The sequence below is a fragment of the Staphylococcus sp. TCBT05 genome (assembly GCF_055179755.1).
Genome location: NZ_JBUQDQ010000005.1, coordinates 749,731 through 1,211,103 on the forward strand (window position 1 = coordinate 749,731; position 461,373 = coordinate 1,211,103).

434 protein-coding genes, 1 pseudogene and 3 riboswitches (1 of these 438 only partly in view) are annotated in these 461,373 nt (G+C 33.3%); of the genes and pseudogenes, 295 read left to right on the plus strand and 140 right to left on the minus strand.

Going from position 1 to position 461,373, the window contains the following annotated elements:
• Positions 1-713 precede the first annotated feature (713 nt).
• Positions 714-2,018 carry a homocysteine synthase gene (locus ACY191_RS03330; protein WP_229366511.1) on the minus strand — a complete coding sequence of 435 codons (1,305 nt, stop codon included), beginning with the start codon at positions 2,016-2,018 and terminating at the stop codon, positions 714-716.
• 228 nt (positions 2,019-2,246) lie between these two features.
• Here ACY191_RS03330 and ACY191_RS03335 point away from each other — a divergent pair, with 228 nt between their 5' ends.
• Both ACY191_RS03335 and ACY191_RS03340 read left to right on the plus strand, forming a co-directional pair.
• Complete coding sequence (locus ACY191_RS03335; RefSeq protein ID WP_229366512.1) at positions 2,247-3,149, plus strand: PLP-dependent cysteine synthase family protein; 903 nt, start codon at positions 2,247-2,249, stop codon at positions 3,147-3,149.
• The gene (locus ACY191_RS03340; RefSeq protein WP_463269902.1) at positions 3,146-4,294 is read left to right on the plus strand and encodes a bifunctional cystathionine gamma-lyase/homocysteine desulfhydrase; all 1,149 of its coding nucleotides are present in this window, start codon (positions 3,146-3,148) and stop codon (positions 4,292-4,294) included. The genes ACY191_RS03335 and ACY191_RS03340 overlap by 4 nt, the downstream gene beginning before the upstream one ends.
• A gap of 293 nt (positions 4,295-4,587) precedes the next feature.
• Here ACY191_RS03340 and ACY191_RS03345 read toward each other — a convergent pair whose 3' ends face one another.
• Positions 4,588-5,193 (minus strand): hypothetical protein, encoded by a 606-nt coding sequence (locus ACY191_RS03345; RefSeq protein ID WP_042740414.1) that lies wholly within the window; start codon positions 5,191-5,193, stop codon positions 4,588-4,590.
• Between the two features lie 232 nt (positions 5,194-5,425).
• Between ACY191_RS03345 and ACY191_RS03350 the strand changes: the two genes are divergently transcribed.
• From ACY191_RS03350 to ACY191_RS03360, 3 genes are read left to right on the plus strand one after another with little or no spacing between them, the layout of a single operon-like run.
• A complete protein-coding gene (locus ACY191_RS03350; protein ID WP_042740413.1) occupies positions 5,426-6,130 on the plus strand; it encodes an ABC transporter ATP-binding protein in 705 nt (234 codons plus the stop codon).
• Positions 6,131-6,132: 2 nt separating this feature from the next.
• Complete coding sequence (locus tag ACY191_RS03355) at positions 6,133-7,278, plus strand: ABC transporter permease (RefSeq protein ID WP_042740412.1); 1,146 nt, start codon at positions 6,133-6,135, stop codon at positions 7,276-7,278.
• Positions 7,279-7,292: 14 nt separating this feature from the next.
• Positions 7,293-7,952 carry a TetR/AcrR family transcriptional regulator gene (locus ACY191_RS03360; RefSeq protein ID WP_042740411.1) on the plus strand — a complete coding sequence of 220 codons (660 nt, stop codon included), beginning with the start codon at positions 7,293-7,295 and terminating at the stop codon, positions 7,950-7,952.
• A 239-nt stretch (positions 7,953-8,191) separates the two neighbouring features.
• Here the strand turns inward: ACY191_RS03360 and ACY191_RS03365 are convergent, their stop codons facing one another.
• The 8 genes from ACY191_RS03365 to ACY191_RS03400 all read right to left on the minus strand — a co-directional run bounded on the left by ACY191_RS03365 (position 8,192) and on the right by ACY191_RS03400 (position 14,302).
• The gene (locus tag ACY191_RS03365; protein ID WP_042740410.1) at positions 8,192-8,662 is read right to left on the minus strand and encodes a thioesterase family protein; all 471 of its coding nucleotides are present in this window, start codon (positions 8,660-8,662) and stop codon (positions 8,192-8,194) included.
• Between the two features lie 578 nt (positions 8,663-9,240).
• A complete protein-coding gene (locus tag ACY191_RS03370; protein WP_042740409.1) occupies positions 9,241-10,083 on the minus strand; it encodes an urease accessory protein UreD in 843 nt (280 codons plus the stop codon).
• Positions 10,083-10,697, minus strand: a complete 615-nt coding sequence (gene ureG / locus ACY191_RS03375) for an urease accessory protein UreG (protein ID WP_042740408.1) — start codon at positions 10,695-10,697, stop codon at positions 10,083-10,085. The genes ACY191_RS03370 and ureG overlap by 1 nt, the downstream gene beginning before the upstream one ends.
• 16 nt (positions 10,698-10,713) lie before the next feature.
• Positions 10,714-11,403, minus strand: a complete 690-nt coding sequence (locus tag ACY191_RS03380) for an urease accessory protein UreF (RefSeq protein WP_042740407.1) — start codon at positions 11,401-11,403, stop codon at positions 10,714-10,716.
• Positions 11,396-11,848 carry an urease accessory protein UreE gene (gene ureE / locus ACY191_RS03385; RefSeq protein WP_107511703.1) on the minus strand — a complete coding sequence of 151 codons (453 nt, stop codon included), beginning with the start codon at positions 11,846-11,848 and terminating at the stop codon, positions 11,396-11,398. The genes ACY191_RS03380 and ureE overlap by 8 nt, the downstream gene beginning before the upstream one ends.
• 17 nt (positions 11,849-11,865) lie before the next feature.
• Positions 11,866-13,581 (minus strand): urease subunit alpha, encoded by a 1,716-nt coding sequence (ureC, locus tag ACY191_RS03390; protein WP_107526774.1) that lies wholly within the window; start codon positions 13,579-13,581, stop codon positions 11,866-11,868.
• On the minus strand, positions 13,578-13,985 hold the full coding sequence (gene ureB, locus ACY191_RS03395; protein ID WP_042740404.1) for an urease subunit beta: 408 nt from the start codon (positions 13,983-13,985) through the stop codon (positions 13,578-13,580). Before ureB ends, ureC begins: the two co-directional genes overlap by 4 nt.
• 14 nt (positions 13,986-13,999) lie before the next feature.
• The gene (locus ACY191_RS03400; RefSeq protein ID WP_042740403.1) at positions 14,000-14,302 is read right to left on the minus strand and encodes an urease subunit gamma; all 303 of its coding nucleotides are present in this window, start codon (positions 14,300-14,302) and stop codon (positions 14,000-14,002) included.
• A gap of 216 nt (positions 14,303-14,518) precedes the next feature.
• On the opposite strand from ACY191_RS03400, the gene yut reads away from it, so the two are divergent.
• The 8 genes from yut (at position 14,519) to ACY191_RS03440 (ending at position 22,262) form a co-directional block, all read left to right on the plus strand.
• Positions 14,519-15,436 carry an urea transporter gene (yut, locus tag ACY191_RS03405; protein WP_042740532.1) on the plus strand — a complete coding sequence of 306 codons (918 nt, stop codon included), beginning with the start codon at positions 14,519-14,521 and terminating at the stop codon, positions 15,434-15,436.
• Between the two features lie 103 nt (positions 15,437-15,539).
• Positions 15,540-16,982 (plus strand): nickel ABC transporter substrate-binding protein, encoded by a 1,443-nt coding sequence (nikA, locus tag ACY191_RS03410; protein ID WP_411841255.1) that lies wholly within the window; start codon positions 15,540-15,542, stop codon positions 16,980-16,982.
• Entirely contained in the window at positions 16,979-17,959 is a 981-nt protein-coding gene (gene nikB / locus ACY191_RS03415) for a nickel ABC transporter permease (RefSeq protein WP_042740401.1), read from the plus strand. The genes nikA and nikB overlap by 4 nt, the downstream gene beginning before the upstream one ends.
• A complete protein-coding gene (gene nikC / locus ACY191_RS03420; protein ID WP_229366514.1) occupies positions 17,956-18,774 on the plus strand; it encodes a nickel transporter permease in 819 nt (272 codons plus the stop codon). The genes nikB and nikC overlap by 4 nt, the downstream gene beginning before the upstream one ends.
• On the plus strand, positions 18,767-19,543 hold the full coding sequence (locus ACY191_RS03425) for an ATP-binding cassette domain-containing protein (protein WP_229366515.1): 777 nt from the start codon (positions 18,767-18,769) through the stop codon (positions 19,541-19,543). The genes nikC and ACY191_RS03425 overlap by 8 nt, the downstream gene beginning before the upstream one ends.
• Complete coding sequence (locus tag ACY191_RS03430; protein ID WP_229366516.1) at positions 19,540-20,229, plus strand: ABC transporter ATP-binding protein; 690 nt, start codon at positions 19,540-19,542, stop codon at positions 20,227-20,229. Before ACY191_RS03425 ends, ACY191_RS03430 begins: the two co-directional genes overlap by 4 nt.
• Positions 20,230-20,433: 204 nt before the next feature.
• Complete coding sequence (locus ACY191_RS03435; RefSeq protein WP_042740397.1) at positions 20,434-21,651, plus strand: CynX/NimT family MFS transporter; 1,218 nt, start codon at positions 20,434-20,436, stop codon at positions 21,649-21,651.
• Positions 21,652-21,848: 197 nt separating this feature from the next.
• A complete protein-coding gene (locus tag ACY191_RS03440; protein ID WP_042740396.1) occupies positions 21,849-22,262 on the plus strand; it encodes a MarR family winged helix-turn-helix transcriptional regulator in 414 nt (137 codons plus the stop codon).
• Positions 22,263-22,510: 248 nt separating this feature from the next.
• On the opposite strand, the gene ACY191_RS03445 is transcribed toward ACY191_RS03440, so the two are convergent.
• Both ACY191_RS03445 and ACY191_RS03450 read right to left on the minus strand, forming a co-directional pair.
• Complete coding sequence (locus ACY191_RS03445) at positions 22,511-23,947, minus strand: APC family permease (protein WP_042740395.1); 1,437 nt, start codon at positions 23,945-23,947, stop codon at positions 22,511-22,513.
• A 249-nt stretch (positions 23,948-24,196) separates the two neighbouring features.
• Positions 24,197-25,018 carry an N-acyl homoserine lactonase family protein gene (locus tag ACY191_RS03450; RefSeq protein WP_107589165.1) on the minus strand — a complete coding sequence of 274 codons (822 nt, stop codon included), beginning with the start codon at positions 25,016-25,018 and terminating at the stop codon, positions 24,197-24,199.
• Positions 25,019-25,253: 235 nt separating this feature from the next.
• Here ACY191_RS03450 and ACY191_RS03455 point away from each other — a divergent pair, with 235 nt between their 5' ends.
• Complete coding sequence (locus ACY191_RS03455; RefSeq protein ID WP_042740393.1) at positions 25,254-25,634, plus strand: VOC family protein; 381 nt, start codon at positions 25,254-25,256, stop codon at positions 25,632-25,634.
• A gap of 47 nt (positions 25,635-25,681) precedes the next feature.
• Positions 25,682-26,485, plus strand: coding sequence for a Cof-type HAD-IIB family hydrolase (locus ACY191_RS03460; protein WP_042740392.1), 804 nt, complete (start codon positions 25,682-25,684; stop codon positions 26,483-26,485).
• 64 nt (positions 26,486-26,549) lie between these two features.
• On the opposite strand, the gene ACY191_RS03465 is transcribed toward ACY191_RS03460, so the two are convergent.
• Together ACY191_RS03465 and ACY191_RS03470 are read right to left on the minus strand one after the other, a co-directional pair.
• Positions 26,550-26,972 carry a universal stress protein gene (locus ACY191_RS03465; protein WP_042740391.1) on the minus strand — a complete coding sequence of 141 codons (423 nt, stop codon included), beginning with the start codon at positions 26,970-26,972 and terminating at the stop codon, positions 26,550-26,552.
• A gap of 103 nt (positions 26,973-27,075) precedes the next feature.
• Complete coding sequence (locus ACY191_RS03470) at positions 27,076-28,140, minus strand: quinone-dependent dihydroorotate dehydrogenase (protein ID WP_042740390.1); 1,065 nt, start codon at positions 28,138-28,140, stop codon at positions 27,076-27,078.
• Between the two features lie 243 nt (positions 28,141-28,383).
• Between ACY191_RS03470 and ACY191_RS03475 the strand changes: the two genes are divergently transcribed.
• Entirely contained in the window at positions 28,384-29,247 is an 864-nt protein-coding gene (locus ACY191_RS03475; RefSeq protein ID WP_042740389.1) for a fructosamine kinase family protein, read from the plus strand.
• A 603-nt stretch (positions 29,248-29,850) separates the two neighbouring features.
• Positions 29,851-31,065 (plus strand): MFS transporter, encoded by a 1,215-nt coding sequence (locus ACY191_RS03480; protein ID WP_229366518.1) that lies wholly within the window; start codon positions 29,851-29,853, stop codon positions 31,063-31,065.
• 294 nt (positions 31,066-31,359) lie between these two features.
• Here the strand turns inward: ACY191_RS03480 and ACY191_RS03485 are convergent, their stop codons facing one another.
• Positions 31,360-31,593 carry a DUF896 domain-containing protein gene (locus ACY191_RS03485; RefSeq protein ID WP_042740388.1) on the minus strand — a complete coding sequence of 78 codons (234 nt, stop codon included), beginning with the start codon at positions 31,591-31,593 and terminating at the stop codon, positions 31,360-31,362.
• The gene (locus ACY191_RS03490; RefSeq protein WP_229367394.1) at positions 31,571-32,548 is read right to left on the minus strand and encodes an LLM class oxidoreductase; all 978 of its coding nucleotides are present in this window, start codon (positions 32,546-32,548) and stop codon (positions 31,571-31,573) included. The genes ACY191_RS03485 and ACY191_RS03490 overlap by 23 nt, the downstream gene beginning before the upstream one ends.
• Positions 32,549-32,848: 300 nt before the next feature.
• Between ACY191_RS03490 and ACY191_RS03495 the strand changes: the two genes are divergently transcribed.
• Positions 32,849-33,646: a trypsin-like serine peptidase gene (locus tag ACY191_RS03495; protein WP_042740386.1), complete on the plus strand. Its 798-nt coding sequence runs from the start codon at positions 32,849-32,851 to the stop codon at positions 33,644-33,646.
• Between the two features lie 118 nt (positions 33,647-33,764).
• Here ACY191_RS03495 and ACY191_RS03500 read toward each other — a convergent pair whose 3' ends face one another.
• Both ACY191_RS03500 and ACY191_RS03505 read right to left on the minus strand, forming a co-directional pair.
• Positions 33,765-34,328 carry a TetR/AcrR family transcriptional regulator gene (locus ACY191_RS03500; protein WP_042740385.1) on the minus strand — a complete coding sequence of 188 codons (564 nt, stop codon included), beginning with the start codon at positions 34,326-34,328 and terminating at the stop codon, positions 33,765-33,767.
• 166 nt (positions 34,329-34,494) lie between these two features.
• Entirely contained in the window at positions 34,495-35,457 is a 963-nt protein-coding gene (locus ACY191_RS03505; RefSeq protein WP_042740384.1) for a DMT family transporter, read from the minus strand.
• Between the two features lie 204 nt (positions 35,458-35,661).
• On the opposite strand from ACY191_RS03505, the gene ACY191_RS03510 reads away from it, so the two are divergent.
• The 3 genes from ACY191_RS03510 (at position 35,662) to ACY191_RS03520 (ending at position 38,837) form a co-directional block, all read left to right on the plus strand.
• Complete coding sequence (locus ACY191_RS03510; RefSeq protein WP_042740383.1) at positions 35,662-37,020, plus strand: amino acid permease; 1,359 nt, start codon at positions 35,662-35,664, stop codon at positions 37,018-37,020.
• Between the two features lie 53 nt (positions 37,021-37,073).
• A complete protein-coding gene (locus ACY191_RS03515) occupies positions 37,074-38,015 on the plus strand; it encodes a nucleoside hydrolase (RefSeq protein ID WP_042740382.1) in 942 nt (313 codons plus the stop codon).
• Between the two features lie 246 nt (positions 38,016-38,261).
• The gene (locus tag ACY191_RS03520) at positions 38,262-38,837 is read left to right on the plus strand and encodes a M23 family metallopeptidase (protein WP_042740381.1); all 576 of its coding nucleotides are present in this window, start codon (positions 38,262-38,264) and stop codon (positions 38,835-38,837) included.
• Positions 38,838-38,922: 85 nt separating this feature from the next.
• On the opposite strand, the gene ACY191_RS03525 is transcribed toward ACY191_RS03520, so the two are convergent.
• Entirely contained in the window at positions 38,923-39,267 is a 345-nt protein-coding gene (locus tag ACY191_RS03525; RefSeq protein WP_229367395.1) for a DUF488 domain-containing protein, read from the minus strand.
• Between the two features lie 79 nt (positions 39,268-39,346).
• On the opposite strand from ACY191_RS03525, the gene ACY191_RS03530 reads away from it, so the two are divergent.
• The 5 genes from ACY191_RS03530 to ACY191_RS03550 all read left to right on the plus strand — a co-directional run bounded on the left by ACY191_RS03530 (position 39,347) and on the right by ACY191_RS03550 (position 44,749).
• Positions 39,347-39,772 carry a 6-pyruvoyl trahydropterin synthase family protein gene (locus tag ACY191_RS03530; RefSeq protein ID WP_229366519.1) on the plus strand — a complete coding sequence of 142 codons (426 nt, stop codon included), beginning with the start codon at positions 39,347-39,349 and terminating at the stop codon, positions 39,770-39,772.
• Positions 39,773-39,918: 146 nt separating this feature from the next.
• Entirely contained in the window at positions 39,919-40,962 is a 1,044-nt protein-coding gene (locus ACY191_RS03535) for a PTS transporter subunit IIC (protein WP_463269903.1), read from the plus strand.
• A gap of 556 nt (positions 40,963-41,518) precedes the next feature.
• On the plus strand, positions 41,519-42,280 hold the full coding sequence (locus ACY191_RS03540; RefSeq protein ID WP_042740377.1) for an aggregation-promoting factor C-terminal-like domain-containing protein: 762 nt from the start codon (positions 41,519-41,521) through the stop codon (positions 42,278-42,280).
• Between the two features lie 121 nt (positions 42,281-42,401).
• Positions 42,402-42,510, plus strand: a riboswitch (SAM riboswitch).
• 66 nt (positions 42,511-42,576) lie between these two features.
• The gene (locus ACY191_RS03545; RefSeq protein WP_042740376.1) at positions 42,577-43,764 is read left to right on the plus strand and encodes an aminotransferase class I/II-fold pyridoxal phosphate-dependent enzyme; all 1,188 of its coding nucleotides are present in this window, start codon (positions 42,577-42,579) and stop codon (positions 43,762-43,764) included.
• The gene (locus tag ACY191_RS03550) at positions 43,751-44,749 is read left to right on the plus strand and encodes a D-lactate dehydrogenase (RefSeq protein WP_229366521.1); all 999 of its coding nucleotides are present in this window, start codon (positions 43,751-43,753) and stop codon (positions 44,747-44,749) included. Before ACY191_RS03545 ends, ACY191_RS03550 begins: the two co-directional genes overlap by 14 nt.
• 63 nt (positions 44,750-44,812) lie before the next feature.
• Here ACY191_RS03550 and copZ read toward each other — a convergent pair whose 3' ends face one another.
• From copZ to ACY191_RS03565, 3 genes are all read right to left on the minus strand, one after another.
• The gene (copZ, locus tag ACY191_RS03555) at positions 44,813-45,019 is read right to left on the minus strand and encodes a copper chaperone CopZ (protein WP_229366522.1); all 207 of its coding nucleotides are present in this window, start codon (positions 45,017-45,019) and stop codon (positions 44,813-44,815) included.
• Positions 45,020-45,056: 37 nt separating this feature from the next.
• The gene (locus ACY191_RS03560) at positions 45,057-47,444 is read right to left on the minus strand and encodes a heavy metal translocating P-type ATPase (RefSeq protein WP_229366523.1); all 2,388 of its coding nucleotides are present in this window, start codon (positions 47,442-47,444) and stop codon (positions 45,057-45,059) included.
• Positions 47,445-47,615: 171 nt separating this feature from the next.
• Complete coding sequence (locus tag ACY191_RS03565; RefSeq protein ID WP_229366524.1) at positions 47,616-49,067, minus strand: SulP family inorganic anion transporter; 1,452 nt, start codon at positions 49,065-49,067, stop codon at positions 47,616-47,618.
• 223 nt (positions 49,068-49,290) lie between these two features.
• Here ACY191_RS03565 and ACY191_RS03570 point away from each other — a divergent pair, with 223 nt between their 5' ends.
• The 3 genes from ACY191_RS03570 (at position 49,291) to ACY191_RS03580 (ending at position 53,123) form a co-directional block, all read left to right on the plus strand.
• Positions 49,291-50,052, plus strand: a complete 762-nt coding sequence (locus ACY191_RS03570; protein ID WP_042740371.1) for an ABC transporter ATP-binding protein — start codon at positions 49,291-49,293, stop codon at positions 50,050-50,052.
• On the plus strand, positions 50,042-51,940 hold the full coding sequence (locus ACY191_RS03575; protein ID WP_463269904.1) for an FtsX-like permease family protein: 1,899 nt from the start codon (positions 50,042-50,044) through the stop codon (positions 51,938-51,940). Before ACY191_RS03570 ends, ACY191_RS03575 begins: the two co-directional genes overlap by 11 nt.
• 313 nt (positions 51,941-52,253) lie before the next feature.
• Positions 52,254-53,123, plus strand: coding sequence for an SDR family oxidoreductase (locus ACY191_RS03580; RefSeq protein WP_229366525.1), 870 nt, complete (start codon positions 52,254-52,256; stop codon positions 53,121-53,123).
• A 540-nt stretch (positions 53,124-53,663) separates the two neighbouring features.
• On the opposite strand, the gene ACY191_RS03585 is transcribed toward ACY191_RS03580, so the two are convergent.
• The gene (locus ACY191_RS03585; RefSeq protein WP_042740368.1) at positions 53,664-53,870 is read right to left on the minus strand and encodes a hypothetical protein; all 207 of its coding nucleotides are present in this window, start codon (positions 53,868-53,870) and stop codon (positions 53,664-53,666) included.
• A gap of 131 nt (positions 53,871-54,001) precedes the next feature.
• Positions 54,002-55,423 carry an SLC13 family permease gene (locus ACY191_RS03590; protein WP_042740367.1) on the minus strand — a complete coding sequence of 474 codons (1,422 nt, stop codon included), beginning with the start codon at positions 55,421-55,423 and terminating at the stop codon, positions 54,002-54,004.
• 151 nt (positions 55,424-55,574) lie between these two features.
• Between ACY191_RS03590 and ACY191_RS03595 the strand changes: the two genes are divergently transcribed.
• Positions 55,575-56,768, plus strand: coding sequence for a DUF819 family protein (locus tag ACY191_RS03595; protein ID WP_229366526.1), 1,194 nt, complete (start codon positions 55,575-55,577; stop codon positions 56,766-56,768).
• A 76-nt stretch (positions 56,769-56,844) separates the two neighbouring features.
• Positions 56,845-57,408, plus strand: a complete 564-nt coding sequence (locus ACY191_RS03600) for a sugar O-acetyltransferase (RefSeq protein ID WP_229366527.1) — start codon at positions 56,845-56,847, stop codon at positions 57,406-57,408.
• 56 nt (positions 57,409-57,464) lie between these two features.
• Here ACY191_RS03600 and ACY191_RS03605 read toward each other — a convergent pair whose 3' ends face one another.
• Together ACY191_RS03605 and ACY191_RS03610 are read right to left on the minus strand one after the other, a co-directional pair.
• Positions 57,465-58,250, minus strand: coding sequence for a putative hydro-lyase (locus tag ACY191_RS03605; RefSeq protein ID WP_042740365.1), 786 nt, complete (start codon positions 58,248-58,250; stop codon positions 57,465-57,467).
• An 84-nt stretch (positions 58,251-58,334) separates the two neighbouring features.
• Positions 58,335-59,405: an acyltransferase family protein gene (locus ACY191_RS03610; RefSeq protein ID WP_042740364.1), complete on the minus strand. Its 1,071-nt coding sequence runs from the start codon at positions 59,403-59,405 to the stop codon at positions 58,335-58,337.
• A gap of 326 nt (positions 59,406-59,731) precedes the next feature.
• On the opposite strand from ACY191_RS03610, the gene pruA reads away from it, so the two are divergent.
• Complete coding sequence (gene pruA, locus ACY191_RS03615; protein ID WP_042740363.1) at positions 59,732-61,276, plus strand: L-glutamate gamma-semialdehyde dehydrogenase; 1,545 nt, start codon at positions 59,732-59,734, stop codon at positions 61,274-61,276.
• A gap of 263 nt (positions 61,277-61,539) precedes the next feature.
• Here the strand turns inward: pruA and ACY191_RS03620 are convergent, their stop codons facing one another.
• Positions 61,540-62,091, minus strand: a complete 552-nt coding sequence (locus ACY191_RS03620; protein WP_042740362.1) for a TetR/AcrR family transcriptional regulator — start codon at positions 62,089-62,091, stop codon at positions 61,540-61,542.
• Positions 62,092-62,254: 163 nt separating this feature from the next.
• Between ACY191_RS03620 and ACY191_RS03625 the strand changes: the two genes are divergently transcribed.
• The 7 genes from ACY191_RS03625 to ACY191_RS03655 all read left to right on the plus strand — a co-directional run bounded on the left by ACY191_RS03625 (position 62,255) and on the right by ACY191_RS03655 (position 72,961).
• The gene (locus ACY191_RS03625) at positions 62,255-64,417 is read left to right on the plus strand and encodes an MMPL family transporter (protein WP_042740361.1); all 2,163 of its coding nucleotides are present in this window, start codon (positions 62,255-62,257) and stop codon (positions 64,415-64,417) included.
• Between the two features lie 135 nt (positions 64,418-64,552).
• A complete protein-coding gene (gene aryK / locus ACY191_RS03630) occupies positions 64,553-66,823 on the plus strand; it encodes a transcriptional regulator AryK (RefSeq protein ID WP_229366528.1) in 2,271 nt (756 codons plus the stop codon).
• Positions 66,824-67,229: 406 nt separating this feature from the next.
• Complete coding sequence (locus ACY191_RS03635) at positions 67,230-68,618, plus strand: MFS transporter (RefSeq protein WP_042740359.1); 1,389 nt, start codon at positions 67,230-67,232, stop codon at positions 68,616-68,618.
• A 90-nt stretch (positions 68,619-68,708) separates the two neighbouring features.
• Positions 68,709-69,884: an amidohydrolase gene (locus ACY191_RS03640; RefSeq protein WP_229366529.1), complete on the plus strand. Its 1,176-nt coding sequence runs from the start codon at positions 68,709-68,711 to the stop codon at positions 69,882-69,884.
• A 225-nt stretch (positions 69,885-70,109) separates the two neighbouring features.
• Positions 70,110-70,574 carry a hypothetical protein gene (locus tag ACY191_RS03645; protein ID WP_229366530.1) on the plus strand — a complete coding sequence of 155 codons (465 nt, stop codon included), beginning with the start codon at positions 70,110-70,112 and terminating at the stop codon, positions 70,572-70,574.
• Positions 70,575-70,616: 42 nt separating this feature from the next.
• Positions 70,617-71,312, plus strand: a complete 696-nt coding sequence (locus tag ACY191_RS03650; RefSeq protein WP_229366531.1) for an alpha/beta hydrolase — start codon at positions 70,617-70,619, stop codon at positions 71,310-71,312.
• Positions 71,313-71,554: 242 nt separating this feature from the next.
• On the plus strand, positions 71,555-72,961 hold the full coding sequence (locus tag ACY191_RS03655; RefSeq protein ID WP_042740356.1) for an MFS transporter: 1,407 nt from the start codon (positions 71,555-71,557) through the stop codon (positions 72,959-72,961).
• Between the two features lie 101 nt (positions 72,962-73,062).
• Here ACY191_RS03655 and ACY191_RS03660 read toward each other — a convergent pair whose 3' ends face one another.
• Positions 73,063-73,353: a YrhK family protein gene (locus ACY191_RS03660; RefSeq protein WP_042740355.1), complete on the minus strand. Its 291-nt coding sequence runs from the start codon at positions 73,351-73,353 to the stop codon at positions 73,063-73,065.
• 114 nt (positions 73,354-73,467) lie between these two features.
• On the opposite strand from ACY191_RS03660, the gene ACY191_RS03665 reads away from it, so the two are divergent.
• Positions 73,468-74,001: a methylated-DNA--[protein]-cysteine S-methyltransferase gene (locus tag ACY191_RS03665; protein WP_229366532.1), complete on the plus strand. Its 534-nt coding sequence runs from the start codon at positions 73,468-73,470 to the stop codon at positions 73,999-74,001.
• A 185-nt stretch (positions 74,002-74,186) separates the two neighbouring features.
• Here ACY191_RS03665 and ACY191_RS03670 read toward each other — a convergent pair whose 3' ends face one another.
• The gene (locus tag ACY191_RS03670) at positions 74,187-75,356 is read right to left on the minus strand and encodes a hydroxymethylglutaryl-CoA synthase (protein WP_042740353.1); all 1,170 of its coding nucleotides are present in this window, start codon (positions 75,354-75,356) and stop codon (positions 74,187-74,189) included.
• A 103-nt stretch (positions 75,357-75,459) separates the two neighbouring features.
• Between ACY191_RS03670 and ACY191_RS03675 the strand changes: the two genes are divergently transcribed.
• The 15 genes from ACY191_RS03675 (at position 75,460) to ACY191_RS03745 (ending at position 93,245) form a co-directional block, all read left to right on the plus strand.
• A complete protein-coding gene (locus ACY191_RS03675; RefSeq protein WP_042740352.1) occupies positions 75,460-76,614 on the plus strand; it encodes a thiolase family protein in 1,155 nt (384 codons plus the stop codon).
• On the plus strand, positions 76,614-77,894 hold the full coding sequence (locus ACY191_RS03680; protein WP_042740351.1) for a hydroxymethylglutaryl-CoA reductase, degradative: 1,281 nt from the start codon (positions 76,614-76,616) through the stop codon (positions 77,892-77,894). The genes ACY191_RS03675 and ACY191_RS03680 overlap by 1 nt, the downstream gene beginning before the upstream one ends.
• Before the next feature lie 156 nt (positions 77,895-78,050).
• Complete coding sequence (locus ACY191_RS03685; RefSeq protein ID WP_107641717.1) at positions 78,051-79,022, plus strand: SMP-30/gluconolactonase/LRE family protein; 972 nt, start codon at positions 78,051-78,053, stop codon at positions 79,020-79,022.
• 236 nt (positions 79,023-79,258) lie between these two features.
• On the plus strand, positions 79,259-80,722 hold the full coding sequence (gene nhaC, locus ACY191_RS03690) for a Na+/H+ antiporter NhaC (RefSeq protein WP_229366533.1): 1,464 nt from the start codon (positions 79,259-79,261) through the stop codon (positions 80,720-80,722).
• Positions 80,723-80,994: 272 nt separating this feature from the next.
• Positions 80,995-81,870, plus strand: a complete 876-nt coding sequence (gene cidR / locus ACY191_RS03695) for a cidABC operon transcriptional activator CidR (RefSeq protein ID WP_042740348.1) — start codon at positions 80,995-80,997, stop codon at positions 81,868-81,870.
• Positions 81,871-82,113: 243 nt separating this feature from the next.
• Complete coding sequence (locus tag ACY191_RS03700) at positions 82,114-82,500, plus strand: CidA/LrgA family protein (protein ID WP_042740347.1); 387 nt, start codon at positions 82,114-82,116, stop codon at positions 82,498-82,500.
• Positions 82,501-83,187, plus strand: a complete 687-nt coding sequence (locus ACY191_RS03705; protein ID WP_042740346.1) for an LrgB family protein — start codon at positions 82,501-82,503, stop codon at positions 83,185-83,187. It begins immediately after the preceding gene.
• 76 nt (positions 83,188-83,263) lie between these two features.
• On the plus strand, positions 83,264-85,006 hold the full coding sequence (locus tag ACY191_RS03710; protein WP_042740345.1) for a pyruvate oxidase: 1,743 nt from the start codon (positions 83,264-83,266) through the stop codon (positions 85,004-85,006).
• Positions 85,007-85,167: 161 nt separating this feature from the next.
• Complete coding sequence (locus ACY191_RS03715) at positions 85,168-86,562, plus strand: YfcC family protein (protein WP_229366534.1); 1,395 nt, start codon at positions 85,168-85,170, stop codon at positions 86,560-86,562.
• A gap of 229 nt (positions 86,563-86,791) precedes the next feature.
• Positions 86,792-88,837: a glucose-specific PTS transporter subunit IIBC gene (ptsG, locus tag ACY191_RS03720; protein ID WP_229366535.1), complete on the plus strand. Its 2,046-nt coding sequence runs from the start codon at positions 86,792-86,794 to the stop codon at positions 88,835-88,837.
• Between the two features lie 498 nt (positions 88,838-89,335).
• Entirely contained in the window at positions 89,336-89,890 is a 555-nt protein-coding gene (locus ACY191_RS03725) for a GNAT family N-acetyltransferase (protein WP_107512121.1), read from the plus strand.
• Positions 89,891-89,993: 103 nt separating this feature from the next.
• Positions 89,994-90,968 (plus strand): D-cysteine desulfhydrase family protein, encoded by a 975-nt coding sequence (locus ACY191_RS03730; protein WP_229366536.1) that lies wholly within the window; start codon positions 89,994-89,996, stop codon positions 90,966-90,968.
• Positions 90,969-91,112: 144 nt separating this feature from the next.
• Entirely contained in the window at positions 91,113-91,439 is a 327-nt protein-coding gene (locus tag ACY191_RS03735; protein ID WP_042740340.1) for a thioredoxin family protein, read from the plus strand.
• A 201-nt stretch (positions 91,440-91,640) separates the two neighbouring features.
• Entirely contained in the window at positions 91,641-92,159 is a 519-nt protein-coding gene (locus ACY191_RS03740; RefSeq protein ID WP_042740339.1) for a GNAT family N-acetyltransferase, read from the plus strand.
• Positions 92,160-92,267: 108 nt separating this feature from the next.
• Positions 92,268-93,245 carry an alpha/beta hydrolase gene (locus tag ACY191_RS03745; protein ID WP_229366537.1) on the plus strand — a complete coding sequence of 326 codons (978 nt, stop codon included), beginning with the start codon at positions 92,268-92,270 and terminating at the stop codon, positions 93,243-93,245.
• A 160-nt stretch (positions 93,246-93,405) separates the two neighbouring features.
• On the opposite strand, the gene ACY191_RS03750 is transcribed toward ACY191_RS03745, so the two are convergent.
• Entirely contained in the window at positions 93,406-94,326 is a 921-nt protein-coding gene (locus tag ACY191_RS03750) for a DMT family transporter (RefSeq protein ID WP_042740337.1), read from the minus strand.
• A 105-nt stretch (positions 94,327-94,431) separates the two neighbouring features.
• On the opposite strand from ACY191_RS03750, the gene ACY191_RS03755 reads away from it, so the two are divergent.
• The gene (locus tag ACY191_RS03755; RefSeq protein WP_042740336.1) at positions 94,432-95,319 is read left to right on the plus strand and encodes a helix-turn-helix domain-containing protein; all 888 of its coding nucleotides are present in this window, start codon (positions 94,432-94,434) and stop codon (positions 95,317-95,319) included.
• Positions 95,320-95,410: 91 nt separating this feature from the next.
• Here ACY191_RS03755 and ACY191_RS03760 read toward each other — a convergent pair whose 3' ends face one another.
• Positions 95,411-96,568, minus strand: a complete 1,158-nt coding sequence (locus ACY191_RS03760; protein ID WP_042740335.1) for an ArgE/DapE family deacylase — start codon at positions 96,566-96,568, stop codon at positions 95,411-95,413.
• A 154-nt stretch (positions 96,569-96,722) separates the two neighbouring features.
• Positions 96,723-97,046 (minus strand): hypothetical protein, encoded by a 324-nt coding sequence (locus tag ACY191_RS03765; RefSeq protein ID WP_042740334.1) that lies wholly within the window; start codon positions 97,044-97,046, stop codon positions 96,723-96,725.
• 447 nt (positions 97,047-97,493) lie between these two features.
• Here ACY191_RS03765 and pgsB point away from each other — a divergent pair, with 447 nt between their 5' ends.
• Genes pgsB through ACY191_RS03790 form a run of 5 tightly spaced genes read left to right on the plus strand, consistent with a single transcriptional unit; the run spans position 97,494 to position 101,933 of the window.
• Positions 97,494-98,651, plus strand: coding sequence for a poly-gamma-glutamate synthase PgsB (gene pgsB, locus ACY191_RS03770; protein WP_042740333.1), 1,158 nt, complete (start codon positions 97,494-97,496; stop codon positions 98,649-98,651).
• A gap of 1 nt (position 98,652) precedes the next feature.
• Positions 98,653-99,105 (plus strand): poly-gamma-glutamate biosynthesis protein PgsC, encoded by a 453-nt coding sequence (pgsC, locus tag ACY191_RS03775; RefSeq protein ID WP_042740332.1) that lies wholly within the window; start codon positions 98,653-98,655, stop codon positions 99,103-99,105.
• 14 nt (positions 99,106-99,119) lie between these two features.
• The gene (locus ACY191_RS03780) at positions 99,120-100,190 is read left to right on the plus strand and encodes a CapA family protein (protein WP_463269905.1); all 1,071 of its coding nucleotides are present in this window, start codon (positions 99,120-99,122) and stop codon (positions 100,188-100,190) included.
• Positions 100,180-100,338 carry a hypothetical protein gene (locus ACY191_RS03785; RefSeq protein WP_162846347.1) on the plus strand — a complete coding sequence of 53 codons (159 nt, stop codon included), beginning with the start codon at positions 100,180-100,182 and terminating at the stop codon, positions 100,336-100,338. Before ACY191_RS03780 ends, ACY191_RS03785 begins: the two co-directional genes overlap by 11 nt.
• 2 nt (positions 100,339-100,340) lie before the next feature.
• Positions 100,341-101,933 carry a gamma-glutamyltransferase gene (locus ACY191_RS03790; RefSeq protein WP_042740330.1) on the plus strand — a complete coding sequence of 531 codons (1,593 nt, stop codon included), beginning with the start codon at positions 100,341-100,343 and terminating at the stop codon, positions 101,931-101,933.
• Positions 101,934-102,076: 143 nt separating this feature from the next.
• Here ACY191_RS03790 and ACY191_RS03795 read toward each other — a convergent pair whose 3' ends face one another.
• Entirely contained in the window at positions 102,077-103,414 is a 1,338-nt protein-coding gene (locus ACY191_RS03795) for an aspartate aminotransferase family protein (RefSeq protein ID WP_042740329.1), read from the minus strand.
• A 498-nt stretch (positions 103,415-103,912) separates the two neighbouring features.
• On the opposite strand from ACY191_RS03795, the gene ACY191_RS03800 reads away from it, so the two are divergent.
• From ACY191_RS03800 to ACY191_RS03830, 7 genes are all read left to right on the plus strand, one after another.
• Positions 103,913-104,629: a D-ribitol-5-phosphate cytidylyltransferase gene (locus ACY191_RS03800; protein WP_042740328.1), complete on the plus strand. Its 717-nt coding sequence runs from the start codon at positions 103,913-103,915 to the stop codon at positions 104,627-104,629.
• Positions 104,622-105,650, plus strand: coding sequence for a zinc-binding dehydrogenase (locus ACY191_RS03805; protein ID WP_229366538.1), 1,029 nt, complete (start codon positions 104,622-104,624; stop codon positions 105,648-105,650). Before ACY191_RS03800 ends, ACY191_RS03805 begins: the two co-directional genes overlap by 8 nt.
• A 96-nt stretch (positions 105,651-105,746) precedes the next feature.
• Positions 105,747-107,435, plus strand: a complete 1,689-nt coding sequence (tarL, locus tag ACY191_RS03810) for a teichoic acid ribitol-phosphate polymerase TarL (RefSeq protein ID WP_229366539.1) — start codon at positions 105,747-105,749, stop codon at positions 107,433-107,435.
• A gap of 51 nt (positions 107,436-107,486) precedes the next feature.
• Positions 107,487-109,214: a glycosyltransferase family 2 protein gene (locus ACY191_RS03815; protein ID WP_229366540.1), complete on the plus strand. Its 1,728-nt coding sequence runs from the start codon at positions 107,487-107,489 to the stop codon at positions 109,212-109,214.
• Positions 109,215-109,368: 154 nt separating this feature from the next.
• Positions 109,369-109,953 (plus strand): MptD family putative ECF transporter S component, encoded by a 585-nt coding sequence (locus ACY191_RS03820; protein WP_042740324.1) that lies wholly within the window; start codon positions 109,369-109,371, stop codon positions 109,951-109,953.
• Between the two features lies 1 nt (position 109,954).
• Positions 109,955-110,674 (plus strand): energy-coupling factor transporter transmembrane component T, encoded by a 720-nt coding sequence (locus ACY191_RS03825; protein WP_229366541.1) that lies wholly within the window; start codon positions 109,955-109,957, stop codon positions 110,672-110,674.
• 9 nt (positions 110,675-110,683) lie between these two features.
• A complete protein-coding gene (locus tag ACY191_RS03830) occupies positions 110,684-112,144 on the plus strand; it encodes an ABC transporter ATP-binding protein (protein ID WP_463269906.1) in 1,461 nt (486 codons plus the stop codon).
• Between the two features lie 206 nt (positions 112,145-112,350).
• Here ACY191_RS03830 and ACY191_RS03835 read toward each other — a convergent pair whose 3' ends face one another.
• Both ACY191_RS03835 and ACY191_RS03840 read right to left on the minus strand, forming a co-directional pair.
• Positions 112,351-114,462, minus strand: a complete 2,112-nt coding sequence (locus ACY191_RS03835) for a helix-turn-helix domain-containing protein (RefSeq protein ID WP_229366543.1) — start codon at positions 114,460-114,462, stop codon at positions 112,351-112,353.
• Between the two features lie 575 nt (positions 114,463-115,037).
• Complete coding sequence (locus ACY191_RS03840) at positions 115,038-115,304, minus strand: hypothetical protein (RefSeq protein ID WP_042740320.1); 267 nt, start codon at positions 115,302-115,304, stop codon at positions 115,038-115,040.
• A 265-nt stretch (positions 115,305-115,569) separates the two neighbouring features.
• On the opposite strand from ACY191_RS03840, the gene ACY191_RS03845 reads away from it, so the two are divergent.
• From ACY191_RS03845 to thiC, 3 genes are all read left to right on the plus strand, one after another.
• Positions 115,570-116,247, plus strand: a complete 678-nt coding sequence (locus ACY191_RS03845) for a haloacid dehalogenase type II (RefSeq protein WP_042740319.1) — start codon at positions 115,570-115,572, stop codon at positions 116,245-116,247.
• A gap of 368 nt (positions 116,248-116,615) precedes the next feature.
• A complete protein-coding gene (locus tag ACY191_RS03850; protein ID WP_107527909.1) occupies positions 116,616-117,518 on the plus strand; it encodes a phosphatase PAP2 family protein in 903 nt (300 codons plus the stop codon).
• Positions 117,519-117,666: 148 nt separating this feature from the next.
• A riboswitch (TPP riboswitch) is annotated at positions 117,667-117,767 on the plus strand.
• A gap of 106 nt (positions 117,768-117,873) precedes the next feature.
• Positions 117,874-119,610, plus strand: coding sequence for a phosphomethylpyrimidine synthase ThiC (gene thiC, locus ACY191_RS03855; protein WP_107527908.1), 1,737 nt, complete (start codon positions 117,874-117,876; stop codon positions 119,608-119,610).
• Between the two features lie 336 nt (positions 119,611-119,946).
• On the opposite strand, the gene ACY191_RS03860 is transcribed toward thiC, so the two are convergent.
• Positions 119,947-120,456 carry a GNAT family N-acetyltransferase gene (locus ACY191_RS03860; RefSeq protein WP_042740316.1) on the minus strand — a complete coding sequence of 170 codons (510 nt, stop codon included), beginning with the start codon at positions 120,454-120,456 and terminating at the stop codon, positions 119,947-119,949.
• Positions 120,457-120,748: 292 nt separating this feature from the next.
• Between ACY191_RS03860 and srtA the strand changes: the two genes are divergently transcribed.
• The gene (gene srtA, locus ACY191_RS03865) at positions 120,749-121,324 is read left to right on the plus strand and encodes a class A sortase SrtA (protein WP_042740315.1); all 576 of its coding nucleotides are present in this window, start codon (positions 120,749-120,751) and stop codon (positions 121,322-121,324) included.
• Positions 121,325-121,639: 315 nt separating this feature from the next.
• On the opposite strand, the gene ACY191_RS03870 is transcribed toward srtA, so the two are convergent.
• Positions 121,640-122,311 carry an N-acetylmannosamine-6-phosphate 2-epimerase gene (locus ACY191_RS03870; protein WP_042740314.1) on the minus strand — a complete coding sequence of 224 codons (672 nt, stop codon included), beginning with the start codon at positions 122,309-122,311 and terminating at the stop codon, positions 121,640-121,642.
• A 157-nt stretch (positions 122,312-122,468) separates the two neighbouring features.
• Between ACY191_RS03870 and ACY191_RS03875 the strand changes: the two genes are divergently transcribed.
• On the plus strand, positions 122,469-123,266 hold the full coding sequence (locus ACY191_RS03875) for a MurR/RpiR family transcriptional regulator (RefSeq protein ID WP_042740313.1): 798 nt from the start codon (positions 122,469-122,471) through the stop codon (positions 123,264-123,266).
• A gap of 334 nt (positions 123,267-123,600) precedes the next feature.
• On the opposite strand, the gene ACY191_RS03880 is transcribed toward ACY191_RS03875, so the two are convergent.
• Entirely contained in the window at positions 123,601-124,470 is an 870-nt protein-coding gene (locus tag ACY191_RS03880) for an ROK family protein (RefSeq protein ID WP_042740312.1), read from the minus strand.
• A 196-nt stretch (positions 124,471-124,666) separates the two neighbouring features.
• On the opposite strand from ACY191_RS03880, the gene ACY191_RS03885 reads away from it, so the two are divergent.
• From ACY191_RS03885 to ACY191_RS03905, 5 genes are all read left to right on the plus strand, one after another.
• A complete protein-coding gene (locus tag ACY191_RS03885; protein WP_042740311.1) occupies positions 124,667-125,548 on the plus strand; it encodes an N-acetylneuraminate lyase in 882 nt (293 codons plus the stop codon).
• A gap of 31 nt (positions 125,549-125,579) precedes the next feature.
• A complete protein-coding gene (locus tag ACY191_RS03890) occupies positions 125,580-127,106 on the plus strand; it encodes a sodium:solute symporter family protein (RefSeq protein ID WP_042740310.1) in 1,527 nt (508 codons plus the stop codon).
• A gap of 98 nt (positions 127,107-127,204) precedes the next feature.
• The gene (locus ACY191_RS03895) at positions 127,205-127,735 is read left to right on the plus strand and encodes an NAD(P)H-dependent oxidoreductase (RefSeq protein ID WP_042740309.1); all 531 of its coding nucleotides are present in this window, start codon (positions 127,205-127,207) and stop codon (positions 127,733-127,735) included.
• Between the two features lie 136 nt (positions 127,736-127,871).
• Positions 127,872-128,672 carry a Cof-type HAD-IIB family hydrolase gene (locus ACY191_RS03900; protein WP_042740308.1) on the plus strand — a complete coding sequence of 267 codons (801 nt, stop codon included), beginning with the start codon at positions 127,872-127,874 and terminating at the stop codon, positions 128,670-128,672.
• Between the two features lie 155 nt (positions 128,673-128,827).
• On the plus strand, positions 128,828-129,487 hold the full coding sequence (locus ACY191_RS03905; protein WP_229366544.1) for an NAD(P)H-dependent oxidoreductase: 660 nt from the start codon (positions 128,828-128,830) through the stop codon (positions 129,485-129,487).
• Between the two features lie 237 nt (positions 129,488-129,724).
• On the opposite strand, the gene ACY191_RS03910 is transcribed toward ACY191_RS03905, so the two are convergent.
• The 5 genes from ACY191_RS03910 to ACY191_RS03930 all read right to left on the minus strand — a co-directional run bounded on the left by ACY191_RS03910 (position 129,725) and on the right by ACY191_RS03930 (position 136,853).
• The gene (locus ACY191_RS03910) at positions 129,725-131,179 is read right to left on the minus strand and encodes a glycoside hydrolase family 1 protein (protein WP_042740306.1); all 1,455 of its coding nucleotides are present in this window, start codon (positions 131,177-131,179) and stop codon (positions 129,725-129,727) included.
• A 17-nt stretch (positions 131,180-131,196) separates the two neighbouring features.
• Positions 131,197-132,627 (minus strand): 6-phospho-beta-glucosidase, encoded by a 1,431-nt coding sequence (locus ACY191_RS03915; protein ID WP_042740305.1) that lies wholly within the window; start codon positions 132,625-132,627, stop codon positions 131,197-131,199.
• A gap of 23 nt (positions 132,628-132,650) precedes the next feature.
• The gene (locus ACY191_RS03920; protein WP_229366545.1) at positions 132,651-134,600 is read right to left on the minus strand and encodes a beta-glucoside-specific PTS transporter subunit IIABC; all 1,950 of its coding nucleotides are present in this window, start codon (positions 134,598-134,600) and stop codon (positions 132,651-132,653) included.
• A gap of 273 nt (positions 134,601-134,873) precedes the next feature.
• On the minus strand, positions 134,874-135,698 hold the full coding sequence (licT, locus tag ACY191_RS03925) for a BglG family transcription antiterminator LicT (RefSeq protein WP_042740303.1): 825 nt from the start codon (positions 135,696-135,698) through the stop codon (positions 134,874-134,876).
• Positions 135,699-136,049: 351 nt separating this feature from the next.
• Positions 136,050-136,853 carry a VOC family protein gene (locus ACY191_RS03930; protein WP_042740302.1) on the minus strand — a complete coding sequence of 268 codons (804 nt, stop codon included), beginning with the start codon at positions 136,851-136,853 and terminating at the stop codon, positions 136,050-136,052.
• A gap of 156 nt (positions 136,854-137,009) precedes the next feature.
• Between ACY191_RS03930 and ACY191_RS03935 the strand changes: the two genes are divergently transcribed.
• Entirely contained in the window at positions 137,010-137,555 is a 546-nt protein-coding gene (locus tag ACY191_RS03935; RefSeq protein WP_042740301.1) for a tubby C-terminal domain-like protein, read from the plus strand.
• A 443-nt stretch (positions 137,556-137,998) separates the two neighbouring features.
• Here ACY191_RS03935 and ACY191_RS03940 read toward each other — a convergent pair whose 3' ends face one another.
• Positions 137,999-138,277: a GNAT family N-acetyltransferase gene (locus tag ACY191_RS03940; protein ID WP_042740300.1), complete on the minus strand. Its 279-nt coding sequence runs from the start codon at positions 138,275-138,277 to the stop codon at positions 137,999-138,001.
• Between the two features lie 189 nt (positions 138,278-138,466).
• Here ACY191_RS03940 and ACY191_RS03945 point away from each other — a divergent pair, with 189 nt between their 5' ends.
• On the plus strand, positions 138,467-139,432 hold the full coding sequence (locus ACY191_RS03945) for a metal ABC transporter solute-binding protein, Zn/Mn family (RefSeq protein ID WP_229366546.1): 966 nt from the start codon (positions 138,467-138,469) through the stop codon (positions 139,430-139,432).
• 224 nt (positions 139,433-139,656) lie between these two features.
• The gene (locus ACY191_RS03950; RefSeq protein ID WP_042740298.1) at positions 139,657-140,115 is read left to right on the plus strand and encodes a DUF1307 domain-containing protein; all 459 of its coding nucleotides are present in this window, start codon (positions 139,657-139,659) and stop codon (positions 140,113-140,115) included.
• A gap of 301 nt (positions 140,116-140,416) precedes the next feature.
• On the opposite strand, the gene aldA is transcribed toward ACY191_RS03950, so the two are convergent.
• Positions 140,417-141,844, minus strand: coding sequence for an aldehyde dehydrogenase (gene aldA / locus ACY191_RS03955; RefSeq protein ID WP_229367396.1), 1,428 nt, complete (start codon positions 141,842-141,844; stop codon positions 140,417-140,419).
• A 228-nt stretch (positions 141,845-142,072) separates the two neighbouring features.
• Here aldA and ACY191_RS03960 point away from each other — a divergent pair, with 228 nt between their 5' ends.
• The 5 genes from ACY191_RS03960 to ACY191_RS03980 all read left to right on the plus strand — a co-directional run bounded on the left by ACY191_RS03960 (position 142,073) and on the right by ACY191_RS03980 (position 145,830).
• Positions 142,073-142,507, plus strand: a complete 435-nt coding sequence (locus ACY191_RS03960) for a MarR family winged helix-turn-helix transcriptional regulator (RefSeq protein WP_042740297.1) — start codon at positions 142,073-142,075, stop codon at positions 142,505-142,507.
• 65 nt (positions 142,508-142,572) lie between these two features.
• Positions 142,573-143,529 (plus strand): ring-cleaving dioxygenase MhqE, encoded by a 957-nt coding sequence (gene mhqE, locus ACY191_RS03965; protein ID WP_042740296.1) that lies wholly within the window; start codon positions 142,573-142,575, stop codon positions 143,527-143,529.
• A 32-nt stretch (positions 143,530-143,561) separates the two neighbouring features.
• Positions 143,562-144,458, plus strand: a complete 897-nt coding sequence (locus tag ACY191_RS03970; RefSeq protein WP_229366547.1) for a VOC family protein — start codon at positions 143,562-143,564, stop codon at positions 144,456-144,458.
• A 47-nt stretch (positions 144,459-144,505) separates the two neighbouring features.
• Positions 144,506-145,102, plus strand: coding sequence for a methylhydroquinone degradation carboxylesterase MhqD (gene mhqD, locus ACY191_RS03975; RefSeq protein WP_042740294.1), 597 nt, complete (start codon positions 144,506-144,508; stop codon positions 145,100-145,102).
• 170 nt (positions 145,103-145,272) lie between these two features.
• The gene (locus ACY191_RS03980) at positions 145,273-145,830 is read left to right on the plus strand and encodes a cysteine hydrolase family protein (protein WP_042740293.1); all 558 of its coding nucleotides are present in this window, start codon (positions 145,273-145,275) and stop codon (positions 145,828-145,830) included.
• Positions 145,831-145,940: 110 nt separating this feature from the next.
• Here the strand turns inward: ACY191_RS03980 and ACY191_RS03985 are convergent, their stop codons facing one another.
• Entirely contained in the window at positions 145,941-147,356 is a 1,416-nt protein-coding gene (locus ACY191_RS03985; RefSeq protein ID WP_042740292.1) for an anion permease, read from the minus strand.
• Between the two features lie 564 nt (positions 147,357-147,920).
• On the opposite strand from ACY191_RS03985, the gene ACY191_RS03990 reads away from it, so the two are divergent.
• On the plus strand, positions 147,921-149,696 hold the full coding sequence (locus tag ACY191_RS03990; RefSeq protein ID WP_182475102.1) for a cation:proton antiporter: 1,776 nt from the start codon (positions 147,921-147,923) through the stop codon (positions 149,694-149,696).
• A gap of 400 nt (positions 149,697-150,096) precedes the next feature.
• On the opposite strand, the gene ACY191_RS03995 is transcribed toward ACY191_RS03990, so the two are convergent.
• Positions 150,097-152,049, minus strand: coding sequence for a fructose-1,6-bisphosphatase (locus ACY191_RS03995; protein ID WP_229366548.1), 1,953 nt, complete (start codon positions 152,047-152,049; stop codon positions 150,097-150,099).
• Positions 152,050-153,801: 1,752 nt separating this feature from the next.
• The gene (gene uptA / locus ACY191_RS04000) at positions 153,802-154,410 is read right to left on the minus strand and encodes an undecaprenyl phosphate transporter UptA (RefSeq protein WP_042740289.1); all 609 of its coding nucleotides are present in this window, start codon (positions 154,408-154,410) and stop codon (positions 153,802-153,804) included.
• Positions 154,411-154,664: 254 nt separating this feature from the next.
• On the opposite strand from uptA, the gene ACY191_RS04005 reads away from it, so the two are divergent.
• The 14 genes from ACY191_RS04005 to ACY191_RS04070 all read left to right on the plus strand — a co-directional run bounded on the left by ACY191_RS04005 (position 154,665) and on the right by ACY191_RS04070 (position 171,262).
• A complete protein-coding gene (locus ACY191_RS04005) occupies positions 154,665-155,942 on the plus strand; it encodes an MFS transporter (protein ID WP_229366549.1) in 1,278 nt (425 codons plus the stop codon).
• 63 nt (positions 155,943-156,005) lie between these two features.
• Positions 156,006-156,293 carry a putative quinol monooxygenase gene (locus ACY191_RS04010; RefSeq protein WP_107512941.1) on the plus strand — a complete coding sequence of 96 codons (288 nt, stop codon included), beginning with the start codon at positions 156,006-156,008 and terminating at the stop codon, positions 156,291-156,293.
• 154 nt (positions 156,294-156,447) lie between these two features.
• A complete protein-coding gene (gene budA, locus ACY191_RS04015) occupies positions 156,448-157,146 on the plus strand; it encodes an acetolactate decarboxylase (RefSeq protein WP_107579587.1) in 699 nt (232 codons plus the stop codon).
• A gap of 348 nt (positions 157,147-157,494) precedes the next feature.
• Positions 157,495-159,426: an FUSC family protein gene (locus ACY191_RS04020; protein WP_229366550.1), complete on the plus strand. Its 1,932-nt coding sequence runs from the start codon at positions 157,495-157,497 to the stop codon at positions 159,424-159,426.
• Positions 159,427-159,694: 268 nt separating this feature from the next.
• On the plus strand, positions 159,695-160,108 hold the full coding sequence (locus ACY191_RS04025) for a DUF2188 domain-containing protein (RefSeq protein WP_107512944.1): 414 nt from the start codon (positions 159,695-159,697) through the stop codon (positions 160,106-160,108).
• Positions 160,109-160,278: 170 nt separating this feature from the next.
• Entirely contained in the window at positions 160,279-160,974 is a 696-nt protein-coding gene (locus ACY191_RS04030) for a GTP pyrophosphokinase (RefSeq protein ID WP_042740283.1), read from the plus strand.
• Between the two features lie 132 nt (positions 160,975-161,106).
• Entirely contained in the window at positions 161,107-161,814 is a 708-nt protein-coding gene (locus tag ACY191_RS04035) for a MerR family transcriptional regulator (protein ID WP_229366551.1), read from the plus strand.
• Between the two features lie 160 nt (positions 161,815-161,974).
• Positions 161,975-162,655, plus strand: a complete 681-nt coding sequence (locus ACY191_RS04040; RefSeq protein ID WP_042740281.1) for a GntR family transcriptional regulator — start codon at positions 161,975-161,977, stop codon at positions 162,653-162,655.
• 36 nt (positions 162,656-162,691) lie between these two features.
• A complete protein-coding gene (gene gntK / locus ACY191_RS04045) occupies positions 162,692-164,233 on the plus strand; it encodes a gluconokinase (protein WP_042740280.1) in 1,542 nt (513 codons plus the stop codon).
• 214 nt (positions 164,234-164,447) lie between these two features.
• Positions 164,448-165,806 carry a gluconate:H+ symporter gene (locus ACY191_RS04050; protein WP_042740279.1) on the plus strand — a complete coding sequence of 453 codons (1,359 nt, stop codon included), beginning with the start codon at positions 164,448-164,450 and terminating at the stop codon, positions 165,804-165,806.
• A gap of 99 nt (positions 165,807-165,905) precedes the next feature.
• Positions 165,906-167,120, plus strand: coding sequence for a helix-turn-helix transcriptional regulator (locus tag ACY191_RS04055; protein ID WP_042740278.1), 1,215 nt, complete (start codon positions 165,906-165,908; stop codon positions 167,118-167,120).
• Positions 167,121-167,621: 501 nt separating this feature from the next.
• Positions 167,622-169,025, plus strand: a complete 1,404-nt coding sequence (locus ACY191_RS04060) for a glycoside-pentoside-hexuronide (GPH):cation symporter (protein WP_042740277.1) — start codon at positions 167,622-167,624, stop codon at positions 169,023-169,025.
• 46 nt (positions 169,026-169,071) lie between these two features.
• On the plus strand, positions 169,072-170,865 hold the full coding sequence (gene uidA / locus ACY191_RS04065) for a beta-glucuronidase (RefSeq protein ID WP_229366552.1): 1,794 nt from the start codon (positions 169,072-169,074) through the stop codon (positions 170,863-170,865).
• Between the two features lie 205 nt (positions 170,866-171,070).
• Complete coding sequence (locus ACY191_RS04070) at positions 171,071-171,262, plus strand: hypothetical protein (protein WP_042740275.1); 192 nt, start codon at positions 171,071-171,073, stop codon at positions 171,260-171,262.
• A 234-nt stretch (positions 171,263-171,496) separates the two neighbouring features.
• Here the strand turns inward: ACY191_RS04070 and ACY191_RS04075 are convergent, their stop codons facing one another.
• The gene (locus ACY191_RS04075; RefSeq protein WP_042740274.1) at positions 171,497-171,766 is read right to left on the minus strand and encodes a DUF1413 domain-containing protein; all 270 of its coding nucleotides are present in this window, start codon (positions 171,764-171,766) and stop codon (positions 171,497-171,499) included.
• 166 nt (positions 171,767-171,932) lie between these two features.
• On the opposite strand from ACY191_RS04075, the gene ACY191_RS04080 reads away from it, so the two are divergent.
• The 3 genes from ACY191_RS04080 (at position 171,933) to ACY191_RS04090 (ending at position 174,366) form a co-directional block, all read left to right on the plus strand.
• Entirely contained in the window at positions 171,933-172,637 is a 705-nt protein-coding gene (locus tag ACY191_RS04080) for an SDR family oxidoreductase (RefSeq protein WP_042740273.1), read from the plus strand.
• A 71-nt stretch (positions 172,638-172,708) separates the two neighbouring features.
• Complete coding sequence (locus ACY191_RS04085) at positions 172,709-173,224, plus strand: GNAT family N-acetyltransferase (protein WP_229366553.1); 516 nt, start codon at positions 172,709-172,711, stop codon at positions 173,222-173,224.
• 236 nt (positions 173,225-173,460) lie between these two features.
• On the plus strand, positions 173,461-174,366 hold the full coding sequence (locus tag ACY191_RS04090; protein ID WP_229366554.1) for an ABC transporter substrate-binding protein: 906 nt from the start codon (positions 173,461-173,463) through the stop codon (positions 174,364-174,366).
• Between the two features lie 80 nt (positions 174,367-174,446).
• On the opposite strand, the gene hisIE is transcribed toward ACY191_RS04090, so the two are convergent.
• The 13 genes from hisIE to ACY191_RS04155 all read right to left on the minus strand — a co-directional run bounded on the left by hisIE (position 174,447) and on the right by ACY191_RS04155 (position 189,072).
• On the minus strand, positions 174,447-175,073 hold the full coding sequence (gene hisIE, locus ACY191_RS04095; protein ID WP_042739207.1) for a bifunctional phosphoribosyl-AMP cyclohydrolase/phosphoribosyl-ATP diphosphatase HisIE: 627 nt from the start codon (positions 175,071-175,073) through the stop codon (positions 174,447-174,449).
• Positions 175,070-175,828 carry an imidazole glycerol phosphate synthase subunit HisF gene (hisF, locus tag ACY191_RS04100; RefSeq protein ID WP_107511829.1) on the minus strand — a complete coding sequence of 253 codons (759 nt, stop codon included), beginning with the start codon at positions 175,826-175,828 and terminating at the stop codon, positions 175,070-175,072. The genes hisIE and hisF overlap by 4 nt, the downstream gene beginning before the upstream one ends.
• Entirely contained in the window at positions 175,825-176,529 is a 705-nt protein-coding gene (gene hisA, locus ACY191_RS04105; RefSeq protein WP_042739209.1) for a 1-(5-phosphoribosyl)-5-((5-phosphoribosylamino)methylideneamino)imidazole-4-carboxamide isomerase, read from the minus strand. The genes hisF and hisA overlap by 4 nt, the downstream gene beginning before the upstream one ends.
• On the minus strand, positions 176,504-177,100 hold the full coding sequence (gene hisH / locus ACY191_RS04110) for an imidazole glycerol phosphate synthase subunit HisH (RefSeq protein ID WP_042739210.1): 597 nt from the start codon (positions 177,098-177,100) through the stop codon (positions 176,504-176,506). The genes hisA and hisH overlap by 26 nt, the downstream gene beginning before the upstream one ends.
• Positions 177,097-177,675 (minus strand): imidazoleglycerol-phosphate dehydratase HisB, encoded by a 579-nt coding sequence (hisB, locus tag ACY191_RS04115; RefSeq protein ID WP_042739211.1) that lies wholly within the window; start codon positions 177,673-177,675, stop codon positions 177,097-177,099. The genes hisH and hisB overlap by 4 nt, the downstream gene beginning before the upstream one ends.
• Positions 177,653-178,657, minus strand: coding sequence for a pyridoxal phosphate-dependent aminotransferase (locus ACY191_RS04120; protein ID WP_042739212.1), 1,005 nt, complete (start codon positions 178,655-178,657; stop codon positions 177,653-177,655). Before ACY191_RS04120 ends, hisB begins: the two co-directional genes overlap by 23 nt.
• A 6-nt stretch (positions 178,658-178,663) precedes the next feature.
• Positions 178,664-179,914, minus strand: a complete 1,251-nt coding sequence (gene hisD / locus ACY191_RS04125) for a histidinol dehydrogenase (protein WP_405051325.1) — start codon at positions 179,912-179,914, stop codon at positions 178,664-178,666.
• Positions 179,904-180,521 carry an ATP phosphoribosyltransferase gene (hisG, locus tag ACY191_RS04130; RefSeq protein WP_042739214.1) on the minus strand — a complete coding sequence of 206 codons (618 nt, stop codon included), beginning with the start codon at positions 180,519-180,521 and terminating at the stop codon, positions 179,904-179,906. The genes hisD and hisG overlap by 11 nt, the downstream gene beginning before the upstream one ends.
• Before the next feature lie 22 nt (positions 180,522-180,543).
• Positions 180,544-181,359, minus strand: a complete 816-nt coding sequence (locus ACY191_RS04135; RefSeq protein WP_229366556.1) for an ATP phosphoribosyltransferase regulatory subunit — start codon at positions 181,357-181,359, stop codon at positions 180,544-180,546.
• A gap of 402 nt (positions 181,360-181,761) precedes the next feature.
• A complete protein-coding gene (locus ACY191_RS04140) occupies positions 181,762-183,063 on the minus strand; it encodes a D-serine ammonia-lyase (protein ID WP_463269907.1) in 1,302 nt (433 codons plus the stop codon).
• Positions 183,064-183,537: 474 nt separating this feature from the next.
• A complete protein-coding gene (locus ACY191_RS04145) occupies positions 183,538-185,697 on the minus strand; it encodes an RNA degradosome polyphosphate kinase (RefSeq protein ID WP_229366558.1) in 2,160 nt (719 codons plus the stop codon).
• 66 nt (positions 185,698-185,763) lie between these two features.
• Positions 185,764-187,290, minus strand: a complete 1,527-nt coding sequence (gene ppx / locus ACY191_RS04150; RefSeq protein WP_229366559.1) for an exopolyphosphatase — start codon at positions 187,288-187,290, stop codon at positions 185,764-185,766.
• Positions 187,291-187,533: 243 nt separating this feature from the next.
• Positions 187,534-189,072: an AbgT family transporter gene (locus ACY191_RS04155; protein ID WP_229366560.1), complete on the minus strand. Its 1,539-nt coding sequence runs from the start codon at positions 189,070-189,072 to the stop codon at positions 187,534-187,536.
• A gap of 219 nt (positions 189,073-189,291) precedes the next feature.
• Here ACY191_RS04155 and ACY191_RS04160 point away from each other — a divergent pair, with 219 nt between their 5' ends.
• Positions 189,292-190,110, plus strand: coding sequence for an SDR family oxidoreductase (locus ACY191_RS04160; RefSeq protein ID WP_229366561.1), 819 nt, complete (start codon positions 189,292-189,294; stop codon positions 190,108-190,110).
• 291 nt (positions 190,111-190,401) lie between these two features.
• Here the strand turns inward: ACY191_RS04160 and ACY191_RS04165 are convergent, their stop codons facing one another.
• Positions 190,402-191,478, minus strand: a complete 1,077-nt coding sequence (locus ACY191_RS04165; protein ID WP_107526595.1) for a M42 family metallopeptidase — start codon at positions 191,476-191,478, stop codon at positions 190,402-190,404.
• A gap of 183 nt (positions 191,479-191,661) precedes the next feature.
• Between ACY191_RS04165 and ACY191_RS04170 the strand changes: the two genes are divergently transcribed.
• Complete coding sequence (locus ACY191_RS04170; protein WP_229366562.1) at positions 191,662-192,177, plus strand: thioredoxin domain-containing protein; 516 nt, start codon at positions 191,662-191,664, stop codon at positions 192,175-192,177.
• A gap of 77 nt (positions 192,178-192,254) precedes the next feature.
• Here ACY191_RS04170 and ACY191_RS04175 read toward each other — a convergent pair whose 3' ends face one another.
• Entirely contained in the window at positions 192,255-193,838 is a 1,584-nt protein-coding gene (locus ACY191_RS04175; protein ID WP_229366563.1) for an FMN-binding glutamate synthase family protein, read from the minus strand.
• A gap of 185 nt (positions 193,839-194,023) precedes the next feature.
• On the opposite strand from ACY191_RS04175, the gene ACY191_RS04180 reads away from it, so the two are divergent.
• From ACY191_RS04180 to ACY191_RS04195, 4 genes are all read left to right on the plus strand, one after another.
• Positions 194,024-194,803 carry a CPBP family intramembrane glutamic endopeptidase gene (locus ACY191_RS04180; protein ID WP_042739224.1) on the plus strand — a complete coding sequence of 260 codons (780 nt, stop codon included), beginning with the start codon at positions 194,024-194,026 and terminating at the stop codon, positions 194,801-194,803.
• A 143-nt stretch (positions 194,804-194,946) separates the two neighbouring features.
• A complete protein-coding gene (locus tag ACY191_RS04185) occupies positions 194,947-195,597 on the plus strand; it encodes an ABC transporter ATP-binding protein (RefSeq protein WP_107511841.1) in 651 nt (216 codons plus the stop codon).
• Complete coding sequence (locus tag ACY191_RS04190) at positions 195,594-196,361, plus strand: ABC transporter permease (protein ID WP_042739226.1); 768 nt, start codon at positions 195,594-195,596, stop codon at positions 196,359-196,361. The genes ACY191_RS04185 and ACY191_RS04190 overlap by 4 nt, the downstream gene beginning before the upstream one ends.
• 326 nt (positions 196,362-196,687) lie before the next feature.
• A complete protein-coding gene (locus tag ACY191_RS04195) occupies positions 196,688-197,860 on the plus strand; it encodes an MFS transporter (protein ID WP_405051326.1) in 1,173 nt (390 codons plus the stop codon).
• Between the two features lie 322 nt (positions 197,861-198,182).
• On the opposite strand, the gene ACY191_RS04200 is transcribed toward ACY191_RS04195, so the two are convergent.
• A complete protein-coding gene (locus ACY191_RS04200; protein WP_229366565.1) occupies positions 198,183-199,520 on the minus strand; it encodes an APC family permease in 1,338 nt (445 codons plus the stop codon).
• Positions 199,521-199,708: 188 nt separating this feature from the next.
• On the opposite strand from ACY191_RS04200, the gene ACY191_RS04205 reads away from it, so the two are divergent.
• The 7 genes from ACY191_RS04205 to ACY191_RS04235 all read left to right on the plus strand — a co-directional run bounded on the left by ACY191_RS04205 (position 199,709) and on the right by ACY191_RS04235 (position 205,613).
• The gene (locus ACY191_RS04205; protein WP_229366566.1) at positions 199,709-200,299 is read left to right on the plus strand and encodes a YdeI/OmpD-associated family protein; all 591 of its coding nucleotides are present in this window, start codon (positions 199,709-199,711) and stop codon (positions 200,297-200,299) included.
• A 100-nt stretch (positions 200,300-200,399) separates the two neighbouring features.
• Entirely contained in the window at positions 200,400-200,960 is a 561-nt protein-coding gene (locus ACY191_RS04210) for a TetR/AcrR family transcriptional regulator (protein WP_107511845.1), read from the plus strand.
• A 407-nt stretch (positions 200,961-201,367) separates the two neighbouring features.
• The gene (locus ACY191_RS04215) at positions 201,368-202,546 is read left to right on the plus strand and encodes a betaine/proline/choline family ABC transporter ATP-binding protein (protein WP_042739231.1); all 1,179 of its coding nucleotides are present in this window, start codon (positions 201,368-201,370) and stop codon (positions 202,544-202,546) included.
• Positions 202,546-203,181 (plus strand): ABC transporter permease, encoded by a 636-nt coding sequence (locus ACY191_RS04220; RefSeq protein WP_107511847.1) that lies wholly within the window; start codon positions 202,546-202,548, stop codon positions 203,179-203,181. The genes ACY191_RS04215 and ACY191_RS04220 overlap by 1 nt, the downstream gene beginning before the upstream one ends.
• Positions 203,182-203,196: 15 nt before the next feature.
• Positions 203,197-204,141 carry an osmoprotectant ABC transporter substrate-binding protein gene (locus ACY191_RS04225; protein ID WP_042739233.1) on the plus strand — a complete coding sequence of 315 codons (945 nt, stop codon included), beginning with the start codon at positions 203,197-203,199 and terminating at the stop codon, positions 204,139-204,141.
• Positions 204,141-204,833, plus strand: a complete 693-nt coding sequence (locus tag ACY191_RS04230) for an ABC transporter permease (RefSeq protein WP_042739234.1) — start codon at positions 204,141-204,143, stop codon at positions 204,831-204,833. Before ACY191_RS04225 ends, ACY191_RS04230 begins: the two co-directional genes overlap by 1 nt.
• Before the next feature lie 18 nt (positions 204,834-204,851).
• Entirely contained in the window at positions 204,852-205,613 is a 762-nt protein-coding gene (locus ACY191_RS04235; RefSeq protein ID WP_042739235.1) for an alpha/beta hydrolase, read from the plus strand.
• A 205-nt stretch (positions 205,614-205,818) separates the two neighbouring features.
• On the opposite strand, the gene lrgB is transcribed toward ACY191_RS04235, so the two are convergent.
• The 4 genes from lrgB to ACY191_RS04255 form a co-directional block, all read right to left on the minus strand.
• Entirely contained in the window at positions 205,819-206,520 is a 702-nt protein-coding gene (gene lrgB, locus ACY191_RS04240) for an antiholin-like protein LrgB (RefSeq protein ID WP_107511849.1), read from the minus strand.
• Positions 206,517-206,954 (minus strand): antiholin-like murein hydrolase modulator LrgA, encoded by a 438-nt coding sequence (gene lrgA, locus ACY191_RS04245; RefSeq protein WP_042739237.1) that lies wholly within the window; start codon positions 206,952-206,954, stop codon positions 206,517-206,519. Before lrgA ends, lrgB begins: the two co-directional genes overlap by 4 nt.
• A gap of 119 nt (positions 206,955-207,073) precedes the next feature.
• Positions 207,074-207,829 carry a response regulator transcription factor LytR gene (locus ACY191_RS04250; protein ID WP_107642509.1) on the minus strand — a complete coding sequence of 252 codons (756 nt, stop codon included), beginning with the start codon at positions 207,827-207,829 and terminating at the stop codon, positions 207,074-207,076.
• Positions 207,826-209,583 (minus strand): sensor histidine kinase, encoded by a 1,758-nt coding sequence (locus tag ACY191_RS04255; protein ID WP_042739239.1) that lies wholly within the window; start codon positions 209,581-209,583, stop codon positions 207,826-207,828. Before ACY191_RS04255 ends, ACY191_RS04250 begins: the two co-directional genes overlap by 4 nt.
• A 436-nt stretch (positions 209,584-210,019) precedes the next feature.
• Here ACY191_RS04255 and ACY191_RS04260 point away from each other — a divergent pair, with 436 nt between their 5' ends.
• The 7 genes from ACY191_RS04260 (at position 210,020) to pcp (ending at position 217,120) form a co-directional block, all read left to right on the plus strand.
• Positions 210,020-211,411, plus strand: a complete 1,392-nt coding sequence (locus ACY191_RS04260) for an MFS transporter (protein WP_042739240.1) — start codon at positions 210,020-210,022, stop codon at positions 211,409-211,411.
• A 146-nt stretch (positions 211,412-211,557) separates the two neighbouring features.
• Complete coding sequence (locus ACY191_RS04265; protein ID WP_229366567.1) at positions 211,558-212,322, plus strand: MerR family transcriptional regulator; 765 nt, start codon at positions 211,558-211,560, stop codon at positions 212,320-212,322.
• Positions 212,323-212,510: 188 nt separating this feature from the next.
• Positions 212,511-214,109: a M20/M25/M40 family metallo-hydrolase gene (locus tag ACY191_RS04270; RefSeq protein ID WP_229366568.1), complete on the plus strand. Its 1,599-nt coding sequence runs from the start codon at positions 212,511-212,513 to the stop codon at positions 214,107-214,109.
• Between the two features lie 111 nt (positions 214,110-214,220).
• Positions 214,221-214,661, plus strand: coding sequence for a DUF805 domain-containing protein (locus ACY191_RS04275; RefSeq protein WP_042739243.1), 441 nt, complete (start codon positions 214,221-214,223; stop codon positions 214,659-214,661).
• A 168-nt stretch (positions 214,662-214,829) separates the two neighbouring features.
• Positions 214,830-215,534, plus strand: a complete 705-nt coding sequence (locus ACY191_RS04280) for a DUF969 domain-containing protein (RefSeq protein ID WP_042739244.1) — start codon at positions 214,830-214,832, stop codon at positions 215,532-215,534.
• Positions 215,527-216,453: a DUF979 domain-containing protein gene (locus ACY191_RS04285; protein ID WP_042739245.1), complete on the plus strand. Its 927-nt coding sequence runs from the start codon at positions 215,527-215,529 to the stop codon at positions 216,451-216,453. Before ACY191_RS04280 ends, ACY191_RS04285 begins: the two co-directional genes overlap by 8 nt.
• A gap of 25 nt (positions 216,454-216,478) precedes the next feature.
• Positions 216,479-217,120, plus strand: coding sequence for a pyroglutamyl-peptidase I (pcp, locus tag ACY191_RS04290; protein ID WP_229366569.1), 642 nt, complete (start codon positions 216,479-216,481; stop codon positions 217,118-217,120).
• Positions 217,121-217,451: 331 nt separating this feature from the next.
• Here the strand turns inward: pcp and ACY191_RS04295 are convergent, their stop codons facing one another.
• The 3 genes from ACY191_RS04295 to ACY191_RS04305 all read right to left on the minus strand — a co-directional run bounded on the left by ACY191_RS04295 (position 217,452) and on the right by ACY191_RS04305 (position 221,223).
• Positions 217,452-217,952 (minus strand): GNAT family N-acetyltransferase, encoded by a 501-nt coding sequence (locus ACY191_RS04295; protein ID WP_042739247.1) that lies wholly within the window; start codon positions 217,950-217,952, stop codon positions 217,452-217,454.
• Positions 217,953-218,087: 135 nt separating this feature from the next.
• The gene (locus ACY191_RS04300; protein ID WP_042739248.1) at positions 218,088-218,900 is read right to left on the minus strand and encodes a YidC/Oxa1 family membrane protein insertase; all 813 of its coding nucleotides are present in this window, start codon (positions 218,898-218,900) and stop codon (positions 218,088-218,090) included.
• 295 nt (positions 218,901-219,195) lie between these two features.
• Entirely contained in the window at positions 219,196-221,223 is a 2,028-nt protein-coding gene (locus ACY191_RS04305; RefSeq protein WP_229366570.1) for a cation:proton antiporter, read from the minus strand.
• A 193-nt stretch (positions 221,224-221,416) separates the two neighbouring features.
• On the opposite strand from ACY191_RS04305, the gene ACY191_RS04310 reads away from it, so the two are divergent.
• A complete protein-coding gene (locus ACY191_RS04310) occupies positions 221,417-222,226 on the plus strand; it encodes a metallophosphoesterase (protein ID WP_042739250.1) in 810 nt (269 codons plus the stop codon).
• A gap of 191 nt (positions 222,227-222,417) precedes the next feature.
• Here the strand turns inward: ACY191_RS04310 and ACY191_RS04315 are convergent, their stop codons facing one another.
• Positions 222,418-223,044 (minus strand): C39 family peptidase, encoded by a 627-nt coding sequence (locus ACY191_RS04315; RefSeq protein ID WP_042739251.1) that lies wholly within the window; start codon positions 223,042-223,044, stop codon positions 222,418-222,420.
• Between the two features lie 293 nt (positions 223,045-223,337).
• On the minus strand, positions 223,338-224,540 hold the full coding sequence (locus ACY191_RS04320) for a multidrug effflux MFS transporter (protein ID WP_042739252.1): 1,203 nt from the start codon (positions 224,538-224,540) through the stop codon (positions 223,338-223,340).
• A gap of 269 nt (positions 224,541-224,809) precedes the next feature.
• Here ACY191_RS04320 and ACY191_RS04325 point away from each other — a divergent pair, with 269 nt between their 5' ends.
• Together ACY191_RS04325 and ACY191_RS04330 are read left to right on the plus strand one after the other, a co-directional pair.
• Positions 224,810-225,196 carry a GtrA family protein gene (locus ACY191_RS04325; protein ID WP_042739253.1) on the plus strand — a complete coding sequence of 129 codons (387 nt, stop codon included), beginning with the start codon at positions 224,810-224,812 and terminating at the stop codon, positions 225,194-225,196.
• Positions 225,197-225,379: 183 nt separating this feature from the next.
• Positions 225,380-226,258, plus strand: coding sequence for a cation diffusion facilitator family transporter (locus ACY191_RS04330; protein ID WP_042739254.1), 879 nt, complete (start codon positions 225,380-225,382; stop codon positions 226,256-226,258).
• Positions 226,259-226,871: 613 nt separating this feature from the next.
• On the opposite strand, the gene ACY191_RS04335 is transcribed toward ACY191_RS04330, so the two are convergent.
• A complete protein-coding gene (locus ACY191_RS04335) occupies positions 226,872-227,243 on the minus strand; it encodes an aggregation-promoting factor C-terminal-like domain-containing protein (protein WP_042739255.1) in 372 nt (123 codons plus the stop codon).
• Positions 227,244-227,608: 365 nt separating this feature from the next.
• Between ACY191_RS04335 and ACY191_RS04340 the strand changes: the two genes are divergently transcribed.
• Positions 227,609-228,295, plus strand: a complete 687-nt coding sequence (locus tag ACY191_RS04340; RefSeq protein ID WP_042739256.1) for a 2,3-diphosphoglycerate-dependent phosphoglycerate mutase — start codon at positions 227,609-227,611, stop codon at positions 228,293-228,295.
• Between the two features lie 295 nt (positions 228,296-228,590).
• Here the strand turns inward: ACY191_RS04340 and ACY191_RS04345 are convergent, their stop codons facing one another.
• A complete protein-coding gene (locus ACY191_RS04345) occupies positions 228,591-228,695 on the minus strand; it encodes a putative metal homeostasis protein (protein ID WP_107513352.1) in 105 nt (34 codons plus the stop codon).
• Between the two features lie 209 nt (positions 228,696-228,904).
• Here ACY191_RS04345 and ACY191_RS04350 point away from each other — a divergent pair, with 209 nt between their 5' ends.
• Positions 228,905-230,338, plus strand: coding sequence for an MDR family MFS transporter (locus ACY191_RS04350; protein ID WP_042739257.1), 1,434 nt, complete (start codon positions 228,905-228,907; stop codon positions 230,336-230,338).
• A 138-nt stretch (positions 230,339-230,476) separates the two neighbouring features.
• Positions 230,477-230,821: an ASCH domain-containing protein gene (locus ACY191_RS04355; RefSeq protein ID WP_042739258.1), complete on the plus strand. Its 345-nt coding sequence runs from the start codon at positions 230,477-230,479 to the stop codon at positions 230,819-230,821.
• Positions 230,822-231,138: 317 nt separating this feature from the next.
• On the opposite strand, the gene ACY191_RS04360 is transcribed toward ACY191_RS04355, so the two are convergent.
• The gene (locus tag ACY191_RS04360) at positions 231,139-232,383 is read right to left on the minus strand and encodes an aminoacyltransferase (RefSeq protein WP_042739259.1); all 1,245 of its coding nucleotides are present in this window, start codon (positions 232,381-232,383) and stop codon (positions 231,139-231,141) included.
• 255 nt (positions 232,384-232,638) lie between these two features.
• Between ACY191_RS04360 and ACY191_RS04365 the strand changes: the two genes are divergently transcribed.
• The 7 genes from ACY191_RS04365 to ACY191_RS04395 all read left to right on the plus strand — a co-directional run bounded on the left by ACY191_RS04365 (position 232,639) and on the right by ACY191_RS04395 (position 237,791).
• A complete protein-coding gene (locus tag ACY191_RS04365; RefSeq protein ID WP_042739260.1) occupies positions 232,639-233,013 on the plus strand; it encodes a cystatin-like fold lipoprotein in 375 nt (124 codons plus the stop codon).
• A gap of 45 nt (positions 233,014-233,058) precedes the next feature.
• Positions 233,059-233,661: a DsbA family protein gene (locus tag ACY191_RS04370; RefSeq protein ID WP_229366571.1), complete on the plus strand. Its 603-nt coding sequence runs from the start codon at positions 233,059-233,061 to the stop codon at positions 233,659-233,661.
• Between the two features lie 291 nt (positions 233,662-233,952).
• A complete protein-coding gene (gene adcA / locus ACY191_RS04375; RefSeq protein ID WP_229366572.1) occupies positions 233,953-235,494 on the plus strand; it encodes a zinc ABC transporter substrate-binding lipoprotein AdcA in 1,542 nt (513 codons plus the stop codon).
• Positions 235,495-235,665: 171 nt separating this feature from the next.
• Positions 235,666-236,181 carry a YceI family protein gene (locus ACY191_RS04380; protein ID WP_229366573.1) on the plus strand — a complete coding sequence of 172 codons (516 nt, stop codon included), beginning with the start codon at positions 235,666-235,668 and terminating at the stop codon, positions 236,179-236,181.
• A gap of 273 nt (positions 236,182-236,454) precedes the next feature.
• Complete coding sequence (locus tag ACY191_RS04385; protein ID WP_324294870.1) at positions 236,455-237,054, plus strand: helix-hairpin-helix domain-containing protein; 600 nt, start codon at positions 236,455-236,457, stop codon at positions 237,052-237,054.
• Between the two features lies 1 nt (position 237,055).
• Positions 237,056-237,529 (plus strand): SRPBCC family protein, encoded by a 474-nt coding sequence (locus ACY191_RS04390; protein ID WP_229366574.1) that lies wholly within the window; start codon positions 237,056-237,058, stop codon positions 237,527-237,529.
• Between the two features lie 79 nt (positions 237,530-237,608).
• Positions 237,609-237,791: a hypothetical protein gene (locus ACY191_RS04395; protein ID WP_229366575.1), complete on the plus strand. Its 183-nt coding sequence runs from the start codon at positions 237,609-237,611 to the stop codon at positions 237,789-237,791.
• A gap of 109 nt (positions 237,792-237,900) precedes the next feature.
• On the opposite strand, the gene ACY191_RS04400 is transcribed toward ACY191_RS04395, so the two are convergent.
• The gene (locus ACY191_RS04400; RefSeq protein WP_042739267.1) at positions 237,901-239,346 is read right to left on the minus strand and encodes a 6-phospho-beta-glucosidase; all 1,446 of its coding nucleotides are present in this window, start codon (positions 239,344-239,346) and stop codon (positions 237,901-237,903) included.
• Positions 239,347-239,367: 21 nt separating this feature from the next.
• Positions 239,368-241,260 carry a beta-glucoside-specific PTS transporter subunit IIABC gene (locus tag ACY191_RS04405; RefSeq protein ID WP_463269908.1) on the minus strand — a complete coding sequence of 631 codons (1,893 nt, stop codon included), beginning with the start codon at positions 241,258-241,260 and terminating at the stop codon, positions 239,368-239,370.
• Between the two features lie 170 nt (positions 241,261-241,430).
• On the opposite strand from ACY191_RS04405, the gene ACY191_RS04410 reads away from it, so the two are divergent.
• Positions 241,431-242,132, plus strand: a complete 702-nt coding sequence (locus tag ACY191_RS04410; RefSeq protein ID WP_042739269.1) for a GntR family transcriptional regulator — start codon at positions 241,431-241,433, stop codon at positions 242,130-242,132.
• 70 nt (positions 242,133-242,202) lie between these two features.
• On the opposite strand, the gene ACY191_RS04415 is transcribed toward ACY191_RS04410, so the two are convergent.
• Positions 242,203-242,607 carry an Rrf2 family transcriptional regulator gene (locus ACY191_RS04415; RefSeq protein ID WP_042739270.1) on the minus strand — a complete coding sequence of 135 codons (405 nt, stop codon included), beginning with the start codon at positions 242,605-242,607 and terminating at the stop codon, positions 242,203-242,205.
• Positions 242,608-242,908: 301 nt separating this feature from the next.
• On the opposite strand from ACY191_RS04415, the gene ACY191_RS04420 reads away from it, so the two are divergent.
• The 14 genes from ACY191_RS04420 to ACY191_RS04485 all read left to right on the plus strand — a co-directional run bounded on the left by ACY191_RS04420 (position 242,909) and on the right by ACY191_RS04485 (position 258,939).
• The gene (locus ACY191_RS04420) at positions 242,909-243,445 is read left to right on the plus strand and encodes a GNAT family N-acetyltransferase (RefSeq protein WP_042739271.1); all 537 of its coding nucleotides are present in this window, start codon (positions 242,909-242,911) and stop codon (positions 243,443-243,445) included.
• A 131-nt stretch (positions 243,446-243,576) separates the two neighbouring features.
• The gene (locus tag ACY191_RS04425; protein WP_229366577.1) at positions 243,577-244,317 is read left to right on the plus strand and encodes a sirohydrochlorin chelatase; all 741 of its coding nucleotides are present in this window, start codon (positions 243,577-243,579) and stop codon (positions 244,315-244,317) included.
• Positions 244,298-244,762 (plus strand): precorrin-2 dehydrogenase/sirohydrochlorin ferrochelatase family protein, encoded by a 465-nt coding sequence (locus ACY191_RS04430; protein WP_107579818.1) that lies wholly within the window; start codon positions 244,298-244,300, stop codon positions 244,760-244,762. The genes ACY191_RS04425 and ACY191_RS04430 overlap by 20 nt, the downstream gene beginning before the upstream one ends.
• On the plus strand, positions 244,755-247,160 hold the full coding sequence (nirB, locus tag ACY191_RS04435) for a nitrite reductase large subunit NirB (RefSeq protein ID WP_229366578.1): 2,406 nt from the start codon (positions 244,755-244,757) through the stop codon (positions 247,158-247,160). Before ACY191_RS04430 ends, nirB begins: the two co-directional genes overlap by 8 nt.
• Before the next feature lie 4 nt (positions 247,161-247,164).
• On the plus strand, positions 247,165-247,476 hold the full coding sequence (nirD, locus tag ACY191_RS04440) for a nitrite reductase small subunit NirD (RefSeq protein WP_463269909.1): 312 nt from the start codon (positions 247,165-247,167) through the stop codon (positions 247,474-247,476).
• Positions 247,467-248,405 (plus strand): uroporphyrinogen-III C-methyltransferase, encoded by a 939-nt coding sequence (gene cobA, locus ACY191_RS04445; protein WP_229366579.1) that lies wholly within the window; start codon positions 247,467-247,469, stop codon positions 248,403-248,405. The genes nirD and cobA overlap by 10 nt, the downstream gene beginning before the upstream one ends.
• Positions 248,406-248,778: 373 nt before the next feature.
• Positions 248,779-252,462: a nitrate reductase subunit alpha gene (locus tag ACY191_RS04450; RefSeq protein ID WP_229366580.1), complete on the plus strand. Its 3,684-nt coding sequence runs from the start codon at positions 248,779-248,781 to the stop codon at positions 252,460-252,462.
• The gene (narH, locus tag ACY191_RS04455; protein WP_229366581.1) at positions 252,452-254,020 is read left to right on the plus strand and encodes a nitrate reductase subunit beta; all 1,569 of its coding nucleotides are present in this window, start codon (positions 252,452-252,454) and stop codon (positions 254,018-254,020) included. The genes ACY191_RS04450 and narH overlap by 11 nt, the downstream gene beginning before the upstream one ends.
• A complete protein-coding gene (gene narJ, locus ACY191_RS04460; RefSeq protein ID WP_229366582.1) occupies positions 254,013-254,585 on the plus strand; it encodes a nitrate reductase molybdenum cofactor assembly chaperone in 573 nt (190 codons plus the stop codon). Before narH ends, narJ begins: the two co-directional genes overlap by 8 nt.
• Positions 254,586-255,263: a respiratory nitrate reductase subunit gamma gene (narI, locus tag ACY191_RS04465; RefSeq protein WP_042739280.1), complete on the plus strand. Its 678-nt coding sequence runs from the start codon at positions 254,586-254,588 to the stop codon at positions 255,261-255,263.
• A gap of 14 nt (positions 255,264-255,277) precedes the next feature.
• Positions 255,278-255,730, plus strand: coding sequence for a nitrate respiration regulation accessory nitrate sensor NreA (gene nreA, locus ACY191_RS04470; RefSeq protein WP_042739281.1), 453 nt, complete (start codon positions 255,278-255,280; stop codon positions 255,728-255,730).
• Between the two features lie 9 nt (positions 255,731-255,739).
• Complete coding sequence (locus ACY191_RS04475; protein WP_229366584.1) at positions 255,740-256,774, plus strand: sensor histidine kinase; 1,035 nt, start codon at positions 255,740-255,742, stop codon at positions 256,772-256,774.
• 20 nt (positions 256,775-256,794) lie between these two features.
• Positions 256,795-257,448: a nitrate respiration regulation response regulator NreC gene (gene nreC / locus ACY191_RS04480; protein WP_042739282.1), complete on the plus strand. Its 654-nt coding sequence runs from the start codon at positions 256,795-256,797 to the stop codon at positions 257,446-257,448.
• A gap of 327 nt (positions 257,449-257,775) precedes the next feature.
• Entirely contained in the window at positions 257,776-258,939 is a 1,164-nt protein-coding gene (locus tag ACY191_RS04485) for a nitrate/nitrite transporter (protein WP_229366585.1), read from the plus strand.
• A gap of 179 nt (positions 258,940-259,118) precedes the next feature.
• On the opposite strand, the gene ACY191_RS04490 is transcribed toward ACY191_RS04485, so the two are convergent.
• From ACY191_RS04490 to ACY191_RS04500, 3 genes are all read right to left on the minus strand, one after another.
• Positions 259,119-259,553: an Hsp20/alpha crystallin family protein gene (locus tag ACY191_RS04490; protein ID WP_042739284.1), complete on the minus strand. Its 435-nt coding sequence runs from the start codon at positions 259,551-259,553 to the stop codon at positions 259,119-259,121.
• Positions 259,554-259,588: 35 nt separating this feature from the next.
• Positions 259,589-259,969 (minus strand): Hsp20/alpha crystallin family protein, encoded by a 381-nt coding sequence (locus tag ACY191_RS04495; protein WP_042739285.1) that lies wholly within the window; start codon positions 259,967-259,969, stop codon positions 259,589-259,591.
• A 246-nt stretch (positions 259,970-260,215) separates the two neighbouring features.
• A complete protein-coding gene (locus ACY191_RS04500) occupies positions 260,216-260,656 on the minus strand; it encodes a MarR family winged helix-turn-helix transcriptional regulator (RefSeq protein ID WP_042739286.1) in 441 nt (146 codons plus the stop codon).
• A gap of 362 nt (positions 260,657-261,018) precedes the next feature.
• On the opposite strand from ACY191_RS04500, the gene ACY191_RS04505 reads away from it, so the two are divergent.
• Positions 261,019-261,375, plus strand: a complete 357-nt coding sequence (locus tag ACY191_RS04505) for a DUF3139 domain-containing protein (RefSeq protein ID WP_042739287.1) — start codon at positions 261,019-261,021, stop codon at positions 261,373-261,375.
• Between the two features lie 423 nt (positions 261,376-261,798).
• Positions 261,799-263,073 carry a cation:dicarboxylate symporter family transporter gene (locus tag ACY191_RS04510; RefSeq protein ID WP_042739288.1) on the plus strand — a complete coding sequence of 425 codons (1,275 nt, stop codon included), beginning with the start codon at positions 261,799-261,801 and terminating at the stop codon, positions 263,071-263,073.
• A 693-nt stretch (positions 263,074-263,766) separates the two neighbouring features.
• On the opposite strand, the gene ACY191_RS04515 is transcribed toward ACY191_RS04510, so the two are convergent.
• Positions 263,767-264,114: a DUF4889 domain-containing protein gene (locus tag ACY191_RS04515; protein ID WP_042739289.1), complete on the minus strand. Its 348-nt coding sequence runs from the start codon at positions 264,112-264,114 to the stop codon at positions 263,767-263,769.
• Between the two features lie 145 nt (positions 264,115-264,259).
• Complete coding sequence (gene rsp / locus ACY191_RS04520; protein WP_229366586.1) at positions 264,260-266,356, minus strand: AraC family transcriptional regulator Rsp; 2,097 nt, start codon at positions 266,354-266,356, stop codon at positions 264,260-264,262.
• 399 nt (positions 266,357-266,755) lie between these two features.
• Between rsp and ACY191_RS04525 the strand changes: the two genes are divergently transcribed.
• A complete protein-coding gene (locus tag ACY191_RS04525) occupies positions 266,756-268,198 on the plus strand; it encodes a sucrose-specific PTS transporter subunit IIBC (RefSeq protein WP_042739291.1) in 1,443 nt (480 codons plus the stop codon).
• 144 nt (positions 268,199-268,342) lie between these two features.
• On the opposite strand, the gene ACY191_RS04530 is transcribed toward ACY191_RS04525, so the two are convergent.
• Together ACY191_RS04530 and ACY191_RS04535 are read right to left on the minus strand one after the other, a co-directional pair.
• Entirely contained in the window at positions 268,343-269,281 is a 939-nt protein-coding gene (locus ACY191_RS04530; RefSeq protein ID WP_042739292.1) for a magnesium transporter CorA family protein, read from the minus strand.
• A gap of 76 nt (positions 269,282-269,357) precedes the next feature.
• Positions 269,358-269,969 (minus strand): TetR/AcrR family transcriptional regulator, encoded by a 612-nt coding sequence (locus ACY191_RS04535; RefSeq protein ID WP_107512727.1) that lies wholly within the window; start codon positions 269,967-269,969, stop codon positions 269,358-269,360.
• Positions 269,970-270,120: 151 nt separating this feature from the next.
• Between ACY191_RS04535 and ACY191_RS04540 the strand changes: the two genes are divergently transcribed.
• The 5 genes from ACY191_RS04540 to ACY191_RS04560 all read left to right on the plus strand — a co-directional run bounded on the left by ACY191_RS04540 (position 270,121) and on the right by ACY191_RS04560 (position 276,868).
• A complete protein-coding gene (locus ACY191_RS04540) occupies positions 270,121-271,407 on the plus strand; it encodes a YhgE/Pip domain-containing protein (RefSeq protein WP_229366587.1) in 1,287 nt (428 codons plus the stop codon).
• A gap of 504 nt (positions 271,408-271,911) precedes the next feature.
• On the plus strand, positions 271,912-272,691 hold the full coding sequence (locus tag ACY191_RS04545; RefSeq protein WP_107512729.1) for an SDR family NAD(P)-dependent oxidoreductase: 780 nt from the start codon (positions 271,912-271,914) through the stop codon (positions 272,689-272,691).
• 182 nt (positions 272,692-272,873) lie between these two features.
• Positions 272,874-273,890 (plus strand): MsnO8 family LLM class oxidoreductase, encoded by a 1,017-nt coding sequence (locus tag ACY191_RS04550; RefSeq protein ID WP_229366588.1) that lies wholly within the window; start codon positions 272,874-272,876, stop codon positions 273,888-273,890.
• On the plus strand, positions 273,887-275,215 hold the full coding sequence (locus tag ACY191_RS04555; protein WP_229366589.1) for an LLM class flavin-dependent oxidoreductase: 1,329 nt from the start codon (positions 273,887-273,889) through the stop codon (positions 275,213-275,215). The genes ACY191_RS04550 and ACY191_RS04555 overlap by 4 nt, the downstream gene beginning before the upstream one ends.
• A 165-nt stretch (positions 275,216-275,380) precedes the next feature.
• Positions 275,381-276,868, plus strand: a complete 1,488-nt coding sequence (locus tag ACY191_RS04560) for a Na+/H+ antiporter NhaC family protein (RefSeq protein WP_229366590.1) — start codon at positions 275,381-275,383, stop codon at positions 276,866-276,868.
• Positions 276,869-276,960: 92 nt separating this feature from the next.
• On the opposite strand, the gene ACY191_RS04565 is transcribed toward ACY191_RS04560, so the two are convergent.
• Complete coding sequence (locus tag ACY191_RS04565; RefSeq protein ID WP_229366591.1) at positions 276,961-277,728, minus strand: DeoR/GlpR family DNA-binding transcription regulator; 768 nt, start codon at positions 277,726-277,728, stop codon at positions 276,961-276,963.
• Positions 277,729-277,904: 176 nt separating this feature from the next.
• On the opposite strand from ACY191_RS04565, the gene ACY191_RS04570 reads away from it, so the two are divergent.
• From ACY191_RS04570 to rpiB, 4 genes are read left to right on the plus strand one after another with little or no spacing between them, the layout of a single operon-like run.
• Positions 277,905-278,987: an MDR/zinc-dependent alcohol dehydrogenase-like family protein gene (locus ACY191_RS04570; protein WP_229366592.1), complete on the plus strand. Its 1,083-nt coding sequence runs from the start codon at positions 277,905-277,907 to the stop codon at positions 278,985-278,987.
• 42 nt (positions 278,988-279,029) lie between these two features.
• On the plus strand, positions 279,030-280,028 hold the full coding sequence (locus ACY191_RS04575; protein ID WP_042739301.1) for a dihydroxyacetone kinase subunit DhaK: 999 nt from the start codon (positions 279,030-279,032) through the stop codon (positions 280,026-280,028).
• Positions 280,029-280,041: 13 nt separating this feature from the next.
• Complete coding sequence (dhaL, locus tag ACY191_RS04580) at positions 280,042-280,677, plus strand: dihydroxyacetone kinase subunit DhaL (protein WP_042739302.1); 636 nt, start codon at positions 280,042-280,044, stop codon at positions 280,675-280,677.
• Positions 280,678-280,702: 25 nt separating this feature from the next.
• The gene (gene rpiB / locus ACY191_RS04585) at positions 280,703-281,149 is read left to right on the plus strand and encodes a ribose 5-phosphate isomerase B (protein WP_042739303.1); all 447 of its coding nucleotides are present in this window, start codon (positions 280,703-280,705) and stop codon (positions 281,147-281,149) included.
• Positions 281,150-281,222: 73 nt separating this feature from the next.
• Here the strand turns inward: rpiB and ACY191_RS04590 are convergent.
• Positions 281,223-281,715, minus strand: a pseudogene (locus ACY191_RS04590) (transposase); the annotation flags it as partial.
• Positions 281,716-282,041: 326 nt separating this feature from the next.
• On the opposite strand from ACY191_RS04590, the gene ACY191_RS04595 reads away from it, so the two are divergent.
• The 5 genes from ACY191_RS04595 (at position 282,042) to ACY191_RS04615 (ending at position 286,403) form a co-directional block, all read left to right on the plus strand.
• Positions 282,042-282,455, plus strand: a complete 414-nt coding sequence (locus tag ACY191_RS04595) for a DUF2871 domain-containing protein (RefSeq protein WP_107512738.1) — start codon at positions 282,042-282,044, stop codon at positions 282,453-282,455.
• 196 nt (positions 282,456-282,651) lie between these two features.
• Positions 282,652-283,683: an NAD(P)/FAD-dependent oxidoreductase gene (locus ACY191_RS04600; protein ID WP_107589266.1), complete on the plus strand. Its 1,032-nt coding sequence runs from the start codon at positions 282,652-282,654 to the stop codon at positions 283,681-283,683.
• 117 nt (positions 283,684-283,800) lie between these two features.
• Positions 283,801-284,136, plus strand: coding sequence for a GNAT family N-acetyltransferase (locus tag ACY191_RS04605; RefSeq protein ID WP_253955181.1), 336 nt, complete (start codon positions 283,801-283,803; stop codon positions 284,134-284,136).
• A gap of 436 nt (positions 284,137-284,572) precedes the next feature.
• The gene (locus tag ACY191_RS04610; protein WP_229366594.1) at positions 284,573-286,048 is read left to right on the plus strand and encodes a catalase; all 1,476 of its coding nucleotides are present in this window, start codon (positions 284,573-284,575) and stop codon (positions 286,046-286,048) included.
• A gap of 22 nt (positions 286,049-286,070) precedes the next feature.
• A complete protein-coding gene (locus tag ACY191_RS04615; protein WP_042739308.1) occupies positions 286,071-286,403 on the plus strand; it encodes a hypothetical protein in 333 nt (110 codons plus the stop codon).
• 643 nt (positions 286,404-287,046) lie between these two features.
• Here ACY191_RS04615 and glcP read toward each other — a convergent pair.
• A complete protein-coding gene (glcP, locus tag ACY191_RS04620) occupies positions 287,047-288,411 on the minus strand; it encodes a glucose transporter GlcP (protein WP_229366595.1) in 1,365 nt (454 codons plus the stop codon).
• Positions 288,412-289,038: 627 nt separating this feature from the next.
• Positions 289,039-290,028, minus strand: a complete 990-nt coding sequence (locus tag ACY191_RS04625) for an acrylyl-CoA reductase family protein (RefSeq protein ID WP_042739310.1) — start codon at positions 290,026-290,028, stop codon at positions 289,039-289,041.
• Positions 290,029-290,312: 284 nt separating this feature from the next.
• Between ACY191_RS04625 and ACY191_RS04630 the strand changes: the two genes are divergently transcribed.
• The 3 genes from ACY191_RS04630 to ACY191_RS04640 all read left to right on the plus strand — a co-directional run bounded on the left by ACY191_RS04630 (position 290,313) and on the right by ACY191_RS04640 (position 292,507).
• Entirely contained in the window at positions 290,313-290,831 is a 519-nt protein-coding gene (locus tag ACY191_RS04630) for a GNAT family N-acetyltransferase (protein ID WP_042739311.1), read from the plus strand.
• A gap of 271 nt (positions 290,832-291,102) precedes the next feature.
• Complete coding sequence (locus ACY191_RS04635) at positions 291,103-291,612, plus strand: hypothetical protein (RefSeq protein WP_229366596.1); 510 nt, start codon at positions 291,103-291,105, stop codon at positions 291,610-291,612.
• Positions 291,613-291,709: 97 nt separating this feature from the next.
• Positions 291,710-292,507 (plus strand): hypothetical protein, encoded by a 798-nt coding sequence (locus ACY191_RS04640; RefSeq protein WP_229366597.1) that lies wholly within the window; start codon positions 291,710-291,712, stop codon positions 292,505-292,507.
• 100 nt (positions 292,508-292,607) lie between these two features.
• Here the strand turns inward: ACY191_RS04640 and ACY191_RS04645 are convergent, their stop codons facing one another.
• On the minus strand, positions 292,608-294,296 hold the full coding sequence (locus tag ACY191_RS04645) for a CDP-glycerol glycerophosphotransferase family protein (RefSeq protein WP_107513064.1): 1,689 nt from the start codon (positions 294,294-294,296) through the stop codon (positions 292,608-292,610).
• Between the two features lie 305 nt (positions 294,297-294,601).
• Between ACY191_RS04645 and ACY191_RS04650 the strand changes: the two genes are divergently transcribed.
• Positions 294,602-296,203, plus strand: a complete 1,602-nt coding sequence (locus ACY191_RS04650) for an L-lactate permease (protein ID WP_042739314.1) — start codon at positions 294,602-294,604, stop codon at positions 296,201-296,203.
• A 382-nt stretch (positions 296,204-296,585) separates the two neighbouring features.
• Here the strand turns inward: ACY191_RS04650 and ACY191_RS04655 are convergent, their stop codons facing one another.
• A complete protein-coding gene (locus ACY191_RS04655) occupies positions 296,586-297,737 on the minus strand; it encodes a glycosyltransferase family 4 protein (RefSeq protein ID WP_229366598.1) in 1,152 nt (383 codons plus the stop codon).
• A 528-nt stretch (positions 297,738-298,265) separates the two neighbouring features.
• Here ACY191_RS04655 and mqo point away from each other — a divergent pair.
• The gene (gene mqo, locus ACY191_RS04660) at positions 298,266-299,744 is read left to right on the plus strand and encodes a malate dehydrogenase (quinone) (RefSeq protein WP_107512697.1); all 1,479 of its coding nucleotides are present in this window, start codon (positions 298,266-298,268) and stop codon (positions 299,742-299,744) included.
• An 832-nt stretch (positions 299,745-300,576) separates the two neighbouring features.
• Here mqo and ACY191_RS04665 read toward each other — a convergent pair.
• Together ACY191_RS04665 and ACY191_RS04670 are read right to left on the minus strand one after the other, a co-directional pair.
• The gene (locus ACY191_RS04665; RefSeq protein WP_232165235.1) at positions 300,577-301,962 is read right to left on the minus strand and encodes a sensor histidine kinase; all 1,386 of its coding nucleotides are present in this window, start codon (positions 301,960-301,962) and stop codon (positions 300,577-300,579) included.
• Positions 301,955-302,629, minus strand: a complete 675-nt coding sequence (locus tag ACY191_RS04670; protein WP_229366600.1) for a response regulator transcription factor — start codon at positions 302,627-302,629, stop codon at positions 301,955-301,957. Before ACY191_RS04670 ends, ACY191_RS04665 begins: the two co-directional genes overlap by 8 nt.
• Positions 302,630-302,779: 150 nt before the next feature.
• Here ACY191_RS04670 and ACY191_RS04675 point away from each other — a divergent pair, with 150 nt between their 5' ends.
• Positions 302,780-303,832 (plus strand): ABC transporter permease, encoded by a 1,053-nt coding sequence (locus tag ACY191_RS04675; protein ID WP_229366601.1) that lies wholly within the window; start codon positions 302,780-302,782, stop codon positions 303,830-303,832.
• Complete coding sequence (locus tag ACY191_RS04680) at positions 303,832-304,500, plus strand: ABC transporter ATP-binding protein (RefSeq protein WP_229366602.1); 669 nt, start codon at positions 303,832-303,834, stop codon at positions 304,498-304,500. Before ACY191_RS04675 ends, ACY191_RS04680 begins: the two co-directional genes overlap by 1 nt.
• A 94-nt stretch (positions 304,501-304,594) precedes the next feature.
• Here ACY191_RS04680 and ACY191_RS04685 read toward each other — a convergent pair whose 3' ends face one another.
• Positions 304,595-305,566, minus strand: coding sequence for a YdcF family protein (locus ACY191_RS04685; protein WP_463269910.1), 972 nt, complete (start codon positions 305,564-305,566; stop codon positions 304,595-304,597).
• A gap of 203 nt (positions 305,567-305,769) precedes the next feature.
• Here ACY191_RS04685 and ACY191_RS04690 point away from each other — a divergent pair, with 203 nt between their 5' ends.
• From ACY191_RS04690 to ACY191_RS04700, 3 genes are all read left to right on the plus strand, one after another.
• Entirely contained in the window at positions 305,770-306,234 is a 465-nt protein-coding gene (locus ACY191_RS04690; RefSeq protein ID WP_229366604.1) for a MarR family winged helix-turn-helix transcriptional regulator, read from the plus strand.
• 304 nt (positions 306,235-306,538) lie between these two features.
• The gene (locus ACY191_RS04695; RefSeq protein ID WP_229366605.1) at positions 306,539-307,930 is read left to right on the plus strand and encodes a TcaA NTF2-like domain-containing protein; all 1,392 of its coding nucleotides are present in this window, start codon (positions 306,539-306,541) and stop codon (positions 307,928-307,930) included.
• A 292-nt stretch (positions 307,931-308,222) separates the two neighbouring features.
• The gene (locus tag ACY191_RS04700) at positions 308,223-309,434 is read left to right on the plus strand and encodes a multidrug effflux MFS transporter (protein WP_042739323.1); all 1,212 of its coding nucleotides are present in this window, start codon (positions 308,223-308,225) and stop codon (positions 309,432-309,434) included.
• Between the two features lie 189 nt (positions 309,435-309,623).
• On the opposite strand, the gene ACY191_RS04705 is transcribed toward ACY191_RS04700, so the two are convergent.
• Positions 309,624-310,172 (minus strand): TetR/AcrR family transcriptional regulator, encoded by a 549-nt coding sequence (locus tag ACY191_RS04705; RefSeq protein ID WP_042739324.1) that lies wholly within the window; start codon positions 310,170-310,172, stop codon positions 309,624-309,626.
• Between the two features lie 130 nt (positions 310,173-310,302).
• Here ACY191_RS04705 and ACY191_RS04710 point away from each other — a divergent pair, with 130 nt between their 5' ends.
• Both ACY191_RS04710 and ACY191_RS04715 read left to right on the plus strand, forming a co-directional pair.
• Entirely contained in the window at positions 310,303-310,950 is a 648-nt protein-coding gene (locus tag ACY191_RS04710; RefSeq protein WP_042739325.1) for an HlyD family secretion protein, read from the plus strand.
• A gap of 13 nt (positions 310,951-310,963) precedes the next feature.
• Entirely contained in the window at positions 310,964-312,856 is a 1,893-nt protein-coding gene (locus ACY191_RS04715; protein WP_042739326.1) for a DHA2 family efflux MFS transporter permease subunit, read from the plus strand.
• Between the two features lie 119 nt (positions 312,857-312,975).
• On the opposite strand, the gene ACY191_RS04720 is transcribed toward ACY191_RS04715, so the two are convergent.
• The gene (locus ACY191_RS04720; protein WP_042739327.1) at positions 312,976-313,611 is read right to left on the minus strand and encodes a membrane protein; all 636 of its coding nucleotides are present in this window, start codon (positions 313,609-313,611) and stop codon (positions 312,976-312,978) included.
• A gap of 276 nt (positions 313,612-313,887) precedes the next feature.
• On the opposite strand from ACY191_RS04720, the gene ACY191_RS04725 reads away from it, so the two are divergent.
• The gene (locus ACY191_RS04725) at positions 313,888-314,787 is read left to right on the plus strand and encodes an alpha/beta hydrolase fold domain-containing protein (RefSeq protein ID WP_042739328.1); all 900 of its coding nucleotides are present in this window, start codon (positions 313,888-313,890) and stop codon (positions 314,785-314,787) included.
• A 194-nt stretch (positions 314,788-314,981) separates the two neighbouring features.
• Here ACY191_RS04725 and ACY191_RS04730 read toward each other — a convergent pair whose 3' ends face one another.
• Complete coding sequence (locus tag ACY191_RS04730) at positions 314,982-315,395, minus strand: hypothetical protein (protein WP_042739329.1); 414 nt, start codon at positions 315,393-315,395, stop codon at positions 314,982-314,984.
• A gap of 12 nt (positions 315,396-315,407) precedes the next feature.
• Positions 315,408-315,875, minus strand: coding sequence for a thioesterase family protein (locus ACY191_RS04735; protein WP_042739330.1), 468 nt, complete (start codon positions 315,873-315,875; stop codon positions 315,408-315,410).
• A 125-nt stretch (positions 315,876-316,000) separates the two neighbouring features.
• Between ACY191_RS04735 and corA the strand changes: the two genes are divergently transcribed.
• A complete protein-coding gene (gene corA, locus ACY191_RS04740; protein ID WP_229366606.1) occupies positions 316,001-316,945 on the plus strand; it encodes a magnesium/cobalt transporter CorA in 945 nt (314 codons plus the stop codon).
• Between the two features lie 77 nt (positions 316,946-317,022).
• Entirely contained in the window at positions 317,023-318,066 is a 1,044-nt protein-coding gene (gene fni / locus ACY191_RS04745) for a type 2 isopentenyl-diphosphate Delta-isomerase (protein WP_042739332.1), read from the plus strand.
• A gap of 163 nt (positions 318,067-318,229) precedes the next feature.
• Here the strand turns inward: fni and ACY191_RS04750 are convergent, their stop codons facing one another.
• A complete protein-coding gene (locus ACY191_RS04750) occupies positions 318,230-318,841 on the minus strand; it encodes a DNA-3-methyladenine glycosylase (RefSeq protein ID WP_042739333.1) in 612 nt (203 codons plus the stop codon).
• Positions 318,842-319,040: 199 nt separating this feature from the next.
• Between ACY191_RS04750 and ACY191_RS04755 the strand changes: the two genes are divergently transcribed.
• A complete protein-coding gene (locus ACY191_RS04755) occupies positions 319,041-319,700 on the plus strand; it encodes a DUF805 domain-containing protein (RefSeq protein WP_229366607.1) in 660 nt (219 codons plus the stop codon).
• Positions 319,701-319,989: 289 nt separating this feature from the next.
• Here ACY191_RS04755 and ACY191_RS04760 read toward each other — a convergent pair whose 3' ends face one another.
• On the minus strand, positions 319,990-321,603 hold the full coding sequence (locus ACY191_RS04760) for a ribulokinase (RefSeq protein WP_229366608.1): 1,614 nt from the start codon (positions 321,601-321,603) through the stop codon (positions 319,990-319,992).
• Between the two features lie 225 nt (positions 321,604-321,828).
• Here ACY191_RS04760 and ACY191_RS04765 point away from each other — a divergent pair, with 225 nt between their 5' ends.
• From ACY191_RS04765 to ACY191_RS04775, 3 genes are all read left to right on the plus strand, one after another.
• Positions 321,829-322,725, plus strand: a complete 897-nt coding sequence (locus ACY191_RS04765; RefSeq protein WP_229366609.1) for an ABC transporter ATP-binding protein — start codon at positions 321,829-321,831, stop codon at positions 322,723-322,725.
• Positions 322,718-323,956 carry an ABC transporter permease gene (locus ACY191_RS04770; protein WP_229366610.1) on the plus strand — a complete coding sequence of 413 codons (1,239 nt, stop codon included), beginning with the start codon at positions 322,718-322,720 and terminating at the stop codon, positions 323,954-323,956. Before ACY191_RS04765 ends, ACY191_RS04770 begins: the two co-directional genes overlap by 8 nt.
• 609 nt (positions 323,957-324,565) lie before the next feature.
• Positions 324,566-325,588: an aldose epimerase family protein gene (locus ACY191_RS04775; RefSeq protein WP_042739338.1), complete on the plus strand. Its 1,023-nt coding sequence runs from the start codon at positions 324,566-324,568 to the stop codon at positions 325,586-325,588.
• Positions 325,589-325,676: 88 nt separating this feature from the next.
• Here the strand turns inward: ACY191_RS04775 and ACY191_RS04780 are convergent, their stop codons facing one another.
• Complete coding sequence (locus tag ACY191_RS04780; protein WP_042739339.1) at positions 325,677-326,345, minus strand: MOSC domain-containing protein; 669 nt, start codon at positions 326,343-326,345, stop codon at positions 325,677-325,679.
• Positions 326,346-326,508: 163 nt separating this feature from the next.
• On the opposite strand from ACY191_RS04780, the gene ACY191_RS04785 reads away from it, so the two are divergent.
• Positions 326,509-327,195, plus strand: a complete 687-nt coding sequence (locus ACY191_RS04785; RefSeq protein WP_042739340.1) for a ribose 5-phosphate isomerase A — start codon at positions 326,509-326,511, stop codon at positions 327,193-327,195.
• A gap of 513 nt (positions 327,196-327,708) precedes the next feature.
• Here ACY191_RS04785 and sdpC read toward each other — a convergent pair.
• Complete coding sequence (gene sdpC, locus ACY191_RS04790; RefSeq protein ID WP_042739341.1) at positions 327,709-329,145, minus strand: peptidoglycan release complex CPBP-like subunit SdpC; 1,437 nt, start codon at positions 329,143-329,145, stop codon at positions 327,709-327,711.
• A 255-nt stretch (positions 329,146-329,400) separates the two neighbouring features.
• Between sdpC and hutG the strand changes: the two genes are divergently transcribed.
• A complete protein-coding gene (gene hutG, locus ACY191_RS04795; RefSeq protein WP_107642005.1) occupies positions 329,401-330,330 on the plus strand; it encodes a formimidoylglutamase in 930 nt (309 codons plus the stop codon).
• Here hutG and ACY191_RS04800 read toward each other — a convergent pair.
• Positions 330,320-331,195 (minus strand): LysR family transcriptional regulator, encoded by an 876-nt coding sequence (locus tag ACY191_RS04800; protein WP_042739343.1) that lies wholly within the window; start codon positions 331,193-331,195, stop codon positions 330,320-330,322. The two genes, hutG and ACY191_RS04800, sit on opposite strands and share 11 nt — an antisense overlap.
• Before the next feature lie 218 nt (positions 331,196-331,413).
• On the opposite strand from ACY191_RS04800, the gene hutU reads away from it, so the two are divergent.
• The 8 genes from hutU to ACY191_RS04840 all read left to right on the plus strand — a co-directional run bounded on the left by hutU (position 331,414) and on the right by ACY191_RS04840 (position 340,932).
• Entirely contained in the window at positions 331,414-333,075 is a 1,662-nt protein-coding gene (hutU, locus tag ACY191_RS04805) for a urocanate hydratase (RefSeq protein WP_042739344.1), read from the plus strand.
• On the plus strand, positions 333,075-334,307 hold the full coding sequence (gene hutI / locus ACY191_RS04810; RefSeq protein WP_229366611.1) for an imidazolonepropionase: 1,233 nt from the start codon (positions 333,075-333,077) through the stop codon (positions 334,305-334,307). The genes hutU and hutI overlap by 1 nt, the downstream gene beginning before the upstream one ends.
• A 345-nt stretch (positions 334,308-334,652) precedes the next feature.
• A complete protein-coding gene (locus tag ACY191_RS04815) occupies positions 334,653-335,765 on the plus strand; it encodes a SulP family inorganic anion transporter (protein WP_042739346.1) in 1,113 nt (370 codons plus the stop codon).
• Between the two features lie 6 nt (positions 335,766-335,771).
• Positions 335,772-336,896, plus strand: coding sequence for an amidohydrolase (locus tag ACY191_RS04820; protein ID WP_229366612.1), 1,125 nt, complete (start codon positions 335,772-335,774; stop codon positions 336,894-336,896).
• Positions 336,897-336,979: 83 nt separating this feature from the next.
• Positions 336,980-337,861, plus strand: coding sequence for an SDR family oxidoreductase (locus tag ACY191_RS04825; protein WP_042739348.1), 882 nt, complete (start codon positions 336,980-336,982; stop codon positions 337,859-337,861).
• A gap of 65 nt (positions 337,862-337,926) precedes the next feature.
• The gene (locus ACY191_RS04830) at positions 337,927-338,538 is read left to right on the plus strand and encodes a flavin reductase family protein (protein WP_042739349.1); all 612 of its coding nucleotides are present in this window, start codon (positions 337,927-337,929) and stop codon (positions 338,536-338,538) included.
• A gap of 136 nt (positions 338,539-338,674) precedes the next feature.
• Positions 338,675-338,773: riboswitch (SAM riboswitch) on the plus strand.
• A 103-nt stretch (positions 338,774-338,876) separates the two neighbouring features.
• A complete protein-coding gene (locus ACY191_RS04835) occupies positions 338,877-340,181 on the plus strand; it encodes a Na+/H+ antiporter NhaC family protein (RefSeq protein WP_042739350.1) in 1,305 nt (434 codons plus the stop codon).
• 244 nt (positions 340,182-340,425) lie between these two features.
• Positions 340,426-340,932: an SRPBCC family protein gene (locus ACY191_RS04840; protein ID WP_229366613.1), complete on the plus strand. Its 507-nt coding sequence runs from the start codon at positions 340,426-340,428 to the stop codon at positions 340,930-340,932.
• Between the two features lie 364 nt (positions 340,933-341,296).
• On the opposite strand, the gene ACY191_RS04845 is transcribed toward ACY191_RS04840, so the two are convergent.
• On the minus strand, positions 341,297-342,067 hold the full coding sequence (locus ACY191_RS04845) for a MurR/RpiR family transcriptional regulator (protein ID WP_042739352.1): 771 nt from the start codon (positions 342,065-342,067) through the stop codon (positions 341,297-341,299).
• Positions 342,068-342,265: 198 nt separating this feature from the next.
• On the opposite strand from ACY191_RS04845, the gene ACY191_RS04850 reads away from it, so the two are divergent.
• Positions 342,266-343,846: an alpha-glucoside-specific PTS transporter subunit IIBC gene (locus ACY191_RS04850; RefSeq protein WP_042739353.1), complete on the plus strand. Its 1,581-nt coding sequence runs from the start codon at positions 342,266-342,268 to the stop codon at positions 343,844-343,846.
• A 263-nt stretch (positions 343,847-344,109) separates the two neighbouring features.
• On the opposite strand, the gene ACY191_RS04855 is transcribed toward ACY191_RS04850, so the two are convergent.
• Positions 344,110-344,640: a hypothetical protein gene (locus ACY191_RS04855; protein WP_042739354.1), complete on the minus strand. Its 531-nt coding sequence runs from the start codon at positions 344,638-344,640 to the stop codon at positions 344,110-344,112.
• 269 nt (positions 344,641-344,909) lie between these two features.
• Here ACY191_RS04855 and ACY191_RS04860 point away from each other — a divergent pair, with 269 nt between their 5' ends.
• From ACY191_RS04860 to ACY191_RS04870, 3 genes are all read left to right on the plus strand, one after another.
• The gene (locus ACY191_RS04860; RefSeq protein WP_107512350.1) at positions 344,910-345,824 is read left to right on the plus strand and encodes a bile acid:sodium symporter family protein; all 915 of its coding nucleotides are present in this window, start codon (positions 344,910-344,912) and stop codon (positions 345,822-345,824) included.
• Between the two features lie 236 nt (positions 345,825-346,060).
• The gene (locus ACY191_RS04865; protein ID WP_042739356.1) at positions 346,061-346,708 is read left to right on the plus strand and encodes an HAD family hydrolase; all 648 of its coding nucleotides are present in this window, start codon (positions 346,061-346,063) and stop codon (positions 346,706-346,708) included.
• Between the two features lie 2 nt (positions 346,709-346,710).
• The gene (locus ACY191_RS04870; RefSeq protein ID WP_042739357.1) at positions 346,711-346,902 is read left to right on the plus strand and encodes a hypothetical protein; all 192 of its coding nucleotides are present in this window, start codon (positions 346,711-346,713) and stop codon (positions 346,900-346,902) included.
• 64 nt (positions 346,903-346,966) lie between these two features.
• On the opposite strand, the gene ACY191_RS04875 is transcribed toward ACY191_RS04870, so the two are convergent.
• The 3 genes from ACY191_RS04875 to ACY191_RS04885 form a co-directional block, all read right to left on the minus strand.
• Positions 346,967-347,152, minus strand: a complete 186-nt coding sequence (locus ACY191_RS04875; RefSeq protein ID WP_042739358.1) for a hypothetical protein — start codon at positions 347,150-347,152, stop codon at positions 346,967-346,969.
• A complete protein-coding gene (locus ACY191_RS04880) occupies positions 347,149-347,508 on the minus strand; it encodes a hypothetical protein (protein ID WP_042739359.1) in 360 nt (119 codons plus the stop codon). The genes ACY191_RS04875 and ACY191_RS04880 overlap by 4 nt, the downstream gene beginning before the upstream one ends.
• Positions 347,509-347,589: 81 nt before the next feature.
• On the minus strand, positions 347,590-348,408 hold the full coding sequence (locus ACY191_RS04885; RefSeq protein WP_042739360.1) for a formate/nitrite transporter family protein: 819 nt from the start codon (positions 348,406-348,408) through the stop codon (positions 347,590-347,592).
• Between the two features lie 315 nt (positions 348,409-348,723).
• Between ACY191_RS04885 and ACY191_RS04890 the strand changes: the two genes are divergently transcribed.
• The gene (locus ACY191_RS04890) at positions 348,724-350,112 is read left to right on the plus strand and encodes an amino acid permease (protein WP_042739361.1); all 1,389 of its coding nucleotides are present in this window, start codon (positions 348,724-348,726) and stop codon (positions 350,110-350,112) included.
• 338 nt (positions 350,113-350,450) lie between these two features.
• Positions 350,451-351,884, plus strand: a complete 1,434-nt coding sequence (locus ACY191_RS04895) for an alkaline phosphatase (RefSeq protein WP_042739362.1) — start codon at positions 350,451-350,453, stop codon at positions 351,882-351,884.
• Between the two features lie 101 nt (positions 351,885-351,985).
• On the opposite strand, the gene ACY191_RS04900 is transcribed toward ACY191_RS04895, so the two are convergent.
• The 5 genes from ACY191_RS04900 to ACY191_RS04920 form a co-directional block, all read right to left on the minus strand.
• The gene (locus ACY191_RS04900) at positions 351,986-352,861 is read right to left on the minus strand and encodes a MurR/RpiR family transcriptional regulator (RefSeq protein ID WP_042739363.1); all 876 of its coding nucleotides are present in this window, start codon (positions 352,859-352,861) and stop codon (positions 351,986-351,988) included.
• Complete coding sequence (locus ACY191_RS04905; RefSeq protein ID WP_229366614.1) at positions 352,861-354,303, minus strand: PTS transporter subunit EIIC; 1,443 nt, start codon at positions 354,301-354,303, stop codon at positions 352,861-352,863. Before ACY191_RS04905 ends, ACY191_RS04900 begins: the two co-directional genes overlap by 1 nt.
• Positions 354,304-354,378: 75 nt before the next feature.
• The gene (gene murQ, locus ACY191_RS04910) at positions 354,379-355,266 is read right to left on the minus strand and encodes an N-acetylmuramic acid 6-phosphate etherase (RefSeq protein WP_229366615.1); all 888 of its coding nucleotides are present in this window, start codon (positions 355,264-355,266) and stop codon (positions 354,379-354,381) included.
• 2 nt (positions 355,267-355,268) lie between these two features.
• The gene (locus ACY191_RS04915; protein WP_229366616.1) at positions 355,269-356,321 is read right to left on the minus strand and encodes a MupG family TIM beta-alpha barrel fold protein; all 1,053 of its coding nucleotides are present in this window, start codon (positions 356,319-356,321) and stop codon (positions 355,269-355,271) included.
• 93 nt (positions 356,322-356,414) lie between these two features.
• Positions 356,415-356,744, minus strand: a complete 330-nt coding sequence (locus tag ACY191_RS04920) for a hypothetical protein (protein WP_042739145.1) — start codon at positions 356,742-356,744, stop codon at positions 356,415-356,417.
• Between the two features lie 166 nt (positions 356,745-356,910).
• Here ACY191_RS04920 and ACY191_RS04925 point away from each other — a divergent pair, with 166 nt between their 5' ends.
• Positions 356,911-357,642 (plus strand): CPBP family intramembrane glutamic endopeptidase, encoded by a 732-nt coding sequence (locus ACY191_RS04925; RefSeq protein ID WP_229366617.1) that lies wholly within the window; start codon positions 356,911-356,913, stop codon positions 357,640-357,642.
• 24 nt (positions 357,643-357,666) lie between these two features.
• Here ACY191_RS04925 and ACY191_RS04930 read toward each other — a convergent pair whose 3' ends face one another.
• Positions 357,667-358,359, minus strand: a complete 693-nt coding sequence (locus ACY191_RS04930) for a helix-turn-helix transcriptional regulator (RefSeq protein WP_042739143.1) — start codon at positions 358,357-358,359, stop codon at positions 357,667-357,669.
• Between the two features lie 441 nt (positions 358,360-358,800).
• On the opposite strand from ACY191_RS04930, the gene ACY191_RS04935 reads away from it, so the two are divergent.
• The 7 genes from ACY191_RS04935 to ACY191_RS04965 all read left to right on the plus strand — a co-directional run bounded on the left by ACY191_RS04935 (position 358,801) and on the right by ACY191_RS04965 (position 367,288).
• Positions 358,801-359,592: an inositol monophosphatase family protein gene (locus ACY191_RS04935; protein ID WP_229366618.1), complete on the plus strand. Its 792-nt coding sequence runs from the start codon at positions 358,801-358,803 to the stop codon at positions 359,590-359,592.
• A gap of 146 nt (positions 359,593-359,738) precedes the next feature.
• Positions 359,739-360,686 (plus strand): LCP family glycopolymer transferase, encoded by a 948-nt coding sequence (locus ACY191_RS04940; protein ID WP_371664162.1) that lies wholly within the window; start codon positions 359,739-359,741, stop codon positions 360,684-360,686.
• A gap of 684 nt (positions 360,687-361,370) precedes the next feature.
• Positions 361,371-364,325: a formate dehydrogenase subunit alpha gene (gene fdhF / locus ACY191_RS04945; RefSeq protein WP_229366619.1), complete on the plus strand. Its 2,955-nt coding sequence runs from the start codon at positions 361,371-361,373 to the stop codon at positions 364,323-364,325.
• Positions 364,325-364,789 (plus strand): helical membrane plugin domain-containing protein, encoded by a 465-nt coding sequence (locus ACY191_RS04950; RefSeq protein WP_107579664.1) that lies wholly within the window; start codon positions 364,325-364,327, stop codon positions 364,787-364,789. Before fdhF ends, ACY191_RS04950 begins: the two co-directional genes overlap by 1 nt.
• 157 nt (positions 364,790-364,946) lie before the next feature.
• A complete protein-coding gene (locus ACY191_RS04955; RefSeq protein WP_162846353.1) occupies positions 364,947-365,210 on the plus strand; it encodes a hypothetical protein in 264 nt (87 codons plus the stop codon).
• A 28-nt stretch (positions 365,211-365,238) separates the two neighbouring features.
• On the plus strand, positions 365,239-366,015 hold the full coding sequence (locus ACY191_RS04960) for an N-acetylglucosaminidase (RefSeq protein ID WP_042739137.1): 777 nt from the start codon (positions 365,239-365,241) through the stop codon (positions 366,013-366,015).
• 142 nt (positions 366,016-366,157) lie between these two features.
• The gene (locus ACY191_RS04965; protein WP_229366620.1) at positions 366,158-367,288 is read left to right on the plus strand and encodes an FAD-dependent monooxygenase; all 1,131 of its coding nucleotides are present in this window, start codon (positions 366,158-366,160) and stop codon (positions 367,286-367,288) included.
• A 118-nt stretch (positions 367,289-367,406) separates the two neighbouring features.
• On the opposite strand, the gene ACY191_RS04970 is transcribed toward ACY191_RS04965, so the two are convergent.
• The 5 genes from ACY191_RS04970 to ACY191_RS04990 all read right to left on the minus strand — a co-directional run bounded on the left by ACY191_RS04970 (position 367,407) and on the right by ACY191_RS04990 (position 370,604).
• On the minus strand, positions 367,407-368,363 hold the full coding sequence (locus ACY191_RS04970) for a 2-hydroxyacid dehydrogenase family protein (protein ID WP_042739135.1): 957 nt from the start codon (positions 368,361-368,363) through the stop codon (positions 367,407-367,409).
• A gap of 184 nt (positions 368,364-368,547) precedes the next feature.
• Complete coding sequence (locus tag ACY191_RS04975) at positions 368,548-368,862, minus strand: DMT family transporter (RefSeq protein WP_042739134.1); 315 nt, start codon at positions 368,860-368,862, stop codon at positions 368,548-368,550.
• Positions 368,862-369,182: a DMT family transporter gene (locus tag ACY191_RS04980; protein WP_042739133.1), complete on the minus strand. Its 321-nt coding sequence runs from the start codon at positions 369,180-369,182 to the stop codon at positions 368,862-368,864. Before ACY191_RS04980 ends, ACY191_RS04975 begins: the two co-directional genes overlap by 1 nt.
• 272 nt (positions 369,183-369,454) lie before the next feature.
• Positions 369,455-369,922: a CHAP domain-containing protein gene (locus ACY191_RS04985; RefSeq protein ID WP_042739132.1), complete on the minus strand. Its 468-nt coding sequence runs from the start codon at positions 369,920-369,922 to the stop codon at positions 369,455-369,457.
• 316 nt (positions 369,923-370,238) lie between these two features.
• The gene (locus tag ACY191_RS04990; RefSeq protein ID WP_042739131.1) at positions 370,239-370,604 is read right to left on the minus strand and encodes a DUF4870 domain-containing protein; all 366 of its coding nucleotides are present in this window, start codon (positions 370,602-370,604) and stop codon (positions 370,239-370,241) included.
• 227 nt (positions 370,605-370,831) lie between these two features.
• Between ACY191_RS04990 and ACY191_RS04995 the strand changes: the two genes are divergently transcribed.
• A complete protein-coding gene (locus tag ACY191_RS04995) occupies positions 370,832-371,902 on the plus strand; it encodes an NAD/NADP-dependent octopine/nopaline dehydrogenase family protein (protein ID WP_229366621.1) in 1,071 nt (356 codons plus the stop codon).
• A 46-nt stretch (positions 371,903-371,948) separates the two neighbouring features.
• Entirely contained in the window at positions 371,949-373,343 is a 1,395-nt protein-coding gene (gene nhaC / locus ACY191_RS05000) for a Na+/H+ antiporter NhaC (RefSeq protein ID WP_232165237.1), read from the plus strand.
• Positions 373,344-373,751: 408 nt separating this feature from the next.
• On the opposite strand, the gene ACY191_RS05005 is transcribed toward nhaC (ACY191_RS05000), so the two are convergent.
• Entirely contained in the window at positions 373,752-374,516 is a 765-nt protein-coding gene (locus ACY191_RS05005) for a CHAP domain-containing protein (protein WP_042739129.1), read from the minus strand.
• Positions 374,517-375,008: 492 nt separating this feature from the next.
• Here ACY191_RS05005 and ACY191_RS05010 point away from each other — a divergent pair, with 492 nt between their 5' ends.
• The 4 genes from ACY191_RS05010 to ACY191_RS05025 all read left to right on the plus strand — a co-directional run bounded on the left by ACY191_RS05010 (position 375,009) and on the right by ACY191_RS05025 (position 379,004).
• Positions 375,009-376,061 (plus strand): LLM class flavin-dependent oxidoreductase, encoded by a 1,053-nt coding sequence (locus ACY191_RS05010; protein ID WP_463269911.1) that lies wholly within the window; start codon positions 375,009-375,011, stop codon positions 376,059-376,061.
• A 14-nt stretch (positions 376,062-376,075) separates the two neighbouring features.
• Positions 376,076-376,435 (plus strand): DoxX family protein, encoded by a 360-nt coding sequence (locus tag ACY191_RS05015; RefSeq protein WP_042739127.1) that lies wholly within the window; start codon positions 376,076-376,078, stop codon positions 376,433-376,435.
• Positions 376,436-377,421: 986 nt separating this feature from the next.
• Positions 377,422-377,769 carry a transcriptional regulator, SarA/Rot family gene (locus tag ACY191_RS05020; RefSeq protein WP_229366622.1) on the plus strand — a complete coding sequence of 116 codons (348 nt, stop codon included), beginning with the start codon at positions 377,422-377,424 and terminating at the stop codon, positions 377,767-377,769.
• A 155-nt stretch (positions 377,770-377,924) separates the two neighbouring features.
• A complete protein-coding gene (locus ACY191_RS05025; RefSeq protein WP_107527606.1) occupies positions 377,925-379,004 on the plus strand; it encodes a PTS sugar transporter subunit IIC in 1,080 nt (359 codons plus the stop codon).
• Between the two features lie 247 nt (positions 379,005-379,251).
• On the opposite strand, the gene ACY191_RS05030 is transcribed toward ACY191_RS05025, so the two are convergent.
• The 4 genes from ACY191_RS05030 to ACY191_RS05045 are packed head-to-tail and all read right to left on the minus strand — an operon-like array spanning position 379,252 to position 382,245.
• Positions 379,252-379,950, minus strand: a complete 699-nt coding sequence (locus ACY191_RS05030) for an amino acid ABC transporter permease (RefSeq protein WP_229366623.1) — start codon at positions 379,948-379,950, stop codon at positions 379,252-379,254.
• 11 nt (positions 379,951-379,961) lie between these two features.
• On the minus strand, positions 379,962-380,648 hold the full coding sequence (locus ACY191_RS05035) for an amino acid ABC transporter permease (RefSeq protein ID WP_042739123.1): 687 nt from the start codon (positions 380,646-380,648) through the stop codon (positions 379,962-379,964).
• A complete protein-coding gene (locus ACY191_RS05040; protein ID WP_229366624.1) occupies positions 380,648-381,499 on the minus strand; it encodes an amino acid ABC transporter substrate-binding protein in 852 nt (283 codons plus the stop codon). The genes ACY191_RS05035 and ACY191_RS05040 overlap by 1 nt, the downstream gene beginning before the upstream one ends.
• Complete coding sequence (locus ACY191_RS05045) at positions 381,496-382,245, minus strand: amino acid ABC transporter ATP-binding protein (RefSeq protein WP_042739121.1); 750 nt, start codon at positions 382,243-382,245, stop codon at positions 381,496-381,498. Before ACY191_RS05045 ends, ACY191_RS05040 begins: the two co-directional genes overlap by 4 nt.
• A 152-nt stretch (positions 382,246-382,397) precedes the next feature.
• Between ACY191_RS05045 and ACY191_RS05050 the strand changes: the two genes are divergently transcribed.
• The 4 genes from ACY191_RS05050 (at position 382,398) to ACY191_RS05065 (ending at position 386,690) form a co-directional block, all read left to right on the plus strand.
• Complete coding sequence (locus tag ACY191_RS05050) at positions 382,398-383,549, plus strand: acyl-CoA dehydrogenase family protein (protein WP_042739120.1); 1,152 nt, start codon at positions 382,398-382,400, stop codon at positions 383,547-383,549.
• Between the two features lie 481 nt (positions 383,550-384,030).
• Positions 384,031-384,933, plus strand: coding sequence for an ABC transporter substrate-binding protein (locus ACY191_RS05055; RefSeq protein ID WP_229366625.1), 903 nt, complete (start codon positions 384,031-384,033; stop codon positions 384,931-384,933).
• 406 nt (positions 384,934-385,339) lie between these two features.
• Entirely contained in the window at positions 385,340-385,897 is a 558-nt protein-coding gene (locus ACY191_RS05060) for a biotin transporter BioY (RefSeq protein WP_042739118.1), read from the plus strand.
• A 34-nt stretch (positions 385,898-385,931) separates the two neighbouring features.
• Positions 385,932-386,690 (plus strand): GNAT family N-acetyltransferase, encoded by a 759-nt coding sequence (locus ACY191_RS05065; RefSeq protein ID WP_463269912.1) that lies wholly within the window; start codon positions 385,932-385,934, stop codon positions 386,688-386,690.
• A 33-nt stretch (positions 386,691-386,723) separates the two neighbouring features.
• Here the strand turns inward: ACY191_RS05065 and fdhD are convergent, their stop codons facing one another.
• Positions 386,724-387,530, minus strand: coding sequence for a formate dehydrogenase accessory sulfurtransferase FdhD (fdhD, locus tag ACY191_RS05070; RefSeq protein ID WP_042739116.1), 807 nt, complete (start codon positions 387,528-387,530; stop codon positions 386,724-386,726).
• A 166-nt stretch (positions 387,531-387,696) separates the two neighbouring features.
• Here fdhD and ACY191_RS05075 point away from each other — a divergent pair, with 166 nt between their 5' ends.
• The 7 genes from ACY191_RS05075 (at position 387,697) to ACY191_RS05105 (ending at position 394,796) form a co-directional block, all read left to right on the plus strand.
• Complete coding sequence (locus ACY191_RS05075; protein WP_229366627.1) at positions 387,697-388,704, plus strand: LacI family DNA-binding transcriptional regulator; 1,008 nt, start codon at positions 387,697-387,699, stop codon at positions 388,702-388,704.
• A gap of 116 nt (positions 388,705-388,820) precedes the next feature.
• Positions 388,821-389,987 (plus strand): galactokinase, encoded by a 1,167-nt coding sequence (locus ACY191_RS05080; protein WP_463269919.1) that lies wholly within the window; start codon positions 388,821-388,823, stop codon positions 389,985-389,987.
• 17 nt (positions 389,988-390,004) lie between these two features.
• Positions 390,005-391,006: a UDP-glucose 4-epimerase GalE gene (gene galE / locus ACY191_RS05085; RefSeq protein WP_042739150.1), complete on the plus strand. Its 1,002-nt coding sequence runs from the start codon at positions 390,005-390,007 to the stop codon at positions 391,004-391,006.
• Positions 391,007-391,009: 3 nt separating this feature from the next.
• Positions 391,010-392,518: a UDP-glucose--hexose-1-phosphate uridylyltransferase gene (gene galT, locus ACY191_RS05090; RefSeq protein ID WP_229366628.1), complete on the plus strand. Its 1,509-nt coding sequence runs from the start codon at positions 391,010-391,012 to the stop codon at positions 392,516-392,518.
• A gap of 185 nt (positions 392,519-392,703) precedes the next feature.
• Positions 392,704-393,492 carry a molybdate ABC transporter substrate-binding protein gene (modA, locus tag ACY191_RS05095; protein ID WP_042739113.1) on the plus strand — a complete coding sequence of 263 codons (789 nt, stop codon included), beginning with the start codon at positions 392,704-392,706 and terminating at the stop codon, positions 393,490-393,492.
• A gap of 17 nt (positions 393,493-393,509) precedes the next feature.
• Positions 393,510-394,181, plus strand: a complete 672-nt coding sequence (gene modB, locus ACY191_RS05100) for a molybdate ABC transporter permease subunit (protein WP_042739112.1) — start codon at positions 393,510-393,512, stop codon at positions 394,179-394,181.
• Positions 394,182-394,796: an ATP-binding cassette domain-containing protein gene (locus tag ACY191_RS05105; protein WP_042739111.1), complete on the plus strand. Its 615-nt coding sequence runs from the start codon at positions 394,182-394,184 to the stop codon at positions 394,794-394,796.
• A 386-nt stretch (positions 394,797-395,182) separates the two neighbouring features.
• Here the strand turns inward: ACY191_RS05105 and cudC are convergent, their stop codons facing one another.
• Positions 395,183-395,740 carry a choline uptake/conversion transcriptional regulator CudC gene (gene cudC / locus ACY191_RS05110; RefSeq protein WP_042739110.1) on the minus strand — a complete coding sequence of 186 codons (558 nt, stop codon included), beginning with the start codon at positions 395,738-395,740 and terminating at the stop codon, positions 395,183-395,185.
• 294 nt (positions 395,741-396,034) lie between these two features.
• On the opposite strand from cudC, the gene ACY191_RS05115 reads away from it, so the two are divergent.
• Positions 396,035-397,039 (plus strand): ThiF family adenylyltransferase, encoded by a 1,005-nt coding sequence (locus ACY191_RS05115; RefSeq protein WP_119199073.1) that lies wholly within the window; start codon positions 396,035-396,037, stop codon positions 397,037-397,039.
• A gap of 18 nt (positions 397,040-397,057) precedes the next feature.
• On the plus strand, positions 397,058-397,558 hold the full coding sequence (locus tag ACY191_RS05120) for a MogA/MoaB family molybdenum cofactor biosynthesis protein (protein ID WP_042739108.1): 501 nt from the start codon (positions 397,058-397,060) through the stop codon (positions 397,556-397,558).
• Between the two features lie 44 nt (positions 397,559-397,602).
• On the opposite strand, the gene moaC is transcribed toward ACY191_RS05120, so the two are convergent.
• Positions 397,603-398,088 (minus strand): cyclic pyranopterin monophosphate synthase MoaC, encoded by a 486-nt coding sequence (moaC, locus tag ACY191_RS05125; RefSeq protein ID WP_107512185.1) that lies wholly within the window; start codon positions 398,086-398,088, stop codon positions 397,603-397,605.
• Positions 398,089-398,150: 62 nt separating this feature from the next.
• Here moaC and ACY191_RS05130 point away from each other — a divergent pair, with 62 nt between their 5' ends.
• From ACY191_RS05130 to ACY191_RS05160, 7 genes are all read left to right on the plus strand, one after another.
• The gene (locus ACY191_RS05130) at positions 398,151-399,410 is read left to right on the plus strand and encodes a molybdopterin molybdotransferase MoeA (protein ID WP_229366629.1); all 1,260 of its coding nucleotides are present in this window, start codon (positions 398,151-398,153) and stop codon (positions 399,408-399,410) included.
• Positions 399,407-399,892 (plus strand): molybdopterin-guanine dinucleotide biosynthesis protein B, encoded by a 486-nt coding sequence (gene mobB / locus ACY191_RS05135; protein ID WP_042739105.1) that lies wholly within the window; start codon positions 399,407-399,409, stop codon positions 399,890-399,892. Before ACY191_RS05130 ends, mobB begins: the two co-directional genes overlap by 4 nt.
• Before the next feature lies 1 nt (position 399,893).
• Positions 399,894-400,340 (plus strand): molybdenum cofactor biosynthesis protein MoaE, encoded by a 447-nt coding sequence (locus ACY191_RS05140; RefSeq protein WP_042739104.1) that lies wholly within the window; start codon positions 399,894-399,896, stop codon positions 400,338-400,340.
• Positions 400,341-400,343: 3 nt separating this feature from the next.
• Entirely contained in the window at positions 400,344-400,577 is a 234-nt protein-coding gene (gene moaD, locus ACY191_RS05145; RefSeq protein ID WP_042739103.1) for a molybdopterin converting factor subunit 1, read from the plus strand.
• A 7-nt stretch (positions 400,578-400,584) separates the two neighbouring features.
• Entirely contained in the window at positions 400,585-401,193 is a 609-nt protein-coding gene (gene mobA / locus ACY191_RS05150; protein WP_042739102.1) for a molybdenum cofactor guanylyltransferase MobA, read from the plus strand.
• 14 nt (positions 401,194-401,207) lie between these two features.
• Positions 401,208-402,230 (plus strand): GTP 3',8-cyclase MoaA, encoded by a 1,023-nt coding sequence (gene moaA / locus ACY191_RS05155; RefSeq protein WP_229366630.1) that lies wholly within the window; start codon positions 401,208-401,210, stop codon positions 402,228-402,230.
• Positions 402,231-402,666: 436 nt separating this feature from the next.
• Entirely contained in the window at positions 402,667-403,014 is a 348-nt protein-coding gene (locus tag ACY191_RS05160) for a SarA family transcriptional regulator (protein WP_042739100.1), read from the plus strand.
• 119 nt (positions 403,015-403,133) lie between these two features.
• On the opposite strand, the gene ACY191_RS05165 is transcribed toward ACY191_RS05160, so the two are convergent.
• Complete coding sequence (locus tag ACY191_RS05165; RefSeq protein WP_229366631.1) at positions 403,134-404,339, minus strand: MFS transporter; 1,206 nt, start codon at positions 404,337-404,339, stop codon at positions 403,134-403,136.
• A gap of 1 nt (position 404,340) precedes the next feature.
• Positions 404,341-404,775 carry a MarR family winged helix-turn-helix transcriptional regulator gene (locus tag ACY191_RS05170; RefSeq protein WP_042739098.1) on the minus strand — a complete coding sequence of 145 codons (435 nt, stop codon included), beginning with the start codon at positions 404,773-404,775 and terminating at the stop codon, positions 404,341-404,343.
• A gap of 223 nt (positions 404,776-404,998) precedes the next feature.
• Between ACY191_RS05170 and ACY191_RS05175 the strand changes: the two genes are divergently transcribed.
• From ACY191_RS05175 to ACY191_RS05185, 3 genes are all read left to right on the plus strand, one after another.
• Positions 404,999-405,760 carry a VOC family protein gene (locus tag ACY191_RS05175; RefSeq protein WP_042739097.1) on the plus strand — a complete coding sequence of 254 codons (762 nt, stop codon included), beginning with the start codon at positions 404,999-405,001 and terminating at the stop codon, positions 405,758-405,760.
• A gap of 371 nt (positions 405,761-406,131) precedes the next feature.
• Positions 406,132-407,382 (plus strand): lipid II:glycine glycyltransferase FemX, encoded by a 1,251-nt coding sequence (locus ACY191_RS05180; RefSeq protein WP_107512193.1) that lies wholly within the window; start codon positions 406,132-406,134, stop codon positions 407,380-407,382.
• A gap of 236 nt (positions 407,383-407,618) precedes the next feature.
• Complete coding sequence (locus tag ACY191_RS05185) at positions 407,619-410,768, plus strand: efflux RND transporter permease subunit (RefSeq protein WP_229366632.1); 3,150 nt, start codon at positions 407,619-407,621, stop codon at positions 410,766-410,768.
• A gap of 337 nt (positions 410,769-411,105) precedes the next feature.
• On the opposite strand, the gene mspA is transcribed toward ACY191_RS05185, so the two are convergent.
• Together mspA and ACY191_RS05195 are read right to left on the minus strand one after the other, a co-directional pair.
• Positions 411,106-411,423 carry a membrane stabilizing protein MspA gene (gene mspA, locus ACY191_RS05190; RefSeq protein ID WP_042739093.1) on the minus strand — a complete coding sequence of 106 codons (318 nt, stop codon included), beginning with the start codon at positions 411,421-411,423 and terminating at the stop codon, positions 411,106-411,108.
• 65 nt (positions 411,424-411,488) lie between these two features.
• Complete coding sequence (locus tag ACY191_RS05195) at positions 411,489-411,665, minus strand: SE1832 family protein (protein WP_182475073.1); 177 nt, start codon at positions 411,663-411,665, stop codon at positions 411,489-411,491.
• A gap of 157 nt (positions 411,666-411,822) precedes the next feature.
• Between ACY191_RS05195 and ACY191_RS05200 the strand changes: the two genes are divergently transcribed.
• Positions 411,823-412,731 (plus strand): AEC family transporter, encoded by a 909-nt coding sequence (locus ACY191_RS05200; protein ID WP_042739092.1) that lies wholly within the window; start codon positions 411,823-411,825, stop codon positions 412,729-412,731.
• Between the two features lie 306 nt (positions 412,732-413,037).
• Here ACY191_RS05200 and ACY191_RS05205 read toward each other — a convergent pair whose 3' ends face one another.
• The 3 genes from ACY191_RS05205 to ACY191_RS05215 form a co-directional block, all read right to left on the minus strand.
• Positions 413,038-413,829 carry a glucose 1-dehydrogenase gene (locus ACY191_RS05205; protein WP_042739091.1) on the minus strand — a complete coding sequence of 264 codons (792 nt, stop codon included), beginning with the start codon at positions 413,827-413,829 and terminating at the stop codon, positions 413,038-413,040.
• Positions 413,830-413,937: 108 nt separating this feature from the next.
• Positions 413,938-414,795 carry a RhaT/GlcU family sugar-proton symporter gene (locus tag ACY191_RS05210; protein WP_042739090.1) on the minus strand — a complete coding sequence of 286 codons (858 nt, stop codon included), beginning with the start codon at positions 414,793-414,795 and terminating at the stop codon, positions 413,938-413,940.
• Between the two features lie 366 nt (positions 414,796-415,161).
• On the minus strand, positions 415,162-416,034 hold the full coding sequence (locus ACY191_RS05215; protein WP_042739089.1) for a GNAT family N-acetyltransferase: 873 nt from the start codon (positions 416,032-416,034) through the stop codon (positions 415,162-415,164).
• Positions 416,035-416,159: 125 nt separating this feature from the next.
• Between ACY191_RS05215 and ACY191_RS05220 the strand changes: the two genes are divergently transcribed.
• Both ACY191_RS05220 and ACY191_RS05225 read left to right on the plus strand, forming a co-directional pair.
• On the plus strand, positions 416,160-418,298 hold the full coding sequence (locus ACY191_RS05220) for a DNA topoisomerase III (RefSeq protein ID WP_229366633.1): 2,139 nt from the start codon (positions 416,160-416,162) through the stop codon (positions 418,296-418,298).
• A gap of 111 nt (positions 418,299-418,409) precedes the next feature.
• Positions 418,410-419,744 (plus strand): NCS2 family permease, encoded by a 1,335-nt coding sequence (locus ACY191_RS05225; RefSeq protein ID WP_107513317.1) that lies wholly within the window; start codon positions 418,410-418,412, stop codon positions 419,742-419,744.
• 405 nt (positions 419,745-420,149) lie between these two features.
• Here ACY191_RS05225 and ACY191_RS05230 read toward each other — a convergent pair whose 3' ends face one another.
• On the minus strand, positions 420,150-420,536 hold the full coding sequence (locus ACY191_RS05230; RefSeq protein WP_042739086.1) for a hypothetical protein: 387 nt from the start codon (positions 420,534-420,536) through the stop codon (positions 420,150-420,152).
• Between the two features lie 362 nt (positions 420,537-420,898).
• On the opposite strand from ACY191_RS05230, the gene rpsJ reads away from it, so the two are divergent.
• The 36 genes from rpsJ to ACY191_RS05410 all read left to right on the plus strand — a co-directional run bounded on the left by rpsJ (position 420,899) and on the right by ACY191_RS05410 (position 440,821).
• Positions 420,899-421,207 (plus strand): 30S ribosomal protein S10, encoded by a 309-nt coding sequence (rpsJ, locus tag ACY191_RS05235; protein WP_001118667.1) that lies wholly within the window; start codon positions 420,899-420,901, stop codon positions 421,205-421,207.
• 26 nt (positions 421,208-421,233) lie between these two features.
• Positions 421,234-421,893 (plus strand): 50S ribosomal protein L3, encoded by a 660-nt coding sequence (gene rplC / locus ACY191_RS05240; RefSeq protein ID WP_042739085.1) that lies wholly within the window; start codon positions 421,234-421,236, stop codon positions 421,891-421,893.
• A 27-nt stretch (positions 421,894-421,920) separates the two neighbouring features.
• On the plus strand, positions 421,921-422,544 hold the full coding sequence (gene rplD, locus ACY191_RS05245; RefSeq protein ID WP_042739084.1) for a 50S ribosomal protein L4: 624 nt from the start codon (positions 421,921-421,923) through the stop codon (positions 422,542-422,544).
• A complete protein-coding gene (gene rplW / locus ACY191_RS05250) occupies positions 422,544-422,819 on the plus strand; it encodes a 50S ribosomal protein L23 (protein WP_042739083.1) in 276 nt (91 codons plus the stop codon). The genes rplD and rplW overlap by 1 nt, the downstream gene beginning before the upstream one ends.
• A 30-nt stretch (positions 422,820-422,849) precedes the next feature.
• A complete protein-coding gene (gene rplB / locus ACY191_RS05255) occupies positions 422,850-423,683 on the plus strand; it encodes a 50S ribosomal protein L2 (RefSeq protein ID WP_042739082.1) in 834 nt (277 codons plus the stop codon).
• A 64-nt stretch (positions 423,684-423,747) separates the two neighbouring features.
• Entirely contained in the window at positions 423,748-424,026 is a 279-nt protein-coding gene (gene rpsS / locus ACY191_RS05260; RefSeq protein ID WP_019468644.1) for a 30S ribosomal protein S19, read from the plus strand.
• Between the two features lie 28 nt (positions 424,027-424,054).
• A complete protein-coding gene (gene rplV, locus ACY191_RS05265; RefSeq protein WP_002482617.1) occupies positions 424,055-424,408 on the plus strand; it encodes a 50S ribosomal protein L22 in 354 nt (117 codons plus the stop codon).
• Positions 424,409-424,431: 23 nt separating this feature from the next.
• Positions 424,432-425,085, plus strand: a complete 654-nt coding sequence (gene rpsC, locus ACY191_RS05270; protein WP_042739081.1) for a 30S ribosomal protein S3 — start codon at positions 424,432-424,434, stop codon at positions 425,083-425,085.
• Between the two features lie 2 nt (positions 425,086-425,087).
• Entirely contained in the window at positions 425,088-425,522 is a 435-nt protein-coding gene (gene rplP, locus ACY191_RS05275) for a 50S ribosomal protein L16 (protein ID WP_019468647.1), read from the plus strand.
• The gene (gene rpmC, locus ACY191_RS05280) at positions 425,512-425,721 is read left to right on the plus strand and encodes a 50S ribosomal protein L29 (RefSeq protein WP_002482620.1); all 210 of its coding nucleotides are present in this window, start codon (positions 425,512-425,514) and stop codon (positions 425,719-425,721) included. The genes rplP and rpmC overlap by 11 nt, the downstream gene beginning before the upstream one ends.
• Before the next feature lie 25 nt (positions 425,722-425,746).
• On the plus strand, positions 425,747-426,010 hold the full coding sequence (gene rpsQ, locus ACY191_RS05285) for a 30S ribosomal protein S17 (protein ID WP_001829723.1): 264 nt from the start codon (positions 425,747-425,749) through the stop codon (positions 426,008-426,010).
• Positions 426,011-426,040: 30 nt separating this feature from the next.
• Positions 426,041-426,409, plus strand: coding sequence for a 50S ribosomal protein L14 (gene rplN / locus ACY191_RS05290; protein WP_002482622.1), 369 nt, complete (start codon positions 426,041-426,043; stop codon positions 426,407-426,409).
• Between the two features lie 41 nt (positions 426,410-426,450).
• Complete coding sequence (gene rplX / locus ACY191_RS05295; protein WP_042739080.1) at positions 426,451-426,768, plus strand: 50S ribosomal protein L24; 318 nt, start codon at positions 426,451-426,453, stop codon at positions 426,766-426,768.
• 25 nt (positions 426,769-426,793) lie between these two features.
• Complete coding sequence (gene rplE / locus ACY191_RS05300) at positions 426,794-427,333, plus strand: 50S ribosomal protein L5 (RefSeq protein WP_042739079.1); 540 nt, start codon at positions 426,794-426,796, stop codon at positions 427,331-427,333.
• Between the two features lie 21 nt (positions 427,334-427,354).
• Positions 427,355-427,540 (plus strand): type Z 30S ribosomal protein S14, encoded by a 186-nt coding sequence (locus tag ACY191_RS05305; protein WP_002482625.1) that lies wholly within the window; start codon positions 427,355-427,357, stop codon positions 427,538-427,540.
• 31 nt (positions 427,541-427,571) lie between these two features.
• Positions 427,572-427,970 (plus strand): 30S ribosomal protein S8, encoded by a 399-nt coding sequence (rpsH, locus tag ACY191_RS05310; protein ID WP_042739078.1) that lies wholly within the window; start codon positions 427,572-427,574, stop codon positions 427,968-427,970.
• A gap of 24 nt (positions 427,971-427,994) precedes the next feature.
• Complete coding sequence (gene rplF / locus ACY191_RS05315) at positions 427,995-428,531, plus strand: 50S ribosomal protein L6 (protein ID WP_042739077.1); 537 nt, start codon at positions 427,995-427,997, stop codon at positions 428,529-428,531.
• 31 nt (positions 428,532-428,562) lie between these two features.
• Complete coding sequence (gene rplR, locus ACY191_RS05320; RefSeq protein ID WP_042739076.1) at positions 428,563-428,925, plus strand: 50S ribosomal protein L18; 363 nt, start codon at positions 428,563-428,565, stop codon at positions 428,923-428,925.
• A gap of 20 nt (positions 428,926-428,945) precedes the next feature.
• The gene (rpsE, locus tag ACY191_RS05325) at positions 428,946-429,446 is read left to right on the plus strand and encodes a 30S ribosomal protein S5 (protein WP_042739075.1); all 501 of its coding nucleotides are present in this window, start codon (positions 428,946-428,948) and stop codon (positions 429,444-429,446) included.
• Positions 429,447-429,462: 16 nt separating this feature from the next.
• On the plus strand, positions 429,463-429,642 hold the full coding sequence (gene rpmD, locus ACY191_RS05330) for a 50S ribosomal protein L30 (RefSeq protein ID WP_002482630.1): 180 nt from the start codon (positions 429,463-429,465) through the stop codon (positions 429,640-429,642).
• Between the two features lie 16 nt (positions 429,643-429,658).
• On the plus strand, positions 429,659-430,099 hold the full coding sequence (rplO, locus tag ACY191_RS05335; RefSeq protein ID WP_042739074.1) for a 50S ribosomal protein L15: 441 nt from the start codon (positions 429,659-429,661) through the stop codon (positions 430,097-430,099).
• On the plus strand, positions 430,099-431,391 hold the full coding sequence (gene secY, locus ACY191_RS05340) for a preprotein translocase subunit SecY (protein ID WP_463269913.1): 1,293 nt from the start codon (positions 430,099-430,101) through the stop codon (positions 431,389-431,391). The genes rplO and secY overlap by 1 nt, the downstream gene beginning before the upstream one ends.
• Before the next feature lie 17 nt (positions 431,392-431,408).
• A complete protein-coding gene (locus tag ACY191_RS05345; protein WP_042739072.1) occupies positions 431,409-432,056 on the plus strand; it encodes an adenylate kinase in 648 nt (215 codons plus the stop codon).
• A gap of 177 nt (positions 432,057-432,233) precedes the next feature.
• Entirely contained in the window at positions 432,234-432,452 is a 219-nt protein-coding gene (gene infA / locus ACY191_RS05350) for a translation initiation factor IF-1 (RefSeq protein ID WP_001118443.1), read from the plus strand.
• Positions 432,453-432,483: 31 nt separating this feature from the next.
• Entirely contained in the window at positions 432,484-432,597 is a 114-nt protein-coding gene (gene rpmJ, locus ACY191_RS05355; protein WP_002482634.1) for a 50S ribosomal protein L36, read from the plus strand.
• A 21-nt stretch (positions 432,598-432,618) separates the two neighbouring features.
• On the plus strand, positions 432,619-432,984 hold the full coding sequence (rpsM, locus tag ACY191_RS05360) for a 30S ribosomal protein S13 (protein WP_042739071.1): 366 nt from the start codon (positions 432,619-432,621) through the stop codon (positions 432,982-432,984).
• 23 nt (positions 432,985-433,007) lie between these two features.
• Positions 433,008-433,397 (plus strand): 30S ribosomal protein S11, encoded by a 390-nt coding sequence (gene rpsK / locus ACY191_RS05365; protein WP_002471279.1) that lies wholly within the window; start codon positions 433,008-433,010, stop codon positions 433,395-433,397.
• A 76-nt stretch (positions 433,398-433,473) separates the two neighbouring features.
• Positions 433,474-434,418, plus strand: a complete 945-nt coding sequence (locus ACY191_RS05370; protein WP_042739070.1) for a DNA-directed RNA polymerase subunit alpha — start codon at positions 433,474-433,476, stop codon at positions 434,416-434,418.
• A gap of 18 nt (positions 434,419-434,436) precedes the next feature.
• Positions 434,437-434,805 carry a 50S ribosomal protein L17 gene (rplQ, locus tag ACY191_RS05375; protein WP_042739069.1) on the plus strand — a complete coding sequence of 123 codons (369 nt, stop codon included), beginning with the start codon at positions 434,437-434,439 and terminating at the stop codon, positions 434,803-434,805.
• A 603-nt stretch (positions 434,806-435,408) separates the two neighbouring features.
• The gene (locus tag ACY191_RS05380) at positions 435,409-436,218 is read left to right on the plus strand and encodes an energy-coupling factor transporter ATPase (RefSeq protein WP_042739068.1); all 810 of its coding nucleotides are present in this window, start codon (positions 435,409-435,411) and stop codon (positions 436,216-436,218) included.
• Entirely contained in the window at positions 436,215-437,078 is an 864-nt protein-coding gene (locus ACY191_RS05385) for an energy-coupling factor transporter ATPase (RefSeq protein ID WP_229366634.1), read from the plus strand. Before ACY191_RS05380 ends, ACY191_RS05385 begins: the two co-directional genes overlap by 4 nt.
• Positions 437,068-437,874: an energy-coupling factor transporter transmembrane component T family protein gene (locus tag ACY191_RS05390; RefSeq protein WP_042739066.1), complete on the plus strand. Its 807-nt coding sequence runs from the start codon at positions 437,068-437,070 to the stop codon at positions 437,872-437,874. Before ACY191_RS05385 ends, ACY191_RS05390 begins: the two co-directional genes overlap by 11 nt.
• 3 nt (positions 437,875-437,877) lie before the next feature.
• A complete protein-coding gene (gene truA / locus ACY191_RS05395) occupies positions 437,878-438,642 on the plus strand; it encodes a tRNA pseudouridine(38-40) synthase TruA (protein ID WP_229366635.1) in 765 nt (254 codons plus the stop codon).
• Positions 438,643-438,886: 244 nt separating this feature from the next.
• The gene (gene rplM / locus ACY191_RS05400; protein WP_042739064.1) at positions 438,887-439,324 is read left to right on the plus strand and encodes a 50S ribosomal protein L13; all 438 of its coding nucleotides are present in this window, start codon (positions 438,887-438,889) and stop codon (positions 439,322-439,324) included.
• Positions 439,325-439,343: 19 nt separating this feature from the next.
• A complete protein-coding gene (gene rpsI / locus ACY191_RS05405; RefSeq protein WP_042739063.1) occupies positions 439,344-439,736 on the plus strand; it encodes a 30S ribosomal protein S9 in 393 nt (130 codons plus the stop codon).
• 197 nt (positions 439,737-439,933) lie between these two features.
• On the plus strand, positions 439,934-440,821 hold the full coding sequence (locus tag ACY191_RS05410; protein ID WP_052495423.1) for an alpha/beta hydrolase: 888 nt from the start codon (positions 439,934-439,936) through the stop codon (positions 440,819-440,821).
• 34 nt (positions 440,822-440,855) lie between these two features.
• Here the strand turns inward: ACY191_RS05410 and ACY191_RS05415 are convergent, their stop codons facing one another.
• Positions 440,856-441,854 (minus strand): LLM class flavin-dependent oxidoreductase, encoded by a 999-nt coding sequence (locus ACY191_RS05415; RefSeq protein WP_042739062.1) that lies wholly within the window; start codon positions 441,852-441,854, stop codon positions 440,856-440,858.
• A 149-nt stretch (positions 441,855-442,003) separates the two neighbouring features.
• Here ACY191_RS05415 and ACY191_RS05420 point away from each other — a divergent pair, with 149 nt between their 5' ends.
• From ACY191_RS05420 to ACY191_RS05445, 6 genes are all read left to right on the plus strand, one after another.
• Positions 442,004-443,005 (plus strand): NADP-dependent oxidoreductase, encoded by a 1,002-nt coding sequence (locus ACY191_RS05420; protein WP_042739061.1) that lies wholly within the window; start codon positions 442,004-442,006, stop codon positions 443,003-443,005.
• 28 nt (positions 443,006-443,033) lie between these two features.
• The gene (locus tag ACY191_RS05425; RefSeq protein WP_229366636.1) at positions 443,034-444,047 is read left to right on the plus strand and encodes a zinc-binding alcohol dehydrogenase family protein; all 1,014 of its coding nucleotides are present in this window, start codon (positions 443,034-443,036) and stop codon (positions 444,045-444,047) included.
• A 154-nt stretch (positions 444,048-444,201) separates the two neighbouring features.
• Positions 444,202-445,758: a BCCT family transporter gene (locus ACY191_RS05430; protein WP_229366637.1), complete on the plus strand. Its 1,557-nt coding sequence runs from the start codon at positions 444,202-444,204 to the stop codon at positions 445,756-445,758.
• Between the two features lie 144 nt (positions 445,759-445,902).
• Positions 445,903-446,439 (plus strand): alkaline shock response membrane anchor protein AmaP, encoded by a 537-nt coding sequence (amaP, locus tag ACY191_RS05435; RefSeq protein WP_042739058.1) that lies wholly within the window; start codon positions 445,903-445,905, stop codon positions 446,437-446,439.
• A 12-nt stretch (positions 446,440-446,451) separates the two neighbouring features.
• Positions 446,452-446,691 (plus strand): DUF2273 domain-containing protein, encoded by a 240-nt coding sequence (locus tag ACY191_RS05440; RefSeq protein ID WP_042739057.1) that lies wholly within the window; start codon positions 446,452-446,454, stop codon positions 446,689-446,691.
• A 59-nt stretch (positions 446,692-446,750) separates the two neighbouring features.
• Complete coding sequence (locus tag ACY191_RS05445) at positions 446,751-447,257, plus strand: Asp23/Gls24 family envelope stress response protein (protein ID WP_042739056.1); 507 nt, start codon at positions 446,751-446,753, stop codon at positions 447,255-447,257.
• 217 nt (positions 447,258-447,474) lie between these two features.
• On the opposite strand, the gene ACY191_RS05450 is transcribed toward ACY191_RS05445, so the two are convergent.
• Positions 447,475-449,427, minus strand: a complete 1,953-nt coding sequence (locus ACY191_RS05450; protein ID WP_042739055.1) for an IucA/IucC family protein — start codon at positions 449,425-449,427, stop codon at positions 447,475-447,477.
• 104 nt (positions 449,428-449,531) lie between these two features.
• On the opposite strand from ACY191_RS05450, the gene ACY191_RS05455 reads away from it, so the two are divergent.
• From ACY191_RS05455 to ACY191_RS05485, 7 genes are all read left to right on the plus strand, one after another.
• The gene (locus ACY191_RS05455; protein ID WP_042739054.1) at positions 449,532-450,707 is read left to right on the plus strand and encodes an MFS transporter; all 1,176 of its coding nucleotides are present in this window, start codon (positions 449,532-449,534) and stop codon (positions 450,705-450,707) included.
• Positions 450,704-452,461, plus strand: coding sequence for an IucA/IucC family protein (locus ACY191_RS05460; protein WP_463269914.1), 1,758 nt, complete (start codon positions 450,704-450,706; stop codon positions 452,459-452,461). Before ACY191_RS05455 ends, ACY191_RS05460 begins: the two co-directional genes overlap by 4 nt.
• A 3-nt stretch (positions 452,462-452,464) precedes the next feature.
• Complete coding sequence (locus ACY191_RS05465) at positions 452,465-453,526, plus strand: alanine/ornithine racemase family PLP-dependent enzyme (protein WP_229366639.1); 1,062 nt, start codon at positions 452,465-452,467, stop codon at positions 453,524-453,526.
• Between the two features lie 92 nt (positions 453,527-453,618).
• Complete coding sequence (locus ACY191_RS05470) at positions 453,619-454,629, plus strand: ABC transporter substrate-binding protein (RefSeq protein ID WP_042739051.1); 1,011 nt, start codon at positions 453,619-453,621, stop codon at positions 454,627-454,629.
• Between the two features lie 12 nt (positions 454,630-454,641).
• Positions 454,642-455,676: a FecCD family ABC transporter permease gene (locus ACY191_RS05475; RefSeq protein WP_107513138.1), complete on the plus strand. Its 1,035-nt coding sequence runs from the start codon at positions 454,642-454,644 to the stop codon at positions 455,674-455,676.
• Positions 455,673-456,635: an iron chelate uptake ABC transporter family permease subunit gene (locus tag ACY191_RS05480; RefSeq protein ID WP_042739049.1), complete on the plus strand. Its 963-nt coding sequence runs from the start codon at positions 455,673-455,675 to the stop codon at positions 456,633-456,635. Before ACY191_RS05475 ends, ACY191_RS05480 begins: the two co-directional genes overlap by 4 nt.
• Before the next feature lie 213 nt (positions 456,636-456,848).
• Positions 456,849-458,222, plus strand: coding sequence for a YjiH family protein (locus ACY191_RS05485; protein WP_042739048.1), 1,374 nt, complete (start codon positions 456,849-456,851; stop codon positions 458,220-458,222).
• A gap of 705 nt (positions 458,223-458,927) precedes the next feature.
• On the opposite strand, the gene ACY191_RS05490 is transcribed toward ACY191_RS05485, so the two are convergent.
• Entirely contained in the window at positions 458,928-459,239 is a 312-nt protein-coding gene (locus tag ACY191_RS05490; RefSeq protein WP_042739047.1) for a heme oxygenase, read from the minus strand.
• A 235-nt stretch (positions 459,240-459,474) separates the two neighbouring features.
• On the opposite strand from ACY191_RS05490, the gene ACY191_RS05495 reads away from it, so the two are divergent.
• Together ACY191_RS05495 and ACY191_RS05500 are read left to right on the plus strand one after the other, a co-directional pair.
• Positions 459,475-460,290 carry a carbon-nitrogen hydrolase family protein gene (locus ACY191_RS05495; protein WP_158266189.1) on the plus strand — a complete coding sequence of 272 codons (816 nt, stop codon included), beginning with the start codon at positions 459,475-459,477 and terminating at the stop codon, positions 460,288-460,290.
• A protein-coding gene (locus ACY191_RS05500; protein ID WP_107589353.1) for an APC family permease crosses the window boundary here: on the plus strand, positions 460,277-461,373 show its 5' portion. It continues 229 nt past the right edge of the window; only the first 1,097 of its 1,326 coding nucleotides appear in the window; its start codon is at positions 460,277-460,279; its stop codon lies beyond the right edge, outside the window. Before ACY191_RS05495 ends, ACY191_RS05500 begins: the two co-directional genes overlap by 14 nt.

Consider the following 461,373-nt stretch of genomic DNA (forward strand, 5'->3'; position numbering starts at 1 on the left):
TGTTCAATGTATTGTTATACAATCTAACCTTGTTAATGCATGAGTGACGTCTGTGAGGATAGCGAGTGGCGTATTATAGGGCACATACAAGCGACCTACATGAGTAATAAGTTATTTTGATTTTGTAACCTATAAATTAAAAACAACGCGTCTAGACATAACACTAGAAAAAACACTCAGATTTTTGAAACCAATTTATCTGAGTGTTGTTTTATATTCATATTTCGTATTGTTAGCTCTCTTTCCTAGGGGACAGCTTCAGCCTGTAGTCTTCAGCGTGTCCTGTTCCCACAGGAGTCTCGCTAAAATACGTTGTATTTATTTTTGATATTTACATTAGGATATATTTAAATCTTCAAATTAAATTTGTCATGTAAGTGATGGTATATAAATCATTAAGTGCATAATCTTTCATTTGTTTTCTTTTATTCATATTTCGTATTGTTAGCTCTCTTTCCTAGGGGACAGCTTCAGCCTGTAGTCTTCAGCGTGTCCTGTTCCCACAGGAGTCTCGCTAAAATACACCATAGTCATATGTGATTGTATATAAAAGCGCATAAAAAAATAAGACACTTCGTATTATTTAATAAATGCTACTAAATTAACGAGGTGTCTTATATATAATGAGTACAATATGATTCAACATATAGCAATAATGTAACATTTATCATGACAGTGATTTATGTTATACAATATGACTTTTGTTGTTCGAATTACTCAGAAGATTTGTTTGTGTTTACTGATTTCGATAGACTTTGATCTAAATCTGCAATGATATCGTTAATATTTTCAGTTCCTATAGATAGTCGAACGAGTTCTGGAACAACACCAGACGCTTGTTGATCTTCTGGTGATAATTGTAAATGTGTTGTACTTGCTGGATGTATTACTAATGATTTTGAATCACCGACATTTGCTAAATGAGAGAATAGGTGAAGATTTTCAACAAAGTTAGCAATATCATCAACACTACCATCGATGCCAAAGGTTAAGATTGCGCCTTGCCCCTTTGGTAGATATTTCTGTCCTAATTCATAGTAATTATTACTTTCTAAACCAGGATAATTTACCCAAGTAACACTTGGATGTTGCTCTAGATACTGGGCAACACGTAAGGCATTTTCTGAGTGGCGTTCGAGTCTTAAGTGTAAGGTTTCTAATCCGATTAAGAATTCGTGAACATTAAATGGAGATACAGCAGAACCTAAATCACGTAATAATTGTACTCTTGCCTTTGTAATATATGCGGCTTCACCTACGTCATTAACGTAAGAAATGCCATGATAACTTTCGTCAGGTTCAACTAAACCAGGGAACTTGCCATTATTCCAATTGAATTTACCACTATCGACAATAATACCTCCAATTGATGTACCATGACCTCCAATAAACTTAGTTGCAGAATGAACTATAATATCTGCACCAAATTCAAACGGGCGTAATAAATATGGTGTTGGGAAAGTATTATCAACAATTAATGGAACCTCATGTGCGTGTGCAATGTTAGCTACGGCTTCAATATCTAATACATCAATCCTAGGATTACCAATGGTCTCCGCATAAACTGCTTTAGTCTTATTGTTAATAGCTGTTTTAAAGTTATTTGGATCACTAGGGTCTACAAAGTGAACTTTAATACCTAATTTTTTAAATGTCACATTAAGCAAATTATATGTACCACCATATAAATTGGACGATGCTACGATTTCATCTCCAGATTCAACAATATTTAAAAGTGCTAAATGTATTGCGGCTTGTCCAGAAGATGTTGCTAGTGCCCCGATTCCTCCTTCTAAAGCAGTGATACGTTCTTCGAATACATTTTGAGTTGGGTTCATGATACGTGTGTAAATATTTCCAGGTTCAGCTAATGAAAATAAATTTTGGGCATGCGTGGTGCTGTCAAAGACATAACTTGATGTTTGGTAAATAGGGACCGCTCTTGATTTTGAAAAATCATCTACCTCTTGTCCACCATGAATTGATAAAGTGTCTAAATGCCATTGATTATTTGTCATATGTTGTACTCCTCCTATTTATTAGAATTTTCTGATAATTAGAACTATACTAGAATCACTATTAGAATACAAGTTTTTCTGACTAATTAAGTATGGATTCTTCATTGACTAATATCAGTAACTTTATAATATAAATGAGTTGCAAAAGGCTCATTTTTTATATATAATCCTTATCTGTATGGTAGGGTATGGATTAATAAGGATTTCAAGCCATTATGGAGGACTAAAATGATTGGGTATGACTTGATAGGTAATACGCCGTTGGTATTACTGGAAACATTTAGTGATGAGCAAGTACAAATTTATGCAAAATTAGAGCAATATAATCCTGGAGGTAGTGTCAAAGATAGACTAGGTAAATTTCTCGTTGAACAGGCACTCGAACAAGGATTAATTAAAAAAGGAGATACTATTGTTGATGCATCGGCAGGTAATACAGGTATTGGTTTGGCGATGGCAGCAAATCATTTCAAGTTACATTGTGTAATATATGCACCTGAAGGGTTTTCCGAAGAAAAAATTTCGATCATGAGAGCGCTAGGTGTACAAGTAGAGCGTACTCCTCGTGAAGAAGGCATGCGAGGTGCAAGAAAGGCTGCAGAACACTTTGCAGCGGTCAATAATGCTTTTTATACAAATCAATTTGAAACAGAGTTAAATCCACAAGCATATGTGAAAACATTAGGTCAAGAGATCACATCGGCATTACCTGACATAGATTACTTTGTTGGTGGTGTTGGATCTGGAGGCACATTTACTGGCGTTGCACAGCACTTATCGCAGTATAATGTAGGCAATGTTGTAGTAGAGCCAGAAGGGTCTGTATTAAGTGGTGGTGAACAGCATGCACATGATGTTGAAGGTATCGGTGTTGAAGCGTGGCCACAGTTTTTATCAAAGGAATTAATTTCAGATATTATTAAGGTTTCCGATATAGATGCATTTCGAAATGTGAAGCAATTAGCACTGCAAGAAGGACTGTTAGTCGGTAGTTCATCTGGTGCTGCGTTACAAGGTGCATTAGAGGTGAAGAAGCATATTAATACTGGTGTTATAGTAACGATATTTCCAGATGGTAGTGATCGTTATATGTCGAAGCAAATATTTGAATATGAGGAGAATGTAAAATGAATAAAAAAACAAGATTAATACATGGTGGTTTAACTACAGATCCATATACTGGTGCAGTGACTACACCAATTTATCAAACAAGTACGTATATGCAAGATGAAATTGGAGATTTAAGACAAGGTTATGAATATTCTCGTACAGCTAATCCTACTAGAAGTGCATTAGAAAGTTTAATTGCGGATTTAGAACACGGTGAATTTGGATTTGCTTTTGGCTCAGGGATGGCAGCAATTTCTGCTGTTATCATGTTATTAGATAAAGGGGATCATTTATTATTAAATTCTGATGTTTATGGCGGAACATATAGAGCCTTAACTAAAGTATTTACACGTTATGGTATTGATGTTGATTTTATTGATACTACAGACATAACTAAAGTTGAACAATATATTAAACCAGAAACAAAAATGCTTTATATTGAAACGCCATCTAATCCATTATTACGTGTAACTGATATCAAAAAATCTGCCGAATTGGCGCAGCAACATAATTTAATTTCAGTTGTGGATAATACATTTATGACACCTTATTTCCAAAATCCCTTGGACTTTGGTATCGATATTGTCTTGCACTCAGCTACAAAATACTTAGGCGGTCATAGTGATGTTGTCAGTGGTCTTATAGCTACAAAAGATGCTGACTTAGCAGAACACATTGGATTTATTCAAAATTCAACAGGTGGTGTACTTGGACCACAGGATAGTTATTTGCTTATTAGAGGTATAAAAACATTAGGTTTACGTATGGAACAAGTACAAAAGAACACATTAGCTATCATTGACATGTTACAAGGTCATGCAGCAGTGCAACAAGTATTTCACCCAAGTATTGAAACGCATTTAAACTATAGCGTGCACAAAGAACAAGCTGATGGACATACAGGTGTAGTTGCCTTTGAAGTGAAAGATATCGAATTAGCTAAAGCAGTTATTCGTAAATCACAATATTTTACATTAGCTGAGAGTTTAGGTGCAGTAGAAAGTTTAATTTCAGTACCTGCATTAATGACGCATGCATCTATTCCGAAAGATATTAGAGAAAAAGAAGGTATTGCTGATGGATTAATTCGATTATCTGTTGGTATTGAAGATACAGATGATTTAGTAGATGACTTAAGACAAGCATTAGATTCAATCAATCATTAATTCCCAGGAAATACTCAAAGTACCTAAACGTAAAGTAGGCATAAAAGCCAACCTAAAAGATTCAATTAATCTTTTAGGTTGGCTTTTTGTATGAATAATTTGTTTCGTAGAGGTTCCCATGACTAGAACTTTTAGCGGTGTTTTGTTGCGACGAACGTCGGATTTCATCAATTATTGCCTAGTCAGCAATATTTAAGGTTAATAAATGTAAACTATAAAAATAACTATGAAGCAATCTATCTTCACAGAAAGCTTCATAGCTAATATTTAGTAAGTTTGTTATATATAGACTGTCAATTATCAAATAATGAGTTGATTTTATCTTTGATTGTGTTTAATTTTTGGTCAATATCAGTTAATAATTGATTTACTTTAGATTGATCCTCGTTATTTAATTGCGCATTGTTGGCTTCTTTCAATTTGTCAGCTTGTTGTTGGAAATCTTCTGTCAAAGATTTATCGGTAGCATTATGTTCATTATTCTTTAGACCATCAATTTTTTGTTGTAGATTGTTGATAATATCTTCACTGTTTTGGTTATTTTCTATTTTTTCTTTGGCATTATTGATTTGAGTATTGATATCACTGCTTTGTGTTTGTTGTTGATAATCGTTTGATGCATTGGGTTCTTTATTGTCTGTTTGTTGCTCATGCGTCGTTGATTCAGTATCGTTTGGCGCGGTGTTATGTTTATGGATGAAAAAGAACGTTAAACATATTGCAACAATCGCAACTAAAATAACAATTACTGCGACTAACCATTTTTTTGAGCGCCGAGAGCGTTCATTTTCATATTCTAACTGTTGTTCACGTCTTTGATCTCGTTCATTATAGTAACGTTGTTCTTCTAACTTTCTATCTTCTTCGTATGCTTGTTTATTTCTTTCGGTACGTTTCATAATTACCACTTCCTATTTACTTCGAAATTATCAATTCCTTATGTTTAATATTTTAATGATTATCTTTATATTTGCAACTTTCTTTATATTTGAAGTTATTTTAAAAAGGAGGATTTTTAACAAATACATATTTAGTGGAAGTGAAATTTGACATTTTAATTGAATTTAAACGTGTGTAGATGTATGATAATTCAAAAGTGAGTAATCACTCACTTGAAGGGGTGGATAGTAAATGATTGAAGTGAATCATGTTAATAAGTCGTTTGGAGACAAACGTGTACTTAATGATATTTCCGTACTTTTTGAGGCAGGTGAAATTGTTGGACTGATTGGTCCGTCTGGAACAGGGAAGACGACATTAATTCAATGTATGTTAGGTATGGAGAAAGTGAATACTGGTGAGGTAGTGATTAACGGAACTACAATTCCTGATAGGAAAATACTAGGAGATATAGGTTATATGGCTCAAAATGATGCATTATATGAGGATTTAACAGGTAAAGAAAATTTGAAATTTTTTGCGAGTATATATATGAAGGATAAGAAGTTAATTAATGAGCGAATAGAATATTGTAGCGCTATGGTTAAATTACAAGATGCTTTGGATCAGAAGGTTGCGACTTATTCTGGAGGGATGAAACGTCGACTTTCGCTAGCGATTAGCATGTTGCAAGACCCTGGTATTCTTATCTTGGATGAACCAACAGTTGGTATTGATCCTAAGTTAAGAAAGGCAATTTGGCAGGATTTAAATGAAGCTAAGACAGCAGGAAAAAGCATTCTCGTAACGACACATGTACTTGATGAGGCATCACGTTGTGATAAATTACTATTGATGAATCATGGTGAAATCATTGCGTCTGGTACACCTGAAGATATTAAGCGGCAATACGATGCTGAAACGATAGAAGATGTATTTCTAAAGATGGAGGGGTAATTATGCATGCATTCCAAATTGCCAAACGTATATTTAAGCAAACGGTCAGAGATGTAAGAACCTTAATGTTACTATTAGTTGCGCCAATTCTTATATTATCGCTGCTGTATTATATTTTTACAGTGTCAGATAATGCTAATGGTCTTAAAGTAGGTGTTCATCAAATTTCAGATTCTTATTTAGAGCAGTTACATGATCAAGATATCCAAACAAAACAGTATCATGATAATAATTCTATTGGGCAGAAGATTAAAGATGACCAATTAACAGGATTCATCTATGAAAAAAATCATAAATTATATGTAACATATGCGAATGATAATCCTACAGAGACAGGCACATTAGCTTCGGCCAATCAAAAGTGGTTAATACAACATAATATGGCACAGATGAAAGATAACACAGAACAACTGCAACAACAGTTAAAATCAATTCAATCAAAGTTGCCCGATAATGTTATGGATGAGCAACAAACAAACACTAACAAAGCACAAGTCAATAAACCGGTTCAAATGACATCCGATTATTTGTATGCAAATAAAGATGCAACGTATTTTGACATGATTAATCCGATATTGATTGGTTTTTTTGTATTCTTTTTCACATTTTTAATTTCTGGCATAGGCTTATTGAAAGAACGTACATCAGGCACATTAGAACGTTTGCTAGCTTCTCCGATAAAACGGAGTGAAATTATCTTTGGGTATATTATGGGTTATGGTTTGTTTAGTGTGATTCAGACAGTAGTCGTTGTGATGTATGCAATTTTTGTGTTGCATATCGCAATTGCAGGTTCAATCTGGCTCGTGTTAGCAACGACAATATTAACAGCACTTGTTGCTTTGACCTTTGGAATATTATTATCAACATTTGCTTCTTCAGAGTTCCAAATGATTCAATTTATACCGCTTGTTATTGTACCGCAAGTGTTATTCGCAGGATTAATTCCAATACAGTCTATGAATACGGGGTTACAGTACTTTGCTCACATCATGCCACTATTCTATACAGGTAATGCAATGCAATCAGTAATGATCAAAGGCTTTGGAATAGATGATGTTTATCTTGATTTATGTATCTTGTTTGCAATATTTGTGGTGTTGTTAATATTGAATATCTTTGGCATGAAACGTTATAGAAAGGTTTAAAGGTCGTGGTTAAGATGAATCATACAGTGAAAGAAATAATGTCTGAGGTAATGCCTCAATTAGAACATTTAACAGAACGACAACGTAGAGTGATTGAGAGTGCGTTGATATTATTCAGTGAACAAGGCTATGATAAGACAAGTACGAGTGATATTGCAAAGAAAGCTGGCGTAGCTGAAGGAACGGTCTATAAACAATTTAAAAATAAAAAGGCGTTACTTTATGCTGCAATCTTACCTATCATCAGAGATAATGTTGCACCGGTAGTCGTTAAAGAATTTTCTGAGACTTTAGATGAAAAAGAACACTTTAAAGCATTTATCTATGCATTTGTAGACAACCGCTCAGAGTTTTTGTTTGATAATAGAGTGCTGTTGAAAGTTATTATTAATGAAGCAATGACGAACAAAGAAATACAAGCGATTATTTTTGATATCTTTAATCAGAGGATAGTTGAAAATTTAAAGCCAAGAATCGAATGCTATATAGAACAAGGTGAGATGAGGGCAGTAGATGTTGAATATTTCTTACGTACTGTTATTGCTCAAATATTTAATTTGAATATAAGTTATATCATCGACACAAACAAAGAACGTGATAATTCATACGAAGCCTTTGCTACGTTTATTAAAGATGGCTTATATCAGATGTTTAAGACGAACGTAACAAATTAAAATAGGATGGTTTATTTGGAATGAGAAGTAAATGATACAGCCAAATATTTTAGAATGGTAGGCAATAAAATATTGTGATAATAAAGCAAAAAATTAGAGGCTAAGTCACTGCTGGCTTAGTCTCTAATTTGTTAATCACTTAGGTATCTTAAGGTGAATGTGTTAATTTCATGGAAATAGTATTAAAGTAGTAGATCAATTTCAGTGGCTGATTGTAATTGTCTATTATTTATTGGTTACTACCTTTTAGGTATACCAATAACATGGCCTAATTGTTTAGGACTATCAAAGTTAGGTTGTTGCTCGAAATAGTTTGCAATCTTATCAAAAACCTCATCAGGGAATGGAGTGCTTTTTCTTGTTTCGAAATCAACGCCCATCATCATTACTTCGTATGTCGCACAACGTTCATCTTTTTCGTTGTACATCGTTAAAAATAAATGTACGCGTTTATAATCGTAATCATAAAGACGTGCCTTAATATAAAATTTTTCATGTACTAACAATTCCTTTAAAAAGGAAATGTGTGCTTCTAAGCTAAATATCGTAACATTTAAATCTTTACGATAATCTGTCGATAAGCCAACTGATTCAAAAAAGCCTGCGACTGAATCACTAAATAGGTCGTAGTATTTTGCATCATGTAAATGTTGGTTATGGTCAATCCAATCAGGATGGACAGTGTTGTTATAAATATATGTTTCTGTCACCGAAATACGCCTCCTAATAATTGCTATACGCTCATATTATGTCATAAATAAGATATAGATTGAACAAATTAAATTGTTTCTTATTTAATTAGATGTAATAGCTGTTAAATCATTAATTTACTAAAAAATGACTGACAAATTTATTATTATTTAAAATAAAAAAGGCGTTTAGAAAATTAATACCCAGCATTAAGCCCATCAAAGGTTGTTGAACTTTGATGGGCTTGTTATCGCTTGCTTACCTAGTGGGCTTGGTCGAGCTTCGGTCTCGACACGCATACTACTCCTTCAGTTGTCTCACAAACAATACGCAGTTCATAAATGTTGTTACTACAATAAGTGAGACACTTTATAATGAATTTATTGAAATAGAAATTATCCCTGAGATAAAACAAGAAATGCATAACGAGTAAAGTGATGAAGACTAAAATAAAATCATAATTCAGCGATTTTATTTTAGTCTAAAAAGGTAATGTCCCAGGCTCGTTCTATTTTCAGAAAAAAGTTGCTGAATTTGTATGTTTAGTAATTTTAAGCTCAAGTCGATATCATTGTGAAAGTTTATTATTGTATGAGTATTAATACTTTCGTAAAAAGTTGATGTCACGATTAAAGATACTTTGGTTTACATACTGTTGGGTAGCAGTTAAAATACTTTCGATTTCTTGTGTTTTGTTTGATAGTATTCGTAAGCTAAAACCATGTGTTGCAATTTGCGTGATTCCGAAACGGCAATCATAATCTTGGTGATAGTGTTTTAATGTGTCATAGAGTGAATCTATGAATTTTTGATTAACTTCTGGGTGGATGAAATAACATGATCCTAAATGTGAATAGTTTTCCATGTAACCAATAGCATGTACTGAATGCTTTGCAGGTTCTAATCTCATGTGATCATAAACGACCAACGTATCATCTACATATATTTCATTTAATAAGTGCATATAATGATAACTAAATTGTTTGTCATCTTTGGAATACCCAGGTGTTAATATATCCGTGTAAAATAAACTACTTGTATTTGTTAAGTGAAAGGTATTCTGTTGATAAAATTTTGCATTTTCGAATGCGATAATAGGGTCTCCAACATATTCTAAGTGCCCTTGATCTTTAATATTAACATGTTGATATTGAGCGACGTGATCGTTAGGTGTTTTATAAATTTTGGTGGCACCTTGTGAAGTTAATATAACAGAGGCATTATCCTCAACGTTAAACTCCATTATATAGCGATCACCGTCAAGGTAACCGCCGCCGACATTGACGATATAGAATGTTGGAATATCAGAATTGTTCAGATAAATCGGACGCATAACTTTAAGTGCCTTTTCAAAAAAGACATCTCTCGCCACAGACTTTCTACCGTTATTGAAGACAGATAACTTTAATTGACCTGTCCATGTTGGATTGGATTTAGGCATTATACCAAACCTTTTAGGAAAACGTCTTGCTCAATCCAGTTTATTACTTCGTCTAAACCTTCATCTGTCTTAAGGTTAGTAAATGCAAATGGACGAGTAGAACGAAAGGCCTTAGTATCTATTGCCATTTGTTCTAATGATGCACCAACATAAGGTGCTAAATCGGTTTTGTTAATAACGAAGAAATCTGATTTAATCATGCCTTGTCCACCTTTACGTGGAATCTTCTCACCTTGAGCGACATCGATAATATAAATTGAGAAATCAACCAATTCAGGACTGAATGTAGCTGCGAGGTTATCACCGCCAGACTCAATGAATATAAGTTCGATATCATCATTCCGTTCTATGAGTTCATCAATCGCTGCAAAGTTCATCGATGCATCTTCACGAATGGCTGTATGTGGACAACCACCTGTTTCTACACCGATAATTCTGTCTTCAGGCAGTACTCCAGAATTAACTAGAATTTTTTCATCTTCTTTTGTATAAATATCGTTTGTAATGACACCGATACTCTTTTCTGTTGACAGTCTCTTTACAATTTTTTCGATAAGTTGGGTTTTACCTGCACCAACAGGACCGCCGATACCTATTTTTATTACTTCTGACATAATTGTCCTCCTCTTTTTATGAAATAAAAATTCTTACATTTACGTTTTCATGCTCCATTTGATTTACTTCTAAACCGGGTGCTGTAAGTCCTAAATCATTTTCAGTCAATGTGAAAATATAATCACGTGTTTCTTTCATAATGGGAATCATTCGCTCAACGATTCGTTGACCTGCAGTTTGACCTAAAGGTATTGCACGAACCGCATTTTGAGTAAGACTGGACACATTTTGATATAAGTAGTAATCAATTATTGTTTCTATTGGTACACCAAAGTAATGACCTAACATAGTAAAGCAGATAGCTGGATGTAAGTGTACTTGTTTACTTTTCATTTGTTGTTGATACCAGTTAATCCATTCGCTTTGATATAGTTCAAGTGCCAATTTAACCATACGATTTCCCATTTGTTTTGCGCCTTGTCTAGTTTCTCGTGGCAAACTTTGAACGAATAGTATTTGATCTAATCGTATTATGGCTTCTGTATCTTGTGCCTCTAAGGCTTTATACACGAGACGCATAGTTAATCCATCTGAATAAGTGAGCTGTTCATTAATGAATAAAGTTAACCAATGTTGAAAAGTTGTTTCATCGTGCACGGAACCGCGTTGTATATATGTTTCTAGTCCGAATGAGTGACTGAACGCACCAGTTGGAAATTGAGAATCGCAAAATTGAAATAAACGTAAATTTGCGTGATCAATCATGCGAATGACCTATATGTCTAAATGCTTGGTTTACCTTACGATCCTCATGTGTGTAGGGAATACCTAAATCTTGTAAAAGTGATTCTACAAGATAATCATATTGGACTAACATTTCAGTTTCAGTAAACTGAGCGGGTAGGTGTCTATTACCTAACTGATGCGCGATATTACCCATTTCTTGCAAATTGCGTGGCTTGATGACAAGTAAATCTTCAGAATTAACATCTACAATAATCATATTGGTATCATCTTTATATAAAATATCACCATATTGTAGGTCGATCGGTTGCTTTAATCGAATGCCTAGTTCGTTACCATGATCTGTTGTTACGCGTTGAATACGTTTGACTAAATCAGAATTTTCTAAGTAAACTTTTTCAATATGCTTACCTTTTTCACTATCTGAAAGATTGGCGATATTGCCTACTATTTCTTCTACAATCATCTCAGTTCCTCCTAAAGTTAAAATAAGAAATATCTTTGTGTTAACGGTAGTGTTGTTGCTGGTTCACTTGTAATTTTTTGTCCATCAACAAACACTTCATACGTTTGCGGATCAACGTCTAATTTTGGCGTTGCACTATTGTTTTTCATATCCTTCTTCGTTAAATTACGGATATTGTGGACAGGTCTAAGTTTACGCTTTAAACCAAGCAATTGACCGATATCATTTTCATATGCAGTAGCGGAAACAAAAGTAATCGCAGTACTTTGCATATTGCCTCCAAATTGACCATACATCTTTCTATATTTTAAAGGTTCAGAAGTTGGTATAGAGCCATTGGCATCACCATTAATCGCAGTATTAATTAAACCACCTTTAATAATCACATCAGGTTTAACACCAAAGAATGCGGGTTCCCACATGATTAAATCAGCAAGTTTGCCTTCATCTATTGAGCCGACATAATCTGAAATCCCATGTGTGATTGCCGGATTAATTGTATATTTTGCTATATATCGTTTTATTCTATTGTTATCATCATATTCACTATCGCCTTCAAGAGGTCCGCGTTGGTCTTTCATACGATGTGCCACTTGCCATGTGCGTGTTATAACTTCACCGACGCGACCCATTGCTTGAGAATCGGAACTGACCATACTAAAGACACCCATATCTTGCAGTACATCTTCTGCAGCAATTGTTTCTTTACGTATACGTGAGTCCGCAAATGCAATATCTTCAGGTATTGCAGCGTTAAGATGATGTGTAATCATTACCATATCTAAATGTTCATCGACAGTGTTTACTGTGTAGGGGAGTGTTGGGTTCGTAGATGATGGGAGAATATTTGAATAGGATGCAGATTTGATTAAATCCGGTGCATGACCGCCTCCAGCACCTTCAGTATGATACATGTGTAACACACGGTCCTTTACTGCAGCCATGGTTTCTTCCATAAAGCCGGCTTCATTTAATGTATCGGCGTGTAATGCCACTTGTATGTCGTATTCATCGGCAACATTAAGTGCATGGTGTAAGGCAGAAGGTGTCGCACCCCAATCCTCATGGACCTTTAAACCGATAACGCCTGCATGAATTTGCTCAACTAATGCAGTTGGATTAACTGCTTGGCCTTTACCTGTAAAGCCAATATTTAATGGCAATGCTTCAGCAGCTTCTAACATGCGATGGATGTGCCAAGGACCAGCAGTAACTGTTGTTGCTTTTGAACCTTCAGACGCACCTGTACCGCCACCAATATGGGTAGTAATGCCACTTTCTAAAGCGACTTGTGATTGTTCTGGATTGATAAAGTGAACATGTGTGTCGATGCCGCCAGCTGTGAGAATCTTACCCTCAGCAGAAATGACATCAGTAGTGGCACCGATAATAATATCGACGTTATCCATAATATCAGGGTTTCCCGCTTTACCTATTGTCATGATATAGCCATTTTTCACACCAATATCAGCTTTGATAATTTTATTATAATCAATGATTAATGCATTAGTTATAACTAAGTCAGCAACTTGTTTATCATCACGTGTTACATTAGGGTTTTGTGCCATCCCGTCACGAATAGATTTACCACCACCAAAAGCGGCTTCGTCTCCATAAGTTGCATAATCTTGTTCTACTTTTGCAAATAAGTTCGTATCACCTAGTCTTACAGAATCACCTAATGTTGGGCCATAAAGACTCGTATATTGAGATTGTGTCATTTTAAAGCTCATGATTTATACCCACTTTCTTTATTAGCATTTTTACTACCGTCATCCTGTACTTTAGGTGCTTCGGCAGAATTAACTTTCGGTTTATAAACGCGTGATTCGTCAATTGGACCATTCACATCACCATGGAAACCAAAAATTTTACGATTACCACGATATTCAACAAGTTGTATTTCCTTTTCATCACCTGGTTCGAATCGAACTGCAGCTCCAGCAGGTATATCTAAGCGTTTCCCGTACGCTTTTTCACGATCAAATTGAAGTGCAGGATTAGCTTCGAAGAAATGATAATGAGAGCCAACTTGAATCGGTCTATCACCTGTATTTTTTACATTTAAAATGGTACTTTGCAAGCCTTGATTGACCTCGATATCCGTATTGTTAACAATAATTTCACCTGGTTTCAATATACATAACCTCCTTAAACGATTGGGTGATGAACAGTGATTAACTTTGTGCCATCTGGAAATGTTGCTTCGATTTCCATTTCGGTTAGCATATCAGCTACACCATCCATTACATCGTCTTCATTTAATATTTGTTTCCCGTAACTCATAAGTTCTGCGACTGTCTTACCATCTCTCGCACCTTCTAATAATTCAAAGCTAATGATAGCAACAGCTTCTGGATAATTTAATTTTAGACCTCTTTGTTGACGTCTGCGTGCTAAATCAGCTGCAACTACAAGCATTAACTTATCTTGTTCCCTTTGAGTAAAATGCACGAAACTCACGACCTTCCAATAATAAATACTGTACGCATAATATATGCATGCTCTTTTATAATAAGATGATTATCTATTTACTACAAGAATTACACATTTAATTATTAGAAAAAAGTTACTAATTGTAAATGATATAACCAATGCGTTAAGCTTTAAATCGTATAGAATTTAATATAAAATTAATAGAGTCAAGAGATAAAGAAATTGGGTGACGACATGAATATCGTGAAAATATTACTCAGAAATATTTCGCAAGTATTACTACTGGAAAATGCAATTACTGGTTTGTGCATTTTAGTTGGCTTATTTATAGGGAATTGGAAAGTAGGTCTGATGGCACTGTTGGGCAGTATTATCGCTTTATTATTAGCTAAGTGGACAAATTATAGTGGGGCAGAAATAGAAGCGGGGTTAGCGGGATTTAATCCAGTATTAACTGCGATTGCATTGACGCTGTTTCTAGTGCCTAAATGGTATAGCTTGGTTATTGTACTACTTGCAGTTATTATCACGATGCCGATTGGTTCAGCTGTGCGAGAGTTTTTTAAACCCTTTGGTATTCCGATGTTAACTATACCTTACGTATTTGTGAGTTGGTTGATATTGCTAATGTCGTTTCAGTTTGAATTTGTGAATGCAAATGTACATATTTTACCTAATAAGGTTCAAGAAATCACTTTTTCAGGAAATAGCGTAGAAGGTTTGCAAGCATTTTTTACAGGATTTAGTGAGGTGTTTTTATTAAATCATGTTATTACAGGTTTCTTGATATTAGTGGGAATATTTATTGCATCGAGACGTGCGGGTGTATATGTCATCTTTGCGAATTTGATTGGCTTAGCGGCTGTGAGTTTACTTGGAGCAAATCACGACCAAATTAATGATGGATTGTTTGCGTATAATGTCGTATTAACTGTCTTGGCATTAGGTATTGCTTTTCGAACAATCATTTCAAGGACAATGAGTATCGTGCTAGGTTTATTATTAACGATTATTCTACACGCAGGTATGACAACTTTATTAACACCATTTGGGTTACCAGTCTTTACATTACCATTTATTATTGCAACATGGATCATGTTGTTCGGAGGTAATCGAATGAAGTTAAATGAAATTGCAGAACCACGAAATTGATGGGTAATCTTAAAGAATATAGTTATATTTATGGATGAATTATTTTTGTTGAAAGAAGGAAGATAGATTGAAGAAAGTATTAGGGGTTGTTGCGGCAACTATAATGATTCTCGGAGGTTGTAGTGGGACGCAGAGTAAAGAAGATGGCAAGACGTTAAATGTCGAATTACCATTAAAAACAACTTCAGTCGCGCCATACAAGACAGATGTCCCAGTAAAAGTAGGTGCAGCAGAATCTTTGTTTAAAGTGAATACAGACGGCAAGGTTGAAAAATTATTAGTCTCGGAGTATAAGCAGGTTTCACCAACTGAATTGAAGTTGACAGTAAAGGATAATATAAAATTTCAAAATGGTAAAAAATTAACGGGTCAAGCAGTGAAAAATAGTTTGGAACAAAGTATACAGCAAAGTGATTTAGTCAAAGGTTCACTCCCTATCAAAGATATTAAGGTAGATGGACAGACAGTGACGATTTTAACAAAGGAAGCATATCCTGAGCTCGTTTCAGAATTAGCCAGTCCATTTGCAGCCATATATGACACTGAAGCGCAGGGTGATATTAATAAATCACCGGTGGGAACTGGTCCATATAAAATTGTTGATTATAAGCAATCACAAAGTATAAAGCTCAACAAGAATAAAGCATATTGGCAAGGAGAACCGAAGTTAGACCATGTTAATGTGAGCTATCAAGAGGACGGTAATACACGTGCCAACGACTTGTCAGCAAATAAGGCTGATGTCATTACCGATGTTCCAGTTGAAAAGGTAGATGCGCTAGATAAAGGTCAACAAACAAAGATTTCTAGTGTGCCAGGTTATAGAACAAGTTTATTATTATATAATCATCAAAGTGACAAGATGAACAAGCGAGTACGTGAAGCATTAGACAAGATTATTGATAGAGAAGCTATTGCCCATAATGTTTATAAAGATTATGCTAATGCCGCTTCGGGTCCATTTAATACCAAGCTTAATTTTATTAATGATAAAAAGGTCACTCAGCAAGATATTCAGCAAGCACGCAAGTTATTACAGCAAGAAGGCTATACTAAAGAACATCCATTAACATTAACTGTGTCAACGTATAATGGTAGACCAGAATTGCCAAAAATCGCACAAGTTGTACAATCAGACGCTAAAAAAGCAAATATTAATATTAAGTTACGCAATGTTGATGATATTGATGGTTACCTTAAAGATAAAAGTCAATGGGATGCTTCATTATATAGCTTTGGAACATTTCCGCGAGGCGACACTGGTTATTTCTTTAATCAAGCTTATAAAGCACAAGGTGCTATTAATGCTGGAACTTATAGCAATAATCGTGTGAATGATTTGATAGAACAATTTAATAAAACGGTAGATAAAACAGAACGCAATCAACTGACAAATAAAATTATTGCGTTAACAAAAGAAGATTATGCAAATAGTTATATTGCCTATAGTAATAATATTGTGGGTCTTAATAAGCATGTTACTGGACTCAAAGCTTCTCCTGAAGGCATTTATCTTATTGATTATAAGGTGAATGTAAACAAATGATAATCACGCAAATAATTCGTAGAATCGGACAAATGATCATTGTATTATTTGTCCTTTCTACTATCACATTTATCTTAATGAAATTAACGCCAGGAGATCCTGTAAATAAAATATTACATCTTGATGTTGCTAATGTATCTGCTTCACAAGTATCAGAAACGAAAGAGAAGTTAGGGCTGAATCAGCCCATTATCGTGCAATATGGGCAATGGTTAAATCAAATTGTACATTTGAATTTTGGTACAAGTTATCAGACTGGAGAATCTGTGAGTAAGGAATTACTGTATTATACACCTCCAACATTATTGATTGCTTTAGCTACTATGGTAACTGTCTTATTGATTAGCATACCTTTAGGCACTGTCGCTGCCAGATATTATCATACTTGGATTGATATGTTGATACGTATGATGACTTCTATTACGGTGAGCATTCCGTCATTCTTTTTAGGAACGTTATTAATTTATATATGTGCACAACAATTAGCTATCTTGCCTTCTTCTGGTATTGCTACACCGGCTGGCTATATTTTGCCAGTTGTGTCATTGAGCATTGGCATGAGTGCTTATTATGTAAGACTGATGCGCTCAAATTTATTAGAATTATACCGATCGCAAGAGGTACAAGCATCTAGATTAAGAGGTATGTCTGAATCTTATATATATTGGAAAGATATATTTAAACCAGCTTTGTTGCCAATAATTACGATTATGGGTATGTCTGTCGGCAGTCTAATTGGAGGTACAGTAGTAATCGAAAATCTCTTTGGGATACCAGGGGTGGGACGCTTTTTAGTGGATAGTATAAGAGCCCGTGATTATCCAGTTATTCAAGGTGTTGTATTGATGATTGGTTGTTGTGTTATTTTCGCTAATACAGTAAGTGACTTGCTATTATTGTGGCTCGATCCAAAACGGCGCTCAGTGAAACATAAAGTTACGAAAGTAGAAGATAGATTGGATGGTGGTCCGTTATGAAATTAGGCAAACAACCTCTAATCTATTATCTATTTTTTGCATATGTTGTATGTATTATAATGTCGCAATTGTTCGTAGTAAAGGATATGGCGTTAACTGTGCATCTCAATCGTACATTTGAAGTACCAAGTGTTCAGCATTGGTTAGGTACAGATGACTATGGTCGAGACTTATTCTCAAGGTTGATTTTAGGTGCCCGTTATACGTTGATAGTAAGCTTATTAACACTGTTGCTGACTGTTATTGTTGGTGTGCCACTGGGGCTGTTAGCCGGATATAAAAAGGGCATTATCGATACGATTATTATGCGTGTGATTGACATTGGTTTAAGTATTCCAGAGTTTGTGCTGATGATTGCCTTAGCAAGTTTTTTTAAACCTAGTATATGGAACTTAGTCATAGCAATTATGCTAATCAAGTGGATGACCTACACACGATTGACGCGTTCTATTGTTAGCGCTGAGCTTAAAAAGCCATACATTCACATGGCAAAGATGTTAAATGTACCAAGTTACGTCATTATTTTTAAGCACTTCTTACCACAAGCAGTACCATCCATTATTGTGCTTATGACTGTTGATTTTGGGAAGATTATACTCTATATATCATCTTTATCATTTTTAGGGTTAGGTGCACAACCACCATCACCTGAATGGGGAGCGATGCTAAATGCAGGAAGAGATTATATAGAATCACACCCACTACAATTATTAGCTCCAGCTGTGATGATTACGGTCACGATATTAATTTTCAACTTAATGGGCGATGCATTAAGAGATCGACTTCTCCAAGGAAAGCGTGATAATAATGTCTAAAATGTTATCAATTCAAAATTTAAGCATTCAAAACTCAGTAAATGAGTATTTAATAAAGAATTTAAACCTGACTCTACATAAAGGACAGGTTAACGTATTGATTGGTGAAAGTGGTTCAGGTAAGAGTCTGACTGCTAAAGCAATCGTTCAACAATTAGCGCCGTCATTAAGTATTTCAGACTATGAAATACTTGTTGAAGGACAAAGCGTAGTAGATATGAAATCAATGCTTGGAAGAACGATTGGATTTATTGCGCAAGATTATAGTCATAGCTTTAATGATCATACAAAATTAGGTAAGCAACTTATGGCAATTTATCGTGCACATTATCAGGTGCCACGTAAAGTTGCCAAACAAATCGTATCACAATCATTAAACGTGGTTGGACTAAATGAGCGTCTCGTGTTTGAAAGTTATCGCTTTAATCTATCTGGTGGTCAACTAGCACGCGTACAAATAGCGAGTGTCATAATGTTACGGCCAGAGATAATTATTGCAGATGAGCCTACATCATCATTAGATGTTGTAAATGGTCATGAAATCATGAATTTAATTCGTCATCTTGCAGAGGTACATGAGACAACATTGTTATTGATTACACATGATTTATCACATGTGTTGAAATTTAGTGATTGGATTGCGGTAATTAAATCAGGAGAAATTGTCGAGTATAATCATGTACAACAATTTCACGACAATATGGTAAGTCCTTATAGTTTAAAGTTATTTAATGCACGCCGTCAGTTGAGAAATGAGGGGAATGGATGATTGAATGTAAGAGAGTAACATTTAACTATAACAAGCATACTGTTTTACATGATATAAACTTAACGTTTTCCAGCCAACAGAAGATAGGCATCGTTGGAGAAAGTGGATCAGGAAAAACAACGTTAGCACACTTGATATTGGGAATGCTGAAACCGACAGCAGGAGAGATAAATAAACATGGCTTAACTATGTTACCAATTTTTCAAAATGCATATGATAGCTTTAATCCGAAAAGAACAATACAACAATCTATGGATGAAGCAATTAAGTATTATTATCAAGATGCTAACAAAGTGTTAACCCAACGATTAGACGAATTGTTAGTCCTGATGGGATTAGATTCAAACCTTTTAAAAAGGAGACCAGAAGAGCTAAGTGGGGGACAACTACAGCGTCTTAATATGATACGTTCATTTGTATTAGAACCAGATATACTAATTTGTGATGAAATTACAGCAAATTTAGATGTGATTTCAGAAAATAAAATGAAAGATATACTGGAACATTATCATCAATTGACTAGAAAAGGATTAATGATTATATCACACGATATTGCATTTCTTCAGGCATTAGTTGATCGAATTGTAGTATTAAAAGATGGTTATATCGTTGATGACTTTATGGTTAAAGATATGTTTGCGGATAGTAGAAATGCCTATACTAAAAAGCTGCTTTCTCTTTATTGAGAAAGCAGCTTTTGTTATGTGTTTTATTGTGATGTTTGTAATTTTAATTTAGGGAAATAACTTAACTTATGATGAACAAGCTAACAGAAATATTTTTATTTTAATAGCAAAATACTATTGAGCTTATTTATGCCAGTATGATAGGGTTTTTAAATAACATAAAAATCGCGGGACATTTTTAAGAGAATTAAAAGGAGGGAGTAAATGATTAAAATAAATCGATATAAATACTTTACGATATTATTATTTTTAGCAGTACTATTTATTGGTGCGACACTACGTTCACCTATTTCCTCTATAGGACCATTAGTTCCATTTTTCAAGGAAGAATTAGGCGTTTCGAATAGTTTGGTTGGTTTGATGAATACTTTACCGCTTGTTGCATTTGGATTATTTTCTCCATTTATTCCTAAGTTGTCACAGAAATTTGGTATGGAACGCACCTTGATGTATTCGATGGTTATTTTAGCAATTGGCATGTGGTTAAGGGGAACTGGAGGCGCAAGTTTATTACTTATTGGCACAATAATTGTTGGATTTGCAATAGCAGTAGGGAATGTTATGGCACCAGGGTTGATCAAATCATCATTTCCACAACAAATGGGATTTGTTACAGGTATGTATTCTGTGACGATGAATCTTGTGAGCGCTTTGGCTGCTGGTTTATCTGTTTCGATTGCAGTGGCACCAGGGATGAATTGGCGTATTGCAATGCAAATTTGGTTGATTGTACCTATTATTGCAGCACTTGTATTAGTATTACGTATTCCATATTTGCGCTCACGTAAAAAGAAAGTGTTTGCAGAAATTGATAGCGAACCTAAACAAAGTGTTTGGAAATCTAAACTAGCATGGACAATTACCTTATTTATGGGCTTGCAATCGTTTATACCCTATAGTTTATTTGCGTGGTTACCAATTATGTTAACAACTAAAGGATTTTCTGAAAGTGAAGCGGGATGGCTTGTAACTGTAAACCAGCTAGGAATCATACCAGTGGCATTTGTTGCACCTATTATTGCAGGGCGTATGAAGAAGCAAAGTAGTTTAGCATTATTTGGTGCTGGGTCCTTTTTTGTAGGGTTATTAGGTATCGCATATTTACCAAATGCTGCGATTGTACTCTATTTAATATTGATAGGTGTTGGTGCAGGAACAACATATAGTTTAGCAATGATGTTTTTTGTCTTGAGAACTCAAGATATTGAACAGTCTTACCAATTATCTGGTATGGCTCAATCCATTGGTTATTTATTAGCTGCAGTGGGTCCGGTATGTCTAGGTATGATTTCAGATATTACTGGCAGTTGGTCCGTCCCACTCATTGTACTTATGGGGGTAGCTGTATTAATAGCAATATTTGGCTTTATTTCAGGGCAACCATTTATTGTTCATCAACCGGCACATCAGCAGAATGATTAATTTAGGCAAAGTACTACTCAAAGTCTAGTATTACAGTTAATATTGTAGTACTAGATTTTTTTATGTTTAAGCAACTTTGTTTAATTAAAATATATTGTTGTAAACATATCGGTGAGTTCTATAGCTGAAAAATGTTATTATTTATATAAAGGTTAAGCCACGATTAATATGATACTTGAAATGTTAGGAGGGATTGGATGGAGGAACAACAAAAAATTGAAAATTGGATTGAGCTAACAAAATATGTTCATTATATAGATACAATGATAGAAAAATCATTAAAGCAGCAATATAATTTAAGTTTAAAAGAGTTCTATGTTTTATATGAAATTTATAAAGCAAAGGGCAAAAAATATAAAATTAATGATTTAATAAAAATAGTGGATTTGAGTCAGAGTGCTATGTCCCGTCTTATCGTAAGAATTGAAAAAATAGCAGAACCATTAGTATTTAGACAAGAATGTGTTGAAGATCAAAGAGCTATGTATATATATTTAACGGATGAAGGTTTATCTGTCATTGAAAAAGCCATCAAAACGTATGAACAATTAATAGCTAAAGTTGATTTTTCATCTATGCACGATTTGATAACAAGGCAATATAAAGCATAGCAATGGGTTAAGAGGAGGGTAACAAACTTCCTTTTTATACAATATAAGTTGGCGATTATGTGTTGAACATGGTCGCCTATTTTTTTATAGAAACATATATACATAATAAGACAAAATTAACACCAGTCCAACAAGAAAGATGTTGGACTGGTGCCGAATTCATAGCTCGTAGCTACTGTAATATTTTGAATTTTCCCCTGAATTCTATAATAGTACAATAGTGCTATACTAATTATTAAGTTAATGGTTTATGACTTTGTACTTTTATGTTTTTTTGAATGACTAATACCATAAATTAGATAAATCAGTAAACCGATGATGAACCAGATTAATGTATATAATTTGGCTTCTCCACTAAGCCCCCAAAATACAATAGCAACACTGATAAATGCCACAATTGGTAACACTGGATAGAATGGCATTTTAAACGCTGGTACTGGAATATCCTTTCCTTCTCGAGGGCGTAAGCCAAACATACCTAATGAAACAAACATAAATGCAACGAGTGTACCTGCAGATATTAACTGTGCTAAGAATGCGAATGGGAACATTGAACCAATAATCACGGCAATAATTGTTAAGATGATCAATGAACGGTTTGGTAATTGCTTATTATTTAACTTACCTAACCATGAAGGTAATAATCCGTCACGACCAAATGAATAAAGTAGACGTGAACCTGCCAACATCATACCAATCAATGCAGTAAACATACCAATAACTGAAATAGCTTGTACAATCGCGGCTACGACACCAAATCCACTTTGTCTTAATGCCCACCCTACAGGTTCAGCATTATTTGCATAATCTGAATACTTAAACATCCCAACAAGTACAAGTGCAACAGCCACAAACAGAATCACGGCAATTAACAATGATCCCAGTATCCCTCTAGGCATTGTCTTCTGCGGATTGATTGCTTCAGCAGAGTTTGCAGCGATTGAATCAAATCCAATATACGCTAAGAATATCATAGAAACACCAGCATAAATCCCTTGCCAACCACCAAATGCGCCAGCTTCAGTTGCTTTATATTCTGGTATGAAAGGTACATAGTTACTACCTTGTACTACAGTTAAACCAACTACGATAAATAATAGAATTGCTAATACCTTCAATACAACTAAGATGTTCTCTATACGCGCAGCGGATGATGCACCACGAGCAAGTAACAATGCTGTAAGTAATATAACGATAGCAGCGACTAAATCGATAACGCCGCCATCAGTACCAAATGTATTGGATAGTGCTTTAGGTAATTCAATACCTAAAGGTGAAACTAAACCACGTAAATTAGCTGAAAAACCAGAAGCCACAAAGGCGACAGCGATAAAATACTCAGCCAATAATGCCCAACCAGCTATCCATCCAAAAACTTCCCCAAACACGACATTAATCCAAGAATATGCAGAACCAGCAAATGGCATGGCAGATGACATTTCAGCATATGCAAAAGAAATCAAACCAGCAACAATCGCAGCAAATAGAAAAGATAATGCCACGGCTGGACCAGTATGTTGCGCAGCGACTACGCCTGGTAAGGTGAAAATTGATGTAGACACGATTGTACCGACACCTAAAGCTAGAAAATCTTTAACCTTTAATGTGCGATTCAAGTGCGCATCTTTTACTTGATAGACAGAGGGGTCCTCTTTCTTTAATAGTTTTTGAAAAAATCCAGTCATTATAAACCACTCCCTAAAACTCATTTCACAAAATTTAATAACGTTATTAATATAATCCATATCATAGCATATATCAATCAGAATATTTAGATAATTTCGAAAAAATAAAACAAATATTTGTCGTCTGACAGAAAATCGATAAATTTACGACAAATATTTAGTCATACCATGAATTGTTAATTGGGAACGAATGTAACTATCATATAATATAGACCGTTTATAAGTGTTGACTATAGGCCGACACGATTGCTATAGATTAATGATTTGTGGCTCGATATGTGGATCGTGATTGGCGATTGCATCAATACAATTCGGATTTGTTGCTTGTACTTTAACCCAATTTAAGGAATTGATAGTTGCATCCTTATCGTCAACATATTTAGGTAAAATACCATGTCGCCAAGATGATTTTGCATAACCTACATTTGATGTTAGTAATAAAAATTGATCCGCTTCCTTATGACGTTTGATACGTGTGACACAATGTCCAGGGCTATGTCCTGGTGTATGGATAAATTCCACAGTACCGTCGTTAAATAAATCATAAGATTTACCGGTAGGGCCGATGCCTTTATGTTCTAGAGGAAAAGTATCAATAGGAATGTTTTGGCACATACCTAATTCATAATTATTATTGTTATTTGCAGCAGACCATTCTTCATCACTGACCATAATATGATGAGCCTGTGCCACATGTGGTAAACCTGAGACGTGGTCATTGTGTAAATGACTTAAGATGACATAATCTACATCAGTTATTTGGTAGCCTAGTTTAGCAAGATGTTCATGAACTGCTTGTCCTTTAGGTAAAATAGCTTTCTGAGAAAGTGAAGCTGCATTTTTTGAATAATCGGGTTGGCGATTTGATTCATGCCATCCTGTATCTATCAATACAAGTCCTTTAGGATGTTCGATTAAGTAAATAGAAACGGGTAAACAAATGTGCTTACTTCGTGTTTGAATAAAACCACTCCAAGAAAGTGGTAGATTTTTTTTATGATTAAAAGGTAAAGCCGAGTCAACAATAACTGATCCTGTATGTAATATATGTACATTAATATTACGTGTCATTGATTGTAAACCTCCAAATTTAGGCGTGCATGGCCTTTGTATTTAAATATAAGTTATTATAGTAATTGTGAAATGAAATATATTGAATTTAAATTAATCTTTTATTTTATAATAAAGATGGTAAGAACTTTATCTTAATAAAATAAATGTGTCAAATGTATCGTAAGTAAAAATAAAGTGCTTTTTGTGTTAAATTATAAATGTGAAAGAAACATAGACATTGGGGGAAATGATGATGAATGTTAAATCAGCGTGGTTAAATTTACCTGTAGTCAATTTGGAAGCGAGTGAAGATTTTTATCAACAAATCGGCTTTGAAATTAAAAAATCGGATGACATGATGGATAAGATGAGAGGTATTGCTACATTAGATAACACAGTCATTATGCTTATCGAAACGAAACAATTTAAAAAAGTGTCACGATTATCAAAAATTGGTAATAACGAAGCATTAATATCACTATCATTAAATACTAAAGCTGAAGTTGATCAACTGTTAGATTTAGTAGAAAGTGCGAATGGCACAGTGATAGAAAGAGGCACGATGCATGAAGGGTTCTATGGGGGATTATTTAGCGACATAGACGGTCATTTATATAATATTATTACAATGTAGGTCGCAAAGCGTTAAATTGAAATACTAAGATGTTGGAGGCAGGTAAAATGGTTAAAGCGATTGCTGTAGACAAAGATGGAACGTTAATGAGGTCTGATCACACTTTGGACGAATTATACTTTGAACAATTGTTCCAAACAATGATGAAGCAAGACATAAAATTTATCGTTGCGAGTGGAAATCAATATGCACAATTAAAGTCATTGTTTCCTGACAAAGTAAATGATATTACATTTGTAGCTGAAAATGGCGCCGTGACTTATTATCAAGACGAAATTCTAGATGCAAATTACTTTGATAAGACAGTATTACAACAGATTTTAGGCGATATCATTGATAAGCATAAAGTAACTGATTTGATATTAAGTGGTATACGTACTGCATATGTATTACCAAATGTGACAGAGGATTTTACGGCGTATTTTAATCATTATTATTATGATGTTCAACAGGTTAAACACTTTGATGATATTAGCGATGATGATTTTGTAAAGGTAGCAATGCGCATCAAAGACACAACGGTATTAGAACAAGTGAAAGCGGACTTAGAAGCACAGTACCCTCAATATTTAAGGGCAGTGACTAGTGGTAATGACAGTCTAGATTTGATTTTGCCGGATGTAAATAAGGGAGTAGCTATCCAGTCATTATTAGCACGTTGGGGGATAGACGAAGAAGATTTACTAGCCTTTGGTGATGCCGATAATGATATTGAAATGCTCAGTTTGACGCCTCACAGTTATGCCATGGCGGAGTGTAGTGAGTCATTAGCCTCTGTAGCCAACCACAGAGCACCGTCAAATAATGATTCTGGTGTATTAAAGGTGATTGAGCACTTTATAACTTCATGATAATTAAAAAGAGGTTGTATCCATTTACAATATAGTATTGTATTTGGTACAACCTCTTAATATTTTATTTAATAATTAACACTGGAATGTGTGCATGGTTGGCAATTTTATGTGTGACATTACCAAGTACATTCTTAATATCTGCTTTTGCACGTTTATTACTCATGACGATAATTTCATAATCGTGTTCTTCTATTTCTTCTAAAATGGTATTTCGAATATGACCCGTACCGAATTTTACAGTCACATTCAAGTCTAATTTTTCTAAGTCATCAATAAAGGGTTGGATTTCTTTCCCTTTAGATTCGGCTAATTGTTCAAAATGAATGTCATTGTATCTAACAGATGTTTGGAGTTCACTTTCTGAGATAACATTGAACACTGTGATCTCAGCTTCTTGTGAACCAGATGTTAGACGGACTAATTCTTGAGGCACATTGTTAAACGTGTTATCGAAGTCATAGGCTACTAATATTTTTTTATACATAATAGCACCTCCCTTAATATATGCATACCCTAATTAAGTAAAGCTAAAATTTTATTTATTAATTATCAACTTGAAATTTTAAAAGATTCTCACTGATTGTGATTTATGCATCTAATCCAATGATGTCTTTAAGGTTTTGGTAACCATTTTTATTAAGGTATTGTGCTAGTGCTTTATTTAATTTACTAGTAAGTCCTGGTCCTTCAAATACTAATGCGCTATATATTTGAACAAGTGATGCGCCGCTTCTTAACATTGTAATCACATCTTCAACTGTGAAAATACCACCTGTTCCAATGATTGTAAATGTACCATTTGTTTCCTTGTAAGCATGTTTGATGAGTTCAATGTTACGTTCGAATAATGGGCGACCGCTTAATCCTCCTGTTTCAATACGATTTTCAGATTTTAATCCGTCCCGTTGTTGCGTCGTATTAGCTAAAATAATACCATCAAAGGTCTTGGTAATTGGTGGTAACATATGTCCTAAACTAGTTAGATCTAAATCGGAAGTTAACTTTATAAATATTGGGACAGTGATGTCATTTTCTACTTTAAATGATTGTATTGCTGTGCAAAGCTGTGAAAATTCACTTTCATCATGGAATTTCTGTAAATTTTCAGTGTTAGGTGAGCTGATATTTACTGTGTAGAATGTGACATCATTTTTAAAGGTATCAAGCACCTTTATATAATCTTGATAACGATCTTCGTAAGGGGTACTTTTATTAACGCCAACATTTAAGCCTACTGGAATGTTATAACTATATTTACGTAAATTACTAAGTGCCTTATTCATTCCAAGGTTATTGAAACCCATTCTGTTTATTAACGCTTGGTCTTCTACTAGACGGTACATACGTGGTTTAGGATTACCAGGCTGTGGTTTTGGTGTAATACCACCGAGTTCGATTGAGCCAAACCCTGCATATTCTAAGGCTTTTGGAACTTCGCATGATTTATCGAAACCTGCTGCAAGACCAATCGGATTAGGGAAACGAACACCTGACAATTCTTGTGTGAGAATATCATTCTCATAATGGAAGAATTGTTTGATTATAGGTAATGTTTTAGGATATCTTTGGACAAATTTTAAGGCATCGATTGTCATACCATGTGCTTGTTCGGGATCGTACTTGAATAAGATAGGCTTGATTAATTTGTACATGAAATTTTCGCTCCATTTTTTAATTTTGTAATTAACTTAATTATAAAAAACAATCAGTTAAGAAAAAAGAGATAACTCATTTGAATCTCATACTTATCTTGAAAGTATTGTCTTTAATAGACTAGCATTTTAGAAGGTTTATGCCTAGAGTGAATCACTGAAATTATAATTGAGGAATGCTTAAAGTGGTATCGACATGGATATAATATGAAAGACAAGTATGTTATTTTGGAGTGATAAATATTGGAAACTAAATGGAAAGAACAATTACCAATAACAGGTATTAAAGCTATTACCCCTGTAAGTGGTGGGGATGTAAATGAAGCTTTCCGAATAGAGAGTGAAGACGGGGTATATTTTTTATTGGTGCAACGTAATAAGTCTGAATCATTTTATGCGGCTGAGATTGAAGGATTAAATCTTTTTGAAGCTGCAAACGTGACAGCACCTAGAGTTATAGATAGTGGAGAAATAGCAGGTGATGCTTACTTGATATTATCATTCTTACATGAAGGGACTAAAGGTAGTCAACGTCAATTAGGTGAGCTTGTTGCAAAACTGCATAGTCAACATGAACCAGAAGGAAGATTTGGGTTTGATTTACCTTACCAAGGTGGAGATATTTCTTTCGACAATAATTGGTCTGATAATTGGACTACGATATTTGTTGAACGACGTCTAGATCATTTAGTTGAAACTTTATTGAAAAATGACCAATGGACGCTTGATGACAAAAAACGTTATGAGCAGGTGCGTAAGATTATTGTAGATGCATTGTCTAATCATAAGAGTAAGCCATCATTATTACATGGTGATTTATGGGGTGGCAACTATATGTTTTTAGAGGACGGGACACCAGCATTGTTTGATCCTGCACCACTATATGGTGATAGAGAGTTTGATTTAGGCATTACTACTGTATTTGGAGGATTTACGCAAGATTTCTATGATGCATATGAGCGACATTATCCAATGGCAAAGGGTGCAGAACAACGATTGGAATTCTACCGTTTATATTTATTGATGGTACATTTAGTAAAATTTGGAGGACTCTATGCACGTAGCGTAGATCAATCTATCTCTAAAATACTAGCCGATGCTAAATAGTGTTATGAATTGATACAAAATATGATACTTGATGAATGCAGTGTTGCAATATCGAAAAATTAAATAGTTGTCTTATTAAGCAATTTGATTAAAGTAAAAATGTCATTTTCTATTCTAATAATAGAGAGTGACATTTTTTATTATGGGAAAATTTACATTGTACGTACTATACAATCCAATATTGTCTAAGAATGAAGTTTATTTAGGGCTTAATTATTCATGTGTTTCACAAGTCATTTTCTGAAACGGCTAATGATGTGTTGAATAATATTGATGAATTTATATTAAAAGAAAATTACTATTTAATTAGAAATTTGTTATTTTTTAATTTATATTTGTTATACTGATAACAAGTTGTAAAAATAAATATTATATTAAGTATAATAAAGATGTTTGCATTGTATTATTTAAGGTATTCATCCTTTGAGACGAGTAGAAATGGTGTAAATGATGTATTACGTACTGTTGAAAATGATTTGAGATGTTGTTTGTTTGCAATAATTGTCTTGAATCAATAGATACATAGTGAACGTATTATGTGAGAAGAAATCCTTTGAGAATCGAATAGTATGAAGAAGATATTGAAACATAGGGGGCTAAAAATTGAGTACATCTAATAAACTGTTATTCAACCGTACTTATATGTTAATGCTATTGGCAGGCATCTTTGCTATGGTTGGTTTCAGTACAATTTTAACGACAATAACCTGGTATGCTGTAAAGGAATTACAATCGTCGATGGCATTAGGTTATATATTAGTTTCAGCCACAGTACCCAGGTTGATTATGATGACATTTAGCGGTATGGTTGCTGATAAATTTAAGAAAACAACTGTTATGTATTATTCAAATATTGCAGAATGTTTGGTACTTGTGATTTTGTATTTTTTAATTATAAATCAACAACTATCACTGATTCCGCTAATGATCTTAGCAGCATGTTTTGGAATGTTGGACGCCTTCTTTGGACCAGCAAGTACATCATTAATACCTAAAGTAGTCACGCAAGCGCAATTACAGCGTGCCAATTCATTATTCCAAGGTGGGACTCAAATTTCCTTTATATTTGGACCTATTATTGCCGGTGTAATTATGGAACATTATTCAATTGCGACAAGCTTTTATATTTCTTTAATATTTGTATTTTTATCTGCTATATTCGTCTTTCCTTATTTTATTGATGAAGCGGATGTTAAAGAACGTTCTGATAATACACCAATCAAAGATATTGTCGAAGGTTTTCGTTATGTTAAGTCATCCCGTTTTTTAATTACAGGGATTATTATTTTGATTACTGCCAATTTCTTTGGACTAGGTGCGTTAAGTGTTGGGATTCCGATTATAGTAGAATCACTTGGTGGCACACCGATTAATTTAACGTATTTGCAGTCTAGTTTAGGTGTGGGGATGTTGGTAGGAACAGGATTGCTTAGTATTATTACGTTCCAAAAGGGACGAGGTAAGTTGACGATATTTACATTGTTGATCATGATTGTGCTATTGATTATCTTCACGCAAGTTACGACATTGATATTACAAATGCTGTTACTTCTCCTCATTGGTGTTACTTATACCTTTGTTTACATTCCATTTATTACAATGGCACAAGAATTTACAGATGAACAAGTAACTGGAAGAGTGATGAGTTTAATATTTCTTGCGATGACAGGGTTTGATCCAATTTCTTATGTAGTGATCTCAGGTCTGAATGCAATGGATATTTCAATATTTAATGTTCTTGCAATTTCTGCATTTTCTAGCTTATTTGTATGGGTATTAATTCTTTTTAATTCTAAAAATTATAGACAGCTTAATTAAGTATTTAAAATTTGGGACATAATTTCCAGAAAAATAGCACTCAGATGATTCAATTTATCTGAGTGCTTTTTTATTATTCATATTTCGTATTATTGGCTCGCTTTCCTAGGGGCCAGCTTCAGCCTGTAGTCTTCAGCTTGTCCTGTTCCCACAGGAGTCTCGCCAAAATACGTAGAAAACATAAGTGACTGTTACAGTAACAGTCATAAAAAAAGACAATTTCTATATTACTTCAATAGAAATTGCCTACTTCAATTATTTAAACACTTTACGTTCTATACGCTTGTGCTATGGCTAATTCAAATCTAATGTTCCCATTTCTTTTCTAAGTTTATAAACTTTATCAGGTGTCACATCTTCACCTAATGGATCTACAACTTTTAATGTTGAAAAGGTATTGATGACTTGTCCTCGAATCATTTTAAGGTATTCTTGTCTCAATGTTTGTTGTTCTTGTTTTTCTGTTGTTGTTAGTCCTTGTACTTTTTCTTTATTTGCTAACATATTAATTCTGTCCAATAATTTCATTTTTCTGTACCTCCTTGGTTATATGTGGTGGGAAATAGGGGATAATTTCTTTTCCTATTTCTTGTAACATATCTTCGTATGTTCTATTTGCCGATTTTAAGTTTAAAATGATGTGATTTGTTCCGATCCGTTCATAGGCGCTTAATATATTTAATAAAGTCTTACTCCCCAGTCGATATCCACCCTTAATTGGTGAAACAAGTTCATTTGGATTATTTGATAAATCGATGACGAGGGGATGCATAAATGGTTTGAATTTGTTGTTATCATGCCACTGTTCAAGTAGTTTCTTTTGCGCTTGAAAGGCTTGTGGATAGAATAACCACCCATCCATATGCTGTTTAATCCAGTCTATGCTTTGTTTGGCATAACCAGTAGCAAACACTGGGATTTGTCGGTGTTTGGGTAATATTTGTAAACCAGAATCTTCAGTTAGTTGGAATTTTGTATCTGATAAGTCTGGTGAGTGTGATTGCCATAATGCCTTTACAGCGTATATCGTTTGTTGATATCGTTCTGATAATTGATTTGTCTCTACATTGAATGCTGGAAATTCAAATTGTCTATCTCCTGTTGCCATGCCGAGTAACAAGCGTTCATTAGAAATTAAATCTAATGAGGTAGTTGCTTTAGCTATATGAATAGGATGTCTTAACGTCGCAACAATACTAGCAGTACCTAATGCAATGTTTGAAGTTCGACTACTTATATAAGTCAAAAATACAAATGGGTCATAATTTGTGGTTATAGGACCTAACTTAGGACTATAGAGTGGACTATCTCTAACGAATAAACTAGTGAACCCAAGTGTTTCGGCATATTTTGCCAAGTCTCCTTGTTCAGAAAATGATAATGCATTATGCTCGGCATTATCAAAAGGCATCATTAACCCAAGCGTTAAATGTTGTGCTTTAAAAGCGTAATAAAATCCGCTGTGTGATTGTATTGTTGAAATATTAATCCCTCCTTTTCTTTATACTAAGCAACAGTTATTAATTAAGTAACACCTGTTGTCTAGATAAGATTGTATGACCATTCTGTGCATAATGCAAACGACAAATTGTTTAATTTATTGGATAAGCAACAATTTGTGCAATGTGTTGTCAAATCATCATCATTACGATATAAAGCATTTATATTTTTTAGAATAAAGTTGCTTAACAAATATTAATTTTAGACATTTTTATTATTATTTGATTATTTTTCTGAATTTCTTTAAATTGAAGAAGACAAATATTATTTTTGGAGGTAATTTATGTTTTTGAGAAAAGTATTAAGTAGTATTACTTTGTCACTAGCTTTAATTTTAGCAATAGCACCATTTAGTAGTTTTGCCAGTTCAGATGAACAAGGAAATAATGAAGAGATTCAAGGCTCGCATGATACAGCTCAACAAAATGAAAATACTGCTAACCAATCGCCAGAAATATCACAAAAAGTTATATTGCCAAATGAAGATAGAAAACAAATAGATAATACAACGAGTGGTCATTACCAATCTATCGGTTATATTAGTATGGGAGACAGTATTGCTACTGGTGTTGTAGTTGGTAAAAACACTGTACTAACAAATAAACACGTAGCAAACCTTTCTGACGGTAATATGCAATTTTCACCAGCAGCAAAGGATGAAAATACATTCCCGTATGGGACATTTACAGAAAAAGATATTAAACCATATCCAGGTGACGCAGATTTAGTCGTTGTTCATTTTAATCCTAACAGTAAGGGACAAACAGTTGGTGAAGTAGTACAACCAGCTACTTTAAAGGACGCTGCAGCGACATCAAAAGGAGATCCTATGACAGTGACAGGTTATCCTGGTGATAAACCTTTAGCGACAATGTGGGAAAGTACAGGAAAGATTATAGGTAATCAAGGTACAGAGTTAACTTATGATGCAAGTACTTTCGGAGGAAATTCAGGATCACCAGTATTTGATAGCAATAATCAATTAATCGGATTACATCACGGTGGTGTTGAAGGTGAAAGTAATAATGCAGTTGCTATAACTGGAGATGTATTGAAGTTTATTAATGACAATAATGAATAGTACATATTGTGAGTAATTAAATTTCAGGAATAACAAAAACTCCCTAATTGTTAAGTGGAAAGGTAGGATGTGTTTGTAAACACTGTACCCCTTTTCAACTCAACTTAGGGAGTTTACTTTAATATGCTAGATGATTCACTAAAAAAGGTAATGATTTTTTTATATAGTCTTCTGCGGAAACGGTGCTAGTTTCAAACCAATGTTTCGCAATACCGTATAATCCCCAAGCAAGAAACCTCGCACTAGATGCAAGCATTTCACGATCTTGATTTGGGTTGCTATCTTCAATTAATGTAAGAAAGATATCTTCTAATTCTTCTTTGACACGTTTCTCAACAACTTCTCCATATGCTTTACTATTTAACTTACATTCATTATGTGTTTCCTCAATATAGCTAGTTATTTTAATAAAGAGCGTGTGTAAAGTGGATTCATCTAATTTCTCAGCAATATCTAATGTTTCATTTAGATTATTGAGTATTGTCTCAGAAATAGTGTAATCCATGATGTCATATTTATCATAAAAATGCGCGTAAAATGTTGCTCTGTTCACTGTAGCTCGATCGGTAATATCCTTCACGGTAATGGCATGTATTTTTTTCTCTTTAGCAATTTCACGAAATGCGTTCATCAACAGACTTTTCGTTCTTGATACACGTGGATCTGTATATGTGGTTGGCATTACTTGTGCATCTCCTCTACTTAATACTTTATTATAAGCATATAAATTATCTATGCTAGTTAAAATTATGTCAACGTGAATAATTGATATGGTGTTAAGATCTAGTTAATTAAAAGTGGTGTAGTCCTACATAAACAGTCTGATTTTATATGAAACGAATACAGAATTAATTAACGTCTGCTTGCTTTTCCTTAATAAAGGTACTCATAAAACTATAAATACAAATACCTAGTGTGATCAAGACAATACCAATAAGACTAATCATGTCTGGTAGTGGAAGGCCCAAGAAGAGCATTTCTCCTATTAAGGTAAAGATAATTTCTGTAGCCTGCGTAGATTCAACTGCTGCCAGGGTAGCTTGGTTATCCTTGACCATATTTGTAGCATAGAAAAATAAAGCGGTCGCAATGATACCTGAAAAAATAGCTACTGAAAAGGTTTGTAAGACCTGACTTGAAGAGGGTAACCCATTTGTTAAGACGCCAATTAAAAATATGATGGTCCAGATTGGCAGTGTAACAAAGGTCATCCCGTAGATACGTTCAATCGTAGTGAGTTCATTGTCAACGAGTTCCATCATTTTACGATTACCCAAAGGATAACAAAAGGCAGCTAGAACCAATGGTACAACGGACAAAATAAATGTTTGAGTTTGTATATTAGAAATTTGTGGAATTTGTATTAATATCACGCCAAAAATCATAATACTTGAAGTTGCAAGTGATCGCCAAGATATATGTTCTCTAACCTTTATAATTTGATTATTATATTCGATGAGTTCGTAGAATAATGGTGCTAATAATAAGCCACAAATAATTGTTAATTGCCACGTTGCTGAAATGAGCCACCCTGGGCTAAAGTTTGATACGAAAGTGATAGGTATGTAAAAGAAGACAAATCCCAAGGTGCTCCAAATGAGCCAATAGATGTAGTGCGCTTTAATATGTTTGATAATAACGTTGTGACGTTTTTGTATCCAGACAAATATAAAAAGAAATGGAAACATGAATATAAAGCGTAAAGATGAACTGAAAAGCCAGCTACCACCTGAATCTGACATTGCATGATTTAAGATAAAGGTAACAGAGAAAAACATTGCCCCCAAAATGCCAATTAATATTGCTTTCATGTTATTCCACCTTCCTAAAAATTTTTTAATAATTTTAATTTAACAGTTTTTTAAATATTGGCAAGGGTAAACTATTATTGTATATTGTTGTATTTTTAAATCATTAACAATAATAAAAACCTAATATGTTAGGAGAAATTAGATACTCTGAATGGGACATAGTATGATTAAAGAGTATAATTTCAAATTTAAGGGGTTGGAATTATGGCTGATCAACTAAAGAGAGAATTAAGTAACAGACATATTCAATTGATTGCAATTGGGGGAGCAATCGGTACAGGTTTATTTCTAGGTGCAGGACAGTCGATTCATTTAGCTGGTCCGTCTATATTATTGACTTACATAATTGTTGGATTTGCATTGTTTATGTTTATGAGAGCGATGGGAGAGATGTTGCTTTCTGATACGAAATTTAATTCATTCGCAGATATTACAAATGAATATGTAGGTTCACTTGCGGGTTTCATTACAGGTTGGACATATTGGTTAACATGGATTATCTCTGGTATGGCAGAGGTTACAGCGGTGGCGAAATATGTATCTTTTTGGTTTCCACAAATTCCCAATTGGCTATCGGCTTTTTTGTGCGTACTCCTATTGATGTATTTCAATTTATTGAGTACACGATTATTTGGTGAACTAGAATTCTGGTTTGCATTGATTAAAGTAGGTACGATTATCGCGTTGATTATTGTGGGATTGGCCATGGTTATCATGGCTTACCAAACACCGTATGGTACATCTTCATTTTCTAACATATATGCACATGGTGGATTGTTTCCAAATGGTGCTGCTGGTTTCTTTATGTCTTTCCAAATGGCGATATTTTCCTTTTTAGGAATTGAGATGATTGGTATCACTGCAGGAGAAACTAAGAATCCACATAAGACACTTCCTAAGGCAATCAACAGTGTGCCCTTTAGAATTTTATTGTTCTACATTGGGGCAATTGCTATTATTATTTCAATTGTGCCATGGAATAAACTTGATCCAGAGGATAGTCCGTTTGTTAAATTATTTGCGCTTGTAGGTATACCATTTGCAGCAGGAATCATCAACTTTGTGGTATTGACTGCAGCAGCCTCAGCTTGTAACAGTGGCATATTTGCTAATAGTAGGACGTTATTTGGCTTGGCAGATAGACAACAAGCACCACCAAGTTTTCAGGTAACAAATAAGAAAGGTGTACCGATCACTGCGATTTTAATTACAAGTTCATTTTTATTTATTGCAGTGTTATTGAATTATTTTATTCCTAATGCGACAACCGTCTTTGTCTATATTAGTACTGTATCAACAGTGTTGAATATATTTTTATGGACCTTAATTACCATTGCATACTATAGATATACAAAGCAAAGACCTGATCTGCATGAGCGAAGTAATTTTAAATTACCAGGTGGTAGTAAAATGGCAGTGTGTATCATCGTATTCTTTATCTTTATATTTGGTATTTTATTGGTGAATCCGGAGACTAGAATCGGTGTGTTATTAGCGCCATTATGGTTGATAGTCCTAGCATTGATGTATCGACAATATAAAAAGCATACACGACAAAGATGATGCCTCAAGTTTGAAATCGTACGATATAATCCTGTGATTTGGAGTGAAGGAAAATGACTAAAAAAATTATTATGGATTGTGATCCGGGCCATGATGATGCAATTGCATTAATACTTGCAGGAGCCAAACAAAGTCCATTAGATATCATAGCAGTTACGACTGTTGCAGGTAACCAATCTGTTGAAAAGAATACTAATAATGCTTTAAATGTATTGGATATTATGGGCCGGTTAGACATTGAAGTGTCTGTTGGTGCATCTCGTCCGTTAATAAAAGATGCGTCATTTGCATCAGAGATACATGGTGAGACTGGATTAGACGGACCCAATTTACCTAAAGTACCTGCATTAAAGCCGACGACTATGCATGCTGTAGATACAATAATTGAAAAAGTGAGCCACAGTGATACCAAAGTGACTATTGTAGCGACGGGACCATTAACAAATATTGCTATGGCAATGAATAAGGAACCTAATATTGTACAAAATATCGAATCTATTACAATTATGGGGGGCGGTACATTCGGTAACTGGACACCAACAGCAGAATTTAATATTTGGGTTGATGCCGAAGCGGCGAAACGTGTATTTGAAAGTGGTGTGATGATTAATGTGTTCGGTCTAGATGTCACACATCAAGTGCTGGCAACAGATGAAATTATCTCACGCTTTAAAGGTATTGATAATGAAATTGCCCGCTTTGTTGTTGAGCTACTTGAATTTTTCAAATCCACATATAAGACACATTTCAATATGGATGGTGGACCCATACATGATGCTTGTACAATTTTATATTTATTGCAACCCGAATTATTTACGATGCAATACACGAGAATCGATATTGAGTGTCAAAGTGATTTAACTTATGGCACAATGTCGGTAGATTTAAATGATATTACACAAAAGGAAAAAAACGCCAATTTTGCGATAGCTGTTGATGTAAATGACTTGTGGGATTTAGTTGAAAATATTTTACAAAGTTACAATAAATTATAATAAATGCGCTATTGTTAGATTAATCACTAGATTAAAGATGATGAGACAGAGCTTTATAAAACGATTCCTCCAATGGAAATGGTTTTATAAAGCTTTTTATTTATGCTGTTATTTGGTAGATACATCATTGCAGCATATAGATATATTATTTTTATGTGAGCGTTGTGTAAACGAATTATTCGCATTCATGTTGATGAGTGCGTATACTAATTACACAAATTTATTATTTAAGAGGTGTTACCTTTATTGAAGAAATTATTAAAATACTTAGCTATTTGTATCGTGATTGTAGGAGCGATAGTATTTTTTGTACAATATAATGAAGAAATTAAACAAACCGTGACTAAATTATATACTAATCAAAGTCATGAACCAGAAGAGTCAAATAATGACTTTGAAGCACTATTTAATCGTAGTAGAGAAACAGAAACTTTTGGTGAATATCAATATAGTGATTTCGATGGTAAACATTATGGCATTGACTACGATTTACCTGAAGATACACCAGTTAAAGCAGTGACCGATGGCGTTGTGACGAGAACCTTTAATAATAAATTAGGTGGAAAAGTCATACAAATTCAAGAAGATAATGGTAGATATCATCAATGGTATATGCATTTGAATACATTTAAAGTAGCGAAAGGTGAACGTGTGAATGCAGGTGACACCATTGCGCTCTCTGGTAATACTGGTGAGCAAACGACAGGTTCGCATCTTCATTTTCAAAGAATGAAAGATGGGGTGGGCAATCAATTTGCAATAGACCCCAAATCTTTCATAGATAAATTACCTAACGGCGAAAAGAGTTTGTATGAATTGTAACCGACTGAATGGGTTGTATTGTAATGTAGTATACGCTACCGATAGGATTGTGAATATATATGCTAAGATAATGCCTTGAAGCGTATTAGCTCAATAAAGATTGAAGTACAACGGCTTGATTATGTTGAGTATCTTTGGCGCCGAATAACAAGACGACCGGTTTATCACTTTCATCAACCCATTGTTTTAATTGTTTAAATGCTTTAGCTTGGTCGTCATTATCAGTTAATTCTTGTTGGTATTTCGATTTGAACTCTGTGAATTTTTCTGCATCGTGATCGAACCATTTTCTTAACTCTGTAGAAGGTCCAATATCCTTTAACCAATGGTCGATCTTAGCTTGTTCTTTAGAGATGCCTCTTGGCCATACACGATCTACTAATATGCGTAATCCAGTTACTTGTTGATTTTCACTTTCATCATTGCCAATAGCTGTAAATTAAAAACATCGTAGTTTGAAGTTATTTTTTAGAAAAAGGGTAAAATAAAGAAAAACAGGAGGTTTTATGATGAATAAGTTTGATCATGTGCAGCCACCGAAAACGTATCAATATAGAACGAATAATGTGTTAATCAGAAATAGTTTCCAATTTCAGTGTGATAATAGAATTTATTTTTCTGAAACATTGCATAAAGATTTAAAAAATAAGCTATATCGTTTTAATGTAGAGATATTATCACCTATTGATGATTATGGGTTGGCATTAGATTTTAATGTTGTAGACAAATTATATGATGAACACATTAAACCTTTTTTAGCAAATCAGTTATTAAATGACACATTACCAGCTATGAATACGACTGCAGAAAATATTGCGTTTTGGATTTGGGAACAGTTTGAGCAATACCTTCCAAATGGAAATACACTTTATAAATTAGAGTTTTACGAAAACGATCGCCAAGGGCTTGTATTGACTGAAGCATTCATGCAGTAACATGAAGTAGATTTAGCGTATCGTTTTCAAAATATGATGGAATTTATAGATAATGCAAAATTAAATGACTAAAACAAAAATTAATATTCTGAAAATTTGGAAAATATGATATATTAAGTACCTACTACAACTAAGGAGGAACTTCTATGATCAAGGTAAGTCCAAAACAGTTTATTAATAATGTATTATCAGGCGTGGCAATCGCAATTGTGGCCGGACTGATACCGAATGCAATTTTAGGAGAATTATTTAAGGTTTTTGCACCGAAATATCCCATCTTTCAAACGTTATTGCAAATTATTGAAAGTATACAATTTACAGTACCAATCTTGGTAGGTGCATTAATAGCAATGCGATTTAAATTATCACCTTTAGCGACAGCCGTAGTAGCAAGTTCGGCATTTATTGGTAGTGGTGTTGCGCAATTTAAATCAGGTACATGGGTATTAATGGGTGTAGGTGATTTAATTAACACGATGATAACTGCAGCTATTGCAGTGTTTATTATATTAGTGATTGGTGAGCGTTTTGGTAGTCTCACGTTAATCATATTACCAACTTTTGTTGGAGTTATTGCAAGTTTGGTAGGTGTTTTATTGTTACCTTATGTGAAAATGATTACCACAGGTATAGGGAATTTGGTGAATTCATTTACAGAACTGCAACCTATTTTAATGTCTATGTTAATCGCACTTGTATTTAGTTTTATTATTATTTCACCTATATCAACCGTTGCAACTGCATTAGCAATAGGTATTAGTGGTTTAGCTGCTGGTTCAGCTTCACTTGGAATAGTGGCATGTGAAGCAGTACTTGTTGCTGGAACTGTTAAGATCAATAGAGCAGGTGTGCCGATTACTATATTTTTAGGTGGCGTTAAAATGATGATTCCTAATATGGTGCGTCATCCTATCATATTATTGCCTATTTTTACTACTGCTTTAGTCACAGGTTTTGCCGGAGCACTTATCGGCATTGGCGGTACTAAAGAATCTGCTGGATTTGGTATTATTGGACTAGTCGGTCCAATTAGTGCATTTAGGTTTATGGAACATTCACCACTATTGAGCCTGTTGATGGTATTTATTGCATTTTTTGTAGTGCCATTTACAATTGGTTATATTATTAATACCTTCTATATGAAAGTATTGAAATTATATGATCGAGATATTTTTAAATTCTTAGCATAATGAAAATAATTTAAAATACAGCTTAATAAAGTTAACAATTAATTGAGTCGTCTACAGGAGTAATAAAACCTGTAGACGATTTTTTCGGTAAAATTAAAGTTGAATACCGTCATGAAAGTAATAGATAGTTAGCGATTGAATTTTCAGAAAAAACAAAAATTACAAGTTTTGCCCCAATAAATATATTTTTTAACGGTTTATATTATTACAAAAGTATTACAGAAAGGATACTTGTAATAATTCAGAAAATAGTCTTAATGTGAAAAAAGTAGTAAGTTACACTGTTATAACAACATTTTACATTAAATGTTAGCGTTATCTTTGATAGTTTATGCGTAACAAAACAAAACAAAAAGATTGCAATGTTACATAATGAGCTTGCTTTTGTAAAGTTTTGTTATATACATGTAATATAAAAACGAGAAATTTATGGTATATTATTTGTGGTCAAAAAATTAGACATAAATTTTAAACAATATTAGCAGATACGATAATTTTATTAACGAAAATATAATTTACTTTTAGAAAAGAATTAAATTTGGAGGATTTTTTTATTATGAAGAAAACAATTTTAGCATCATCTTTAGCAGTAGCATTAGGTGTAACTGGATACGCAACTCAAGCAGATCAAAATCAAGCGCACGCTTCTGAGCAAAACATCGACAAAGCACACTTAGCAGAATTAGCTCAAAACAACGCTTCAGAATTAAACGAAAAACCATTACACGCTGGTGCTTACCACTATGACTTCGTATTAGGCGGATTCGAATATAAATTTGATTCAGATGGTCAATCATGGTCTTGGAGCTATGACGTTGCAGGTTCACAAAGTGCATCTACAAACGTTTCATCAAACTCAGCTCAACAAGATGTAAGTGCACAAGCATCTACAAACACTAACGAAAAATCATCTAACGAAGTAAGTTCACAACAACAATCAAGCAATGTAGAAGTTCAAGCAGTTGAAGCTCCTAAAGCTTCTTCAAACTCAAACGTTCAAACTGCTCAAACAAGCACTGCAACTAAAGCATACGAAGCTGCAAAAACACAAGCTGCTTCAACTGGTGGATCAGTTAAAGCTCAATTCTTAGCTGCTGGTGGTACTGAAGCTATGTGGAATACTATCGTATTACCTGAGTCAAGCGGTAACCCAAATGCTGTTAACGAATTAGGATACAGAGGTTTAGGTCAAACTAAAGAATCTTGGGGAACTGGTTCAGTTGCTACTCAAACTCAAGGTATGATCAACTATGCTAAAGAACGTTATGGTTCAATCGAAGCTGCATTAGCTTTCCGTTCAGCTAATAACTGGTGGTAAGATTTAATTAAATAATTAAATGATTCAACACTATATATAGAGCGACTCTTTAGAGTCGTTCTTTTTTTACATTGACAAGTTTGAATATTCTGATAAAATAATTAGTAATTTAATATGAAGCAACTTATCTAGAGAAGTTGAGGGAATTGGCCCGATGATACTTCAGCAACAGACGTGATTGACGTACTGTGCTAAATCCAACAAGCAATATTTGTCTTGAGAGATAGGTGACATATGATATGACTATATGCCGCTGAACTTCGGTATATAGTTTTTTATTTAAGGAGGGCAGTTTTATGGTAATGTCAGAAAGATTATCTCAGATACCTGACAGCTATTTTGGAAAGACAATGGGACAAAAAGTAGAACATGGCCCCTTACCATTAATTAATATGGCGGTGGGTATACCTGATGGAGAAACACCTAAGGGCATTTTAGATTGTTTTAGTAAAGCAATACATATACCAGAGAACCAAAAATATGGTGCATTTCATGGAAAAGATACCTTTAAACAAGCGATAGTTGATTTTTATCAACGTCAATATCAAGTAGCGTTAGATAAAGAAGATGAAGTATGTATTTTATATGGAACAAAAAATGGTTTAGTTAATTTACCGCAGTGTATTGTTAATCCAGGAGAAAATGTGTTGTTGCCTGACCCAGGATATACAGATTATTTAGCTGGCGTAAAATTGGCTGATGCAATTCCGGTACCACTGGTATTGAATTCTCCGGATTATTTACCTGAATGGGATAAGGTGGCACAGTCAGTCTTAGATAATACTAAATTGATATATTTAACTTATCCAAATAATCCTACGGGATCAGTTGCGACACAAAATGTATTTGATGAAGCTATAAAGCGTTTTAAGGGGACAAAAACTAAAATTGTTCATGATTTTGCATATAGTGCCTTTGGTTTTGATCATAAAAACCCGAGTATATTGCAATCACCACAAGCCAAAGATGTAGCGATTGAAATATTTTCACTATCTAAGGGCTATAATATGTCAGGATTTAGAGTTGGTTTTGCAGTAGGTAATAAAGAGGTGATTCAGGCGCTCAAAAAATTCCAAACACACACACATGCAGGCATGTTTGGTGCGTTACAAGATGCTGCAACATACGCTTTAAATCATTATGATACATTTTTAGAGGAACAAAGTGCTACCTTTAAACGCAGGAGAGATCTTTTTGAAGCAAAATTGGCTGAAAAACACATTCCATTTGAACCAATGAAGGGTGGTATATTTTTATGGTTAGCTACTCCGGAAGGTTATGATGGTGAGCAATTTGTTAAGTATTTATTAGAGGAGCAATCTATTTTAGTAGCTCCTGGCATCCCATTTGGCGAGCATGGGCGTAATTATGTCAGAATTTCACTAGCATTGAATGATGCACAACTATTAGAAGCAGCTAATCGTTTACAATCATTAAGTGCTTTATATCATAAAGAAGGAAGTGTCTGCGATGACAAAAATTAAATTGTTTGGTGTAAGAGAGGAAGATATTCCTTATATTGAAGCGTGGTCAGCACAACATAAAGTATCTGTAGATTTAGATAGTCAATTATTGACTGAATCCACGGTAGATAGTGTCCGAGGCTTTGATGGCGTGTCTGTATCACAACAAATCCCTCTGCCCGAAGTGGTTTACAAAAAAATGAATGAGTTTGGAATAAAACAAATTGCCCAAAGAAGTGCGGGGTATGATTGTTATGATTTTGAATTGGCGAATAAGTATAATTTAATCATTTCAAACGTACCTTCATATTCACCTGAGTCAATTGCAGAGTATACTGTGTCCCAAGCATTAAATTTGGTGAGAAACTTTAATGATATACAGCAAAAGACCGCAGAACAAGATTTTCGCTGGCAACCTGCCATCTTATCGCGCTCTATTAAGGATTTAACAGTAGCAGTGATTGGTACAGGACGTATTGGTAGTGTAGTTGCGAAAATATTTGCAAATGGTTTTGGTGCTAAGGTAATTGCGTATGATATTGTGAAAAATGAACAATTACAATCTATCGTGAGTTATAAAGATACAATTAAAGAAATAGTGGAAGTAGCTGATATTGTTACGGTGCACGTGCCAGCAAGTGATGAAAATCATTATTTATTTGATGAATCATTATTTAATAGTTTTAAAGAAGGTTCAGTATTTATAAATTGCGCTCGTGGGTCGATTGTGAATACCCGTGCCTTAATTGAAGCTATTGATAAAGGTATTATAAAGGGTGCAGCATTAGATACATATGAGGCTGAAAAGGGTCTATTTCCTAGTGATCAACGTGGTGTCACATTAGAAGATGAATTATTACGTTCACTTATTGAACGTAAAGATGTTATTTTATCTCCGCATATTGCTTTCTATACGGATGCTGCTGTTGAAAATTTAATAGTTGATGCTTTAGATGCAACTATTGAGGTATTACAAACAGGAGATACATCATTACGTGTAAATTGATTATAACAAAATAGAGGCTCATATCATCAACGCACTTTGATGATATGAGCCTCTATGATTGTGCTATTTTACATCATATCCTTGATCTTCAATAGCCTCTTTCATGTTAACTGTTGTAACTTGTGTTTGATCGTAATCGACTGTGACATTTCCAGCTTCAAGATTTACTTCAGCAGTTGTAACACCATCTAGATTTGTTAGTGCTCCTTCAACAGCTTGTTTACAATGATTACAACTCATACCTTCTACTGCAATGATTTCTTTAGCCATAACATTCACCTCCTTATAAATTTTTATATAGGGTTAACTATAGTTTCATTCTTTTTAAACGTAAAGCATTTGTTACTACACTGACTGAACTTAATGCCATTGCTGCGCCAGCAATCCAAGGAGCTAATAAGCCTAATGCAGCAATAGGAATGCCTGCTACATTATAACCCAATGCCCAAAATAGGTTTTGACGGATATTACGGATAGTATATTTACTTGCCTTTATGGCTTTAGGTATTAACAATAAATTGCCTCCCAGGATAGTAACATCTGCTGCTTCAATAGCAACTTCGGTACCTGTACCTATTGCAATACCTATATCTGCTTGTACTAGAGCAGGTGCATCATTTACACCATCTCCTACCATAGCTACTTTATGCTGATTTGTTTGTTGAATTTCTGCAATTTTTGCTGCCTTTTCTTCCGGTAATACTTCCGCAATAACGGTATCTATATTTACTTGTTTAGCAATAGCATGAGCTGTACGTTCATTGTCGCCTGTTAACATGACGACGTTGATGCCTAAATCATGCAATGCTTGAATTGCTTCTCGTGCATTTGATTTCACAGTATCTGCAACGGCAATTATGCCATTAATTTGATTATCGACAGCTACAAACATAGCAGTATGACCAGCTGTCTCGTAGCGTTGTAATTGTTCTATTTGCTCAGTTGTATCAATATTATATTCTGTCATTAATTGTTGATTACCTGCTAAGATATGACGATTATGAATAATAGCTGAAATACCTCTGCCAGGTATAGAAGTGAAGTGTTCAGGCTCTAACAATTTAATATCGTTATTAACAGCATGTTTCACTATAGCATCGGCTAATGGATGTTCGGATCCATTTTCTGCAGATGCAAGTAATTGTAGCGTCTCGCTATTACCATTGAATGCAGTGACTACTGGTTGACCATTTGTAATTGTCCCAGTTTTATCTAAGACTACAGTATCAATTTCATGTGTTCGTTCAATATGCTCTCCGCCTTTAAATAAGATGCCATGTTCAGCAGCTTTACCAGTTCCTACCATTATAGAAGTAGGAGTAGCAAGACCTAATGCACAGGGGCAGGCGATGACTAATACTGCAATAGCAGCAACGAGCGCAGGTTCAAATTCACCAGGTTGTACAAGTGTAATCCAGAAAATAAATGTGAGTAAAGCAATGGCTACAACAATTGGTACAAAGTAACCAGATATAATATCTGCGAGTCGTTGGATAGGAGCTTTAGAACTTTGGGCAGCTTCTACAGTTTGAATAATATTCGATAAAGCCGTATCCTTGCCGATTTTTGTTGCTTCAATAGTAATGGAACCATGTTTATTCATCGTTGCACCTATGACAGTATCATTCACATTCTTTTCAATTGGAATTGATTCACCAGTCAGCATAGATTCATCTATTGATGTTGTTCCTTTAATTATTGTACCGTCAACGGGTATCTTTTCTCCTGGCTTGATAACTAAATAATCGCCAACTTTGACTTCGTTTAATGGAACCATGATTGTTGTGTTATCTCTGATGATTCGTGCTTCTTTAGCTTGTAAGTTGACTAATTGACTTAATGCATTTGTTGTCTGTGCTTTAGCGCGTGTCTCTAAATACTTACCTAATAATATTAGTGTGATTAATACTGCACTTGTTTCAAAATAAAGATGCGGAGTGATTTGTGGTTGAATTAACCATTTAATCATTTCATAGATACTATAAAAATAAGCAGCGCTTGTACCTAAAGCAACAAGTACATCCATATTTGCTGATTTGTTTTTAAGATTTTTATAGGCACCAACATAAAATTGCCATCCAATAATGAATTGAACAGGTGTTGCAAAGACGAACTGGAACCAAGGATTCATTATAATATGTGGTAAAGGAATGCCGAATAAATGAACGAACATTGTTAGTAATAAAGGAACGGTTAGGATAGCTGAAATAATCAGTTTGAATCTTTTTCCCTTTAATTCTTGTTCCTTTCTAGATGCTTTTTGTGTTTCATCTTGTTTAGTCTGTGCATCATAACCAATCTGTTGTATTCTGCTTATTATATCATCGACCGTAACAGTGTTAGGGTTATAGTCGATAGCACCACTTTCTGTAGTGAGATTAATACTTGCATTACTTATGCCATCCATACGATTTAATACCTTTTCGATACGATTTGAACAGGCTGCACAAGTCATCCCGATAATATCTAAATCAGTGTGTTCAGTAGACACGCCATAACCAGTTTTTTCAATGCTTTCAGTAATTTGTGTTTCAGAAGTGCTTTGTGGGTCGTATGTTACGGTTGCTTTCTCTGTCGTTACATTAACATTTGCAGTAACATCATTGAGTTTATTTAAGTTCTTCTCGATACGATTTGCACAAGCTGCACAAGTCATCCCTGTAATATCATAGGTCGTTGTTTTTTGTTGTGACATAATATAAACCTCCCTTTTTATTTTATGTATCTTGGAATATTAATGTCCGGTAGTAGAGCAAATCATTTATCTACAATATACCCCCTACCCGTATATATGTCAATGATTAAGATTTAAAAAAGCCAATGCGCAGTAAATACATGCGCATTGGCTTTTGTGTGAAATAACGGCTTATAATAAATGTTGATGATTAATTTCTGTAAGTTCAGTAACTATTTTTTTACTATCTTTATTTAAATGTTGAACATATACGGTATTGTGCTTTTTATTATAATTTTCAACGAGTGTATCAATAGCATTAACTGCAGAATCATCCCATAAGTGTGCTTGTTGGAAATCTAAATATATTGTCTGATGTTTCAAATCTAAGTCTAATTGATTCATCATTGTATCTATTGATACAAAGAAAATTTGACCTGAAATTTTATAATAAATGGTTTGTTCATGTGTCTCTTGTTCAACTTTAACCTTAGATATTTTAGTGGCAAAGCATAATGCACTAACAATGACTCCGACAATGACGCCTAAAGCTAAATTATTAGTCAACAACACAATAGCGACTGTTAAGATCATTACAAAGGCATCTGTACGAGGTGCACGTTTGATAAATTTGAATGATTTCCAATCAAATGTTCCGACTGAAACCATAACCATGATTGCAGCGAGAATAGGCATTGGAATTTGTACTACCCAATCACCAAAGACAATAATTAAAATGATTAAAAATACTCCGGCAGTAAAGGTAGACAGACGCGTTGTAGCACCAGAACGTACATTAATAACGGATTGACCTATCATGGCACAACCGCCCATAGAACCAAAAAAGCCTGTTATAAAGTTTGCGATACCTTGTCCGCGTGATTCTTGATTTTTATTACTATACGTATCAGTTGCTAAGTCAACAATACGAGCTGTAAGCAAGCTCTCAACAAGTCCAACAATAGCCATAGATAATGAATAAGGTAATATGATTTTCAAAGTTTCAAAGGTGTAAGGTACATCTGGTAAAAGGAAATGTGGTAGTGTACGTTTAATATCACCTAAGTCTCCGACTGTTTTTACATCGGCATGTGTATAAATCGAAATGACAGTTAACAACACAATGGCAATAAGTGGAGCGGGTATTGTGTTAAAAACGCGTGGTAATAAGTAAATAATCAGTAAGGTAATGATGACAAAGATGTAAGTTGGAATAGATATACCAAAGATATGTTTAATTTGCGTAGTAAATATCATAATGGCTAAAGCATTGACAAAGCCAATCATGACAGAATTTGGTATGAATTTCATCAAATGTCCGACCTTTAATATGCCGAATATGACCTGAATAAGACCCATTAATATAGTGGCAGCAAGTAAGTATTGTAATCCGTAATCTTTAACTAACGGAACGACGACTAGGGCGACGGAACCTGTAGCTGCAGAAATCATAGCAGGTCGACCGCCTACAAATGAGATGACTACTGCAATAATAAAAGATGCATAAAGACCGACCATTGGATCGACTCCAGCTATAATTGAAAAGGAAATTGCCTCTGGTATTAAAGCTAAGGCAACAACAATACCTGCTAAGATATTTGTCCTTGGTGCAGTTAACCATTCGCTTTTTAATTTAGTTAGCATTTATATACTCCTTAATAATATTTTAACTAAATTATTATAACATAGTATTTTAAGTACAAAGTTATTAAAATTCAATGTAAAGTATAATTGAATGCGCATAAAATTATACCTGTGTGACAAAGTTGTTATTTTAATAACTATGTTTGTTAGTTAAAACAAACGCCAGTGTTAGGATGATTCGTTACAATTGGATTATAAATAAAGGTAACTAGGAGTGAAAAGTATGCCAATTTTAAAAGTTGAAGGTTTAACTAAAAAATATGGTAACAAGCACCAACAACAAGAAGTGTTAAAGGGGATAGACTTTTCAATTGAAGAAGGTGAGTTCGTCACAATTATGGGACCATCTGGTTCTGGTAAGACAACTTTGTTGAATGTTATAAGTTCTATTGATTATTTAACCAGTGGTACAGTCGAAATAAATGGCAATCAGATAAATAAAATGAGCAATAAAGCATTAGCAGATTTTCGAAAAAAAGAGATAGGATTTATCTTCCAAGATTATAGTGTATTACACACGCTAACGGTTAAAGAAAACATTATGTTGCCATTGTCTATACAAAAGATGTCAAAAAAAGAAAAAGAAGCCAATTATAATGAAGTAACTGAAGCACTTGGGATCAAAGCATTGGGTAATAAATATCCTAATGAAATATCTGGTGGGCAACAACAACGTACAGCGGCAGCACGTGCCTCAGTGCATAAACCAGCTATTATCTTTGCCGACGAACCAACAGGTGCACTTGATTCTAAAAGTGCGCAGGATTTATTAAATCGTTTAGAAGAAATGAATAAGAAAATGAACGCCACGATAGTAATGGTTACACATGATCCTGTAGCGGCGAGTTTTTCTAATAGAGTGATTATGTTAAAGGACGGTAATATACATTCTGAAATTTATCAAGGTGAAGATACGAACCAAGCCTTTTATAAGAATATTATTCATATGCAAACGGCTTTAGGTGGTGTGACACATGAGCTTTAATCAGATTGTACTAAAGAATTTCAAACAGAATATTCGTCACTATGCGATGTATATATTTTCGTTGATAGTTAGTATTGTCCTTTATTTTAGCTTTGTTACATTAAAATATACCAACAGTATAAATAATGATAATTCTATGAAAGTAATCCAAGAAGGATCAAAGGTTGGCGCCAATTTTTTGTTTATCATTATATTGATCTTCTTAATGTATGCGAATCAACTATTTATAAAAAGACGTACACGTGAATTCGCGCTGTATCAATTAATTGGGTTAACAAGAAATAATATAATGCGTATGTTATTGATAGAACAAGTAACGATGTTTATCTTTACCGGTGTGTTAGGCATGATCATTGGTGTATTTGGTTCTAAAATATTATTGATGGTTGTACTCAAAATCTTAAGTGTTAAGACCAGTGTATCATTAACATTCCAACCGCCAGCAGTAACGCAAACGATTATTTTATTATGTTTATCATTTGTACTCATTTTAGTACAAAGTTTTTGGTTTTTACGTAGACGGAGTATTTTAACGATGATGAATGATAATACTAAGACTGAGGTCAATAAACCTAAAGTGACGATATTAGAGTTTATTTCTGGAATTATTGGTATCACGATGATTATTTTAGGTTATTATTTTTCGACCGAAATGTTTGGGAAATATAGTGATGCAATCATGTTTTTAGTCTTTGCTATTTTATTCTTAACCACAGTAGGCGCTTATTTATTCTTTAGGAGTTCGGTTTCGTTAATCTTCAAAAGTCTTAAAGGATTAAAGCAAGGCAAGATATCTATTACGGACGTCGTTTTTACATCCTCAATTATGCATAAAATGAAGAAGAATGCGTTATCTTTGACTATTATAGCTACATTATCCGCTGTGACGGTCACTGTGTTGTGCTTTGGTGCAATTAGTAAATCATCTATTGATGACAATATTTATGAATCATCACCTCAAGATTTTAATTTAAATTCAGAAAAGCAGGCACAGCAATTTGAACAAAAATTAGAACAAGCGCATATACCATTTAAACCTGTTTATAAAGAGGTAGCTAATTTGAAAATAACAAAAGATGATTTCTTTGTTAAACAAAGTAATTCTTTAATGAACAAACCTAAGGAAATGTTTATAACAAGTAATGAATTTTTTAAAGATAAAGATGTTTCTGGAAATAATGCTAAGTTGATTAATGTTTCTACAATTGGTGGTAGTTTAGTTAAATATAATATCGACAAGACAATTCAATTTAAAGGGCAAGGTTTTGCGCCATTTAAGGTGACAGCAGATCAACGAACAGTAGATTTTAGGGCAGATGTTTCTTATGGCCAACCGGTACTATTAGTCAGCACTGATAAATATAATGAACTAAGTCAACACAGTAAAGAAATTAATAAGCAATATAGCTATGAGTTATTAAATAAAAAGGATTGGCCAGCTGCTAACAAAATGTTAAAACAGGTAAATCCTCATATTGAATCACAAAAGGTTATACGACAAAGCATGGATAATTCTATAGGTATCTTATTGTTTGTAACATCATTTCTTGGATTAGCATTTTTAATTGCTGCTGGTTGTATTATCTATATCAAGCAAATGGATGAAACAGAAGATGAAATGTCTAATTATAAAATTTTACGTAAACTTGGATACACACATAGAGATATGTTGAAAGGTTTAACGTTAAAGGTAATATTCAACTTTGCTTTACCGCTAATCATTTCATTATTACATGCATACTTTGCAGCTAAAGCATATATGAAGATTATGAACTCTATAGATATGCTGCCAGTTTATGTTGTTATGGTGGTTTATTCTATTATCTTTATGATCTTTGCAATTATGTCCATCATACATTCGAGTCGGATTGTTAAACATTCAATCTAACAGGGTCTAAGTCAGCCGAATAGTGCTATACACGAAGTGACAGCAAAATAGTTTGCTTGTTACTAACAGTGTAGATTGATATGTGTGATCGGACGTTTGTTAATAGTACGACGTTCTTGTACGAGATATTCAATTGATTTAGTGTGCTTCATTTTATAATATTTTAATAATGCAAGTGGATTGGATAATATAGTCTATAGTTTCAAATAACTTAGTATTACTATTTCCTGGGAAATAGACGCCACATAAAGTGAGAATGTTTCATAATGCAAAATGGTGGTACTGGCAAATAAGAATACTAAGGAGTGATTGGATGAATTTAACTGAATTTCACAATCAAATAACAGGCTATACACAAAATCGACAACCAGGAATTGAAAAAGAGATGAATCCTAGACCAATTTCTGTATTAGATTCGTATCGTAGTGGCGGAAAGCTGGCAGGCAAAGTTGCACTCATTACAGGTGGTGATTCGGGTATAGGTCGTTCCGTGGCGTTATTATATGCGAAGGAAGGGGCACAGGTTGCTATCGGATATTACGATGAGCACGAAGATGCAGATGAAGTTGTTCAACAAATAACAGAGTTAGGTGGTAAAGCGAAAGCTTATGCCCATGATTTGAAAAATATTAACGATTCTAAACAACTGATTGCATCAGTCATTGATGACTTTGGTGATCTGAATATTTTAGTAAACAATGGTGGTGTTCAATTCCCAAGAGATCAATTTGAGGATATAACGCCAGAGCAGGTTAAAGAAACATTCGAAACAAATATATTTGGAATGATATTTCTTTCGCAAGCGGCTGTACCTTACTTGAAGGAAGGCGATGCGATTGTTAATACAACGAGTGTAACTGCATATCGTGGCTCAGGTCATTTGATTGATTATTCTGCGACGAAAGGTGCAATTGTTGCCTTTACAAGATCGCTAGCTACTACATTAATCGATAAAGGCATTAGAGTAAATGCTGTCGCACCAGGTCCTATATATACACCATTAATTCCTGCTACATTTACTGCAGATAAAGTTGAAAATCAAGGGTCTGATACAGCAATGGGACGCCGAGGTCAACCAGCAGAATTAGCACCATCTTATGTGTTTTTAGCATCCTATGCTGATAGCTCTTATATCACAGGCCAAGTGATTCATGTAAATGGAGGAGATTATATAACATCTTAGGTCCGATTTATAGTACTTGGGGTGTGAATTGAAGTGAGGTATGAAATCAGTAGCGGTCAATGTATAATGATATTTTGCTTTGAAAGTACAGTAGTGGAAGATGTAAGTACTTTATTGTTGAAAGCAAAGTGTTGAAATTAGGGAATTGTAAGCGAGAGACTTAAGTCATAAGTGATGTGTCGATACTTAGTCTTGAATTAAACCTCCACTGACTAGATAAAAGGTCAATATCGATGCATAATATAAAGAGAGTTCCCCAAAAGGTTTGTTCTTTTGGGGATTTTTTCATGCTTAACGTAATAAGCTTGTATCTTAAACAGTTAAGGACTATAGAACAAAACAACATAAATGACAACAAAAAAGTCGGTTGAAAGGAACTTCAATTCAACCGACAATTTTTTTAGTCTGGAGTATATAAAACAATATGTTGCGTACTTAGATACAAATAATACTATTGTACGAAAGGCAATCAATAATAATATTTGTGTGTATAAACCGAGTCTATTGCTAATCTAGTTATACATTATAACGAGCTAAACTTTAAAAGAAATCTGAAGGATTAAGGTTATCAAAATTGATATTTTTTAATGAGTCGAAATTAATGTTTTCAATATTTTGAAGTACTTCGCCATCTCTAAATTGTTGATAATAATTTGTCGCTTCATTTGTTAAATCATGGTCTTGAAAGGTCTTAACAACACCTAAGATTAATAGGATGGCAATAGCACCTTTGATTAATGTCTTCATAATAACTGCTCCTTTTATAAGTTTATATACTTATTATAATGTGTACCAGTGTATTTGACATGCGTCCGCAGTATAGATGTTACATCATACCTCAGCAGTAGCAATTTGACGATTATTGTTATATATCAAACTTATATGCCGAATGCGATTGGTAACCAGAAATAAGCAAAGAGTGATATAACGATGATAGCAAAAATATTTAAGATAAAACCTGCTTTCACCATATCTTTCATTTCTAATTCATCAGAACTAAATACTGCAGCATTTGGTGGTGTGGATATTGGTAACATAAATGCGCAAGTAGATGATAGTGCGACGATTCCCATAATGATAAATGGATCTTTACTTATTGCAGCAGCAAAACCAATACTTATTGGCATCAACATATTAGAAACAGCAGTGTTAGACATTACTTCGGTTAAGAATAAGATACCTGTTGTGATTACGATTACGATTAGAATCAATGGTAATGGTTTGACGATACTTAACATGCCACCAAACCATTTTGTCAGTCCAGAATCTTCAAATGCGGCTGCTAATGATAAACCACCACCAAAAAGTAATAATATTCCCCATGGTAATTGGGACATATCATCCCATACAAGGAGTCCACCTTTATGTTTAGTTGATGGTATTAAGAATAGTAATACTGCACCTAATATGGCAATGACGGTATCTGATACATGAATAGAATCAGGTATCAGACCACCGAATATCCATAGCAAACTTACTAATAAAAATACCGACCCTGTCAGTTTTTCTTCGCGACTCATAGGACCTAAATCATGTAAGGCCTTTTTGGCAAAATCAGAAGAAATTTTTTCGGCATCGTCAACCTTAAATAGCCATTTTGTTAACATGAAATATAGGATAACAAGTAAGATGATAGTCACAGGCACCGCAAAAATCATCCACTGAGCAAATGAAATTTTTCTATCTAAACTAGAGGCGGCTACTGCAGCGAAAACAGCATTTGGTACTGAACCGATTAAAGTAGCCAAACCACCAATTGACGCTGAATAAGCTACAGTTAATAATAAAGCTTTGCTAAATTTATGTGTTGATTCTGGTTTTAAAAATTGTGCTTCTTGAATTTCTTGTATCAAAGCAAGTGCAATGGGTAACATCATAAGTGCAGTTGCAGCATTAGAAATCCACATAGAAATAAAGGCAGTAGCAATCATTGTCCCCAATATAATGCGATTACTATTTGCGCCCATCATTGAAATAATAGTCATAGCAATACGCTTATGTAAGTTACATTTCTCAATGGCCAATGCGATAATAAATCCACCCATATACATAAAGACGATAGGGTCTGCATAGGCACTTGATGCAATTTTTTCATCAGTGCCGCCTGTTAACGGTAGTAATAACAATGGTAATAATGAAGTAGCAGGGATAGGAATGGCCTCAGTAATCCACCAAGTCGCTACAAATAATGTAACTGCGAGTACTGCTCTTGGTGCATCATCTAGACCTGTAATCCCAGGAATGAAGTAAAAAATGATAAATAATAGTGGTCCGAGAATAAGACCTATTCTTTCTTTCATATTACGTCCCCCTTGTTTGATGCATTCTCAAAATAAGAATATCAGTAACCGTACGTTTAGACAATTTATTTTCTGAAAATTTAAAAAATATATTGAGTAAATGATTATCGTCATTTAGTATTTTGACTATAAGCTCAATGGGGGGATTAGGATGATAGTAGGAACATTAGTAGCAAAAGATGATACCTGGATATTGTGGGCGATTATTATAGGTTGGGCAACTATTAGTATATATTTAGAAGAACGATATCGCTTTGCGAGTATTATTTCTGGTGCGATTATTGCACTAGTAGGGGCAATGTTATTATCAAACTTTCATATTATACCAACCAGCTCACCGGTGTATGACACGGTATGGGACTATGTCGTGCCTTTATCAATACCACTATTATTATTTAGTTCGAACATACTAAAGATATGGAAGGAAAGTAGAAGGTTATTAATCATATTTATGATTGCCTCGATAGGAACAATGGTAGGGACGATAGTTGGTTTCTTAGTGTTAAATCAATGGATACCGCATTTAGCAAAGATTGGCGCAATGATGACTGGGAGTTACATTGGTGGAGGCGTTAACTTTGCAGCGTTAAGTTCTAAATTTGCAACACCGAGTGATATGATTTCATCGACTGTTGTAGCTGATAATAGCATAATGGCATTATATTTTATGTTATTAATTGCATTGCCTTCACTACCTTGGATAAAAAGATATTTCAATACGGACTATGACAGCTCTAACACTAAGACAGAGGAACAGCGCTTTGCACCTCAAAAGATTGCCTTAATCGACATTGCCTGTTCAGTAGCCTGTGCAGTGACTTTAGTAGCGATAAGTTTTAAATTATCAGAGCTTATTCAACATTGGATACCGAAATCTAATATTTTATTAACGTTAGTCGTGTCATTCTTTGGTGATTCATATTTATTATTAACGACATTGACTTTATGTGTTGTTGCGCTATGGGGTGATTTCTTTGAAAAATTGTCAGGGGCTTCAGAAATAGGGACATTCTTAATTTATATCTTCTTTGTGGTTATCGGTACGCCAGCATCATTTGTCACTATTATTAAAACAGCACCATTGTTATTTATCTTTGTTATGATAATATTGATATTTAATTTAGGTTTAAGTTTATTGTTAGGCAAGTGGTTGAATTTTAAAGTAGAAGAAATATTATTGGCAAGTAACGCAACGGCAGGAGGTCCCACGACTGCAGCTGCACTAGCTATAGGCAAAGGTTGGTCTAAGCTAGTAGGTCCCATATTAATCATTGGAACATTGGGATATGTCATTGGAAACTATGCAGGGACGCTTATGTATCACATACTAATGCAAATTAAATGATGTTAGGATACGAGTTGTGTGCCTTTAGTCAGATTCATATGAGGTAAGTGTTCGTATATTTTAAGGAGGAATTATGTTGACTGAAAAAGAGAAAATGTTAGCGGGTGAATGGTATGATGCCAACTTTGATGAGTCATTAGGTGAGGAAAGGCTTAAAGTTAAGGATCTATGTTGTGAACTTAACTATACCAAGCCGAGTGAGGTTGAAAAGCGTCACATATTATTACAAAAAATATTTCAATATGAACCACAGCAATTAGAATTGTTAAGTCCATTTCAAGTGGATTATGGATATAATATAAAACTAGGTAAACAAGTTTTTATAAATCATAATTGCTATTTGATGGATTGCGCTACAATTAATATTGGAGATAATGTCTTTATCGGTCCAAATTGTGGTTTGTATACTGCCAACCATCCACTAGAAATAGCTGCACGCAACAGTGGTATTGAACAAGCGTTGCCGATTGAAATTGGAGATAATGTTTGGTTAGGCGCCAATGTCGTAGTTCTACCTGGTGTCAAGATTGGTTCGGGAACAGTTATTAGTGCGGGAAGTGTTGTAACTAAAGACATTCCTGAAAATGTATTAGCTGTTGGAACGCCCGCTAAAGTAATAAAAACTATAAATAATGAGTAATAAAAAATGCGTTGCCATACTAATATGGGAACGCATTTTATTAACGAGACATTTAGTTAATTTCTAAGTTGACTATCTAATACATCTGTTATAAACATATGGCCAGGTGCATGAGTGATCATTAACTCAGGTTTCGCTTCTAATGCAACTGATTGTGGTGTGACACCACATCCCCAAAATACAGGGACTTCACCTTCCTTTATTGTGACAGGTTCGCCGTAATCTGGTTGCGTAATATTATTAATACCTATCTGTTCAGGGGAACCAATGTGAATTGGTGTGCCATGAACATCTGCATAATGCGTTGTAATCTCAGTGGCTTGTATTGCTTGATTCATTGTCATAGGGCGCATGCTAACAGTGATATTACCTGAAAATTGACCACTTTGATTTGCTGGGATATTAGTTACAAACATGGGTACGTTATGATTTTCTTCAATATGACGAACTGGAATGCCAGCTTCGATTAAGGCATGCTCGAATGTGAAGCTGCAACCAATTAAAAAACTAACCATGTCATCATTAAATAAGTGATCAATACGGTTAGGTTCATCAACTAACTGACCGTGTTCATAAACTCTATAAGATGCTACTTCAGTCGTTATATCTGCTTGTGGTCCATAGAAAGGAAAGGATTTGCTTCCTTTTTCAGAAACATCCAATAATGGACATGTCTTCGGATTCCTAAAGCAAAATTTCAAAAAATCATAGGCATACTGAGAAGGTAAAATGACAACATTGGCTTGCACGTAACCCTTTGCCATACCACTAGTATGCTGAATCAGTTCATTATTACTAATCATAGTTCTCAAAGTGCTTGGTGATGCATCACGTAAATTCATTATAACAACCCCTTGTTTAAACTGAATTATTTATATCTTAGCAGAATTTCCCCTTTGTCATTAAAAATGACCAATTTTTAATGTTTAATCCATTTTACCGTGTTTATAGCTTTCATAAACATGATCATATTGTACATTACCAATACCACCAACGATATACTTACCAAATTTAAATAAATTGAATATATAAGCTAAACATATAGATACAGTTAAGGTGATGATAAAGTTAAACGTAATATTAAGTACTGCACTATCTTGGCGCAATAGACCTAAATTATGTACAAAGAAATAATGAATTAAATAAATACAAAAGGAGTAATTACTAATAAATAGAATAAACTTTGGTACATATTTGAAATAAGATGAAAATAAGAAAAAGACCAATATAATCATTGTTACATAAAAAGGGATATCGAAGCGTTTAGATTCTACCCAAGTACTGATACCGACGAGATAATTACCGACCATAATCACAATTGAAAGTACCGCACCTAGTAAGATAGCCCAGGTATAATTTTTGATTTTTTTCATAAACGTTTCATAATACACTCCAGTATAAAAACCGAGTAAGAAATAACTAATCCAACCTAAAAACAACATCCAGCCTTCGCGTTCCCAAAATAATCCTAATACAGGATTGTCTGATTGAGGAACGAATTGGCGAAATGCCCAGTAAAGCGTTGCGAATATAGTTGCTCCAATAATTACAGGGATAGGTTTCCATTTTATAAGGTACTTAGAAAATAAGTAATGTAATATGTAAAATTGGAAAATAATTACAATGAAATATGTGACAGCTGCACCATGAAACATTGTTTCGCTTAAATAATGTAGAAAATCACTGAAATGCTTAGGTTTAAAATAAAAGAACGAGATACCAATATTTATAAATAGGTATGGAATACCTAGATAAATTAATTTGTTTTTAAAGAAACCAGGTTTTGTTTTAACGTGATAATTTTTCGCCAATAAGAATTCTGAAATGAATACAAATAATGGCGTACTGAACATAAGTAAAAGCTGAATAATGCGGATCAGTGTACTATGTCCTACAAAATCCATCTTACTAAATGTAGTCGTTATTGAATGGATAAGTACGATACTTAAACAAGCAATCGTGCGCATCCAAAAAATAACAGAGGTATATGTTTTCATTGTGCATGTTTCCTTTCATGTTTCTCTGTTTATATGATTAGAAATTAAAGCGTATACGCAAATGTAACATATCTGTTTATAAGTGAATGTAAATTTTAAGTTACAAATTGTTAAAATATTTTGATGTTTATTTTTATTAAAATATGGAAATATTATGGAATATAATAACAAAGTACAATAAAATATGCGAATTAGACGATATACTATTTATTTTCACAAAAATGGTTGTAAGCGATTGCATTTGTTGTGCTATATATATACAATGAAAAAGAATGGATTGTTTCCATTTCAGTTTTCTATTTACAAACTAACATGGGGGTAGAAAAATGGTAGTTAATTATCACAACGAGCCAGGCATTGACTTCACTGATGGTAGCAATGTCGAAGCATTCAAAGAGGTTTTAAAAAAAGTTAAAGGTGAATTAAATCAAAAAATTCCATTAGTTATTAATGGTGAACATAAATTCACTGATGACACGTATCAGTCTATCAATCCTGCCAATACTAGCGAAGTAATTGCAGAAGTCTCTAAAGCGACTAAAGCAGACGTGGATAAAGCGTTTGAAGCTGCTAATGAAGCTTATAAATCATGGAAGAAATGGACACACAAAGATCGTGCAGAATTTTTAATTAGGGTTGCTGCAATTATCAGACGTCGCAAACAAGAAATTTCAGCCTTAATGGTTTATGAAGCAGGTAAACCATGGGATGAAGCGGTTGGCGATGCTGCAGAAGGTATTGATTTCATCGAATACTATGCAAGATCAATGATGGAATTAGCAGATGGTAAACCTGTATTGGATAGAGAAGGAGAGCACAATCATTACTTCTACAAACCTATTGGTACTGGTGTTACGATTCCACCATGGAACTTCCCATTCGCAATTATGGCTGGTACAACATTAGCACCGGTCGTTGCAGGGAATACAGTATTATTAAAACCGGCAGAAGACACACCATTAACTGCCTATAAATTAATAGAAATCTTAGAAGAAGCTGGATTACCTAAAGGTGTTGTAAACTTTGTACCTGGTGACCCTAAAGAAATTGGTGACTACCTTGTAGATAGTGTACACACACACTTTGTAACATTTACAGGTTCACGTGCTACTGGTACACGTATCTTCGAAAGAGCGGCTAAAGTTCAAGAAGGTCAACAGTTCTTAAAACGCGTGATTGCTGAAATGGGTGGTAAAGACGCGATTGTTGTCGATGAGAATATCGATACTGATTTAGCGGCTGAAGCAATTGTTACTTCAGCATTTGGTTTCTCAGGTCAGAAGTGTTCTGCATGTTCACGTGCAATTGTACACAAAGATGTATATGATGAAGTATTAGAAAAAGCTGTTAAATTAACTAAAGAATTAACAGTTGGTAATACTGAAACAAATACGTACATGGGACCAGTAATTAATAAGAAACAATTCGATAAGATTAAAAATTATATAGATATCGGAAGTAAAGAAGGTAAATTAGAACAAGGTGGCGGAGCAGACGACTCTACTGGTTACTTTGTTGAACCTACTATTATTTCTGGTTTGAAATCAAGTGATCAAATTATGCAAGAGGAAATCTTCGGACCAGTTGTTGGTTTCGTTAAAGGTAACGATTTCGAAGAATTACTTGAAATCGCAAACGACACAGATTACGGTTTAACTGGTGCAGTTATCACGAACAATCGTGAACACTGGATCAAAGCAGTACAAGAATACGATGTAGGTAACTTATACCTTAACCGTGGATGTACTTCAGCTGTTGTAGGTTACCATCCATTTGGTGGTTTCAAAATGTCTGGTACAGATGCGAAGACAGGAAGTCCTGACTACTTATTAAACTTCTTAGAACAAAAGGTAGTTTCAGAGATGTTCTAAATTTAGCTATTGCTAAATTATAAATGATATACACAAATAAAGAGGGCACATCCGTTTTTATGACGGTTGTGCCCTTTTTGTATGTGGCATTTTTGGGGTGTTGAACATATAAGTTTGCTAAAGCATATAGATTAAAAAATACAAAGAAGATGACCGTTGCTCATACCTTTATGTTAAAACGTATAATGTTGTTGTTTATTTTGATAGTTGCTGCTGTTAATAGAGAAAGCGTAAGGTTCTTAATAACTAATTATCAGAACACTTTAGTCCTTTATTTTAATGTTAATTAATTTATGAAAATAATCATCAAGCGCTTGTGCAGTACAGTTGGCATTATTTTCACGTGACCATTCCATAATACCGAAAAGGCTAGAACCATAAATATAAAAAATTAAGTCCTTTGGTATCGTTGGATCAACTTCAATTCGATGTATGTTTTGTTTAATATCTTCTTGGATTACTTTAATAAAATGATTCCCAGTAGTTCGTTCAAATTCTTTATCCCCTTGTTGAAAATCACCAATTTTTTTCAATTTATCAATGTGGTTAATCGTTTTTTCCATAGTGCTAAAGGGGCTATTGATACGTTCCTTTAAATCTATAGAAAAATAGTCTTTGGTTAAATCAGTGATTAAATAAATGAGTAAATCATATTTGTCATAGAAATGTTTGTAAAATGTTGTTCTATGAATTAACGCATTTTCACATATTTGATTTACTGAAATTGATGAAAATAGTGTTGTTTCCAAAAGCGTATAAAAACTGTGACTTAAGGCGCGTTTCGTTTTAATCACACGTAAATCATTTTCATTCATTCTACAATTCTCCTTATGTGTAGTTTAAATATACAGTTCTATATTATTAATTCTTTATAAAAGAATCAAAAATGATTAGTATGTTACTATGAATATGTAAGATACAGATAATCTACATAATATATTTAAAATATAACGTTGATTAAATAGGGAGGCAAATAGTTTGGCAAAATTTTTGTATAAGTTAGGGTCTTTTGTCGCAAAACATAAGTGGTGGAGCATTATTGCATGGCTTATCCTGCTGGCTGCGATTATTACACCGTTGACATTAAATTCACCCAAATTTGATAATGACATCACGATGAATGGCCTGAAATCATTAGATACAAATAAAAAAATTGAAGATGAATTTGGGCAAGATAGTGAGAAAGCTCAGATTAGAGTTGTATTTAAAAGTGATGCCGATAATGGCATTGTTAAACCCCAAGTTACAAAAGATATTAAATCAGCATTAAAAGATATTAAAGATGATGATAAAGATGTTAAAAATGTAACTGATCCATTTGAGAGTAAACAGATTAGTAAAGATAAAACGACTGCCTTTGCAGATGTAAACTACGATGTTTCTGCAACGAATTTATCTGATAAATCTAGAGATAATGTCAAAGATAAAATAGACAAAATTGAAAAAGAACATAATGTCCAAGTCGAGCGTATGGGAACAGGTATGGAAAGTACAGAGATTGGCGGCTCTTCTGAATCAATTGGTATTATTGTTGCATTTGTCGTATTATTTATTACATTTGGTTCGTTCATTGCTGCAGGTATGCCAATTGTCAGTGCTATTCTAGGTCTTGGTACCGGTGTCGGAATTATTTCATTGTTAACTTATGCCTTTGATATTCCTAATATAACATTAACATTAGCTATTATGATTGGTTTAGCTGTTGGTATCGATTATGCGTTATTTATTCTATTTAGATATAGACAGATTATGAAGACGGAAACAGATCATGTGAAAGCAGTTGGTTTGGCTGTAGGTACTGCAGGGAGTGCGGTTATCTTTGCTGGAATCACTGTAATTATCGCTGTATGTGGTCTATCACTCGTTGGAATCGACTTCTTAGCGGTAATGGGATTTGCATCCGCTATTAGTGTGTTAGTTGCTGTATTAAGTGCGCTTACACTATTACCAGCATTAATTAGTATATTCCATAAACAAATTAAACCTAAGAAAACAAAGTCAGAATTCAAAAATGATGTTGATACATTTTGGTCTAAATTTGTTGTTGATAAAGCATTTGTAGCAATTTTAATTGGTTTAATTATTCTTGTCTTAGCAGCAATTCCTATTAAAGACATGCGTCTTGGTATACCAGATGATGGTGTGAAGGCTGCTGATTCAACACAGAAAAAAGCATACGATATTATTTCTGATAAATTTGGCGAAGGTTTTAATGGTCAAATTGCAATGCTTGTAAATGTTAAAGATAAGAAAGATAATCCGCAACAGCTTAAACAAGATTTACAGAAAATGTCACAAGACTTAAAAGATAAAAAGAATGTTGATTTAGTGACACCACCACAGTTATCAAAAGATAAAGATTATGCATTAATTGCTGTAATTCCTGAAAAAGGACCTAATGCAGAATCTACAAATAATCTCGTTCACGACTTACGTGATTATAATGATACTGCTAAAAAAGACTATGATTTCAAAACTGAAGTATCAGGTCAAAGTGTAATTAATATTGATATGTCGCAAAAATTAAATAATGCAATTCCGTTATTTGCTGGTGTTATCGTTGTATTAGCCTTTATATTATTAATGGTTGTATTCCGTTCGATTATCGTACCGTTAAAGGCAGTACTCGGATTCGTACTGTCTCTTGCGGCAACACTTGGCTTTACTACATTAGTTATGCAAGAAGGTTTCTTATCTAATATATTTGGCGTCAGTGAAACAGGGCCATTATTGGCATTCTTACCAGTAATTGCTATTGGTTTACTCTTTGGTTTAGCCATGGACTACGAAGTATTCTTAATGTCACGTATTCATGAAGAGTATAGTAAAACGGGTCAAAATAAATACTCTATTCGAGTAGGAATTAAGGAAAGTGGACCAGTGATTGTAGCTGCTGCATTAATCATGTTTAGTGTATTCTTTGCTTTCGTATTCCAAGAAGATGTAATGATTAAATCGATGGGTATATCATTAGCGTTTGGTGTATTATTTGATGCCTTTATTGTGAGATTAATGCTTATTCCAGCGTTAACTGCGTTATTTGGCAAAGCTTCTTGGTATGTTCCAAGTTGGTTGAATCGTATTATGCCGAATATTGATATTGAAGGACATGCATTACAAGAGAAATATACTAAAAAATAATGATTGAAGTATAACAACATGAAAGTAGCTCGACGAAATGGTCGGGCTACTTTTTTTGTCTGAAAATCAACAAAATAAATATTTTATAGAAAAAATATGTAAAGTCATTGAAAATATATTGTGATGAGGTGAAATATGAACAGCGAATACAATATAACATTTAATGACACGATGCATAGTACACGGCGGATTAATAAAGGTATGTTAATCGTCTTGGTATTAAATGGTTCACTTTCTGTAGAACAGGGATATACATCGACCATTTATCCTAAGGGCGGAATATTTATTATTAACCATAATGAAACATACCAATTCAAAGAATTAGCAGATTGTTATTATATTAGTATCCATATTCTACAAAATTACTTACAGATGACGTTATCAGAAGATATTGGGAAATATTTTATATTAAAAAGAAAAAAACTACAAGATACAATATATCAACAGTTAGGACATACTATTGCCAAAATAGGTACAGTATTTATTAGAAAAGGACGGTTTCATCAACTTTATATCGCACAACAAATGATAGATTTACTTTTTATCATCATACGTTATATACCAACTAAAGAAGAACCTACAACCATAGTCAAAAATAAAGATAAACGTATTGCAGCAGTTTGTGATTATATTAAACATTATTATAGTGAACCGATAACTTTGAATGAAGTTGCTGATCACTTTGATGTAAGTGTGTCATATTTATCACGTAAATTTAAACAACAAATGGGTATTGGCTTCACGCATTATATTAACCAAATTCGCTTAGAACATGCGAAAGATGATTTGTTGCATACACAACTCACAGTTACGCAAATTGCCTTTAAAAATGGCTTCAATTCTTCTAATTTACTAATTAAATATTTTAGACAAGAGATGAAACAAACGCCTTCTGAATACAGAAAGCAGTCTCATGAATCGAGACGATATACAACATTAGAACATATAAAAGAACCACATAATTATCAAAAATATTTGTATTATTTATCACTATTTATAAATCAAAATATGGATAATATTGTGCACTCACCTGAAGCGCAAAAGGTTATCAATGTACAATTAAAATCTAGCAACAAGGTATTGACACCGATTAAGCAAGTCGTACAAATAGGAACTTTGGATAACTTACTAGTTGAGCGCTATAAACAACAATTAAATGAAATAGAGCGAGACATGGGGGTAAGCCATATAATCATTAAAGATCCGATATTTGTAGGTGGATTAAATCAAACTTATATGGACAGTGATGAACAAATCCCTCATGTGCATCCATATATGCATATTGATGAAAGTTTAAATTATTTGATGATGAAAGGTATTGCTTTAGGGATAGAACTTGTACCACCACAGTCGGCGTTTCAATTTAAGCAGTATTTTAAAGAATTGAAACAATTGATTAAACATATGTGTAATGTCTATACACACCAAACTGCTTTACAGTTAGTAATCTATATACAAAGTGGAGATAAACAACAATTTTTGGATATAAGCAAGTTATTTAAAGCGTATTTTGTAGAAGTAAAAATGATACTTAATATACCTGTGCTTGACTTAGCGCACTTGGATCAAGATATAGATTGTTATCTAGAATTGATAGATGGAGTCGCGTTTTCAGCGAATCAAAATGATGTGATAGACCTTCAATCATTAGAAAGTGAACAATTTAATTTAGCAGAAAAGCATATACAGCAACAAATACGTCAGTTGAAGCATTACCTACAATCAAGGCAGCGTACATTATCATTTACGTTACTGAATTGGAACACGCTTACAGGTAATACGAATCTTACAAATGGTGAATACTTTAGAGCGGGAATTATATTTGAGCAATTGTTACAAATTAATCATGAGATAGATTACATAGGGTATTGGCTTAATTTCGAAATTCATCAAGCCTTTAATAGTGATGCCAGACCATCACAAGTGGGGGGCATAGAACTCTATCATCAATTTGATGCTAAACGTCCGGCGTACTTCACAAGTATGTTTTATAAACGTTTGTTCAAGCAAATTATGTATCAATGTGATTATTGTCTAGTTGTTGGTGATAAAGCACACTTTCAACTCGTTCTTTGGGATGCAGAGCATTATAATCCTTACTTTATAACAAAGAATGGGCGACAACAGTTAAATCATAGTGAATATCAAATTAATATCCGTGATATGGATGCTGGAAAGTATAAAGTTAAGCACTTTACCTTAGATAAAAATAATGGCGCGCTATATAAAATATGGCAACAATACAATACAACACATGGCATGGACCAAGAAACAATAGATTATGTCAATCGAATCACCTATCCTCAATTAAAGGTTAATGAGGTAGAGGTATTGTCATTTTTTACGTATCATATAAAATTGACAACTAATGCAATACATATAATTGAATTTAAGAAATATATATAGGGTATAAGAAAACATGTGATTTATTGCAACAGGCGCAAGCAATAAGCATTATTTGTATGAATCGAATTAGTGTAAAAGTATTTGTATGCATGAGTTGCAACGATCTATAGTGATAACGTTGGTGCCGTCTCAGTTATTGATATCTTTGAAATATAAATCAAATAAAAATTGAAGGAGGTAATAGAAAAAACAGGAAATAGCCGTGAATGTTTTGCAAATAACAAAAATGAATGACTCAAATTTGCTTTATTTTACTAAGGTGAAAAATCTGTCATAAATTATCATGGTTGATAGCAAAAATGGCATATATCGTCCGAAGCACGTTCTCTATAATGATTTTTGAACTAAGAAATGTCTAAAGCATTAATTGTATTTTAAGACATGGTTATTATAGGAGGACAAGTTTATGGCAGAAGAGGTCAATACACAGCACTATAAAGGTGATAATAAACTGATATTAGGTATTGTGTTAGGTGTAGTTACGTTTTGGTTATTTGCGCAATCACTATTAAATGTTGTACCTGAATTACAACGTTCATTCCATAGTAATATTGGTACGATTAGTATTGCAGTAAGTATTACCGCATTATTTTCCGGCATGTTTGTCGTAGGTGCAGGTAGTTTAGCTGACAAAATTGGACGTGTAAGAGTAACTTATATAGGGTTATGGTTAAGTATTATAGGATCGCTCTTGATTATAAGTACCAATATCCCATTATTCTTAATCTTAGGAAGAATTATACAAGGTTTATCTGCAGCAGCGATTATGCCTGCAACGTTGGCAATTATGAAGGCATATTACGAAGGGAAAGAGCGTCAACGTGCGCTTAGCTTTTGGTCTATTGGATCTTGGGGTGGCTCAGGATTAGCATCATTATTTGGTGGCATGGTATCCACATTTATTGGTTGGCGTTGGATATTTATACTTTCAATTATCATTGCATTAATTTCAATGTTGCTGATTAAAGGAACACCAGAAACAAAATCTAAAGGCAATGTTGCAAGTAAATTTGATTTCTTAGGATTAATTCTTTTTGTAGTCATGATGTTAAGCATTAATGTTGTGATTACGCAAAGTGCAACATTTGGGTTACTTTCTCCAATTATACTAGTACTCATCGTAGTATTTATTATATCTACTGTGGCATTTATTAAAGTTGAAAATAAAATTAACAATCCGTTGATTGATTTTAAATTATTTAAAAATAAGGCCTATACAGGTGCTACATTATCTAACTTTCTATTAAATGGTGTCGCAGGGGCACTATTAGTAGCAAATACTTTTGTACAAAGAGGTATTGGATTTAACGCCTTCCAAACAGGACTGTTGTCAATTACGTATCTTATTACAGTATTGTTTATGATTCGAGTTGGGGAAAAGGTGTTACAAAAGGTTGGCGCTAAAAAACCGATGTTGTTAGGTACTGCTTGTAACATGGTTGGTATTATTTTAATATCATTTACATTTTTACCTAATATGGTCTATGTCGTGGTATGTATTGTAGGTTATTTATTATATGGTTTAGGACTAGGTTTTTATGCAACGCCTTCAACAGATATGGCAATATCAAACTCTCCAGAAGATAAAGTAGGCGTAGCTTCGGGAATATATAAAATGGCGTCATCTCTTGGCGGTGCATTTGGTATTGCTTTGTCAGGTGCATTGTTTGGCATTGTGTCAAGTATGACAAATATTCATGTTGGTGCACTTGTTGGACTATGGCTCAATGTATTAATGGCAATCTTGTCGTTCGTAATCATTGTATTTACTGTCCCAACAACCAAAAAATATTAATTTTTTAGAGCATTTAAACATTTAACTTTTAAAGAATTAGTCAGAAAATAACAGTATGTTACGTATTAAGCTATATAGGAGGAATGCACTATGATGAATGCATTAATAGAAAAATTAAAAACTAAAGAACAACGTATGATAGATATACGAAGATATTTACATCAACATCCTGAACTGTCATTTCACGAGGAAGCAACACCGAAATATATCGCTGATTTTTACAAGGATAAAGATTGTAAAGTTGAAACGAATGTGGGTCCAAATGGCGTTAAAGTAACGATAGATAGTGGTAAGGTAGGAAAGACGATTGCGATTCGTGCTGATTTTGATGCATTACCAATTGAAGAGCAAACAGGTCTATCCTTTGCATCGAAAACACAGGGCGTTATGCATGCGTGTGGTCATGATGCACATACGGCATATATGTTGATCTTGGCTGAAACTTTAATTGAACTAAAAGACGAGTTTAAAGGTAAAGTAGTTATCATACATCAACCTGCCGAAGAAGTACCACCAGGTGGCGCACAAGGTATGATTAAAGATGGCGTGTTAGATGGTGTTGATCATGTGTTAGGCTTACATGTGATGAGTAACATGGAAGCAGGTAATATATATTATCGTGAAAAAAATGTCCAAACAGGCAGAGACTTCTTTAAATTGAAAGTCATTGGTCAAGGAGGACATGGTTCTTCACCTCATTCTGCTAATGATGCGATTGTAGCAGGTGCGCATTTTGTATCTGTATTACAAACAATTGTATCTCGTCGTTTAAATCCGTTTGAAACAGGTGTAGTAACGATAGGTTCATTCGATGGTAAAGGGCAATTTAATGTAATCAAAGACAGTGTTGAAATCGAAGGGGATGTACGTGCTTTAACAGATGAAACAAAGCAAACAATTAAAAATGAAGTACATCGCTTATCTACAGGTTTAGAGGCAATGTTTGGAGTGACTTGTGAATTAGAATATCACGATGATTATCCAGCGTTATATAATGACCCTGAATTTACAACATTTGTAGTAGACTCTATTAATAATGCAGAAACGGATGCTATCAAGAACGTTGAACGATGTGAAGCACAACCACCATCAGAAGACTTTGCATATTATGCGAAAGAACTACCTAGTGCATTTATCTATGCTGGTGCTGCACCTGAGGATGGCAAGATTTACCCGCATCATCATCCGAAATTTAATATCAGTGAGTCATCTATGAGAGTTGCTGCTGAAGCGGTTGGCTTAACTGTATTAAATTACTTGAAATAATCAATTGTAAATATTAGAAACAAGGGTTGGGGCATAATGTCTCAACCTATTTTTGTTAAGGTGAACATTTTATAAGAGGTGAATATTTAATGTCATTTCTAAATAGTAATTAGGGTTATTTGTTATGCTTATACATCAACGCGGGTGTATCTTCCATCTAGTTTAATATTGTATATTTGAGTGTATATATAAACTAATAAGAATTTATTCAAAGGATGATGGAAGATGAATGGAGATAAGAAACTGACAAGTTTGCTTGAAACATATAATAAATCGTTAAAAAAGTTATTTAAATACGATAAATCTAAAGCATTAAAGTTTGATCAGGATAGTAGAAGTAAAGTGAAGGAACAAAAAGGTGTATTTGTTATTTTTAATAATAAGCAGCCATTGTTTGTCGGGCAAGCCGGAGGTTATATGACAGGATATAAATTGACGCAAAAGGATTTAAACGACAAATTAGCGCAATTTAATTCGAGATCAGAAGCAGGTACAGCTAAATTTAGAAAAGCATTTTTAGAACAACAAAATATTACTGAAATTGAGTCGAAGGATTTTAGAGCGGAAGATTATCAATTAAAGTTTCAATACATTAAAGTTAAAGGGAATCCAGCACTAATAAATCTGCTTGAAATACTTGCTTTAGAATATGCCAAGGAAAATGATATTAAGTTATATAATTTTCAATGATATAAATAGTGAGTAGGATAGCAGAGAGGGAAGTAGGCGATAATGATGAATATGAGAAAGTTAAATCTTTGTTACGATAGCTTTGAGCTCAAGGTAAAGTTGCCGAAAAGTTATTTTAATAATTCAACTCGAAACTATCCACTCCTTATTGTACAAGATGGTGATTATTTATTTAAGGATGTTGAAGCAGAAGTTATTTTCGTAGGGGTATTACCTCATGATAGAACGGCGGAATACACACCGTGGCCAGAAGAGGTATCTAGCAAGCATTATCTTGGTGAAGCCGATGCTTATTTAAATTGGATTGTACAATCACTCATTCCTTATATGAGAAAATGCTTTAATATATCTGATAAGAGAGAGGAAATCGGTATAGCTGGTGCTTCATTTGGAGGATTGGTTTCCTTATATGCTTTATTTAAATATCATGATGTATTCGGTCACTATATATTATTATCTCCTTCAATTTGGTATCCGAATTTCATTTCATTTATGCGACATCAAACGATTATTGAAACAACACAACATATCTATTGGTATGTCGGTGCGCTTGAAGGTATAGATAGCACACATCTAAATCGTTATATGGTACCAAATACAGAACGTGGCGTTGATATATTAGATGAACTATTGATATCTGAAGAAACGACATTGCAGTTTATCCAAAATAGAAAAGGACTGCATAGGGATCATTTCTTTAAAAAGTATTTTGCTAAGGCAATTAAAAAAATATACTGATTTTGTAAAAATATTGCTGTTGATTGTTTATAGCACCTGAAACTAAGTTGTAAATAAACACTTTTTAGTATGAATAGTGCTAAGGTAAAAAGTATAAGTATAAGTTGAATTGCATTGCATTAATAATGCAATATAGTAATAAAAGTTCGAGGTTGAGAAACATTACAGTTCACAACCTCGTTTTTATTTTATGTTCAACGACTTTTTGTTTTAACTATTTTACTAAGGGTGGGGGATACTTTATGAAACAGCAAAACAAAAATATAAGTGAGCAGCAATTATTGTTAGGTATTGTACTGGCAATTTTGACCTATTGGTTATTTGCGCAGTCATTTCTTAATATTGGACCAAAAGTACAAGGGACTGTCAGCACTTCTCCAGATATAGTGAATATTTCTATCAGCCTTACTTCATTTGTGACAGGGGTATTTATGGTTGTCGCAGGTAATATTTCAGACAGATACGGTATGTTAAAGATGACACGCATTGCATTAGTATTAAGTATAGTTGGTTCATTAATGTTAATCATTACAAATAGTGTTGTGCTGTTGTTAGTTGGAAGAATGATTCAAGGATTGTCAGCAGCAATTTTAATGCCAGCAACAATATCGATGGTCAATTATTACTTTGAAGGTGCTTCAAGACAACGTGCTTTAAGCTTTTGGTCAATAGGTGCATTTGGCGGTACAGGACTTTCTTCATTTTTCGCAGGGGCAATTGCAACATTTTTTAATTGGCAAGCGATATTTATGATTTCGATTATTGTCTCGGTATGTGCCTTGTTTTTATTTAAAAATTTATCTAACCAGCAGTTTGAAAAACACGCTAAAGTAACCAAATTTGACATCAAAGGCTTAGTATTATTTATTGTGATGATTGCGAGTATAAGTTTCGTGATTACGCAAGGCTATAAGATTGGTTGGTTGAGCGCAATTACCTTCATATGTATAGGGGTATTTATTATTTGTGGTTATTTATTTTATTATGTTGAACAACGACAGTCGACGCCATTCATCAATCTACAACTATTTAAGAATAAGCCATATATTGGCGCAGTGATTGCAAACTTCTTGTTAAATACAGGGGTTGGTGTGATTGCGTTGTTAAATATGTATATCCAATCTGGAATTCACTTAAGTCCTTTATATGCTGGATTAATTACATTGCCTTATTTGATTGCTTTACTCATTGTCATACGGTTAGGAGAAAAAAGTATCAAGCGCTTTGGTGCGAAACGTGCAATGATTGTAGGACCGATATTGACTGCTTTAGGTGTTATATTATTTAGTTGTACCTTTTTAAACGCTACACAATATATTGTATTAGCATTGATTGCTTCTGTACTGTTTGGTGCAGGGACAGGTCTATTTGCTACGCCAGCATTGAGTACAGCAGTATCAACGACTGACCCGGATAAGGTTGGAGTAGCATCCGGAATTTTTAAGATGGGGTCGACGTTAGGTGGTGCATTTGGTATTGCGATTATGACTTCTCTTTTTACTGGTGTGATGCAAGGAGGATATAGCGTACATGTAGCGGCGGGAGTTGGTTTTATTGTAGGTAGTATGCTTATCTTTGGAGCAGTTTGTGCAAGTGCAATTGTGATACCAACACGGTCAGTGAAGGGGTCGGTTATAAATAGTAGATAGTTAGTATCAAAGGTTGAACAATGAGTTGTAACTAAATGGATGTTAACACATGATGTAACAGACGATTTAGACAATGAATAATGTTCAACCTTTTGTTTTGTTTATGATTTGTATTTAAATGCTAAGTGTACATCATGAGCAAAAGCAATTAGAGGTCGAATGGTCATTTGAATACTCCCTATGACAAAGAGTACGGTTCCGCTAAAGGTTGTTGCACTATTGAAAAAGAGCAAACTACCAACTAAAAAGACTAATCCTAAAATAACATCATTTAATTGATAAAGAGCTTTATAAATCATTGTAAGCCGTGTAGGTTGTGTATGATGATTAAAGTTAAGATCAGGATTTGTGGCGTTTCTATTTAGTTTGTTCAACTTATTTTTACTTGGCATTTGAGCATCCCTCTTTTCTTTGAGATATAGCAATCGTTCCCTCAATTAGTTTACATCAAACGCTGTGAGCATTATGATGATATTAATAATTGGGGAATGAAATGAGGGTGTGCTATGCATTATAAAACATATTATGAATCACCAATTGGGCGTATTGCTTTAACGTCTGATGGTACTAATCTAACTGGATTGTGGTTGCCAAAGCATAAAGACTTTGAACAACAATATAATGAAACATTAAGAGAGGCTGAGCTACCTGTATTTGATAAGGTAAGCAATTGGTTAAATGACTATTTCTCAGGAAATAATCCAGAGATAAACTTTCCATTAGCTCCTGAAGGAACGGAATTTCGAAAGCGAGTTTGGAATTTGTTGCTTAAAATACCATATGGCGAGACCGTTACTTATGGAGATATTGCACAAGACATTGCACGACAACTAGGCAAGGAGAAGATGTCTTCTCAGGCTGTTGGCGGTGCCGTTGGTAGTAATCCAATTTCTATTATTATTCCATGTCATAGAGTGGTAGGAAAAGATGGAAATCTAACGGGATACGGAGGCGGAATAGACACTAAAATAGCCTTGTTTAAAATTGAACAAATGAATATGGCTAATTACTATAGACCTAAATTTAGTACCAAACCATGATGTACTAAATTTGTATACTGTCATTAGTATTAAGTGCAAGTAGCAGAAAAATAAAAAAGCCGCTTAGCTCAAAATGTTTATGAGCATGTAGCGGCGAATTTTTATGCATTTAGTTTTCGTAAGTATCTGTCCTAAATAATTTATCACAATCTTAATTCACAGGATAAGATTAAGTGATTTAAGCATTAATTTAAGGTATTATAGTTACGGATATGATCATTGATGCTATCTAAGTAGAAAATACTATTTTGTTCATTATCTAATTCAGTTTTATGATCAAATTCTAAATTGTCAAAACGTTTGAAGAATGTTTCATACGTATCTACTGAAATCTCAGTACGGTTATTTAATAAATCTTTATGGCCTTGAATATCTAAAGCATTTTGGTAGCCTTCTACTAATTTTCCGCTAAAGAATTCACCGACTGAACCAGAACCGTAACTGAATAAACCAATGTTTTCACCAGCAGAAAGGTTATGAGTTTCTAATAATGAAATGAGGCTGAGATATAAAGAACCAGTGTAAATATTACCTACATAGCGGTTATAATATGTTGCTGCATCGTAGCCAGTAGTTAAACGTTCTTTTGTATCTTCGTCAATGTCATCTGTTAGAATAGAATCAAGTGCTTTTTTACCCATTTTTGTAAATGGAACATGGAAGCACAATGATGAAAAATCACTGAGCGATTTATTGTGACGGCGTGCATATTCATTCCAACTTTCTTGGAAAGAATGAATGTAAGCATCTTTTGATAATGCACCATCAACAAGTGGATAAGGTTGGCCACTTGGACGCCAGAAATCATATACATCTTCAGTAAATGCAACTGCATCATCATTTAGTTCAAGAATACGTGGATTTTGTGATATTATCATGGCAACAGCACCTGCACCTTGTGTAGGCTCACCACCAGAATTTAAACCATATCGTGCAGTATCACTGGCGATGACTAATACTTTTTCGTCTGGACGTTGAGCTAAATAATCTTTAGCTAACTGAATTGCTGGCGTTGCAGCGTAACAAGCTTCTTTCATTTCAATACAACGTGCGAATGGTTGTATACCTAGCAAGTTATGTATTTGGACTGCAGATGCTTTAGCCGAATCAATAGCAGATTCTGTTGCAACAATAACCATGCTAATTTGTTTTTTGTCTTCATCCGTGATGATTTCTTTGGCAGCATTTGCACCCATAGACACGATATCTTGGCTCATAGGACTTACTGACATTTCAGTTTGCCCAATACCGAGTAAAAATTTATTTGGATCAACTTGACGAGCTTCGGCAAGTTTGGCCATGTCTACATAAAATTTTGGAACATAAAAATTAATTTGATCAATACCAACTGTCATAAAGCGTATCGACACCTTTCTGTATATAAATAAGCAATTGTATCATACCAAATCAAACGAAGAAAATACAATAATTTAAAAATAGTTACAAAGGAGATTTATAATGAATAATATAGCTATTGTTAGCGCAAAGCGTACACCAATCGGGAGATATAAAGGGAAGTTAAGCAATTATTCAGCTGTAGAGCTTGGTACTAAAACATTAGAAGCAGCTATGAAAGCGGTTGAAATTAATCCGGAAATCGTAGATCAAGTCATTTACGGAAATGTATTGCAAAGTGGTAGTGGGCAAAATCCAGCACGCCAAATTAGTATAAATGCTGGTATCCCGAATACTGTACCAGCGATGACAATTAATGAAGTGTGTGGTTCGGGACTGAAATCGATTATCTTGGGTAAACAGCTCATTCAATTGGGAGAAGCCAAGGTCGTTGCTGTAGGCGGTGTAGAAAGTATGACTAATGCACCTAAGTTAATACTAAACGATGATGAAACACCTGTAGCAAGCTTTATGCATGATGGTTTAACAGATGCTTTTATGGATGTACCAATGGGCATCACTGCAGAGAAAATAGCAGAGAAATATGATGTGACAAGAGAACAACAAGATGCATTTGCTAACGAATCTCAAAGAAAAGCACATGAAGCAACATTATCAGGGAAGTTCGACAACGAAATTGTACCGTTAAAAGATATAGACGGTGAATGGATGACGACAGATGAAGGTATTAGAGGCAATAGTAGTATAGAGAAATTAGCGACATTAAAAACAATCTTTAAAGAAGATGGAACTGTAACAGGTGGCAATGCTTCAAGTATCAATGATGGTGCGTCAACAGTGATACTTATGGATGCAGATTACGCAAAACAAGAAGGTTTTGAAATACTAGCTTATGTTGGTGAACATGCAGAAATTGGTTGTGATCCAGAATTTATGGGTTATGCACCATATCATGCTGTCACACAACTATTAAATAAAGCTGATAGAGATATTGATGAAGTTGATATAGTTGAAATGACAGAAGCATTTGCAGCACAAAGTATTCCTGTAACAAAGAATTTAAATATTCCTGAAGAAAAACTTAATTTATATGGTGGTGCAATTGCTTTAGGTCATCCAATTGGTGCGAGTGGCACAAGATTAGTAACAACTTTAGTGAACGCTTTAGCACAAGAGCAAAAGCAAACAGGTGTTGCAACGGCTTGTATTGGTGGGGGCTTAGGTATCGCTATGTTGATTGAGAAGGGGGATAAATGATGGAAAGCTTAGGCAAGACATTTCGTCATTTGTCACGTAAAGAAAAATTAGAGGAATTGGTTACTAAAGGCTGGTTAAGTGAAGAGAATCGGGATATGTTTTTACATGATCCATTAATTTCCGAGGAAATCGCTGATAGTTTAATTGAAAATGTAATTGGACAAGGTGCATTACCAGTAGGTTTATTGCCGGAAATTATTGTCGATGGTAAATCATATGTCGTGCCAATGATGGTAGAGGAACCGTCAGTTGTTGCAGCAGCAAGTTATGGTGCAAAGTTAGTAAATCAGACTGGTGGGTTTAAAGTTGTAGCTAGTGAGCGCTTGATGATAGGTCAAATCGTATTTGATGGCGTTACTGATACAACAGCATTAGCCAACAAATTACAAGAATTAGAACCGAAGATTAAGCAAATTGCTGATGAATCTTATCCATCTATTTTAAAGCGTGGCGGTGGGTATCATAAAATAGAAATTGATACCTTTGCAGAAGCGCAATTATTGTCATTAAAGGTATATGTTGATACACAAGATGCAATGGGCGCTAATATGCTAAATACTATTTTGGAAGGTATTACGGCCTACTTGAATAATGAATTGTCAGATATAGATATTTTAATGAGTATACTGTCAAACCATGCGACAGCATCAGTTGTGAAAGTGCAAGGTGAAATTGACGTCGATGCTTTGACAAAGGGTGATCGAGACGGACACGTTGTTGCAAAACGCATGGAACGAGCTTCTGTCTTAGCACAAGTGGATATTCATCGTGCTGCTACACATAATAAAGGTGTTATGAATGGAATTCATGCAGTAGTGTTAGCTACAGGTAATGATACAAGAGGAGCTGAAGCTAGCGCACATGCTTATGCTAGTAAAGATGGTCAATATCGAGGTATTGCTACATGGGAATATGATGAGCAACGTCAAAAATTAATCGGCACAATCGAAGTTCCAATGACATTAGCAACCGTTGGTGGAGGTACGAAAGTATTACCCGTTGCAAAGGCGGCATTAGATTTAATGAAAGTAACCTCAGCTAAAGAATTAGGTCATGTTGTTGCAGCAGTTGGACTTGCACAGAATTTCTCAGCTTGTCGAGCACTTGTATCTGAAGGGATCCAACAAGGACATATGAGTTTGCAATTTAAGTCGTTAGCTATCGTAGTTGGCGCACAAGGTGCAGAAATTGAACAAGTTGCTCAGTTGTTAAAGCAACAGCCACAAGCCAATACGGCAGTTGCCGAGCAATTATTAGCTGACATTAGAACGCATCAATAATAAATATAATATAGTCTAAACGCTAGTATCAGATTTGAAGTACGATGTACTTTATTATAGATGATAACTGGCTTTAGGCTTTTTTTATAGTATTACTACAAATAAAGTAAGCGTTATCATATAATAAGTGAGGATACTATTTGAGGAGGAATAAGCATGACAAATGAAATTCCAAAGTTAAATTATACGGGTGCAGCAGCTACTGCAGTTCCTTTACAAGCACACGAACAATACTTACAAACTGTTACTGCAGAACCATGGGTGAAAATTTCTGATGATGGTTTACAATTAGAAGGACTATGTTTTGATCGTCAAGGAGATTTAATGTTGTGTGAGGTTTTTGGAGGGACTATCTTTAAAGTTGAAATGCCTGAAAAGAAAGTAAAAGCACATTTTACTGCTAATAAACAAAATCCTGCTGCAGTCAAAATTCATAAAGATGGTCGATTGTTTGTATGTTATTTAGGAGATTTTGAAAGTTCAGGTGGTATTTATGCGGTCGATGCTAACGGTGAACAACAACAAATGATTATTTCGGATATTGAAACGGAATACTGTGTCGATGACTTAGTATTTGATAGTAAAGGTGGTTTTTATTTTACTGATTTTAGGGGCTATTCGACAAATCCAAAAGGTGGCGTTTATTACGTCGATCCTGAATATAAAAGTGTGACACCTGTTCTGTTAAATCTTGCAGTAGCAAATGGTATTGCATTGAGCACGGATGAGCGTACTCTATGGGTAACTGAGACGAATGCGAATCGTTTGCATAGAGTCGATTTATTAGAAGATGGTGTCACAATTGCACCGTTTGGCGCATCAATCCCTTATCATTTTACAGGGCATGAAGGACCAGACTCTTGTTGTATAGATGCAGATGATAATTTATATGTTGCGATGTATGGTCAAGGACGTGTGTTAGTTTTTAATCCTAAAGGTTACCCTATAGGCCAAATATTAATTCCAGGTAGAGATAGTGGGAAGATGTTACGTTCAACACATCCTGCATTTATCCCTGGTACAGATCAGTTGCTGATTTGTTCAAATGATATTGAAAATGGTGGCGCATCTTGGATATATACAGCTAAAGGTTTTGCCAAAGGTCATCATAGTTACCAATTTCATTAAGATAACTATTCATAGATCGTTAGCGTTCGGAATGTTACTTGTCGCTAGCGATTTTTAAGATTTAATGCTTTCAATTAAAGATTGGTAAAAGCTGAAAATATAAAGTACAAATTATATAGAATATATTATGTTCAATGATAATTAGTGCTGAATAAAATACAGATAAAAGATAAATATGTTGTTGAAAGCGCTTTCTTTTTTGGGTATTATTTATTTAACAAAGGGAGGCGCTGTTAATGTTTAATAAGAAAAAAGGAACTGAACAAGACAAAGTCACTACGAAAAAAGAAATAGGGATTACTGCTGCAGTATTTACATTAGCAATAATGATAGCTTGCATGTTATTTACAGTTGCTGTACTTGAGAAGGAACCCCACATTCCACTCATGATTGGAACTGCAGTTGCTATTATTGTCACTATGTTACACGGTTATGCATTTGAAGAAGTGGAAGAAATGATGTATAAGGGGATACGTCATGCTTTGCCAGCGATCGTTATTATTATCTTAGTTGGTTTGATCATCGGTTCATGGATTGGTAGCGGTGTTGTAGCTACGATGATTTATTACGGTTTACAATTAATTGATCCTAGATACTTTTTAACGGTGGTCGTTATTCTATGTGGAATTGTGGCTTTAGCTATTGGTAGTAGTTGGTCGACTATGGCAACAGTTGGTGTAGCTTCTATGGGGATTGGTATTAGTATGGGAATATCACCTGGGATGGTTGCCGGTGCGGTCATTTGTGGTTCGTATTTTGGTGATAAAATGAGTCCACTGTCAGACACTACCAATTTGGCTTCAGGTCTAAGTGATGTAGATTTATTTGATCACATTAAACACATGCTTTATACAACAATTCCTGCGTTGATAATTACGTTGATTGCCTTTTTCTTTATTGGTCAACAATTTGGTGCTAAGCATTTTGATACTAAAAATATCGACAAAATATTACATACAATGCAAGATCAATTCGTAATTACGCCATGGTTATTATTAATTCCACTTATTGTAATTGGACTTGTCGTAGTTAAAGTTCCAGCAATACCAGCCATTGTCGTAGGTATTATTCTAGGATTCTTTGCACAAATCTTTATTCAAGGTGGCAGCTTAACGGAAGCATTAACAGCCTTACAAACGGGTTATACGATTGATTCAGGTAATAAGTTAGTCGATGAATTGTTTAACCGTGGTGGTTTGGAGTCAATGTTCTACACGATATCATTAACGCTTGTTGCAATGACATTTGGTGGAGTATTGGAATATTCCGGTATGCTTGCAGCATTGATTTCTGTAATCTTAAAGTTTGCAAAATCGACGGGATCACTTATTGCGTCAGTAATTGTGTCATGCATAGGAACAAACTTTACATGCTCAGAACAATATATATCAATCATTGTACCTTCTCGCATGTATGCAAGTACGTTTAAAGAGAAGGGATTACATCCAAAGAACTTATCAAGAGCATTAGAAGATGGAGGGACACTGACGTCTGTATTTGCGCCATGGAATACTTGTGGTGTGTTTATCGCTTCGACATTAGGTGTTTCAGTTATGGAATATGCACCTTATGCTATCTTAAATTATACTGTGCCTATTATATCTATTATATTTGGTTATATTGGCTTTAAAATTATTAAATTAGACGATGATAATGATGGAAAATCATTAAATAATACTAAAGGAACAGAGTTAGTTTAATTACACTTTGTTAAAGCATACTTTAGACACTCGTTAAAGTCTATCGGCATGATAAGACAACATATGCGAATCAATATGTGAATATGGTCATAATATTAATGGCTTACTGTTCAATATTGTAGGATGTGTATGCGTTAAGTCTGAATCATTGAGTCTGAATCATTGAGTCCGAATGACTATGCCGGGTGTCTATCTTTTTTTGTCACAGCTCAATCAGTGTTATACTACTGATAATCAAGCTTTCACTTTGTTTGGATTAGGGGAGACATACTATGGATATTAAGCAAATGAAATACTTTGTTGAAGTGGTAAATCAAGATGGCATGACAAATGCGTCTAAATCATTATATATTGCACAACCGACAATCAGTAAGGCGATCAAAGATTTAGAGAAAGAACTTAATATGCCACTATTTGACAGAAGTAAACGTCAATTGGTATTAACGGATGCGGGTAAAATATTCTTTCAAAAATGTAAAGAAATATTGACGCTTTATAATGATTTACCCAAGGAGATTAATAGCTTACTTGGTTTAGAGACAGGACATATTAGCATTGGATTATCTGCTGTAATGAATATGAATCAATTTATCCATATTTTAGGACAATTCCATCAACAATATCCAAATGTAACATATAACCTAGTTGAAAATGGCGGAAAAATGATTGAAACACAACTTATTAATGATGAAATTGATATAGGTATAACAACATTACCCGTAGATAAAACGATATTTCATTCAATACCACTTTATCAAGAAGATTTACGTCTCGTACTGAATAAGGAACATGAGCTAGCACGTTACGACGAGATTGAAATGCACATGTTAAAAGATGAAGACTTTATTTTATTTAATGAAGATTTCTATTTAAATGATAAAATTATTGAAGCAGCTAAAAATGCAGGGTTTATCCCTAATACAATTTCCAAGATTTCGCAGTGGAACTTTATAGAAAATTTATTAAGTGCGCACCTTGGTGTAAGTATATTGCCAGAAAATATTGTGAATATGCTTGATAACAATTTTAAAAATATAAAAATTGTAGATCAATCCATGCGTTGGGAATTAGGAGTTATTTGGAAAAAGGATAAATATTTAAGTCATGCCACAAGACAGTGGATAGATTTTATGAAATTACATTTATAATGCGTGACATAATATAGAATAGATTATTGAATGATAGCTCTATCGACAACTGAAAAGTCGATGGGGCTTTTTTTAATGTAATAAATTCATATTATAAATAACTATAATGTAAAGCGTTTCCATAGAAAAAAGTAATACTTTATATTAAAAATCAATATTTTTATTATGAGTGATTCTCACTTATACTTATATATGTAAACAAAAATAACAGTTCGTGAAACTGTTCTAAAGGAATGATGAGTATTGCATATCGCACGCAAAGTTATTAGAACACTGATGCAAATCATGGTCATAATGGTTATTACTTATTTGGGCAATGTGCTACAACAAGTGTTACACATCCCCATCGCAGGTAGTATTGTAGGTTTATTTTTATTTTTCTTATTATTACAATTTAAAGTTATACCATCTAAATGGGTGAATGATGGTGCTAACTTCTTTTTAACATTTATGGTGTTTTTCTTTATACCTTCAGTGGTAGGTGTCATGGATGTTGTGTCGGAAATTGATGTTAACTTCGTGTTGTTCTTTACAATGGTAATATTTGGAACATGTTGTGTGGCATTAATTTCAGGGTTTATTGCTGAAAAAATGGTTAAAATCACAAGATACGGGAATGGACAAAATTAGATGTTAATACTAAAAACAATTTTCATGATTGTATTAACTGTAATCATGTATATCGGCGCCAAGAAATTACAACAACGATACAAAAGTCCATTTTTAAATCCAGCATTAATATCATCCATAGGCATCATCATCGTACTATTATTATCAAATGAAGGTTATCAAGATTATATGGTCGGTGGACAATGGATCAATTATCTTCTAAATTGTACGGTTGTATGCCTTGCTTTTCCTCTTTATCAAAACCGTCAAAAGATAATGGCCCATTTAAAGATAATTGTTAGTAGTGTACTCGCAGCAGTGTTATTAAATTTCATATTTGTATATAGTATTCTTAAACTATTTGGCTATTCTAAAGAAGTGATAGTTACAATGTTGCCAAGATCTATGACTGCAGCAGTAGGTATTGAAGTATCTCATCAACTCGGTGGTATAGACACGATTACCGTTATGTTTATCGTTGCAACTGGTTTGATTGGCAGTATTGTGGGTTCTTATTTGTTAAGATTCGGCAGATTTGAAACATCAATAGCTAAAGGTTTAACATATGGAAATGCGTCACATGCATTTGGTACGGCAAAGGCATTAGAAATGGATCTAGAATCAGGTGCATTTAGCTCAATAGGTATGATTTTAACTGCAGTGATGAGCTCAGTGTTGTTACCAATACTCATCCTTTTCTTATATTAGAGTAATCGTTTTTTAGATTTTTGAATTATGGAAATTAAAAATATATAGTGAAATGTTTGAAAGGGGCTATTTTAAAATGGCAAAAATTAAAGCAAATCATGCATTAGTTAAAGCGTTACAAGCTTGGGATATTGATCACTTATATGGTATTCCAGGAGATTCAATAGATGCTGTCGTAGACAGTTTAAGAACAGTGAGAGAAAATATTGAGTTTGTACATGTAAGACACGAAGAAGTTGCAAGTTTAGCTGCAGCTAGTTATACAAAATTAACAGGGAAAATTGGGGTCGCTTTAAGTATTGGTGGACCTGGTATTGTTCATTTATTAAATGGTATGTATGATGCCAAGATGGATAATGTGCCACAATTGATTTTATCAGGACAAACAAATAGCACAGCATTAGGTACTAAAGCATTCCAAGAAACTGATATTAGTAAAATGGTTGAAGATGTAGCTGTGTATAATCGCCAAATTTCAGAAAATGATAAAGATATCTTTGGCATTGTTAATGAAGCGATTCGTACAGCTTACGAGAAAAAAGGTGTGGCAGTACTTATCTTGCCAAATAACTTGTTAACTAATAAGGTTAAAGACAATACCAATACACCAGTTGATACTGCTCCACCAGCACGTATTGCACCTAAACCTAGAAGTATTAAAAAAGCAACTAAATTAATCAATAAGAGTAAACGACCAGTTATGTTAATCGGTACTGGTGCTAAACATGCTAAAGATGAAGTACGTGAATTTATCGAAGCGGTAAAAATCCCTTCAATTATCACATTACCTGCAAAAGGAATTTTACCTGATGCACATCCATATAATATTGGTAATTTAGGTAAAATAGGGACTAAAACATCTTATCAAACGATTCAAGAAGCAGATTTATTAATTATGGTAGGTACAAATTATCCATATGTAGATTATTTACCTAAGAAAAATATCAAAGCAATTCAAATTGATACAAATCCGGAAGCAATTGGACATCGCTTTGACATTAATGTAGGTATAATTGGAGACAGTAAATATGCTTTACAACAACTTACAGATTCTGTGAAGTTTGTTTCTAATAGAGATTTCTTAAATAAAACATTAGAACGTAAGGCTACGTGGGACTCTTGGATGACTGCAGATAAACAAGATGAAAGCAGTCCAATTCGTCCAGAGCGCTTAATGGATGCGATTAATAAAGTCAGAACAGATGATGCAATCTTCTCTATAGATGTTGGTACATCTACAGTTTGGTCAACACGTTATTTAGATTTAACTGTTAATAATAAATTTATTATTTCAAGTTGGTTAGGTACAATGGGTTGTGCATTACCAGGTGCAATTGCTGCTAAACGTGCATATCCAAATCGCCAAGTCGTAGGTATTGCAGGTGACGGTGGCTTTGAAATGGTAATGCAAGACTTTGCCACTGCAGTTCAATATGACTTACCGATGACAATCTTTGTCTTAAATAATCAACAATTGTCATTTATTAAATACGAGCAACAAGCAGCAGGTGAATTAGAATATGCTATTGACTTTACAGACATTGATTTAGCAAAATTTGCTGAAAGTTGTGGCGGTGTCGGTTATACATTAACTGACCCACATCGAATCGATGAAGTTGTTGAAGATGCAATGTCACAAGACAAACCAACAATTGTCAATGTATATGTTGATCCAACTGCAGCACCATTACCAGGTAAAATTGTTAAAGATGAAGCAATTAATTATGGTAAATGGGCGTATAGATCAATCACAGAAGATAAAAAATTAGACTTTGATGAATTACCACCAATGTCTACTGCAATGAGACGTTTCTTCTAATCATTTAAATAGTAATCAATCAACAACCCGAAATGAGCAACGAGCTTATTTCGGGTTGTTTTTTATATGAAATTAAGGTAATTGAATATTTCCCGGAAAATAGGTTATTGATATATAGTAAAATTACATATGTGATGTATTGAAGGGGATGTTTATTCACAATGACAAAACGAATTAAACAATTGAAACATATTAAAACACCACATACTTATGCGCTACTATTATCTATTATTGTCTGTGCAAGTGTATTAACTTATATTATACCTGCCGGTGCATATGATAGAGAGAAAAAGGATGGACAAACATTAGTGGTATCAGGTACATACCATGAGATTAATCAGCATGGTGTATCATTTTTTGATATATTTCGTGCAATACCAGAAGGGCTTATTAGTGGTGGCGAAATTGTATTTTATATCTTTTTAGTTGGTGGCGCGTTTGGAATAGTTCATAAGACTGGTGCATTTGAAAATGGTGTCAACACAGCGATGCAAATATTGGGTAGATTTAAAGTGCTGATGATTCCGTTAACGATGCTCATATTTTCAATATTAGGATTTACAATTGGATTAGCGGAAGAAACAATCATATTTGTGCCAATAGGCATTATTATTGCACGAACATTGGGGTATGATGCAATGACTGGCGTTTCAATGGTTATACTTGGTGCCGCAAGTGGATTTTTAGGAGGCATGCTCAATCCATTTACCGTTGGTGTTGCACAATCTGTAGCAGAATTGCCTATGTTTTCAGGTTGGGGATTACGAACAGTGATTTATATTGTGGTGTTACTTGTAGCGATATCTGTCGTTATGTTATATGGTCGCCGGGTGAAAAATGACATGTCTAAAAGTATCGTTTATGAATTAGAGCAGAAAGAAAGGTCAGTACAAACGACGGTCGAGCAGTCTCGTTTTTGTAAGAGACAAGCGCTTGGTCTACTTTTTATTGTTGCAACCATCTTGTTAAATGTTTACGGTATATTTTCTTTCGGGTGGTCATTTAATGAAATGAGTGCAAACTTTATTCTAGCAGGTTTATTAGCAGGATTTGTTGGTGGTTTGGGCGTAAATGGGACCTTCGACGCAATGATTGAAGGGATGAAAGACATCTTATTTGGTGCTATGATCGTTGGTTTTGCAAAAGGTATTATCGTCATATTAGAAAATGGCCATATCATAGATTCTATAGTTCATGGTATGACATTATTGTTACATGGCGTACATCCAACAATAGTGATATTGATGATGTTTGTATTACAATTTTTATTAAACTTCTTTATTCCTTCCGGGTCTGGTCAAGCATTAACAACGATGCCGTTAATGGTTCCAATTTCCGATTTGTTGGAAATCAATAGACAACTTACAGTTTTGGCCTTTCAATATGGTGATGCGATTAGTAATGTATTATTTCCAACATCAGCCATTTTGATGGGGGCGTTAGCAGTAGGCAAGATTACGTATATACAATGGTTAAAGTTTGCTTGGAAGCTCATACTACTTTGGGTGGTTGTTTGTAGTGTAGCAATGACACTTGCATTGTTATTAGGGTATTAAACTGCATTGTTGTATGAATGTAAGAAATTTTTCTTTAAATATGAAAAAAGATATTGTCGAAATAGCGCTTTCATTATATAATGATTTTAAATACAATATCATATTGCGTGTTACTGGTGATGCAGGCATGAGCAAACGAAATGACTATGGAAATGTATAGTCTTGTTTGTTCATGCCTTTTTTATATGCTTATAACGCGTAATAAATGAATTAAGAAGGGATGTTATTCATGTTTAAGAAGCTTTTTGGACAATTGCAACGAATTGGGAAGGCATTGATGTTACCTGTTGCAATTCTTCCAGCTGCTGGTCTATTACTAGCACTTGGAACAGCTTTTCAAGGAGAGTTTTTACAGTCTTATTTACCATTTATTAAAGCGGAAGGTTTTCAAAATGTAGCTCAAATGATGGAAGGTGCCGGTGGGATAATCTTTGATAATTTACCGATTATCTTTGCGCTCGGTGTAGCCATTGGTTTAGCGAGTGGTGATGGTGTAGCAGCTATTGCTGCCTTTGTTGGATTTATTGTTATGAATAAGACAATGGGTGCATTTTTGCATATTACACCTGAAAATGTTAATGACACTGCAAGTGGTTATGCTAGTGTGTTGGGTATACCGACATTACAAACAGGGGTGTTTGGCGGTATTATCGTCGGGGCACTAGCTGCATGGTGTTACAACAAATTCTATAATATATCGCTACCGAGTTATTTAGGATTCTTTGCTGGTAAACGTTTTGTACCAATTATGATGGCAACATGTTCGTTTATCTTAGCATTTCCAATGGGAGTAATTTGGCCGTTTATTCAAACTGGCTTAAATGCCTTTAGTGAAGGATTACTTGATTCAAATACAGGTTTAGCCGTATTCTTATTTGGGTTTATCAAACGTTTACTCATTCCATTTGGCTTGCATCATATTTTCCATGCACCATTCTGGTTTGAATTTGGTAGTTATAAAAATGCAGCAGGTCAAATCATTCATGGTGATCAGCGTATATTTATAGAGCAAATTAGAGACAATGTACCATTGACTGCAGGTAAATTTATGGGTGGGGAATTCCCTGTTATGATGTTTGGTTTACCAGCAGCGGCCTTAGCAATTTATCATTCTGCTAAAAAAGAAAATCGTAAAGTAGTCGGAGGTTTAATGCTTTCAGGTGCTTTAACGTCATTCTTAACAGGTATTACAGAACCATTAGAATTCTCATTCTTATTTGTAGCACCATTATTATTCTTTATTCATGCAGTGCTCGATGGTTTGAGTTTCTTAATTATGTATGTACTTCATGTATATCTAGGTTATACATTCTCAGGTGGCTTTATAGACTTTTTATTATTAAATATTATGCCAAATAAAACAGCATGGTGGCTTGTTATACCTGTTGGTCTTGTGTATGGCGTATTATACTACTTTATCTTTAGATTTATTATTAAGAAATTCAACTATAAAACACCAGGCCGAGAAGATAAAGATATGCAAAGTAACAGTGTAGCGAAAAATGATCTGCCGTTTAAAGTCTTAGATGCTATGGGTGGAAAATCTAATATTAAACATTTAGATGCTTGTATCACACGTTTAAGAGTTGAAGTGAATGATAAGTCAGCTGTAAACGTTGAAGCATTAAAGCAACTAGGTGCATCTGGAGTACTTGAGGTTGGAAATAATATGCAAGCTATTTTCGGTCCTAAATCAGATCAAATCAAGCATGACATGTCAATGATTATGAGTGGTGAAATCACGAAACCAAGTGAAACAACGGTTACAGATGATGATGTAGTACAAGTACCAGCAGCAGATAATCAAGATACAGCCGATAAACAGACATTGATAGAAGTATTTGCCCCTGGTACTGGTAAAATCGTACCTTTAAGTGAAGTGCCGGATCAGGTATTTGCACAAAAAATGATGGGCGAAGGTTTAGGCTTTATTCCAGAGGATGGCACGATTGTTGCACCATTTAATGGTACTGTTAAGACAATATTCCCAACAAAACATGCGATAGGGTTAATTTCAGAAGATGGATTAGAACTATTAATTCATATTGGAATAGATACAGTTAAGCTAGAAGGTAAAGGATTTGAAAGCTTAGTAGCAACAGATGAACATATTAAAAAAGGTCAGCCAATTATGAAAGTGGACCTTGATTATATTAAAGAACACGCACCAAGTATTGTGACACCGTTAATATTAACAAACTTAGAAGAGCGTAACTTTAAAGTTCAAGATGTGGAATATGTAACAAGTGGTGACTTGTTGATTACTGTGAGATAATCAAAACATTTACTTACTGTTAGATTATAGTAAGACAGTATCAAAGATATAATTTAGAGTCTGGGACATATTTAACCAGCATAAAGCCCCTCAAAGATCAAAAATCTTTGAGGGGCTTGTTAATTTATATCAATACTTCGTATTATTATTGCTTGCTCGTCTAGGAAGTTGGGTCGAGTCTCATGTCGACACTCACCTTACTCACATAGATGTCTCGCAAACCATACACAGTGCTTTTATCTTATTACTAAAAAATAAGACTCGATCGTATCATTTAATAAACGCCACTAAACAAAATTAACGAGGCACGAGGCGTCTGATGTATAAAAATTTATAATATGTCTCAATTAACGCTACTGGTGGAAACTGAAATGTTTATCTCTGAAAATGATAACTTTAAATAGCTAATTTCAACAATGCATACTTCGTCCAAATTAAATGTTGAAAAATTCTGAATTTATATCTACTATGAAATAAATAGAAAAAAAGGGTGATTATATGGAGTATCAGCTAGCGATAAATGTTACACCTCAAATTAAACTTGTACAGCCAGAATTATATATGGCAGAAGCTTTGTACAATACAATAAAATCAAACTATCAACATTTAGTAACCTTTCTAGATTTTATTCAAGAGGATATGACGATTGAAGATGAGCAACAATATTTAACAATGATGCTAAATCATCAAGCACAAAATAAAGGTCGATTGTATCTTATTTATTTTGAAGATGAATTGATAGGTACAATTGATTTGCATAAGATTCAAATGCAACATAAAAAGGCGGAAATTGGTTATTGGATTGCGGAAAATTACGCAGGTCGTCAAATAACGACGCAATGTGTTCAACATTTGTGCTATCTTGCCTTTGAAGTATTTGGCTTGAATAAATTAACTATCAAGGCAGATGTACGCAATATTGCTAGTAATAAAGTCGCGGAAAAGGTTGGTTTCTCTTATGTTGGAACAGACTTAGAAGATATGTTTGATGGTGAGGCATACAGAGATATGAATCGTTATTCATTATTAAAGCGCGATTATAACAAGCAATGATCATTGCTCATGCAGAAGTATTTTACATGTTAAGTGTTCTAAAGTTTTAACTCGTTGTAGTAATGATTTAATGGAACAAAAATAATCGAAGGTGGGATGACCAATGTTACAAAGAAAGTTAAATATAGCGAATTTAAATACACCTATTCAAAAACTAGACCAATTAAGTAGTACATTAGGAAAGCAAATTTATGTAAAACGTGATGACTATACGGGAACAGAAATATCTGGAAATAAAGTCAGAAAGCTAGAATATACGATTCAATATGTGTTTGATAATGGATATGACACAGTTATTACAACGGGAGCTATTACTTCAAATCATGCCCGCGCAACAGCAGCATTATGTGCTAAATACAATCTAGAGTGTCATTTGGTATTACGAGGAGATGCAGCTATTTTCGAAGGTAATTTATTTTTAGGTACGATGCTCGGTGCAAAAATTCATCAAATCAGTGCTGACACTTCGAGAGAAGATACAATGGATGAACTGTATCATCAATTAAAGTCTGAGGGTAAACATCCGTTGATTATACCCGTAGGTGCCTCGGATTGGATTGGTACTCATGGATATATCAATGCATATGAGGAAATACTTAAACAACAACAAACGATGAATATTCATTTTGACTCTATCAATGTAGCAGTAGGTTCAGGTGGTACATATGCAGGCTTGTGGTATGGGAACAACGTACATAATGAGCAGACAAAAGTGATTGGTTATGCAGTCGATCAAAGTGCGCCTGCCTTTACCGATAAAGTGAAAGAAATCATACATGATATAGATAAATCAGTAACATCATTCTATTCAATAAATATTAATGATCATTATATTGGTTTAGGATATGGTCAAGCTACGGATGAAGAATTAGCATTCTATGTTGAAATTGCGCAACAAGAGGGGATTATTTTTGATCCTACTTATACTGGTAAAGCCTTTCGTGGTTTAATCTCCGAGATAAAGCAAGGAAACTATAATAATCAAGAGCACATATTATTTATTCATACTGGTGGTCTACAGGGCTATACAGAAGAGACAAGACAACGCATTCAACACATGATTAGTAACCAAGATTAAGTTGACCAATGTAAAATATATTTGAATTTTAGATAGAATATAAAGCTAAATTGAAAAGACTATAAAAAAGCAAATTGATTGCTATTTTATAGGACAATGTTTCATAATGAGATACACTTTATGTGGTAAGGAAGGTGGTCATAAGTGGAGCAATTATTGTCAACAATTGCAGCATATCAGGATTTTGTTCATACGCATAAACTAGCTGTCATACATGTTATGAGAGATAATTGTAGTGTGTGTCATGCTGTATTACCACAGATCAGAGGTTTAGTCGAAGAGTATCCAGGCGTAGTTCTAGGCGTAATTAATCAGAGTGAATTAGAAGCCATTGCAGGTGAATTAAATATCTTCACTGTACCTGTTGATTTAATATATTTAGAAGGCAAAGAAATGCATAGGCAGGGAAGATTTATTGATATGCAATTATTTGAAAAGCAATTAAACTTAATGTATCAAAGTATAGCGTGAAAAATGAATATAGAAGGAAGTATGGATGCTTCTTTGACGAACAATCACTCAGTTGGCATGGTTCGTTGGAGAAGCTTTCTTTATGTAAAGTGCTAGCTATAAATGTTGTGCAAAATAAAAGATGGTTTCATTAAATAAGTTGTATCTTTATTAAATGAAATATTGTATTATAGTGATAATCAATAGGGGGAGGTTAATTGTATGAGAATTGAGCGAATATGTCCCGACGAAGCTGAAGCGCTATATCGTTGTATGAAACAAATTGATAAAGAGTCACAATTTATGCTGTATTTGCCCGATGAAAGAAATTTTAATCAAGAAAAGTTAGCAGAAGAGCTTAAATTAAACTTTTTTATCGGTGTGAAAACAGATAACAATGATATTGTAGGATATTTAATGGTTCATATTAGTACAGTTTCTAAAATAAAGCACATTGGTTATATTGTTATTGGAATGATGAATGATTATCGTAAACGTGGATATGCCACACAGATGTTTGAGGAAACATTGAAATGGGCTGAACGTAAGGGTTTGAGAAGATTAGAATTAACTGTGATAACGACGAATACCCCCGCAGTGAACTTTTATGAAAAGTTAGGATTTAAGATAGAAGGTATCAAACGTCAATCTATATTTATGGACGAACATTACTTTGATGAATTGTATATGGCAAAGTTATTAAATGAAGGTATAGATGGAGATAATGGCATAGTTTGGTAATTTCTACATTGAAGCACTTTGTACGTTATGCTTAATACATAATTTTATAAAACAAAACCTTTTTCAAATAAATATTAATTCATTATGATTGGAAAAGGAGGCGATAATATGCTGAAAAAAATAATGCTTGTACCATTGATAACCATTGGTGCTACCTTTGCTTATGCTAAGATTAAGGAGAAGAGAAGTTACAAAAGCTTTCTCATTGAACAGGTATTCAAAATGACAAGAAGTAAATTGACATTTTCGACAGTTGAAGGGGCGCAGCGTGCACAATCTGTCACTCAATATGAAACGAAAGGATTGCATCAGCAACCGAAACATCAATTTGAGAATACAGTAGAAAGATGTGACCAGAATGATACTACAACTTACATAATTAATCAGCAACCGGATGATGCGCAAGATATTGTATTATATATTCACGGTGGTGCTTGGTTTAAAGATCCACTGCAAGGCCATTTTGAATTTGTTGATCAATTAGCCAGTGAATTATCAGCTACCATTATAATGCCAATATACCAGAAAGTACCTCATGCGGATTATCGTGCGACGTTTAAACTTATCACTGCTATTTATGAGCGTATACTAGACACATATCAAGCTCAAGACTGTTCTCGCATTATTCTAATGGGCGATTCTGCTGGTGGACAAATTGCTTTAGCCTTTGCACAGTTACTGAAGTATAAAGACATGAGACAACCGGATAATATAGTATTAATATCTCCTGTTCTTGATGCAACATTCAATCATTCAGCAACGATTGAATATGAAACTGTTGATCCGTTATTAGGTATACAAGGGTTAAATTATTTCTTGAAACAATGGGCAGCAACGCTTCCACTAGAACATAGTATATTGTCACCAATAAATGGAGATATGACTGGATTAGGTCACATTACATTAGTAATTGGTACAAAAGAGTTACTTTATCCAGATGCGTTGAGGCTATCGACAAAGTTAAATCACAATAACATCGAACATGAATTTATTGTTGGATATAATCAATTTCATATTTATCCTATTTTTAATATACCTGAACGCCGACAAACAATTAATAAATTAAAGCGAATATTGAAGCGATAATTGAATAAACGATGCAATTCGTACCTAAGCTGACGCTTAGGTATAGGTTATTAAAGATATTGAGTAGTGAACATAATTAACAAAGCGTGCGCTTGAACCTTTAAGTTCTTGCGACACGCTTCTTTTATAATATCAAGTTTGCTGTATATTGATTGTTTAATCATTCAGTATCGCTAGGTTGTTTCTTTAACGATAATGTTAAAATTAAAATAATAATTAATAGAATGCCTAGAATTTGTAATGGTAAAAATTGAACATGTAGCCAAAGTGCACTAGAAACAATGGCCATTACTGGTTCTATTGTCCCAAATAATGTAGTTTCCTTTGCACTTAGATAATTTAAGCTTTGGATAAAAAATAAAAATGCTACTGCCGTGCCAAATATAATCCCGAAAGCAAGGTATATACCGGTTGAGTATGTGATATGATTAACATCAATGTGCCAAATTGGTGCTTTGAAATTAAGTAAAATACCTGAAATTAACATTGCCCAACCAACGACTAAAATAGAAGGATAACGTAACAATAACCTCGTAGCATATAATGTATAAAAGGTGAGGGACAATCCTGAAATAATCCCCCAGTAAACACTAGGCATCGGCACAGTTAAATTGCTTATGGAACCATTCGTTAGTAATAAAAATGTACCTGACAATGTCAGTAAAATAGCTATACAGTCAAACATTTTAAATCGTTCTTGTCCTCGTAGTACATACCATATAATAATATATAATGGTGCGATATATTGTAATAATGTAGCCACTGCTGCATTACCGTAGTTAATAGATGCCATATATGAATATTGCACTAATAACATACCGAATATAGAAAAAATAATCAGTTGTATAAAACTACGTTTTGATGTAAATATGATGAAAATGGATTTACGAGGATTAAGTAGCTTATATATAATCAGCAGTAAGATGCCACTAATTAATAATCGTGCTGTAACGTACCAGTTTATTTCAATGTTGCGATGTTGAAATAAAAAATCTGATACAGTTCCCCCTAATCCCCAAAAGGAAGCGCCAGCAATAGCTAGAAAAATACCTAAAATTCTCTTTTCTGTGTTGTGTTGCATAATATCACCTATAAAATATAATTATATTTAAACTATAAGCTAAAATTCAGTGATATAATACGTAAATATCATTAAAAAATAACAATATATAGAGGTGGTGGCATATTGTATAGTGAAATTATTGTTACAGATACAAGAGAAGAATTGGTTCAATATCCGAATCAACAATGGAAACATGTCGTATTGTATACTGTGTTAAACCAAACACGTTTTGGATATATACCATTACATTGGCATAAGGCATTACAATTCATTTATGTAATTGAAGGTGCGTTAGACGTTGCAATGTCAGAACTTAATGTTCCACTTAAGCAAGGAGAAGGACTCTTTATCAATTCTAATACGGTACATGAAATTACAGAACAGGATCACGACACAAAATTTTATTGTTGGAATATAGAACTTACCGATCCATCTAACTACATTGAATATAGTTACGTGAGTCAAATCGTTACCAACGCGACGAAATTACCATATTTAAAGTTAACATCAGATATAGCTATTCACAATCAAATATTAAAATTAATTGTCGAAGCCGCTAATCTATATCTAAGTAAAACGACAGATTACATGTTAGATGTAACTATTAATTACTTTCAAATATTAAAATTTATTAATAGAATAATGGATAACCAAGTGACAACTAACGCATATCATTTTGATTCGCGTGTTAAACAACTGATTGAATATATTCAAAATCATGCTTATACAAAGCTAACACTTGCAGAGCTGAGTCAAGTCATCCACATGAGTGAATCTGAAACGATTAAACTATTTAAACAATATATGCAACAAACACCTTTTCAATATTTACTCAATTTTCGATTGGAACAAAGTATAGACATGCTCTGTAGTAACAGTGAATATACTATTACTGAAATAGCATTAGGATGTGGTTTCTCTACAACAAGTTATTACATCAAATTATTTAAAGTGAAATACGGTGAAACACCGAAACAATATCAAAGACGCATGCGTCAGTTAAATATATAAGTGCAAATACCATAACACCCACTACCTATAGATTAAGGAACATTGTTCGTATTGTGTGAACAATATTAACCTGAAGTAGTGGGTGTTTGATTTATTTTAAATTTTGTAAATATGTGGGGAACATTTCGCTAAATAATTTAACAAATGATAAATATATTGCTTTATCTACATGTTCGTCAACTTGATGTGCTTGGCTAACATTACCGGGACCAAACATTATAAATGGGAATTGTTCATCCTTATCGACTAATAAATCAGCAGCATCTGTTACGCCTGGAGAAGCTTGTGCTTCTAGCTTTGTATTTAAGTATTTCATGGCGAAAGTTTGTGCAATCTGTACCAGTGAATTGTCACCTGTTGTAAAGACTGGTGGTCTTGACATATAAGTATCCATGACGAGTTGTGACTCTGTTGATTCAACTTGTTGAAGGATGCGTTTGAAATAAGAAATGAATTGATTATTATCATGCTCAGGAATTGTACGAATATTAAATTCTGTTTCGGCATGTTCAGGTAATGAATTGACCTGATTTCCGCCTTTGAAGATTGTCGCATTAAGTATTGGTGGACCTAGTAAACTGTTCGTTTGAGTGAAGTCCTTAAAGCCCTCGTCTACAGTATAGACAAATTTTATTAAAGGCTTAATTGCATTAAAGCCTAAATGTGGCATAGAACTGTGTGCGGCTTTACCTTTAGAGGTTACACGTATATCCATCGAGCCTTTATGTGCGTAAATAATTCTGTCTTCTGAAGGTTCGGCAATGATTAAGGCACTAACATCATCCATATAACCTTGTTGATGAAAAGCCTTTGCACCTTCACCGACGATTTCCTCTCCTGCAGTAGCAAGCAGACGAATTTTACCATAGTTTAAAGTGCCAGCAGCTTGAATTTGAATCATACTAATAACAAGAGCAGCTAATCCTGATTTCATATCAGCTGTCCCACGACCATATAACTTGCCATCGACTTCTGTCATAACAAAAGGATCATAATGCCACTTTGAAATATCTCCTTCAGACACGACATCCATATGACCAGATATAGCTAATACTGGACCATGCTCTCCAATTTCTGCAACTAGATTCGCACGCGTTTCAGATAATTTAATAATCTGAGCAGGAATGTTATGTGCCGCTAGTAAATCTTGCAGATAATGACATACTTCAATTTCATTGTCATTTACAGATTTAATACGAACTAAATCACTTAATATGTTTACAATTTCTGTATCAGTTAATTTACCCATTAATAAAACCTCACTTTAAACACAGAATAATAATTCAACTTAATTATAACTTAGTTGATATTAGAATTTGGGAAATTCACCTATGTGTAAAGTGTAGCCTCAAGGTTAAGGTTAAAAATTAAATAAAATTGCGCGATTTATTCATAAAAATAACTCATACATGACTGGTAGATTTAGTGCTATCTACTGACCATGTATGAGTTAATTTTTCATATTGAATGGCTTTATTTTGTGTATTGAATGATTGAGTATCTTTTGGAATACGAGATGTTTCAGAAGTTGTTGCTTCCTTTGAACTATTTGAATTATTATTTTTATTTATATTTTCGACATTTTTATTATTATCAGCATCTAAGACAGCGCCGCGCATATCATTTCCTTGAAAAGTACCAATTAAAATCATGATTAAATAACTACAACATAATACTGCTACGACTGTAAGATAAATTGAAACGGCAAACTTAACAGATCTACTCAATGAACTGCCTCCTAAATATAGTTATTAACTACTTCACATATAATGTAACACTTAATCTTTAATATCATGTAAAGATGCAGTAAAGTTTATATTTTTTACAAAAGCTAATTACTGTAAGAATAAAAATTTATTAAAATTTCTTTGTGGTTTTTATAAAATTATATTTTGTTTATAAAACGTTGTCATAACAGTATTTCAAACGGCACCACAGTGTAATATTACTTGCATTGTAAAGGTTGATTTACATTTAATTAACGCGTCCTTTAAACAGTTAAAACTAAATCAATAACGCCGTGATAGCATATCTGTATTGAATGATAGGGAGTAACTAACCTCATATTAGTTAACTCTTTTTAATAACCATAATTCAAGTATCCTGAGATTCTTAAAGGAATAATCAAGTATTCAAATAAAAATTAAATGTGCTGACGAAAAGAGGGACCCAAGTTGCTACTAATCATAATTTGTGTAGGCTTAATTCTTTGGTTGGGTATAGTCGAAAAGAAACGACACTCACGCCGATTAGAAAGAATACCTATACGTATAAACATTAATGGTATAAGAGGTAAATCAACCATTACAAGATTGATATACAGCACACTGCGTGAGGACAATTACAGAGTAATTGGTAAAACAACTGGCACTGACGCACGTATGTTGTATTGGTTTACACCAAGAGAATATCCAGTCTATAGAAAGCCTCAAGGTGCAAACATTGGTGAACAAAGGGATATCATTCGTAAAGTGGTCAAACACAAAGCGAATGCTCTAGTTAATGAATGTATGGCAGTAAATCCCGATTATCAAATCACTTTCCAAAAGGAATTGGTTAAGGCCAATATTGGTGTGATTGTTAATGTTATGGAGGATCACATGGATGTACTTGGCCCAACATTGAAAGAAGTAGCAGAAGCGTTTACCGCAACAATTCCATATAAAGGGCATCTTATAGTAATGAAAGATGATTATACTGAGTTCTTTGCAAAGGTGGCAAAACGACGTAAGACCAAACTTATTGTTGTTGATAAAGATGAGGTTCCAGAATCTTATTTAAGACAATTTGGATACATAGTCTTTCCAGATAACGTTGCGATTGCAATGGGCGTAGCAGAAGCCTTAGGTATAGATAGAGAAACAGCATTGAGAGGTATGTTGAATGCGCCTCCTGATGTTGGCGCTGTAGAAGTAAAATACTTTAATGCAAACAATTCGACAAACGTCTATGTCAATGCATTCGCTGCAAATGAGCCAAAATCTACGATAGCAATATTAAACAAAGTCGAAGATTACAATTATCCGTACTCAAGCATTGTTATCGTATTGAATTGTCGGGCAGATAGAGTGGATAGAACAAGACAATTTGTTGAAGACTTTATACCTCATGTTGAGTTCGATACGTTAATTTGTACTGGGAAAAGTACACAAATGGTCACTGAGGCAATGAAAAATCAACCAGATAAGAAATACTTGAACTTTGAAGGCAAAAGTATAAAGGCAGTTGAAGAAGCATTATATGCTGAATCGACAAATGCCTTAATCTTCTGTGTTGGTAATATTCATGGACCAGGTAAACAAATAGCGCAATATATAGAAGGGATCAAATAATATGATAGGTTCAGAGTTATATTTTTCATTATTTGTGGGCATCGTATTGAGTTTAATCTTTGCCGAAAAATTTGGTATTAGTCCAGCGGGTCTTGTTGTCCCAGGATACTTAGCTTTAATATTTGATCAACCAGTTATGTTATTATCCGTACTTATCATCAGTTGCATTACATATTTTATTGTAAATCATGGTGTGAGTCGCTTTGTCATATTATATGGACGTAGGAAATTTGCGGCAATGATACTTACTGGTATGGTACTAAAATTTATATTCGATTTAATCTATCCACTGACCCCATTTGAAATGGTGGAAATGTCAGGTATTGGGGTTGTTATACCTGGTATTATTGCAAATACGATTCAAAAACAAGGTGTCATTATTACTTTATCTACATGTATGCTATTAACATGTATTACTTACGTCATCTTATTCTTTTATAGCTTTATTAATTAGTAAGGAGCATGTATATGAAGAATTCAAAACGACTTTCTATAGATGAACGTGTATTAAAGTGGACCAAGCGGCATAAAAAGCGCAACACTATATACACCAGTATTATCTTAATAGCTGCAGTAGTACTGTTAGTATTCACCATGACATCACAAAAAACATATCCAGTTAAGGCGATGACCAAAGCTAAGAATGACATCAGGATGACTTACTTGGGTAATGTTGAATTAAATAAACACATTCGTAAGAACGACATAAATGACGCTTTTAGTGCGGTGAAACCAATCTTGAAAGGGAGTGATTACTCCACAGCAAGCTTGAAATTTTCTAAATTCGCAAATGATAAGAATGGAAATATTAAAGGTAATTTAAATAATGTCATGTTCTTAAAGGGATTAAATATTAAAAGTTTAAATATTATCAATCAGGTGACCGATAATATTACTGCCAGAGATTTTAGTAAAGCAGTTGAAGCTAAAGCAGGTTATAACTATTTAACTGGCAATGGTTCGAATCCTATTAATAGTAAGACTGTTCAACAAACTGTAAAAGGGAAAAAAATTGCAACAGTATCATTTTCAGATGTTGAATCTGACTATACAGATCCTTTGAAAAATACGACATCCATTAGTTTAGAGCCAAATATCTTTATTCCATTAATTAAAAAACTAAAAGAAAACAATGATTACGTAGTAGTTAATGTGGATTGGGGCATTCCTGATGAAAGAAGTGTCACAACACGTCAAAAACAATATGCACATGCTTTATCTGATGCAGGTGCTGATGTAATCATTGGTCACAACACAGTTGTTCAAGAAATTGAACAATATAAAAACACGAATATTTTTTATAGTTTAGGTAATGTTACTTCTGAAGGATTTTTATCTAAAAATAAACAAGGATTAACCGTTCAACAAAATTGGGACGGTAAGAAGTCACAATTTATGGTAACACCGATTAAGTCACAAGGTGGCAAGATTACTGAATCAAGACCAAACAAAATAGAAGAAATAAAACTGTTAAATAATTTGCAAAGTGATAGCGTAAAACTTAAAAAAGAGAATGGAGGTTACGTATATGAACATTAAAGAAAATTGGGTGAGCATTACAGTGATTGTAGTTGTGTTAATCATTTTCTTATTGATCGTTTTTGCCAGAGCAAATGAAGGTCTTGATCAATATGAATTGAATGAACTTAAATCAACGCATCATCAATATCTGTCTAAAGGAGCCTGAGTATGAGCATTTATAATAAACGTGTGCTCATCGTAATACTTATCCTTACTATCATTATTTCTGTGTTATTTTTCTTAGTTACGAAAAAAGACAACTATGATAAAGACGATTTGTATGAGAATAAAATTGCTGATCATAAACAAGACACATCAGACAAAAATTACGGTGTAGCATCAAATAACCCTATCGCGACACGCGTAGGTGAGAAAATAATTAGAGATGGAGGCAATGCAATCGATGCATCTGTAGGTGTCTCTTATGCCTTAGCTGTTACTGAACCACACTCATCAGGTTTAGGTGGTGGGGGTGCAATGTTAGCTTATGATGGACAAGCAAATGTTGCACCAAAACAATGGCAATATAAAGATATCTCATCATTTAATTATAAAAATAAAGATCAAATCGGTACACCAGGTTTTGTTCGTGGTCTCCATGATGCACATAAAGATGCCGGTAAAATGGACGAAAAGAAAATTCTTAACTATGTTATACCACTAGCCGAAGATGGTTTCGAAGTAGACTCAGAATTAGAGCGAAGCTTAAAATTGTATGGGTCTGACGTGGATAGAGATTCTCCTTTCTTTGATGGTAAACAAACGAAACGAGAAGGAGATGTGATTAAGCAACCAGAATTAGCGAAAACACTACGCGGCATTAGAGATAATGGTCCGGATTATTTTTACGATAAAGTCGGTAAAAGTATTTCTAAACAAGTCGATGATAAATTGACTGAAAAGGACTTCAAAGCCTATAAAACAACGAAAAAAGAACCTGTAAGTACAGATTATTTAAATACTAAAATTTATTCTGCATCAAATCCACTAGGCGGTACACTCATGCTACAAGGTATGAAGATTGATGAGGCAACCGATAATAAAGGGGCACCAGACAACCGTTTGGATTACATTACAGGTATATTGAAATCAAGAGCATTAATGTACAGAAATAGAGACATCGTTAATGGTCAGGATGAAGATTACGATCAATATTTATCTCAAGATTATCTATTAGGAAAATTAAACGAAGTTAATTTCAATAGTAACTTCAATACGACGAATATGGATAATACGAGTACTACGCACTTTGTCGTTATAGATAAGAAAGGTAAGTTAGTGAGTACAACCAATACATTGTCTAGTTTCTTTGGTACTGGTAAGTATATGAAAGAAGGATTCTATATGAATAACTCACTTTCAAACTTCTCTACGAATCCAGCAAGTCCAAACTATGCAGGTAAACATAAGGAACCAAGATCATTTACCGCACCTAGTATCGTTGTCGGACCAGATTATTACTTAGGCATAGGAACACCTGGAGGTAACAAAATACCGACTACCATTAATGAAGTACTTGTCGATTATTTAAGAGGCAATGGCACATTGCAAGAATCAATTGATAAACCTCGTTTCTATAATGATGGCGGAAAAATTTTCTATGAAAATGCAACATCTAAACAAGATATAGACATATTCAAAAGTTTAGGATTCCAAATTGAAGAAAAACGCAATGATCCAAACTTTGGTAGTGTACAGGCAGCGCTATTCAATAAAAATGATAAAACTGTCGAAATAGGTCACGATGTAGGTAATAGATAAAATATAATATCAAACGTTTATGATGATTTATCTATAAATGTTTAAACAATCAAAAAAGAATAGATATCCTTATTGTTAACTACAGGTAAGGGTATCTACTCTTTTTTTAAACAGTAAAAGCATGTTGAGGTTTTAGATTAGGATTACCAGCCTTGACCAGCAATATTGTAGTTGTCTAGTTTGCCGGATTGTAAATCTTGGATCGCAGCTTCCAATACATTGAGCGCTTGATCAAGTTGTTCGTAAGTAATAACTAAAGGTGGTTGGAAACGTAAGACATTTCCAGCTACAGCGATAATGACAACACCATGATCGAAACAGCGATTACAAATCTTTAATGCAGCTGTAGCATCTCGAGTCTTATTCAATTTATCGGATACAATATCGATGCCGATTGATAAACCTTTGCCGCGTACATCACCAACAGCAGCATATTGGTTAACCCATTGATCCATACGTTTACGTACGTAGTCGCCTTTATCTTTACTTGCTTGCAGTAAATTTTGGTCCTCAATCATCGACAAAGTAGCTAGCGCAGCTTCACAGCTAACTGGGTTTGCCCCAGTCGTAAATAAGTGAGCTGGTGCATCTAAATAATCCATGATTTCAGCTCGGCCAACAATAGCAGACATCGGGAGACCACCGGCAAGTGATTTACCGAAAGTGATGATATCAGGTTCGATATCAAAGTGTGAAACAGAACTCCATTCACCAGTTCGACCAAGACCTTGTTGAATATCATCAACAGCTAACAGAATACCATGCGCTTTACACAGAGCTTGTAAGGCTTCAAAGTAACCATCAACTGGCTCTAATAGACCGCCATCACCTTGAAATGTTTCAATCATGATGCAAGCAACTTCTTCAGCGGGAACGTATTTTTCAAACATTTCTTTGAGTGGCGCTAAATAAGATTCAACAGAATTAGCTTCTGTATTGCCATACATGCCACGATATTTATCAGGATAAGGGATGTGATAGAAACCAGGTAACATGGGACCATACTTTTTACGCATATTTAAACTAATTGCAGACATGGATAATGAACCATAAGTTGATCCATGATAGGCATTAACGAAACTGATAACGTAAGGTCGACCGGTGTAAGCTTTTGCTAATTTGATTACGCCATCATTAGCATCGGACCCAGACAAGCCGAAGAGTACGCGTTTGTCGTAATCACCAGGTGAAATTGCACATAACTTTTTAGCTAACTTCACGAGTGGTTCATGGTACATGTAGGCTGGTGTGTAATGTATAAAGCGGTCAACTTGTGCCTTAATGGCATTCGTTACAGGTTCAGGTGCATGGCCGACATTTTGTGAACTGGCACTGGATAGTAAGTCTATATATTCATTGCCGTCAACATCGACTAAAGTTGCACCATAGCCGTGTGAGATAGCTAGAGGATAATACGGTATTCTGCCAGGTTTAGCAAAGTATTGGTTATCTTCCATGATGATTTTTTCAGATTTAGACATAATTAATTCGCCTCCCAAGATATGGTGTTTGAGTTTAGCACTATATCATTCGAGGTCCATGTCTTTAAAATACGCATAATACCTCGTTTCATGTTATGCAATAGCGCTTTTGTTAGCTTTAAAATGTAAAACTATAGTTCGTAATCTATGCTATATGTAAAAATATACTAATGATTATCTGACTTGTAAATATATTCTGAAAATTTAAAATTGAATAAAACTAAAATTAGATGTTATTTTCTCAAAAAGGGAAAAATAACATTTATGTATTAAAGTTTTATACAATGACATTAGCAATTATTTTATTTTTTAAAAGTTGTATAAATTATAAAAGTTAGGGTATAAAACTTAAAAGTATTATTCCTGAATTGCTTTAACATGAAAAATACAATTAAATAAGAGTTATTTAATTTCGAATAACGCAACACGCATAAATAAAATTCAAGTAACTAAGCACACAGTAGATAGAGAGAATGTAATTCTTAGGGAGGAATTTATATGATTTATGCTGGTATCTTAGCAGGGGGCATTGGTTCTAGAATGGGAAACGTACCATTGCCAAAACAATTCTTAGATTTAGATGGTAAACCAATATTGGTGCATACAGTAGAAAAATTTCTGCTAACTAATGAATTTGACAAGATATACATTGCAACACCGCAAAAATGGATTTCACATACCAAAGACACATTGAAAAAACATAAAATCGATGATGACAGAATTACCATTATTCAAGGTGGCGCAGATCGCAATGAAACAATTATGAATATTATTGCAGCGATAGAAGCGGAATCTGGAGTTAATGAAACGGATGTAATTGTTACGCATGATGCTGTAAGACCATTTTTAACAAGAAGAATTATTAAAGAGAATATTGATCAAGTCATACAACATGGTGCAGTCGATACGGTTATTCCGGCAACGGATACCATTATTACTTCAGCCGATGGAGAGTCGATACAATCTATACCAGTAAGAAATGAAATGTATCAAGGACAAACACCGCAATCGTTTAATATCAATTTATTACGCTCGAACTATAACAAATTATCTGCAGAAGATAAGCAAGTGTTAACGGATGCTTGTAAAATACTTGTTGTTAGCAATGAACACGTTCAATTAGTGAATGGTGAATTATACAACATTAAAATTACGACACCTTATGATCTCAAAGTAGCTAACTCAATCATAAAGGGTGGGATGTCGAGTGATTAATCAAGTATACCAACTCGTTGCACCAAGGCAAATCGAAGTCACGTACAATAATGAAGATATAAAAAGTGATCAAGTCGTAGTTCGACCGTTGTATTTATCCATTTGTGCAGCTGATCAACGCTATTATACCGGAAGTCGTAATCAAAGCGTCTTGCATAAAAAATTACCAATGTCATTAATACATGAAGGTGTTGGAGAAGTTGTTTACGATCAACAAGGTGAAATTGCAGTAGGAACGAAGGTGCTATTGGTTCCGAATACGCCTACTGAAGTAGACGATACGATTTCAGAGAATTATTTAGCGAGTAGTAAATTTAGGTCGAGTGGTTTTGATGGATTTATGCAGGATTATGTATTTATGGATCATGATCGACTTGTAGAATTGGATGATTCGATAAAGGATTTAAGTACAATTGCATATTCAGAATTAGTAAGCGTGAGTTGGCATGCAATTCAACGATTTAAACAAAAATCTATTTCAAATAGAAAGAGTTTTGGAATATGGGGAGATGGTAATTTAGGATACATTACAGCAATGTTGCTACATAAACTTTATCCTGATGCCAAAATTTATGCTTTTGGTAAAACAGACTTTAAATTAAGCCATTTTTCTTTCGTAGATGCAGTTTACCATATTCATGATATTCCAGAAGGTGTAACATTTGATCATGCTTTCGAATGTGTAGGTGGTAAAGGAAGCCAAGCTGCAATCAACCAAATGATAGATTTGATTTCTCCTGAAGGCAGTATTAGCTTACTAGGTGTTAGTGAATATGGCGTTGAGATTAATACGCGTATGGTATTAGAAAAAGGACTCACCTTGTTTGGTAGTAGCCGAAGTGGTGCGCAAGATTTTAAGGATGTAGCGCAATTATATAAAGATAATCCAGATATTGTAGAAAAGCTATCTTTATTAAAAGGTGAAGAATATGAAGTCAAAACCATCAACGATGCAATACAAGCATTTGAAGCTGATCTGTCTACATCATGGGGAAAGACAGTGATTAAGTGGACAATGTAGCATACGTAGATAATACACAAATTAGAATTGTACAACGTTAAAGTGAAGCTAGTTGATGAAAATATAAACCAACGTACTTAGAGAGGATTTGTTAAATTGACTCAATCAAAGTTTATAATCGATCATATATATTGGGAACGAATACAATTATATATTGAAGGTCATGTTGAAGGTATTGCGTTAAATGATAAAGCTATTTACCTTAGAAATTTGACAGAAACTAAGCAATTGTTAGCGAATCAGGTAACGATTGAGGATAATCATTTTACTGCACGATTTAATGTTGCCATTTTAGATGATGGGAATTATTTACCAAGTGGAGAATATCTTGTCGTTTACAAGGGTGATTATGATTATATTGCGCAAGTAAATGATACCTTATTAGACCCTACTAATTATGAGTTGTCAGAAGAAGCGATAGAACAATATGAAACTCAAGAAACAATAAACAGTAAACATAACTTTTTACTAGATCATTATAAATGGGTATTTAAAAAAGGCGGGAATTCAAAGCAAACAGAATATAGCGTCAAGCCTATGATATCTAGTGAAGTAAATGAATTTGTCTTAGATATTAACTTTAAAAGTCCAGCACCAAAGGTAAATCCATTAAAAAGAAAAATAGATGAACTAAAGGCAAAATATAATAAATACTCATATAATATAAGGGATTTTACCTTTAAAACAATATTCAATATAACGAAGTTTTTCCATTTGAGAAAAGGCAATACAGTATTGTTTACATCAGACTCTCGGAGTGATATGTCCGGTAATTTCTTGTATGTATACGAAGAAATGTTACGCCAAAATCTAGATGCTCAATATCAAATACATGCATTATTTAAATCAAATATTTCAGCACGAAGAAATTTTATAGATAAGTTTAGATTTCCTTATTTATTAGGTAAAGCTGATTACATATTTGTAGATGATTTCCATCCATTGTTATACAAGGTTAATTTTAGAAAAAGCCAAGAAATCATACAGGTATGGCATGCAGTGGGTGCATTTAAGACGGTTGGTTATAGTAGAGCAGGTAAAAAGGGCGGTCCTTTCTTTAACTCTGTGAATCACAGAAACTATACCAAGGCATTTGTATCTTCAGAAACGGATATTCCATTTTATGGGGAAGCATTTGGCATAAAGGAACAGAACATTATTCCAACAGGTGTACCGCGAACGGATACATTATTTGATGAGCAATATGAACAACAAATTGTTGCTGAAATGGAAGCAGAATTACCGATTATTCAAGGTAAAAAAGTTGTACTCTTTGCACCAACCTTTAGAGGAAATGGTCATCATACAGCGCATTATCCATTCTTTAAGATCGACTTTGCACGCTTGGCACAATATTGCCAAACAAATCAGGCTGTAATTTTATTTAAAATGCATCCTTTCGTTAAAAATAAACTGGAAATACCTAGGCAATATCAAGAATATTTTGTAGATGTTTCAGAATTTAGAGAAGTAAATGACATATTATTTGTCACGGATATCTTAATTAGTGATTATTCATCACTTGTATATGAATTTGCAGTATTTAAACGACCAATGTTGTTTTATGCTTTTGATTTAGAAGATTATATTACGTCGCGTGATTTTTATGAACCTTATGAAACCTTTGTACCAGGAAAGATTGTTGAGACATTTACTGAACTTATGATTGCACTAGAGCATGGCGACTATGAGGCGGAAAAAGTAGAGCCATTTCTCAATAAACACTTTAAATACCAAGATGGACGTTCTAGTGAAAGATTAGTTAGAAATGTGTTTGGTAGTTGATTCATACTCAGTTATTTGCATAGAGACGACTTGATAAAGGTGGAATAAATAATGAAATTTTCAGTGATTATACCGAGTTATAATTCAGAAAGGTATATAGCCGAATTACTCGATAGTTTGAAGAATCAAACAATTGATAAACAACAATATGAGGTATTATTAGTCGATGACTGTTCGACGGATAAAACGCTAGAAATTGCTAAAACTTATGAGAATAAGATGAATTTAATTATAAAACGTTTAGAACAGAACTCTGGAGGTCCAGGCAAACCAAGAAATACAGCTTTGAAAATAGCGCAAGGGGAATTTGTCTTCTTTGTGGATTCTGATGATTATATACACCAAGATACATTAAAAGATGTGCAACAATTTATTGAACGTAATAATCAGGACGTGGTTTTAGTGAAAATGGAAGGCGTTAATGGTCGCGGAGTTCCAAAATCAATGTTCACTGAAACAAAGGCTGATGTTGCAATTGAAGATTCTAGAATCATTTATACATTAAGTCCAACGAAATTTTACCGCACAGCATTACTCAGAACGCATGATATTTATTTTCCAGAGCATATTAGAAGTGCTGAAGATCAAATATTTACCATGCAAGCCTATGTGAATGCTCAGAAGATAGGTGTGTTAGCAGATAAATCATATTATTATGCAACGAGACGCGAAGGTGAACATATGAGTGCTGCTTATGTGGAGCCTAAAGATTATTATCAATCAATGCAACAAATCGTACGTGCTATTGTGCATAGTAAGACACTCAACAGCACTGATGCCGTATTACGTATATTTATCGAACGACACTTTAGTTTCTCAAGAACGACGCAATTTTCATTGAGAATTGCTGATGATAAGAAAGCTGAATGGATGGACGCAATTGGTGACTTTATTCATGAAATACCAGAGCGAGTTGATCAAATTGTTAATGATAATTTAAAGCCATTATTATATTATGCGCGAAAAAAGGATCTATATCATTACCAAAAAGTGGAAGAAGGCTATCAAAATGGTGATATCTATGATATTAGTGCACATAAGAATAGTCTAACGTTACAGTTTGGAGAAGGAGAACCATATTTCCACTTTGAGAATGCAGTCAAACCCGATATCAAGATGACTGACTTTACCTTTGATGAATCAGGAGTTAATTTGGAAATTGAATTTCTGAAAACATTGATTAATCCAAATCAATTAGCATCTAAGATTCAGTTGAAGCTAGTATCTAGAAATAAAAAGGAACTCATCTATATCCCTTTAGCAGTAAATGATAAGACGCGATTTAAATTTAGTATTAAGCATAATGAGTTAGTGCCATTTTTATTGAAAGAAAGAACTTGGGACCTATTCTTAGAGATGCGTGTCGATCAAATGACAATAACGAAACGGATTGGAAACAAGCGCGCTAAATATCGTTATGACAAAGAGACGAGTACAATTGTCAAACATGGTGAACGCTATTTTAGATTTACACCATATTTCACAAAAGACTTCGATAATTTATCATTCTATATAATTGAAAATGAATTAACACAAATGCTCAAACCGAAATTAGTTGGTAAACATCAAATTCAGTTGGAGTGCCAAGAATTTAATTATATCTTGAAAGAAGGTATTGCAACAATTAAGTCAGATGCGACATTTACAATAGGGTATTTATCGGTGAGTAAGACACAGCAACGATATAACTATCAAGTTGAAGTACCAGATAAACTGAAAAATAAAAATTTAAAAGGTCAATTTAATATCGAACTTCCGAATTTAAATTTAGAATTTTAAATTGAAAAATGATGTGTGAATCAATGTTAAATTGGTTCGCACATTTTTTAATTACAATGTTATTGATAATGGTTTTCAATTATAGTATGGTTTTAATAATACTATAAATAATTTATAAAAATGTACTTAAATTAATGATTGAAGGGATTTATAAATGGAAAAGTCTAACATCGATGTGAAAGATTTAATTAATATTGGATTATTTACTGCCGTGTATTTTATCTTTATTGCACCGCCAGGTATCTTGGGTATTATTCCGATATTTATGCTATTGTTACCTGCAATGATAGGTTTGATTGGTGGGATACCTATTTTGTTATTAATCACGAAGACGCAAAAGTTCGGCGCAGTAACAATTTGTGGCAGTATGATTTGTTTGATTCTTGCTGTAATGGGTCATCCTTGGATTGCTTTAGTGCTCAGCATTCCAGTAATTGTAATTGCCGACTGTATTTTAGCATGGGGTAAATATAAAAATTTAAAGCTAAATTATCTTGGTTATATGGTATTTTCGTTATGGCCTATTGGGAATTTGTTGCCATTTTACTTTATGAGAAATGATTATTTGCAATTTATACAGCAAAAATATGGTATTGCCTATGAAAGTACTGTTGCAAGCATATTCTCAATACAGATGATTCCTATCATTGTCATAGCAACATTGATTGGTTCATGGGCGGGCTTCTGGATAGCAACACAAATATTGAAGAAGCATATGAAACGCGCAGGTATTATTTAATATGAATAAAACTATGGATATAAACAAAGGAAGTTTATTATTAGATCCAAGAACTAAAATGTGTCTTATGTTCATTGTTTCAATTATAAGTTTAACAGGAAGTGAAGCTGTTCCTACAACTTATATACGACTTTTGGTGATGTTATTACCGATAGTATTATTATTAACAATTAAAAAAATTATACAAAGTATATTGTGTGCAAGTATTATCATAGTTGCATGGACGGTAGAATCGGTGATTTATATTAATTACGCTCCTATATATACCCTTATATTATTTATAACTGCTGGTATCGTTACAAGATTTTTACCAGCACTACTAATGGGTTATTATATTTTGAAGACGACAGAAGTAGCAACATTTATCACTAGTTTAGAACAAATGCATTGCCCACGAAAATTGACGATACCTTTATCAGTTATGTTTAGGTTTATATCGACGATTAAAGAGGAAGGACAAGCGATAAAGCGTGCAATGAAAATGCGTGGTATAGATTATAAGTACGCCCTGCTACATCCGTTAAAGTATCTAGAATTCAGAGTAGTACCTTTATTAAACAGTGTGATAAAAATTGGTAACGAGTTATCGATGGCTTCAATTACTAGAGGTTTAACATTACAACACGCTAGAACAAACATGATTACTTTAACCATTAGGGCAGTCGATTGGATAGTCATTATTGTAATGATGTTATTAGGTATACTTTATTATGTAATATGAGGGATAAATATGATTGAAATTAAAGATGTATCATTCAGCTATAAACAGACGGATGGTGTACAACAATTAAAGGATATAAATTTAAATATTAATAAAGGTGAAGTCATTTGTTTAGCAGGGGCTTCCGGATGTGGAAAATCTACATTAATACGTTTGTTAAATGGCATCATACCAAACTTTTTTCAAGGTGATATATCTGGTGTGATTAAAGTGGATAATCAATCTCTATTTGATCAATCAATGGATGATATTTCACGTTGGTATGGTACCGTATTTCAAAATCCTAGGACACAGTTTTTTTGTTTAAATACAACACGTGAGCTAGCTTTTGAATCAGAAAATATAGGACTACCAGCATCTCAAATTATAGAGAGCCTGACACAGAGTGTTGAGAAATTTGAATTAGAACAATTATTGGATCGTTCTATTTTTGAGTTGTCAGGTGGGGAAAAGCAATTGATCGCCTGTGCAAGTGTTTATATTACTGGGCACCAATGTATTATTTTAGATGAGCCCTCATCCAATCTGGATATTAAGGCAATAAAGAAATTAACACGCATGCTAGAGATTTGGAAAGCTGAAGGGAAAACAATCATTATTGCAGAACATCGATTACATTATATGATTGATATTGTCGATACCTTTGTCATTATGGAACGAGGTCGTATAGTAAATGAATTGACCAATCAATCATTTAAACAACTGACGACAGAAGAGATACAGCAATATGGTTTGCGAAGTACAACGATAGAACAATTACAATTTAAATCTGTAAAAAATCAAGGGTATCGCACACTTAATATTGAGCGATTGCAATTTAAATACCAAGGACAACAAAGTCTAGTGTTAAACATAAATCCAGTTAAATTAGAGTTTGGAGCAATAACAGCAATTATTGGAGAGAATGGTGCAGGTAAATCAACTTTAGCACGATGTTTAACAGGACTAGAACGTAAGATGAATGCACAAATAACAATAGATGATCAATCACTTAATGCCAAAGACTTGGCAAAAATGGTATTTCAAGTATTCCAAGATGTAAACAATCAATTGTTTACCGAAAGTATTGAAGCGGAACTACGATTAAGTAATGATTCTATAGCTGAAGATCAAATAGTCAAACGTTTGCGCGAACTTGGCATTTCTGAACATATTGAACGACACCCATTATCTCTGGCAGGTGGTGAAATGCAACGCTTAGCGATTGCAAGTGCACTAGAATCTAATAGAAAGATTTTAATTTTTGATGAACCTTCGAGTGGATTAGATGGAAGAAATATGCGCAAGCTTAGTACATTACTGAATGAATTAGCACGATCTGGACACATGATAATAATTATTACGCATGACTTCGAATTTGTTACGTATTGTGCAGACCACATCGCTACAATGGAAAATGGCCAAATCATAGATTACTGCGACAATAATCCGCTCAATCGTGATAGGTTAGCCCATTATATTGGATTATAAACATGAATCTATTGTAGTAAAAGTACAAATAGCATGCTTGGTACATGCTGTGTTGCAAAAATAAAAGCAAATATTAAATTTAAAAAGATCAATCAGTTTTTAAACATTTGGCGTAACTTAGTTACATCTATTTGATGTATGGCCAAATCATTTAACCTCTGGTTGATCTTTAATATGTATAGCGTCATGTGTGCAACGCGATAATATTAGTTTAAGTTATGATGTTTTCCGTCATTATTTGGAGATAGCATCATATATTGTATCGTTGCTGTCTCTAATGAAATAGATAATGGTAGTTTATTGCTATGCAAAGTTAACGTAGCTAAAGGATGATTAGATTGATTTATTTGTTGTAATACTTGTGGATCAATAAACGTATGGTTCAATTGCGCAGAAATCATATTCGTAATCAATCCGTGTTCAGGATTTAAAATTCTATTAAATACAAAATACTCATTTGTATAAGGTGTCGTAACGGACATAACTAAAGGCGCTGTATTTGTTAATGCATTATTTTTGTTAATGAGTAACATATGAAAATCACTATTCACCTTACAAACAATGCCGTTTGGTAAGCGCAATATATATTGATCAATAAATGGTGCTAATAAACTATAAATATAAACAATTGGCATCGTATTTTGATGTTGATCTATAAGCATGACCTGATCATCATCAGCTGCATAAAGTGGAAAGCCGATTCCAGCTATTTTCCCATTTAAGTCTAATAAAAGGCGAGATAATAATATATGTGATTCACTTATACTATTTTCGTAGTATTTTAATAAACTGCTATAAGTCACATTGTTAATAATTAATTTATTTGAATGTGGTACTAGATAACTAATAAATTGCATAAATGTTTGCTTTAAGTCAGAACAGGGCTGAATAAATTTGTTGTGAATTAATTCATGAAATAACTTGAGATCACTATTAATATAATAATTAGTTGCAGGATACATTGTGATTGCATTGATTATTTCAGGTATCGTTTGATATTCAGTTAAAAGATTATCTATTACAATACCTATGCCCATATTGCGATATCTCTGAGTTAGTAATTGCATGATAGATTGGAAGTATTCGTCTTCCCAATTTGCAGGATTAAATATCAATGTCAAATACCTTAATATAGATTGACGTTTATCTGTTTTGGCCAATGGCCTGATAATTGCGTTATGTATGGAATGGAAATGATCAACTGTTGCAACGGTTAATGTAACTTTAAAGTCATTACTTGCTAACCGCTGGATAATATTTAACAATTTCTGTAACTCTAAATTATTAAGATATTTAATGTCTACATTATGAATGTGTAAATTCACTTTCGAGAAATTTTCCGCAATCAATAACTCAAAATGGCTTTCTGAAAAATTAATCAGTTCATATAAATTGTTTAGTTGAATTACGTTAACCATCGGTTCAAAGTAATTGTTAAATTGTAAGTCATCTAAATTTATATTAGAAATTACATTGTTCTTTAATTTAATATTCTGTTTTAGTTGAGATAAATATTTCGAAATATATTCAACGTCTGTATGAATTTTGACAGGGTGATCGCCTTTCATACTACGATAGTGATAAATAAATTTTTTTGGAGGCATATGAACAAAATTTTTAAAATGCTTTGAATAGGTACTCACATTAGTAAAGCTAAAATGTGTTGCAGTCTCATGTATAGATTTACTATGTTGTACTAAATCATACAAGGATAATGCGACTTTTAAGGATGATACATAAAACTTAAAATTTATATTGAGCATTCTTGAGAACATAATAGAAATATATGATTGTGAAATGAAGAATTTTTTTGAGACATCTTGTGTAGTTAAATGCTCATGTATATTTAAATTAACGTAGCGAATTAATTTTTGTGCCAGTAAATTTTTGGTTCGTAAAGTAGGTACATAAGTAGTATGTAATGTGACTTTGGCTTCCTTTAACAAAAAATCAACAATGTCTGCTACGTAATGTAACTGACCATTGGTCAAATAGGCTTCATTATATAAAATTTGTAATACCAAAGTTCTGAATTGATCAGTATTACGAATTTGTGCAAAATCAAAATAACAATTGGATAAAAATTGCTCTTGTTCAAAAAATATGGGAAGTGGAATCTTTAATTCGACAACATCATCTAATTTAATCATTTGATATAAATCTGAATTATTTATAATTAATCCATTATCAACGGACAAAATAATCCCATTTAAATTAACCTTACATGGTTTATTTAATGGAAGTAGTATAATAATTTGGTTTATGCAGCGCGTAAATTCAGTTGAATAATCTTTTCTTACAGTTAATGAGCTAATCATAAATACCACCTAAGTCAGAAATTAGAACTATCAGTTAATAGTAATAAAATCATTGTACATCTGTAATAAGAAAAAAGAATGATAATCCCACATTATTATTAAAGTGACGATATAAATTAATAAATAGCACTTTTGCGGAGAATTTTTCAAAAATTGTAAGTAAATTAATAATAATTTGAAGTGGTGTAGTAATAAACGTATAATCTTAGCATTAATATGTTAAAAGATAAAAAAAGAGATCTAAAAACACTGCCTGAAAGTGACTTTAGATCTCTTATTATTTTCGTCCATAGGAACGAAGTTATACTGAGAATGTTGTGTTATTTACTTTGTTTAAATGGGTGCATAAAGTTTAATTCTGGGAATGGAATATAACTATGATGATAGATGGCAAGTTAAATAGCCGTTTATAACACATAAAATACATCCTCACACAATATTATATAACTAATAATCTTCTAATACAATATACAATTATTTTGTTATTTAATTTATTCTGGACTTTAACTGAGCTGTTTGCTATTAAGGGTACACGAATTGTCAGATTAAACGAATGAGAAAACTTATAATAAGATTTATTTGCTGTCTTTTCTATATAGATCATATGCTTTGTAAAGAAATAAAATAATCGTAATGACTAAGAATAGAGTAAATAGACCATTGAAGATGGAATTGCTATAAATTTTAAAAATTGTAATAGAACTTAAGCCTTCTAAAAATACTGAACCGGTTGTTTTAATTTCAAAAAGATCAAATGCAAGTAGCGTTAATGAGATAAGCGTCATGTATCCGAGCGTAATAATAAAGAGGTTAAACAAATCGACGAAAAATATTTTTCTCATAACAACCAGCCTCCTCTCTTACTTTTATATTGCCAACTAATCAATGATTTAAAGCTTGGTTTAATATAATTTACATAAAATTTACAATCAATAATTAGGTGGTATACAGAGTGGTTGTCGAACAAATATAATATTTATTGATAATAAATTAACTAAAATTACAAGATTCGTAAACAAATTTAATTCTAAATTGTTTTGAATGTGTGTTTATTGTGTAAAATAATAAGTAAGTTTCATTTTTATGGAGTTGCAGAGGAGGGAAAGTATGTATAAGGCTATTATTTTTGATGTGTATGGTACTTTGTTTGATATGGATTCATTAAAAAATGAAATGATTGAGTTTGATGAAGATACTGCAACAAAGATTACTAAGTTATGGCAAAAGACTCAATTAAGACATATGTTTATGAGGCAGGTTATGCAAAGATATATCCCTTTTGATGAATTGACGAAAGACTCACTACGACATACTTTAAATGTTTATGATATTCAATATAATAGAGAAGATATTAATAGATTGTTTGAAGCGTTTTTTAATTTAAATTATTACAAGGAGATACCTAAATCATTAGCCAATTTAAGAGATAAAAATATTGATGTAGGTATACTATCAAATGGTAATGATAATATGTTAATGCCACTCATAGATAATTCAGAACTAGGTGGTTATATCGACACACTTATTAGTGTTAATGAAATTAAACAATATAAACCGAGTGCTGCAAGTTATGCACTTGTATTAGAGTATTATCATATGAATAGAGAAGATATATTATTTGTCTCTTCAAACTCATGGGATATTACTGGTGCTAGTAACTTTGGATTTGATACAGCTTGGGTAAATCGAACAAATAAAAAGTTTGATGTAAACGGTCCAACACCAACGATAACGGTAAGTAATGTAAGCGAAATGGTGAAATGGCTAGAGTTAAATCATAAATAAAAAAGCAGTAAAATTCATGTTTAAGTCGACATGAATTTACTGCTTTTTTTATATTTAGCGAAGCTAAATATGCTTATAAAAATAAGGAGAACTTTAAAATTAAAAAAACTATATTCGCTACACAAATAATATATCATGAATAAATGATATTGTGACCTAACAGTTATGTCACATTTAGAATTTCATTATGGAATTTAGGCTTCCAATAATATAAAAAGATTGCAGTTATCTCTACAAAGATCATGAAAATTTTAGTTAATTCAAACATACATAAGCATAAAATGGGTATGGTTAAGCAGTAATAAAATTCATGAATAATAAAATAGTTATTAAAATTATTATTAAAAGATATTAATTAGGAGGGCATCATGGTTATTTCAAAAAGGTTCACAGCAATTGCATTACCTGTATTTTGCATTATTTTAGTACTCGCTTTATTTATTGATTTGCCAGTATCTAAACATTTTATGAATCAAAATTCAATCTTTGGGACAGTATTTCAAGATTTAGGTCTTTTTCCGCCAACTGTTATTTTGATTCTTTCAATGATTATTTTGAATTTTTATGTGTTTTCAAAGTTTGAAAGTAAATTGATTAAATATATCATTTTATTTTTATCTTTTATTTATACTTTGATAAAAACTAATACTTTGGTATCTGAAACATTTAAATATATCTTTGCAACAATGGACAATATTGAACGACATAAGCCATTAGGTGTGGCTAGTAATGAAGGTGATACCAGTAATGCATTACCAATGGGGCTAAGTTTCTTAATCACATTCATTTTACTTATGTTAATTACATTATTTGTTACAAAATTTTGGTTACAACAAGTTACTCAAACAGAGATAGAAAGATTAGTTCGCGTTGCATTTGTTAGCTTTTTTGTATTATTAGTAGGATTAGAAACGATTGATAGTTTGAAGGAATTATGGGGGCGAGCAAGACCTTATGAAATTGGTCATGACGGCGCACATTTTACAAATTGGCTTACAATCAATGGTAATACTGGTCACAGTTCATTTCCATCTGGTCATACAACTGATGCGGCTTATTTAATGTTTTGGGCATTTTACTTTAAAACACGTGTTGCCCAAAAGCGTATGTTTATTATTGCATTTATGTTTACTATTATCATGTGTGTGAGTCGTTTGCGTATTGGTGCACATTTCTTAGGCGATGTAACCATGGCCTTTACATTAATTACTTTATTGATGATAGCAGCAGATTATATGATTTATAAATGGAATGCAAAACACTTACATTAAAATAGAACAGAACATTAATATAAGTACCTAGGATTCTATTTGTTAAACAGAATCCTAGGTTTTTATTGTACTAGATTATGTTTATATTAATTTTCAAATTTATTTGTAATTATTTTTTATTAGTGTTAAGTTTAATTTAGAATTTAATAAGAATTGCTAGGGGTGCTTGTTAGCTGAAAGAGACATTAGTCTCAACCCTTTGAACCTGATCTGGTTAGTACCAGCGTAGGGAAGCAGAAAAGTACAGTATAAATGGAAAGTCTATAGAGTAGACTTTTATTTACTGTCGCTTCACTAAATATGTGATTTTCGACCAGGTCTCCTAGCAATAATAAAATGCTAAGGAGTTTTTTTTATGAAACAAGAAAAAATAGAATTAAAAAAGCAATTTCCATCAAGTCAAAGGATTTGGGTGAGTGGAGAAGATCCAGATATTCAAGTTCCATTTAGAGAGATACAACTTTCACCAACAGTAACAGAAGAAGGAACAACGGTTAACAAACCGGTGTTAGTCTATGACACTGCAGGACCATATCATGATACTAGTTATACAGTTGACGTGCAAAAAGGTATACCCAAATTAAGAACACCATGGATAGAAGATAGAAATGATACATTGGAATATGAAGGTAGGAAAATTGTCTCACTGGATAACGGATTTAAATCTAATAATCATAAAAAATTTGTCGAGACACCATTTAAATATCAACCGAAAAAGGCAAAAACAGGACAAAATGTTACACAAATGCATTATGCGAAACAAGGTATTATCACGAAAGAAATGAAATTTGTAGCTAAACGAGAAGATGTCTCACCTGAATATGTGCGTTCAGAAATTGCACGAGGACGTGCGATTATTCCTAATAATGTCAATCACCCTGAATCAGAACCAATGATTATAGGTAAAAACTTTCAAGTGAAAATAAATGCTAATATTGGTAATTCGGCAGTCAGTTCTTCTATAGAAGCTGAAATAGAAAAGTTGGTTTGGGGCATTCATTGGGGGGCAGATACGATTATGGATTTATCTACTGGTAAAAATATCCATGCTACGAGAGAATATCTATTGAGAAATTCACCTGTTCCTGTTGGCACTGTGCCTATCTATCAAGCATTAGAAAAGGTAGATGGTTCTGCTAAGGACTTAACTTGGGAAATTTATCGCGATACTTTAATTGAACAAGCAGAACAAGGCGTTGACTACTTCACGATACACGCAGGCGTATTATTACGTTATGTCCCGACAACAGTGGATAGATTAACTGGTATTGTTTCAAGAGGTGGATCTATCATGGCACAATGGTGTTTAGCGCATCATGAAGAAAGCTTTTTATATACACATTTTGAAGAAATTTGTGAAATAATGAGCCGTTATGATATTGCAATTTCTCTTGGAGATGGATTAAGACCCGGGTCAATATATGATGCAAATGATGAGAGCCAAATTCTGGAATTAAAGACATTAGGGGAATTAACTGCAATAGCTTGGGAATATGACGTACAAGTGATGATTGAAGGGCCAGGACATGTTCCGATGCATAAAATAAAGGAAAATCAAGACTTAGCTGATTTCCATTGTCAAGAAGCGCCTTTTTACACATTAGGTCCATTAACAACAGATATTGCACCAGCCTATGACCATATTACGTCTGCAATCGGGGCAGCCCAAATTGCTAGTTATGGTACAGCAATGCTTTGTTATGTTACTCCAAAAGAGCATCTGGGATTACCTAATAAAGACGATGTGAGAGAAGGTGTTGTCACGTATAAGATTGCAGCACATGCAGCTGACTTGGCAAAAGGTGTCAAAGGAGCACAACAAAGAGATGATGAAATTAGTAGAGCACGATTTGAATTTAGATGGTACGATCAATTTAATCTGTCGCTAGATCCTGATAAGGCACGTTCATATCATGATGAAACACTACCTGCTGAAGCAGCAAAGGTTGCCCATTTCTGCAGTATGTGTGGGCCTAAATTCTGTTCGATGCGTATCTCTCACGATTTAAGAAAGCACAATGATTTAAAAGAAGAAGGATTGAAACAAAAGTCTGAAGAATTTGTTTCAAAAGGTAGTAGGATTTACCGTTAGAGATAGAGTTTTGGGCGAAAATTCCCATTCTTAAAATAAGAGAACTATGCTATGAAGTGATGCTCCCTTTAAAGTAGTTACTGAAAAACGTAAACTTTGAAGGGAGCTTTTTATGATCCCAAAAGAAAATGAGCTTTACTCAAATATAACCACAGCGCATTATAAATTATATAATAATAGCGGTATAAAATATTGAGAAGTATTAGGTCGAGACTCCTAAGGAAGCAGTGTCAGTTGAAGGCCGAGGCTGAGACGGCATCTTAGGAAAGTGAGATAATAATATAAATATTGTAAAGTAAATCTTCTAGCTAAAAGTCTGAATGTATATAGCACAAATTAATGTTTCGTACTTTGAGAAGGATTTAAATCTAATTGATAGAATGCTAAATCTAACCATTTATCAAATTTATAACCTACATTTTGAATGGTTCCAGAATGTTTGAATTTAAATTTTTTATGCAAGTAAATACTATAATCATTCGTAGCGTCAATGCCTGCAACAAGTGTTCTATAGCCATTATTACGAGCAGTTTGGATGATTTCAGCCAGCAATTGTGATGCAATCCCTTTTCCTCTATGATGTTTATTTACATAAATAGAGTGTTCAATAGAATATTGATAAGCGGGCCAATCTCTAAATGTACCATAAGTAGCGAAGGCTATCGCTTCACCTCTTTCATCGTATACAAGAACAGGCTCTTGTTTATTAAGTTTATTTTCAAACCAAGTTTCACGTGATGCCAAAGTTTGAGGTTTATAAGTATAAACAGCGGTAGTATTCAAGATCGCATCGTTGTATATTTCTAGTATATTCGGTAAATCTGATTGCTTAGCATGACGTATCATAGCGCATCCCACCTTATATTAAAGTAAATTAGAAATCACTATCACAGTTATAAAAGTATGGCATTCATAATTAATATGAAACACTTAGTTAAACCAAGATATTTACGATGAGTGATTTAATACTATTTAACACTTAATTATTAAGTTCTGCAATGTATTGTTGTAAAAATTCTCCTCATTTATTTAAATATTTGGAATGCGAAATAACATATGGACTAGTCCAATTCTAAATGTATTGTGCTATACTTATATTCTGAAATATAAGTGCTAACATTAAAGGAGTATAAAAGAAATGAATAAGCTACTAAGGATAGTTGGTGTCATTTTTATTTTAATTGCAATTTACTTTTTAGCTAAGCCTCATATTGATAATTATTTAACAAAGAAAGCCGATGAAGATAAAATAACGGAATACGATAAAAAACAACAATTTTCTGGTGAGATTCCCAAAGATAAATCTAAAATGGTAGGCTATATTGAAGTGCCTGATGCTAAAATTAAAGCGCCAGTATTTCCAGGGCCCGCTACCCCGAAACAATTAGATCGAGGCATTAGTTTAGTTGAAGCAGACGAATCATTAAATGATCAAAATATAGCTATAGCTGGTCATACTTTCGAAGGCTCGGATACGTATCAATTTTCAAATTTACCTAAAGCACATAAAGGCAGTGTCGTTAACTTTAAAGTTGGGAAGGATAAGCGAAAGTACAAAATCTCAAAAATTTATGATGTGAAACCTAGTGATGTAAAAGTGCTAGATGAACAACAATCAAAGCAACACCAACTTACATTAATTACTTGTGATGATTATAATAAAAAGACAGGACAATGGGAAAAACGCAAAATATTTATTGCTAAAGCAGTATAAAGCATAACGAGTCTGGAATACAAATTCCAAAAAATAGCACTCAGATGATTGAATTCAATTTATCTGAGTGCCTTTTTATTTATTATTTCGTATTATTGGCTCGCTTTCCTAGGGGCCAGCTTCAGCCTGTAGTCTTCAGCTTGTCCTGTTCCCACAGGAGTCTCGCCAAAACACACCAAATTTATATGTGATTATATATTAATACACCTTAAAAATAAGGCGCTTTCGTATAATTTAATATGCATTCTGTACTAAATTAACAAGGTGCCTTATGTATCAGGCATATGGCATGTCTCAGACGCGTCTGTTATATATTTATTCATTTTTTAAAACATTAACAAAACGTTGCGTAATTTCTTTAGGCCGCGTGATTGCACTACCTACAACAGTACAATGTACCCCGAGTCTATCAACAATTTGTAACATTTCTGGTGTGATAACATTACCCTCTGCAATGACTTTTGCATGTACATTGGATAATACATCCTTTAAAAATTGGAAGTTGTCTTCATATAGCACATGTCCGTGTGTATATTCAGTGTAACCATGTAATGTTGTACCAATATAATCGAAACCTAATGCATCGGCGTGTTGGGCTTCTTCTATCGTTGAAATATCTGCCATAATTTCGATATGAGGTGCTTTATTACGGATATATTTAACTAAATCCGCAAGAGATTCATTGGGACGTGGTTGGGCTGTAGCATCTAAAGCAATTACGTCACAACCACTGTCGAGTAATTCATCTACCTCAGTACGTGTTGCAGTGATAAAGACTTTTGAATCAGGATAGTCTCTTTTAACAATCCCGATAATAGGTAAATCAACTTCCTTTTTAATTGCGATAATATCGTCCTTTGAATTTGCTCTAATACCAACAGCGCCACCTTGATAAGCAGCTAATGCCATCTTAGACATGATAAACGATGAATATAAGGGTTCATCTGCCAAAGCCTGGCAAGAAACAATTAAACCTTGAGGTAACATAATGACACACTCCATAACGTTTAGTAGTTTTTTCTTAACAGAATATTACTGATAGGTTTAATATAACATCGAGAAATTATTAATCAATAGATATATTTGTTATGAAAAATGTTTTCATTTATACTAGAGAAAATTAACTGAAAAGGGTGGTCATATAGTGAAGTTTGAAAATAGAGTGCAACGTTTTCGCCAACGTTTTACCAAGACAGATAAGCAAATCGTAGAGTTTATTCAAAATAATGAATTTAATGATGATTTTTCTACAATTAATTCACTTGCTTATGCAATAGGAACTTCGCCAGCAACAATCACACGTTTTAGTAATAAGTTAGATTATGAAAATTTCCAAGATTTAAAATTTAATTTGCAACAAGAAATGACCAATAGGGAAATCGAAAATAGTCCATTGATTCAGCGTATACACAAATATCATCAAGATATTATCCAACAAACAGGTGAATTTATTTCTGATGAAAAAATTAAGCGTTTTGTTAATCAGATTAATCGAAGTAAGCAAATTATTTATGCTGGTTTAGGTAGTTCTGGACTGTCAGCAACAGAATTTTATTATCGCATGATGCGCTTGGGTTTAAAGGGGAATGTATCAACCGATGCACATCAAATGAAGATCGTTGCTTCGTTATTGACGCAATCTGATACGTTTGTAGCTATTTCGAATAGTGGTGAAACTGTAGAATTGATTGCTGCAGCTAAAATTGCTCATGATAATGGGGCATTTGTGGTAGCAATCACTAATTATGAGGGCAGTTCAATAACTGAATGTGCAGATTTGGTATTAATTACGACTGATCAATCTAGAATCAATGATAGTAGATTTGTAAATACTCAAATCGCAACATTATTTTTGATTGATATTGTCAGTTATTTGTTGCTTGATGATGATTATATGCATCAAGTTTATCAGAATACAAAGAAAGTAATATTAGATGCGTAGTGTGTTATAGCTAGATTTGAAGCACGCCTGCCACGTGTGTCCTCAGCTAATAAACAATTCCCATCATGTGTTAGTCCCATGGGAATCGACATGTCGCAACTATCAAGTAATAGTAAGAAAGTACTTCGAATGATGATAATGTAATGAAACAATCAAAGTGAATTAGTATTGCTTGGAATTAATAGAGAGGCAGCATAATGCTGCCCTTTTTATCTATGCCCTGCTTGATTGTAATACTTGTCTATCAAAACATTAAATAAAGCGCCAGTATTTAGCTGAATAATCTAACTAGCGAATATATAAACAAAGTATCAGAAAAACAAATATTACTCAGTTAAAATTTAGCAACCGCTCCAAATAATGCTGCATCATTTTGGCATTGCATTGTCTGTATGACCGCATGGCCATAATTATGTGGTAAATAAGTTGTTATATGTGGAACGATAAAAGACAAAAGTTTATCTTGTTGAGCAGAAATACCGCCACCAATTAAAATAAGACCTGGATCATATATAATTTGAATTTGTGCTATACCTTCTGCTACTGATTGTCCCCAACGATTCAGTAGCTTCTGAGCTTCTTGATTACCTTCATGAGCATATTTGAAGATGAATGGTACATTAATATTCTTAAAATTTAAATTTGCTGACAGTTGTGACTTAAGTGCAGTTGTTGATGCACGTTGCTCAAAGTTTGTTCCTTCTTCTGGATGGTAAAGTAAGTAACCAATCTCATTTGCGCGATGCCTTTCTCCACTATACAAGTTACCTATTTTCGAATAAAAAGCACCACCGATTCCAGTTCCAATCGTCAGACAAAATATATTGTCGTAATCGTAATTATATTGTGATAATTCTCCTAATAGCGCAGCATTTACATCGTTATAGACATGTACCTTAGCGTTGAGAGGGGATAACACGTTTTTAAAATTTGTCCCACTATAATTAGGTATAGTGGGACCCGCATACACAATTTCCCCATTCACCTCATTCACAACACCAGCTGTAGAAATACCAACATTCAATTCCTTTAAATTATATTGTACTTTAAATTGTTCCACTAAATGTATAACACAATCAATAATCAGTTCATTTTGATTATCAGGAGTTGGAATAATTAGATGATCTATTATTTGATGATCATTTATCACTGCCGCCTTTATAGATGTGCCACCTACATCTACTGCTATTTTATAAGAAATCATAAGAGTCACTCCTTCTTTAAAATGATTTTTGAAAATGTTTTTCATTAAAACATGATATAAATGGTTATATTTTTCAATAATCTATTGATACTCATTATGGTAGCGTTTACAATTTGAGTTGTAAATAGTAATTTTAGACATTTTGTAATTGTGCATATTAGTCATATTTATTAATAAATTGGGGGTTAGTTGTGTTATGAAAAAAGAATTAACAGGATTATTTGCCGCTTTATTGGTTCCATTTGATGAAAATGGAGACATTAAAGTAGATGGTTTAAGAGAAATTGCAAAAAATGCAATTGAAACTGAACAGTTAGATGGATTATATGTTAATGGAAGCTCTGGGGAGAACTTTTTATTAAACACAGATCAAAAGAAACAAATATTTAAAATTGCGAAAGATGCTGTTACTGATGATACTAAGATGATTGCTCAGGTAGGATCTTTGGATCTTAAAGAAGCTATAGAGTTAGGGAAGTATGCCACTGAATTAGGATATGATGCAATATCTGCGGTTACACCCTTTTATTATCCTTTCTCGTTTGAGGAAATTAGAGATTATTACTTTGATTTAATAGAGGCAACACAAAACGACCTAATCATTTATGCAATACCAGATTTAACAGGTGTTAATATTTCAATTGACCAATTTGAATCTCTGTTTAATCATGAACGAATTATTGGTGTTAAATATACAGCACCTAATTTTTATTTGTTAGAGCGTATACGAAAAGCCTTCCCAAATAAGTTGATTCTTTCAGGATTTGATGAAATGTTGGTTCAAGCTGCTATTTCCGGTGTTGATGGGGCGATAGGTTCTACTTATAACATCAATGGTAAGCGTGCTAGACAAATATTTGAAGCTGTGCACCAAGGTAATGTGGCAGAAGCATATCAATTGCAACATGAATCAAATGACATTATTGAGACGGTATTAGAATTAGGAATTTATCCTACATTGAAGGAAGTATTAAAGACACGTGGTATCGACAGTGGACTGCCGAAGAAACCATTTAAACCATTTGATGAGCGACACAGAAATAAACTCGATCAATTAATTAAGGCATATTCGTTATAAGGTTAAGACATCTAGTTAGGAGTTGAAGTGTATGCATCAAGTTGGATTTGGATTTTGGAATTGGATAGCAGTTATTATTTATCTCGTAGTCATGTTGTTAATCGGTGCTTATTTTACTAAAAGGGCAAGTCAAAATACAGATAGTTTCTTTACCGCAAGTGGTCGATTGCCGTCTTGGGCAGTTGGTTTCTCAATTTATGCAACAACTTTAAGTGCAATTACGTTTATGTCGACTCCCGAAAAAGCATTTTTGACGGACTGGGCGTACATTGCGGGCAACATTGCCATTGTTGCAATCATACCGCTACTTATTTATTTTTATGTGCCATTTTTTAAAAAGTTAAAGGTTACTTCCGCATATGAATATTTAGAGGCTCGGTTTGGTCCGAGTGTACGTGTGATAGGATCACTTTTATTTGTATTATTTCATTTAGGTCGTGTAGCAATTGTAATATACTTACCCACGTTAGCGATTACTTCTGTTTCAGATATGAATCCGATTGTCGTTGCTTCTTTAGTAGGGGTATTGTGTATACTTTATACATTTTTAGGTGGCTTTGAAGGAGTGGTGTGGAGTGATTTTATCCAAGGTGTCATTCTTCTAGGTGGTGCGGCTGCGATTATTATTCTAGGGGTAACACATATTCAAGGCGGATTCGGTACACTTGTTAATGATGCTATTGAACATAAGAAGATTATTAGTGCTGATAATTGGAAGGTAAATGCAGCAGCTGCATCAATACCAATTATCTTTTTAGGTAATATCTTTAATAATTTACATCAATATACTGCAAGTCAAGATGTTGTACAAAGATATCAGGCATCAGAATCTATGAAAGAAACGAAACAATCACTTTGGATGAATGGTATTTTAGCATTAATTTCTGCGCCATTATTCTATGGAATGGGAACAATGTTATATTCATTCTACAATCATGAAGCTAACTTGCCATCAGACTTTAATACATCTTCTGTTGTGCCATATTTTATATTAACTGAAATGCCACCTTTTGTTGCAGGATTATTAATTGCTGCTATCTTTGCAGCTGCACAATCCACAATATCGTCGAGTTTGAATTCAATTTCAGCATGTATTTCTGTAGATATTAAGCATAGGTTTTTTGGAAAATCGAGTGATAAACAGGAAGTGTTATTTGCACGTTGGATGATAATCGTCTCAGGATTATTCGGTTATGGTATGTCAATTTATCTTATCATTTCTAATTCTAATGGTTTGTGGGATTTATTCTTACTAGTAACGGGTCTCGTAGGTGTGCCACTTGCTGGTATCTTTGCTGTAGGAATATTTACAAAACGTACGAACACATTTGGTGTAATCTGTGGATTAATCTGTGGCATTCTCTTTGCCTACTTATTTAATGGTATTGGCGGAGGGAATTCACCCTTCTTTGTATCTATTCTGTCGTTTGCAATCGCATTTGTCTTTTCTTATTTAATTAGTATTGTGGTGCCAGGGGCATCTAAAGACATTCAAGGACTGACAATTTATGACAGACATGCACAAACAACTTATATTTCTAAAACAAAAATTGAGTGACGATTATAAGCTTTGATGGGGCATATTATTTTCAATTTCATAATGTAATCGTTAAGATATAGCTATTAATGAAAGTTTGAAAGCGAGGAATCTGAATAATGTCTACATTAGTAATTATTGCACACCCAGATATCACCAATTCTACAGTGAATAAAAAGTGGCGCGATGCATTGTCTGAGCAAGAAGATTTAGTGACAATTCATGAATTATATCCTGAATATCCACACGGTAAGATTGATGTTGAAAGAGAGCAAAAGCTATTAGAAGCACATGACCGTATCATTTTCCAATATCCATTATATTGGTACAGTAGTCCGCCAATGCTTAAACAATATTTAGACGAAGTATTCACTTATGGATGGGCTTATGGTTCTACAGGTAATGCATTAGCAGATAAAGATTTTGCTATTGCTGTGTCTATTGGTTCAGCACCAGAATCTTATACATCAGAGGGAAATGTTAAATATTCAGTTGAAACATTATTAAGTCCGATGATAGCAACGACACGTTTCGTTAAAGCTAATTTTGCAGGTATTCATAAACTTTATGGTGCTTTGAATATTACGCCAAGCCAAGTTGAAGAAAATGCGAAAGATTATATTGAATTTATTAAGCAACTTGATAAATAACATTTTTTTAAGAAGGCTCATGAATCAAAATCATGGGCCTTTTTTCTATATGTAACTGTCTCAATTCACTATGATTCAATCTAGATTATAGATATAATGTAGGTATTATATAACAAAGGATTTGAGGGGAAAATAGATGGTAAAAGCAATAGCAGTTGATATGGATGGTACATTTTTAGATAGTAAGAAAAATTATGATAAAGAAAGATTTGAATACATTTATCAGCAACTTCAGCAAAAAGGGATTAAGTTTATTGCAGCGAGCGGCAATCAATATGCTAAATTGAAATCAATATTTGGTGAAAGAGATATGTTATTTGTAGCAGAAAATGGAGCAGTCATTTACGAAGGTGATCAGTTATTAGATTATCGTTCGTTTGATAGAGTGCTATATCAACGTATAATAGATTACTTAAATATTGAACGTGGTATTAAAAATTTAATCGTATGTGGATTGAAAAGTGCATACATATTAAAGGATACGCCTGAAATATTCAAAGATGTTGTTAGATTTTATTATCATCAATTACAAGAAATTGACTCATTTCAAGATTTACCGGAGGATGAATTTGTTAAAGTTGCTTTAGATATAAATAGAGATACTCATCCAATGCTTGATGATGAGTTAACTCAACAATTTGTAGATGAACTGAAACTGGTTTCAAGTGGTCATGATAGTATTGATTTAATTATTCCTGGTATAACGAAAGGCTATGCCTTGGAGCGATTATTACAGAAATGGAATTTTTCAGCAACAGAACTCATGGCTTTTGGTGATGCGAATAATGATTTAGACATGTTACAACTTGCTGAACATAGTTATGTAATGAAAAATAGTCATGATAAAACATTGTTTGAAGTTGCTAATTATGTGGCACCAACAAATGATGAACAAGGTGTATTAACTGTTATAGAGGATAAAGTGTTAGAGCAATAAGTAACAGTAATATATAATTAATAGATTATATTTTTCTAATTATTTATCATTACATGAATTAATACATTATAAACATATTACTTTAATCTACGTTTCTATGTAGCTTATACTGAAAACTATAATAGTATTCAATTTGAAAGGTAGGCAAAGTAATCATGACTCACATGCAAGATACAATTATTGAAGCATTCAACTTTAGACATGCAACAAAACGGTTCGACGCAACAAAATCAATCAGTGATTCGGAATTTAATACAATTCTCGAATCAGGACGACTTTCTCCGAGTTCACTTGGACTTGAACCGTGGAAATTTGTAGTTATACAAAATAAAGCACTCCGTAATAAACTAAAGGAAATCAGTTGGGGCGCACAGGGACAACTCGATACAGCAAGCCATTTTGTATTAATTTTAGCGCGCAAGAATGTCGTAGCTAAGTCTCCTTATGTACAGCATTTATTACGTGAAGTGAAACAATATAGCCCAGAGTCGATTCCTGCAACAGAAGAAAAATTTGATAACTTCCAAACAGGTTTCCACATCAATGACAATGAACGTACATTATTGGACTGGGCGCGTAAACAAACATATATCGCATTGGGTAATATGATGACAAGTGCTGCTTTGTTAAATATAGATTCATGTCCGATTGAAGGATTTGATTTAGACGGTGTAACAAAGTTATTATCAGATGAAGGTATATTAGACGAAGCAAATTTTGCACCATCCGTTATGGTTGCTTTTGGGTATAGAGAGACGGAACCAAAGCCAAAGGTTCGCCAATCACAAGCAGACGTTATTGAATGGTTAGAATAGTTCGTTTAGCCAATTATTTTAGACATACTTAATAATGATAAGACCTATGATTATTAAGTATGTCTTAAGTTGGTATATTTGATATTGGATAAAAAAATTAAATTTCTAGTATATTAAGTTAGTTTGAATTTAATAAAAATAAAATCAGCTGGGACTTCAAATACGTCTCAGCTGATTTATTGTTGTGTAAATAATAGGATTTGTTTAACCTTATTTAAAGGAAACACGCATTAGACTTTATAAATTATTGCCATTAGTAGCTATAACGTTTTTATACCAATCAAATGAGTCCTTCTTGATTCGTTGTTTGCTACCATTTCCATAATCGTCTTGATCGACATAGATAAATCCATAGCGCTTTGACATTTCACTCGTGGACATTGAAACTAAATCAATGGGACCCCAAGCTAAATATCCGATTAAGTTCACGCCATCTTGAATTGCTTTTTTAGCTTCAGTAATATGTTGTTGTAAATAATCTATACGATATTGATCATGAATTTGATTATCTTTTACTTCATCGACAGCACCTAAACCATTTTCAACAATAAATAATGGTTTGTGGTAGCGATCCCAAAATTCATTCAATACGATTCTGAGACCAACAGGGTCAATTTGCCATCCCCAATCAGAAGCTTCTAAATAAGGATTTTTTAAACTGTTCATCAAGTTTCCATTTGTTGTTTTACCTTCAGGTTCTGTTGAAGACAGTAGTGACATGTAGTAACTAAATGAAATATAATCTACGGGATATTGTTTGATAATTGCTAAGTCAGCATCAGTAATCTTCAAAGATATGTTATTTTCTGCTAAAAATTTGTTGAAATAATTAGGATACTCACCATTAGCTTGTACATCTGTATATAATAAATTAGCTTGATTATCTTGTTGTGCTTTTAATACATCATCAGGGTTACATGTATTAGGATAATGTTTCATTCTAGCTAACATACAACCCATTTGTGCATTAGGAATAATCTCCTTTAACTTTTTAGTTGCTAATGATGAAGCTACAAATTGGTGATGTAATGCTTGATATGATGCAGATAGAGGATTATCTTCGCGGTCAGATAATATGCCACCACCTGTGTATGGTGAAAGATTGATGATATTGATTTCATTAAATGATATCCAATATTTAACTTTGTCTTTATAGCGTGTAAATACTGTTTCAGCATATTTTACAAAGTGATCAATTACAGCTCTATCTACCCAGCCATTGTATTTTTCAGTTAGGCCAATAGGTGTTTCATAGTGACTTAACGTTACAACGGGCTCTATATTATATGATAATAATGTATCAAATACTTTGTCATAAAAGGCGAGGCCTGCCTCATTAGGTTCTGTATCATAACCATTAGGGAATATACGAGACCAATGTATCGACATGCGAAACGCTTTGAAACCCATCTCAGCAAATAAAGCAATATCTTCTTTATAAGTGTGGTAAAAATCAATGCCGTCACGTTTAGGGAAACGGCCTTGATAATTTGAATTTTTGATTTGTTTAATTTTGTCAGAAGTAATTTCCATCTCATTATCTTTAGTGCGTTGTGACTTAGGGATAAATTCTATAAAGTCCGCTGTAGACATCCCTTTACCATCTAAATTATAAGCACCTTCAATTTGATTGGCTGCAGTTGCTCCTCCCCATAAAAAGTTATTTGGAAAATTCAAGTTCATTTGCTTCATTGTATTACCTCCATTTATTAATATGATAAGTCCTCACCGTTCGAATTAATTACGTTTTGATACCAGTAAAATGAATCTTTGCGAATACGATTTAGCGAACCATTACCTCGATTATCTCTATCAACATAGATATAACCATAGCGTTTTTTCATTTCGCCACTGCCAGCAGAAACGATATCGATACATCCCCATGATGTGTAGCCAAGTAATGGAACACCATCTTTTACTGCTTCTTTCATCTGTGTTAAATGTTCACTTAAATATTTAATACGGTATGAATCGTGAATTTTTCCATCTTCAGACACCTCGTCAATTTCTCCTAATCCATTTTCAACGATAAATAGAGGCTTTTGATATCGGTCATAAATTTGATTCATAGTAACTCTCAAACCAACGGGATCGATTTGCCATCCCCAATTTGAAGCTTCTAAGTATGGATTTTTTAAAGAAGCGAAAGCATTGCCTGCCTCTTTATGCTTATTGACTTCATCATCACCACTTTCAAGTCTACTTGAATAATATGAGAATGAAATATAATCAACAGTATACTGTTTTAATAATTCATCATCACCTACAGCTTTGTTTATGTTGATGCCAAGTTCATCGAAAAGACGTTTACTATAGCTTGGATACTCGCCGCGTGCTTGTACATCAATGAAAATATACTGTTCTCTATTTTTCTTAAGTGCAGCCATGATATCTACTGGGTTACATGTATTAGGGTAGACATCGCCAGCTGCTAGCATACAACCGATTTGATTGGTAGGATCAATCTCTTTTGCAATTTTTGTTGCAAGACTAGAAGCAACTAGTTGATGATGTGCAGCTTGATACATGATTTGTTCTTTATGATCGGTATCCTTGATAATTAAACCACCACCGATATATGGAATGTGTAATATCATATTGATTTCATTATGTGTAATCCAATATTTAACACGCTTGCTATAGCGTTTAAAAAGCACAGTTGCATAATTTACAAAGTAGTCAATGGTTTGTCTGTTATACCAACCACCATATTGTTCTGCTAAATAGTAAGGTGTATCAAAGTGGTTGATTGTCACAATGGGTTCTATACCATAATGCTCAAGTGTGTCAAATAACTCATCATAGAAAGCTAAGCCATCTTCATTAGGCTCACTCTCATCGCCATTCGGGAAGATTCTTGGCCATGAAATAGAAAGTCGTAAAGCTTTAAATCCCATTTCAGCAAATAATTTAATATCTTCTTTATATCTATGGTAAAAATCAATAGATTCATGACTAGGATAATAATCAAATTGTTGATTAAGTGCATTTGCAGGGTTAAATAATGGTTCCTTGCGTTCATCACCAGCAGGTAATAAATCAACTAAACTTAACCCTTTACCATCAGCTTTATAAGCGCCTTCAACTTGATTAGCAGCGATTGCGCCACCCCATAAAAAATCTTTATTTAATACAGACATATAGAAACCTCCATTTTTTGTTTTTAATAAATAATAGCGAATAAATCATCTTGCTTATTAAAATGTGCTTTACTTTCAATGATGACATCCTTTGTAATATTAGAGTTTGTGACTACAATCATAACGGTATCATCAAAGTTTTGTTTTTGAATTATCTGACTATCAAATTCAATTAATGGCTGTCCGGCAACGACAGTATCACCTTGGTTTACTAATGCTTTAAAGCCTTGTCCGTCTAATTTCACAGTATCAATACCAATATGAATAAGTAATTCTGTACCGTGTTTTGATTTGAGGCCTATAGCATGACCAGTAGGGAATAAACTTTCAACTGTTGCATCAAAAGGTGCAATAATTGTATTGGATGTAGGCTTAATGGCAATACCTTTACCCATTGCTAAAGATGAAAACACTGGATCATTTACTTGTTCTAGTTTAATCATATCGCCAGATAATGGTGCCTTTACGAAATCATCTTTAACAATATGTTGTAGTTCAGTTTCGCCGTTAATAGGAGAAGTTACATCTTTTGTTTTACTATCTTTAGAATCTGAAACCTCTTGTTCCTGTTCATTTTTATCTGAATGGACAATGTATCCCACAATAAGACCAACAATTAATGCCAATGCGGTAGCTAAGACTGCAATCCAAACTGAAGAATCTAAACCGGCTTTACCAATAAATGTTGTATATCCAAAGATTCCTAAACCACCCATAAAGTATAGTTTAGTTCCAGCAAACCCAATTAATCCGCCAAAGATACCTGCAACGATACAACTATAGATAAACATTTTCTTTCTTGGCAAAGTAATACCGTAAATTGCTGGTTCTGTTACACCAAAAATACCTGATATTGCTGCGGGTAGTGAAATGGATTTTAATTTTTTATTTTTAGTTTTTAAGAAAATACCAAACACAATTCCAGTTTGTGCAAATGATGCTGCAAAAATAAGTGGATTAATAATGTCGAATCCAGTCGTAGAAACATTGTTAATCATGATGGCTACGAGTCCCCAATGTAGACCGAAGATGACAAAGATTTGCCAAAAAGCACCTAATAAAATACCGGCTAATACTGGACTTAGACTATAGATAGCTAAAGCACCTGATCCAATCCAGTTTGCTAGCCAAGAAGAAACCGGCCCAATCACTAAAAAGGTAACAGGTACGATAATTAATAATGTGAAAAACGGTACGAAAAATGTTTTAATGACGTCCGGAATAATGACCTTTAGTTTCTTTTCAAGTTTTGCTGCGAAAAACACTGCAAAAATAATTGGAATTACACTTTGTGTATAAGTCATAGAAATAATAGGTAATCCAGCAAATGTGAGACTAGATTGTACTTCGAATATTGAACCAGAGAATAGGGTAGTAGCACCTTTTGCGCCTAATTCCATTGCAGAAACTAAAGTAGGATATACCAAGGACGCACCTATTGCCATACCCAAAAATGGATTCGCATGGAATTTCTTAGCTGCAGTTAACCCTAAAAATATTGGGAAAAAGTAAAATAAAGCATCTCCAATAGCAAATAACACTTGATATGTCCCAGATTTTTCAGTAACCCATCCTAAAGCTAAAAATAATGCTGAGAAACCTTTGATCATCCCGGCAGCTGCCAATACACCAAGAAGTGGTTGGAAGATACCAGAAACTAAATCAATAAAGCGACTAAGTACACTGCCAGAACTAGCTTGTTGTTGCGACTCTGATTCTTCGTCTTGAATATTTGCCACGTGGCTGACAGCTTCGTATACTTCGGGTACATGATTGCCGATGACAACTTGATACTGTCCTCCCGATTTCATGACTGTAACAATGTCATCATGTGATTTAAGGAAATCTGTATTTGCTTTAGATTCATCCTTTAATTTAAAACGTAGTCTTGTAATACAATGTGTTAACGATAGAATGTTATCTTTCCCTCCAACATTATCGACAATAGTTTGTGCTAAAGACTCATATTTCATAGAAAACCACCCCAGTTTTTAGTATGAATTTTTAAAAAATAAGTTACAGCTATTAGGTGTATTATGGCCATGTAATACGCCTTACTAGCTTTAAAAGAAAACAAAAAAACTCAGAATAAAACACAGATGAATACAAATTCATCATGTTATACTCTGAGTTTTGCCTACTTAAAGTTACAACCTCAAACGCCAAAATAAGCGCCAAAAGTAACAATTAATATTAATTTGAAATAAGTATAGCGCTTAATGACAAAGATGTCAACGCTTACATTTTTATTTTACTAATCTGGCGATGTGTAAAATAAGGTACACTCTTTCATCAATTGATAACGAATGTTTATAATTTTTTAGCAGAAAATCTGAAATTTTGTCAACGCATTGATCTGATGTAGGATGCTTTTGACGAAGCGAGGTTAATAAACTTTCATCAGTAACTTCATTTAATGCTTCGTTGTTAAGTAATCTCTGACTAAAGAACTTCAGATGAGTCATGAATCTAGAATAATTCAATTCGTCTTCATTGATGTGTAAGTTAAAATGATATCTAACAATATCAATAATATTTTTTGTTATCTTCGTAATTTCATAAATTGTACCAATTTCTTCATCAAGACTTGCATTAACAATATGCATTGCAATAAAACCTGCTTCATCTTTCGGGAGCTGAACCCTAAATTTTTCTTTAATGATATCAAGGGCAGTGACCCCAATTTTAAATTCATTTGGATAAAGTTTTTGAATTTCATAAAGTAAAGGGTTCTTAATTAAATGTCCCTCTGTCGTACGTTTAATTGCATAATCAATATGATCGGTTAAAGCAATATAAACAGATTCAGCAACAGGTGTTTCATATAATTGGTTGGCAGCAGTTATAATTTCTTGAGTAGTAATTAATACATCTTGATTAATTTCTTGGAGTAACTGCAACATGCGTTCCTGTTCAATACTAGTTAAACGGAAGACCTTTTCTATTTTATCTTTTTCAATCAAATCACCATTACACTTCCCAAATGCAATGCCTTTGCCCATAATAATGCGCTCTTCGTGATTAATTTTCGATATAATAACATTATTATTCAATATTTTTGTGATTTTCATCTAATAAATCACCCCTGACTGATTTAACATCCCTATAATATATTTATATATTAAATATAGATGCAGTATTATGTTATGTCAAAGTGATTTATTTGATTAAATTGTATATAAATTACTGAATAGTAGAATTATTTTATATACTAGTGCGTATAATTATGGTATGAATAGAGCTTTAAATCTTTAGAAATATAAATCATACATAGCAAGAGATAAAGAATATTGAAATCAAATTTTGATGGTATGTTCTAGGTAAATGAACAATTTTAATACGAAGTAGTATAAATAAGCCACCCCAAAAGTTTGAGTTGCATATTTAGGGTAGCTATCTATTGTAGAATTTTATATGAAGTTTTATCCTGGGACACTTGATTTATCACTATGAATCGTAATATTAAATCCTTCAGGTGATAATAGTCTTGTGTAATCGGTATTTGGTTTATATATATCTATACTAGTTAGCCCTAATGTGGCATTGTTCTCTGTTCTGAGTATACTTGATTGCCAAGTGTTAGCGGCTATATGGTGATGATAATGTTTAGTTGACATGAATAGTGCATTTGGTAACGTAGAAACAAGTTCTAATCCGAGTTGTTCTACATAAAATTGATAAGCTTTACTGATGTCTACTGTTTTTAAATGTAGATGGCCAATTTTTGCCCCGTTAGGAAGTCCCTGCCATCCAGCTTGTGATTGTTCAGAAAGCAAGTCGTTGACATCCACGGCGAGAGTATCCATTTTTACCTTTTGCTCTTCCCATTGCCAAAGTGTAGCATCACGGTCTTGATATACTTCAATGCCGTTACCTTCAGGATCATTAAAATATAGTGCTTCACTAACTAGATGGTCACCGCCACCGACTTGAATTCCTAATTGTGTAATATGATATAAAAAATCTGCTAAGTCACTTCTACTAGGCAAAAGGTATGCAATATGAAATAGTCCACTTTCTTGAATGCTAGGTTGGCGGCCATTTGATAGTTCATTTAAAGTTAGTGTGTGACCGCCGTTACCAACTTTAAAAGTAATGGAAGTTGTTGATTCAACTATCGCTTCAAATCCTAAAAATTCGCGATAAAAGTGAATCATTTTGGTTAAATCATTTACGTTTAGTGTGATATTTGTTACTTGTGTGGCATGTTCGTCATGAAAGGTCATATGTGCCTCCTAAAATTCTTCTTGTATTTATAATGGTTACAAGTAGATATTAGTATAAAAAGTATATTAGGTCAATGGAAGAGACTCAATATATTTCAAAATAAGCAACTTTCTATTTATAATTGTACTATAAATAGAATTATAGGGAGTTGTAATATGAAACGCTATCATTTTAAAGAGAACTTTTTTAGTGCTTCTAAATCAGCAATTGAAGTGTTTAATGAACGAGAGGAAGCGGTTTTTTCATTAAAGTTATTTTACAAGTCTACGTCACAAGAAGCGTTTGCATTATTTGGTCATCAGAAGCATAACTATGAAATTACGGATGGTCAAGATACGTATCGTGTCATTCAAGAGAAAACGATAAGTGGCACAATAAAGACACCGTTTAAGACGGTATGGCAAGTTGAGAAAAATGGCGATGTAATAGGCGTGTTTCGTACGAAAATTGGCATGAAACCAACTATGCTTTTTGAAGGTGCAAAAGGTGATGTTCTTAAGTTTCAATCTGGATTTATTTCACGCAGTGTTAAGGTGACTGAAGGTAATAATGAAATTATGCAAACAAAGTCAGAACGCTTTAAAATTGCCTCACAACACGATATTGATATCGCCAGTGAAACATATCACCCTGCAATGCTTATTCTATTATTCCAAGCATTTTACGAATATCAAGAATATCAAAGAAAGCAATCTAATTAACTTGAACTTATCAACGTGCAAGTTACACCTCGTTCCAATGAATCCTGAAGATTACAATTATGTATCTTTATTGTAAATAAAATAATTTTTTTAAAAATTAAGATTAAAATGGAATACTTAGGGAAAGTGATTATCGACATCTTATTTATAGTATATAAATTTTATGAATTCATTACATTTATAATATTTAGACTTCTGTTTTAATGTTTATATTATACAACGGCGAATTCACATGTTACATAATCCAATGTAGATTGTTTATTACTATATGTAAGATAATTATTTTTTTAATAAGGGGAGGTAATCACATGACTGATACAGCTATGCCATTATTATTAAAAGTGATCGATTTATTAGCAAAAATTTATGGTTAAGTTAAGCCAGCAACAACAGATAAGAGGCCGAGAAATTAATCTCGACCTCTTTTTAATGAATTTATTGAATTAACCTGCATATACGTCCTGATATTCTGAATGTTTTTCTATGACATTTTTAGCAAATGGACAAGTCGCAACAATTTTCAAATTGTTCTCACGTGCATATTCAACGACACTTTGTACCAATTGTGATCCAATACCTTGTCCACCCATTTCATCAGGAACTCCAGTATGATCAATATCGATTTGATTATCATTTAATTTTTTGAACGTAATCTGTGCTTGAGGATTATTTTCATCTTCTCCGATATAAAACTTATTTGTACCTTGCTTGATTTCAGCCATACAATCACTCCTCATAGTAGTTTGTATTATATAAATATCACGTTTAGTGTATTTGTAAACAAATCTTTCTTCTCTCGATGACTAAATGTGTGTTTTAAAGATATTTAAAAATTTAATAATAGGGATTGAAATATAAAGAAAATAAGTTTATAGTTTAAACGTAATAATTTCGATTTGGAGGCGTAGGCTTTGAAAAAAAGTTTGAAATATATAGTGCTACTAGCTGTGATTATGTTGCTAAGTGCTTGTGGCAATCTTGATAAAGATAAGAATAAAGATGTGAGTACCAAGAATAAATTAGAAATTTATACGACAGCGTATGCTTTTCAAAATTTAACTGAACAAGTGGGAGGAAAATATGTTGATGTAAAATCAATTTACCCTGCAGGTGCAGATATACATTCCTTTGAACCCACTCAAAAAGATATGATTAAAATTTCAAAAGGGGATTTATTTTTATACTCTAGTGATGAAATGGATCCAGTAGCTAAAAAAATTGCAAAATCGATTAATAATAAAGATTTAAAATTACCATTGGCTGATAAGTTGAAAAAGAATGAAATTTTAGCTGGGGAAGAACATGATCATGAAGGTGAATCACATGATGAACATGCTAAGCATGAAGAAGGTAGCAAAGATCCTCATGTGTGGTTAGATCCCGTATTAGATAAGAAATTTACAAAGGAAATAAAGGATACTTTGATTAAAAAGGATCCAAAACATAAAAAATATTACGAAGATAATTATAAAAAAGTAGTTAAAGATATAGATGGTATTGATTCACAATTAAAATCAATTACTGAAAATCCAAAGCGTGATACTGTAGTGATTTCTCATGATTCAATAGGTTATTTAGCGAAACGTTACGGTTTTAAACAAGAAGGTGTAACGGGTATGAATAATGAAGAGCCTACGCAAAAACAATTAATGAAAATCGTTAAAAATATTAAAAAAACAAAGCAACCTTATGTTTTATATGAACAAAATATTTCATCTAAAGTGACAGATGTGATTAAAAAAGAGACCAATACAACGCCAGTAAGTTTCCACAATATGGCAACATTAACAAAAGCAGATAAACAGAAAAAGGGTATTTCATATCAATCGTTAATGAAGAAGAATATTAAAGCATTAGATAAAGCATTGAATAAATAATAGATTGTCGCGCACATGTTTACTTTATAAGTAGCGTTCGAGCGTGATTAATCATAGGTATTTCATAGAGCCAATCTGTAATCCAGTATTGGCTCTATTTTAATTGAGATAAAATAGTGATTGAATATAAAAAATATATTTTTATTTTTTTAAAAATTCTATGTCCTACAACTGATTGTTTAATGCTATGATGTTGATAGATAAACAAAGTGGGAGTGGTAGATATGTATCATGTTAAAAAGTTGATGGGATTGGCAATTGCTGTAACATTGTTATTGGCTGCTTGTGGACCTAAAGAAGAGAAAGACACATTTAAAGGGGATGCATCTGGAGTTGATATGAAAGTTACACTCACGCACAAAGGTGATAAAGTAACTAAGGAAAACATTCGTTCAACGATCAACTACAAAGATTTAGGTCTTAAGAAGGATGATATGAAATCTTTATTAGAATCTGAAAGTGAAAAATATCAAGATATTAAAGGTGTTTCAGAGAAGATAAAATATTCAGACGGTAAGGCTGTTGAAACTGTAAAAATTGATTTGGAAAAAGTTGATTTAAAAGAGTTGAAGAAAATTGCTCCAGAATCATTCTCTGGTGATACGAAAAATAAACAAGTAAGTTATAAAAAGACTAAGAAAGCTTTGAAAAAAGCAGGATTGAAACAAGTGACAAAAGATTAAATTTTTAAGTAGCATCTAGAACATAAATTCCAAATAAAGCACTCAGATGAATGAATTTAATTTATCTGAGTGCTATTTTTTATATTACGTATTGTTGGCTCGCTTTCCTAGGGGACAGCTTCAGCCTGTAGTCTTCAGCTTGTCCTGTTCCCTTAGGAGTCTCGCCAAAATACTGCTTAATGCAATAGTGTTTTACATTAAGATATCTTAAAAAAGGCAATTTCTATATTATTTCAATAGAAATTGCCTTTTGCTTATCTAAGCACGCGGTACTCTAGATATTTTAGTGATTTATCACATTTTAATCATATCTAATATAGGATACGGTTGTATTATAGTATTCTTCGAAACCATGGATGCCATCTGCGCCACCTAAACCAGATTCTCGCCAACCAGCATGGTAACCATTGACGACTTCTTCTGCTTCGCAATTGGCATAAACTTCTCCAAATTTTAATGTTTCAGTTGCTTGCATAATTTGTTTTAAGTTTTCGGAGAAAATATAAGAAGATAGTCCAGCATTCGTATTATTAGCTTCAGCTATAGCTTCATCGAAGTCTTCGTATTCGATAACAGGTATTACCGGACCAAATATTTCTTCTTTAAATGCCTCATCTGTTGTTTGGATATGATCTAAAATTGTTGGCTCATAAAAATAACCTGCGCTGTCTATTTTCTTACCACCAGTTACTAAAGTAGCGCCATTTTTAACTGCATTTTGAACTTTATTATCAATACTATCTAATTGACGTTGATTAATAATTGCACCATAGTCCGTATTATCATCAAATGGATCGCCGACTGTGAGTTGTTCCATTTTAGATTTCAGTTGTTCGATAAATGAATCGTGTATTGATTTGTGGACAAATACACGTTCAGGACAAGTACATACTTGTCCAGCGTTATTGATTCTTGCTGTCACGATGTAATCTACAGCTTTATCTATATTGGCATGTTCAGTAACGAGTACAGGTGCATTACCACCAAGTTCTAAGTTAACTTTCTTAACTGTATTGGCACTTTCTGCATAAACAGATTTACCAGCTTTCATACTTCCTGTAAGAGAAATAAGTTGGATATCAGGGTGTTGTGCTAACTGCGTTCCTACTGTATTACCAGTGCCTGGAACAATTTGAATAAGTCCTGCAGGAATTGTAGAATCACGTAACAATTCAGCAAGTTTCAATGTGATTAGTGTAGTCTCTTCACTTGGTTTAATTACTGCGGAACAACCTGTAATAACAGCTGGAATAATTTTGCGCATTAATACTAATATAGGTGCATTCCAAGGTACGATACCTGCTGTTACACCGATAGGTTTTTTCGTTAGTAGAATAGTTTCGTTTTCTCTACTATTTTGTAGAACTTCGCCTTTATTTGAAAAGCTTAAGCTCGTCATATAGTCAATAAAATGTATTGCCTTGTCTATTTCACCTTTTGCGGAAGCTAAAGTCTTACCTTGTTCTTTTACATATAATTCTGCCAATGTGTCTTTATGTTCTTCTAATAATGGTATTAATAGCTTAACATGTTCAGCACGTTTGGGTTGAGGTACCTTTTCCCATTCTAATTGTGCCTGTTTAGATTTTTCTATAGCATCGTTAACTTCTGATTGAGTGGCAAAAGTGATTGTATCTATTTTTTCACCTGTTGCAGGATTAATAACGTCCATTGTGTCTTGTGATTGACTTTCTATAAATTCATTATTTACAAATAATTTATTCAATATTGACACCTCCACACTCTACTTCTACCACTTATTGAAGTTATGAAAACGAAAGAATTAATTTTCATAATAATTACAATATTTAATTTGAAGTATAAGTATTATTGGGAAATGCTTTTATAGAGCGTTTTTTAATTGATGGTATATTTTTTATACTTAAAATGTTGACTTCTAAAAACGTCAGCGTTATAATTATCTCGAAATCGAAATAAATTGAAAGTTGGTGATGTGATGGAACGAACGACAGAGTCATTGAATGCATTTATTGGATTGAATAGAACGACTGATCATTTAGAACAAATTGTTAGAGCAGATGTACAGCGTTATGGATTGAATGTAACTGAATTTGCAGTGCTAGAACTCCTATATAGTAAAGGTGAACAACCTATTCAGAAAATTGGTAAACGCGTACTTATTGCTAGTAGCAGTATCACTTATGTAGTAGATAAACTCGTTGAGAAAGGCTGCGTCGAAAGAAGAAGAGATGAGCAAGATAAACGTGTAACTAAAGCGGTATTAACCAAACAAGGTCATGAAATGATGGAACGAATTTTTCCTGAGCATGCAGCAACAATAAACTCAACTTTTGCAGTGTTAACAGACGAAGAATTAGCAATATTACAGCAAGCATTAAAGAAATTAAGTGCTCAACCTACAGAGGTTTAATGCACTTAATATTTTTAAATAAAATTACTTCGAAATCGAGATAAAATTAAGGAGCGTGTTTGATTATGACAAACAATCAATTATTAGGAATCCACCATGTTACAGCGATTACAGATGATGCTGAAAGAAACTATAAATTTTTCACTGATGTGTTAGGTATGAGACTTGTTAAAAAAACAGTGAACCAAGATGATATATATACGTATCATACATTCTTTGCAGATGATGAAGGTTCACCTGGAACAGATATGACATTTTTTGATTTTCCAAATATTCCAAAAGGTAAGTCTGGCACTAATTCAATTACCAAACCTTCATTCAGAGTACCGAATGATGCAGCATTAAGTTATTATGAACAACGATTCAATGACTTTGGTGTGAAACATGATGGTATACAAACTCTATTTGGTAAACAGGTTCTTCCTTTTGAAGAGTCAGATGGTCAACATTATCAACTCGTATCAGATGAACATAACAGTGGTGTGGCACCAGGTAAACCATGGCAAAACGGACCAGTTCCAACTGATAAAGCAATTTATGGCTTAGGCCCTATCGAAATTACTGTCAGTTACTTTGAAGATTTTAAGAAAATATTAGAACAAATCTATGGTATGAAAACAATTGTGGAAGAACAAAACGTTGCACTTTTAGAAGTTGGAGCAGGAGGTAATGGTGGTCAAGTTATCTTGAGAAAAGACACAACAAGTAATGAAGCAGTGCAAGGTTACGGAGAAGTCCACCATGTATCATTTAGATTGAAAGACCATGAAGCTATAGCACAATGGGAAGAAAAATATAAAGAAGTTGGAATTGGTAATTCAGGATTAGTAGATAGATTTTACTTTGAAGCACTTTATGCACGTATTGGTCACATCTTGATTGAAGTGTCTACTGATGGTCCTGGATTTATGGGTGATGAACCGTATGAAACATTGGGTGAAAGTCTATCATTACCACCATTTTTAGAAAACCAACGTGATTATATCGAATCAGAAATTAGACCATTCAATACTAAACGCTAAAAAATAATGACATGTCAAAAGGAGTGAACGTTATGGAAGCAATACAACACATTCATCATATTTCAGCAATCGTAGGAAACCCAGAAGAAAACATTGCATTTTACAGAGATATTTTAAATTTAAAACTAATTAAAAAAACTGTGAATTTTGATGATCCAGGCACTTATCATCTGTATTTTTCAAATAATAATGTAGATAACGGTACGATATTAACATTTTTTAATTGGCCAAACGAACATGTGGGGCGTACTGGTAATGGACAAGTTGGTACTATTGCTTTCAGAATACCCAAAGGAACTTTAGAGGTATGGAAACGACACTTAATGGACCAAAATATCACAGTTACGGTTACCACATTATTTGGACAGTCAACATTACAATTCAATGATGTACACGGTTTATCACTCGCACTTGTTGAGGATGACCAAGCATCGACTAATCGTGACATAATAGGGTTTCATGGTGTGACGATGTTAACTGAAAATCCACAAGCTACACTTGCAACTTTAGTAGAAGATATGGGATTAGAGCAAATTGGTGAAGACGCATCGTATATTCACTTAGCTACTGTAGGTGATTGGCGTCATCATGTCATGATTAAAAAAGAAGGTCCAGCAAATCGTGTGCGCTTTGGAGTGGGCGTTGTGCATCACATCGCATGGTCTGTACCTGATAATAAAGCACATAGCGCATGGCAAGCAAAAATGATTGGCAAAGGCTATCATGTTACTGAAGTGAAAGATCGCAATTACTTTAAAGCAATATATATGCGTGAACGAGGTGGTATTATATTTGAATTTGCAACTGTAGGTCCAGGATTTACAATTGATGAACCATTTGACAAATTAGGTGAGCAATTAATGTTTCCACCACAATATGAAGATCGTAAGGAAGCATTGTTACAACAATTACCACCAATTCGAATTTAATTATGCAGTTTAAAGAATACGCACAAATAGAAAGGAAGAGGATTTGTATGGAACACATTTTTAAACAAGGAAAGCCTGAAGCGCCTACGTTTATATTATTACATGGCACAGGTGGAGATGAAAATGATTTAATGCCTTTAGCTGCGGCACTAAATGCGGATTATAGTGTATTGAGTATTCGTGGTGAAGTTTCAGAAAATGGCATGAATCGTTTCTTTAAACGTCATGGCGAAGGGCAATATGACGTAGAAGATTTAAAATATAGAACTACAAGATTGGCAGCATTTATTAAAGAAGCGGCTGAAAAATATGGCTTTGATGTGGAACAATCAATTCCGGTGGGCTTTTCAAATGGTTCGAATATTGCTATTAGCATGATACTAAATGAGTCTATAACGTTTAAGGCGGCATTATTATATGCACCATTATATCCATTAAATATAACTGAAGATAAGGATTTAAGTCATATGAATGTGCTACTTTCAATGGGTGAAAGAGATCCAATTGTGACAATGGATGCTAGCAAACATGTTATAGAATTATTTAAGCAAACTGGGGCAAACATCACCGAAGTATGGGTGAATAGTCATGAATTAACTCAAGCGGGTGTTATAGCTGGTCAGAAAGTAATAATGAATAGTTAAGTAAAAAAAGAAGTTGCATAAACATCACCTGATACAGTAGGTATGATGTTTGTGCAATTTTTTTGTAAATATTTAATAACAAGTGATAAATTCAAAATTTCGTAATTCAGTACAAAGTTGGCTATAATTTAAGCTAGAGTAATGATGTTTGAATTAAAGGAGTACTTAATATGACAAAAAATAGTGCATTAATTGTAATGGATATGCAAAATGGTATTGTTAATGGGATAGAGGACAACGCAGGGGTAATTAGAGCTAATCAACAAGCGATAGCTGATGCGCGAACACGACATATACCTGTTATTTTCGTTAGAGTCGCTTTTACAGGTGATTATTTAGAAGTTTCTGAGAATAATAAGATGTTTTCACAATATAAAGCAAGTGGACAACCGATGTCGAAAGAAGCTACGTCCACACAAATTATTAATGACTTACATGTAGAAGATACGGATCCTGTAGTTGTGAAACATCGATTAAGTGCATTTACCGGAAGTAATTTAGAAGTGTTACTTCGTGGTATGAATATAAACCACATTGTATTGACTGGAGTGAGTACGAGTGGGGTTGTCTTATCTACAGCGGTAGAGGCAGCGGATAAGGATTTCCAAATTACGATATTAGCAGATGCTGTTACTGATAATGATCAATACAAGCATCAGTTTTTAGTGGATAACATATTAACAAGATATGCAACAATCGATCATACGACAGAATGGTTGAATAAATGATAAATAAAACCCAGTCAATGAACTTTTCATAAGTTCATTGACTGGGTTTTTTGTTGTTGTCTTTATGACTTTGAGTTGTTTACAAGGTTAGATTGATTTGAGTCCACACGTTACATTAAGCCTATAATTTTCATCCATAATGAACCTATACCAAGCCAAACGATGAAATAGAAAATGGCTAGAATCGCGTTCATTGTCCACCAACGATTTTGAGTGACGTAGCCAGCTGAATATAAAATAGGAGCTGGACCACTACTATAATGTGTTGTTGAAGCCATTAAGTTACCAAAGAAACCGAGCATTAATGCACTATAAAGTGGTGGCGCACCAGTTGCAATTGCTACACCAAGTAAAGCAGAATACATTGCGCTTACATGTGCAGTCGAACTTGCAAATAAGTAATGTGAGTAGAAGTAGAATAATACTAAGATAATAAGTACGATTGGCCAACTTAAGCCACCTAAACTACCTGAAATAGATTTACTTAACCATGGAATAAAGCCAAGTTCATTTAATTGATTAGCCATCATAACGAGTATTGAGAACCATACTAAAGTATTCCAAGCGCCCGTTTCATTCAAGATATCGGACCACGCTAAAACACCTGTTATTAATAATAAGGATAATGCAATAAATGCAGTAAGCGTTGCATCGATATGAATTACGCTACCTAATATCCATAAGATTAATGCAATCAAGAAGATACCAATCATGAATTTTTCACTCTTACTCATAACGCCCATTTCATCTAATTCATTTTGAGCCCATGATTTAGCATTCGGTGTTTCTTTGATTTCCGGTGGATATAATTTATAAATTATAAGTGGAACAAGCACTAATGAAAGAATCCCTGGAACCAACGCAGCTAAGAACCAGCTCATCCATGAAATTGTTACGCCTTGATGCTTTGCAAGTGACTGTGCTAGTGGATTACCCGCCATTGCAGTTAAGAACATTGCTGCAGTAATCAAATTACCGTGAAATTCTGTGAATATTAAGAATGAACCCATTTTACGTTGTGTACCGTCTTCAGGCTTAGAGCCAAAAGAACGAGATAAAGCATTGATAATAGGGAACATGATACCGCCTGCTCTAGCAGTATTACTAGGTGTTGCGGGTGCTAAAATTAAATCCACACCAATTAAAGCATAACCTAAGCCTAATGTTTTCTTACCAAATAATTTAACAAATTGTAAGGCGATACGGCGACCTAAGCCTGTTTTAACGAAACCTCTAGAGATAAAAAAGGCCATAGCGATAAGCCAAATACTACTGTTACCAAAACCAGCTACAGCAGTATCGATTTTTACTGTACCGGTCAACACGGTTAGTGAAAAACCGATTATTGCTACTGCACCAATTGGTAAAGGCTGAGTGATACAACCGATAATGGTAGCGACGAATATCGCAAACATATGCCAAGCTGTTGCATCAACACCATCTGGTCTAAAAGGGGTAATTAACCAAATGATTATGCCAACCAAGATAGGTACGATAAATTTCTTGTAATTAATACTTTGATTCACAATGATTCACCTTTCTTTACTTTCTATATTTTGGGGAGTGAAAATTGAATTTAAGATTGAACCTATCCACTATCTATGAAAGTGAAATTATGTATGATCCTGTGGCAATATAATTTCAATACTTCAATAGAGTCATCTCATTTCGAAAATAAATGTTGATTTAATAAAAAATTCATAATAATTATAGAATTATGAAACCCTATTGTAAAGGTCTGAAAAAATAGTTGTATACGTTATAATGTCAAAGCATAGAAGGGATACAACGATAGTATACAGTGCAATGTTCTCGCATTTAATTGTGACAATAATGTTAAATTTAATATATCAATATAAAATTTAATATTCATTTAAATTTTAAATGAAAAAATAATGTTAGAAACCATTGATTGAATTTTATTACTTTGGGTAGATAATGAAGGTTCTTTAAATGCGTCAATTGAAATTTTTTGGTAGGATATTTTCTTAATGCATTTTTGGGAGTAAAAGTAAAAATGCAAATGTGAAGATGTTTAACTTTATAAATAGAGAGAGGGAGTAAATGTGTCTTTATTAAATTTGCCATTAATGTTAGTGATTGTCATATTTTTAGCGTTGGGTATATTTAGTCAATGGTTTGCCTCGCGAATTAAATGGCCATCTATTGTTGTAATGGCAATTGTAGGGTTATTGGTGGGGCCGATATTTGGCTTGATAAATCCACAAGAAAGTTTAGGAGAATCTGTGTTTAGCCCTTTGGTATCTTTAGCGGTTGCTATAATACTATTTGAAGGAAGTAGTAATTTAGATTTTAGAGAGCTCAAAGGGATATCGAAAGCAGTGATACGCATTATTACTATTGGTGCAATTATCGCTTGGGTATTGGGAGCCGTTGCATTGCATTATGTTATTGGTTTTTCATTGTCTATATCCCTAGTTTTAGGTGGACTGTTTTTAATTACAGGTCCTACTGTGATTCAGCCACTATTAAAACAAGCGAAGGTGCGTAAAAGTGTAGATTCAATATTGAGATGGGAAAGTATTATCTTAGACCCTATAGGTCCTATGTTAGCATTAGGGGCTTTCTATATCTTTGAAATTATGGAACAAGGTTTCAATTTACCTATTTTATTCAGTTTTATATTTAGATTAGGTGTAGCGATAATTATTGGATTTGCTGCATCATATCTATTTATGTGGTTAATTAAACGAGATTTAATACCACAAAATTTAATGCCACCTATACAGTTGGTATTCATTTTACTTATATTTGCGATATGTGATGAATTTTTACCAGAATCTGGATTACTTGCAGTTACAATATTTGGTTTGATGATGGCTCGAATGAAACGTCATGATTTAATATTTAAGGAATCAGATCATTTTATAGAAAATACATCATCCATAATGATATCTACAGTATTTATTTTAATTACATCATCATTAACACTAGATGTCTTGAAAAATGTAATCTCGTGGCAGCTCTTTGTATTTTGTGCAATTATGATTATTCTAGTTAGACCTATTTCGGTTCTACTGGCAACGATCAATACAGAAATTTCAAAGCGTGAACGAGCGATGGTGTCAATGATGGCTCCAAGAGGTATTGTAGTGTTAACTGTAGCTCAATTCTTCGCAGGTTTATTTGTGGAAAAAAATACACCTATGGCGGAATATATCACGCCTGTGACCTTTGGACTAGTATTTGTTACAGTGGTGATTTATGGATTTAGTTTCTTGCCATTAAGTAAAGTAATGAATTTATCAAGTACTGAACCACCTGGTGTAATCATCGTTGGTGAGAGTGAATTTTCATTCCATTTAGGTGCGAAATTACGGGAACATAATATACCAGTGATGACGTTTAATTTATTTGATAATACATCAAAACGTGCAAAAGATTTAGATTTTGAAGTATTTGAAGGGAATTTATTATCAAGTGGCGACCGTATTTATGCAGATATGACAAGGTATAATAAATGTATACTGATGACACAGTCTTTTGTCTTTAATAGTTTAGCATTTAATGAGTTAGTACCAGAGTTTGGATTGAATAATGTAGATATAATGCCAGTGTCATTCAGTGATGAACATGCAAGAACGAATTTAGATGGACCAATTCGCAATCATATTTTGTTCGATTGGAACTTTACTGCACATTGGTTTAATCGATTTATAACGCAGCATAATATTTTAGAATTACCTATCGAACAGAAAGATCAATTAACGGAAAATGATATGATTCTTTATCATATTAGCACTAACAAAGTAGTTACGTTTAAACGTATTAACAATAAATTATTAGAGCATGAAAGTGGTACGATTGGTTATTTAAAGGATGCATATTTACATCAAAATATTTAAATAAAATACTCTAGTTCGCTTGAATTTGAAAGAAACGATAGCGATTAAGGTTTGAATACTATAAATTAAGCCAGTAAATGATTATGTGAACACTCATTTGCTGGCTTAATTGCATGTCGGAACGTTTTATTAGGAGCTAACATCTGAAAATTGAATCTTCGAAACGTGTATTACTTTCACAGGAATCTTGTTAAACGCATATCACATTTTAGTTATCTACAGTTTTACAATGTCATACTGCAAAAATAAGACACCTTCGATTACTTTAGTTACTAACTCTAAACTAAAATAATTAGGTGTCTTAAGTATAAAATGATTAGTTAGCTCTCTTTAAAAAACTGTACTTATAAATGAGTTGTTTAATAAAGATGAGATGATGATTAGATAATTTATTCATTGTTTATTGGACGAAGCGGTCGTGCATAAGTTCTTTTAAAATATTTATTTTTTCTTGTATTTTTTCACCGGTATTAGTGTCACGAATCTTTTTACGTTTTAGTTCTTTATCGACTACACGGCGAATTGATAATTCGTCTGCACCATTTAATAACACATGTTTCTTTGAATTAAAATGTTGATGTGCAACAAGTTGCATACCAAATGAATTATAAAGTAATGTGTAACCTGCAATGCCAGTTGTAGATTGATAAGCTTTAGAAAAGCCGCCATCAATAACAATCATCTTACCATCAGCTTTGATAGGATTTTCACCATCGATTTCCTTTACTGGCGTGTGACCATTAATGATATGGCCTTGCTCTGGATCTAGGCCAAAGTTTTTAAGCATCTTTTTACACATATTAACATCTTCACGTAGATGATAGTAAGGATTTTTTGTTTCTTTATGTGCTGATTTATCCGCAATAAAGTAACGCTCAAATGTAGTCATCGCTCGTTTACCGAATAGTGATGAATATTTTCCTGTCCATAGATACCACACAAGATCTGTTGCTAAATCATCTTGAATATCTTTGTGATCAAAGCTTTGTCTAACATATGCTTCAAAGTGATCTAACAATTCTCTACCGTAATATTTCACACCGTCAATCGTCATTGATTCCATCTCACCATGTTCATCAACAGGAATACAACCATGAATGAGTAGATTACCATTATAAGGTAAATATAATGTGCCTTTTTGCATTAAGAATGTCATATGGCGTTTTAGCTTTTCGGATTGTTGTACGGATAATAGTAACTTGTCCATCACTTCTATTTCTTCGTCGATAAGTTGATTTGGATTTTCAGGATCAATAGTTTGGAAGCATGTGTGTTCTAATGGATATGTTTTGCCATAGAGTGTTGCTTCGTTTTTATCGTAATCAATACTTTCAAGCACTAAGCGTTCTTCCATTTCAAAGTTTGGTCTTCTCTTAATAATAGGTGCCTCTAATTTAAATTGAATAATGGCAATTGCTTGATGGATTTTTGTGATTTGCTCTAATTCTCTGTCTGATAAACCTTCAGAATTTTTAGGTTTAAAGGCTTTGTTCGTACCGTCATAATATTTCTCAGCCAATGTTAGTAAAGGTCGCAAGTTAATTCCATAGGCATCTTCAATAATGTCTAAATTGTCATAACGTGCACATATACGCAATAAATTGGCTAGGCAAACTTTAGAGCCAGCGTATGCGCCAATCCATAAGACATCATGGTTTCCCCATTGAATATCGACTGAAGGGTAGTTAATGAGTGTTTCCATAATTTTATCTGGATCTGGACCACGATCATAAATATCTCCTACGACATGCAAATGGTTTACGACAAGATGTTGTACAGTGAATGATAAGCCAATAATTAAGTCATCTGATTGTTCTAAATCAATGATTTGGTTTATCAATTTATCATAATATGATTTCTTGTTGTTATATTTATTGCTCTTATATAATAATTCTTCAATAATAAATACATAATTTTTAGGTAATGATTTACGTAATTTTGTACGTGTGTATTTAGATGAAGCATATGTGATTAATTTGATTAGACGATTAATCGTAGTGATATACCATTCATTTAATTCTGATTTAGAATTAAAGCTATTTTTAATTAGGTTCAACTTTTCCTCAGGGTAATAAACGAGAGCAGCAAATTCATTAATTTCTTTGCGTGTCAATGTATCTTGGAAGATATCATTAATTTTTGATCTAACATTGCCTGAACCGTTTCGGAGAACGTGTTGGAATGATTGGAATTCACCGTGTAAATCACTGACAAAGTGTTCAGTGCCTTTAGGTAATTCTAATATAGATTCTAAATTTATAATTTCTGTTGCTAATTCTTCTTTATTGTTAAATTGTTCTGCAAGTAAATCTAAATATCTGCTCTTTACGCTTTTATCTGTTGTTCTTGGCATTATTAGTGTCACTCCAGTTGATTTATTTTCATTAAAAACACTACTGCAAGCGTTTTCTTTATTTGTAGTATATTGTAGCATTAAATGCGCTATCTGTGTCTAGTTCATATTATATTATGAAAGTAGGATAAATTCTAAAATATGAATTGGAAAATGTGTTTTTTAGAAAAGGCTAATGATTATAGTGAAAATGGTCGTATTATCAAGATAATCTGCGTTTTAAAACACCTATGTTACTCAAATATAAAAAATTGGCTATTTTGTATAAAGGTATTGCGAAATATATTATTTATACCGATGTAATTAGTGTTTTAATCCCTTTTTAGTGTATAATTACAACGATTGTTTTTGCGTCTTTGAATGCCTTTGTTACGGCTTTTAAGCTGCTGATTTGAAAAAAACAGGAGAATTTTTACAAAAAAATGTCTTAGAGTACTTTAAAAATTCTAATAATTTTGTATAATAAATGCATGTAACAAAATTATAAGGGAGTTATTTTTTCTGTTTACATTTGGGGTGACATATACTGATTAAATTATAATGTAGTGGAGTGGACTTATTACTTAATTTTTTCAGTAGTAGTTTTAAATCATACTTTCCTTAGAAATATAGTGTGATGCAATGTGTCAATTAAATAAGGGGTTATTGGGCGCATACATTTCATTATATATTTATTGTTACTATGATTTAATTAGGTGGTTTTACTATATACATAGTAGTTAACGTTAGTATCATCATACTATCATGTATGAATTATTGTGAAGGTTATTTATATTCTTTGTGTAAGGGTCAGGCTTTATTACATTACCATATATTCCGGAGTCTCATGTCAGCGAAGGTTGTGTAATAGATTGTAACGGAACGTTTACGCATTGGGTTAATATAAAATGCACAATAAATATTAACGTTTAAATCACATTTTTTAGTGTCTTTTTATTTAGAAAGGATAAGTCACAGAGACATATAGTTTCAAGCTGTTGGTCGGTACAGTTTGATCTCATCCATATGTCAATTGAATATGGATATTATCATGTCTGTTGATTCAATTCTATACATTTATATTTGAATATGGTGTATGGAATTGACACACATTCGTCTTTAGTTGTTTTAGGCGACATTATAATTTAAAATGGGTTAAATTATGATGAAAAGTGTAAGTCAAAGTTAATAATTGGTGCTGATTCACTATTATTAATTAAAAAGGGAGAAATAAATTGAACGGTTGAGGCTAACTTCAAAGGGGGAAGTTAGTCTTTTTTGCTGTATTAGTTAGGGCATTGTTACTTATAAAATTAAGATGTTAAAAAGCTTAGTTGGTGAAAAGGCTGTTTCAATATGGATAGACGGATATCAGTTATTATTAGTTAATCTGCATAAATTTGCTTAAGTCACATTAGTCATAACGAACGTAATTGAATAGAAATTTAAGACAGTTGTGATTGGATGATATGGTGTAGCGCTAAATTGCTAATTGAAATCACCTACAGAGATTGTTTCAATGATTTTATTACCTTATCGTGGCAAAATATTTTTGTTGAGGCATTTGAAGGAACAAGGTCAGTTAAAAGCTAAGGCTGAGATATATTCTAGACAAGTGAACTAATAATACGCATAGTATGAATAAAAATAGCACCCAGATAAATTCAATCATCTGGGTGCTATTTTTTTGGAATTGATGTTCAAAACACTTATTAATATGAAGAAGACTTCTCTTTACAAGTATTTAAGTTTGCCAAAGATACTTACTTATAATTATTTTACTCTATCCTTTTTGAACAGACGAAATAGAACATAAATAATAGCTAGTGCAATGATAACGTACATGATATATGAATATGTATGTAAACCATTCATCAATGCATCCCAACTACCACTTAACATTTTTCCTAGAAAAATAAGTGCGAAGTTCCAAATTGTTGTACCAATTAATGACAATATCATAAAGATGATAACGTTCATTCTATTGATGCCGGCAGGGATTGTAATAAGAACACGTAAGACAGGAATAAAGCGACATATAAAAACTGCCAGCGTACCATATTTTTTGAACCAATCATTGGCACGTGCAACGTCTTTACCCTTTAATTTAATCCACTTGCCATATTTATCTACAAAGCGGTATAAACGTTCTTCTGAGACAAGTCTACTAATGTAATATAATACGAGCAAACCGACTAAAGAAGAAATAGTTGAGATGATAAATAATGTTGGGATTGTTAGGTCTGATTTTACTGACATTAATCCAGCAAAGGTTAAAATAATTTCAGATGGTATAAAAGGTAAGATGTTTTCTAAAAGAATCAATATAGCTATGGCAACATAGCCCCAAGTACTAATAAAACTAGTTAATATTTGTTCCATAATAAAACATTAAACTCCTTTGATATTGAGCATCACAGATGTAATGAAATTTAAAAATCACATGCCCTTATTATAATCTAAAATTACAAACTATGCAGAAAAAAATGGTACTACTTTAGTATGAATTAACTAAGGATAAATATTAACAAATTTGTAAAAATTTTATTGTAAGCGATTACACATTGTGGTAATATCTAGAGAAACAATAGGTCATATGATGACTTGTAACTTTAGGGAGAAAGTGTGGAGAGTGTATGGAAGAGAAAAGATCAAACATAAGGTGGTATTTTGCGATAGCGTTCTTTATCATAGGTGTCATTGCTTATATGGACCGTTCAAATATATCTATTATTGCAGGGCCTATGATGGAAGACTTGCACATGAACAAGACTCAATTTGGTTTATTAGCATCGTTCTTCTCATTAGGTTATGCATTAATGCAAGTGCCGTCAGGATTTTTAGCGGAAAAGTTTGGCTCTAAAAAAATGTTAACTATTGCATTAGTATGGTGGAGTGCATTTACAATTTTAACTGGTGTAGTTAAAAATCACGGTGTGTTATATGCAGTGCGTTTCTTATTTGGTGTAGGTGAAGCGCCAATGTATCCATCGAATGCCGTGTTCAATTCATTTTGGTTTTCTAAAGGAGAAAAAGGGCGCGCGTCTAGTGTTTTATTAGCTGGTTCATATTTTGGCCCTGTAATTGCTCCAGTTGTGACGATTGCCATCGTCAATATGTTCGGTTGGCAAGCAGTATTTTATATATTTGGTGCCGTTGGAATCTTAATCTCTATTTTATGGGTGATTATTGCCAAGGATTTACCAGAGCAACATAAAATGGTGAATGAAGCAGAGAAACGCTTTATCGTTGAGAATCGAGACGTTATTAAGACTGAAAAGTCAAATGCACCATGGAAATTATTTTTTAAACGCTTTAGCTTTTATGCGATTGCAGCACAATATTTCGTTGTACAATTTGTCGTATCATTATTTTTAATTTGGTTGCCAACTTATTTATCAGAACAATATCATGTGAAGTTAAGTGATCCTGATATGGCTTGGGCAGCTGGTGCACCATGGATCGCTATGTTTATTTTGATTCTCTTTGGTGGTGCGATTTCAGATAAATTACTACAAAGTGGTAAGTCTCGTTTTGTTGCTAGGGCATCTATTGCGATTATTGGGTTTATTATCTTTAGTATTTCTTTATTTATGTCGATACAAACAGATAGTCTAGTTGTTAATGTATTCTGGCTATCGTTATGTTTAGGTGGTATTGGTATAGCAACTGGTATGAGTTGGGCTGCAGCAACTGATTTAGGACGCAATTTCTCAGGTTCAGTTTCTGGTTGGATGAATTTGTGGGGGAACATAGGTGCATTATTAAGTCCATTACTTGCAGGTATGATGGTTGATGTTGTAGGTTGGACAATGACGCTTGAACTGGTTATCATCCCAGTGATCTTTGCGATTATTATGTGGTTCTTTGTTACTCCTGATAAACCACTGTTAATTGATAAAAAAGATTTATAAAGTTTGTAATCATTGCAATAGGGAAAGAATTGAGTATAATTGATTACCCTAGGAGGGAAAAATATGATTACAATTAATGCCATTATGAAAGTGAATCCAGCACAACGCGAAAATTACTTAGAGTTAGTTAAACCTTTAGTTGAGGGTGCGAATAACGAATCGGGTTCATTATTTTATCAACATTTTGAACAAACAAATGAACCGAATACATTTGCTTTTATTGAACGATACGAAGATGAAGCGGCAGTAGAAGCACATAATAATTCTGCTCATTTCCAGCAGTTTTTCAAAGAAGTTAGTCAGTATTTAGTTGAAAAGCCTGAAATTAAAGTGTTACAAGATAAAGCATAATTGAGTGCGAGAGCCTAGACAACAGATAAAGTTGCTAGGCTTTTTTTATTGCGATAAGCGCAATACTATTATAAATAAATTGAAACGTGTATAATTTTAAGGTGAATTATATGTAATGTGATTAATTTTGGGTTGAATAAGGAGAGAATTTACTATGTTATATCAACACGGAACGTTAGGAACGTTAATGGCTGGGATATTAGACGGAACAGCAACTATCGATGAAATATTAAAAAAGGGTGATCTTGGTATAGGTACATTGACAGGTTGTGATGGCGAAGTAATCATTGATAATGGCGTTGCATATCATGCTGATGCCTTAGGTGGATTTAGAAAATTATCAGGGTCTGAATGTACACCATATGCTACAGTAACACCTTTCGAAGCAGATTATTCTTATTTCGTTCCGCATATTACAGATGCTGATAGTTTGCTAGAAGATATTAAAGGAAAAGCCGCAAGTGAAAATATATTCTTTGCCGTGAAAATAACAGGTAAGTTTGAAACAATGCACGTGCGCATGATGCCTAAACAAGAAAAACCATACACCAAACTTAAATATTCGGCCGATAAACAACCTGAATTTGTATATGAGCAAATTAACGGAACTGTGGTAGGATTCTATACTCCAGAATTATTCCATGGGATTGCAGCAAGTGGATTCCATTTGCATTTTGTAGATGAAGACAAGACAGTAGGTGGTCATATCTTGGACTTTGAACTTAATAGTGGCACAATAGAAATTAGTAATATTGAAACGCTAGAGCAACACTTTCCTGTCAACGACCAAGCTTTTTTAGAATCGGATATTGATCATTCTACAGTAGCTGAAGATATTAATGAAATTGAATAGTATAAATTAGAGCGAAGGATAGCTGCCGGTAAACGTATTATCGTGCTTAGTCTATCTTACAATAGATTGAAAACAATATTGTATATTTCTTATAAGAACTAGAAGTATAACAAAAAAGTGATAAAATATAACGATAGCGTCTTTGACAAGCGCAAGACTGTTATTAGTAGTATGTAGGATAGCGTTATACGCTAACTTAGCTTAACTGCTTATTTTAAATGTCGATGCGTCAACTGAATAATTAAAACTATGCTTTTAGTATATTGGTGAATGGTACATGTCTTTGTAGCCTTTATAATATATGCTTTAGTAGTAGAACAATAACAAAAAAATAAAAAGGAGATGCTTATGTCAACATTGATTAAATATTTAAGATCCTTAATTAAAGTTAATACGATGAAAATCGATGTTGCAAAAGGGTTTAGGCAATGCATATTAATGCTTATTCCATTGTTTGTAGGCTATATCACCAATCATTTTTCAACTGGTTTGTTGATAGCTACAGGTACATTAGCGCATATTTATGTGTTTGGTGGACCAGCACAGGCAAAATTGCGAGTCGTATTATTCTCGACAGTCGGCCTATCTATAGCCATGATGTTAGGCACTTTAACAGTAAATCAACCACTCATATTCGGGGTGTTACTACTTATAATCACTGTGATACCATACTACATTTTTAGCTCATTAAACATACCAGGTCCTTCTTCAATATTCTTTATCGTGGCATTCAGTTTACCAATCAATTTACCTGTCGCACCAGAAGATGCATTATATAGAGGTTTATGCATGTTTATTGGTGGCATAATAGCAACTTTAATGGTGATATTAACAATCGCTATTTCCCGGGAAACAGCAGAAATGAAAGCGATAAAAAATGACTTTAATATGATAAAGCAATTAGTACATAACTTTGATAATCCAGACGCCTTTCAAAAGGCATCGCAATTTGCAGTTACAGCCTTTAGGAATTCGGACAATCAATTAATTACATCGAGTACCGCTAAATCTAAAGGTTCACCAAGGTTTCAGCGTATATTATTGTTGCATAATACAGCGCAAGGTATCTTCTCAGAATTACTAGAATTAAATGAAAAAAATGCACGACCATTGCCTAATGTGATTAAAGAAATGGCTGATTTTGTAATTAAATTAGTCTTTTCAAAAGGTATTGTTAGAAAGCAGTGGACAGAAAAAGTAGAGTTTGAAGCACAATACAAAAACTTAGTCGACAATATATTTAAAGTCGATGCAATAATTAATGCTGATAATGAACGTGTTGAACATGAAGTTGATTATAGAATGCCAATATATGGCCATCGTTTAATTAATAATTTAACCTTGGATTCATTTACATTCAGAAGTACCATTCGCTATACCGTGATTATGGCGATTTCAATCTTCATTGCACTCATGTTTGACTTTGATAAAGCTTATTGGATACCTCTCAGTACGCACACGATTTTATTAGGTTCAACTACATTACAAAGCTTTGAACGTGCTGGCGCTAGAGGTATTGGGACAATATTAGGGGTGCTAGTGTTATCGCTCATACTATTATCAGTACCACCGATACCTGTGGCTATTATTTTACTTGCTGTAGCTGCTGGATTTACGGAAATGTTAGTTGGGGCTAATTATTCTATTGCTGTAATATTTATAACAATACAGGTTCTGTTGTTAAATGGTTTAGCTTCGCAACATTTGTCGATACAAGTTGCATTCCCAAGAATCATTGATGTTATTGTAGGTATCGTCATTGCAGTTGTTTGCTTGTTATTCATTGGGAAAAAGACAGCCTCGTCTATGCTGCCAAATACATTGGCCGATGTAACACGTAATGAAGCAGTTGTATTTCATTATTTATTTTCATCTAATAAGTATGCATCTGTTGAACATGAAAAGAATGAAATGTTGAAGCTAAGTGTAAAGTTAAATAATATGATTCAAGTTTATAATAGTGCAAACGGTGAATTGTTTAGTAATAAAAATGCAATTCAATACTATTATCCAAGTATATATGCGTTAGAAGAGATAAATTTTATATTTAGAAGAGCGTTAAGTAATGAACAACGTTATCATATATCAGATGAGACAATGGCACAATATTTACTGATATTCGAAAATATAGCCAAGCATTTTGAACGAGGCACTAATATCCAAGTTCAAGAAATACCGATGTTACCTCAATATACTTATATTAGAAATGCTTTAGAACACATCCAAAGTAATTGTATTAATGCTAGAAAGAATGTTTCACTACTACATCCAACAAATTAAATAGACAGACATTAAAGAGGTCAATTCATGATTTATCATGGATTGACCTCTTTTTTTGTTTGGCCTGTAACACGCAATATCTCATCATAACAAATTAAAGTAAGTGAGGTATCTCAGACTGCCGTTTGTGTACGGTTACAGAGAGGGATGTCTAAGATAACGTCGCTATATAGAATGATTATATAATTTAGACGTTATTTAAATACTGTTTAATAGATTAAGAAAAGAGGTAATTAATAAGAAAACTACAAGAGATAGGAGTTTTTTTATGCCTTGGACTATGGATGACTATCCTCAAAGTTGGAAGAATCTAGATAAACTAGAACGTAAAAAAGCAATTGATATCGGTAATGCAATGTTAAAAGATGGATATAAAGAAGATCGTGCTATTCCTATTGCAACGAAACAAGCAGAATCTTGGTATAAAGATGCGACAAAAGAAGAATTAGAAGAATTGCAAAATAAAAAAATTACGTTACATGATAAAGATGATTCAGCGAATCCTAAGCTTAATAATCAAGATGTGCATGTGTATTTCGAGGAAGACGTATGGAAAATTAAATCAGAAGGTGCAAAGCAAGCATCTGATAGTTTTGATAAAAAGGAAGATGCTATGAAGCGTGCTCGTAACATTGCTGATAATAGACAGACAGAAATAATTGAGCATAAAAAAGATGAATAATATGAATTTGTATTGTAAAATAATGTTTCATTTTACAAGATGATAAAGTAATGACATAAATATTTTAATAATATGAGTTAATTATATAAGTGAAATTTAGTAATTAAATAGTGGTCGTAATTAAAAAAGATGAGATGGTATTACGATTGTATTAAATGGAGGCACAATGCATGTATATGGAAAGAAAATCTTCACTAAATATTGAAGATTTGAAAGAAGATTTCAAAGAGAGTCTCGGACAATTTAATAACACTGACTCTGCCTTTGATATGTTAATTGGCTTTGTAGAGTTAGAACAATTATATTCATCTGCATTAAAAGAAATTAGTACCAAGTTGGATATTCTAGATGATCATTTTCAGCAATTATATAAACATAATCCAATCCATCATATGGAGCGTCGTGTGAAAGAGTTGCGGAGTTTGATTCAGAAGTTAAAGCGCAAGGGATGTGAGATATCATCAGAATCTGCGAAAGAATATATCCAAGATATAGCAGGTATTCGTGTTGTTTGTAACTATATTGATGATATATATGTTATTGAGTCACTATTGTTAAAACAAGATGATGTAAAGTTGATTAAACGGAAAGACTATATACAAAATCCTAAAGATAATGGCTATCGTAGTTTGCATATTGTCGTTTCTGTTCCTGTGTTTTTAGCACATTCTCTAGAGACAGTACCTGTAGAAATTCAAATTAGAACGATTGGTATGGATATGTGGGCTAGTTTGGAACATAAAATACGCTATAAAAATGATACAAATACAGAAAAATATCGTTCGGTCTTAAAGCAGTGTGCAAATGACATCACTGCCGTAGAAGGTAAGATGCAAAACATCAGAACAGAAGTATTTGATGTCTAATCAAAATAAATAATTACGCATAATTGTAAGCAGTTAGTAAGTTAGGTAATTTGAACTTGCTAACTTTTTTTATGAATCCCTTGTTTATTACGTAGCGTTATATATTAGGATGATCAGTAAGGAGGTTGTTATATGACGTTATATCAAACAGGTGACTTAGCAAAAATATGTAATGTTTCTGTTCGAACTATACAATATTATGATAATAAAGGATTGTTAAATGCGAGTTCAAATAATGGAAGACGCTATTTTGATAAAAATAGTAAAGAAAAATTAGAAATGATACTCATACTTAAGTCCTTTGGATTTAAATTAAAAGATATTAAGTTGTTGTTTGATGAAAAGGTTGAACTCAATGTTATCAGAGCATTAATAAATGAAAAGCTAGTACAAGTTGAAGAAGAGATACACGAGTTACAGACATTGGAGAGAGAGATGAAACAGTATCAAAAATATATTAGCGAAGGTAGCACAGAATCATACACTAAATTAATTGATACACAGCAATATATAAAAGAAAATACGAAACATAGGAAATTGCCAATGGCATTGACTTCTAAATTAATTACCTTGTTTGTAGCTCAATATAGTTTTGTTATTTATAGTATGTATAAAAAAAGTTGGAAACCTATCTTATTTAATTTACCACCATTTTTCTTAATCACTACAGCATTTACATATAAATATTACAAAAGTGTAGAATATTTATGTCCAAATTGCCAGCAGAAATTTATTCCAGAATTTATAACATGGACATTAGCAAGACATACGCCTAAGACTAGAGCGCTTAAATGTCCAAACTGTTTTGAAACAAATGATTGTATAGCTATAAAAAAATAAAAAATTTATGGACCGAAATATCGAGTTGAATGACCGGTATTTCGGTCTTTTTAGTTTTAGCAACTCATAATGATACGTTTGCAAACGCTTGCAATATTGATTGTTGTGTATTACCATACTTGTATACAAGTATATTAACCGAATTAAGAGGTGCGTTCATATGACTTATGAATATCCTGAAAGATGGTTAGAGGGTGTTTCTAAAGGTGAGGCTATCGCTGCTGAAATTAGATTAAGAATCGTTGCTGGCACAATTAAAACAGATACACTATTAACCGAAAATCAGATTGCCAAAGAATTTAATGTAAGTCGATCTCCAGTTCGAGATGCTTTTAAATTATTAAAGCAAGATCAATTAATCAATTTAGAGAGAATGGGTGCAGAAGTATTACCATTTGAAGATAAAGAAAAGAAAGAACTTTATGATTTAAGAATTATGCTAGAGTCATTTGCATTTAGTCGTATCAAATCGCTAAATCATGATGCAATTGTTAAAGAATTACGAAAGCAATTAGAAATGATGAAAGTAGCAGTTCAATTTGAAGATGCAGAAGCATTTACTGAACATGATATGAAGTTTCATGAGGTGACGATATTAGCGTCTAAACATCAATATTTAAAGACATATTGGAATAATTTAAAGCCAGTGATGGAAGCATTAATCTTATTGTCAATGAGACGACGTATGGCAGAAGATCCGGAAGATTTCGAACGTATCCATAAAAACCATGAAGTTTTTGTAGAGGCCATAGCAAATCAAGATGCAATTAAGTTAAGAGAGGCCTTTCATTTGAATTTTGATGATGTAGGAGAAGACATCGATAGCTTTTGGTTGAGCTAATCAAATGTAGCTTAAAAGGAAATAGGAGGAAATATCATGAAATATATGATAGGTGTAGATATTGGAACAACAAGTACTAAGTCAGTACTCTATGACGAAAAAGGTCAATTTATCATGAAACATAATATTGGATACCCATTACATACACCTAATGTAGATGTATCAGAAGAGAATCCAGATGAATTGTTTGATGCCGTGTTGATGACAATTAAATATGTAATGCGTGAAGCGAATATTGCGAAAGAAGATTTGAAGTTAATTTCCTTTAGTGCACAAATGCATAGTTTAATCTCAATGGATGCAAGTAATCAAAGGTTAACTGAAAATCTGACTTGGGCTGATAATCGTGCAAGTAAATATGCAGATATCATAAAAAATGAACATAATGGTATTGAAATATACAAAAGAACAGGAACACCGATACATCCAATGTCTCCACTAGCAAAGATTTTTTGGATGAAACACGAACAACAAGAAATATTTAATCAAACAGCAATGTTTGCTGATATTAAGACGTATATCTTTTATCACTTATTTGAAAAATTTGTAATTGATCAATCGATGGCGTCTTCTACGGGAATGTTTAATCTTGAAACATTAAAATGGGATACAGAAGCATTATCATTATTAGGTATAACGGAAGAACAGTTACCTGAAATTGTTCCAACGACACATATACTTAAAGGTATGAAACATAGATATGCTGCGCTAATGGGCATTGATCCAGACACGCCAGTAATCGTTGGTGCGAGTGATGGTGTGTTATCAAATTTAGGAGTTAATGCTTACAAAAAAGGAGAAGTGGCAGTGACAATTGGTACATCAGGCGCCATTCGAACGGTAATAGACAAGCCGCGAACAGATTATAAAGGACGTATCTTCTGCTATGTATTAACTGAAGATCACTATGTCATTGGTGGACCAGTTAATAATGGTGGTGTCGTACTTCGATGGTTGCGTGATGAGATGTTAGCTAGTGAAGTTGAGACTGCTAAACGTTTGGGAGTGGATCCATATGATGTGCTAACTAAAATTGCGAGCCGCGTTAAACCAGGAGCAGAAGGTTTAATATTCCATCCCTATTTAGCTGGTGAACGTGCACCACTTTGGAGTGCTGATGCACGTGGTTCATTCTTTGGTTTGACATTGTCGCATAAGAAAGAACATATGATTAGAGCTGCGTTAGAAGGCGTCTTATATAATCTTTATACTGTTTATTTAGCGCTCATTGAAGTTATGAATGAAACACCATCTACTATTAAAGCAACCGGTGGATTTGCCAAAAGTGAAGTGTGGCGTCAGATGATGGCAGATATATTTGATACGAATTTAATTGTACCTGAAAGTTATGAAAGCTCTTGTCTCGGTGCTTGTGTACTTGGATTAAAAGCACTCGGTGAAATTGAAGACTTCTCAATTATTGAAGAAATGGTTGGTACGACTAATGCACATGCGCCAAATCAAGAAAATGTTAAGGTTTATCAACAATTAATTAGTATTTTCATAAATTTAAGCCGTTCACTGGAAGAAAGATATACTGAAATTGCCAATTTCCAACGTGAGCATATGACAGATTAAGAAGCGATGTATTAATGCAATAAGAAGGTAGTTAGAAAACGTTAAGATTTTATATGATAAATACATAGAATCAATCGTTTTCTGGACTATACCTTTAATAATAAATTGAATGATAGTAAGAAAAAATTTTACAAGGAAAAGAAAGCGTTATCAAACATTAAATGAATTACTTTAAATTGTATTTTGTGTTTGAATCTGGAAGGGGAGAACGATTATGTTTGAAATGATCTGGCCACTTATCACTGTGGTAATAGGGATTATAGTATTATTGGGATTAATTATATTTTTAAAATTGAATACATTTATTTCACTAATCATTACGTCAATTGTCACTGCAATATTACTAGGTATGCCTTTAGATAAAATAATTGAAACAATTGAAAATGGTATGGGCAGTACATTAGGTCACATTGCACTTATCTTTGGTTTAGGAGCAATTCTAGGTAAATTGCTAGCCGATGGTGGCGGTGCTACACGAATTGCCGATACATTGATTAATAAGTTTGGTCAAAAGCACGTGCAGTGGGCTATGCTCATCGCAGCCTTTATTGTTGGGATTGCATTATTCTTTGAAGTAGGATTAGTATTATTAATTCCATTAGTATTTACAATTGCTAAACGTGCGAACGTTTCACAATTGAAATTGGGACTACCAATGGTTGTGGCATTATCAGTTACACATGGTTTCTTACCACCACATCCAGGTCCTGTTGTCATTGCTAAAGAATTAAAAGCAAATTTAGGGCATGTTCTGTTATATGGTATTATTATAGCCATTCCTGTAACAATTATTGCTGGTCCAATTTTTAATAAAATAGCACAAAAAATCACACCATCTGCATATAAACGTGAAGGCGATATTTCATCTCTAGGTGCACAAAAAGAATTTAAAGAATCAGAAATGCCTGGTTTTGGTATTAGTTTATTAACAGCTGTTTCTCCAGTTATATTAATGTTACTATCTACAATTGTTCAATTAGTAACTGGACATGAAGAGGCAAAAAATGGCTTTGAATCTGTTGTCTACTTTATTGGTACAGCTGGAACTGCAATGTTAATTGCAGTATTGTTTGCAATTTTCACTATGGGTATTAAACAAGGTCGTAAGAATGCAGATATTATGGATTCAGTGTCCAATGCAATTTATCCAATCGGTATGATGATACTAATTATTGGTGGTGGCGGTACATTCAAACAAGTCTTAATAGATGGTGGTGTTGGTGATACCATTGCTAAGATGTTTGAAGGATCTGAAATGTCACCTATATTATTAGCATGGATTGTAGCGGCCGTATTACGTATTGCACTTGGTTCATCTACTGTTGCTGCAGTATCATCTACAGGTATTGTATTACCATTATTGCAAGCATCAGACGTTAATGTTTCTTTAGTAGTATTAGCTATTGGAGCAGGTAGTGTCATACTATCACATGTTAATGACGCTGGTTTCTGGATGTTCAAGGAATACTTTGGTTTAACTGTAAAAGAAACTTTCTTAACATGGTCATTATTAGAAACGATTATTTCTGTTTCAGGGTTAGTATTCATCTTGTTACTTAGTCTATTTGTATAAAAATAATTTGTTATTTTATGACTTTATACAAAATATAAAAAATATATACCTCATTCTTATTTTTTCGCTATAATGAAATCATAGGAATGGGGTGTTTTTTTGAATGAAGAAACTTTAGATATATTACAAGCACATGCACAACAATTATTGGGAATTCAATTAGAAGCATTTGAGCAAGAAGATTTAAAAGGTGTAACAAATAAGATAAAAACGCCTTTTACCAATACAAAACGGAAGAGCTTTAAGCATGAATTAAAGATTTTTTTACAAAATATGAACAGTAATAAAATTTATCACTATTGTAATCGGTTAGGGATAAATTTTTTGCTCTTTAAATTTAAAAAGTATAAGCGGATTTATATTATTGGTCCATATATTGAACATCGTCCAAATGAGCAGCAATGCTTCGATATTTTAGAACAGTTGAATATCGCAAGTTCGCATAATGGTATATTAAAGCAATATTTATTAAAAATACCGTTATGTCATCATGTTAAAGCAAAAAAGTTATGTCGATTAGCAATACAATTTTTGAAAAATAGAAATACTTTATATGAAATTGAGCAGATTGATTTTAAATTTCATATGAGTGAAGCGGGTATTGCAGAAACACGAGCACAAATGGATTATGCTGTGGAAGACTTAGAATATCGCTATAAGTTAGAAAACCAATTGCTGACTGCTGTAGAATATGGCAATGTTCACGAGGCATTAGCTATTTTAAAATATATTAATTTATCAGTAGTTGGATTACGAAGGACAGATGATACGATATCAAATGAGCAATATAAAGCATTTTTATTAAATACACTATGCAGAAAAGCTATTGAAAGGGCAGGCGTAAATCTCATAAAAATAGATGAATTATCTGCAAAGTATGCTAAACGAATACATCAGACGAGAGATATACATGAAATCAATGAACATATCCAATCATTGGTAATCGATTATGCAGAAGCCGCAATGAAAATCAAAGCCAATGAATACAGTCCGAAAATTAGCAAAGTTGTTCAATACATTGAAAGTAACTTGAATCAACAACTGACATTACAACTGTTAGCACAACAAGTCGATTTAGCTCCAAGTTATTTATCGCGGGTATTTAACCATGAACTACATAAATCAATTTCACAATTTATTCTAGAATTGAGATTGCAAAAAGGTCACGATTTAATTCTGAGGACGAAAATGTCAATTTCAGAAATCGCTAAACATGTTGGCTTTAGCGAACAAAGTTATTTTACACAATGCTTTAAAAAATATTATGGTATTACACCATTGAGATTTCGAATGGAGCAGAGAGGATGGAATTAACATCCTGATGTGATTTTGCTATTTATGTTAATTTTTTTATAAAAATATCAATGATTCAATAAAATATAGATATACAATGGGAGAATTGACAACATAACATGATTTTAGAATCAAAGAGCCATTAAAAAAACGATTGAATCTTTCTGTTATTGAAGATAGTGATAAGTATAGTAACCATCGAACTTAAGCATGTAAAAATAAATGGATTTACTATATTTAAATTTTTACAGAAAATAACAACGTTGTTATTTTTCGTTGAAGTCTTACAATGGAAAAAATATAATGAACTTAAGATCTCAAATATATAGTCTATGGGGATTTGATTAGATCATAAAATAGCTTATGTGAGAGATAAAAAAATTTAGGTATATAAGAAAACGCTTACAACTATATACCTAGATTAGATTGCTGGCCACAATCGCTAACAAAAACAATCTATTAAACAAAATTTGCAGAAGTGAAATGTACGGTATTTTGTTTATAGGGAAAGAGGTAATCATTATGGTTACAGCAAAATTGAAACCAACTAGTAGGAAATTAAAGAAATTTAAAGAAATTGAAGCACCAAGGTTAAAGTTTAAAGAGAAGTTATCCTATGGTTTTGGAGACTTAGGTAACGGAATGATGTTTGATATGGGACAAATCTATTTGCTCAAGTTTTTTACAGATATTCTTGGTATTTCTCCTTTCTATGGTGGTCTCGTATTCTTAGTTTCAAAAATATTTGATGCATTTGTTGATACTGGTGTTGGAACGATGGTCGATAATAGGCGTAATTTTGGTAAAAAAGGTAAATTCAAACCATTTATTTTATATGGCACGATACCTTTAGCTATATTGACCGTTATCACATTTATATCGCCTGATATTAGTTATACCGGTAAAGTTATATGGGCTTTTGCTACATATATGTTATTCAATATGGCGTATTCATTTGTTAATATTCCGTATGGTTCATTATCTGCATCTATGACAATTAATGCGGATGATCGTACACAATTATCTGTCTTTCGTAACTTAGGTTCACAAGGCGCAATGTTTATTTCAGGTATCGTAATCATTCCAATGGTTAATCTTTTTCCGAATCATGCCACAGGATATCCTATCGCAGTAGGTGTGTTAGCGATTTGTGGTGTTATATTCCATATTATTTGTTACAAAGGTGTTAAAGAGAGACATACTGTTGAAAGACCTAAGGAAAAAGGTCTAGGTCGTAAAGCTTTTAAAGACTTACTGAAAAATAGACCATTCTTGATTCTTGCTATATATACACTATTAACAATCATGGCTTTATTCCTCCAACAGTCATCTCAGCTATATTACTTCCAATATGTCCTCGGAGAACCTAATTTAGTCGGTATTGTAAGTACATTGAACTTTCTTGTTCTTGTTCCAGGCTTATTGATTACTACTTTCTTAAGTAAAAAAGTAGGCAAGAAGATGACGGCAATCATTGGTGTTTCAGGGTTTGTAATTTTACAATTTTTCACCTTCACACTATTTGCCAATGAAGCAATTCCGTTTCTAGTGTTAAACACGATTGCACAATTATTCCTAGTTATACCGAATACAGTTACTTGGGCATTTATAGCGGATGTAGTTGAATATGGACAATGGCAGTCTGGTATGAGATCTGAAGGTATTATTTATTCTAGCTATAGCTTTACAAGAAAAGTATCACAGGCATTGGCTGGTTTCTTACCTGGATTATCGTTAATGCTCATTGGTTATGTGCCAAATGAAACTCAAACGGCTGGCACGTTATTAGGGCTAAAAGTATTATACTTTGTTGTTCCAGGAACGGCCTGTCTCATTGCCGTAATATTATTCTTCTTTGCATATCCATTGACTGATAAACGTCACAAGCAAATCGTTAAGGAGTTAGCACTTAGAGAAGAATTGTAATTGTAATATTGTAAATTGTTTTGATAAATGAAAGGAGCAACACGAGATGTTATATCCAGTAATAAATGAAAAACGTCAAATTATTGATTTAAATGGGATTTGGAACTTTAAATTAGAAGATGATGCGTCACCGGTTGATATCTCAAAACCACTCGACACGGAATTAGTGATGGCAGTTCCAGGTTCATATAATGATCAAGGGGTAGATGCTAAAATAAGAAATCATGTAGGCAATGTCTGGTATGAGCGTACGATTGTTATTCCAGAAATGATGCAAGATGAGAGAATCGTCTTACGATTTGGTTCAGCAACACATCAAGCTACTGTATATATTGATGGTCAAGCAATTGTATCGCATAAAGGCGGATTCTTGCCATTTGAAGCTGAGTTAGATCATAGACTTTCAACAGGGAAACATAGATTATCAGTATGTGTAAATAATATTTTAGATGAAACAACCCTTCCAGTAGGAAAATATGAAGAAACGATTGATGAACATGGTAAAAAGGTTAAAACGAATACACCAAACTTTGATTTCTTTAACTATGCAGGGTTACATAGACCTGTAAAACTTTATACAACACCGAAAACATATATTGAAGATATTGTCTTAGTTCCCGAAGTGTCAAAGGATACCGCACAAGTCCATTTTAATATTATGACTAACAAAAACGCTACAGATATTCGTATTAGATTATTAGATGAAGCAAACAATGTTGTCACAGAAACAACGGGACAAAAAGGAACAATAACGGTAGACCATCCTCATTTGTGGCAACCATTAAATGCGTATTTATATCAATTTGAAGTTTCATTATATGAAGATAATAAATTAATTGATACTTATACAGAACGTTTAGGTATTCGCTCTGTAAAGGTAGATAATGGCCAATTCTTAATTAATGATCAACCATTTTATTTCAAAGGTTTCGGTAAGCATGAAGACACGTATTATCATGGACGCGGTATAAATGAAGTAGGTAATGTATTAGATTTAAACCTTTTAAAATGGATTGGTGCAAATTCATTCCGAACTTCACATTATCCGTATTCAGAGGAAATGATGCGTCTAGCGGATGAGCAAGGTATTGTCGTTATCGATGAGACAACGGGTGTAGGTGTTCACTTAAACTTTGATACATTATTAACTGGTATTGAACATCGTAAGACCTTTAAAGAAATAGGTACTAAAGAAGCGCATGAATCAGTTATTAGAGAATTGATTGCTCGTGATAAGAATCATGCTTGTGTCGTGATGTGGTCTATTGCAAATGAACCAGCATCTACAGAAGAAGGTGCGAAAGCATATTTCGAACCACTAATTAACTTGGCGAGATCTTGTGATCCACAGCAACGTCCTGTAACGATTGTCACATTATTGACGGCACAACCGGATGTTTGCCAAGTACAAGATTTAGTCGATGTGTTATGTTTAAATCGTTATTATGGTTGGTATACGCAAACTGGAGATTTAGAAGCTGCTAAAAAAGCATTGAAGCAAGAACTTGATGGTTGGAGTGAAAAACAGCCGAATAAGCCAATTATGTTTACAGAGTATGGCGCAGACACACTAGCAGGCTTGCATTCAGTTAATGATGAATTATTTACAGAAGAATATCAAGTGCGTTATTACGAAGCAAATCACGAAGTTATTGATCAATATCCTCAATTTATTGGTGAACAGACTTGGAATTTTGCAGATTTTGAAACTTCAAGTGGCATTATTAGAGTGCAAGGCAATAAGAAAGGTATATTTACACGTGAAAGAAGACCGAAAGCAGTGGCACATTACTTAAGAAAAAGATGGTGTAATATACCTGACTTTGGTTATAAAGGGTAGGGATTCCTTGAGCGAAAAAACATTGTGAAATTGATAACATACCTGTCAAACAATATACCTATCAATTTTAATTAGAATTGAGTAAAAGTGATAATTATGTGAAAACAATCACAAAATACTTTAAATCTTTGTAAGCATGGCGTAGAATACTAAGTGTAGAGAAGAGATAAAAGCTTAACGAATGAAAAAATACGGAGTGATTAAGATGAGAAAAGTAATTGAAGAAGTTATTTTTTCAAATGAAAGCAGTTATGACATTTACACACATACTGGTGTAAATCAAGGTATCATTAATGACATTAAAGATGGATACAGAAGTATTGATTATATATCTTATATAGATGCTGAAAAGTTATACAAGTACGGCATGGAAAAGTCTCAATTAGTAAGTAGTTAATACCCTGTAGACATCTAAAGGAAAGTGTGCATGTTTGTAAGTGTCAGCTGTATGCCCACAGCACAAACGACAGTTGTAAATGATTTGCATATTTTTCTCCCTAGTATCACCTTTCATGATTTATTATACGCCCAAGAATAGTAGAAAAGCCTACATGAACTAAATATTTAGTTCATGTAGGCTTTTTGTTATATAACAGCAACAAATTTATGAGTTAGGAAATTGACTGATGCGTTAAACATATGCCTTAAAGTTATGCTTGATTTCGTTGTATTCGTATACAGAATTATACATTCTCATGCGAATATGTTCTTCTGATGCATAAGGTATACGCAGTGTGTCATGCTTTGTTATAAAGTTTCTGAATGATTTTTCGGCGTGCATACGTGCTTTTAAAGTCATATTTAACCACTCATCTGTTTCAAATAAATCTTCAAATCTAAAGGAAAAACTGGTTCTGGCGCGTGCTGCTCGTAACGTTGCAAGTCGTTGTTCAAACTCCATATATCCATCCTCCTTTTTAAGAACATCAATAGTTACCTCTATTATATACTTATTAGCAACTATATTCTAATAATGGAATGACACTAATTCGTTTATATAAAAAATATGAAATGATAAAATAGGCACAATAAGTAGGCGTTAATTATTAAATTTAGAAGGATGTGTAATTATGGAATTAACAAATAAAGTTGCTATCATTACAGGTGGGAGTAGTGGTATAGGCGCGAGTATAGCTAAATCTCTAGCAAAGCAAGGTGTCAAAGTTGTCTTAACAGGTCGAAATGAAGTTAACCTTAAACAGGTTGCAGGCCAAGTTTCTGAGCTATCTCAAACAGATGTAGTTACAGAAATATTAGACGTTACCTCACAAGAAGCGGTTGAGTCGGTTGTATCAAAGGTAAAACAACAATTTGGTAGTGTTGATATATTAGTAAATAGTGCGGGGCAAATGTTATCATCAGCTATTACTGAAGGTAATGTGGCTGCATGGGATACCATGATTGATGTTAATGTCAAAGGTACATTATATGGAATAAATGCGGTTTTACCGACATTATTAGAGCAATCAGAGGGGCATATTATTAATATTGCTTCAATTTCTGGTTTCGAAGTTACAAAGAAAAGTACGATGTATAGTGCAACGAAAGCAGCGGTCCATTCTATAACACAAGGCTTAGAAAAAGAGTTAGCTAAGACAGGAGTGAGAGTGACAAGTATTTCACCTGGAATGGTAGATACACCATTAAGTGGAGAGACAGATTGGGGCGAACGTAAGAAGTTAGATCCTGAAGATATTGCATCTTCAGTTATATATGCATTGCAACAACCAAGTCATGTCAATGTAAATGAAATTACTGTTAGACCAGTATAGAATTCATAAGAAGTCACTTTAGCAACATGATTAAATTTCTATCTATCTAAATAAAGGGGATATAAATAAACTTGAATATTGTACTAGAAACGAAGCGTTTGTTGCTGATTAGACCAACTGAAGATTATCTAACAGCGTTGTATCAATTGCATGCTGATCCTAGAACAAACGTATATAATCCGGCTGGTCCACATCGAGAGATAAGTGAAACAAAAGAAATGTTGAATGAATGGATAAAACATTGGTTAGCGTATGATTTTGGTTATTGTTTAATGATTGAAAAGGAATCGAAAGTAATGATAGGCATGTGTGGTCTAAGGTACAAGCGGTTAGATGGTAATGTTGTTTTAAATTTGGCATATCGTTTAAGTCCAGAGTATGGGCGAAAAGGCTATACAAAAGAAGCCTGTCTTGCACTTATACAATATATTAAGAAAGTCCAACATATAGATAATAGGATTGTTGCACATACTAAGGCTGACAATATTCCATCTATTCGAACAGCAAAATCTTTAGGGTTTTTGAGAGAAACACAGTATGATAACTTTGAAGCATCTGGTGACGTATATTTGTTCGAACCAAACTAAAATTGGTTATTTTGGTGTTTAAATATAAATTTTATAATAAAGCCAACTCAAATTTTACATGTTTTGAGTTGGCTATCTTTATGTTTTAAATTATTTAAGATACTGTGTCTTACTCGGTTGATTGGATATATATTTATTCTTTATTTTTAATTTATCAAAATAATATCAATTACATATTGCAAATGATAATCATTATCTATTAATATTGATGTTAATAGATAAGGGAGGGTAATATATTGAAAAAATTAATTAGTGTTATGTTGTGTTTTATATTATTATTAGCAGCTTGTGGAAAGTCGGAAGAAAGTAAAAGTACTAAAGGAGATACAGACAGTAAGGAATATGTTACATCAGATGGTAGTAAAGTAAAGATACCGAAACATCCGAAACGTGTGTTAGATTTGACTGCGAATTACGGTAATTTTAAAAAACTAGGTGTAACACCAATTGCTATTACTAATGTTTTTCCGAATTCTAAATATTTGAAAATGGATAAAGTAAAGAAGATTAATCCAGAAGATGTAGAAGCAGCAGCAAAATTGAAGCCGGATTTAATTATTACGTATAAGGAAAATAAAAATAATAAAAAATTAGCTAAAATTGCACCTACAGTTCCAATTAAGGTCCAAAATATGGATTATAAAGAAACACATGTTGAATTAGGGAAATTAGTCAATAAAGAGAAATTGGCGCAACAGCAGGCAAATACATTATCGAAGAAATTAGCAAAAGATGGTAAGGAAATTAAAAAGAAAATTGGGAAGGATAAAACATTTTCAATAATGGATGTACAAGCGAAAGATATTTACCAATTTGGTCCAAGATTTGGAAGAGGTAGTGAAGCTATTTATGAGGGATTCAAACTAGCAGAAGATTCCGATGCTAAAGCAGCTATGCCAAAAGAAAAATATATGAAAGTACCTAAAGAAAAATTTAACGACTATGCCGGTGATTACTTACTCATTCCAACTGCAAATGGCAAGAAGCCTAATAATGAGTTTGTAAAATCATCTATTTGGAAAAATAACAAAGCAGTCCAAAATAATCAGGTAACATACTACACCATGGATGAAGCAATTTATGCAGATATTATTTCAGTAGAACAACAAGCGAAAAACTTTAAACAACAGTTATTAAAATAATAAAGAAACCGCCATTATCAAACATCAGCAATAACAGATGGATAATGGCGGTTATTTTATAGATTCAATCGGTGAAGCTATTACCAATTCTCAACGTTTGAGCGTTCACCTTTAAAATTATTTGATTTCTTATGTCGCTCAGCTAATACAGCTTCAACATCTTTAAAGTCAATGTCTAGTGCATGTAATAAAACAAATAGATGGTACATTAAATCTGCTGTTTCATTAGTTACTTCTGCTTTATCTGATTTCATCGCACCAATTACTACTTCAAATGCCTCTTCACCAAATTTTTTGGTTATTTTTTCAAGGCCTTCATTCAATAAATACTGTGTATAAGAATTTGATTTATCTGCATTTGCACTTTGATCAACTGTCTGCTCTAATTGTTGTACATTATAAGGTACTTCAGTGTTAAAGCAACTTTGACTGCCTGTGTGACATGTGGGACCGTTTGGCACTACGTCTATTAAAATCGTATCTTGGTCACAATCTAGATAAATATTACGCACTTCTTGAGTGTGACCTGATGTTTCACCTTTAGTCCAAAGGCGCTCTTTTGATCGAGAATAGAAGCATACCACACGATCTTCTAGTGTTTTGTTATAGGCAGCTTCATTCATGTAACCTAACATCAATACTTGTTTAGTGTTTACATCTTGTAATATAGCTGGTAATAATCCTTTAGAAAAGTCAGGTTGTGTCATCTTACTGGAATACCTCCTTGTGACATTGTTTGCTTTATTTCGTTTACTGTTGTTTCTTTATCGTGCAGAATACTTGCTGCAAGACCAGCTGATACATTGGTTTGTTTAAAGAGATCCACAAAGTGGTCTGGATTTCCGCCACCACCTGAAGCAATGATTGGAATATTGACCAATGATTCAATGGCGTGTAAATGTGAGACATCAAAGCCTTGTTTCATACCATCATGTGTCATACTGGTGATTAGCAGTTCGCCTGCACCAAGAGCCTCTACTTGTTGAACCCAATCATATACTCTGACATCAGTACGTTGTTTGCCACCATGTGTATAGCAAAAGTAATCTTCTAATTCACTATCATAGTTACTATCAATTGCGATACAAATACATTGGCTTCCAAATTTTTCACTGGCTTCTTTAATAAATTGTGGGTTCTTTAAAGCGCTTGAATTTAATGATACCTTATCTGCACCGTGATTTAATAATTTCGAAATATCGTCTAAAGTTGATATACCACCGCCAACAGTAAGTGGAATAAATAATTTTTCGGCGGTTTCTTCAATAACATCTAGTACAAGGTCATGACCTGCCTCAGTTCGTGAAATATCAAGAAATACTAACTCATCAGCACCTTGTTCATTATAATAAAGCGCATAATCTACAGGATTACCAATATCGCGCAATCCTTTAAATTGAATACCTTTTACTACACGCCCATCTTTGACATCAAGACAAGGGATAATACGTTTCTTGATCATGATAATCCCTCCCAGAAATTTGGATCATGTGCTGCTTTACCTACAATTGCAGCGTGAACACCTAGTGTTTCAAGTTGGACTAAGTCTTGTTGGTGACGTATACCACCTGAAGCGACAACGTGTTTATCTGTAGCTTTTACAAGTTGGCCAGTAATTTCAAAGTTTGGTCCTGATAGCTTCCCATCTTTCGAAATATCAGTATATATAATGCCGCCGAGCGGTAAGTGATTGATTTGTTCAACTAAATCAAATAAATCTAATTGAGCGTCTTGTTCCCAACCATTAATCTTTACTTCGCGACGATAAGCATCGACTGACAAATATAAGCGATTTGGATATTTTTGAGCCATATCAGCTAGCCATGTTAAATCTTGAATCCCCTTCGTACCAATAATACAAAAATCGATATTAGCATCAAAATACTGTTGTATTGTTGTTTCGCTACGGATGCCGCCGCCAACTTCCATCGGTTTGTCAGTTAAATTTTTTAATGTTTTAATATAATCTTGCTCTATAGAAGATTGCTTTTTTGCACCGATTAAATCGACAATATGAATTCGATCAACACACTGAAATTGATTGTAAAACTGTATACTTTCTTCAGCAGTACGTGCCATTTTTTCTTCTGAGTCATATTTTCCCTCTGTCAATCTCACGCTTGTAGCATTGATTAAATCAATTGCTGGCCATAATTTGATCATTTAAGAATCCGCCTTTCAGAGCTTGGTTTAGTATTGCTAGTCCATTTTCACCGCTTTTTTCAGGATGAAATTGAATACCAATATAATGTCTATGTTGAACAATTGCAGGTATTTGTGCACCGTATTCTGCATAAGCAACTACAAATTGTGACATTTCTGCTTGGTAAGAATGTACAAAATATACATCATGTGTCAATTGTTGTTGATTGCTGACGAGGTTATTCCACCCCAAGTGAGGAACGGGATAAGGTGTATCAATAGGTACGATTTTTCCAGGGATTAACTTCAAACCTGCAACATCGCCTTCTGCGCTCCAATCGAATAATAGTTGCATACCTAAACAAATACCGATAATAGGTTTGTCGTGAATTGCTTTTAAAATAGCATCTAAGCCACGTTCTTCGATTGCACGCATTGCATCTTTAAAGTGTCCTACACCAGGAAGGATAACTAATTCAGCAGCCTCAATTTCACTTTGCTTGTCAGTTAAAATAGCATCATAACCCAAGTGTTTCACTGCACGTTGTACATTGCGAATATTTCCCAAACCATAATCTATAATAGCAATCATTCAATCACACCCTTAGACGAAGGTACACCGTCATAATCATTCTGTGATAATGCCTCTTTAAGTGCTCTTGCGAATGATTTGAAAATACTTTCGATTTCGTGATGTGTATTGCCACCACGTAATAAATCAATATGCGTGGTAAGACGTGCGTTAATAACTAACGCGTGGAAGAATTCTTCTACTAATTCAGTATCGAAAGTTCCGACTTTTTCTTTACTAAATTCGGCATTAAATGACAAATAGGGGCGACCGCTAATATCGACAACGGTACGTGATAGTGTTTCATCCATAGGGATATAGCTGTGACCGTAGCGTTTGAAACTTGTACGATCTTTAACCATTTCTAACAGTAATTGACCTAAAACAATGCCAATATCTTCTGTTACATGGTGGTCATCAACTTCGGTATCACCATTTGCTTCAATTTGTAAAGATAGCTGACTATGAAAGCTAAAGAGGGTCAACATATGGTCTAAAAAGCCAACACCTGTATTGATATTACTTTCGCTAGCATCATTGGCAAGCGTGATATTTAATTGCGTTTCTGCCGTATTACGCTTCTTTTGATAAGTCATATTGAATCCTCCAGTTTTTAATAATTTCTGCTAACTGATCTAATTGCTCGTCAGTTGCTATAGAATAGCGAACATAGTCTGCCATATTCGGTTCATCATATAAACGAGGTAAGAAACCATGTTCTTGTATATATTTGCCTAAGCTATGTGCAGCTTCACCTTTAGTTAATACAAAGTTTGTCGCAGAAGGGTAAATTTTGATGATATCTGAGACTTTACTTTCAAAAATATTACGTAACTTGATAGCTAGACGGCGTTGTTCTTCAATAAAGCTAGCAGTCATCTTTTCATGTTCAAACATATATATAGCAATATATAAGGTGATTGTATTTAATGGATAAGGATGTTCAATGCGTTGTATGCGTTGGATGGTTTCTTCTGTACCAATTAACACACCTAATCGTAACCCTGCAATACCAAATGCTTTAGACAATGTACGCATTTGAAGTATATGTGGTGCTAAATCAATCTCATAAGCTTCGCCAAAGTCCAAATAAGCTTCATCGATTACGAAATAGCCTCCAATCGCTTTCATCTTATCTGCTATAGCTGTTAGAAATGGTAATGAATATTGATGACCTGTCGGATTATGAGGATTACTCATGATGAAGAATGCCGGTCGTACATCATCAATACGTTGTAAAATTGTGTCTAAATTAAATGTTAAATCATCTTCAGCATCTACAAATTCAATAGGTCTATTTACTTGTCCTGCATATGCTTGATACATAAAGAAGTCGGGGTTAAGTGTTAATACAGGACCATCAGGCATGATGAGCATTAGCTTTTGTATCAATTCATCTGAACCATTACCAGCTGTAATTTGTGTTGGCTTAAGGTTAAAATATTTAGCATAAGCAGTCTTAAATCGATTATATTCATCATCAGGATAAAAATTAAATGTGGCTTGTTGTATAATATCGGCAAGCTGCTCATTTGATAATGGGCGCAGGGGACTTTCATTTTTGTTTATTCTAATCATTATCTGTTACTCCTTTGTCGTACGAACTTGTACAGATTGTTCGTGGTTATATAACGCTTCAGTATGTGCTAGAGTTCGTGCTGCGTCTTCAATCTGATTGAATGACTTTTCTGATAAATTAATTACTGAATGACGTGTTAAGAAATCATTTACAGATAATCCATTTGTAAAACGAGCTGTTTGATTTGTTGGTAAGACATGACTTGGTCCAGCTACATAATCTCCAATGACCTCAGGTGAATAATACCCTAAGAATAATGCTCCGACATAACGTACTTTATTTAAATATGCTTCTGGGTTTCTAGTTTGTATAGAAGCGTGTTCTGGTGCTATTTGATTCATGACGTCGCTTGCTTCGTCTTGATTTGCTACAGCTATTAAAAAGTGATTGTTTTGCAAACTAGCTTCTACAATAGGCTGACGCTCAATTGTACGTAATTGTTCTTGTATATTACTTTCCAAACGTTCTAAGACGTCACGATCTTCACTGATAACAAACGTTCTAGCCAATTCATCATGTTCGGCTTGGGCAAAGACATCATACGTGATGGCATTTAAATCTGCAGTGTCATCAATGATTAAGGCGATTTCACTTGGTCCAGCTATTTGATCGATTCCTACTTGTCCGTAGAGATATTTCTTAGCATATGCAACATATTGATTACCTGGTCCTACAATTTTATCGACTTTAGGTATCGTTTCGGTACCATAAGCGAGTGCAGCAATACTTTGAGCGCCACCCACTTGATAGACATTGTCGGCGCCTGCGATATAGCATGCGGCAAGTACAGCATCAGAAAGTCCATGTTGTTGTGGTGGTGTGACCACAGTAATATCTTCTACACCTGCTACCTTAGCTAATGTTACTGTCATTAATACCGTCGATGGGTAACTCGCTTTACCGCCCGGTACATAAACACCGACACGTTCTAAAGGATGATACATTTCATAACATTCATCTGTACCTTGGTTATCTGACCACTTTATTGTTGTTTGAAATGCTTTGATGCGCTCATGGCTTGTTGTGAGTGCTTCACGTAATGTTCCATCTATATTGTTATAAGCTGTTACTAAATCACTATATGGGATAGCTAGGTCATTTGTTTCAACGCCATCTATTTGTGCGTTATAAGCTTTTAAAGCTGAATCACCTGATGCTTTAACTGTGTCGCAAATCTCTTTAACTACAGGGTATAAGTCTTCATTAAGTGAAGATTGGCTTAAAAAGTCTTTGAGAAAAGTTGATTTATCTATTATCAATGAGTGACACCTCCAATGTTTGAATAAATGTATCAATTTCATTTGATTTTTTAAAATATGCTTCTTTATTGGTGATTAGTTTTGCGTTAATATTTTTTAGCGTGTCCTTTTCAACTAAACCATTAGATTTAAGTGTCGTACCTGTTTGAACAATATCAACGATGCCATCCACCATATCGACTAAACATGCCAACTCAATAGATCCTGAAAGCTTAACCAATTCAACATCTAAACCTTGAGCTTCAAAGTATGATTTTGCAGTTTTCGTATAAGAAGTGGCTACTTTTTTAAATTGAGTTGTTTCTGGTTTGGATGCTAATGCAAAGTGACATTCTCCGAAAGGTAAGTCTAATAAATTATTAATTGTATAATTACCTTCTTCTAAAATATCGCTCCCCACAATACCAACGTCTGCTACACCTTGTTCTACATAGATGGGTACATCGCTCCCTTTGACCAGTACAAACTGTATATCATCTACAGAAATTAATAATTGGCGCTCTCTTTGTTCTAGTGCATCTGCTAATTTTTGTTCATCTATTTCATATAAATAAGCAATGAAGCTTTTTAATAAGCGTCCTTTTGCTAAAGCTACAGTAAGCATAAATTTCTCTCCTTTATTTTCTTTAAAGTATAAATCCTAGTCCGAAACCTTCTAATTCACCTTTATAAAATCCACCAGTTAACTGTTGTAATTTATTATTTTTTAGATGGCAACGCATGAATGCACCTTTGTAATAAGATCGTGGTGGTTGTGGTGTGATGTCTAAGTGTATATTAGTGATGTCATTCGATTTAAACCATTGTTCCCAACGACGCAGTGCTTGAATTGTTTTGTGATCATATGGAAAAAGTTGGCTTAACAAGTTTAATTGTTCAGTTGTTTTAGTCGTTAATAATTGAACAACAGGGTGTGCTGAACCTAGTTGTGTTGTTAATTCAGATATATTGCGTTCTTGAATTAAATTTAAGATATCTTGAGTTTGTTCATTTGCCGATAATAATAAATCTATAAGTTGATAGTGACCTAAAATAACAAAATCTATATCATCGTTTAACGTTGTTTGTATAAATTTGTAAAATGTTAAAAAATCGTCTTGCATATCGCTAACAGTAGGGTTATAGTGCTCGATTCCTAGTTGTGTGTATACCTCATTGTCACGAACGATGGGTCCTGTGTAAGCTACCCTTTGATATTGTGGTGGATAGTTACTGTAATAACGTAATAATTGATCGGTAAAATCATTGCGCAGCGCGTAAATATGATGATCATGTTGCCAAAAACTACGTTCAGTCATTTGTTGTAAATCGTCCTTTGTCAACGATTGCCACGACAATGACTCTATAAAGCTAAAATCTACTAAATTAAAGTCATTATCTTGAAAATGCTTTAAAAATGACAATTCATATTCTTTGTTTTTTATCAATGCAGTTGTATTCATATTATGACCACCTTTTTACTTTTACTCTCTACCGAACTAAAGTGTAATGATAAAATATACTGTAACATAGTTGATTTTTTAATTCAATAAATATTCTGAAAATAATAAAATTTCAAAAGCCTAATTTATTGAGAATGTAGATTATAGTATTGAAATACCCCAGTTTTAGAATGTGAAAACGGGGGTAGTGTAGGCTGTTAAACTATAAAAAAATAGCCATGTAAACAAAATGATGTCGAGTTAATATAACATCAATTGTTACATAGCTGTTGAGTATGTGAGGTATTCAATGTGATTACAGCAAATATTAATCGTTGCAATGAGCATACTGTATTTAGAAAGAATTATCTAGTTGAAACGATTGTGATTTAACGTATAAATGTAAAATAGGGCGTGCTAGATTTATCTTAAGTTGGCACCATAATTTAAATACTGTTTCTTTTTATCTTCAGGTACCATATTTCCACCGGTAGACCATACAATATGTGTTGCTTGATCTGTAGGTATGCCTTGTGTTTTAGCTTGTTTAATCGTCGCTCTGATTCCATCGAACCCAGAAGCGGCTGAAGGCTCAATAAATATATCCTCTGTTTGATGTAACATTGAAATATAACGATACATTTGTTGGTCATCAACAGTAAAAACGCCAAAGAGTAAGTGATTCATTATTTGACCTACTAGACGGGATGGCCTAGATACTGCTAAACCGTCTGCAGCTGTGCGACCATCTAAGCCAATATCTGTTACGGCAATTTGATCATGGAGTTGTGTCATCATGCCAAGTAACATACAAGGTGCATGTGTAGGTTCGGCAAATACACAATGAACATGTGGTCCAAGTATTTGTTTAAGTCCAAAGGTAACGCCTCCGGGACCGCCACCGACACCACAAGGTAAATAAACAAATAATGGATGATCGGCATCGACAACTATGCGGTTATCTTGTAGTTGTTGTTTTAATCGTAATGCAGCAACGGTATATCCTAAAAATAAATCAGCAGAACCTTCATCATCTACGAAATGACATGTTGGGTCACTTGCGGCTAATTTTCGGCCTTCAGCAACCGCAAATTGATAATCTGATTGATGTTCAATGACGTTAACACCGTATCGACGAAGAAGGTCTTTTTTCCACTGACGGGCATCGCTAGACATATGTACGTCAACGGAAAAACCTAACTTAGCACTCATTATGCCAATACTTAATCCCAAATTGCCCGTTGATCCGACAGCAATCTTATATTGCTTAAATAGTTGACGATAGGTATCTGTTGCTAAAATTTTATAGTCATCATTATAAGTTAAGTCACCAGCTGTTTGAGCAACGGATTCGGCAAATTTTAATACTTCATAAATACCGCCACGCGCTTTAATTGAACCAGATATTGATAATTCGTGATCGCATTTTAACCAAAGGTTGGCATATGTGTTGTCACCAAATTGATGGGACAACTGTTCTTGCATTGCTGGAATTTGCTTTAATGGAGATTCTATTATGCCATTTAATGGTTCTGTCTCTGGGAAGACGTGACGAATATAACTCGCAAAACGCTCTAATCTTGCTGCCGCATCTTCTATATCTTCGATTGTAAAAGGTAACTCATTATTTGAACCGTAATTTGGATTATGCCAAAAGGTTGGCGTATAGGTTTGCAATGTTGAAATTAAAGGATTTGATTGTTGTAATTGTTCGATATTTAGCATATGCATCCTCCTAGTAAGGGTTGTCTTGTAACATCATTATCATCATTATATCAAAATTATAAGCTGCGTTTGTAATGGTAACTGGGGGAGCGCCTGTGAAAAGAAATGCTACATAGTTAAAGTTATTCTAAAAAAATCGGTCCTTTGAGATATGTATTGGATATTGGAATATATATCATAATAAAAAATAACCAGTAAATGTGTCTAAAGACATTTACTGGTTAGATAATTTGGATGAATTCATTTGTCTGAGTAATATTTTTTTAAGCTGATACCTCAGACTTATTATATTTACAAAATTTAATATTATTGAATAGCTTTTTAAAGGGGTGTCTACGACCTGGTCGTGATAGTCACCATGCAATTATAGGATTATAACAAGCAAACACTGTAGTTAAAGTGAGTGACTGTTATAGTTTAGTTAGTATAATGAATTTAACATAACAATAGTTACAACTATGCTAATGATTTGAATTATTTTTTGAAAGAATTTCTTAATTTAGAAAACCAGCCACTTTTGGATGATACAGTCAAACCGCTTGGCTTTGATGCTTGTGCCTTGAGTTCTGAGCCAAATTCCATTGCTTCTTTCATTAAATAAGCTTGTGAATTTAATGGTGATAAATTGTTTTGTATATAATGGTAATGACCTTCATTATCTTGGAAGCGTCCTTTTTGATTATCAGACAATTGTAAGTTCATATAGTTCAATAATCTTTGACCGATCACTTTGTCTTCAATAGGGAACAAGATTTCGACTCTTTTAATCATGTTTCTAGTCATCGCATCTGCAGAAGATAGATAAATTTTTTCGTCCCCATTATTATGGAAATAATATATTCTAGAATGTTCTAAAAAGCGACCAACAATACTGACAACTTCAATATTGTCACTAATCCCAGGTATACCTGGTTTAAGGCAACAAATCCCACGTATAATTAATTGGACTTTAACACCTGCACAAGATGCTTCGAATAATTTTAAAATAATATCTTTGTCTGTTAGAGAATTCATCTTCATTATAATTTTGCCATTCCCATGTTCTCGATGTGCTCGAATCTCACAGTCAATTCGATCAATAAAGACATCTCTGATATCAAACGGTGCAACGATAATTTTATTATAATCTGGTTTAACCGAATAACCGCTAAGATAATTAAAGAATTTTAAAGCGTCGTCAGCAATTTCTTTGTCAGTAGTGATAATCCCCATATCAGTATAGATTTTTGCAGTTTTATCATTGTAGTTGCCGGTACCTAGATGAACGAAAGAAGTAAGCTTATTATTTACACGTTTAACGACTAAGGCTATTTTGCTATGTGTCTTTAAATTAGTCATACCGTAAATAACATGACAACCAGCATCTTCTAACATTCTCGCCCAATGGACATTGTTTTCTTCATCGAAGCGGGCTTTCAATTCAACCAATACAGTTACTTGTTTCCCTTTTTCAGCAGCTTCTTTAAGACTATTTATAATTGGCGAGTCTTTACTGACCCTGTATAATGTTTGTTTAATAGCAATGGTATTGGGATCTTCAGCAGCATCACGTATAAAATCAACAATGGGTTCAAAGGATTCATACGGGTGATGGAAAAAGATATCTCGTTCTAGAGATAAATCAAATAAATTATGTGTGCCTAATGAACTTGGCAATTGTGGTACATACTTTCTATAAGTCAGATGACTTAATTTATTTGATAGATGATCAACTAAACCAAAAAGCATAGTTAAATCTAAAGGTCCATCTACAAAGTAAACTTCTTCATCTTTCACATCTAATTGATTCATAATCCAAACAATATCTTCGTAAGCAGCATGACGTCCGTCAACTTCTAAACGTACAGCACTACCACTCTTACGTTCCTTTAAGAAACGTTCAATCTCAATTAATAAGTCTTCGGCGCCTTCTTCATGAATTGATAAATCGGCATTACGTGTAATTCTAAAGGTAAATGTGTTGAGTACCTCATATCCAGTGAATAATTCATTGATAAAGAAGGTGATAATATCTTCAACCATGATAATATATTGCTTATTACCTTCGTTTAAATATACAAAACGAGGTATCAATGATGGAATTTGAACAATAGCAGAATTGATTGCATCATCGGTATCGATATCGACAAAAATATTTAAACTTTTATTATTGAGTTTTGGGAATGGATGATATGCATCAATTCCTAATGGAGTTAGTGTAGGTAATATATTTGATTTGAATTCGGTTGCCAATTGTTCTAATAGCGCATCATCAAGCGCTTCTGGTGTGACAATTTCGACTTGATATTGACGCAACTCGTTCACAAGTTCGTTATAGCGTTGATATTGTAAGTCGACATAGCGCTTATTCTTCAACTTAATTTCATTGAGTTGTTGTCTGGGTGTTAACTGTGCTTTATTTTCAGGTTTATCGTATCCTAGCTTAACTTGGTCTTGTAGGCCGGCAACACGAACCATAAAAAATTCATCTAAATTAGAACTAAATATTGATATAAAGTTCAGTTGTTCAAGTAGGGGATTATTTTTATCTTGTGCTTCTTGTAATACACGATAATTAAAATCTAACCAACTGAGTTCCCTGTTATTATAATATTGTGGTAAATTCAAATCTTTTTCTCCCAAATTTCTTTGCATAATGACTATTACACCTCGTTATAAACTAAAATCATGTTTTGATAAACATAATTTATCATATGAATTTTAAGATTTTGTAAAGATAATTGAAAGGTCTGACTTTAATATTTTCTCGATGTGTTTCTTTTGTCGTTGTGCTTGATATTCTTCTGAAATTGGCTCACCAGAATAATAGATGTTGAGCGTATATTGCCCATCTTCTTCTGTTAAGTTGACCTTATCTACAGAGCTTGTATGAGAAATATTTAAAGCATTGACAAATTTAATGATTCCCCCTAAATATTGGATGTTGTCAAAGGCTTTACCGTGTAACCATTTTGTTTCGTTGCTAAAATATTTCAGCAATGATTTATTTTTAAAACTAGCAAGTAAAGCGAGTTTGACGCGTTCTTCGTGTGAAAATCCATCAATCATAGAGTTAGCGATAATGTAATACGTATGTGGTGAACTAGAATCAGAATCGATAAAGCTACCTAAGTAGTACAGAAACGCACCCTCAGCGAATAGTCTTTGTTCTGCTTTTGTGACATCAATCGCTTTGAAATCAATCAATTGTGATAGTAAAGAGTGAGCAAGTTTGACCCGTTGTTCAGCACTTTCCTCTTCAATGCCATACTCATTTGCTAAATGATATAAGGCATCTTTACGGATATTGTCCTTTCTAAATTCCTTTGGATAACGTTCGCTAATTAATTTCATAACGTATCCCTCACGTAAACCTTTTCTTGAAAAGGTGAATTGAGTAGCATTTATTTTGTTAAATAATGTTCTAAACACCGAAACAGCTGGTAGGATGATGTCGACACGATCTCTACTTAACCCATCAATATCCTTTAATTCATCTCTAGAACTTTTCTTGATAATGGAATATACTTCATCGATATTTTCTTCAGACATCTTGTAGTTGTGGACTCCACCAATTGGATAAGAATGTTCTGACTGGTGGATACGTGCTACGTTTCGTGCAGAACCACCAATACCTACGAGCGAAACGTGTTGCTCCTTCAACCATGGTAGTTGATCGAATTGTTTGGCGATATATTTTTCCATTGCTTTAATAGCGTTTTTATCATTATGGTTCTTACCTTCGAAGAACTTTTTCTTTAAGGTAACGACACCGAAAGGGAAACTGTGAGCTTCTATTAAACTCTTATCTTTAAATAAGGTTACTTCGGTAGAACCGCCACCTATATCTATTGATATACCATCTTGAATGTCGGTTGTATGTGTAATTGCATAAAAGCCATAAAACGCTTCTTCAGTTTCTGGAATAATAGTCATTTCAACATCTAAATGTTTTTTTATAAAAGCGATAATTTCTTCGCTATTTTTTGATTGTCTAATCGCAGCAGTTGCAATGGGATGTAATTCATTTACTTTGAACTTTTTAGCTACTTTCTTAAAGCTGCTTAAGGTCTTTGTTAGCACGTTAATGCCTTCATCGTTCATCGTTAAATCATCTGTTAAATATTGGCTTAATCGCGCTGGAGTTTTAATATTTAATAATTCATTTAGTCCAGTCTTAGTATCAAATTCAAAGATAACGAGTCTGATTGTATTAGAGCCAATATCTATTAAACCTATTCGTTCCATATTTGCCTCCTAGTTAAGTAGGTGATCATAGTATCTATACTATATTTACCCAAATTGTTAATTATATATTACATGATTTGAAAAGTTTTGTGTGCAATATAATTCGATTTGTTCAAAGGGGGAGTATGGGGTGTTTTGCTTAATTATCCTATAAAGAAAGAAAAAGAGAGGCAAGGTTGTTTTGGTTTAATATTACGAACTATTGCCTCTCATATATTAAGTTGTTAGACCTAATATAAATGGTTATTTAATTTTTAGAGGACCTCCTGGACCTAAAGGCCAACCAAGTAAATACCATACAATCATAAATAATGGCCAAACGATACTTAAGATAATGGTGTATGGCATCAAACTAGATAATAAAGATCCGAGTTTCATATCTTTATCATATTTTTGAGCATACGATAATAATAATGGCAAGTAAGGCATCATTGGTGTGATTGGGTTACTAATAGAATCACCGATACGATATAACATTTGTGTGAATGCTGGATGGAAACCTACAAGCATTAACATAGGGACAAATATTGGTGCAAGAATGCCCCATTTTGCTGAAGCACTTCCAATAAGTAAATTAATCAATGCACTCAATAAAATAATGCCTAGAATAAGCACTATACCATTCTGACCTTGTAAAATAGCAGCCCCTTTAACTGCAACAATGACACCCAAATTACTCCATTCTAAAAAGGCTAATAATTGTGCAGCAAAGAATACGATGACGATAAATGATCCCATTGATGCCATTGAATCAGCTAACATTTTGCCTAAATCCTTTGTACTATTAAACACTTTCATCATTACACCATAGACTAAACCTGGCACTAAAAAGAGGATAAGGATAAGTAAACCAACACCATTAATAATTGGTGCATCATTGAGCAAACTTCCCGTTTTCGCATTTCGTAAAAAGCTATGCTCAGGTATAGCGCATAATATGATAACCAGTATAACAATGAAGAAACTTATATTAGCCCAAAATACTGCGCGATTTTCTTCCTTGGTTAAGCTGTCATTGTTATCATCAGCATTGATGTCGGCATTAGTATCATCATAAGTGCCGAGTCTAGGAATTACAAAGCGCATGGTAACCCAATAAACTGCAGGTAATAACACGACGACGCTTGCCGCGATAAAATACCAGTTCATCGCTACATTAACAGGCACATCTTTCGCGACGATTTGGGTAGCTGGCTTTGTAAAAGCATAAAGTAACGCGTCAGACATACCAATCATAAAGTTAGCTGAAAAACCACCGATAGCTGAGGCATATGCCATTGCTAATCCAGCAATAGGATGATAACCCAATTTGATAAATACCATTGCTGTTAGAGGGGGTAAGACAATAGGTGCAGCATCTCCAGCAGCATTACCTAAGATTCCAATTATGATGATGACCGGTACAATAAACTTTTTAGGTGCTTTATGTACAACTTGAACCATTAATTTATCAAAATATCCAGTCTTTTCAGCAACACCAATACCTAACATAACCGCTAAGACGAGACCTAAAGCTGGGAATTCGGAAAAATTTTTAATTGAATCATTGAGAATCATCATAAGTCCGTCTTTACTTAATATGCTTTTAATAACGATCCTATCACCTGTACCAGGATGTTTGACTGTGACATGAAATAATGACACAATCCAGGTCAATACGGCCAAACCAACACACATAAGAAAGAACAAAATACTAGGGTCAGGTAGCTTGTTCCCAATCAGTTCAACAATATTTAAAAATCTATCAATAGGTGACACTTTCCTTTTTGAGTTTGAAGACATAATATCTACCTCCCAAATAAGTTAACGAAAGTATAACAAAATTTCTATGTAAATAGAATGAAAATTCTAAAATTTTGTATATTTGAAAAAAACCGAGTGTTTTTGAGAAGGACTTTAAATGCTGCATATGTTGTTGCGTTTTAAAATAAGCTATTTCGGTAATAGTCAATATAAAAGGGGAAGAAGGAATAAATATTTGAAGAGGAGTAGTGATATGCTATGGGAAGACTAGATAATAAGGTTGCGGTGTTAACTGGTACAAGTACAGGTATTGGCAGAGCAACTGCTCAAGTCATGGCAGCAGAAGGAGCACATGTTCTAGCAGTAGACGTAACAGACAAGGTACACGACGTTGTAAATGAAATAAATAATAAAGGATATAAAGCGTCAGGATATATTGTTGATGTTTCCGATGCAAATGCCGTAGAACAATTTGCAGAATCGGTTAAATCATCATTTGGAACTATTGATATCCTCTTTAATAATGCTGGTATAGATAATGCAGCAGGTCGAATTCATGAATATCCAATAGAAGTGTTTGATAGTATCATCAATGTAGATTTAAAAGGAACCTTTTTAATGACAAAATTCACATTACCATTAATGATGGATAAGGGTGGATCTATTATTAATACTGCCTCATTTTCAGGACAGGCAGCAGACTTAAATCGTTCAGGATACAACGCAGCAAAAGGTGGGGTGATTAACTTCACACGTTCAACTGCGATAGAATATGGTCGTGAGAATATTAGAGCGAATGCTATCGCACCAGGTACGATTGAAACACCATTAGTTGATAAATTGACTGGTACAAAAGAAGATGAAGCGGGCCAAGCATTTAGAGAAAATCAAAAATGGGTAACGCCTTTAGGTCGATTGGGTAAACCAGAAGAGATTGGTAAATTAGTTACTTTCTTAGCTTCTGATGACAGCTCATTTATAACTGGTGAAACCATCACAATTGATGGTGGTGTAATGGCGTATACTTGGCCAGGTGAAATGTTGAGTGATGATGATTGGAAACGCACTACTAAATAACGCCATGATCAAACAAAAATAATAGAAACTTATCATTGAAGCAGCGAAATGAATTTTAATGAATGCGCAAAATCTTTAATGAGCATAAAACAACGTCAATTTCTATTTAAGTCCCTCACATTGGGAATTGTTCGAATAGAAATTGACGTTTAATATTTATATAGAAGATAGCATCTTTTGTTATTCTATAATTTACTTAAGGTGTTCAAAGACAAAGATAGCTAGTGAATGCACTTCTACTCTATTCAAGTCTGTCATATAATCATTTAAATAGAGTGAGTTATTAAAGATTTACCAGATAATACTTTCTACAACATCATCATTTAATGATTTGACGATTTCAGTCACTAAAGCAACTGAGTTCTTATAATCATCGGTATGCAGTACTGAAACATTTGAATGCATATAACGTAAAGCGACACCTATTGACACAGTTGGCGTACCTTCATTTGCAACATGAATACTACCAGCATCAGTCCCACCGCCAGCAGTAGTATCTAATTGAATTGAGATGTTGTGCTTTTTAGCAACTTCCTTAATATGTTTTGTGAAGCCAACATGTCCAATGTTTGTAGCGTCCATGATTATAACGACTGGGCCATTACCGATAGCTGTATCACTAACTTGACCAGACATTCCAGGTGTGTCATATGCAACAGCTACATCGACTGCAATTGCTAAATCAGGTTTAATTTTATTCGCTGCAACTTTAGCACCTCTTAATCCAACCTCTTCTTGAACATTCGCACCGGCAACTAAATTGATATTGATGTCGTCTTCTTTTAAGTTGTTTAGCACGTCTACCGCAAGTGCACAACCATAACGATTGTCAAATGCTTTAGCAGTTAAATATTTATTGTTTGCTAGGGTTTCAAATTCACTATAAGGTGTAATCATATTGCCTAAATCAATACCATATTGTTCAGCTTCTTTTTTACTTTTAACACCGATATCGATAAACATGTCTTTAATTTCGACGTTTTTCTTACGCTCTTCAGGAGTTAAGACATGTGGTGGTTTACATCCGATAATACCTCGAATTTTTTTACCGCTATCTGTTGTTACTGTGACTTTTTGAGATAACATCACTTGATTCCACCAACCACCGATTGGTGTAAACTTCAAGAATCCGTCTTTATCAATTTTAGTTACAATAAAGCCTATTTCATCTAAGTGACCAGCGACCATTAATGTTTTGTGACCATCTGTTGCTGTCTTTTTCCCGAAAATGCCACCAAGATTATCTTCAACGATTTCATCACTAACAGGTGTTAAATATGCTTTCATTGTTGATTTTACTTCCATCTCGTGCCCTGCAATTCCGTCTATATCAGTTAGTGTTTTTAGTAGATTAACTGAATTGTCCATTTTAATTCCTCCCATTTATAAGAATACATATAGTTTACCACGAAACGAAGTGGCTTATCATGCGAACAAGCTGTGTGATAATCCTATATATCAATTCCTAGTAAAACACTAAGACAAATTTGATGCAATCATCACTATTTCATGTTTCAATTGAATTAATAATTGAAGAGAGGGGTTTATCATATGTCAGAAATCAAACACTTAACCATTGGAGAACAGCGAGCACCTATCACAGTTGAATCATTTATTAACTTTGCTTGTCCATATTGTAAAAATTACTTTAAAGCTGCTGACAAGACTTTACAAGATTTAATCGCTAATGGAAAGGTGAAGCATGTCATAAAGCACTTTGATAAAACAAAACAAGGTTTATTGAAGGGGACTGTAGCGAACATCTATTTAGACTATGAACAACCACAAGAAACATTGAATTTTATACATCAATTATATGATACGCAGCAAACATGGAAACAAAGCTTTGCCATAATAGAGAAAAAGATGGAAGAAGACTTTAAATTAACACCGCAACAAGCAGCAGATGAGCGCTCATTGGCAATCACAAAAGAAGCCTTTGAACGTGGAATCGGAGGAATTCCCACAGTATTCATTAATGGTGTGAAATTTGAATTTAACCCTTTAGAAGATAGTGAAGCGGAAATAGCAACAAAATTAACCGAGCAATTAGCAATAAATGAATAGTGAATAAATAACTGAACATGTCAGGATAAATAACTCTGTTACACTGACATGTTCAGTTCTATTTATGACAAGTCTGTTTAATGGCTATCAATGAGCTTCAATTTATAATCATTGATAGATTGTAGCTGTCCGTCTTTTTGTTTAATAATAATATGTTCTTTAGAAATTTGTGTTGGTGATACGACGCCGACAGCAGCTGCAATATTGAATAAACCTTCGTGGAGACTCGTGACGAAATTAGTTACACGGTATTTCTTTTCATCGATGATTAACCCTTTTTCACGCTTAGGATCAGTTGTAGCAACACCTACAGGACATGTATTCATATGACATTGTTGGCTCATGATGCATCCCACACTGATCATCATCCCCCTTGCAATATTGATTAAGTCTGCACCTAACCCAAGTGCAATGGCTATTTTATCTGGGGTGATTAACTTACCAGAAGCAAATATTTTCACTTTATCTCGAATGCCGTGTTGTTCTAATTTTGCAGATAAAATGGGTAACGCAGTAAATAATGGTAACCCAACACGATCTTCAAGTTCTTGGAACGTAGCACCAGTACCACCTTCACCACCATCTACAGTAATAAAGTCAGGGTATTGATTTGTTTCAATCATAGTTGTTACAAGACTTTCAATTTCAGCAACACTACTGATTACAATTTTAAAGCCCACAGGTTTTTGTCCGTATTGTTGTAACTCAGTAACCCAATTAAGTAGTGCTTGTGGATTATCAATGTCTGTAAATCTATTTGGTGAGTTGATAGTCTTCCAAGGTTCAACCTTCCTAATTTCAGCAATTTCTTCAGTAACCTTATTACCTTGCATGTGACCGCCACGCGTTTTCGCACCTTGTGCTAGCTTAATTTCAAAGGCTTTGATTGCATCTTGCTGTGCTAAATTACGAAAGGCACTTAAATCAAAATGCCCATCTTTATCACGAACGCCGAACAGTCCTGGTCCAATTTGGAATATAATATCTACGTTACCAGCCAGGTGATACTTAGATAAACCACCTTCTCCAGTATTCATCCAAGTGCCGGCTTGTCCAAGTCCTTTCGATAGTGCAGTGATTGCATGGCTACCTAAAGCACCATAACTCATTCCTGATTGGCCTACAAGACGCTTAATCTTAAACGGATAGGCTAAGTTTGGTCCTAGTACGACTTGGTCTGAGTCTGATAAATAATAAGGATCAATTTCAGTTTTATGTCTATGTTCATCTCTATCGAATAAACGCTCGTTATCAATTTGGTAAATAAAGGTTGAAATCATAGGTGATTGATCGATACGCAGTTCAGTTGTTTGGAGCGGAAACATTGTATTTTGAATGTAGAACCCGTCTTCGTAATCTTCTTGTGTACCAAAACTAGACATTCTAGAGTTATATTTTCCAGCTAATACGATATTAGTGAAATCATTTCGAGAAAATGGTTTACCTTTTGTATCGGGTAAAAATAAATACTGCCTCATTTCAGGGCCGATTTTTTCAAAGAAGTAGCGTACCCGTGCTAATAATGGATAATTACGCAATACACTATGTTGCTTTTGGCGTTTGTCTTTAAATAGCAATAATCCCCCAATAATTAATATGCTAATTAAAAATAATACTAAAATAATATTTACTATGAACTGAAGTATTGTCAGTAAAGTCATAATAATCCCCCCATTTATCTATATACTACATCGAAAAGTAAGTTTTGTAACAACAGTAGAAATAACAATAAAAATAAATATTATTAAAAATGAAGTTAGAATTAAATGCTTTTGGATTAAATAAAAACCTTAGTGAATGTAAATGATTATGGTATATTAAAAATAAACAATAAGGACGGTGACTTATGATTAAATCATCTAGTACAAACAACATGAAAAATCAGCCATACTTACCCTGGGATAAACCTACAATGGCAAGGAAGGATTTTATAATTATCCCACTCTATATATTAGTAAGTTATATCATGCCCTTAATCGTTTTTGCATTTAGCTATATTCTATTACTTGCCTTAAATCTAAAAAATGAAACTATACTAGAGGCACATATAACCCAAATATTTGGAAGTATTTTAGGTTCAGTTATTATTCTCATTGTCTTTATGGCACTCTATCCAAAGGTGTCATTTATTAAATTAACGTTTGATAAATTAAGTAAAGTGCCTCGATACATATTATTAATCATTGCAACGTATATTGTTATTATAATCGCAACACCAGTTTATGATTGGCTGATCCACTTTTTACCAAAGTCACTACAATTTAGTGTGACGCAAAATCAACAGAGTCTTGAGCAATTATTTGAAAGTCATTGGATGTTGCCATTCGTATTTATAGATATTGTGATTTTGACACCAATTATAGAAGAATTAATCTTTCGTCATATTTTAATTCATGAGCTTGGTAAAAAAATCTCGTACGGCTTTGCAACAGTCATATCTGTCATAGCATTTTCGAGTATTCATGTATTAAATGCAACTTCACCCTTCGAAATTGGCGGTTATTTCATTATTGCGATTGGTTTAACACTCGTATATTTGAAAAGTGATAAAAATTTAGCAGTTTCAATCACACTACATGCTTTAATTAATTTTGTATCATTTATCACTATTGTATGTACGTCGTAACATCATTTAATAGAATTGCTTACGCTATGTTTAATCCTTCATATCATTTTAGTTAGGAAGAAATGTTAAATATCAAAGTTGTGTTACATTAAAATGGGTATGATATAACCAGTGAGACAAATGAATTGAGGTAGGTTAAAAAGATGCTAGAGATAAAGGATGTATCTTATACAGTAGACAATAGAACAATTTTAAGTGACATTAATTTAACTATCAATAAAGGTGATACTATAGCAATAATTGGACCTTCAGGGAGTGGGAAGAGCACACTATTTCGCTTGATTAGTAATTTGATAAGTCCAACACAAGGTGCACTATATTATCAACAGCAAAATTATGAGCAGATAAACCCGGAATCATTGCGTATGGATGTAAGTTATTTACTACAACAAAGTGATTTGTTTGAAACGACGATAGCAGATAATTTAGCATTTTCGGCACAAGTGAGAGATGAACATTTTGACAAAAAGAGGGCGAAGCAGTTATTAAAAGCTGTTGGCTTAGATCATTATAAATTGGATGCTAAAGTTCAACGTTTATCTGGTGGGGAGCGTCAGAGAATTACTATTGCCAGACAGTTGATGTATTTACCTAAAGTTTTATTATTAGATGAAGCAACGAGTGCATTAGATACTCAAAATCGTAATAGAGTTGAAGAACTTATTTTTAGTTTAGCGAAGCAGGGTGTGGCTATACTGTGGATTACACATAGTAAAGACCAAAGTTTACGTCGTTTTAACAAGCGATTACATTTGGTAGATGGACATATAGAGAAAGAGGAAGTGTTAAGATGAGTACGACAGCATTAGCCCTTACTGGCTTGTTATTGCTATTTCCTATCATAGTGTCTTATAAAGAAAAATTACATATCATCAAAGATTTATTAGTGTCGACAATTCGTGCAGTTATACAATTAGTAATCTTAGGGTATTTATTACATTTTATCTTTAATATTAATCAAAAATGGGTGCTAATTATCTTTGTACTTATCATCATTGTTAATGCAGCATGGAATACGATTGGCAGAGCTTCCGTTGTGATGCATCATGTATTTCTAATTTCATTAATTTCAATATTTATCGGAGTAGCATTGCCTTTAGTAGGTGTGGTACTGACGGGAGCGATTGAATTTAAACCCAATGAAGTTATTCCAGTATCAGGTATGTTAGCGAGTAATAGTTTAATCGCTATTAACTTAGCTTATCAGAATTTAGATAGAGAATTTGTAAAAGAGATGAGTCAAATTGAATCTAAATTAACTTTAGGTGCAAACCCAAAATTAGCATCGAAAGATACGATTAGACAAAGTATTAAGACGGCAATTGTGCCAACAATAGATTCTGTAAAAACATATGGTATTGTATCAATACCAGGAATGATGACAGGTTTAATCATTGGTGGTGTAGCCCCTTTAGATGCTGTTAAATTCCAATTAATGGTTGTATTTATTCATACAACTGCAACTATTATGTCCGCTTTATTAGCGACATATTTGAGTTATAAGCAATTCTTTAATCAGCGTGATCAACTTATAGCGAGAGAGATGGTTCAACGATAAGCCATTTTCTTGTTTAAATATGACAATGTACAGAAGTTAAGTATCGATTGATATAGACAGTAAATGAATGTCTTTGGTCATACTTAACTTCTGTTTTTATGATGTATTTTTTTATAAAGGATTTCAATAAAATTGATGCTAAGAATCAAAAGGCAGTTTAACCAAGGGAAAGTTTAGCTCTAATACTATAAATTTAATAATTAAATCATGATAATTATAACGATATGATTAAAAGTTATTTAAACACATTAAGTCATCGTTTATAATAGAGAAGTTATGAAATTTTATAATAAATCGAACGGAAAGGAGTGGGATTGATGTCTTCAATGCGAGTAGTGACCTTCATTTTAAGTATTTTCATAGTAGGAATGGTTGAAATGATGGTTGCAGGTATTATGAATTTGATGAGTCATGATTTAAATGTATCAGAAGCGATTATAGGTCAATTAGTAACCTTATATGCAATAACATTTGCAATTGCTGGTCCTATTCTAGTAAAGCTAACCAATCGATTTTCACCTAAACCAGTATTGTTATGGACATTGCTAGCATTTATTGTTGGGAACTTAATGATAGCGATGGCACCGAATTTTACAATACTTGTAGTTGGGAGAGTCATTTCTTCGGCAGCAGCTGCATTAATCGTTGTCAAAATATTGGCCCTAACTGCGCTACTGACGGCACCACAAAATCGTGGGAAAATGATTGGTATTGTATATTCTGGATTTAGTGGCGCTAATGTCTTTGGGGTACCTATAGGGACAATTATTGGTGATCTTGTTGGTTGGCGCTATACATTTATTTTTATCGTTATTGTTAGTGTGCTTGTCGGCATATTGATGTATATATATATTCCAAATTCAAACATCGAACCTTCATCGAATAACGATAACAAACAACAGACTAAGCAAGCTACAACAGGTCGAATTCTGCGACCTATTGAAGTAGCTAAATATTTAGCTATAACCTTCTTGTTATTAATTGCTAATTCAGTGACGTTTATTTATATTAATCCATTGATGCTATCTGGAGGGCATGATTTGTCATTTGTTTCAATAGCATTATTAATAAACGGTGTAGCAGGTATGATCGGAACATCAATGGGAGGTTTCTTATCTGATAAATTAACGAGTAAACGTTGGTTAACGATTGCAACTATATTGTTCATTGTAATGTTGCTGTCATTGAATTTCTTCTTAACAGGAACTGTGATGTTGTTAGCAATTATCTTTATTTGGAATATCATGCAGTGGAGTACAAATCCTGCAGTTCAGAGCGGGATTATTGAACATGTAGATGGTGACACAAGCCAGGTGATGAGCTGGAATATGTCTAGTTTAAATGCAGGTATTGCAATTGGCGGTGTTGTAGGCGGACTCGTTGTATCAAATCTAGATGTTCATGCAACTACTTATTTCTCTGCAACAATTGGTGTGATTGCCTTAATCATTATTATTAGTTTAAATCAACTTTCTAAATATAGAGTTAAACACGATTAATTAATGACTATTAATTGAGTGCAAGATAGCTTAGGGAAAAATATTGCAGCTATTAATATTAATTATGCATCAATATAAAATTGTACAGTTAAGAAAAATATGTTTCTTATGTATTGAGAAGGTTAACACTTTAAGGTTTTAGAAGAATGTATAACTGAAGAAACTTATGAAAGAAAAAAGTAGGATGAGACATTAATGTGTGTCCTTATAAGTTAACACTGAAAAGTGAACAACTTATAAGGAACCTTGCACACTGAAGTGTTTGTTATCCTACTTTTTTAATGTTTTTTATATGATATTTATTGTACTAAAGAGAGATGTATTATTTTGAAGTACTAAGCGCAATATATTGAGTGGACAAGTTAGCTCTTTTATTCGAAAAGTGTGCCACACCCAAAGCAAATAAAATATAAAGTATTGTACCAATGATATAACTCGTCTTTAAATCTGAGATAAGTAAATAACTTTGGTAAATTAAGACGATAATAGAACTAACGGCAATTGTTACTAATAAAGGATAAGGCACCTTTAAAGGCGAATTACGATAGGCATCGGGATATTTTTTAGGTAATTGAGTCACAGCTAATGCAGGAAATGCAAAGACAATTAATGAAATACCTGTTCCAAGTTGTGCTACTACATTTAACGACATGCCAGTAATGATTGGGATGACCCCTATTAGATAAAAGATAAATAATAGCCAATGAGGTGTGCCAAATCGTTGGTTAACTTGACCTAATGATTTAGGGAGATAACCATCTTTGATAGCAATCAATAAACTTTTTGTAACCCATGTAAATGTAGAATTTAGCGTTGTGGCGAGAGCGAACATCGCACCTCCTACCATAAAAAATATAAACGCAGGTGTCGGTAATACCTTATGCGCTACACTCGTAAGTGGTTGACCTGCAACTTCTGGTATCGGTAATACACCAACCGCAATAGAAGCTATAAAAGCATAAAGTAATCCAACAAATATTGTAGCCACAATAATCACAATAGGGATATCGCGTTTAGGATTTTTCATTTCGCCACCTAGTTCTGCTACTACTTGTGCACCACCTGTAGCAAAGGATACTAGACCTACTGCAGTAAAGAATCCAGTAAAGCCATCAGGGAACATTGTAGGTGTGTTGAAGACCTTGAAGTTAACATGTGGGAATCCTAAAATAATAAAGCATGATAATGCAATAATCAATGTGATAACCATTAAATTACCAACTATAGAAGCGGATTTTACTCCGACAATATTGACGATGAACAATAATGTTATAAGTATAAATGAAACTGTTCTTATTGGGATGCCAGGTAACAAACCTTCTAAATATTGTGCGAAGGACAGTGCATAGAGCGACAAAGTGATTTGCACTAACATGAACAATAACAACCAAAAAATACCAACCTTTGGTGATAATAATCGACTTGTATATTGGTACATACCACCAGTAGTTGGTAAAGCAGAACCTAATATTGCAATAGGAAACATTGTCAGTAATGTGATAAGAGACGATAATATAAAGGCTGGTGTAATACCACTACCGGTCATTTGAATGCCGATACCTGTGAGAGACATGACCCCAGCTCCGATTATTTGTCCAATGGCAATGCCCATGACATCTGTGAAGCCTAATACTTTCTTCAAATTATTCGTTTGTTCCATTTAATCACCCCTATAAAATTTAAATATTCAAAAATGAATAAAAATAGAATAGCATAGATTATACATAATTCCTAGTATGTTTATCGGAAAACTTTGTTTAGGAGTCGATTTTGATTAATTATAGATTAAATAGGGCAAATCATAGTAAGATATGAATATACTGAAATCATTAAATTGGGGGATTATAAATGGTTGAAAATAATAGTAAAGTTGATGCGTTTATAGAAAAATTAAATCAGTGGCAAGATGAATTTAAGATACTAAGAAGATGGATTCAAGAAACTGAATTAGATGAAGATTATAAATGGATGCATCCATGCTATACCTTAAATAATAAAAATGTGGTGATTATTCAGGATTTCAAGCATTATTGTGCATTGCTTTTTGAAAAAGGTGCCATTATGGAAGATCCTTATCAGACTTTAATTCAACAGACTAAAAATGTTCAAGCTGTAAGACAGTTACGTTTTGAAAGTTTGGAAGAAATTAGCAAGAGAGAAGAGGAAATAAAGTGGTATCTTGCAGAAGCAATTCGAATTGAAAAGTCTGGTAAAAAAGTACCTATGAAATCAACTGAAGAGTATGAAATGCCTGAAGAATTAAGTAATAAATTTGAGTCAATGCCGGCACTCAAGGAAGCTTTTTATAAATTAACGCCTGGTAGACAAAGACAATATATGTATCATATTGGACAAGCAAAAAGAGCCGCTACAAGAGAACAACGTGTTGAAAAATACGTTGATCACATATTGAATGGTAAAGGTTTGAATGATAAATAGCTATGCTTTATAAAACAATCAGTTACAAGAATATAATGTTAGTTATTAAAAAATATAGTAATATCTAACAGTAAAATTATTTAAGAAAGTAGGTGTATGAATGCCTAGAACTTCAAAGAAAACGCAATTATTAGATGCTGCAGCAGCGATTGTTAATGAATACGGTAGTGAGTACCTCACTTTAGATGCCGTTGCAAAGCGTGCGGGCGTGAGCAAGGGAGGTTTACTATATCATTTTAAAAGTAAGACAGCTTTAATTGAAGGACTTGTGGATCACGCTGACAAAATATATCGGAATAATGTAGCTGAAAGGGTAGCTGCCGATATTCATGAACAAGGTAAATGGTTGCGTGCATTTGTAGAAGCTACTCGTGAACATCGCTCTGAAAATGCCGCAATTACATCAAGTATGTTAGCAGCAGAAGGAAATAATAGACATTTGTTATCGCCGTTACAAGAAACCTACAAGATATGGCAATCATACATTGAAAATGATGGTCTAGATAAGATTGATGCAACGATTATGAGATTGGCAGTCGATGGTTTATGGTTATCTGAAATTTTTGGTTTGGATGCCTTAGATGAGTCGATGCGTGAAGCAGTTTTAGAAAGACTAACAAATTATTCAAAATCAACAACAAATCGTACATTTGAACAATAAATTAAATTAATTATTCACATGATATAAATAAGTGTGAATCGCTTCTAGCTAAAGGGAATGACCGAGTTTTAAACTTCGAGCATTCCCTTTAATTTGATGGTTGTAGGGTTGTAACTAAACCGTCCAGTTGGTACACTAACCAATGTATCTTGCTTATAATAGTTAAATAAAGTGTATTTTTTAGGGGAAGTTAGGGTATCTAAATAATTGTAGGATGAACAAAATAAAGTTTGAATGCGTCGTGTATAGCGTTTTCAAAGAAATGCTTTATATGATCATACAAATGAAGGGCTATTTGTGCTCATGTTTTTACTTATTTTAGAATTTGTATAACATCCACAAGTAGTCCTTTTATCTTTTTTACGATTGAAAATAAAACATACATAGCATTAGAAAGGAATGGCCATATGTTAAAGATTGAGAATTTAACTAAAATCTATGGTGGTGGGAAAAAAGCCGTAGATAATATTTCATTAGATATAGAGTCTGGGGAATTTATAGCATTTATTGGTACTAGTGGTAGTGGTAAGACGACCGCATTGCGAATGATTAATAGAATGATAGAGGCAACAGAAGGAACCATTTCTATCGATGGTAAAAATGTACGTAAAATGAATCCGGTAGAATTACGTAGAGAAATTGGTTATGTCATTCAACAAATTGGTTTGATGCCACACATGACTATTAAAGAAAATATTGTTTTAGTGCCTAAATTGTTGAAATGGTCCCAAGAAAAGAAAGAAGCAAAAGCAAAAGAATTAATTAAATTAGTCGACTTACCAGAATCATATTTGGATCGTTATCCTTCACAATTATCTGGCGGTCAACAACAACGTATTGGTGTAGTGAGAGCGTTGGCTGCTGAACAAGATATTATCCTTATGGATGAACCGTTTGGTGCTTTAGACCCAATTACACGAGATACATTGCAAGATTTGGTTAAAGAATTACAGCAAAAATTAGGTAAGACATTTATTTTTGTAACGCATGATATGGATGAGGCGATTAAATTAGCAGATAAAATTTGTATTATGTCAGAAGGACGTGTAGTGCAATTCGATACACCTGATAATATTTTGCGGTACCCAGCAAATGATTTCGTGCGTGACTTTATTGGTCAAAATAGATTGATCCAAGACCGACCAAATATGCGAACTGTAGAAGATGCAATGATTAAACCAGTTACAGTGCATGCTGATAGTTCATTAGATGAAGCGGTTAAAATCATGCGAGAACGACGTGTTGATACAATTTTTGTCACAGGAAGAAATGAAAAGTTACTTGGTTATTTAGATATTGAAGACATTAACCAAGGTTTAAGAGCGAAAAAAGAGCTAATTGATACTATGCAACGTGATATTTATCGTGTGCGCATAGATAGTAAATTACAAGATTCAGTGCGCACAATTTTGAAACGAAATGTACGTAATGTACCTGTTGTAGACAAAGATGGTCAAACATTAATCGGTCTAGTAACAAGAGCTAATTTAGTTGATATCGTATACGATAGCATCTGGGGTGATGAAACAACTGAGAGCGAACAAGATGCCATCGTTGAGCCGGAAAATTTGGGAGCTGATAAATAATGAAAGCATTTCTTGAACAATATGGCGGTCAATTGATATCGAAGACGGTAGAACATTTCTACATATCAATCATTGCATTATTGATTGCAATTGTTGTAGCTGTTCCGATAGGGATATTATTATCAAAATTAAAACGTACTTCGAATATTGTATTGACGATTGCAGGTGTGTTGCAGACAATTCCAACATTGGCAGTGTTAGCTGTAATGATACCTATATTTGGTGTCGGTAAAATGCCAGCAATTGTTGCATTGTTTTTATATGTCTTGTTACCAATATTAAATAATACGGTTATTGGTGTTCAAAATATTGATAAAAACATTAAAGAAGCTGGAACGAGTATGGGTATGACACGCTTTCAATTAATGAAAGATGTAGAGCTACCATTGGCATTACCATTAATATTAGGAGGCATCCGATTGTCTTCGGTTTACGTAATTAGCTGGGCAACACTAGCTAGTTACGTCGGTGCAGGTGGATTAGGCGATTTCGTCTTTAATGGATTGAATTTGTATGATCCGATGATGATTGTCAGTGCAGCGATTCTAGTAACGCTATTAGCCTTAGTCGTTGATTTTGTATTATCTAGAATTGAAAAGTGGGCTGTGCCAAAGGGATTAAAGGTTTCCAGATAACTGAAGGAGGACATTATGAGAAAGGTTAAGCAATTTACGATACTGCTTGTATTGTGTCTAACGGTGTTGACTGGCTGTAGCCTCCCTGGCTTAGGTGGTAAAAGTACGGATGATGATGTCAAAATCACAGCAGTAGCAACGAGTGAGTCTCAAATCATGTCACATATGTTGAGACTATTAATAGAACACGATACACATGGGAAAATAAAGCCAACATTAATTAATAATTTAGGATCCAGTACGATTCAACATAATGCATTAGTTAACGGAGATGCCAATATGTCTGGTGCACGCTATGACGGTACAGATTTAACAGGTGCATTAAAGGAAAAGCCAATCAAAGATCCTAAAAAAGCCATGCAAGTCACACAAGAAGGATTTCAAAAGAAATTTAATCAAACATTCTTTGATTCGTATGGTTTTGCTAATACGTATGCATTTATGGTGACGAAAGAAACTGCAGAAAAATATAATTTAAAAACGGTTTCTGATTTAGAACGTCATAGTAAGGCGTTACGATTGGGGGTCGATAGTTCATGGTTAAACCGTGAAGGTGATGGATACAAAGGCTTTACTCAAGCTTATGGGTACAAATTTAATACGGTAAGACCAATGCAAATTGGCCTCGTATACGATGCATTGAAATCGAAAAATTTAGATGTAGCAGTGGGATATTCAACGGATGGACGTATTGCCGCATATGATTTAAAAGTATTAAAAGATGACAAACGCTTCTTCCCACCATATGATGCGAGTGCTGTAGCAACGAATAAATTATTGAATAAGCATCCTGAATTAAGACCAATTATAAAAAAACTACACAATAAAGTGTCGACGAAAGATATGCAAATTTTAAATTATCAAGCTGATGGCGAAGGTCAAGAACCTGCAGTTGTTGCTGAAAAATTCTTGAAAAAACATAATTACTTTGAAAAAGATGTGAAAGGTGGTCAAAAATAATGGAAGGCAATTTAATCCAACAATTAATTGAATATTATGCTGTGAACTTTGGCTACCTATGGGATTTATTCATCAAACATTTACTGATGTCAGTCTACGGGGTACTATTTGCTGCAATCGTTGGTATACCTTTAGGTATTATAATTGCAAGATATAGCAAATTATCTTGGATTATTATAACCATTGCAAATATTATTCAGACAGTGCCAGTGATTGCTATGTTAGCTATATTAATGCTAATTATGGGCTTAGGGCCAAATACAGTTGTAGTGACAGTATTTTTCTATGCATTACTACCGATCATAAAAAATACATTTGACGGTATCAACGGTGTCGATGAAAATATTAAAGATGCTGGTAAGGGTATGGGTATGACACGTAATCAAGTATTACGTATGATTGAATTACCATTGTCACTATCGGTTATACTGGGTGGCTTGAGAATCGCATTAGTCGTAGCAATTGGAGTAGTGGCAGTCGGATCATTTATAGGTGCACCTACCTTAGGTGATATCGTCATTCGTGGTACGAATGCAACAGATGGAACAACTTTCATATTAGCTGGTGCAATTCCTATCGCTTTAATTGCTATTTTAATAGACGTTGGTTTAAGATTATTAGAAAAACGTCTCGATCCTTCTCAAAAGAGTATAAAAGAACAGAAACATCAACCTCAAGGGATTGACCGATAGAGAAAGGGCTGTTTAAATTTGGCAATACTTTCAATTCATTATAAATCAAAAACGATAGGCATGAGTCACCCATTCACGGTAATTTTACCTGAAGACGATAGTCATTTTAGCTCAGCAACACCACCTAAGAAACTAAAAACATTACTGCTGTTACACGGTTTATCAAGTGATGAAACATCATATACACGTTATACGAGTATTGAACGATATGCTGAAGCGCATCAATTAGCTATCATTATGCCTAAAGCAGACCACAGTGGTTATAGTAATATGGCGTTTGGACATAAATATTATGATTATATTTTAGAAGTATTTGATTATGCACATCAAATTCTGCCTCTTTCAACACAGCGAGAGGATAACTTCATTGCAGGTCATTCGATGGGTGGTTATGGAACGATTAAATATGCATTGACGGAAGGGCATCGATTTAGTAAGGCTGCACCACTATCTTCTGTATTTAATCCACAACTATTACTTAATATTGATTGGCACGATTTTTCCGGTGAAGCAATTGCGGGAATTGATAAGGAAACAGAACAGACAGAACTTGATCCTTATTATTTAGTAGAACAAGTGGGCACAGAGCAGCGAGCTGTACCCGAGTTACTCATTATGTGTGGAACAGAAGATGAATTACTAAGTGACAATAAGCAATTTATAAAATGTTTAGATGCGAACCATATTGACTATCATTTTGAAGAAGGACCGGGGAAACATGATTATGAATACTGGGATAAAGCTATTAAACGCGCAATTGATTGGTTTATGACACCTTAGTGAAAATTCGACAACGTCATAAATCAAATTTAAAAATATGATTATACCAATACATTGATTCATGCGATATTGCACTTTAATCACTATATTTAGTGAGAAGATAGTGTCGTTAAACTTTAAAATATGATTTAAAAAACAGCCAATAAAATTCATTTATCGGCTGTTTTTTGTGAGTTTTTGTCGAGATTGCTCACTATAGTTATTCTTATAGTAAAACTGTGGCTAAGATAGGTGCAACAATTACGACAATTACCCCTACAATTACTAGAGAAATCGATGCCATTGAAGCTTCTGTTTCTCCAAATTCTTGAGCTGACGATACACCTAAAGAGTGACCGCTTGTTCCTAATGCTAAACCACGAGCAATAGGATTGGTAATATTGAATAGTTTAATTAATTTAGTTCCTAGTGCATATATAATCACACCATTTAAGATAACGGCTAAAGAAGTTAGTTCCTTAATACCGCCAATGTCTGCTGAAACAGGTAGCGCAATAGCTGTTGTAGCGCCTTGAGGTAACATCGATGCGATAATATCATTAGAAAATTGGAACAATCCAGCTATAAGGTAAATACAGATAAGTGCAGCAGTTGTCCCTAAAGTGATACCACCTAAAATTTGAACCCAATATTTTTTCAAAACTTCTCTACGTTTATATAAAGGAATAGCAAAACAAATTGTTGCTGGCTCTAAGAAAAAGTTGATAATGTCTCCACCAATTTTATAATTTTCATAACTGATTCCAGTGATTTTTAGAAATGCAATACCTACAACCATTGATACAAATAACGGTGTGAATAGGAAAAAGCCGTTTGTCTTTTTAAAAAGCATTGTCGCTATGATAAAAGGAATAAGAGATAATAAAATACCGAAATAGGGTGTGTTAATACCTAAATGTTCAATCATATTTTTTCCTCCGCTAATTTATGTTTTTTAACTTTTCTAGGGATAAAGGATTTTGTAATTAACATTTGAGAGAAAAATCCAGTACATAATAACAATAAAAGTGTTGAGATTATAATTAATAAAATAATGAGTATTGGACTAGAACTTAATACACCGAGTGAGTTAATGACTGAGACTCCGGCTGGTACAAATAAGAACCCAATATTATTTGTTAATGTTGTTCCAACTTTTTCTACTTGGCCTAATTTAACAATGCCCGTACATAATGCGATAAATAATAATACTAAACCGATGACCGAAGCTGGCATAGGGATTGGCATAAAGCTTTCGATAATATTTGAAATAAGTAAAATAATTGCAATCACTAATGACTGATGGAAAAAGTTGTAAGTCTTTGATGTGTTTTCTGTGGTTTGTTTTTTGTTTGCTTCCATAGTATAAGCCCCCTGTATTAATCTTGACTTCATTATAAAATGAAAGCGATTTCTACAGAGGGCTTTTACTGTGAGTTACAAATTGTTTATGCTGAGTTGCATAAATGTCGGGTTAACTGTCAATTAAGACCCATTGCTATTTTAAATTGTTTCATGTAAGAACGACTGACTTGTACTTTTAACTGATTTGACATGGTTAATTGATAGGTATAATTAAACCAATGTTCTATCGTTTGTATGTGTGATTGATTGATAATTGTAGCGCGATGGACACGCATAAATTGATTACCTGATAGTCTCTTTTCATAATGATTTAACGGTTCAGTTGTTTGGAAGTCATCTGATTTAGTATGAATGGTAGTAATACCGTTATTAACGGATATGGCTATGATATCAGTATGATTAATGATATGGATACGTTCGTCTACTTCAATAGGTAAGGTAGCATGAGTATCGTCTGGTTGGTCGTTTTGTGTAGATACATTTATCGTTTTTGAATTTGGTTCATGTTGCATTGTGAGTGCACTTTCAACTTTACTGAGCGCTTGAGCGATGCGCTGTTGTTCGAAAGGCTTTAAAATATAATCTATTGCATTTAGTTCAAATGCCTTTACAGCATATGTGTCATGGGCAGTTGCAAAGATAATAAAGGGTTGACGTTTCATTTTTTTAATTTTTTCGGCTAATGCCAAACCACTCTCATCCATTAAATTAATATCGAGAAAGATGACATCATAATCATCATAAAGTAAAAGTTCTAAAGTCTCAGAAATCGTTTCAGATTCATCAATTGTTTCAAAATGACGAATTTCATTCAATAAATAACGAAGTTCGTTTCTTGCTAATGGCTCGTCGTCTACTATGATTGCTTTCATAAATTTGCCTCCTCAGTTAAATGGTAAGGGATAGTATAACTGACAATAGTACCAGCATGGTTAGATTGAAAATGTAAATTTGCAGTATTGCCAAAAAGACCATCTAAACGTCGATTTAGATTTTCTAGTGCACTTCCAGTACCAGATTCTGAATTTACAGTTGTCGTCCCAATAATGTTTAATTTATCAGCTGGGATACCTTGGCCATTATCATGTACCGATATATTTAACCCTTTATCAGTTTGCTTAGCAATAACTTGTATATAGTTATTTGATTTTCTATTTTTAAAGGCATGTTTTACTGCATTTTCTATTAATATCTGTATGGCAAATGGGGGCACTAAGGCATTATAGCAATTTCTGTCTATAATAAATTCGACTTCAAAGCGATCTGGATAACGTGCTTGTTCTAATGATAAATAAGCTTTGACTTGTTGTAATTCCTTTTCCAGTGAAATGAGATTATTTCGTGCACCTTGTAAATTAGAACGGAAAAATTGACTTAATTGTAATAATAACGTGCGTGCTTTTTCACTATCAATTCGTACCATTGCTGAAATTGTATTAATGGCATTGAAAAAGAAGTGTGGATTAACTTGTGCTTGCAATGACTTAATTTCTGCATCACGTACAAGTGCACTTTGTGTCTCAGCTTCACCCAGCTCTAATTGACTAGAAAAAATATCCGCTAAACCTGTTGCTAATTGTTTGTCAGCATAGGTAACGTCATTGACATTGGTAAAGTATAGCTTTAATGTGCCAACGACTTTATCCTTAATTCTTAAAGGTACAACGATGGCAGCTTGAAGTGGGCAACCTGGATGGTTGCAGCCAATATCTTCACTAGAATAAGCTTCTTTAAGCGTTCCAGATTGAATTGCTTCTTTAGACAGATTAGTAATGATTGCCTTTTGTGCGACGTGGTGATCACTTGCGACCCCAACATGAGTAAGTATATCCTTTCTGTTGGTAATTGCTACGGCAGAAACTTGCATTAAATTAAGTATGATTTCTGCCGCTTTTTTAGCGGATTGTTCATTTAAGCCAGAACGGAAATAAGGCAATGTTTGATTGGCTAATTGTAGTACATCATGTGTCTGGATTGCTCTTGTCTCTTCTTCCTTTTTAATTGTAGAAAGTATAATCGATAAGAAGATAGCTGTACCGATTGAGTTAATTGAAATCATAGGTAAGGCAATTAATTTTACAAGTGTCCAAGCATGTTCTGTATTATTAGAAAAGATTAGTATACAGAGCATTTGTATAATTTCAGTTGTACCACCAATTAAAGCCCCCTTCAGGATTGTTGGATATCGACGGGCACGTATTGCTTTATGACCGAAATAGCCGGAAACTAAGGCAATGACAATTGATGAAATTAAATAGATATATGCATCAGCACCACCTATATAAACACGATAGAGACCGGAAATAATTGCCACGGCAATAGCGACAAATGGACCGCCAATTAAGCCTGATACGCCAATTGTTAATACACGTGTGTTGGCTAATGATGCGTCAGGAGCAAGGTGCTTATATACTGCACCATTAACAACTTGATCTCCTAAAATTTGAACGCCTGTAAAGTTAGACAAGATTGAAAAGCATCCAAAAATGATAATCAATTGCCATTGGGAATGACGTTTATCACGTTCATTCATCATTGTTTTAAAATGATTGATATTCATAAGTATATAAGCAATTAAAATAATTAAACCAACGCGTTCCAATAATAAAATAAATAAATTAAACATAGTAACCGCCTTCGAAATTCAGTTTATAGAATTATTATACTAAAGAATAATCAAATCAACATACTCATGCTGACTTAATATCTGGTGAATAAATAAAAGTTAATATTTCAGAAATTTAATTTAGATAAATTTGCTAATATAAAAGTTTACTTTTACACGATAAGAGCTAGTTTTTAGCTTTTGCATTTTTAAAGTGGTAATGTAGATATATTGGTTTAAAATAATAAACATAATTCGAAGTAATTTGAGTTAGATTTAATAGCATTTTACTTTTATTGTTTTGTTAAACCTTATTATGTTTTTATAGGAATCATTTTGAAATAGATATAGACTTTTTTAGAAGGAATACGTATTGGTATGAACTTTAAAGGCGTGTATATCCATTTTGAAATGTATGTCCTTGAATCACTCGGATATATTAGGAGGAAATTGAATTATGGAAACATCACAAACCTTTAAAGGAGATAATAAACTTCTTTTTGGGATTTTTTTAGGTGTGATAACTTTTTGGTTATTCGCTTCATCATTAGTGAACATTGTACCAGATTTAGAATCATCTTTTGATGCTAACTATGGCACAATTAATGTCGCGGTCAGTCTAACATCACTATTATGTGGATTATTTGTCGTGGGGGCAGGTGGTCTTGCTGATCGTTATGGCAGAGTAAAAATGACTTATATAGGTTTAATCTTAAGTGTCATTGGTTCATTGATGATTATCATTCCTGGCTTTACATCTTTATTGGTTATCGGTAGAGCAGTACAAGGTTTGTCAGCGGCATTTATCATGCCATCAACATTAGCAATTATTAATGAATATTATATTGGACGTGAACGTCAACGTGCTTTAAGTTACTGGTCTATTGGTTCTTGGGGTGGAACAGGGATCTGTTCATTCTTTGGAGGTATTATGTCAACGTTTATTGGTTGGCGTTCAATATTTATTATCTCTATTATCGTAGCATTGTTAGCGATGTACTTAATCAAACATACGCCTGAAACAAAAGGTGTACAAACCGAAGTTTCAAAACGTGCTAAATTTGATATTGGAGGATTAGTAATCTTAATCATTTCAATGTTAAGTTTGAATTTAATTATTACTAAAACTGAGGACTATGGTTTGTTCTCGACAGCTATCATCTCTTTAATTATATTGTTTGTAATTTCGTTAATTGCATTTATTTTATTTGAAAATAGAATTAAAAATCCATTAATCGATTTCAAGTTATTTAAACATAAAGGTTATAGTGGCGCTGTCGTATCGAACTTCTTGCTCAATGCTGTTGCCGGTACGTTAATCGTTGCAAATACCTATTTCCAATCTGGGTTACACTTTAGTTCATTCCAATCAGGTGTAATGACAATTACTTACCTGATTGCAGTACTAGTAATGATAAGAGTTGGTGAGAAAATACTGCAATCCGTTGGTCCTAAACGACCAATGTTAATCGGTGCTGCTTTAAATGCTTTAGGTATCGTTATGATATCACTTACATTTTTACCAACAGTACCATATGTCATTATGTGTGTGTTAGGTTATCTTGTTTACGGTGTAGGTCTAGGATTATATGCCACACCTTCAACAGATACAGCAGTTTCAACAGCTCCTGAAGATAAAGTAGGAGTTGCATCAGGTGTTTATAAGATGGCTTCATCTTTAGGTAACTCATTTGGTGTTGCAATTTCAGGGTCATTATTCAGTGTAATGACTGCAGTTTATAATATTCATATCGGTGCAATGTACGGATTACTATTTAATGCTGCATTAGCAATTATTGCATTTATTGCTGTTTATTTATTAGTACCAAAAAGTCAGTATAATAATTAATACGAAATAAGGAATAATGGAGAGGCTTGAATTAGACAAAACGTTTAATTCAAGTCTTTTTTTGTTATATAAATAAAGAATTGAGTTTCTACTTGAGGTTAACCTTACGTTAGGGACTAATATCGTATATAACAAGGAGGGAAAGTATGGAATATACAATCAGTCAGTTAGCAACATTATCAAACGTAACGACACGTACTTTGAGATATTACGATCAAATAGGATTGCTTAAACCTAGTTATATTAATGATTCTGGTTACCGTATTTATACCAGTGAAGAAGTTGATAAATTACAACAGATTGTATTCTTTCGGGAACAAGATGTCAGCATTGCAGATATTAAGCATATTTTAACGGCATCACAATTTAATCAAATTGCAGCATTAAATCATCATGTTGTTAAGTTAAAGGAAAAAAGAAATAGAATTGAAAATATTATAAAAACAGTGGAAAAAACAATTGCTAGTAAAAAAGGAGAATTAGAGATGACAGATCGAGAAAAATTTGAAGGTTTTAAAGCGCAAGTCATACGCAATAATGAAGAAAAATATGGTGCACAAATTAGAAAAGATTACGGTGATGAAACGATTGATAATAGCAATTATAAATTTCAATCGATGACCAAAGAGGATTATCAAGCATTTAAATGCTTAGAACAAGAAATTATTGAGTTGTTGATTGAGGCAACTTATATAGGGAATCCATCTTCACTATTAGCAAAACAATTAGTTACGAAACATAAGCAATGGTTAATGTACACCTGGAACGATTATACAGAAGAAGCACACGCTGGATTAGCAGAAATATATATTACGGATGATTCATTTTCACATTATTACAACCAACATATAGAAGGAGGGGCACAATTTTTAAGAGATGCCATTATGCATTATCTTGGTAAAGAAACATAGAGTGCAATAACAATCAAATTAAGAAATAAACTGTCATATGTTGAAGTGAAATGACATGATATTAAGTGTATCTCTCTATAAAAAGCTATTTATAATAAGTGTATATTTTCCACTAAAAAGTTATAATAAATTGCATATGAAAAATAAACCATATTATAATTAATTAAATGATTATAAGGGGGCTTTGTATGGAGAAGTTATTGTGGCAAACATATGAAGAAAGACAGGAATTGCTAACGCGACTGGTCAATCATCAGACGATTACGCATTCTACAGGAGAAAGGACATTTCCAAGCTTTGTGAAGCAATTACTGTTACAGCTTAATTATTTTCAAGAGCATAAAGATCACATTCACTTAGTGCAAACCGAAGATGATAAAGAGGCGGTCTTGGCATTTTATCAAGCTCCAACTTCTAAAAAGACCATCACATTAATCAGTCATTATGACACAGTTGGTATAGAGGATTATGGTTCTTTTCAATCAGAAGCTACAAATCCTGAAGCGCTGAAGAAAATATTTCAGCAATATAGTAATTATCTAAGTGAGGAAGCGGTTGAAGATTTAAATAGTGACACATATCTATTTGGTAGGGGAATTATGGATATGAAAGCTGGCTTAATGCTACATTTGTCATTGATAGAATTAGCAACTGTAGAACAGTGGGATATTAACTTAGTACTCATAACGGTACCAGATGAAGAAGTGAATTCTTCAGGTATGCGTAAAGCTGTATTAAAATTGGCAGAATTGACTAAACAATATCAATTAAATATTCAACTTCATTTAAATAGTGAGCCAACATTTCAACAGATTGGCTTAGAAGAAGCACATTATATTTATTCTGGATCAATAGGAAAGATTATGCCTGGGGTCTTATGCTATGGAAAAGAAACACATGTTGGCAATCCGTTTGAAGGTGTTAGTTCGAATTATATGATGAGTTATATTAACCAAGCGATTGAATACAATACAGCATTTAAAGAAACATATGAGCAAGAATCAACACCTGTGCCAGTTTCATTAATATGCAAAGATAATAAACAAGCATATGATGTACAAACACCATTTAGAACCTTTAGCTTATATAATTTATTTTTATATCAGCGCATGCCAAAGCAAGTATATCGTCAATTTATTGATACAGTAATTTCAGCAATTGAACGTTGTGAGAACAATTTATTAAATATTTTAGAAACAGAAAGCTTACCATTTGAGACAAAGATAAATGTGTTGACCTATGAACAATTATTAGATTATGCAATCAAACAACATGGTAAAGGTAAGGTTCAGCAAATCATTGATGAAGCAATTGGTAAAACGTCTGAATTAAATTTACAGAGTGTTGCTGTAGTAGATGAATTAATACAACTATGCAGAGATATAACGCCAGCTGTGGTAACATTCTTTGCAACTCCATATTATCCTGCTGTCAATGCATCAGATAATCAGCAATTACAAAGTATCATTACACATGTACAGCAGTTGATGTTAACTGAATTTAATCGTACGAGCAATCATGTGCATTACTTTAATGGTATTAGTGATTCAAGTTATCTCAAATTTGATGGTGATTTAGAACAGATAGAAGTTTACGAACGTAACGCACCTAACTTTAGACGTACGTATGATATACCATTTTCAGCAATTAAAGAGATTAGTGCACCAACATTGTTATGTGGACCAATTGGAAAGGATGCACATAAAGTTAGTGAAAGACTACATAAAGTAAGTGCATTTAAGGAATTACCTATAATTTTAAATAGTATAATAAAACAATATATTTAACCGATTATTTAAAATTTTATTGTGCATGGATTTATGATGAAAAGGGTATGAACAGTAAGGACAATATCTCGGATATAAAGTTAATGCAAGGAAAAATGGAGTGGTTGTGAAATGTTAGAAGCCTATAAGGATTTTTGGAAAAGATATGTCGACTTTAAAGGGAAATCCAATCGATTACAGTTTTGGACCCCGGTGTTAATACATATTATAGTTGTATTTGTTGTCGCATTAATTGGTGTAATCAGTTTTATTACCGGTGCTTTTATTATTAGTGCAATATTGTCAGCACTTGTCGGTATTTTTGGATTGGCAATTATTGTACCGATGATTGCAGTAACATTGCGACGCTTCTATGATGCAGGTAGGAAGCGTCTTTCTGCAATTATTTTAATTGCATTTTCAGTGCTCATTAATATAACATTTGATATTGTTCAAATTAATAGTGTAGCAATCAGTTTAAATATTATTGAGTTAATAAGTACAATTTTACTTATTTATGTCACGTTACTACCTTCAAAATCTACGTCAGATGAAGCGTTGAAGTGGCTATAAAATGTAACATTTCTATTAAATAATGAAATATATTATACATTTAATTAATCCCTTTTTCTTATAACAGCTCACTTGTTATAGGAAAAGGGGATTTTTTTATGAAAATGTCTGAAAATTCAATCTTTATAAGTTTGATACGTTATACTGTTTTTAAAGGAGTGTGAAAAAATGGAATGGTTAAAATTAATTGGAATTCTTATTATTGTATTAGGATTTATTTTTAAAATAGACACAATTGCTGTTATACTCACTGCTGCTATTGTAACGGGACTAGTATCTGGGTTAGATATTGTTGCCATATTGGAAACGCTTGGCAAAGCATTTGTCGATAATCGATTGGTGACTTTATTTATATTAACACTGCCTATGGTAGGATTAATAGAACGATTTGGATTGAAAACACAGGCATCTCGACTAATTGGGAAGGTAAAGCAAGTCACAAGTGGTAGGTTGATGACTATATATCTAATTATACGCGAATTAGCAGGAGTCGCTTCTATTAGAATTGGTGGTCACCCACAATTTGTCAGACCTTTAATTAATCCAATGGTACAAGGTGCGTTAAAAACAAGGTATGATCTGAAAGATGAGGACATAGACTCTAAAGACATAGAAAAAATTAAAGCTCAAACTTCTGCAATGGAAAATTATGGTAATTTCTTTGGACAAAATTTATTTGTAGGAGCAGCAGGGATATTGTTAATGGTCGGAACTTTCAAATCGTTAAAGATAAAGGTAGAAGCAATGGATTTGGTTTTAGCCTCATTACCAGTTGCAGTAATAGTCTTAATTATTGTTTGGTTAAATAATATTTTATTTGATAAATATTTAGATAAAAAGTATACACGTAAGAAGGTGAAACATAATGAGTGAATCACTGCTGAATCAGATTTTAGAAATTTTTTACATACTGATTGGCCTACAGTTATTATATACAGCTGGTCGCGTATTAAAAGCTAAGAAACACAAAAAAAGATACGGGACGGCATTATTTTGGATATTATTAGCAGTCATATTTATGTTTGGTCCTTATTTACCAAATGTTATTAATGGTATATTTATTGTGTTAATGGGGGTACTTACATTATTTAAACAAGTCGTAATTATCAATATAGTAGATGTTAACGAGCAACAAGGAGATCAAGGATCTACGCGATTTGGCAACAAACTATTTATACCTGCAATTGTTTTGGCTGCTGTAGCTATAATAGTATCGAATTGGACACCTTTAGGAGGGGCAATTGGTTTAGGTGTGTCATCAATAATTGGTCTAATCAGTGCCTATTGGATTATTAAACCAAAATTTAAATTTATAGGCTATGATAGCGATAGGTTAACACAACAGATTGGCACAGTAGGTATTTTACCTCAATTTTTGGCGGCATTAGGTGTATTATTTACAGTTAGTGGTGTAGGTAATGTTATTTCTAAAGGGATTTCTAACATTATTCCTGAAGGTAATCATTTTATTGGAGTAGTTGCATATGTGTTAGGCATGGTATTGTTTACCATGTTAATGGGCAATGCCTTTGCTGCATTTACCGTTATTACAGCTAGTATTGGATTACCCTTTGTTATTGCACAAGGTGGAGACCCTGTCATTGCTGGTGCCTTGGCAATGACAGGAGGATTTTGTGGCACATTATTAACACCGATGGCAGCAAACTTTAATACATTACCTGTAGCTTTATTAGAGATGAAAGAAGAATTTGGTGTGATAAAAGCACAAGCACCAATTGCTGCAATATTAATTATTGTACATATTGGTTTAATGTATTTTTGGGCTTTTTAAATTAAAAACAAGGTGGTTTTGAATTATGAGAATGTTAGTAACAGGGTTTGATCCTTTTGGTGGAGAAGTATTAAATCCAGCATGGGAAGCGGTAAAATTACTTCCTGATAGAATTGGAAATCATACAGTAGATAAATTAGAAATACCGACTGTCTTTAATAAATCTAAGGATTTAGTAGAATCAAAATTACAAAATGAAACTTATGACATAGTGATAGCAATTGGACAAGCAGGAGGCAGGTTTGAGATTACACCAGAACGTGTAGGTATCAATATTGATGATGCGCGTATTCCTGATAACGAAGGTCAACAACCTATTGATAAAAAGATTCAAAGGGATGGTGAGACAGCTTACTTTTCTAATTTACCAGTAAAACGTATGACCGAAGCTATGAAAGCGCAGGGAGTACCGGCAAGTTTATCTCATTCGGCAGGAACATTTGTCTGTAATCACATCTTGTATCAGTTAGGTTATTTACATGAACAGAAATTCCCGAATATTAAATTTGGTTTTATTCATGTGCCATTTATCCCAGAACAGGTTGTTCATAAAGCAAATCAACCATCCATGTCACTCGACACAATTGTGAAAGGATTGACTGCAGCTATTGAAGTAGCATTTGACTCGGATGAAGATATCAAGATTGCTTTAGGATCTACACATTAAATTATATGAAAGACCTGTGCACTAAATATATGTTTGACACACCATGTCATGTATAGTGCTTTGAAATGTTACAAAGTTTTAATGAATCCGAGAGTTAGACTAGCAAACTTAATTGCTTTATAGAATCGGTATTAGAATGATTGAGAGAGCAACTAAAATGACTAAATACCTAGACGATATGACCTTCTTAGTTTGGAAGAATATAATAATTAGTATTAATATAAAAAATACCCACCAAAAAGACGGAATCTTTTGGTGGGGTTTATTTAATTTAGAAATTATTTTCTAAATTTCTTTATACTTGATTTTTAATTACTTACAAATTGAATATTTAATTATCGTGGTCTTGTCTAATATAATTCATTTGTATTTCATTATACATTTTTCCAAAATATACTGGCTGGCGTGCATCAGTTTGTTTAAAACCGATTTGTTCATAGAATTGTATAGCATTATCGTTCTCTTCAACTACCCACAATGTAACATTATCTGGAAACGAAAGTTCAAGTGCGCGTTGGGTAAGGGCGAATCCAATCATATGATGTTGGTAATCTTCTAATAAGTAAAGCGCATATATCTCACTCCAATCGTCTGTTGAAGTAGGATGTTTAACCTTACCATATGAAATAAAGCCCACGACCTCATTATCTACAATAGCAACTAAAGTTGGCGCATCATGTAAAGAAGATTTTTTTATAAATTGTTCTTTATCGAGATTCTCAAGGTAATCATTTACTGAGATGTCATTATATGTTTCCATCCAGCTTTCATAATGGACAATAGCTTTACCGTGTTTGTCAGCTTCTGTTAAAGGTCTAATTGTAAATTCCATACAATGCCCCCCCTCACAATATAAATTGATTATATTATAGCACCATTAATTTTAAAAAAGAAATTATTAAATCGCTTATATTGTTTGTTAAATTGATATTTAAAATATACTGAAATTATGGAAACTATAGTTATATTAGCCGTGCGATTGAGATTGATTAAGTGATGCTTGTAATGCTTTTGCTTCTACTTGTGCTTTTTGTCGGTAGTATTTATGTGCGAAATGCATTTGTATAATTAAAAATAAGCCACCTACAGTCCAATATAACCCTAAAGCGGCGGCAGAATGTAATGAAATATAAGTTATGAAAATAGGTGATAATACCATTAAAACATAGTAACTTGTTCGTTGGTCTTTTGGATAATGTCTTGAATTTACTAAAGGTTGGAAGAAATATACGATTGCTGCAATCAGTGAAATCCATAAATTAGGTTCTGTTAAATTAAACCAAAGAAAGTGAGGGTAACGATCGATACCATCACTACTTGGATATTTCAATGTGATAATCAAACCATATAAGATAGGAAGTTGTATTAATATTGGCAGACATCCAATCATATTTTTATAAGGGTTGATATCGTATTTTTTGTATAAGTTAATTAATGCTTGATTGTGTTTTAATTTTTCTTCTTGTGTTTCAGAGTCTTTAATATGCTTTTTTAATTCATCAATTTCAGGCTTTACGATTTGTGTTTTTTCTCGCATCATATGCATGTTTTTAACTTGCATAACCATAAAAGGTAACAGAAATAATCTAATAATAACTACAATAGTGATAATTGCGAGACCATAGTTTTCACCATATAGATGTCCAAGACTATGCAATAGCCAATCTATCGGCTTAACAAAAATGATGTTAAATAAACTTTGGTGTTGTTCACTATGTGTATTGTCACATGCTGTCAGTAAAATAGGAATAAATAACAAACTAATCCATCTACGTTGCATCTATGGCATCCTCCAAAAAATGTTTTTTTCAAATATTACTTTAACACAATTAAATCTTTTAATTAAGCAAATTTGATGTGTAAATAAATTTTTGAAAAAGATATAAATACAAAGAGACTATGAGCAATAAACAGGTGAATCCGAGAAACCATATGTATAAGGTAGTTAGTATTAAATCTAACTAGGATTATTGTTTATCATTATCTTCAAATAAATAAAAAGCACTTTTGCATGAATTCGAAATAATGAATTCTGCAAAAGTGCCATAGCATTTGTGCTTTAATTTTATTATATTTTATTTTTCATTTGCAATAACGATCTCATTGTAGTTTATATTTTCCCTCACTTGAGCAGCTACGGTTGCATCTACTTGCTTATTACTAATAAGCTCATCTAAATAATGTCTTTGTAGATATAAACTTTCTAATTTTAATGGTTGAGTTGAAGCAACTACAGGATAGTTTTGTTTATTTTCACGGCGACGACGTATGTTACGTAGTCGAGAGTAATATTGGTTTAATACGATACTGACTTCTAATACGTTATCTTTATTTTGCTCAGCTTTTAGTGCTAATGTGACATGATGATGTACAATTCGCATTACCTTTTGAACTTCAAGGATGCTAGATTTAAAGTGGTCAATTTGACTTTGATCCACTTTTCGTTTAGCTCTAACCCTTAATATAAGCATCTTAGCAAATACTTTTAATTTTTGTAGTGCAGTAGCTTCTTTATATTGTCTTGAAGATTCTAAAGCAGAACGATAATTAAATATTGTCTGCTTATCAATTTTATTAGATTCAATAAGCTTCTCTAAAACTTCAGTCTCTTTTTCACTTGCCAACAGTTCTAATCGTTTAACTTCTTTAGTATTTTTATTTTCTGGTGTCATTTGTAGTAAAAAGAATAACTCATCGAAATATTCCGAGATAATAGGACTATAATTCACAGTTTTATCTTCTTTTGAACGTCGTTTTAAATAACTGATGACATTTTCTACGATATAGGTCTTAGCTGCTGGGTAAGACATAGATTTTGATTCAACGCGTTGTTCTGAAGGCGTAATTAAAGGCAACACAATTTGTGCCAGTATTAAACTAATTAATACCATCAAGGATGCAATAAATAACAAATCATTTTTAAATTCAAATTTAACATTAGCAGATAATAGTGATGGTAAGGTCAAGGCCATAGATAATGAAATTGTACCGTGAATACCACACATCGTCATAATAAATGCATAATGCAAACGTGTTGGTGGAGATTCCGTTTGGTCATTTAAATACGATTGGATATTGTTTGGATAATAGAATGTCTTAAATAAAATAAATACCCAAATAAAGCGGAACACATAAATTGCCAAAGCAATCATCAATGTTGTAATGATCAAAAATTTAATGTTCTCAGGTTCTTTATTAACAATTTCGCCAACTACTTCAGGAACAATAAAGCCGAGGACTACAAATACGAAACCATTTAATGCATAGCTTAATGTATTCCATATTTGATTGTAGTTCATTTGCAATTCGGTTTGTGCACGAATTAATCGGTCTCTTTCAAAACCATGTAATAAACCTGCCACAACCACGGCGATAATGCCTGACGCATGAACGACTTCTGCAATTAAATATACGGCAAATGGTGTTAATAATTGGATGAATATCATTGTATTACTATCCTTTAATCCTTTATGCATTGAAAGGAAGATACGTAATCGAACAATGAGAAATCCGACGATGATACCGATTAATACACCTAGAATAGTCGAAATAATAAATTGTTCTATGGCGTCAAATGCTGAAAATGCTCCAGTTACCAAAGCGGCAACAGCAATTTTAAAAGATATGATACCTGCAGCATCATTTAGTAAGGATTCACCTTCTAAAATTGAAATGGCTCCTTTAGGCAATACCTTTCCTTTAGTGATTGCTTGCACAGCAACTGCATCTGTCGGACAAAGGATTGCCGCAATGGCAAAGGCAGCAGGCATTGGTAAGTCTGCCCAAATCCAATGAATAAAGTAGCCGACACCAATGACGGTTGTAAATACGAGACCCATAGCCATTAGAATTATGGGTTTTCGATATTGGAGTAATTTAGTTCGGGAAACGCGGGCCCCTTCAACGAATAACAATGGGGCGATAACTGCCATCATAAACACTTCAGAATCAAACTGAAAGTGAACTGGTATAGGCAATATATAAAGTCCCACACCTAATGCGATTTGGATGAAAGCTGTAGGTATTTTGGGGAATTTATTATGTAAAATGGAGCTGATGACAACAGCAACAATAAAAATTAAAAAAGCTTCTAGTAAAGTCATGATACCCGTCCTTCGTATTTTTTGTTGTTTTAAATTTTACCATTTTTCACAATATATAGGTAATAAAATTATAAATATTTTGATGGTAACAAGCATATAAATATAGCTTCTTCACTAAAGTTAAATTGATATTATTAATAGTGTAATTATGTCATAATAGGTGTGCTAAAAGGTAGAAGGAATGTGATGAAACATGAATATAGGTGTGATTTCTGACTTACATATTGATAGACATCAAAAGTTAGAACCTAACGATTATTTACAAGTATTGGTCAAAGTGATAACAACTCGAGAGTTAGACTTACTGTTAATTGCTGGTGATATTTCCAACCATTATAAACTAACTGCACAATTTATTAATAATTTGGAGCAACTGGCGGCAATTAAAGTATTATTTATACCTGGAAATCACGATTACTGGACGACAGAGGCCGATGCAACATCATCAGACATTTTACAATTTTATATGAGTATGGAGCAATGTCTGATCGGTAAGCCATACCATTTAAATGATGATTGGGCCATTGTTGGTAATACAGGTTGGTATGATTATTCATATGCAGACCCTAAATTCTCATTAGAAAAAATTGCCAAAAGGAAATATTATGGTGCTACTTGGCAAGATAAAGTTAAAATTGATTGGGCCATTGAAGATAGAAAGTTGTCGATGATAGCAGCAAAGCAAACGATTAAAGATATAGAGCAAGTTAAACAAAAAAAGATTATACTCATGACACATATCGTTACACATCCAAAATTTGCAGTACCTACACCACATAGAATATTTGATTATTTCAATGCATTTATTGGCACTTCGGATTTTGAAAGCATTTATCAAAGCTATAATATTAAATACAGTATTATGGGGCATGTACATTTTAGAAATTCATTTAAAGAGCAAGGTGTGACTTACATTTGCCCTTGCTTAGGTTATTCGCGTGAATGGAGAACTGCTGATATTGAGAACGAAATACGTCATGCATTGTATCAATTTAGTGTTTGATTTTATGTCGTAATTAATGCTGAGACGTACGTTAATTGTATTATGAGCCAGACTTCGAAGAAAGTTGAATAAGCGTCGAGATATAGGTTCGACCTTTTCGAATAGTAAATCATAGCAATAGGTATATTATTATTATGAAAAAATCCAACTCAAAGGACGAAAACAATCTTTTGGGGTGGATTTTTCTAGAATTATACGCCTTGGCTTAGGTGATCTATATAAAAACTCATTCTACCAGGTGCATCATAACTTGCTTCTAACTTTGATTTTTCAATCTTAATAAGTTGGAATTTATTTGGAATAAGTGCAGGAAGAATTATAAATTTTGAAAAGTGTGACCATAATGGGTCAATATAATAATAATGCGTATCATCATAGCCAACCAATAATGTAATGTGAATATTAGATACAAATTTAGTTGGGCGATTATCAATTTTAAATGTACGTCGATATGGACGTTGACCAAGTACTGTGTGGTAGATTGCTACAGGTTGACCATGATCTAATATGTTACACAAATCAGGTAGTGAATTTCCAGTACTATCCACTACATTTGGATGATAATGTCGTAAATGTGGAACCAAGGCAGTAGGAAAGATAGTTTGATGATATCCAAATTTGATCCAGAGATGATGTCCAACATACCCTTTATAGGGATTATTGTCGTGCTTTGGCCAGTGTTTCATAATCTGTGTGGCAGGTATTTTGATGTAATTATATTGAAGCATCATAGCTGACACAACACCTTCGCAGCCCATAATCATAGGGATAGGGAATAATTGACTAATAGGTTTTACTGCTAAACTTACTTTATTCATGATGTCCATTCACTCCTTGGCTCAGCTAGGTTAATTCTTAAATACATCTATATTATATAGCTATTATATGAATTTATATATTAAAATGCATCATCAGATAGCTGGCTATAAACGATATGTTGTGATTTGTTCAATGATATAAAATAGCGATTAAATACAAGAATGAATGTAAGCTTTGTTACTTGTGTGTTCACCATCATGTTTCAAGATTTCAAGTAACGATGCTGAATAAAAAAAAGTGAATTCAGACATGTTTAGTAAATTACTGTACATGTCTAAATTCACTTTCAATATTATAATGTTTTATGCTTTTGAACGAACTTTAATGCGATTTCTAAGCCGATTATAAAAATAGTAGTAATAATTAAAATTGTAATATATGGCATCGTATTGTATTCGCCTTTTAACCCAACTAGTGGTGACATTACACCGCCTAAAATAAATTGGAAGAGGCCTAATAAACTAGATGCATTACCACTTCCACCAGTACGAGATTCCATTGCTAGTGCAAAACTAAGTGGTCCAATTCCAGTAACCGGACAAACATTTAAGAAAAATGCAATAATGAGCACCCAAATTGGTAAATGCATTGTTAACGTAATAATGATTAAGATTACGCCTGTTATTTGTATCGCTGTCAAAGCAATAAGCAGAACGTAGCGACTTATTTTTTCGACTAGTTTAGCAGTTACTTGACTCATAATAATCAAGCCAATACCATTTACAGCAAATAACGCACTAAATTGTTGAGGTGTCAGTTCATAAATTTTTTGAGTGATAAATGGAGCGGCTGATGAAAAGCTAAACAGCATGACATAAGTCAAACCTTGTAACAACATAGGCAAAATAAATGCTGGTGTTTTTAATAACGTGCCAAAGTCTTTAAATATAGCTCCAAAATTTAATTTTGATAGATCATTACTACGTGTTTCTTCCATTTTGAAAATAGCAAAAACCAGTATGATTATACTTACAATAGTTAATATTAAAAATATAGCTTGCCAATTAGCAACTGTTAGGGCATATCCTCCAACTAAAGGTGCAAGAATCGTTATAATTCCATTAACGACTAACAAGGATGCTAATCCTTTGGCAAGGGTCTTACCTTTATGTTGATCACCAATAGATGCCTTTGCAATCACAATGGCACCACCACCTGTTAAACCTTGGACTAAACGCAATGCTAATAACAAGGTCATTGATGTAGTAAAGATTGCGATAAATGATGCAATAGCATAGATGGAAATGATTATAAGTGCAATTTTTTTACGGCCGAATGCGTCAGATAGTGGTCCAAATGTAAATTGTCCGATTGCTAAACCAATCATGGCAAATGATAGTGATAGTTGCGCTTCAGAAGCAGTTGTACTAAAATCACTTTGAACACTTGGTAACGACGGAACATACATATCTATCGTCAATGGGCCAAAGGTAGTCATAATACCCAGTACGATGATAATCATAATAGGTAACTGACGATTTGAAGATTTATCCATTTCATGGGCTCCTTTATCATACTTTCTAATGCTCTATTATATACATGTTTTATAACTTTGTAACTAGGTAATTATCTCATATATGGAGATAATTTACAGACATTAATTTTGAAAATGAAGATAGGTATAAGAATTAAAATAAAGGTTAACATTCACTAAATTTGAGCATTTAAATAAGTAATAAATTACAAATGACATCGAATTCACTAAATGTTTAAAGTTAACAAAAATAGTCAATAATTCAAAGACTATGTTAAAGAGGTAGAACAATGAACTTAACAAAAACACATTTGGAAATCATAAAATTTATTATTGTCGGTGGAATTAATACAGTAGACTACTACATTGTGTATTTATTTTTATTGAAAATATTAGGATTGAATTATTTAATAAGCCATTTAACAGGATTTATTGTGAGTTTTATTATTTCATATTATTTAAATTGCTACTTTGTATATAAAGTAACACCGACATGGAAAAAATTTATTCAATTTCCAATTACACAAGTTATCAATATGGGAATGCAGACGCTATTATTATATATTTTTGTGCAATGGTTTCAGGTATCTTCTGTAATTGCGCCCTTTGTAGGATTGATCATCACAATTCCTATAACATTTATTTTATCAAAGTATATTTTAAGAGATGAAGCATAAGGAGTCTAAACTAATATAGGTTAGTACTCCTTTTATTTTTGTGCAATTTAATATTATTATTTAGGAAAGGCTAAAAAAATATTTTGTTATAAATTATTAAATAATTTTTGAATAAAAAATGTTGTAAATATGCTAGTAATAAGCGATAATATATATCCAATAATAATTAAGGTGGTTTATGTCATGTCTCATTTGGAAAACTTGAAAATTGCTCAACGCGGCGCATACCTCAGTTTGGTTGTATATATTATTTTATCTATAGCTAAGTATATCGTAGGTTACTTATACAATTCAGCAGCAGTAAGGGCAGATAGTTTAAATAATATGACGGATATCATCGTTTCTTTAGCAGTTATTATTGGTTTGAAGATTTCTATAAAACCAGCTGATAAAAATCATCCTTATGGACATTTGAAATCAGAAAATATTTCAACATTATTAGTATCATTTATTATTATGTTTGTAGGTATCCAAGTAGTAATAGAAAACGTACCACATATATTTTCTAATGAACATCACACACCAAATATCGTCACAATTTATGTCAGTGTAATAAGTGGATTAATCATGTTGGGTGTGTATGTGATTAATCAAAGACTGGCTAAACGTACTAATAGTAGTTCGCTTAATTCAGCAGCTAAAGATAATTTATCCGATGCGCTAGTAAGTATAGGAACAGCAATTGGTTTGGTGTTCACTCAATTTGGATTACCTATAATCGATACAATTCTAGCAACAGTATTGGGCTTATTAATTATATATACAGGTTATGGCATTTTTAAAGAGTCTATATTTACATTAAGTGATGGTTTTAATGAACAAGAGTTAGAAGATTATAGAAATTATGTTCTAGATGTTAAAGACGTAATAGATGTTCAAAATATAAAAGGTCGCTATCATGGAAGTAGTGTTTTTGTAGATGTAACAATTGTAGTTGAATCTAATCTATCATTGGAAGATGCGCATCATATTTGTGATGCTGTTGAACAACATATGCATGAAAAGGGAATATCATCAGTATATGTCCACCCTGAACCACAATCAATTCAAGAGCTAAATTAAAAGTTAGATTATATAAATAAATCAATAAGACTGCAGGTAATAAAGTTAATATAGGTTTGGGCTACAAGGTCACTAGCCAATAAAAAGACAATTTCTATTAAATTATATAGAAATTGTCTTTTTTTCTTGGATTATATTATACGAGGGTAGTGGTGTTTTATAACGTATGATCTTTAAATACAAAGTATTGTTTGCGAGACACCTGAGGGAGAAGGATGAGTGTCGAGACCAAGGCTCGAGCCAGCCCCCTAGGTAAGCGAACAACAATAATATAAAAACTAATAAAAGAACCCCAAACATAAAGAAAGCTATATAAAATAGAGTAAATGAAAAGAAATAGACCCAATTTTATAGTTGAAAATCGAATCATTACTGTATTGTTTGCGAGACACCTGAGGGAGAAGGATGAGTGTCGAGACCAAGGCTCGACCCAGCCCCCTAGGTAAGCGAGCAACAAAAGTATAAAAACTAATAAAAAATATCCCGCTAAAAAGACGATTGTAATCTTTTTAGCGGGCTGTAATTAGAAATTTTATATAGTTATTGTGTCCGGAACTATATATTATTTAATTGTATTTAATAGTAATGAATATTAAATAACTGTTAGTGAATCTTACCACCAACCATTAGCAATGTGGAATTGTACTGCATTATCAATAGAACCATAACGTTCTTCAGCGTAGTTAATCATTCCTTTAGTTTGTTCTTCAACAGAACCCGTACCCCAAGCTTCTTTAGTTTGACCTAGACCTCTATATCCAAGTTCATTTACTGCATCAGGGTTACCACTTGATTCTGGCATCACTACATTGTCCCAAAGTGATTTAGTGCCACCAGCTTGAATGAATTCGTTGTAAACTTCATTTGTAGATTGACTCGTTGTAGCAGTTTCAGCAGCGTCAGCAGTTGAAATGTTTGCAGTTGCGCCCACACCTGTAGCTGCAATAGTAAGTGATGCGAATGATGCTAATAATAATTTTTTCATTATAAAATATCCTCCTAAAAATTAACTCTAACTCGTTCGCGTTATATGGATTATTAAACACATAATGTTGAATTGAATTTTGTCTTGGCTTAATGCTTGTTTCGATTTAACGATATTCACTATAACATCAAAATTCAGCGTCTAGGTTACAGGAAAATAAAAAAAGAATTTCATTTATGAAGAAAAGAATACAATTATTTCACTATGTAGTGTAAATTGTTATAATATTAATGTGTAGTAATGATGATAAAAACGGGAATAACTGACAGTATAGTCGTTAATATAGAGAGAAAATGAATGATATATAAATGTAATATTTCTGTAAATATCGTTTAAAACCATTTTTAGAGGAGTGTATGCAGAATATGCCAAAATTAATTTTATGTAGACATGGACAAAGCGAATGGAATGCCCAGAACCTATTTACTGGATGGGCAGATGTTGATTTATCTGATCAAGGTCGTAATGAAGCAATAACGTCAGGTCAAAAGTTAAAAGACCAAAATATAGAAATAGATATTGTCTTCACATCACTATTAGAAAGAGCGATTAAAACGACGTACCATTTATTATCAGAATCAAATCAACTCTTTATTCCTGTTGTAAAAACTTGGCGGTTAAATGAACGTCATTATGGTGGGTTACAAGGTTTAAATAAAGATAGTGCGAAGGAAGAATTTGGTGAAGAACAAGTTCATAAATGGCGACGTTCATATGATATTGCACCACCGAAACAAAGTGAAAAACAAAGAAATGCATATTTAAATGATAAAAAGTATGAACATTTAGATAGAAGAATTATGCCAGAATCTGAAAGTTTAAAGGATACATTGGAACGTGTCATACCATATTGGAATGATCAAATTTCACAACAATTGTTAGATGGAAAGACGGTATTAGTTTCTGCTCACGGTAATTCATTGCGCGCATTAATTAAATACTTAGAAGATGTATCTGATGAAGATATTATAGGTTATGAAATTAAAACAGGTGCCCCTTTAATATATGACTTAACAGATGATTTGAAAGTCATAGATAAATATTATCTTTAAAGAATAAAGTTTATTAGCTACACAATTTAAAAAAGTACCCTGATTACTTTGCAATTGTACAGAACCTTAATAGTTAGTTTTGAGTCCAACTCTTGAGGTGCATATCCAATTCAAAGATATTCAAGGGTACTTTTTAATTATCAATAAAGGTAATATTTATGTACGTTATGAGCTATAAGAACTACCTTTATTAATTTAGTGGATAAACTATACATGTCAAATATGCATTTCACATAATTTTTACAAGTACTTAACTAAATATAGAGAAAATAAGGATAAATAATAAAGTGAGGGATTATTTGTTGCGTTTATGCTGTTTGATAATTTTTAACGCACGCTTACGTGTTTTGATATTTGGACTATTCAAATTACGACGTGCAGTTTGTAAATCTAATTTCATGTAAATGACCTCCTTAACCTGACTTTATTATGAAGGAATAAAGGATAAATGTAAATAGTAATGATTACGATTTATAAAAATGTAGTTATTTTAAAAAAAATAATAGGTATTAAATGCTTATCAAATGAATTGAAACTAAAAAATATGTATAATTCATAGTTATGTTGTCCTATGGGATGAGATAGTTTATATAGGAAAAGGAGAAGTATATGACTCAAAAAACAAGAATCATAATGGTTATCACAATGTTATTTGGTGGCTTTTTTGGTTTGCTTAATGAAACGCTACTCACAACTGCTTTGCCGAGTATAATGAAAGAATTTGATATAGATTATACAAAAGTACAATGGTTAACAACTGCATTTTTACTTGTTAACGGGGTTGTCGTTCCATTATCTGCAATGGTGATTCAGAGATTTTCTACGCGACAAGTCTTTTTAACTGCAATAATTATTTTCCTTGTTGGAACAATTATTGGGGCATTTAGTCCTAATTTCCAAATATTGTTAATCGCACGAATCATCCAAGCTTTAGGATCAGGGATTATGATGCCATTAATGATGACAACGATATTAGATGTGTTTGAACCTCATGAACGTGGGAAGTACATGGGAGTATTTGGTTTAGTAATTGGTTTGGCACCAGCAATTGGTCCGACATTATCAGGATATTTAGTTGAATATTTAGAATGGAGAGCATTATTTTATGTTGTTGCTCCGGTAGCAGCACTCACATTCTTGGCTTCATTAAAATATGTAGTAAATGTAGGAACTAATAGACGCGTACCTATCGATATACTATCAATTCTTTTATCAGTTTTAGGTTTTGGTGGTTTATTATACGGTACGAGTTCAATCTCAAGAGATGGTTGGAACGACCCGGTAGTATTAACAACAATGATTGGCGGGATTATTTTAGTTATCGCATTTATTTTCAGACAAACAAGACTAACTACACCGTTACTTGACTTTTCAGTATTTAAGAACAGTCAATTCGCAGTAGGTATTATTATCATGGGCTTTACCATGGTATCAATGATTGGTTCAGAAACAATCTTACCTATGTTTGTTCAAAATATAATGAAAGACACTGCACTACAATCAGGATTAATACTACTACCTGGTGCTATCGTTATGGGAATTATGTCAGTGTTATCAGGTATTTTATTCGATAAATTTGGTGCAAAAATTCTGGGTATTTTTGGTATGATTATTGTTATCGTAACAAGTTCATACTTTGTTATTATGGATGAACATAGTTCTTCACTAATGCTTACTATTGTTTATGCAGTGCGAATGATCGGTATCGCATTAAGTTTAATGCCATTAATGACACATACAATGAACCAACTACCACAAGAAATGAACGCACATGGTTCGTCAATGACCAATACAGTACAACAAATTGCTGCGTCAATTGGTACTGCTGGACTAGTTACAACTATGAGCCAAGTTTCTAAGAACTTCACACCAGAAATGAGTAATTATAAAGGTATGAATAAGAAAGAAATGGCGATGAATATACAACATGATGCACTATTAAGTGGATATCACGGGGCATTTTGGTTTGCAATTATCATCTCAGTCATTAGTTTTATTTGTGTCTTTATGCTAAAAAGTAAGAAAAAACTAGAAGCAGAATAATATAATAAATTGAGTAATATAAAATAGCTGATGTAACTTCTGTTATACTATTTAAGAAGGTATATCGGCTATTTTTTAACTCATTATAATTATTAAGAAACTATGAATGTAATTTAATATTGAAAAGTGGTGCAAACAATGGAACACACGATGAAATTGAATGATGAACCATTTCAAGCAATTAAAAATGGGATTAAGACAATTGAAATAAGACTCAATGATGAAAAGAGACAACAAGTTCAAAGCGGTGACGAAATTTTATTTACAAATTTAGTGACTGAAGAGCAGTTGAAAGTAACTGTATTACAAACCAAGCTTTATTCATCTTTTCAAGCATTATTGAAGGACTATAGCAATCAAGATATCGGCGTACGAGAAGAAATGCAACTATCACAAAAATTAGCTGCAATTTATCAAATTTACTCGCAGTCTGAGGAACTTGAACATGGTGCATTAGCTATAAAAATAAAACGCATAAGATAATTGATAGTGTGCATAACTTTAGTAACAATAAAGTATACATATGACAAGGTCAGAGTTTTTGCTGACCTTGTTTTTTTATATGAGAAGAAAGCGCAATGAAAAAAATGTAATATGAAATAGGCTGTTGTCTCTTGTAGGAATAGTACAATGCCAAAGACTGTAGCTGACTTTCACGTCATATGGATAACATGAACCTATAAAATGGCTTTAAACAAATATGTATCGACCATCGTAGATCATTTCATAAAAAAACTGTCGATGAGCTTTACCTCAATCGACAGCAAATTTAAATATTCTCTTGTAGTTTGACTTCTTTGTTAAAGCTTACCAATTAATGTACCAATTTTGTAGGCAAGTGGATTAATAGGCTTGATAAAATCACCAACATACTCATGTACATGAGCATTAAAGCCTTTCTTAAATTGCTGAACACCATAATCCTCAGCATCTTCGCTAAAGTCACCAGTAATACCATAGAAATTATAACTATCGATATTATGATCTTTAGCAAATTTAATCATTTCCCACTGTAACTTATATGCGCCCATATAAGCGTTATACTTAGGATTTGAACCACTAGATAAATAATAAACCTCATGATCATTATAAATATAAATAGCAGAAGCTAAATCTAGAATTGCACCATCCGTTTCAATCGTTTGATTGGTATCATCGATTTTACGCTGAGTGCTGTTAAGCTGTTGCGTTAACTGTGTTCGTTTTGTCTTTTGTTTCTTTGAATTAGGACTTTCTTGTAGGGCATTTTCAACTTCAGCTAATTCACTTTGCAACTTAGCCAGCTTATCATTTAAACCAGCTATATATTCATTTAAATCGATATATGCAAGTTGTAAAAATGCATTACCTTTATAGGCCTTTTGTAATTCTTCAAAGTAAGGCTCATCACGGAAAGAAAATCCGTGTTTTTCTTCAGCCATTTTAAATAATTTGAAAAAGCGTCCAGTTTCTTCGATTGGTAGCGTAGTTACTTTAACACCCATCTCTTCAGTACGTTTAATATTACGGCGTGTTTGATAATCCATTTCTTTCAGCAATTGGTTCGGCGTTTTGTTTGTTAAATCTAACACAGAATGCCAACGAATCTGACTTGTTTGCGAATATCCAACACTATAGCCTTGATGTTGATAACCAAGTTTATCCAATGTTTGAATTAAAGTTCTGTTATCAAATGACTTTAAAATTTCACCATCTGCACTACGTATATTTTCTAAAATATAAGGATCTAATAAGACATAAAGGCAGTTATGTTTCTTTAAATACGTAGTCAAAGATTTAAAGTAAAAGTCTACCAAGGCAATATTATTGTAATCCATCACAGGACCACGTTGACTGTAGAAATACTTAAAATATTTTAAGGCACGTGCTTCGGTAAACATGCCGGCTGCTAAAACTTCACCTGAATCATTCTTTACTCCAAGTAAATGTGCATCGCCTTGCTTTTGTTCGCGAGAGTCAAAATAAACACGTGTTTGTGTGTAATGAGAAAAGTTATTTTGTGTAAATTGTTCGAACTCCTCGGGGGTAATGTTCACAAATTGCATATAGTTTATTTTCCTCCTTAAAAAGTCAACTTAAAAAATTCTTATTAAGTTGATTGACATATATCTAGTATACCAAATATGATTTGTAATAGCATTTTATAACCTAGTGCTTACTACTAAAGTTTGAGGTTCATCATGTGTTTAAGTGAAAGGTAAATTACTATAGAAGAAATAACATATTCATTGTATGATAATACATACGGATTTAAAATGTATAAAAGATGAATGGTAAAGAGTAATAGGAGATGTTTTATTATGAGAAAATTATTCGTAATGGCAATAGCCGTTCTAATCGTTGCTACTGCATGTAGTAGTGGGAAATATGCAGACAAAATAGATAAAGCAGTTAATAAGCAACAAGCATTCCAAAAGAAATTACATAAAAATCATCAAGCAGATGTTGATAAGAAATTTGATAAAAAAGATGCCAATATTTATGTTTTTGAAAATGGCAAGTATGTGATGATTGCATATAAACCATTAAAGAATGATGCGGAAGCACATTATTATACGTATCAATTTAAAGATGGAAAAGCGAAATATGTAAAAGATTTTAATTCAAAAGGTTATTACCAAAAACATAAAGATGACGCTGATTATGAAGAAGAGAATATGAATCTAAACGAATAAATAGCGAACTGTTAAGAAATAACAATCGAGGTGTTAACAACAATTATGAAAAAATTATGGATGAGCTTGGGTTTAATTATGCTTATCGTATTACTATCGGCTTGTGGTAATAATGAAAATGTGCATGAAAATGATAAAGTTGATAAAAATGGGAAAATCCGTATTATTGAGTATGGAGATTATAAATGTCCTTATTGTAAAAAGGTAGAAAATAAAATTATGCCGAAATTAAAACGACAATATATTGATAAAGGGAAGGTAGATTATCAATTTGTTAATATGGCATTTTTGGGCAAAGATTCTATCATTGGATCTAGAGCAGGGCATGCAGTACAAAGCATAGCACCAAAGGAATACTTAACATTTCAAAGACTTATGTTTGAGCAACAACCAGATAACGAAAAGGCTTGGATTACTACTAAATTAGTAGATAAACAAATTGATAAATTAAATATTGATAATCAAACTAAAGTGAAAATCAAAAATGATTATAAAAAGAAAAATAGTAAGTCATGGGAAGCAGCAAAGAAAGATAGACAACAATATAAGAAAAATCATATCGACACGGCACCAACAATCTATGTCAAAGGTGAAAAACTCAAAGACCCATATAAATTTAGCAGTTATGAAAAGTTATTAACAGATTAGCTTACAGTATAAAGATAGCAATATATTAAAACAATTGAATAGCGTATGTAATCAAAGTAGCAACCTTTACAGTTATAAAGTAGTTGCTACTTTTTTATTATGTAAACAATTGTTCTAATAATGGCTTTTAAATTTATAGCTTACGTAATAATGCTCAAAAGTGTAATTTAAAAATCAGCATTCAATTATTAAATCGTAATCATTACGAAAAATTTGCTTTGAGCTATTGCTTTTTAGTGAGTGAAAGACTATAATTTTAAATCGTAATAATTACTATTTAAGGAGGATTTTATGAGAAAATCACTATACATATTATTTTTAGTCACTACGTTAGCATTGTTGGCAACTGCTTGTGGGAATGAGAATGCCGATGATAAGAACAAGGATAAAATTAAAATAAATACTACTGTTTATCCTTTGCAATCCTTTGTGGAACAAATTGGGGGCAAACACGTATCTGTTAAATCAATATATCCACCAGGAACGGATTTACATGATTATGAACCGACACAAAAAGATATTATCAATACCAATAAATCAGATTTATTTATTTACACAGGGGATAATCTAGATCCTGTTTCTAAGAAAATTGCGAAAACGATTAAAGATAAAGATAAAAAATTGTCCTTGGAAGAGAAGTTAGATAAGGCGCAATTATTAACAGATCAACATCATCATGAAGGTGAAGATAGTGAACACGAGCATGACCATGGTCACCACCATCATGGAGGCTATGATCCACATGTTTGGTTAGATCCTAAATTTGATCAAACATTTGCTAAAGAAATTAAAGATGAATTAGTGAAAAAAGATCCACAACATAAAGCTTATTATGAAAAAAATTATAAGCAATTGAACAAAGATCTTAAGCAAATTGATAATAAAATGAAAAATACTGTAAAAGGTAAAGAAGGTAGTACGATATTTATTTCGCATGAATCAATCGGCTATTTGGCTGAACGTTATGGTTTTGTCCAAAAAGGTGTTCAAAATATGAATGCTGAAGATCCATCACAAAAGGATTTAACTAAGATTGTTAAAGAAATTAAAAGTTCTGGAGCGAAATATATCTTATATGAAGATAATGTTTCACATAAAGTGACTGATACGATAAGAAAAGAAACTTCAGCCAAACCGTTAAAATTCTATAATATGGAATCTATGTCAAAAGAACAGATGAAGGATAAGGACATCTCTTTCCAATCACTCATGGACAAAAATATTAAACAAATTGAGAAGGCTTTAAATCAGCAAGTTAAAACTTCAGCTCCAGATAATGATGAAAAACATGAGAAAGCCATTTCTGAAGGTTATTTTAAAGATAGTCAAATAAAAGATAGAACGTTAGCTGACTATAGTGGAGATTGGAAGTCAGTTTATCCACTGTTAAAAAATGGCACACTTGATGAAGTGATGAAGCATAAAGCTAAAGAAGATGACTCAATGAGTGAAAAGGAATATAAAGCATATTATGAAAAAGGTTATAAAACAGATGTAGATAACCTTAAAATCACAGATGATTCAATCACTTTTACTAAGAATGGGAAAACTTTAGAAGGTCAATATGTATATGATGGAAAAGAAGTATTGAATTATGAAAAAGGGAACCGTGGTGTCCGATATGTATTTAAATTAAAAAATGAAGACAACCAAGAACTACCAAAGTATGTACAATTTAGTGATCATAATATAGCTCCGAAAAAGGCAGCACATTTCCATATATTTATGGGGAATGATCGTGAAAAATTATTGAAAGAATTAGATAATTGGCCAACTTACTATCCTAAAAATCAAACGGGCAAAGAAATTAAAACAGATATGCTAGCACATTAATATTAAAGACAGTTTATGAATATAGCTATAATTGAAAAGTTGAATGAGTAAAATGTAAATTAACGGGAATAAAAAAATACCAACACAGAGTGAGCGTAATATTTGATATATAAAATATACTTGGTATAATAAATGTATCTTAATAATACAACAAACTTGGAGGTAAGATTTATGACAACATTTAAATTTGATCAAGCACATTCAGCAATTGAATTTTCAATTAAACACTTAGTGATTTCTAATGTGAAAGGTAGATTTAATGATTTTGATGCCCAAGCAGAAGGGGATATTAATGACTTAAGCACGCTTAAAGGTCAATTTACAATCAAAGCAGATTCTATCGATACGCGAGTTGCCGATCGTGACGCTCATTTAAAAGGTGAAGATTTCTTCGATGTGGCAAAATATCCTGAAATTAAATTTGAAATTACAAATACAACTGAGCAATTAGTAACAGGTAACTTAACAATTAAAGGTGAAACAAATGAGGAAACATTTGATTTATCTTATGAAGGTAAAAGTAAAAACCCAATGAATGGTGCAGAAACTGTTGGTTTCGTTATTAATGGTTCTGTAAACCGCGATAAATATGGTATTACATTTAATCAACCATTAGAAACAGGTGGTTTAATGTTAGGTAAAGAAGTGCATTTCCAAGTGAGTTTAGAATTTGCGCTTGAAGATTAAAAATTTAATCATTCGTTATTAATAATTAGACAGGCTGGGACATTGATATCATGTTCCAGTCTGTTTTGTTATTTAGTTAACCTATAACAGCTAAGATACTTTACTCATCACTAGCTATGTAAGATGAGTAATGCTTGGATAAATAAATAATAAATGTTTATAGATATTAATTTATTGATTATATCTCGTAGGAAAATATTAACTTTATTTACTTTCTAATACATATTACAGCGTATGAATTGGGTATAAGTTATTTAAGAAAGGGGAGATACAATGACAATGGGAGTGGACTTACCAAAGATAGGCAAACCGGCAACCAATGCTCTGAAAGCTCAAGGAATTTCAAGTTTAGAAGATGTAGCACGCTATGATAAGACTACGCTATTAGATATTCATGGTGTTGGACCTAAGGCAATCGATATTTTGGAAAAGGCATTAGCTGAACATGGTCTAGACTTTAAAAATATATTAGGACACGAATTACCCTTTGAACTCATAGGTGATTTAAAATGCGACAATGCACCAAAGCAACGCATTATGTTGGATTTTTTAATTGCTTCTGCATTAGTAAATAAAGAACAACTGATAGCAGTATTAAGTGAGGACTTTATTTGGAAGGTTCCTGGTGCATTTGAATTGAAAGGTCTAGATGCCTTTTATGATGAACTGAGTGAACATCAAGTAGATATTAAACAAATAGTTATAAACGATAATATTTCACATGGTAAGGTAGGTTCAATGCATGGTGAACAATTGCAAAGCGATGGTTCGAAATTATGGTTCGCAGATTTCTTTGAATTTGAAAGTCATAAGAAAGATGCCAAGATTAAAACAGTGACATCATATGTCATTATGGATGAAGGAGAATCTTAAGATGAGTATCAAAATAGACAATAATAAAATTATTTTTACACGAACTTTTAATACATCAGCAGAAAAATTGTTTAATGCATATACAGATGAACAATTATTTAAAGCTTGGTTTCATCCTGAAGGTGCATCTACTGAAATATTCAAATTTAATGTACAAGATGGTGGAGACGCATTTTTTGCGATTCATACACCTGAAGGTACAAGTTATACGGTCACAGAATATAAGCAAGTAAAAGCACCAACAACAATCGATTATTATGACTATTTTGCAGACAGTGAAGGAAATAGAACGGACAATATGGCGGGGATGCATAATATAATTACATTTAATCAGCTTAATAAGGATGAAACTGAAATTGAGTCTGTATCAGTATTGCCAGATGCCCAATCGGCACAACAGTTGCTCGACATGGGAGTTGAAGCGGGTATGAATAGTACCTTTGACAATTTAGAGAAGTTAGTTAAGACCTTATAAATGTCAAAAATATGTTAAAAATACACTGCCTCTTTTTTAATTATTCTCGATATAATATTAGTGAAAAGAGGTGAGTGCTTTGAATAAACGTTATGTAAAAGTTTTATTTCTTTATTCATTCAGTACTTTAATACCAACATTGCTATTAAATGAGAAATGTATGAGTAATCATGCATTCAAATGGTTTACACGAACTTTAGCAGGTTATGGTATTTTTGCATATGGTTTAAAGGTTTTAAGCAAATTTAAAGCCAATGCATAATATCCAAGCAGTGATTCTAGGCTGGATAGCTATATATTAATATAATAATAAAACAACCAATTCAATTATTATCTAACTGAATTGGTTGTTTTAAATTTTAAGAATTTAATTAGCTTTCTAAATCTTCGCCATTCGTTTCTATTACTTTTTTATACCAATCGAATGAATCTTTCTTTTTACGTTCTAATGAACCATTACCTGCGTTGTCTCTGTCCACATATATTAAGCCATAACGTTTTTTCATTTCTCCTGTGGTAAAGGAAATAATATCAATAATACCCCAAGGCGTATAACCCATTAAGTCAACGCCATCTTCATCAACTGCTTTTATAGCTGCATCAATATGTGCTTTTAAATAATCAATACGATAACTATCATGTATTTCGCCTTGTTCATCAAATTCATCAATCGCACCGAAGCCATTTTCTACAATAAATAATGGTATTTGATATCGATCATATAAGACATTTAAGGTATATCTTAATCCTGTTGGATCGATAGCCCAACCCCAATCGCTTTGTGTAATATACGGATTATCAACAGAATTTGCTAATCCGCCATTGGTAACATTTTCTCCAGTATATGTTTCGGCGTCGTGCTTAACTACAGTTGTCATATAATAACTAAAGCCAATATAGTCAACTGTACCTGCTTTTAAGATTTCATCGTCTCCATCTTGCCAACCAATGTCATATCCTTTTTGTTGGAACATCTTATTTGCGTAGCTAGGATAATAACCTCGAACTTGAACATCAGGGAAGAAATAACGTAAACGGCTCGCTTTTACTGATTCCATCATATCTTCAGGATTGCAAGAATAAGGATAAATCGCTACATGTGAAATCATAAGTCCGATTTCAAAATCTGGGTTAATGGCTTTGCCAATTTTGACTGCTTTAGCACTAGCGATTAATTCGTTATGTGCAACTTGATATAGTATTTCTTCAGGATTTTCATCTTCACCAACTTGCACACCTGAATTCGTCCATAAGAATATAGGATTATCAGTATCCATTTGATTATTGATTTCGTTAAAGGTCATCCAATATTTAACTTTATTCTTATAGCGTTCGAATACGACTTCTGCAAAGTGGGCAAAAAAGTCTGCAACTTTACGATTTCTAAATCCACCATATTCTCTAGCAAGATGTAAAGGCATTTCAAAGTGAGAGAGCGTAATAACTGGTTCGATGCCATATTTTAATAATTCATCAAAGACATTATCATAAAATTGTAATCCCTCTTCATTTGGTTCACTTTCATCTCCATTGGGGAATATACGAGACCACGCAATAGATGTTCTTAAACATTTAAGTCCCATTTCATTGAATAATGCAATGTCTTCTTTATATCGGTGATAAAAATCAATTCCAATATGATTCGGATAATATTCATTAGGATCGACATCTTGTGTAATCTTTCGAGCTTTACCATGTTCACCAGCTGTCATGACATCGATAACACTGAGGCCTTTACCTCCTTGGTCATAACCACCTTCAAATTGATTGGCAGCAAGTGCGCCACCCCATAAAAAGTCTTTAGATAATTTAGTCATATGAATCAAGCTCCTTTAATATTATTTACTAATGACAGTCATTAATTCGTCTTCGTGTGTTACAGATGCTTCGGCGTTAACTATAACTTCCTCGAACTCACCAGAGTTAGTGATAATAATTGGAATGACTGTGTCATACCCTTGTTGTTCGAGCTGTTCCTTGTTGAAATTTAATAAAGGTTGATTACGGTCGATTTTTTCATGTTCTTGTACAAGTAATTCAAAGCCTTCACCGTTTAATTGAACGGTATCCAATCCAACATGAATCAATATTTCTACACCAGTCGTAGAGGTTATGCCAATTGCATGTTTGCTAGGTGCTATCATACTGACGACACCTTCGATAGGTGAGACAACTGCGTTAGCACTTGGCTGAATTGCTAATCCTTTACCCATCATTTCTTGTGCAAAAATAGGATCATTAACTTCAGATAATGGCAACACAGTACCTTTAATTGGGCTAAATACAGTTGTTTCTAAATTATCATCAAGAATAATCGCATTTGGATTGTTATCTTCTCCTGTATCGGCGGCTTCTTCTGTAGTATCCTCTCCATAACCAAATATTTGGATTAATATAATAGGTAAAATAATGGCGATGGCACTCCCTATTAATATCCCCCAAATAGAAGTTGGATTATCACTACTATAACCATTGACTACTGTGATTGGACCTGGTAAACCTGCATAGGCATAGTACTTAGGATTAAAGAAACTAGCAACAAATGCACCAATGGCACCACTAATACAAGCAATAAGGAATGGTTTTTTAAAGCGAATGTTTATACCATACATTGCAGGTTCTGTGATACCAAAGATTGCTGTGATACCTGCGGATGATGATACACGTTTGATTTCAGTGCTTTTTGCTTTGAGAAAGACACCAATTACTGCACCGAATTGTGAGATTACTGCGATAGTTTGAAAGGCCTGGAATGCGTCACTCTTATGTTGTTCGAAATTAGCCAAGATAACTGGTGTAATACCCCAATGTACACCGAAAATTACAAATACTTGCCAGAAACCAGCGATGAGTGCGCCGGCTAACCAAGGTGCAACGGCAACGAGATAATTAAAGCCGCTAGCGATACCATGTGCAACTAAAGTTGAAATAGGACCTATAACTAATAGTGTCAATGGCACCATAATGATAATGCTGAAAAATGGAGTGAATAATGGTTTAACAACATCATGTATCCATTTATTTAAGTATTTTTCAACATAAGAAAGGATCCACACTAATAGTAATGGTGGTAACACCGATGACGTATAACTTGTTTCGGTCAATGGAATACCAAATAGATTTACGCTTTCTCCGTGTTGTATTTTACTTACGATGCCTGTTAAATCAGGACTGACAAGTGCTGCAGCACAAGCTACTGCAATATACATATTTACGTTGAAATGTCTTGAAGCGGTGATAGCGATAAAGATTGGTAAGAATGTAAAGGGTGCCCAGGAAATAAAGTTAAACACCTCATAAGTTCCTGTGTGTTTAAATGCTGGTGCTATAAGATTGATCACGATGAGCAGACCTTGTAATATACCAGCGGCAGCTAAAATATAAATAAAAGGTGCAAATACTGCAGACATAGTTGCCACAATTCTGTTTACAATAGTGCCTTTATTTTCCGATTCAGGTTGTAAATCGGCATTTGCATTATCTCCCGTTAATGCTTCAAATGATTTATAAACTTCACCGACATTATTTCCAATGACTACTTGGAATTGACCATTATTTTCTACGACGGTAACGACGCCATCTATGGCGGCAACTTTCTTATGAGCATCTGGTATAGAGCGCTTTAACACTAAACGTAATCGGGTTGCACAGTGTGTACTGTTAACAAGATTGTCTTCACCGCCGACAGCATCTAGTATTTGTTGCGCTAACACTTGGTTTTTATCTGCCATTCGATACAGCTCTTTTTATTATTAAAATTAATCACATCACATGTAAGCGATTTATTTCATTATAATTATACCGGTATAATTTGTAAAGACCCTAACAAAAATATGGTCGATGTGTTAAAATGAGGTTCATGTTATAATGGTTTGAATTTTAATGTAAGAGGGGTAGACGAATGCTCAAATATGAACAAATAGCATTACAAATCAATGCATATATTGCTGAAGGTAACTATCAAGCTGGAGATAAACTACCTAGTGTAGAGACTTTGAAAGCTCAATATGAAGTAAGTAAGAGTACGATTATTAAAGCTTTAGAAGCTTTAGAAAAGAAAGGGAGAATCTACCAAGCGCGTGGCAGTGGTATTTATGTTCGTAATCCAAAAAGAGATGGTTATTTAAATTTATTTTCATCAAGTGGATTTAGTGATGAAATTGTGGGTCACTCAGTTACAAATGATGTGATTAGAGTAGAAGAAGTCATCGCTCCAGAAGAAGTTCGCCAAAAATTAAAGCTTGATAAAGATACAGAAGTTTATGTCTTAGAACGTATTGTGCATATTGATGGTAAGGTATTGTGCTATGAACAATCTTATTTCAACAAAGATATTGTGCTGTATTTAGATACTTCAATTGCAGAAGGGTCTATTTTTAGATATTTAGAACAACGCATAAAGGTTAAAATTGGATTTTCTGATATTTACTTTACTGTCGATAAATTAAATAGTGAGGAAGCACCGCTATTAAATTTATCAACGGGTGAGCCATGCTTAAGATATGAACAAGTATTTTATACTACGACTGGCGTGCCTTTTGATTGTTCACAATTGATATATCATTATGAGAATGCACATTTTTATATTCCTTCACAAAAATAAAGGCTAGACTATAACATCGCATTATTGTGTAATGAGGTGCTATAGTCTAGCTTTGTTCATATAGAATTTTTTAATTGAAACGGTTAATTACGTCTTGGATAGAATAATGATTTAATTGATTTAGTATAGTTTGATCTACCTCACTATAGATAGAATCTAAGGCACTGCTAATATTCTTTCCAACAAAGCAATCTGGATTTGTATTGCCATGAATTTTTGCAAAGTGAGTTTCTTCATCAAAAATAATTTGAAATACTTGACCCAAAAATATCGAAGTTGCAGGTTGTTTCAAACTGTAACCTGAAACGCCTTGACTACTATCAATTAGATTACCTTCCTTTAAGAAACGACAGATTTTTCTAACGAGTGTAGCGTTACTATTAATACTCGATGCTATATATTGACTTGAAACGGGTTCTTGTTCAGTAGCTAATAGTGTAAGTATATGAATGGCAACAGAAAATTGTGTGTTCATATTGTGCCTCCTTTGCAACGAACTTGTGCTTTAAATTGATACATGTTGATTTTACGTCATTTACTGCTCAGACGCAATGAAAGAAGTTATTGGATGATGAGCGAGAAGCTAAATATATATTGATGTATCATAACCATTGCATAGTGATACAGAATCATTAAATTTGTTAATGCAATTTAAAACTTTTCAATTGACTACTAGTAGTATAAACAATATTGTATTCATATGATTCAATAGAAGTTATGTGTATTGTATATGATAACTTGTATCGATAAATATATTAGCATAAGGAAGTGACAACATGTCTGAATATAATATTCGTGTGGCAAATCAAGGCGATGCTGAGGAAATACAAAGACTTATGTATGAAGCATTTACACCTCTTAGAGAGCTAGGCATTGATTGGCCGTCTGTCAATGCAGACGTCGATTTAGTAGAACAAAATATCAAAACAAGTACGACATTTGTCCTTGAAAATGATAAAGAAATTATATCTACCATTACGGTACGTTATCCATGGGAAGGAAAACGACGCATTTCTGTTTATCCATTTGTCTGGTGGTTTGCGACAAAGCCGAGTTATGATGGGCGTGGTTTAGGTAGTAAATTATTGAAATATGTTGAAGAAACATACTTAAGAGACACATTAAAAGCACCAGCTGTAACATTAGGAACATCAGCAAGAAAGCATCCATGGTTGTTGGATATATACAAGAAACGTGGATATGAAGTATACGCAGAACATGAGAATAAAGATGGTGACTTAGGTGTTATTATGAGAAAAGTATTGATACCAGAAAAGTTTGATGAAGAAGTATTAGGTCAGCCACCATTCTAATCATTCATATTACAGGGAATCCCTTTATTACTAAGCTAAGGGGATTCCCTATTTTTGTGTATAAATGTGAAAATAATCACAAATACAGCCGAAATTATATTACAATGCAAGTGTATAGAGGAGGGTTAGATGTGGTGGTAAATATACTTGTGTTACATGGTATGAATCGTCCAGGTGTTAATGAGAGTGTAAGAGAAAATTTTGAGCAATTATTTAACGATGCTCAATTAACGTATCACTTGGCCTTTCTAGAAGGCGATACACAAACATTAAAGCAAGTGGTTGAATTACTGATAAGTAAAGAGATAAAGCATTTTAATATTATTCCTATATTATTATTTCCTGCTAAACATTACTTTGAAGATATACCTAATATTTTGAAAGATATAAAAAGGAATTATCCACCAATGAATTACATCATCGCTGAACCTTTAGGTACACATCAAACTATCTCAAATATAGTGAAAAATAAAATTGCTAACACGTTAATAAAGAATGACAAAGTTCAAACAGTCGTATTGTTAGCACATGGTAGTTCTGCATACACTGAACCACAACAAGCAGTGCAACATTTAGCTCAGTCGTGTGATGTGTTTGGCATACCTATTCAAACTGTATTGCTTTATGGTGCAGGTAATTATGTAGAGCATTTAGAAAAAATACTCAAGCAATATCCACAAACATTAATTGTGCCATTATTTCTTAGAGATGGCTATTTAGTTCAAAGGACTAAACAAAATATTAGGCAACAAGCATTTGCTGAATACGTGACATTTGCTTCAGCAATTAACTTCGTGCCTGATTTAGCAAAAGTAATTAAAGATAGAATAAACGAATTAGAGGTGTTAGCAAATGTATGCTATGCAAGTTAATTTAACAGGGAAACATGTTGTGATTATCGGTGGTGGACGGGTCGCCTATCGAAAAGTACAACAATTACTTAAGGAGGACATGCACGCTATTACAATTATCAGCAAAACATTTTTACCGGAATTTTTTGCAATAACACATGCTAACTTAAAGTTAATTACTAAATGTTATGACGCGAATGATATTAAAAATGCGAATTTAATAATTGCTGCTACAGATGATAAAGAAGTGAATAATCAAGTTGCTAAAGATGCTCATATTGATCAATGGGTAAACAATGTCAGCGATAAAGAAAAATCTGACTTTTATAATGTTTCACAGTTTACTGTCGATAATGTGACAGTACAGATTAGTTCTGAAGGTACGGATTATCACAAGGTAAAGACGTTAACGACAGAGATAAAGGAATATCTAAATTGTAGTGATGAGGAGGATATAAATGACTAAAGAAAGATTAGTAATGATAGGAAATGGTATGGCGGGTATCAGAACAATTGAGGAGATATTGGAACGAGATGATCAAAAATTTGAAATTACGATAATAGGCAAAGAGCCATATCCCAATTATAACCGTATAATGTTATCTAATATTTTACAAAAGAAGATGACTCAAACTGATATTATTATGAATGACTTTGACTGGTATGAATCACATGACATACATCTTGTTATTGATGATCCGGTTACTGAAGTGGATAAATTACAAAAGCAAGTGATGACACAAAGTGGTCTGACTTTTGAATATGATATTTGTATATTTGCAACAGGTTCTAAAGCATTTACATTACCTATACCAGGCTCAACCTTTCCTAGTGTAATTGGTTGGCGTACTTTAGAAGATACTGAAAAAATGATTGAAATTGCTAAAACCAAGAAACATGCGATTGTCATAGGTGGCGGATTATTAGGCTTAGAATGTGCGAGAGGTTTATTAGACCAAGGTATGGAAGTTACTGTTATACATCTCGCAGATTGGTTGATGGAAATGCAACTAGATAAAAAAGCAGGCATGTTATTACAAAATGATTTAATTGCACAGGGTATGAAGTTTAAATTAAATGCAAGTACAGAAGAAATCATAGGTGACACAGATGTAACTGGAATTAGATTAGCTGATGGAACAAAGTTATTAGCAGATCTTGTGGTTATGGCAGTAGGGATAAGACCATATAATGAAGTTGCCCGTCAATGTGGATTGGAAGTCAATAGAGGTATTGTTGTAAATGATTATTTACAGACGAGTGATGATTCAATTTATGCAATTGGTGAATGTGCCGAACATAATGGGCTAGTCTATGGTTTGGTGGCCCCATTATATGAACAAGGACAGGTGCTTGCAGATTATTTAACTGATAGAGAAACTACAGGTTATCACGGCTCTACAATATTCACTTCTTTAAAGGTATCTGGCTGTGACTTATACAGTGCGGGCTATATTAAAGAGGATGACATAATTAAAGGTATTGAGATGTTTGATAGTGTCAATATGTATTATAAAAAAGTATTTTTAAGAGAAGGCAAGCTTGTTGGTGCAGTACTTTATGGTGATGTTGCCGATGGACCAAGATTCTTTAATATGATGAAACAAGATCAATCTCTCGACGACTATACTTTAGTTTCAATGTTACATAAAGGCACTGAAACTGAAAGTAATAATGTTGCAGCATTGAGTGATGATAGTACAATTTGTGGATGTAATGGCGTGTCAAAAGGGAAAATAGTGACAGCCATAAAGGAAGAAGGATTAACAAGCGTTGATGAAGTAACAAAGTTAACTAAAGCAGGTAATTCATGTGGTAAATGTAAGTCACAGATAAACGAATTGCTGCAACATACGTTAGGTGATGATTTTGTTGCTGCCAAACCAGCTGGTATTTGTGCATGTACAGATTTAACACGTGACCAAATTGTCACTCAAATTAGAGCTAAAGGTTTAAAAACATCGAAAGAAGTCCGACATGTTTTACAATTTAAAGATAAAGGTGGTTGTCCTAAATGTAGACCGGCAATTAATTACTATTTAAATATGGTCTATCCACATGATCATGAAGACGAAACGGCATCTAGATTTGCTAATGAAAGATACCATGCGAATATTCAAAATGATGGTACATTTTCAGTGATACCTCAAATGCGTGGTGGGGTGACAGATGCTGATCAACTCATTCAATTAGGTACGGTTGCTAAAAAATATCAGATTCCTTTAGTAAAGGTTACAGGTTCTCAGCGTATAGGTTTATACGGTGTTAAGAAGGAACTATTGCCACAAATTTGGGATGATTTAGGTATGCGTTCGGCTTCAGCTTATGGTAAAAAGACGCGTTCAGTTAAGAGTTGTGTAGGTAAATCTTTTTGTCGATTTGGTACACAAGATACAACTAAGTTAGCGATTCGTTTAGAAAGCACATTTGAATATATAGACACACCACATAAATTTAAAATGGGCGTTTCAGGTTGTCCAAGAAGTTGTGTCGAATCAGGTGTTAAAGACTTTGGCGTGATTGGTGTTGAAAATGGATTCCAAATTTATATCGGTGGTAATGGCGGTACTGAAGTAACGATAGGGCAGTATTTAACGACGGTTGAAACCGAAGATGAAGTCGTAAAGTTGTGCGGTGCATTGATGCAATACTATAGAGAAACAGGTATTTATGCAGAGCGTACAGCACCGTGGTTAAATCGTCTTGGTTTTGATCGTGTAAAAGATGTCATTTTAAATGAAACACAACAAACACAGTTATTCCAGAGAATTATGGAAGCAAAAGAAGTGGTACAAGCGGAACCTTGGCGACAAATTTCAAGTCAGGAAAAAGAAAAAGCACGCTTCGCAGTTGAGGAGGTATAAATAGATGGCACAAAGAAAAATTAAAGTAGCGCATTTGAAAGAGTTACAGCCGTTGATCGGTAAGAAAATACTGGTTGAGAATAAAGAAATCGGTCTGTTTTTAACTGAGGGTGGAAATGTTTATGCGGTCAATAATATATGTCCACACAAAAATGGGCCATTGAGTGAAGGTATAGTAAGTGGTGAGTTTGTATACTGTCCACTTCATGATCAAAAGGTAGATTTGACGACAGGAATAGTTCAAGAACCTGATACCGGATGTGTAGAATTTTATAAAGTAGAAATCATCGACGAGGATGTCTATGTATGCCTGTAATCAATTACGGTAAAGTTTATCTTATAGGTGCAGGACCTGGAGATCCTACATTACTTACAAGACAAGCAGAACAGTTAATAAAAAGGGCTGATGTAATCTTATATGATCGTTTGGTAAATCCATTTATCCTACAGTTGGCAAGACCGGAAATTCCCATTATCGATGTTGGGAAATTACCTTATAGTAAACATGTTAAACAAGATGAAATTAATGACTTGTTGATCGAAACTGCATCGAAATATGACCTAGTTGTGAGGCTTAAAGGTGGAGACCCGGCTGTGTTTGGTAGAGTATACGAAGAAGTAGAAATATTAAATAAGATGCACATAGATTATGACATTATACCTGGTATCACTTCATCAACTGTAGCTATGGCACATCTTGGTTTAGGCTTCACAATACGTGATATAGCTACGAGTGTGACATTTACTACAGGGCATTTTAAAGATAATTCCGATAAACCTTTCGATATCAATGGATTATTAAATTATGGTACCTTAGCGATTTATATGGGAATTAGAAATATTGATAGCATAATGAAAGAAATCTATAACAAGACACACACTAATTTTCCCGTTGTTGTATGCTTTGATGTGACAGGGCCAATGGAACAATATGTTACAGGGACAGTATTAAATATTGTAGATAAGTTAAAGGATGTCACCAATAATAGTAAACCAGGGCTTATCATCATAGGACATGTTATTGGTAAATTGAATATGGGTGAAGGATTAACGGTCAAATATAGAACAAAATATTTAGTGCAAGGGATACGTACTCATGCGATTGACAAGGCTTTTGAATTATACACGCAAGGTGACTGGTGTATGATACTTCCTAATGATATAGAACAACTACATCCATCACAAAGGGCGTTAATAGAAATGTATTTAAAACAATCTTTTGATTCGAAAATAATAGTAAAGTAACAATAAATACACATAAAAACATAACTCTGTATAAATCTAAGACGATTGACCAAAAATGGTTATTAATGCTCAATAAAACAACTACTGCGGTTTACTTCGTGAATATTAGTGGACATCATTCAATTAAATATCTTTCATTTTCTTTTCTTTTAAAACTTACAATAATAGATGAAAAAAATAAAATTATGAAGAATAGAATGACTTAAATTGTAACCATTTAACATGGTCATAAAATAATAAGGGGATTTTCCTATGCATTTAGGAAAATCCCTAATTTTTGTATATTGTGAAAAATTGTACAATGTTTATGAAATATATTAATAAGCGAAGTGATTTCAGTTAACAGGAACGAACTTGTGAGAGGGTGTATAAAATGAAAAAGTTTGGGCTTAAATTTTTTAAACCAACAGAAAAATTTAATGGTAATTGGTCAATCTTAGAGAGCAAAAGTCGTGAATGGGAGAAAATGTATAGAGAACGATGGAGTCATGATAAAGTTGTGAGAACCACACATGGTGTGAATTGTACTGGTTCTTGTTCGTGGAAAGTTTTTGTTAAAAATGGGGTTATTACTTGGGAAAATCAACAAATCGATTATCCTAGTTGTGGTCCTGACATGCCTGAATTTGAGCCAAGAGGGTGTCCGAGAGGTGCATCATTTTCATGGTATGAATATAGTCCGTTACGTGTTCGATATCCATATATAAGAGGAAAGCTTTGGGAGTTATGGACTGCAGCATTAAAGGAACATCATGATAATACTGTTGCAGCGTGGGCGTCTATCGTTGAAGATGAAGAAAAAGCCAAAATTTATAAACAAGCACGAGGTAAAGGTGGCTTAGTTAGAACAAATTGGAAAGATGTATCACAACTGATTTCGGCACAAATCATATATACGATTAAAAAATATGGACCTGATAGAATTGCTGGCTTTACACCAATACCTGCGATGTCGATGTTAAGTTACGCATCTGGAGCACGATTCATTAGTTTACTTGGGGGAGAGATGCTAAGTTTTTATGATTGGTATGCAGATTTACCACCAGCATCACCACAAATTTGGGGTGAGCAAACAGATGTACCTGAATCAAGTGATTGGTACAATGCGTCATATATTATCATGTGGGGATCAAATGTGCCATTAACTAGAACTCCAGATGCTCATTTTATGACTGAGGTTCGTTACAAAGGAACAAAGGTTGTATCAGTAGCGCCAGACTATGCTGAGAATGTTAAATTTGCGGATAATTGGTTATCTCCAAATCCTGGAACGGATGCAGCAGTAGCACAAGCGATGACACATGTTATTTTACAAGAGTTTTATATTGATAATCCTAATGAGCGCTTTATCAATTATTCAAAACAATATACAGATATGCCATTTGTCATCATGTTAGATAAAGATGATAAAGGATATAAAGCAGGGCGTTTTTTACGTGAAAATGATATTACATCTAAAACAACGAATGGTGATTGGAAACCTGTTATTTTTGATGGTAATAGTGAGCGTTTAACTGTACCAAATGGAACTATTGGACAAAGATGGGAACAAGGTAAGGCATGGAACTTAAAGCTTGAAGATGAACAAGGGCAACCGATTAATCCATTGTTATCATTTGCTGAGTTAGACCATGAACACGTTGATATTCAATTTCCTTATTTCGATAATAATGGCAACGGTATTTTTGAAAGAACAATTCCCGTCAAAAAGATTACTTTGGAAAATGGTGAAGAAAAATATATTACTACAGTGTTTGATCTAATGGCGAGTCAATATGGTGTGAAACGCTTTGACCATGTGTTAGAAGCCAATAGTTATGAAGATAAAACATCATACTACACACCAGCATGGCAAGAACAAATTACAGGTGTGAAACAGGATTTAGTTATACAAGTTGCCCGTGAGTTTGCACAAAATGCCATCGATACTGAAGGTAAATCCATGATAATAATGGGTGCAGGGATTAATCATTGGTTTAATTCAGATACGATTTATCGTTCAATTATTAATTTAATCTTGCTTTGTGGTTGCCAAGGTGTAAATGGTGGGGGTTGGGCTCACTATGTAGGACAAGAAAAATGTAGACCAATTGAAGGGTGGAATACAATTGCCTTTGCAAAAGATTGGCAAGCACCTCCACGATTACAAAATGGAACAAGTTGGTTCTATTTTGCTACAGACCAATGGAAATATGAATTATCAACTGTAGATAGTTTGAAATCACCATTAGCAGATCACATTAAACATAAGCACCCAGCAGATTATAATGTATTAGCAGCGAGAGCTGGATGGTTACCATCCTATCCTCAATTCGATAAAAATAGTTTATCTTTTGGTGAAGATGCGAAAGAAGCAGGAGAGTTCAATAACGAACAAGTCATACAGCGTGCTGTTGAATCTGTAAAAGCACGTAAAACTAAATTTGCAATAGAAGATCCAGATGCTAAACAGAACCATCCTAAAACATTATTCTTATGGCGCTCTAATTTAATTTCAAGTTCTGCAAAGGGCCAAGAATATTTTATGAAACACTTATTAGGAACAAAATCAGGATTATTAGCAAATCCAAATGAAAATGATAAACCAGAAGAAATTAAATGGAGAGATGATACTGAAGGAAAGTTAGACTTACTTGTATCTTTAGATTTCCGTATGACATCAACGCCTTTATATTCTGACATTATTTTACCAGCGGCAACTTGGTATGAAAAACATGATATCTCATCAACAGACATGCATCCATTTGTTCATCCATTTAACCCAGCTATTGATCCGTTATGGGAGTCGCGTTCAGATTGGGATATCTTTAAGTTATTAAGTAAAACTGTATCCGAAACAGCTGAAAAATATATGCCAGGAAATTATAAAGATGTTGTAACAGCACCACTTGCACATGATTCAGAACAAGAAATCGCGAACGTCAACGGTATTGTTAAGGATTGGACTAAAGGAGAAATAGAAGCAATACCTGGAAAGACAATGCCTGCGTTTAAAGTTGTTGATCGTGATTATACAAAAATATTTGATAAATATGTAACGGTTGGACCATTGTTAGAAAGCACTAAAATCGGTGCACATGGTGTTAGTTATTTTGTAAAAGAACAATATGATGAATTAAAAGGATTGGTTGGAACTTGGGAAGAAGCAGATCATGAATCTGTGAAACACCAGCGCCCACGTATCGATACTGCCAGAAGAGCAGCAGATGTTGTTCTCAACCTTTCTTCGGCAACAAATGGGAAATTATCACAAAAATCTTATGAAGATTTAGAGCAACAAACTGGTATGACTTTAAAAGATATCTCAAGTGACAGAGCATCTGAAAAGATTTCATTCTTAAATATTACAGCACAACCAAGAGAAGTAATACCAACAGCAGTATTTCCTGGTTCAAATAAAAATGGTCAACGTTATTCACCATTTACTACAAATATTGAGCGTCTTGTACCATTTAGAACATTAACAGGTAGACAAAGTTATTATATTGATCATGAAATATTCCAACAATTCGGTGAAAGCTTACCTGTGTATAAACCAACATTGCCACCTTTAGTATTTGGTAATGATGATAAACAAATAGTTGCAGATAAAGAAACGTTAGTCTTACGTTATTTAACGCCACATGGGAAATGGAATATTCATTCGACTTATCAAGATAATCAACACATGCTGACGCTCTTTAGAGGTGGGCCTACTGTTTGGATTTCAAATGAAGATGCTGCGGCACATCATATTGCCGATAATGAGTGGCTAGAAGTATATAACAGAAACGGTGTAGTAACTGCTAGAGCTGTCGTCTCTCACAGAATGCCTAAAGGTACTATGTTTATGTATCATGCACAAGATAAGCATATCGAAACACCCGCTTCACATATTACTGACACTAGAGGTGGATCACATAATGCGCCAACACGTATTCACCTTAAACCAACTCAACTCGTGGGTGGTTATGCTCAAATTAGTTATCATTTTAACTACTATGGACCAATTGGAAACCAAAGAGATGTGTACGTAGCAGTAAGAAAACTTAAGGAGGTTGATTGGCTTGAAGATTAAAGCACAAATTGCAATGGTATTAAATTTAGATAAATGTATTGGTTGTCACACGTGTAGCGTTACTTGTAAAAGTACATGGACCAATCGACCTGGTGCAGAATATATGTGGTTTAACAACGTTGAAACAAAACCAGGTATTGGCTATCCGAAACGCTGGGAAGATCAGGAACAATACAAAGGTGGATGGTACCTAAATAAAAAAGGAAAATTAGAATTAAAATCAGGTAGTAGATGGTCAAAAATTGCATTAGGGAAAATATTTTATAATCCAGATATGCCAGTTATTAAAGATTATTATGAGCCGTGGACATACAATTATGAACATCTTACTAATGCAAAAGCAGGAAATCATTCACCTGTAGCTAAGGCACACTCACTATTATCAGGCAATAAATTAGATTTAGAATGGGGGCCAAACTGGGAAGATGATTTAGCTGGTGGGCATGTTACAGGACCAGAAGATCCCAATATTCAACGTATTGAAGAAGATATTAAGTTTAAATTTGATGAAACATTTATGATGTATTTACCTAGACTTTGTGAACATTGCTTGAATCCAAGTTGTGTGGCATCTTGTCCTTCTGGCGCAATGTATAAACGAGATGAAGATGGCATTGTGCTAGTAGACCAAGAGGAATGTAGAGGTTGGAGATACTGTATGACAGGTTGTCCATATAAGAAGGTTTACTTCAACTGGAAAACAAATAAAGCTGAAAAATGTACATTCTGTTTTCCAAGAATAGAGGCAGGTTTACCAACTGTATGTTCAGAAACATGTACAGGACGTATGCGTTATTTAGGCGTACTACTGTATGATGCCGATAGAGTTGAAGAGGCCGCTAGTGCAGAGAATGAACAGGAGCTATATGAAAAGCAATTGGATTTATTCTTAAATCCATTTGACGAAGCGGTAATTGAACAAGCCCAAAAAGATGGTCTTTCAATGGAATGGATCGAAGCAGCACAAAATTCACCTGTCTACAAATTAGCAATTGAATATAAATTAGCATTTCCATTGCATCCTGAATATCGAACAATGCCAATGGTATGGTATTGCCCACCACTGAGTCCGATAATGAGTTACTTTGAAGGTAAACAGGCACAAGCGGGTAATAGAAATCCAGATATGATATTCCCTGCAATTGAAGAAATGCGTTTACCTATTCAATATTTAGCTAGCCTATTTACTGCTGGCGACACTGAACCTGTTAAACTTGCCTTGCAAAAAATGGCAATGATGAGAAGTTATATGCGTTCAGAAATTACAAATAAAGACTTTGATCATTCAAGGTTAACGAGACTAGGTTTAACAGAACGCCAAACTAAAGATATGTATCGTTTGCTAGCTATTGCTAAACATGAAGATAGATTTGTAATTCCGACATCACATAAAGAAGCATATATGGATACGTATCGTGCTCAAGGTAGTCAAGGGTATGGTGGAGAGTACTTCGGTTCAAATTGTGATGGTTGTGGTGTTCCAGTAGCCGTTGAAGCTGGAAAATCAGGTCAAGAAATCTATAATGAACAGTTTTATGGGGGAATATTCCGTGATTAACTTTAAGCTATTTGAACAATATCAAACCTTACTTGGTTACCATGCACAGTTGTTAGATTTTCCAAATAAACAAACGTTTAAAAGTGAAACGTTTAAACAAATTGTAGATGAAACACAGCCGTCATATGAGGAACTAATTGCTTTCAAAGCAGAGATAGAACAATATTCACTCATTGAAGTACAACAATTATATTCAGATACATTTGATTTTAATAAAAAAGCACCGTTGTATATGACTTATAATAAATTTGATACTCAAAAGGAACGTGGTCAATTACTAGCGAAACTAAAAGTATTATATGAAATGTTTGGTTTAAAGATGGTAGATCAAGAGTTATCGGATTTTCTTCCATTGATGCTTGAATTCTTATCTGTTGCAAATTGGAATGACGATGATCGGGCAATTGATAATATTGAATTTGTCATCATGATTATAGAAGATGGTACGTTTGCAATTTCTGAGCAATTAGCGAAATCGCAAAATCCATACTATCATTTAATACGTTCGTTACGTAAAACGCTTAAGGCTTGTATTGAACTAGAACAGATGAATGAGGTGAAGTAAATGTTGAATCAATTTTTGTGGGTTATCTTACCTTATATCTGTATGGCTACATTTATAATTGGACATATTGCACGTTATAGATTTGATAAATTATCTTGGACTGCAAAATCTAGTGAATTTATTGAAAAGAAACAACTTAAATGGGGAAGTATCTTATTTCATTTAGGTATTGTTCCTGTTATTATGGGTCACTTTGTCGGTTTAGTGATACCAGCATCTTGGTTAGAGGCACTAGGTGTCAATGATCATTTATATCATATAGGTGCAGTGTATATTGGAAGTGTATTTGGTATAATAACGTTGATAGGTATGTTGCTATTAACGGCACGACGACTTTCTATTAAGAACGTTAGAAGGTTAAGCTCTGCATTAGATATAATTGTTAACATTTTCTTATTACTTATTGTATTTATGGGCTGTTATGCAACGATTGTCACTAATGCAGTTACGCCAACTTTTGATTATAGAGAAACTATTTCAATTTGGTTTAGAAATTTATTTGTATTCTCTCCTAATGCCGATTTGATGGTACAAGTACCTATTGCATTCAAAATGCATATTCTATTAGGCTTTGCGATTTTTGCACTTTGGCCGTTTACTAGACTGGTACATGTATGGAGTGTTCCTTTCACATATGCGAGTCGTAGTTATATTGTTTACCGTAAACATAAAGTGTGAATGGAGGAAATAATTTGAATTTAGTCACATTAAATGAACATTTAGATTATCAATCAGCTTTAGATAAGTTAAGGATTGATGAGGATTTTGATTTTGCGGGATTAGCATTTTACGAAAATGAAAAGCAAGTTTCACCAATAAAATGGCACTATGTCTCCGGAAATTTAAATGATCGTTATAAGTTAATTGTACTAAGAAAAGGTAAAGGTTTGGCTGGTACAGTCATGAAAACAGGTAAACGTATGATTATTGAAGACGTGAACCATGATGACATTATATTTGAAAAGCATAAGTATCCAATTATTATGAGTGAATCACTGACAGCTATGATAGCTATTCCATTATGGTATGAGCACTATGTTTATGGCGTATTGTTGTTAGGCCAACGTGACAATAAACCTTTACCATTGCAACATAATCAAATTTCTATAATTAATAAATTTGGAATCTTTAAAGAAGAAGATTAGGTGATAACGTTGATTTCAAAAAATAAAGATACATTAACTCAGTTATTATTTCAGTACTTTAATCACACTAACGAGATGATTGTTTTTGTTGATGGTTCTGGAAGTGTAATTGCAAAGAATGATGCAGCAAAGGAAATCATTGCAGAAGATAATGATTATCAAGGAATGACACATGCGATTTGTAATCGTTGTGACGGCTATACGAATGAATATGATTTACAATCATGTGTAAATTGTTTTTTAGAAGCAAAGGAAATTGGTAATTCTAGCTTTCAAGTATTTATGAAAACAACACATGGGACTATTGAGCCTTTCACAGCGACGTATCAAACTATAGATGAAGCTACAGGAGTCAAAGCATTTACATTACAAAATGTGTCACCACAAATTGAAAGACACGATAAAATGTATCAAAGACAAATGATGCAAAAGACAATACATGCACAAGAAAATGAACGCAAGCGTATTTCACGAGAATTACACGACAGCGTCATTCAAGAAATGATGAATGTGGACATTGAATTGAGATTAATGAAATATCAAAAGGATGTCGATAGCCTAATTCACAATTCGTCAAAGATAGAAGGACTTGTTACCAAATTGATTGATGATATTCGTAATTTATCAGTGGAATTGCGTCCATCTTCTTTAGACGACTTAGGATTAGATGCAGCATTTAAATCATATTTTAAACAAGTCGAAGAAAATTACGGTATACATGTGATTTATCATTGTAATTTATTAACACAACGCTTTGATAATGAAATAGAAACGGTGATATATAGAATTGTGCAAGAAGCCGTGTTTAACGCTATAAAATATGCAGAAATTGATTTCGTGGATGTTGATATAGAGGTCACTGATGAGCGATTAGTTGCTAAAGTCGTCGATAAAGGAAAGGGTTTTGACAAATCAGCACAACCTAAAGGCACAGGTTTAGGATTATATGGAATGAATGAACGCGCGGAGTTAATAAATGCGAAAGTTAATATAGATACAGATATTGGGAAGGGAACAAGTGTAACAGTTGAAGTTCCATTATAAGTTTATAAGGAGATTTTAAGTTGAGAATTGTAATTGCAGATGATCATGCCGTAGTACGAACTGGGTTTTCTATGATTTTAAATTATCAGGAAGATATGGAAGTTGTGGGGACAGCAGCAGATGGGGTGGAAGCATATCAGAAAGTAATGCAACATAAACCCGATGTACTCATCATGGATTTAAGTATGCCACCGGGAGAATCAGGTTTAATAGCTACGAGTAAGATTAGTGACAGTTTTCCTGAAACTAAGATACTCATATTAACGATGTATGATGATGAAGAATATCTCTTTCATGTATTGAGAAACGGCGCGAAAGGTTATATCTTAAAAAATGCGCCAGATGAACAGTTATTACTAGCAGTGAGAACGATTTATCAAGGTGAAACATATATTGATGCAAAATTAACAACTTCATTAGTAAAAGAGTTCGTCAATCATTCAAATAAAGATATTAAAGATAGCACGGATCCATTTTTAATATTATCAAAACGAGAATTGGAAATCTTACCACTTATTGCCAAAGGATATGGAAATAAAGATATTGCTGAAAAATTATACGTATCTGTAAAGACAGTGGAGGCGCATAAAACACACATTATGCAAAAGTTAAATTTAAAATCCAAACCAGAATTAGTTGAATATGCAATGAAGAAAAAGTTAATAGACTTTTAATAGTGATACGTTTTAATCTTATGAAAGCCATATAACAATATGATTGTAGTTAATTGTATTGTTGTGTGGCTTTTAATATTGCTTATTAAATTAATGTGATACTCAGGTTGATTCGTATAGGGAATTTATATATTTACTCAAGGGAAACTCCTTATGTTCATTTTTTCACAAAGATTCTAAAATTATAGTTAAAGATATACTACTAGGTTACTCACTAGTACAAGAGTTGATTTGTTATTAGCAATACATGACTAACAAGTAATTGTATGTAGCATTTTGACTAGAAATTAGACTTTAAATTATTGTTAAGGATGAAGGTGAATATGAATGCGAAAGTCAACGGGTAGTTTTCAATTGGTCTTGCAGACATTAAGTTTAGTGACTGGATTTATGGCGTGGAGTATCATTGCGCCATTAATGCCTTTTATTAAAGAAGATATACAAATAAGTGGGAGTCAACTATCAATTATATTAGCTATTCCAGTTATTCTAGGTTCTGTTTTAAGGGTGCCTTTTGGTTATTTAACTAATATCATAGGGGCCAAATGGGTATTCTTTAGTAGCTTTATAATTTTATTGTTTCCAATTTACTTCTTAAGTAATGCACAATCACCTATAATGTTGATGGCTGCAGGCTTCTTTTTAGGTGTAGGTGGAGCAGTATTTTCTGTGGGAGTAACTTCAGTACCTAAATATTTTCCTAGAGCTAAAGTAGGATTAGCAAATGGAATTTATGGTATGGGGAATATCGGAACTGCCATTTCTTCTTTTTTAGCCCCTCCTATTGCCGGTATAATTGGCTGGCAATCAACAGTGAGGTGTTATCTAGTCATCATCGCAATTTTTGCATTATTAATGTTCTTGTTAGGTGATGCCAATGAACAAAAAATTAAAGTTCCGTTACTACAACAATCTAAAATTTTATTTAAAGATTTGAAATTATATTACATGAGCTTTTGGTATTTTATTACATTCGGAGCATTTGTTGCATTTGGCTTGTTTTTACCAAATTACCTGGTTCAAAATTTTGAGATTTCAAGTGTTGATGCTGGTATTAGATCAGGTATATTTATTGCTTTGGCGACATTTTTACGACCTTTGGGAGGCGTATTAGGTGATAAATGGAATGCAGTTATCCTATTAATTATAGATTTTATTTTTATGATTATAGGAGCATTAATCTTAAGTTTTTCAGCACATATTATTCTATTTACAATAGGGTGTTTGTTAATTAGTCTATGTGCTGGATTAGGGAATGGTTTAGTATTTAAATTAGTGCCATTTTACTTTGCCAAAGAGTCTGGTGCAGCGAATGGTATTGTTTCCATGATGGGAGGCTTAGGTGGATTCTTCCCACCTATTGTCATTGCTTATGTCACATCAATCACTGGTACGAGCCATCTGGCATTTGTATTCTTAGCATTATTTGGTGTGATCGCAATAATAACTATGTATCATATTGTAAAACGTGATAAATTAACTTTTAAATAATAAAAAATAGGCGTCCACAGTGCAATTACATTGTGGACGTCTATTTGATAGGCTGATATATATTTAAATCACTGTTCAAGTGATGGATAAGATCAAGAATATTAAATGAATATCGTTATACTTCACACCATCGTCAAATTCACTATAGTGCTACTTATAAAGTACTGTCTATTTAAATGTTAATTAATTTCAATGCGTGTTGCTTTATTTTCTTCAGCAGGTAATTTTGGCAGTGTTACACGTAAAATACCGTTATCATGCGCTGCAGTAATACCTTGTTCATTGACATTGTCAAAGTTAAATTGTCGTTTTAAATCGCTATAACTGCGCTCTTGATGAATGATTTTGCCAGCTGAGTCCTCTTCGGTATTTAATTGAGCTTGTTTTGCTTCAATAGTTAAAATGTTTTTATCGAATGCTAAACTGATATTTTCCTTTTTAATACCTGGTAATTCTGCTTCAATTAGGTAATAATCTTCAAGTTCCGTAACATCAGATTTGATTTGTGTTTGATTTGGGAATTGATCGAATATTTGCTTGCCGAAATCTTTAAATAAGTCGCTAGGGTTTACATCAAAAATTGAATTGTTAAATGGTTTCTTTTCAAAAGCCATGAGCAATCACTCCTTAATTTGTATAAAGTATTTTATTAATCAATGTTAATTTGTGTTTTACTTTGTTTCATTGGTAAGTTAACGATTAGCATACCATCTTCCATTGTGGCATTAATATTTGTAGTATCGATGTGTTTAAAAATAAATTGTCTACTTTGTTTTTTAGTATTTCTTTCACGAATCAAGTACTGTTGTTCATTTTCAGTCGCTTCATTGTCAGAACGCTCTGCTGATATTGTTAAAATGTTGTTGTCGTATTCAATGTTAATATCTTCTTTATTAAAACCAGGGAGTTCTGCGGTAATTGTATAGTTATTACTTTGTTGATAAACATTTACTTTGAAATTTGAATTTCCAAGTAGCATATTATCAAATAAATCAGTTGGTAAATGACGTGTTTGTCTATATTGAATCATCTCTAAAACACCTCTCCTTTAACTTTATGATTACATTATAAAACTATAGTCAAAGAAAGTCAAAGTCAAAGGCTTATACGATTGAAAATTTTATTATGTTGATATTGTGGTAGGTGACTAGAAGGCATTGATTAAAGAAATTGAGCGCTGATAGATAAAGTTAAATATAAAAAAGAGGCAACTAAAAGATATAGAACGTCAACGTTAATGCAACTTCCTACTTTTAATCTACCTCGTAAGTATATATTAAATTTCTTTTGTAAAATGTTTATTTACAAATTTTTGTAATGTTTCCTTTAAGTCGATAGCTTCTTCTTTGTCCATATCAAATTCACTAAAGACTTTTTTAGAGATACCTAATAAAGGCTCTTTTACGTTTATTCCTTTTTCAGTTAACGCAATTTGTAAATTACGTTCATCATCAAGTTCACGTGTTCTTGTTACGTAACCTTTTTTCTCAAGTTTTTTTAATAAAGGTGTTAGTGTACCTGAATCTAAGAATACACGTTCTCCAAGTGTTTTGATATTAATCTTGTCTTCTACTTCAATTGCGAGTAGAACGATATAACCTGTATAAGTTAAATCAAATTCTTTTAAATATGAAGTATATTTTTTAATTATTTCCTTTGAAGAAACATAGAATAGAAAACAAAGTTGTCTTTCTAGGTTACTATCTTTTTCCTTCATTTAATCACCCCTTTTGAATGTTAACCTTATTATGAAGTGTAGGCGCTGTCAAGGAATGGTTGCGCCCATTTAGTGTTTTAAAATTATTAGATTTCGATAAATATTATAACTTAAACCGTAATGTTTACGACAACATATTTGCTCAAAAGTAAATGATTGTATGCTTTTGATATGTATTTGCTAGTTGCATATATAGTTAATATAAGAAGATTTTGTTACAAAAATACCTTTACTCTTTATAAATTTATTATTATAAGTCATACTATTATCATTGTAGATAATAATATATAAAATACATTAAAACATTACGCTTAACGCTAAGCTATTTTAAATGAAATTGCTTGAACTAAAGGAGAATTAAGATGAAGACATTTTTTAAAATTTTTGGGCTTCTAGTGGTGTCATTGATTATTGCAATTGCATTTTTCTTTGGCTTAAGAACTTATCAAGGTCATAAAAATTTAGAGTTAGTAGATCACTATTTGAAAGAACAAAATTTAACGCAACAAGTTAAATCTGAAAAAACACTCTATAGTGCTAAAAAAGGGTTATACTATAAAGAAGTTAAATTTAAAGATGATCCAGATGTAACTTATGTGGTTCAACCTATCGCTACTTATAAAGGCATTGTGGTTCAAGCTTTTGATTCAGAAACAAAAGAGAATATTAAGCATGCAAAACATAATAAATTCGAGAAAGATTATAAGCCTAAAAAATAAATAATCATTATAAATGTTATTAGCACTATAAGCTAAACAATAATGAATAGGTATATTTCTAATCATCCATTATCGCTGAGTCAGTAGTTATCTTTAACAAGGTAGCTACTGGCTTTTTTTATCTGCGTATGATTTCGCTTACATTATATATGTTACTCAAATATATATAATGGTAAAAGAGAAGTTGGTTTCAACAGGGAGACCTTAAAAATAAAGCAAGATTATCGTTAAATGATTATCTTTAATTTTAAATCAATGTAAATCATACTAGAAGGTCAATTTAAAGGTATGTTACTTATTTATATAAGTTTGGTGTAATTAGTTATATAAATTAGTTATTTGTACTCTATAGCGTAAAAATTTTATATCTAATTTATATTTATTTTGCTATAATTATTTTGTCAGAAGAAGGGGAGAAACATCATGGCAATTTTTAGAAAAATAAGTTTACCGATGCAGGTTGTTATCGCATTGGTTTTAGGTGTAATCGTTGGGTTACTACTTTACGGACATGAAGAACTCGTTAATTATATTAAACCATTTGGCGACATCTTCTTGAATTTAATTAAAATGATCGTAATACCTGTCGTTTTCTGTTCCTTAGCTTTATCTATTTCTAATGTAGGTGAATCAAAAACGGTAGGGCGTTATGGAGTTAAAACAATTGTGTATTTTGAAATTATCACAACAGTAGCAATTGGATTAGGGATTGTATTTGCTAATATATTCAAACCTGGTATAGGGCTAGATCCTGATAAACTACCAAAGGGTGACATATCAACTTATGAATCGTCAGCTAAAGCAGCTGAACATTCTACATATGGTAATCATTTTATTGATACGATTGTAAATATTGTTCCAACAAATTTTTTCGAAGCCTTAAACAAAGGTGATTTATTACCAATTATCTTTTTTGCAGTCTTTTTTGGTATTGGATTATCAGTTATAGGTGAAAAAGGACAACCTGTAAAGGATGTATTGAGTGGCACGTTAGATGCAGTTTTTTGGATGATTAATAAAATTCTTAAATTAGCACCATTAGGTGTTTTTGCTTTTATATGTACGACAATAATGACTTTCGGGGCAGCGGCGTTATTACCATTACTTAAATTATTGCTTGTCGTTATCGGGGCTATGATTTTCTTTGTAGTGGTTGTGTTAGGTATTGTCGCGAAAATGTGTGGTGTTAATATCTTTTCAATCATGAAGATCTTGAAAAATGAATTAATTTTAGCATTTTCAACTTCAAGTTCAGAATCGGTATTACCTATTATTATGCAGAAAATGGAAAGATTTGGTTCACCTAAAGATGTAACATCATTTGTAGTACCTATAGGTTACACATTTAATTTAGATGGTTCAGCACTGTATCAATCTATTGCAGCATTATTTGTAGCGCAAATGTATGGTATCGACATGTCTATTGGACAACAAATTATGTTGATGGTTACGTTGATGGTAGCATCAAAAGGTATGGCTGGCGTCCCAGGTGTCTCTATCGTAGTGTTAATCACTACATTAACGTCAATGGGCTTACCTGCAGAAGGATTGGCTTTAATAATTGGAATTGACCGTATATTAGATATGGTGCGTACATGTGTAAATGTAATGGGAAATGCTTTATCTACAATTGTTATTGCAAAATGGGAAAATGTATATGACAAGGAAAAAGGACAAGCATATTTAAAATCAATTTAATTTTTATTTCTGACAAAGTTAGGCTGTAGAACATAAAATTTACAGACTAACAAATAAACATATTTAGATTAGCTATGGAGAATTCTATGACGATAGATTTTTTCATAGCTATTTTTATTTAATATCTAATATTGTTGGCTCGCTTTCCTAGGGGCCAGCTTCAGCCTGTAGTCTTCAGCTCGTCCTGTTCCCTCAGGAGTCTCGCCAACATACTGCAAAAAATAATGTTTTATATTGAAATACAAATGTTAAACTTTTATAAGAATGTAAATCATGAAATATCCATTTTTCTTATCTACTGTTTTATGTTCAATATTATAAATTATAGGCTCGCTTTCCTAGGGGTCAGCTTCAGCCTGTAGTCTTTAGCTTGTCCTGTTCCCTCAGGAGTCTCGCCAACATACGTCTTTCAGATGAAGGTTCTAATTTTATTGATAGTACATAACAGGAAGCTAATGCCAATAGAAATAGTTGTTTGAAAAGGTTGATTGTTACTAAGGAGTCAATTTATTTCTTAAATATTTTGAAAAAATAGCCCTTAAATGCAAAGTTATTGTCATTTAAGGGCTATTAGGCAATTGATTATATGTCAAAATGAATTAACTAGCATTGATTCCCTGATAGTGAAATGAATTTTTTATACACTGTTTTGTGACAATGTTTAGGAAACATCAATGATTTAAAGTTAAAACATTACATTCCTTTCATATCGCCCATATCATGTATTTTCATCATAAGTCCATGAGGTACATCATCATGTTTAACTACTTTCATCTCGCTGAAAGAATCGTCACCTTCGGATTTTACTAACTTAACAAAATCACCGTGTTTAGGTGAGAAACCATCTTCCGCTGGTAATTTGATATTTTCTTCTACTTCGTGATCTTTTTCGCTGACAATCTTTTCAGCAGTTGTATTATTTTTCATATAGCCATAATATGTTTCCTTTTGACCGCTAGACATCATCATAATTACTAAAACGACAGCGACGATAATCATGGCTGCACTTAAAATGATTGCAAATCCTTTTTTATTCTTCAAAATAAAAGCTCCTTTTTATTGGTTTCTTTCCTCTGTTATATCTAAAATGTATTGTTTATGCAATCGATACTAAAGAAAAGTTCTATTTTATTCACATATTAATCAATACTTATATCGTAAAAATGTTGTACTAATAATTATAGCTTTAATTTCTACTAATACAGATATATTTAATTTCATTATGATGTAGTTCAAAAGCAATGGGTTGATTTTTGTATTCAAGTTGCTTGAGTTCGGATTTAGGATAGCTAGATTGTTCTATATAATTCAATAATTTTTTATCAATACCCATAGCGTTTAAAGTGGGTGGTAGTGAAAAATCAATATAGCCATGATTACGATTTAAAGTTTGTATAAATATAGTCAACATTGTGGTGATATCTGGATAAATAAAAGTGAACTTTTTCGGCATTTGCGGTGAAATAGTGTGCTCAGTTGAGTTGAATAATAGTAAATGTGTACAATATTTATCTTTGACCGCTAATAAATTATTTTCTAAAGCTAAGGGTTTATTTATAAAAGGCTTTAAAAACTGATATAAGTACATCAAAGGCTCATACATATAATGTTTATTCATCAATGACAAGTCACTCGTAGCTGATTTGATTAATTTGTAACCCACACCTGAACCTTGTTTAATCATAATTAACATGTGACACATTAAATCAGAAAGTGCAAGTGGTGCGTGTTCGTCATAGAGTTTGAAACAATGTTTACTCACATGAGCATAAACAAATTTTGATTTATGTATGGATGTGATGTCGATGACTTTATTAAAACAATCTAGAAAAGTCATCGTTTGGTCAAATGCGTTTGAATACTTTGTCAGACATTGTCTAGTGTTATCAGATTCAATATCAATAAAATAATAATCATAGGCATAATGTGACAGATAATCGAAGGTCTTAGTGATAGATTTAGTCTGTTTAATCGCGCCTTCAATTGTTATTGCAAGTTTAACCTTTACCTCTAAATTATGAGCGCTTATATAAATATCGTGTATTTCCTTTAAGGAAAGGTGCTCAGTATCAAGTAATAGCAAGAAATAACGCATAAAGCGCTGTCGATAATACTCAGGTTTATAATTAAATACTTGAATAATCATCGACTCAATCATCTTGTATTCAGTAAATGTTTTGATGCGCAATCCTAAACGAACATTCTGCAAAAATAAACTATCAATAAAATCGATGATTGCTAGTAAGTTTAATCGCTCAAGGTTAAAGTAGCCGATATTATTAATAAGCAAATAAACTTCAGCAATATCATGGAAATTAAGCTTTGCTATTAAATTAGATTGCATAATTTCAATTAAATCATCTGCATGAATAAATATTGTTGGTAATTTCGTTTTGTCGTTGTAAATTAAATGATTTAAATCAATATGATCAGTTTGATTATGTGCTGCTGTAAAAGATGGTAAATGTTCAAAATAAGAAGTAAGGTCCATCTCATCTTTATTAATTAACTGTATGGAGGAGTGATTTGATAACATGAATTTTTTTCTAAGCATATTTGGTGTATCAGCTAAGAAATTTTTGAATTGTTGTGTATAACTCGCATAATGATTAAAACCAAGTGCTTCGGAAATGGTATGTATCGCTTCATTACTTTGGAATAAAGGTTTGAATGAAAGGCCTATTTTTAAACTAGACACATAGTGTTTAAAGCTTATCCCTAAATATTTTTTAAATAGAATAGAAATATAAGGTGCAGTAACATAGAATACCGCCGTAATATCTTTGGAAGAAATTGAGTTGGTCGCATTGCTATTTATAAATTTGGTGATGCTGTTTAATAATGCACTCTCAGTGGTGATCTTCGGTAAATATTGAGTGTCAGAATTTACACTTGCCTCATCATTTAATAGCCTTATCAACTCAGTTAAATTACTATATTTAATTGGTTCTTGATGACTCAATTTAGCCACTATGTTTAATATGAAATGCTTAATATAATCTGCAGATTGTATTAATTTGTAGTTGTAATGATAATTAAAAAATGCATCGTCTATCGTATTGAAATGGCATAAAGGAATATTAACTTCAATTAAATGTTCTGCATGCAATATTTCATAAATATCATTATGATTTATTAAAACAAGTGCCTGGTTTAATGTAATATTTTTGCCATTCAATCTCATTTGCAGTTTATGATTTAAAGAAAATAGAAGTTTAATTTTCCCAAGACAACGTTGAGGACAAGTTGTTAAATAATTATGTATATAAATCGTACTATTCATAATATTGCAACTCCTGCTTAAATATATCGTATAACGCTTAATAGTTATTATTATATAACAAAATGTTTAAAGTTTAAGCGTGTTAATTATAAAATTGTAACAATATTGTGAAGTTAAAATAATTATAGAAAAAATTATTTATTGAATGAGTGTATTAAATAAACGCCTATAATATACAGTGATTATTCATCAAAAGCCTATTAAAGACTGTCATTTTGCAATTCTTAATTTCATTGATTATAGCGATAAAATTCTAAATGGTCTTTGAATTTACTGAAAAACCCTAAATTCTTAATAAAGCGTCACAAAAAAGCTATTGCGTTCTTAACTGAAACCGATTACAATGATAACATCAAACAGAAATTGGAACCGGTTCTATTTTTACGAGGAGGCTTATCAATGAGCTATAAAAAATCTGCTGAAGAGATTTTGACAGCTATAGGTGGAGAAGAAAATATTGATGCGATGGCACACTGTGCGACGCGTTTAAGACTAGTGTTAAAGGATGAAAGCAAGGTTAACGAGCAAGTATTATCTGATATGGATGTCGTGAAAGGGACATTCTCAACAGGTGGACAATACCAAATCATTATTGGTTCAGGGACGGTAAATAAAGTCTTTGCAGAAATGGAGAAATTAACTGGGAAAGAGGCTTCGACTACGGCTGAAGTTAAAGCTGAAGGTTCTAAGAATGCAAATCCATTCCAAAGATTTGTGAAAATGTTATCAGATATATTTGTGCCAATTATTCCTGCCATTGTAGCAGGTGGTCTATTGATGGGGATTAATAATATACTTACGGCACCAGGTATATTTTATGATGAACAGTCATTAATTGATGTACATAATCAGTTTAAAGGTCTAGCAGATATGATTAATATCTTTGCGAATGCACCTTTCACTTTATTACCCATACTGATTGGTTTTAGTGCTGCAAAGCGTTTCGGAGCAAATGCATTTCTAGGTGCAGCATTAGGAATGATCTTAGTGCATCCTGACTTGATGAATGCATATGATTATCCAAAGGCACTTGAACAAGGAAAGACAATTCCGCATTGGAACATCTTTGGATTTGAAGTGAAGCAAGTCGGTTATCAAGGTCAAGTATTACCAATGTTAGTTGCGACATATATCTTAGCTAAGATAGAGAAAGGGTTAAGAAAGGTTGTACCTACCGTTCTAGATAATTTATTGACACCATTATTATCCATATTGGTTACAGCATTTTTAACATTTTCATTTGTAGGTCCAATTACACGTACATTGGGTTATTGGTTATCTGATGGATTGACTTGGCTTTATGAATTTGGCGGTGCAATTGGTGGACTTATCTTTGGTTTATTGTATGCGCCAATTGTTATTACGGGTATGCATCACAGCTTTATTGCTATTGAGACACAACTCATTGCTGATAGTGCGAAGACTGGAGGCTCATTTATCTTCCCAATCGCAACAATGTCTAATATTTCACAAGGTGCAGCAGCTTTAGCAGCATTCTTTATTGTTAAAGAGAACAAGAAATTAAAAGGTGTAGCATCAGCAGCAGGTATTTCTTCGTTACTTGGCATTACTGAACCCGCAATGTTTGGGGTTAATTTAAAGTTGAAATATCCATTTATCGGAGCGATTGTTGGTTCAGGTATTGGTTCAGCTTATATCGCGTTATTCAAAGTTAAAGCGATTGCTTTAGGGACAGCTGGTATTCCAGGGTTTATTTCTATAAGTGGGCAACATAGTGGTTGGCTACATTATGGTATCGCGATGGTTATTACATTTGTCATTGCATTTGTTTTAACGTTTATTCTATCGAAAAGAAATGCATATAAACAAGACTCAAAATAAATTAAAATGCTTATATGAAGTAAGTATTAAATAATAAACGTCAATTGCTATTGAATTTAAATTAGCAATTGACGTTTTCTTTATTGTTATTAAAAATTAGCGTAATGTAACAATTAAACTGTAACGTTAATCATTGTCGACACGTTATAGCTTTTGCTTTCTCCATAAGAAGGCACCAACACAAGATACAAATATAAGAGAAATACCAATAATGATAAGCCATGAGACATAACTATGTTCATTGAGAGGTAAGGGCACATTCATACCAAAGAAACTAAAGACGAGCGTAGGCAAAGTTAAAAAGACTGTAAATAACGTAAGTGTCTTCATCGTGTTGTTCATTTCATTAGAAAGTAGTGATGCATATGATGTGGTAATACTTTCTAAGATGTCTGTGTATAATTCTGTAGTTTCAATGGCTTGATTATTTTCAATTACTAAATCTTCTATTAACTCTTCATCTTCATCAAAACGCTTAATTGCAGGTAGACGGAAAAGCTTTTTAATAATGCCATCATTTCCTTTTAATGCTGCTAAGAAATAGACTAAACTTTTCTCAACTTCCATTAAATTATAAAGTTGTTTATTTGTTACATTGTTTTTAAGTTCACGTTCGATACGTAAACGTGTTTTATTTAATAGTCTTAAATTTCTGTTATAGTGATTGGCAATGGTTAATAATATATTAAGTGCAAAGCGACTATGAAAGTTAAGATTTATGTTATGTCGTTTGAAGTTTTCAAGGAATTCATTTTCGACATTGCATACAGTCATTATCTTCTTATTACCAATAATGATACCCAATGGAATGGTAATAAATGACAATACTTTTAAGTTTGTGTCATTGACTATTGGGATATCGATAATGATTAGTGAATATCTAGATTCATCATCATATTCTACACGAGCGCTCTCTTCTAAATCTAAAGGATCTCGTAAAAAATCTTCAGGTATATTATATAATTGCATTAAATTTTCTATTTCATCCCTTGAAGGATCGACAACATTGATCCAAGATGCATTATGGTCTAATGAAGTTTCGATTATCTCTCTAGTTTCTGCGTGTTTATATGCTGTAATCATAATCCTAGTATATCCTTTCTAATAAAATACTTTTTAATATTATCGGACAAATAAATAGAATACAAGTTAAATATTGTTATTCTACAATTTTCTGCTCTTTAGCCATCAGTCTTAAAGGGCCATTAAATATGATTTTGAAAAGGTGATTGACTAATTCAGTAGGTGGCATGCGGTTATCATCTTTAACCCAGTGCTTTATAAATGCAAACATTGCACCTGATGTGTAGCTAAAAAAGTAATCTATTGGAACGTCAGCAATTTTATTATCTATAGAAGAAAATTTTTGCATATTGCCATACATGATATTTGCTATTTTTTCTTCGAGTTGGCTTTTTCTATCGAGGTTGAATATTGCTTTATAAAATTCGATATGGTTATAAATATAATTGACTACTTTGAGTAAAATTTGTTCGGTAAACACCTTAGCGAAAACTTCAGGTGGTAAATTGTTGTTGATATACTGATCAAGTTTTACTTCATTCGTTAAATCGAACGTGTATTCATCTTCTAAACTCGAAAGCAGTAAATACTTATCTTCATAATGTAAATAAAAGGTACCTCTATTAATATCTGCACGTTGTGTGATGTCTTGGATAGTAATTTTCTCTAATTCCTTTTCGGTGAGTAATTGAATAAATGCAGACTTTATAGCTGCTTTTGTTTTTCTAACGCGTCTATCATTTTCCATAAAAAACCTCCAAGTAAATAGACAATTTTAAACACATTGTTGAGAAATAGACAATGCGATGTATATTGCATATTGTTTCTCTAGTTAAGGTCATTATAATAAACAAAGTATTAATTAAACAACACATTGTATATTTAAGGAGGTAAAACAAATGAATATATTTAAAAATAAACTATTATGGATTGCACCGATTGCAATCATTGTATTATTGATCATACTAGCGACAGCTTTTTATCCTGCATATAATCCGTCACCTAAATCTTTACCTATAGCAATTGTAAATCATGATAAAGGTAATAATATGCAAGGTCAAAAAGTGAATGTGGGTAAAAATTTGGAAGATAAATTAACAGATAGTGATTCAGATAAGATTAAATGGGTAAGCGTTGACAGTGAAAAAGAAGCGCGTAAAGGTTTGAAAGAGCAAAAATATTTTGGTGTGGCAGTAATTGAACAAGACTTTTCAAAAAATGCATTATCTAAAACCCAAAAATTAGTAAGTGACAGTAAACAAGCAGAAATAAAAGAGAAAGCAGCTAGTGGTGAAATACCACCTGCACAATTACAACAAATGAAAAAGCAAATGGCTAATAAATCAGGATCAACAACTGATGTAAAACAAGCTAATATCAAAACAATCGTTAACGGTGGAGCTAGTATGCAAGCTGTACAAATTGCGAATAACGTATTAAGTAAAGTTGGAGAAAATGTTAATAGTCAGATTTCACAACAAAGTTTAGAAATTTTAAATAAACAAGATGTTAAAGTATCTGCTAAAGATATTAAAGATGTAATGAATCCAGTATCAATCGATAAAGAAACAATAAATAAAGTTAAATCTCATCAAGCGAATGGTAATGGTCCGTTCTTGATGTTTATGCCAGTATGGATGAGTGCATTAGTCAGCTCTGTATTGTTATTCTATGCTTTTAGAACAAGTAATAATATCAAATTAAGTCAACGTTTGATTGCATCGCTTGCTCAAATGACTGTAGCAGTAGTTACTGCATTTATAGGTGGTTTCGGTTATATTTATTTCATGTCTGAAGTGCAAAACTTTAACTTTGATGATATAAATAAAATTGCTATATATGTTTCAATTGCTATTATTGCATTTATAGGATTGATCTTAGGAACGATGTCATGGTTAGGAATGAAAGCAATACCAATTTTCTTCTTATTAATGTTCTTTAGTATGCAATTAGTGACATTGCCGAAACAATTCTTACCACAGTTCTATCAAGATTATATTGTAAGTTGGAATCCATTTACACATTATGCTAATTATTTAAGAGAATTGTTATATATGAACCAGTCATTGGAAATGAATTCAACAATGTGGATGTTTATCGGCTTTATGATATTTGGTATTGTCTCAATATTAACTGCAACAATGATTAGAAAGCATAGTGACAAACGAACTGAAGTTCCTTCGTAAAATATTAATCATTTAAAAAATCTAGGACATATACTCCCAAAAAAGAAGCGCTCAGATTTATCTGAGTGCTTTTTTATATAGTATTTTATATTGTTAGCTCGCTTTCCTAGGGGCCAGCTTCAGCCTGTAGTCTTCAGCTCGTCCTGTTCCCTCAGGAGTCTCGCCAAAATAGTGCTTAAAGTACTATGAAATTACATCAAAGTGCTTATGGAAAATAACAGCTATTAAGCACTCCAAAGGACAATTGCTATTGGAATAGAAAATCACCTTTTTTGTAAAAGTAATAAAAATGGTGATGAAATAAATGGAGACTTAAATATTAAGATGCAATTAACTTTTAAGAAGAGAATCTTAACCATATGTGAAGTTAGAAATGACATTAAGCATAATTTAGGCTTTGATAAAGGTAAGTATTGTTGATATTATTTGAAAAGCGTTTTCATTGTATAGCCATAAGACATAATTTAAACTGTGACTGAATCAACTTAAAATGGAGGGGTCACGATGAGTATTTGGAATCAGTTTGAATTGAAAGATCGTGTTGCCATTATTACTGGTGGAGCTACAGGATTAGGTAAGGCAATGGGACAAGGTATAGCAGAAGCAGGGGCAAATGTTGTAATTGCAGATATTAATTACGAATTAGCGCAACAAACTGCTGCAGAATTTGAAAATAATACAGGTAATGAAGCAATGGCCTGTAAAGTCGATGTCACAAATGTAGAAGATGTTGATAAGATGGTCCAGGATGTTGTAAATCACTTTGGACATATTGATATCTTATTTAATAATGCTGGAATTAATGAGCATGTTAAATTCGAAGATATGCCCTATGAGCGTTGGGTGAAAAATATGGATGTTAATATTAATAGTATGGTGTTAGTATCACAAGCAGTAGGAAAAGTGATGATCAAACAACAAAAAGGATCGATAATCAATACATCCTCAATGTCAGGTATTATTGTAAATACACCACAACCACAAGCGGCATATAACACTTCAAAAGGGGCTGTTATTATGTTTACTAAAAGTCTAGCAAGTGAATGGGCTCAACATGGCATACGCGTTAATACAATAGCACCAGGGTATATGAAAACGGAATTAACTAAAGATTACTTTGCCCAAGGTGGAGATATGATTGATACATGGATGAAGTTCACACCATTAGGTAGACCAGGTGTGCCAGAAGAATTGCAAGGTGCAGCTGTATACTTAGCATCAGATGCGTCATCATTTGTGACTGGCAGTGTACTAACGATTGATGGAGGCTATACTGCTTTATAAATAAAATGTTAGTAATCATTAAAATAGAGCTAGGAACGTTAAAGACAAGACAACATTATGTTCCTAGTTTATTTTTAAAAATTAATTCTGACTAAAACGATAAGAATAGTTGACAAACTGTTGAGAGAGGCATAATATATGGTTAAATCATTTTCAGAATATTCTTGTAAGGAGGTCATCAAGTGACTGATATTAGCATTTTGGATCAAAGTCCTTTAGACGATGGTCAGACAGTTAGAGCAGCTATAGAACGTAGCGTTAAATTAGCGCAACTAGCAGACCAATTAAAATATAAACGGTATTTCGTAGCAGAACATCACAATATGCCGGAAGTTGCTGGTACGAGTCCAGAAATACTTGTGACACACATTTTGAATCAAACAACAACAATTCGTGTTGGCTCAGGTGGTGTCATGTTACAACATTACAGCCCATTTAAAGTGATTGAACAATTTCATTTTATTAGTAATCTTGCGCCAGGACGTGTTGATTTAGGTATAGGTAAAGCGCCTGGTGGATTTCCACTTGCAACAAAGGCTTTGCAAGCAGACTTAAATGAGAATGCATCCTCTTTCGAAGAAAAATTTCATCTTTTAAATCAATTTAATCAGCAAAGTTTCCCACAAGATTCAGAATTTGCACAGCTCACAACTGCTATAAGAAATGAAGAAGTAACTAAACCAGAGGTGTTTTTACTTGGTACAAGTATAAACTCAGCAGAATTAGCGGCTAAAGAACGTGTAGGATTTATTTATGCTTACTTTATTAATTCGAATGATAAAGCTTTAAAGGAAGCTGTCCAAAGCTATAAAGCTATTTATCCTGAAGGTAGAATGATTGTAGCCGTTGCAGCAGTTGTAGCAGAGAATTTAGAACAACTAGAAAAAGTTGAAGCGGGTCGTACGAACTATGCATTACATTTTGAAGATGGTCGAAAGATAACGGTTAATAATCAATCACAGGTTGAACTATTTCGCCAACAATCCACTGAGAAATTTGAAATTGAAGAAAAACGTATTGATGTCTTTACTGGGGAAGCCCATAAAATTAAGGATGCAATTGCAAAGCTGAATGTTGATGGTGATATCGATGAGTTCATGTTACATATGCCGGTTCATGATGCTCAATTAAGAAAGCAAACAGTAATACAACTTGCGCCTGTTAATAGTGAACAATTAGAGAAAGAAGGGATAATATGACACGACAAAGTATTGATTTTGGAATTATGTTGAATGGACCTGGCAGTCATATGCATGCATGGAAATCACCAGAAGTACCTAGTGATGCTAGTACTAATTTTGATTTTCAATTAAAAATTGCCCGTAAAGCAGAAGACGCGGGATTTAGCTTTTTATTTGTGGCAGACGGTTTATATATACATGAAAAATCTATACCACATTTTTTAGATCGCCATGAACCATTAACTTTGCTAGCTGCTTTAGCACCGATTACCTCACGTATTGGTTTGGTAGGTACCATTTCGACTTCTTATAGTGAGCCTTATACAGTGGCAAGACAATTGGCAACTATCGATCGTATTAGTCATGGACGTGCTGGCTGGAACATCGTGACCTCTCCATTGGAAGGAAGCGCATCAAATTACTCTAAAGGTGAGCATCCTGAACATGATGTCCGTTACGACATTGCTGAAGAACATATACAAGTCGTACAAGGATTATGGGATTCGTATGAAGATGATGCATTTAAATTTGATGCAGAGCATCATGAATATTTAGATAAGCGTAAGATGCATACACTTGACTATAAAGGAAAGTACTTTCAAGTTAAAGGGCCGCTAAATGCTGGTCGTTCTGAACAAGGTCAGCCTGTAATATTTCAAGCAGGTGCCTCGCCAAAAGGTCAAGCATATGCTGCAAAATATGCTGATGCAGTGTTTACATTAGGTGAATCCTTTACACAAGCGAAATACAATTATGATGCAATCAAACAACAAGCAGAAGCATTCGGTAGAGACAAAGAAACAGTTAAAATTTACCCAATATTATCCCCAGTTATCGGTAAGACTCACGAAGAGGTAGAGCAACGATTTTCTGAAATTAAACAATTAGCCACAATCGAAGATGCCTTAGATTATCTAGGTAGATATTATGACCATCATGACTTTACCCAATATGACTTAGATGCACCTTTCCCAGAATTAGGTGATGTGGGGCAGAATAGTTTTCGTGCAACAACAGAGGCTATTGCTGCCAGAGCAAAAGCCAATAATCTGACACTAAGAGAAGTTGCATTAGAAGAAACAGCAAAACGCTCACCATTTACAGGCACATATGATGAAGTAACACGCCTACTTATAGAGTGGTTTGAAGGTGGTGCTGCCGATGGTTTCATTTTTGGTCCGCACATTTACGGTCCGATATATGATGATTTTATCAATGAAATCTTGCCACGGTTAGAACGACAAGGATATTACCACCAAGGTTATAAAGGCAAGACTTTACGAGAAAATATTGGTGTGCCTTATAAAGAAAATAAATATTCAAAGCAAACGATAGGCCATTAAATTTATAATCTCAGTTATAAAACTGAGATTGATATAACGATAAGTAGCACTAAAGATGAATAGCACGGTGTATTTTAGTGCGTATAACTAGAACATAGTTTAGAAATGCTTTATTAATGGACAAAGGAATTGTTATAAAATGTTATTGAAGGAGTGTTGAAATATATGTCTAAATATAATGCAGCATCATATGAATCATTAACACGACATGATCGACGTGATATAGATTCGAATACTGAAGTAAAGACAAAGATTAAGAAAAACATACAATTACCACACGTATTATTTATGATGTTCTTGATGATGATGTTTGCTTGTTTTTTGACATATGTCATTCCTGCTGGAACGTTTGATAAACATGCTGATGGAACAATCATTCAAGGTACTTATCACGCGATTCATCAGCATGGGATTAACCCTTTTTATGCAGTTACCCTTATATTAAATGGAGGTATACAGTCTGCACAAACGGTGACCTTATTATTATTTATTGGTGGAGCAATGGGAGGCATTTTGCAATTAGATTCCGTCAAGACAGTGACAAATTATTTTATACAGCGCTTTGAACATGCGGGACCATTGCCTTTGGTGATTGGACTATTTTCTTTAATGGCATTTATTGGCTTTTTTGTCGGTGGTGACCAAATGATTGTCTTTGTAACATTGGGTGTTATATTGGTTAATCGTTTGAAACTTGATCCGATTACCGCATTAGCAATAACATTTTTACCCTTATATATGGCATTTTCAGTATCACCATCTGGTATGGCCAAAATAGGTCAAATCGTATATCCACATGTTCCGCTTTATTCAGGATATGGTGGTAGAACTATAATGTATGTGGTGTTTTTAGCTGTAACCTTAGTCTATGTTATTTGGTATGCAAAACGTGTCATCAAAAATGCTGATAACAGTTTGATGACTACAACTGAATGGCAGTTTCAACAACATGACAATACAGAACAACATATTAAACAACAAGTTACTGCAGGTGTTAGAGATTATCTAGTAGTAGCATTGATTATTTTGACGCCTATTATCTTAGCGTTAGGTAACGGTTTGTTAAAATGGTCCGAGCACTATGGTAATGGTGTCTTTATTACAGTATTTGGAGTGAGTTTTGTGATTGCTTACTTAATAAAGGGAAAGTCACCAAGTCAAATGGTTGATGGATTTATAGAAGGTGCCAAGCCTATGTTGGTAGTAGCCTTCGCTATTATAATGGCTAATACAATCAGTGTCATATTAGAAAAAGGTCAAATTCTAAGTACTATTGTTCATGCTTTGACGACACAACTCGATGGCTCTTCTCCTGGCATCGTTTCAGTACTTGTATTCTTAGTGGCAACCGTGTTTAACTTTTTAGTGCCATCAGGATCAGGTTTAATGAGTGTTATGATTCCTATTTTACAACCCGTCACACATACGTTAGGTGTAAATAATCAAATGTTATTAACCGCACTGTCATTTGGAGGGGGATTAGGCAACCTTGTCACACCTACATTGGGTGCCACTGTAGGAGCTATTGCAATTGCAAAAGGTAACTTTGCTTCATGGTTGAAGTTTATGGTGCCACTATTTGTCATATGGATTATTGTAGGGGCAGCATTACTTTATTTCTTTACATTAGTAGGTTGGAGTGGCGGAAGTTAGCCAGCTTATAAATAAAAATTAAAAGGAACAATGATTAACAAGTGTTCTCATTCAATGGGAGTAGTCACTTTGTTAATGTCATTGTTCCTTTTTTAGTTATCTGCAATCGTTAATGTGAATGGCATATCTTGAGTCCATTTATGATCAGGTAATTGATCTGTAATCACTTCATTTATTTCCGTTGCTTTAGCAAATGATAATGTTGAAGAAATATCAAATTTGCTGCTATCGATAAGTGCAATAACATTTTCACTTTCTTGTACCATTTGTTTCTTTAACTGCACTTCTGGTAATGAAAAATCAGTTAATCCATTTTGTAATGTTAGGCCATTTGCAGATAAAAAGAAATAATCAATGTGATACATTTCTAGTATCTGTGAATCTATGTTGCCTGTGATTGCATTTGAGTCTTCAGAGACAAAACCACCTACTACAAGAACTGTTAGATGCGGATTCTCCTTTAATAGCACTGCATTTTCTAAACCATTGGTAATGATGGTAAGCTCCATTGTTGTATCTGCTAATAATTTTGCTAATTCATAAGTGGTAGAACTCGCATCAATCATAATACATTGTTGTGGCTTGATTTTTTTAAGTGCATGTTTACTTATTTTGTACTTTTCAGTATGCTTTTGGGTTAATCGATAAGAAAAGTTTAATTTTGATGAAATATTTTCGGTTACCTTTGCACCACCATGGGTACGTGTTAATTTATTTTCACTTTCTAATCTTCTTAAATCACTTCGAACGGTCGCTTCGGTCACGCTTAAATAATCAGAAAGTTGTCTTACGGTAGCGCGTTTATGTGACTTAATATAGCTATATATATGCTCTCGTCTTTCATCTGCGTACATTTTCAAACTCGCTCACATCCTCTTTAGAATCATAATATATTTTAACACATATTTTATTGAATCCAATAGAAACAACTCAAAACGAAAATAAACGAAAAAATATTTGTATAAAACGAAAATATATATTAAAATAGCAATTGTAAATGAAAGCGTTTTCTAAAAATTATAGGGAGTTGTTAATTATGGCTAATAAAAATTACCCAGACAAAATGAAAGCAATTGTAGCATATGCACCTGGAGATTATAAATATGAAACAGTGGATACACCCGTTATTGAAAATGCAAAAGAAATTGTAGTTAAAGTTGAAGCTTGTGGTATTTGTGCAGGAGATATTAAAGCATATGGGGGTGCGCCTAGTTTTTGGGGAGATGAAACACAACCGTCATATATTAAGGCGCCAATGATACCGGGGCATGAATTTATCGCACGTATTGTTGCTAAAGGTGATGAGGTTACTGATTTTGAAATAGGTGATCGTGTTATTTCAGAACAAATTGTACCTTGTTGGGAATGTAGATTCTGTAATCGTGGAGAATATTGGATGTGTGAAAAGCATGACTTATATGGTTTCCAAAATAATGTTAACGGTGGCATGGCTGAATATATGAAATTTACTAAAGAAGCCATTAACTATAAAGTCCCTGAAGATTTACCAATTGAAAAGGCAATACTCATTGAACCTTATGCATGTAGCTTACACGCGGTTCAACGCGCTAACATCAAACTTGGAGATTTCGTTGTCTTATCTGGAGCTGGCACGCTTGGTCTTGGTATGGTTGGTGCTGCTAAAAAGGCAGGCGCAGAAACATTAGTTGTATTAGATATGAAAGAAGATCGTTTAGAGTTAGCCAAACAATTCGGTGCTGATATCGTTATGAATCCAGCAGAAGTCGATGTGGTTAAAGAAATAAAAGACATGACAGAGGGATATGGTTGCGATACTTATATTGAAGCAACTGGCCATCCTAAATCAGTTGAACAAGGGTTAAGTGCTATTAGAAAGTTAGGACGTTTTGTAGAATTTTCAGTATTCGGTGAACCAGTAACAGTTGATTGGAGTATTATTTCTGATCGTAAAGAATTAGATTTAATGGGCAGTCATTTGGGTCCATATTGTTATCCGCTTGTTATTGATGGTATTCAAAAAGGTGATTTTCCAACTGAGGGTGTAGTGACGCATCAATTGCCATTAGCATCATTTGAAGAAGGATTTGAATTAATGAAAAAAGGTGACCAATCCTTAAAAGTAGTTCTTGTACCTTAAATATAAATAATCATTACCCCAAGTAAAAAGGAGCGTAAGCATATGAAAAAGATGATTAATAATCCAGATGATGTAATTGACGAATTAGTGGATGGTTATGTTATTGCATATCCAGACTATATTCGTCGTACTGAGTTACATCAACGTGCACTTATTGGTAAAAAACGTAACCCCGATCGTCAAGTAAGTATATTGATTGGTGGAGGTTCAGGTCACGAACCAGGATTCTTAGGGTATGTTGGTGCAGGAATGGCAGATGGTGTAGCTGTAGGAAACATATTTGCATCACCTTCACCGATACCAATTCAAGCAGTGACAAAAGAGATAGATGATGGTCATGGTGTTTTATATATTTATGGTAATTATGCTGGCGATTTGATGAACTTTGAAATGGCAAGTGAAATGACTGAAATTGAAGATGATATTGAGACTGCAGTTGTGATTGGAAATGATGATGTAGCATCGTCTAAAGATATCGATGATCGTAGAGGAATTGCTGGAGAATTATTGGTGTATAAAGCTGCGGGTGCTGCGGCTGATTTCGGCTATGATTTAGATGAAGTGAAACGTATTGCACAGTTAGCAAATGATAATACAAGGTCTATGGGTATCGGGTTAAGTCCATGTTATTTGCCACAAACGGGCAAACCTAGTTTCGATTTAGAAGAGAATGAAATGGAAATTGGATTAGGTCATCATGGAGAACCTGGTATTGAAAAAACAACAATAAGAACGGCACAGGAAACTGTACAAGTGATTATGCAAAATATCTTAAAAGAAGGACTATACCAACAAAATGACGAAGTTGTTGTATTGGTCAATGGTTTAGGTGCTACATCTCAGATGGAATTATATATTATCAATAAAGAGGTGGCTGCAATTTTAAATGAACGAAATATTAAAACATATAAAACTTATATAGGTAATTTTATTACATCGATGGAGATGGGTGGCTTTTCAGTTACATTAATGAAAGTTGATGAAACGTTAAAACGCTGTATTTCACATCCTGTTGATTGTCCAAATTTTAAAGAAGTGTAAGGGGGTAGAATTCATGACAGTTTCCGGTCAGGCATTTAAGCAATATATTATAAAGCTTACTGAACTATTTGAGAATGAGAAAGATACACTATGTGAACTCGATAGAAAAATCGGTGATGGTGATCATGGTGTCACTATGAATATTGGATATCAAGCAGTCAAACAAGAAATTAATAATGAACTGCAAAGTCAAAATGATATAGCCAAAATTAGTGTTGCAGTAGGCAAGACGTTCTTAGATGCAGTTGGTTCATCAGTTGGTCCACTCTATGCTTCTGGATATTTAAAGGGGGCAGTAGCAGTAAAAAACAAAGACAATTTAGATGATGCTGCATTATATGATTTTTGGATTGCGTTTAGCAAAGGGATTAAGGCCAGAGGGAAGGCTGAAATCGGAGACAAGACGATGATTGATACATTAGAACCATTTTTTGACTCGTTAGAACAATCCAAAAGTAAGGGTGAGTCATTTGAAGTTGGATTTGATAAAGGATTGATAGCTGCCAAGCAAGGTATGGAAAGTACCAAAGATATTATTTCCAATAAAGGTAGATCAAAGCGTTTAGGTTATCGTTCGCAAGGACATATTGATCCAGGAGCAATGTCTGCTTATCTTATGCTAGAAACGTTTAAGCCATTTGTTGCCTGAAAATTGATACAAGGAGGAATAAACAATGAAAATAGCAATTGGAGCAGACCATAATGGATATGATTTAAAGGAAGCGGTAAAATCACACGTAGAACAATTAGGCCATGAAGTTGAAGATTTTGGTTGTCATCATTGTGCCGAAACGGATTATCCAGATGTGGCATTAGAAGTGGGTAAGAGTATTCAACAAGGTAATAATGAACGAGGTATTTTAATTTGTGGTACTGGTATTGGTGTTGCAATTACTGCTAATAAATTAAATGGTATACGTGCAGCTTTGGCACATGATTACTATTCTGCTGAACGTGCACAGTTAAGCAATAATGCACAAATTCTAACAATGGGTGCACAAATTATTGGTATTGAAGTTGCAAAGAAAAATGTCGAGGCGTATTTGAATGTAAGTTGGGAAGGTGGTTCTCAGCGTAAAGTCGATAAGATTGATGAGATTGAGGCACATGAAAATACGTAATCGAAATAAAATGAAACAAGGTTCCTACTAGACATAATTAAATCTTTATTGAAATGTTTATGAATCTAAAATATTACTCTTTTAGACTAAAATAAAATCGATAATTTTTTACTGTGAAAATGTAAAAATTATCGATTTTTCTATTATTATCAAATTGATTAGCACTTAGTTCTGTTATTTTTCGTATATTGAAAGCCATTAATGCTAATCCATGTTTACGTTTTGCATTTGTTACTCCGCGTAGTGACATGCGAGTGAACCCAAAAATAGCCTTCAAGAATCCAAAAACAGGTTCTACATTAATTTTTCGATGACTGTAGATGTTTGTGTTTCTGGTGCTGAAAGCTGTTGATATACTTTAGATTTGAAATATTCCCAATTATAATTCCTTAAAATTGTTTTATTAGATTTCGAATGATGTTTCATACATTGGTTACGTAGTGGACACCCTGAATAATATCACATTCATATAATTTGAAATCTCTTTTAAAACCATATCTATCATTACGATAAGCGTATCTATTAAATTCAAATTTCTTACAATTAGGATATTTAAATTCATCATTTTACCAATTTGTCCGATATCATTTTCAAGTATAAGTATTTCAGTTTCCATTGGTAGAGTTAATTGAGACATGTTGTAATATTTATACATATGATGACTTATTTTCTCGCGATAGTACATAATATGGTTAACTTTTATAAAATGTTAGAAGTTGTTATACATAGGATTATTCTCAAGTACGCTAAGACAATGTACAATGAAATTGAATATAGCCTTATATTGTTTTAAAGATATGAAACATAACGGTAGGACTGTTTGATAAGTTTGTTTAATTGTCACTTTATTTTAATACAACTTATCCTATAATGTATTTAAGGAGGCGTAAAGATGCGCAGAATTTTGTATGCATTTTTAATTTATACTATTTTAGGCTTACTTAGTGGGTTCTATTACAGGGAACTAACGGTAGCACATCATTTCACAGGAGATACACAGTTGGTGGTAGTACATACGCATACCTTAATCTTGGGAATGTTTATGCATCTCGTATTATTACCTATCGAAAAAGTATTTAAATTAAGTAGTTATTATTTATTTAATTGGTTTTTCGTTATATACAATTTAGGTGTATTAGCGACAATAGGAATGATGTTTATGAAAGGTACATACCAAGTTATTGGACTGAAGGTTCCAGAGACATTTGCCGGATATACAGGTATAGGCCATACGACATTAACCGCAGGGTTTATATTATTATTTTTCTTATTAAGGAATGCAATTGTAAAGGATCCACGCGATTAATTTCAAATTTATTTACGTATCATCAAATATTAGCCTAGTTTCTAGATTTTTTAATAGAGACTAGGTTTTTTAAAATTTTTTACAATTCGAGTAATATTATAAAAATTTAGAATTACTAATAGTTAGATATTGATAATCATTATCAATTATAGGATAATAACATTATTAGTGGAGTAGAAATTGGGAGGAATTTTTAATGGATGACGTGATAATAATTGGTGGAGGACCTGCAGGGCTATTTGCGAGTTTTTACTCAGGGTTAAGAGGTATGGACGTAAGAATTATTGATATTCAAGACAAATTAGGTGGTAAGATGCATGTTTATCCTGAAAAAATCATTTGGGATATTGGTGGCTTAGCACCTAAACCATGTTATGAAGTAATACAAGATACGATCAAGCAAGGTTTATATTTTGATCCGAAAGTTAATCTAGAAGAGCGTGTCATAGATATCAGAAAGGTCTCTGAACAACATTTTGAAGTTGAAACCGATAAAGGCAATATATTTGACGGGAAATCAGTTATTGTTGCGATTGGTGGAGGCATTATAAATCCTAAGCAACTAGACATTAAAGATGCTGAGCGTTATAAATTAACTAATCTTCACTATGTAGTGCAATCATTGAAACGTTTTAAAGATAAGAATATTTTGATTTCAGGAGCAGGTAATTCCGCTTTAGATTGGGCGAATGATTTAAGTGGTTATGCTAAAAGTGTAACGCTTATTTATCGTAAAGCAGATATTAAAGGCTATGAAGCAATGAAAAAGGTTTTAGCAGAACTCAATGTGCGAAAAATGCCTAACACACATATTCATCAACTGATTGGTGATGAAACCCAAACTAGAATAAACAAAGTAGTGCTTGAAGATATTGAAACAAAAGAGAAAATAGAAGAGTCATTTGATGAAGTGATTATTAGTCATGGATTTGATGTAGAGAATACATTGCTTAAACAATCATCTGCACAAGTTGATATGTTTAATGAATATAGAATAAAGGGCTTTGGAAATACATCTACAAGTATAGATGGATTATTTGCTTGTGGCGACATTATTTATCATGATGCTAAAGCACACCTTATTGCAAGCGCATTTAGTGATGCTGCAAATGCAGCAAATTTAGCTAAAGTCTATATAGAACCGGAAGCTAAACCTGAAGGCTTTGTTTCAAGTCATAATGAAGTGTTTAAATCTGCAAACCAAGTAGTTATGAAAAAATATTTATAATCGTTTATTATATTTAATATAGACGATATAAATATAGAAGGGTGATAATAAGTGATAGAAGTTAGATATGAACATCCACAAGTTAAAGCGTATTGTGATTTAAGATTAGCAGCAGGAATGAGTGGCAAATCTCTAGAGGCAGCAGAGAAAGGATTACCTAATGCACTTTTCAATGTTACATTATATGATAATGAGCAGTTAATTGGTATGGGTAGAGTTATTGGTGATGGTGGGACAGCATTTCAAATCATCGATGTCGCTGTAGCACAAGCTTATCAAGGACAAGGTCATGGTAGAACTATAATGGAAGAAATAATGTCTTATATCGAATCGATAGCTGAACAAGGTTCTTATGTGAGCTTGATTGCAGATTATCCAGCAGATAAATTATATGAAAAATTTGGATTTATAACGACTGAACCTCGCTCTGGTGGTATGTATATTAAGTATTAAAACATAACTACAGGTTATTTAAATAGTTATTAGCTATATTGTATTTCACAGGTAACAACTTAGATTAAATATAAGGGTTTCTGATTATTAATTACAAAATGTGACAATTATTTGAATCCCAAAGTAGAATGATTCGAATTTAAAATTATTATATTAAGGTTTAATAAACGTACAACTTAGTAATCACTGTAAGGGTGATAGGCGTGGTTGTGCGTTTTTTGTATGGTTAAATATTGACAATAATTGATCAGAAATGAAAATGATGATAAAAAGAAATTATCAATTATAAGTATAAATTATCAATAATTATCGAATAGTTATAGATTTATATCTCAACTCATGTATAATAGTTTATAATAATTATAAATTAGTAATTATTACAAAGAGATATTTAATATCGAATATAAGGCTTGTATAAACAGTTGGAGGTATAAATATGAATAATAAATTAACGGGACTCTTTGGAGCGCCTGTATCTGATAGAGAAAATAGTATGACAGCTGGTCCGCGTGGTCCATTAGTAATGCAAGATATTTACTTTTTAGAACAAATGGCCCATTTTGATAGAGAGGTTATTCCTGAAAGACGTATGCATGCCAAAGGGTCAGGTGCTTTTGGAACATTTACAGTAACGAATGATATTACTCAATATACATCTGCAAGTATCTTTTCAGCAGTAGGTAAGCAAACGGAAATGTTTGCAAGATTTTCAACGGTAGCTGGAGAAAGAGGTGCAGGGGACGCCGAGCGTGATATTCGTGGTTTTGCATTAAAGTTCTATACAGATGAAGGAAACTGGGATTTAGTTGGAAATAATACACCAGTGTTCTTCTTTAGAGATCCAAAGTTATTTCCTAGTTTAAATCATGTCGTTAAACGAAATCCAAAAACGAACATGAAAGATCCAGAAGCGAATTGGGATTTTTGGACACTATTACCGGAGGCATTGCATCAAGTTACTATTTTGATGACAGATAGAGGCATACCTAAAGGTTATAGAAATATGCATGGATTTGGTTCACATACATATTCTATGTACAATGCACAAGGTGAACGCGTGTGGGTTAAATTCCATCATCGTTGTCAACAAGGTATTGAAAATTTCACTGCAGAAGAAGCGGAACAAGTGATTGCCAAAGATAGAGATTCATCACAACGTGACTTATTTAATAATATTGAGAATGGTAACTATCCAAAATGGAAAATGTACATTCAAGTCATGACGGAAGAACAAGCTAAAAATCATAAAGATAACCCATTTGACTTAACGAAAGTTTGGTATAAAGATGAATATCCACTAATAGAAGTGGGTGAGTTTGAATTAAATAGAAATCCTGAAAACTATTTCCAAGATGTTGAACAAGCTGCTTTTGCGCCAACAAATATAGTGCCTGGTATTGATTTTTCACCAGATAAAATGCTACAAGGTAGACTATTTTCATATGGTGACACGCAACGTTATAGATTAGGTGTTAATCACTGGCAAATTCCAGTGAACCAAGCAAAAGGTGTTGGTGTTGAGAACCTTTGTCCATTTAGTAGAGATGGTCAAATGCGCATATTAGATGACAATCAAGGTAGTAAGACTCATTATTATCCAAATAGTAAGGATGCATTAGAAGATCAACCACAGTTTAAGAAACCTGGACTAGCTGTACAAGGTGAAGCTTATGAATATAATCATAGAGAAGACGATGATAATTATTTTGAACAACCTGGAAAATTATTTAGACTATTAAGTGAAGAGGAACAAACTACATTATTTAATAATACTGCAAATGAAATGGCACCAGTAAGTGAAACAATTAAGCATAGACATATTAAACATTGTTATCATGCAGATCCTGCTTATGGTGAAGGCGTTGCACGAGCTATGGATATTGATATTTCAGATGTAGATTTGACCTTATAAAAATAGTAAAGGAGCATATAAAATGATATTAGACAAAGTGAATCCAGCAGATTTATTTCCTACTGAAAAGCAAGGACCGTCCGTATTAGGGAATATGCCATATCCAGTAAATGGCGAAGTTAAAGTATTCGAAGCAGCTTATATTGCGACGAATGAAAGATTGATATTGAATGTCGATATGGCAGGCGAATTTTACTATAGAAATATTGGTTATGACGAAGTCCAAGCCATCGATGTCACTGAAGGAACATTAAATATTACATTTAGTATTGGAACATTTAAGATGAGTGATATGGATGATAAGAGGTTAGCAGATTTCGTCACTTATGTTAAAGAAAAGATTGTTAGTAAATAATAAGATCTTAATAATTCACATTTATTACAGGGAAATAATTAAAGAGTAGACGTAAAGATTTGATGATGAAAGCTATAAATAGACATAGCATATTCCCTATTTTATTATTAGTACATTTATAGTCAATTACGAAGTTAAGATATAAACGCTAAAAGCGTCTGGGACATTTGCGTTTCAGACTAAAATAAAATCGATGATAAATGATCTGTGATTTTATTTAAATCTTCATCACTTAACTCGTTATGGATTTCTTGTTTTATCTCTAGGATAATTTCTGATTCAATTAATTCATTATTAAATTCTTATTTTTTGTAGTAATAACATATAAGAACTGCGTATTGTTTGCGAGACACTTGAGGGAATAGGGTGATTGTAGAGATTGAGTTTCGCCCCAGTCCGCTAGGTAAGCAAACAATGACAATACTTAGTATTGATATAAATAATAAGCCCATCAAAGATTTAAAATCTTTGATGGGCTTAATGCTGGGTATTTATCTCCCAGTCTTATTTTATATACAATACTATGAAATATTGACAAGGTTACTTGAGTGACCTTTCTATTAACAGTCTAAAACTAACATTTTTTCTCTCAAAGCAGTTTACTAATAGAGCTCATAATAAAATATTTAATGTGCAGAGCATGTTATTTATTTTCCTCAATTTGTGCATTTGTTGCACTTGTTCTTGAACGTAAATCAGCTTCAATTTCTTCTAAACTACGGCCTCTTGTTTCAGGCAGATATTTAACAACAAAGATTAATGCCCCAATACCAATAATTGCAAAGATTAAGAAGACTTGTTCAACAGATAATACTTCAGTCAAAATTGGGAAGAGTTGAGCCACTAATAAACTTCCGATTGACAATACCAATGCTGCAATACCTGTCGCAGCACCACGTGCACGCATAGGGAACAATTCAGGAAGCATAACCCATAATACTGGACCCCAAGTGAAACCAAAGAAAATAATAAATAATGTTAAACATAGGATGATAATCCAAGCTGACGCATGAATACCTATTGTCCAAATCAATATTGCCATGATTAATAATGAAGCGACCATGCCAATGTTACCAATTACTAATAAACGTTTACGATCAACTTTATCAATAATCATAATTGCAATAATAGTAATCAATACGTTAACTGTCCCAATACCAACTGTACCTAAAATTGAAGTAGCATCCCCAAGTCCTGCCTTACTAAAGATTGAAGGAGCGTAATAAATGATTGCGTTTATACCAATGATTTGTTGGAATAAGGCAAATATACTACCTATTATTAGCGTTGGTCTTAACCATGGTGACTTCAATACATTCCATGTACTTTCAGAAATACGATTGATTTCTTTCATATCTGCAATTTCTTTATCTATTTCGCTTTCGCTAAACGTTAATCGCATCACGTCACGCGCAGCTTTTTCACTTTTATGCTCAAGTAACCATCTAGGGCTTTCAGGCATAAATGCAACACCTATTAATAAAATTAATGAAGGTAATACCGCTAAACCTAACATCCATCTCCAACCTTCAATTGGTGTAAATGCATAGTTGATTAAATATGAAGAAAGGATACCAATTGTTATCATTAATTGGTTTAATGAACTAAGTGAACCTCGTTGTTCAGTAGGCGCCATTTCAGATAAATATACAGGTACGATGGCAGTAGAACCACCGACAGCTAATCCGATAACTAAACGACCTAATACAAGTATTGGCATTGAAGGTGCTAATGCTAAGATTAATGCCCCAACGATATAGACGATTGCAACAATGAATACAACGCGTCTTCGTCCAAGTCTATCGGACATTGGACCACTGGCACCCGAGCCAAATATCGCACCAACCAACATGGATGATACAACTAATCCTTCTGTAATACTGTTTAATGGTATGTCATCTTTTATAAATAATAATGCACCTGAAATTACTCCCATGTCATAACCGTAGAGTAATCCTCCCAAGGCACCTAGGAAAAAGATGAGCTTCTTATTAACTTTAATTCCCATATAGAACCTCCTGATTGTTTTAGACAAAGATAAGTATACGCTTTCATAAAAAGGTTGTAAATATTAAAGAATAAGAATTTTATTTATTGTAAGATATTTATATGCAATTCTAGCCTAATTTGATTTGATTTTAAAAGTGTAAAATAAACAGAGTTATTAATGGTAAGTATTGTGATTTTGTAGAGCGTATTGTCTAAAATATGTTTAATTTTAGGAAATGGAAAAGCAACTTAATTTAATAAGTTATGATTAATAGTAATGAAGTGATAGAACAAGAGGAGTAGAGAAAGAACTATAATGAGATTTTAAATTCAAATTTATAAATGAATATGCATAAGGGTTACAACTATAAGTTAGATTGTTGGTTATATTTTTAGAAACCTTCCGTATATAACTTAGACTAAGTTATAAACTAGGGAAGCGTCTTGAACTCGATACTTATTTACTTTATCTAATGATACGTAAACACTATTCACACTTGAAATTTTATACATCAAAAAATAAGACACCCAGCTAATTTAATAAATACATTTAAACTAAATTAACGAGGTGTCTTATATATCAGCTTGTGAATCTTTTATATATTTAAGGAATTTACTTTAGTTAAAGCATATAATGAATCAATAACTAAGCTTCAAAATCAATAATGATACGTCCAGAATTTTTATGTTCTAGGACATTATTAATATGTGTTTCAATGTCATCAAACTTAATCGTTTGTTTAATATCATGTAATTGAGCTGGCTTTAAGTCTCTAGCTAATCTTCTCCAAATATGTTTACGTACTTTCATTTCAGTATAAACAGAATCAATACCAATAATGTTTGCACCTCTTAATATGAAAGGAAAGATAGAACTATCAAAGTGATTTCCACCAGTCATTCCAATCACAGCTACACTACCATCATAATCTAAGTGTTTGATAAGTTGTGATAGTGTATCCCCACCGATTGGATCAATCACAGCTTGCCATTTACGGCTGCCAAGTGGTTTGTCATCAGTTTTTGTTATACGTGAGATAACTTCTCTTGCACCTAATGCTTTTAATTGTGCTTCTGCGTTGTCTTTTCCTGTACTTGCAATTACTTTATAACCAATCGCATTTAACATCATTACAGATAATGTACCTACACCGCCTGTAGCGCCACGTACCAATACTTCTTTATTTTCAACAGACAAGCCGTTATGCTCTAATTTTTCAATGGCAAGTCCTGCAGTATAGCCCGCAGTACCATAGATCATTGATTCTTCTAAAGTTAAATCTTTAGGTAATTGAACGATTTGTTCTTCTTTCACACGAGCATATTCACTAAAGCCACCAAAACGACTTGTACCTAAATCATAACCCGTTACGATAACTTCATCACCTGGGTTGAATGCAGGCGTGTCGGATTTTTCAACAACACCAGCTAAATCAATACCTGGAATCATAGGATATGATTGTACAATTTTAGAATTAGCGACTGTAGCTAAAGCATCTTTATAATTGATACCTGAGTATTTAACTTTAATCAATACTTCTCCTTCAGGTAAATCATCTATAGTTAAATTTTTAATTTGATTCGTTACTTTGCCGTCTTGTTCATCGACTACAAAGGCTTTAAATGTTTCAGTCATTGCCTTATGGCACTCCCTTTTATATGTAATTTTTATATGAACAATTAAAAAACACTAACCACTTTATCATGTAATTGAATATTACACAATATGGCTAAATATCAATGTTTTTAGGTAAGCGCTTTTATTTTAAAATTAATTTCTAAACAATATTATTTCAAACTATAACAAATATTTTGTTCCATTAATAGTAAAATAACATGTAAATATTATGATATTTCTTTATTGAAATGTACATTTTGATTTAATATATATAGAAAGGAAATAAAAAAGGGGATAGCACAATGGCATTTCAAATAGAAGCAGTTAAAGAATCAGAGTTAGATATATTAAGAGATATTAGTATCAAAACATTTAAAACAACGTTCGAGAATGGTGGATATTCTGAAGATGACTTTAATCAATATTTTGAGGAAGCATATAATATTGAGACATTAACACAAGAATTGAAAAATGAACACTCCTATACTTATTTTTATAAGGAAGATGGGGAAGTTACAGGTTACTTTAAATTAAATATTCTTGAAGCACAAACTGAAGATATGGGTGAAGAATATCTAGAAATACAACGTATTTACTTTTTACCTCATGCTCAAGGTGGCGGAAGAGGTAAAGATATTATTGAATTTGCTGAAAATAAAGCAAAAGAATTAAATAAAACAAAAATTTGGTTAGGTGTGTGGGAATATAATGAACCTGCATTAAAATTTTATACAAAGCATGGTTTAAAAGTGGTTGGAAGACATGAGTTTCAAACAGGTAGTGTAGTTGATTCAGATTTGGTAATGGAGAAAAAGTTGTAAAGCGTTTTCAAAATATAGTATAGTAAAAATACACTAATAATTTGATTTTACTAAGAACAATCTGGAAAGTTAATTTAATGTAATAGTTAGTTAAACTTTATTTAGTTTATATCATTTTTTTATAAAAATCGGAGAAATTTCCAATAAAAGCGTTTATTTATCTTTTTGTAAGTGAATAACGTTACTATACTCATCGAGATATGCATATTGAATGATGATGATTTACATATCTAGTATGAGTATGAAAACTATTAGGAGGTTTTTCAAAAAAATGAAGAAATTTTTAGCTGGTTTTCTTACTTTATCTTTAGCACTTGCAGCATGTTCAAATGGTAGTGACGAAGGTAGCAAAAAGGACGAAGGTTCTGAAAAGGCAAAAACTGAAGAGAAAGCAAAAGACAAAGCTAAAGACAAAACTGAAGAATCAAAAGATAGTTCAGATAGTAAATCAAGCGATGATAGTTCAAGTAGTTCAGATAGCTCGAATAGTAAATCAAGTGACAGTAGCTCAAGCAAATCGGATGATACATCAAGTAGCCAATCAAGTGATAGTGGTTCAAGCAATTCAAGTGATGATACATCAAGTAGCCAATCAAGTGATAGTGGTTCAAGCAATTCAAGTGATGATACATCAAGTAGCCAATCAAATGACAGTGGTTCAAGTAATTCAAGTGATGGCTCATCAAGTAGTCAATCAAGTGACAACGGTTCAAGCAATTCAGGTGACAGTTCAACAAGTAGTCAATCAAGTGATAGTGGCTCAGGTGGTACTGAATCATAATTATAGAATTGTTTAATGAAGTAGTTGGGGCTTATTGGCTCTAACTACTTTATCTTCATCAAAGTGTAAAACAATAAAGTAAAGGTGGTCTTCAATCATGAAAAAACTATTAGCAGGTTTCTTAACTTTATCTCTAGCATTAGCTGCTTGTTCAAATGGCAGTGACGATGGCAGTAAAAAGGATGACAGCTCAAAGGATAAGCAATCAACAGACGATAAGTCAAAAGATTCTAAGAGTGATGACAAGAAGAGCAATGATAGCTCTGACAAAGACTCAAGTAAAGATTCTGACAAAGATTCTAGTAAAGATGGAAATAGTGACAGTGACAAAAATGGAGGCGCTTCTGATTCAGATAGTGCAAGTAATGATTCTGATAGTCAATCAGGGGACAATGCTTCAAACAATGATGATAATGCAAGTGGAAACAGCAATAGTAACAGTGCTGATACAAGTTCAAATGCGAATGGTGCTTCTTCAGCATCAACAGATCAAAATGGTGCTTCTTCAAATGGAGCAGCAAATAGTAATGCAAATGATTCAGCTGCATCAACAGCTAATTCTAATAATAGTGGATCACAATCACAGTATGTGGCGCCATATCAAGGACAGAATGCAGTACCAGTATCACAAAATATTGCTTCTGGAAATGTAGATTCACAGACAGCTTTACAAAGTTTACCGAATTTCCAAAATTCATTAGAGCAAGCAACTGCTGAAATTAATGCACAAAATGGACAAAACAATCCGTACAACGATTATAGTATTGAGGGTAGCGATGGTAATTACAGCTATATCTTTAGTTTCCAAAACCAAGCACAACCGGGAACGTACTCAATTGTAACAGTTGATCAACAAGGTGTAGTGAGAATTGTGGATCCTGCATACCAACAATAATTTGGAAGTAATAAAGTGTGAAACTTTATGTTCCCAATCATTAAAAAGATGGTTTCCTTTAACTAAAGGAAACCATCTTTTTGTATGACATAATATTTAATTATGATTTTTTAATCGCTTTCTGAATCAGGTGTGATAATGTTTCGAAAGCATGATTATCTTTGTTTACAAAGGCATTGTTATGAATTTCGGTCATTTGATAACTAATTAAATCATTTAATAATGCCTTTGAATCGCTATAACGTACTGTTGCAAGTGAATGCATTACATCATCATACACACCACGTTCGTCAACATATTTTGCATGATTTGGCGTATATTGACAAACCACCTTATCAATTGTTAAAGCATCAAAGATGATGGATGAATAGTCCGTTAATACGATATCAGAAACAAGTAATAAATCCTGAATTTCAATATGACTAGGCGCTATGATTGCATTTTCTGGAACATAGTCAGATGTATCTTCAATATGTCCTTTGAAGACAACATTATATTTATTTAACAGACCATCACTAATCGGTAGTAAATCTGCATGATCTCCATTTGCTTTCCAAGTAGGAGCATAGAGTAACATAGGCTTTTCTGGATCTAATTTTAATTCTTTCTTAATAAATGATAAGTAAGGTTGATCACTTTGTTTATCAAGTAAATAGCGAACACGAGGGTAACCGCAATTTAATAAATTTGTTTGTTGCTGTGGGAAAGCTGTTTTAAAGTAGTCGATAATTTCCTCGCAATCACATACAAAGTAATCTTGTTGCAACCATTTGTTGTATTTTCGCGCACGATAATTATAAATATTTAAATTTTGATAGGGTTCTGGACTATCTAAAAATAACCTTTTGATTGGTGTACCGTGCCATAATTGTATGATTGTGCCGTTTGGTTTGAGGTCATCTGGAATATAACTCTCTAATATAACAACTTGGGCCGTTTCGATTAATGATTTTGTATTAGGATCATTTGGCTTAATAAAGTTAGGACCATTTACATCTTCTGTTACAAAATAAATCGGTAATTTATTAAAGTGCTTTGCAAAATGATTAAATAGATAGCGCGAATTACCTCTAAAGCCATAGTCAAAACCTAAAAAGACGATGTGATTTTGTAACTTTGAACGATCTTTTGTATAGATATAACTTTGGGCATGGTGCTTATTAATGGAATGTTGCTGAATTGGATTGAATATCCAATGTGGTAATTTAAAATTAAACGAATTTAATAATTTATCGGTAAATCTCATATCCTCTGGTGCTAACGTAGCGTTCCCTTTGAAAGGTGCTTTATGCTCATGCAGATATGCTAATTTATTTAAATTGAAAGCTGTGGTGTTTAATGGTTCAAAATGATGCACAATTTCCCACACAGAATCACTTGTCTTAAATCCTTTTTTAAAATCAAATACGACATGACTATCAGTAGCCACATCTTCTTGTAGCAATGATAATAAGGCCAAATCAAATATTTTGGTAATAGTATACTGCTGCAATAGTTTTAAGCTCGTTTCAATATGAAATATTACATTTGGATAATGATTAATATTTTCTATCCAATCATTAAAATTTATCATTGATTTACCAAAATAATGGCAGTCATTTATATATTGTTGATTCACTGTATAGTCAGCAACAATTGTACAAGGCTTGAGTTCAACAGCTTTAAACATATTCTTATATAATTTAATATTTTTGTTTACGACTACAAAATGAGTGTAGCCTTCTTGTAATGACTTATTTAATTGTTGTTCTGATAAGTCCCACGTTTCAAGTTCAAATTGTTTTATCATGTTAAATCCCTCTGCATAAATGTTATTGAGCTTATTTTACCATGTAGCACAAATTAGATAAAATCATCCCCTTAAAAACAAGTAGAAAATAAGTGTTATGGAACAAAATATAAGATTATATGTTGATTTTTAAAGATGCTTTTGCATTGTCTAAAATAGTTGGTAAAAAACTATTTAAAAATTTAAAAAAACAGTTGTATTCATTAAAAGTCATGTTATAATAAACTTGTGAAAAAAATCACAAACAAAACTAAAACAACTGCTAGCTAAGTTTTAAACTATAGAGAAAGAAGAAGTGAGTCAAAATGTTTGTAGAAAGTTTTAACCCGTTTAATAACGTTATATTATCAAGTATTATAGCAGCAATTCCTATTGTCTTATTTTTATTATGTTTAACTGTTTTTAAAATGAAAGGTATTTACGCAGCGATTACTACAGTCATAGTGACATTAGTTATTGCAATTGGCTTATTTAAATTACCGATACCTATAGCATCAGGTGCAATGATTGAAGGTGTTTATCAAGGTATTATTCCGATCGGTTATATTGTTATCATGGCAGTATTACTTTATAAAATCACAAATGAGAGTGGGCAATTTAAGACAATTCAAGATAGTATTGCCAATATCTCTCAAGATCAACGTATACAAATCTTACTAATTGCCTTTGCATTTAATGGATTTTTAGAAGGCGCAGCTGGATTTGGTGTTCCAATTGCAATTTGTGCATTACTCTTAACACAACTCGGTTTCCAACCATTAAAAGCAGCAATGTTATGTTTAATTGCGAATGCTTCAGCAGGTGCATTCGGTGCGATTGGTATACCAGTACAAATCATTGATACATTGAATTTATCTGGAAACGTAACAAGTATGCAAGTTTCACAGATTTCTGTATTAACATTGGCTATTGTAAATATGTTTATTCCATTTTTATTAATCTGGATAGTAGATGGTTTTAAAGGTGTCAAAGAAACGTTACCAGCAATTTTAGTTGTTGGCATTAGCTATACAATTACGCAAGCAGCAATTACTGTGTTTATTGGACCAGAATTAGCAGACATTATTCCACCATTAGTTGCGATGGTTTCATTAGCGCTATTTTCTAAAAAATTCCAACCTAAACACATCTTTAGAATTCAAAGTGATGTGGCACCAACTATGCCAACGAAACATAGTGTTAAAGCGATTGCTTATGCATGGAGTCCATTCTATATTTTAACAATTATCGTTATGATTTGGAGTTCACCGCAATTTAAAGCATTATTCCTTCCTGGAGGTGCATTATCTTCACTTGTTGCCAATATTACAATTCCAGGCACATATAGTGATATAGCAAAGAAAAGTATTATTTTGCCATTTAACTTTATTGGCCAAACAGGTACTGCAATTTTACTAGTTATTATCATTACGGTTTTAATGTCTAAAAACGTGCACTTCAAAGATGCAATTCGCCTATTTAAAGTAACATTTTTAGAGTTGTGGTTATCTATTCTTACAATTTGTTTTATTTTAATAATATCTAAATTAATGACATATGCTGGATTAAGTATGGCTTTAGGAGAAAGTATTGCGAAGACAGGTGCGATGTTCCCATTATTATCACCAATACTTGGCTGGTTAGGTGTATTTATGACTGGTTCAGTTGTTAACAACAACTCACTCTTTGCACCAATTCAAGCTTCAGTAGCACAGAATATAGGAACAAACGGTGCGTTGTTAGTATCTGCAAATACAGTTGGTGGTGTTGCAGCTAAATTAATTTCACCACAATCCATTGCAATTGCGACAGCTTCTGTTAAAGAGGTAGGTAAAGAATCAGAATTATTGAAAATGACATTGAAATACAGTGTTGCGATGTTAATCTTCATCTGCGTATGGACATATATATTAAATTTATTCTTATAATGAAATGTTAATACCACAAGTGATTGCTAACGTTTAATAGAACAAAAGCATTTATAAATGCAGATTAAGAAAATAAAATAAGACCAATGGAATGTTGTATTTTTGAAAATATACAAGACACTTCGCAAATTCAGTCGTATGGATGAGAATTTAACGAAGTGTCTTGTTTTGTTTTCAAGATTGAATTGATTGGATTAATGATTATGTCTTAAGAGATAAAACCTCATTCACTATAACATTCAAGGTATTAGCATGCTGTTAAAATATAGCATTGGTCACATGACTTACATTAAAGAACATAGTTGAATAAACGAATAGTGAAACAAGTATGATTCACTATTTTATTATAGTTTATAGCAAAAACGAACCTATGAAAATAACATTAATGGGAGTTGAGCATTTTTAAGAAATCGTTGTAGATAGCTTGTGGTGTATATTGTTCAACTGTCTTATGAGCATTTTTTAAAATAACGTGCTCTTTAAACTCTTGATTAATTAAACGACGTAATTTATTAGAAAGTGCTTCGATATTACCATGTTCGATTAAATAACCATTGATATTATTTTCAATAATTGAATCTGGACCAGTATTGCCATCAAAACTAACCACAATATTACTTTGATTCATTGCTTCTAAAATCACCATACCGAAACCTTCATTTCTAGAAGGGATAACAGTAATTTCACTCATAGCCAATTTATTATTTAGTTCTTGTGTTGACCCTTGTAACTTAATAATATCAGTCATAGCATATGTGTTTATTTGTTTCTGTAAACTACTGCGTTCTTGACCTTCTCCATATATAAAGACTTGATAGCCGAACTGTCGAATTGTATGTTGAATTGGATTGATACTATCGATAAGTAAATCAAATCCCTTTTCATATTCTAGACGACCTGCTGCAGTGATGATTTTTGATTTTGAAGTGTATAGCCTTGGTTCATCAATAATATTAGGAACAACGAATACTGGTGTTTGTAATCTTGATTGGTATTTTTCACGATCAATGGTTGTCAAAGTCGTAACTTTATCTAGGTTTTTGTAAGCAGATATAATTTCAAGTTGATATGGCTCAGGATGAGCATCCAAATTCATGTGTTCCATACCAATAGTCTCTATGTGTGTAGGAACATGTTGGGCTATTAAGATATTAAAACTAGCACGTGTACCGATGATGACGTCTGTATCAACATGCTTTAATGCGTGAATCATTTTTTTCTCAATATAATGTGAAAACTGATTTAGACCAGGTTCAAACTTTGATAATTCCTTCGGTTTAGTAAATGAGGTATATTTATTTATTCGATTGAAAATAATATCCCATAAATTTGATAGTCTAAGTTGATAATTAATTAAGGGTTTAATCTTAATCGACTCGTGAAGTTGAAAATAAGGATAATCGTTCGATTTAAATACAGAAATGATTGTCACTTGGTGTCCTTTTTCAGCTAAAGTATTGGCCAATTGTGAAATAGACTTTACTGTACCACCCATTGCATAAACATTATGCATAAAAAAAGTGATTGATTTCATCAGAAAAACCCCCAAAAGTTACTTGTCATAAATTAAAATTAATTATAGCATGAATTACATTTTAAAATGAATTAAGTCGTAGTTGGAAATGAGATTTGTTTATTAGAGAAGGGATATATGTTGCATTTTTACACTTGGATAGGGTTAATGTTAAAAATTGAGATTATAATCAGTTTGAATTTCAACAAAAATTTCTGTGAATTTAAGTGGATTTAAATAGTGAAAAAGTGCATGATGACAGTGTTTAATGTATTTTTATTCATATTCTTTAGTTTACACTTATCAACAAAAATTGTGTAGAATTTCCGAAATCTCTTTTTTCATTCGACAATTACGTATATAATTAGAAGAGTATGGAAGAGAATATCGTATAGCGATGTTCTTTTTATTATATATAATAACGAAATGTGCTTTTTTATTTTTTATCTATAGAAAACGCTTTATTCAGCTAGTGGAAGTGTTTGTTTTCTAAGTTTTAGAAATAGATAACGTTCTATAATCATATATAAAAGGGGGACTGTGTTTGTTATGAGTACAATACATAGCAAAACAGATGTCATCTTAATTGGTGGCGGAATTATGAGTGCAACATTAGGAACTTTATTAAAAGAACTAGCACCTGAAAAAGAAATTAAGATGTTTGAAAGATTGTCTACACCAGCAGAAGAAAGCACAAATGCATGGAATAATGCGGGCACGGGTCATTCTGCGTTATGCGAATTGAACTATACAAAAGAAAACAAAGATGGATCTATAGATATTGAAAAAGCGATAAAAATAAATGAGCAATTCCAAATTTCAAAACAATTTTGGAGCCATCTCGTTAAAAAGGGTCAACTTGATCATCCAGAATCATTTATCAAACCGGTACCACATATGAGTTTTGTACAAGGTGTTAAGAATGTTGATTTCTTAAAAAGACGTGTTGAACAATTAAATAAAAATGTGTTGTTTAGCAATATGGAAATTACAGATAATAAAGAAAAAATTGCTGAATGGACACCACTTATCATGGAAGGTCGTACGTCACATGTTCCTATGGCAATTACATATGATAAAACAGGTACAGATGTAAACTTCAGTGCGTTGACTAAAAAATTATTCGATAATTTAGCTGATAAACAAGTTGAATTAAATTATAAACATCAAGTTGAAGATTTAAAGCAACGTAAAGATGGTGTATGGGAAGTTAAAGTGAAAGACTTAACTTCAAATGAAGTTAAAATATATGAAAGTGACTTTGTCTTTATAGGTGCAGGTGGAGCAAGTCTACCATTATTACAAAAAACAGGTATAAAAGAATCTAAACATGTCGGCGGCTTCCCTGTAAGTGGCTTATTCTTAGTTTGTAGAGATGAAGCGATTACTAAGAAACACTTAGCGAAGGTTTATGGTAAAGCTTCTGTTGGTGCGCCACCGATGTCAGTGCCACATTTAGATACACGTTATATTGATGGCAAGAGAACACTATTATTTGGCCCGTTTGCTGGTTTCTCACCTAAATTCTTAAAGACGGGTTCTAATATGGATTTAATTAAGTCTGTTAAACCAAATAATATTATTACAATGTTATCTGCGGGTGTGAAAGAAATTAATTTAACGAAATATTTAATTTCGCAATTAACGTTATCAAATGAAGAACGTATGGAAGATTTAAGAACGTTTGTACCAAATGCCAAAAGTGAAGATTGGGAAGTAGTTGTTGCTGGACAACGTGTTCAAGTGATTAAGGATACAGAATCTGGTAAGGGTACTTTACAATTTGGTACTGAAGTAATCACATCAGAAGATGGATCACTATCAGCATTATTAGGTGCATCGCCAGGTGCGTCTACTGCTGTAGATATAATGTTAGATTTATTGAAACGCTGTTATAAGGATGAATTTTCAAATTGGGAAGGTAAAATTAAAGAAATTATACCTTCATTTGGACAAAGATTATCAGAAAATGAAGCCTTATATCGACAAGTTAATGAAGAAATTAAGCAGAATTTAAAAATTGATTAATAACTATGAGTTTGTCACAGTGTTAATAACAACTGATGGCACTTGTATAGCTGATAAGTATATGAGTTTGGGAGATAAATCCTAGAAAAGAGTCTTGGTCATTAGTCTTTCAGACTAAAATAAAAACGATGATTTTTACTGTGAAAATGTAAAAATCATCGTTTTTTCTATTATTTTCAAATTGATTATCACTTAGTGCTATTATTTTTCTTATGTCGTCTTTCATTCTCATGAACGTTGCATCGTGGTCAGTTTTAGCGTAATGATTTCATTTTCCCAATAATTTCTAACTGCTTTTTTTATTTATTCTTACGATTAATAATGTCTTTGAATTCATTTAACTCGTTATTTTTTTCTTGTTTTATCTCAGAGATAATGTCTGTTTCGATTAATTCATTATAAAGTCACTTGATCAATCAATCCATAATTGGATTCACTCTAAAGCGATGAATCGTTCTATAAGAAGGCGTTTGATTTTGTACTAAGAATACGATCAGTTAAAGTGCTTTAGATTCTCTGTTCGGAAGAAAACGATTGATTGCGAGACACCTGAGGGAGTAGGGTGGGTGTCGAGACCAAGGCTCGACCCATCCCCCTAGGTAAGCGAGCAATCACAATACGGCGTATTGATACTGGGGAATTATAACCTAGACTCTTTCATTTACAATATTGTGGTTTGTTGACGCTCTAACTTTAGTAAGCGCATCAAATATCTTCTACAACAATTAAGGCTTGTTAAGTAGTTTCTTCTATAAATATTTGACCTATAGTAAATATTTATAGGAATACGCTCAAAATAAGAGAATTTGTAAGTTTGTATAACATAATTAATTTAATCTGTATGCCTTGTGTTATTACGAGGTAATGAGATGGTAAAACTAGTGCCAATTTGTGGCTTGCTGTCTACCTTAATTGTGCCATCATGCAATTCAATAATCGCTTTAGTTATTGCCATGCCTAGCCCATTACTATTATCATTACTACGTACTTTAAAGAAACGTTCGAATAGCCTTTCTTGTGTTTCTAGTGACATGCCTTCGCCTTCATCTGTAATAGAACAAATAATCTCATCTTGAGTTGATGTTAAATTAATTTCTATTACGCCATGTTGATGGGAATATTTAATTGCGTTAGTAATGATATTTTGAAATGCTTGATGTAACAAACGTTCATTTCCAATCAATGCAACTGTTGCTAATTCTGTCATAATCATTAATTCCTTTTGATTTGCGGAAAATTGCTCATGACGAATAATATTTTGTAATAAATCCTTTAACTGAATGGTGTCTGTAAAGGTTAAGTGCTCAGCATTATCCAACTCTGATAATAATAGTAGTGCTTTTGTTAGGTCGCTTAAACGTGTTGTAATTTGATGAATTTCATCAATATAGTGATTAGCAGTTTCATGGTCTTTACTATGCTTTAATTGATCCAATAAATGATGGATATGTGTGAGGGGGGTCTTAATCTCATGGGAGACATTTTGCACAAAGTACTGTCTCATATCGTCGAGTTGCTTAAGTGACTGACGCATAGTTTCAAAACGATATTGTAGTGTTCCTAATTCATCATGCCTAGTAATTCGAATCGGTTTACTGAAATCGCCATTCATCAAATATTCAGTTGCTCTTTTGAGTTGTTGTACAGGTTTTATAATGGAATAAGTAGATGTGATGGTGAGAATAATTGATATAAATAGTAACAAACTAATTAATATAGCTAAAAATATTCTGAATTCACCAAACGTTTTACCAATATCAGGTCTCATAAAGACCGCTAAATGTTGTTTATGCGATTTGAATTGTACTCCGACAGTATTTTTAGTCGTGTTATCAAAAAATCCTGTCACAATTGGATTATATGGAAGATGTTTAATTCCATGATATGCCTTACCGTCTAAAACATCCTTAATTGCTTGTGTAGAAACATTATCTGTACGAAATCTTTCTCCATAAAAATGCTTCTCACCTGAAGACGAAACGGTCATAATTTGATAATTCATTTCTCCTAGGTGCTTAAAGTAAGGTTTCAAGTTACTCATATTGGCATCTTGTTGAAAACTTTTTGCATCTTTAAGTGTGCGCATAATTTTAGCATCGTTATTCGCTTTAAGCGTATTATGATAAATAATATTTGTTATGAAAAAACTGATAATAGCACTTAATAGCATGACAACAATCGTATAAATTGCAATTCTAATGTACAGTGATCTAAACATAATCTGTCACCTTATAACCTAAACCGCGAACAGTTTGAATTTTTACGGATGTTTGAAGTTTCTCTAAACGTTTTCTGAGTCTTTTAATATGGACATCCACCGTTCTTTCATCACCCGCATAGTCAAAACCCCATATTCGTTCAATTAAGTCATCCCTATGAAATACCTGTTTAGGGTGAGAAACCAACAGGAATAATAATTGAAATTCTTTATTAGGCAAATACATGGTTTTTGAATTTGCTGTAATTTCTAAATATGCTTGATTTAAAGTTAAATTGCCAAAAGTTAATTCATTTTGAGCATTGATATTATAACGCTTAAGTACCGCTTTAATTCTAAAGATTAATTCCTTAACTTCAAAGGGTTTCGTAACATAATCGTCAGTTCCGGTTAAATAAGCTTGTTCTTTATCACTCAAGGCATCACGTGCAGTGAGCATGATTACCGGTAATTGATAATCTTCCTTTAAATGCTGGCATAATTCAAATCCATTCATGCCATCCATCATAATATCAACAATAGCAATGTCGACTTGATTATGCTCTAAATATTTTAGGGCAGATTCAGCATTTTCATGGATTGCTGTATCTATACTTTCATTCTTAACATGTTTAGCTACATAATCTAAGATTTGTGTATCATCATCAACGATTAAACAAGTGGGCATCTTTTACGTCTCCTCCATTAGTTTATTGTAATTATAAACATAACTATAACTACTAAACAAATTTCCAAATATGCACATCAGTTCATATTGAGTTCATATAAGCGTTGTAACTTTATTAATATAACAACGAATAGGGAGTGAATTTTCAATATGAAACTTGCATGGAAAGAAATGAAATATTATAGATTTCGTTATATTTTAATTATGTTTATCATTTTGTTACTTGCAACAATGGTGTTATTTATCAGCGGACTTGCTCAAGGTTTAGCTAGAGAGAATGTGTCACTATTGGATAATATGAAAGCACAAAAATTTGTGATGGAGGACAATAAAAAACCACAATTAGAACAATCCAATATTCAACATCACAAACAACAAGAGATTGAACAGATCATTAATCAACAACCATTACAACTTGCCTCACAAACATTGAAATTAAATGATGATGAAGAGACAGTTACGATGATTAATTTGTTAGAACAAGACAAACCTCAATTAATTAAAGGTAGTTATCCAACGAAAAATAATGAGATAGCAATTAATGAAAAACTAAAGGCACAAGGTCTGACTATTGGTGATCAAGTTCAATTGAAATCAGGCACAAAGTTAAAAGTTACCGGTGAGATAAACGATACGATGTACGCACACAGCTCAGTTGTAGTGATTTCAAATCAAGGGTTCAACAAATTAAATACAAAGGCGAGTACGGTTTATCCATTAATAAATATATCTAAAAAAGACCAACAAGCATTGAAAAAAATATCTGGTATAGCTATTAATGATAAGGCAGATGTTAAAAATGCGATACCAAGTTATCAGGCAGAACAGTCACCATTAAATATGATGGTAATCAGTTTATTTGTTATTTCAGCAATTGTACTTACAGCTTTCTTCTATGTAATGACAATACAAAAGACCGCTGAGATAGGTATATTAAAAGCGATTGGTATAAGCACACGTCATCTCATCAATGCATTATTAGTACAGATTATTGGAACGACAATGGTTAGCACTATTGTTGCGATTGGGATTATTTTACTATTATCTACCATAATGCCAGTGACGATGCCATTTCATATTACATTATTAAATTTATTATTAGTATTTTCGGTATTTATTGTAGTTGCTGTGATAGGAGCATTATTATCTTTAGTTAAATTATTTAACGTGGATCCAATAGAAGCTATAGGGGGAAGAGAATAGTGAGTTTAATAGTTAAAGAAGTTCATAAATCATTTGGTAATGGATCATCAGAAACGCGCGTTTTAAAGGGAGTTAATTTTACTGCAAAAAATGGACAATTTATTATATTAAATGGTTCTTCAGGTTCGGGAAAGACAACGTTACTAAATATATTAGGTGGATTATTAACGCAAAGTGCTGGTGAAATTATATACAATGACCATGCAATGTATAATGATTTGAAGAAGGCGAGTAGCATGCGTTTACATGATATAGGATTTATCTTTCAATCTTCACATTTGATAACTTATTTAACAGTGATAGATCAATTAGTCACTGTAGGGATAGAAGCGGGAATGTCTAAACGAGAAGCGAAGGATAGAGCACGACAACTATTAACACGTATTGGTTTGCAACATCGGTTAGACGCTTATCCTAATATGTTATCGGGTGGAGAGAAACAAAGGGTTGCAATTATGAGAGCGTTTATGAATCAACCGAAGTTAATTCTAGCTGATGAACCAACTGCTAGTTTAGATGCAAAACGTGCAACAGAAGTAGTTGAAATGATCGCTAATGAAGTTAAGACGCAAGGGTTAATTGGAATAATGATTACACATGATCGACGCTTATTTTCATATGCTGATCAGTTAATCGAATTAGATGAAGGCAAAGTGATTTCAAATTAATCAAAAATAGAGTGTTTGCGTTATTGTGAAATAAGTAAGAGGTTGAGATACAATCGTTATTCTAATGTAATAACGATGTCTCAACCTCATTTTTTTACCAAGTTGGAATATGCCATAAAGCCATGATGCAAATAAAGAATAATGAGGCAAAATAGATTGTTAAAATGAATTTATATTGATACATTAACGCTAAAAAGTCTCTGACTAAGGCGATTTCTAAGAAATGATAGGGTGTATGACTACCTGCACCAGAGAGTTTTAAGTGGAATTTTTGTCCAAATCTCAGTGCACGTAATATATGGAATTGGCTCGTGATGCAAATGATAGACTTTGACCTATCTTGTATGTTGTTCAATAGTGCAGTTGTGTACTGAATATTTTCAAAGGTACTCGTAGATCGGTCTTCCATAATGATTTGAGATTTAGGTACACCATGATCAACTAGATATCTACTCATTGCTAAGGCTTCGGATATTGGCTCGTCTGGACCTTGGCCGCCACTGACAATTATTGTTGCTGTTGGATGTTCTTTAAAAATATCGAGCGCTTTATTGAGTCGTTCTGCTAACATTGGTGTAACGCGTTCTGTGAAAATACCAGCTCCCAATATAAGTATTATATCAATTTCTTTGTTAACCGATACTCTTGAGAAACTTGATGTACATACGGCGTAACATAAAAATGCATAAATAGTACTAAAGGCAATAGCAGCTAGCCAATAAAAGATAGCATTAAACGCAATGGGTATTAAAGAGATATATGCACAAGCAGCAGCAAATAAACCAACTTTATAAATGATTTTTCCAAGACGCTGTAAAAATAAGCGACCTGCAGCAATATATCTTAAATTATTGTGTCTATAGCAAAGTGTCGCTATACCGATTGCCATAGCTATTAATAAAGCAATGGGGTATGTATGAGCGCCAATGTTAATTATTATAACGATAAATCCTAATATTACCTGGGTAATAAAAAAATTAAGACGAACGAATAGATTAATATTAAAAGTCATGCCAATGCATATGACAATAATCATAAAGGATAATAATATAGGGAGTATGTTCATGGGTCACCTCGAATTACAATTGTATATTTAATGTAAGTTATACCGCTTAAATTAGCAAATGTAATTATTATTTTAGACTGAATGTGTGGAAAATTTGTAGAAATTAACGATTCTTATGAAAAGGTTTACAATATTAGTTATATAAATGTATATTTGAATAAATTAGAATAAGGTAATAACAGGGGATATAGAGGTGACGAAACATGGTAAAAGATATAAATAACCATATTGAATTTATGAAAGAATTTTTAAATGATATAAATACGTTATTAGCAAATCTATCTGTTAAAATACGTGAAGAATATCATGTCTCTAAAGAACAGGCATATGTCATTAGAATGTTAGAACATGAGAAGGCACTGTCTTTGACTGAAATAACTGATAGACAAGGTGTAAATAAAGCTGCAGTAAGTCGCAGAATAAAGAAACTCATCAATGCTGGATTAGTACAATGGGATAAATCAGAAGATAGTATGGATCAAAGAATGAAATATATCAAGCTTACGGAATTGGGAAAGCAATTTAACATTGAAAGTAAGCAAGTCATTAGTGATATTGTAGGCAATCTTTCCAGTGATCTGTCAGATGAACAAATAGAACAAGCACGTTATGTTTTAGAAATAATTGATCATAGAATAAAGCAAGTTAATATTGAGAATAACTTTTAGTGATGACAAATCTAATTTAGTTTACTTATGATATATTTTGTAGCAATTGGAGTTTAAGTGACGATTGACGCTTATTTATAAAGTGACAATCGTTTTATTATGTCAATTGATCACTTCTTTAAGACTAAATACGTATATCAATTTTTACCGATTAAATTTATAATAAAAAAGGATATCTATAGAAATTGCTTTTTAGCAATGACATTACAAATTACTAACAATCTATAGAATGATATAGTTTCACGTTGTGTTATGTTAAAATAACGAGATAGTGTAAAAAATTCAGGATTACAGAGGTGATAAAATGCAAAAATGTCCTGAGTGTGGGGGAAATATGCGAGATGGACAAAGAAAATGTCGTCATTGTGGCCATCGAATTAAAGGGCGAGCGAATGATAACGAAATGACGAGAGCAACTAAAGAAAGTAATTCTACATCTAATTTGAAAATACGTAAAATTATACCCTTTGGAATTGCATTTTTTATCATTGTTTTACTTATTATTATTTTCTTTTTGGTTAGGAATTTTAACTCTCCTGAGGCTCAATCTGAAATATTAATCAATGCAATTGAAAATAATGATACGCAAAAGCTTTCTACGTTATTAAGTTCACAAAATAATAGTGTTGATGAAAATGAAGCAACAGCATATATAAAATATATTAAAAAAGAAGTCGGTATGAAGCAATTTGTTAAAGACGTCAATAACAAGATTACTAAGCTTAATAAGAGTTCGACGAAAGAAGCGGGCTTCGTAACAGCTAAAAATGGTGAGAAGGTATTGCGAATTAGTAAAAATGGACGCCGCTATTTCTTGTTCGACAATATGAGCTTTACTGCACCAACGAAAGAGGCAATTGTTAAGCCGAAATACGATACTACATATAAATTTAAATCACAAGATAAACAAAAAACAGTAGTAGCTGATAAGAATAAGACCACTTCCTTAGGTAAGTTTATTCCAGGTGATTATGAACTTGATGCTAAAAAGGAAATGGAAAATGGACAATTCAGTGGTCAGTTGAAATTTAACTTTAACAATAGTAATAATGAAACAATTGACGTTACTGAAGACTTTAATGAAGCATACATTCAAGTAGAATTGAACGGAGCTAGTAACATTGATAAAAATACAGTTAAAGTCAAAATAAATGATAAGACCTATAAATACAAAAAGGATAAATCATATGGTCCATATCCAAAAACACAAGAAGTTACGATTTCTGCAGAGGGACAAGCTAAAAAGAAAACATTTAAGTCATCTGCAACAACTGTAAAAACAGATAATCTTCGTGATAATACCCATGTTTCATTGAATTTTGATGAAGATGAAATTGATAAATATGTAAAGAAAAAAGAGAAAGAAGAAAACAGTTTTAGAAATAAGGTTGTTAATTTTTTCGGTAAATATACAACAGCACTCAACAGTGCAAGTAGTCAAAATGATTTCAGCGTAATATCAGATTACTTAAAGAAGAATTCAGCAAACTATAAAGAAACTAAAAAAGATATAGCATCTCAAAATGCTTTATATATTCAACAACCTCAGATTACAGATATCGTACGTGTTGGAAAAACATTTTATGTGACGGGTCAAACCTTCAAGGCGAATGGTGAATATGGTAATGTTAGCTACGAATTAGAAGGTAGTAAAGATGCTGATGATTTAAAGGTAGTAAATTATAGTGAATCATAGTTGAAAACATACTCAGAATAGTGGTGAAGTTGTCTATAACAATAGATGACTTCGCTACTATTTTTTATATTACAAGTATAGAACAAAGTGAATAATTATATACAATCAACTGAAATGAAAACTTTTTTGAATATATTGTAGTAAGGTATTTAAAAAGTCATGCGCTAAAGATATAATTAATAGCAATTAACTGTTGAACGGAAATTTGAACTACAACAGTACGACAAAATAATATACTTCAAATAGGCTGTAGAAACATTGGCAGCCTAAATTTATTTATAGGAGCGTTTAAATGGATAAAACACAAGAAACTCAAAAGCAATCTTTATTGTTTATTATCATACTTGGTGCTTTAACAGCCATTGGTGCATTATCTATTGATATGTTCTTACCAGGTTTGCCTCAAATTCAGTCAGACTTTAATACGACAACTTCAAATGCACAGCTGACACTTTCATTCTTTATGATAGGTTTAGCTTTAGGGAATTTATTTGTTGGACCGATTTCCGATGCTATTGGTAGAAAACTACCATTAATGATAGCAATGCTACTTTTTACATTAGCCAGTATTGGTATTATCTTTATTGATAATATTTGGATAATGGTCAGTTTACGATTTGTTCAAGGATTTTGTGGAGGAGCAGCGGCAGTCATTTCACGAGCAATCTCTAGTGACTTGTATAGTGGAAAACAACTTACTAAATTCTTAGCATTACTCATGCTAGTTAACGGTGTCGCACCAGTCATTGCCCCTGCATTAGGTGGGGTGATCCTATCATTTGCCTCTTGGAGAATGGTGTTTGTCATCCTTACACTATTTGGTATATCTATGTTGGCGGGCACTGTATTTAAAGTAACTGAATCATTACCAATAGACCGTAGAGACAGCCCGCATTTATTAAGTATTTTTAAGAACTTTAAAGACTTACTTGTTACTCCGCGTTTCGTCTTACCTATGTTGATTCAAGGCGTGACCTTTATTATGCTATTTAGTTACATATCAGCTTCGCCATTCCTAACACAAAAGATTTATGGATTATCAGCCCAACAATTTAGTATTATGTTTGCTTGTGTTGGAATTAGTTTAATTATTTCTAGCCAGGCTACAGGAAAATTAGTAGATTATATTGAACGTTTAGTACTACTGAGAATATTGACTATAGTACAACTGATAGGTGTGGCATGGGTATCCATTACACTATCAATGCATTTGAGTATCTGGTTATTATTTATAGGATTTATTATTCTTGTTGCACCTGTTACCGGTGTGGCTACTTTAGGATTTTCAATTGCAATGGAGGAACGTACAGGCGGTAATGGTAGTGCTTCTAGTCTATTAGGTTTAGTGCAATCATTATTAGGTGGTATTGTCACGCCATTAGTAGGTTTATTTGGAGAAGCAAACTTCATTCCATATGTCAGTATAATTATCATATCTGGTATATTATTGATTATTTTACAAATTTTGAATTATTTTGTATTTAAAGCAAAGCAACCGCAATAATAATTAAGAAACCGAGCATTGTATTCAGATACAGTACTCGGTTCTTTTGTGTTGTTTTGTACTTATAAACCATTCAATACGCTCCTATATAAACTAATTATATAGAAGCATATTATCACATCTTATGAGTTTAAATTTGAGTTGCTGTAATTTATACAACCTCTTTAGTCACACGATGTTTGTTTATGATTATCGCCTTAGTTTAATGGCATTAGCCAACAGGATTTGTGCAAGTTCGTCGGGTGATTCTTTACAATCCTCTCTAATCCAATAATAAATAAGTCCGATTTGTCCACCTACTGCATAGATAACAAATTGCTTTTTATTTAAAACATTTGTGTAATTATCCAGTAACTTTGTATAGGTTTCCTTTGTTTCGTGGACATAATCTGAAAATAAATCTCGATTAGGATGAGTGACTAATATGGCATGAAAGAAACCATAGTGTCTCTGAATGTAAGTTAAAATAACTTTGAAGAATTTATATAATTTATAGTGGTCAATTTCAACATCTTTAAAGCTATCGTAGAATGCGTTTAATAATTTAGTGTATTTGTCTAAATGATATGTTTGAATGGTTGACATTAAATCATATTTATCTTGGAAATAATCATAAAAGGTTGTTCGATTAATGCCACTATATGCACAAATCATCTTGATGGTTATATTTTCAAATGGTTGCTCTTCTAAGAGGATAATCATATTTTTTATTATTTTATATTTTGCGTTTCGTTTCATGTTTCCTCCCTCTAAAAAGAACAAAAAATGACCTACCCAACACATTTAAAATAACTGTTGGTGTTTTTTTGATTTTCATGTCTCTATAATATATAAAGTGAATTTTAAAAGCAAATAGGAGGAAAGAGTAATGAAGAAAATGGTATTAATCAATGTCATTACCATTGTAGTTCTTGTAATTTTAGGAGTAGTAGGTTTCCATTTTTATAATCAAGCTACAAGTTATGTAAGTACAGATAATGCCAAAGTTGATGGCGAACAAATTAAAGTTTCTGCCCCAGCTTCTGGTGAAATTAAATCTTTCGACGTGAAAAACGACGAAAAAGTAGATAAAGGTGACAAAGTCGCTAAAATCGCAGTTAAAGGTGATGATGGACAAGCTCAAACAATGTCTATTAAAATGCCTCAAAACGGTACAATCGTAAAAACGGATGCTATGGAAGGTTCTATGGTTCAAGCAGGTTCTCCAATAGCATATGCTTATAATTTAGATGATTCTTACATTACTGCCAATGTTGATGAAAAAGATATTGCAGATGTTGAAGAAGGTAAAGATGTTGATGTAAAACTTGACGGTGAAGATGCGAAACTTAAAGGTAAAGTTGAAGAAGTCGGTAAAGCAACAGCTTCTAGCTTCTCATTAATGCCTTCATCAAATAGTGATGGTAACTATACAAAAGTTTCTCAAGTAGTACCTGTGAAAATTTCACTTGATTCAAAACCATCTAAAAATGTTGTTCCAGGAATGAACGCTGAAGTCAAAATTCATAAAAACTAAGGGGGGTCTATAAATGACAATGGCCTTCATTATTATTTACGTAGTCATAGCGCTCATTCTTGTTGCTTTGATTAATTTAGTTGTTGTAAAAAACAGCAAAAGAAAGTCAAAACGACAATTGGAACAAACTAAGCATAGTAAGCATGCTTCAAATGAAAGTTATCAATCTAAATTTAAAGTGAATGACGACCATGATTCTAAAGAATCAAATGTAGCATCATCTTATAAACAAGATGTAGAAGATGATCAAGATAAGGTTGAAGCAAATCCAGCTCAATCTATAGCATCGACTGAAGATAACAGACAAACAACAACAGATTCAGACCATGAGCAAATTAACCCTAATTCAGAAGAAGCCCAAGTAAATGAACAGTTAAAACAAAAACATAGTTCATTTATGTTCGGTAAAGGGACATCTCAAGGTAAAGTATTAATCGCAATGATATTTGGTATGTTTATTGCGATCTTAAACCAAACACTGTTAAACGTTGCATTACCAAAAATCAATACAGATTTTAATATTTCTGCGAATACTGGTCAGTGGCTAATGACAGGGTTTATGTTAGTGAATGGTATTTTAATACCAATCAGTGCGTTTTTATTTAATAAATATTCTTATAGAAAATTATTCTTAGTTTCTATGACATTATTTACAATAGGTTCTCTAGTTTGTGGACTATCAGGTTCGTTTACAATGATGATGATCGGACGTGTCTTACAAGCAATTGGTGCTGGTGTCTTAATGCCACTTGGTACTAATGTATTTATGACAATCTTCCCACCAGAAAGACGTGGGGCAGCAATGGGTATGTTAGGTATAGCGATGATATTAGCACCAGCAATTGGTCCTACATTATCAGGTTATATCGTTGAAAACTATCACTGGAACGTAATGTTCTATGGTATGTTTATTATTGGTTTGGTATCACTTGCAATCGCATATATTTGGTTTAGAGTGTACCAAGTTACTACAAATCCAAAAGCCGATATACCAGGTATTATATTTAGTACGATTGGTTTTGGTGCATTGTTATACGGCTTCAGTGAAGCAGGTAATGATTCATGGAGTTCACCAGTAGTTGTTATTTCATTAATCGCAGGTGTTGTATTTATTGCAGCATTTGTAATTCGAGAAGTAACTATGCGTGTGCCAATGCTTGATATGGCAGTATTAAAATATTCAGGCTTCACGCTTACTACAGTAATCAATATGATTGTTACGATGAGTTTATTTGGTGGTATGATCCTATTACCATTATATTTACAAAACTTAAGAGGATTTACGCCAGTACAATCAGGTTTATTATTACTACCAGGTGCATTAATTATGGGTGTTATGGGACCTATCGCCGGTAGATTACTTGATACAATTGGTATTAAACCGTTAGCATTAGTAGGTACAGCAATTATGACCTATGCTACATGGGAGTTAACAAAATTAAACATGAATACGACTTATGGTCATTTAATGTTAATTTATATTGTTCGTTCATTTGGTATGAGTTTTATCATGATGCCAATTATGACAGCAGGTATGAACTCATTACCACAGCGTTTAATCGCACATGGTAACGCGTTAACAAATACGTTAAGACAATTAGCAGGTTCAATTGGAACAGCATTGTTAGTAACGGTAATGTCTACTCAGACAACACAACATATCGCTTCATACAGTCAAGCATTAGATAAAACAAATCCATTTATTAAAGATAGACTACAAGAAATGTCACAAGCATTAGGTGGAGAACAAATGGCAACACAAAGTGTGTTAGAATTTGTTCAAAAATTAGCCTCTATTAATGGTGTTAACAGTGCCTTCTTAATCGCAACAGGATTAAGTGCGTTAGCATTTGTCTTGAGTTTATTCTTAAAAGGTAAATCTCATTATATGTCAAATGAAGAATAAGTATTAAAAAACAGGAAGACTCATTATTTGAATAGCATTTCTCAAATGTTTTCACGCGCTAAGTGTGAACATTGAGTTTTGCATTTTCATAATGAATACTTCCTGTTTTTTTTATTATATTAAAATTTAGTTTGTCTATTTCTGAAGAATAGGCTAATAATTAATAATGCGATACTACATGTTAATAAGATGAATGCGTTATGAATAGCAACTGCCTCAGTTAATATTTGTTCTGGGCTAAGGTTAATGTAGTGTTGGCTCATTGAGTCGGAAATACTTTTGGCAATGTTCTCAATTAAAAATGAGAAACCAAATGTGATGACAAACATGATTGCTAAAATAAATAAATTCAACATTTTTAATGCAGTACGGTTAAATATCAATGTAAAGATCGTTAAGATTAAGCTCAAAATACATGCACTAAAAAATACATAAAATACGAGTATTAAGCTATCAATGTGTGATTGGAGATTATCGATATTTTCAATATTGATATTTAAGTTACCCATGTGATTCATTGTATTTTGTAAGTTCGTTATTTGATGGAATGTGATCGGCTCGTTAACGAAAGTTAAATTTAATATGGGCTCTTTAAACATACTGTAGCCTGTAATTGCTACTAATATTAGCACGATAACTTGAATCACGATATTAATCCACGATTTCTTCTTTCGGCTACGACGTGTGCCTCTGTACATAGGTTCGCTTGTTAATGTATGTTCAAAATCTTCGAATTGACGGTTGGTTTCTGCCATGAGTGTACTCCTTTCTAAATAGTTGCAATGGTACTATTTTGTGATTTTAATGATAGTTTTGTTATAATGTGAAGTAATTGATATGTTTTAAAATTTGGGATAGTATACTTAAAATATAAAATCGTTTAGATATAATATTAATTGCTTATTCACACTATGCGATGGCTGAAATTAAATGTCATTGAATTAATTTTACCATAACATTTATTTGATATTCCAAATAATATGAAATTTTTCATGGGTTTGCGTAATAAACTGAGATTGGATGGATTAAACATGAAATCTAGATTAACAACGAAATTCATAAATAAATATTTATTACCGTTTCGCTCAATCATTTTTGAAAATGATACGGATTTCGAGCGCTTTTTGAAAAATAGAGAACAGCAAAATCAAAAGAAGCATAAGCAACCAGAAACATTGAATGTAAAATCTGATTTAGATAAACAGCAATTAGGGGATATGCAACTATTTAGATTTAGATTTCGTCATAGTCACCAGAAAAAAATACTTTATATTCACGGTGGGTATAATGTGTTGCAACCTTCTGCATTTCACTGGCGTTTCATGGATAAGCTTGCTTTAAGTACGCTTAATGAAGTGGTATTACCTATCTACCCCAAAGCGCCGGAATATCACATTGATGACACATATAAGGCCATACAACAAGTTTATGACCAATTGTTAACAGAATGTAGCAATGAGGATATTGTCTTGATGGGTGATGGTACAGGTGGGGCATTGGCATTAGGTTTTGTACAACAGCTAGTAGCTGAAGGTCAACCGCTGCCTAACAAAATATATCTCTTTTCTCCATTATTAGATGCGACATTTAGTAATGAGGACATCACTGAGGAACTTGAGCGTAAAGATGTCATTGTAAACAAGCAAGGTGTGCAACGTATTTTAAGTGAATGGTCTGAGCAGACGCCATTAGATAACCAACGTGTATCTCCATTGAATGGGTCACTTGAACACTTACCACCGATATATATGTTTGGCGGCACGAGAGAAATATATTTACCTGATATGACTAAATTGGCGCATTTACTGGAAGACAACCAACGACCTATTCATTTTTATGAATATAAACGAATGGTTAATGCCTTCCCATTATTACCAATTAGAGAGTCACATAAAGTTGTAAAGCAAATTGTGAATACAATAAATCAATAATATATGTGATAAGTAAACCTTACTGATTAACTATAGATGAAAACAAGATCACACAATTTATTATCCTAATTTATGAAAACGAAGTAATTTCAAAATCTGATTAAAAAAGATTATCAATAATCAAACAAAAAGACAGGCAATGACATGATATATGTCTGCCTGCCTTTTTAATTATTATAAATTAATTGATGAAATTAGACTTCCTTATCATTATGAATCGTTGTTCTAATAGTATGGATGACATGTATTTGACCCTTAAGTTGATAATATTGAGCAATAAAGTGTTCAAAGTCATCAGTAGGTTCGCTAAGTCTGTCGAACTTTGATAGTAAATCTTGATACTCAGTTGAATAATTGGTTGCATAAGTTTCATAATGCGCTAAAAATGTATCAGTATCACTATAAGTATTGAGCAGTGTATCAATGGCGTCGAGCGCTTTCTTTTGTCCTTGGTAGTATGCAATATCGAAACCGCGTTGAATTAATTTACTGTCTGGTCCATTGATGACCAGTGCTTTATTTTGATTCAGTTCGCTCAATTCATATTTAGTTGTATCAAGTAAATCATAAAGTTGCATTTGTACTTTTTCATGCATAGATTGTGTCATATATTGAACTCCTTAGTTTGGAATGTTGATGCGGTGACCTAATTGCTTTGGCCATTTCATGTTGGGTTGTTGATTGTAAACATCTGTTATTTGAGTTGTGAATTGCATTGGGAAAGGCGCTGTACGATTGGTTTGTCTATCGATTCCTAGCATCATTGCTTCATTTGTTGCTACAGTTGTCCCATCAGCGTTTGTCATAATTGAAAAGAAATGTAGTCTTTTAGCATCGAAATTATAAAGATAGATAGTTATCGTAAACGTACTAGGATATTTTAATTCTGCCAAATATGAAGTATGTTCTTCAACTGTAAACAACGTGTAGTTGAGTTGCTCACGTTCCTCTAGTGATAATCCATGTTGATAGTTAAATTGATTAATTGCTTCACTAAATACAATATTATAATTTGCATCATGTACGTGCCCGTTATGGTCAATCATATCCTCAGTTACTTTAGCATTATAAGTAAATGGTATGTTCATTCTAAAAACTCCTTGAAGATTCTTAATACTACAAAATAATTACTTTTAGTTTACTAAATTTATTATTAACTTACACGTATTGTATTTCATGATAAAATAAAGAAAATACTTTGAGGTGTGACGATATGAGTATGACGATTAAATATCAAACTGCTAAACAAAGGTTACAACAAGTCGATCAAATTGAAACGATACCCAAAGATGCTACATTAATTTGGTGTGATTTTACTGAACCTACTGCGGCAGACAATGAAATCCTACAGTCTTATTTTAACTTTAATAAACTAGAAATAGATGATACAGTTAATGGGACACCGCGTGCGAAGTACAAAGCTTATGACACATACCAATATATCGTGTTTCATAGTGTGACACATGATAATACGATTAAAGCACTTAACTTATTCATTAAAGATAATATGCTCATTACGTATCATCATAAACCCTTTGCTATTTTGTCTGATGTTGAACAGTTAATAACTGAACATTTTCAACCAGATTTAGATACATCGGATTTAGTATTACATATTTTAGACAAGATGGTCGATAGTTACTTTAAACCAATAACTGAAATAGAAGATAAGGTTTATGCATTTGAAGACCATCAAGTTGATGAAAGTACAAATAAAACAGTCATGGATAAGGTTTATAAGATTAGATCTCAAATCATTCAAATAAAGCGTATTATTTATCCAATGAGAGAGCTTGTCGATGATTTAAAGGAGAGCCACATTTTACTTGTAGATAATAAAAATCATATGTATATTCAACATATAGATGATCATTTAATTAAACAAGTTAACATATTGAAGATAGCGCAAGAGATGACTAATGAAATTAGAGATAATTATTCATCCTACACTTCTTACAAGATGAACAGTGTGATGCAAGTGTTGACCTTGGTGTCGGTAATATTTTTACCCTTAACTTTAGTAACTGGTATATATGGGATGAACTTTACGAATATGCCTGAATTAAAATGGCATTATGGTTACTACATGGTTCTATGCTTGATGTTATTTATCAGTATTGCTTGTATTATATATTTTAAAAGGAAGAAATGGTTTTAACTGGGAAATCAATAACGGAACTGTGTTTCCGATGAATAGATAACTGACAATAAGGATTAAGAGTAGGAGTAAAATTAATGAGCGATTTAAAAAGAGAACAACGAAAAAATGAGCATGTTGAAATAGCGATGGCACAACAAGATGCTTCAATTTCAGATTTTGATGAAATGAGGTTTGTCCATCATTCGATTCCAAATATTGATGTCGCTGATGTGAACTTGCAAAGTGAATTACAGGATTTCACAATGAAACAACCGATTTACATCAATGCGATGACAGGTGGCAGTGAATGGACTAAAAATATAAATGAAAAATTGGCAATTATTGCTAGAGAAACTGGAATGGCAATGGCAGTAGGTTCGACTCATGCTGCTTTGAGAAATGCAAAGATGAGTTCTTCATTTAGTGTAGTTAGAGATGCCAATCCAGAAGGTATGATATTTAGTAATGTTGGTGCAGATGTTCCTGTAGACAAAGCTGAAGAAGCTGTGAAATTACTAGATGCTCAAGCATTACAAGTACATGTGAATTCACCGCAAGAATTAGTTATGCCAGAAGGGAACAGGGTATTCTCTACATGGATGGAGAATTTAGCACAAATCATACAACGTGTTAAAGTTCCTGTTATTGTAAAAGAAGTTGGATTTGGCATGAGTAAAGAGATGATAAAGGCGTTAAATGAAATCGGCGTACGTTATATTGACGTAAGTGGCAGAGGCGGCACAAACTTTGTTGATATTGAGAATGAACGTCGCGAATATAAAGATATGGACTACCTTGGGCAATGGGGTCAAACTACCGTAGAATCATTGTTAGAATCTACTGCGTTCCAACAAGACATGAACTTCTTTGCTAGTGGTGGTGTGAGAACACCATTAGATGCTGTGAAATGTTTAGCACTTGGTGCACGAGCAGTAGGTATGTCGCGTCCATTTTTAAATCAAGTTGAGAATAATGGGATAACAGCCACACTAGACTATGCAGAACAATTCACTGACCATATGAAGAAAATAATGACAATGTTAAATGCCCAATCTATAGACGAATTAAAGCAAGCACAAATTGTTTATGGTCCAAGGCTACATGCTTGGATTGAACAAAGAAATTTAGATATTAAATAAATCAATTGCAATAATAATTTAAACAAGCGCTTAAATGTCTTTTGTCAAAGTCATCTAAGCGCTTGTTATTTACTTTCAGCTCATGATATGTCTCTCAATGATAAGTTCGATGTTTGGAGATAATCATATGTACGAAGCATCATATTGTGTTACATACGCCATGTTACATACGCCATGTTAAATCTGGATTGTCCATCTCGGATTTCTTCATTCTTGAAACATATGGGTTTCCTTTGACGGTAAATCTTAATGGTTTAGTTGTCCATTCTCCTTTGTTAGGAATACCAATACGTGCACTTTCTTCAATGCGTTGAGGATATTTACGATTTTTAGTATCGATGAGTAAACGTCCTTCATTCAAACGAGAACCATCCAAATATCGTGGAATGTTAAAAGCTTTTGTCCATTTACCAGGACCGTTCGTTATTTCAAAACCTGTTTTGCCTCGACGTTTTGCCATGATTTCGATACCTTCTTCAGGTTCGACAGCTCTAATTAATACACCTTCAGGAATACCTTCTTGCTGTGTAACAAAATTTATTAATAAATGCGTATGCATGACATGTGCATAGATTGTACCACCATTTTTATACAAAGATTCAACTTTTGGAGTACGTTTACCTTTATATCCATGGGCAGCTTGATCTTTTGTGCCTACATAAGCTTCAGTTTCTACAATATATCCCGTTAATATTTGTTGTTCATCATGAAAAATAATGCGCACGCCGAGTAAATCACGAGCGATTGTAATGGTGTCCCTATGTATAAAATCCATGAAAACTTTACCTCCATTGTTTGTTACTTATAAAATAATTTTAAAACTAGTATATATAAAAAATTATGTTATCAAAAACAAAATATTTTGATACACTATATATTGTAAGGGTACTTGTTTAGTAAGTATAAATGTATCAAAGATTTGCTCTTAAACAAAGCCCTAAGGGAGATTATATTTTAATAGGAGGGAGTAGCATATGGAGAGAAAAATTGGTTTTGGTCAAGCGCTTAAACTGTTTTGGAAACAGTATGTAAATTTTAAAGGTAGAGCGCGCCGCAGTGAATATTGGTTTATGGCGTTATGGCATCTGATATTCATGGTTCCCGTATTTATATTATACATTATTGGATTAGTTATTATGGTTTCTGGTTTTTCTGTGGAATCAGATGGCGTGGGTGCTTTCGGTTTAATCTTAATGATTATTATGGGGATTATATTATTCGTATATGCTTTAGCAACGTTAATTCCTAATTATGCATTATACATACGTCGTTTCCATGATACTGGTAGATCGATGTTAATACCACTTATATTTTTAGGTGTATATATAGTCACTTATTCAATTATAATAGCATTTAATTTTACTGATCCTTATTATGAAAAAGCGTCTACAATTATTATCGCGATTTTAATTTATTTATTATATCTAGGTATGGGTATTTATAATCTCGTTATTTGTTGTTTAGATAGCGAAAGAAAAACGAATAAATATGGACAAAGCCATAAATATAGTAGTTTTTATCAAACTAAGCAAAATAAAAACAACAACAACGCACCTGCGGATGATGACATTGTAGTTGAATCATCAAATTCTGAGCAGCGTTTTAAACATTTAAGTGAGCGAGAAGATAAATAATCGTAGCTTGAAATGAATAGAATAATGTGAATTTTAATAAAATATTAACTGTCGAACTGGATTTAACCGTTTCGACAGTTTTTTTGTTAGAACTTTGTCCTTGAAATAAAGTTTTGTTAGCAGATTTTTATTAGAGATTAAAACTGAGGTGCACACTTTGCGTGAGAAATTGCTACAACGAATTGTTTTTGGATTGTGCGAGTCACACAGAAATTAGCAACTTTACAACTTTAAAATAGCTCATATTTTTTGAGTCACTTAGTCATTCAATTTCATTTATGTCTAAACCTTAAATATAACTATAGGATGGATAGGATTTACCTAATAAATCATGGAGTGATTGATATCGTTTAAATAAACGTTCGTATTGTTCTACCTTTTCTGGATCAGGCTGTTTGCTATAGTAAATAGGTTGTTTCATTGCGACGACAGTATTCTCTAAGGAATCATATGCACCACCGACAAATGCGCCTAACATTGCTGCACCTAATGCAGTAGCGTTGCTAGCGTCGATGACAACAATAGGTTTATTTAACACATTAGCGTATATATCAATTAATAACTCACTTTTCATAGGAATTCCACCAGCTGCATAGACAGTATGAATGTCGATTTGATTGTTTTCAAATTGTTGCATGATCATTTTCGTACCAAATGCTGTTGCTTCAATATAAGCTCTATGAATCATTTCATAAGGAGTAGTTAATGTAAGCCCGATTACACTACCGGTTAAGTGGCTATCACTTAAGATACTACGATTTCCATTATGCCAATCCAATACTGTAACATGTTGTTTTGTTATATCAATTTTTGATGCGAGTATTTCAAGTTGTTCTAATACGCTTATATCTTGGGCTTGTGCTTCATCTACAATTTCCTTTGGTGCTAAATTTGCTGAGTAGTTAAATAAGTCACCTACTGCAGGTTGACCAGCTTCATATGCGTACATACCTGGAATAATAGCATCTTTTACTGAACCGGTAATTGCAGGTATGGGTACTTGTTTAGTATCTAATACTAAATGACATGTGCTTGTGCCTATAACTGAAGTGAATGCGCCTTCTTCAATAGCGCCCACGCCAAGTACACCTGAATGTGCGTCAATGATAAAGGGAGAAACTTGGACGTTACTTGCTAAGTCCCATAGTTGTTGGAATGCTGATGTGAGACAACCGGCACTTTCGCCAATGTTAATTACAGGTGCTTCACATTTTTCTTTAATTATTTTTGGCAACTCGCTATCAACTGCTTTAAAAAAGTTGTAGTTAAAGCCATCTTGTTCATTATAAAATCCTTTAAATCCAATGCCACAATTTGATCTTGTATTGTTACCAGTTAACAAACTAACAAGGTAATCTCCTGCTTCCATAATATAGCTTGCACGTTCTAGTATTTCTGGTGCGTGTTTTATTACTTCTAATATCTTTGGTATCATCCATTCGCTATTTACATTATGCCCATAATACTGTATCCAAGATGGATCATGTTGTTCACTTACTTCCTTCATTAGTGTAGCTTCGTCTTGCGCGCCATGATGTTTCCATAGTTTGACATATGCATGTGGATTATCTTTTAAATCGTTATGGTTATGTAAAGGCTCAAACTGATCATCCAAGAAAACGATTGTACAGCTTGTGAAATCAATGCCGATACCAATGACCTCATCTCGATTGACTTGACTTTCCTCTAGTACATGTTTTACGCCATGTTTAAGAATGTCGACATAATCATCTGCATGCTGTAAAAAATAATGATGAGGAAGCTCTTGTCCATTTAGTGTTTCAGAAATTGTACCGTGACTGTATGTTTTAATATAGCTTGAAACAATATTACCATTTGTAGTATCCACTAAAAATACGCGTCCAGATGAAGTACCATAGTCGATGCCTATACTGTATGTCATAATTGAACTACCTCCTACGCTATAATTAGAAAACTATTTAAGCTAATGATAGCGATTACAATTACTGATGTAAAGTAGAGCAAACTAATGTATGATGACAGGTTATATAATTCAGATTAATACAATAGTAGGTTCTATAGATAATACAACTATTAATTTAATATGTATTTTAAATAATGTCGTGGTATGATCGTGTTATACATAATGAGGAGAGGGGATGAATACATGTTAACGATAAACCATGTAACAAAGAAATATAAAGACTTTGTTGCAGTAAATGATATTTCGTTGTCGTTAGATGAAGGAAAGATGCTAGGCTTTCTAGGGCGTAATGGTGCAGGAAAGACGACAACATTTCGAATGATTTTGGGATTGACGCCAGTTACAGAGGGCCATATATTGTATAATAATCAAATTATTGATAAAAATTTATATGACCGAATTGGATATTTACCTGAAGAAAGAGGACTTCATCCAAAGATGAAGGTCGAAGATGAATTACGTTATTTGGCGAGTTTAAAAGGCATGAAAAATAAAGCGATTAATAAAGAAATTGATTATTGGCTCGATAGATTCGATATTGAACAAAATAGGGAAAAGAAAATTGAATCATTATCAAAAGGTAATCAACAAAAAATTCAATTATTAGCAAGTATGTTACACAGACCAGAATTATTAATATTAGATGAACCGTTTAGTGGTTTGGATCCAGTGAATGTGGAATTGTTAAAATCTGCTGTTAATGACTTAAATAAAGATGGTACGACAATTATTTATAGCTCACATCGAATGGAACATGTTGAGGAATTATGTGATGATGTTTGCATTTTAAATAAAGGAGAATTAGTGGTTTCAGGACCAATAGACCAAGTAAAATCAAATCATGGTAATAAAAAGGTGATTATTGAAACTGATAAAGCATTAGATGATTTACAGAATATTAACGGTGTACTAGATTGTAATAGGACGAAGCGAAATATTGAGTTAACGATCAATGATGAAGCTACTGCTGAAGTGATTTATCAGCAAGTTATTCAACACGGATACGTACGACGTTTTCAAGTTGTAGAGCCATCATTGAATGAGATATTTATTGATAAAGTAGGTGATTTAAATGGATAAATTTTGGTCAACATTTAAATTAACTTATAAAAATAAAGTAACAACGAAATCATTTCAAATTTTTACAATAATAGTTATCGTATTGATTCTTGCAGCAGCAAATATAAATAAAATTATTGATTTGTTTGATCATGGTAGCGATAAAGTAGGAATTGTTACAGATAACAAGCAAATTTATAAACTTATTGATCAGCAAAGTAAACAACTAGATGATGATGCACAGTATGTAAAGGTTACTGAACAAACTGCAAAATCTGAAATAAAAAAAGATAAGTTAGACAAAGCTTATGTCATCACAATTTCAGATGATCAAAAAATTAAAGGTAAGATTATGAGTAAAGACAGTGTGTCTACAGATGATAAAAAACAACTGTCAGCCGTGTTATCTACAATACAAACACAATTAACAGCAGCAAATCTTAATTTGTCAGCAAATGAATTAAAGCAACTACAAGCTCAAAGTAAGGTGACTTCCGAAGTTGTTGATAATACCAATGCACAATCTGATTTAACTGAGGCTCAAAAAGGATTCAACATGATTATCGTATATGCTGGTGTAATGTTGATGTTCTTTATCGTTATTAATTACGCAGGGCAAGTTGCTATGGAAATTGCTACAGAAAAGACATCACGTGTTATTGAAATGATAATTACCAGTGTGTCTCCTGTAACGCATATTTTAGCGAAGATTTTTGGAGTAATCGCAGTAGCATTAACACAAATTGCGATATTCTTCATAGTTGTTTTAATTAGTTTCTTCGTATTTGATATAAGAAAAATGTTAAAAGGCTTTAAAATTGAACCAAATGATTTAACGGCACAACTAATTACAGTAGGTATCATTTTGTTATTATTAGGTATATTGTCATATATTATATTAGCAGCAATTCTGGGTTCAATTACGGCAAGAATCGAAGATATAAACCAAGCGTTAATGCCAATGACATTACTGAGTATGATAGGGTTTTATATTGCACTATTTAGTGTTATGAATCCAGATACTTTATTAGTTAAAATAGCTAGCTTTATTCCATTGATTTCTCCTTTTGTGATGTTTGTGAGGGCAGCGACACCTGAAGTTGCCTTGTGGGAAATCATTGTGAGTATTATTTTATCTGTAGTGACGATTATCATTTTATTATGGATTGCAGTACGTAGTTATAAAGACACTATTTTAAGCTTTGATAAAGGTTTTATACAGGCATTTAAACGAATTGCTAATAAGAGATAAACTAGAATAGCTAGGAAGTATAAGGCTATCTTACAAATTATAAATATTGAGATAGCCTTTTGTATGCGATTAAGGTTATAGAAAGACTAAAAGTAGATAATCAGTTATATGTAAAACTTATTAAATAACTATGAAATTGGAATTTATATAGAGATGATTTCATAAAAATTATAAAATTAGAAAAAACTATAACATTTTTTGTTATAGTTTGTTAGAATTTACGATTAGTATAGATAAATATATGAACAAATTGTTACAATGTATTTAAGTAATCAATATAAGGAGAGTACCAAACAATCACTCAATTGTAGTTGAAAGTATAAATAACTTAGTATTAGCGATTCGAAAGGGAATGTGAATCTGAGTGATGTGCATTAAAGTATTCATGGGACTATTATGTAATATTATTTCAATTGAAGTACAACAATTAAGTGGAATTTTAAGTGGAATTTGTCGAAACTTGTTTTAGTGAAACAGTTAATTGCCTACGTACACACTATACCCCATAGTATGAGTGTCGTTGAAGGCTACATTTGTAATTGATGTTTTTATTCATGATAAAGCCAAAGTAGTTAATAGTATCTTTGGTTTGAAAGGGAGTAATTGATGATGTTTGCAAAAGTAGAAAGCCAAAGTAATGGAATTGATTTAATCAAAATAGATAATGAAGAAACTAAAATTGTATTTACAAATTATGGTGCACGCATTGTCTCATGGAAATTTGATGATAATAATATCGTGTTAGGCAATGTTGTCGAAGCTGATGAATTTTATCAGGAAAATCCATTCAACTTCGGTGCAACTATTGGCCGATATGGTGGAAGAATTGCCGATGCAACCTTTGAATTGGATGGTAAGACTTATCACTTAGACAAAAATAACAATAACCATAATATACATGGTGGTCCAAAGGGATTAGATACACAATTTTTCGATTATGAAGTAATAGAGCAAGTAGGGCAAATTAAGATTGTCTTTACTACAACAATAAAATCGGAAAACGATCATTTTCCTGGAGATATTGATTTAGAAATCATACATACTTATGACATTGACCATAAATGGACGATTGAGTACAAAGCAACAGCTACAGAAAAAACATTGTTTAATCCAATGAACCATGTATATTTTAATTTAAATAGAGATAATAATGTGATTGATAATCATTGTATTAGTAGTTCTAAGTTAGATATGTATCTATTAGATGAAGAAAATATTGTTGCAAGTTTAGAACCAGTAGATTTGATACATAAATTTGGCTCTGAAAGTATTCAATTTAAAGATATCTTTAATAGTGAAGATGGTGTGATTCAAGAACAAATGTCTCGCTACGGTGGCATCGATCATCCATTTGACATTGGAAATAATGAAATGACTGTCGAGAATAAACATTTTCTATTGAAAGTTCAGACAGATATGCCTAATGTAGTTATATTTACTTTCAATGATACAACAAGTTGGGAAAGTGACTTTAATATTTATAAAGCACATTCTGGATTCACACTTGAAACACAATGTATACCAAACGATATAAATTTATTAGGCGAAGAAGCGCCATCAATTATAGAAGCGGGACAACCTTATTATTCTAAAACATCTTATAAGATTTTTGAAAAAGGAAAAGAACAATAGATTACAATAATTAAATATTTTTAAAGCATAAAACCACCAATCCATAAGCTTATTGCTCAGGTATTGGTGGTTTTTAATATTATTGTTATTATTTTGTTGCTTTTGCTTCTGCTCTTGATAGGAACTTTTCAAGTTTTGCTTTCCGCTTTTCAGTTAAGTATGGATTGTTAATTGCGTATTTTAAACGTGTGATGTTAAATTTATCGTTGTAATAAATATCATTTAATTCATGAACTGATAGGGCAGTTTCTGGCTCTGCTGTTTTAATAAGTTTTAAATTGGATGTTTCATGTACAAAGCCTTCTTGAATCACACGAAAGTAAAATCCAGTCTTACAAGATTGTGACATTCTTTTAGCTAAATCTTTAATTTGATACTTTTCTTGTATTTTCCAACAAGGTTCTCGTATTTCGGAAACTTCAAGTATGGCTTCACCTAGCTGATATTGATTTCCGAAATAAACATCTTGCTCATCTAAATCTATAGCGGTTAGATTTTCTCCGAACATTGCATAGTTAGGTAATTCTGAGAGGTCATCTGCCCAAAGTCTGTAATTTTTCTTGCTATAAAGACAAACAGCTTTATCTGGACCGCCGTGATCTTTATACTCTTGTTCATCTTCGACAAACCCAGTTTTAGTTAAATACATTTCCCCTTTGAATTTAACTTTATCTAGTGCTGAACGCATTGGTCTTTTCTTACTATATGGTAAGTCTTGAACTTTACCAGTAGCAATCGCATTTAAGGCATATATCATTTGTGCCACTCCCCCGAATATATGATTAATTACTATAATTTTAAAGCAATCGCATTATAATGAAAAGTAAAGGTTTATATATCTTGAATTTTATTTTTTAACTAGGTATTTTTAATAAACTCATGTACAATAAAAATAAAAGTACTGTGAGTAGAGGGGAAGCATTATGGATAAGAAACAGCTGAAAATAAGTACATTTAATGATGCATTAGACCAGATTAAAGACGGTATGATACTAGGCATAGGTTCAGGCTCAACAATTGAGTTACTTGTCCCAAAAATAGCAGAAAAGCTTGAGCGAGAACAAATTAATATTACGGGAGTGTGTACATCTAATAAGACTGCATTTATTGCTAAGGAATTAGGGATGCATGTGGTAGATGTTAACGATGTTGAACATATTGATTTAGCAATTGACGGGGCTGACGAGGTCGATCCTAATTTGAATCTTATAAAGGGTGGCGGTGGTGCACTCTTTAGAGAAAAGGTTATTGATGCCATGGCAAAAAGATTTGTTGTCCTTGTAGATGATTCTAAGCTAGTTTCATACTTAGGAGAAACTTTCAAACTTCCTGTTGAGGTGGATAAATTCAATTGGTTGTTAATAGCTAAGGAAATAGAGCGTAGTAAGGGTGTAACGGCAATTAGACGTATGGTTGACGATGTTCCTTTTATTACAGATAATGGCAATTACATATTAGACTTAGTATTGAATAAGGATATTGAACCGTTTGCAATGCATGAATATTTGATTCATTTAATTGGTGTATTGGAAACTGGATATTTCTTGGATGTAACAGATCAAGTTATTGTGGGGACCCCTTCAGGTGTTCAAGTGAAAAATAAATAGTTTCTAATTTATGGTAATGATTTGCATTAAGTAAATAAGAGGCAGGCTTCAATTATTTGAGGACTGCCTTTTTTTTATTTGATAATTGTGTAATTTGTATTATGTATTATAAATTATATTGCTCGCTTACCTAGGGGGCTGGGTCGAGCCTTGGTCTCGACACGCATCCTGCTCCCTCAGGTGTCTTGCAAATAATACAGTGAAATTATAAGCAGTAAATTATCAAGTCAACGATTTTAATATAATTTAATTTCCAAACACACGCCAGTATACTAGGTGAAAGGAGATATTCTATTTATCTTTCTAATTCGTATTGCTCGCTTACCTAATATGATGAAGAAGAAATGATATAACACATACGCTGACTTCTTACACTACGTTCAATAGTTCTTCTGGTATTTACTTCTAAGATAAAAAATAAGACACATACGCATAATATAATAGAAACTACTATATTAACGATGTGTCTTATATATTGAATGTAATATGGTTTAAACACGAGAAACTTAATGTTTAACGTCTATGTCCACGTTTGCTTTTTAAATTGAAGCTAGAGCGTTCGTTATGAGTGCTTTCTTCATCAGTAGAATCATCAGTAGATGATGTTTCAGACGATTGTTCATCTTGGGCAATTGAAGCTTGTGCTTCACTTACAGCAGATGATTTACGATCTGATTTATAACGCGCACTTTGCTTTAGTTCACCATCATGTTGTTCATCATCATGATTTGCTCTCTCAGTTGTTGTTTCAACAGCACTCTGTGTCTTACTTTGTTGCGTCTCTGTTGTACTTTCAGGATAAACGATTTCATCAGCATCTTTAGTTGACTGTATTTCAGGTTGTTCTGTTTGTTGTGATTCATCCTCTGGTAAAGTGTTGTGAGTAACCTGTTGGTGTGTAGCGCTTTGCTCTGAATTATCAGATTTAATATGATCAGTTTGAGTATCATTTGTTTGCTTGTCAGTTAGCTCGGTATTTTGTTGAGTACCATTTTGAGTATCATTTGTTAAGGCACTATCTTTGTTGTGTGATTGTTGACTATGACTAGCAGTCGCTACTGTAGCTGTATTATCAAGTGATTGCGTATTGTCAGTAGTGTTGTTATTATCTGAATGTTCATTTACATGATCGAGATAATTATTATCGTCTACTTCATCTAAATTACGTTTTGTAAAGAAGTAGAAGAAGATGCGAATAATGTAACTTAAGATGATATAAACTACTGCAACAGCTGCTGTAGAAAAGGCGATTACCTTCATAGAAAATACATAGCCTAATTCTTCATTGAATAAAAATACTAAACCAAATGACATTGCTGCATGGAATAATGTTGCAATATAGATTGTGCGTCCTTTTGTAGAGCGGATTAATTCACCAATAATCATTGAAAATGCAAACGAATATAATAAATTATAAAGTGTATATTCAAATGAAAATGCGATATTAATATTCCATATTGCATACATGATACCAACTAAAATAGATGCGAAAAATGTACTGATTTTAGTTTCAACTATATGTTGTAAATAAGAACGGAAACCAAATTCAACAAAGAACGCCATTAATAATTGACCGATAATCACAGAAAATATTGACACTGACAAATCTTCTGATTGTAATAAGACAAAGCTATCGGCAAAGACATTGAAACTGACCATGGCAATGATAAAGATAGCTAATGGTAATATCAATGCTAATATCAAACGTTCAATTACCTTAAGGCTTAGTGAAAACTTCAAGCCACCTAGTTGTGCACGTTTATGTTTAAACACTGCTATACAGATGATTGCTGCAATAAAAGGTGCGAGCACACTCATTTCAAAGACAAAAGTTTTGAATGGAATTTTACTTTGAAAATCTTTAAGTATAATCGGTAATGCAAAGGCAATGACGTAAAATATAAAAATGCTCATTGCCCATTGAAAACCAGGTATACGTTTTGTATTCATTATGTAACCTCCAGTAGGGTTTCAATTAATTCATTTGTAGTTAATTATACATATTTATCCTAAAGAAATAAATTAAATTCAAGTAAATATCATTGAAATGTAATACTCGGAATGATTAGAAAATGCATTTTTAAATAATGTTAGACTTTAAAATTTAAATAATTAAGAAGTGGGTAAATTATAATTATAAATTGAATTGTGATTAATGTAAGCGTATACTTTAATTGTTCATAGCGATTCAAAAGGAGGAGAACTATGTATAAGTTAGCACAACGTGAATTATGGAAAGGTAGAATTGACAGTGAACAAGATTCTGCTCAATTTAGGCATTTTCAAACAATCCATTTTGGAGATATTAACGAAGCTCCTAGTGGTTCACGTCAGGGCATAGGTATACTAGGCTATGCAGTGGACAAAGGTGTCGAGCTGAATAAGGGGAGAATTGGTGCCAAAGAGGGGCCAAATGCTATAAAGCAAGCATTTGCCAATCTACCAGTTCAAAATACAACACCGATATTTGACTACGGAAATGTCGAGCATAATCATGAAAAACTTGAAGAAACGCAACAAGAATTTGCACATTATGTAGCGAATTCTATTCAACGACACCAACAGACATTTTTATTAGGTGGTGGGCATGATATAGCTTATGCACAATATCTAGGCACGCGACAAGCATACCCTGATGAATCAATTGGTGTCATTAATATTGATGCACATTTTGATACACGTAAAGAATCGGGTTCAACTTCTGGTACAAGTTTTAGACAAATTCTTGAACAAGACGATAATGCTGATTATTTAGTGTTAGGTATTCAACAAGGTGGAAATACACAAGGGTTATTTGATTACGCAGAAGAAAAGGACATCAGTTATGTATATTCTGAAGAACTTTTACATCAAATTTCTCCTCCAATCAAAGATAAAATTGAGAGGTTTGTCCATGATCATGATGTTATAATGTTTACGATTTGTATGGATGTCATTGATAGTGCATTTGCACCAGGAGTGAGCGCTAATGGTGTACTCGGATTGTTTCCACATATTGTCTTAGAACTCTCAAAGCGCATTGTTTCTAATGATAAAGTATCGACGATTAGTATTGCAGAAACGAATCCGAAATATGATATTGATAATAGAACTGCAAAATTATCAGCAAACTTTTTACACCACTTTATTGTGTAATGTCCCAGTAATTTATACATTGGTTTATAAGAGAAAGTACTCGTTCCGAGTGCTTTCTTTTTTGTAAATAATTGATGTATATCGTGCGTCCTAGGTTGGGTTTAATATGAATGACGTCTAAATCTCGTGTGTTAAAGGATTGGAAATATACTTGAGGTATAACTGCGTATCCGAGTCCTTTGTGTACAAAATTTGCTGCCGCTTCAAAGCGATCAACTTCCATGATGACATTAGGTCTAATATTCATACGATTAAAGTAATCATCTAAATGTTTGCGCACTTGAGATCCTTTAGTTGGTAATATCAACGGTAAATCTTCTATTTCAATGGCCTTTATATCTGGAAAGGCATTTTTAGGTGTAATGAGAACATAAGATTCTTTATATAAAGGAATTGATTTTATCGCTTCGTGATTGATAATTTCATTTGTTAGTCCAATATGATTTTCAAAATTTAATAATTGATCAATTGTTTTTGATTGATCGTGTACCTCAGAAACCAAATAAGTTTGATCAGTAAATTGCTTTCTATGAATGGAAATGACTTGTGAAATCCATTGGTTTGAAGACTCTAGAATAGATAGCTTTATTTTAGGTGCATGACTCGTATTTAAATCATACATTTTTTCAATTGTTTGATGATAATGGTGAATTAAACCTTGTGCATAGTTGTAAAATTGAATGCCTTTTTCAGTGATTTTTATTTCCTTGGTTGTACGAATGAATAAGTCGTAGCCTAAATCTGCTTCCATCTTTTTTATGGTCGCAGTCAGTGAAGGTTGGCTAATATGTAAAAAATTAGCTGCTTTAGTAAAACTATTATATTTAACGACAGCAACAAAATATTCTAACTGTATTATTTTCATACTTATCCTCCAAAGTAATAACTACCATTTATAACTTAAAACTATAAATAGGTAGTTTATTTATATTTGTAGTCTATATATTATCATAATATACTAAATTATATAACAAGTATGATAATTAAAAATGCAACGATGAAATATGATTTGATTTTAGGGGTAATTGTGCAATATTGCATATATTAATGAAAAATTATAATAAAACAAAGGAGTAGTGAACTATGCGAAAAATCGAAGCTAAAAAAGGTTTAGATATAGAGTGTAAAGGATGGGAACAAGAAGCTGTATTACGAATGTTGTATAACAACTTAGATCCTGAAGTAGCTGAGCGACCAGAAGATTTAGTTGTTTATGGTGGTATTGGTAAAGCTGCTAGAAACTGGGAAGCATTTGAAGCTATTGAAAATACTTTACGTGATTTAGAAGCTGATGAGACTATGTTAGTTCAATCAGGTAAACCTGTTGCTGTATTTAAAACACATGAAGAAGCACCTCGCGTATTATTATCAAATTCAGTATTAGTTCCAGAATGGGCTAATTGGGATCACTTTAATGAATTAGATAAAAAAGGCTTGATGATGTATGGGCAAATGACAGCAGGTAGCTGGATTTACATTGGTTCACAAGGTATTGTTCAAGGAACATATGAGACATTTGGTGAATTAGCTAATCAACATTTTGATGGTAAATTGTCTGGCACAGTTACATTAACGGCTGGATTAGGCGGTATGGGTGGTGCGCAACCACTTGCTGTTACGATGAATGGTGGAGTCGTAATTGGCGTAGATGTAGATGAAACGCGAATTGATAAACGTATTGAAACACGTTATTGCGACGTAAAAACACATAGCTTAGATGAAGCTTTAGAATTAGCAGCTGAAGCACGCGATGCAGGTAAACCACTTTCAATTGGCCTAGTGGGTAATGCAGTTGATACGCATAAAGCAATTTTAGATAAAGGCTTTAAAATTGATATCATTACTGACCAAACAAGTGCACATGATCCTTTAAATGGATATGTACCACAAGGTTACTCTTTAGAAGAGGCAAAGGCATTAAGAGAAAAAGATCCTAAAGAATATGTAGAAAAATCTGAAGCTTCAATGAAAGAGCACGTATCATTAATGTTAGCTTTCCAACAAAAAGGTGCAGTTGCGTTTGATTATGGTAATAATATTCGCCAAGTTGCATATAATAATGGCTTGGAAAATGCATTTGATTTCCCTGGATTCGTACCAGCATATATTAGACCGCTATTCTGTGAAGGTAAAGGACCTTTCCGTTTTGCGGCATTAAGTGGTGATCCAAAAGACATTGAACGTGCAGATGAAGAAATGAGAAAATTATTCCCAGATAACGAAAAGTTAATTAGATGGTTAGATTTGGCAGAGGAAAAAATTGCGTTCCAAGGTTTACCATCAAGAATTGCTTGGTTAGGATATGAAGAAAGAGCGAAGATGGGCTTAGCATTAAATAGACTTGTTCGTGAAGGTGAAATTTCAGCACCAATCGTTATTGGTCGTGACCATTTAGATTCTGGTTCAGTTGCGAGTCCAAACCGTGAAACAGAAGGGATGCAAGATGGTTCAGATGCTGTAGGTGACTGGGCAGTATTAAATGCCTTAATCAATACAGCAGCTGGTGGTTCTTGGATTTCATTCCACCATGGCGGTGGTGTAGGTATGGGTTACTCTTTACATGCTGGTATGGTAGTTGTAGCAGATGGTTCAGAACGAGCTGATAAACGATTAGGACGTGTATTAACTACAGATCCGGGTATGGGAGTAGTGAGACATGCTGATGCAGGTTATCAATCAGCAATTGATGTTGCAAATGAAAAAGGCATCAAAATTCCAATGATTAATGGTAAAGGAGCGAAATAATGAACGATTTAATTATCCAAAACATAAAACAGTTAATTTTACCGAAATCTACGGATAGACCTTTAAAAGGAGCAGAATTAAATGAATTAGAAATCATTGAAAATGGTACAGTCGTTATCAATGATGGGAAGGTCGTTTATTCTGGTTCACATACAGATGAATATGAAGCTAATGAAACAATAGATGCCACTGGTAAAGTAGTATCACCAGCATTAGTAGAAGCACATACGCATTTAGTTCACGGCGGTTCGAGAGAACACGAGATGTCATTAAAACGACAAGGTGTTTCTTATTTAGAAATTTTAGAGCAAGGTGGCGGAATCTTATCAACAGTTGAAGCTACACGCAATGCCACAGAAGATGAATTATTTGAAAAAGCTGAGAAAAATCTATTAACAATGATTCAACATGGTGTGTTAGCTGTCGAAAGTAAAAGTGGTTACGGTTTAGATAAGGAAAATGAATTAAAGCAATTAAAAGTTTCAAATCGACTTGCTGAGAAATATAACTTAGATGTGAAACACACATTCCTTGGACCACATGCGGTACCTAAAGATGCTGAATCAAATCAAGCATTCTTACAAGAAATGATTGACTTATTACCGGAAGTTAAAAGTTATGCAGACTTCGCAGATATATTCTGTGAAACAGGCGTATTTACCGTAGAAGAATCTAAAAAATATATGCAAGCAGCTAAAGAGCAAGGCTTTGCTGTGAAGATTCATGCCGATGAAATAGATCCATTAGGTGGTTTAGAATTAGCAATTGATGAAGGTGCGATTTCTGCAGATCACCTTGTGGCATCTAGTGAAGAAGGCAAAGCTAAATTAAGAGATAGTGATACAGTAGCGGTATTATTACCAGGAACTACTTTCTATTTAGATAAAGAACAATATGCAGATGCGCGCGGTATGATTGATAATAATGGAGCAATTGCAATTGCTACTGATTTTAATCCTGGTAGTTGTGTAACGAATAACTTACAGTTAGTTATGTCTATCGCAGCATTAAAATTAAAATTATCACCAAATGAAATTTGGAATGCTGTTACGGTAAACGCAGCAAAAGCAATTGATGTTGATGCTGGTACAATTAATAAAGGTGATAAAGCAAATATTGTTGTTTGGGATGCACCAAACCATGAATATATTCCGTATCATTATGGCGTAAACCATGCTCAAAAAGTTATTAAAGATGGCAAGGTCATTGTAGATAATTCTTTTGAATTATAATACGTTAAGGCAGCTCAGATATTCATTTCACAATGTTTCAGTTTGTTAGGTTGTCAAACTTGAAAGCATCTTTGAATCATGAATTTTATAATGAAATAAATATGTGAATTAATGGGACGACGAAATCTGTTTGGAAGATAAATAGATTCACGTCCCATTTTTTGTTTTTTGAGATTTTTAAAATATTTAATACATCATTAATGTAACGGAAAAAATTACAAATCGGAGTTTATTTAATATTTTGACAATTATGATAATATAGATGCAAGGGGGATAGGAGGTGCGCAACGTATGGAAAAAAATACTTATCTCACACAATGAACGAATAATTTAAAGCATAATGTATTGGTTGGTATACTATTAGCATTGTCATTAATACCTGGTGCAATTGCTTTTTCTTTTATTGCAGGTGTGAGTCCTTCTATTGGATTAATGAGTACAGGTATTATTATGATTGTCATAAGTATTGTCGGCAATCGTTCATTAATGATATCAGCTCCAAGCAGTGGTGTTTCACTGATAGTTGCCCCTTTGGTTTCGGATTCCGGGTTAGTCGGTCTAATTATGGCAACGTTTATCATGGGACTAACTCAAATTATATTTGGTTTATGTCGATTGAATCGTCTTATTGATATCGTACCTCAAGGTGTTGTAATTGGCTTTATGAATGCGTTAGGTATAATATTATTATCATCTCAATTAGAGCATATTTTTCCATCTACAATAACAACATATGGTATCGTAGTTGTTTCGTTTGTGATGATTTGGGGGTTACCCAAAATTACAAATCAAATTCCATCCCCTTTGATAACGATAGTGGTAATGTCTATCGTTACTTGGCTATTCCAATTAAATAGTGAATTAGTGAAAGATATCTCTATGGTTCAACTCGATTTCAATTTATTTATTATGTTTGATCATATAATGAATCGCCAATTATGGTTGACTGCATTGGTTTATGGTATTGCGATGGCTATAGTTGCAACAATTCAAAACGCACTTACCGAGCAAGTGTTAGATCAACTTACGAAAGTTGAAAGTGATGTAAGCAAGGAATCTATAGGTCAAGGGATTGCTAATATTATCACGAGTTTCTTAGGTGGATATGGTGGAAGTGCACTTGTAGGTCAATCGCGATTCAATGTTGCTATGGGTGGCACTTCTAGAGTATCTTCATTAATTACTGGAAGCTTTTTATTGCTCAGTATCTATCTGTTTGGTTCTTTATTGATTCAAATCCCTATGGCAGTCTTAGCAACTGTACTGATAACTATTGCATTTAGCACATTTGATAGAAGAACGATTGCATATATAAAGCAAGCGCCAGTGGTGCATGGAAGCACAGTTTGCTTAACAATATGTATTATTTTAGTTACGAACAATTTAGCAATGGGAGTAATTGTAGTAACGCTTTGTTACTATTTAATAAAGAATGTAATAAATAAAGAAGGGACGTGACATAACATGCCACAATATGAAGATTATATAAATTGGAGAAGAACGTTTCATCAGTATCCTGAATTATCAGAGTATGAATATGAAACGACGAAAAGGTTGCGTCGTATATTACAATCATATGATATAACAATTTTAGATTTACCATTAGAAACGGGTTTAGTCGCGGAAATCGGTCAAGGAGATTCATTTGTAGCAGTAAGAACAGACATTGATGCTTTACCAATTAATGAACAAGTAGAAAATGAATTTGCTTCTACAAATGAAGGCGTAATGCATGCATGTGGTCATGATATACATATGGCAAGTATCTTGGCCGTAGCAACACGTTTGAAGGAAGTAGAGTCAGATTTAAATGGAAGAGTAAGGTTTATTTTCCAACCAGCAGAAGAATTAGGTTATGGAGCGTTTTACATTACAGATACCAAAGCGATTGATGGTGCTAAAGCAGTGTTAGGTTATCATAACTATCCTACATTAGATATTGGCGAGTTTGCAGTGAAATCTGGTGTCATCACATCATCAGTGGATCGTTTTGAATATAAGATAAAGGGAACAGGTGCGCATGCCGCAAAGCCTGAACAAGGAAATGATCCAGTCATTGTATTAGGTCAATTGATAAACAGTGTGCAATCTATTGTCAGTCGTAATATGTCAGCATTTGATAATGCTGTCGTAACAATTGGTGAGGTTTCAAGCGGTAATACTTGGAATGTTATTGCTGATCATGCGTATGTACAAGGTACGGTAAGAAGCTTTGACGAAGATAAAAGAAATGAAATTGAACAACGATTAAAAGCAATTGGCGATGGATTAGCCAAAGCCTTTAATGTTGAAATAGAAACAATCTACCACCGTCTCCCTGGTGCTGTCGTTAATGATGAAAAATTGACAAATGACGCCATTACCGTTGCAAAAGAAGTAGGTTACAACGTAAGTATTATGGACGAACCGTTAACAATTGGCGAGGATTTTTCTGGATTCTCTCAACAATACCCAAGCGTATTTGTCTTTATTGGCTCAAACAGTGAATATGATTTACATCATCCGAAGTATGATCCGGATGAGCGTATTTTAGAAAAGGTACCAGATTATTTTGTTACTTTTGTACAAAAGCTATTAAATGAAGTTTAATTATAATTAGTGCTATTTTGTATTAATCAGAAACATATTGGGTATTGAATATATAAGTAAAATGTATTAAGGAGTGTTTACTTATGTCTGCTCAAGATCCTAGAAAGAAATTTTCAAACAAAGATTTTCCAAAGCAAGAACAACCTGTTCCTGGTCTACAACAACAATTAGATCCTCAACCAGATTGTGGAGAATCATCATATACAGGCCATCATAGATTAGAAGGTTATAAAATGTTAGTAACTGGTGGTGATTCTGCAATAGGTCGTGCTGCTGCAATTGCGTATGCAAAAGAAGGTGCGGATGTTGCAATTAATTACCTTCCTGATGAACAAGTCGATGCTGAAGAAGTGAAACAGGTAATTGAAGCTGCTGGCAGTAAAGCAGTGCTTATACCGGGTGATATTCGAAATGAACAATTTAACTATGACTTGGTTGCACAGGCACATCAAGAATTAGGTGGATTGGACAATGTGACGTTAGTCGCTGGTCATCAGCAATATCGAGAAAGTATCAAAGGCTTTGATACAGCTTCCTTTACAGAAACCTTTGAAACGAATGTTTATCCTATATTTTGGACAGTACAAAAGGCGATAGATTATTTAAAACCCGGAGCAACGATTACATTGACATCTTCTGTTCAAGGTTATAATCCAAGCCCAATATTGCATGATTATGCTGCAACCAAAGCGGCAATCATTTCATTGACCAAAAGTTTATCTGAAGAATTAGGTGAACAAGGTATACGTGTTAATTGTGTTGCCCCTGGTCCATTCTGGTCACCGTTACAAATCTCAGGAGGACAACCTCAATCGAAGATACCGACCTTTGGTCAAAAGTCAGTACTTGGACGTGCAGGTCAACCTGTTGAGTTGGCAGGTGTATATGTCCATCTCGCAGCTGAAGAATCTAGCTATACAACTGGTCAAGTGTATGGTGTTACAGGCGGAACCCAAATAGATTAAACAACAAAAAGTTAGAAAATCTGGAAGTTGATTTTCTAACTTTTTATTTATGAGGAGTAGAACAAATGAAAAAATTCGAAGCAGCAAAGTTAACAAAGCAACAAAACTATAAGTTATTGAGTGGTAGTGTTATCCCAAGACCCATTGCATTTGTAACATCACAAGATGAGAAAGGCATGCTCAATGCAGCCCCTTTTAGTTTCTTTAATGTGGTCAATAGTGCGCCACCGATGATTATGCTATCAACAACTCGAACTGCAGGCAAAAGGAAGGATACTTCTTTAAATATCGAAGCAACTGAAGCATTTGTTGTGCATATAACAGATGAAGATACTGTAGAACAAATTAATCGTACAGCAGCTCCAATTGCAAGGTCATTGAATGAATTAGAACGAACAGACTTAACATGCGTTGATTCTGATGTCGTATCTGTACCTGGGATTGAACAAGCTAAGATACGCTTAGAGTGTAAATTAGATAGAATTATTCCCTTAGGTGATAAACAAGAGGGATCTGATTTAATTATTGGAGAAGTAGTGATGTTTCATATTGATGATACAGTTTATATAGAACCGCATAAGATTGATTCTAAAGCATTAGGAGCTGTGAGTCGTTTAGCTGGAAATAATTATGCGAATCTTGGACAATCATTCATCATTGAACGTCCAACAGAATAGTAATGCACATGTTACATCATCAAACTCTGTACTCGTTTATTAAAGGAATAAGTTTGACAAAGTTCAGATTAAATATTAATATTTAGCAGTATTTGACGTTAACATTCAAGAATTCTTGTAGTAAAAAAATAAAACATACTTATCAAGAGAAGTGGAGGGACTGGCCCTATGATACTTCGGCAACATGTAAAAGCGTGTGCCAAATCCAGTAGCAACTATTGCTAGAAGATAAGGAGCTTAAATTAACTCTTTTCTTCAAATGAATGAAAAGAGTTTTTAATTTTTATAAGATATTAAACCGTTAAATCATAATTGATATCAAAGGAAGTAGGTTGAATATGAAAGAGCAGTATAAAGGCAATGCATGGGCATTGATTCCTTTAATCGTCTTTGTGGCGATGTTTCTAGGTGTTGGTATAGCAACGGGTGATTTTACGACAATGCCATTAAACGTTGCAATTATTGTGGCCTCTATCATTGGCTTGTTATTAAATAGAAAAGAATCGTTTCAACAGAAAGTTGAAATATTCACAAAAGGTGCAGGACACTCTAACATTGTGTTAATGATGTTGATTTTCCTATTGGCTGGTGCCTTTTCACAAACAACGGAAGATATGGGTGGTGTAAAATCCACTGTTAATTTAGGTTTATCAATTATTCCAGAAAATTTAATCATAGTAGGCTTATTTATTATTTGTATGTTTGTGTCTGTTTCTATGGGGACATCTGTAGGAACAGTTGCTGCAATCGCACCTGTAGGCTTCGGATTGAGTCAAGCAACAGATGTATCAGCTGCGATTACAATGGCTACAGTTGTAGGTGGTGCGATGTTTGGTGATAATCTATCGATGATTTCTGATACGACAATTGCCGCAGTACGCACACAAAAGACAAAAATGAGTGACAAATTTAAAGTAAATATAAAAATAGTACTTCCTGGGGCAATACTGACTATTATTGCACTATGGTTTTTAACAAATGGTGCACATATCGATGCGACTAAAAATTATGATTATAATATAATTAAAGTTATACCATATTTATTGGTACTTATACTGGCATTAGTAGGAATTAATGTAATCATTGTCTTAATTGGTGGTACTTTACTATCTGCGATTATAGGATTGGTTGATCATTCATTTGGCTGGAAAGGGCTATTAAGTTCAATATCAAAAGGTATTGTCGGCATGGAAGATATTGCAATTATTGCATTGTTAATTGGTGGTTTAGTTGCGTTGATTCAACATAATGGAGGCATTACGTGGTTATTAAATTTTGTGCGTAATAGAGTTAAATCGAAACGTGGAGCAGAACTGGGTATTGCCGGATTGGTAAGTGCTGCAGATATTGCTACTGCGAATAATACGATTTCTATACTTATGGCCGGTCCGTTAGCTAAAGACATCGCTGATGAATACGATGTCGATCCTCGAAAGTCGGCAAGTATTTTAGATATGTTTGCTAGTTGTTTCCAAGGGCTTTTACCATATAGTCCACAAGTTATAGCAGCTGCTGGTGTTGCATCCATATCACCATTTGATTTAGTTCCATACGCTATTTATCCTGCGTTATTAGGTGTCTGTGGTTTAGTAGCAATTTTCTTTAGATTACCGAGATTAGATAAGAAAAAGCGTAAAGCATAGCTAGATTGTTAGATTCACATGCTAATGTTTAATTGTATATTTTAAATTAATGTATAATAAACAATAACGTTATTTACTAACTTTAAATTCTGTAAATAGATGTAATGAAAATAAAAATACTAAGTAAGTGTAATAAATATTTAGATTTATATTTGTTTAACTTAATCGAAATAAAAGGATTATTGTTTAGAACTTACCTAGAATGAGTTAAAATATACTTAAGAGTGAAAGTAGGTGAACAATCGTGGCAAGATATAATATTGAAAATGAAAATGTTGAGATACAACTTGAACGATTATTTAAAGTCGAGCCTGAATTATTATATCAAGCGTGGACAGATCAACGTTTTTTAAAGCAATGGTTTATGACATCTGAGCGAACGAATAAAACAATACAGGTTGATGCGAATCAGAATGGAACGTATAAAATTGTCGACGTTAGAAAAGGTAAGGAAAATATAGTCCAAGGAAGCTTTATCACATTAACACCTTACGAATATATTGTAATGACAATAGGCATGCCTGAACTGAGTGATTCTGAAGATACTATAGAAGTAGAAATATTTGAACGCGAACCAGGCATCACACAAATGGTATTTACGTATAATGCTGTAGTACCAAGAGAAAGAAGATTTACAACATTAGAATATAAACAAAAGAAAAAAGAGTATCATGATTCTACTGCCCATGGCTTTGAAATGTTATTTGATAAGTTACAAATCGCATTAGAATATTTTGAAGCAGAAATGTAATTAATCTTAGTAGGTTACAGTGCTTTATTAAAATATATAGGAGAGTCATTACTCATTTTCTAAATAAGATGTCTAGAGATTTAAAACTCTGACTAATAAATTAAGGTGATTTCTATTGCAATAATAATAGAAATCACCTTTTTTATTTGAAAGGAAAAAAGCATATCATGATAAAAGTATAAACAACCGAATAGTTATTAGTAATATATGCGAGATTGTGTGCGAGACTCCTAAGGGAACAGGACAAGCTGAAGACTACAGGCTGAAGCTGTCCCCTAGGAAAGGGAGCAAAACAATCTTTTAAAAAAATACCAACCCGTAAGACGCATTCAATCTTGGGTTGGCATGCCATTTTTAGATTAGCTTAAATCTGAATCTGTAATTCACCATTTTCAATTCTCTCATTATATTTACGTAATAATGTCTCGAAAAAGATATGATAACTAATAAAACTAGAATAATCAGTGCCATCTTGAAGGAAAAAAGTATTACTAGACACGTAAATATTATAATTTGCCTTTTGAGCTAACGAGTTATCTTTTAAATTTGTAATAGAAATAAAGTAATGATGACGCAAACGTAGCAAATTCGTAATACCTTCTAACTGTTTAGATTCTCCAGATAATGAAATAATAAAGAACAAGTCTTTCGACGTTGTTTTATTTAAAATCATCTTGAATTCATGGGGATCATGCAAAACAATAATATTCTTATGCACTGTAAGTAAGATACGCTGCGCTTCTTGTGCGACATTCATTTGGGCTAATCCAGTACCATAGAGATAGATAGTATCAGCTTGATTTATTTTATTAGTTACGAGTTTAAAATCAATGCGATCTAAATAATTAAAGGTATTTGTAATTTCTTGTTTGAAATTGTCAATAGAGTCTGTCGTTAATGCATGAGTTTGTTCACTTTCGAATTTTAAGTAAGACTTAAAGTCACTATACCCATCAAAGCCTAATTTTCTAGCAAAACGATGTATCGTCGCATTGGAAGCATGTGTTGCTTGCGCTAATTCTTGAATCTTCATTGATTTACATGCTTCGATATGAGTATTAATATATTGTGCGATATGTAGATCATTGTCATTCAACTTATTAAAGTTGCTATTTATACGTTCATCTAAAAAAATAGTATCACCCCATTTTTTGAAAATATTTTCGTGTTATGAAAATATAATCTGATTATATAAAATTATTCGATTTATCGTCAAACTATTGTTTATATGTAAGCGGTTACTATATGATGTAAGAAAGTTAAATATTGAAAGGTATGCAAGTCAAGATAAAAAGTAACAATAGATTTTATTTTGACGGTAGGAGGGATGTAAATGAATGCAATAAAACGATTTGGTAGTGCTATGATTGTGCCTGTATTGATGTTTGCATTTTTTGGTATAGTCTTAGGTTTTGCTACTTTATTTAAAAATCCGGCTATTATGGGAAGTATTGCTAAGGATGGAACAACATGGTTTAAAATTTGGTCCGTAATTGAAGCGGGTGGTTGGACTATTTTCAATCACATGGAAATTGTTTTTGTAGTAGGTTTGCCACTCTCTTTAGCTAAAAAAGCACCTGGGCATGCAGCACTTGCAGCATTAATGGGTTATTTAATGTTTAATACATTTATAAATGCAATTTTAACGCAATGGCCACATACATTTGGTGCCAACTTAGAAAAAGGTGTTGAAAATGTTACTGGTCTAAAAGCTATTGCAGGTATTGAAACATTAGATACAAATATTCTAGGTGGTATTATCATTTCAAGTATTATTACCTGGATACATAATAGATATTACAGTAAGAGGCTACCAGAAATGCTAGGTGTGTTCCAAGGATTGACTTTTGTTGTTACAATATCATTCTTTGTTATGTTACCTGTAGCATTAATCACTTGTATTGTATGGCCAACAGTTCAAAATGGTATTTCATCATTACAAGGATTTATTATTGGTTCAGGATATATAGGCGTATGGCTCTACCATTTCTTAGAAAGAGTATTAATTCCTACTGGGTTACACCACTTTATTTATGCACCTATCGAAGTAGGTCCAGTCGTAGTGAATCATGGATTGAAAGCAGAATGGTTTGAACATGTAAATGACTTTGCTAGAAGCTCGAAACCATTAAAAGAACAATTCCCATATGGATTTATGCTTCAAGGGAATGGTAAGGTCTTTGGTGCAATTGGTATTGCGTTAGCAATGTATTCAACGACACCTAAAGAAAATAAGAAAAAGATTGCAGCATTGTTAATTCCAGCAACATTAACTGCTGTAGTTGTAGGTATTACTGAACCATTAGAATTTACGTTCTTATTTATTGCACCATACTTATTTGTACTACATGCTATTTTATCTGCAACTATGGATACTTTAATGTATGGATTTGGTTTAGTTGGTAACTTTGGTGGAGGTTTGATTGATTTCTTTGCAACAAACTGGATTCCACTTGCACAAAATCATTGGTTAACTTATGTTATTCAAATTATTATTGGGCTTGCGTTTACTGGTATTTACTTCGTCCTATTCAGATTTTTAATTTTGAAATTCGATATACCTTTACCAGGTCGTAAAAAAGAGTCTGATGACATTAAATTGTATAGCAAGAAAGATTATAAGAGTAAAAATGAAGATAAAGGCTCACAACCTGTTGCAGGAAACGAATATGAAGAAAAAGCGTTGTATTACTTAGAAGGTTTAGGTGGTAAAGAAAATATTAAAGACGTAACGAACTGTACAACACGTCTAAGATTAACAGTTGAAGATATAGATAAAGTCGAAGATAGTGATTACTTTACACATAATCAAATGGCACATGGATTAGTGAAAAGTGGGAAAAACGTACAAGTTGTTGTTGGAATGTCAGTACCTCAAGTACGTGAAGCATTCGAAAATATTGTGAATAATTAATTTGAGCAAATAGATAAATCATAGTATAGCGCTATAGAACAGAAAGAGCGATGATAGTTAGCAAGAACTAATAACTATCATCGCTCTTTGTATGTTGAAACAAAGCATAGAGAACACACGAGAGTAGCACTGACTAGGTCGCACATATCCAAATTTATTTATAACGATATTCAACTTAGTTATAAATAATGTTCTAAAATTTAAAAATCCTCTCTATCAAATTTAGAGAGGTAAGTAATAAAGATTTAGTTTTAACAATCAATTTAAGATATACGTGCTTTATGGACAACACGCTGCTGTGCTACAGCACATAAAATATCTATATTATGAGTTGCGATTTTATTAATTAATCTTGAAAAGACTGCTGCAGAACAATTTACATTAACTTTATTTTTGTTAAAAGTGTATGAGATGTCTTCGGTATTATTTATCATATTAATAATGTCGATAATTTTATCTTTAATAAAAGCATCACGTAACCCATCTATTGTTAACACGAAACGCTTTGAAGATAATAATAAACGATCAGAATCAATTAATTTATCTGAGTATGAAGATTCTAAAATTTGATATATATCAAAATTATGGAAGCTTAAAAAGCTAATCACATAAGGCAATTGTTGTTTTGGTAAGTTAATCTTTAAAGCATATAGATGCTTTTCCTTATAAATTGAAAACTTGAATGAATTACAAAACTTTATTTGTTTACAAACTTTGGCTAAATCTTTTCGTGTCTTACGTTTATTAAGTCCACCAATATTCAACACAAATGTTTCTGTTTTATCTAAAAACATATAATACCTCCACATCTATATAAAAATGAACCTGAATATAATACATAATATTCAATTGTAGTTTAATTTTCACCAGTTTTAATTTCTATTAAATTGTACCACTCTTTTTTGTTATATTCACTAGGTCTTAAGAACGAAGTTCAATAAAAGTTGATTACAAGGGTGTTAAGCACTATTAACAAATATTAGAATATTTCGAAAATTATATTGTTCAGACTATGAAAGTATGATACATTTTTCTTTATTACTACATAGAGGAAGTGTTCAAAATGTTATCAAAGGTAAGTAGATTCGCGACAAACACATTCTTAGTATGGATGTTGATTGCAGCTATTATTGGGTTCATATTCCCAAATCAACTTGCTACAATAAGCGGCTTTGTCCCATATCTATTGGGTATTGTAATGCTAGGTATGGGTTTAACTATAGATCCGAAAGATTTTAAAATTGTCTTTCAACAACCAAGATCGGTTATTATTGGTGTGATTTTGCAGTTTACAATCATGCCAACGACTGCGTTTCTCATTGCTAAATTATTTAATTTACCTGCAGAAGTAGCAATTGGAGTTATATTAGTAGGTTGTTGTCCAGGTGGCACATCTAGTAACGTAATGAGTTATTTAGCGAATGCCAATGTCGCATTATCGGTAGCTATTACAAGTGTATCGACAATTCTTGCTCCGATTATGACACCAGCTTTAATTTATCTATTCGCACATCAATGGTTACAAGTATCATTTATGAGTATGTTTTGGTCGGTAATTCAAGTTATCTTAATTCCAATAATTATTGGTTTTGTGTTGCAAAAGCTATTCAAAAACTTTGCTGCCAAGACGTCAACTGCACTTCCAATTGTTTCGGTTGTAGCCATTTCATTGATTTTGGCATCGGTTGTTGGAGGTAGTAAGTCACAAATTTTACAAACAGGTCTGTTAATATTTGCAGTTGTTATTCTACATAACGTTGTAGGTTATACTTTGGGCTATACTTTAGCTAAAGTATTTAAACTTGAACGTGCAGATAAAAAGGCCGTGTCGATTGAAGTAGGGATGCAAAATTCAGGTTTAGCAGTTTCCTTAGCTACGGTTCATTTTAGCCCATTAGCAGCTGTGCCTGGTGCAGTCTTTAGTTTAGTACACAATATTACTGGTCCAATATTGGCGAAATATTGGCATAAACGATAATAAAAATATGAGTGCTCGAGCCTATTACTCCAACTTAAATTGCTGGGTAATAGGCTTTTTTAGATAGGTATAACCATGTATGCATATATTATGATGTTGTTGTAATTTGTTGCGAAATGGTTTGAGCGCGTTTTTTAGATAAATATGCTAAGATAGCAGTAATTTCATTGAAAGAATCAGCAGCAGACTTGAGTGATTAAAATAACATAATGAAAGTTAAATAGGAGGTATGTGTGATGTATAGAGCAGTCGTATTTGATTTCGATGGTACAATCATTGACACTGAGCAACATCTGTTTCAAATTATTAATAATCATTTAACAGGTAATGGTTTAGATCCTATTTCTGTGGACTATTATCGTCAATCGATTGGTGGCGCCGCTACAGAATTACATAACTATTTAGAAGCGCAACTTGGACTTGAAAAAAAGTCAGCCATATATCAAGAACATAACGAAACAAGTGTGAATTTGCCAATCAATAAAGAGGTAGAAGCGTTGATGAAATATTGTAAACAGCGTCATATACCAATGGCAATTGCTACAAGTAGTTATAGAAAGGATATTGAACCTACCTTTAAACGTTTAGGATTAGAGCAATATATGGACATTATTGTTGGACGTGAAGATGTCGACGAAGTAAAGCCTAATCCAGAATTGTATTTAACAGCGGTTCAACAATTAAATTATAATCCAGTTAATTGTTTAGCAATAGAGGATTCGGTTAATGGTGCGACAGCGGCAATTAATGCGGGTTTAGACGTTATAATTAATACTAATCGTATGACTGAACTTCAGCCGTTTCAAACTCTTAATTTTACTGCTAAAGATGTTACAGCAAATGAAATTATTGAACACTATTTTGAACAGCGTGGGAGTAAATAATAATGAATGCATATTTACTATTATTTTTCTTAGGAGGGCCACTTGTATTAGCAATTGGCAACTTAATATTAGGTCCGATATTCAATCGTAAGATCCCATTTGCCATTCATTTACGTTCGTTTATCATAGCAACATTGCTTTATTTAATTGGGGCAACTATCTTATATTTTTTACTATTACAAGATAAGCTTTAATAAAAAAGATGTTTATAGTTTAAGTCTAGCTAGTGACTCATACTGTAAACATCTTTTTGTTATATTATTTAGTAAATTGGAATATTAAAGTAACTATCACTAACACGAGTAAGATAGCATCTATACCGACCATAATTGCAAAGCGTGGATTCTTTTCACCATTAGCTTTACTTTTTTTAACAGCTTTTAAATTTGGAATTAAACTGACGATTAATAATATTAATATGATGATTCCTAAGACAAGACTCACTTTTTATCACTGCTCGCTTTCTTTTTTTCAATATATTCCCAAAGATATCCTGCAAGAACACCAATGATAATACCTATAATAATACCAACTTTTATGGCTGAAAATAAGGCGCTTACTAAAATAGCAATTAATAAAGTAATCGGTATCGTAATGCCGAATTTATATTTTCGTTCTGGAGAATTAACAATTGAAAATAATACAAAATATAGTACACCAAATACGACTGCAGCCAAAAGCGATTTTAAAAATACTGACATAAATGCGTGATGTGAACCACTAAAATAATTTAACAGAAAAAATAAAATGCCGAAAACGACTGCATAACTAAGCGTTCGTTTAATTGAGTTTGAAGCCATAATGTACTCCTTTTTATTTGAAAGATTACAAAAAGTATAGCATATATTATGGTTGAATAAGAACTCATGACAATTTAACGATTAATTGTCGAATTGATGATGATCATTTAGATAAGCATAGAACAATCCAATGATTAAACCGCCTCCAATGTAGTTGCCTATCGCAGCGCATACTACATTAACTATAACTGGAATCGTTTCTATTATTGAACTCTGATAGATAAAGCCTGCAGCAAATAGTACAGAATTATATACGACATGTTCGTATCCCATAAAGGCAAATATCGAAACACCAAACATCATTACAAACATTTTTGCTAAGACGTCATCTATTTGCATTGCAATAACTAAAGAGATATTGATAAAGAAATTGGCAAAGATCCCCTTGATCAATATTGCAAACCAACTTGCTGTTAGTGTCTTGTGTTCAATTATTGCATCGAGATGTATCATCATATCAGGTGTCATGACATCAGAAGCACGCATCAGTAAGAAGAGGATGAGGCCTCCAACCGTGTTACCAATAAAACACAAGGTGAATATTTTAAATACACGGGTGGGGGCAATGACTCTGTAATATAAACCAACTGTGAAATACATAAAGTTACTCGTTAATAACTCAGAATTTGTAAAAAGAATAAGTACGAGCGCAAAACTAAATGCAGTTGACGCGATTAGATTAGAAATACTAGGTGACATTTCAGTTCCAAAGTTGGCTTTCAGTGATAATACAAAAACAATAATTGTACCTAAGATAAAACCTGCCATAATCGCACGTAACAAATAGCGTTTGAAATAAAAACTTTGAAGTATATCTTTGGTTTTAATTGTTTCTACGACATGGTTCACCCAAACTTTCCCATAAAAAACTTTATCCCATTGCACATTTTTTCCGTTCAAGGTTGTGTCCTCACTTTCATTTGATTTAAAGCTAGTATACTATGTCTCTACACATTTGTGAAACTTTTCACAAATAATACAATTTTTACTTTATAAGCCTTGAGAGAGGTATTTGTAGAGAATAGAAGAAAAGATGGAGAGGGAGAAAAATTATGCTTTACAATTTATAGTAAAATCGCGTACAATTAAAAAACGGAAATGTAAGGGCTTACATTGTTTTAGTTTGGTATTTTAATTTTGCCAATTTATAGTATAATAGCGACATGATAAGTGATTAATTATACTTATATTTGAGAGAGATGGGGTTTGAATGAGATGAATGATAATAATGAACTTCAGAGGGGATTAGGTGCGCGTCAAATGCGGATGATTGCATTGGGTGGTACCATAGGTGTAGGTCTATTTATGGGAGCTACAAGTACAATCAAATGGACTGGACCTTCTGTAATATTTGCTTATTTAATAGCAGGTATCTTTTTATTTTTAGTTATGCGAGCAATGGGTGAGATGGTTTATTTACATCCTACATCAGGTTCGTTTGCCAACTTTGCAAGTGATTACATACACCCAGTGGCAGGTTATTTGACTGCTTGGAGTAATATATTTCAATGGGTAGTCGTCGGTATGAGTGAAGTTATCGCCGTCGGAGAATATATGAATTATTGGTTCCCAGATTTACCACAATGGATTCCAGGCGTTATCGTGGTTGCCTTGTTAATGGGAGCAAACTTAGTTTCTGTTAAAGCCTTCGGTGAGTTTGAATTTTGGTTCGCGATGATTAAGGTAGTTACAATTATCTTAATGATTGTTGCAGGATTTGGCTTAATCTTCTTCGGACTTGGTAATGGTGGAGAAGCAATTGGTTTATCTAATTTATGGTCACATGGTGGCTTTATGCCAAATGGTTGGGTTGGATTCTTCTTTGCTTTATCAATCGTAATTGGTTCATATCAAGGTGTTGAATTGATTGGTATTACAGCAGGTGAAACAAAGGATCCACAGAAGAATATTAAGAGTGCAGTAAACGGCGTAATCTGGCGTATATTAATTTTCTATATTGGAGCAATTTTCGTAATTGTTACAGTTTATCCTTGGAATGAATTAGGCAACATCGGAAGCCCATTCGTTGCGACTTTTGCTAAAGTAGGTATTACTTTCGCTGCTGGATTAATTAACTTTGTAGTATTAACTGCAGCAATGTCTGGTTGTAACTCAGGTATCTTTAGTGCGAGCCGTATGACTTTAAACTTAGCTCAAAAGGGCATGCTACCTAAATTCTTTACTAAAGTAATGAAAAATGGTGTTCCTTTCTGGACAGTAACAGCGATTGCAATTGGTATCTTAATTGGAGCACTATTAAATGTTATCTTGCCACTATTCATTAAAGGTGCAGATAGTATTTTTGTTTATGTTTACAGTGCGTCTATCTTACCAGGTATGGTACCATGGTTTATGATTTTGATTAGTCACTTAAGATTCAGAAAGCATCACCCTGAAGAATTGAAAGGGCATCCTTTTAAAATGCCAGGTGGAGCAATCACTAACTATGTAACAATGGCATTCTTTATCATGGTATTAATCGGTATGTTATTTAATAAAGAAACAGTCGTATCTGTAGTAATCGGTATTATTTTCTTATTATTAATGACTGCATTCTATTTCATTAAAGGCTATCATAAGTTAAGTAAGAACGAGCAATTATAAAATTATCTGACTTATTAAAAAAATGTATCTTCTTATATGGAGATCGTTATAAGTTAGGTATATTAAACAAGAGAATATATAAATGTATCAAACCTTATCAAGGCGTGTATCGTCTTGATAAGGTTTTTTAATGCATCATTATTAATAGACAGCTTTATATTAGAATTATGAATATGGTATATAATCCTTTTCAGATAAAAAGCGAGAGTTATTAATGAAAATGAATATATAATGCAACTTATTTACATAAATTTTACATCTTAAAAACAATAACTCAACACTCTTTGCTTACACTTACAGTATAAGCTTGATAATACATATTAAAGGAGTTATTAATTATGAAATTCTATAATAAGTTAGCAACAGTATCGGTGACTAGTGCAATTGTTATGGGTTCTGTCTTGGGAAATGCACAATCAACTTTCGCATCGAGTGGGGGAAATAGTTCAGATCAACCTGCCGATGTATCATATATGGGTAATACAAAGAACCCTAAGAATGTTATTTTCTTAGTAGGTGATGGAATGGGACCATCGTATAATAGTGCTTATAGATACTTTGCGGATAATCCTGAAACTAAAGAAATGGACAAGACAGCATTTGATAACTACCTATTAGGTACACAACGTACAAATCCAGATGATCCAAAGGAAAATGTTACAGACTCAGCAGCAGGTGCAACGGCATTTAGTTCTGGCCATAAAACATTTAATGGAGCAATTGGTGTTGATGCAAATAAACAAAAAGTTAAAACTGTATTAGAACAAGCAAAAGAAAACGGGAAGTCAACAGGTCTAGTTTCAACTGCAGAAATCACTGATGCAACACCTGCAGCTTATGCAGCTCACGTTGATGACAGAGATAAAAAAGATGAAATTGCACAGCAATTTTACAATGACAAAATTAATGGTAAACATAAAGTTGATGTATTACTTGGCGGTGGTGCAGAATACTTTGGCGATAAAAATGGTAATTTAACAGATAAATTCAAAAAGGATGGTTATGATGTTGTAGATAATAAAACAGATCTACAAAATTCAACGAGTAAACAAGTATTAGGATTGTTTGCTGACAATGACATGCCATTACAAATTGATGCGCCAGAAAAAAATCCTAAACTAGTTGAAATGGAAGACAGTGCAATTAAGCGATTAGAATCAAATGACAAAGGTTTCTTCTTGATGGTAGAAGGGGCGTCAATCGATAAATCAGGACATCCAAATGATGTTACTGGTGTAATGTCAGAGATGAGTGGTTTTGAGAAATCATTTGATTATGCGATGAATTATGCAAAATCACATCCTGATACATTAGTTGTTGCAACAGCAGATCACTCAACTGGTGGTATGACAATCGCAAAAGGTAAAGACTATGTTTGGAATCCAAAAGCTATCCATCAAATGAAGCATTCTGGTTCATATATGACTAAAGAAATAGCAGAAGGTAAAGATCCAGAGAAGGTAATTAATGACGGCTATGGCTTTGAAGTTTCTAACTCTCAAATCAGTAAGATTAAAGATGAAGCTGAAGCATTGAAGAAATATGATGAGGAAGATAAAGAATATGAAGCGCAATTCCAAAAATTACAAGATGCAATTCAAAAACCAATAAATGATAAATCACATACAGGTTGGACAACAAATGGACATACTGGAGAAGATGTGAATACGTATGGTTTTGGTCCAGGTAGTGATCGATTTAAAGGTAATATTGATAATACAGACAATGCTAACAACATATTTGATTTCTTTAAACATGACGTAAAGCAATAAATATAAAATAACATTGTTATAACTTAATGAACTAAAAAGCACCTAATTTCAGGAATTCCTGTCATTAGGTGCTTTTTATAGTAGCTGAAGATTTGAAAACGTTAATGTTTAAATTTTATTAAAGATAAATGCTTTCGATAATTATTGAGTGCCATTTTAGATTGTGTGATGGAATCAAGAGATGATTCATAATTCAATGCAATGTAACGATAATATAACACATCAACTGAAAATAATTGTGCAAACAGTGAAGTGGTTGCTGCCATACGTAATTCATTCTCATCGGTTTGTCCGTAAATTAACTTGTAGTTTGAAACTTGTGCTATGGGATTATCAGCTGTGCTAGAAATTGTGATTATAGGAATATTATAATCACTTGCGACACTAGCCATTGAACGTAATTCACTATGACTACCTTGATTCGTAATGAATATAATACAATCTTGATTATCGTGTGTCGCAAGTGTTGTTATAAACAAATGTGTCTCTTGCACTAATCGGACATTAAGCCCGATACGTGATAATTTTTGATACAAATCAGTAGCTATAACAAATGATGCACCATAACCGAAGATAAATATATTGCGTGCTTGCTTTATCACATGGCAAATTTCATCTATACTTTTAGCATCAATATGCGTTGCAACGAAATTCATAGTATCTGTCGCACGTGATAACATCTTTGATTTAAGTGTATCAACTGATTCATTTGCAACAAGTTCAAGGTGAGTATTATTTGTCGTATCTTCTGGTAAATAACGTGATAGTGCAATTTTTAATTCTTGGAACCCTTTGCCTGTAACTTTCCTGCTAAATCGTACAATTGATGCTGTACTCGTATCGATTGCTAATGCTAAGTCTTGTACAGACATATCAATAATTTTGTGTGGAGCATTTAAGATAAAATCAGCTATTTTCTTTTCACTTTTTGTAAAATCAGGATACTGCTTATCAATTTTGTAAAGTAAATTCGTCATTATAAATCACCTAAACTATCAGTTTCTCTCATAGCTTTAGTTGTGCCGAATAAATAAGTAAAAATAAAACCACCGGCATAAGCTGAGAGCAGTCCTCCTATATATCCTAGATACATATGATCTGAAATTAATGGTAATAGTGATATACCACTTGGGCCAATTGCAGTCGCACCAATGTGTCCAATGCCTCCGATTACTGCGCCACCAATACCGCCGCCAATACAAGCTGTGAAGAATGGTTTGCCGAGGGGCAAGGTTACACCATAAATTAATGGTTCACCAATACCTAAGAAGCCAACAGGTAAGGCACCTTTCAAAGTATTGCGGAGTGTTGTATTCTTACGACATCTAACCCATAAAGCTAATGCTGCGCCAACTTGACCAGCACCCGCCATTGCAGCAATTGGTAACAGGTAAGTTGCACCCGTTTGATTTATCATCTCAATATGAATAGGGGTAAATATATGGTGTAATCCTAACATTACCAAAGGTAAGAAGAAAGCACCAATAATAAAGCCACTAAATACACCACCAATATCAATAATGCCATTGATGATATGAACGAGACCATCTGATATAAAACCTGCTAAAGGCATAAAGATAAAAATTGTAAGTAAACCAATTATAAATAAAGTGATTGTTGGAGTGACAATGATATCAATTGCATTAGGGACAATTTTATGAAGTCTTTTTTCAACGATACTTAAAAGCCAAACAGCAAATATAACCCCAATGATACCACCTTGACCAGCTTGAAGCGGTTCGCCAGTAAAGATGTTAGTAATCGTATTTTTATCGGTAAGACCAGTTAGTAGTGTGGTACCACCAATAACACCACCAAGCCCTGGTGTTGCACCAAATTCTTTAGCTGCATTAATACCAGTAAAGATTGCTAAGTAAGCCAACATACCGTCCTTTATGACGTTAAATACAGTCACCAGTTGTGTTACCCAGGCTCCCGATATTTGTCCACCTGCAAGTAAGTTACTTAATACAGCGGCAATACCTCCAATTAAACCAGCACCTATAAATGCTGGAATCAGAGGTATAAATATATTAGCAATAGTCTTTAGTAACTTATTAAATTTACCGTGTTTTTGTTTAGATTTATAATTTGATTTATTCTGTGCGGCTTTTGCTTCTGCATCTTGCTTAAAATTCGTTGTACCATGTGGGATTGTTTCACCTAATTTGACGCCACTACTTTGCGCCATGTAACCTGCGACTTTATTAACGGTACCGGGTCCCACAACAACTTGAACACGGTCGTCTTTAACGACTCCCATAACACCATCAATTGATTTGAGTTTTGCATAGTCTACCTTTTGTTCGTCAATGACTTGAATACGAACGCGAGTCATACAATTAATAATGTTATCAATATTGTCCATAGTTCCAACTGCATCAGTAATTTGTTGTGCTAATTTTTGTTCTTTGTTCATATATAGACCTCCTGACATAAGGGTAATAGCAGTTTAGTTGTACTTTGAAATTGGAATGCTTGAATGTTAGAAATATTATTGTTGTATTGTACGTTTAAGTAGAGCATGATTGTCGACTAGTTTTTGTTCAGCATCTTGTTTAGTTACATTACAGAGTTGCATGACGACTGCAGTTTTTATATTCTGACCGGATTCTTCAAAACGAATTTTAGCCTGGTCATATGAAATATCACAAATTTCTTGAATGATACGAATTGAACGATCGATTAATTTTTTATTCGTAGCTTTGACATCGATCATTAAATTATCGTAGACTTTTCCAACACCTACCATTGTGATGGTAGATATCATATTCAGGATTAATTTTTGTGCAGTCCCTGCCTTTAATCTTGTAGAGCCGGTAAGTATTTCTGGTCCTACATCTACTTCTATTGCTTGTTTAGCTAGGCTACTTATCGGTGTGTCAGTATTACAAGAAATTGCTACCGTATGTGCACCAACTTCATTTGCACATTTGATACCGCCTTGGACATATGGGGTCGAACCACTTGCAGCAATTCCAATGACGACATCTTTGTTTGAAAGATGGATATGAGTCAAATCTTCTCGCGCAAGTGCAGGATCATCTTCAGCACCTTCAACAGCTACGGTTAATGCGCGTTGACCACCAGCGATAAGTCCGATCACATCGTTTATTGTCGTATTAAACGTAGGTACACACTCAGCTGCATCTAATACACCTAATCTACCACTAGTTCCAGCGCCTAAATAAATAATTCTGCCCCCGTTATTAAACCTATTTATTGTGATTTCAATGACTTCAGCAAGTTGGGGTATTACTTTGCTTATTTCTTGTGGCACCTTTTTATCTTCTTCATTCATGGTTTGCAGTGCTTCGACGATAGTCATTTCATCTAAATGCATTGATGCTGTATTTCGAGATTCGGTCGATTTTTGTTTCATTATTACATCTCCTTTGGTTGATTTTTAAATGAAAATGAATCTCCTGATTGCATACAGTAGATTAATGGTAAATCTGCTGTGATAACTCTAGCGATCACATTGACATTTGGATGCTCTGGAAGCGGCTCTTTGATGATTTGTAATTCGCCTTCATAACGCCCGTTTAATGTATTATCTAGTGTGATATGCCCTGGAAGTCGTTCAACTGTATGCATTGGTTGAATTGTGTCATTCAGATAATGTCGTGCCTCTTGTGAGCGTATGACATGTTCGGGATTGTCAATGCGAACTGTGTGTGATGCTTGAAGTATTGTAGGGATATGATTGTCATAATATTTTAAATGTAATATGAAATTTCTGTGCTGAATTGCTTGATAGAGTTGTTGTGCCATAGTTTCCTCGAGATAAGGGTCACCAATTAAATAATCTGTGGTCTTTGCTTGAATTAGTGTTGTCACACTTTCTATAGGATGATGATTACGTGAAGCTTCTATGGTTGGTAAACCTTTAAATATAGGACCTCGCTTTTGACTACCGGATATGAAACCAAAGATATGTGCTTCAGGATTAAAACGTAAAATTAGCATATTTTGTTGTGTGATAAATGATTCGGAAAGTCCCGTATCCGGTCTAGGATAATAATTGTGGCAATATATGATATTTGAAAAATCACTTACTGTTTGTTTAAGATGAGTTAATAATGAGGTAGTAACAGTGCTCGCGTTCAAACAACATTTAAAGCCTGCATTGATAATAGAATTTACCGTAGCAACAGAGGTACTATGATCAATCCTTATAATAAAATGTGCATTTGTATAGCGTTGTAAAATTTGGAACAATGTTTGAGTTAGTAATGCTGGATTAATATCGATAATGAAGTGTATTTCATAATGGTCTAGATAATCTAACAGCTCTGTTAGTTTTTGATACTTTAACTGTTCATCTTCTTCAGGTATTTGCACCGAAGTAAAGATACTATCATATCCAAAGTCGACCATCGATTTAATATAAGATTTATTGAATGGCTCACCTAAATAAACTGAAAAACCTGGCATATCTATACCTCCAATCTGTAATCGTTTTCATTGTACAATATGTGTAATCAAATTACAATTTAAGATTAAAAATTAATGTATTGTGAAATTTTGTTACAAATATAATTTGATAAAGTGTAGTATCTTGAGTAATCTTTGCTGAATGTTTGAAATATGTTTGATGGTATTACCTACAGTGAATTCTTCAATAGGTTGAAATTTGAAATCTTCTAGAAAATGATAGTAATTATAGTGGATAAGCGAAGTATGACGGAAGGGGGAGTTTTTCAATTTGATATATTCTTGCTCAATAAATTGTTGTAATTCCTGTTGAAATTGGTCCTTTTTCTTATGTTCGGTGACAATGCCAAATTTATAAACCTCTATTAAATTAAGTAATTGTTGTACGCTTTCTGAGATAGTTAAGAGTTCTTCTAATTGCATGATTATCGCCTCCATAATGATTAATAATAGGGTTAATATTTTTGCTCCGTTGATTTAGATGATATACTGTGCTTAATTTAAATATAGTTGGGTAACGTTCATGCTAGGCATCGTTAATAAATATAAATAAAGTCGGTAGATATTTAGCAAGAAAGGTATGAACAAAATGAAAAAAGTTATGTTACGGTTTCGCGAAGTAACCTGGAAAGATTTTATAGTAGTTGTAAGTTTGTTTTTAATAATAGAATGTTTATCTATAGTTGTAATGCGTTTTGGACATCAATTTGTAGAGGGGTTAAATTCGAGTAGTGAGGTATTACTCGGTTCATTAATACAATTATTAGCATATATGACAACTATTTTTATTTTTTACTTTTTACATATGAATGATTTTTATACAAAATTTAATACAGGTGTAGAAGTCATTAAACAAAACAAAGCTTGGTTAGTCGGAATATTTATAATCATGTTTGTTGCATCATATTTATATAACTTTGTAGTGCAATATCTTCCAGGCGGATGGGGGTTTAGCGAAACACAAAATGAAATGCAACTTCAAATATTATTTAAAAATCCACAATTTTTACCATTTTCTTTTTTATTAATTGTTATTGCAGCACCATTAGTAGAGGAAATTATATTTAGACATTTAATGATAGGTGAATTGGGGAAAGTGTTTAATTTTAAGGTAATGGGAGTCATTTCTGCTATATTATTTTCGTTTATGCATGTAAGTAGTGCAGCCTCACCATTTGAGTTTGGTAGTTATTTTATCTTAGCTGTTGCTTTAGTATATGCATATGTTAAGACGAAGAATAAATTAATCGTTAGTTTCAGCTTACATATGTTGAATAACCTGGTGTCCTTTATTATTACTGTTTTGATGATGTACCAATAAAGGTCAATAAAAAGTCCAACTGAATTAATTTTCAGTTGGATTAGAAAACTGTTGGAAATTATTAATTGTTATATCTTGTGTCTTTATTGTTTTTTCGAATGAGTAAGAAATATCTTGTATATCCTCAATCGGGATTGTATTAGTTTTACCTAATCCAATTTCAAAGACGACTGCTTTCCATAAACCTTCTTCACATAGTAATCCAATGAAAATTACATTCTCAGTGCGATTCATATCATCAAGCCCATGCTCCATAGCCATTACATTACGCTCTGTACAGTAAATTAATACATCCGAAAATAAAGTTGGCAATGTTGTGTGTGGTGGCGTGTCAAATTTAATATAACGGTCTAATTTTTTTAACGTCCGTCTCATTTTTGTGTAGGGTAAATTTAAACATTTTTTGATTATTGCTTGAATTTCTTCTTTGTAAGGAAGTGTTGAATAAGATTGACTTTCATTTAATACAAGAAATAATGCTGAAAGTTGATTTTCAGTTAATTCAATGTCATAGCTATTCGGTGTTTCTTGTAATTGATAACCACCTAATTTACCGTGTTTCGCTAAAATTTTAACGCCTTGATCCTCTAAATCTTGAATATCCCTTAAAATGGTACGCTTTGAAACATTTAACTCAGACGCTAATTCTGAAGCAGTAACTTGCCTATTTTCTTGAATTGCTTGAACCAATTTGTTTTGTCGTTCGCGTTTATTCATGAAGAAAGTCACCTCCCAATATGATTACATATTACAATTATTATATCATAAAAGTGACAATGACGACATTTAGAAAAAATAAACAAAAAAATTAGAGAAAACGCTTACATTTTTTCAAGTCTTATGTTAGTATTGTATATAGTAACAAGGGGGTAACGAATAGTTGACAAAGGGGTAGGCTATTACATAATAGTTTTGTTAACAATTATTCGTACGAGTTACTAAACAAACATCTTCAATATTTATTACTTACTTTCCTTTCTATTTAGCCGACTAGCAAAGCTAGTCGGTTTTATTTATGTTTGTTGCAATATATGAAAAAAATGTTAGATGATTAACTTTGGGCATATATTTTCTGTTACGAATTATGATAAAATGAGACGAAATTATACATAGCTAAATCTATACATAAAGATTATAAATATAAAAAGAGGTGTAGACATGGAAAAAGAACAATTAATTTTTATAGACGATTCTGTCAGAGCGTGGCTCGCTTCGTTAGATGATATTATACCAGCATTAATCGATGAGATGGTAACTACAACCAAGAAGAATAGGTTTGATTTAGTAACTAATGTTGATAAAACGATTCAACAAAGATTCCAGCAGTTTTTAACTGAAACATTCCCTGAACATCAACTATTTGCAGAGGAAAAAACCAATGAAGAAGTTCACCCTCATGAGGGACATGTATGGATTATGGATCCAATTGATGGAACCGCAAATTTAGTGAAACAACAAGAAGACTATTGCATTATATTAGGTTATTTTGTAGATGGTGTACCAATGTTGTCTTATATTTATGATTATCCACACGGGAAATTATATAAAGCAGTAAAAGGGTATGGTGCATATGTTAATGGTGCGCCACTTGAAAAACCGGAATCCATTGAATTAAAGGATGCCGTTGTGTCATTTAATGCACTAGTTATAAATGCAAATAAAATGCAAGAATTATTTGACGCTTCCTTTAGTCATCGTTTTATTGGCTCATGTGGTTTAGATTCTGTTCGTGTGATCAACGGTCAATTTGGCTTGCATATCAATACGAATCCAAAGCCATGGGATATCGCGGCGCAATTTTTATTTGCAAGTGAGCTAGGGTTGAAAATTACGACACTAGACAATAAACCTTTGGATTATGCGACGGCTGGTCCATTCATTATCAGTAATCCAGGTTGTCATGAAGAGATGTTAGACGTTTTAAATTCAGGAGCGGGTTATAAAAAGTAAATTGTAACTCTAAAATATCATACTTTATCAAATTTTTAGGTCTTAAGCACTATGCTAAATTGTATAAATTCATTTATAATGTAGTTATTAATTTAAGTTGAAAACTGAATATAGAATGGGGAATGATAAGAGTGAATCGCTCTAGAATGAACGGAAAAAAGAAAATGGGACTAGGTAAAAAGCTATTTTTATGGTTTTTCGGTATATTAGCCATACTTGCTTTGATAGCAGTTATTTATTTAGGATATAAAATCTTTTCAGTCGGTGGATCAATACATAATCCATTAGATAGAGATAAATCGTCACTAAGAGATAAGAATGTCAGTTTAGATGATGGTGATGCTTTTACAATTGCATTGTTTGGTGTAGACTCTGATGCGAAGAGAGCTTCTGAAGGCGATGGTCAACGTAGTGATACAATTATGGTGCTATCGATTAATCCTAAAAAGAAAACAACTGAAATTGTAAGTATTCCAAGGGATACACAAGCTAAGATTGTAGGTAAAGGTACAACCGAAAAAATTAATCATGCCTATGCTTATGGTGGTCCTGATATGGCAGTGAAATCTGTTGAAAAATTATTAAATGTACCAATTGATCATTACGCTACGATAGATATGGATGGCATGAAAGATATGATTGATACAGTTGGTGGTATCGACGTAACAAGTAATGCGACATTCTCATATAAAAATCACCAATTTAATAATGGCGAAAAAACACACTTAGATGGTGATGCTGCAATGGCATTTATCAGAAGTAGAAAAGAAAGCGGTGCTGGTGGAGACTTTGGTCGTCAAGAACGACAACAAATTGTAATTCAAGGTTTAGCAAGTAAGTTATCAAGTGTAAATTCAATCACTCATTTTAATTCGATTATGAATCATATTAAAGAGAATGTGAAAACAGACTTATCAATAGGTGAATTAAATAAAATTAGAAGCAACTATAAAGATGCAGATAAGACAGTTAATAAGCACCAATTAGACGGTGAAGGCGGCATACAAGATGATGGCTTATATTATTTTGTACCTAGTCAAAGCTCATTAAGTGAAATTGAATCTAGTATTAAAGATAATTTAGGTATTTACTAGAACAGCACCTGTGATAGCTGAACAGCAAGGTGAGGTAAATTATTCATGATAATAAATTGTTGTTACAAGCAAAGCACGTTTTAATTTAAATGAGTATCTAAAGATAAATTTAATGACTTCAATGGTTGCTCGAGTTAAGATTTTAAGAATCTTTCGCTCGAGCAACCTTTTTCTATAAATGAAATGATACAGAAAAATACTTCAGCTAAATTTCAATCCCTGAAAAAAATAATTTATATATAAGTGTAGAACGTCACAATCGTCAAATAAAATTGACAGTGTAGTTCTACTTTTTTTGTCATAAACTTAATACGATCTAGAAATAAATGAACTCATATTGTTGTGGCATAAACATCTTAAAAATTTATTGTTATATGCCTAGAGTTATATAGTGGAAGTGGCATAGAAAAAATACAAATCTATACTTTAGTTTGGTGAACAAGCTGTAATGATAAATGACTGACAAAACAATAATACAAAAATGTTTTATTATATTTTGGAATAGTAGGATATTGAATTGTATTAAAAAAGGGAATGGAATACAGAATGCCTTAACATTCATAATAAATACGTTTACAATATAAGTAACATTACCTAAAAAGTGTGGGGCTTTTATGATGGAATGTTGTTGAACAACAATGAGAATAATACGGGCAGTATATTATAAAAACAGGGGTGAATCGAATGCAGGAACATTTAATCGTTTCTTTAGATGGTAAAGACTATCTTGTTGAACCAGGCACGAATTTGTTGCAATTTATTAAATCACAAGATACATTTGTGCCTTCGATTTGTTATAACGAATCGCTAGGACCTATTCAAACTTGTGATACTTGTACAGTTGAGATTGACGGCCAAATTGGACGTGCGTGTAGTACAACGATTGATCGACCAATGGTGGTTAATACACAAACAGATAATGTACAAACAAGCCAAAAGGAAGCACTTGATCGCATATTAGAGAAGCACATGTTGTATTGTACTGTGTGTGATTATAATAATGGTGATTGTGAAATTCATAATACAATGGATCAGTGGGGACTTGAGCATCAAACGTACGAATATAAAGAAAAGCCATATGAAAAAGATTATGGTCCCTTTTACAGATATGATCCAAATCAATGTATTTTATGTGGACGATGTGTTGAAGTTTGTCAAGATGTTCAAGTCAATGAGACTTTGACAATAGATTGGGAGCGACAACAACCACGTGTTATTTGGGATAATGATACAACAATTAATGATTCCTCATGTGTTGGCTGTGGTCAATGTGCAACGGTATGTCCTTGTAATGCCATGCTTGAAGTCAATATGGAAGGCAATGCGGGCTATATGACAGATTTAGAACCCGGTTCTTTAGCCGCGATGATAGATTTAACTAAAAAAGCAGAACCGGGCTATGGTCCTTTATTTGCAGTATCTGATTCTGAAGCTGCCATGAGAGAAGAAAGAATTGAGAAAACGAAGACAGTATGTACTTATTGTGGTGTTGGCTGTTCATTTGACGTATGGACAAAGGATAGAGAAGTACTAAAGGTGCAACCACAGCATGAATCACCGGCCAATAAAATATCATCATGTGTGAAAGGAAAATTTGGTTGGGATTATGTTGATTCAGATGAACGCTTGACTAAGCCATTAGTAAGAAAAAATGGTCAATTCGAAGAAGTTGAGTGGGAAGAAGCTTTACAAGTTGTATCAGACAATTTTACTAAGGTGAAAGATAAATTAGGTCCAGACGGTTTAGCATTTATCTCTTCCTCCAAAGCTACAAACGAAGAATCATATTTAATGCAAAAGTTAGCGCGCCAAGTTATAGGTACAAATAATGTAGATAATTGTTCAAGATATTGCCAAGCTCCTGCAACTAAAGGTCTATTTAGAACAGTGGGGCATGGTGGAGATTCTGGTTCTATAGATGATTTAGAAATTGCAGATATGGTCGTACTTATTGGTACAAACACTGCTGAGGCACATCCTGTCATTGCATCAAGAATTAAACGAGGTCATAAACTTTATCAAAATACATTAAATGTATTTGATATTAGAAAGCATGAAATGGCAGAACGTGCTGACAATTTCTATCAACCTAAACCAGGCACAGATTTAGTTTGGTTATCTGCGGTAACGAAATATATTATCGACAATGATTTACATGATACAGCATTTATTGATGAATGGGTGAATGATTTCGAAGCATATAGAACGTCTCTAGAACCATTTACAATGGACTTTGCAGAAGAAACAACGGGTATAACTGCAGAAGCGCTGATTGATTTTGCACACCAAGTTGTCAATGCAAAATCAGTATCGATTTGTTGGGCAATGGGTGTAACACAACAAGATATTGGTAGTGATACGTCTACTGCAATTTCTAATTTATTATTAGCAACAGGCAATTATAGAAAGCCAGGTTCAGGTGCTTATCCGCTTAGAGGACATAACAATGTACAAGGTTGTAGTGATATGGGTAGTATGCCTGATCAATTCCCAGGTTATCAATTGGTTACTGATGATGAAGTACGAGCTAGATTTGAAAGAGAATATGGTGAAAGTTTACCAAGTCATCCAGGACGTGATAATCATCAAATGATGGAAGGTATTCATGAAGGTGAAATTGATTCTTTATATTTATACGGGGAAGATACAGGTATTGTTGATTCGAATATCAACTTTGTACAAGCAGCTTTAGAAAAGGTTGGTTTCCTTGTAGTACAAGATGAGTTTTTCACTTTTACAGCATCATATGCAGACGTTGTCTTGCCTGCCAGCCCATCACTTGAAAAAACTGGAACTTTTACAAATACAGAGCGAAGAATTCAACGTATCTATCAAGCATTGGAACCAAAGGGAGACTCTAAACCTGATTGGCAAATCATTCAAGCAGTGGCGAAATCATTAGGATATGATTGGGGATATACACACCCAAGTCAAATCATGGATGAAGTTGCACGATTGACACCACTTTATTCAGGTGTAAATTATGAGCGTTTAGAAGGTTATAACAGTTTACAATGGCCAGTTGCAGCAGATGGTACAGATGAACCAACCTTGTATCTAGAAGGATTTAACTTTGATGATGGTAAAGCGAAATTCTATCCACTGTCATTTGATAATTTCTTCAAAGTGAATGAAGTTTATGATCTACATGTAAATAACGGTCGATTATTAGAACACTTCCATGAAGGTAATATGACATATAAGGTACCAGGATTAGAATACAAAATGCCTAATGCATTTGTAGAGATTTCACCTGAACTAGCTGAAGACAGAGGCATCCATGAAGGTGCAGAAATCAAGCTTATTTCTGAAACTGGAGAAGCGGAATTGGTAGCGCATGTTACTGATAGAGTTAAAGGTAAAGAAATATATATCCCTCTAAATAACAATGCAATGTTGCATGGTGACAATGGTGCAATTAATTTATTGACCAATAGTGACGTTGATAAAGATACAGATACACCATCATATAAACGTACAAGTTGTCGAATGGAAGTAAAAACACGAAGAGGAAAGTCACCACTTAATCCTACGAATTTCCGGGTGAATAAACAGCGCCAACCACAATATAGTGTTAGAGTTGAAGATAAATGGAGACGTGATGACTATACTTTCCCAGGAAGTCAGGTGGATAACTAATGGCTGAAAGAATAACTAAAATAAAACGCATGGAGAAGACAGAAGCAGAAATCAAGCAAGAAAGTATGGCTGAAGTAACAGACGCAATTGTTGCTAATAAAGATAGTATCTTAAAAGCAATTAATCTAATTAGTACATTAGATGACGCTAAAATATTAGATGCTCTGTCTGGCGCAGTTAAAAGTCGAGGAGTAATCGCCAATAAATTTGCTGTAGAACTAAATAAAGAACAATATACTGGGTTAATTTCAAATATGGCTTCACTCGTATTCTTATTAGGTGATTTAAATGTAAATGATTTATCTACAATGCTAAACAAAGTCAATAAAGGTTTGCATGTAGCAAACCAAGCAAACCCAAACCAAAAAACATCTATCACCGGATTAATGAGTATTTTAAAAGACGATGAAATGAACCGCAGTTTAACTTATATGTTGAATATGCTGAGAGGTATGTCACGCTAATATAATAGTATGTGTTCACAGAATGACATGTAACAGACCAAGATAGGAGAAAGTTATTTTCTATCTTGGTCTGTTTTATTGTTTAGAAAATGACATATTGCAAAATGCTTAAATATGATACAATTTCTAGTATTAGAGTTTAATATTAGTTTTTTAGATGAGGAGAGGAAGACATATTAATCCGAAAATGATAAAAGTCATGGCCATCATTTCCAATGTTATTCTAGTATTGGGAATTGTGTTCTTGATTACAATGAATATAATGATGGCAATTACAATGTTTGTTGTCTCATTAGCGATAAGTCTCACAATCTTCAATACGTTATTTAGAGATAGAAGAGGAATGAAGATTGCTATCAATGTGTCGTTTGCAATTGTGCTAATTGCGATTATATTTGCATATATTACATTAACTAAATAATTGTGTAAGTTAGGGAGTTTTTCTGAAAATGAAGCAATTAATTACGCAAAGACTTTCGGTCGTGTTATTGATCGTTATTTTAGCTGTTTTTGTTCTGTTACTGATTATCAATGAAACGACTTTATTTGATAACCAGAAGACAAACACATTTAATGAGGCCGTGAGTAAACAAGTAGATGGTAATGCATTAAACATGAAAGAAGAACAAGGTCAATTTGTTGATGCTTCAAGAGCAGATGTGAAACAAGCTATGGACATTGATAATGAATATGAAAATCTAAATTATATGGATATTTCAGAAAAGGTACCTATGTCTGAGCATGAATTGAATCAAATATTAAAAGATAAAGGTATTTTAAAAGGACAAGCAAAGGCTTTTCTTAAAGCTCAGGAAAAGTATGATGTAAATGTCCTATATCTGATAAGTCATGCTTTAGTTGAAACAGGTCATGGTCGTTCAGAATTGGCAAAAGGCATTAAAGATGATGGTAAAAAGTATTATAATTTCTTTGGCATAGGTGCGTTTGATGAGAATGCAGTGCACACAGGAAGTAGTTATGCTAAGAAACAATCTTGGACATCGCCTAAACGTGCAATTATGGGTGGCGCAAAATTTGTTCGTAAAAATTACTTTGATAAAAAGCAAATTACATTATATCAAATGCGTTGGAACCCTAAAGCACCAGGGGAACATCAATATGCTTCTGATATCGCATGGGACGGTAATATTGCACGCTTTATGCAACATTATTATGACAAGTTTGGTATTAAAAAGGATCATGTTTATAAAGATTACTATTTATAATGGACCAATATTTTATGAATAAAGGATAACGATGTAATCAATACAGGTGTTATCTTTTTTCTTTGTAAAGTAATTAAGGAATTCATTAAAAAACACAGGCTAGTAAGAACAAATAAGTTTAATGATAGATGGAGTGAAAATGATGAAGATAGGTATAGTAGGTGCAGGTATCGGTGGTTTAACGACTGCAGCGTTACTGATTGAGCAAGGTCATGACGTAAAGGTATTTGAACAGAAACAAGATATAACTGAAATTGGTGCAGGGATAGGTATCGGGGGCAATGTCCTTGAAAAGTTAGGTAATCATGATTTAGCGAAAGGCATAAGAAATATCGGACATGAAATAGAGCAAATGGCAGTGCTAGATGATAAAGGTAATACGCTATCTAATGTGAAATTAAAGAAAAAGACTGTTAATTTGACGGTGAAACGTCAAGATTTAGTAGATGTTATTCAATCTTATGTACCATCACAATATCTTTATTTTGGACACCGTGTGGAAACAATTGAAAGTGAACCACTTAAAGTGACATTGAAATTTGAATCTCAATCTCAAGCAGATGAAGCATTTGATTTATGTATAGCTGCAGATGGCATTCATTCAAATGTTAGACAATATATATTACCAGATAGTAAGCCGATATATAGAGGGTATACTGTGTTTAGAGGATTAGTAGACGATGTAAATATAAAAGAAGAACAGGTTGCTAAAGAATATTGGGCTACAAAAGGTAGAGTAGGCATTGTTCCTTTATTAAATCATCAGGCTTATTGGTTTATTTCTATTAATGCTAAAGCGCATGATGCAAAGTATAAAGCATTTGGTAAACCTCATTTACAAGCAAGATTTAATCATTTTCCAAATGAAGTAAGAATGATATTAGACAAACAAAGCGAAACAGATATTTTACTTCATGATATTTATGATATACAACCACTGAAGTCATTTGTGTATCAACGTGTTGTCTTGTTAGGGGATGCAGCACATGCTATGACACCAAACATGGGACAGGGCGCAGGACAAGCGATGGAAGATGCGATTGTATTAGCTAATTGCCTTGCGCAGTATGATTTCGATGAAGCTTTGCAACGTTATGATAAATTACGTGTTAAACATACTAAAAAAGTAATTAAACGTTCTAGAAATATTGGGAAAATAGCACAAAAATCAAATAAGTTATTAGTCGCTTTGCGTAATTTTGTTGTTAAAATTATGCCAAACCAACTAGCCAGTGCGCAAACAAAATTCTTATACAAAACAAAATTAAAGTAGCTATGAAAGTTATGTTGAACATATAAATACAATTAAAAGAGAAGCCCTTAAATGAAGTCTACTGATTTCATTTAAGGGCTTCTCTTTTTAGTAGGTGCATGTAAATTGTCGAAAATCACTAGTTTACTATAAATTTTGGTGTTTTATTCTCTAGTTTACTTAATGTATCATTCGCAACAATTTTAGCCATCATATCTCGTGACTCATATGTTGCATTTCCGATATGTGGTGTAATGACTACATTATCAAGTGATTTCAATTTTTCGTTAATCTGTGGTTCAAATTCAAAGACATCAAGAGCAGCACCTTCTATCAGTTTATCTTGTAATGCTTCGACAAGTGCTGCTTCATGGACAATTGGCCCACGTGATGCATTGATTAAATAGCTTGTCGGCTTCATTAATTTAAATTGAGGTGTATCGATTAAATGATGTAAATCTGTAGAATAGGCAGCATTAATCGTTACAAAATCTGAATGCTTTAAAAGCGTTTCTAAATCTACATATTTTGCGCCGATTTCGCGCTCTTTATCCTTTTTCTGATTTGGTCCAGTATAAAGAATATTCATATCGAAAGCTTTTGCTCTTTTCGCAACTGCACCACCAATTTCACCTAAGCCTATGATACCGATTGTTTTGCCTGACACTTCTCGACCTCTAAAGAATAAAGGAGCCCAACCATCGAATCCTGTTGAACGACATAATTTATCGCCTTCAACAATACGTCTTGCCGCAGCTAACACGAGTCCAAATGTTAATTCAGCTGTTGAATTAGTCGAAGCCTTGGGCGTATTAGTAACGTCGATATCCTTTTGTCGAGCATAGGCAGTATCGACATTATTAAATCCAGCGCCATAATTTGCGATTATTTTTAATTTATTTCCTGCATCAATGACATCTTTATCAACATTCGTTGATAATAGACTGATTAATGCGTCAGCATCTTTGACACCTGACTTTAATGTCTCTTGATCAATAATTCCTTTACCATCATACATTTCAACTTCAGCACCAGCTTGTTCAAGTGCTTTAAGTCCTGCTTCAGGAATAGGTCCTGCGATATAAACTTTTACCATTAATAATCACTTCCTTTAATACAAAGTATAGTAAATAAATATGGGCTTAACAAATTTTTATATTTAAAATGAAATAAAATAACTAAACACAATCGTTTAAGGGATATGTAAAAAAATAAATTACTTTAATAACGTATATTAAATCTCATTTTCTTTGTACTTGAGCAATTGACCAATTAACTAATTAACTAATTAACTTTAGACCTACAATTGATAGAACTATCAAACCGATAAAAAATACACGTTTGGCATTTTTGGCTTCATTATATAGCAACATGCCTACTAATGTGCCACCACCAGTACCAATACCACTCCATATAGCATATGCTGTGCCCATAGGTATGGTATTCATTGCTAATTTCAATGTACTAAAGCTACAGATAAAGGCAACTGCTAATAGAACGACAAGTGATTTCTTTTTTGTTCTTGTAATTTCATTTAAAATGATGACACCAACAACTTCTAATAAACCTGCAAAAAATAAAATGAACCAACTCATTACTGCTGCACCTCCGAAGTTGATAACTTAAGTCCAATAATGCCAATAATTAATAGACAAATAAGCATCATTTTTACAATATTGAAGTTATCTCCAAAGAAAATAATATCTACAATTACTGTGCCAACAGAACCTATGCCAACAAATACAGCATAAACAGTGCCCACTGGTAGTGCTTTACAAGCTGAAATAACTAAGAAGAAACTTATGCCGATAATTATAATTACTGCTAACCAACTCCATACAGAATTAGCAACATTTAAACCAGTAACCCATAATACCTCGATCAAACCAGCCAATATTACTTTAAACCACTGCATTGTCTTACCTCCTAATTTATACGAAACGTGTCCATTTTCTCAAATTTATTATTATACTGCAATGTCATATAACAAAAAAAGACTGAAACATGAAGCATAATCATGTTCCAGCCTATATTAATGGTAGCGCAATTCAACAGACAGAATGGAAGAACTTTCCCTTAAAGAACTTGTCATTTAGTCATATTTGCTTAGATAGTGTACTTATACTTATTTATAAGCATAGATGATATCCAATACCATTGTAGCGAATTATATTAAATGTTTAGTTATTAGTTTAAGTGGATATAGTTGTAAGAACTAGCTTCAGAAGAAGAAATTGTTCTTTCACTTACTGAATATGGTCCACCGCCATAGTTCATTTCTGAAACTGTAACAGAACCATCGCTAGATACGTTTTCAACGTATGCAACATGTCCGTAAGGTCCAGAGTTAGATTGTAAAATTGAGCCTTGTTCAGGTGTGTTGTTAACTGTATAACCAGCTGAAGATGCTGCTGAAGCCCAGTTATTTGCATTTCCCCAAGTAGAGCCGATTTCACCATTTACTTTATCATAAACATACCAAGTACATTGGCCTGCTGTATATAAATTCCCACTTGAAGCAGATTGAGTTGTACTTTCGTTAGTTGATTGAGTTTGAGTTTGTTCTGCTGCGTCTGCCTCTTGACCATGATCTAATCCCAACATTGCTGCTCCGATTCCTGCTGTTAAAGTTGTAGCTGTTAATAATTTTTTCATTTTAAAAAGTCCTCCCAAAAGTCATCATTCATAAAATAACTTTATCTATTAATTAATTTAAGTTGATTGTTTTTCGTATGTGCTTTTTAACGACAAATAATACTCTAACAGATGAATTTGGTTTTGTGTGCAATGTTACGTCTTTGTAAACCAATTAAAAAAACCTCACATGTCATTGTAATAAATGCATGTAGAGGTTACAGTCTGACATAATTCAATTTTATGTTGGCACTACTAGTGTGAGCTCCATTGGTTAGTTAATATAAAACACCAATTATTACAAGACTTGTAAAAAGTCACAAAATTTAGATTTATATTATTTAAAAAATCTAATAGATAAAGGTGCTAAATAATCTTCTCCATTATAAGATTTAACTGCAGCAATAATAGTAAATATTATCATTAAAATACCCAATACTATTAATAGTAATAAGCCAATTAATACTAAAGATAATATTGAAGCGACAATAACCCAAATAAAATAAGACAGATAAAAATTAAAGTAGTTCTTCCCTGCACGGTCTACAAATGGTGATTCATCACGTTTAATGAGCCAAATGATTAGAGGCCCTATAATAGAAGTGAAAAAGCTTAATACATAAATAAGCATTGCCATTAATCGTGCATCATCATTTACTTCAATATTAGATGTGTTGTTTGTTTCATATTGATGTTCAGGCATTATACCCCTCCTTTTTCTTTTACTATAACAAAAATAATTTAACTTTATATCAATTTCTGAAAATAAAATTAGGTTTTTTATCTAGCAACTATGTGTAGCGATTGTTACAATGTGTCGTGTTACAACGGTATGTGATCGCTTTTCTATTGCGAGCCATTGTTTATCGTTAATTATTACTGGTTATACAATAAAGTAATGTAAATAAAGTTGAAGAAAGAAGGGTGATTATGAAAATTGCAATTATAGGCTCTGGTAATGGGGCAGTAACAGCAGCATTAGATATGAGGACTAAAGGTCATGAAGTGAAATTATATTGTAGAAACCAATCAATACATAAATTTGATAAAGCTATAGAACGTGGAGGCTTTTCCTTTACGAATGAGGGAGAGACAAACTTTGTACCATTTACTGATATCAGTGATGATATGTCATACGTATTAGAGGATGCAGAGGTGATACAAGTCGTCATACCATCTTCATTTATCGAACATTATGCACATACGATGGCACCATTCTTGAAATCAGAACAACTGATCTTTTTTAATATGGCAGCAGCAATGGGTTCTATTAGATTCTTGAATGTCCTAGAGGAAATGCATATTGAGACAAAACCTAAACTTGCTGAAGTAAATACACTTACTTATGGAACACGAGTGGATTTTGATGAAGCGTCCGTTAACTTATCATTAAATGTGAGAAAGGTTCATTTTTCTACCTATGATAAGGAAGATTTGAGCGATAGCTTTGAGAAAATTGAATTACTGTATCCATATATTGTTAAAGAAGAAAGCCTATGGAAAACAAACCTAGAAAATGGAAATCCAGAAGTTCATCCAGGACCAACATTATTAAACGTTGGTCGTATAGATTATGCAGAAGATTTTGCTTTATATGCAGAAGGGATTACGCAACACACAGTGCGTTTATTACATGCTGTAGAATTAGAACGATTAACACTCGGACGTAAATTGGGTTTCGAATTATCTACAGCAAAAGATGCACGTATTGACCGTGGCTATTTGGAACAAGTTGATGAAGATGAACCATTGAACCGTTTATTTAATAACAGTCCAGTATTTTCCCAAATAAAAGGGCCTAATCAAGTTAAAAATCGCTACTTAACAGAAGATATTGCCTATGGTCTTGTCTTGTGGTCAAGTCTTGGTAAGCATATCGGTGTGGCAACACCTAATACAGATGCCATTATCACCATTGCGTCGACAATATTGGAACGAGACTTTTTTGAAGAAGGGCTAACAATTGAGGAACTTGGCATTGATAAACTTGGATTAGATTAATTTAACAATGCGTATATTTAATAGAATATAAAGGGGGGTGCAAATGATGACGAGACAGCCAACTTTTGTTGAGTCTATTTCTACTATTGTAGTTATGATTATTATAGTTATTACAGGTTTTGTTGGGTTTGGTATTCCAATACAAGCATTGCTTATCTTAGCATCTGCTTATGCTGCTTGGATTGCTAAAAGAGTAGGCTTGAAGTGGAGCGATCTTGAAGAAGGTATAACGAACAGATTAGCAACTGCAATGCCAGCAATTTTTATTATTTTAGCAGTGGGTATTATTGTTGGCACATGGATGTACTCTGGCACAGTACCTGCTTTGATTTATTATGGTTTAGAGTTTTTAAATCCTAATTTATTTTTAGTATCTGCATTTATCATTTGTGCAATCACATCAGTGGCGACTGGAACAGCATGGGGTTCTGCTTCAACAGCGGGTATCGCGTTAATGGCGATTGCTAATCAATTACATATTCCACATGGTATGGCTGCTGGTGCAATCATTGCTGGTGCAGTTTTTGGTGATAAAATGTCACCACTATCTGATACGACAAATTTAGCTGCACTTGTTACAAAGGTGAATATTTTTAGCCATATTAGAGCGATGGTATGGACGACAGTACCTGCTTCCATTGTCGGAATTGTTGTATGGTTTATAGTGGGACGCCAATTTAAAGGTGATGCTAATTCAGCACAAATCAAACGATTATTAGGTGAACTATCACAAATTTATAATATTAATGTGTTAGTCTGGTTACCAATTATTGTCATTGTCTTGTGTTTGGCATTTAAAATGTCTACTGTTCCAGCCATGTTATTATCTAGTCTTAGCGCAATCATCGTAGGTGTTGTAAACAATAAATTTAGTATTGTAGACGGTTTTAAATCTACGTTTGATGGCTTTAATAAAGGTATGATATCTACAGAGCATCTATCTGCTAAGACAGTCACTTTGATAGAACAAGGTGGCATGATGAGTATGACGGAAATTGTAGTTACGATATTTTGTGGGTATGCATTTGCTGGTATTGTAGAAAAGGCCGGTTGTTTAGATGTAATCTTGCAAAAAATTTCAAAAAATATCAATTCTGTAGGTCAACTTATCTTAATAACGATTATTGGTGGATTAATAATGGTATTAGCAGCGGGGGTCGCTTCAGTAGTAATTATTATGGTCGGTGTGTTAATGACAGATATGTATAATAAAATGAATCTTGATAGAACGAATTTATCTCGAACATTGGAAGATTCAGGTACAATGATAATCCCACTCATACCGTGGGGAACATCAGGTATATATTATACTCAGCAATTAGGTGTTACAGTGGATCAGTTCTTTATTTGGACTGTACCTTGTTACCTATGTATTTGTTTCGCATTATTCTATGGGTTTACAGGTATTGGAATAAAAATAGTAAAATCAACGCACTCATAACAATATGCCCAGCTATCATGTTTGAATGATAGTTGGGCATATTTACTGTTGTTATAAGGATAATCATGTTTTTTATTTTATACCGTTGATGGTTTAATAGAAGGAAAAAAATAATAAATTTTCAAATAGAAGTTTAAACAGTTATATTTGGGATATAAATTAATATGAATGAGATGATATGAGTTTGAGTTGAGTAATAATTGTAGCGATATTACTTTAATTATCTGTATATTCATCGATAATTCAATGTAGGTAAAGATTTAAAATATCCTTCTATAATCTATTTAATCGGTTTTACATTGTATATTGTAGCGATGGTGCAATGTAAGACCGGTTCTCGTTTGTTTTCGTATGATGAATATAAATAAAAAAGGCAATCCATATGGATTGCCTTTTGAAACATACTTATTAGTGAATGTAGTTGTAGCTTGAAGCTTCACTTGCTGAAATTGTACGTGAAGTAACAACACCAGCGCCTTGACCGTAGTTCATTTCTGAAACAGTGATTGAACCATCGCTGTTAACACTTTCAACATATGCTACGTGTCCGTAAGCACCAGCTGAAGTTTGTAAGATTGAACCTTGTGAAGGTGAGTTATTTACTGTGTAACCTGAAGCAGCTGCAGCGCTTGCCCAGTTATTAGCATTGCCCCAAGTTGATCCAATTTTACCGCCAACTTTGTCGTATACATAGTATGTACATTGACCAGCAGTGTATAGGTTGTTTGAAGAACCTGAAGTGCTAGAAATTGAAATTGATGAACTTGATGATGAGCTAGTTGATTTTGATGAACTTGATGGTGCACTTGTAGTTGTTACTTTGATGTTATGGCTTGAAGTAGAGTTTGAAACTGAAGCGCCTCTTCCACCAGTTGCTTGATTATTAGCTGTATATGATTGCTTACCATAGCTATTCCCAGTAGCGTATGAAGCAGTTTGATTATAGTTACTGTAGTTACTGTGACCTTGGTCAGCTTGACTAGGGTTCCAGTTACCTTTCCAATCGTAGTGGTAGTTACCTTGTTGATCGATTGTGTAAGAATACTCGTATGATGTTGGATCGTTTGGATTGTATCCACCGTTATTATTTTCTGCTGCATCTGCATCGTGATGTGCAAAACCAAAAGTAGCGATTCCTGCAGTTGCGATTGTAGCTGTAGCGATTTTCTTCATTATAAAATATCCTCCTAGAATTTCTCTCTATTTATTATTATATTTTTCGTAATGCTATTCCCAGTCTCTAACGACAATAATTTGTTTTTTATGTTTTCGCTGTTTCAACGACAAGAAATACTTTATCAGAAAAATAACCATTTGTGTGCATTGTTATCGTTTTGTAATTTAGTTCTAATAATTTAACCTAATGTGTAACAAATAAAATGAATTAAAAAAGTAGTGGAATACTTGTTTTATAAGGGTTTTGCGCTACAAAGTGTATTGTTACAATCTCTATTATTACAAAGCTGTAAAATAACAGAAAATTTCAAAATATAATTGATTAGGTAAATTTATTATTTGAAAATACAAAAATACTATAGATTAATTGTGCAGCAGTAGGTCATATTATACATATAAAAAATTGAATTAAGCAGAGATATTGACACCTTTATCAGAAAGTTTTAATATTTAGGTATAAAAATTATACTAGATTTGGAGGTGTTAATAGTGAAGATAGAAATTGGCTTGACCTCTTTTGCAGATAATGGTGATATCTATACAGAACAAGGTAAACAAGATGCAATCAGTAATGCACAAAGAATTCGTAATATAATAGAAGAAATAGAAACAGCAGATCGAAATGGTTTGGATGTCTATGGTCTTGGTGAACACCATAGACCTGATTATGCAGTATCAGATCCAGTAACGGTATTAGCTGCAGCCGCTAGAAATACCAAGCATATTAAATTAACTAGTGCAGTTACTGTATTATCTTCAGATGATCCTGTTAGAGTATATGAACGCTTTTCTACATTAGATGCAGTTTCAAATGGACGTGCCGAAATAATGGTAGGAAGAGGTTCATTTATAGAATCATTTCCACTATTTGGATATAATCTAGATGACTACGAACAGTTATTTAATGAAAAGATTGATTTACTTCTTAAGATTAATCAACATGAAATCGTCAATTGGAAGGGGCATTTACGACCTTCTATTGATAATTTAGGTGTTTATCCTAGAGCTGAACACAATGCATTGCCTATATCAATAGCTACTGGAGGTACTCCGGAATCCTCGTTAAAAGCAGGAGCATTAGGATTACCAATAACTTATGCTATAATTGGTGGAGATCCGAAAAGATTTAGACGTAATATAGACATGTACCAGTCAATTACTGAATCTTATGGACATAAGGTAGATGATTTAAAAATTGCAACACATTCATGGGGCTATATTGCTGATACAGATGAACAAGCGAAGCGTGAATTTTTCCCATCTGTTAAAGCAAGTCATGATATATTGGCTCAAGAACGTGGTTGGCCACCGTATGACCAAAATAGCTTTGAGAGAGAAGCTGGGCCCCACGGTGCCTTGTATGTAGGTAGTCCTGAAACCGTCGCACAAAAGATTATAGAAACAGTGGAAACACTAGGCATAACACGATTCATGTTGCATACCCCTGTTGGTTCGATGCCACATGAAAGAACGATTCGTACTATTGAATTATTAGCAAATCGTGTGAAGCCTATTGTAAATAAATATTTTGAAAATAAATAGAAGGAGCGTTTTTAATGATTTTACGTTATTTAACAAATTTAAAATTAGCAAAAGAATTATATGGAGCAGCAAAACCAAAATTACAAGGTGATCAATCAATGAAAGATACATTTGAAGAAGTGTTTAACTTACCTTCAAATGCAGTACCATTGGCTGGCGCGGTTGAAGCATTAAGTGCTTTATTCTTCGTATTAAGTTTTGGTAGCAAAAAGCTATCACGCCTTGGTTCATTATTAGCAATTTCAGTATTAGGTGTTGCGGCATTTAAACATTTTGAAGCTGGACATGGTAAAGCTGGTGCTAAACATGCGTTAGATTTAACTGGTTTAGCAGCATTAAGCTTACTAGATACTGTAGATTGTAAAAAGAAATAAATCAAAACTATTATAGTTAGATACTTATATGAATATAAGTAAAGTACTTTTGGACATAAATCCTATAAAAATAACACTCAGATGATTGAATTCAATTTATCTGAGTGTTTTTTTGTTCAATATTATATATATTATTGGCTCGCTTTCCTAGGGGCCAGCTTCAGCCTGTAGTCTTCAGCTTGTCCTGTTCCCACAGGAGTCTCGCCAAAATATTTCTTAAAGAAAAGTATTTTACATTAAGATACAAATGTTAAATTTCTATAGGAATGTAAATCATCCAATCCACAAATTTGCACCTATTTTTTGTTCAATATTATATATTATTGGCTCGCTTTCCTAGGGGCCAGCTTCAGCCTGTAGTCTTCAGCTTGTCCTGTTCCCACAGGAGTCTCGCCAAATTATTTCTTAAAGAAAAGTATTTTACATTAAGATACAAATGTTAAATTTCTATAGGAATGTAAATCATCCAATCCACAAATTTGCATCTATTTTTTGTTCAATATTATGTATTGTTGGCTCGCTTTCCTAGGGGCCAGCTTCAGCCTGTAGTCTTCAGCTTGTCCTGTTCCCACAGGAGTCTCGCCAAATTAATGATACTACGTGTTATTTAATACACATTACAAAATTAAAAACAAATAGTATACGTAATATTTTAGTTGTGTTGAATCACTTTAAAAGTATTAAGTTAAGTGAAAAGTGGACATTATGTTAATTTTATCTACATTTATAAATGAAAGATCAATCGAAATGATAAAATATTTTAACTAAAATCATAGCTCGCTCATTTTTTATTAATAAAATGTTGCGTTAACTACTATTGTTTTATTTTTAAAAGTAAATATTAAAAAAATAGTGGGCATTTTTAACATTTTTCATAGCTACTTATATTGAATAGAATGTACGGAATAGTATAAAATTATTATATTAATATATAAGAATCACTTTAGTATATATTAACATCTAGAATAAACATTAGGAGTGGTTATATGGAACAACAAAAGTTTAAAACACTAAATGAACTTATTGCTACTTATCAACAAGGGAAGAAATTCTTTAAGAGTTCTAAAAAGCAATTTAAGTTAAACTATGAAGAAATCTATATTTTGAATTATCTTTATAATTGTAATTCAAATGAAATAACAGCAAAGGAAATTGCACTTTCATCCGATATCAAGCCATATTATTTAACGAAAGCTTTACAGAAATTGATTAAAATGGAATTTTTAAGTAAAAAAAGAAGCCAAATTGACGAAAGAACCGTAGTAGTCTATATAGATGATCAACAACGAGCGAAAATAACTCAAATTATTGAACAATTGCAATCACAATTATAATAACTTTTGTGATTAAAATCATTATATATATTACCTCTATTATGTAAAAATATATTGTAATTTATATTTTGCACTCTAATATATTATTTCTAATGTATGTGATGTGATACAATTAATGACGGTTATGAAAACGCATACATAAAAGGGGTAATATAATGAAATTATTAATCGGGGTATTATTTTTAGGATTAGTATTATACTTATTTACACTATTTACCAGTAAGGCTCCAAAAGGTGGAAAGGCTATGGGAGCTTTAGCCAATGCAGCTATAGCTTCATTTTTGGTTGAAGCCTTTCATAAATATGTGGGTGGAGACTTAATGGGTATGGATTACTTAGGGCAATTAGGTAATATAGCAGGCGGTTTAGGTGGTGTAGCAGCCGCTGGACTCGTCGCTTTAGCATTAGGTGTTTCACCTGTATACGCATTTGTGATAGCAGTAGCGTGTGGCAATATGGATTTATTACCAGGATTTATTGCAGGTTATTTAATGAGTTTTGTTATGCTATGGATAGAAGAAAAATTTCCAGATGGACTGGATTTGATTGCATCAATCGTTATAGTTGCACCATTAGCAAGATTATTAGCAACTGCTTCTACGCCTGTGGTTGATGCGACATTATTACAAATAGGCAATATAATTAAAGATTCTACACATTCTAGTCCTATATTAATGGGGATTGTCTTAGGTGGTATTATCACTGTAGTGGCAACTGCACCACTAAGTTCAATGGCGTTGACTGCGTTATTAGGTCTCACAGGTACACCAATGGCAATCGGTGCATTAGCAGTGTTTGCATCTTCGTTCTTGAACTTTGTGTTATTTAAAAAGCTAAAATTTGGAGATAGAAAGACGACAATTGCTGTCGCTATAGAGCCACTATCACAAGCAGATATTGTTACTGCAAACCCAGTGCCAGTTTATGTGACAAACTTTGTTGGCGGGGCAATTTCTGGTATCATTATCGCATTGTTCGGTTTAGTTAATAATGCAACAGGTACAGCAACGCCCATTGCTGGTTTAATGGTTATGTTTGGGTTTAATAATGCCTTAACAGTAATATTAGTAGCATTGCTATGTGCAATTTGTAGTGGGGTTTGTGGATATCTAGGCGCATTAGTATTTAAACGGTATCCTATTGTGACAAAGGCCGAATTAGCTGATGATGCCATGCCTAAAAAGGTAAAACACTATTATGAATTAAAAAGAAAGTATGCCGAATCTATCGCATAAAATTAAAAGTTTATTCATAAGTCATATACCATCACTAGCAGATAAAGGTAAACTATGTGATGATTGTACTTTATAATAAAGTAAGCCAGTAAATGAATTTATATTCGTTTACTGGCTATTTTTGTCTCATATTTGTTAAGCATATACGAATGTGGTAATAATAACTTTGAATTTAATGTGATCTATATACTACAAATTTGAATAGGCACTGGCTATTCATCATTATTATTACATCGCATAATTAGAATTAATTGGATGTGAATTGTAGATGACGTGTTGTTTTATTTTCTAATTTCGAGAAGATTACTTCAAAAATAATGGCAAGCAACCAGTAAAATGCTGCAGCTATGGAATAAACTGGGATGAATCGATAACCTTCATTTGCAATGACATGGCTAACGGCCATAATTTCAGTTACTTGAACAGCAAATGCTAGAGAAGTCCCTTTTAAAAGCATAATAAATTGGTTTTCAATATTGGGTAAAGCATAACCAAATGCTTGAGGTAAAACGATACGTCTATAAATATTAAATTTAGATAGACCAACTGTTTGAGCCGCCTCTATTTGACTATTTTCTACTGATTGTAAACCACCTTTAATTGATTCGCTCAGATAAGCTACCGCATGAAGTGAAAATACAATAAGTGAAATAATTAATGGTGAAAACATATCAGGATTAATAGATAAATTAAATTGATCATTAAGCAATAAAATTAGTGAAGGTAACCCATAGTAAACAATAAATAATTGTACGATTAAAGGTGTACTTCTGAAAAAAGAGTTATAAATAATAATTAATTGTGATAATACTGGAACGTTTTTTAGTCGTATGATTGCAAAAAGTGTTCCTATGATTAAACCAAATATTATGGCAACTATAGTGATAATTAAAGTGTTGGGAACACCCTTTAATACCTCAAAGATTGTATATAAAATAAATGACATATTTATTCTCCTTATACTTGATATGGTTTTTCTGTTTTATTATGAATTGCAGTGAATACGCCTTGAATTATTAATGCAATCATCCAATAAATAAGGGAGATAACGATATATACTTCTAACATACCGAGCCCATAATTATTACCGATAATGAGTTTAACTTGTCCCATCATATCAATAATACCGATTGTAAATGCTAGAGAGGTATCTTTAACTAATTCGATAATTTGTGTCGTCAAATTAGGAATGCTATTGCGTAAAGCTTGTGGAATGATAATATCTTTCATAATTCTTGGGTAGGATAATCCGACTGTTAGACCAGCTTCTATTTGATCATAATCGACGGATTGATAACCAGCACGTATAATCTCAGAAAGATACGCTCCTGTATGAAATGAAAAGGCTAATACTACAAAAAACATTCTACTAAAATGATTGATATCAATATGAATAAATAATAATAATTGAGGTAATGCAAAATATACTAAAAATAATTGTACTAAGAGTGGTGTACTGCGAATAAATGATAAATATACTCTGACAATAGGTGCAAGGAAAGGTATTTTATTAATACGTATAACAGCTAATAAAAAACCAATAATAATAGAAAATAGTAATGACAATAATATGATACCTAATGTAAGTGGCAATCGTTGCACGACTTGTAAAAATAAGTCAATCCAATTTATTGATGCGCTCATTATTGCACCTCCAATTTATCTTTATCTTCGTTGATTTCGTTTAAACTATCAAAAACGTTTAAATCAAAGTATTTTTTTGACAATGCTTGAAGTTTACCTTCGCGCTTTAATTCTTTAGTTGCTTGATCTATATCATCGTGTAATTTCTGTTGTTTCTTATTATAGACAATATGGAGTGGTTCTTTTTTGACGATGCCACCGATTTTGACATTGGCGTTGATTTGTTCTTGAATTGCTTTATATGTATTCCAATTTAAAAACATTGCATCTCTTCTTTGTTGACTTACCATTTTTAAATTATCTCCATTGGATGGTTCTTGAATTGTATCTATATCGATTTGTTTCTGATGTGATTTGTTATATTGTGTAAGTATTGAGAATAATCCGCCACTTGGAGCCATTGGTGTAAGGCGTTTGCCTGGCAAATCATCTAAGCTATGTATATTATTGTTATCCTTATTAACTACTAATAAAGGTAAAGCATAGCTGTATGGTTCATCTTGATAGAGAAATTGTTTTTCTCGTTCTGGTGTTTTAAAGAACCAATTGATTCCCATATCAAATTTTCCAGCACCAATACCAACTAAATTAGATTCCTCTTCGCCAACTTCATATTTGAAATCATATTGAGGTAATTTTTTCTCTAGCAATTTCATATAATCCATATCTAAACCAACGAATTCATTCTTTTTATTTGTGTATAGGTAAGGTGGATTCACTTCTGCTGACAGTGCAACTTTAACTTCTTGTTTCGATGAGCTATTTTGCGAATTACTATCTTTATCACAAGCTGCCGTTGTCAAAATTAGCAACAATAGTATCGCTAAATAGCAAGAACGTTTAAAGGTCATACATAATCACCTTCTGTTCGTACTTTATTTAAAAAGCGATGTATACGTTCTGAATTAGCCTCTTCTAATACTTCTGTTGGTGTGCCACGATGTGCGATCTTTCCTTCATCTATAAATAGAATTTGGTCAGCAATAGCTTTTGCAAACTCAATCTCATGCGTCACAAGTACCATCGTCATTCCTTTTTCGGCAATTGATTTTATAAGTGTTAATATACTGCGTATTGATTCGGGATCAAGTGCAGATGTAGGTTCATCCAACAATAAAATTTCTGGATTTAACGCTAATGCACGTATGATGCCGATACGTTGACTTTGGCCACCTGAAAGCTGTATTGGATATTTATCTTTATGCTCTAATAAATTAACTTGGGATAAGTATGACTCAGCGATTTCCGTGGCTTTATTTAGGCTCATTTTTTGTCCATATATTAAGCCTTCTGTTATATTTTCTAATATTGTCTTATTTTTAAAGAGGTTATAGTTCTGAAACACCATTGCAGATTTACTACGTAATTGCTTTATATCCTTTTTAGTAAAGTGACTAGCATCAAATGTTGTATCATTAATTTGAATTGTTCCGGATTTGGGTATAGCAAGCGCATTTAATGTTCTTAAGAGCGTAGTTTTACCGGAACCACTAGGACCAATAATGGCTGTTACTGTTCCAGTTTTTTGTGAAAAGCTCACGTCATTTAAAACTTTATGATCCTTGTATTGAAGTTTAAGATTATTTACAGAAATCATTTTGTTGTCCTCCATATATGTATTAATTAAAAACTATCATAATATATCTTATCGGTAAAGTAAGGATTAAATTTTTTAATGACTTTATTTAGATAATGTTGAGTGTTAAACTAAGATTATCATAATAAGAGATTAACTAAGAGGTGATAGAAGTGAATGATTCCGCATTAATACATTCAGATATACAACAAAAGTGGATTCATAAATTTGAAACAATAAAGGAAACATTTCAATCTAGAGCGGCATACAATGACATACATTCTCGCTTTCCTTATGAAAATATAGAATGGCTTGTCAAAGAAGGCTATTCTAAATTAACACTACCAAAAAGCTATGGCGGAGAAGGTGCTACCATTGAAGATATGGTGATTCTGCAAAGTCATCTCGGCGCTATAGATGGTGCTACTGCCTTATCAATAGGCTGGCACTTGAGTGTTGTCGGCCAACTTTATGAACAAGAGTTATGGGAATCACCAATGTTAGAATCATTTGCAGAAGCTGTGAAACAAGGTGCGCTAGTTAATAGAGCGATTAGTGAAGCGGAAACTGGTAGTCCAACTAGAGGCGGTAGACCAGCTTCCCATGCTGTAGAAACAGAAGATGGTTATGTGTTAAATGGAGTTAAAACATTTACATCGATGAGTAAAGGGTTAACCCACTTTGTTGTCAGTGCATATAGTGAATCACTCGAACAAGTAGGGTACTATTTAGTTACAAAGGATATGCAAGGTGTTGAAATTGCTGATAATTGGAATATGCTAGGAATGCGCTCAACTGAAAGTCATGATTTAGTGTTAAATGATGTACACATTCCTAAGGAGAATTTTGTAGAAACGAGAAGTGCTGGCGTTAAGAAACCTAATGGCTGGATTCTACATATTCCGAGTGTATATCTTGGTATTGCACAAGCTGCTAGAGACTATGCAGTAGATTTTGCTAAAAAACATAGTCCAAACAGCATTGAGGGTTGTATTGGAGAACTGCCAACCGTCCAACAAAATATAGGTAAGATGGAATCATTATTATTATCTGCTAGACATTTCTTATGGAGCACCGCACAGCTTTATACATCAGAAGCAACACCGAATGTTTGGAATGAAACATCAGCCTCAAAAGTATTAGTGATGAATCAAGGTCTTGAAGTGATAGATATTGCCATGAGAATTGTTGGTGCTAAGAGCCTTGAGATGGATCGACCTTTACAGCGCTATTATCGTGATATGCGAGCAGGGTTACATAACCCTCCAATGGAAGATATGGCTTATACAAATATTGCTAAGTCAGTACTTGGTTTATTCGAATAAGCTAAGTATTATATATGGCTTTATTTTATAGAAGGATTTGGAATATCAAGGCTAGAGTGAGAGTCTGGGATATTAACTTTCAAACTAAAATAGAATCGATGATTTTTACTGTAAAAATGTAAAAATCATCGATTTTTTTATTATTATCAAATTGATTAGTACTTAGTGCTGTTGTTTTTCTTATATTGATAGCCATTTATGCTAATCTTAGTTCACGTTTTAACCTTGTTATTCCTAGAACTGTTTCTACAAAATGATTTACAATTTGTGGATAGCATTTTCAGGTATAAGTATTTCAGTTTCCTTATTATTTATTTTAAAAAATAAGAGGCAATTATTTTTATACTTATATAGAAATTTTATACGTAGTTTTTTGAATTATTAATTATCACAATACTTGTAAATATTACTATTGTAAAATTACTTTAGAAACTATATAATTACTTTGTAACTGATAATCGTTTTCAATGGAGGGAAATAAATGAAGAAATTATTGTTTCCGTTAATTGCCTTAGTTTTAATTTTGGCAGCTTGCGGTAATAAATCGGATAGCGATTCAAAGAAAGAAGAAACAAAGTCTTATAAATTAGATAGTGGCAAGAGTATCGATGTACCTAAATCACCGAAACGTATTGCGGTTGTTGCACCTACATATGCTGGGGGAGTTAAATACCTTGGTGGGAATATTGTTGCTGTAAACAAGCAAGTAGATAGCAGTAAATTGTTAAAAGATAAATTTAAAGGTGTTACAAAAGTTGGAGATAACGATGTTGAAAAGGTTGCTAAATCAAAACCAGATTTAATTATTGTATATTCTACTGATAAAAACATCAAAAAATACAAAAAAATTGCACCAACAGTTGTATTTGACTATGGTAAACATAAATATCTAGATCAACAAGAAGAATTAGGGAAATTGTTAGGTAAAGAAGATAAAGTTAAAGCTTGGGAAGAAAAGTGGAAAGCTAAAACTAAAAAAGATGGTAAAGAAATCAAAGAAAAAATTGGTTCAGATGCAACAGTATCAATCTTCGATGAATTTGACAAAAAATTATATAGTTACGGACCAAACTGGGGTCGTGGTGGCGAAGTATTATACCAAGCATTCGGTCTAAAAATGCCTGAGAAATTAGACAAGTTAGTTAAAAAAGAAGGCTGGGCTGAAATTAAACAAGAAAAACTTGCAGATTATGCTGGTGATTATATTGTTTCAACAAGTGAAGGTAAAGCTACGCCATCATACGCTAAAACAGATTTATGGAATAATATTCCAGCAGTTAAGGATGGTCATGTAATCAAAGTTCAAGCAGAAACTTATTGGTATAATGATCCATACACATTGGAATATATGAGAAAAGATTTAAAAGAAAAATTATTAAAATAATATAAAGCTATGAAATTGTATTATCAGTAACTTATTAGGGAATTTAGTAAGTGCTTTAAAGCAATATACTTATTAAATGACAATAGACTATTATTATTTTAAGTGTTTGGGACGTAAATCCCATTCTCAAAATAAGAGAGTTAATCCTCAACGGATTAGCTCTCTTTTTACATTTGAAAAAACTTGTGATTAAACGTTGATGCCTAAGTTTAATTTTGATTATACCAATCAATACATTAATGCGTTATTTTTCTAGAAATTACACCTACATGTATTTTTATCCTAACCATCATTGTAAAAATATATTGCATTTTATTGAATCTAAATATATTATTCAATATTGTAAACTGTTTTTATATTAATGTTTACATTAATGGTGAGATAACGAAATTAAGGAGGATGTATTGTGACTACAAAATATTTAGTATATACAGCATTAATGACGGCAATCATTGCTGTGTTAGGTTTTGTTCCAGCAATTCCGTTGCCAATTATGCCTGTACCTATCGTGTTACAAAATATAGGTATATTCTTGGCGGCAATTATCTTAGGGAGAAAGTATGGCACGATAAGTGTGATTGTCTTATTATTACTTGTTGCAGCGGGATTACCATTATTATCTGGTGGCAGAGGTGGTATAGGCGTATTTGCTGGTCCATCTGCTGGTTTCTTATTTATGTATCCAGTTGTTGCATTTCTCATTGGTTTAGTAAGAGACTTATACTTCAAAAAGATTAATTTTATCTTATTATTAGTTACAACTATTATATTTGGGGTAGTATTATTAGATGTAGTAGGTACGCTTATTATGGGCATAATTACTAATATTCCAATGAGTAAATCGATACTTTTATCATTTGCATTTATGCCTGGAGATATAATAAAAGCAATTATTGCAAGCTTAATTGGCAATATATTATTAAATCATAGTCGTTTCCAACAATTATTAAAAACAAACAATTAATTGACAAGGTGTGGTGATGGAGTTGAAAATTTCGATGGATAATATCTTTCAACAAGGAACGATATTTAAAAATGAAAAAGATAAAACGATCTACTTAACTCCGGATGAGCCCTTAGTCTATGATACGAATAAATGGGAATACAAGTATTTACCTTCAATCACAGAGTTTAAACAAGATGTCTTGAAACAAGCTGAATTACATCAGCAACAAGGTTCCGATCATTTAGCATTTGTTTTTCCAGAAAATGTACTACTTTCTGATACGTGGATTAATTTATTAGAGCGAACTGGTTTTGAATTAGGTTTAATGGAATTGTATGCCATTGAAGCTAAGAATTTTCCGCAATCGAACAACACGGACATTGATATCCAATTTGTTTCAGTAGAATCAATTGAGGATTACATACAAATATATAGAACATATGCCTTACCATTTGGCAAAGCATATGCAAATGAGAGTATTCAACTCCTGAGAGCGAGTTATAACATTGATAATAAAGAACGTCTGATAGCTTATAAAGCAGGTCAGCCTGTAGGTATATTGGATATAATCGTTGCGGACAATACAATCGAAATAGATGGCTTTGGTGTGTTACCAAACTTTCAAAGACAAGGAATTGGAACTGTTATGCAGAGTTTTGTAGCTCGTTATGCTGGTGAAAAGCCAATGATTTTGATAGCTGATGGAGAAGATACTGCAAAGGATATGTATATCAAGCAAGGGTATCAGTTTATAAGCTTTAGGTATCAAATAGTAAAAGAGACCATTGAAGATAGTGATATACAATTATAAGTATTTAAATAAAGCTGTAGATGCATTCGAAATTTAAGTTTCGTTAGCGTCTACAGCTTTTATGCGTTCTGGATGGCTGTATACATTAAAGTTACCATCTCTTATAAAACCGACTGCTGTTATATTCAAATCTTGAGCTAATGTGATGGCTAATGTAGTAGGAGCAGATTTTGATAGTATCATGCCTACTCCAATCTTTGCAGCCTTGATTAATATTTCGGATGAGATTCTACCACTAAAGATCAATACTTTATTGCGCACGGGTATATGTCTTTGTATGCAATATCCATATAGTTTATCTAATGCATTATGTCTACCGATATCTTGGCGGTGTTCAAAGAATGTTTCACCATCGCTGATTGCAGCATTATGCAATCCACCTGTTTGCTTAAATACCTTACTTGCACTTTGTAATCTTGTCATCATATTTAAAACTTGAGTCGGTGTTAAGGTGATGTCGGAGAGTGAAGTCTTGGCAACAGCCATATCGTTTTGAAAGTAAAAAGCACGACTTTTTCCACAACATGAAGCAATGGTTCGCTTCGTAGAATATTCAAAACGCTCACCTAGTTCTTTATTTAGATGGACATGAGCAAAGCCCTTACTATCATCAATTTGAATAGATTTCAAATCTGTACTTTTCAATATGGCACCTTCAGATGCTAAAAAACCTAGCACTAGCTCTTCTAAGTGATTAGGACTACAAATAACAGTGGCAAACTCTGAGCCATTTACCATGATAGTTAATGGGAATTCTGTAACATAATGATCTGTTGTTTGGATTAATGCGCCTTGTTCATAACGTACAATGGGTTGATTAGTTAAGACATCTTCATGCATAAGTACACCTCATTTCTTTTCATTTACTAAGTGTAACTTATTTTTAAATGTAAAAAAATAAAACAGATTAATTGTACCAATAGTAGAAAAAACAATCGGTAATGTAAATGGTTGATACCTAAAGAGTAAACAAGTAAACTTAAAGTAAACAATATGAGGTGATACAATGGCGAGTATTAGAGATATAGCAAAAGAGGCAAATGTGAGTCCGGGTACTGTGTCCCGTGTGTTAAATAATGATCCAACACTGTCTGTTGCAGCAACAACACGAGAGAGAATTCATGATGTGGCTAAACGCATGCAATATCAAAAGGTATCACGTAAAAACAAGACAATTCAAATCATCACATATGCTTCACGAGCTAAGGAAATGTCAGATCCATATTACAGAGAAATTAGATTAGCTATTGAAGCAGAAGTAACACGACTCAATTTATCATTGAAACGTACTATTAGAATTGATGGGAGTAGTGGTGTTGTAGATTTCGATAAAGTTGAAAAGGCTGGAGCAATTATCGTGGTAGGTAACTTTTCAGAAGCAGCGATTATCGAATTACAAGCACACAATAATAATATTGTTGTTATTAATAATCCAAATACACCTAAATCTATAGATGCCGTCTATTCAGATTTACATTATGCCATGACAACATTATTAAATGAAATTGAGAAAATGAATTTAAAGCGAGTAGCATATGTAGGTGGTACCCATACAGTTAGGAATCTTGCAGGGGAAGCTAAATTATATAACACAGATCCTAGATATGAAGCTTATACAGCATGGTGTGAAGACCATCATATTGATGCCTTGCCGATAATGAGTGGCTGGGAACAAGAGGATGGCAAATTAGCAGTACAACGTTTTATAGCTGAAGATACTTTGCCAGATGTGTTAATAGCTGGTAATGATATGGTTGCTATTGGTATTTTACAAGAGTTACAAAGTGAAAATATTAAATTACCTGATGAAGTTAAATTAGTAAGCTTTAATGATTTAGAAGTCATTCAATATGCCGTTCCATCAGTTAGTGGGGTACATATACCGGTTGATGAATTTGGTAGAACAGCTGTGCGTATGGCTGAAGAACGTATAAATAAAACACGTAAAATTGCAATTCACGTTGTAGTGGAGGCGCAATTAAATGAACGTACAACCTTCAAAACGATGCATTGAATGAAGTTCATTGACAAAACATTTAGTAAACAAGTAAACTAATTTTAAGTTTACTATATTGAAATAAAATAATGTTACGGACGAAAGTGCGTCACACAATAAGGAGCGGATGGATGATGTTACAAGCAATGCATAAACAATTCGAACGGTTATTTGATAGCAGGGCAGATGTTGCAGCTTTTGCGCCCGGGAGAATTAATCTAATTGGTGAACATACTGATTATAATGGGGGTTATGTTTTTCCTGCTGCAATTGAATTAGGTACGTATGGTTTAGTGTCAAAGCGTTCAGATGATATGGTGCAATTATTTTCAAATAACTTTGAAGATAAGGGGATGATTAGCTTTTCGCTAAATGAGCTAGAATTTGATGATACGCATGATTGGGCCAATTACCCAAAAGGAATTATTAAATACTTGAAAGCACAATTTCCACATATTACTCAGGGCTTTAATATGCTTGTAGAAGGTAATATTCCAAATGGTGCAAGCTTGTCTTCATCAGCATCTATTGAATTATTAACAGGTTGGCTACTAAGACAATTATTTAATTTAGAATTATCAAGGTTAGAATTAATAAAAATGGGTCAGCAAGTTGAAAATAAATTTATGGACGTGAATTCAGGTATTATGGACCAATTTATCATTGGCATGGGTAAAGCTGAACATGCAATTATGTTAGATACAGCAACGTTAAAGTATGACTATGTACCAGCGAAGTTTGGTGATTATGTCATATCGATAATGAATACAAATAAACGTCGGAATTTAACGGAGAGTAAGTACAATGAACGTCGGGCAGAATGTGAATCGGCACTAGAAGCATTAAAACAAAAATTAGATATAGCAGCATTGGGTGAATTGTCAACGGAGCAATTTAAAGCACATCAATATTTAATTGAAAATGATGTTGAATTGCGCCGTGCAAGACATGCAGTCACTGAAAATGAACGTACAAAACAAGCGTTCAAAGCATTAGAAAAAAGTGATTTTACAACCTTTGGTGAATTGTTAAATGCATCACATAACTCATTGAAAAATGACTATGAAGTAACAGGTAAAGAGTTAGATACTTTAGCTGAAACGGCACAAAAGGTAGAAGGTGTATTAGGAGCGAGAATGACTGGTGCAGGGTTTGCTGGCTGTGCAATTGCGCTAGTACATAAAGATAGTATTAAGCAACTAGAATCTGAAGTATCCCAAAAATACCAGGATGATATAGGTTATCTACCATCATTTTATCATGTAGGTATTAGCGAAGGCGTTAAAGAACTAACGATATAAAGAGGAGGAGATTTATGATGTCTGTATTAGTATTGGGTGGAGCCGGTTATATTGGTAGTCATGCTGTTGATCAGCTCATTTCACAAGACTTTGAAGTAATTGTAGTTGATAACTTAGGAACGGGGCATAGAGATGCGGTTCATAAAGATGCGCAATTTTATGAAGGAGATATTAGAGATAAAGCTTTCTTAACTAATGTATTTTCACAACATCAAATTGAAGGTGTGTTTCATTTTTGTGCATATTCGTTAGTAGGAGAATCTGTTCAAAAGCCATTAGCATACTTTAATAATAATGTACAAGGTCTACAGGTATTATTAGAGGTTATGTATGATTATCAAGTAGAACATATTATCTTCTCTTCTACTGCAGCGGTATATGGTGAGCCAGACAACGTACCTATTACAGAAGATGATTCAAAAACGCCTACTAGTCCATATGGTGAAAGTAAATTAATGATGGAAAAAATGATGCGTTGGAGTCATGAAGCATATGGTGTAAATTATGCGGCGTTACGTTATTTCAATGTGGCTGGTGCTAAAGAGGGTGGTTCGATTGGTGAAGATCATAGACCAGAGACACATCTTATTCCTATTGTTCTTGAAGTTGCTTTAGGTCAAAGAGATCATTTGACGATATTTGGTGATGATTATGATACACCAGACGGATCATGTATTAGGGATTATCTTCATGTAGTTGATTTAATCGATGCGCACATCTTAGCCTTTAAATATTTACAAAGTGGTGGAGAATCTGGTGCCTTTAATTTAGGCAGTAGCCAAGGATACTCAGTTTTTGAAATTTTAAAGGCAGCAAGAGAAGTGACGCAACAACCAATTAAAGCCGAAGTAGGAGAGCGAAGAGCAGGTGATCCAAGTAAGTTGATTGCTTCTAGTGATAAAGCTAAGAGGTTACTTGGTTGGCAACCGCAACATGATGATATTAATGACATTATAGCTTCAGCTTGGGCTTGGCATAATCAAAATCCTAATGGTTATCTTGAAGATACGGAGGGATAAAAGATGTTATTAGAGCAACAACTCGTAAATCGCTTTGTGGCATTTGCAATTAAGTATGGTGATTTCGAAAATGAAGATGCTATTTATATACAAAATCGTCTGTTAGCAATATTAAATGCAGAAGGTATTGATCAAAAATTGTCAATGCCTGATTCAATCAATAGCGCGCCTTCTCCAAATGATATTACTCAGTATTGGATTCAACAGGCAATTGAGCAACAAATGATTGAAGATGCTTTATACAATAAAGAAATAATTGAAGCACAAATTCTTGATTTAATAACACCTAAACCATCAATGATTAATCAGCGATTCTTTGAAGCCTATAAGGAAGCACCTCAAAATGCGACAGATTATTTTTATGAAATTTCAAAGCTAAATCATTATGTTAAAGAAGATGCCATAGCGAACAATATTAATTATGAAGTATCGACGGAATATGGGGATATAGAAATTACGATTAACCTATCTAAACCAGAAAAGGATGCTAAACAGATTGCTTTAGCGAAAGAAGCAAAAAGTTCAGCATATCCACAATGTGCATTGTGTATTGAGAATGAAGGGTATAAAGGTTCTGTGCTTCAAGCTGCGCGTACCAATCATCGTATTATAAGAATAGAGTTAGATAATGAACACTTTGGTTTTCAATATTCTCCTTATGCATACTTTCAAGAACATAGTATCGTGTTGTCGGAACAACATGAACCAATGAAAATTAATAAGCAAACATTTAAAAATTTACTGGCGTTTATTGATCAATTTCCACATTACTTTATAGGTTCTAATGCTGATATTCCATTAGTTGGTGGTTCGATATTGTCACATAACCATTATCAAACTGGAAGACACACATTCCCTATGGATAAAGCACGTGAATTAGACCGTTTTTCGCTAGTCCAATTTCCTAGTGTTGAGGCTAGTATTTTAAAATGGCCGATGAGTGTCATTAGATTGAAAAGCGCAGATAAAAATGAACTTATCGAAGCGGCTACTTTTATTATGGATGGTTGGAATCGTTATTCTGATGAAACTGTCCAAATTAAAGCGTTTAGTAATAGTGGTGAGAGACATCATACCATAACACCAATTGCAAGATATCGTAATGGTTTATATGAATTAGATGTTGTATTAAGAGACAATCAGACGTCTAATGAATACCCAGATGGAATTTTTCATCCTCATCAAGATGTTCAACATATCAAGAAAGAAAACATAGGGTTAATCGAAGTAATGGGCACAGCAATCCTTCCTGGCAGATTGAAGGAAGAGCTACAACATGTCAAAGCCTATTTATTAGGTGATAAATATATTGATTTAGGTGTCCATCAATCATGGGCGGATACAATGAAAGCTAATTATAGTATAAATAAGTCTAATGTTGATGAAATTGTAGACAAAGAAGTAGGCTATAAATTTAAACGCGTGTTAGAGGATGCTGGTGTATTTAAACAAACTGAAGTAGGACAGAATGCATTTATGCGCTTTATTCACACATTAGAAAGCACTCAATAATATATCATTGAGCTTGTCAAAAACATTTTTTGGCAAGCTTTTTTGTGAATTTTTTAGCAATTAGTATTGAAAGTATGATTAAAAATTCATTTAGTGAAAATTATTTTATAAATTGTCAATTTAGTTACCCTTTTGTTTTTTAAAAAAGAGGAATATAATAATTCACAAAGGAAGGGGTATTAAATATGAACAAATATTACAAACCATTTTTGATAATGGTCCTAGTATTAAGTGTCATTGTAGCTGGCTGTTCGAATTCATCTGCACAAAAGAGTGACAACAAAAAAAGTAGCCAAAATAAAAAGCAAACGTTACAAATTTCTGCTGCAGCTAGTTTAACAGATGTTACAAAAGATTTAGAGCAAGCATTTGAGAAACAGCATAAAGATGTTGATATAAGCTTTAACTATGGTGGTTCTGGTGCGCTGAGACAACAAATAGAAAAAGGTGCGCCAACCGATGTGTTAATGTCTGCTAATACAAAGGATGTCGACGCTTTAACTGAGCAAAATAAAGCGCATCATACATATAATTACGCAAAAAACAAATTAATATTAATCGGTGATGATAAACATAAGTATCATCAAGTTAGTGATTTACAACAAGGAGATAAATTAGCAATAGGAGAAGTGAAATCAGTACCAGCTGGGAAATATGCAGAGCAATATTTGAAATCACAAGGGTTATATAAGCAAGTACAAGATCATATTGTTTATGCTAAAGATGTCAGACAGGTATTGAATTATGTTGATAAAGGTAATGCGCAACTCGGTTATGTATATAAAACAGATTTATATCAAAATCAACAGAATGGTAATGATAAAGTTAAAGAAATTGCTGATGCTAAGTTGAAAAAGCCAATTATTTATAAAGCGGCTACAACATCTAATAAGAAGATGGCAAAAGAATGGGTAGATTTCTTGAAAACAAATAAAGCGAAATCAATCTTGAAGAAATATAAATTTGAAGCATAAAGTAGGAGGTTAACGAGATGCCAGATATTACTCCATTTTGGATATCTTTAAAAGTAGCTATATCGAGTACACTGATTGTATTAATACTTGGTATTCTCATTGCAAGATGGCTATATCAAAGGCATGGTGTAATGGCGCGAGTTATAGAGAGCTTTATTGTGTTGCCTATTGTATTGCCTCCTACCGTTATGGGTTTTATATTGCTTATTATCTTTTCGCCAAAGTATCCGCTAGGTCATTTTTTTACACAAGTACTCCATATACCTGTCGTCTTTACCTTAACTGGTGCAATCATAGCTTCTACGATTGTTAGTTTGCCATTGATGTATCAACATACGGTGCAAGGGTTTCGTAATATTGATACGAAGATGCTGAATACTGCAAGAACTATGGGAGCCAGTGAGTTAAAAATATTTTTCAAGTTAACATTACCGTTATCTAAGCGCGCTGTGTTATCAGGTGTAATGATGAGTTTCGCACGAGCGATTGGCGAATTTGGCGCGACGCTGATGGTTGCTGGCTATATTCCAAATAAGACGAACACATTACCACTTGAGATATATTTTTTAGTAGAACAGGGCAAGGAAAATCAAGCATGGTTATGGGTTATTGTATTAGTGGCATTTGCTATAACTGTAATTGGCACGATAAACCTTATGCATAGAGAGCGTTTTAAGGAGGGGACTTAATTGATAGATATTCATATAGTCCAACAGGTTAGAGATTATCGTTTGAAAGTGAATATTAACGATGAGCAACCGCGAATATATGCGCTAACAGGTCCTTCTGGTATTGGTAAAACAACAGTGTTAAATATTATTGCGGGGTTAACTCCGGCTGCCAAAGGTTACATTAAAGTTAATGGTCGTGTGTTAACAGATACTGAACTAGGCGTTCAAGTGAAAATTCAACAACGACGTATTGCGTATTTATTTCAAGATTATCAATTATTTCCAAATATGACAGTGATGCAAAATTTAACCTTTATGTCACGACATTCTTCACATATCACAGAATTAGCTAAGCAATTAAATATTGCGCATTTAACAAGTCAATACCCAAGCAGCTTGTCAGGGGGAGAAGCTCAAAGAGTTGCACTTGCACGTGCATTGACTACGAAACCTGATTTAATATTGTTAGATGAGCCTTTTTCAAGTTTGGATGATAATACGAAAAATGAAAGCATTGACTTAGTTAAACAAATATTCAATTTATGGAAAATACCTATTATCTTTGTTACACATTCACATTATGAAGCAGAAACGTTGGCGGATGAAATTATTACTTTAAAGCATGAATTATAGCTATAAAATATAACTCATTATCAGAAGTTAATCTGGTCATAATAAAGATGTGTTGAAGTTATATAACTTTAATATTGTGCCATTTAAGCATGTAATAGTTCCATATACACAGTAGATTGAATAATGAACGTGTATATATCGAGAAAATCGAAAAGCAGGATTAGATCATTTAAGCATCGTAGCTAATTAAGTGGCGTATGTTAAATAAAAAGTCGGTAACTGAAATTGTAAAAACTCAGTTGCCGACTTTTCTCTTGGGAAAATATTCCTGACAATATACTATTTAATTTCCATTTAAGTTATTCTAATTTATAAAAAACCACTATATAGCGTTTAGTATAGCTTTAAGGTTATGTGTCGAAAATCGAATTGTTAGATGTCAGTGTTTAATCTTGGTTGTTATCTGGAATTGGGAAGTAATCGAATATTTTACCAGATGCTAATGCTTTGCTAAGTGTTGAGAGCCAATCATAATAAACCTTTGAATGCTCAATCTGTTCTAAAACTTCATAGGCTTCTTCTTTTACTTCAGTAGTTGCTGTTTCCGAATGAATGATTGGATTAAGAATGGCTTCGGCTTTATGTATGGCTTCTAAATTAAGTTTGATTTCTCGTTTCCATTTTTGTGAAAAGAAATTTCCAAAAAAGGTGAAGAAATCTTTTTCGGCAGTAAAATGTTGTTTTCTACTCCCTCTAATAAATTCTTGTTTCACGCCGTCAAATTCTTGCAATCGTTTTACACCTGCACTCATGCTGGGTTTGCTCATTTGCAATTCATAACGCATTTCATCCAATGTCATACTTTTTTGCTCAAAAACCATCGTTCCATATAAATTACCTACACTTCTATTTACACCATATAAGTCCATTGTTTCACCAATAGAATTAATAACAATATCTTTTGCTTTTTCTAATTGCTCTTCATAGCCCTTTGAACGTGCCATTTATCCACCTCCATATCAAATCTTATATATTGTACCATGAACAGTATTTCGAAAGATATTCTTTAAAGTAAACAATTTAATACATTTTTAATTTTGTTATCTATAACACAAGCTAAAAGGTGTTGTAAGTGTGTCAAAGTATGGCAAATGACTGTTCACTGAATAAGTGAGTTATGCGACTATAATTGTATTAGGGAATTCACTTATTTTTATTTTATATAATTACTAAACGTTGTTACATTGAAGTGCAAGATTTATAATAGATACAATTGATGTGTAGAGGAGTTTATAATGGTGGATTTCGAACGTTATTCTAGGCAAATTTTATATAAGAATATTGGACAACAAGGTCAAGCACAGTTATTAAAGCAACATGTACTGATTATAGGAATGGGTGCATTAGGAACACATTTAGCAGAAAGTTTAGTACGGACTGGTGTCGGTGAAATTACAATTGTAGACAGGGATTATATCGAATTTAGTAATTTGCAACGCCAGACTTTGTTTACAGAACAGGATGCTTCGTCATATATGCCTAAAGTGGTAGCCGCAAACAACCATCTTAAAGCAATTCGTTCTGATGTTGTGATTCATCAACACATTGCTCATGTCGATGCACGATTTTTAGAACTGCATGCAACACAAATTGATTTGATCTTAGATGCGACAGATAACTTTGAGACACGACAGCTCATAAATGACTTTGCATATTTAAATAAAGTGCCTTGGATTTATGGTGGTGTTGTACAAAGTACATATGTGGAAGCGCCTTTTATACCAGGTGAGACACCGTGCTTTAATTGCCTTGTTCCTAATATACCAACGATAAACATGACTTGTGATACGGTAGGCGTTATTCAACCAGCAGTGACAATGACGACGAGCTTACAGATGAGAGATGCGTTAAAGATTATCTTAGATGCGGAATTATCTCCTAAATTAACTTATGGTGATTTATGGGAAGGTACACATCATTCATTTGGCTTTGCCAAAATGAGTCGCTCAACTTGTCCTACTTGTGGTGAAAATCCAACATATCCATACTTGCATGCTACTAGTCGAGATTATGCGACTTTGTGTGGTAGAGACACAGTACAATATCAAAATAATAATATAACCCAGGAAATATTAGAATCATTTTTAATTAGAAATCATATTAACTATCAAAGTAACCCGTATATGATAAGGTTTAAATACAAAGAGCATCAAATCGTAAGTTTCAAAGGTGGACGAATGCTCATTCACGGAATGACTAACCCGAATGAGGCGAAAACCTTAATTAATCAATTATTTGGCTAACATAGGAGGAATTGCATTATGCATACGAATGTTAAGTTAAATCGACCAATTAAATGTGGTGTATTAACGATATCGGATACTAGAAATTATGATACGGATAAAGGTGGTAAATTAGTGCAAGCGTTGCTCTCTGAAATAGGTATCACAATTTCTACAGAATATTACAAAATTGTCAAAGATGACAAAATTGCTATAGAGTCTCAAATAGAGCATTGGTTAGCGACAGATTTAGACGTCATCATAACAACAGGTGGGACGGGCATTGCTCAAAGAGATGTAACAATCGAAGCGGTAAGTCCGTATTTAACAAAGCAGATCGAAGGATTTGGAGAATTGTTTAGATATTTAAGTTATGTCAAGGATGTAGGGACAAGGGCAATGTTGTCGAGGGCGATAGCAGGTGCGCACAATGATAAGTTGATTTTTTGCTTACCAGGTTCAACTGGTGCCGTGAAATTGGCAATAGAGGAACTAATTAAACCTGAAATTACACATTTGATTAAAGAACTAACAAAATAAAATACCTCGAACAATCAATTCGAGGTATGAACTGTTATATTAAATTACTGTTCGCGTTGAAAGTCACCGGATTTACCGCCTGTCTTGGTTAGCAAATAAGTCTCACCAATAATCATACCTTTGTCTAATGCTTTAGTCATATCATAAATCGTGAGTGCTGTAACAGAGGCAGCAGTGAGTGCTTCCATTTCTACGCCAGTCTTACCTGTGGTAGAAACAGTAGCTTGAATATTTAATGTATAATCGGCTTGGTTTTGTTGCCAATTAAATTGAATGTCAATGCCAGTCAATGGTAGAGGATGGCACATTGGAATGATAGTTGATGTTTGCTTTGCTGCCATGACACCTGCAATTTGTGCAGTGTTTAAGACATTCCCTTTATCATTCGTATGTTCGACAATTTGTGTGTGGATTTCTTCGTTTACTGTAATGCTAGAGTGTGCAGTAGCTGTACGTTTTGTGATTTTTTTGTCTGAAACGTCTACCATTTTAGCATTACCTTGCTCATTTATATGTGTAAATTGAGACACAGTTATCCCTCCTAAACATTTTTAGTATACCATGAAATTATAAGTTATAAGGAGTAGATCGTATGCCAGTAGAAAAGAGAACGCCTATCCCTGTTAGTGAGGCAATTAAACGTATTGTTAATGAAAATATATTAATGGATATCACAAATGTAAAATTATCTGAAAGCTTGAACTATATACTTGCCGAAGATATTGTTGCTACATACGATATACCGAGATTCGACAAGTCTCCTTATGATGGCTTTGCACTTAGAAGTATAGATACAACAAAGGCATCAGGAGATAACAGAATCTTCTTTAAAGTAATTGATCACATTGGAGCGGGAGCAGTATCTAACGAATCAGTAGATGAACATGAGGCTGTACGTATAATGACAGGTGCTGCTATTCCTAAAGGCGCAGATGCTGTTGTTATGTTAGAGCAAACTACCGAATACGAGTCAGGATTTACGATTCGTAAGCAATTTGATGCTTTAGAAAATATTTCTATTAAGGGAGAAGAGACTAAGACGGGTGACATTGTCTTACAAAAAGGACAACGTATTAATGCTGGTGCCATCGCAGTATTAGCAACTTACGGCTATACAGAAGTGCCTGTTTATAATAAACCAAGCGTAGCTATTATTGCTACAGGTAGTGAATTGTTAGATGTCGGAGATGAATTAGAGCCTGGAAAAATCAGAAATTCTAATGGGCCTATGATTAGTGCATTAGCACAAAATCTTGGATTAACAATAGAAACTTATAAAATTCAACAAGACGATTTAGATACCAGTATAGAAACTGTTACAAATGCACTGCAACAGCACGATATTATTATCACTACAGGTGGTGTATCTGTTGGTGACTTCGATTATTTACCACAAATTTATCAACATTTAGAGGCAAAGGTCTTGTTTAACAAGGTTGCTATGAGACCTGGTAGTGTTACGACAGTTGCCGTAGCACAAGGGAAATATTTATTTGGGCTTTCAGGTAATCCTTCTGCTTGCTATACAGGCTTTGAGTTATTTGTGAGAACTGCTGTCTTAAAGATGACAGGGGCACAGGCAGTGTACCCACAAGTAGTTCGCGCAACGTTAATGGAAGACTTCACAAAACCGAACCCATTTACAAGATTTATACGTGCAACAACAACATTTGATGGTCACCAAATGACTGTTACGCCTTCAGGATTTAATAAATCTGGAGCTGTTGTAGCAATTGCTCATAGTAATGCCATGATAATGTTGCCAGGCGGGACTAGAGGTTATAAAAAAGGCTATACTGTTGACGTTATACTGACAGAATCTGACAGTAGAGAGTATGATTTAACATTATGATAATACAAATTGTTGGATATAAGAAATCAGGTAAAACGACATTAATGAGTCATACGATTCAACAGCTAAAGTTAAATAACTATACAGTTGTAACTATTAAACATCATGGTGGCGAACACGATAATCAATTACAGGATATTAAATTGCAAAGTGCAGAAGTTGACCATATGAAACATTTTGAAGCAGGTGCAGATCAAAGCATTGTCCAAGGTGTCAATTATCAACAAACAGTAAGTCGGAGTCCTAAGCAAACTTTGACTGAAATTATCAGAAAATCTGTTACAATAGACACTAACATTATATTGGTAGAAGGATACAAAGATGCTACTTTTCCTAAAGTAGTTGTCTATAGAGATACTGATGAATTAAAGCAGTTGAACCAACTTACCAATATTAAATATAGAATCAATTTAGATGATCAACAAGCATTAGCACAATATGATAAGTGGTTATTAGCGTATATACAAGAAGGAATGAAATAGAATGAAACAATTCGAAATTGTAACTCAACCTATCAAGACAGAACAATATCGGGAATTTGTGTTAAATGAAAAGCAAGGTGCTGTTGTAGTATTTACGGGGCATGTTCGTGAGTGGACAAAAGGTATTAGAACTGAATATCTTGAATATGAAGCGTATATACCAATGGCAGAGAAAAAATTAAAGCAAATTGGTGATGAAATTGAAGCGCAATGGCCAGGTACAATTACTGCGATTGTGCATAGAATTGGTCCATTAAATATTTCGGACATAGCAGTATTAATTAGTGTGTCATCACCACATAGAAAAGATGCATATGCAGCAAATGAATATGCAATTGAACGCATCAAAGCCATCGTGCCAATATGGAAGAAAGAAATCTGGGAAGATGGTGCACAATGGCAAGGTGACCAACGTGGTAAGCATGAAGATTCTGTAGGAAGGTGTTAAACGATGAGGGTACTTTATTTTGCAGAACTTAGGGAATTATTGGATAAGCACGATGAAGAAATTGATTTAAGTTATGATATTACTGTGAAATCATTTGTACAACATATCATAGAACGTTATCCAGAAATTGCAAAGGTGAAGTTTCAGATTGCAGTAAATGAAGAGTTTGTAAAGGATGACGACATTGTACAATCAAATGATACAGTCGCATTAATTCCACCAGTTAGCGGAGGTTAAGAGAGAAATGAAAGCAATTATACTTGCCGGAGGACAATCAGAGAGATTCGGTGAACCTAAAGCTTTTGCGGAGATTGATTCACAACCATTTTATCGTAGAATCATCGATGTATTAGAGGCTACGAATATGTTTAATCAAATTATTATTAGTACAAATGATCAGTTACAGGATAAATTTGACTATCCACATATTCTAGTAGATGAAGCACAACATAAAAATAAAGGGCCTTTGGCAGGTATTCATGCAGCTATGAAAACTTATCAAGAAGAAGAATTATTCTTCGTGATTTCGGTCGATACGCCTATGATTACTCAAAAGGCAGTAAGTAAGCTCTATCAATTTATGGTGGAACATTTAATTGATGACCAACTTGATGTCGCTGGTTTTAAAGAAGGTGAACAACCTATACCAACGATTGCATTTTATCATCCAAGGACTATGGAACAGATAGAAGCGGCCTTAACTTCTGACGATTACAGTCTGAAGCATGTTTATCATCAAGTCGTAACGGATTGGTTAGATGTTAATCAAATTGATTCGACTGAATATTGGTACAAAAATATAAACTATCAGCAAGATTTGGACTCTTTAAAGTTTCGTATATTGAATAGATAAGGAGGCCTGTGAATATGGTTGAACAAATAACTGATAAACTCGGTCGTCCTATTAGAGATTTAAGGTTGTCAGTTACTGACCGTTGCAATTTTAGATGTGATTATTGCATGCCTAAGGAAATTTTCGGTGATGATTTTGTCTTTTTACCTAAAGATGAATTATTAACGTTTGATGAGATGGTACGTATTGCTGCACTTTATACGCAGTTAGGTGTCAAAAAAATACGCATCACAGGTGGAGAACCGTTACTGAGACGTGATTTATATAAACTGATAGCTAAACTTAACGAACTTGAGGGCATTGAAGATATTGGTTTGACAACAAATGGATTGTTGCTTAAGAAACATGGTTTGAACTTGTATAATGCAGGGTTAAGACGTCTGAATATTAGTCTTGATGCAATAGATGATCAGGTGTTCCAAAGTATAAATAATAGAAACATTAAGGCGACTACCATTTTAGAACAAATTGACTATGCGCTGTCGATTGGTTTTCACATCAAAGTAAATGTAGTGATACAAAAAGGTGTGAATGATGATCAAATATTGCCAATGCTTGAATATTTTAAACACCGTAATATTGAAATAAGATTTATTGAATTTATGGATGTTGGTAATGATAATGGTTGGGATTTTAGTAAAGTAGTCACTAAAGATGAAATGTTATCTATGATTGAAAATGAGTTTGATATAGAGGCGGTAAAGCCTAAATACTATGGTGAAGTAGCAAAGTACTATAGACATAAAGATAACGGTGTACAATTTGGTTTGATTACAAGCGTGTCACAATCATTTTGTAGTACGTGTACACGTGCACGTTTATCATCCGATGGGAAATTTTATGGATGTTTATTTAGTGAAGTCGATGGGTTTGATGTCAAATCGCTTATGCGCTCAGGCGCCTCAGATGAAACACTATTAGATCAATTTAAAGCATTATGGAAAATAAGAGATAATCGGTATTCTGACGAACGTACTGAACAAACTGTAGCGAATCGTAAAAGAAATAAAATAAATATGAACTATATAGGTGGATAAGTATACACTTAATATTATTTATTTAAAACAATCACATAAGTGTCTAATTTAACTTTAATAGTTATAAATTAAAAGGAACATCTCCAATTAATACGAGGTGTTCCTGTTTTATTTTTTACTTAGTACTTTTAAAGGTGTGAAAGATGTCGCTCTACATACTTGAAAGTAAATACTTTATGGTAGATTCAATGTATTTACATGTTAAGTTTACATATTTTGTAATAATTTAAAATAACATTTATAGATTTTAGGTAATACAAAAATATTGTGATATGAATAATAGGGTATATAAATAGAATCCAATAGTAGAATTTAATTATTTATTTGAATTAAAATAATAGATTTATTGAAGAAAGTGTTATATAATATTTAAAAAGCTTATTCATTAAAAATAGCCATTAATACAACTAGAGAAGACAATGAGGAGGCACGCATTATGGAAAGTAAAGTATCTTATTTTATAACTTCCGAAAGGGCGTTAAGTCAATTAAAGCATTGGTTAAAGTCAGTGCACGGTTTATCTATTGAAGAATTTGTGGTTTTATATAAAGTATACGAAGCCACAAAAATCAGTGGTAAGGAATTACGTGACACATTACATTTTGAAATGTTATGGGACACAAGTAAAATTGATGTGATAATTAGAAAAATTTATAAAAAGGAATTATTGTCAAAAGTACGATCTGAGACTGATGAGCGTCAGGTGTTCTATTACTATAATGAGACACAACATGAAGCGTTACATGACATTATTAAAGAAATTGAGCATATCAACGTTCCTTAATATAATAAGTTGAAAATTAATACATTAGACTTTAGTTTATATGCGGGATATTCACTAAAGTAAAAAACGAGGGTTATCGGTTTGAAAATTATCGATAACCCTCGTTTTTTGTTATTGAATTAATATGATTCCATGGCTTTTACTTTGCGACCATGTACTAAATAATAAATGATTAAGGTAATGATAACGACAACAGCCATGACACCGTATAGTTGAGCGTATGTCATAGTTGATGTAGCAAATCCAAGTACATATGGACCAAATCCTAATCCCAAATCTAATCCAATAAAGTAAGTAGAAGTGGCAATACCATATTTAGTCGGTGGTGATACCTTAATGGCAATTGCTTGCATACATGATGAAATATTACCATATCCTGCACCTAATAACAGACCAGCTAATACTAACATCCAGCCACTATGCGTTAAACTTAGTACTAAAAATGTTAAAAATAACAAAATGAACGAAGGATACGCTACTACATTTTCTGTTTTTTGATCCATTAATCGACCGGCAATGGGTCTAGTTATTAATGATGCTATGGCATAGAAAATAAAGAAGTAGCTTGCAAGTGAGACTAAATCAATTTCTTTAGCGAAAAATTGTAAAAATGTCAGAATAGATGAATATGTTAGGCCAGCTATTAACATAATAATGGCAACGGGTACTGCTTCTTTTGCAATATAGTTGCTAAGATTAAATCCTTTGCGCTTAGTCGTAGGTGTTAAAGATTCATTAGTGATTTCAAACTTCACATTAACGAAGAAAGAAATAATAAAGCTGACAATACCACAAATTAAACAAATAAAGAATAATAGTTTGATTGGAAAACTATTGATTAATAATAAGCCAAAGAATGGTCCGATTGCAGCACCTATGACTAGGCTTAATGAGAACAAGCTAATACCTTCACTTTTTCTTTCGGAAGGTGTTACATACGCTGCAATTGTACCAGTTGCAGTAGTTGTAATACCTGTGGCAATACCATTAATTAATCTTGTGAACATTAAGAAAGACAATGAACCTTCAATAAAATAACAAAGCTGTGTGATTAAGAGAAAAGCTAGTCCTATTAATAATATACGCTTAGGACCAATTTTATTTACATATTTACCAGTAGCAAATCGACCGATAAGTGACCCAATGATAAATAATCCAGACACTAAACCAGCAACACTGTCAGAGGCATGATAAACTTCTTTCGTATAACTGGCAACGATAACGATTAACAAGTACATACATAAGTAGACTAAAAAGTTAGTGATAAAGTTAATGTTAAAGCTTTTTGTCCAAATTGGTGTCTTTAAATTTGAACGATCAGACATGTTATGATTCCTCCATTTTATTAATTTGTTCGTGAATTAAGCGGATGGTGTGATATGTTTCAGCGAGTTGGTCTGCTGAAATACCTGCTTCTTTAATAATTTCATCCTGAATGCCTTCTATGCGTTCGCTCATTTGCGAGAATAATAATCTTCCATCGTCAGATAAGGATAGCTTTTTTTCTCTTTTATCTTTTCCTTGTTCGATGATGAGTAGAGATTTTTCTGAAAGAGCCTTTAGGATTTTTCGCGTAGTTGGCTTTTCTATAGCGCGTCGTTTCGAAATTTGAACTAACGTTGTAGGTGCATTTTGAGATATATCTTTTAACACGAGCCATTGAGCAGGAAAGAGTTCGAAGTCATCAAATACTGGTTGAAATAGTTTGATATAAGGTCGATAAACACCAGTTAATTGATTGAAAAGCAAAGTTGTATCCATATGATCCTCCCTAATAGTTAGCTAAGCTAACTTGTTTATAACAATTAATATTGTAAACCTATTCTTTAAATAAAGCAATACTAGATTATCTATAATTCAAGTAGAGTAATGAATAAACAATTGAAATTTATAACAATAAAAGACGACTGAATATTGTTTTGACGGGTAATAAAGCTTATTATTTGTTAAAATTAATAAGATATTAAAGGTTAGGGGATTGTCTATGAAAGAATTAAAGTTGGATCATATCATTCACTATATTCAACAGCTCAATGATTTTAAATATCCTGGTCACATTTTAAAATTAAATCAAGGTGGACAGCACGAACGATTAGGTACATTTAACAGATTAGCTTATTTGAATAATACTTATATTGAATTATTAGATGTAAATAAACCTGAAGTTTTGCAAAAAATAATTAAAACTGAAGAAGGACGTGTTTCATTTCCTTCAAAGATAGTACAAGATGACTATAAGCAAGGTTTAAAGACAATTGCATTTCAAACATCAGATATCGATCAAGTTAAAAGTGACTTGGAAGAAAAGGGTGTCGAGGTCATTGGCCCGGTAAATATGCAACGTGAAAATAAAAAGGGTCATAAAACAACATGGAGATTATTATATATTGCGGATCCTGATTATAGAGTTAAACCGCCATTTTTTATTCAATGGGATGAGATTGAAGAAGTTAGAAATAAAAAAATTGAACCATTTAAACAAAAAGAATTTACTGTTAAAGGAATCGTTATTAATAGTACAGAGCGTGCTCACACTGTTGAAAAGTGGTGTAAATGGTTTAACATGAAAATCGTAGATGAAACAGCAACTTATTCAGATCTAAAGTTGGAAAATGACCCAATCATCTATCGTATTAATGATGGACATTACTCAGGTTATAAAACGATTCAATTAACAGATAATAAAACAACTTCGTCATATACGTTGATTATTAGAGGTGCCAATTATCAATTTGAAGCTGATTAGTAGATATAAAGGTATACACTGTGCGCAATCAATGCTATATGAATGATTGAAACGAGAAGTGTAACGATTGTCAATATCGTGATATATCGATTGACGCGCAATAATAATAGAAAAATGGATAATACGAAACTAAGAAATGCTAAAATAATTCTAATACTTAAAAATGAAACTGTTAATGCTTGAGTTATATCATGAAATATAAAAATAATATTGATAATTAATAGTAAACTTAAAATAATAATACGCATTACCTTTACCTCTTTTTTAATTTTTAATATAGTATAGCAAATGAATGGTAAATATGTGAAAGAATGTTTGAAGCAATGTATAATACTTAATGTACTGTAATGATAAAGGAGACATCAGTTTTTATGGAAAAGATGAATATCACAAATCAAGAACATGATGCATTTGTAAAGGCTCACCCGCAAGGTGATTTATTACAATTGACAAAATGGGCAGAAACAAAAAAACTAACGGGTTGGTATTCAAGACGAGTCGCAGTTGGGGAAGCTGGAGAAATCGTTGGAGTTGCTCAACTATTATTTAAAAAAGTGCCCAAACTACCATTTACGTTATGTTATATCTCGAGAGGCTTTGTAACTGATTATAGTAATAAATTAGCATTAGAAACATTATTAGAAGCCACTATGCAAATTGCTAAAGAAGAAAAAGCCTATGCAATTAAAATTGATCCAGATGTTGAAGTTGAACATGGAACTGAAGCTTTAACAAATCTAAGGGCATTAGGCTTTAAGCATAAAGGCTTTAAAGAAGGTTTATCTAAAGATTATATTCAACCTCGCATGACGATGATTACGCCAATTGACAAGACTGATGAAGAATTAATTCAAAGCTTTGAAAGACGAAACCGTTCTAAAGTAAGATTGGCTTTAAAACGAGGTACCACTGTTGAACGTTCAAATCGCGAAGGTTTGAAGACATTTAGTAATTTAATGAAGATTACAGGTGAAAGAGATGGCTTCTTAACGCGAGATATAAGTTATTTTGAAAATATTTATGATGCGTTACATCCAGATGGCGATGCTGAGTTATTCTTAGTGAAATTGGAACCTAAACCTGTATTAAAGGAATTACGTGAAGAATTAGCAGGTATTGAAGCAGAAAAAGTGAAATTAAGTGAGAAAAAGCAAGATAAAAAAACATTAAATAAAATCAATGATGCTGATAATAAGATAGCAAAAACAACGGAACTTATTACAGAAATGGAAGGCTTGGAAGCTAGTCATCCAGACGGCATTTATTTATCTGGTGCCTTACTTATGTTTGCAGGTAAAAAATCTTATTATTTATATGGTGCATCTTCGAATGATTATAGAGACTTTTTACCTAATCACCATATGCAATTTGCTATGATGCAATATGCAAGAGAAAATGGTGCAACTTCTTATGACTTTGGTGGAACTGATAATAATCCAGATAAAGATTCATCACATTATGGTTTGTGGACCTTTAAAAAAGTATGGGGAACATACTTAAGTGAAAAAGTCGGCGAATTTGACTATGTGTTAAACAAGCCACTTTACCAAGTCATTGAAAATGTTAAACCTAAATTAACCAAAGCAAAAATTAATATTTCAAGAAAATTAAAGCGAAAATAATATAGCAAATGATAAAAATAATCCCTAGCGATTTGAAACAATACATTAGTTTAAGCAATTGTTCTTACAATGTAGCGTTATCAAATATGTTAGGGATTTTGTTATGTTGAAAAATAAATAGTAGCAGTTAAGAAAGATTGATAATCTTTTTAAAATAATTTAGTAAAGCTATATTGCATCCTGTGATATTGTGGTAAATTGATGTTGTTAGTGAAAAAATGAGAGGAGCTATGGGAATGATAAAGAAGATGCTAAAGTTCTCGCTAGGGAATAAATTTGCAATCTTTTTAATGGTGTTACTCGTTATTCTAGGCGGGCTTTATTCAAGCTTTAAAATGAAACTTGAATTATTGCCGGATGTTGAAACACCAATGATTACAGTTCAAACAACTATGCCGGGTGCAACACCAGAGACAACTAAAACTGAAATTAGTGATAAGATTGACGAACAAATTCGATCGATGGCCGATGTGAAAAATGTTAGTGCGCAATCCATACAGAATGCATCGATTGTTTCTGTTGAATACAGAGAAGGTACTGACTTAGACAGTGCTGAAAATAAATTAAAAAAAGAACTAGATAAGATCAAATTTGGGGAAAATGTTGAGGAACCAGAACTAAAAAGACAAACGATGAATGCTTTTCCAATCGTTGCGTATTCTTTTACTTCTAAAGACAATGATTTAAAAAGTACGACGAAAAAATTAGAACAGCAATTATTACCTAAATTGCAAACCATTGATGGTGTACAGAACGCACAATTAAATGGGCAAACAACACGTGAAGTAACAATTAAATTTAAACAAAGCGCATTAGAAAAAAGTGGTTTGACAGCGGATAGTGCACAACAATACATAAAGAGTGCTACAAGTGAAACACCACTGGGATTATTTCAATTTGATGATAAAGAGAAATCGATTGTCATTGATGGACAATTTAATTCTGTCGATGGACTAAAAAATTTAGAAATACCATTATCTGCAGCAAGTGCAACATCTGGGAATGGCGATGACCAAAGTAATACGTCAGCTAGTGGACAGGATGCTATGACAGGGACTTCTGCTACTAACACGAGTCAATCAACTAAAATACCATCAGTTAAATTAGCAGATATTGCTAGTGTTTCTATTGGTGATGAAAGAAAATCAATTTCTAAAACGAATGGTAAAAATGCAGTTAATGTCCAAGTGATTAAAGCACAGGATGCAAACACAGTTCAAGTAGCTAAAGATACTAAGAAAGAGATCGACAAATTCGTTAAAGCCAATCCTGAATTAAAAGATACAAAAGTTATGGATACGGCTAAACCGATTGAAGACGCGATTAATACAATGATTGAAAAGGCAATCTTAGGTACAATTTTTGCTATCATCATTATCTTACTCTTCTTGAGAAATATTAGAACAACGGCTATATCAGTAGTATCTATACCGATGTCGATTCTAATTGCTATGGTAGCATTGAAATTATGCAATGTATCATTAAATATACTTACATTAGGTGCCTTAACTGTAGCGATAGGACGTGTTATTGATGATTCTATCGTCGTGGTTGAAAATATCTATCGTAGATTATCAGATAAAGGTGAGGCATTAGTAGGGGATAGTTTAATTATAGATGCAACGAGAGAAGTATTTAAACCAATTATGTCATCCACTATTGTGACAATCGTTGTCTTCTTACCATTAGCATTTGTATCAGGGTCAGTAGGTCAGATGTTTAGACCGTTTGCCTTAGCGATTGCCTTTAGTTTACTTGCATCGCTACTGGTCTCAATTACGATAGTACCTGCATTAAGTGCTAGTTTATTTAAAAAGGGTATTAAACATCCACGTACTGAAAATTTAGGTATTGTAAGTAAGCAATATCAACGTATACTCAAATGGTCGCTCAATCATAAATGGATTGTCATTATTGTAAGTACAGTGTTATTAATTTTTAGTATAGGATTAGGTGCTGCCAAATTAGGTACGAGCTTTATTTCTACTGGTGAAGATAAATATATGGCATTGACATACACTCCAAAACCAGGTGAAACAAAGCAAAGTGTTTTAAAACATGCAGAGAAAGTGCAAAATTATTTGAATGATAAGGATAAAGTTAAAACTGTACAATATTCAGTAGGTGGAGAAACACCAACTGATCCAACGGGCAGTTCAAATAGCCTGGCACTAATGGTTGAGTATGATTCTGACACACCTCATTTTGATGAAGAACCTGATAAAGTGTTAAACCATATCAAACGTTACCATCATCCTGGTGAATGGTCTAATCAAGACATGGGTACAGGTGGAACGAATAACAAATTGGAAATTACTGTGACAGGTCCGTCATTGGATGCAATTAAAGGTACTGTGAAATCAATAGAACGTGAAATGGAACATACAAAAGGCCTAGCAAATGTAAAATCTGATTTGACAGAGACTTATGAGCAATACAATGTCAAAGTAGATCAGAATAAAGCAAGTGAGAACGGATTATCTGCATCACAATTAGCTATGACTTTAAGTCAGAATGCACCAGAGCAAGCAATAACAAAAGTAAAAGAAAATGGTAAATCAGTTGATGTAAAAGTGAAGAAAGATAAAGAAACACATTGGACAAAAGAAAAATTAGAAAAGACAGAGCTTCAAACTCCAACTGGAAAGACAATTCAATTAAGTGATATCGCAAGTTTAGAGAAATCATCTACACCTAATAAAATTGAGACCAAAGCAGGAGATTATGCGACAAAAGTTTCAGCTAAAGTTACACAAAGTGATGTTGGAACAGTGTCTCAAAAAGTATTGTCTAAGGTTGATAAATTAGACAAACCAAATAATGTAAAAGCGAGTGTTGGTGGTGCGAACGAAGATATTTCAAATGCAATTATTCAACTTTCTGTTGCTATGTTAGCAGCAATTATCATTGTGTATTTGGTTCTAGTGTTAACATTTAAAGGTGGTTTAGCACCATTTGCAATTTTGTTCTCACTACCATATACAATTATAGGTGTTGTTATAGCACTTGTTATAACAGGAGAAACAATTTCTGTTCCAAGTATGATTGGTATGTTGATGTTGATAGGTATTGTTGTAACCAATGCCATTGTACTAATTGACAGAGTGATTAATAAGCAACATGAAGGCTTAGATATGAAAGCAGCTTTAATTGAAGCGGGGGCAACACGTATTAGACCAATATTAATGACAGCATTAGCTACAATTGCAGCTTTAATACCAATGCTGTTTGGTGAAAATAGTTCAATACTTATTTCGAAAGCAATGGCGGCGACTGTAGTTGGCGGATTAATTTCTTCGACTGTATTAACGTTAATCGTCGTACCTGTTATTTATGAACTTTTATTTACAATTAAAAATAAACTATTTAAACATCGAAAATCATAAAGAAAATAATTCTAGCTTATGCACTCATTTATAAAACGAAGTGCCTTCTAGCTTATTTGAATAAAAGGCAATTTCTATCTTACTGTGATAGGAATTGTCTTTTTTACTGCATAGATGTACAGCATTTTTGAATAACAATGATATGGACGTTAAATTATTGAAGGTTAGTGATTAATGGTTAAAAGGGAATGCTATGTTAGTAATTGAAATGTATGTGTAAACTAATATCGCTAGCTAGAAAAGGCTAAACAAATGCCCCAAATGAAATTTATAGTTCCATTTTGGGGCATTGTTATAAGTATGATGTTCTAAACACTGCTGAAGTACTCAAATCACTTTAGTAAAGTACAAGTGTTAAGATGACATAAATTATGATTAAACCAAGGCTAATCATATTTAATATTTGAATTGCTTTTTTATCTTGCTTTAAATGTTTAAATGCAGTAATTTCAACATTACCAACGATTAGTAATAATAATATAAATACCCACCAGTTGACTGCAGGGAAGGATAATGTTGTGATTGCAACTACAAATAATAATAATAGTGCCATAATTATACGTAAAATGCGTGTAATAATTGTATCCATTTTAAATATACTTATGTAACTAACTATTAAATAGAGTATTGGTAAAAATATTAGATAAAGTTGCATTAAATAACATCCTTTCTATAATTCGCTATTAATCTTAGCATGTTAAAAATATATTTACTAGGATATTATTTATCTTCTTTTTGACTAATTTCTGAACGGACAGCAGCTATTTCTTGCTCTAGTTCATCTAATTGCTTTAATAACGGATCGGTTTGTTGATTTACTGATTCGCGTTTTTCTAAATCACCTTGTAAACGAACATAGTCATGTTTAAGTTCAATAAGTTTTTGATTTAAATCCATATATAATAAACTCCTTTAAGCTACTAATTTAAAAAAATGAAAATCACATAAAGTATAACATGAAACTGAAAGCTTCTAAAATCACCAAAATGTATGTTAAAGTATGAAAATAGATTGTAAATTATATTTGAAAAAATAAAATGAAAGAAGGATTATTGTGACGCAACAATTTATCATAATCATTTTACTGATTGCTTTAGGTTACACCCTTAAGAGAATTAATTACTTTAAGGCGAATGATAGCCAAGTATTCTCTACACTCGTCCTTAATGTCACGCTTCCTTCTTTGGTTATTGTAAACTTAAATAAAGCAGATTTAGATGTGTCATTATCAATTTTACCTATTATGATGATTGCTTATGGCATCATTGCAAAGATTATTGTAGTATGGTTCTTTTTAAAATACGATAACCATGTAAGAGGCGCAACTGGTATGATGATGGCCTCTTTAAATATTGGGCTATTTGCTTATCCACTAGTCGAAGCGATTTGGCCTGAATCTGGAATGATTTATTTTGGTATGGCCGACATCGGTGGGGCAATTATTATGTTTGGCGTAACGTACTTTGTTGGTAGTTACTTTAGTAGTGGTGGAGATAGCTTTGATTTTAAATATTTAGGTAAGAATTTACTACGCTCTGTACCATTGATGACCTATATTATTATGTTTATCTTGAACATGGCGAATATTCATTTTCCTAAACCTGTAATTGACTTTTTCACAGTATTATCAGGCGCGAATATGCCATTGTCCATGATATTACTTGGTTTGATGTTGAATTTTAGTATAGATAGACGATTTTTGCCAATTGCTTTGAAATATATTGGTATCCATTACGGTCTAGGTATTATTGCAGGATTGTTAGTACATTTCTTCCTACCAGTGAGTGATAATATGGTGAAGACAACACTACAAGTGGCTTGGTTATTACCTGTAGGTGTTGCAATTATTCCATATTCTATACAGTTTAAGTATAAGACTTTACCATTAGTTGGAATGGTTACTAATTTAACAATAGTTATAAGTATTGTAATACTGTATATCTATCAAGCTATCTTTGTGTAACGGAAATTCTAGATGAAAATGATGGTGTAATGCGAATAGGAGTACATGAGACAAATGAGCTGTAATGATATTTGTAGTTAGAAACTATGAGATCATTTAGCTCATTTTTATTGTATTGGAGATATTATAGATTTAACTAGTCTATTTATGTGAATGTTAAAAAAGTATATTCATTTTGAGCATATAAAAAAGCGAGTGAAACTAATAGGTTTCACTCGCTTAATTTAGTGGTTTACAGTTGCCAATGTTTGAATAATAACAAAGGATTTGTTAAACCACATCATAGTATATAGAAGTTAATGATGATTAACCTTTACCACCCATAAATGCAGGGTAGTTAGTCATACCACCATCAACATAAATTGTTGTTCCGTGAATATAACTTGCTAAATCTGAAGCTAAGAATAAAGCAACGTTTGCTACTTGATCAGCTTCACCAATTTCTTTAGCAGGAATCATTTCAAGTGTTTCTGCACGTGTAGTTGGGTCAGAGAATTTTTCTCTAGTGTGCTCTGTTACAATTGCCCCTGGTGAGATGTTGTTAATTCTAATGCCGTATTGCGCGTATTCCATAGACATTGTTTCCATCATTAATTTTAATCCGCCTTTACTAGCTGCATAGTTAGCATAGTTTGGCCATGGAATTGTATCATGAACACTTGAAGTGTTTAAAATAACACCTTTTTTATCTTCTTTGAAGAATTGATTAACAGCAGCTTTTGATCCAATGAAAGCACCAGTTAAGTTAATGTCGATAACTTTTTGCCATTCTTCTAAAGGCATTTCATGTGTTGGAATTGGTTTTTCGAAACCAGCGTTATTGATCATAATATCAAGCGTACCAAATGTGTCTACTGCAGTTTGTACTAAACGATTAACGTCAGCTTCAACAGAAACGTCCGCTTGAACTTTAATAGCTTGGCCACCAGCTTCTTCAATTAACTTAATTGATTGATCAACATCTTCTACGTGGTGTTCTGAGCGGTAGTTCATAACTACTTTTGCTTCTGCTTTACCAAATGCTTCTGCGAATGATTTACCAATCCCGCTACCAGCACCAGTGATTACAACAACTTTATCTTTTAAATCTGTGAACATAATTTTGACTCCTCCTAGTAAAATATCATGCGCTCATCAAATGACAAGTGCATTCGTCCCAATGAGACATAATACGCCTGCATTAAAACATTAGTCTAGTAATTGAACTTAACCTTTTAAATTTCCTAATACAAAGGCTGCAATAATAATAAGTACAATACCAGCCCAGATACCAATCATTTGACGCTTATCTTTGCGTTCGCCTAACAAGAAGATACCTCCAAGTGTTGAGACGATTACAAGTAATTGTGAAAATGAGAAACTAGTTGCTACACCAACTTTAGGTTGTGAATAGAACATAAATAGGTTACCTATACCCCAAACGACACCCGGTATTAAGTTCCATACAGTACTTTTAATTGATGTTTCATGTTTCATTGATAAGATAAGTCCACCAATCGCCATACCGATTGATTGGAAGAATAATGCGCTTGTTCCATCGACACCAAAGATTTGTGCTATAACGACGTAAACAACATAACCAACCGTTGAAATTAATAAGATTGGCATTGCTTTGCCGAAATTGCTATTACTTTCAGAAGCTTCGTTTTTACCTTTGATAGATGTTAATGTAATACCTACCACAAGTAGAACCATTGCTACAAGACCTAAAATGACTTGAGTACTTGTGCTCCATTCTCCTAGGAAAATAGCACTAAATAACGTTGTACCAACCAATTGTAAACCTGTTGAAATTGGCATTGTTTTTGAAACACCAATTAAACTTACTGATTTCAATTGGTAACCTTGACCTAGTGCCCAGAAAGCACCAGAGATCAATCCGACAATAATTACAGTAATGTCATCAAATTTTGCATTACCAGTTAGTAATAAGATAATACCAATAATTAATGCACCGAATGTTGTACCTCTAATTTGGTTATAAGGTCCTCCACCGACAAATACATTAATTAATACTACACTACCCCAAAATAGCGCAGGTAATAAGGCAATTAATAAATCCATACTACACTCACTCTTTCTATATTTATTTTTACTTTCCTTCCCCAATAAAAACAACCATTAAAATTGTCTCCAAGAATACATTCTAAATGAAAACTTTAATATAGTAAAAACATGTGTTTAAAAATAAAAGTAAAATTACATTTAAATTTCTAAAAGTTTCATTTCAGAAGGATAATAATACACAAAAAAAGAGCGAGATAGAAATCTTGTTTTGCTAAATAGATTTCATTATCCCGCTCTAAGGAATGAATATATGTTGGTACGTTGACGAATACAAGTATTTATTTCATTTCGATATTACTAGTTATAGCACTTTACACAATGGTAGGCGTAGCTAGATTTAAATTTAGTCTATAACTTCAAGTGCTATTCAATATGACTTGCTACATATTTAAATTTTCTATATTCATAATTTATATTAAAACCAAGTTCATTAAATCGTTCAACTAAGGTATTATTTTTGCTACGAATTTTAAAGTAAATCTTGTTTATATCGTAATGCGTAAATGCATAGTGGAGCGCATGTGATAATAAATCAAAGGCAATCCCCATCAGTCGATAGTCACTGTGTGATGAAAAATATTTAATTTCAGCATTATGATTACCTTCGAATACTTGTAAATAGAGATAACCTTTTAACAAGCCTTCAGACATAAAGATAAACAAACGATTATTGTCATCCAATGAGTCTATAATTTCATCTGCAGTCATTACATCATGTTTAAATGTCCGCTGATGTAACTTTGCGAATGCACGGTAATATGCTGGTTTATACTCAGTGATGTTTTGTGCATGTTCAATTTCTCCAACATCCTGTGATGTGATTAAATGATAATCTGTAAAGCTATAAGATGCTTGAATGTGTTTCATAAACTTACTATAGTTTTGCTCGTTTTCTTCAAATGAAAAGTTAAAGTTTGCAGTGTCTGGTTTGCTATTGGCTAATGTAATAAATAAGTCGTGGTACATTTGTAAATCTGGCGTTGTATTATGCTTTATAAATGGACCTAATACTTTATATTTATTCTCCTCATATTTAAAAGCAAGTATGAGCATGATGATCTCGTTGTTATCGTCTAAATGAGCATAGACACCTGGATCTTCAATTGCTTCTTCAATCTGTGCTTTGATTGCCTCTCTTGCTTGAGGAAGTTTATACAAATAAGAAGCCGAGTGATAGTCTGCATCATTTATAAAACTTGTAATTTGGTCATAATCATTTAGTTTGATCGTTTTCATATAGCTACCTCCGTCAGATGAACTATTTCCTTAATTATAAGAATTTTTTATGTTAAATGGAAGTTATGATGTATTATATACGTGTTACAATAGATAAGATATTGATTTTTTGAAAGGACGTTATTATGAAATCACTAATAATTGCTGAAAAACCTTCAGTAGGTAGAGATATAGCTAACAGCTTAAATATAAATGAAAAGCGCAATGGTTACTTTGAAAATAATAAATATATCGTAACATGGGCACTTGGTCATTTAGTAACAAATGCAACACCTGAACAATACGATGCTAAATATAAAGAATGGAAATTAAATGTTTTACCTATTATACCAAATAAAATGAAAACTGTAGTCATATCTAAGACAAGAAAACAATTTTCTACGGTGCAAGCATTAATAAATAATAACAAAGTAAATGAGATTATCATTGCGACCGACGCTGGTAGAGAAGGTGAACTCGTTGCACGTCTAATATTAGATAAAGCACATAATAAAAAGCCTATCAAACGGTTATGGATTAGTTCCGTTACAACGAAAGCAATTAGGGACGGATTTAATAAGTTACAAGATGGGCGTAAATTTAATAATTTATATCGCGCTGCATTGGCAAGAAGTGAGGCGGATTGGATTGTAGGTATCAACGCAACACGAGCGTTGACTACAAAGTATGATGCACAATTATCATTAGGACGTGTACAGACACCAACAATTCAGCTTGTTCAAATGAGACAAAATGAAATTAATCAGTTTAAACCTGAAACGTATTATACAATGTCTGTCAAAGCAAATGGATTAACGTTACAATTAGCAAAACCACAGTCGCATAAAGATAAAAAGGTATATGACACGATAAAACAGAAAGTTGTTGGTCAAGAGGGGACTATACAATCGATTAAACGTAATCATAAAAAGGCATATCCACATCAATTATTCAGTTTGACTGATTTACAACAAGAAGCATATAAACGATATCATTTTGGACCAAAGGAAACATTAAATACGTTACAAACATTATATGAACGACATAAGCTCGTAACTTATCCAAGAACAGATTCAAATTATTTAACCGATGATATGGTAGATACGCTTAAAGACCGTGTTAACGCAATCATGGGCACATCATTAAAGGATGTAGCTAAACAACAACTTAAACAAAAATTTTCTCCGAAACAAAGGTTTATTAATAATAACAAAGTATCAGATCACCATGCGATAATTCCAACAGAAGTTCGTCCAGATATGAATGCTTTGAGTCCACGAGAAAGCAAAGTCTATATGTTAATTGCTGAAAGATTTTTGGAAAATCTTTTGCCAGCTTATGAATACGAAGCAATAATTATGGAATTTACTGTAAATGGTTATACGTTTAACTTTAAAGACAAAGTAACTACGAAATTAGGGTTCAAAGCTATCTCTGAACACAACGAAAAATCAACAGAACAACTTGATGGATTGCAACAAGGTGCTACATTAAAAGTGAATCAAGCCAATATCGAACAACACGAAACGACGCCACCGCCATATTTTAATGAAGGATCATTACTTAAAGCTATGGAGAGTCCTCAGAAATTCTTTGATTTAAATAATCGTAAACATCAACATACATTGAAGGAAACTGGTGGTATAGGAACTGTAGCAACACGCGCAGATATAATTGAAAAACTATTTAATATGAATGCTATAGAAGTGAGAGATAGTAAAATTAAAGTAACTTCAAAAGGAAAGCAAATTCTAGAACTAGCACCACAAAAACTAACTTCACCATTGTTAACTGCGGAATGGGAAGAAAAGCTTGCGTTAATTGAACGTGGTAAATATAATGCGGACAAATTTATAGAGGAAATGAAGCAATTTACCAATGACGTCGTTAATGAAATAAAAGAGAATGATAAAAAATATAAACACGATAATTTAACAACTACGGAATGTCCAACTTGTGGAAAATTCATGATTAAAGTACAAACTAAAAATGGACAAATGTTAGTTTGTCAGGATCCAAGTTGTAAAACTAAGAAAAATGTACAGAGAAAAACAAATGCTCGCTGTCCTAACTGTCATAAAAAGATGACTCTATTTGGTAGGGGGAAAGATGCTGTTTATCGTTGCGTATGTGGCCATACAGAAACACAGGCACAAATGGATAAACGCCTTAAAAATAAAAAGTCAGATAAAGTAAATAAAAAAGACATGAAAAAATATATGAATCAGAACGAAACAATCGAAAATAACCCATTCCAAGATGCGTTGAAAGGGTTAAAGTTCTAGTTTTATAGTGTATAAATGATTGTTTAATTAATAAAGTTCGTGTTTGCTATTGTAAAATACTACAATTGGTATTAAAATATTAAGGTATTTTCAAAAAAAGGAGAACTAACCGTGAAAAAGTATTTCAAGTTTGATCAGCATGGCACAAACTATAAAAAAGAGATACTTGGTGGGCTGACAACTTTCTTGTCAATGGCATATATTTTGGCTGTTAACCCTCAAGTACTAAGTTTAGCAGGTGTAAATGGCGTTTCAGATGACATGAAAATGGATCAAGGTGCTATTTTTGTTGCCACAGCACTTGCAGCATTTGTGGGTTCATTATTTATGGGACTTATTGCTCGCTATCCGATTGCACTAGCACCGGGTATGGGATTAAATGCATTCTTTGCATTTACTGTAGTATTAACAATGGGAATACCTTGGCAAATTGGTTTAACAGGCGTGTTATTTTCAGGAATTGTCTTTGCGATATTAACGATGACAGGGCTACGGGAAACAATTATTAATGCCATACCCTATCAGATGAAAATGGCAGTATCAGCAGGTATTGGTTTATTTATTACATTTGTAGGTTTACAAAGTGCAGGTATTATAGTAAAGGATAAATCAACACTTGTTACCTTGGGTCACATTACAGATGGACCTGTTATATTGGCTGTTATAGGAATTATTGTAACAGTAATCTTATATGCGCTAAGAGTACCAGGTGCAATCTTTGTAGGTATGGTGATTACATCTATACTAGGAATGATTACTGGATTGATACATACACCAAGTAGTGTAGTTGGTCATGTACCAAGTATTGAGCCAACATTTGGAGCTGCATTTGAGGCATTTAAAGATCCGAGTCAACTCTTAACAGTTCAATTCTTAATTGTTATCTTAACGTTCTTATTCATTGATTTCTTTGATACTGCTGGTACATTAGTAGCGGTTGCTTCTCAAGCAGGAATAATGAAGGATAATAAATTACCTCGAGCTGGTAGAGCATTGTTCTCAGATTCATTAGCAACAATCGTCGGTGCGATATTTGGAACAACGACAACGACATCATATATTGAATCAACATCAGGTGTCGCAGTCGGTGCTAGAACTGGATTTGCTAGTATTGTAACAGGATTCTGTTTCTTATTAGCGATATTCTTTAGTCCGTTAATGGAAGTGGTAACAAGTGCTGTAACAACACCAGCACTCGTTGTAGTAGGTGTATTAATGGCAGCGAACTTTGCGGAAATAGATTGGAAGAAATTTGAAGTGGCAGTTCCAGCATTTGTAACGATTATTATGATGCCATTATCTTATTCAATTGCTACTGGTATTGCATGTGGCTTTATCTTTTATCCAATTACCATGTTAATTTCTAAGCGACATAAAGAAGTACATCCAATTATGTACGGCCTAATGGTACTATTCATCCTATACTTTATCTTTGTACATGGTTAATTATAACTACACATTTTAGATAACGTGACGAGCACTACATAAGAAGTGCAAATTCAAACATTATAAAGTAATAAGCTGTCTCATTCTTCAATTAAAAAAGAGTGAGGCAGCTTTTTTATAACTAATGTTATTTGAAAATACTCATACACAAAATTTGCATAGAAAAACACGTATATAATATGAAAAAGGCAATTTCTAGAACTTATAAATAGAAATTACCTTATACTGTGATCAATCAACCTAATCCTACTATTCAATTATTATTCAAAAACAGCTTTTAATAGAAAAAGAAACCTACTTTGAATCGTGTTTCTTCATTATATAGATGTAAACAATGATTTGATAAATTACTTTAAAATAACAAAGAAATCAGTTAAACTATCATTGTAAATTTACAACCACCTATTATTTAGTATCATCCTTGTATTGTGTATACACAACTTTTGCATTTTTGTTTGGCACATATATCGGAGCAGATAAGAGAATAAATATAAAAAATAATAATAAGAAAAATAAAATCCAGTGAATGATCATTCCGATGACAGGTATAAATGCTATAAATGAACCTATAATACCAAGCAGTGGAATAATTGCCATCGGTTTAATACTATTCTGTTTATCTACTATTAAAATAATCATCATAATCAAATATAAAAGAACGTTAATAAGTAATGGCTGCCAACCGAAACTTAATATAATGCTACCACCTAAAAATGGAATGCCATATACGAACTCCCCAATGATTAAAATTAAACTTAATATCAATAATAAAGTTCTAATACCACTTTTCATTATAAATCGTCACCACCTAACAATCACATTATAAAACATAATAAACAATATATATAATAAAAAGGATAAGCGAAATAGTGAAATAACAATTGTAATATGAAAAAAATTACGAAATAGGTTGAACTGTCAGCATAATTCAAGTACAATAACAAAGTATGTGTTAGACGAAAAGTTGAAAAACTTTTATGAAAAAGCTTGATAAAACACGTTTTTTCATGTAACATATCTAATGTTGGACTTTAAGAACACGCGATGAAGCGAAAGGTTACTGACACACCCGGCCGCTTTGCCATGGCGCTGTGTGAGATAGTTTTCGTGGAGAAGTCTATCACTTAAATGTAGACGAATAAGGAGGGAAAATTATGGCAAAACAAAAAATCAGAATCAGATTAAAAGCTTATGATCACAGAGTAATCGATCAATCAGCAGAGAAAATTGTTGAAACTGCAAAACGTTCTGGTGCAGATGTTTCTGGACCAATTCCGTTACCAACTGAAAAATCAGTTTACACGATCATTCGTGCCGTGCATAAGTACAAAGATTCACGTGAGCAATTCGAACAACGTACACATAAACGTTTAATCGATATTGTTAACCCAACACCAAAAACAGTTGATGCACTTATGGGCTTAAACTTACCATCTGGTGTAGACATCGAAATCAAATTATAATAGAAAATTTAGGAGGTGGACTTTCGATGACCAAAGGAATCTTAGGAAGAAAAATCGGGATGACACAAGTTTTCGGAGAAAACGGTGATTTAATCCCTGTAACAGTAGTAGAAGCAAGTCAAAACGTTGTATTACAAAAGAAAACTGAAGAAGTTGATGGTTACAACGCAATTCAAGTAGGCTACGAAGATAAAAAAGCTTACAAAAAAGATAGCAGAACAAGCAAATATGCTAACAAACCAGCTGAAGGTCATGCTAAAAAAGCTGGCACAGCACCTAAGCGCTTCATTCGTGAATTCAAAAACGTTAATGTTGATGAATACGAAGTAGGTCAAGAAGTCTCAGTTAATACATTTGAAGCTGGCGACGTAATTGATGTAACAGGCGTTTCAAAAGGTAAAGGTTTCCAAGGTGCCATTAAACGTCACAATCAAGCACGTGGACCAATGTCTCACGGTTCTCATTTCCACAGAGCACCTGGTTCAGTAGGTATGGCGTCAGATGCTTCAAGAGTCTTTAAAGGACAAAAAATGCCTGGACGTATGGGCGGTAACACTGTAACAGTTCAAAACTTAGAAGTAGTTCAAGTTGACACTGAAAACAACGTTATTTTAGTAAAAGGTAATGTACCTGGACCTAAAAAAGGTCTTTTAGAAATCACTTCATCAATTAAAGGTAATAAATAATATAAAGCGAAAGGAGGAAAATGCATAATGGCTAATTATGATGTATTAAAAGTAGACGGATCTAAAGCAGGTTCAGTTGAATTAAATGATTCAGTATTTGCAATCGAACCAAATAATGACGTTCTTTTTGAAGCAATTAACTTACAACGTGCTTCATTACGCCAAGGTACACACGCTGTTAAGAATCGTTCAGCAGTACGTGGTGGTGGACGTAAACCATGGAGACAAAAAGGTACAGGACGTGCGCGTCAAGGTACAATCCGTGCTCCACAATGGCGTGGTGGTGGTATCGTATTCGGACCAACACCAAGAAGTTATGCTTACAAAATGCCTAAGAAAATGCGCCGTTTAGCATTACGCTCAGCATTATCTTTCAAAGTTCAAGAAAGCAACTTAACTGTTGTTGATTCATTTAACTTAGATGCTCCAAAAACTAAAGAATTCAAAACAATTCTTTCTAATTTAGAACAACCTAAAAAAGTATTAGTAGTAACAGAATCAGAAGATGTAAACGTTGAATTATCAGCACGTAACATCCCAGGTTTACAAGTAACTACAGCTCAAGGTTTAAATGTTCTAGATATCACAAGCGCTGACAGTGTATTAATTACAGAAACAGCTGCTAAAAAAGTTGAGGAGGTGCTCGGATAATGGAAGCAAGAGACGTTCTTAAGCGCCCCGTAATCACTGAGAAATCTTCAGTCGCTATGGCAGAAGATAAATACACATTTGATGTAGATACTCGTGCAAACAAAACACAAGTTAAAATCGCAGTTGAAGAAATCTTTGACGTAAAAGTTGATAAAGTAAACATCATCAACTACAAACCAAAGAAAAAACGTATGGGCCGTTACCAAGGCTATACAAACAAACGCCGCGTAGCAATTGTTAAATTAAAAGAAGGATCAATCGATCTATTCAACTAAAAAATATTACCAATAAGGAGGTAAACGACAATGGCTCTAAAAAAATATAAGCCAATTACTAATGGTCGTCGTAATATGACTTCTTTAGATTTCGCAGAAATCACTAAAACGACTCCTGAAAAGTCATTATTACAACCGCTACCGAAAAAAGCGGGACGAAATAACCAAGGTAAATTGACAGTTCGCCATCATGGTGGAGGACACAAACGTCAATACCGTGTTATTGACTTCAAACGTAACAAAGATGGTATCAACGCTAAAGTTGATTCAATCCAATATGATCCAAACCGTTCAGCAAACATCGCTTTACTAGTTTACGCTGACGGAGAAAAACGCTACATCATCGCTCCTAAGAACTTACAAGTAGGTCAAGTTCTTGAAAGTGGTGAAAATGCTGACATCAAAGTAGGTAATGCATTACCATTACAATTCATCCCAGTAGGTACAGTTGTACACAACATCGAATTGAAACCTGGTAAAGGTGGACAAATCGCTCGTTCAGCTGGTGCAAGTGCACAAGTACTTGGTAAAGAAGGTAAATACGTATTAATCAGATTACGTTCTGGTGAGGTTCGTATGATTCTTTCAACTTGCCGTGCTACTATTGGTCAAGTTGGTAACATCCAACACGAATTAGTTAACGTTGGTAAAGCAGGTCGTTCTAGATGGAAAGGCATTCGCCCAACAGTTCGTGGTTCTGTAATGAACCCTAACGATCACCCACACGGTGGTGGTGAAGGTCGCGCACCTATCGGTAGACCATCTCCAATGTCACCATGGGGTAAACCTACGCTTGGTAAGAAAACTCGTCGTGGTAAAAAATCATCTGACAAGCTTATCGTTCGTGGACGTAAGAAAAAATAAAAATAACTTATTTGGGTGTGCGGCGTAATCGCTGCACGCACACAATAAGAAGGGAGGCGCCACTATGGCTCGTAGTATTAAAAAAGGACCTTTCGTTGATGATCATCTTATGAAAAAAGTTGAAGCTCAAAGCGGAAGCGAGAAAAAACAAGTAATCAAGACTTGGTCACGTCGTTCAACGATTTTCCCAGATTTCATTGGTCATACATTCGCAGTATACGATGGACGTAAACACGTACCTGTATTCGTAACTGAAGATATGGTTGGTCACAAATTAGGAGAATTTGCACCAACTCGTACATTTAAAGGTCACGTAGCTGACGACAAAAAAACTAGAAGATAATTTCTAACAAGTAGAGGAGGAAATCCGAATGGAAGCAAAAGCGGTTGCTAAAACAATAAGAATCGCACCTCGTAAAGTTAGATTGGTATTAGATCTAATCAGAGGCAAAAGCGCTGGTGAAGCTATTGCGATTTTAAAATTAAAAAACAAAGCTTCATCACCTGTAGTAGAAAAATTATTAATGTCCGCTCTAGCAAATGCTGAACATAACTATGACATGAACACTGATGAGTTAATAGTTAAAGAAGCTTATGCAAATGAAGGACCAACATTAAAACGTTTCCGTCCACGTGCACAAGGCCGTGCAAGTGCGATTAACAAACGTACAAGCCACATTACAATCGTCGTAAGTGACGGTAAAGAAGAAGCTAAAGAAGCTTAATCAATTTTTAAGGAGGGAACACTGTGGGTCAAAAAATTAATCCAATCGGACTTCGTGTTGGTGTAATCCGTGATTGGGAAGCTAAATGGTATGCAGAAAAAGACTTCGCATCATTATTACACGAAGATTTAAAAATCCGTAAGTTTATTGATAACGCATTAAAAGAAGCATCAGTTTCTCACGTAGATATCGAACGTGCTGCTAATCGTATCAACATCGCTATTCATACTGGTAAACCAGGTATGGTAATCGGTAAAGGCGGTTCAGAAATTGAGAAATTACGTAACAAATTAAACTCATTAACAAACAAAAAAGTACACATCAACGTAATCGAAATCAAAAAAGTTGATTTAGATGCTAAATTAGTTGCTGAAAACATTGCACGTCAATTAGAAAACCGTGCATCATTCCGTCGTGTACAAAAACAAGCTATTACAAGAGCAATGAAACTTGGAGCTAAAGGTATTAAGACTCAAGTATCAGGTCGTTTAGGCGGAGCTGACATCGCTCGTGCTGAACAATATTCAGAAGGAACTGTTCCACTTCATACATTACGTGCTGACATTGGTTATGCACATGCAGAAGCTGACACTACTTACGGTAAATTAGGTGTCAAAGTATGGATTTATCGTGGAGAAGTTCTTCCTACTAAGAACACTAGTGAAGGAGGAAAATAATAATGTTACTACCAAAACGTGTAAAATATCGTCGTCAACATCGTCCTAAAACAACTGGTCGTTCTAAAGGCGGTAACTATGTAACATTTGGTGAGTATGGTTTACAAGCAACTACAACTTCTTGGATCACATCTCGTCAAATCGAATCAGCTCGTATTGCAATGACACGTTACATGAAACGTGGCGGGAAAGTTTGGATCAAAATCTTCCCACATACGCCTTACACTAAAAAACCTTTAGAAGTACGTATGGGTGCTGGTAAAGGTGCAGTTGAAGGTTGGATTGCAGTAGCAAAACCAGGTAGAATTTTATTTGAAGTAGCAGGCGTTAACGAAGAAGTAGCGCGTGAAGCATTACGTTTAGCAAGTCACAAACTTCCAGTTAAAACTAAGTTTGTAAAACGTGAAGAATTGGGTGGTGAAACAAATGAAAGCTAAGGAAATTAGAGACTTAACCACTTCAGAAATCGAAGAACAAATCAAATCTTCAAAAGAAGAGCTTTTTAACCTACGCTTTCAGTTAGCTACAGGTCAATTAGAAGAGACTGCACGTATTCGCACAGTGAGAAAAACGATTGCACGTCTAAAAACTGTTGCTCGTGAAAGAGAAATTGAACAAGGAAAAGCTAATCAATAATTAATTGAAAGAGGAGGTTACAAAAGTGAGCGAAAGAAATGATCGTAAAGTTTATGTAGGTAGAGTCGTTTCCGATAAAATGGACAAAACTGTAACTGTACTTGTTGAAACATACAAAACGCACAAATTATATGGTAAACGAGTAAAATACTCTAAAAAATACAAAACTCATGATGAAAACAACTCAGCTAAATTAGGGGACATCGTTAAGATTCAAGAAACACGTCCTTTATCAGCAACTAAACGTTTCCGTTTGGTAGAAATTGTTGAAGAATCAGTAATTATTTAAGAAATAGTGAAGATAAAGGAGGTTTAACTCATGATCCAACAAGAAACACGTTTGAAAGTAGCAGACAACTCTGGTGCACGTGAAGTTCTTACAATCAAAGTATTAGGTGGATCTGGTCGTAAAACAGCGAATATTGGTGACGTAATCGTAGTTAGTGTTAAAAATGCTACACCAGGTGGCGTTGTCAAAAAAGGTGAAGTTGTTAAAGCTGTTGTAGTACGTACTAAATCAGGTGTACGCCGTAACGACGGTTCATATATCAAATTTGATGAAAATGCATGTGTCATCATTCGTGACGACAAAGGCCCACGTGGTACTCGTATTTTTGGACCTGTTGCTCGTGAATTACGTGAAGGCAACTTCATGAAAATTGTATCATTAGCTCCAGAAGTACTTTAATTAATCGTTTATAAATATATAAATTTAAGGAGGTGCCACGCATGCATATCAAAAAAGGTGACAACGTAAAAGTTATCGCAGGTAAAGACAAAGGTAAAGAAGGTAAAGTTGTTTCAACTCAACCTAAAAAAGACCGTGTCGTTGTGGAAGGTGTTAACGTTATTAAAAAACACCAAAAACCAACTCAATTTAATCCTGAAGGTGGAATCTTAGAAACAGAGGCAGCAATCCATGTTTCTAACGTACAATTATTAGACCCTAAAACGAATGAACCAACTCGCGTAGGTTACAAATTCGTAGATGGTAAAAAAGTTCGTATCGCTAAAAAATCTGGCGAAGAAATCAAATCTAATAATTAATAATTAATCGAAAGGAGGATCCACTGTGAACCGTTTAAAAGAAAAATATAGCTCTGAAGTTACACAAAACTTAGTTAAACAATTTAACTATAGTTCAGTAATGGAAGTTCCAAAAATTGAAAAAATCGTAGTAAATATGGGTGTTGGTGATGCTGTTCAAAACTCTAAAGTATTAGATGATGCTGTAGAAGAATTAGAAGCTATCACTGGTCAAAAAGCACTTGTTACAAAAGCTAAAAAATCAGTCGCTACATTCCGTTTACGTGAAGGTATGCCTATCGGTGCGAAAGTTACACTTCGCGGAGAAAGAATGTATGATTTCTTAGATAAATTAATCGCTGTTTCATTACCACGTGTACGTGACTTCCGTGGAGTTTCAAAAACAGCATTTGACGGTAGAGGTAACTATACACTAGGTGTTAAAGAACAATTGATTTTCCCTGAAATCGACTATGACCGAGTAAATAAAGTTAGAGGAATGGATATCGTTATCGTAACGACTGCTAACACTGACGAGGAAGCTCGTGAATTGTTAACACAATTCGGTATGCCATTTCAAAAATAATCTCTAAAGGAGGCTAATTAAGTGGCTAAAACTTCAATGGTTGCTAAGCAACAAAAAAAACAAAAGTTCCAAGTACGTGAATATACTCGTTGTGAACGCTGTGGTCGTCCACATTCTGTTTACCGTAAATTCAAATTATGCCGTATTTGTTTCCGTGAATTAGCTTATAAAGGCCAAATCCCTGGCGTTCGTAAAGCTAGCTGGTAATATATAAAAGTCTGAAAGGAGGCAACAATCAATGACAATCAACGATCCAATTGCAGATATGCTAACTCGTGTAAGAAACGCAAACATGGTGCGTCACGACAAATTAGAATTACCTGCATCAAACATTAAAAAAGAAATTGCTGAAATTTTAAAGAGTGAAGGTTTCATTAAAAACGTAGAATACGTTGAAGACGATAAACAAGGGGTTATCCGTTTATTCCTTAAATATGGTCAAAATAATGAAAGAGTTATCACTGGATTAAAACGTATTTCTAAACCAGGTCTACGTGTTTATGCGAAAGCAAACGAAGTACCAAAAGTACTTAACGGTTTAGGTATTGCGTTAGTATCAACTTCAGAAGGTGTTATCACTGATAAAGAAGCAAGAAAACGTAATGTTGGCGGAGAAATCTTAGCATACGTTTGGTAATAATAAATAAGGAGGTGCGATAACATGAGTCGTGTTGGTAAAAAAATTATTGACATCCCTAGCGACGTAACAGTAACAATTGAAGGTAATTCAGTAACTGTTAAAGGTGCTAAAGGCGAATTATCAAGAACATTTAATGAAAGAATGACATATAAACAAGACGAAAGTACATTAGAAGTTGTAAGACCTACTGATTCTAAAGAAGATAGAACAGTTCATGGTACAACTCGTGCTTTAATCAATAATATGATACAAGGTGTATCTCAAGGATACCAAAAAACACTTGAACTAGTTGGTGTTGGTTACCGTGCTCAAATGCAAGGTAATGACTTAGTGCTTAACGTTGGTTACTCTCACCCAGTTGAAATTAAAGCTGACGAAGGTATTACTTTCTCTGTAGAGAAAAACACAACAGTTACAGTAGCTGGTATTTCTAAAGAACAAGTTGGAGCTATCGCTTCAAACATCCGTTCAGTAAGACCTCCAGAGCCTTATAAAGGTAAAGGAATTCGTTACCAAGGTGAATACGTTCGCCGTAAAGAAGGTAAAACTGGTAAATAATAAATAACTTTCAGAAGAAAGGAGTAATAAAATGATCAGCAAAATTGATAAAAACAAAGTGCGTTTGAAAAGACATGCACGTGTTCGTAATAAATTATCTGGCACAGCTGAAAAACCTCGTTTAAACATCTATCGTTCAAACAAGCATATCTATGCACAAGTAATTGATGATGTAAACGGCCAAACATTAGCGCAAGCTTCTACACAAGAAAAAGATTTCGCTAATGAAAGTGGATCTAAAGTTGAATTGTCAGCTAAAGTCGGCGAAACTGTAGCTAAAAGAGCTATCGAAAAAGGCGTTAAAACTATCGTGTTTGACCGTGGAGGTTACTTATACCACGGACGTGTTAAAGCCTTAGCAGATGCAGCTCGTGAAAATGGTTTAGAATTTTAATTTAAAGGAGGGACATTTACATGGCTCGTAGAGAAGAAGAAGCGAAAGAATTTGAAGAACGCGTTGTAACGATTAATCGTGTTGCGAAAGTTGTAAAAGGTGGTCGTCGTTTCCGTTTCACTGCTTTAGTAGTAGTTGGAGATAAGAATGGTCGCGTCGGATTCGGTACTGGTAAAGCACAAGAGGTACCTGAAGCAATCAAAAAAGCTGTAGAAGCAGCTAAAAAAGATTTAGTTGAAGTTCCACGTGTTGAAGGTACTACACCTCACACTATTACTGGACGTTTCAGTTCAGGAAGCGTATTTATGAAACCAGCTGCACCTGGTACTGGTGTTATTGCAGGTGGCCCTGTTCGTGCCGTATTAGAATTAGCTGGTATTACTGATATCTTAAGTAAATCTTTAGGTTCAAATACGCCAATTAACATGGTTCGTGCTACAATCAACGGATTAAAAAACCTTAAAAATGCTGAAGACGTTGCGAAGTTACGTGGCAAATCAGTAGAAGAATTATATAATTAAGGAGGGAAAATAAGTTATGGCTAAATTACAAATTACCCTCACTCGTAGTGTTATAGGTCGTCCAGAAACACAACGTAAAACTGTTGAAGCTTTAGGTTTGAAAAAAACAAACTCTTCAGTAGTTGTTGAAGATAACCCAGCTATTCGTGGGCAAATCAACAAAGTAAGTCACTTAGTGACAGTAGAAGAAAAATAATTAAGGAGGTGCCGAAATGAAATTACATGAGTTAAAACCAGCAGAAGGTTCTCGTAAAGTTCGTAACCGCGTAGGTCGTGGTGCAGCTACAGGTAATGGTAAAACAAGTGGTCGTGGACAAAAAGGTCAAAAAGCTCGTTCAGGTGGAAGTGTAAGACCAGGTTTCGAAGGTGGTCAATTACCATTATTCCGTCGTTTACCAAAACGAGGTTTTACTAACATTAACCGTAAAGAATATGCTATTGTTAACTTAGACCAACTTAATAAATTTGAGGATGGTACTGAAGTAACTCCTGCTTTATTAGTAGAATCTGGTGTAGTTAAGAGTGAAAAATCAGGTATCAAGATTCTTGGTAATGGTTCACTTGACAAAAAGCTATCAGTGAAAGCTCACAAATTCTCTGCAACTGCAGCAGAAGCTATCGAAGCTAAAGGTGGAGCACACGAGGTGATCTAATGTTAGAAACGCTTGTGAACTTCTTTAAAACAAAAGAAGTTCGTAACAAGATCTTTTTTACACTCGCAATGTTAGTTATTTTTAAAATAGGTACTTATATTCCAGCGCCTGGGGTAAACCCAGCTGCCTTTGACAGTCAACAAGGTTCTCAAGGTGTCACTGATTTGTTAAATACATTTGGTGGCGGAGCCTTGAAGAACTTTTCTATCTTTGCTATGGGTATAATGCCTTACATTACTGCATCAATCGTTATGCAGTTATTACAAATGGATATTGTTCCGAAGTTTTCAGAGTGGGCGAAACAAGGTGATGCAGGTAGAAAGAAATTAAATAACGTTACACGTTATTTTGCTATTATACTTGCTTTTATCCAATCTATTGGAATGGCATTCCAGTTTAATAATTACTTGAAGGGTCAATTGATCATGGATCAGTCGATTTTGAGTTATTTATTAATTGCTGTGGTATTAACAGCTGGAACAGCGTTCTTAATGTGGTTAGGTGAACAAATTACTCAATTCGGTGTTGGTAATGGTATTTCAATAATTATTTTTGCAGGTATATTATCATCAATACCTTCAGCATTGATTCAATTCTATCAACAAGCATTCGTTGGACAAGATGATGTTACAATGGCTTGGTTAAAGGTAATTGGATTAATAGTTGGAATGATATTATTAACAGTTGGAGCGATTTACGTCTTACAAGCTGTTCGTAAAATTCCGATTCAATATGCTAAAAAACAATCAACACAGCGATTAGGTTCACAAGCAACGTATTTACCTTTAAAAGTTAACTCTGCAGGGGTAATACCAGTTATCTTTTCAATGGCATTTTTCTTGTTACCGAGAACATTAACGTTGTTCTTCCCAGATGCGAGTTGGGCACAAAAAGTTGCGGATGTCGCAAACCCATCTAATAACTATGGTATGGTTGTATATGTCATATTAATCATAGCATTCACTTATTTCTATGCATTTATACAAGTTAATCCTCAGAAGATGGCAGATAACCTGAAGAAACAAGGAAGTTATGTCCCAGGCATTAGACCTGGAGAGCAAACTAAAAAATATATTACTAAAGTGTTATATCGTCTGACATTTGTAGGTTCTATATTCTTAGCTGTTATAGCAATTCTTCCAATCATTGCTACTAAAGTAATGAGCTTACCACAAACGATTCAAGTGGGTGGTACAAGCTTACTAATTGTAATTGGTGTTGCAATTGAAACAATGAAGAGTTTAGAAGCACAAGTAAGTCAGAAAGACTATAAAGGCTTTGGTGGTAGATAAATTGTAGGAGGGCACTTATGAATATCATTTTAATGGGTTTACCTGGAGCAGGTAAAGGAACTCAAGCGAGTGAAATTGTAAAGAAATTCCCAATTCCACACATATCTACTGGCGACATGTTCAGAAAAGCGATTAAAGATGAAACTGATTTAGGAAAAGAAGCTAAATCATACATGGATCGTGGAGAATTAGTCCCTGATGAAGTTACTGTGGGTATCGTTAAAGAAAGAATTTCTGAAGACGATGCGAAAAAAGGGTTCTTACTAGACGGCTTTCCTCGTACTATTGAACAAGCTGAAGCATTAAGTGAAATCATGCAAGAATTAGATAGAAAAATTGATGCTGTTATCAATATAGAGGTACCTGAAGAAGAACTAATGAACCGCCTTACTGGTCGTAGAATCTGTGAAAAATGCGGAACGACTTATCATCTTGTATTCAATCCTCCAAAAGTTGAGGGGATTTGTGATCTTGACGGTGGTAAATTATATCAACGTGAAGATGACAACCCAGAAACAGTTGCTAATCGTTTAAACGTCAATGTTAAGCAATCAAAACCTATCTTAGAATTCTATGATAATAAAGGTGTATTGAAAAACATTGATGGCTCTAGAGATATTAATGTAGTAACAGAAGACGTTATTAATATTTTAGAGCAACTATAATCAATTTCAACTTTGTACGGTCTATGTAATGCCAAAAGTATAATTAAATAAGAGTGACAATGCGATTGAGTAATTCATTTTAATTTTGTTAAACTTATTAACAACACTAATAGACTCGTATGGTTAGAGTTGATTATTGACGATAACCAACTACCGCAAAAAGGGGGAAGTTAATAAATGGCTAAACAAGATGTAATTGAATTAGAAGGTACTGTATTAGATACTTTACCAAATGCAATGTTTAAAGTAGAATTAGAAAATGGTCATGAGATCTTAGCACACGTAAGTGGTAAAATCAGAATGAATTATATTCGTATTCTACCTGGCGACAAAGTAACTGTAGAAATGTCTCCGTATGATTTAACACGCGGAAGAATTACTTATCGTTATAAATAATCGTCACTCCATAATATAGGGAGGTATTAAAATGAAAGTAAGACCATCAGTAAAACCTATTTGCGAAAAATGTAAAGTCATTAAACGTAAAGGTAAAGTAATGGTAATCTGTAGTAATCCTAAGCACAAACAAAGACAAGGCTAATAAAGAGAGGTGTAAATAATTATGGCACGTATTGCAGGAGTAGATATTCCACGTGAAAAACGTATTGTTATCTCATTAACATATGTATATGGTATCGGTACAACAACTGCTAACAAAATTGTTGAGCAAGCTAACGTATCAGCAGATACTCGTACTAAAGATTTAACTGACGACGAATTAGGTCGTATCCGTGAAGTAGTAGACAGCTATAAAGTAGAAGGTGACTTACGTCGTGAGCAAAACTTAAACATCAAACGTTTAATGGAAATCTCATCATACCGTGGTATCCGTCACCGTCGTGGTTTACCAGTACGCGGACAAAAAACTAAAAACAATGCTCGTACTCGTAAAGGCCCAGTTAAAACTGTAGCTAACAAGAAAAAATAATAGGTAAAGGAGGCAAAATTTAAATGGCACGTAAACAAGTATCTCGTAAACGTAAAGTGAAAAAGAATATTGAAAACGGTGTAGCACACATCCGTTCAACATTCAATAATACAATCGTAACAATCACTGATGAATTTGGTAATGCTTTATCATGGTCATCAGCAGGTGCACTTGGATTCAAAGGATCAAAAAAATCTACACCATTTGCAGCTCAAATGGCATCAGAAACTGCTTCAAAATCAGCAATGGAACACGGTTTAAAAACTGTTGAAGTTACTGTTAAAGGACCAGGTCCTGGTCGTGAATCAGCTATCCGTGCATTACAATCAGCTGGATTAGAAGTAACTGCGATCCGTGACGTTACTCCAGTACCACATAATGGTTGTCGTCCACCAAAACGTCGTCGCGTTTAATTTTATTGTTATTGTCGCAGGTCACTGAGAAATACAGTACAAATCAAGTCGACGTAATCAAGGAGGATATTTGTAAATGATTGAAATCGAAAAACCTAGAATTGAAACAATTGAAATTAGTGATGATGCTAAATTCGGTAAGTTCGTTGTTGAACCACTAGAACGTGGCTACGGTACTACACTAGGAAACTCCTTACGTCGTATCCTACTATCTTCATTACCAGGTGCAGCCGTCAAGTACATTGAAATCGAAGGAGTATTACACGAATTCTCAGCAATAGACAATGTAGTTGAAGATGTTTCTACAATCATTATGAACATCAAAAACTTAGCGTTGAAAATCTATTCTGAAGAAGACAAAACTTTAGAAATTGATGTTAAAGATGAAGGCGAAGTTACTGCAAGTGATATTACTCATGACAGTGATGTTGAAATTCTAAATCCTGAACTTAAAATTGCAACTGTTTCTAAAGGTGGACACTTGAAAATCCGTCTTGTTGCTAACAAGGGTAGAGGTTACGCATTAGCAGAACAAAATAACACTAGTGATTTACCAATTGGTGTAATTCCAGTGGATTCACTTTATTCACCTGTTGAACGTGTAAACTATACAGTTGAAAATACACGTGTAGGTCAAAGTAGTGATTTTGATAAATTAACTTTGGATGTTTGGACTAATGGTTCAATCACACCACAAGAGTCTGTTTCACTAGCAGCAAAAATCTTAACAGAACACTTAAACATCTTTGTTGGATTGACTGATGAAGCTCAAAATGCTGAAATCATGATTGAAAAAGAAGAAGATCAAAAAGAAAAAGTGCTTGAAATGTCAATTGAAGAATTAGACTTATCTGTTCGTTCTTACAATTGTTTAAAACGTGCTGGCATTAACTCTGTTCAAGAATTAGCTGATAAATCAGAAGCAGATATGATGAAAGTTCGTAATTTAGGACGTAAATCATTAGAAGAAGTTAAATATAAACTTGAAGACTTAGGTTTAGGCTTAAGAAAAGAAGATTAATATAAAGGAGGTTAACTCATGGGTTACAGAAAATTAGGTCGTACTTCTGATCAACGTAAAGCTATGTTACGCGACTTAGCTACATCACTTATCGTTAGTGAGCGTGTTGAAACTACAGAAGCTCGTGCGAAAGAATTACGTAGTGTTGTTGAAAAATTAATCACTTTAGGTAAACGCGGAGATTTAGCTTCACGCCGTCAAGCAGCTAAAACTTTACGTAACGTTGAAATCCTAAATGAAGATGAAACTACACAAACTGCACTTCAAAAATTATTTGGTGAAATCGCTGAACGTTATAACGAACGTCAAGGTGGTTACACTCGTATTCTTAAAGTAGGTCCTCGTCGCGGAGACGGAGCTGAATCAGTAATTATCGAATTAGTTTAATTTAAATATACGTACTACTATATATAAAGCAAATGAGTGCAACGATAATGTTTGCCACATACAAATATTGTCTAGCTCAGAGTACCCCATCAAACTTAATAAATTTTAAAGCGTGAACTCAAAAATAAATGATGGGGTGCGCGCTTTTTTTGTTTAGTCCCCCTTAACTCTTTAGAGTTTAGGGGGACTTATGCAATAGCGAACCATAAAAGCTTAACTCTTTAGAGTGAAAGAGGAATACATGCATAGATGCATGCATAAGCAGTACATAGGAATCAGAGATTCCAAGAACTGCTAAGACTTATGCAATTGCGAAGCAATAGCGAACCATAAAAGCTTAACTCTTTAGAGTGAAAGAGGAATACATGCATAGATGCATGCATAAGCAGTACATAGGAATCAGAGATTCCAAGAACTGCTAAGACTTATGCAATTGCAAAGCAATAGCGAACCATAAAAGCTTAACTCTTTAGAGAAAAAAGAGGAATACATGCATAGATGCATGCATAAGCAGTACATAGGAATCAGAGAATGCAATATGATTCATTTTCATGTAAAATGGATAAAGTATACTAATTTTAAATGTAAAGGGAGGCAATCGATATGGAATCAATGGATAGTATAATTAAATTTAATCATGTATCATTTAAATATAATAGTGACGAACCATTTGCATTAAATGATGTATCCTTTGATATACCTAAAGGTAAGTGGACATCGATTGTCGGTCACAATGGATCTGGAAAATCTACAGTGGCAAAATTGATGATTGGAATACAAAAACCTCTGACAGGAGATATTTATTATAATCATCAGTGTATAAACCCTGAGCATTTAAGTGAGTTGAGAAATCATATTGGGATAGTGTTTCAAAATCCTGAAAATCAATTTGTTGGTGCAACAGTGGAATATGATGTTGCATTTGGATTAGAAAATAATGCTGTATCTCACGAATCTATGCATGAAATTGTACCTAAAGTGCTTAGTGATGTTGATATGTTAGATCGTTTAAATTATGAACCTCAATCTTTGTCTGGTGGTCAGAAACAACGTGTAGCAATTGCTGGTGTATTAGCGCTTAATACTGAAGTTATTATTTTAGATGAAGCAACTTCTATGTTAGATCCAGTAGGAAGAACTGAATTACTTAAATTAATCAGACGGTTAAATTCTGAGAAAGATGTGACTATAATTTCAATTACGCATGATTTATCAGAAGCTGCTGAATCAGATCAAATGGTGGTATTGAATGAAGGTAGTGTCTTTCAAATTGGGACCCCCCAAGAAGTATTTAGCCATGGAGAAGCGCTCACGAAAATTGGATTAGATTTGCCGTTTGCAATGAGGATCAACCAATTGATTAGAGGAGAGTCAGAGTATATCACTTATGAAAGGTTGTTAAGTGAACTATGACAGTAAATTTTAATAAAGTAAGTTATGTGTATCAAAAGGGAACACCTTTTGAACATTTAGCACTAAAAGATATCATAACAGAATTTGAGCAAGGCAAGTATTATGCAGTCATCGGACGGACTGGTTCTGGTAAATCGACATTAATACAACATTTCAATGGCCTTTTAAAGCCCACTCAGGGCTCGTTGACGGTTAATGATATACAGATTACACCTAAGACTAAGGATAAGTATTTGATGCCCGTACGAAAGCGTGTAGGAGTTGTGTTCCAATTCCCCGAATCTCAATTATTTGAAGACACAGTAGAGAGAGAAATATTATTTGGCCCTAATAATTTTAATATGCCATTGTCAGAAGTTAAAGAAAGAGCCTTTCGTTTATTATTAGACTTTGGTTTTAGTAGAGATGTATTAGAGCAATCTCCATTTCAAATGTCAGGTGGTCAAATGCGTAAAATAGCCTTAACATCCATTTTAGCAATGAATCCTGATATTGTAATACTTGATGAACCAACTGCTGGTTTGGATCCAAAAAGCCAAAAGCAAATTATGCAATTGATTAAAAATTTACAGATTAGACATAAAAAGACTATCGTTTTAGTTACACATGAGATGAATGATGTGGCTCGTTATGCTGACGAAGTTAAAATAATGCGAGACGGTAAGATAATAGAGTCCTGTTCACCACGAGCACTATTTAGTAATTCAAACTACGTGGAACAGCTAAACCTCGACGTTCCTGATATCGTGAAATTGCAACGTGATATTGAAAGCAAGTATCAAATGAAGTTTAATCATGTAGCTTTAACAGAGGATGAATTTGTAGCGATGTATAAGGAGTGGACGAAAAATGAAAGATAAGTTTATTATTGGACGTTATTTGCCACTTGATACATTAATACACAGACTTGATCCACGAGCAAAACTGATATTTGTCATGGTATTTATTATATTGATTTTTATTGCACATAGTTTTGCTACATACTTATGGTTATTACTATTGATAGGCATAATTGTACGTTTATCAAAAATCAAATTATGGTTTTTGGTAAAAGGTTTAACACCTATATGGATATTTTTAATCTTTACCTTTGCCATGCATTTATTTTTAACAAAAGGTGGCACGCGTTTAATAGAGATAGCCTTTATTTCAATTGATACAGCAGGCATATTAGAAGGGATTTATATAGTCTTAAGATTAATGTTTATAATCATGATTTCTACGGTTATGACTTTGACAACAAGTCCGATTGATTTAACAGATGCATTTGAAAGATTATTAAATCCATTAAAATGGATTAAAATTCCAGTACATCAACTCAGTATGATGATGTCAATTGCACTTAGATTTATACCAACTCTAATGAACGAATTAGATAAAATTATACTTGCACAAAAATCACGAGGATCAGAGATTAGTTCTGGTAGCATTGCAAATCGTATTAAAGCCTTTGTACCATTATTAATTCCTTTGTTTGTTTCAGCTTTTCAACGTGCAGAGGATTTAGCAATTGCGATGGAAGTTAGGGGTTATGACACGAATAAACAACGCACAAGTTATCGAAGGTTGCAATGGCAATTGCAAGACACATTGACACTTGTAATCCTAATACCAATTGCTTTAATATTAATTGCATTGAAAGTTATAGGAGTGTAAAGCATGCGTGTTTTGGTAAATATATCATATCAAGGAAGCCAATTTTTAGGTTTTCAAATACAACAAAATGGAAGAACTGTACAACAGTTATTCGAAAAAATTCTTAAACGTATTCATAAACGTCATGTGAGAATACACCCAACAAGTCGAACAGATCGAGGTGTACATGCACTTGAACAATATTTTCACTTTGATACAGAACTCAACATACCGGCGCAACAATGGAAATACGCTATGAATAGAGCGTTGCCAGGTGATGTTTATGTTAAAGATGTAACCATAGTAGATGAACACTTTCATTGCAGATATGATTGCGTAGGGAAGTCTTATCGCTATAAAGTATATCAGTCTGAAACTAAGAACCCTTTTCAAAGTGGATTGAAAACACATTTACCTGAACAACTAGATTTAGAAAAAATGAATAGAGCGGCTCAATTTTTTATAGGTACTCATGACTTTACAGGTTTCTGTTCGCAAAAAACGGAAACAGAAAGTAGAGTCCGTACTTTGTATGGAAGTAAAATAATAAAAACTGCTGACGGCTTCGATTACGTTGTAACTGGTTCGGGATTTCTATATAATATGGTGAGAGTATTAGTAGCATTTCTAATCGAGGTCGGTAAAGGAAAGAGAGAACCTGAGGAAATTCCAAAGCTGTTAGAAGCGAAAGATAGAAAGCAAATTCCTTTTACTGCACCCCCGGAAGGGTTGTACTTGGAACGCATATACCTCACATTGGATGAACTCATTGCGACATATGAAGTTTAGTATGAAATTTTAGTAAAAAATTTCTTTAGAAAATCACTAAATTACATTGACAAAATGACATAAAAATTATACGATTACTAACGGTATTGTTTTATATCACCCACGATAAGCCCCGGAATCTTATTGTGTTACAAGATATAGAAGCACGTAGAACAAAATTAATAAAATAAATGAAATTTACGATTTAAAAGTATACTACTATTAAATATGAAATCTTATTTATTTACTCTAGGAGGACAATATTATGCGTCAAACATTTATGGCAAATGAATCAAACATTGAGCGCAAATGGTATGTGATTGATGCTGAAGGTCAAACACTTGGTCGTTTATCATCAGAAGTAGCATCTATTTTACGCGGTAAAAATAAAGTAACTTATACACCACACGTTGATACTGGTGACTATGTAATCATCATCAACGCTTCAAAAATTCAATTCACAGGTAATAAAGAACAAGATAAAGTTTATTACCGTCACTCAAACCACCCAGGCGGTATTAAATCAATCACTGCTGGTGAGTTAAAAGCAACTAACCCAGAACGTTTAATTGAAAACTCAATTAAAGGTATGTTACCAAGCACTCGTTTAGGCGAAAAACAAGGTAAAAAATTATTTGTATATGGTGGCGCTGAACATCCACACGCTGCACAACAACCAGAAAACTACGAGTTACGTGGTTAATTAGAAGGAGGAAATTACATTGGCACAAGTTGAATATAAAGGCACAGGCCGTCGTAAAAACTCAGTAGCACGTGTACGTTTAGTACCAGGTGAAGGTAACATCACAGTTAATAACCGTGACGTACGTAGCTACTTACCATTCGAATCATTAATCTTAGACATAAACCAACCATTTGATGTAACAGAAACTAAAGGTAACTATGATGTATTAGTTAACGTTTCTGGCGGTGGTTTCACTGGACAAGCTCAAGCAATCCGCCACGGTATTGCTCGTGCATTATTAGAAGCAGATCCTGAATACAGAGGTTCTTTAAAACGCGCTGGATTACTTACTCGTGACCCACGTATGAAAGAACGTAAAAAACCAGGTCTTAAAAAAGCACGTCGTTCACCACAATTCTCAAAACGTTAATTGTTGGTTCATACGAACTACGATGTTTCAAGAAGCTCCCAACTTTGTTGGGGGCTTTTTTTGTAAACTTTTTTAACCTAATATGTAGTTCGTTTAAATCTTTTATAGGAAAAGGATAACCACAATATTCTAGGGTATGAAATATATAGTGTATAGCATATTTATATACTAATATTTTTATAAGAGGTGTTTCGAGATTGATATTACAAAAAAATAGTGTTTTTAGAAGAATGATTATCAGTAGTATTATAGTCATATTTACTATAATGTCACTGTTATATTTAATGACAGTACATAATCAAGTTAACGCGGCACAACAAGCAACTACCCAAGAAGCAAAACAAACACCTGAGCCGACATTTTACTTACATGGTTATTCTGGTTCGGAGAAATCAGAGCGTTATTTAGTAAATTCAGCAATTGAAAAAGGTGTCACGAATCAAGTAATCAAAGCACATGTATCAGCTGATGGTGAAGTCACATTTGACGGTAAATTTGATAAAAATGATCCTCATCCTATTGTTCAAATCATTCTTGAAGATAATAAAAATTGGGATTACAACAAAAATGCCGAATGGTTTAAAAATGTCATTACTGAAACAGAACAGCATATTAAATATAGTAAATTTAACATGGTAGCACATTCGATGGGGAACCTTACATTAGGCTATTATATGTTGAATTATGCTGGAGATGAATCTTTACCTAAATTAAATAAACAAGTTAATACGGGTGCACCATATAATGGTATATTAGGCAGAAATGACGAACCGAATGAGGTGAAATTGGATGAAAATGGTAAGCCTGATCAAATGAAAAAGGAATATAAAGATTTACAACAAATGAAATATAATTATCCTAAAAAGTCAGTGGATGTATTAAATGTGTATGGAGATCTTCAAGATGGATCACATTCAGATGGAAAGGTGACAAATCAATCTTCATTATCACTTAAATCTTTACTTAATGGTTATGTGAATTCTTACCGTACCTTTAAAGTTGAAGGGGAACATGGTGAACATAGTGCATTACATGATTATAAAGTAGTAGCAGATGAAATTAATGCATTTATTTGGAATAAATAGTGTAGAAATTAAAATCAACGTAACTATTGGTGAGTTACGTTGATTTTTTATTTTCATTTGCAATAAGTTGAAGTAATTGTTTTCGATTTTCTTCCCCATAGACATGAGGTTGAATCATAATTTCATCAGCACCATATTGATCCTGTATATTCTGTAATTGTGCATAAACAGCACTAGGAGTACCAGAAATAACGCGCTTTTTATTTTGTAGCATTTTTTCCTGTTCTCTGCTTGTAAGTGGTCTATTTTTTACATATTGAGGTGAAGCATAAAATTGTGGTTGGTCGATGTAATTTATACGTAATAACCAATAGTGTAGCGCTGTTTCTAAATCATTTATGGTTTCTTGATTATCGGCAGTTACTACAAATGTAGAAATGATTACGTAACTTTGACGTTGAGGGTGCAATGCTGCGAATTGTTGTCGATAATGTGTGATTACATTCGCAACCTGAGAAGCTGGTTGTCCCATTAAAGCAATGACGAATGGTAATCCTTCTTTCGCTGCAAGAGATGCACTATTTTTACTCATACCTAGAATAAACATTAAAGGCTTAGTATCAACTTTAGGGGTAACAGCGATATTTTTAAAGCGGTGAAGTTGTGTGTCACCATTAAAATATTGAATTAAATCTTCAATTTGAGTTTCATAATCGACTGGTTGTGATTTATGTTCGTTCAACGCTTTATTTACATTTTTAAAGCTGGGTGAATGACCTGTCCCAATATTGATTCTTTTAGGGTGACGTGCTTCCATAATATTAAATTGTTCTGCCACTTTATAAGGGCTATAATGTGCCAACATGACGCCACCACTACCTATTTGTATTGATTGTGTTTGTTCTAAAAGTGCCATCATAACCATTTCAGGTGCACTAGAAGCAACTGAATATACTTGATGATGCTCTGCAACCCAATATCTTTCATAGTTTAATTGCTCAGCCAACTGTACAAGTTCTATGGCGTGATTAAATGCTTCTGTTGCATTGCAATCTTGAAAGATGGGGACATAGTCCAAGATGCTTAATTTCACGGATTATCCTCCTTTAATAACTTCGTATAACAAGTGTTTAATTTAATAAATCATAACATGAAGTTAAAATTGAAGATAAGCGATTTGATTGATTGAGATCGTCAATCACTATAAAATGAAAGATAACAGACGTGAATGGAGGCTAAAAAATGAAAACAGAAAGAATTGTATTAGCTAAAAGACCTGTAGGTTTACCTACAGATGAAATTTTTCGATATGAAACTGTTGAAATAGGGCAGCCAGGTGACAATGAGATTCAAATTGAAGCACTATACATTTCAGTGGATCCTTATATGAGAGGTAGAATGAGTGATAGCGAATCTTATGTTCAACCATTCAAATTAGATGAAGCACTTAATGGTCATGTGGTAGGTAGAGTAACAGAATCGAATCATGATCAATTTGAAACCGGTGATATTGTCACTGGTGGACTACCTTGGCAAAAGGTTGTAAATATATCAGGAGATAAAGTGATAAAAGTTTCAAATACAGAAGTACCTCTTTATCTTTACCTTAGCGTGTTAGGCATGCCAGGACAAACTGCTTATCATGGTTTACTTAAAATAGGAGAGCCTCAAGAAGGTGAAACTGTCGTAGTATCTGCAGCTTCAGGTGCTGTTGGTTCTGTTGTTGGACAAATTGCTAAATTGAAAGGTGCACATGTTGTTGGTATCGCAGGTGGACCTGAAAAAACGGCATATTTAACAGAAACGTTAGGTTTTGATGTAGGATTGGATTATAAAGACGAAGATTTTGCAACTGCATTAAGCGAAGCAGTCCCTAATGGCATTGATGTCTACTTTGAAAATGTTGGCGGTGATATTGCGGATGAAGTGTTTAAACATTTAAATCAATTTGCCAGAATACCAGTCTGTGGTGCAATTTCTGGTTACAATGATACAGAAATTGAATATGGTCCTCGTATACAACCAACATTAATCAAATCTCAAGCATTAATGAAAGGTTTTATTGTTGGAAATTATGCAGATGACTTTAAACGAGCTAGTCAAGATTTAGCACAATGGGTTACTGAAGATAAAATCAAAACAAAAACGACAGTAGAAGAAGGTTTTGAAAATTTACCACAAGCATTCCGTAATTTATTTACAGGTGATAATTTCGGCAAACAAGTAGTTAAAGTCGCAGATTAACGAATTAATAATGAAGGAGATGCATGTGATGAAAGCAATTGGTGCAGATAGCGCTTTTAATTTATCTGAAGGGAATCAATTTTATGAATTTGAAATAAATTCGTTAGAACCAAAGCAATATGAATTATTGGTGAAGATAGATGCAATTAGCATTAATCCTGTTGATACTAAGATTAGGCAATCACCTATTGATAATGCACCACGCGTTTTAGGCTTTGATGCTGTAGGTGTTGTTGAGGCAATAGGCGATAATGTCAAACATTTTCAGGTGGGTGATGAGGTCTATTATTCTGGTTCACCGTCTTATCAAGGTTCAAATCAAACACATCAAATTGTAGATAGCCGCTTGGTAGCAAGAAAGCCTCAAAATATATCGGCAATTGAAGCAGCCAGTATCCCACTCACTGGTTTAACAGCTGCAGAAACATTATTTGATGTATTCAATATTTCACACAATCCAGAAGATAATAAAGGTAAATCAATCTTAATTATTAATGGAGCAGGTGGTGTTGGAAGTATTGCTACCCAAATTGCTAAACAGCACGGTTTGCATGTTATAACAACAGCATCTCGTGAAGAAACACATCAGTGGTCGAAAGAAATGGGGGCAGAAATTGTCCTAAATCATAAAAATGATTTAAGTGCAGAATTTGAGAAATATGAAATTTCTGAGGTAGATTATATATTCTGTACCTTCGATACGGACCGATATTTTGAGAAAATGATAGAATTAGTGAAACCACGAGGTAAGATTGCTACAATAGTAGCGTTCAAGGACAAGCAAGATCTGAATTTACTTAAAAATAAAAGTGTCACATTTACACATGAATATATGTACACACGACCATTACATGAGACAGAAGATATGCAACGACATCATGAGCTACTATCAGACATTACTGATAAAATTGAATCCGGTAAATATAAACCAACAGTTAATAAGGTATTACAAGGGTTGACTGTTGACAATTTATATGAAGCACATAAACAACTAGAAAGCCATTCTATGGTTGGCAAGTTAGTAATCCAAGTTGCTGAATAAGACCCAATAGAATAAATGTAAAATGCCATTCATTTGACTATGATCATAGTTAAGTGAATGGCATTTTTTTGCAATTTATCAAATATAGAAGATACGCATATTGAAAATAAGATAGGGTAATACAAATATAGATTTAAAGGAGGGGAATTAACGAATGAGTGGTAAGAAACTCACGATTGTATTTTGGTGTGCGTTATCTATATGTACGTTATTCGTTATTTATGGAGCAATTTTACCAAAACAGTTAGAGCAAGTGACACAGAGCATTACTAATTTTATAGCTGTACACTTTGGCTGGTATTATTTATTATTAGTGTTATTTATTTTAATTGTTTGCATTTATTTATTATTCTCAAGGTTTGCGTCAATTACCTTAGGAGATGATAATGAAGAACCAGAATTTTCACTGAAATCTTGGTTTGCCATGCTATTTAGTGCAGGAATGGGGATTGGATTAGTATTTTGGACAACAGCTGAACCAATCAGTCATGCCTATACATTAACACCATTACATAAAGCAGGTACACAAACTGCAATTAACGAAGCCATGCAATTTTCTTTTTTCCATTGGGGCATACATGCATGGGCAGTGTATGGCATAGTTGGCCTTGTCTTTGCTTATTTTAATTTTCATAAGGGATATCCAGGATTAGTTAGTGCGACTTTGACCCCAATATTAGGCAGTAAGGCGATGCGTGGACCAATTGGTGGTGCGATTGATGTGTTGGCTATCATTGCAACGGTAACAGGCGTAGCAGCTACACTTGGTTTTGGCGCTTTACAAATTAATGAGGGACTGAACTTTTTATTTGATATTCCTTCTAACTTTGGGACGCAAGTCATTATCATTATTGTAGCTACAATTTTATTTACTTGGTCTGCTTGGTCAGGTATTGATAAAGGTATTAAAAGTTTAAGTAATATTAATATGTTGCTTGCATTTGTTGTATTATTAGTCCTATTTTGTGTTGGACCTACTTTAAATATATTAAATATGTTTACCAATACTTTAGGTGATTATATTGCTAATTTCTTTAAAATGAGTCTACGCATTCCGCAGAGCGGTGGTGAAAAGTATCAATGGTTACAACAATGGACAATATTCTATTGGGCATGGTGGATTTCTTGGGCACCATTTGTTGGTATATTTATTGCAAGAGTATCGCGTGGTAGGACGATTAAAGAATTTATATTAGGTGTTTTATTTGTACCGGCGTTTGTGTGCTTTTTATTCTTTGCAGTATTCGGTACATCAGCTATTTATTTGCAACAACATAATATTGCTAATATTGCTAAGGCAGCAACAGAAACAGCTACATTTAGTACATTGGAGCATTACCCACTTGGATTTATTTTGAGTATTGTCACATTAGTTGTTATTATGATTTTCTTTGTGACTTCGGCAGATTCTGCTACTTATGTGTTAGGTATGTTAAGTGCAAAAGGTAGTATTCATCCTTCAGGTATTGTCAAAATAAGCTGGGGTGTTATCTTAGCATTATTTGCAGTAATCATGATCTATACTGGAGGTACACAGTCGATACAAAACTTGTTAATTATTGCTGCATTGCCGTTTTCAGTGGTCATTATCTTTATGATATGCGCCTTATTTAAAGCAATTTCTGAAGAGAAACCAAGAACAAATCATAGTAATACGCTGAAACAAAGTAAAGGTTCACAACAAAAGATAAATGAAAATAACCAGCAATGATTTGAAAATTTTAATTAGTTTAAGCAAGTTTTATTGAAACCAATTAAAATATAACGCAATAAAATGTTTTTGATGGAAAATTTAGGGGTATGTTTTTGGTATGACAAGTACATAAATATACAAGCATAGGAGGTGTCATACGAGGTGAAACGCATAAAGAATTTTATTTTAGGTCTGTTAATAGTGGTAATTGTTGGATTTTTACTCTTTATGTTTATTAAAGATTCACGTATTACTAAATACCAAGATTATTTCATGCAATTTAACTGGTTTGTACCAACATTAATTGGTTTAGCAGCACTCTTATTATTAATAGGTCTAATATTAGTATTTAGTTTGTTTAAACCTACGTATAGAAAGCCTGGACTTTATAAAGATTATGAGGATGGTCATATTTACGTATCACGTAAAGCAGTTGAAAAAACTGCCTACGATACAATTGTTAAATATGATGAAATTCGTCAACCTAATGTAATAGCTAAGCTATATAACAAAAAGAAAAAGTCACATATTACATTGAAAGCGGATTTCTTTGTTCCTGGAGATGTTCAAGTTAAAACACTTACAGAACAAATAAGAAATGATGTAAAACAAAATGTTGAGCATTTTACTGAATTACCAGTATCAAAATTAGAGGTTAATGTTAGAGATCAAAAAACCTCAGGCAAACGCGTGTTGTAAGGGAGGGTAATTATGACTCAAAATAATAACCAAAATGGTCAAGATTCAACGCAACAAGTTATTGATTTCTTTAAAACTTTTAAATGGAGAATTATAGGATTCTTAGCATTCTTAATCATTGCTATTTTATTTTTAACTTTAGGTTTCTGGAGTACAATACTTATTATCATATTATGTTTGATTGGCGTAGGTATAGGGTATACGAAAGACCGTAAGCAGGATTTTTTAAATTTCTTAAATCGGTGGAGTTAAAAATTTAAAGTAATTAATGAATCAAAATAAAAAACTTAAATAATAAAGGAGAATTTATTATGGCAGTAGATAACAATAAAGCGAAACAAGCATATGACAACCAAACTGGTGTGAACGAAAAAGAAAAAGAATTACAAAAAGAACAACAACAACAAAATCAAGAACCTCAATTTTCAAATAAATTATCGTTCTCAGATGAAGTTGTAGAAAAAATTGCAGGTATTGCTGCACGTGAAGTTCACGGTATCTTAGAAATGAAAGGCGGTTTCGTCGACAACATTTCTAATTCATTTGGTAGTAGCAATAATGTTACTCAAGGTGTGAGTGTAGAAGTAGGCGAAAAACAAGCAGCAGTAGACTTAAAAGTTGTATTAGAATATGGTGAGTCTGCACCTAAAATTTTCCGCAAAGTAACAGACTTAGTCAAAGAACAAGTTAAATATATCACTGGTTTAGATGTGGTTGAAGTTAACATGAGAGTTGAAGATGTAATGACTAAAAAAGAATGGGCTCAAAAAAATGAAAAAAATGAAAGCTCAAGTAAAGAACAAAAAGGTTTACAATAAGTCTATTACTGATTAAGACCAAAACCTAAAAAAATTTATCACATTAATTAAATAGGAATAAATAATTATTTCGAAAAAATACAGGTTAGGACCTAATAAACATCCTAACCTGTATTTTAATTTATAGAAAAAAACTGCCAATAAAGCAATATACTTTATTGGCAGTAAATGATGTGATTTCAAAATATGATAACCCTCATTTTTATCTTCTATATAATTACTTACTTTTGTAAAGTGGATTATCTACTTGAACATAAGTGTAATAATCAGCTTCATCTTCTAGACGCATGGTTGTTACACATTTATAATCTATCTTCTCCGCAAATATGATATCTCTAAAGTTTGCTACACGTTCTGAATCTGTTAGAGTTTGTTCAATTTGATCTAGTTTAGCTTCAATTAAATCACTTATTGTATGCCAGATTTGGGCTTCTAAATCATTTGAGTCACTATATTTTGCTACGGCTGTGATTAATTCACCAAGATGATTTTGTATGCTTGAATAAAAAACTTTATTAAATACAGTTTGTGCTTTGTCTGTTAATATAAGTGATTTTTCATGAAAATCCTTTGTACTATATCCAACACTATTTAAAAAAGGTTCATCAATACGTAATCCTTCAAAATCTCTGACATATAAGGTGTTAAGTGAACCATCTTTATTAAATGCCACGATTGAATTTTGTAAATGCGCTTCTAAAGCAATACCATATTTTACTAATAATGGAATTGCAATATCAATTAAAGCTTGGCCATAACGTTTAAACCAATTTATACTTGCGATTTCAAAATTATCAAAGGAACGTGCTAATGTATATTTTTTTATTAAAGAGATAATAGGTGCCTCAGAATTGTTCGGATAATTTGCTACTAAACTTGATGGTATGATCGGCGTAACATCCGCATCAATAATTTCGTAAATATTTCTTCTGAATAATGTACCAAGTTGTTCACTTCTTAAAGTTTTAATTGCTGTAGCATCCGCTTCATTATAAAAGTGTATACCTGCTAATTCATCGATTGTTTCTGCATTAATATTATGAAATAGTGGGTCGTTTTCTTTAATGTTATTTAGTATTTGAGTGACCTTTGGACCATTTGTCGTAGTCTGTTCAGATAATGTTCTGATTTCACCAGTTATATGCACATTGGTTGATAATTTAATATGTGGCGAAGTTACTGGTAGTTCAGGCATCAATGTTCTGAAGGATAGACCAGCAAAATAATTCAACTGGTAATTTAAAGGAATAATACTTTGAGTTTTGAGTTCTTGTGCATAATCTTTAACAATAATTTCGTTAAATTGCCAAGGATGAACGACCATGACATTGTAATTATCAATAGCTTCTTGTCCTACAGTTTCAACCGCGAAATCATATAAACCATTAAATAATTGGTAAACAACGTCATTGAAGTGATTATTTAGCGCACTTGTACGTGTAATTTGCTTATTGATGAGTATAAATTTCATAGGAATTGGTTGAGCAAATTCAGATGAATAATTAATTGCAGTTTCAGGCGTCATACCTTTTCTTAACTTTGCACCTGGATGGAGCGGATGGCCTTCAACGACAGATTGCTCAGAACGTAGATAACTGTCGGGATGTTGATCTATAAGTTCCCATAGAGGTGCTGTCGTTTCAGATAAAGTATGATGCTGAAAACTTATAGCAATAGCCATATTGGCCACACTATTATTGATATCCTCTAAAAATTGTGCGCTCGCATCATTATTTAATTCTGGTGCTTCGATTAATATGCAATCTAATATCTCTTTAGGATGTAGCACACGTGTCATTACTTGGTCTTGTTCAAAGTAGAAAGGTCCTGATACATCGATTCTATCGAAAGCGTGTTGACCAGTAATTGGTGCTATTAAAGTACGACTAGACTTGGGAAAATCAATACGCAATACTTCATCAGTTTGTATATCCGTTTCAAGGTTTAATGATTTGGTAGAAATAATTTGACTATAGTCTCGACTATTTACTAAATTTTCTCTATGTAATGAACTAATAAGTCGTTGTGATATTTTGTCTCTACTAGCTAATAACACTGACTTAAATTGATTGGCCCAATTTTCTTCTATTGTGCTTAAATAATAAAAAGCATTTTGTTCATCAATAGTAAGATTTTCAATTAAGTTGTGTTTGTTTCTTTTTAAATACATAAAAGCACCTCTAAAAAATTATTTTACAAAAGCATAAGATATTTGTATAATCTATAATAACGATAATGATAATTATTATCAATTAAAAAGACGGGTGAAATTTCATGGCGAAGTATTTTTTTCCAAGTTCTTTCTTATTATTTTTAGGAAACTGGATTGGACAAATTACATTAAATTGGTATGTATTCAGTATTTATCACAATGCGATTTACTTAGGTTTAATTAATTTTTTCCGGTTAGTACCTATCTTATTAATAAGTGTATGGGCTGGAGCACTAGCTGATAGATGTAACAGGGGCAACCTGTTACGAATTTCAATATCAGCTTCCTTTATATTAACTACTATACTTTGTATTTTAACGTTTCAAAGTAAGAAGTTACCAATAATTGTGTTCTTAATTTATGCATTAGGAAGAGGCATTATGAGTGCAATTGAAACACCAGTTAGACAAGCAGTATTACCTGATTTAACAGACAGGTTAACAACGACACAAGCTGTGTCATATCACTCATTTATAATAAACATTTGTCGATCAATTGGTCCGGCAATTGCTGGATTTGTTGTTGCTACATATAATTCAGAAATAAGTTTTGCATTACAGGCACTATGTTACTTTATTTCATTACTACTCTGTTTACCATTATCGTTTAATACACATAAGATTGATAAGGTAGATACAGAAGTAAGTTTCAAGTATGTAGTTGATTATTTTAAAGAAAATAATGTAGGAGCACGTATCTTTATTACATCACTATTAATTATGGCAACAGGCTTTTCATATACGACACTATTACCAGTGTTAACCGATAAAACATTTCCAAATCAAGTCGCAATATTTGGTAGTGCAATGACTTGTTGTGCAATCGGTGGCATTATAGCAACTATGATTTTACCGAATATTTTAGAGAAAATTTCTATGGTAAAAATGTATTATTTAAGTTCGGCATTATTTGGCGTATCGCTTTTAGGTACGATAACAAGTAATACGTTGTTACTATTTACTGCAATATTCTTTATTGGTTTGTTTAGTCAATGGGCACGAACTACGAATAGAATCTATTTCCAACACAAGGTGGAAGCGCAACATAGAGGTAAGATATTAAGTGTAATTATGATGGATAGAGGCATGATTCCTTTAGGAGCAATGTTAATGAGTTTTGCAGCTGAATTAATAGGGGTTGTTGAAACATTTGTTGCTATGGGTATATGCACTTTAGTTATTTCATTATTATTCGGTATTGTTAACAGACAAAGGAAAGACGGAGGCAAAGTCGTATGAAGCATCAAACATGGAAATGTGCAGATAAAAATGTGCAATATCGTATTATCAATGCGATTCTTAAAGAACAAATTTTTCCTGATGGAATGCGAGTCAATGAATATCAGGGTTTAATTGAATTACAATATAAAGGACAATTATTAAAAGTTAATAAAATTCGTAAAAGTGCGATGGCGCGCTATGATTTTAAAGGACCTTTGAGTTATTTAAAAGGTGAAGAAGCTTATGAAGTTGATTCGATAGAACAATTAATCGAAATTTTAGACAGTAAGTTCGATATTCCTATAAGTGAAAGGTTAACTCAGGAATTAATATCTTGCCGTGATGGCTTTGTTCTGACATATGAACATTTTTGTAATAGGCAATCATTGATTGATGCAACGTTAAAATTCTCAAGGATGCCAGAAACGATTAATTTTTTCTCATGGATCCAACATATGACAGATTCAGGTCAGATGAATGATTTAAGTTATTCTGAAAGTTTAGTGGTTGAAGGTCATCCAACACATCCATTATCAAAGACAAAGTTACCCTTAACTGAGGATGAAGTTAAACGATATGCGCCAGAATTTGAGAAAATCATTCCATTGAAAGTCATGTTAATCCATAAAGATGATAGTGTTACAACATCAATGGAAAATGATGAACAATTTATATTGGATTTTATTATTCCTGAATATCGTTATAAATTGAAAGCATTTTTAGAGCCATACCAATTAGAATTAAATGATTATAATGTATTGCTTGTTCATCCGTGGCAATATGAAAATGTTATCGTCAAACAATTTTCTGAATGGATAAAAGCTAGACAATTATTACCAACACCATTTGAAATTGAATCTAAAGCGACGTTATCATTTAGAACAATGGAACTTGTTCACAAACCATTTCATATTAAACTGCCAATCAATGTCCAAGCTACAAGCGCTGTGAGAACTGTGTCACCTGTGACTACAGTAGATGGTCCCAAGTTAAGTTATGAATTACAAGATATGTTAGATATATATCCACAACTCCAAGTTTCAATGGAACCTTATGGTATTCATGCAAAGACGGATCCTGATATCGCAAGACATTTAGGGTGTATTGTACGTTATCAACCTGTATTAGCGGATAATGGCACAACAATAGTAACAGCAAGTTTAGTGAACAAGAACCCGGTCGATAATAGTGTAATAGTCGACAGTTATTTGGATTGGTTAGGTGAAGGATTGACAGTAACTTCAATTGAAAAATTCATGAAATACTATGCTAAATCATTAATAGAACCACTTATCGCTTATATTCAAGATTATGGTATTGCGTTAGAAGCCCATATGCAAAATACAATTGTTAATCTTGGACCTGATTATCAAATGAAATTTATAGTTAGAGACCTAGGTGGTTCACGAATTGACCTTGCTACATTACAGCGTATTAAACCGGGTATTGATATTACAAATACCAGTTTAATTGCTGAAAACATTGAAGCGGTAATTGCTAAATTCCAACATGCTGTAATTCAAAATCAAATCGCAGAATTTATACATCACTTTTCAAATTATGAGCAAGTCGAAGAAGAGAACTTATACAGTATCGTCAGTGATATCGTTTATGCAGCAATTGATCCTAATAAAGCACATGCTCAAGTGTTGAAAGAGGTATTATTTGGAAAAACAATAACGGTAAAATCATTACTACGTATGAGAATGGAGAGCAAGGTTAAACAATATGTCACTATAGACTTAACGAACCCGATCTATAAAGAGGTGTAAAAAATGGCACAAGTAAAAATCAATCTATCAAAAATTCAATATAATGCGAGTGTATTGCAGTCAATATTCACAAGTCATAACATTCAGTTTACACCAGTAATTAAATGTGTGGGTGGCGATAGACGAATAGTTGAAACATTAAAGGATGTAGGCATCACTCATTTTGCGGATGCGAGAATTGATAATATAACGAAGACTGTCGATGAGGATATAAGTTATACAATGATTCGCACAGGTAACCAGCAAGAATTAGAAGATATCGTTCGTTTCACTGAAATTAGTGTTCAAACTGAACTTGAAACAATTCGACGTATCAACGATATCGCTGCAAAGCAACAAGTGAAGCATAAAATTTTATTGATGGTTGATTGGAAAGATGCACGTGAAGGTATTTTGACATATGACATCGTCGATTACATTAATGAAATTATGAAGATGCATCATGTTTCAATTGCTGGTCTTGCATTTAACTTTATGTGCTTTCAGTCTATAGTTCCAACAGATCTTGACATCGAGATGATTAATCAATTTGTAGATTCAGTAGAGATGGAAACACAAATGCGCTTTCGAATTGTATCAGGTGGAAATTCTAGCTTGATACCTCAAATGCTCTATACAGATTTAGGAAAAATAAATGAACTAAGAGTCGGAGAAACATTATTTAGAGGCGTCGAGACAACGACGAATCAACCTATTGCCTCACTCTATCAAGACGCAATCATATTAGAAACAGAGATTGTAGAAATTAAACCACGTGTGAATATATCAACAGGTAAACATTATTTACAAGCAATTGTAGATATTGGAAGTTTAGATACGTATGTTGCTGAAATCAAACCATTACACCATCAAATTAAGGTGTTAGGTGCAACAAGTGATCATGTGATGTTAGATTTAGAGAACCACGATCATTATCAAGTGGGAGATAAAATTCAATTTAGTCTCGGTTATAAAGCACTGGCTCATAGTATGTATATGCCTAATTTAGCTAAAACATATATATATGATGAAGTTGTCCAAAGCGTGAATCATCAGCTTCACACGCTAAAAACGAATGAATATTAAATAACTAAATATTCATTCAATTTCTTATTGACAGTGATAATTATTATCAATAAAATAAATATGTAATGATACATATTTAAGGAGTGAAGACAATGAAACATAGCTATAAGATTATGGGAATCTTGTTATTAACATTAACTGTGGCTTTATTAGCGGCGTGTGGTAGTGTGAGTGATAACGGTTCTGACAAATCTAAAAGCAACAAATCCGACAAGGAAACAGTATCAATTAAAAATGATGGTGGGACAACTAAAGTCGGTAAGAATCCAAAACGTGTTGTAGCATTAGAATTTTCATTTGTTGATGCACTAGCAGCTTTAGATATTAAACCTGTCGGTGTTGCTGATGATGGAGATAAAAATAGAATTTTAAAACCTATCAGAAATAAAATTGGTGATTATACTTCAGTAGGTGCACGTAAGCAACCAAACTTAGAAGAAATTAGTAACCAAAAACCTGATTTAATCATCGCTGATAGCAATCGACATAAAGGTATTAAAAAGGATCTTGAAAAAATAGCTCCGACAATTATGCTTCCAAGTTTTGATAGTGACTATAAAGATAATCTTGAAGCATTTAAAACAATAGCTAAAGCAGTAGGTAAAGAAGATAAAGGTAAAGAAAGACTAAAAGAGCATAATGAATTAATGGATAAATACAGTAAAGATATCACGATGGACAAATCACAGCCGGTACTTCCTGCAGTAGTAGCTAAATCTGGTTTGTTAGCACATCCTGATAATACGTATGTAGGTCAGTTATTAAAAGAATTAGGTTTCAATAATGCTTTAAATAAAACAAAAACTGATCACCTTTCAAAATATCTTAAAGGACCTTACCTACAACTAAATTCAGAAGTCCTTTCAGACATTAACCCTGGTCGCATGTTTATTATGGCGGATAAAGGTGAAAATGATCCTAACTTGAAATCTCAAGAAAAAGATCCTGTTTGGCAAGACTTAGATGCTGTTAAGAATAATAGAGTATCAGTTGTAGATCGTAATACATGGGCGAGAGCGCGTGGTATAATTTCTTCTGAACAAATCGCTAAAGAATTAGTAGAAATTTCTAAAAAGCAAAAAGAAGATAAACAACAAAAGTAAGGTGAATGGTAAATGACTAAATTAACAAATGTTAGTCAGACCGACACAAAAGATCATAACATGTCAAAACGCACAACACTCACTTTTTTAGTGAGTGTATGTGCGCTTTTTGTCATTATTTATTTTAATCTTAGTGTTGGCTCGTCTCACATAGGTTTGGGAGATTTTAAGAACTATTTTTGGGATCATGTAGATACAAAGCAAACTTTTTTAATACATAATGTAAGAATGCCTAGAATGCTTGCCGGTCTTTTTATAGGTGCAGCGTTAGGTCTAGCCGGTTTACTTATGCAAGCAATGACGAGAAACCCACTTGCTTCACCACAAATTTTTGGTGTTAACGCAGGTGCATCGTTTGTTATTGTTACAATAACTATGATTATTCCTGCGCTAACTGCATACTCAACATTGTTGGCATTTATTGGGGCATTTATCGGTGGATTAACAGTTTATCTATTGTCAGGTTCAGCTAGAGGAATGACACCTGTTAAACTTGCATTAGCTGGTATGGCAATTCATTTGTTTTTCTCAAGTTTAACGCAAGGCATAATTCTACTTAACGAAGATTCTACAACAACGGTAATGTTTTGGTTAGTCGGATCTTTATCAAGTATAAAATGGGCACAAATAATCGGTATCATACCTTGGTTAGTTATGGCATTTATAGCTACGATAATTATTTCAAGGCAATTGACGATTATGGAACTTGGTGAAGATTTAGCTACTGCTCTAGGTCAGAATGTTAAAGTAATTAGAATCGTTACAGGATTGCTGGTTATTGTTCTTGCAGGAACATCCGTTTCAATTGCAGGTCCAATTGGTTTTGTTGGGTTAATTGTCCCTCACATTGTAAAGCATTATATTCGTACAGATTACAAGCTTATGGTGCCATTAACAATGATAATAGGTGCTGATTTATTGCTACTATCTGATGTGCTTTCTAGATTAATCACATACCCGTTTGAATCACCAGTTGGTATCGTGACGTCATTTATTGGCGCACTTTATTTCTTAGCAATAACGATTAGAGGGGTGGATCGTATATGATTCAACGTTTATCTTTTAAATATACAATCGTTGTCATATTGTTGCTTGTATCGTCAATTGTATCGCTTTCTGTTGGAGCTGTATTTATTAATCCGATTAACGTTATAAAAAGCTTACTATTACACGATAATTTTATATTAAATGAATATCGTACGCCGAGAATGTTACTTGCGCTAATCGTCGGATGTAGTTTGGCGATATCGGGGTCGTTAATACAGGGTGTTGTTAGAAATCCACTTGCTTCACCAGATGTTATTGGTATAACTAAGGGAGCAAGTCTCTCTGCAGTAACAATTATAATGCTATTTCCGTCAGCACCATTATTTGTTTTACCTTTCGGCTCATTTGCAGGTGCATTAGTAATTAGTTTAATTTTGACTACGTTAATTTCTAAGTTTAATGTACAAGGTTCTAAACTAGCATTGATTGGATTAGCAATTGGAGCGATTTGTACGGCAATTGTGCAATTTCTATTAATTCGCAACCCGCAAGATGCAAACACAGCATTAGTGTGGTTAACAGGTAGCTTGTATGGACATAATATGTCTAATGTATATGTATTATTACCGTGGTTTATATTATCATTACCTGTTATATTTTACTTCTGTCATCAGTTAGATATTTTAACGCTTGGTGATGATATAGCTATTGCACTAGGTACGAAAGTAAAAATGATTAAAATGATTTTACTATTTCTAGCTGTAACTTTAGCAGGGGCTTCTATTTCAGTCGTTGGTGGATTAAGCTTCCTAGGTCTAATAGCGCCACATATCGCTAGACGAATGGTAGGACATAAACATATTCATATTACAACTATGTCGGGGTTGATTGGCGCACTAATATTAGTAATTAGTGATGGTTTAGCAAGAGGCATTCATCCACCAATCGATATTCCGGTAGGTGTTGTAGTAGCAATAGTGGGTGTACCATACTTTTTATTCTTATTGAGAAAAATATAAGTTTTCAACTGTAATAGGAATTTTATAGCAAATATATATAAAGTTGGTTATAAATTTACTCAAAAAGTAGATTTATAGGCCAACTTTTTTTATGATAGGAATAATAAATGAAGTGTCATAGAATTTACATTTACATAATTATACATTATAGGTTATAATTATTGCTGTTGTTTTTTGTACGAAACTTAAATGACGTGAAAAGGAGGTCGTTTGATGAATCAATATAATAAATCGCAAATTGTCCGTGGTCGACTTAAATTTATAATTATGTCTTTAATTGGTATTATTCTTTTTTTAGTTCCCGTGACAGCAACAGTTGACGGTGAAAAGCAAAAAACGTTACCAGTAGCATTTTTAGCTGGCGTGTTAAAGGACTTAATAGGTGGAGCAATGCCAACACTAATTGTAGTAATCATTACATTATCAGGAATTTTGACAGTGTTATGTTCTACAGTATTTAAAAATAAATTAAAACCAGATAGTTTAATGAACAATGCGTTTAATGTGCGTTGGGTTTGGCTCGTACTGAGAGTTATCGCAGTTATTTTTGTATGGATGACTTATTTAAAAGTGGGAAGTAAAGTTATTTACTCAAGTGATACGGGTGGCTTAGTATTCGATAGTTTATTGCCTACCTTAGTAACTGTATTTCTATTTGCAGCTTTATTCTTACCATTACTGATGGAATATGGATTGTTAGAATTACTGGGACCTTTATTTAGACCGATTATGCGTCCATTATTTACATTACCAGGTCGCTCTACAGTTGATAATTTAGCTTCATTTATTGGGGATGGTACAGTAGGCGTCTTGATTACGAGTAGACAGTATGAAGAGGGTTTCTATTCTAGACGTGAAGCAACTGTAATTTCAACAACATTTAGTGTGGTGTCACTAACTTTTGCTATTGTTGTTGCTAGTACGGTACACATGGAAAAGCATTTCTTTTATTTTTATTTAACTGTTATAGTTTCTTGTCTAGTCTGTGCGTTTATTTTGCCACGTATTTGGCCATTAAATAAAATTAAAGATGAATATGCAAAGGAAGTATCAGAAGAGACTAGAACAGAGCGTTTACCTGAAAATAAAACCGCGCTTGGACATGGCTTTGACATGGCTACAGAAGTAGGAATTAAGGCACCAGGATTTATTGCTTTCTTTAAATCAGGTTTTAAGACTGTAATTGATATGTGGTTTGTTATCTTACCAGTAGTTATGGCGATTGGGACAATAGCTACGATTATAGCGAATTATACTTCTGTGTTTGCCATTATAGGTAAACCGTTTGTACCGTATTTGGAATTATTGCAAATTCCGGAAGCAGCTCAAGCTTCAGAAACTGTATTAATAGGTTTTGCTGATATGTTCTTGCCTTCTATATTGATAGAAGGGGTTGGCAATAATATTACATTATTTGTAATAGGTGCTTTAAGTATAACGCAATTAATTTATTTATCTGAAGTTGGTGGTGTTATTTTAGGTTCGAAGATACCAGTAAGTATCTTTAAATTGTTTATTATCTTTTTAATAAGAACAATTATTTCATTACCGATTATTGCTTTAATGGCGCATCTTTATTTTAATTAAGTTTGATATAAGTTAGTATGACTGTCGATTAAGATTTGATCTTATCGACAGTTTTTTTATTGTTAATTGAAAATATGGTACACGCTTTCCGTGGGTCCAGCCTCAGCCTGTAGTCTTCGGCATGTGCTACTCCCACAGGAGTCGGCACCATTTTCAAATAAAAAAGTAATAATACTTATGGAACTGACTACTTAATGTATTATCGCTTAAAGCTAAATTCAAATAATAGTGGATAAGATAGGTTCTATTGTCATCATTTTATTGTTAATTGAAAATAAGGTGCACGCTTTCCGTGGGCCCAGCCTCAGCCTGTAGTCTTCGGCATGTGCTACTCCCACAGGAGTCGGCACCATTTTCAAATAAAAAAGTAATAATACTTATGGAACTGACTACTTAATGTATTATCGCTTAAAGCTAAATTCAAATAATAGTGAAATAAGATAGATTGATGTAGCAATCAATTGATTTAAAATAATCAAGACATTGTCACCCTCATCACTGATTAATTAAATGTTCTATATTAATATTAAATTGAATTCTAATTCGTATCCGATATTACAAATATAGATTAGACATTTTCTCAACACTTAAACGCTACTTAAAAAACGATATGCACGACAGCTATACGTACAAAAAAACAAACTAAATGCCAAAGGACACTTAGTTTGTTTCATATAATATATTAATTAAAGCTAAATCATAACTTTAATTTAATTTCGATAGTACGGTTGCCTTAACAACCTCATTACCTAGTACAGGTGATTCCTCTGAATTTTTTGATTTGCCGCTGTGTGCTTCTTTAAAGGCATCACTTGATAACCAACCTTTGAAATCATCTTCAGATTCCCACCATGTATTTACATACATTTGATCGTAATCCGCTTCATTTTCTATTTGCCAAACCTCTATTTTGATAAAGCCTTGTAAATCCTCGATTTTACCACCTTTGGTAAAATGTGGTGCCATTTTTTCGGCATAGCCTTTTTTTAAATCAATTCTATTTGTAACTACATACATATCATGCACCTACTTTCTAATTTTGTACTGTTTATTATAACACTTTTCGCTGAAAAATATTTTTATAAACTGGTACCTTAAAAACGTTCTATCTGGTTCTTTTATAACTAACCAGAATTGTAGTAAAATTCAGATAATTAAATTTAATAATTTATTTTTTCGAAACGAAGGGTGGAATTTATAGAAGTTGCTAGTTATATGAGGTTCATTAATTTAATACAAAGGGGATCTGTTGATGAAAATTTCATTAGCTCAATTTGAGCCGAATTTAGGAGACTTAAAGCAGAATATTAATGACATATGCGATATTTTAAAAACAGAGAGTCAATTTCAGTCAGATTTAGTACTATTTCCTGAATTATCAATTTCAGGTTATATAGAAGAAACTGAGTTATTAGATCGAGTAGCGATTGAAGATACTTCACGTATTTTACAAAAAATCATGGAAACATGTATTCAATACCATGTTGATACGATAGTTTCATTTCCTGAAGTCGATAGACAATGCTACTATATTACATCAGTGTATATAGACTGCAACGGGGAAATAATTGGAAAATATAGAAAGACGCATTTATTTGCAAACGAGCAAATGTTATTTGAGCGAGGCGATGAGTTTGTCGTTGTTCCATCTAGATTCGGGAACTTTGGCTTAATGATTTGTTATGACTTAGAATTTCCAGAAGTTGCACGAATTTTAAAATTGAAAGGTGCAGAATTAATACTTATATCTACGGCGAATATGGCACCTTATCAAAAACATCAGGATATATATCTTGCTAGTCGAGCGCTAGAAAATGAAGTACCTATCGCTATTGCTAATCAATTTGGAGTAAATGGTTCTTTAGTATTTTTTGGTCATAGTGCAGTGTATGATCATAATGCCAATTGTTTATTACAAGTCGATGATAAAGCAACAGTCGAACGTTTGGATTTACAATTAACAACGGAACGTGATCCACAGTTAGATTATATCAATCAATTGCATCCTAATATTTATCAACAATTAAGTCATGCTAAAGGGGAGTGTGATATTAATGGAACAAGGTAAATTAAAGCAATCTTTATCACTCTATCAAGTTATTATGTTTGGTCTAGCGTATATGGCTCCAATGATAGTGTTTGGAACTTATGGAACTTTGTATGCAACAACAAGTGGTTATGTGCCATATGCCTATTTATTTGCAACAATTGCGATGTTATTTACTGCTTATAGTTATGGGAAAATGGCAAAGGTGTTTCCTTCAGCTGGGTCAGCATATACTTTTGTTTCTAAAAGTTTACATCCATCATTGGGATTTATGGTGGGTTGGACGATAATGTTGGATTATCTATTCTTACCATTAGTTATCTGGTTAATAGGCGCAGAATATTTAACGACAGCTTTTCCATTCATGCCAAATTGGTCGTGGATTATTATTTTTATAATCATAACTACTGCAATTAATATTATTGGTATTAATACTACGACTTCAATGAATTTATTAATCATGTTATTTCAAATATTAGTGATTATAATTTTTTTAGGTTTGTGTATATGGAATGTAGTACATGGTATGGGTGAAGGTAGTCTATTAAGTCGTCATATATTTGCTATAGCAGGTCACCATATGTCGCCTGTACTGGCTGGTGCCTCAATTGCGTGTTACTCTTTCTTAGGATTTGATGCGGTTACTACACTTGCTGAAGAAACTAAAAATCCAAGCAAGACGATACCAAGAGCTATAATGCTTATAACCATTATAGGTGGCTTTATTTTTGTAGCGGTCGCGTATGTATTATCGATTACAGTTCCTAATTTCAATGTAATTCATAATACAGAATCAGCAGCATTTGAAATTGCAAAAATTGTTGGAGGTAATTTCTTATCAGCTTTATTTTTAAGTGGATTAATCTTAGCTCAATTTGCTTCAGGTTTATCAGCGCAAACGAGTGGCGCTCGTATATTATATGCGATGGGAAGAGATGGAGTACTAAATAAGCGTATTTTTGGTTTTGTGGATAAAAAACATCAAACCCCTATATTTAATCTTATATTTATTGGGATTATTGGTACTATAGGTGTGTTTATGACTATTAGTACGTCTACTTCTTTTATTAATTTTGGTGCATTTATTTCTTTTGCTTTTGTTAA

Coding starts and splice junctions, on each gene's coding strand:
- ACY191_RS04630 (WP_042739311.1), top strand. CDS start 290,313: ATGGCATTTCAAATAGAAGCAGTTAAAGAATCAGAGTTAGATATATTA.
- ACY191_RS04640 (WP_229366597.1), top strand. CDS start 291,710: ATGAAAAAACTATTAGCAGGTTTCTTAACTTTATCTCTAGCATTAGCT.
- ACY191_RS04685 (WP_463269910.1), bottom strand. CDS start 305,566: ATGAACATACTCCCTATATTATTATCCTTTATGATTATTGTCATATGC.
- sdpC (WP_042739341.1), bottom strand. CDS start 329,145: ATGAATACAAAACGTATACCTGGTTTTCAATGGGCAATGAGCATTTTT.
- ACY191_RS04360 (WP_042739259.1), bottom strand. CDS start 232,383: ATGCAATTTGTGAACATTACCCCCGAGGAGTTCGAACAATTTACACAA.
- ACY191_RS04355 (WP_042739258.1), top strand. CDS start 230,477: ATGGAACACACGATGAAATTGAATGATGAACCATTTCAAGCAATTAAA.
- ACY191_RS05160 (WP_042739100.1), top strand. CDS start 402,667: ATGGAAAGTAAAGTATCTTATTTTATAACTTCCGAAAGGGCGTTAAGT.
- ACY191_RS05035 (WP_042739123.1), bottom strand. CDS start 380,648: ATGAGCGCATCAATAAATTGGATTGACTTATTTTTACAAGTCGTGCAA.
- murQ (WP_229366615.1), bottom strand. CDS start 355,266: ATGAAACAAAAATCGACCGAATCTCGAAATACAGCATCAATGCATTTA.
- ACY191_RS05175 (WP_042739097.1), top strand. CDS start 404,999: ATGAAAGAATTAAAGTTGGATCATATCATTCACTATATTCAACAGCTC.
- pcp (WP_229366569.1), top strand. CDS start 216,479: ATGAGAATGTTAGTAACAGGGTTTGATCCTTTTGGTGGAGAAGTATTA.
- rpsM (WP_042739071.1), top strand. CDS start 432,619: ATGGCACGTATTGCAGGAGTAGATATTCCACGTGAAAAACGTATTGTT.
- ACY191_RS03345 (WP_042740414.1), bottom strand. CDS start 5,193: ATGAAACGTACCGAAAGAAATAAACAAGCATACGAAGAAGATAGAAAG.
- ACY191_RS03850 (WP_107527909.1), top strand. CDS start 116,616: ATGGTTATTTCAAAAAGGTTCACAGCAATTGCATTACCTGTATTTTGC.
- rplW (WP_042739083.1), top strand. CDS start 422,544: ATGGAAGCAAGAGACGTTCTTAAGCGCCCCGTAATCACTGAGAAATCT.
- ACY191_RS03620 (WP_042740362.1), bottom strand. CDS start 62,091: ATGAATGAAAATGATTTACGTGTGATTAAAACGAAACGCGCCTTAAGT.
- ACY191_RS04185 (WP_107511841.1), top strand. CDS start 194,947: ATGCTAGAGATAAAGGATGTATCTTATACAGTAGACAATAGAACAATT.
- ACY191_RS04600 (WP_107589266.1), top strand. CDS start 282,652: ATGGATGACGTGATAATAATTGGTGGAGGACCTGCAGGGCTATTTGCG.
- ACY191_RS03455 (WP_042740393.1), top strand. CDS start 25,254: ATGAATGTTAAATCAGCGTGGTTAAATTTACCTGTAGTCAATTTGGAA.
- ACY191_RS03515 (WP_042740382.1), top strand. CDS start 37,074: ATGACTAAAAAAATTATTATGGATTGTGATCCGGGCCATGATGATGCA.
- ACY191_RS03470 (WP_042740390.1), bottom strand. CDS start 28,140: ATGTACAAATTAATCAAGCCTATCTTATTCAAGTACGATCCCGAACAA.
- ACY191_RS03590 (WP_042740367.1), bottom strand. CDS start 55,423: ATGAAAGAAAGAATAGGTCTTATTCTCGGACCACTATTATTTATCATT.
- rpsS (WP_019468644.1), top strand. CDS start 423,748: ATGGCTCGTAGTATTAAAAAAGGACCTTTCGTTGATGATCATCTTATG.
- ACY191_RS04205 (WP_229366566.1), top strand. CDS start 199,709: ATGGTTGAAAATAATAGTAAAGTTGATGCGTTTATAGAAAAATTAAAT.
- rplP (WP_019468647.1), top strand. CDS start 425,088: ATGTTACTACCAAAACGTGTAAAATATCGTCGTCAACATCGTCCTAAA.
- ACY191_RS04285 (WP_042739245.1), top strand. CDS start 215,527: ATGAGTGAATCACTGCTGAATCAGATTTTAGAAATTTTTTACATACTG.
- ACY191_RS04905 (WP_229366614.1), bottom strand. CDS start 354,303: ATGAACAAAGAACAAAAATTAGCACAACAAATTACTGATGCAGTTGGA.
- ACY191_RS04615 (WP_042739308.1), top strand. CDS start 286,071: ATGATATTAGACAAAGTGAATCCAGCAGATTTATTTCCTACTGAAAAG.
- ACY191_RS04220 (WP_107511847.1), top strand. CDS start 202,546: ATGAAAGCATTTCTTGAACAATATGGCGGTCAATTGATATCGAAGACG.
- ACY191_RS05020 (WP_229366622.1), top strand. CDS start 377,422: ATGGAACAACAAAAGTTTAAAACACTAAATGAACTTATTGCTACTTAT.
- ACY191_RS04720 (WP_042739327.1), bottom strand. CDS start 313,611: ATGGCAGAAACCAACCGTCAATTCGAAGATTTTGAACATACATTAACA.
- ACY191_RS04165 (WP_107526595.1), bottom strand. CDS start 191,478: ATGGACAATTCAGTTAATCTACTAAAAACACTAACTGATATAGACGGA.
- ACY191_RS04035 (WP_229366551.1), top strand. CDS start 161,107: ATGACGTTATATCAAACAGGTGACTTAGCAAAAATATGTAATGTTTCT.
- ACY191_RS04170 (WP_229366562.1), top strand. CDS start 191,662: ATGTCAGAAATCAAACACTTAACCATTGGAGAACAGCGAGCACCTATC.
- ACY191_RS03790 (WP_042740330.1), top strand. CDS start 100,341: ATGAGCATTTATAATAAACGTGTGCTCATCGTAATACTTATCCTTACT.
- ACY191_RS03530 (WP_229366519.1), top strand. CDS start 39,347: ATGAATAAGTTTGATCATGTGCAGCCACCGAAAACGTATCAATATAGA.
- ACY191_RS03730 (WP_229366536.1), top strand. CDS start 89,994: ATGTTACAAAGAAAGTTAAATATAGCGAATTTAAATACACCTATTCAA.
- ACY191_RS04750 (WP_042739333.1), bottom strand. CDS start 318,841: ATGGATTTTATACATAGGGACACCATTACAATCGCTCGTGATTTACTC.
- ACY191_RS04980 (WP_042739133.1), bottom strand. CDS start 369,182: ATGCAGTGGTTTAAAGTAATATTGGCTGGTTTGATCGAGGTATTATGG.
- ACY191_RS04770 (WP_229366610.1), top strand. CDS start 322,718: ATGGATAAATTTTGGTCAACATTTAAATTAACTTATAAAAATAAAGTA.
- ACY191_RS03890 (WP_042740310.1), top strand. CDS start 125,580: ATGCATCAAGTTGGATTTGGATTTTGGAATTGGATAGCAGTTATTATT.
- ACY191_RS03380 (WP_042740407.1), bottom strand. CDS start 11,403: ATGATTGATCACGCAAATTTACGTTTATTTCAATTTTGCGATTCTCAA.
- galT (WP_229366628.1), top strand. CDS start 391,010: ATGTTATTAGAGCAACAACTCGTAAATCGCTTTGTGGCATTTGCAATT.
- ACY191_RS04595 (WP_107512738.1), top strand. CDS start 282,042: ATGCGCAGAATTTTGTATGCATTTTTAATTTATACTATTTTAGGCTTA.
- ACY191_RS05385 (WP_229366634.1), top strand. CDS start 436,215: ATGACAGTAAATTTTAATAAAGTAAGTTATGTGTATCAAAAGGGAACA.
- modA (WP_042739113.1), top strand. CDS start 392,704: ATGAACAAATATTACAAACCATTTTTGATAATGGTCCTAGTATTAAGT.
- ACY191_RS04330 (WP_042739254.1), top strand. CDS start 225,380: ATGTCTCATTTGGAAAACTTGAAAATTGCTCAACGCGGCGCATACCTC.
- ACY191_RS05195 (WP_182475073.1), bottom strand. CDS start 411,665: ATGGATTTAAATCAAAAACTTATTGAACTTAAACATGACTATGTTCGT.
- mobB (WP_042739105.1), top strand. CDS start 399,407: ATGATAATACAAATTGTTGGATATAAGAAATCAGGTAAAACGACATTA.
- ACY191_RS03425 (WP_229366515.1), top strand. CDS start 18,767: ATGTCTAAAATGTTATCAATTCAAAATTTAAGCATTCAAAACTCAGTA.
- ureG (WP_042740408.1), bottom strand. CDS start 10,697: ATGTCAGAAGTAATAAAAATAGGTATCGGCGGTCCTGTTGGTGCAGGT.
- ACY191_RS04560 (WP_229366590.1), top strand. CDS start 275,381: ATGTCTAAATATAATGCAGCATCATATGAATCATTAACACGACATGAT.
- ACY191_RS04575 (WP_042739301.1), top strand. CDS start 279,030: ATGAAAAAGATGATTAATAATCCAGATGATGTAATTGACGAATTAGTG.
- uidA (WP_229366552.1), top strand. CDS start 169,072: ATGTTATATCCAGTAATAAATGAAAAACGTCAAATTATTGATTTAAAT.
- gntK (WP_042740280.1), top strand. CDS start 162,692: ATGAAATATATGATAGGTGTAGATATTGGAACAACAAGTACTAAGTCA.
- ACY191_RS05205 (WP_042739091.1), bottom strand. CDS start 413,829: ATGTTCACAGATTTAAAAGATAAAGTTGTTGTAATCACTGGTGCTGGT.
- modB (WP_042739112.1), top strand. CDS start 393,510: ATGCCAGATATTACTCCATTTTGGATATCTTTAAAAGTAGCTATATCG.
- ACY191_RS05065 (WP_463269912.1), top strand. CDS start 385,932: ATGGATAATATCTTTCAACAAGGAACGATATTTAAAAATGAAAAAGAT.
- ACY191_RS05480 (WP_042739049.1), top strand. CDS start 455,673: ATGATTCAACGTTTATCTTTTAAATATACAATCGTTGTCATATTGTTG.
- fni (WP_042739332.1), top strand. CDS start 317,023: ATGAGCGATTTAAAAAGAGAACAACGAAAAAATGAGCATGTTGAAATA.
- ACY191_RS03970 (WP_229366547.1), top strand. CDS start 143,562: ATGGAAGCAATACAACACATTCATCATATTTCAGCAATCGTAGGAAAC.
- ACY191_RS03440 (WP_042740396.1), top strand. CDS start 21,849: ATGGAGGAACAACAAAAAATTGAAAATTGGATTGAGCTAACAAAATAT.
- ACY191_RS03880 (WP_042740312.1), bottom strand. CDS start 124,470: ATGATTTCTTATAAAATAGCAGTAGATGTAGGTGGCACATCTATAAAG.
- ACY191_RS04690 (WP_229366604.1), top strand. CDS start 305,770: ATGGTAAAAGATATAAATAACCATATTGAATTTATGAAAGAATTTTTA.
- ACY191_RS03575 (WP_463269904.1), top strand. CDS start 50,042: ATGAGCTTTAATCAGATTGTACTAAAGAATTTCAAACAGAATATTCGT.
- ACY191_RS04030 (WP_042740283.1), top strand. CDS start 160,279: ATGTATATGGAAAGAAAATCTTCACTAAATATTGAAGATTTGAAAGAA.
- ACY191_RS03510 (WP_042740383.1), top strand. CDS start 35,662: ATGGCTGATCAACTAAAGAGAGAATTAAGTAACAGACATATTCAATTG.
- ACY191_RS03465 (WP_042740391.1), bottom strand. CDS start 26,972: ATGTATAAAAAAATATTAGTAGCCTATGACTTCGATAACACGTTTAAC.
- ACY191_RS04120 (WP_042739212.1), bottom strand. CDS start 178,657: ATGATTAGAATAAACAAAAATGAAAGTCCCCTGCGCCCATTATCAAAT.
- ACY191_RS04930 (WP_042739143.1), bottom strand. CDS start 358,359: ATGAATAAACGCGAACGACAAAACAAATTGGTTCAAGCAATTCAAGAA.
- ACY191_RS04365 (WP_042739260.1), top strand. CDS start 232,639: ATGAGAAAATTATTCGTAATGGCAATAGCCGTTCTAATCGTTGCTACT.
- rplB (WP_042739082.1), top strand. CDS start 422,850: ATGGCTCTAAAAAAATATAAGCCAATTACTAATGGTCGTCGTAATATG.
- ACY191_RS04215 (WP_042739231.1), top strand. CDS start 201,368: ATGTTAAAGATTGAGAATTTAACTAAAATCTATGGTGGTGGGAAAAAA.
- ACY191_RS04420 (WP_042739271.1), top strand. CDS start 242,909: ATGTCTGAATATAATATTCGTGTGGCAAATCAAGGCGATGCTGAGGAA.
- ACY191_RS03495 (WP_042740386.1), top strand. CDS start 32,849: ATGTTTTTGAGAAAAGTATTAAGTAGTATTACTTTGTCACTAGCTTTA.
- ACY191_RS04255 (WP_042739239.1), bottom strand. CDS start 209,583: ATGTTTAATTTATTTATTTTATTATTGGAACGCGTTGGTTTAATTATT.
- pgsC (WP_042740332.1), top strand. CDS start 98,653: ATGATAGGTTCAGAGTTATATTTTTCATTATTTGTGGGCATCGTATTG.
- ACY191_RS05055 (WP_229366625.1), top strand. CDS start 384,031: ATGAAGAAATTATTGTTTCCGTTAATTGCCTTAGTTTTAATTTTGGCA.
- ACY191_RS03995 (WP_229366548.1), bottom strand. CDS start 152,049: ATGCCAAGAACAACAGATAAAAGCGTAAAGAGCAGATATTTAGATTTA.
- galE (WP_042739150.1), top strand. CDS start 390,005: ATGTCTGTATTAGTATTGGGTGGAGCCGGTTATATTGGTAGTCATGCT.
- ACY191_RS04915 (WP_229366616.1), bottom strand. CDS start 356,321: ATGCCAGGTTTTTCAGTTTATTTAGGTGAGCCATTCAATAAATCTTAT.
- pruA (WP_042740363.1), top strand. CDS start 59,732: ATGGTAGTTAATTATCACAACGAGCCAGGCATTGACTTCACTGATGGT.
- ACY191_RS03745 (WP_229366537.1), top strand. CDS start 92,268: ATGCTGAAAAAAATAATGCTTGTACCATTGATAACCATTGGTGCTACC.
- ACY191_RS03990 (WP_182475102.1), top strand. CDS start 147,921: ATGTTAGTGATTGTCATATTTTTAGCGTTGGGTATATTTAGTCAATGG.
- ACY191_RS04760 (WP_229366608.1), bottom strand. CDS start 321,603: ATGACATACAGTATAGGCATCGACTATGGTACTTCATCTGGACGCGTA.
- ACY191_RS03585 (WP_042740368.1), bottom strand. CDS start 53,870: ATGAAGACATTAATCAAAGGTGCTATTGCCATCCTATTAATCTTAGGT.
- ACY191_RS05180 (WP_107512193.1), top strand. CDS start 406,132: ATGGAAAAGATGAATATCACAAATCAAGAACATGATGCATTTGTAAAG.
- ACY191_RS04920 (WP_042739145.1), bottom strand. CDS start 356,744: ATGCAATTAGAAGAACTCTTAACTATCTCAGAAAGCGTACAACAATTA.
- ACY191_RS03560 (WP_229366523.1), bottom strand. CDS start 47,444: ATGTCACAACAAAAAACAACGACCTATGATATTACAGGGATGACTTGT.
- dhaL (WP_042739302.1), top strand. CDS start 280,042: ATGACAGTTTCCGGTCAGGCATTTAAGCAATATATTATAAAGCTTACT.
- ACY191_RS04570 (WP_229366592.1), top strand. CDS start 277,905: ATGGCTAATAAAAATTACCCAGACAAAATGAAAGCAATTGTAGCATAT.
- ACY191_RS03760 (WP_042740335.1), bottom strand. CDS start 96,568: ATGGGTAAATTAACTGATACAGAAATTGTAAACATATTAAGTGATTTA.
- truA (WP_229366635.1), top strand. CDS start 437,878: ATGCGTGTTTTGGTAAATATATCATATCAAGGAAGCCAATTTTTAGGT.
- ACY191_RS04975 (WP_042739134.1), bottom strand. CDS start 368,862: ATGAGTTGGTTCATTTTATTTTTTGCAGGTTTATTAGAAGTTGTTGGT.
- ACY191_RS03830 (WP_463269906.1), top strand. CDS start 110,684: ATGATTGAAATTAAAGATGTATCATTCAGCTATAAACAGACGGATGGT.
- ACY191_RS05040 (WP_229366624.1), bottom strand. CDS start 381,499: ATGACCTTTAAACGTTCTTGCTATTTAGCGATACTATTGTTGCTAATT.
- ACY191_RS04040 (WP_042740281.1), top strand. CDS start 161,975: ATGACTTATGAATATCCTGAAAGATGGTTAGAGGGTGTTTCTAAAGGT.
- ACY191_RS03610 (WP_042740364.1), bottom strand. CDS start 59,405: ATGAAAACATATACCTCTGTTATTTTTTGGATGCGCACGATTGCTTGT.
- ACY191_RS04725 (WP_042739328.1), top strand. CDS start 313,888: ATGAAATCTAGATTAACAACGAAATTCATAAATAAATATTTATTACCG.
- ACY191_RS05140 (WP_042739104.1), top strand. CDS start 399,894: ATGAAACAATTCGAAATTGTAACTCAACCTATCAAGACAGAACAATAT.
- fdhF (WP_229366619.1), top strand. CDS start 361,371: ATGCAGGAACATTTAATCGTTTCTTTAGATGGTAAAGACTATCTTGTT.
- ACY191_RS04320 (WP_042739252.1), bottom strand. CDS start 224,540: ATGGATAAATCTTCAAATCGTCAGTTACCTATTATGATTATCATCGTA.
- ACY191_RS04145 (WP_229366558.1), bottom strand. CDS start 185,697: ATGCAAAGAAATTTGGGAGAAAAAGATTTGAATTTACCACAATATTAT.
- ACY191_RS05345 (WP_042739072.1), top strand. CDS start 431,409: ATGAATATCATTTTAATGGGTTTACCTGGAGCAGGTAAAGGAACTCAA.
- ACY191_RS04280 (WP_042739244.1), top strand. CDS start 214,830: ATGGAATGGTTAAAATTAATTGGAATTCTTATTATTGTATTAGGATTT.
- uptA (WP_042740289.1), bottom strand. CDS start 154,410: ATGGAACAAATATTAACTAGTTTTATTAGTACTTGGGGCTATGTTGCC.
- ACY191_RS03655 (WP_042740356.1), top strand. CDS start 71,555: ATGAAACAGCAAAACAAAAATATAAGTGAGCAGCAATTATTGTTAGGT.
- ACY191_RS03640 (WP_229366529.1), top strand. CDS start 68,709: ATGATGAATGCATTAATAGAAAAATTAAAAACTAAAGAACAACGTATG.
- ACY191_RS03715 (WP_229366534.1), top strand. CDS start 85,168: ATGACAAAACGAATTAAACAATTGAAACATATTAAAACACCACATACT.
- ACY191_RS04310 (WP_042739250.1), top strand. CDS start 221,417: ATGAATATAGGTGTGATTTCTGACTTACATATTGATAGACATCAAAAG.
- yut (WP_042740532.1), top strand. CDS start 14,519: ATGAATATCGTGAAAATATTACTCAGAAATATTTCGCAAGTATTACTA.
- rplO (WP_042739074.1), top strand. CDS start 429,659: ATGAAATTACATGAGTTAAAACCAGCAGAAGGTTCTCGTAAAGTTCGT.
- ACY191_RS03570 (WP_042740371.1), top strand. CDS start 49,291: ATGCCAATTTTAAAAGTTGAAGGTTTAACTAAAAAATATGGTAACAAG.
- ACY191_RS05165 (WP_229366631.1), bottom strand. CDS start 404,339: ATGTCTGATCGTTCAAATTTAAAGACACCAATTTGGACAAAAAGCTTT.
- ACY191_RS05445 (WP_042739056.1), top strand. CDS start 446,751: ATGGCAGTAGATAACAATAAAGCGAAACAAGCATATGACAACCAAACT.
- rplR (WP_042739076.1), top strand. CDS start 428,563: ATGATCAGCAAAATTGATAAAAACAAAGTGCGTTTGAAAAGACATGCA.
- ACY191_RS03780 (WP_463269905.1), top strand. CDS start 99,120: ATGAAGAATTCAAAACGACTTTCTATAGATGAACGTGTATTAAAGTGG.
- ACY191_RS03650 (WP_229366531.1), top strand. CDS start 70,617: ATGATGAATATGAGAAAGTTAAATCTTTGTTACGATAGCTTTGAGCTC.
- rpsH (WP_042739078.1), top strand. CDS start 427,572: ATGACAATCAACGATCCAATTGCAGATATGCTAACTCGTGTAAGAAAC.
- ACY191_RS03815 (WP_229366540.1), top strand. CDS start 107,487: ATGAAATTTTCAGTGATTATACCGAGTTATAATTCAGAAAGGTATATA.
- ACY191_RS03785 (WP_162846347.1), top strand. CDS start 100,180: ATGAACATTAAAGAAAATTGGGTGAGCATTACAGTGATTGTAGTTGTG.
- ACY191_RS03540 (WP_042740377.1), top strand. CDS start 41,519: ATGAAGAAAACAATTTTAGCATCATCTTTAGCAGTAGCATTAGGTGTA.
- rsp (WP_229366586.1), bottom strand. CDS start 266,356: ATGAATAGTACGATTTATATACATAATTATTTAACAACTTGTCCTCAA.
- ACY191_RS04825 (WP_042739348.1), top strand. CDS start 336,980: ATGTCTGCTCAAGATCCTAGAAAGAAATTTTCAAACAAAGATTTTCCA.
- ACY191_RS04605 (WP_253955181.1), top strand. CDS start 283,801: ATGAGTGGCAAATCTCTAGAGGCAGCAGAGAAAGGATTACCTAATGCA.
- ACY191_RS04670 (WP_229366600.1), bottom strand. CDS start 302,629: ATGCCCACTTGTTTAATCGTTGATGATGATACACAAATCTTAGATTAT.
- ACY191_RS04005 (WP_229366549.1), top strand. CDS start 154,665: ATGGAAGAGAAAAGATCAAACATAAGGTGGTATTTTGCGATAGCGTTC.
- ACY191_RS04625 (WP_042739310.1), bottom strand. CDS start 290,028: ATGACTGAAACATTTAAAGCCTTTGTAGTCGATGAACAAGACGGCAAA.
- ACY191_RS04325 (WP_042739253.1), top strand. CDS start 224,810: ATGAACTTAACAAAAACACATTTGGAAATCATAAAATTTATTATTGTC.
- ACY191_RS05430 (WP_229366637.1), top strand. CDS start 444,202: ATGAGTGGTAAGAAACTCACGATTGTATTTTGGTGTGCGTTATCTATA.
- ACY191_RS05470 (WP_042739051.1), top strand. CDS start 453,619: ATGAAACATAGCTATAAGATTATGGGAATCTTGTTATTAACATTAACT.
- hisG (WP_042739214.1), bottom strand. CDS start 180,521: ATGCTTACTGTAGCTTTAGCAAAAGGACGCTTATTAAAAAGCTTCATT.
- ACY191_RS05370 (WP_042739070.1), top strand. CDS start 433,474: ATGATTGAAATCGAAAAACCTAGAATTGAAACAATTGAAATTAGTGAT.
- aryK (WP_229366528.1), top strand. CDS start 64,553: ATGAACAGCGAATACAATATAACATTTAATGACACGATGCATAGTACA.
- ACY191_RS03895 (WP_042740309.1), top strand. CDS start 127,205: ATGTCTACATTAGTAATTATTGCACACCCAGATATCACCAATTCTACA.
- ACY191_RS04410 (WP_042739269.1), top strand. CDS start 241,431: ATGCTCAAATATGAACAAATAGCATTACAAATCAATGCATATATTGCT.
- ACY191_RS04530 (WP_042739292.1), bottom strand. CDS start 269,281: ATGATTACAGCATATAAACACGCAGAAACTAGAGAGATAATCGAAACT.
- mhqE (WP_042740296.1), top strand. CDS start 142,573: ATGACAAACAATCAATTATTAGGAATCCACCATGTTACAGCGATTACA.
- ACY191_RS04160 (WP_229366561.1), top strand. CDS start 189,292: ATGGGAAGACTAGATAATAAGGTTGCGGTGTTAACTGGTACAAGTACA.
- hisB (WP_042739211.1), bottom strand. CDS start 177,675: ATGACTTATCAAAAGAAGCGTAATACGGCAGAAACGCAATTAAATATC.
- mhqD (WP_042740294.1), top strand. CDS start 144,506: ATGGAACACATTTTTAAACAAGGAAAGCCTGAAGCGCCTACGTTTATA.
- ACY191_RS04965 (WP_229366620.1), top strand. CDS start 366,158: ATGAAGATAGGTATAGTAGGTGCAGGTATCGGTGGTTTAACGACTGCA.
- rpiB (WP_042739303.1), top strand. CDS start 280,703: ATGAAAATAGCAATTGGAGCAGACCATAATGGATATGATTTAAAGGAA.
- ACY191_RS04985 (WP_042739132.1), bottom strand. CDS start 369,922: ATGAAAAAATTATTAACAGCTACAACTTTAACAGCAGGAATCGGAGCA.
- ACY191_RS03960 (WP_042740297.1), top strand. CDS start 142,073: ATGGAACGAACGACAGAGTCATTGAATGCATTTATTGGATTGAATAGA.
- ACY191_RS04230 (WP_042739234.1), top strand. CDS start 204,141: ATGGAAGGCAATTTAATCCAACAATTAATTGAATATTATGCTGTGAAC.
- ACY191_RS03335 (WP_229366512.1), top strand. CDS start 2,247: ATGATTGGGTATGACTTGATAGGTAATACGCCGTTGGTATTACTGGAA.
- ACY191_RS04610 (WP_229366594.1), top strand. CDS start 284,573: ATGAATAATAAATTAACGGGACTCTTTGGAGCGCCTGTATCTGATAGA.
- ACY191_RS03485 (WP_042740388.1), bottom strand. CDS start 31,593: ATGAAATTATTGGACAGAATTAATATGTTAGCAAATAAAGAAAAAGTA.
- ACY191_RS03445 (WP_042740395.1), bottom strand. CDS start 23,947: ATGACTGGATTTTTTCAAAAACTATTAAAGAAAGAGGACCCCTCTGTC.
- ACY191_RS04400 (WP_042739267.1), bottom strand. CDS start 239,346: ATGACTAAATTATCTAAAGACTTTTTATGGGGTGGCGCACTTGCTGCC.
- adcA (WP_229366572.1), top strand. CDS start 233,953: ATGAGAAAATCACTATACATATTATTTTTAGTCACTACGTTAGCATTG.
- ACY191_RS04710 (WP_042739325.1), top strand. CDS start 310,303: ATGAAGAAAATGGTATTAATCAATGTCATTACCATTGTAGTTCTTGTA.
- ACY191_RS03435 (WP_042740397.1), top strand. CDS start 20,434: ATGATTAAAATAAATCGATATAAATACTTTACGATATTATTATTTTTA.
- ACY191_RS04155 (WP_229366560.1), bottom strand. CDS start 189,072: ATGTCTTCAAACTCAAAAAGGAAAGTGTCACCTATTGATAGATTTTTA.
- ACY191_RS04705 (WP_042739324.1), bottom strand. CDS start 310,172: ATGAAACGAAACGCAAAATATAAAATAATAAAAAATATGATTATCCTC.
- ACY191_RS03725 (WP_107512121.1), top strand. CDS start 89,336: ATGGAGTATCAGCTAGCGATAAATGTTACACCTCAAATTAAACTTGTA.
- ACY191_RS04900 (WP_042739363.1), bottom strand. CDS start 352,861: ATGACGAATTTACTTTACAAAATTGATAAGCAGTATCCTGATTTTACA.
- ACY191_RS03550 (WP_229366521.1), top strand. CDS start 43,751: ATGACAAAAATTAAATTGTTTGGTGTAAGAGAGGAAGATATTCCTTAT.
- ACY191_RS04970 (WP_042739135.1), bottom strand. CDS start 368,363: ATGGTAAAAGTTTATATCGCAGGACCTATTCCTGAAGCAGGACTTAAA.
- ACY191_RS05075 (WP_229366627.1), top strand. CDS start 387,697: ATGGCGAGTATTAGAGATATAGCAAAAGAGGCAAATGTGAGTCCGGGT.
- ACY191_RS03675 (WP_042740352.1), top strand. CDS start 75,460: ATGAATAATATAGCTATTGTTAGCGCAAAGCGTACACCAATCGGGAGA.
- ACY191_RS04675 (WP_229366601.1), top strand. CDS start 302,780: ATGAAACTTGCATGGAAAGAAATGAAATATTATAGATTTCGTTATATT.
- ACY191_RS04800 (WP_042739343.1), bottom strand. CDS start 331,195: ATGAAAATAATACAGTTAGAATATTTTGTTGCTGTCGTTAAATATAAT.
- ACY191_RS03705 (WP_042740346.1), top strand. CDS start 82,501: ATGTTAATACTAAAAACAATTTTCATGATTGTATTAACTGTAATCATG.
- licT (WP_042740303.1), bottom strand. CDS start 135,698: ATGAAAATCACAAAAATATTGAATAATAATGTTATTATATCGAAAATT.
- ACY191_RS03635 (WP_042740359.1), top strand. CDS start 67,230: ATGGCAGAAGAGGTCAATACACAGCACTATAAAGGTGATAATAAACTG.
- ACY191_RS05215 (WP_042739089.1), bottom strand. CDS start 416,034: ATGAAAACGATCAAACTAAATGATTATGACCAAATTACAAGTTTTATA.
- ACY191_RS04950 (WP_107579664.1), top strand. CDS start 364,325: ATGGCTGAAAGAATAACTAAAATAAAACGCATGGAGAAGACAGAAGCA.
- ACY191_RS05465 (WP_229366639.1), top strand. CDS start 452,465: ATGGCACAAGTAAAAATCAATCTATCAAAAATTCAATATAATGCGAGT.
- ppx (WP_229366559.1), bottom strand. CDS start 187,290: ATGGAACGAATAGGTTTAATAGATATTGGCTCTAATACAATCAGACTC.
- hutG (WP_107642005.1), top strand. CDS start 329,401: ATGTATAAGTTAGCACAACGTGAATTATGGAAAGGTAGAATTGACAGT.
- ACY191_RS04190 (WP_042739226.1), top strand. CDS start 195,594: ATGAGTACGACAGCATTAGCCCTTACTGGCTTGTTATTGCTATTTCCT.
- ACY191_RS03545 (WP_042740376.1), top strand. CDS start 42,577: ATGGTAATGTCAGAAAGATTATCTCAGATACCTGACAGCTATTTTGGA.
- ACY191_RS03645 (WP_229366530.1), top strand. CDS start 70,110: ATGAATGGAGATAAGAAACTGACAAGTTTGCTTGAAACATATAATAAA.
- fdhD (WP_042739116.1), bottom strand. CDS start 387,530: ATGCATGAAGATGTCTTAACTAATCAACCCATTGTACGTTATGAACAA.
- rpsE (WP_042739075.1), top strand. CDS start 428,946: ATGGCTCGTAGAGAAGAAGAAGCGAAAGAATTTGAAGAACGCGTTGTA.
- ACY191_RS05380 (WP_042739068.1), top strand. CDS start 435,409: ATGGAATCAATGGATAGTATAATTAAATTTAATCATGTATCATTTAAA.
- glcP (WP_229366595.1), bottom strand. CDS start 288,411: ATGGGAATTAAAGTTAATAAGAAGCTCATCTTTTTCCTAGGTGCCTTG.
- ACY191_RS04655 (WP_229366598.1), bottom strand. CDS start 297,737: ATGAAATCAATCACTTTTTTTATGCATAATGTTTATGCAATGGGTGGT.
- rpmD (WP_002482630.1), top strand. CDS start 429,463: ATGGCTAAATTACAAATTACCCTCACTCGTAGTGTTATAGGTCGTCCA.
- ACY191_RS05220 (WP_229366633.1), top strand. CDS start 416,160: ATGAAATCACTAATAATTGCTGAAAAACCTTCAGTAGGTAGAGATATA.
- nhaC (WP_232165237.1), top strand. CDS start 371,949: ATGACGAGACAGCCAACTTTTGTTGAGTCTATTTCTACTATTGTAGTT.
- ACY191_RS05455 (WP_042739054.1), top strand. CDS start 449,532: ATGGCGAAGTATTTTTTTCCAAGTTCTTTCTTATTATTTTTAGGAAAC.
- ACY191_RS05495 (WP_158266189.1), top strand. CDS start 459,475: ATGAAAATTTCATTAGCTCAATTTGAGCCGAATTTAGGAGACTTAAAG.
- ACY191_RS05030 (WP_229366623.1), bottom strand. CDS start 379,950: ATGTCATTTATTTTATATACAATCTTTGAGGTATTAAAGGGTGTTCCC.
- ACY191_RS04925 (WP_229366617.1), top strand. CDS start 356,911: ATGAAAAAAGTTATGTTACGGTTTCGCGAAGTAACCTGGAAAGATTTT.
- ACY191_RS04025 (WP_107512944.1), top strand. CDS start 159,695: ATGCCTTGGACTATGGATGACTATCCTCAAAGTTGGAAGAATCTAGAT.
- ACY191_RS04495 (WP_042739285.1), bottom strand. CDS start 259,969: ATGATTCAATATAGACAAACACGTCATTTACCAACTGATTTATTTGAT.
- ACY191_RS03350 (WP_042740413.1), top strand. CDS start 5,426: ATGATTGAAGTGAATCATGTTAATAAGTCGTTTGGAGACAAACGTGTA.
- ACY191_RS03840 (WP_042740320.1), bottom strand. CDS start 115,304: ATGAGAAAAATATTTTTCGTCGATTTGTTTAACCTCTTTATTATTACG.
- ACY191_RS04835 (WP_042739350.1), top strand. CDS start 338,877: ATGAAAGAGCAGTATAAAGGCAATGCATGGGCATTGATTCCTTTAATC.
- ACY191_RS03910 (WP_042740306.1), bottom strand. CDS start 131,179: ATGAAGCAAATGAACTTGAATTTTCCAAATAACTTTTTATGGGGAGGA.
- ACY191_RS03870 (WP_042740314.1), bottom strand. CDS start 122,311: ATGTTACCTCAAGGTTTAATTGTTTCTTGCCAGGCTTTGGCAGATGAA.
- ACY191_RS04175 (WP_229366563.1), bottom strand. CDS start 193,838: ATGACTTTACTGACAATACTTCAGTTCATAGTAAATATTATTTTAGTA.
- cobA (WP_229366579.1), top strand. CDS start 247,467: ATGCCTGTAATCAATTACGGTAAAGTTTATCTTATAGGTGCAGGACCT.
- ACY191_RS04050 (WP_042740279.1), top strand. CDS start 164,448: ATGTTTGAAATGATCTGGCCACTTATCACTGTGGTAATAGGGATTATA.
- thiC (WP_107527908.1), top strand. CDS start 117,874: ATGAAACAAGAAAAAATAGAATTAAAAAAGCAATTTCCATCAAGTCAA.
- ACY191_RS04890 (WP_042739361.1), top strand. CDS start 348,724: ATGAATGATAATAATGAACTTCAGAGGGGATTAGGTGCGCGTCAAATG.
- ACY191_RS04735 (WP_042739330.1), bottom strand. CDS start 315,875: ATGAACATACCATTTACTTATAATGCTAAAGTAACTGAGGATATGATT.
- ACY191_RS04860 (WP_107512350.1), top strand. CDS start 344,910: ATGTTATCAAAGGTAAGTAGATTCGCGACAAACACATTCTTAGTATGG.
- ACY191_RS04335 (WP_042739255.1), bottom strand. CDS start 227,243: ATGAAAAAATTATTATTAGCATCATTCGCATCACTTACTATTGCAGCT.
- ACY191_RS04385 (WP_324294870.1), top strand. CDS start 236,455: ATGACAATGGGAGTGGACTTACCAAAGATAGGCAAACCGGCAACCAAT.
- lrgA (WP_042739237.1), bottom strand. CDS start 206,954: ATGGAAGCAAACAAAAAACAAACCACAGAAAACACATCAAAGACTTAC.
- rplV (WP_002482617.1), top strand. CDS start 424,055: ATGGAAGCAAAAGCGGTTGCTAAAACAATAAGAATCGCACCTCGTAAA.
- ACY191_RS03835 (WP_229366543.1), bottom strand. CDS start 114,462: ATGATTAGCTCATTAACTGTAAGAAAAGATTATTCAACTGAATTTACG.
- ACY191_RS04880 (WP_042739359.1), bottom strand. CDS start 347,508: ATGGCTTCAAACTCAATTAAACGAACGCTTAGTTATGCAGTCGTTTTC.
- secY (WP_463269913.1), top strand. CDS start 430,099: ATGTTAGAAACGCTTGTGAACTTCTTTAAAACAAAAGAAGTTCGTAAC.
- lrgB (WP_107511849.1), bottom strand. CDS start 206,520: ATGATTGAACATTTAGGTATTAACACACCCTATTTCGGTATTTTATTA.
- ACY191_RS04500 (WP_042739286.1), bottom strand. CDS start 260,656: ATGAAGGAAAAAGATAGTAACCTAGAAAGACAACTTTGTTTTCTATTC.
- ACY191_RS05080 (WP_463269919.1), top strand. CDS start 388,821: ATGTTACAAGCAATGCATAAACAATTCGAACGGTTATTTGATAGCAGG.
- ACY191_RS05390 (WP_042739066.1), top strand. CDS start 437,068: ATGAAAGATAAGTTTATTATTGGACGTTATTTGCCACTTGATACATTA.
- ACY191_RS05440 (WP_042739057.1), top strand. CDS start 446,452: ATGACTCAAAATAATAACCAAAATGGTCAAGATTCAACGCAACAAGTT.
- ACY191_RS03680 (WP_042740351.1), top strand. CDS start 76,614: ATGGAAAGCTTAGGCAAGACATTTCGTCATTTGTCACGTAAAGAAAAA.
- rplF (WP_042739077.1), top strand. CDS start 427,995: ATGAGTCGTGTTGGTAAAAAAATTATTGACATCCCTAGCGACGTAACA.
- ACY191_RS05460 (WP_463269914.1), top strand. CDS start 450,704: ATGAAGCATCAAACATGGAAATGTGCAGATAAAAATGTGCAATATCGT.
- ACY191_RS03460 (WP_042740392.1), top strand. CDS start 25,682: ATGGTTAAAGCGATTGCTGTAGACAAAGATGGAACGTTAATGAGGTCT.
- infA (WP_001118443.1), top strand. CDS start 432,234: ATGGCTAAACAAGATGTAATTGAATTAGAAGGTACTGTATTAGATACT.
- rpsJ (WP_001118667.1), top strand. CDS start 420,899: ATGGCAAAACAAAAAATCAGAATCAGATTAAAAGCTTATGATCACAGA.
- ACY191_RS03535 (WP_463269903.1), top strand. CDS start 39,919: ATGATCAAGGTAAGTCCAAAACAGTTTATTAATAATGTATTATCAGGC.
- ACY191_RS03370 (WP_042740409.1), bottom strand. CDS start 10,083: ATGCCTAAATCCAATCCAACATGGACAGGTCAATTAAAGTTATCTGTC.
- nikB (WP_042740401.1), top strand. CDS start 16,979: ATGATAATCACGCAAATAATTCGTAGAATCGGACAAATGATCATTGTA.
- ACY191_RS03905 (WP_229366544.1), top strand. CDS start 128,828: ATGACTCACATGCAAGATACAATTATTGAAGCATTCAACTTTAGACAT.
- ACY191_RS04265 (WP_229366567.1), top strand. CDS start 211,558: ATGGAATATACAATCAGTCAGTTAGCAACATTATCAAACGTAACGACA.
- ACY191_RS03915 (WP_042740305.1), bottom strand. CDS start 132,627: ATGTCTGTATTAAATAAAGATTTTTTATGGGGTGGCGCAATCGCTGCT.
- ACY191_RS04075 (WP_042740274.1), bottom strand. CDS start 171,766: ATGGAGTTTGAACAACGACTTGCAACGTTACGAGCAGCACGCGCCAGA.
- ACY191_RS03900 (WP_042740308.1), top strand. CDS start 127,872: ATGGTAAAAGCAATAGCAGTTGATATGGATGGTACATTTTTAGATAGT.
- ACY191_RS04010 (WP_107512941.1), top strand. CDS start 156,006: ATGATTACAATTAATGCCATTATGAAAGTGAATCCAGCACAACGCGAA.
- ACY191_RS04180 (WP_042739224.1), top strand. CDS start 194,024: ATGATTAAATCATCTAGTACAAACAACATGAAAAATCAGCCATACTTA.
- nhaC (WP_229366533.1), top strand. CDS start 79,259: ATGTTTAATAAGAAAAAAGGAACTGAACAAGACAAAGTCACTACGAAA.
- ACY191_RS03935 (WP_042740301.1), top strand. CDS start 137,010: ATGAAACGCTATCATTTTAAAGAGAACTTTTTTAGTGCTTCTAAATCA.
- ACY191_RS04940 (WP_371664162.1), top strand. CDS start 359,739: ATGAACGGAAAAAAGAAAATGGGACTAGGTAAAAAGCTATTTTTATGG.
- ACY191_RS04390 (WP_229366574.1), top strand. CDS start 237,056: ATGAGTATCAAAATAGACAATAATAAAATTATTTTTACACGAACTTTT.
- ACY191_RS05005 (WP_042739129.1), bottom strand. CDS start 374,516: ATGAAGAAAATCGCTACAGCTACAATCGCAACTGCAGGAATCGCTACT.
- ACY191_RS04850 (WP_042739353.1), top strand. CDS start 342,266: ATGAATGCAATAAAACGATTTGGTAGTGCTATGATTGTGCCTGTATTG.
- ACY191_RS03845 (WP_042740319.1), top strand. CDS start 115,570: ATGTATAAGGCTATTATTTTTGATGTGTATGGTACTTTGTTTGATATG.
- nikC (WP_229366514.1), top strand. CDS start 17,956: ATGAAATTAGGCAAACAACCTCTAATCTATTATCTATTTTTTGCATAT.
- ACY191_RS03940 (WP_042740300.1), bottom strand. CDS start 138,277: ATGGCTGAAATCAAGCAAGGTACAAATAAGTTTTATATCGGAGAAGAT.
- ACY191_RS05425 (WP_229366636.1), top strand. CDS start 443,034: ATGAAAGCAATTGGTGCAGATAGCGCTTTTAATTTATCTGAAGGGAAT.
- rpmJ (WP_002482634.1), top strand. CDS start 432,484: ATGAAAGTAAGACCATCAGTAAAACCTATTTGCGAAAAATGTAAAGTC.
- ACY191_RS04485 (WP_229366585.1), top strand. CDS start 257,776: ATGCGAAAGTCAACGGGTAGTTTTCAATTGGTCTTGCAGACATTAAGT.
- ACY191_RS03565 (WP_229366524.1), bottom strand. CDS start 49,067: ATGCTAACTAAATTAAAAAGCGAATGGTTAACTGCACCAAGGACAAAT.
- ACY191_RS03665 (WP_229366532.1), top strand. CDS start 73,468: ATGCATTATAAAACATATTATGAATCACCAATTGGGCGTATTGCTTTA.
- ACY191_RS04020 (WP_229366550.1), top strand. CDS start 157,495: ATGTCAACATTGATTAAATATTTAAGATCCTTAATTAAAGTTAATACG.
- ACY191_RS04665 (WP_232165235.1), bottom strand. CDS start 301,962: ATGTTTAGATCACTGTACATTAGAATTGCAATTTATACGATTGTTGTC.
- ACY191_RS04260 (WP_042739240.1), top strand. CDS start 210,020: ATGGAAACATCACAAACCTTTAAAGGAGATAATAAACTTCTTTTTGGG.
- ACY191_RS04755 (WP_229366607.1), top strand. CDS start 319,041: ATGGAGAGAAAAATTGGTTTTGGTCAAGCGCTTAAACTGTTTTGGAAA.
- ACY191_RS03710 (WP_042740345.1), top strand. CDS start 83,264: ATGGCAAAAATTAAAGCAAATCATGCATTAGTTAAAGCGTTACAAGCT.
- ACY191_RS04535 (WP_107512727.1), bottom strand. CDS start 269,969: ATGGAAAATGATAGACGCGTTAGAAAAACAAAAGCAGCTATAAAGTCT.
- ACY191_RS05490 (WP_042739047.1), bottom strand. CDS start 459,239: ATGTATGTAGTTACAAATAGAATTGATTTAAAAAAAGGCTATGCCGAA.
- srtA (WP_042740315.1), top strand. CDS start 120,749: ATGAATAAGCTACTAAGGATAGTTGGTGTCATTTTTATTTTAATTGCA.
- mspA (WP_042739093.1), bottom strand. CDS start 411,423: ATGCAACTTTATCTAATATTTTTACCAATACTCTATTTAATAGTTAGT.
- ACY191_RS04540 (WP_229366587.1), top strand. CDS start 270,121: ATGAATATATTTAAAAATAAACTATTATGGATTGCACCGATTGCAATC.
- corA (WP_229366606.1), top strand. CDS start 316,001: ATGAGTATGACGATTAAATATCAAACTGCTAAACAAAGGTTACAACAA.
- ACY191_RS03920 (WP_229366545.1), bottom strand. CDS start 134,600: ATGAAATATGAGTCTTTAGCACAAACTATTGTCGATAATGTTGGAGGG.
- ACY191_RS04870 (WP_042739357.1), top strand. CDS start 346,711: ATGAATGCATATTTACTATTATTTTTCTTAGGAGGGCCACTTGTATTA.
- ACY191_RS04645 (WP_107513064.1), bottom strand. CDS start 294,296: ATGATAAAACAATTTGAACTTGAAACGTGGGACTTATCAGAACAACAA.
- ACY191_RS04555 (WP_229366589.1), top strand. CDS start 273,887: ATGACACGACAAAGTATTGATTTTGGAATTATGTTGAATGGACCTGGC.
- hutU (WP_042739344.1), top strand. CDS start 331,414: ATGCGAAAAATCGAAGCTAAAAAAGGTTTAGATATAGAGTGTAAAGGA.
- ACY191_RS03860 (WP_042740316.1), bottom strand. CDS start 120,456: ATGATACGTCATGCTAAGCAATCAGATTTACCGAATATACTAGAAATA.
- ureC (WP_107526774.1), bottom strand. CDS start 13,581: ATGAGCTTTAAAATGACACAATCTCAATATACGAGTCTTTATGGCCCA.
- ACY191_RS04270 (WP_229366568.1), top strand. CDS start 212,511: ATGGAGAAGTTATTGTGGCAAACATATGAAGAAAGACAGGAATTGCTA.
- ACY191_RS04855 (WP_042739354.1), bottom strand. CDS start 344,640: ATGTTTTTAGATAAAACAGAAACATTTGTGTTGAATATTGGTGGACTT.
- ACY191_RS05485 (WP_042739048.1), top strand. CDS start 456,849: ATGAATCAATATAATAAATCGCAAATTGTCCGTGGTCGACTTAAATTT.
- rplD (WP_042739084.1), top strand. CDS start 421,921: ATGGCTAATTATGATGTATTAAAAGTAGACGGATCTAAAGCAGGTTCA.
- rplM (WP_042739064.1), top strand. CDS start 438,887: ATGCGTCAAACATTTATGGCAAATGAATCAAACATTGAGCGCAAATGG.
- ACY191_RS04450 (WP_229366580.1), top strand. CDS start 248,779: ATGAAAAAGTTTGGGCTTAAATTTTTTAAACCAACAGAAAAATTTAAT.
- ACY191_RS03750 (WP_042740337.1), bottom strand. CDS start 94,326: ATGCAACACAACACAGAAAAGAGAATTTTAGGTATTTTTCTAGCTATT.
- ACY191_RS04525 (WP_042739291.1), top strand. CDS start 266,756: ATGAGCTATAAAAAATCTGCTGAAGAGATTTTGACAGCTATAGGTGGA.
- ACY191_RS05450 (WP_042739055.1), bottom strand. CDS start 449,427: ATGTATTTAAAAAGAAACAAACACAACTTAATTGAAAATCTTACTATT.
- ACY191_RS04210 (WP_107511845.1), top strand. CDS start 200,400: ATGCCTAGAACTTCAAAGAAAACGCAATTATTAGATGCTGCAGCAGCG.
- ACY191_RS04405 (WP_463269908.1), bottom strand. CDS start 241,260: ATGGCAGATAAAAACCAAGTGTTAGCGCAACAAATACTAGATGCTGTC.
- copZ (WP_229366522.1), bottom strand. CDS start 45,019: ATGGCTAAAGAAATCATTGCAGTAGAAGGTATGAGTTGTAATCATTGT.
- ACY191_RS04370 (WP_229366571.1), top strand. CDS start 233,059: ATGAAAAAATTATGGATGAGCTTGGGTTTAATTATGCTTATCGTATTA.
- ACY191_RS05210 (WP_042739090.1), bottom strand. CDS start 414,795: ATGGATTTATTAATTGCCTTATTACCTGCGCTATTTTGGGGTAGTGTA.
- ACY191_RS04490 (WP_042739284.1), bottom strand. CDS start 259,553: ATGGCTTTTGAAAAGAAACCATTTAACAATTCAATTTTTGATGTAAAC.
- rpsK (WP_002471279.1), top strand. CDS start 433,008: ATGGCACGTAAACAAGTATCTCGTAAACGTAAAGTGAAAAAGAATATT.
- ACY191_RS03660 (WP_042740355.1), bottom strand. CDS start 73,353: ATGCCAAGTAAAAATAAGTTGAACAAACTAAATAGAAACGCCACAAAT.
- ACY191_RS04865 (WP_042739356.1), top strand. CDS start 346,061: ATGTATAGAGCAGTCGTATTTGATTTCGATGGTACAATCATTGACACT.
- rplQ (WP_042739069.1), top strand. CDS start 434,437: ATGGGTTACAGAAAATTAGGTCGTACTTCTGATCAACGTAAAGCTATG.
- ACY191_RS04250 (WP_107642509.1), bottom strand. CDS start 207,829: ATGAAAGCAATCATAGTAGACGACGAGCCATTAGCAAGAAACGAACTT.
- ptsG (WP_229366535.1), top strand. CDS start 86,792: ATGTTTAAGAAGCTTTTTGGACAATTGCAACGAATTGGGAAGGCATTG.
- ACY191_RS03355 (WP_042740412.1), top strand. CDS start 6,133: ATGCATGCATTCCAAATTGCCAAACGTATATTTAAGCAAACGGTCAGA.
- ACY191_RS04715 (WP_042739326.1), top strand. CDS start 310,964: ATGACAATGGCCTTCATTATTATTTACGTAGTCATAGCGCTCATTCTT.
- ACY191_RS03825 (WP_229366541.1), top strand. CDS start 109,955: ATGAATAAAACTATGGATATAAACAAAGGAAGTTTATTATTAGATCCA.
- ACY191_RS03885 (WP_042740311.1), top strand. CDS start 124,667: ATGAAAAAAGAATTAACAGGATTATTTGCCGCTTTATTGGTTCCATTT.
- ACY191_RS05230 (WP_042739086.1), bottom strand. CDS start 420,536: ATGAAAAGTGGTATTAGAACTTTATTATTGATATTAAGTTTAATTTTA.
- nikA (WP_411841255.1), top strand. CDS start 15,540: ATGATTCTCGGAGGTTGTAGTGGGACGCAGAGTAAAGAAGATGGCAAG.
- ACY191_RS04545 (WP_107512729.1), top strand. CDS start 271,912: ATGAGTATTTGGAATCAGTTTGAATTGAAAGATCGTGTTGCCATTATT.
- ACY191_RS03950 (WP_042740298.1), top strand. CDS start 139,657: ATGTATCATGTTAAAAAGTTGATGGGATTGGCAATTGCTGTAACATTG.
- narI (WP_042739280.1), top strand. CDS start 254,586: ATGTTGAATCAATTTTTGTGGGTTATCTTACCTTATATCTGTATGGCT.
- ACY191_RS03505 (WP_042740384.1), bottom strand. CDS start 35,457: ATGAAAGCAATATTAATTGGCATTTTGGGGGCAATGTTTTTCTCTGTT.
- ACY191_RS03670 (WP_042740353.1), bottom strand. CDS start 75,356: ATGACAGTTGGTATTGATCAAATTAATTTTTATGTTCCAAAATTTTAT.
- ACY191_RS04060 (WP_042740277.1), top strand. CDS start 167,622: ATGGTTACAGCAAAATTGAAACCAACTAGTAGGAAATTAAAGAAATTT.
- rplX (WP_042739080.1), top strand. CDS start 426,451: ATGCATATCAAAAAAGGTGACAACGTAAAAGTTATCGCAGGTAAAGAC.
- ACY191_RS05185 (WP_229366632.1), top strand. CDS start 407,619: ATGATAAAGAAGATGCTAAAGTTCTCGCTAGGGAATAAATTTGCAATC.
- ACY191_RS04195 (WP_405051326.1), top strand. CDS start 196,688: ATGCGAGTAGTGACCTTCATTTTAAGTATTTTCATAGTAGGAATGGTT.
- ACY191_RS04955 (WP_162846353.1), top strand. CDS start 364,947: ATGAGGAGAGGAAGACATATTAATCCGAAAATGATAAAAGTCATGGCC.
- mobA (WP_042739102.1), top strand. CDS start 400,585: ATGAAAGCAATTATACTTGCCGGAGGACAATCAGAGAGATTCGGTGAA.
- ureE (WP_107511703.1), bottom strand. CDS start 11,848: ATGATTGTAGAAGAAATAGTAGGCAATATCGCCAATCTTTCAGATAGT.
- ACY191_RS03330 (WP_229366511.1), bottom strand. CDS start 2,018: ATGACAAATAATCAATGGCATTTAGACACTTTATCAATTCATGGTGGA.
- hisA (WP_042739209.1), bottom strand. CDS start 176,529: ATGATCAAATTATGGCCAGCAATTGATTTAATCAATGCTACAAGCGTG.
- ACY191_RS04135 (WP_229366556.1), bottom strand. CDS start 181,359: ATGAATACAACTGCATTGATAAAAAACAAAGAATATGAATTGTCATTT.
- ACY191_RS04960 (WP_042739137.1), top strand. CDS start 365,239: ATGAAGCAATTAATTACGCAAAGACTTTCGGTCGTGTTATTGATCGTT.
- ACY191_RS03740 (WP_042740339.1), top strand. CDS start 91,641: ATGAGAATTGAGCGAATATGTCCCGACGAAGCTGAAGCGCTATATCGT.
- ACY191_RS05015 (WP_042739127.1), top strand. CDS start 376,076: ATGATTTTACGTTATTTAACAAATTTAAAATTAGCAAAAGAATTATAT.
- mqo (WP_107512697.1), top strand. CDS start 298,266: ATGAGTACAATACATAGCAAAACAGATGTCATCTTAATTGGTGGCGGA.
- ACY191_RS04295 (WP_042739247.1), bottom strand. CDS start 217,952: ATGGAATTTACAATTAGACCTTTAACAGAAGCTGACAAACACGGTAAA.
- moaD (WP_042739103.1), top strand. CDS start 400,344: ATGAGGGTACTTTATTTTGCAGAACTTAGGGAATTATTGGATAAGCAC.
- ACY191_RS04350 (WP_042739257.1), top strand. CDS start 228,905: ATGACTCAAAAAACAAGAATCATAATGGTTATCACAATGTTATTTGGT.
- ACY191_RS04995 (WP_229366621.1), top strand. CDS start 370,832: ATGAAAATTGCAATTATAGGCTCTGGTAATGGGGCAGTAACAGCAGCA.
- rpmC (WP_002482620.1), top strand. CDS start 425,512: ATGAAAGCTAAGGAAATTAGAGACTTAACCACTTCAGAAATCGAAGAA.
- hisH (WP_042739210.1), bottom strand. CDS start 177,100: ATGATTGCTATTATAGATTATGGTTTGGGAAATATTCGCAATGTACAA.
- ACY191_RS05120 (WP_042739108.1), top strand. CDS start 397,058: ATGCATACGAATGTTAAGTTAAATCGACCAATTAAATGTGGTGTATTA.
- moaA (WP_229366630.1), top strand. CDS start 401,208: ATGGTTGAACAAATAACTGATAAACTCGGTCGTCCTATTAGAGATTTA.
- budA (WP_107579587.1), top strand. CDS start 156,448: ATGTTATATCAACACGGAACGTTAGGAACGTTAATGGCTGGGATATTA.
- cudC (WP_042739110.1), bottom strand. CDS start 395,740: ATGGCACGTTCAAAGGGCTATGAAGAGCAATTAGAAAAAGCAAAAGAT.
- ACY191_RS04820 (WP_229366612.1), top strand. CDS start 335,772: ATGCCACAATATGAAGATTATATAAATTGGAGAAGAACGTTTCATCAG.
- ACY191_RS04200 (WP_229366565.1), bottom strand. CDS start 199,520: ATGGAACAAACGAATAATTTGAAGAAAGTATTAGGCTTCACAGATGTC.
- ACY191_RS05130 (WP_229366629.1), top strand. CDS start 398,151: ATGCCAGTAGAAAAGAGAACGCCTATCCCTGTTAGTGAGGCAATTAAA.
- ACY191_RS04275 (WP_042739243.1), top strand. CDS start 214,221: ATGTTAGAAGCCTATAAGGATTTTTGGAAAAGATATGTCGACTTTAAA.
- ACY191_RS04700 (WP_042739323.1), top strand. CDS start 308,223: ATGGATAAAACACAAGAAACTCAAAAGCAATCTTTATTGTTTATTATC.
- ACY191_RS04415 (WP_042739270.1), bottom strand. CDS start 242,607: ATGAACACACAATTTTCTGTTGCCATTCATATACTTACACTATTAGCT.
- ACY191_RS04505 (WP_042739287.1), top strand. CDS start 261,019: ATGAAGACATTTTTTAAAATTTTTGGGCTTCTAGTGGTGTCATTGATT.
- ACY191_RS04300 (WP_042739248.1), bottom strand. CDS start 218,900: ATGCAACGTAGATGGATTAGTTTGTTATTTATTCCTATTTTACTGACA.
- ACY191_RS04140 (WP_463269907.1), bottom strand. CDS start 183,063: ATGCTAAATATCGAACAATTACAACAATCAAATCCTTTAATTTCAACA.
- ACY191_RS03820 (WP_042740324.1), top strand. CDS start 109,369: ATGGAAAAGTCTAACATCGATGTGAAAGATTTAATTAATATTGGATTA.
- ACY191_RS04990 (WP_042739131.1), bottom strand. CDS start 370,604: ATGCCTGAACATCAATATGAAACAAACAACACATCTAATATTGAAGTA.
- ACY191_RS03595 (WP_229366526.1), top strand. CDS start 55,575: ATGATAGTAGGAACATTAGTAGCAAAAGATGATACCTGGATATTGTGG.
- rplN (WP_002482622.1), top strand. CDS start 426,041: ATGATCCAACAAGAAACACGTTTGAAAGTAGCAGACAACTCTGGTGCA.
- ACY191_RS04225 (WP_042739233.1), top strand. CDS start 203,197: ATGAGAAAGGTTAAGCAATTTACGATACTGCTTGTATTGTGTCTAACG.
- hisF (WP_107511829.1), bottom strand. CDS start 175,828: ATGATCAAGAAACGTATTATCCCTTGTCTTGATGTCAAAGATGGGCGT.
- ACY191_RS04305 (WP_229366570.1), bottom strand. CDS start 221,223: ATGACTTTACTAGAAGCTTTTTTAATTTTTATTGTTGCTGTTGTCATC.
- ACY191_RS05025 (WP_107527606.1), top strand. CDS start 377,925: ATGAAATTATTAATCGGGGTATTATTTTTAGGATTAGTATTATACTTA.
- ACY191_RS05170 (WP_042739098.1), bottom strand. CDS start 404,775: ATGGATACAACTTTGCTTTTCAATCAATTAACTGGTGTTTATCGACCT.
- ACY191_RS03450 (WP_107589165.1), bottom strand. CDS start 25,018: ATGACACGTAATATTAATGTACATATATTACATACAGGATCAGTTATT.
- ACY191_RS04935 (WP_229366618.1), top strand. CDS start 358,801: ATGGAAAAAGAACAATTAATTTTTATAGACGATTCTGTCAGAGCGTGG.
- ACY191_RS04340 (WP_042739256.1), top strand. CDS start 227,609: ATGCCAAAATTAATTTTATGTAGACATGGACAAAGCGAATGGAATGCC.
- hutI (WP_229366611.1), top strand. CDS start 333,075: ATGAACGATTTAATTATCCAAAACATAAAACAGTTAATTTTACCGAAA.
- cidR (WP_042740348.1), top strand. CDS start 80,995: ATGGATATTAAGCAAATGAAATACTTTGTTGAAGTGGTAAATCAAGAT.
- ACY191_RS03795 (WP_042740329.1), bottom strand. CDS start 103,414: ATGTCTAAATCTGAAAAAATCATCATGGAAGATAACCAATACTTTGCT.
- ACY191_RS04510 (WP_042739288.1), top strand. CDS start 261,799: ATGGCAATTTTTAGAAAAATAAGTTTACCGATGCAGGTTGTTATCGCA.
- ACY191_RS04650 (WP_042739314.1), top strand. CDS start 294,602: ATGTTTGTAGAAAGTTTTAACCCGTTTAATAACGTTATATTATCAAGT.
- ACY191_RS04635 (WP_229366596.1), top strand. CDS start 291,103: ATGAAGAAATTTTTAGCTGGTTTTCTTACTTTATCTTTAGCACTTGCA.
- ACY191_RS04380 (WP_229366573.1), top strand. CDS start 235,666: ATGACAACATTTAAATTTGATCAAGCACATTCAGCAATTGAATTTTCA.
- ACY191_RS03605 (WP_042740365.1), bottom strand. CDS start 58,250: ATGAATTTACGTGATGCATCACCAAGCACTTTGAGAACTATGATTAGT.
- ACY191_RS03980 (WP_042740293.1), top strand. CDS start 145,273: ATGACAAAAAATAGTGCATTAATTGTAATGGATATGCAAAATGGTATT.
- hisIE (WP_042739207.1), bottom strand. CDS start 175,073: ATGACACAACCTGACTTTTCTAAAGGATTATTACCAGCTATATTACAA.
- ACY191_RS04695 (WP_229366605.1), top strand. CDS start 306,539: ATGCAAAAATGTCCTGAGTGTGGGGGAAATATGCGAGATGGACAAAGA.
- nirB (WP_229366578.1), top strand. CDS start 244,755: ATGACTAAAGAAAGATTAGTAATGATAGGAAATGGTATGGCGGGTATC.
- ACY191_RS04070 (WP_042740275.1), top strand. CDS start 171,071: ATGAGAAAAGTAATTGAAGAAGTTATTTTTTCAAATGAAAGCAGTTAT.
- ACY191_RS04345 (WP_107513352.1), bottom strand. CDS start 228,695: ATGAAATTAGATTTACAAACTGCACGTCGTAATTTGAATAGTCCAAAT.
- ACY191_RS04430 (WP_107579818.1), top strand. CDS start 244,298: ATGTATGCTATGCAAGTTAATTTAACAGGGAAACATGTTGTGATTATC.
- ACY191_RS04315 (WP_042739251.1), bottom strand. CDS start 223,044: ATGAATAAAGTAAGTTTAGCAGTAAAACCTATTAGTCAATTATTCCCT.
- ACY191_RS04830 (WP_042739349.1), top strand. CDS start 337,927: ATGAAAAAATTCGAAGCAGCAAAGTTAACAAAGCAACAAAACTATAAG.
- ACY191_RS04730 (WP_042739329.1), bottom strand. CDS start 315,395: ATGACACAATCTATGCATGAAAAAGTACAAATGCAACTTTATGATTTA.
- nirD (WP_463269909.1), top strand. CDS start 247,165: ATGGCACAAAGAAAAATTAAAGTAGCGCATTTGAAAGAGTTACAGCCG.
- ACY191_RS03685 (WP_107641717.1), top strand. CDS start 78,051: ATGACAAATGAAATTCCAAAGTTAAATTATACGGGTGCAGCAGCTACT.
- ACY191_RS03360 (WP_042740411.1), top strand. CDS start 7,293: ATGAATCATACAGTGAAAGAAATAATGTCTGAGGTAATGCCTCAATTA.
- ACY191_RS03930 (WP_042740302.1), bottom strand. CDS start 136,853: ATGACCTTTCATGACGAACATGCCACACAAGTAACAAATATCACACTA.
- ACY191_RS03340 (WP_463269902.1), top strand. CDS start 3,146: ATGAATAAAAAAACAAGATTAATACATGGTGGTTTAACTACAGATCCA.
- ACY191_RS03800 (WP_042740328.1), top strand. CDS start 103,913: ATGATTTATGCTGGTATCTTAGCAGGGGGCATTGGTTCTAGAATGGGA.
- ACY191_RS03500 (WP_042740385.1), bottom strand. CDS start 34,328: ATGCCAACCACATATACAGATCCACGTGTATCAAGAACGAAAAGTCTG.
- ACY191_RS03430 (WP_229366516.1), top strand. CDS start 19,540: ATGATTGAATGTAAGAGAGTAACATTTAACTATAACAAGCATACTGTT.
- ACY191_RS04765 (WP_229366609.1), top strand. CDS start 321,829: ATGTTAACGATAAACCATGTAACAAAGAAATATAAAGACTTTGTTGCA.
- ACY191_RS05420 (WP_042739061.1), top strand. CDS start 442,004: ATGAAAACAGAAAGAATTGTATTAGCTAAAAGACCTGTAGGTTTACCT.
- ACY191_RS03580 (WP_229366525.1), top strand. CDS start 52,254: ATGAATTTAACTGAATTTCACAATCAAATAACAGGCTATACACAAAAT.
- ACY191_RS04895 (WP_042739362.1), top strand. CDS start 350,451: ATGAAATTCTATAATAAGTTAGCAACAGTATCGGTGACTAGTGCAATT.
- ACY191_RS04775 (WP_042739338.1), top strand. CDS start 324,566: ATGTTTGCAAAAGTAGAAAGCCAAAGTAATGGAATTGATTTAATCAAA.
- ACY191_RS04780 (WP_042739339.1), bottom strand. CDS start 326,345: ATGATATATGCCTTAAATGCGATTGCTACTGGTAAAGTTCAAGACTTA.
- rplC (WP_042739085.1), top strand. CDS start 421,234: ATGACCAAAGGAATCTTAGGAAGAAAAATCGGGATGACACAAGTTTTC.
- ACY191_RS05045 (WP_042739121.1), bottom strand. CDS start 382,245: ATGATTTCTGTAAATAATCTTAAACTTCAATACAAGGATCATAAAGTT.
- ACY191_RS05475 (WP_107513138.1), top strand. CDS start 454,642: ATGACTAAATTAACAAATGTTAGTCAGACCGACACAAAAGATCATAAC.